Below are 361,551 nucleotides of genomic sequence, written 5' to 3'. Positions count from 1 at the left end.
ACTGTATATAATTTTCAAAAAATGGACAAAGCCACCTTTGACTGGACTTTGATTTTTTGGCAAAAAATATTGGGATCTATTTCACCGAATGTTCCAACGATATTTATGCAACGCTAGTGTGTACTTTTGAATAATGCAGTTCAAATGGCGTTGGGTACTCAAAATCAGCAAGTTGCCCATTTGTAATTATACTCATTTCGATCTCTTGGTCCGGAAATTGCTCTTCCAGCTGGAGTATGACTTAATGATTTCTTTTTTTGCACTTCCACTAATGATTCCTTTACTACAATAATCAAGTCGATATCACTGGTCCTTTGGTTATAGCATCCCATTGCCAAAGAACCATGCAGGTAAATGCCAGTCAGATTGGAGCTGAGGATTTCAATTAACTTTTTGTTAAATTCATCTAATAAGTTATGGACAGACATGGCGAAACCTCCGGCGAGCGGATTATATTGTTTACTCTCTGAATTTTCCTTCCATTATAACATGTTTTGCTGAAAGAGAAGAACGAAAAGAATCCCGGGTATTGCCTCCCGAGATTCTGCTCAAGCCTATAAATACTGCTCCATAAATTCCACCGTTTTCCGGTTCATATGGATATGATTTTCAATTCGCTCGGTCTGATGCCCTTCATCCTCGAAAATCACCAGTTCGACTTCCTTGCCCTGCTCTTTCAAATCAGCGGTTAACTGCTCTGCTTCGCTTACAGGAACCCGCGTATCATTTCTGCCATGGAATACGAGCAGCGGTGCAGTGATCTTGTCCGTATGATTTAATGGCGCGATTTCATCAAAAAAGTCCGTATCCTTATCCAATGAACCATACTCAAATTCTCGCAGCTTCCTGCGCCACGGACCGGTATTTTCCAGGAATGTCCGGAAATGGGAGATACCGACGATATCAACACCGGCTGCCCAAACATCCGGATAATGCGTTACCGCGGCAAGCACCATGAACCCTCCGTAACTGCGTCCCATGATTCCGACTTTGCTGCGATCAGCCCCATGATTAGCAACGAGATCCTCGACCAGCCACTTCAAGTCAGCCACCGCATCCATTCGTTTGCGCACATCATCCAGCTGGACGTATTTTCGTCCATAGCCCATGCTGCCGCGCACATTTGGAGTCACCACCGCAAATCCCTTGCTTGCCAAGTACTGGACCACCGGATTGTATTCCGCACGAATCTGACTTTCCGGCCCGCCATGCACATACACGACAACTGGCTGTGAGAGCCCTTTGTCCCCGTAATAAAAATACGGCACCTCTAGCCCGTCAAAAGAGGTGAATTGAAGCAATTCCGGCTGTCTCCACTGACCGGCAATTTCCTCTGCTTCGCCCACAAAAGTCAGCCGCTCCGCTTCATCCTCTGTCACTTGCACTTTCCAAATATCTCCAGGATGCAACGGGCTTTTTACTCCCACAAGCAATTCCTCTTCGCTCAGCCATGACAGCGACTGATATACGCCTTTAGGCAATGATGTCAGTGTCCGGCTCTCTCCGTTCTTCGGTTCCAATACAGCAAGACGGGAGTAGCCGCCTTCATTTACGGTAAAAGCAAGCTTTCCATCACTCGGCGACAGCTTCAATTCTTCCACATCCCACTCATCCACTGTGTAAATCGAATGCAGCTCTTCTGATGTTTCTGTAGAAAATTGAACAATATCCAGTGTATCCCGGTCTGAATCTGACAATAGATAGCCACCTTTGCCATCCTTTGTTAGCGCAAGTGAGTGATTTCTTGATGAGCCGCCCGACTTACCGATTTTCCTTTGCTCTTTCTTTTCTGTATGTACAATTATCATCGTATTATCAATATTCGTATCCGCTATGCTCAATACAATACCGCTGCCATCTTTTGTCCAGCAAACCGGTGTGCACTTCCCGTCATATTCAAAAAGCACCTGCTCGGTTTTTGTTTCCAGATCCAGAAGAAAGATATCGAAAAATCCCGGATGGCGGCGGTTGCTTGCGAAGACAATTTTTGTTTCATCCGGAGACCAGCCTCCGAACTCATGAAAATATTCCGGTTTTACCACCAACTCTTCAGTCGTTGCCAAGTCATTTGTCAGCAAATACAGCTGCTGTTTTTCATTGCCTTGATGATCCATACCGACAACGGTCTTCTTGCCTGACGGAGAATGATTCACAGAAAGCACACGATCTTCTAAATTTGTATACTGCCTAACTTCAGCCGTTGCTCCGTCCCATTTCCAGACCTGCGGCAGCCCAGATTCTTTCGATAAAAAAGTGAATGCATGCTCACCCGGAATTGCGGCAGGCTGATAGGCACCGGAAACTTTTAAATACTGTAATAAGGTTTGTTCGTCTGTTATTGTCATTGAAAATCTCCTCATATGTCAGCGGATTACGGGCTGCATAAGAAGCAGGCCCGTTCCGCTCGGTTTTCATTCATCTGGTTTCTCCAGCTGCTATTCTATATAAACATCCTTCAATTCCAGCATTTTTGTCGGCAGCTGGTTCAGCTCTTTTACTTCTTCTCTTACGCCAAGAAGGTATTCCTGGTGCAGCATATAAACCATCGGTGCAAGATCCACAAGCTTCTGCTGCACCTCACTGTATATTTCGAGACGTTCTGATTCATCCGATGCTTTTCTGCCTTGGTCAATTAGGGCATCGACTTCTTCATTTGCAAGAAATGTACGGTTTCCTGCAGACCCGTGGTTATCCGAGTGAAAAAGTGGATACAGGCCGTTGTCGGCATCGGCGGTAGCGTTCGACCAGCCAAGCACAAACATGTTATGTTCACCATTGCCGATCGCTTCCAGATAAGCGCCCCATTCGAATACTTCTATCTCCACCTCAATACCAAACTCCTCCAGTTGGGCCTGTACATTTGTTGCCATATCGATCCGCTCCCGGCTGTCATTGGTCCAAATTGTAGTCTGAAAACCATCTTCATACCCCGCTTCAGCCAACAGCTCTCTAGCTTTCTCCGGATCATGTTCCAGCCCTTCAAGGTTTTCGTCATAGCCAAACACATTAGGCGCCAGCGGGCCGGCTGCCGGTGTTCCGACACCGTTATAAATTCCTTCCAGAATCTGTTCTTTATCAATCGCCATGGAAATCGCCTGGCGAACGCGTTTGTCATTAAAAGGTTCTTTATTCATATTGAAGCCAATGTAGTCCAGTGAAACGCTGCCCTGACGACTGACATATAGTCCCTCCGCGCTCTCGATACGCTCTACGTCCGATGGGCTTAACGGATTGGAAATATGAGAAGTCCCCGTTTCCAGTTCAGCAATCCGGGTAAGATCTTCCGGGACCACTTTAAAGGTAACGGAATCCAGTTTTGCCTGGCCATTCCAGTAATCCTCGTTTTTCACCAGGCGAACGTGCTGTCCAGGCACCCATTCATCAAATTTAAAATATCCCGTGCCAATCGGGGTTTGATTAATCACACTTCCCGGCTCATTTCCTTCTTCCATCGCAGCATAATCCGCTTCAATTTGTTCCGGGGAAACCATTCCTGCTGTCGGATGTGCCAAATGTGCCGGCAGTCCTCCAAATGGATATTCCGTTGTCAGCCGTACTGTATACTCATCCACCACTTCTATTTCTTCAATCATTTCAAGCAGATAGCCAGCAGGTGCAGCGACATCAGGGTCCTGCACACGCTCAAGATTCGCTTTTACTACTTCGGCATTAAATTCACTGCCATCATGAAAAGTAACTCCTTCCTGCAGCTTAAACTCCCAAGTATTTTCGTCAATATTTTCCCAGCTTTTAGCCAGTTCAGGCTGCAGTTCCATATTTTCATCATGACGTACTAGTGTTTCAAAAATGTTGTACTGCACGTTAAATGAAGGCACATCGTTCGCACCTGTCGGATCCAGTGATATCGCATCTGACAATACGGCAATTTGCAGGTCACCGCCGCCTTCCCCTTCTCCGCCTGCCGGAGCGCTTCCGGCTTCTTCTGGTTCACTTGCACAAGCGGTAAGCATGATCGCAAACAGTGCTATCACCGCCACCATTAATAGTGAATGTTTCGACATTTTCATTGATGAAATCCCCCTCTGTTGATGTAATTTGACGAAAAATATAATCATTAATATACCTTATTTTCCGGTTAAGTACAAGAATAATTTGAAATTTGTCATGAATTGAGGGGTTGAATCTGCAGAGTGACGGGGTTTTTTTGCTAATAACAAAAGCGGAAGCGCCCGTTCAGCGACGTATGGGCTGCGCCTGGCCATGCCAGGTGGATCAGCGTTGCCGCGCAAAGCGGCGAATTTAGCTGATCATTCCTACGGAGGAGATAAAGGAAACATGCCCCTGCAAAAGGGGTATGCCGACGTTGGCCGCAAAGGCCGGTTTTAGTCGGCCTTCCTTTAACTTCGAGCCGATGTTGACTTATCGTACGAAGGTGAGGGAAGTCCACTAGTCGCTGGGCGCTGGAGCTGGCGGGGGCACCCTTAACCCTGGTTATCCACAATATGTAATGAGTCATAATTTACTAAGCAATAAAAAAATGCATTCCCTTTTGGTTAAGGAGTGCATTTTTTGGCTGCTTTTCATTTCCATTTTACAGCTGCCCATCAATAAATAATGTTAACACCTGCGCTCCAGCGTTATCGACAGGTACAAATAAATGGGCCTTGGATCCTTGGAAAAACGCCGTGTCGCCCTTTTCCATGTAATGTTCACGTCCGTCATAAAATAAATGGATGGATCCTTCCAGAATATAAATGAACTCATCCTGAGAATGCGTGTAGGCCTCCCTGCGAACATTGACATCCTTTGGCGTAACATGCACGATCGTTGGCTCTACTCCGTTAAACTGAGAGCGGTTGGCAAGAAGCTCATAGGAATAGCCCATGTTTTCGTCACCGATTTTCGCTTCCCTGCTCGATTTCGGGAGCAAAACAAGATCCTGTTCCATCTTATCTTCGAGCACCCAGGAGAGAGGAACGTTCAGTGCTTCACTGATTTTTGATAAGGTAGCGACGGCTGAAGCGGTTTGCCCGTTTTCAATTTTCGACAGCAGACTTTTCGAAATGCCGCATTCATCGGCAATCTGCTGCTGTGTTTTTTTTGAACGCAGCCGCATTTGTTTGATTTTTTTTCCGATATGATCGAGGTTTATTGGAATCTCTCCTTTGGCGAAAAAGTGGCATATATGTTTTTAATCATAGAATAGTGCCACTTTCCCGTCAAGGGTACATGACTGTCTAAGCCGTGCTCAAATGGTAGGCAAGGCTTTTACTCGGCAGCACCTTGCCCAGTCTATCCTGGATGAACACAGACGCTTCCTGAATTTTATCTTCCTGGATCCCGGTTTTGATTCCCAATCCGTGCAGTAAATAAAGCACATCATTGGTTGCGACATTACCGGCTGCTCCCGGTGCATACGGACATCCGCCAAGACCGCCCAGTGAGCTGTCAAACCGACTCAGACCGTACTGCAGGGAGCGCATAATATTGGCGATCGCCATCCCTCTTGTGTCATGAAAATGCATAATCAGCTTCTCTTTCTGATAACGGGCGAGCAGGACTTCAAGCAGCCGCTCCACCTGGGTTGGAACAGCTGAACCAATCGTGTCTCCGAGTGAAAGATCATCTACCCCGTATTCCAGCAATTGCTCACATACCCGAATCACTTTTTCAGGCATGATTTTCCCTTCATAAGGACAATCGAATACGGTAGAGATATAGCCTGTGACATGTTTGCCTTCCTGTTTTGCATCCCTAATCACCTCGCGAAGCACTGGATAGGTTTCGCCTATTGTCTTATTGATATTTTTTTTATTATGCGTTTCACTTGCCGACATAAACACGGAAGCTCCATCAATACCCGCTTCCAGGGCATGCTCCAGCCCTTTTTGGTTGGGCACAAGTGCCGAGTAAAAGACATCCGGGTTTTTTCGTATCCGCTTCCCGACTTCCCTTGCATCCGCCAGATTCGGGATCCATTTCGGATGGACGAACGAGGAATATTCAATTTCCCGGACCCCTGAATCCGAGACCATATTGATCCACGCCACCTTGTCATCCGTCGATATGGAGCGCTTTTCATTCTGCAGACCGTCTCTGGGACCTACTTCCTTTAGCTGTACAAAATCCGGCCAGTGTGTCATCTTTCTCCCTCCTTATTTTGATGGCCAGCGCTAAACGAATAAAGAAAAGAATGCGCTTACAAATCAACTTGAAAAATAATTCTCGCTGGCCTCGCTACGCTTTTGTTTTCAATTTATTCAACTTTATCTATTTATATTCAACATTGTTGAATTAAGTGTATCTCCGGCTAAATAAAATGTCAACACTAATGGCCGTTGCATAAAGTATTAATATAACAACTTAAAAAGAGGTGAACGGCATGAGTGCAAACCGCAATCAGCACAATCGGTTTAATGAATCTTTTTCAAACTTGATGAAGGAAATAGACGGCTTTTTCAATGATTCCTCAAAAAACTTCCATTCATTTTTTAACCGCCGCCCTTTTGAGGTGCAGACATATGAAAGGCGGGACGCTTTCGTAGTGGTAGCGCAACTTCCTGGCATCAGGCGAAAGCAGATTGAGATAGAACTTGTGCGGAATCAGCTGCGAATCGCTGTGGATCAGGAGGCCGTCGATCAAGAGCCCAAAAAGGAAGTCTCCCGTGAGCGGATGGAACGCTGGATCAACCTTCCTTTTGAAGCTGACAAAAAAGATGTAACCGCCGAATACCGTGATGGAATCCTGAAAATTTCCATCCCGAAAGACAATGAAAACAGGAATTTTATTGATATTGAGTAATAGCAGCCGGTACCTTCTCGTTTGTGAGGTACCGTTTTTATTTGCAGAATATCTGGGAGAAAATCATGAAAAATGGGATACTGCCCATAGCATACATAGGCCAAAAACATACAGTATTGTAAACACAATTATGGTTGTGTAAAAGGAGCAGCTCATCAGTCTGCAATGAAGGCTTTTTATAATTATGGAGCGCATTTCTAAATCACCTGGAAAGGAGGGATCTTATGGGCTACGGATATGGATGCGGATGTGGCTATGGCGGCCATGGCGGCGGATACGGTCAAGGTTTCGCGCTGATTGTCGTATTGTTCATCCTTCTTATTATTGTCGGCGCAGCGTGGTACTAGAAACCTTAGCTCTTTCGTTTTGGAACCATCCTTTCCGGAAAAAGAGAGCTGCAGCCTGTTTGTCTATCGACAGACAGGTTTTTTTACATAATCCCTCACCCACCAGACAAAATAAGCCTGACAGGAGGAATTGAAAATGACTGATAAGAAACGTAAACAAAACAAATCCTCTCACCCGACAGCCGCCCCGGGTATAGACGAGGAAGATGCATTCGGGGAACAAGCCACAAAAGCAGAAAAGGAAAACGGGGAAACGACCACCGTCACCAGGCTGGTGCAGGACGAATATGATCCAAGCGGTAAATAGAAACAGCAGGCGAAATCTCCACTTTTCGCCTACTGTTTTTCTTTTTTAACTTTCCAAAACAGCACTCGCCGTGCAGCCGCATAATGGAGTAACACAGAAGATGAGATATCAGGCGCGGGAGCAAATGGAAAAAGGTTTCCCCCGCTGATATCGGCTGATGTATGATAAACATCCCATTGTTTATGATGGATGCCTCCCTTGAATAAAACTCCACGCTTATAGGTCCACAACCAGTAGCGTTCCAGCAGCCAGCTTGCAAGACTGTCCTTTTTTGGAAAATATGACTCCCCTGTCGGCTTGTATTTGCAGTCAATTACCGCATTCCTTCCATGTTTGCGCTCGCTGATAAAACGATAGGCGCCTGCTTTTTCGCTCATAGCCATAGTGGCAGAAAAATAAGGCAGCGTGAGGACCCGGGCACCCAGCACTGCGGGAAGTTTGTCTGCATCGAGACTGAAGAAGTATATCCCTGAGAGGCCATTTTTTTTGACATACGTGCGAACATTCAGTTCCAGGTATGTATGAAGATAAGGAATATGAAGCGTCCCCCGAAGCCGCATGCCGCTTACCCGAAAAGGAATGACTGTCATCCATGCCCTGCCATCATACGTATCCAGTTCCAGCCCCGGAGGAAGGTGCGGTTTCAAAACTTGCGGGTTCACTTCATAATGGGCGAATAACAAATGCTCCCATTTTTGGGTCATCAGCCATGGGCCTGAGGGCAGTAGGCTTGTACGATGTGTTTTGCTTTGTAAAATATCCTCATACATAGAGCTTGCCCTCCAAAAAAGGGAGGCTGCGCCAAATCTGGCGGCCTCCCCCCTTTTATTTTTTCTCGTTCTTTTGCTTTTTCGATTCCGTGCCTTGTTCCCGCTGCGGTTCGATATCCCGCTCAGGATCCTTCTCTTTCTTTAGTTGTTCCGGTGAATCTTCATTATGCTTATTTTGCTTATCTGCCATTATGTTATACCACCTTTGTTAAAAATTGCTGTTTAAATGATAATTTCACATGTCAGCGATCCTCAAACATTTTTTCAACTTCCTTAGGTAAAGGTAGATAAATTGCCCAACGATTATAATTCAAAAAGCAATAGAGCCAAAGTCATTATTACATTTGTGAAATACCAATTGGCAGGCTATATACGATCAGAACAACTCCTCCCACCCCATCCACTTATCTATCTCCACATCCCCTTGCACAGACAGCAATCGATACAAGTAGCGGTATGGTGCTCTGCAATTCGTCAGATCAGGAATTTGCAAGACCTTTTCATACCCATTCCTAAAATCATTTGCAGAAGCCTGATCCAATACGTACTCCAGCCCAATAAAATCCAATTCTCTTGGGGCAACCACATAAGCCTCCGTATCAACCAGCCCGCTAATGGCATTCCCGTTCGATAAAAATTGGGTAGGATCTATATCCACAAGAACGAAGGTGGAAAGTTCGGGAGCAGGCAAATCTTCCAGCAGCTTATTTATCTCTGGAAGTAAACGTTGAATTTGTTCATCATCTTGATAAAACTTGGAGACCAATTGGGTCATAACTTTACTCAGATACTTATGAAATACACCCAGTTCTATCTGAAAACTGCCGGACGGATTTCCGATATATTTTTCCTGATGCTGATGAATTTTTGCCATCCCTTCTCCCAAACTTTGCATCACCGTAGATGACTGCCCAATAAAAGACACCATCGCTTGACCTTCTAATTTTTCTACGACTACATATTCTCTTGAATGTTTCTTTCCCTTCTTTAAAACCATTGGGACAGGAATTGGCGTACGTTCACTTAACGTATTATTTACATATGCCAAATTATGCACCTGTCTTGGATCAATCCCGAATAATTGCTTGCACCCCCACCAAAAATCATTATCCGGTTCCTGCGTCATTCTGGATGTACGGACAACGACTTCCTGCCGATCTGTTTTAACCAGCCATACATCACTGGCATGGTCGTCATAGCCAGGGTTTAAATCCATCACTTCCTGAATGGCATCTGTAAACAAAAAAGACAAATCCATATCCTGTCACCCTTTCTCATCGTCTTTTAAAAATGAGCATAACGTATTATTCGGCAACACTCCACAGAGACCCTGCCTCAAATTAAAATAAAGCTCAATAAAAAACGCATGCTTGACGAACATCTCGGGAAAGAACATAATATAATCTGGTATGATTTTGCAAAGAAGCGCAGCAAACGGATTTAATAGGAAAGGAAGAGCAGAATGGCACAAAAAAGTTACGCAATCGCTTATGTTCTATGGTTTTTCCTCGGCCAGCTTGGAATTCACCGGTTTTATACTGGCCGAGTCGGTACAGGTATCATCCAATTATTATTAGGCATCTTCGGCTGGGCAACCACATGGTTGTTTATTGGCTGGATTCCACTTGTATTTTTATGGGTATGGTTATTTATTGACATTTTTCTTATTCCGGCCATGTGCCGCAACCCGCGGTAACCCGGCAACAAAAAGACTCCATCCGCGATGATGGAGTCTTTTTCTGTACATTATTTACTGATAAACATTTGCGTCCAGTAATTTCCTTCTTCGACATAACCAACCCCAATATGGGTGAAGGTATTGGCGCGGTGGCCGGGACTGTTCATCCAGGCATTGGTAACCTGCTGCGCGAGGTTTGTCCTCTGGCAATATTCTCACCAGCAAACTGATAGGAAATGCCAAAAACACGAATCATTTGGAACGGCGAGTCATACAACGGGCTGTTGTGACTGAAATAGCCTTGCTCTCGGATATCCTGAGATTAAAACTTAGCCACACGAGCCAGCTCCCAGTCGTACTTCAACTAACTTGAGGCTTTTTTTCAGAAGAAGGGCGTATCGCGTACAATGTAACTAAGACGGCTAGAATACTTAAGCAAGCCAAACTTATATATAGCATGTCTGGATATCTAGACATTAAAATAGCAATAACAGGTGGACCAGTCGCAACTCCCAGAAACCTCATGCTGCTATAGAGTGAAGTCACTGTTCCTCTAACCTTTTTTTCTACACCCTCGGTAATTAACGCATCAAGGCCAGGCAAGGATAAGCCAATCCCGATCCCAGCAATTGACAATAACACAAGCAGCATGACCAAATTTGTATCATGTTTTATAAAAAATAGCGAAGCAGCAGCTGCCGCATTTCCGATAACAATCGCCCATTTCATGATCACTTTATTTTCACCAATTTTCTTGCCGCTAATATAAGAAGCCATGCAAAGAAACAATAATGGAATCCCTAGTAATAATCCCTTGTACACACCCGTCACATTATATTCATCCTCTAACAAGGAAGATAGGTGGAATAAAAACCCAAATAGCACAAACATATTTATGCATCCAATAATAAAGATCGATATCATCCACCGTCCGTTATCATGAAAGGCTTTTTTTATTGATCGCTTAAAATGGGAAAAACGAGTCTTCTTCTGGTCGTCATCGTTTTTTGGCACCTTCACGAACTTCCATACTAATAGGATTGACAATAGGGAAAGCAAGGGAATAGAAGCGAACGGAATAAACCAAATGATCACAGCTAATAACGCCCCAAATACCGGGCTTAAAACCTTACCGAAAGTATTTGACGTTTCAATCAGCCCTAATCCTTCACTGACCTGTTTTTCATCGTCGAACATATCACCTACAGTAGGGATAACTACAGGAAAAGCACCAGATGCTCCTATTCCCTGTAAAAATCTGCCCACTAAAATCATCATATAGGGATTCTCCATCTTCCACGCAGCATAAGCTGAGACGATTCCGCCGACCCCTGTGATAATTAGACTAGGTATGATTACTTTCTTTCTGCCGATTTTATCTGACAAATAACCAGCTATAGGGATCAGTAATATAGCAACAACGGAATACACCGTTATGATCAAACTGGACTGGAAAGCAGATATTCCTATTTCCTTTTCAATCATTGGGAGTACGGGAATCAGCATGGAGTTACCTAGTGTCATGACTAGGGGTATGGACGCTAAAGCAATGAGATCCAACTTTTTCTTTTTCATTTAAATACCTCGCTACCCTTTATCTTCGCTGCTTTTAAAACATTCTAAAGCTTTATTATAGACTTAGTGACTATCATCTATTCCTAACAAAGGTTTAATAAAGAAACCAACGTCTTCTTAAAAAGTGATGCTGTGTTTAATGTTGTTGATTTATTGGTTGGATGTGGAACCCCTAATGATGCACTGGAACCGGATCCAACTGAAAAGCCTTCTGAGCAACATGATCAAGGACAAAATGAACTGAAAAAAGAACTGGATCAATAATATTCATAACATTTCATGAAAATTTCTTTAAAAAATTGAAAGCTTCATGAATCATTGTTTTTAACTTAAGACTTATAAAAGGACAACAACGCAAAAAATGAGAAGTAACCTCTTTTTGAATTTCCCTCGGCTTGCAGTTGAGATTGCTCACTCGGTTCGATTCTCCAGCTTCCCAATTTTTAACCCACCAAATAAAAACGCCCGGATGGTCCCATTCACATCCAGACGCTCATCTACTTAAAAGTTAACCTTCTCTCTCCGTCCATATTGCCTTCGTATAAGCGATCTTCATTCCTGCGCGCTCCATATTATTTTGACTGACAGATCCGAACGCTGCTTGACCGGCAGCGAACCCACAGTCTTCTATAACAGCCCGATGCAAACGCTGACGAATTAACGCACTTTGCACCCCATTCTTTCTTGTTGATTGACCACCATCTGCATTCCGTCTCCTCCTAGCTCACCACAAACCTCGTCTCGCTGTGGCCTTCCTTGGTTTTGGCAACCTGCAGTGTGGCAGGAAACATACTTTTTAGCTCCTGCACATGGGAAATCACTCCAATCATCCGCCCGCCTTGCTGCAGGTCGATCAATGTATCAATCGATTTATGGAGAGATTCTTCATCCAGTGAGCCAAACCCTTCATCGATAAACATCGTCTGTATGGAAATATTGCCCTGAAAACTTTGAATCACATCCGACATGCCAAGCGCCAGACAGAGTGAAGCGTTAAATTTCTCTCCGCCGGATAAGGACTTCACATCACGGGTCTGCCCTGTGTACGCATCATAAACATCCAGTCCAAGCCCGCTTTGACGTCCATGTGACTCCTGTCGGTCTGAGCGCATCAGATTAAACTGGCCATTAGACAAGTGCTTCAGCCGTCCATTTGCCGCTTCAATAATCTGCTCCAAATACTCAATCTGTAAATACCGTTCAAAAGAAATCTTCTGGCTGTTTTGTCCCCGAATAACGTCATATAAGTCTGCAATGGCAGCCATCTTTCTTTCCTGCTGTTTTACCTGCTCATCCGCGGCTTGAATATTCAACTGGAACTTCTCGATTTCTTTGTGAAAGTTTTTGGACTGATTTAGGGTGTTAAACGCCTTTTCATACCTCTCTTTTAGCTGATCCAATTCCGCTTGAATGGCCGCCAGATCCACCCTCTTTTTGTCTTGTAAGGATTTTTTTAAATCAGCTGTGGCTTGTTTCAGAGCAGTGAGGTCGTCTTTAAACTGCTGAATGTTCGTTTTTAATTGCTCTCTTTCCGTGCTCGGCATTTTCGCTTGTTGGTAGGTTTCTTCGGATTCAAATCCTGCATCACTGTATGCAGTTTTAAACTGCTCCTCCGCTTTCTTCCTTTTTTCACGGGCTTCCTCGAGCTGTTTTCCTGCATGTGTGTGATTGGAATCTGCTCTAGTCAGCTGTTCTTTGGCTTGCTGAAGACCTGATTGCGCCTTCTCCCATGCTTCTTCCAACTGTGTTTGCTGGGCTTTTGTTTCTTTCATCTGCTTTTCCAGTTCAGCCAACACACGAATCTCTTCCGGAATTTTGCCCAGTCTATCCCGGTAAATTGCCAGCGATTTTTGGTAGTCAGTATCCTGAACGCGGAAATTCTTCTCCAGTTCTTCGTTGTCGGATTCCAGTTGTTTTATTTCTTGTTTTGTTTTTACAAGAAATTCCCTGCCTTTTTTCAGACTTTCCTGTTGCTGTTTTAATGTTTGTACCTCTTCATCCAGCTGCTTCTCTCTTTGCTCCAAATGTGGTTTCGTCTCTGCTGCCTTCTCAGCAGCTATCTCATATGTCTTTAGTTCCTGTTCCTTCTCCATTAGCTGGGAGGTGTTCGAGCTTTTTTTAACATCTGAATCCCGATATAATTTTTCCGTTTCATCGAGCTTTCTTTTCAGTAATTCCAGCTGTTCCTTGCTGACTGCACCTTCATGAGTTTCAGCCTTGTCCGGATGCTCCACACTTCCGCAAACCGGGCATGCCTCTCCGTCATGCAAGTGAGCGGCGAGCAGGCTAGCCTGATTACTCAGCCACGCTTCATTCATTTGATCATATTTGGATTTAATCTGGAGATAAGCCGCCTTTTTTCGCTGTAAATCTTTATCCAGCGCATTTTGCTGCATTTGTTTTTCGAGAAATCCAGCAAGCACCTTAACTTGCTGGTGTACATGAGTCAGTTCCTGTTGTTTATCCGGCAGCTGGCTGACATTGCGCTCCAGAACATTTACTTTTTCTTCCGCCTTTTCCAGCTGAGCGCGCTTTTTCTCCAGTGCAGCCTTCGCTTGCTCCCACTTACTATTGCTTTTATCTCTATTATCTTTAAGAGCTGCCAGCCGTTTTTTCTCCTCGTCCATCTCTTGAACAGCCGGGAAAAGTTCATGCAATTGATCCAGCTTTTTACTAACTGTCTCGCGTTTCCCCTTCTTACTTTCTTCCTGCTGATAGGTAGTCTCAGCTGTCCGATATTGCTGATCTGCCTGCTTTTTGGCTGTTTCCTCATTAGTTAAAACATGTTTTTTCTCTGTTTCTTCCCGTCGACGGTCGTTCACTTGATTTTCATAAGCAAGAAGACCGCTTGCCCGCTCGGCTGCTGTCACCTGCTTTTCTTTCTCCTCAACAGCCGGGATCTTTTCCTTCTGCTCTCGTAATTGCTTTTCTTTCTGATCAAGTTGCTGAAACTGTTCATTTACGGTTTCCGCTTGATGAAGTTCTTTTTGCTTTCGCTCCCGCTCCTGGAACGCTTTATCGGACGCTTCCTGATCGTTTTGGATTTTATCCTGGTAAAACGCCTTTTCCTTCTCCAGACCCGCCAGGATTTGATGCACATTGTGATGCTCTTCGGCCAGCACTCCGAATAATGACGACTCTTCCCGCCTTGGCAAGACACTGATAATATCCGAAACATGCCGCTCCAACATGTACTCTTTCTCTTTATACGTATTTTCCGCCTGATTTTTCCGCTCACGGAGCAGCTCGTTCATCTGTTTATAAGAATCCGTCTTAAAAATCTTCCGTAAAATCGCTTCTTTATTTTCTGTCTCAGAAGTTAACAATTTGCGGAATTCACCCTGGGGCAGCATGACGATCTGCTTGAATTGATCCTTCGTCAGCCCGATAATGACCTCGACTTTTTGATCAATTTCCCTGACCATCTGCCGGTCGACACAAGGAATTTCTCTCCCGTCCACTTTCTCGAAAAATTCACAGCGGTCGCCGGTCTTTGTTTTATTCCCTTTCTTTAAATGTCCCAGCTGCCGCATGATCCGATAAGTTTTGCCGTTCAGCTCAAATTCCAGTTCCACAGATGTATGTATATGATCTTCGGCAAAATCGCTGCGCAGCATGTTGTAATCTCCCCGGTCCGAGCCGCTCGCGCTGCCATATAAGGCAAAACAAATTCCATCAAAGATCGTCGTTTTCCCCGCACCGGTATTACCGGAAATCACAAACAAATTATTCTCTTCCAGCTCGCTAAAATCAATGGATTCCGTATCCTTATACGGCCCAAAAGCGGTCATAGTTAATCTCAGTGGCTTCAACGTCGACTCCCCCTTTTATTGCTTGATAGATGTGAGTGCTGGCGATTTCTCGACAGTCTGTTTCTCTTCCTGCAAAAGCTCCTCTAATACTTCATTAAAAATTGCTTCTGACTCCTCGGAAACCTCGCTCCCTTTTACTTCCTTATAAAAAGCCCGGAACAATTCCAAATCACTCATACTGCTGCGGTTTTCCGATCTTGTCTCATTGCCTGCAATCGCAGGATTAAATGCATGATTTCTTTCCACATGCATGGCATTCGGGAAAACGGAACGGATTTTTTCCATTGGGGAAAGCACTGGCGCTTCATCCATTAAACGGACAAACACGTAATCCTCATTAACCGGATACACCATCAGCTCATCGATGGTTGCTTCTACTGTGCGAATATCACGGACTGGCGTGAGTTCTTGTTTTTCAACACTAACTTTACCGTCCGCATCCATTTCGACGATGTTGAACCCTTTTCTGTGATGCTCCTCGGAAATGGAGTATTTTAAAATGGATCCCGCATAACGGATGGTTTCATCCAGAACATAATGCGCTTGATGCAAGTGGCCAAGAGCAGTATAGTGGAAAGCCTTATATAAATGTGCATCCACATGCTCCGCGCCCCCGATCGAAAGTGGCCGCTCGGAATCACTGGTATTCTCCTCTTCCTCACCGGATGGCGTCGCAAAACTGTGACCGACGAAGACATGACGGGCCTCCGGATCCATGGTTTGCTTGATTTCATCTATAATTTTCCGTGCAGCGTCCTGATGGGAGCGAATCTCTTCATCCGCAAATATAGCCCGGACCACGCTTGGGTCGCAGTATGGCACTAAGTGAAAATGAACCTCTCCATACTGATCATGCAGAATGACAGGATTCATTTCTTTGCTGAAGTTGCCGATGATATGAAATCCATTCTGACCCATCAGCCTGCTGCCAAAATGCAATCTGCTTGGACTGTCGTGGTTCCCGGCAATCGCTAAAACCGGTGTGTTCAACTGGTTAATGATTTTATCCAGCACCTCGTCCAATAAATGAACCGCCTCTGTCGGCGGCACCGCACGGTCATACAAATCCCCGGCAATCACCACTGCATCCGGCTGCTCCTCTTCCACTGCTTTGATAAATTGATCCAAAATGAAGCGCTGATCTTCCGTCATATACACTCCCTGCACAAGCTTGCCCAAATGCCAATCCGCCGTATGGAAAAACTTCATCATATCGGCTCCTTTCCTATTTTGTGTACGAGTTATCTATGGGTCTATTATAATATACTTTTCAGGTGTTTGCTTGAGGGAATTTTATTTGAGGTGGATGAGGAGGTCGCGCGACTTTGCGGTGGGTTCGCTCGACTTTGGGCTGGACTCGCTCAACTTTGGGCTGGACTCGCCCGACTTTGGGTGCGAGTCGCTCGACTTTGAACTGGGTTCGCTCGACTCTGGGTGCGGGTCGCTCGACTTGGCCGTACACTCGCCGATTTCACAGATTGCTAGAAATATACCGCTTTCACTCCTATAATCGAAAGTTTTCCGGATTTGGTGATATACTGCCACCATTTTCTTTTTAGATACGATTATAATAGTGAAAGGGGGTCTCTTTAGCGGCTCATTATTTATCAATTTGAATCACACTTGAAATTTCCACTCCCTTTAGAGCTTGTGAAGCCAGATGGTCCGCTTCCCGATTGTCTTTTCGTGAAACCAAATGGTATTCCGCATCAATACCTAGCTTATCGAGCAGCCATTCAATTCGATCCGCCCATCTGGACAGCGCCGTTTCATAAGTTGGCCATTCGTCGTCCAGCTGATTGATGACCACCAGGGAATCGCCGGTAAATTCAACAGGCAAATGATGGACACCAAGCGCTTCCAGTTCCTGCAGCGCCAGATAAAATGCGGCATACTCTGCCTCATTATTTGTGTCGAGCTCATCTGCCAATGCATTTTTCCGCAGGCGATATGTTCTTTCATTTTGTTCATAATATATTGCACAGCCCAGACCGGAATTTTTCGTTTTCAGATCAAATCCGCCGTCAAAATAAACAGTCACATTGTGGGGTTCTGTTTTGATTTCCTGCAGATATCTTCGGAGTTCTTTCAGTGTCCATGAAGTATCGTGCTTATCAATGAACACTAAGTCCTTTGCACGTCCAGTCTTTTCCAGGTCTTCCGCAATCAGCAGCGCTTTAACTGCACGCATCTCATCTGAAGTGAAAGATGTCTCCGTTCCTTTTGCTGTTTTATAGGTTAGCTCGATTCGGACATTCATCGTAAAACCGCCTTTTTCATTTCTTCTATGGAACGCTGGTAAAACTCACGTCCCTGACTAACTGCTCTTTTCCTGATAAAATATAAGTTCTGCTTGAATCTCCTTGTCGATATTCAGCACAGCAAACGAATAGTACGGCAGTTTTCGTTTATCAGTCGGTGAGCCGGGATTTAAGAGCAGAATCTTTTTAACGTATTTTACCATGGGAATATGCGAATGGCCAAAAATGATCATCTCCACAACATCCTCGGAAAAAGCATCCAGTGCCCGTTTTTCCGTGGTTTTCCCTGTACCGTGCCCATGGACAACGCCAATCTTATGACCGCTGATATGCAGGATTTCCCGCTCCGGAAATTGCTCAATGATTTCCTCGCTATCGACATTACCATATACACCTTTTACCGGAGCATATGCCGCGAGACATTGAAGGACATCGATTGAATTCCAATCACCCGCATGGATAATCAAGTCCGTTGTATTTAGCTCTTGTACCAGTCTGGCTGGCAGTTCCTTGGCCATTTTCGGCATGTGCGTGTCGGCGATGACAGTAACTTTCATTTGGCGCCCCCCTCTTTCATGTAAAAATAACCATCCTCAACTGTAAATGAGAATGGCTATTTACTTCCATCAGGTGATTAATCCGCCCTGTTCGTATATTGTCGCATATGGTCCTTCACACCGGACAGACAGATTGCTGCAGGATCATCCTGAGTATTCAGTTCAATGTCTGAGCCGTCTGCAGGCAGCGTATTTTGGAAAATTTCTTCGTATTCAGCAACCGAGATCTCTTTTCTTGAAGCAAATAACTCTTCATGCTGCTGCACATGTAAATGTTCTTGAAATCCTGGCTGCAAAACTCCGCTGAAAAATTCTCCAACTGCGCCGGAGCCATAGCTGAACAAACCGATTCGCGCGCCTGCTGGCAAATCTTTCTTTTGCTCAATGAGAGAAAGCAGACTTAAATACAGTGACCCGGTGTAAATGTTCCCGACATTTCGGTTATACTGCGAACTTGCCTTGTAATTGGTCTGAAGCCGCTCCTGTTTGTCCTCGTCTGCTTCGGTCAAAATTGTGCGTAAAGCTTTGAGTCCAATCTTTGTATAAGGCAGGTGGTAGCAAATCGCCTCGAAATCACCCAGGGTCAAGCCAGATTTTTCCTTATATTGATTCCATATATTCTCGAAGAATGCCATGTATTGTTCATTAGAAAATTTCCCGTCGACAAACGCCTTGTCCGAGTAGATCGGGCGCCAAAAATCCATAATATCATTAGTGCGATAGGCGTGGTGCTCTTCAATAGCCAGAATTTTCGGGTCTGCACTGATGACCATCGCAACAGCTCCTGCTCCCTGGGTTGCCTCTCCCCCAGTTTCGAGGCCATACCGGGCAATATCCGAACCCAGGACCAACACCCTGGAATCCGGATTTAACGCGATATGTCCTTTTGCCATTTGTATCCCTGCAGTCGCTCCATAGCACGCCTGCTTTACTTCAATTGCCCGTGCGTCGGGATTAAGACCCAATAAACGGTGTACGTAAACACCTGCTGATTTGGAGTGATCAACTCCGGATTCTGTTCCGAAAATGACAAAATCTATTCGCTGTTTATCTTCCTCATCCAGTATGTTTAGCGCCGCATTTGCAGCTAATGTAACCGTATCCTGTGTGATAGGCGGCACAGCCATTTTTTCCTGTCCGATTCCGATGGTAAATTTCTCTGGCTCTATATTTCTTGCCTCTGCCAATTTATTCATATCCAAATAAAGATGTGGTGCAAAAAAGCCTATTTTGTCGATTCCTATTTGCATGGTTGTTCTCCTTTTCCCGCTGATTTGCTACTATGTCGAATACATGTGAAGATTTGAACATAGGATAAAATGATCATATAAATAAAAGCATAATATAATTCGACAGAGATAAGCAACGAATATGTTTTTAGTGCATTAATTAGTTGAAGAATATTAGAAAAAGGGCCGCTGAGCCATTATCCAGCAGCCCTTTTGGAATACTTTTTATGGCAGTTCTTACTACTCGTGATTGTTAATCCTCATGCCACGCCCGCTATCGATACCGCTTGTTCCGTTTATTATCCAGATTAAGAAATTCCCTGTCCTTAGCAAATTCCACATCGGCATCCGGCTTTTGTTTGTTAAAGCGATTCTTATTGTTCTGCTCATGCTTATCCTTGTTGCGGTTTTTGTTTTCCTCTGACATCTGATTTTCCTCCTGGCTGTTTGATTTGATATATCGTGTTTAGTTTGTCTGTTAAAGAATGAATTTATGTCAGGTTAATCCAAAAGCCACCAGCGTTTTCTTTCTAAGATGGAAAACATAATGATATAAGTAACTGTCTATGAAACTGCACGAATATACGCATGTTTTACTTGCTGCAGCAGAATGTGTCGATGCCGCGGTGCACTAGCCGACGCGCTAACAGTGAAAATGAATATGATGCTATTAAGCCTGAAGAAGAAAGGAGGGATATTATGTGGAAGAAATACCGAGGACAACAAATGGGGCAAAATCGGCGGAGGCACAAAGGTCAGCAAATGGGCCAAGCCCAAGAAAGGAACGATGATCAACGGAAGAATCAAGACCAGCAAATGGTTCAAGGTCAGCAAACGGACAACAATGGAAATCGAAATGGCTGCAGAGTTAGAGCAAATGCAAAATCAAAGGTAAACTTTGACAGCGATATTAAAGTCGATAATGATTTGGACAATGATAATGATTTGAAAAACCGCAATGTTGCTGTAGCAAAAGTAGAAAAAAGCGGCAATGCACGTGTCCATGTCGATGTTCATCCCGAAAGCGAAGAAGATGATAAACATTGGAAGAAATAATACGGGAAGCGGGAGATGATTATCCCGCTTCTACAGTATTTTTCAAGTGAGGGGGAAGTTATGAAGCGAAAACTAAATAAAAATCAATTCGTGAAAAGGAACGAACTTGCCTCAGACGAAAAGGTAATAAATCGTTCTTCTGTCGGTAACAGCGGTAATTCCGATGTAGATGTGAATGTTGCGGTAGATACAGAACCGCTTGCCTACGCAATGCTCTGTTCCTTATTAGCTACCAACCAAATGACGAAAACCGAATTTGATCAAGCTGTTCAGGAGTTGGAGAGGTTTAAAAAGAAGGAGGATTAATCACCTTCTTCTTACATAAAGGGCAATAGGCATATGCCCCATTTAACTCACCAGGAGGGTAAACGCCAAAAGACATGGATACATTAAACAACAGGAATTAAATTTCCGCCAACTTCCTGTTCCAAAAATTGCGGCTACATTTTTTTAAGCAGTACAAACTAACATAGCAAGGAGGGATAACCATGAGCAAAGGAAAGAAGAAAAAGAACAAAAGCAAAGAAGAATTGAATGCCATGAAGGATGATAAGAAATACCGGCAGAACCGGCCGCCGAGGTAATTTAATGGAAGGAAAAAGACTGGCATTTTTGCCAGGCTTTTTCCACTAACTGAGGTTATTTGAACAGATCTGTCAGGTTAATCTTAAAAGACACAATGGTCTTGGAAGCTGCCGTGCCTTCATTAACCAAATCAAATTGCATTTCATTGCTGTCGTCCTCATTTATCGTATATATCATGATGTGTTTCTTTGTAGGGTCAACAATCCCATATTCTTTAACGCATATGCCATAGTTCATATAAAGATTCAGCTTCGTCACCAAGTCATGTGTTCGGCTAGAAGGGCTTAAAATTTCTATGATAAATTCAGGAGCTTCTACAAATTATTTTTCTGATAAATCATCCAGTTCATAAGTGACAAACAATTCCGGAACGACCCTTTTTTGGCATCGCCAGCCTTATCAATTAATACTTCGGTTGGAGTAAAAAATACATGCAATCCTTCCCCTTCAGTGCATTGTAGAATTCACCATGTAAATAAGAGGAAATTTTTTGGTGCTTTATGCTTGGTGACGGAGACATGTAAATAACACCGTCAATAAACTCAAAATATTATCTGTTTCTTGCCTTAGTTGTTCGAACTCTTCATAGGTGCTATTCATCCTCAACTCATACACCGTCCTTAGGTACACTTATGATCAATTCCAAGATATTATCCTATAACAAATGAAGCTTTATGTGTTATCTGCTAAAGGGCGATTAATTAATCCTGTCGGTAATCCCCTAAAGGAATTTTATAAATCCAGCTTTCATATTATCTAATTCTTTCAAAGCGTCCTCAACAACCGCCTTTAAATTAATCTCATCAAATTCAAGACCAGAAACATCCAAGTTAGAAGGCTTTGTTAAATGTGTTAATCTTCCCGTTAGATCAGATCGACCGGCTATAAATAATTAGTCAGATTTTCAATGAGTATCAGGGAGCATATGGGGACCATTACAATGACAGGTATGAGAAGACAAAATAAAAGAACCCTCATAACAAGGATTCTCAATTATGATTCCGATTGGGCTCGAACCAACGACCTCATGCCTGTCAAGCATGCGCTCTCCCAACTGAGCTACGGAATCGTGTATGGTATATTTTTCAGTGCATCTATAACTATATTAAATTTCACCTGGCCTGTCAAATGAAATTATTTCCTGCCCTAAAAATAACTCTCCCTCCCCCAACAAACTTCGTAACCCGAAATAAAACTGGAAAAATCCCCCCTTTCGCTTTATAATAAGGGATAGTCATTTGTACAGATGGGGGTTTCCTGTGAAGACTTTTTCCTTTTTAAGACCATATAAATTTCCAATAATCATTGCTTATGGGATGATGCTTATTGAGCTTGCAGTCGAACTGCTGCTGCCTCTTTTCCTTGGGCTGATGATCAACCAGGGCGTGATGAATCAGGATTTAAATACTATCGTTATGTGGGGAAGCATTATGATTGGCCTCTCCCTTGTTGCTTTGGCGGCGGGAGTCTTTAACTCTTTTTATTCTGCCCACGTTAGTTTTGCATTCGGGTACGACATTCGCCAGAAGTTATTTGAGAAGATCCAGTCTTTTTCCTTCAAAAATTTGAATCAGTATCCGACTTCTGGCTTAGTAACAAGGTTCACCAATGATGTTCGCCAGATTCAAAATACTGTTTTCATGGGACTGCGTATTATGGCCAAAGCCCCGCTGACCGTACTTGGCGGAGTGATTATGGCATTTGTTGTCAACGCAAGGCTTGCACTTATCTTCCTTATTACTGTGCCGCTGCTCATCCTCTTTTTATTTTGGGTGATGCGAATTGCCAGTAGAATGTTTAATAAAGTTCAGCACAATGTCGATGGTGTGAACCGGGTGATGCAGGAGAATCTTGCCGGCATGCGGCTGATCAAGGCATTTGTGCGGCGGAATCACGAAGAGAATCGGTTTATTGAATCCAACAGTGACCTGGCGAATTCCACCAAGACGGGGTTCCGATTTGTGGAATCCTCCATGCCGGTGCTGCTGTTTGTGATGAACCTGAGCCTTATTTTCATTATCTGGTTTGGCAATATGCAGGCAGTTGCCGGGCAGACATCAGTCGGGGAAGTTGTCACGATTGTCAACTATGCACTAAGGGTGTCTATGTCGATTTCGATGTTTTCCTTCATTATAATGGCCCTGTCACGGGCGAAGGCTTCGGTGGGACGCTTGAATGAGGTGTTCACCCTGGATGTCGGGATGCTCGACCATGAAGACGCAAAGCCGGAACAGACCGCGACATACGGCAAGGTGGAATATCAGCAGGTTACCTTTACTTATCCCACCGCGGATAAACCAACGCTATCAAATATTTCTTTTACCGCAAATCCTGGAGAAAAGCTGGCGATCATCGGAGCCACCGGTTCGGGAAAAACCTCCCTGTTCCAGCTGCTCCCACGGCTTTACGATACAGACAGCGGGGAAATCCGGATTGATGATCAATCTATCGCCTCCTATACTCTGGAGAACCTGCGCAACGGAATTGGCTATGTGCCCCAGAGCCCGCTGCTGTTTACCGGCACTATTACCGACAACATCGCCTGGGGCAAAAAGCATGCGACCAGCGATGAGATTATACAGGCGGCCAAAGATGCGCAAATTCATGATACGATTATGGAACTGCCTGATCAATATGAAACTCGAGTTGGGCAAAAAGGTGTGAACTTGTCCGGCGGGCAGAAGCAGCGGATTTCCATTGCTCGTGCTCTGATTCGTCATCCAAAAATTCTCATGCTCGATGACAGCACCAGCGCCCTCGACTTGGCAACAGAATCGCGATTACTCGAAGCCGTGCAGCAATATCACTGCACGACTCTAATAGTCACTCAAAAAATTTCCACTGCCAGTGACGCGGACCGCATTTTACTGATGGATAATGGGGAAATTCTGGCTGCAGGCACGCATGATGAGCTGCTGGAAACATCTGATTTATATCACCGGATTGTGGAGTCTCAGTTCGGAAAGGAGTATGCAAATGCCAAATAGCCAATGGAAAGCGGCTTTTCAATACAAAAAAATAGACTTGGAGAATATCACAGCGGATGGCCGCAAGCGCGCCAAGAATGTATCTGGCACCGTCAAGCGAATCTGGGCTTATCTGGCTCGGGAAAAAGCGAAACTTTCGCTGGTTATTCTGATGGTAGTGGCCAGCTCGGGGCTGAGCCTGCTAGGTCCGTTTATGGTCGGGATGGCCCTTGATGAATATATCGTCACGCGTGAAACAGCAGGGCTTGGCATGCTGCTGATTGGCCTGGTATTTGTTTACCTGTTCCACTCCCTCTCCATCTTTTTGCAAAATTTCTGGATGGTTGGCATTGCGCAAAACACGGTATATACATTGAGAGAGCAGCTGTTCAAACAGTTTCACCGCCTGCCTATTTCCTATTTTGATAAGCGGCAGCACGGGGAATTAATGAGTAGGCTGACCAATGATATCGACAATGTAAACAATACACTCAATCAGTCGGTGATTCAGATTTTTGCCAGTATCCTGACGCTGGTGGGAACCATTGCGGTCATGCTTTATCTCAGCCCTATTCTAACGGTTGTCACCATGTCTATTATTCCGGCGATGTTTTTTGCCATCAGATGGATCACCAAACGGACCGGCCCATTGTACAAACTCCAGCAGCGAGACATTGGAGAAGTTAATGGCTATGTGGAAGAGATCGTTTCGGGCCAGCATGTCGTAAAGACCTTTTCCCAGGAAGACAGGGTCGTCAGCGAATTCGGGGAAAGAAATAACAGGCTGATGCATTCCGGATTCTGGGCACAGTCCATTGCCGGGCTGATTCCTAAAGTAATGAACATGCTGAACTACCTCAGTTTTGGCATGATCGCTCTGGTTGGCGGGATTTTGGCGATCAATACCTCCCTTGTTACCGTTGGGGTGATCGTCATTTTCACAGAATATGCGCGGCAGTTCACCCGTCCGCTTAATGAATTGTCTAACCAGTTCAACTTGCTGCTCTCAGCCATTGCCGGAGCGGAGCGCGTCTTTTATGTGCTGGATGAGACGCAGGAAGAAACCGATGAAAAGGAAGCGAGAGAGCTATCTTCCACTAACGGACACGTTCAATTCGAAAAAGTAAATTTTGCCTATGAGGACTCGCCCATTCTAAAAGATATCAGTTTTGAGGCAAAACCGAATGAGACGGTTGCTTTCGTCGGCCATACCGGGGCTGGGAAAACGACGATTATCAACCTCATCTCACGTTTCTATAACTATGATGCTGGCAAAATTTTGCTGGATGGTGTAGATTTAAAAGATATTAAGCGAAGCAGTCTGCGCCGCCAGATGGCATTCGTGCTGCAGGATTCATTCCTTTTTCATGCAAGCATCCGGGAAAATATCCGTTACGGACGACTGGGTGCCAGTGATGAAGATGTTGTCAAGGCAGCGAAAAACGCTAATGCCCATGATTTCATTGTTCAGCTTCCGCGGGGTTATGACACGGTACTCGATCAGGAAGGTTCCGGAATCAGCCAGGGACAGAAGCAGCTTTTAACCATCGCCAGAGCCCTGCTTGCCGAACCAACTATCCTCGTGCTGGATGAGGCAACAAGCAATATTGATACGATTACCGAATTGAAAATCCAGGAAGCATTGAAACGGCTGATGAAGGGCCGTACAAGTTTCGTGATCGCCCACCGTTTGAATACGATTCAGGAAGCTGACACGATTATCATGCTCGAACATGGGGAAATCATAGAAAAAGGCAGCCATGAACAGCTGATTGCCAGAGGCGGCCGCTATTACGACCTGTATAAAGGCCAATTATTAGAAAAAGCAAACTAATACGGCTATAATTGTATGCAGAAACTCAGTTTAATTGAGGTGTTAAAATTGGGCAGGAAAGGCACATTTACCGAAAGAACGATTGACAGTGACTATCTTAAAGAACAGATGACGGTGAAAATATACAAGCCAGAGTCTTTCTCCAGGTTGTATAAATACAATATCTGCATCATGCAGGACGGGGATGATTATTTCCAGATGGGAAGGGTCGCCACCTTGAGTGACCGGCTCCATGACAGTGCGGAGATAAACAACACAGTTTTTGCCGGCATTCACTATCAGGATAAATTTGACCGGCGGAAAAAATATCATCCCTCCGGGGAGCAAAACGCAGCTTATACAAAATTCTTAGTGCATGAAGTGGTACCCCTCCTGGATGAGGAACTCCCCACCTATCATATGGGAAAATCCCGGGCGTTGATGGGAGATTCACTTGCCGGGACGCTTGCGCTGATGACTGCGTTTAAATATCCGAACACATTCGGCAAGGTCATTATGCAGTCGCCATATGTCGATGATACTGTGCTGGAGGCTGTAAAAGAGGCAAGCGATATTCACTCGGTCGATATTTACCACACTATTGGGACGGATGAAACTGCCGTGAAAATGACCGATGGCGAGACAGCCGATTTTACCACGGTCAACCGAGAGTTAAATGAGCTGATTGAAGCAACCGGCGCTGATTATATTTACCATGAACTCGATGCAGGCAAGCATACGTGGAAGTACTGGCAAAATGACATGAAACGTGTGCTGACAACAATGTTTAATTAATTTTTATAATTATTTAACAATCCAGGTGCATTTTCTGTTATAATAGAGGGTAATCTTAAATCTAAGCACACACTTTTCAGATGAGCTCGGTAAGGAATACAGAAAACGACGAATTGGAGGTTTTCCAAATGAACTATGGAATAGCAATTTTCCCGACAAAACAGATCCAAGACGAAGCAAATTCATACAGAAAACGCTATGATCCTCACTATGCCTTGATTCCGCCGCATATTACGCTGAAGGAGCAATTTGAAGCAAGCGACTCGCTCATCGATGAGTTGGTGACAGAGCTGAAACGGATTGCCAATGATACCGATCCATTTACCATCAACATTAATAAAGTCAGCACCTTCGCGCCTGTGACGAATACGATTTATCTGAAGGTAGAGCCGATTCAGGAGCTGATTGACCTGCAGGAGAAAATGCATCAGGGTGATTTTCCCGACAATCAGGAGTTTTCCTTCGTTCCCCATATTACAATTGCGCAAAAACTGGTTGAAGATGAATATTCCGATGTTTACGGCAGCCTGAAAATGCGGCAGTTCAAGCTGGAAGACGAGATTGACCGCTTTCAGTTATTGTATCAGCTGGAAAATGGTTCATGGACCGTATATGAAACCTTTGTATTTGGAAAGGAACAGCTATAACAATGAACGTGAAAATTATCCAATCGAACGATGACAAAGAGCAGGCTTTCCAGGTGCGCACGACCGTGTTTGTAGACGAGCAAAAAGTGCCGCCGGAAGAAGAAATTGATGCGTATGACGAAACAGCCATTCACTTTATCGGCTATGAAGATGGCCAGCCAATTGCTGCCAGCCGTCTGCGTTTTGCGGATGGTTACGGCAAACTGGAACGAATCTGTGTGTTAAAGGAGCATCGCGGCAAGGCGTATGGCTCCGGGTTGATTAAGGAAATGGAGAAAGTAATTGCTGATAAAGGATACAAGAAGTCCAAGCTGAACGCGCAAACACATGCCGAAAAGTTCTATGCACAGCTCGGCTATGAAACGGTCTCCGGTGAATTTATGGATGCCGGTATACCACATGTAACGATGACGAAGAAATTATAAAGGTATACTTCAAAGGGAGTGCTCGCCTAACCGCGCAAGTACTCCTTTTGTTTTGTGAAATTAACAAATTCTCTTGGCTGCAGTATCCAGATTCACTGTATTCACTCTTGTCTCGCCTGACACCAGGGCGTTTTTTATGGAAAGCCTTCCATGCATGCTCCTCTGCCATTTCGGTTAAGCTAATCAATAGCTTAACAAGGGGGCGTAATGGATGCAGGAATATTTATCAATGTTTTATGAGATCATTTTTGGCTTTTTAGCACTGTTGGTGCTGGCAAAAATTCTCGGAAAAACCCAGATCTCGCAAATTACGGCGTTTGATTTTATTTCTGCGCTAATCCTGGGAGAACTGGTTGGCAATGCATTATTTGACCGAGAAGCAGGCGTTCCGGAAATTGCTTTTGTTATCGTCCTTTGGGGAGGATTAATTTATATTACAGAAATCATCACTCAGAAATACAAGGGTACCCGTGGTATACTGGAAGGGAAACCCGCAATTGTGGTGTACCGGGGGAAACTGATTAGGGATGTAATGAAGGAGAACAAACTGGACATTAATCAACTGCAGCATTTGCTCCGGGCAAAGGAGATTTTCTCACTAAGGGAAGTGGAGTTTGCAGTTCTGGAAACAGATGGAACCGTCTCTGTACTTAGAAAATCAGCTTACCAGACGCCAACGATTAAGGACATGCAACTCCAAGAACAAGACATTAGCTTGTCCTCCACTCTGGTTAATGATGGTGAGATTATTTATGATAACTTGAGGGAAAAGAATCTGACCGACGAATGGCTGACAGAGAAATTAAGGGAGCAAGGGTTTTCTTCCGTAAAAGAAGTGTTTTATGCGGAATACCGGAAAGGGGAAAACCTTCTCGCGATGCCGTACATCAACAAAGGGAACGAACCCTGGGATTAGACACTGCTTGAGAAGTTTGTTCCCTTTCCGGTTAAATCTCCATATACTTTTTCTGCTTCCGGGCGTGCATTTGCTGCTTGAATAGCCATATCGTCCGCATTGTCGCCGCTTATGTTCAGACGTTCATATTCACTGTTGATTTCTTCATGCTGTTTTTCGAGCACTACTTTAAACGGCCGTTCAACCATATACGGAACCCGTTTTTGTTCGGTTATGCGATTCTGGTAATCGTTGTACTGATAGTGAGTTATTGGCAGTATATAGCCCATTGCAATCCCATTCCTTCCCTGACTTTCTATAGTATTCGCTTGAATTTTTTGTTTTTGACTATTCCAGGTAATTATTTATCTATACCCCTTTTGCCAAAAAATTATGCTCATAAAAATAAAGCAGCTTCCGATTATGGGAGCTGCTTTATTTTTATGGTTAAAAGCGGTACCTGTCTTTGTCATCTTTGTTTTCGCTGCCTTCTTTGTCGTCTTCTTTCTCTTGATACACTTCTCTTTCTTTGTAATCATGGGATTCCTCTTTTTCTTCGATTGGGAAACCAAAGAATGGATCCCTCTTTCTCCGTCTTCTCGTTCGCTCCACATGGACATTATCTGCTTTAATCACTAAGTCCTTCACATGAATGACTTGCTTTTTTTGTGACAATTTACGTTCACTCCTTCAGTCAATATGCTCATAATCAGTCTACGTATTGGATGGGTTTTCGCTATGGACATTCGCCCGTTTTTTAAAATTATTGCGTTTATCCCGCAAGTTGTTCCAGATTAAGCGGAACGCCCACACCATACAGGGCTTTACACATACTCTAGTAGAGACAACTGAGTCAATTCATCTTGAAAGGAGTAATAATTTATGGGTTGTGGAAAAGACTTCAACACAGGCAACTGCGTATGCGACATTCTACGCGAGATTGCTGATGCGCAAAATGATGTCGTAGAGAACTGCTGTGACACCAGCTGCGAACAGTCCATCAGTGATTTACTGGGAGATACAGACAACGGCAATGGCTTGGATACTGTTCCTGTCATTCTGTACTGCAAAGATGGCTGTAAACCGTTTAAAGGGTATGGTGCCGATCCAGATTGCATCGGTGACATCAAAGCAAGCTTCTTCTTCCGGGTGAAAAAAGTGGATGATGATTGCTGTGCTGTCCTTGAACTGCTGAGAGACGACAATGACGACGATGACGACGATGACGATGACAGATACGACAGAGACGACAGATACGATGATAAATATGATAAAGACGATCCAAAAAGCCCTGTCAAGCAAAAGACTGATGACTTGCGGGCGACTGGCATTTGTATCACAGTTAGTCTGGATTGCTTCTGCCACGTCACTTGCCTTCCTGCAATCGACGCTTTCAACTAAGTTTGAAGAAAATCAAAAAACACCATGGAAAAGGTTCTTCCTTTCTCCATGGTGTTTTTTCTTTAAAACCCTAGCATGCGGATTTCTTTTATATCACCAATTGGAATCTTGACAGATCGTCTCCCGCTTCGCATCCAGACGATTTCTTCCTTGAAATCGATAATTATTCCTCGGTAATTTCTTCCGGATGTTTTGACTTCGCATTTCTTCTTCGGTACATATTCCGGTTTTTCCATAAAATACAAAACCTTTTCCCTTATGTCCATGTCTTTAAATGGCTTTTTTTCTGGAGTTTCTTCTTTCTCTTCTATTTCTTCTTTCTCCTTGCTTTCCGGAGAAGTGTCGGTTTCTTTTTCGTTTTTCCCACTGTTGGACTCTTTCTTATCCGGGCTTTTCTTCTGTGAGGCTTGCTTACGCTTCACTGGCTTTTTCTCAGTGTTTTCGGTGTCTGTATCTGAGGCGGGCTTCTTCTTTTTCTTCGGTGAGCTGTACACTGATTGCATCGGAGCTTTTGGCTTGCGATTATCCGGCTGCTGCACATACATCAGCGGCTTCCCTGCAAATTTTCTCTTCCCCATTTTATTCACTCTCCTTTGGGTTATGCGTCTACCCATTATATGAACCCAGCATTTTAAATGTGTGTGGGCTGATGGGGGATGTTGGTGTTACCCCGGTTGATTTCATCCACCTTAACACCCCACCAAAAAAAAAGCACCCCGCCAAGGATGCTTTTCTTCACAAAACCAATCAATCAAACCAACAGCCCCATAAAAGCAGTGGCCATGCCAAAATAGATCAGTATAGAAATAATGTCATTGATGGTGGTGATGAATGGGCCGGATGCAACAGCAGGGTCGATGTTCAGCTTGTCCATCAGTATCGGAATAAGTGATCCTGCCAAGGTTGCCACAATCAAGGCGGCCATAATCGAAATGCCAACCAGCAACCCCAAATAAATATTGCCCTGCCATACATAAATCACGATAGCTATAACAACCCCGCAGATTGTACCAGTAATCAGGCCGGTTCCTGCTTCTCTCAGAATCAGCTTGGCTTTGCCCTGTTTGCCGTAATCTCCACTGGCGAGTCCGCGCACGGCGACTGCCAGCGCCTGGGTCCCAGTATTCCCTGCCATCCCGGCGATCAGTGGAATAAAGATTGCCAGGACAGCGACTTGCTCAAGCGTGCTTTCAAAACGTCCGATCAAGCTTGCGGTAAACAGACCCAAAAACAGCAGCACGATCAGCCACGGCAGGCGTTTTTTGGCGGAAACGAACGCATTATCATCTTTTCCGGCCGTATCGGATACCGCCGCCAGACGGGAGTAGTCCTCGCTGGCTTCTTCTTCCATGACATCAAGAATGTCATCGACCGTGATGATCCCCAGCAAATGGTCTTGAAAATCGACGACCGGCAAGGCAAGAAAGTCATAATCACGCATCATCTGGGCAACCTCTTCCTGGTCTTTCCCCACCGAAACGGCTACAATCTTTTCACTCATAATGTCACCAATCCGCACCTCTTCCTCGGCAATGATCAAATCACGGAGCGAGAGCACGCCAACTAAGCGCTTATCCTCATCCAGTACATAAATATAATAAATGGTTTCCGCTTCGGGCGCCTCTTTCTTTAGATGCTGCATGGCTTCTTTTGCAGTGCTGCTGTCAAGTATGGCCACATATTCGGTGGTCATGATACTCCCGGCTGTTTTTTCTTCATAGTGAAGCAGCTGTTTTATTTCATCTGCTTCTTCCGGATCCATAATCGTAAGGAAGCTGGCAACCTGGTCTTTTTCCAGCTGATTTAAAATATCCACCGCATTATCTGCTGACATTTCTGCCAGCACCATGGAAGCAAAGCGCGGGTGCATTTCGGTAAAGTAGATCTTGGTATCTTCCAGCTCTACATTCTCCATGATTTCGGCAACTTCTTCCGGTGATAAATACGCGTAAATATTTAAACGAATTGCCTGAAGCTGGAGGGCGAAATAAACGGCCTGATCATATGGGTGGAGTTCCAGAAATTCTTCGCGAAAAGCTTCCATGGATTCTTCATTCAGTGCGGCATTCAATTTATTCCATTGTTCTTCGTATAATGTGTGGTAATCTTGTTCAAATCGATTCGCGGATTCCACCTGCATATCTCCTTTCCCAGAAGCAAATGCTTAAAAAGTTAACTGCTTTTCTGGTCACTGCTGCCGACAAGTACGGCATTTATTATTTCTTTTCCCCGAACCCAGGGAATTTACCCGTTTTCTTTTTATCAAAACATCATGCTGCACGATGAATTCTGACTGCAATTCATGTAAAATAAAGAAAAACCAATGCAAGGTGGCACAAATCATGAAAATTGACGTTATTGGCGATGTGCATGGATGCACCCGGGAACTACACGACCTGTTTGAGAAAATGGGATATGAAAAACAACATTCGATCTACATTCATCCGGATGGGCGGCTGCCTGTTTTTCTCGGGGATATTACTGATAGGGGACCGGCTTCCCTGCAGGCCATCAACCTCGTTTCTGAGATGGTGAAGGCTAAGAAGGCGCAGTATGTTCCGGGCAATCACTGCAATAAACTGTACCGTTATTTTCTCGGAAATAATGTCCAGATCAAGCATGGACTGGAGACGACAGTTGCCGAATGTCAGGCACTGCCTTCCAAGGATCGCAAAAAGGTTAAACATCGATTCCTTTCCCTGTATGAACACGCCCCGTTATATCTGCAGCTCCCAGAGGCGAACGTTATCGTCGCTCATGCTGGGATCAAAGCCTCCTATATCGGTCGGGAGGATAAAAAAGTAAAATCGTTTGTGCTTTACGGAGATACTACCGGCGAATTCTATCCGGACGGGCGCCCGGTTCGCCGTGATTGGGCGCAGGAATACAAAGGAAGTCAGTGGATTGTCTACGGCCACACTCCTGTCAGAAAACCGCGCGTCGTCGGCAAAACCATTAATATTGATACAGGATGTGTGTTTGGCAACGCCTTGACTTCTTTTCGCCTGCCGGAAGAAGAAACCATCTCGGTTCCTTCTGAGCAGCCATATGTAGCGGAAAAGTTTCTTTATTTCGATTAGATCCTCTTACATTTAGGAATCGCAGGGAAAAAACCGCTGCATATCCACTGGCAGCGGCGAAGTGAACCGCATCACTTTCCCTGTAAATGGATGCTCCACTTCCAGTTCCACACAGTGCAGGGCCTGCCGCTGAATGACGTCCAGAGATCCGCCATATAAATCATCCCCTGCCAGCGGACGTCCCAGGTGGGAAGCGTGTACCCTTATTTGGTGGGTCCGACCGGTTTCCAGTATAATTTCTGCAAGTGTGTGCGTTGCCGATTTCTCGATCACCTGATAATGCGTGACTGCTGTTTTGCCGTCCTCCCTCACCTCCCGCTCAATGATCGAATCCGTCTTCCTCCCAATTGGAGCATGGATAGTTCCTGCATTTTTCTCTAAATAGCCTTCCATTACTGCCTGATATTTTCGCTTTATCTTTCCGTGCTTCTGTGCTTGCGCCAGTAAAGAGTGGCTGAGTCGGTGTTTTGCAATCAGTACAAGCCCTGATGTGTCACGGTCCAAACGGGTGACCACATGTACGGTATAGGGAATTCCGTTCGCCTGGTAATAAGCGACCAGCCCGTTTGCAAGCGTTCCGGAACGATGATTCATTGAAGGCATCACTGCAACGCCGGCAGGTTTGTCAATAACGAGCATCACTTCATCTTCATAAACAATAGCAAGCGGCATGTTTACCGGCTGCAGATTGGCGGAGACCGTTTCTTTTGGAAAAACTACTTCCAGCACATCACCGGCTTTCAATGGAAGTGTGACAAACTCAGGCACTTCGTTAACTTTTAACCTGCCGCCCTCAAATTTGACCACCTTGATCATGTTGCGGGAAAACCCCCGCACCTCCCGCAAATAATCACGGATCAGCATCCCTTCCTGCTCCGGTTCAATCGTCCATATCATCTTGCCTTCTCCCCTGTCATCACCCGCCATGTTTATCATCAGACACGAATGATTCACGGACCCTGTGCCAGAATGGGAATGGCCGAAATCTGGCAAAACGGACCCGTTCTTTCGCTACCCGGCACTGAATCGACTTTACATTGTTGAAATTAGCGGTAAAATGATCAATCGAAATCAAGAAGCTCTTTTCCACCATGGGCTTTAATAAACAAGTATGATGACTCGGCAAAATCAGCGGGGAGCCAATCGTACGGAAAACCCGGTTGTTAATCGAGGCCATTTCCGTCAGCTGGATCGCTTCAATCGACGGGTGGATGATCCCGCCGCCGAGAGCCTTGTTGTAGGCCGTGCTTCCCGACGGGGTAGAGATACACAGGCCATCCCCGCGAAATGTTTCGAAATGTTCTCCTTTAATTTCCACATCAAAAACGACCGAACCTTCCGATGTCTTGATCATCGACTCATTTAATGCGAGAAACCGCTCTTCTTTCTCCCCTGACTGCGGCCGGATGATCACTTCAAGCAGCGGGTATTCCACAATCTGAAACGGGGTTTTGGCTATTTCGATGATCAGCTTTTCTACTTCATTCGGCGTCCAGTCTGCATAAAAACCCAAATGCCCGGTGTGCACACCGATAAAAGCCGTGGATTTCAGGCAATGCACATAGCGGTGGAAAGCCTCCAGAAACGTCCCGTCCCCGCCGACTGAGATGCATAACTCCGGCTTTTCGTCGTCATATTCCAGACCAAATTCCAGCAAATACTGTTTCATCGTTGCTTTGATTTTATTCGACCGTTCATCCCCTTTGGATACAATCACAAACTTCATGTGTGCGCCTCCCTTTGTTCGTTATTTTCGGTGAAAAATCCGCTGCGCCTCCTGGACTTCATTTTTTATCTTGGACATTTCTTCATCCAGTTTGAATGCCGCCTCGGCTGCACGCTGCAGTCTTTCCTTAATTTCCGCTGGTATTCTTCCTTTGTATTTATAGTTCAAAGAATGTTCATTCGTGGCCCAGAAATTCATCGCCAGTGTGCGGATTTGAATTTCCGCAAGAATGACCCGCATGCCATCAATCGTTTCCACCGGATATTCAATAATCATATGATATGAGCGGTAGCCGCTGTCCTTTTTCCGTGATACATAATCCTTTTCTTCTAAGATCTTCATATCATTGCGGTTTTGCAGCATATGTACAATGGTATAGATGTCGTCAACAAACTGACAAACCACGCGGACCCCTGCGATATCCTGCATTTCCTGTTCAATGTTTTTCAACGGAATTTGCCGTTTTTCCGCCTTCTCCAGAATACTGGCGACAGGCTTTACCCTTCCTGTTATAAATTCGATCGGAGAATGTCTTTTTTCGTGCTCGAATTGCGCCCGCATTCCTTTCAGCTTTACTTTTAGCTCCTCGACCACTTGTGAATACGGAGTAAGCATAACGTCCCAGTTCACAATCAAACACCACCTGTTTCAATCAATTCATCCTTATTTTACCACATCAGAGTGAAATGGCTAATTATTGCATATCTACCCTATCTTCCCCATAATGAACAATAACCCTTACCAACGGGCTAAATTTATCAAGGGGAATGAAAATGACACAGGAAATTGAGATAGAATACAAAAATTTACTCACAAAACAGGAATTTGACCGCCTGCTACATGGCATTCCTTTTCCGGAGCATGGCAAAACACAGACAAACTATTATTTTGAAACGAACGATTTCCAACTGAAGGCACATGGCAGTGCGTTGCGCATCAGAGAAAAAAACGGCGATTTCCGGCTGACCTTAAAACAGCCCCACCCGGATGGACTCTTGGAAACACATGATGAACTGACCGAAGATGAAGCAAGGAAGTGGCTGGATGGACAGATATCCTCCAAAAGCAACACGGAAAAACAGCTGTGGGAGCTCGGTATTTCTCCTGGCGATCTCCTACTCTACGGCAGTCTGAAAACCGAGCGTCGGGAAACGTCACCATCTGATCAGGTGCTCCTTGTCCTGGATTACAGCACCTATAATGGGCAATTTGATTTTGAGCTGGAGCTTGAGGCGACCTCTGCTGCAGCCGGGAAGCAGGCATTCCAATCCCTGCTGAAGACCTACAATATACCGGAACGCGAAACACCAAACAAGATAAAACGATTCTTTTTTTCGCTGGAAGACTCATCCAGGTGAAAATCAGATCAGTTGCCCATCCTGGTCGACGTTGCTAAAATTGTACTATAACACATTTAAAGGGAGGTCATTCGTCCCGATCAAGGAGAATAATTGATGATCAAAAATGAGCATGGCACAATCTACGAAGCAATTGGCGGAGCTCCGGCAATCTATCGGCTTGTCACTGCCTTTTATAAACGGGTAGGGGAACATCCGAGTTTGAAGCCCATTTTTCCGGAAGATTTAACAGAAACCGCCAGGAAACAGGAGCTGTTCTTAACCCAGTTCTTCGGCGGCCCCAGATTATATGAAGAAGACAGAGGCCATCCTATGCTGAGAAGGCGGCATCTGCCGTTTCCGATCACCCTGGAACGAAGGGATGCATGGCTGGACTGCATGCAGGAAGCGTTAATAGAAGCAGAAATCAACGAACCATACCGTTCCGCGATATACGAAAAACTAACCATGACAGCAAATCATATGATGAACACCCCAGAATAAAAGAAAGGAGAATCGATGTGCGTGGGACTCAAGCAAACACATCGCCTAAATATAGTTTTTTCGACCTTTTGCAGAAACCGGTGGAAATGTACGTTTTCATCGACCCGCTCTGCCCCGAATGCTGGTCGCTGGAACCATACTTGAAGAAGCTGTCAGTAGAATATGGAAGATTTTTTACGATACGGCCAATTGTCAGCGGCCAGTTGGCAACATTAAATAAAGATCAGTTTGATAAACCGAGACGAATGAGGGACATTTGGGAAACGACCGCCAAACGGACGGGGATGAGCTGTGACGGGGATGTATGGATGGAAAACCCGGTCTCCTCCCCGCGCAATGCCTCCCTCGCCATCAAAGCAGCGGAGCTTCAAGGGAAACGAGCAGGCAGAGTCTTCCTCCGCAGAATGCAGGAGAACGTCTTTCTCAAAAAGAAAGACATCTCTGATGAAAATGTATTAATCCAGTGTGCAGAAGAAGCCAATCTGGATATTGATGAATTTGATCAGGATTTATATTCCGATTCAGCAAAAAAAGCGCTGCAATGCGATCTGAAGCTGACACAGGAGATGGAAGTTGATTACATTCCTACCATCGTGTTTTTCAATCAGTTGGTGGAAGAAGAGGGAATTAAAATTTCCGGTCTTTATCCATATGATATTTATGTACGTGTTTTATCCGAAATACTGCGGAAAACCCTAATCCCATCAGAGAAGCCTCCACTGGAAGACTTTCTATCTTTTTACGGAACGGTTGGGAACAAAGAAATCTCCGTTGTCTATGATTGGTCTGCAGCAAAAACGGAAAGAGAAATGAAAAAACTTCTGCTCAAGCAGAAGGTCCAGCGAATTCCCGTGAAATACGGGTCGTTCTGGAAATACATTTCGGAAATGTGATGATATATTTTAGGATGAATCGATATGATTCATCTTTTTTTATGGGAAAATGTAAAAAGAGTATAAAAAATAAAGGATACACGGGGCAGCGTGTATCCTTTATCTCTCTCTTTGTATCTTAACAAAGGGGGATGGGAGAAAGTTTCATGATCAAACAAAGGGGTTTTGTTTGTATTGAACTTACATTTTAATAATAACAGGTGGACTGAAAGCTTTCAATAAGTATGTGCGCAGTTTCACAAAAATGTCACTTCTAATTCAAAATTTCGCTACATATTATCTAATACATCGACTAGGAAGAGGAGTGAAGACCATGAAAGATATGCTTCCTGTGCTCTTTTTCACCCTGACATTGGTTGCCCTGTTTTTGAATTTACTTGGATTGATGAACCTGATTCCTTTATATGTTACTTTGCCGCTTTTATTTATTTCCATCTTCCTGACGCTTCATTCCTTTACACACAGAAATGCCTACCGTGGAATGAAAGGTGGAGTTCGGGCGCGGAAATCGAATTGATTTTTTGCCTATAGGGGTGTTTCAACTTTAGGGAGCGAGAACTTCAACCCAGACAGAAAACATCAACAGCTCAAGAGCACCCAGCCAAACCACCACAACAAAGGGCAAGCCACGTTGGCTTGCCCTTTCATCTATTCATTTAATTAGCCCAGAAGTCTTTCCATTTCTTCCAGCTTTTCTTCAAAAACAGCTAATGCATCAAGGATTGGCTGTTTGGATGTCATATCCACGCCAGCTTTTTTCAATACTTCAATTGGATAATCGCTGCTTCCTGACTTCAGGAAATCGAGATAGCGATCGACCGCTCCTTCTTCACCGGACAGAATGTTATTGGCCAGTGCGGTTGCAGCAGAATAACCAGTTGCATACTGGTACACATAATAATTCATGTAGAAATGTGGAATCCTCGCCCACTCCAGACCAATTTCCTCATCTGAAACAACCGCTTCCCCATAATACTTCTTGTTCAGATCATAATATATTTCCGTGAATTTTTCTGCGGTTAACGCTTCCCCGTCCTGCATCCGTTTATGAATGTCATGCTCAAATTCAGCAAACATCGTCTGACGGAACACGGTCCCTCGGAATCCTTCCAGGAAATGATTCAGTAAAAAGAGTTTCTGTTTTTCATCTTCCAGGTTATTCAGCATGTAATCATTCAGCAGTGCCTCATTGGTGGTGGAAGCTACTTCTGCTACGAAAATGGAATAATTCCCATACCGGAACGGCTGCGTAAAAGTTGAATAATAACTGTGCACAGAGTGTCCAAGCTCGTGGGCCAGCGTAAATGTGTCGTTCAACCCGTCCTGCCAGTTCATTAGAATGTATGGATTCGTGCCATAGGAGCCGGAAGAATAGGCTCCGCTCCGCTTACCTTTGTTTTCTTCCACATCAATCCATCGGTTGTTGAATGCCTGATCCAGGATTCCCTGATAATCCTCACCGAGCGGTGTTAGCCCTTTTTGCACATAATCCTTCGCTTCTTCATACGTGATGTCCATATCGACATCCTTTACTAGCGGTGTGTACAGATCATACATGTGCAGCTCATCCAGCTTCAACACTTTTTTGCGCAGTTCGATATAGCGATGCAGCAGCGGTAATTTTTCATTCACTGCCTCCACCAAGTTTTCATAAACTTGTTCCGGAATATTGTTATTGTCCAGGGCAGCCTCTCTTGCCGATTCATATTTACGAACTTTTGCGGAGAAATTATGGGTTTTCAGACCTCCGCTAAGGGTTGAGGCAAACGTATTTTGGAATTTGCCGTACGTTTCATACATTGCTTTGAATGCCTCTTCCCGCACACGGCGATCTTTAGAATGCAGGAAGCCCTGATACCTTCCGTGCGTGAGATCAACTTTTTCTCCATCTTCATTGGTTATCCCCGGGAATGTCAAGTCCGCATTATTCAACATACTGAAGGTTTGTGACGGTGCAGACAATGCCTCACCCGCTTCTGCCAGCAATACCTCCTCCTTTTCACTCAGGATATGTGGGCGCTGCCGGGTGATTTCGTCCAATGCTTTCTCATACAGCTTCAATTCATCTTTTTCCTCAACAAAACTCTTTAATTTGCCCTCGTCCATCGCGAGGATTTCCGGCACGATATAGCTCATGGCACTTGAAGCCTGTGTCAGTACATTTTCCGCCTGTGCATTCAGTCCCTGATAAAACGAATTGGTCGTGTCCTGATCATACCGCATGTGAGCATATGTAAACAGTTTGCCCAACCGCTCCGATAATTCGTCCTGCAATTGCAACAGCTCATACAGTGTATCCGCTGACTCGTCAAGTTTCCCCTGGTATTGCTCCACCTGGGGAATATCCGCTTTCAAACTTGCCAACTCCTTTTTCCAATCTTCATCGGTAGCGAAAATATCTTCCAGTTTCCATGTTTTCTCTTCTGGCAGTTCACTGCGTTTCGGCAATTCTTTTGCTGTTTTAGCCACAAAAATTCCTCCTTTATATACTAATTCGATATTTTTTCTAAAATACCTTCTTCCACTATAATTTTAGTATAACGAATTAGCCCTCATTCATGCCCGCAATTTGTCTGGAAGCAGGAGCAATCAGCTGATTCATTGCCACTGTGTCACCTTGGATAGCTTCATCGATTGTCTGGTAAAAGGAAATGGAAGTAAGTTTACGAAAGGTATGCTCATCCAGAGATTCAAAAATGCCCAGCTGGGTCAAAACTTGAAGATATTCTGCGGCTGGATTTCCAGGAGATTTTATTAATGGGTAAAAGGAAGGCTGGTATCTGTAGCGCTTTAAATAATTTTCACAGGCACGGACAGTTATCGTTGCGCCGGGTAAGAGTGGATCGAGACGTTCAAGCAGAAGCCTGCTTTGCCATTCCCACGGGGGCCTTTTCATCCATATACCGGAAGCTACCGGCAGATGAACCGCAGATGGAAGCTGTTCGGGATGCTGGCCTTTTAAGTAGATCCACTGCTGCCATTCCAATGCCTTTCCATGCAGCTGATTTATCGGTTTCATCCGGAATTTGTGTTTTTCTTTTTGCCAATGCTGAAAAACATCCTGTTCAGGAAAAGACCGGGATGCCAGAAGCAAATCTTTGATTGTAATTTTGTCTAATCGCCTAACAGCTAATGTGCCGAATGCCTGATTAGAACCTGTTGGAATGATGTTGCGGAAAGTAATCATCTTGAGGGTATAAGCACAGAAGAAATACATGGTCAGCGGATAATCGGCAGAGTAACTGTGAATATAGGGGAGCAGCGACCGATCCAGTTTTATATGCCTACTTGATTTCCTCGTCAGACGGTTTTCCCCGAGGATCCAAATTGGAGTAATTCCTGCTTCCTGATAGCCTTGATTCCGCCTGTTTACTAGTTCATTAGGGATGCGGGCACACTGGTATTCAATCGCAATACGCCGTCCGTTCAGTCTGAGCAGAATATCCGGCCGCTGGCTGATGTCCGGCAGATAAGCCTCCAGTTCCGCATCAAGTCCTTGATGGGTCAGCCATTTGTAAAGGAAAAGCTTACCCTGGGCATGATAGGCACCTTCCCCGCCCTCCGATGATGGACAAACACCTGCCGACTTATGAGCAAAATGGGGCGTCGTTAATCGCCCTGCTTTCATCATTACCTGCTGCCCGCAGGATGGACAATAAAATTCCCTTCCTCTCAGCCGCCCCAGTTCCTCTCTTTTCCGGGTGGCTGGTGTAAATAATGTTCCTTCTTTCGTTTTTGCTTGAAGCAATTTACTTTCACCTCCGTAAATAACTATTCGACGGAGATCGGGAAAGTCCTGCTTTTTTATGTATCTTTTTTTAAAAGGATTCGTAAGTTTTGTTGCTTATTTATTTCGTAGTTGATGGAAACTGTGACGTAATCCACCGCCCACAGTTGCGAAAATACCTGCGACAGAGTGCTCGTTGATTTCCGCTGCGGGCATCCGCTTTCCGCGGGCACGGCTTCAGCCTCGGGCTAACAGGATGTTAGTCATGAAGGCGTTGCGACAGGACGTCGCGATTTTAGCCTTCCATCCTTTGCCACTTCCTGCGGGGTCTTCAGACTCGTGCTTTCCCGCAGGAGTCGGACGCCCTCCGCTCCAATCAACCATCAAAAGTGTATTGTTGTTCTTTTAAATTTAGCAAGCAGTTAAGACGCAAACCACATCAGTCAGCGGAAGAAATACCCCGAGACTCCTGCGGGATGGTAAGCATAGGTGAGACCCCACAGCGCGACAGCGCGAGGAGGCTCACCAGCCATCCGCGGAAAGCGAGGGGTATTTCCGGAGCGGTGGATTAGTTCGCAGTTTACAGATTTTGTCAAAAACAACATTCAATTAGAAAACAGCCTTAAAAAAAAGAGACACCCTGACGTTTGCAGAGTGTCTATACTTGAACCGGAAAGTGAGATCTGACTTGGGCGAACGTGTCCATTTCAAAAATCTTCTTCCCGTATTCTTCAAGTAAATGAATGGTTACATCGGAATCATTGGCAAATTCCAGAACCTGGCTGATAAAGTTTTCCTGGAGATTATCATCCAACAGATCCGGTGAAAACTCCAAGAACAGATAATAGTCATTTTTGTAAGAGTAAAGGGTCTCTTCCGCACTCCCTGTAAAGTCTTGCAAATAATGGCTTAATTGGATTACGTCCTCAAAATCATCGAAGTTTACGATAATCCACATGTTTTCCTCTTTCAATTCCTCATCATCATCTTCTTCTTCATTCTTCCCATACTTATCTTCCAACATATTTTCTATTTTTTTGTCAACTGGCACATCAACGGTCTCCCCGTCTCCGGTCGGCAGTTCGATGTTTTCCCCGTCTTTGGACATCTGTGCCTTGGTTACGACAATTTCCAGCCCCTTATCAAGTGCCTGAACCTGGATCCAAAGCGGTCCCTCAACGGTGAAGTCCTCTTTGTAGTTGACTTCATCCATCATTTGCCAGAATAATTGCTCACTGCGCTCCCGGTTATACCAGATTTCTTCGCGCTCAAATCCGCGATCCTCAATATCAATATACGAAATATAAAATTTGACAGTATTCTCATTAACTCTTTCAATCTCCATGAATTTTCTCTCCCCTCTGGAATGGTCGGTTGGAAGAGTTGCCCTTACCTTTTATCTGAATCGTCATATACAGGTTTTACTATTCATTACCCGGTATACGGCTCGTTTAACCATTCATCTTCTATTTCTATTCCTATTGTATGATAAATTATTCTGTTTTGGAAATGAATATGCCTATACAGATTAATATTTTAACGTATATCAGGCTGCTTGTCACTAGAAAAATTAGGTTATCGTCAAATATTCGTGTTGCGTTTATCCAAAAGAGGACCTTTTCGTCCCTGTCGAATACCGTCCAGAAAAGACACAGGAACAGCAAAAACGCAGACCTCTTCACGGGATCTGCGTTTCTTTATTTAGCAGGCTATGTCTGCCTGTCAAAGTAACCAAAGCTTCCGGGAAGCTTTATATTTATATCAAACGTTAGTTGACCATCCGCTGCGCCTCGCGCAATTGGAAGGTACGAACCGTTCTTGGAAGGAAACGGCGTATTTCATCTTCGTTATAGCCGACCTGGAGACGTTTCTCGTCAAGGATAATTGGCCGTCTCAGCAGTCCCGGATTATTTTGAATCAAATTAAACAAATCTTTTAAAGGCAACTGGTCGATATTGACATCCAATTTTTGAAAAACCTTTGATCTGGTGGAAATGATTTCATCTGTTCCATCCTCTGTCATTCGCAGAATTTCCTTAATCTCATCCAAAGTCAGGGGCTCGGAAAAAATGTTGCGTTCCGTAAACGGAATATCGTGCTCTTCCAGCCACGCTTTTGCTTTTCGGCATGATGTACAACTTGGTGAGGTATAAAGTGTTACCATTTAAACTTCACTCCTCAATTCTGTAATGGGTATTTTCATAAACATTGAACAACTTATCAATTTAAAATAAGTTTAATTAACCCTATATGTAAATTATACTACATTTGTCAAACGAACGGTAGAGGATTCCCTAGAAAAATTAGGTTATTTTCAAATGTTTATAAATGATTAGGTTTAATGTTAAGTTACCCCATTCCATTATCAATTAAACCTTATATCTGAAAAAACCCCAAAAAAGTGCAATCGTTTTACTTGAGACTTCTCAGGAACGGGCTCGTCACTCCCTTCCATTCTCATAAAGTATTCCCCGAACCAAATAAAATAAACACGACACCTTCCAAGAGGCATCGTGTTATATTTATTTTGGAGCCGCTATATTCTCAAGAATATTTTTTCGCTTGGAGTCTTCATCGTAGCTTAGCACTTCATCCACGGACTGGTAAGACTTCCCGTACAATTCTTCATCTTTATACGTATGAATCATTTCATACATTTTTTTCATCTGTTCATAAATCATCTCTTCGGAATCATCATTTGGAGACCAGTATAATATCTCCATCGGCGTTTCTTCATTGGTGGCCAGGGAACGGCGGTTGTAGCCGATGGAGTGGGCATGGCTAAATCCTTCTCTGCGGTAAAAATGCAGGCGCTTCTCCGAGTCCGTATCTTCATAATCGACTGGCTCTACTTCCAGGATGATCGGCTTATTCTTTTCTTTCAGCTTTTCAATCAGCTGATGGCCAACACCCTGCCCTCTTGTCTTGGCGGAAACCCATACATAATCAATGAAGATAAAGGTATCAAATTCCGCATACATCAACACATGCTGCGGACTTTCATCTTTATAATAAATATCGCCTTTCTCTTCCAGGAGCATTTCCATATGCTCCCTGGACTTCATTTCTTCCACTGGAAAGTACTTTTGCAGTTTTTCATACCAATTCATTAATCTGCTCCTTCGTTTTCGTAGTCGCTTTTAATTATAACGAATATGGAAAAGGTTGTTAAATACGGTTAAAGCGCATCCTACCCTAATTATGTCCAAATACACCGGAATCATGAAAAAAAGCAGACCTTCCTTTAGGAGGATCTGCTTTTATCTTATTTTCCTTCCAAATAATCCACATTCTCTGTATACGTATTTCCTGCATTCCATAACAGGTATTCTTCAATCCCATTGTCGTAGAGGGCGCGGATTTGTGCTTCCACTTCTGCTTTTCCGTACTGGAAGGTTGGTCCGCTGTACAGCCAAGGTGCTTCAAAATCCTGAATCCATGGACGGGAAGTCGGTGGGTCCTCCAGAGCGCCAAGCACTTCATTTTCCACCTTCGCATATTCGTTCACCAGATTGTACGGCTCGGTGTCCGGCTTTTCAATGCCGAAGTAAGATGTCCAGTGACTTGGATAAATCATCGAAGAAATAACATCGACATTTGATGAGATTTTAGAGAAATTCTGGCCGATGCCCGGCGCTTCTTCAATCGTGGCCGCATAGCCAAAGATATCAACGGAAACATCCACATCATAATACTCCAATTCTTCGTGTGCATATTCGACAAAATCAGTCACTGCCTCAACCCGGCGCTTAACATTGCCCTGATCGGAATCGGCATAGTCGCCTTGTGAATATTCCAGCTCATCATCCCGATGCTCAAAGCCTTCCGGGAACCGAACATAATCGAATTGGATATCCTGGAATCCCATTTCTGCAGCCATTTTGGCAATTCCTACATTATATTCCCATACTTCTTTTTCAAACGGATTGACGAATGCTTCACCTTTGCCATTCACCCAAACCTCGCCGTTTTGCTGGAAGGAAAGATCCGGACGCTTCTCTGCAAGCACACTGTCTTTAAACACAACAATCCTGGCAATTGGGTAAATTCCTTTTTCTTCAAGGACGCTCATCATTTGTTCCGGATCATCGATATAATTCATTGCAATATCCGCATAAGGCGAATCTTCATCAGGAATAAATGTTAAATTCCCGTGATCCTCTTTCACATCAATGACCATCGAATTCAATTCCGTTGTTTCAACTAAATTGACCAATTCCTCAAAACGACTGCCCCCAGCCGAATGACCTGTCACATAAATACCTCTTACAGCATCAGGATACTCGAAATCATAACCCGAATCGTAAACGAAGCGTTGCATTTGCGCTGACGGATCCAAAAGCTCAATACTTGTCTGTCTTTCCACATGAGAACTCGCCGTCTGCACTTGTTCCCCGCTGGCGCTCACACTCACCGGTATCATCATGGCAACGAGGAGAATAAAGCTTATGTATACGAAAATCAGGGGATGCTTTTTCACCATTCCTATCAGTCTCCAATTCTTATGTATTAAATCTAGTATAGCGGAAACAGGCCGATTTTTGAATAGAATTATCCACTTTTGTCGATTTTTTTATTTTCTGCTTAAAGTGTTTATTTATGATCAAATTAGGTCCCACTCCGACTGGATATCAGGGTGGTGAAAATCTTGCTCTTTTTATACTTTTCGTTTTGCAAAAAAATATACAGCTTCACTGCGGTAATGATTCAAGTGTCTATTTTTTCTGGAAATATCGTATACTTGAGAAAGGTAGGGTGTGAGGTGATGGGCTTGAAGAGAATGAACATGGAAGATCTTGACCAATGGTTTGATAAGAAGAAGATCGAAACAGAGCGGAACATCACAAGAAACCGCACTTCTGAAAGACAGATCCGCAACCGCGAACCAGATGCCGAGGAACAGCTCATCCTTTATAAACTTTGTAAAAAACGCTGGGAAAAGGCAGAACAAGAAGGCAAAATAAAATATCTTTCCAAACGGAAGTGGATTTGGTTTCGATTGAGGAAGCGAAAGAAAAACTTTTAAAGCTGTACCCATGGCTTACTCCGGTAAAAGAACAAGATGATGACCCTTTAATTCTTTAGCGGGATAACGTTGAAATGGAAATAACCCCTGCCAATAATTACAGTGAAAAGCTCATTCTCACCGCATAATCAATTTCATCCATATTATCACTCCTAGAAACTAAACTCCTATCCGATATATGCGGGAAGAAGTTTTTCGATACAATCGCATGTTTATACTCTGTCTGCATCAAATTAATCGCATGATCCAATGCTTGCAGTAGTTTCTGCTCTTTTTCCGTCTCCCCTGCTAATGCTGTATCGGGAGAATACAGAGAGGAATAAAAGACAATGATTGCAGGATTTTTATCTGTCATAAATTTCCATGACTCCTCTGCGGCACGGGCAGCAAATATGCGGATCTCAAGCGTTTTATCCTGTAATAAAGCCTTCACATCGTTATCATTTCATTTATTTAAAATTTACAATATAATAGATTTAAATTCTATAAAGGGTGTGGATTATGTTTTACAAGCCTCGTACCAAACCAAAAGCATTAGTAATCCTCGATTTATTAGACAAACGAACGGATTTAACCGGAAAGGATAAGCAGCATTATTTAAACCTGAAAAAAGGTTATGAAGGAGAAATGTTATTTGATACCTTCACAGAAAAACTGCAATGCGACTGCTTGATTCTAAACGATTTATTACTCGAGATTAATAATACTACCTTTCAAATTGATGCCTTAATTATTGTACAAGGCAAGATTCATTTTTTTGAAGTAAAAAACCATGAAGGTGATTATTATTACCAATCAGACAAGCTATTTAAGAAACCCAAGCTAGAAGTCCTTAACCCGCTGGATCAATTGAGTAGAAGCGAGTCATTACTTCGACAGTTACTCCTTAGCCTCAGCTTCACCCCTCATATTGATGCTTCAGTTGTCTTCATTAACCCCAACTTCACCTTATACCAAGCCCCTCTGGACAAGCCCTTAATTTTCCCAACACAAGTCAATAGGCATATGGATCATTTAAATAAAATACCTGCAAAACCAACGGTACAACATAAAAAACTTGCTGATCAACTATTGACCTTGCACAAAACTGATTCTCCTTACAGCAAGTTACCTTCATATGATTATGAGCAAATACAAAAAGGGATTACTTGTTCAGAATGCAAATCGTTTTCTGTTACAGTTGAGAAAAGAAAATGTGTTTGCGGCGTATGTGGTTATAGGGAGTCAGTAACAAACGCTGTATTAAGAACCATTAAGGAATTTCAGGTTCTATTCCCAGATAAAAAAATTACGAGCAATATCATTCATGATTGGTGCATGGTGGTAGAATCAAAACGTGCGATAAGAAGAATTTTAGCAGATAATTTTAATGCTGTAGGAAAACATCAGTGGACGTATTATGAGTGATAATGAGTACGCGATTGAGAGGGTTTCCTCGGCATTCGTGTCTTCATCCCTTTAATGAGCGCAGGAATGAGAGGCATTCTTCCGCGTTCGTGTCTTCATCCCCTTAATGAGTGCACGAATGAGAAGATTTCCTCCGCATTCGTGTCTTCTTCCCATTGATGAGTGCACGAGTGAGAAGATTTCTTCCTCAATCATACACTCATCCACTCAATAAGCAACCAACCGGACCTTTCCCCCTTGCAATTTCCAAACAAACTATATATAATAATAAAAACTCAATAACAACAGCAATGAAAAAGGCGCAGTACTTTTTACCCACTGATTTATAGAGAGCTTGTGGCTGGTGAAAACAAGCATCAAGGTAAATTGGAATTGGACTTTCGAGCTGATTAACTTTTAAAGCGATTTTGCAGCTGCAGAATAATTAGGGTGGCACCGCGGTTCATTCGTCCCTGTTTTCGAGGGATTAATGAGCTTTTTTTAATGCAAAAATAGTTAAGAAAAATGGAGGAAGCAAAATGAAGACAATTTTTTCAGGCATTCAGCCGAGCGGAACACTGACGATTGGGAATTATCTTGGTGCGCTCCAGCAATTCGTTCAATTACAGGAAGAGGAAAACTGCTACTTCTGTATCGTGGATGAACATGCGATTACCGTGCCTCAGGATCGCCTGAAGCTGCGCAACAATATCCGTTCCCTAGCAGCATTGTATTTGGCATCAGGCATTGATCCGGAAAAATCCACGCTGTTTATTCAATCGGAAGTACCTGCCCACACGCAGTTGAGCTGGATGATGCAGTCAATCAGCTATATCGGGGAACTGGAACGGATGACGCAATTTAAGGATAAATCTGAAGGGAAAGAAGCAGTATCTGCCGGTCTCCTGACCTACCCGCCGTTAATGGCCGCTGATATTCTGCTGTACAATACCGACCTGGTCCCTGTCGGTGAGGATCAGAAACAGCATTTGGAGCTGACAAGAAACCTGGCACAGCGCTTTAACAATAAGTTTAATGATATTTTTACCGTGCCGGATGTCAGCATTCCAAAAGTTGGCGCACGAATTATGTCTTTGCAAGAACCAACGAAAAAAATGAGCAAATCGGATGAAAATGAGAAAAGCTTTATTTCCATGCTCGATGAACCGAAAAAGATCGAAAAGAAAATCAAGAGTGCCGTCACGGACTCGGAAGGCATCGTGAAATTTGATAAAGAAAACAAGCCGGGGATTTCCAACCTGTTGACTATCTATTCCAGCTGCACAGGAGAATCCATTGCTTCTCTGGAAGAAAAGTATAAGGGTAAGGGATACGGAGAGTTTAAGCAAGGAACGGCTGATGCTGTGCTTCAGGTTCTTACGCCTATTCAAGACCGTTACCAGGAGCTAATCGAATCTGAAACGCTTGATGAAATTTTAGATCAGGGTGCAGAGAAAGCGTCAATAACCGCAAACAGAACGCTCGCCAAGGCGAAAAAAGCAATGGGACTTGGTCGGGTGAAAAAGAAAAAATAAACATAAAAGCTGGGCACCCGAAATTCAGATGGCCCAGTTTTTGTTTCTACTTTAATTTAGATGTATTGGTTTCCCGTCCGTTCTCCATTTCATACATTTTTTCCAGAAATGGCTGCCCTTTAATGAGTTTGGCGCAAAGTTCTTCATGTGCCAGACTCCACCCATCTTTCAACCCGCTGTATAAGGCATCCCATACGCGTTCTTCATTCATATATCGAATGTAAGGATAATTTTTCGGATCCCATTCGGTCAGCCAATACCTCAGCTCTTCCAGGTTGTTTGCCGTCCGCAACTGGTCAAGTCCCATCATGAGCAGATGTTTCAGCTGCCGTTCTTTTCTTGTCAGGCCGAATACCATCTCCGGCGGCATGGAAAGCATGTGGTATTCCTTTTCATATTCTTCGCCGGTAAAGCTAAATGACTGCGGCTTGGTTTTCTTAATCATATCAAAGACTAGCTGCTCCTGTCTGGGGATCAGTCGGCTTTTTCGTACAGGAATTTCGTAGCCAATGGTGTCCATGGCCATGACGTCATTCCCATTTGTGACCACACAGGCATAATCGAGCACCGATCTGTCCTGCCCTTTTCTTGTGTAGGCACGCCGGTAAACCACGTCCAACAGGGGTTTTGGGAGTTCACTCATATCATTTTCAATGTAATCAAACAGCGCTTCTGTTATGTACAACAATGGTGTCTGGTCCAGCAGTTCGATTTTATCCTCTTTCCGCCACTCATGAAAATGACAGACACTATAGCCATTTTCTTCCCCTTCAAACCAATTCACCCAAACATCATGCAGATACAACATAATTCAACCCTCGCTTTAAAACCAATTTAGAATACATTATGACCAACATGAAAAAAAATATTCTAATGGAGTTAAATTATGGATGATTTGGATAGCTGTAAATCGCGATTGCCATAATTACAAATCCCACCGGCAAAAAGTAGCATTCCGGTCTTCCTTGGATAAAAATAAAGTAATCCATCCAGGACACCCCTGCCGGCAGAAAATTTAAATAGGCGATCAACGTCACCCCTCCAGTAACCGACAGACCAAAGCCAATTAAAAATAAAAATATATATCCCATCTTTTACCACCCTTGTCCAAGCTCTATTAATCTATAATTATGCTTGTCCAGGGGGAAAGATGAATGATTTGGGTGAGAGTAGGGCTGAGCACTTGAGTTGAGGTGTGAACTCGCTTGGCGGGGCGTGCGGGCCGCTCTACTTTGCCATCAACTCGCTCGATCCTCCGTTCTCTCCCTTCCCCATACATCACAAAAGGCTGCTCCCCACTTTTTCAAGCGAGAGCAGCCTTCCAACAAAAACATTATTCATATTTCTTAAAAACTAGAGCTACGTTATGTCCGCCGAACCCAAGCGAGTTGCTGAGGACGACATTGACATCCTGTTTGCGTGCTTCATTTGGCACATAATCGAGATCACAGTCCGGGTCTGGTGTCTCGTAATTGGTCGTCGCAGGGATGATCCCGTCATGGATGGCTTTCACGGAAATAACTGATTCAATTCCGCCGGCAGCTCCAAGCAAATGACCGGTCATCGATTTGGTCGATGAGACAGCCAGCCGGTTGGCATGGTCGCCGAATACCGTTTTTATTGCGGCAGTTTCAAATTTATCATTTAGTTCCGTGCTCGTTCCATGGGCATTGATGTAATCCACTGCGTCGGCATTAAGCCCTGCATCATCAAGGGCATGCTGCATGGCGCGCGCCGCTCCTTCTCCATTTTCCGCAGGGGCGGTGATATGATAGGCATCCCCTGTTGCACCATAACCGACAATTTCGCCATAAATATGTGCGCCGCGTTCCAGCGCGGTCTCCAATGTCTCGAGAATGAGTATACCGGAGCCTTCACCCATAACAAATCCGTCGCGGTTTTTATCGAACGGCCGGCTTGCAGAATTTGGATCTTCATTCAAGGACAACGCTTTGGCAGAAGAAAAACCGGCAAATGCCATATTGGAAATCGGCGCCTCGGTTCCGCCGGCAATGATATAATCAGCATCACCGCGCTGAATTGCTTTATATGCATCCCCGATCGAATTGGCTCCGGATGCACAGGCGGTTACGGTACAGGAGTTAATTCCTTTTGCTCCCAACTGGATCGATACTTGACCTGCAGCCATGTCCGGGATCATCATCGGCACAAAGAACGGGCTGACCCGTTTCGGCCCTTTTTCCAACAGTTTTTTATGCTGATCTTCCCATGTCTTCATGCCGCCAATACCGGAACCGATCCAGACACCAACACGGTTTGCGTTCTGCTCATCAATCGTCAGGTTTGCATCCTCGACTGCCATTTTCGATGCTGCAACCGCATATTGGGTGAAAGGGTCCATCTTCCTGGCATCTTTCTTATCCATATAATTGGTTGGGTCAAAATCTTTTACTTCCCCCGCGATTTTTGCCGGGAAATCATCCTTGTTTACTTTGGTGACAAAATCAATGCCGGATTTTCCTGCCGTAATATTTTCCCACAATGTTGCGGTATCATTTCCCAGCGGTGATACTGCGCCAAGCCCTGTGATCACTACTCTTTTCGCTTCCATAAGCTACTCCTCCTATTACCATTGATAGCTTTTTACCGGCCCCAGCGGAGAGCTACCGCACCCCAGGTTAAACCGCCGCCGAACCCGACTAATACGACTAAATCATTATCTTTAATTTTACCATCTTTTACAGATTCCGATAAAGCAATTGGTATAGATGCTGCGGATGTATTGCCATATTTCTTCACAGATGTTGCCATTTTGTCTTCCGAAATCCCAAGACGTTCTCTAGCAGCCTCCATGATACGCATATTTGCCTGATGGGGGATTAGATAGTCGACATCCTCTTTATTGAAGCCGATTTTCTCTACCACATTGACGGAGGATTCCGGCATCTGTCTGACCGCAAATTTGAAAACTTCCCGGCCATTCATTTGCAAATGGTCGTCTTTATCCTGATAAAGATGCTTGCCGCCGCTTCCATCAGAGCCCAGTTCAAAGGATAAGATTCCCTTCCCGTCCGAAACATTGCCGATGACAGCAGCTCCTGCCCCGTCTCCAAACAACACACAGGTGCTGCGGTCGGTCCAGTCGGTAATTTTCGAAAGCTTTTCCACACCGATGACCAGCACATGCTGATAGGCATTCGTATCAATAAACTGTTTCGCAGTTATCATGCCATACATGAAGCCGGAACATGCAGCACTCACATCCATTGCTGCGGCTTTGGTCGCTCCCAGACGGTCCTGCAGCAGATTGGAAACGGACGGAAACGGGGTGTCCGGGGTAACCGTGGCGACCAAAATCAGATCAATGTCGGCCGCAGCCACTCCCGCCTCCTCCAGGGCACCAAGTGCGGCCTTATATGCCATGTCAGAGGTATCCATATCATCCGGTGCATATCTTCGCTCCTCTATCCCGGTTCGGCTGCGGATCCATTCATCACTCGTCTCCACAATCTTTTCCATATCTTTGTTGGTCACAACGTTCTCTGGCACATAATGGCCCGTTCCCAATACACCAGCGCTCATGTTTCCATCCCCTTATATCAAATGTTAATATCAATCTTTATGACTTGGTACTAATTTTAATGTATAAAAAGCTATCTGGCAACTCCGAATGAATATTCCCCTGCTTATTCCTGATTTGGCAATAGCCCGGTTTCTTTATAATCCTCTATTTCCTCATGCAGCATTTCCTGATAGCTTGGCGGCACATTTGGACTGAATTCCCCAAGAGAAATAACATCATCCTGAAAATCAAATGTCATCACACTGCCACTGAGCTCTCCATTGTTAAACTGTTCAGCAGCCTGGACATAGAGCTTGTCCACATGCTGCACTGTGCTCGTAAGGACCCTCCGCTCAGAAATATCGGACTGATCACTTACATATCCAATTGCATAAATTTCATCTTCTGCAGCCTGTCTGACAATCTCTTCACTAAATGCGTCGCCGACCGGATAAAATACGTCAACGCCATTTTCCCTCATCTCTCTGTAGGCGTCCATTGCAGTCCGGGAATCATACCAGTCATTGACGAAATTGATATGCACCTCGGTAGAAGGGCTCTGATAGTTCACCCCTTCAAAAAACCCCTCAATTTCCGGCTGCCATTCGAAGGCGGCAATGATGCCAACATCGTCATTAGAAGAAGCCCTTCCTGCCATCATCCCGGCAAAAAAGCCCATCGCATGGGAGTCGAAATTCATACTGGTCACATTATCCGCTACATAGGCTCCGTTAAAATAGACAAAATGGACATCCGGATAGACTGTGGACAACTCCGCAAAACTATTTCCATAACTGCTGCTTTGCCCAAATATCAAGTTGACACCATCCTGCACGAATTCAGCCACAGCATTACGGACTTCCTGCTCGGAACGAACATTTTCTTCATAATAAACATCCACTTCATACGTTTCTTCTATTTCCTGCAGTCCTTGATAGCCCTTTTCCGCAAAAGGATCATCAATCGATCCGTCTGTAAGCATTCCAACATTCTGGATCTCTCCTGCATTTTCAAAATAACTGCAGCCGGCAAGAACCAGCAATGTGACGACCAGCAAAAAAGCTGCCTGAATATACTTCACCATCATGCACTCCATTCCCGATCACAAGTTTTGCTCTTATTATAATTGTATCGTTATTTTAGATGAACAACAATATACAGCTTGTATGATTTCCTTAAATTTAATAAAGTCCTTTGTACTGCTGATAATGTGACTGAAGTGTCTTTAACGAACGCTCAATAGGTCTATTGTTACGGAGGAATAGCAAATTTTCAAGTTTTTCACCTTTCCGAGAAGGATCCAGGATGATTTCCTCAGGCAGTTTTTTCGCTTTTAATAATTGCAGAAGCCCTTTTGCCGCATCTTTAATATCCACCGCTCCCTCCCGAAATTCTTGAGAAGCAAAGGAGATGAACTCCTCCCCCTGATAAAAGCCTTCCTCCTGCATCGGTATCCATTCGCCAAAGAGGTACGGAATGTATACTGGAATCACACGGGAACCTTTTTCCCGGCTGCCATTGATCACGAAAATCCGCTCAGCTTCCACTTCCTCAGGCACCCTGTCCCGTCCGGCAATCACAGCGGCATCATATTTTGTTTTGGTATTAGTCTCGGTGAAAGTAAAGTTGCTGTTTCTTGCAAAAAACATTTCAAGATGCTCGTTTTTATTCTCTCCCCTGACGCCGTCCACTTGATAATCATTTTCCAGGAGTGCATTAGTAATATGAAACCCTATCCAATGGCTGCAATCCGCTACAAGAATTTTCATAATCCCCCTCCTCACTAACGGGATGAAATAATGCTTTTATTTTCGAACCGGTTTTGGTAAAATATATTAGAACCTTAGAACAAACATGTTAGAAAATTAATTGTACTTACGCAGCCGGAAAGTATTTATATTTCTAACCTGCCTAAAAAACCTATTTCTCAAAATCAGATAAAGAAAAAATGGGGTGTAACAATGAAGTACTTGATGACCATTCTCTGGGCGTTCCTGATCAGCATGGCTATATCTTATGTATTGGTAAGTATGAGCGGCGATCCATTCGTCATACAGGATACGCTGATTCTGGCAGGAATTATGTCCATCGCTGTTTTTGTACTTGGTGGCGCACTGGAACAGAAGAATGCACAATAAGTTTAAAGACCCTTGCCTTCAACCAATGAAAGGCAAGGGTTTCCATTTGTGTGATTGATATGTGGGTACCCTGAGATTAATACCACGGCAAGGCGCTTATTGCAGTAAGGGCAGCTAGCGGCAGAATGAGTCTGCTGAATCTTCGTGGCCTGCCATAGCCGTAACCCGGATAACCGTAGCCCGGATAGCCATATCCGTAGCCACCATAACCAAATTGCCGATGTTCCGGATAGTGGTGGTTGTGCTCGGGATAGTGATGGCCATTCCCATAAAAGTCCTGGTGTTCATTGTTTGGTACAGCCATATAAACATTTTCATCATCAAGCCCAGTAATAATCCCGTCGAAATGGGAGCCATCTTCCATCTCGGCAAGGACATAGGAATGCATATGCTTTTTGCATAATTCGTATATATGATGGTAGTTATGCTTTCTTTCCATTTTCCAACCTCCTCACGATCTAGACTATTCAACCAGGTCGGGGATGGTGATTTGTCCCGGATGGAAAATGAATGAAGCCTTAGTGGAGGAGATATCGTGGAAAATATGACAGAATTAGTAACATTAATCCAGTATTTGATCCTGGGAATTGTACAAGGCATCACCGAACCAATACCGATTTCATCAAGCGGCCATCTTGTTATCTTCCGTGAGCTGTTCGGAATTGATAATATGGAAGGTCTCTCCTTTGAGATATTTGTAAATTTCGCTTCCCTTTTGGCGGTCCTGCTGATTTACAAAGAGGACATTTTCCGGCTGATCGTAAACGGGTATACCTACATAACCAAACGGGATGAGAAAGCAAAAAGCGACTTTCAGTTCATTATTTACCTGGTGATTGCCACCATTCCGGTGGGCGTGATTGGCCTATTATTCGGGGATGCGATTGGGGATGCATTAAGCGGCACGAATGTCGTCGGCTTCACCTTGCTGATTACCGCAGCAGCTGTCTGGATGATCCGTAACTTGCGCGGGCGCAAAAATGACGGCGATTTGACGACTAAAGATGCTGTGATTGTCGGCTTTGCCCAAGCGATTGCCGTGACACCGGGGATCAGCCGCTCCGGTGCCTCGATTGTAGCTTCCATGATGACAGGGATGAAGCAGGAAACCGCGCTGCGTTTTTCCTTCCTGCTATATATTCCGGTAAGTCTGGGGACAACCATTCTGGAAGTGCCTGATTTCATTGGCACCCCACAGTTTGCCGAAATGCTGATCCCGAATCTGATTGCCTTTATTGCGGCGTTCATTGCAACTTATTTTGCGCTGAGATGGTTTATGAATATCATGGCTAAAGGAAACCTTCGCTATTTTTCCTATTACTGTGTCATCGTCGGCGTGCTCGTTATTTTATTTTTGTAAAAGAAAACTTGGCTTGTCGCTAACTTTGGGGCGACAAGCCTTCGTTTCATTTAAGCAGCAGTTTAAACCTTGGCTGCTGTTTAAATATAAAAAATCGCAAGGAGGCAGCATACAATCTCAGACCTAACCCATTTCAATCAGGACGGCAGAGCAAAAATGGTGGATATCACGGAGAAAAAGGAAACATCACGAAAAGCAGTTGCCCATTCCAGTGTGGAGATGAGTGAGACAGTCTATGAAAACATCGTTCAGCAAAAGAACAAAAAAGGCGATGTATTGGCAGTTGCCCAGGTGGCCGGGATCATGGGAGCAAAACAGACATCCTCGCTGGTACCGATGTGCCACCCGATTCCGATTAGCGGAGTCGACCTTTCCTTTGATTGGATTCCGCTGGAAGAAAACAAATATGAGCTGGCAATTACAGCAGAGGTCAAAACTGTCGGCAGCACCGGTGTCGAGATGGAAGCATTGACGGCCGCCTCCACCGCTGCACTGACTGTGTATGATATGTGTAAAGCCGTGGACAAGGCCATGGTTATTGGGCCCACCTATCTGAAAGAAAAAAGTGGTGGGAAGAGTGGGGATTATAAGCGGAAACAATAAGAAACACAGCCTGGTGCGGGCTGTGTTTCTTCATTTTTAAAGCTATTCTTATACCAGGAACGGACCGAATACAATACGATGTTCATATAGTGGCCTGTCTATACATATTCATGATATTCGTTGGGGTTCTGCCCTTCTACACGGCCGGCTTCCCCTTTATCCAGTGAATCAATTGTTTCAATATCCTCAGGGGCTAATTCAAAGTTGGTACTATTGATATTATCTTTTTGATGCATTGGATTACTCGATTTTGGAATAGTAAATACGCCGGCCTGATAGTTCCAGTTTAAAATAATCTGTGCAGGAGTTTTACCGTATTTATCTGCAATTTCTTTAATGGTGGTATTTTCCAGCACGTCATTCAGATAACCCCGGCCAAAAGGGCTCCAGGCTTCCGTAAGAATACCCCGTTTTTCATTTTCTTCCACCATACGGTTATTATTAAAATACGGATGACGCTCTACCTGGTTTGTAGCAGGAGTCACACCTGTTTCTGCGATAATGTTGTCCAGATGTTCCGGTTCAAAGTTTGAAACACCGATGGTTCTGATTAATCCTTGTTTTTGAGCATCCACTAAAGCCTTCCAAGCTTCTACATATTTGCCGTCTTTGGGATTCGGCCAATGAATTAAATACTTGTCAAAATATTTTAATCCAGTGCGGCGTAAAGATTCTTGAATAAAGATAAACGCCTTATCGTATTCATGGTAAGAGCCGGGCAATTTCGTACTGACTAAAATTTCTTCTCTTGGCAGTGCGGACCTGCGCACTGCTTCACCAACAATACCTTCATTGTCATAGTTTGTTGAAGTGTCGATTAAACGATAACCTGTGTTTAAGGCGTTTAAAATTTCAAATGTCCCCTGATCACCATTAATGCCGATCGTGCCTAATCCCACAAGGGGAAGCACTGAGCCATCATTTAGAATAAAACTGTTATTATCCACAGTCAAAATCTCATCTCCTTTTAAATCTTTGTAATGTAAGTTGAGAATGACAGAAAAAGATATTTCCCTTCACGTCTGACAATATGAAATCACCAGACTGTCTTAACCAAACAGTGGTACCGGTCAAAAAGCTCGCGGTCAATCCTCAAGCTCAGGTCACATTACCATTATTTCATGTTTTTATCTCTCGTCTTGAGATGTCCATAATTACTATACCCATTTTAAAAAACTCCTACACCAATCGGAACCGTTTGATAGAGTGAGGATAAATCTTAATCTACCCCCGCTTCCGTGTCTGATTAATCCCCAGCAGCAGAATAAACGAAAAGCTGATGCTGATCAGTACATAATACCAGGCAAGGTTTGTCTGGCCGGATTCGATTGCCAGATAAATAGCTGTTGGAACCGTCTGCGTGTGTTCTGGAATATTGCCTGCGAACATCAAGGTCGCCCCGAATTCCCCGAAAGCCCGGGTGAAGCCAAGGATGACCCCTGTCAAAATGGAACGGAACGATAAAGGAATCGTAATCAGAGCAAGCATTTTCCAGTCGGAAGCGCCATCTACCTTTGCAGCACCAAGCACATTTTGGTCTACGGACAAGAAGCCGGTTTTGATTGACTGATACATTAATGGGAATACTACAACAGCGGCTGCAATTACTGCGGCAGTGACCGTAAACATGACACTTGAGCCTGTCAGCCATTCAATCGCTTTCCCGACAGGACTGTTGCTGCCGAAGATAATAATCAGCATGAATCCAATGACTGTTGGCGGCAGCACAAGCGGCAGGAAGAAAATTGTTTCCACCACTACCCTGCTGCGAACCTTTCTCTCTGTCATCCAAAATGCCGCCAAAACAGCCAAAATGAACGTAATAATTGTTGCAACGGCAGCCACAAAAAAAGAAAGCTGCACCGGATACCAGGACCATTCCATTATTCATTCACCAACTTCTCATCTATCCCGAAACCAAACTGCTGAAAAAGCTCCATACTGCTCTCCTGCTGTACAAAATGATAAAATTTCAGCGCAGCTTGTCTCTGTTTTTCCGTTTGCCCGTCTCCCCTGTCGATCACCGCAGCAAAATATTCAATCGGCGTGTGGTGGCTGGGGTCTATTTCCTGAAGGACTGCAATTTGTTTTGTGCCATGAAGGTCGCTGGCATAAACGATCCCCGCTGTGACTGCTCCTTCTCTTACCAATGTCAACACATGGGAGGCATCTTTGGCGAAAACGATTCTGCCTTCCAATGTTGCCCAATCACTCATGTTTTGCATTGCCTCCCTGGCATAGGTTCCACCCGGTACAGCCCCGGGTGTTCCTAGCGCAAGTTTGCCGTCCGATTGCAGAAATTCTTCCCAGCTAATATCAGCAGATTCTGCATGTCTGGCAGCTACCAGTTTGTTTTCAAAAATGGCGGTTCCTTTCTGAATATGACCTTGTGCCTGCAATGCTTCATAGTGTCTCTTGGAAGCGGAGAAAAAGAAACCGATCGGTGCTCCCTGCTCAATTTGCCTGCGCAGTGACCCTGAACCTCCGAAATTATAAATGATTTCAATCGATGGATGCTCCGCTTCAAATTGCTCCTTCAATGCCATGAGGCTGTCCATCATGCTGGAAGCGGCAGAGACAGTCAGTTTGGTTGTTTCCTGGCCGGATCCAGTGCTGGAAAATAAACCACAGCCTGCAAACGTAAAAATAAGAAGCACGATGCAACTATATAAAATGTATTTCAATTCGGTTCATCCTTTAGCTGGTTAAATCTTTCTGAATTTCCCTGACGATATGGGCAAGTTCAGGCAAAATCAGTTTCTCCATTGCCAGTTTTACCGCGCCGGAAGAACCTGGGGTGGCAAACAGGATCCGGTCATTGGCAACACCAGCAATGGCCCTTGATAACATCGCCGCAGAACCGATATCAAGCTGATAACTGAGCATGCGGAACAACTCCCCAAACCCTGGCAGCTCTTTATCAAGAAAAGGCTGAGCCGATTCAATAGTGACATCCCGCTTGGCAATTCCAGTGCCGCCATTCAGGATGACTGTTTCTACTTTTCCCATCTCGATTGCCTGCCGTACTGCCTGCTGAATAGCAGCCCTTTCATCAGCAACGATTTCATAATTCAGGATATGATGGCCAGCTTTTTCAAGCAGCTCTTTGATCAGTTTTCCGCTTTTATCGGTTTCTTTATTTCTCGTATCACTTACCGTTATCACCGCACATGAGACCTGAGTCGGCGCAGTTTGTTTATGTTCATGAAGCATCCGGGGTCCCCTCCCTTCTACTTTTCTATGTATTGCCGGTATTCGGATTGCCGGTTAATGTTAATGAACGCGGGATTATCATCCAGTGTAAGATACTCGGTCGCACAGCGCTGGAGCAGCTGATATACCGAACGTTCCCCTTTATCCAGCTGCTCTTTGATTCGTTCTTTTATCGAATAATAGTACATGGCAATCAAAGGCTGCATTTTATCTCCGACTATTGGAATGACTGCTTCTGTCTCCGGCTTAATTGCCTGTGTCAGCCGCTCAATCACCTCACCCTGAATAAAAGGAACATCAACCGGCATCACAATATACCAGTCCGCATCCCGCGTATCCATCGCTGTATAAAGACCAGCAAGCGGACCATCCCCCTGATAATCCGGATGGTCTGTCACAACATCAAGCAACGGTTCTGCTTCTTGAAAATCCTGATATAAGTCCGGATTGGTGATCACGAGCAGCTCGTCCGTAAACGGAGCCAGCACCTTAATCGAATACTGATAAAAAGGAATCCCGTCCCGTGTGGCAAAAGCTTTTGGCGAACCGAACCGCCGTGACTTTCCCCCGGCCAATAAAACTCCCTGTGTTTTTCCGTTCATCAGCGACTCTCCTTTATCAGTAAAATTTGGCCAAATTCATGAAATCGTAATTTTTGCCCCGCTTGCCACTGGCAGATCGTGATACACTAAAGGTAGATCAAAAGACGGAAAGGGGCTTCTCTTATGCAAACCAGTCAGCTTATCGAAAATCAGCTACCGCCAAATGAATCGATTTCCCCGGAATTGCTTACGCTTTTGGACAGCCTTGGTGCATCGCGGAATGTTGATCAGAATACCTGTCTTTTTCGGGAAGGTATGGAAGCAAACGAAATTCACCTGATCAAATCAGGGCTTGTCCAGGTTCATAAGCTGACGGCAGATGGCAAAGAATTGTCAATGCGCATCTGCCGGGCTGGTGATATCGTTGGAGAGCTTACTTTATTCAGTGAACATGCAACCTATTTTCTCACTGCTAAAATGATCACTGCCGGAGAGGTGGTCGCGATTGATAAAGGATTGCTGGAAAAAGAACTGATGGAAGATGCTCGATTAACCCTGGAATTCATGAAATGGACCAGCAACCATATGCGAAAATTCCAGACCAAGATAAGAGATTTGATGCTGAACGGCAAAAAAGGCGCCCTGTACTCCACCCTGATTCGTCTGTCCAACAGTTATGGTCGTAAGCGCAGTGACGGCATACTGATTGACATTGCATTTACCAATCAGGAGCTGGCCATGTTCTGCGCCGCCACCAGAGAAAGTGTCAACCGTATGCTGGCCGAACTCCGTAAGCGTGATAAAATTTCCATCCAACCCAGCGGCAAAATTCTGATTAAAGATTTGCAGTTTCTCCGGGATGAAATTGGCTGTGAGAACTGCCCAATTGAACTTTGCAATATCAATTAATGCGAAAAATGTGCGAGCAGCCACTCGATGCATCTGTCCATTTCTGCCTGGCTGAATACAAGGAAAGGATAATCAGCGGCATTGAGTGTTGGCCGTGTAATAACGGCAACAATATTCGTCAATTCTTTTAGCAGATGCAAATCCTCTTCCCTTCGAATCAGCACGATTTTTTTATACGCATGTTTTTTGAACCCTTCCACTACCAGGATGTCTGTGCCTAGCTGTTGATAGATAGCCGTCATCTGTTCAAGTTCCCAGGTCGGGCGGGCAGCAAGCTGCAAGAGCCCCTCACCCTGCACCCCGGAGATAAAAGCTCCCGCCTCGTGGTGCCGGGCACTGTCGGTGTCCTCGAATCCATCCGGAGTACCGCCATGCCCATGATGCTTTAAGGAGGCAACCCGGAAACCTTCAGCAGCCAAAGCATGGATCAGTTTTTCAGCCATTGTGGTTTTTCCGCTATTTTTATAGCCGGTAATTTGTATAATTTCCATAAGCTTCTCAGCCGCCGCTGACAGGAGGGATGAATGCTACCGTATCCCCTGTTTTCACGGCGTCTGAATCAAGGGCATATTCTTCATTGACCGCTGTCATCGTCCGATTCAGCCCGGTTATTTTCAATGTGGACTCCAGTCTCTCCTTCAGTTCCCGGACGGTCGTTTCACCAAGTTCCAGTTCCAGCTGCGGCTTGCCTGCTTGTTCCTGCAGCTCGGCGAAAAATAAAACGGTAATCATCGTTTTCTTTCCTCCTCTATATTCGGCTTGCCTTTTGGATAGGATGTCGTTTCCAGCTGATCGCCAATCCAAGTTTCTCCGTCTTCCCAATGTTCCTTTTTCCATATCGGCACTATTTGTTTAATCCGCTCAATGGCATATTCATTGGCTTCATACGCCGCTTTGCGATGGGGGGAGGAAACTGCGATGACCACAGCAATATCCGAGATTTCCAGCCTTCCGATGCGGTGGGTGATTGCAGTTTTGACATCCGGCCATTTTTCCGCAATTTCATCCCCGATCTCCGCAAGCTTTTTCACAGCCATCGGCACATATGCCTGGTATTCCAGGTATTCGGTTCTTTTGCCTTTTGTCCATTCCCGCACTGTCCCTATAAAGGTGGTGATTGCACCTGCTTCCGGCCGCTCCACTTTCTTTACCAGGTCTTCCACAGGAATCGGGGCTTCTGTTACCGTAAAAAGTTCTTCAGCCATTCTGCAGGCTCTCCTTCTCATCTAAAAATGCTTCGAGGGGCATGCCTTCCTGATCCTCCAGCAGGAGACCTGAAACAGCATCCCCTTCTTCATACCCTCTTGTGCCGCCTGGCAGGACAATCAGCACATTTGCGGCTCCGAGCGAGGAGACAACATTCGATTTGTCCAAACCGACCGGGGTCGCAACCAGTTTTCCATTATTATAGGATAAATGCCCCCTGACAAACCGGTCAAATGGGTTTGGCTTGGAAAAATCAGCCCCCAGTACGGCCGTTATCTTTTTCAGAGCCGGCTGATGGGCATTCAGGTGCCTGCGGATAACCGGCCTGGCGAAAAGTTCAAATCCGACATAGCAGGCTGACGGATTGCCGGACAATCCGAACAGCAGCTTGCCATCCTTTTCTGCTACTGTTGTCACACTCCCAGGACGCATGCCGACTTTGTTAAACAATACGTCGGCTCCCAATTCGGCATAAATGTCTGGAAGATAATCATAATCACCCACCGAGACGCCGCCAGTTGTAAGTAATATATCTACGTTTTCCAGTGCTTCTTTGACTTGCCAGAAGCATGTGTCAAAATCATCGCTGAACTGCCCGTAATACACCGGCTCTCCGCCGGCACGTACAACCTGGGAATAAACCATATATGCATTGCTGTTGCGGATTTTCCCAGGTTCGATTTCGGCATCAATCTCCAGCAGCTCGCTCCCGGTAGCGATGATCCCGATTTTCGGCTTGCTGCTCACGGGGACCTGCTTATAGCCGAACGTGGCCAGAAGTGCGACCATCCCCGGGTTGATGTAGCTGCCCTTTTCTGCAAGCACTGCCCCTTTTTGTGTATCTTCACCGGTGAAGGAGACGTTTTCGCCCGATTTCAGCTGGCGTTTCAGCTGAATAACAGGTGTGCCCTCTTCCACGGATTCTTTCACCGATTCAAACATAATCACCGCATCACAATCAGCCGGAATCTGCGCACCTGTCATGATCCGCACTGCCTGCATCGGACCAACTTCTTCAGTAAAAACACTCCCTGCACCGATTTCTCCAATCACTTCAAAATTGGCCGGGTTTCGGCTGGAGACAGTTTCTGTATCTATCGAACGAAGCGCAAACCCGTCATAGGGGGAGCGGTCAAATGGCGGAACATGATGATCAGCCACCAGATCCTCCGCAAGAAAACGGCCATAACTTTCTTCAATTGGTACATGCTCCATTTTTCCCTCTCTGGCGTAATCCATTACCCGCTTTAGTGCTTCATTAACTTTAATCGGTTTCCGTCGTTCCACCATCACTGTTTCCCCCTATCCAACCAGTTGATAATAAACATTTTTAGCTTGTTCTATGGAATTCGTTCCATGGATCAGCGCTCGGCCATCCTGGAAAAATACGATTCGGTATGTTTTATATTCGAGTGACAGTAAAAAACCATTCCCTTTTACCTGGCCCGCGCTGCCCAGCCGCCCAGCCAGTTCTTCCAGATGAAATGCTCGGGCTGGACGGATCTGCACGGTATTTCTGCCGCAAAGCACTTCCGTTTTTGTTTGGGATTCATAGGTTAAATTTGGATAACTTGGGTTTTCTCCGCATGCCGGACAATCCTGTTTCTTTGCGCGGTCCACATTGATCGTCTGATAGTAGTTATTCCAAAGATCGAATGTCAGCAATTTTGTCCGGAGTGCCTGCTGATTTTCCGTTAAAATTTTTAAAGCTTCGACAGATTGATGGGCCACCACCATTTGTACCGCCGGCGCAATAATGCCTGCTGTATCACAGGTCGCTCCTGAGACAGGAATGGCATCCAAGAGACATTGCAGACAAGGTGTTTGATCAGGCAAAATCGTATAACTCATCCCCGTGCTGCCGACACAGGAGCCAAAAATCCAGGGGGTCCTATGCTTTTGCAGCAGATCATTCAGGATGAAACGAATATCAAAATTATCGGTGGCATCAATTACAAGATCCACGCCCTTTAAAAGGGGGCGAAGTGATTCGTTCGTTGCATCCATCACATGTGCCTCGATCATAGGATCTGCATTGATTTCTATTAATCTGGCTTTTGCTGCTATCGCTTTGGGCATTTGTTCTCTGGCATCGGTTTCTGAAAACAGCTGTTGCCGCTGCAAGTTGGAATATTCCACATAGTCGCGGTCCACCAGCGTTAATTTGCCGATCCCTGCACGCACCAACGTTTCCGCGTTGGCAGACCCCAGGGCGCCGCAGCCTACAATCAGGACATGTTTTTCCCTTATTTTCTGCTGGCCTTGTTCCCCGATCTGCTGAAATAACGTTTGTCTGGAATATCTATCTGTCATAGTTTATGCGTCCTTTCCGTTCAGTAAGCGGGACCTCGGTCAGCCGCCGATATAGGACATTTCGATTTTCTTCCTGTTTTTCGCTGTTTCTTCTGTGCGTTCGTCGGAATAACGGTCACTGCGTTTTTCCCATGTTGGCACAATCGCCTGGCGGATCTCATCATCATCTTTGGCCGTTCGCACCACATGCCGGAGATCCAGTCCTTCTATTGCGAACAGGCAGGTATAAAATTTCCCATCTGCTGCGATGCGTGCTCTGGTGCATGTCGAGCAGAATGATTCCGAGACAGATGTAATAAAGCCGACTTCCGCATCGGTCCCTTTGTAGCGGTAGCGCTTGGCTACTTCGCCCATGTAGGCCGGCTCCACAGGTTCCAGTTCGAAATGCTGGGAGAGCTCTTCAAACAGCTCTTTTTTGGTGATTACTTTGCTGAAATCCCAGCCATTTGTCTGGCCAACGTCCATGAATTCAATATAGCGAAGCGTGACTCCCATGTCTTTGAAGTATTTGGCCATGGGAACGATTTGCTCTTCATTCATCCCTTTTTTAACGACCATGTTCACCTTCACACCCAAACCGACTTCCTGCGCTTTTTTGATGCCTTTTAACACACGGTCTTTGCTCACTCCGCTGTCGCTCACGGCTTGAAAAACATCGTCATCGAGTGCATCCAGACTGACATTGACACGCTTCAGACCAGCTTGTTTCAGTTTGCCAGCCATATGTTCCAGCAGCGAAGCATTCGTCGTCAAACCGATATCCTCAAGCCCCTCTATAGCAGCCAGTTTTTCTATCAACTGCGGCAAACCTCTGCGCAGCAATGGTTCCCCGCCGGTCAGACGAATCTTCTTCACACCTAACTCGACAAAGATCTTGGCTAACCGCTCGATTTCTTCAAAGCTCAGCAGCTGGTCTTTTGGCATAAATGCATAGTCCTTGCCAAAGATCTCCCGCGGCATGCAATACCGGCATCTGAAGTTGCATTTGTCTGTGACGGAAATCCGCAGATCTTGAAGCGGACGGCTGAATTTATCTTCTAACATTGGCATTCTATCGCTCCTAGTTTATATTGCTTTGCCTCATCTTACCATACTGTGAATACGTGGGCGTAAAGAAAAGGTTGTAAAATTGGGTGGTGTTTACGGTAATGTTGCTGCTCGGGTTGATATTTATTATGTTCCGATTGATATCTTACGCGTTCCGGTCTATATTCCGCATTTCGGTTGATATTCCTCGCATTTTGGTTGATATCTCTCATCTACAGTCGATATTTCCTGTTCCGGTCGCTAATCCTCTCGCTCAGGTCGCTAAGTCACCGCTTTCGTCAATCTCGTTTCAGCTCTGCCAACACCCTCTCAAGCCCCAACACCTCATTGCCTTTTCCCTGTCTGCAATTTAACAAACTTATCCTCATATTTTCTGCGTTTTTTCGAGTCAGGGTGTCTGGTGAAAAAATCAATAATCCCGGCCAGCGCTTCTTCCATCAATGCAGGGTCACGTGTCCGCTCCAGCAAGCGAAAGCCTTTTTCATAGTTTGCTGCAGCTCTTGCCACATCCTGCTCATCCTGCTGTCCCACACAATAAGCCAATCGGATGCGACACAGCCCTTCCTCCGCAAATGTGCGTGTCTTTAGCTGCTGGTAAATGTCTAACGCTTTCTGGTAATCCAAACCTGCTTTTTCTGTATCGTTCTGTTTTAATGCATTAAATGCTAGCGCCTGCAGTGTGTCCGCATAAGCTTTTGATTGCTTGCGGTCATCTGTTTGCAGCTGCTGGAGAAAATCTTCATAAAAGGAGTCTGCTTTTTCATAGAGTTCTTCCCCAGAATAAAGTTTTCCAAGTGCATAAAGAAACTGGAGCCGGACTTTCGGAAAAGCTTGAGAAAGAGGCAAGCCCTTCTCCAGATAAGTTTTCGCTTCCTCAAGGTCATTTGCTTTCATCGCCAAGGTGCCTATTTTGGCATAGGCAAACACAACCATAAAGTGTTCCGGCTCATAAAAATGCTCCAGCTGTTCAAGCGCATATTTATAATGCTTCACCGCTCTCGGGAATTTCCCCATATTTTCTTCCAGCTCACCAAGCAGCAAATGAGCACGGCTAATCTCAATATTCTTCTCCCCAACTGCATGTTCCAGAACGGACAATGCCTCCCCGGTGGTTTTTCGTGCCTGGCGCAGATTCAGGTAAAAATCGATTTCTCCCATTTTCAATAAGGTTTTCCCAGTCAGCAGGTGATTTCCTGCTTCTCTATGTTTTTTCAGCCTCTCTTGGTATAAATCTCGCGCTTGCTGATAGGATTCCATTTGAATAAACGTGTTGGAAAGCAGGTCGATGGTTTGGAGTAATAGCGAATGGGTTTCCGGCAAACTTTGACGAAACAAGCTGACCGCCTGCCGCAGTTGGGACGCGGCCTGTTGATAGTTTTCTTCATCCATAGCGATTTTCCCTAAAGTGCTGTAAACCCTGCCGATCGAGACCGTATCCTTCTCCTCCCTTTTTTCCAGAAACTGCAGCAATGTCGCGAGCAGCTTTCTGGCTGATGCATGATGACCATATTGCCGTTCCAATGCAGCATACTCAAAGTGGATTTCTGCCCAGTTTTTCGAGTGACGAGCGGCTGCCTGCTTTCCTGTATGCAGAGCCTGCTGAAAGAGGTTGGCAGATCTGTCATAGTTTTGAATATGCCTGTAATAGCTTGCCAGAGCAGGGAGAACCAGCAACAGCGTCTCCGCACCCCGCTCAGTCCCCAAAGCAAGCAGATCTTCTGTATCCTTAACCAGTTTTTCAGCCTGGCCATACTGTTTTTGCTTTAACGCCTCCATGATCTCTTCCTTCCTGGCAAGCAAGGAACGTTCCGCCATCAGTGTCATCGTCCTCCATCCTTTCTTTGTTAGAAAACTCGGCTTTTGCTGTTTCTATAAGATTTGGTGCTTATATCGCAATATCTATAGACTGCGACATAACTCACCCTGCCGCTCCGGAAATCCCCCTCGCTTTCCGCGGGCGCTGGTGAGCCTCCTCGCGCTGACGCGCTGCAGGGTCTCACCTATGCTTACCATCCCGCAGGAGTCTCGGGGTATTTCCTCCGCTAACTTTGGGCTTCGTAAATTAAACAAAAGCTACCCACTCTGTAGCTGGTTGATTGGAGCGAAGGGAAGCCGACTCCTGTGGGGACAGCACGAGTCTAGACCTGAGCAGGAAGCGGAAAGGATGGAAGGCTAAGATCGCGACGTCCTGTCGCAACGCCTTCATGACTAACATCCTGTTAGCCCGAGGCTGAAGCCGTGCCCGCGGAAAACGGCTTCCCGTAGCGGAAATCAACGAGCACTCTGCCAAAGGTATTTCCGAGACAGTGAGTTACGTAGCAGTTTTCCATCAACTGTAAAGATAAAAAAAGCAACGATACTTATTCAACAGCCTTCATTCACCCCATCTTCTTAACCGGAACCCTCCGCTTATAAATAACATAACTCCTACGCAAATACCGGAGCGGGAAGCTGAATACATGCACCAGCCGGGTGAAAGGCCAAATGACATACAAAGCAAATGAAGCATAGATATGGATTTTAAACCAGATCGGCACCGTCTGCATCAATTCCGGCTGGACATTAAAAACAAATAGCCCTCTCAGCCAGGGAGCAATAGTCGTCCGGTAATCAAACCCGTGTGAATCAACGTTCATGCCAGTCGCTGTCAGTCCGGTCACAATTACCAAACCAAGAAAGATCAAGGTCAGCCAGTCGCCCGTCGTTGTTGTCGCCTTTATCCGTTTCACACTGACCCTCCGCCAATACAAGAGAACCAGACCCACCAACGCGGCAATTCCCGCCGGAACACCAAAGATGATCGCCATATTATGGTAAAAATGCTGGCTGACACCAAGAGAGTTATACAATGCGACAGGGACAATCAGCCCCATAATATGGCCGGCAAAAACGAACAGGATTCCCCAATGAAATAATGTCGAGCCGATCCGCAGCCATTTTTTCTCGAGAAACTCACTGGATTTCGTCGTCCAGCCGAACTGATCTTTCTGATACCTGTAAATATGACCACCGATAAAAATCGTTAATACGATATAGGGAAAAACCCCCCATAATAGATCTGCTGCATTCAATTTTTCCGCCTCCTCATGGAGCAGGCAGTCAGCCGCTCGTTTTTAGTATTTACGGCGTTGCTTGCTCTTCTTTTGGTTCACTGATTTCGACACCGGCTGCTTCCATGGTTAAAAGCAGTGCATCGAATAATAGAGTATAGTAGTTGCTCGTCTCCCGTAGTTTCTCATGGATTTCCAGAATGGCTTTCGCGTTCATCTGCATTAATTCTCTAATCGTCTCCGCCGGGACCTGGCCGCAAAATTCCAGCATTAGCGGGAGATAATCGGTCAGCTCTTTATCTGTCACCGTAAAGCCTGATGCCTCATAAAATTTCTTCAGTTTTAAGAGCTCCAGGCCTCGTTCCCGCTGTTCACCGGATTTCAAATAGGTGACATACAGATTGGTGACCCTGCCAAAATCAAAGTTTTCGATATAGTAGTCTATCCATTCCTCCAGCTCGGTATCTTCTGAGATTGCAATGAATCTCTCCAGTTTCATTTTCACTTCCGGGTGCTCAAACCTGCTGATTTCTTCCTTCACTTCCAGCAATGCTTCCTTCATTTGCCTGTCCGGATATTGCATGAGAAAGGAAAGCAGCTGATAGACCTTGTTGATCTCCGTCCGTTTCATATAGACCCCCCTCTAATAATTCCTGGAGAGCGCATTCCTGTTAGGAAAGCACTCCGCAGCTTCCAGGACCGCCGGCGAAATCCAGCCCGCAGGCACCCTGTTCTTCATAAAGATCTGCCACTTCTTCTTTATGGCTTTTTGGTATGACGAAACGGTCATTATATTTGGCGATCGCCAGCAACCGGTACATTTTCTTTATATCCGCTTCCTCCAGTCCCAGTTCTGTAATAATTTCCGTATCAAAAGATTTTCCGGTGGTTTCCGCACGCATGTAGCTGCGCATGACAGCCATTTTTTTCAGGACAATGCGAATCTGTTCTGTATCACCAGCTGTCAGCAAATTGGCCAGATATTCAATCGGAATTCGCATATTATCAATCGCCGGGAAAATGTCTGCTGTATCTGCATTTGAGCCTTTGCCTTCAATCATGTTCATGATCGGGCTAAGCGGCGGAATGTACCAAACCATTGGCATGGTGCGGTATTCCGGATGCAGCGGCAGGGCAATTTTCCAGTCAATAATCATTTTATATAATGGAGAGGCTTGGGCTGCTTCAATCCAATCCATTGGGATGCCCTCTTTTTTCGCTTCCTTGATTACTTCCGGATCATTCGGATCAAGGAAAATCCCGAGCTGAGCGTCGTACAAATCTTTTTCATCTTCCACAGATGCTGCCTCCAGCATTCTATCTGCATCGTAAAGCATCACACCAATATAGCGGATCCTGCCGACACAGGTTTCTGCACAGATTGTTGGCTGGCCATTCTCAATTCTTGGAAAGCACATGGTGCATTTTTCTGCCTTGTTTGTCTGCCAGTTAAAGTAAACTTTTTTGTAAGGGCAGGAGGTGACACAATGTCTCCAGGCACGGCAGGCATTCTGATCGACCAGAACAATTCCGTCTTCATCGCGCTTGTACATCGCACCAGATGGACAGGAAGAGACACATGGTGCGTTGATGCAGTGTTCACAGATCCTCGGCAGGTACATCATAAACACATCTTCAAATTCCGTTTTGATCGACTCTTCCATTTGAATCACGTTCGGGTCACGCAGACCGGTGATATGGCCGCCTGCCAGGTCGTCCTCCCAGTTTGGTCCCCAATCCAGATCCATGTATTCCCCAGTGACCGCTGATTTGGCTCGGGCCACTGGCTGATGTTTTTTCTCCGGTGAATTGGTTAGTGTTTCATAATCGTACGTCCATGGCTCATAATAATCGTCCATCTCCGGCTGGTAAGGGTTGTAAAACAGGTTGAGCAGCCGGTTGGTTTTGGAGCCTGATTTCAGTTTCAGTGTTCCTTCATCCAGTTCCCAGCCGCCTTTATATTTCTCCTGGTCCTCCCATTGCTTCGGATAGCCAATTCCCGGTTTGGTCTCAACATTATTAAAATACATGTACTCCGCACCCGGGCGATTGGTCCAGGTGTTTTTGCAGGTGACACTGCAGGTATGGCAGCCAATACATTTATCGAGATTCATCACCATTCCGACTTGTGCCTTAATCTTCAAGCCAATCTACCTCCTTCAGTTTCCGGATAACTACATTCAAGTCCCGTTGATTCCCTGTCGGTCCGTAATAATTAAATCCGTAGCTCAGCTGGGCATATCCGCCGATCATATGAGTCGGTTTGACGTGGATCCGGGTCGGGCTGTTATGGGTTCCGCCGCGATTCTTGGTCAGCTTTGTGCCAGGTGTGTGGATATGCCGGTCCTGGGCATGGTGCATAAACGCCATGCTTCTCGGGATCCGGTGAGTCACCACAGCCCTGGCAACCACGACACCGTTGCGGTTAAAGCACTCAATCCAGTCATTATCCTCCACTTCTGCTTCTGCAGCATCTTCCTTATTCAGCCAAATCGTTGGCCCGCCGCGGAACAGGGTAAGCATGGGCTGGGAATCAAAATACATGCTGTGCACCGACCATTTATTATGCGGTGTCAAATAGTTCAGGGTGATTTCCTTGCCTTCCACATCCGGCCGATCTCCGCGGAAAGGCTTGTGGTTCAGAATTGGCTTATACACCGCAAAGGCTTCCCCGAATTCTTTGATCATCTCATGGTCGAGAAAATAGGACTGTCTGCCGGTAATCGTACGGAATGGAATCAGCCGCTCAATATTGGTCGTAAATGGCGAATACCTTCTGCCGTCTTTTTCCGATCCGCTAAAAGCGGGAGAGGATATCACTGTCTTCGGCTGTGCGGTAATCTGGTCAAAGCTAAATACTTCTTCCTCCCGCTCGGCAGCCAGATCTTTTAACTCCAGGTCTGTCTGTTCCTCCAACGCCTCCCATGCTTTTACTGCCACTTTGCCGTTTGTTGTGGAGGACAGCATGAGAATTGCTTCACAGGCATCCCTTGCACTGGTTATGTCCGGCAATCCATCGGCGATCCCGCCATCTATGGTCCCAATCGTGCGCTTCACTAAGTCGTACTCTTTTTCCATCTTCCAGTTGATGCCTTTGCCGCCATAAGGCTGTTTGACAATATTCGGTCCAAGGGATGTCATTTTTGCATAAGTCTGTTTGTAGTCATGTTCTACCACATGAATCTGCGGCATCGTCTTCCCGGGAACAGGTTCACATTCCCCTTTTGACCAATCCTTGATTTCTCCAAAAGGCTGTGCTATCTCGCTTGGCGTGTCATGCTGAAGTGGAGTCGCCACCACTTCCTTCACTGGATCGAGATTGACTTCCTCCGCCAGATCGGAAACCCCCTTGGCAAGTGTCTTAAAGATATCCCAATCCGATTTTGCTTCCCATGGCGAAGAGATTGCCGGGTTAAACGGATGGACAAATGGATGCATATCCGTTGTCGACAGATCATGTTTTTCATACCAGGTTGCAGCCGGCAAAATCACATCAGAGTAAAGCGCCGTACCCGCCATACGGAAATCAAGATTGACCAGGAGATCGACTTTTCCCTCCGGTGCCTCTTCTCTCCACTTAATTTCCTCTGGCCGAATGGTGTCCTCATCGGAATTCATCAGGCCATGTGAAGTCCCCAGTAAATGCTTAAGAAAATATTCATGTCCTTTTCCTGAACTGGAAATCAAATTGGCGCGCCAGACAAACAGGCTTCTTGGAAAATTCACCGGATTATCCGGGTCTTCTATCGCAAATTGCAAATTTTTATTTTTTAGCTGATCTGCGACATATTTGCCGATTTCTTCTATGGTCTCTTTGCCATCTGCCACTGCTTCTTTGTAAACATCCAGGCCGTTTTTATTAAAGGTGGGATAGGATGGCAGCCAGCCTAGACGTGCCGCCAGGACATTGTAATCGCCATGGTGATCGTATCTTGCTTTATCTTCTGTTGCTGCTGTCAGATCGCTTACCGGCGTTTCCTCAAACCGCCACTGATCTGTCGCGAAATAGAAGAAAGATGTGCCATTTTGCAGCTTTGGCGGGCCGCCCCAGTCCTTTGCTGTTGCAATCGCATTCCATCCCTCTGCCGGACGAAGCTTTTCCTGGCCGATATAATGGGCCCAGCCGCCGCCATTCACCCCTTGCGCACCGACCATCAGCACCAGATTGACAACCGCCCGGTAAATGGTGTCGGAATTAAACCAGTGGTTGATCCCTGCACCCATAATAATCATCGATCGCCCGTTTGTATCAATTGCATTTTGCGCAAATTCCCGGGCGATCTTAATGACGAGTTTCCGGCTTACACCGCTGATCCCTTCCTGCCATGCCGGAGAAAAGGGTGCGATCTCATCATAAGACGCTGCCGCTTCCCCGCCAATGCCGCGATCAATTCCGTAGTTGGCAAGCATCAGATCATACACGGTTGCTACATACTCCGTTTCGCCGCCTGCCTCTATTTTCCTTACCGGCACGGCGCGCGGCAGAACCTTTTTCTCTGTTTCATCGAAGTATGGCATGTTCACCGTCACAACCTCGTCTTCTTCCCCAAGGAAACTTAAAACAGGTTCGATCGGCTCACCAGTCTGTTCATCAATTAATCGCAGGTTCCATTTGCCTTCTTTATCCCAGCGAGAGCCCATCGTCCCCTGCGGTATGGAAAAACCGTCTGTATTTTTATTGAACATGGCCGGCTTCCAGGCGTCGTTAGTTGTTTCCACACCCAAATCCGCTGCATGGAGAAAACGGTCGGCCGTGAAGCTTCCCTTCTGCTTTTTCAACTTGACTGCGAAAGGAAAGTCGGTGTACTGTTTCGCATAGTTTTCAAAGTATGGGGTCATTTGCTTACGATAAAATTCGTTCAGAATAACATGCCCCATCGCCATGGCAACTGCGCCGTCGGTTCCTTGTTTTACCGACATCCAGTCATCTGCAAACTTGGTTGATTCCGCGTAATCGGGGCTGACGGAAACAACCTTTGTTCCTTTATAGCGCGCTTCGGCAAGAAAATGCGCATCCGGCGTCCGGGTCAGTGGCACATTGGAACCCCATGTTATAATGTAGCCGGCATTAAACCAGTCCGAGCTTTCCGGCACATCTGTCTGATCCCCCCAGATTTGCGGTGAGGCTGGCGGCAGGTCCGCATACCAGTCATAAAAGCTCAGCATCGGCCCACCGATCAGTGACATGAATCGGCTGCCGGCAGCATGACTGATCATCGACATCGCAGGGATTGGCGAGAACCCGACATTGCGATCCGGCCCATATTTCAATGCCGTATAAAGTATGGAAGCTGACGTCAGTTTGGTCACTTCATCCCAATCTGCCCGAACGAGTCCGCCCCTGCCCCTGGCTTGTTTATAAAGGTTGGCTTTCTCCTTATCCTCCACAATGCTTTTCCATGCCTCAAGCGGGGTATCATGCTCCTTGAGGGCTTCCCGCCAAAGATACAGCAGCTTTTTACGGACATATGGATACTTGACACGCAGGGGGCTGTAAATATACCAGGAAAAACTCGCACCCCTCGGACATCCGCGTGGTTCAAATTCCGGCATATCCGGTCCTGTCGTTGGATAATCAAGCTGCTGGCCTTCCCATGTCACAATGCCGTCTTTCACATAGATATTCCAGCTGCAGGAGCCGGTACAGTTCACGCCATGGGTGGAACGGACCACCTTATCATGCTGCCACCTTCTTCTGTAGACATTTTCCCAGTCCCTGTTTCCTTCCTGCAGCTGGCTGTGTTTATCAGAATACTTCTCTTTTGGCTTCAAATAATTCAATCGCTGCCAAAGTGGTGTCGGTTTCTTTTTCATTATTGACCCTCCATCCAGACAAGTTTATTTACCTTGTACCTACATTTAATCACCCGCTGGGATAAGGAGGTGTGAGAAACATCACACGAAAAAGGATTGTCACGAATTGGTCAAAAACATAAAGCGAAAATGTCCTCAAAACATAAAAAAAACTACCACCAAAATGGTGATAGCATTACTCAGGCTGCATGTCGTTTGGACAGCAGCTCAGCCTCTTCTATGCGCGATTTGAAATAGAGGACAATTTCTGCGGCGAGCGCAAGGAAAACCACCCAGGCCCAAACCGCCATAAACCTCTCCTGAAACAGGGACAAACGAGCAGAAACAGCATAAAGCGGATTGTTTTGCATGACAAGTGTAAACGTATAAAACATGCCAAAGGTAAAATTCCGCGACCATTGGGTGACATGGTACGTGAAAATTCCTTTGTTCCATCCATAAAACTGCACCCGCCGAATCCCGCGAACCACTTCCAGAATCTCCACCGCAACAAGCAGCGCTAGTACGACGTACCAGAATGCCGCCACCGTACCTGGGGAGAAAGTGTTTGTCGTAACCACTGCCAGCCCTGTAATTGAAAGGGCGCCATGGATGATGCAATTAGTATTAGTCCAATCATCGGCGAGGTTCCAGCCTTTTTGCCGGATATAGCGCTTGCCAATCAGCAAAATTCCGGCAACATAGAACAACAGACCAAGCAAAATTACCGATTCCGCGAAATACACCGGCAGCTGGAAAAACACATTATTTAAGAGCACCATAATCGACTGGGTGCCGACTGTAGAAAGCAGCAGCACCCCATGTGTAGGATAATCTGCATGATCAACCAATAGCTGCTTAAAATTATAAAAACAATTAATAAGGAAAAATATCCATAAAAGCGTGTTTAAAAGCGCTATTGCCTGTGTCAGCATTAGCATCCCAGGGAAGTACTTAAGAAACACATTACACAAAACTGACACTCCGGCAATCCATGTCCCAATCGCAAAAGATTTTACAGGGTGTTTGAGAAACGGAAAGAGAAAATCCCGATGGAAAAACTGCACCGAAAGCGATTTATAGATGACAATCCAGGCAATCAGCAGGAGAAAGGCCAAGAATTTCCCCATTACCACATCAAGAAACGGAAAGGCTTCTACTGCACCGATCAGAAAAATTCCGCTCGCCATAATAATCGCACCCGAAGCTGGTTCAATTTTTTTGTAAGATCCTTTTAATAACACGTTCCTCACTTCCTATCAGCTTTCATTACATTAGTCTACTCCACCATATCATACACCGCTAATGTCAGACTGTGATGTTTCTCACATCTTCAAAAAAACGGAAACATATAAAAACGGAGCGACAGAAACGTCCCTCCGTTGGCTTTGTTTCTTAACTATTGCAAAAACCATGTTGCTAATTGCGGGTTTAATCCGGAATTCCCAAAGCAATTTTCGCATAACGGGACATCATATGCTTATCCCAAGGCGGACTCCAAACGATGTTTACGTCGACTTCCTTCACTTCAGGGATATCATCCAGCGCCATTTTTACATCACGTTCAATATGCGCCGACAACGGACATCCCATCGCAGTTAGCGTCATGGTCACAATTGCTGTACCTTCTTCGTTTAAATCCACATCATATATCAGGCCAAGGTTAACAATATCAATACCCAACTCAGGGTCAATTACATTCTCAAGCGCACCCATCATATTTTCCTTTAATGCCTCATCCATGGTTTCAACCTCCCCTATCACATGTATAATGGAAGTTCAAAAAGGAGGATAACAAGGACCGAGAAGTTCGAGGCGGCGTAGCTTTGAGCAACGGAACGTATGCCTTTAAATACGTGAGTAGCGGAAAAGCAAGCCAACGAAGAAATTCGATGTGTCATTGTTACCGGACTTTTTGAACATCCTTTTATAGTTCTATTTAAACATATTTCGTCTATTTATAAAATGATTTAGATCACACTTCAGGCGATTTTAAAGCTTTCTGGAGAACCAATCCACCGTTTTCAGCACTGCCTCCCGGCTTACCTTATGACCGGTGTTCTTCTCTTTGATGAACTGAATATCTTCCTCGTTCATATAGCTCTTCCGGATCGATTCATAAAAAGTATAGGAATGATCAAACGGCACGACGGCATCACTTTTCCCATGCCAGAACAATAGCGGACGTTCCATTAGCTTTTCCGGATTTTTTGACAGGTCGTATTGTTTAAGCTGCTCATACAGCTGGTTAATCATCTCATCGGAAACCGGCAGATCGGCCATTTTCTGAAAGCTTTCGACAAGGGTTTTGGCATAGGTGGTAATTTTTGGCGACCCCATTAGCACAGCGGCAGCTTTAATCCATGGATATCTGGCCAAAGCAGCTGTGGTGGTGATCCCGCCCATACTTGTTCCGGCAACACCGAACCGCTCATCCTTAATCAGCCCTGCTTCATCAAGAGATGTTTTAACCGTTTCCAGTTCCTCGACATTTTGCAGCACAATATCCCAAAAAGAAATCTGTCTGCTTACCGTGGAGATTTCTCCTTCCCGCTCTCCATGGTATTTGCTGTCAGGCAGGATTACCCGGTAGCCTTTCTCCGCCATTAAATAAGCAAGCGGCAAATTATGTTCTTTCGCACTGGTAAATCCGTGGAAATAGACCAGGACAGGCAACGGTTCCTGCTGTCTGTTTGCATCCACGACAACCATACTTGGGACCTGCCCAATAGTCTCTTCTGTAACTCCAATCATCTCTCAAGTCCCCTTCATCAAAAATCATCACTGTCTTTTATTTTAGTCTGTCCGTCCCCTTTTTTTCAATCAAAGTAAACCAAAAATCACTTTACATATTTGCCGCTCCCCGATAAACTAAGGGCAGACGAGGTGAAGTGAATGGAAAACAAACATTTAATTGCTTTGGATTTGGACGGGACGCTGCTGACCGATAAAAAAGAGATCAGCCCCCGAACAAAGCAAGCGGTTTTAACAGCAATAAAAGCCGGACATATTGTGGTAATCGCTACAGGCAGACCGCACCGGGCAAGCATTGACTTTTATCATGATCTTGGGTTAGATACGCCAATGGTTAACTTCAACGGAGCGCTGATTCACCATCCGCGCGACAGCAAATGGGATGTGCTGCATAACCCGATGCCGCTGGAGACGGCACATAAAATTATCGATGCCGCACATGAGGTTGATGTGAAAAATATTTTGGCCGAAGTCAAGGATGAAGTGTATCTGGATACATATGATGAGCAAATCATCGAGATCTTTGATTCTGCCGGAGCGGGTACATCTTTTAAAGTTGGAAATATTAAAAATGAGGTAAAAGAGGATCCCACCTCCCTGCTGATTCACCCGAAAGAATCGCATATTCAAGAACTGCGGGACCACCTGGATGATTATCACGCAGAACTGATTGAGCACCGCAAATGGGGCGCTCCGTGGAATATCATTGAAATTGTTAAAAAAGGCATGAACAAAGCAGTCGGACTGGAAAAAATTGCGTATTACTTTGACATTCCACAATCTCGCATCATCGCGTTCGGTGATGAAGACAATGACCTGGAAATGATTGACTATGCCGGTGCCGGTGTGGCGATGGGCAATGCCATTGATGAGTTGAAGGCTGTTGCCAAACATGTGACAACCACCAATGAAGAAGACGGGGTTGCCAGCTTTCTTGAGGAGTATCTGAAGTTGAAGTTTGAAACGGCTTAACCGGATATTTCCAACTATAAAATACCATAGATTTAGCCATACTACGAGTGAACGTATACAAGCGTTCACTCTTTTGTTTCAGTACCTGCCCCTTATTATTCGCGAGAACGACACTTCGTTTTTCTGGGAGGAATTACCCATGGGAAAGCAAAGCAAGTCCAAGCGATTCAGTCAACAGAGCGCTGATTCTGTCAAAAAGCATGACGAGCGGTTCCCTTACCGTTCCCGCTTCTCTGATGCAGAGCGGAAACGTGAGGAAGCAGCCAATCACACTGTAGGAGGGTTTTAATTGGCGAATAACAATTTATTCCAACAAGCCAAAAACGCTGTGAACAACATGATGAACCGGCAGGGAAATGCCTCCCAGGCCGACAAACAGGCTGCACAGAATGCCATTCAGGCTGCACGCGGCGAGGCTTCTCCGGAAGAACAGCAGCAGCTGCAACAGCTGGAGCAGCAATTGAAACAGCATAATCAGTTGCAGTAACCTCCGTACCATAATGGCAATTTCCACTTCATTCTTAGGATGAAACGGATTTGCCGCGGAATAAGGACTTGGCTTGTATCCAAGTGTGCACTGCCCTCCGGCTTAAAAGGCTGGAGGGCAGTTGTTTACGCTTTTTTCTTGTTAATAATTCTGCTACTATAGAATTAACAGAACGAGGAGGGAATACAAGAAATGACAATTCGCGCAGAAGAAACGCCTAATCCCAATGCACGTAAATTTACATCTGACAAGCTTATTTTTGAAGGAACCAGCAGCATTTCCGTTATGCCTGGAAACGAAAGCGAACATCAAATTCTCAATGATTTAATGGAATTGGACGGCGTGGACAACGTATTTGGCTACCAGAATTTTATTACCGTCAATAAAAATTTTGACGCTGAGTGGGAGAGCCTCACACCGAGAGTGGTTGAAGTTATTGAAGGGTATGGATTTTAAACGTACATAAAGTATCAGCTTACAGTTGCGAAACCAAGCCTGCACTGATGCAAAGAGCCAGTCTGAACGAATTCAGCTGGCCTTTTTTTATTCCATCTCGACAGGAATATAGTTCGGATTTACCTGTTCCCCTGCTTCATTTTTGCCATACACCGTGATGACTGGCGCTTCCCCGCTATCACCTGCATTTTCCGGAAGTTTCAGTTCCAGCTCCACATCACTCCAGCCGTAATGGCCTTCCCCAAGGGAGAGGGAAGTTTCTTCAATCAGCACCTCTTCTCCTTGTTCTAACGTATAATAAATCTCCTCAGCGTCCCCGTTCGCTTGTGCAGTGAGCAGAGCATGCCCGTTCTCCACTGTCACTTCGATGTTCCTCAGTTGGAGAGAAGCTTCTTCCTCTTGGCCTTCCTCCGTCTCGGATGCTGTATCCTCGCCGCTGTCACAGCCAGCGAGCATAAGCAGTGCCAATGCTATGATGATATACCTCATTTTCGTTTCTCCTTTTTTCCTGCAGAAGTGTTGCTGCCTTAATCTTTCCGGAACAGCCCAAACACGTTGGTAGTCTGGATCACATTGGTAAATGCTTTCGGATCCACCTCATTGATAATCCGCTCCAGATCATACAATTCATAGCGGGTGATTACAAGATAGAGCATATTTTGATCGGAATTGGTGTATGCTCCCCTCGCTGGCAGAATGGTTATCCCCCGCAGCATCGTTTTATGAATCTCATGCTGCAGTTCTACTGCCTTGTGGGTAATAATCATCGCCGTCAGCTTCTCGTGCCGTGTATGCAGGGCATCGATTACTCTTGTCGTGACATACAAAGTAAGCAAGGTGTACAAGGCATTTTCCGGCTCATACAGCACACCTGCCATGAGGATAATCACGGAATTCAAGGTAAGGAAATACGTGCCAATGGGCCTGTCCTTCATACGGGAGAGGACCATAGCTACAATATCCATCCCGCCGGTGGACGCACCGATTTTTAATGTAAGTCCTACCCCGGCGCCGCCGATCAAACCGCCAAATACCGCATTCAGTATGATGTCATCGGAAAAAGATATAACCGGCAGCACTTCCAGAAAGATCGTAGCAAATACGACAGAAATCACACTGTAAACGGTAAAACCTTTCCCTACCTTATACCAGCCAAGAATTGCGACCGGAATATTTAAGATAAACAGCAAAATACCTGTACTGATTCCAATCCCGAGAAAATCCTGAAACACACTGGCCATGAGCTGAGCTGCTCCTGTAAAGCCGCTGGCGTAAACATTGGCCTCAATCAGGAAGAAATTCAATGATACAGCATTAAGCAATGCACCAAATATAACGATAATAATTCGTCTTGCCTCAACTAAAAACATAACTGCCTCCTTGCTGGCAAACTGCCGATTATTGTTTGCAGTTTTTAAAAAATTAGTAAATATCCTTTGACTAACCAAGAATATAGCTTTAAACTATAAGAAGTACAAGTATAATATAAATGTAGGTGATAAAATGACGGTAAAAATTCTAACTGATTCCGCATGTGATTTATCAGAGAAACATTATAACGAATTTGACATCGAAATGGTACCATTAACAGTTCATCTGGACGAAAAAGACTATAAAGATGGGGAAATCAATCCAAAAACGGTTTATGATGCAATGCGGAAGGGCTCAAGCACGAAAACCTCCCAAGTGTCGCCGCAAACCTTTAAAGCTATTTTCACATCTTATGCAGAGAAAAATCAACCATTAGTGTATGTTGGCTTTTCTTCAGAATTATCCGGCACCTACCAGACCGCTAAAATGATGGAACAGGAAGTCAAGGAGGAATACCCTGACGCCCCGATCCATCTTGTGGACACCAAATCCGCTTCCCTCGGCTTTGGGCTTGTGGTGCTCCATGCAGCAAAAATGGCCAAAGAAGGCTTTACCGCAGAGGAAGTTGCAACTGCTGCAGCGGATCATGCCGAACATATGGAACATATTTTCACCGTTGATGATTTGGAATACCTAAAACGCGGTGGCCGGGTAAGTAAAACCCAGGCCTTTGTCGGCGGCTTATTGAATATAAAACCAATCCTCCATGTGGAAAACGGCAAACTTGTCCCACTGGAAAAAATCAGAGGTTCCAAAAAGCTGTTTCCCCGGATGCTGGAACTGATGAAAGAACGCGGCAAGAATTGGGAGAACCAGACAATTGGCATCAGCCACGGGGATGACCTGGAACGTGCCGAACAGCTCGCAAGCATGATTAAAGAAAAATTCGGCGTGCAGGAAGTCGTCATTGAAATGGTCGGGTCCGTCATCGGCGCCCATGCCGGCCCGGGCACCATTGCACTGTTTTTCCAAAATGAATAAGGAATGCAAACTTCCTTCTGATCTGTGAGCCGGGTCGGGAGGTTTTTTTGTTGTTAGGGTGGGTTTTGGCCGGGAGTCCTCGAGGACAATTGGGGTGCTTCGGCGGTTACTTTTGTCCTTGAGAAAGGCTCTCGCGGACATTTTGACTGCTCTGGTGACTAGTTTTGGCTGATAGCGACCGTCTATCGGACATTTTAGCTATCCCGATACCAATTTTGCCAAAAGAAAACTTACACAAAACGCTCCCCATCCCCGCCATTCATCCCCCATAAAAATAATTCCGCTTTTTTCTTCACAAAATTGTAACAAAATCCTTCCATCGGCGTCTAAGTGATCAAAGAGAAGACAGGAGGGTCAATTTTATGAAAAAGCATTTGATCTGGTTTACTGCCGCAGTGCTTTTGGTTACAGCAGTCACTATGGGCAGCCTGGCTGTATTCGGAAAACCTGCCGCAGAATTGCACTCACCGTCCAGCTATGCTTCCATCTCCCAGGATTGGACAGTTCATTTTACCGAACCAATGAATCCCGCTACCTTTACGGAGGATACTATCCGGATAACCAGTGAGGAAGGCGCAAAACAGCCTGTTACCCTGGAGTGGAATGAGGAAAACACCATTCTTACACTGAAAGCGCCGGCGTCCGGTTACGAACTCGATGCTTCTTATCAGCTCACCATCTCCCACAAAGTCGAGGCAGCAAACGGCAAAAAGCTCGCCAACCCATTGTCGCATTCATTTACCGCGGCTGCAGAGCTGGAGCAAATTGAGAACCAACAGCAGCTTGCTCAGCTGCTGAAAGAGCGCTCTCCGGAATTGGCGCGGGAGCAGGCAGAAGTCGGAGTGACCACCACGGAGAGCAGCATGGATACAGCGGAATCAAGCGCCGGCAATGCGGAATCAATCACAAGCAATGCGGCATCTGACGTTTCCACAACCAATGTTCAAGTAGCAGGCATCGATGAAGGAGATTTGATCAAAACAGATGGAGAGTATATTTACTTCGCACGCTCAAGTGATATCGTTATCACCTCAGCCGATCGGGAAGAAAGCACAGCAGTAAGCACCATTGCCGAAGAAAACTTTCGCCCCGCGGAGATTTACCTGGAGGGTGACTTGCTGATCAGTGTTGGCCATACGTATGAACCGATCCGCCTGGAAGAAACGGAGCCACCGCCAGGAGATACCATTGATATCGCGCCAATGCCCGTTCAGCAAAACCTGACAACCGTACACATATATGATATTTCTGATAAAACGGCACTTGAGAAAGTGCGCGAAGTTAGTCTGGAAGGGATGTACAAAACTTCCCGGAAAATGGACGGCCAGCTCTACCTTACCGCAAGCCATCACCCACCATTTCAGATTCAACAGCAGGATGACGCAGAGGCTAGACCCTTTTTCAAAGATACGGCCGTTCAGTCAGAAGGAGCGCCGGTGGCATTTGAGGATATGTACTTTTTCCCGGAAAGCCAGGAGAATAACTATCTGCTGATTGCTTCGATTGATTTGCAGGATCTTGATGAAGAAGCAAAAGTGCAAACCTATCTGGGCGCTTCCAATGAGTTTTATATGTCGGAAAATAATATCTATCTCGCTGTGAATCAGTATGAGAAGAGAGATATCTCTAAAGAAACAAATACCAGTATGATTGCAAGCCCCGCAGTCAATACAAAAATCATGCAGTTTGTGATTGATGATGGCGCAGTTTCTTATCAAACATCGACCGTTGTACCGGGAAGGCTGATCAACCAGTTTGCCATGGATGAGCGGGACGGCGTTTTCCGAGTTGCCACCACAAAGGGAGAGATGTGGGGGCCTCCCGAGCAGGAACCGTCGACAAATAATCTCTACACCTTTGACACTAGTCTCAATCCCCTTGGAAAAGTCGAGGGACTTGCGGAGGGGGAACGGATTTACAGTGTCCGGTTTATGGATCAAGTTGCCTACATGGTAACGTTTAGGCAGGTAGATCCATTGTTCGTCATTGATCTGAGCAACCCGCAGGATCCAGAAGTATTAGGCGAGTTGAAGATTCCCGGATTCAGCAATTATCTGCATCCGCTTGATGAAGATCATGTCATTGGTTTCGGCCAGCATACTACACTCCAGCAGCTGCAAAACGGCGAGGAACCGATTGTGCGGACGGAAGGATTAAAGATTTCGGTATTCGATGTGAGCGATCCGGAAAACCCAAAAGAGAAATACAGTAAAGTCATCGGGGAAAGTGGCTCCTATTCCGAGCTGAACCATGATCACAGAGCATTATTCCAGCAGCCAAACAGCAGCCTGTACGGTTTTCCTGCCACCCTGTTTAACTCGGAAACAGTAAAAGAGGAAGGAATGGTGTATGAAAACCAGACCCTACTCCATCAAGGCGCCTTGCTTTACGAGATCACACCGGTAGAAGGAATTGTTTGGAAAGACAGCATTACCCATCAGGAAGCGGACACGGAATTTCCTAATGAAAAGTCGCGAATCCAGCGCATGGTTTCCATTGATGGGACCCTGTACACATTTTCCCATGACCAGGCAACGGCTTACGATATCGCATTGGAAACCATTCTTGGAACTGTTCAGCTTCCTGAACAAAACCAGTCTTACTGAAAAAACTTACTGGCATGATTGCCGTCCTCCTTTCATATAGTGGTAACAAGGTTGTCCATGAACTGGATGAAGGAGGATTGGCATGATGCTAAATGATTTGCTTGCTGCTTATGAAATCGAGCGGCATCACGGACCTGATAGCCTGAATGATGTGCTGGATTTTTATCAGAAGAAGTACATTAGCGGAGAAATTGATATTATTTCATATCGGAACATTTATTATTACCTCAATAAGGAAGGCGCGGAATCGGCACATGAATAGAGAAACTTAGTTTATACCTGTCAAAAAGTCCTGGGAAAGGGCTTTTTTCTTTGTTGTTCTTGGAAACATTCTTCCTCTGTCAGCAAGCATTCATGGCCCTTTTGATGATTGAACCAAGCAAATTCGGGTAAATCTATACTATCACGAATTTGAAGGAGGAAATTTTCATGCCAATGGAACATGAAAATGGAAAAGAGACCCCCCCGGCCCAGAAGCAAGACAAACAGCCGGGCGTGGAATCAAAAATGCATCCCCAGCCGGAGTATATAAATGATTCCTACCAGGGAAGCGGCAAGCTGAAGGATAAAGTCGCGCTGATCACCGGTGGGGACTCCGGAATCGGACGAGCTGTCAGTGTTCACTTCGCCCGGGAAGGCGCGGATGTGGCAATTGTTTACCTTGAAGAACATGAAGATGCCGAGGAAACAAAGCGGCTAGTGGAGCAGGAAGGCAGGAAATGTCTGCTGATTGACGGAGATGTCGGCAACCAGGCATTTTGTGAATCGGCCGCCACCCAGACACTGGATACGTTCAATAAAATCGATATCCTGGTCAATAATGCGGCAGAACAGCACCCACAGGGAAGCTTCATGGACATTACCAGTGAACAGTTGGAAAAGACTTTCCGCACCAATATTTTCAGCATGTTTTACCTTACCAAAGCAGTATTGCCGAATTTAAAAGAGGGCAGCTCGATCATCAACTCATCCTCGATCACAGCTTATCAGGGCAGCAAGGATCTGATTGATTATTCGGCGACAAAGGGAGCGATCACTTCCTTTACCCGCTCCCTGTCCGAAGAATTCGCTCCAAAGGGTATCCGGGTTAACGGAGTTGCGCCCGGACCGATCTGGACACCGCTGATCCCTGCAACTTTCAGCAAAGAAAAAGTGGACGGGTTCGGCGGAAATATGCCAATGAAGCGACCCGGACAACCAAAAGAGCTTGCACCCGCCTATGTATATCTGGCCAGTGAAGACGCAAGCTACGTCTCCGGACAAATGATCCACGTCAACGGCGGTGCGATTGTGAACGGATAAGGCAGCAGTATCATGGTTGCAATGAAAAACGCTTGGGGTGCAGTTCAGTGCAGTTCAGTTCAGCCCCAAGCGTTTTTCCTTTCACTATAAATCGAACCGGGTCACACAGATTCCGCCTTATTCCGTTTCCGCTGCTTATAACTCAAAAATGCGACTCCTCCGATAAACAAAAGAATCACCCCGCCGGCAAAGCCGATCAGCCCCCAGTTCAGTCCCCTGTCCGGCTCGACCACATAAACTTCGGTCGATTCTCTCGGAATAGCGATTTTAAACTCACCATTCGCATCCTCCCGGACAATATTATCGGCCAGATAGCCCCGCAGCTGCATTCCTTCTGCAACATCAGTTACCGGCACCATCTGCGACTCTGTATCATTGTTAATCGCAATAAACATTGTTTCATGCTCATAAGATCGCTTAAACACACTCATTGCACCGCTCGATCCCACCATTTCAAATTCACCAAGCGATAAAGCCGGAAATGCATGTTTTAACGAAGAAATCCGATTATGAAATTCCGTCAACTCGGGATTTCCGCTGTTAAAGGGAACAAGCCGCTGTGAGTCTTGAGCATCCTCCCCGTACATCGACAGTTCCGTTCCCTGCAGAATCTGCGGCACACCGGGAGCTGTATACATATAGGTAAGTGCCAGCGTCCAAGCGGTAAGATTATTGCGTCCGTTTTCCGCCAGTTTTTGGGTAAACCGTTCACTGTAAAAATGATCCATATAAAGAATATCAGAGTTGCTGCCCGCCTCTTCCCAGGTCTGATAAATCTCTGAAACAGGCACCCCCGGCTGTGCAAAGACATCTGCCATAACTTCATGCATGGTTGGATTGTCTATTGCGTCCAACGCCGTGCTCCTCAAGATCTCTTCTCGATTCTCATCCTCCATGAGAATGTCTCCAAATAAATAAAAATCAGGATTTATTTCTTTGATTTCCTCGGTAAATATCTGTAAGAACTCCGGGGAAGCCTGGTCCACCGCATGGAGCTGGAAGCCGTCGATATTTGTCTCCTGCATCCAGAATTGTGCTGCATCCAATAGATGGGCCGCAACTTCAGTATTTTCCTGGTTCAGTGCTACGGTCTGCTCTGCCCAGTCTGCTGTCACATCCGCCGCTTCCCTTGTCCAATTTGTATCTGCAGCCTGCGAGTAGGAAGTTGCCGCATAGTTCGTCACAAACTCAAGCACTACCTTCATCCCCCGCTCATGTGCCGCACCAACCAGTTCCTGCAGATCTTTCATCGTGCCAAATTGCTCTTCCACGGCAAAGAAATCCTCAATCCAGTAGCCATGGAATCCGTCCGGCGCATTGGCCATGATGGGTGAAAGCACCAGAGTGGTTACTCCGATTTCCTGCAGGTCGTCCAGCTTCATGATAATTCCCTGAAGGTCGCCGCCCTGATAGGCATTCGGATTTTCCGTATTGACTTGTTCATCATTGGAACGGTCCCCATTGTTAAACCGATCCACCATAATATGATAAATAATTTCTTCCTGGACTGCTTGTTCCTCAGCGGAAACAGGAAAAGCACAGCTAAAGATGACCATCACTAACAGCAGTACTGCTGTCATTTTTTTCCACATATGTATACCCCTAATCCTTTAATATCAAAAGGTCTTCCTTCTATTATTAAGCTTTGCCGTAATTTTTCAAGGAAATCCCTTACAATGTTGAAAATAGTTCACAAAAAAACATCCACATGGAAAAAGACTGCCTCCCGCCTGAGACAGTCTTCATCCGCTCATCCTTGCTACAACGGCAGACGCCAGAAACCAAGGATCAGCGTCAGAGCCACCGCAATCAGCAGCTGAATCCATGCTCCTGTTGCCGGTTTTGCTTTCTTCTGCTTGACCAGAATCATTTCCATGGCAGCAATTACCCAAATGCCGGCCAATCCTTTTACAATCGCCTCCGCGGACAGCGGCATTGTAAAATTGGTCAAATACCCCGTGATCAAACTTCCACCCGTGTACAAAATAAACAAATAATCAAGCCGCAAAATCATATGTACAATTTTTGCCGGTTTTCCTTTTCCCTGCTTATACATTATCAAAGCGACAATAAAAAGAATCAGTGCCAAAACCCATGAGGTGATGTGCATATGTGTCACGTTGTTTCCTCCTTCATTTCCTAACTATTGCCATCATATCATGTCCCCTGCAAAAAATCATTTTCAAACCGCCCAAGAATATGTCAAAAAAGCAAAACCTGTTATACTAAATAAAGAGAACCGAATTTCATTCATCGGAGGGATAATATGGTATTGAACAGTCAGGAGATTATTGATCAGACACAGGAATATGGCGCGAAAAACTACCACCCGCTTCCTGTAGTCATAACTAAAGCGGAGGGTGTCTGGGTGGAAGACCCGGAAGGCAACCGCTATATGGATATGCTGAGCTCGTATTCCGCGCTTAACCAGGGGCATCGCCATCCGAGAATCATTGACGCATTAAAGAAACAAGCAGACGCAGTTACCCTAACCTCCCGAGCCTTCCATAACGATCAGCTTGGGCCATGGTATGAGAAAATCTGCAAACTGACCAACAAAGAAATGGCACTCCCAATGAATACAGGGGCAGAAGCAGTGGAAACAGCCATAAAGGCAGCCCGCCGCTGGGCCTATGATGTCAAAGGGGTGGAGGAAAACAAGGCAGAAATTATTGCTTGTGAAGGGAATTTTCACGGCCGCACGATGACCGCAGTGTCCCTGTCCTCCGAGACGGAGTATCAGCGAGGCTTTGGACCTCTTCTTCCGGGAATTAAACTGGTTCCATACGGGGATGTGGAAGCATTGAAAGAAGCAATTAACGAAAACACCGCCGGCTTCCTGTTTGAACCGATTCAGGGCGAAGCGGGAATCGTCATGCCGCCGGAAGGGTTCCTGAAAGAAGCCTTTGATGTTTGTAAAGAAAATAATGTGCTCTACATTGCAGATGAGATCCAGGCAGGTCTTGGACGCACCGGGAAAATGTTTGCCTGCGAATGGGAAAATGTTTCACCGGATATGTATATTCTCGGCAAAGCACTTGGCGGAGGCGTCTTCCCTATTTCCTGCATCGTCGCGAACAAAGACGTGCTTGGTGTTTTCAACCCGGGGTCCCACGGTTCCACTTTCGGAGGAAACCCGCTGGCCTCTGCGGTATCCATCGCAGCTCTTGACGTCCTGGAAGAAGAGAAACTGCCGGAACGCTCATTGGAACTGGGCAATTACATGATGGGCGAACTGAAGAAAATCAAGAATCCGAAAATCAAAGAAGTTCGCGGTAAAGGCCTGTTCGTTGGTGTGGAACTGACCGAGTCCGCACGTCCATACTGTGAAGAACTGAAAGAAAAAGGGCTCCTCTGCAAGGAAACCCATGAAAATGTTATCCGTTTTGCCCCACCGCTCACTATTGAGAAAAAAGACCTCGAATGGGCTGTTGGGCAGATCAAAGAAGTACTGCAAGGCTAAAATGTGTAAAACCACTCCGGATGAGGAGTGGTTTTATTTTGGCTTACGTGATCTTTCCCGCCGAAACGGCTGCCGTTTTCCGTAAGTCAAACTCCGCCATAGCCACTCCAGCGGACCAAAGGAAAAACGGGCCATCCACCACTTGCTGGCAAGAACCTGCAGACTGAAGATAATAACCACGATTCCTATCCCCAGAGATGGGTTAATAGAACCGTACAAACCAAAGCCAACTCCGTAGAAAAGAACAAAGCTGATCAGCGATTGTGCGATGTAATTGCTCAATGCCATCCGCCCCACATATGTAAATGGCCGCACCAGCCGGTAGCCGACATTCCTCTGGGCCAGCAGTGTGATCGACAGAATATAAAACAATGCGGATGCAGTCCCGCCAAGATTATCCTGCATATAAGAAAACCACACCGGATTGCCAAACGCATATGGACCCAGTTTTAACAGCAAAAATAAAACCAATGACACGACCCATAGCCGCACCAATATGGCCCGGTGCTGTCCGGGTTCCTGCAGAAAACGCCGCTTCGCCAGAAACATCCCGAACAAAAACAGCGGCAGCAGCATAAACACCATAATGACGTAACCAAAAACCCCATTACTGTAGACCCAATCAACATAATTCTGTGACCAGATCGCCGTCAGACTGCCACTCTGATAATTGACTAAAGCCTGCTGAATAGCCGGACGATTTACAAAGCCGAGAAAATCCCGTGCCAGGTAATACATCAGTGTGAAAAAGCCAACACTGCCGCCAAGCAGGATCGCAGCCCAAATCAGAAGCGTCCTCCCTCTCACCGTCAGAAACGGCAGCATCAACAGTCCAATAATTCCATAAGACAGCAAAATATCTCCATGCCAGATGAGGAAGGCATGCACCAATCCAAAGCCGATTAGAATGAACAGCCTTTTGGTCAAAAACGGCCGGTATGCCGTCCCTCTGATCTCCAGTCTGTCTTTCATCATCTGAAAACCGAAGCCGAATAAAATAGAAAACAAGGTATAAAAACTCGCCTGAAAAAACACATCGATAAATGTAATTGCAAATTGATCAATGGCTGCCGGCCACGCCTCCCTCTCCCCGCCATATAAGAAATACGGGGCAGAGAAGGAACCGATATTTACCATAAAAATACCAAAAATAGCGAACCCGCGGGCGGCGTCCACCCACTGCAGACGGTTCGCTTCTTTCGTCGGAGCTGCTTGAGGTTCCATAATCCAACCCTCTCCTGGTTAAATTTGTATCTGTATATCATATTCTAGCAAACTTTCCGGAATCCTTCTTTTCCAGGGATGAATTTTGTTGCTGAGGCCGGTATCTGATACCAGCACTCCCTCGTGCAAAACTGACGAAATGGGAGCTCAAAATGCATGAGAGCAACACTCTCTCCCGCTCCGGTCCTTATCCCCTCTTTAGGTTGAATCCTTCCCGCTCTGACTACCGCACCTTCCCTCAAAAACCAAAAAAACGGACAGCACCATCCGTGCTGTCCGCTCCTCCATTCCTTATTTATCTTTTTTGCGTATCTTCCGGATCTCATCAGCCACAAATTGCACTTGTGTACCGACGACAACCTGAATATTATGCTTGCCGACCACATTGATACCCGGCACGCCGGTTTTCTTGATTTTATCTTGATCGACCTTGTCCATGTCTTCCACTTCGAGACGCAGGCGGGATACACAATTATCAACTGTTCGGACGTTTTCATCCCCGCCAAGACCTTCGTAGATTTTCTCAGCCATCACAGCTGTTTCATCTTTTTCACCAGCAACTGGTGTCTCATCATCTGCTTCGTAGCTTTCTTCTACTGCTCCTTCTCCTGGTTCATCTGCTTCCCTTCCCGGGGTTTTCAAATCAAATTTAAGAATCAGGAAACGGAACAGGAAGTAATAAATCACGGCAAATACCAGACCCTGCACAAGCAGCATGTATGGCTGGTTAGCAATTGGAACAGCCAAACTCAGTGTGTAGTCAACAAAACCGGCACTGAAACTGAAGCCAGCCGTCCACTCAAACAACGCCGCAATGAACATGGAAAGTCCAGTCAACGCTGCGTGTACAACAAACAATACAGGAGCCAGGAACATGAATGAGAATTCAAGTGCCTCTGTAACACCGGTAAAGAAGGATGCAAAAGCTGCTGCCATTAAAAGAGATGCAGCCTGTTTTTTCCGCTTCGTTTTGGCTGTGTGATACATCGCCAGAGCAGCTGCAGGAAGACCGAACATCATAATCGGATAGAAACCTGCCTGATAACGGCCGGTAATACCTTTTTCCCCTTCACTTGCCCAGAAGTTGGCAATATCATTGATTCCGGCAACATCAAACCAGAAAACCGAGTTTAACGCATGGTGGAGACCTGTCGGGATAAGCAACCGGTTTAAGAAACCGTATATTCCTGCACCAACAGCCTCCAGCCCAATGATCGCTTCACCGAATGATACCAAACCATTGTAAACGATTGGCCAGACAAAGAATAGAACGGCTGATACAACCATCATGGCTGCTGCACTCATAATTGGCACCAAGCGTTTGCCGCTGAAGAAAGCAAGCGCATCAGGCAGCCGGACATTGCTGAACCTGTTATACATGATGGATGCAACAATACCGGATAATATCCCGATAAAGACGTTTGCGATATTTCCAAATGCAGGATTGACTGCGCTTTCCTCAATACCCTGAAGTCCAGCAACTCCGCTCACACTTAGAACGGTAGTCGCAACCAGCCAGGAAACCAAACCGCTTAGCCCGGCCGCCCCATCCTGCTCTTTGGACATTCCGACAGCGACACCAACCGCAAAGAGTACGCCAAGATTACCAAGAATAGCATTCCCGCCGCTTGTCAGAAAATTACCGATAACACTATCCTGACTAATTAAATTCAGGATCCAGTTTCCAATCCCTATCAGAAGCGCGGCGGCAGGCAATACAGCAACAGGCAGCATCAACGACCGACCGAGATTCTGCAAATAGTTCATCATGATTTTTCCTCCTATCAATTTTTTACAACATTAAAGTATAAATAGCTCTATATGGTTCCGTTTTCAAAATAATCCCTGCCCCTTTTAATTTGGCCGAAGCCGCTCAATATGAAGGGTAATGTACCCCAGCTCTTCCTCCGGCAAGATAATCCCAAACGAAACAGCTGCTTCTTCCGCTACCTGTTTGGCACATTGGTAGGAAATAGGATATTTCTGTTTGATCATTTCAAACATTTCCTGATCCATTACGTGACTGTCCTGATACTTCGCCCTCATCAAAGCAAATTGCAGGTGTGTGACAAGCCGATCATAGGATATGTCCGTCGCATCAATCGTAATGGACAAAAAGTCGCTGATGACCTGCACCATCTTCTGTATCATTGTCGTTTGCCGGACTGTTTCATGGATATCACCACCTTTACTTTTCATCGTGTGAATGTACAGGGCAATAAATGCAGCCTCATCAACAGGCATCTTTATCTCCATCTTTTCTTTAATCAGTTGTATCGCCCACAGGCCGACATCAAACTCCTGCCTGTATAAAACTTTAATCTCTCTTAGCAAGGCATTTTTTAACTGAATCCCATTCTGTTCCCGTTCAATTGCAAACGAAATATGATCGGCAAGCTGTACCCGGATATGGTCATTCAATTCGGTATCAAGCTGTTTTTCCGCATAGTCAATGATTTTTTCCGAAAGAGTAAAATGTTCTTCCGGTATCCGGAGCAAAAGCTGCTGCAGTTTTTCATTTTCTTTTAGTACAAACAGCTTTTCAATTTTTTTCGGGTTTACGACATCATTTTTTCGCTTGTCAAAACTCACCCCTGAACCGACGGCGATTTTTTCTTCCCCTTGGTCCATCACAATGACCGCATTATTGTTTAGTATCTGTCTGATTTTCATCCAGGCACACCTCCCCTTGACTCCCGCAAAACTATTTATCCGAGGCAGTGATAATTACAGTTTCTTCATAATTGGCCTCGGTTACGTCTGTCATCGTGAACGTCTTGCCTGTTTCCTGGCCGTTTGTAATTACAATTGGCGTTACGTCACTTGATGCATTGCTGCGAATATATTCAAGATCACATTCCATCAACAGCTGACCCTTAGTGACCTTATCGCCTGCCGCGACATGAACTGTAAACCCTTTTCCCTCAAGCGAAACCGTTTCAAGCCCAATATGAATCAGGATTTCGATGCCATCTTTCGTTCTGAGTCCAATGGCATGCTTCGAATCCGGAAGCTGGACCACCTCGGCATCAATCGGTGCGTAAATGTTGCCATCAGATGGTTGGATTGCAATACCGTCCCCCATCATTTTTTGACTGAATACCGGGTCAGGCACCTCCTCCAGCGGAACAATTTTACCATTCGCTGGTGCGTATATCTCTGTATTGGAATCTCCTTTTTTAAATAAGTTTTTTAACATGAAAAACACTCCTTTGATTGTTGTATAATTTTGTTTGTAGATTAGTATGCACTGAATATCGGCAATTAAAAAGGCATGGCGGTATAGAGGAGGAATCATATCCCCCTTCTAAAATACCACCATGCCTGATCATGTCAGTAACATGTGATGCCAATTCATCTGTTTCTACCAAAATTCTACCACGTCCAACAAGTAAAAACAACTAATTAACATTATGTTGCCGGCACTTCCAGCAGCAGTTCACCTGCAAAGAAATAAAGATACGTCTCGTTTACCGGCTGTTTCCAAATATGCTCAATGGCATAACGGTAAAGGTTCATTTGTGTTTCATAGCGCTGGATCATTCTTTGTTTCAGCCTTTCATCCACCGCATCGGTGATGGCATCGGTTTTGTAATCCAAAATCTGCCATCCGCCATCTTGTGGTATGACACAGTCGATGACTCCCTGAATCAGCACTTTTTCTCCGGTGCTGCCAGTCCAGTCAGTATATACCTTTTCCGCAGGCAGGGAAAGACTGAATGGCACTTCCCGGTATAGCACCGGGGCTTCCATCATCCGCTTGGCAACAGCAGATTGGTAGAATTGCGCAATGGCGGTCAAGTCAATGATATCCGCCTCCTGCCTTGTCAGGATCTCACGCTCAGCAAGTTCTTCCACATGCTCAGCAATCTCAAGTTCTCCGAGTGGATCATTCATAGGCAAATGCTGCATCACCGTGTGCATCGCTGTTCCTCTCTCTGCAGAAGTGATCTTTTTTTCTTTCTGCATAAAATTTGGGCGCTCAGCAATCGGACTGCGGAAGCCTTTGACAAACTCCTCACCGCTGTATTCATCTTTTAATTCCCGCTGTCTCTTAATCTCCGTCACTGTCTGTTTCGCCCTTACCTGTGCCGCTTCGGCAAACGGGTACTGATAAGAAAGACGGTTGTCGACAAACTGCTCCAGTGTCTCATCACCGTCAGGAACCGGTTGCCACTCAACAACATGTTCTCGCAATTTCCCGTCCGCTTCCTGCTCCGTTTTATCCAAATTGGCCAGTTCGCTTCCATGCAGAAGGCTCACATCCCATTTGGACGGGTCCATTTGTATCTCATTCAGCACGGCACCGTCGCTCTCATCTGTTCTTAGTAAAGCATTTTCTTTATGACGAACTAGCGCAGGTCCAACCCAATCCAAAAAAGACTTAGATTCCATGCGGAAATGGGCAGGAAGCACCCAATTCTGATAATCAGCCATTTTTTGCCATTTTTTTTGCTTTTTCTCGAACGAGGCGACATTGCCAACCATCACAAGTTTCTCCTTGGCTCTGGTCAGTGCCACATACAGCACCCGCATTTCCTCCGCCAGGGACTCTCGTTTCAGCTCACTTTTTACTGCTTGGAAAAGCAGTGTCGGATACGTGATTCGTTTCACCGGATCAATGTACTTGCTGGCAAATCCCAAATCCTTGTGCAGCAAATATTTATTATTTAAGTCCTGCTGATTGAATTGCTTATCCATCCCACCAACAATGACGACAGGGAACTCAAGCCCCTTACTTTTGTGGATCGTCATCATTCGTACAACATCTTCCTGTTCACTGAGCGCGCGGGCTGCTCCGAGATCGTCTCCCCGTTCCTCCATTCGTTCAATGAACCGCAGGAAACGGAACAGACCCCGGAAAGAAGTAGATTCATAGCCTCTGGCCCGATCATAGAGTGCGCGCAGATTTGCCTGGCGCTGCCGACCGCCTGGCATGCCGCCGACAAAATCGTAATAGCCGGTCTTACGGTAAATATCCCAAATCAAATCAGATAGAGCTCCTTGCCTTGCAGCCAGACGAAAAGCATCCAGCTGTTCAAGAAATTCTTCCACTTTCTCTGCCGTTTTATCGGTATTCTGCCGTTTGAAACCGAGCAGCGCTTCATAATAGGTATGCTGTCTTTCGGCAAGCCGAACCCTGGCCAGTTCTTCTTCGTTTAAACCTACTATCGGAGAACGCAGTACAGAAGCAAGCGGAATATCCTGTCGTGGATTATCAATTACTTTCAGCAGACTGATCATAATTTTTACTTCAATCGCCTCAAAATAACCGGCGGAAAGTTCCGCGTACACAGGAATCCCCTGTTTTTTCAGTTCATCGGCAATCGTCGGCGCCCATGTCATCGACCGCATTAAAATTACAACATCGCGGTACTGCAGATCCCGCTGTGCTTGTGTTTCTTTATCGAAAACCTGAAGCGGCATTTCCTCTTTCTGACCAATCCATGTTTTGATTTTCTCCGTATACGCTCTCGCTTCGAGTTGGGCTTTTTCCAAATCCTGATAATCTTCTTCATCATTTGCCGTTTCCTGTTCCTCGGGGGCTTCCCGGTCAATAATTAGCAGTTCCGGACCAGGGGCAGCAAGCGGCAGACTGTCATAGGAGGTATTGGCATAAATCAGCTCAGCATCCGAATCATAGGAGATGTCCCCCAATTCCTCATCAAGAATTTGCCGAAAAATATAATTTGCCCCTGTCAACACAAGCTCCCTGCTGCGGAAATTGCTGGCCAGGTCAATTCGTCTCCCCTGACTTTCTGCACCGGCAAACTGCTTATACTTTTCAATAAACAGAGATGGTTCCGCATGACGAAAGCGGTAGATACTCTGTTTGACATCTCCTACCATAAAGCGGTTTCCCGGTCCAATTTGATCACTGATCAGACGAAGAATTGTCTCCTGCACCAGATTGGTATCCTGATATTCATCAATCAGCACTTCACTGAATTGCTGCTGGAATCCGGCTGCCACCTGAGAAGGCACCGGATTGTCTCCATCAGAGGCTTCATCTGTAAGCAATTGCAGGCAAAAATGCTCCAAGTCGGAAAAGTCGACAATGGCCTGCTCCTGTTTTTGTTTGGCAAAACGGTCCCGGAATTGTTTGACCAGTTCGACTAACTGCCGAATAACCGGTGCCATTTCCCGCATGTCTGCCACATGCCCTTCCAGGTCCCGGCTAAACCAGTCCCGCTTCATATTTTCCCAGCGTTTTTTATAGCTATTTCTTACATCCTGGACCTGTTTCTTTTTCTCCGGATCACAATCTGCTTTTTTCCGGGAAAGCGCTGCAAATGTGCTATCTGTCATAAACGACTGCAGCTCACTCCAGGAAAACTGCAAATGCGCACGCGCCTCCTGCAGCATGACGAGATCCGTATCGATAGCTTCTGCATAATGATACGGTCCATCATTTTCTCTGGTCAGCTGCATCGCCTGATTCATTTCTTCTTCTATCGCAGCAAACTGATTTTCCACTTCCCGGCGAATAATCTGCAGCCAGCCCAGTTCCTCTTCCTGCCAATCCTCCGATACATCATAAACGGCGGCGAGTTGATCCAGCCAGTGCTCCGGCCATGGAGACTGCATTGCGAATTGATACAGCTTTAACACCAGATCCTCCACCTCCGCATCACTGCGGTCACTGGAAAAGCGATCAACCACAGCGAAAAACTGTGCCTGCTTTTCCTCATCCTCACTGCCATACCATTCTTCAAACAAATCATCCATTACTTCTTGCTTGATCAAATCCGCTTCCATGTCATCTGCAATCCGAAAAGCAGGATCAATATCCAAAAGATACGCATATTGTCTGATCATATCCAGGCAAAAGGAATGCAGAGTGGATATCGATGCCTTCTGCAAGAGAGAAAGCTGTTTCTTTAAATGATGGGAGGCCGGATTTGCGGCCAATGCAGCTTCCAATGCTGAACCGACACGGTTACGCATCTCCTGGGCAGCCGCATTTGTAAATGTCACGACAAGCAGCTGATCAATATCTGTCGGGTTGTTCTTATTAAGCAGCTTTTGAATGATCCGTTCCACGAGCACCGCCGTTTTTCCTGAGCCTGCTGCAGCAGCGACCAGGATGTCACTGCCATCTGTGTATATCGCCTGTTCCTGTTCTTTTGTCCAATTAACCATCCTGTTCACCTCTTCTCTGCAGCTGTTCCAGTACTGCTTCCTCTTTCATGTCATCAAGCTTCCGGTAACTGTTTATCTCCGGATCAAACTGGCAGACAGAACGGAAATCGCAGAACGTGCAAGCAACATTTGCTTTCTTCTGATAGGGATTTAACTGGACTCCGCCTTCGGTAATATCCACTCCCGCCTGCTGTACAAGCTGATGAATATGCTGCCTCAAATTGGAGAACGTTTCCTCATCGGCCACATGCGAGCTTGTGTAAAAACCGCCATTCTTTTTTACCCCAGCAGGAATGATCTGGCTGTGGCCTGTTTCAAGTCCTGCGTCCATCTGCCGGACGATATCTTCATCTGAGAGCAGCAGTCCCTGCATTTTATATTTTTTAAATATCTCCGCTTCAATTGCCGAGTCATTCAGCTTCTCATTATTGGAGATCATCGGGTTATGCACATGGAAATACAGCACCCCGGCCGGTGTCGCCTTTTTGCCGAGCCAGCTTTCCGAATGGGTGAGAATCACGTCCAGGTACGTAAGCATCTGCAGTGCCAGTCCATAATACACCTCGACTAGGTTCAGACCTTTGGAACTGGACTTGTAATCAATAATTCGCAAAAACAGATTCTCACTGCTGAGCGATTTATCCACCCGGTCAATCCGTCCTCTGAGCATCAGTTCATAGCCATTCTCCAGCGGCATTCTGAGTGGCGGAAGGGTTTCATTTGTCCCAAAACCAAGCTCCAGACCAACAGGGGTGAAATCACTCTGCCTTGCCTGTTCGCTAAGCACAAAAGCCGCACGGGAAATAATCTCCTGCAATTTCTTCTGGATATACTGATAGCGGCTGGAACTATGCAAAATCTGATGCTGCAAAATCGGTGCCAGTCCGGAGACGGCCTTTTGCGCGTAACCTTCCGTATCCTTCCTGCTCAGCTGAGAAAAATCTTTTCCCTCTGCCTGAACCCATTCCGTGATGGTTTTCAATGCTTCATGAAAAAGCTGCCCGATATCCGGAGCATCTAATTTAAAGGTTTTCCGCTCCTGGAGATTCAGGCTGTATTTGGCAAAATGCTGATAGGAACACTGATAATATGTCTCCAGCCGGGAAACGCTTGCCTTCACTTCTTTGGGGTAAAGCTCTTGCACCGTTTCCGTAGTGAGATCTACCGGCTTGTTCTGGTAAAACAAGCTCTGCAGGATCCGATAGGTCGTTCCATCTTTTTTATGATTATTTATATACCAGTTCAAGACATGCCGCCAGACCGGCTGCACCGGATAGCCTTTCTGTTTGCGGGCCAATTGTGCGGTTAATGCAGACCTTGTTTTCATCGGAGTGGTAATAAACCGGTCAGCCTCGAGCAGCTCTTCCGGGTCTTGGAGCAAAATATGCTCACAACAGACCGGAAACAGTTCCTCCATCCGGGTGATAAGCTGAGAAGGCATTTTTGCTTTTCCTTCTTCATCACTCAATGGATAACTGATCCACAGCCGGTCTTTCGCAGAGGTAAAGGCAATGTACATGTAGAACCAATCATCAAGCAACTGCCGGCTGCTGCTGTCAGCAAGCCTGATTCCATGCTCCCTTAGCATGTCCCGCTCCTGTTCACTGATCATCCCGTCGAGTGCCGGCTTCATCGGCCAAACGCCATCATTGACCCCGAGCAGCAGGGAACATTTAATTCCACTGATCCGAGAGCGGTCAATCGTTCCGACAATAACATGATCAATGCTTGGTGGAACATGGGCAAATTTCAGGGTTTCCATTCCAGCCTCCATAGACGAGCGGAAAGTGCTTAAATTCATCTTTTCCTCTCCGGCCATTTCCACCAGCTCATCCAACAGCTGCATGATCGCATTCCATACCTGGTCTTGCTCCCTGCCCTTTTCAATCTCCCCTCTGGTGTCATACTCTTCACGAATCTCTTCCAGTTTGCGTGGGACATTCAATGTTTCCAGCAGCAGGTAAGTCGTTTCGCATAATTCCCTGACAGTCGAGGCTGATCGAATTTCTTCATCAAACGATTTTAACGCACGCACTACCTGGTAGCGATATTTGTTAATCCGCTCCTGTGCTTTTTTCTCCGCACTGGTCTGTGCAGACTGATCAAACCCGCGGAACCGCTGAAAAACCCACTCTTCGTCCGATGTCCAACGCTGGCGGGAGCGGATGCCGTATTCAATTACATAGTTCTCCAGTTCATCAATCGCATCGGATGTTAATGGAAACTCGGAGTCATCCGCCGGAATAAAGCCGGTTTTCAGCACACGAAATATTGCTTCATACCTCCAGTTTCCCTCAGCAATGTCCAGCACAGAACGAAGCAGCTCAATCAGCGGATGATTAAGCATGGTCCGTTTCTCATCAATAAACACCGGTATGTCATGATCCGCAAATACCGTTGCAATCAAATCATGATACATATCGGTTTGCCGGATAAATACCGCAATATCCCGGTAGCGGTAATTTTCTTCGCGCACCAGTCGTAGAATCTTCTGCGCGGCACCTTCCACCTCGGCACGCGGGTGGACGGCCTCGGCAATATTCATTGGAACATCGCTCTCATAAACCGGAGCAGGCCGTTCATCGAAATAACGCTCCAAATGGGCAAAATACGGCCGGTCGGAAAATCTCCCATCTTCAGGGTCCAGGGCGACTGTTTCCTCTACAGCAATCCCATTCTCCCTCGCTATTTCTTTCAAAGCATGATAGGTTTCCGACGTTTGATAGAATAAATCCAGTTCTGATATACCATTCTCTTGGGAAGGATCGGTCGTCAAGGCGAAAGTGACAGTTTGGCATTTCTTCATTAAAGCTTCCAGCACCTGAAGCTCCTGCGGGGTGAAGTCATGAAATCCATCCACATAAATTTCCGCACCCTCAAGCAAGCTGCATGATTCTATTTTCTCTGCAAGAAGCCGCAGCTGATCTTCACTGTCCATATACTGATCCGCCAGGGCAATAAATAGCTGCTCATAAATATAATGCAAATCCTGCAATTTATTGACAAGGGCCTCTTCCCCTGGCTCCTTATGTACATAACGCTGGATTTCCCCAATTTGTTCTGCCAGCACTTCAGGAGTTATGGCATAGCGTTTAAACTCGGTAATCATGTTTTCCAGTTGGCTCAGAAAACCCTGCTTCTCCATTGCTTTCTGAAAAGTGAGCCAGTCCCCTTGCTTTTCTTCAATGATTTTTCTTAGTATCATCTGAATACCGACAGAGCTGATAAATTGTCTTGTGCCTCCACCGGTCTCCTGCAGCACACGCCATGCCAGTCTTGAAAAACTGACAACCTGTGCCCGCGTGCTTCCCTCGATTTCTTTATCCTGAAATAAGGAATATTCCTGCTGGAATGTCATCTGATCCGGAACAATATAAAACAGCGGCGGGCCCAGAGGATCTTCCAGCAGTTTTGCTTTTATCTCATCCATTGACCTGCCGCTTTTCCCTGTTCCGGCTCTCCCTAATAAAAACCTGAGACCCATCGTATATCCTCCCCATTTGAATCTGTTTATCTATAGACTGTTTAGTGAAAGACCGTTGTTTTATTTTATCAACTGTTGACACAACCTACCGCTGCGGAAATACCCCTCGCTTTCCGCGGGAAGCTGCCGAGCCTCCTCGCGCTGCCGCGCTATGGGGTCTCGCCTATGCTTTTCATCCCGCAGGAGTCTCGGGGTATTTCCTCCGCTGACGGTGTGCTTCGGTAACTAAACAACAGCTATCCACTTTGTTGATGGCTGATTGGAGCGGAGGGCAGTCGACTCCTGCGGGAACAAATCTTTTCGATGGGGCGAGTAACCGCAGTCCCAGCACGTGTCTAGACCTGAGCAGGAAGTGTCAAAGGATGGAAGGCTAAAACCGCGACGTCCTGGGACTGCGCGTAAATGCTCGTCCCACCGAAAACCGTTTGTCGCAACGCCTTCATGACTAACATCCTGTTAACCCGAGGCTGAAGCCGTGCCCGCGGAAAGCGACTGCCCGCAGCGGAAATCAACATGCACTTATGTCGCATTTTTTAACAATTACGCGGATTAAAAAGCAACAAAATGTACGAAAAAACCCCATCTATTAGTCTCATCGAAAACACTATTCCCTCTATTTAATTACCATAAGACAACTTCGCCTCGGAAAGTGGCCAGTACGTGACATCCACCTTCCCGACGAGCTGTTCAACGGAAACAAAGCCGAACTCTCTGCTGTCCCGGCTGTCTTCACGATTATCTCCCATGACAAACAAATGCCCCTCAGGCACCTGCTTTTCTCCTGTCACTTCAGACAAGGTGAAATCCTCTGTTTCCGGAGCGACACCGCTCGCCTCCGCATAAGAATCCAGAAAATCTTCCTCCATATACTTGCCATTGATATAAAGCTTACCATTTTCATAGATCATTGTATCGCCTGGCAATCCGATAACCCGTTTGACGTAATCTTCCTCCTCTGTCGCTCTGAATACGATCACGTCAAACCGGTCCACCTCTGTCACATCATAGACGACTTTGTTGACCATCAGCATGCTGCCGTCATAAAGGGTTGGTTCCATCGACTCTCCTTCGACAACATAACTGGCAAATATGACGGAACGGAAAGTCACCGCCAGCACAATGGCAGCAATGGCTACAGGTATGATTCGTTTATAATTGATTCGTTTATCCATATCTATCTTCCTCCAGGGTTGTTCTATCCTTACATCATACCCGTGTGGAAGATTTTTTAGTCCTTTTCGATATGGAACTGTCCTTTATCTTGGTCCGTTTGTCCAGTCGCTTTTCAATATACTTGCCGATCACCCAGAACAGCAAAATGCAGACACCGACAATAATTGTCCTTACCGGATGCTGGGCAAATTCGGTAATGCTCGAACCGACATAGGAAATGGAAAAGATCATCACAGACTTCCCGAGAAACACCGCCAGGATAAACTGCTTGATGCTCACATTGGACAGGCCGGCGACAACATTAATTATCGAAGAAGGGGAAAAAGGAAAACACAGCAGCAGAAAGAGCGGGCCAAACCCATGTTTTTCCACCCATGTTGTCACTGTATTCACCTGCTTGTTTTCCCTGATTCGCCGTACCCAGCGTTTTCCGGAAAGTTTGCGCACAATGATAAATACGATAACCGCCCCGGTGCTTGCACCAATCCATGACAGCAGGAAACCTTCAATCAGTCCGTATGCCGCTGCATTAGCAATCACAAAGACGACGAGGGGCAAAAACGGCAAAAATGCCTCGATGAATGGAAGCAGCACACCGGGCAGAGGCCCCAGGCTTTCATACTCACCAAGAATCTCAGACATAAATTCTTCGATGCCTTGTGTTTCTATCATCGTCCACCAATCTGTGAACACATTCATTAGATACATTTTGTTAATCTCCTCATGTATAGGAACATCGTGATCGCTGTGCTGCAGCCCCTGATTTTAACCAGCTGTCGCCTGCGGGAACATCTTCCTTTTCTTATATGATCTTCGTAGTTTTCAAAAATATTGGCTGATTTTCCAGTGGATAGAAGCCACTTCCTTTTCATATTACTAAAAATCCAGCCGCCTATCTTGTATTTTAACCAATTATATCATATAATAAAATATAGAACAAATGTTCCTTTATGAGGAGGTAATCTAAATGCGTGAATTGCCTGAGGAAGAACTGCAGTCAGCCACCCGGTTTGTGTTTCTTTCCATGGCCATTGTCGTCATGGAGCAGGATATGAAACATATTGAAGCTGGCGGGTTTAAGATCAAAGAACCCTATCTTGGACTTCTGGCAGAAATGAACGACCATGCGGAGAATGAACGGCGGCAGCTGCGCACCCGATTGAAGAAACAAAACTTCCGGATCATCCCTATCGATAAGGATGATGCCTCTTCTTCTTTTTTATTTTGCTGTGGCACGAAGGAAGCAAAACGGAACTATTTTAACCCGGCTATCCGTAAAAGAGTCGAGGCGATTATTCAGGAGATGCTGACAAAGGCTCTCCCCGCTTATCAGCACTCTTCCGCTGTAAATACTGGATCCGGTTATCGAGCAAGTAACGGAATTGCGCCGTCCGCTGCACCTGATTCAACATAGAACCGTAGGAGACATCAAGCACAATCCTTTTGCCGTTTTTAAAAATAATTTCCGTTGAGTTATTTTGCGCTTTATTCACTTGATCAATATGGGAATGTGCGACCCAGGAACATTTTGCATTGGACGGCGAGGTCGTAGGGAAGAAGTACATCCCGCTGGAAGGATCAATCGTGATCGGAGCCTTGTGGGTGATCCCGCAGATATCTCTGGTGCCATCCTGTCTGCCCTTGAGACTTGCGCCGAAGAACTTGCAGGCATCCTCGATGATTTTGCTTGGTGAGTGATCGACAGCATAGGTGACTTCCTCTTCATAGACGAACGTCACAGGGTTACCGCTGGGATTTTTTTGCTTGATAACTGCCAGTGTCATTGGAGTGATTTCATAAGATGGAGTATACGTATCGTAGTAAAGCATCATTTTTTCATCTTCCTTTCGTTTTTGCGAAAAGGAAGTGGCTTAAGAATAATTTACCAGATTCTCCGCAAAAAAGATAGTGAAAAAATGAATTTTTGTGAAAAAAATAAGTGATTAACTCATATACTGCCGAATGCTCTCGTTTTATGTAAAAAAAGAATGCTCCCGGCAGCAAGCACAGAAGCATTTCTCTTTTAACCTATCAATTTTGTACTTTGTCCCGCAGGCTTCTTCTTAGAATTTTGCCTGTCGTGTTTTTAGGCAGTTCCTCCAAAAAGGAGAATTCTGTGGGGGTTTTGTAGTTTACAAGCTGTTCACGGCAATACTCTTTTAAGGAAGCAGGGGTTAAATTGCTGTCATCGCTCACAACAAAAGCATGCACGGCTTCCCCTGTTCCCGGATGCGGTGTGCCGACAACCGCTACCTCGGAAATGGCTGGGTGAGAATACAGGACTTCCTCTACTTCTCTTGGGTAGACATTGTAGCCGCCAACAAGAATCATATCTTTCTTCCGATCTACTATATAGAAATATCCTTCGTCATCCATACGTGCCATGTCGCCGGTGTGCAGCCAGCCTTTCTTTAGGGTGACAGCTGTCTCATCCGGCATTTTATAATACCCTCTCATGACATTCGGTCCTTTCACAGTGAGTTCGCCTACTTCACCATGTTCGACTTCCTCGCCTGTTTCATCAACCACTTTGTTTTCCACATTCACGATGCTTTTTCCAATGGAACCAGGCTTGCGAGGTGCGTCCAGCGGGTTGAACGTGGTTACCGGCGAAGCTTCGGATAAACCATAACCCTCGGAAATCTGTAAGGCAAATGCTTCTTCAAAGTCTTTCAGAAGTGCGACAGGCATCGCTGATCCGCCCGAAATGCATAACCGAATTGTGGAAAAGTCTGGCTTCCGATCCTTCCCTGTTTGCAGCAAATAGTTATACATTGTTGGTACACCAGCAAACACTGTCGCCTGCTGCTTCCCTGCCAGGTCAAATACTTCTTGTGGTGAAAAATTAGGCATAATCAGCACGGTTCCGCCATTCATCAGAGGGGCATTCAAGGCGACCGTCAAGCAAAAAACATGGAACATTGGTAATGTAGCAATCACTCGATCATCCCCATTGATGGTTAAATAATCAGCCACATCCTTTGCATTCGAATACAGATTTTTATGTGTCAGCATAGCACCCTTAGGTTTCCCTGTTGTTCCGGAAGTGTAAAGAATCACAGCAAGATCATCATCCTCAAGCTTTGGTGTTGGTATGCCCAGGCTTCCATTTTCAACGAATTGGGTAAATGACCGCAGCTTGTTTTCAGGCAGACCACTTTCATCCTGTTTATTTGGAGCGCTTTCACAGACGATGTAATGAGCAATTTCCGAAAGTTCCCCGTCTATGGCTGCAAATTTCTCCAGTAATATATCCATAGTAATCACGGCTTTAACATCTCCATTATCAAGGATGTAGCTCAACTCATGGGAGGTATAAAGCGGGTTAATTGGTAAAACCACAGCCCCAATTCGCAATGCCCCATATAGGCCGATCACATAGTATGGACTGTTTCCAGTCACAAGGGCAATATGATCCCCTTTTTGAATCCCCAGTTTTTGCAAACTGGCTGCGAACTTCTGCACTGCTCCTTCCAGCTCCATGTAGGTCGTTTCCTTGTCCTGAAATATGTAGGCCGGCTTATTTGGCTGTTTCTTCGCCATTTGGTCCAATTGTTCACTTAAATTCATTTGCTTCCCCTCTCTCTTTTTTTCAATGAATGAATAACCATTCATTTTGATGATAAAAAATTTCCTTTGCTACCTTGGCAAAGGGGTGAATTTTCATATTTCTTTCTTAATTAGTATAACTCATAGAGGAAACGTTTTCAAGGAAAGCGCTATCATCGTCTGTCTTCGGTGCCATGAAAAGAGTATGAAAGCAAATGGATCGCTGAATGGACACTTGTCTAAAAACGCGATAAAAAGCACATCACCAGCGGAGGAAATACCCAAAGACACCTGCGGGAAGAAAAGCTTAGGCGAAACTCCGAAATGCGCATCTCACAAGGGGGCTCGGCCGCTTTCCGAAGGTGCACGAAGGGTATTTTCGCAGCGGCAGGGTTATGCCGCAGTTTATAGAAAAAGCGGCCCTTCGCATGAGAGCCGCTTTTCTTCAGTAAACCAGATTAATAAAATCTTCCTTAGATATTCTGCCGAGGTAATAGGAAACATCGACATCGGAAAGGGCTTCTTCAATGGATTTGCGTTCATGACGTACGCCAATCAGCTCATTTTCCAGGTCTTTGATTTGTCCCATCCCAAAAAAGTCCCCGTAAATTTTGCAGTTTTCAATGATGCCTTTTTTCACATCCAGGCGAACATCAACGAAACCTGCATCAAATTTATGCGTTTCCTGCACATTGAATGCCGGAGATTTTCCATAGTTCCATTCCCATTTCTGGTAGCGATTGCGGGAGATTTCATGGATGTTCTCCCAGTCTTTCTCTGTCAATTTATATTGCGGCACATCGTTTAAATCTTCCACCTCAAACACATGGCGGAGAATCAGGGCCTTGAACTCATTCATGGAGATTTTTTCATCAAGAAATTCCGAGATGTTGGCCACACGGCTGCGAATGGATTTAATCCCTTTTGATTCGATTTTTTCCTTTCTTACATTCAGTGCTTCCACGACATTTTCAATTTCCGAATCGAGCATCAAGGTGCCATGACTGAACATCCGTCCTCTGGTAGAAAACATCGCATTGCCGGAGATTTTCCGGCCACCTGCAGCAAGGTCATTCCTTCCCTGCATTTCTGCCGGCACGCCGATATTATTGAGCGCTTCCACCATTGGCTGGGTGAACTTGGCAAAGTTTTGGAAGCTGTCCCCATCATCTTTGGTAATAAAGCTGAAATTCAGATTTTGCTCATCATGATATACTGCCCCGCCGCCAGACAAGCGCCGAACCACATTAATGCCGTTTTTATCCACATATTCCGTATTGATTTCTTCCACGGAATTTTGGTTGCGGCCGATAATAATCGAGGGTTTGTTGACATAAAAAAGCAAGTATGTATCCTTTTCCCCGAAATTTTCCAGAATGTATTCCTCAATGGCCAAATTGATGGTCGGATCGAGGATGCCTTCATTATCAATGAATTTCATTCGTTCATACCTCCTACTAAAATTCTCTGCTCCTTATTAGTTTACTGCAATGAGAAAGGACAAGCAAAAGAAACCGTTCAGGAGGAAGGTCCCCATGTCCAGCCCTCTTCTGCCAGCTGTACCGTCCCGCCGAAGTGCTGTTTTGCTTCTTCTGCAAGCTGATGAATCTCTCCATATTGCGGCAGATGACTGAGCAACAGTGTTTTCACGTCTGCCTCTTCGGCAATCGATCCGCCTTCTGCACTGGTCATATGGCCTGCACCCGATCCATCCTGCGCTGCGTAAAAATTGCAATCGGTAATCAGCAGATCAGCATCTTTTGCGAATTGGATCCATCCATTTTGATAACTCGTATCCGCTGTATAGACGACCACTTTTTCACCGTCTGTTATCCGCATTCCGAAGCATGGCACTGGGTGGATCGTTTTCAGGAATGTAATGGAAAATGGGCCGATATCAAGCTGTTTCTCCGGATTGTACTCAACGCCTTTTGTGTACTCATGGGTTAATTGTTGAAAGCCCTGCTCATCCTCGGTATGTCCATAGATTGGCAAAATGTCTTTCTTATTCGTCACAAATGATTGCACGAGCCGGGCATATTGCAGCACCCCGATGTCCGCGACGTGGTCATGATGGTAATGTGACAAGATCACGGCATCCAATTCGGTCACGTGGCAGTAATTCTGCAGCTTTGACAAAGAACCGCTGCCGGCATCAATTAATAATGAAAATCCATCCTTTTCCAGTAAATATGAAGATGTAGCCCCATTTACCGCAGGGTACCCTCCCCAGAAGCCAAGTACAGTAAGTTTCATAGGTTTTTCCTCCATTTTTGAGTTTGTTGTAACACAGCATTGACTTAATGAATACTGTTATAATACAATAAGATTATCAATCTTTTAGGAGGCTGTGTGCCATGATGAATGTGCTGGAATTTTTTCGGACGTTGCCTAGAAAGAAATGCCGCGAATGCGGGAACCCGATTGTAGAAAAAGCCGACTGTTACGGCAATCTATGCGATGACTGCGATTCCCCTGCAAGCTGATAACCTCTGTATCTATTTTAACTGTACTACAACAAGATTCTGCTATCTACCAGCAGCTATTACTTGGCTGCTGGTATTTGTTTTTACTTGTGATGTTTCTAATTTATTGTCTTTTTAAAGCTTTTTTCGTATGTTTTGTTGCTTATTTATGTCGCAGTTGATGGAAAAAAACTGCGACATAACGATTAATGATTATGGAGCATTAACTCTCGCTCCGGAAATACCCCTCGCTTTCCGCGGGCGCTAGTGAGCCTCCGAAGCGCTGACCGCGCTGTGGGGTCTCACCTATGCTTACCGTCCCGCAGGAGTCTCGGGGTATTTCCTCCGCTGACGGAGTGCTTTGTTGATTTACTGCTTGTCAAATTTATAAAAACAACATCTATTTTTGATGGTTAATTCCACTTAGGGCAGTCTTCCCGCGGGCACGACCTTAGACTGCTTACGAAAAATAGGCTGGACTCAGGGCTAGACTCGTGATATTCCAACTGTAGTCGGCGGTCCTTCGCTCCAATAAACCATCAATAAGGGAGACTTGTGCAATTGATTTGAAAAACAACACCGACAGCGAAGGAAATACATAGAGACTCCTGCGGGAAGAAAAGCCTAGGTGAGACCCCGAAGTGCTCACTTCACAAGGGAGCTCACCAGCTTCCCGCGGAAAGCGGAATGGATTTCCGTAGCGGCAGGAGTTACGTCGCAGTTTACAGGTATTCTGATCATATCAAAGACAAAATCTTTACCTCTAAAATCAGAAAAATATTATCATTCTAGTTGTTTTTGTAGTATAATTATTTAGTGTATCGAAATAGTTTGGAAAGGGGAATGGATATGACAACGACTCAAACAACACGATGGGAGCGTCAGGAGGTTCCTGTGGAGCAGACATGGGATCTGAGCGACTTATTTTCCTCTCATGAAGCATGGGAAAAAGAACTGACGCAGGTTCAGGAAGATATCACAGAGGTAACCCAATATAAAGGCAGCCTCACTTCAAGTGCCAGCAATCTGTTAAGCGGATTGAAAGCACAGGAGAATTTCCAGAAGCGGGTAATCCGGGTTGCCGTTTATGCCAATCTAAAGAGCAGTGCTGACGGGACAGATGCGGATAATCAGCGCGATTCCGCCAGAGTGGCTGCAGCAACAGCTGCAATCAGTGCCAAACTCTCATTTATCCAGTCGGAATTGCTGGAGCTTTCAACGGAAACAATTGAAAAATATATTCAGGAAGAGCCCGAGCTGAAGACGTATAAAAAACCGCTGGAGGATGTTCTGGAGGAAAAACCCTTTACGCTCGCACCGGAGATTGAAGAAACACTGGCTGCACTGAGTGAAGTACATAATGCCCCGCATATGATCTATCAGCGCAGCAAATCGTCAGACATGGAATTTGACTCCATTAAAGACGATGCCGGAAACGAACACCCAATGTCGGCGGCATTATACGAGGACCGCTATGAATTTGCCGAAGATACAACATTGCGCCGGGCTGCCTATGATTCGTTTATCAACACATTGAATCAGTATAAGAATACAATTGCCGCCAATTATGCTACAGAGGTGACCAAACAGGTAACCATGTCCCGGCTGCGCGGCTATGAATCTGTCACAGATATGCTTCTGCAGCCACAGCAAGTGAATCAGGACATGTACCATAATCAGTTGGATGTTATTCAAAAAGAATTGGCATCGCATATGCAGCGCTTTGCCAAATTGAAAAAGGAAAAACTGAGCTTGGACGAGCTGCACTTTTCCGATTTAAAAGCACCGCTCGATCCGGAATTCAATCCGAAAACAAGCTATGAAGAAGCATCGGAGACGATTTTGGAAGCGTTGAAAGTAATGGGACCGGAATACCTGGAGATCATGAAACATGGCATTAACGACCGCTGGGTGGACCGCTCAGACAATGTCGGCAAAGCGACCGGAGCTTTTTGTGCCAGCCCTTATGGCGTCCATCCGTATATCCTGATTACCTGGACAGATACGATGCGTGGCGCTTTCGTTCTTGCTCATGAATTGGGCCATGCAGGGCATCTATACCTGGCCGGGGAAAATCAGACGCTTGCCAACACGCGGCCGTCTACCTATTTCATTGAAGCGCCATCTACTTTGAACGAAATGCTGCTTGCCAATCATTTGCTGTCAAAAACCGATGATAAGCGGATGAAGCGCTGGGTAATTACACAGCTGCTCGGGACGTACTATCATAATTTTGTCACCCACTTGCTGGAAGGAGAATACCAGCGCCGTGTCTATAACCTTGCAGAAAATGGCACGCCGCTTACAGCAAATGTCTTGTCTGAGCAAAAACTGGAAGCACTGGAAAATTTCTGGGGAGATGCGGTCAAACTGGATGAAGGTGCTGGTCTGACCTGGATGCGCCAGCAGCACTATTACATGGGGCTTTACCCATACACCTATTCTGCTGGCCTGACGGTTTCTACCGCGATGGCACAGAAAATCCAGACAGAGGGACAGCCTGCAGTGGATCGCTGGCTGGAAGTCCTGAAAGCCGGCGGTACCATGAAGCCGCTTGATTTGATCAAGCATGCCGGAGTGGATATGTCCAAACCGGATGCTATTAAAGAAGCAGTGGCATATGTCGGTTCTCTCGTGGATGAGCTGGAAAAGAGTTATGAGTAAGAAATAAAAAAAACAGCCGGTGGCGTCTCCTCCGGCTGTTTTTGTGTTCATTATAATTTGTTATGCATTATCCAAATAACCCAATACGTCACTAACCGCCTTCTCCCCCTGTTCAATACAATCCGGGATGCCGACACCGTCAAATGAACTTCCGGTTGCAAACACGCCTGGAAGCTGCTCGAGCATATCTCCCCTTACCGCTTCAAGCCGGCGCATGTGGCCGACGGTATATTGCGGACGGGCATCTTTCCAGCGTGTCACGACACTGAATTCGGGCTGTGCCGTTAATTTCATGGTCTTCTGCAAATCATCCAGCACCAGCTTGGTGAGCTCCTCATCCGGTAAATCAACGACGGCCTCATCACCAGGTCTGCCCACATAGGAACGCAAAAGTGCTTTTCCCTCCGGTGCCGTGTTAGGCCACTTTTTATGTGTCCAAGTGCATGCGGTAATCCGGTAATTACTGCTTCGGGATACCAGAAAACCGGTGCCGTCAATATCTTTCTTTATTGCCGACTCGTCAAATGCCAGCACTACATTCGCCGTGGATGTTGCCGGAACACGCTGAAACGCCTTAAAAAAATCATACTGGCTGAAGATTTTAGGCAAAGTAAAATGCGGTGTCGCCATCACCACAGCATCCGCTCGGTATACCTCGCCATTGCTAAACAGCACATGATAGCCGTGTTCCTTTTTTTCTACATGATCAACCGCTGTATCTAACATGATCGTTCCCGGTTCCAGTGCCTCTTCCAGCCGATTGATCAGGGTCCCCAATCCTCCCTTAAAGGAGAAAAATGCCCCGGTTGACTGCCCCTTTTTTGCAGGCGGGTCAGGAATAGTTTTCCGCAAACCTTTCATCACACTGCCATATGTCTGCTCGAGCTCATGAAAGACGGGATAGGTTGCTTCCAGACTCATTTCGTTTATGTCTCCCGAATGAATGCCGGAGAGCAATGGTTCGATTTGATTTACAACAAGCTGATTGCCGAATCGCCGGCGGAAAAACGAACCAAGTGACTGATCCTCTTCCTGTTTCCCCCTTGGCAAGACGAGATCGGCAAGCGCACGGACTTTTCCTTTCGGAGAAATCAGTTTGGATGACAGCAATGGTCTAACCTTTTTAGGCACACCCATATAGGTGCCTTTAGGCATTTTATGCAGCTTATTTTTCACCAGCATATACGACTGGCCTGTTGCGTTGCGGATAATTTTATCCTGCAGCCCCAGTTCCTCTGTCAGCTTCATCGCCGGTTTCTTTCTTGCCAAAAGGGAGTCCGGCCCCTGCTCAATGGTAAAACCTTCGCGGTGCAGTGTTTTTATCTTCCCGCCGACCCTGTCACTGGCTTCAACCAATTTCACCTGATACGGGAGCTGGTGCCGCTTGATTTCCTTCTGTAAATAATAGGCGGCGGATAAACCCGTAATTCCGCCGCCTGCAATCAGGATATTTTTCTGCTCTGCCATTACGCATCACTTTTTGTTTTATTTAATACGACTTTTGCCAGGGTATCGATGAACAAAGGATCCGTGTTCGGCATCTCCGGACGATGGTAATTAGCCCCCAGTTCGTCACAGACTACTTTACACTCGTAATCATTGTCGTAAAGGACTTCCAGATGGTCGGCAATAAAACCGACTGGTGCATAGATGAACGAACGGTAGCCTTTTTGTTCATACAGATCACGGGTCAAGTCCTGCACGTCCGGGCCAAGCCATGGATCCGGGGTGTTCCCTTCACTTTGCCAGCCGATTTCATAGTTGTTAATCAATGTTTTCTCTACAATCAGTCTTGCTGTTTCGGCAAGCTGCTCCGGATAAGGATCGCCATCTTGCAGAATTTTCTCCGGCAAACTGTGAGCGGAAACGATTAATACAGCTTCTTCCTGCTCTTCCTGTGTCATGCCTTGGAAAATACGGTTGATCCCATTTGCCCAGAATTTAATAAAGCCCTCTTCGTCATACCAGCTTTCCACCGATTGGATAGAAATGCTGTGTTTCTCTGCAGCTTCATTCGCCCGGCCATTATAGGCTTTCACGCTGAATGTGGAGTAATGCGGTGCAAGCACGATGGAAATCGCCTGCTCGATGCCATCCTTCGCCATTTCCTCGACTGCATCCTCGATAAATGGTTCAATATGTTTCAGGCCGATATATGCCTTAAATTCATAGTCGTCCTGCTGAGCATTTAAGTTTGCCTCAAGCGTTTGTGCCTGCTGCTCGGTGATCTTTGCGAGCGGGGAAATGCCGCCGATCGCTTTATAACGGTCTTTCAAATCCTGCAGTGCATCTTCCGCTGGCTTTCTTCCATGGCGGATATGCGTGTAATACCGTTCAATATCCGCCTCCTGATATGGCGTTCCATATGCCATTACGAGTAGTCCCATTTTTTGTTTTGCCATTATGTCTACACCTCTTCGAAAAAATCTGTTGTTCCATAATTACTTTCCAGTATACCCATGAATGTACTCGGTCAGTTTCTTCAGAGTGGCCGGCTGAATGTCCGGTGTCACGCCATGACCGAGATTGAATACATGGCGGCCATCTTCCAGACCGTCATTTAAGATCATTTTTGTTCTGCGCTCGGCGATTTCCCAATCTGCCAGCAAAATTGCCGGATCCAGATTTCCCTGGAGCACTTTGGTGACACCCATCTCTCTGGCCTCGCTGATTGTTGTACGCCAATCCAGGCCGATCACGTCCACCGGCAGATCATTCCATTCCATAAGCAGATGTCGCGCTCCGACACCGAACACAATCAAGGGAACCTGATGCTGTCTTAGCTCCGAAAAAACCCGTGTCATCACTGGTTTGATGAACACCCGATAATCTGCTGCATTCATGGCGCCAACCCAGGAATCAAAAATTTGAATCACCTTGGCTCCTGCTTCAATCTGCGCTTCCGCATAAGTGATGATCATATCTGCCAGCTTATCCATCAACAGAAACCAGCTTTCCGGCTGCTGATACATAAAGGCTTTTGTTTTTCCGTGATCCTTGGACGGGCCGCCTTCAATCATATAGCTTGCCAGTGTAAATGGAGCCCCGCTGAAGCCGATCAGCGGCACGTTCAGCTGTTCTTCTGTCAAAAGGCGGATCGTGTCCAGCACATAGGGAACATCTGCCTGTGGATTAATCGAACCAAGCTTTTCCACATCCTGGTAGTTCGCCACGGGATTATGTATCACCGGGCCGATTCCGGGTTTAATTTCTACATCCACCCCCATAGCCGGCATTGGCGACATGATATCTTTATAAAGAATAGCCGCATCTACCCCATAGTTTTCCACCGGCAGCCTGGTGACATAAGCACATAATTCCGGCTGATGGGTGATTTCAAATAAACTGTATTTTTCCTTCAGCTTGCGGTACTCCGGCTGGGAGCGACCGGCCTGGCGCATGTACCAGGCGGGCGTATAATCGGTTTTTTCGCCGTTATACGCTCTGAGAATCGTGTCATTGAACGTGTTTGTCATGTTAGTCATCCTTTTTCCTCCATTAATTACTATAGCCGTTTCTGTTTCTACTGTATAGAAATGCACGGTGATTGTCATGAAATTGCCTTGAATCAGGCCGTCAGCCCGACAGACGCACCGTGTTCGAACGTTCACCCTCCAGTTTAGTGAGCGGGTCATATGGCACAACATAATAGCCGCCTGAATTCAGCAGATCCAGTGTACCAATTTCAAATGTCGTCTGGCCTTCCACCTCGCCGATCCGCTCATCGACGCCTTCTTTTTCGCGGTAAATCCGATAAGCAACCCGGTCGTCCTCCGATCCATCCCACGTTAGCTCGCCCTTGATAAGGGTGAATCCTCCAAACGTGTATCTGCCTTCCAGATTGGTAATTTGCGGCAGATCAATTGGTTCCGGCAAGTCTTCCACATGCTCCGGTTTAGTAAACTGCTCCGTCAGCGGGCTGCTTTGGTCCATTTCGGATAAAATTGCTTTTGTCAGGCTGGTCGGATAACTGCTTCCACCTGTCAAATAATGATCCGCTCCCGATTGATCAAAGCCCATCCATGCTGCAGCAGTATATTCCGGCGTGTAGCCGACAAACCAGGCATCTTTTATTTCTCCTTCAGCCAATGTATGCTCCGTGGTGCCGGTCTTCCCTGCCAGTGCCTTGCCGTATTCACCTGGCGAAGCTGTTCCGCTTTCCACAGTGCCCTCCAGCATTTCGGTCATATTCCAGGCGGTTTGCGGGCTGAATACTTCAGAGGTTTCTGGTTCTGTCTGGTAAACCTTATCCTCCTCCTGATTATAAATCGCATCAATGGTATAGGACTCCGTAAAGTCTCCACCACGGCCAAATGTCCCGTAGCTCTCCATTAAATTCTGGGGAGATATACCATGGCTTAATCCACCCAGCGCAATGGCCAACCCTTCATCCTCCAGGTTAATATTCATCTTCTCCAGATAATCCTTTGCATAATCAACCCCGATTTGTTCCAGCAGCCATACAGCAGAAGTATTTTTCGACATCTTGATCGCATCATAGATTGTCACCGAGCCGACAGTGTGACCGTCCACATTGGAGACGGTGTAGCCATCATAATCCATTTGCTGATCGGGAATGACTGTGTAAGGCGTATAGGTTTCCTCCTGCATCAGGGCCGGTGCGTAAACAGCAATCGGCTTTATCGTCGATCCCGGCTGTCTGGCCACATCAACCCTGTTCAAATCACCAAGAGAATAGTCCCTCCCGCCAATTGCCGAAACAATTTCACCCGTTTCGTGTCTCATCATAACAAAAGCGCCTTCCACATCCTCCGTACTTCCCGGAAAATATTCATCATGCTGGAATTGCTCATAGGCAGCCTTTTGGGCAGTTTTATCCATGTTGACAACAATCCGGTAGCCTCCGCGCTGCAATTCATCCACAGAAAGCTGATGTGCTTCGGCGGCTTCCTTCATCACCAGATCAATATAGCTATCGGCCCATGGATTCGGTTCCGGCTTATTGAGAGCGAGACCAAGCGTCTTTCCCTCCGCTGCAAGCCGTGTTTCCTCGGATATTTTTCCAGTGTTTTCCATTGCCATCAGCACCGTATTTCTCCGATTCAGTGCCTTCTCGGGATGATTAGTCGGTGAATACCCGTTAGGACCTTTGGCAAGCCCGGCAAGCAATGCACCTTCCGACAGCGTCAGATCGGCAGCCTGCTTGGAAAAAAAGAAATTGGCCGCTTTCTCGATTCCGTAAACACCTTCCCCGAAATAGATCTCATTTAAGTAGAGTTCCAGAATCTCTTCCTTCGTGTGTGTCCGTTCTAAATGAATCGCGGCCAACGCTTCCTTCGCTTTACGCGCCCATGTTTTATCATTGGATAAAAACAAGTTTTTCGCCAGCTGCTGCGTAATCGTACTGCCGCCCTCTACCTTGCTCATTGCCAGGATGTTTTGAAAGGCGGCCCGGGCTACAGACTTGACATCAATCCCCCAATGTTCAAAAAACCTTCTGTCCTCGATAGCAATGAAGGCCTCTTGCACATGGTCGGGAATCTCCTCCAGCAGCACCGGCTCACGATTTTCCGTGTATAATTCGCCGATTACTTCTCCATCCGCCGTTTCAATGGTTGTCGCTGCGTCCAGCACCAGATCGGTTTCATCAGCAACAATTCTGCCGCCGATTAAAACAGCAGCACAAACAGCCGCTCCAATACCCAGCATCACAGCCAGGAGCAGCATCACACGTTTGAATTTGCGAAGGCGATTACGCTCTGGTACATCTATATGATTGTTAAACATAAGTTCACCTCAGTAGGTACCTTGACAGTCCTATTATACGACAATCTTCAACAATCTGAAAGAATATAGTCCATATTAATTAAGAATGATTTTAAACACGCTAAACTTGAGTGCCTGACATGTCTTCATGTACTATGGAAGAAAGAGATGCGAAAGGGGAATCATCAATGAATGCCTATATGACAATTGGAACGCAGGACTTTTTAAAAAAACTGCAGGAGAAGCATGAGGAAATCCCTATTTACCTGATGAACAGTACATCTGGATCACTGGCGTACTATGAAAGCGAGGAAAAGAATATCTTTTCTTCCGGCAAGGCGTACGATATTGTGCTGGAAAGCGGCCAGATGGAAGAAAAAGGCTATGTCGTTATGAATAATATTCCTGTAACGGATGAAGGGAGAAAGCCACTGGAAGAACGTTTCCGGGAACGAAAGGGAACGATTGAACAAACACCCGGTTTCCAGGCATTCCGTTTTTTGCGGCCGCAAAAAGGCAACACCTATGTCGTCCTGACACAATGGGCCTCTGCCAATGACTTTGAAAACTGGAAGAACTCGGATCAGTTTAAAAAGGCTCACAAGGGGCAGCAGAAAGTTAAACCAACCGCCTACTTCCCGGACAAACCATTCGTTACGACGTATCATATGGAGAATCCTGAAGACTAAAAAACCATGCTAAAAGCCAGCCTGTCAGCAAAAGACCGGCTGGCTTTTATAATAAGTCTACTCACTCAATACATACTGTTCAAAGAATGCTTGGAAGTTTTCCATTGGATGTGCTCCGGTGATTCTGGCAACTTCCTCGCCATCTTCATAATGGACGACGGTTGGTGTAGACTCAATTCCGTATGCTGTTCCCGTTTGTGCAAATTCCAACAGATTAAGTTTTACCATATCAACTCCCAGTTCCTCCGTTAAAGGAACAAGATCAGGAGTTGTCTGCTGACAGTAAACACAGGTCGGACTGTAGAAGTAAACAGTCGTCGGCTCACCGCTCTCAATCGTTTCATTCAACTCATCCGGAAGAATCTGATTCTGGTAATTCGGATCATCCAGCTGATCAATTGTGGCTTGCTCCAAATCTGATGTGCCATATGGATTATCAGCATCTGCCACTTGCTGGTTATTTTGATAGCTGGTTACAAAAATTAGCGCTGCAAACAATACGACAATCACGGAACCGAAAATGATCATTTTCTTTTTCATTGATTATTTCCCCTTCTCCTGCTTCAGAATAATAAGCTGCGTAATAAAAATTAGTATAAAAGCCGTGCCCGCAAGAAACGGAATGGTGATGAAACCAAAATAATTCACATACTGCACATTGCACCCAACCCCAGAGCACGCTTCCCCTGCAGCCTGCAGTGCCGGCAGTTTTTGGATCAGATAATGGTAAATGGAGACAAGCATGCCGATACCGCTTAAGAAAAGTCCAGGCAAAGCCACAGCGGTATCCTTTTTGACCGCTGCCACACCGAAAACAACAACTAGCGGATACATGAAAATACGCTGGATCCAGCAAAGGTCACATGGGGTATACCCAAGAACTTCAGAATAATATAAGCTCCCTGCAGTTGCGACGACTGCTACCGCCCATATGAAAAACAGAAGGTTTTCTGTTGTTTTTTGTACTGTTTTTGCCATAGCAGTATGCGTCCCTTCAGGTAGATTTACATATGTATTATACAAGTGTACATGGAAAAAAACAAAGCCAGTGCCTGAAAAACTTTACGCTTGCAACAATTTTGTGAACATCCGGTTAAGACTTCAGCATGTTATTGCGGTGCACATACACCGCCGCCTGTGTCCGATCATGAACCTCCAGCTTAGCTAAAATGCTGCTCACATGCGTTTTCACCGTTTTGATGCCAATATAAAGTTTTTCACTGATTTCCTGATTGGTCAAGCCATTGCCGATGCATAAAAGCACTTCCAGTTCCCGCTGAGTCAATTCCTCATGAAGCTTGGTCTCCCCTGAACGGAAATTAGACATCATTTTCCCTGCCACCTTGGACTCAATCACATTTTCTCCTTTGGCCGCCTTCTTGATTGCCTCGGCTATCTCCTCACCGGAAGATGTTTTCAATATGTAGCTGAACGCGCCTGCCTCGATTGCCGGAAAAACCTGCTCCTCATCATAATAGCTGGTTAAAATAATCACCCGGCAGGCAGGAAATTGCTCCATGATCTGTGCGGTTGCCTCGATGCCGTTGCCGTCTTCCATCATTAAGTCCATTAGTACAACGTCCGGCTTTTGCTCCAGCACCACCCTTGCACCTTCATTCCCGCTGGACGCCTGGGCGATTACCTCTATTCTCTCATCTGTTTCCAAGTAAGCAATAATCCCTTTTCGTACAATCTCATGATCATCCACCACTGCCACCCTGACCATCTGAACTCCCCCTTGTAAAATTGTAATAGGCTGTTTCCTGAAAGGTTCGTGCGTTTATTAGTTCCATTGAAAAGAATTGTTGTTTTCAACACAAAATCTATAAACTGTAACATGTGTGCTCATTGATTTCCGCTGCGGCAGGTCGTGGGGCATTTTCTATCAACCTAACAAGGAATCCGGATATCGATATAGGTACCTTCCTCTTCACTGGAACGAATAGTGAAGGTGCCGCCAAGCTCTTCACTGCGCTCCCGCATCGTTTTAAGTCCGTAAGAAGTCTTCCGCTCCGCATCATTCACCACATCAAACCCTCTTCCATTGTCCCGGACATATAAAAACAGCTCATTGGATCGCTTGGTAAGCTCAATTGTCACTTCGGTTGCATCAGCATGCCGCAGAATATTGGAAAGCGACTCCTGAATAATCCGAAACACATGCTCTTCCACGGTCCTTGACAGCACAAGCTCCTCCGGGGTAGCTAAACGAAAGTCAATTTGGCTTTTTTGCTGCAATTCTTCAATTAAATGAGCCACACCTTGTTTTAATGATTCCCCGGATAAATCGATTGGGCGTAAATGAAGGAGCAGTGCCCGCATTTCCGTCTGTGCTTTCAATGCCGCAGCAGCAACTTCACGGATTTGCGTTTTTGCTTTTTCCGGGTTCCGATCAAGCTGCTTAACCGCTGCTTCTGACATCATCGTCAAGGCGAAAAGCTGCTGGCTGACCGCATCATGCAGGTCCCGCGCCAGCCTCTGCCTTTCTTCAATCACTGCCGCCTTATGTGCCGAACTGGCAAATTCCGCTTTTTCATCAGCCATCCGCTGCAGCGACTTCACCTGTGCCTGCAGCTTCTCTCCAAGCTCATTCAATTCCTTTCCAATACGGCCGATCTCATCACGTTCTTCAAAATGCACACTGGAAAGATAGTTCCCATTGGCAAATTGGGTAATCAACACGGAAATATGATCGAGCCTGACTTTAATATTCCCGGTCGAGGTAAAGCCTGAATAAACAGAAATGATAAACCCGGCCGCAAGCAATAAAACCAGAAAGAAGAAAATCGCTTCTGCTGTGAGCCATGCAGGCTGGAACAGCACATGCACTGATAATGCCAGAGAGAGAATGACCACAGCCATTAAAAACAGGCTGGACAGATGGGAGCGGAGAAACAGGTAGCGAATACTGGAAAATTTCTCTTTCATTGCCTCTGCACGCTCCCTTTAAACCTGATCAAGCCGGACAGAGCCGAATTTCAGGTTGATCATTAAATCTATTTTTCTTACTGCACTGTCATAGCTGGCCGTTTCATAGGCAAGGGAGCGGTTCACCCCATCAACCTCCTGGCCGGCAATATAAATATCTCCCGCTTTAACAGTAGCATAGACGCGGTAATCCACATTATCCGGCATGATGATGTTCACATCACCAGCCAAGGAACTGATCGTAATCGGAATCTCCTTTTCCGGAATAAATGCTTTGGTAAAATCAAAATAATAATCACCCGCCAAAGCATTCACATCCATCGGCTGCACCTGCCAATTTGGTTTGTTGTACTCAAAACTGCCAACAGAAAAAGCAGACCCATCCCGCTGAAAACTATTTCTTTTCTTCTTATGCTTATGCCAGTATTTCCGTTTACCCGAAGAATGACTGAACAGCCGCAGTCCGATATAGACAATCAAGAGCGGCCACAGCTTGATAACATCCCAGAACGAAAATTCAATCAACGCAAACCGATCGAGGATTAAGAGTAAACCGAATATCAGAAAGAATGAGCCAAAAATCCAGCTGCCACCCCTGCCTCTGATATCATCGACCAGCCACTTTAGCCCGATTCCCGCCAGCAGTACCGGGTAAATGTACATCCAAGCTTCCTGCATGTTCAATGATACAACACCGATGTTTTCCAGCAGGAGCACAGCCCCCAAGCTGACTAAAACCAGTGCCAGAATATAGCGAAAAAAACCATGTTTCATTGCTCACTCCCCGCCTTCTGTCTTTCATTATAGCGGAGATAAGCAGGTTTCGAAACAAACTAAAGATTGTTTTTTTCTCAGCCCTGAGACGGAGATCGATAGCGCTGAATCATCCGGTACAAGGAAATCAAACCAACCAGGCAAATAAAACCGATCACATAGCCAGCGACCACATCGGTTAAATAATGAACATTGATGAAGTAACGGCTCATACCGATTAGAAATATCACAATGGCAAAAAACAGCTGAACGAGCAGCACAGCCTTTTCCGAACGTATTCTTTTCGCGATAAAATAAGCAAGCAATCCATAACAGACCATCGAAATCATCGCATGACCGGATGGGAAACTATGCCCCTCTGCGCTGGCCGCTGGCAGCACACTCGGTCTGCTCCTCTCCACCAACTCCTTGATCAAAAGATTGAACAGATGTGTAAACAGGGTCCCTAAAGAAAACATCAGCCCAGGCAGCCAGTCACGCAAAAGTCCCCACAATACAAATGCCATAATGATCGTGAACGGCAGCAAAAACGGCTGGGAGCCAAAATCTGTTACCCAGCGGAAAAACGTGTACACAAAGGTGTCATCCACCTGCTGCACAAACCCTCTCGTCCATTGATCAACAAATGGCACCGTGTCATTTACAATTTTAACGATCCATACGCCGATAATAATGACAATTAGCGCAAATAATAATGGAAGAATATAGTTTCGTCTTGTTCGCATCTTTCTGCAGCCTCCTCTAATTGCATCATTCCCCATCATGTTTCAAAAAAACACAGAAGGGAAAAGTGTCACAGATCCAACAAATTTACGATAAAAGGGGATGCTGGAATGGAAAAAGATTTACAAAATTTAGTTGACGGGTTAAATGAAGATCTCGCACACGAATATGCCGCAGCAATTCAATATACGTATAGTGCCTCGGTGGTTTCCGGCCTGTATCGTTCCGCACTGAAGCCGTTTTTTGAGGCAGAAATTACAGATGAATTGGGCCATGCTTTATACTTATCAGAGAAAATTAAATCACTTGGTGGGGTGCCAACCACAGAATCGGCGAAGGTTCCGCAGCCAGATGATGTCAAAGGGATTTTAGAAGCAGCGAAGCAATCCGAAGCAGATACCATCGAACGTTATGAAAAGCGCAAAAAGCAGGCAGAGGAACTGGGATACACCGAACTGGTTGTGAAACTGGAAGATCTAATTTCCGATGAAACACATCATAAGGAAGAAATTGAACGCCTGCTGGCAGATCCGAGAATTTCATCTTAACCGATAAAAGAACTCCTGAAAGGGAGTTTTTTTATACAGCAAATTTATCGCTTTCAATGATATACTAAAGAGAAAGAGTAATGGGAGGTTTTTTAATGCTGGAGAAAATTCATCAATCCATTGACGAACACTATTCTGAGATGGTTGAAACACGCAGATACTTGCATCAGTATCCAGAAGTATCGTTCAATGAAACCAAAACAGCCAAATATATCGCTGATTTTTATCAAGATCTGGGCATCCCTTATCAAACCGGAGTTGGCGGCAATGGAGTAATCGCCACCTTAAAAGGCGGAAAACCCGGAAAGACAGTGGCACTCCGGGCAGATTTTGACGCTTTGCCAATTCAGGACGAAAAAGATGTTCCGTACAAATCAAAAGTCGATGGCGTCATGCATGCATGCGGCCATGATGGGCATACTTCCACTTTGCTTCACTTGGCCAAAGTGATGCAGCAATACCAGGAGGAGCTGCCAGGCACAATCGAATTTGTTCACCAGCATGCGGAAGAGTATGCACCAGGCGGGGCAAAACCAATAATTGAATCAGGTGCGCTTGACCATGTCGATGCCGTGTTTGGCACTCACTTGTGGGCTACGACACCGCTTGGTGTTTTGCAAACTACCAAAGACGTGTTTATGGCAGGCACCGACCGGTTTCAGCTTACCATTCAGGGACAAGGCGGACATGGTGCTTATCCGCATGAGACAAAAGATGCGATCGTGATTGCCTCCCAGGTCATCACCCAGCTGCAGCAAATTGTTGCGAGACGCCTTGATCCAATGGAAACAGGAGTCGTTACCATTGGAACGTTTGAAGCGGGGTCGGCCTTCAATATCATTGCCGATCAGGCAAAATTAACCGGGACTGTGCGCTTTTTAAAGACGGAGGTCCAGGAGCAAATTATTGAAGAAATGGAAAAAATCATTAAAGGAACCTGTGTCACCAATGATGCTTCCTATTCGTTCGATTATGTGAAAGGATATCCGCCGCTTGTAAATCATGCCAACGAAGCCGAGATAGTACTTGAGGCTGGGCGGAATCTGGAAGAGATCCACACTGCCGAGGAAGTCGTACCGGTAATGGGCGGCGAGGATTTTGCCTATTACACTTTGCACAAACCCGGCGCCTTTTTCTTCACAGGAGCCAACAAAGAAGGTAACCCATATCCGCACCATCACCCAAAATTTGATATCGACGAGCGGGCCCTGCCTATTGCAGCGAAAACATTAATCTCTGCTTATTTTGGTTATCAGTATGAGTGACTTTTTCGGGTAATATTAATCACACAAAAAAAGCTCAGAGTATTCATGTAGCTCTGAGCTTTACTTTTAAATTAGCTTATTAAATTAAAGTTTACAATACAATCTGATCAATAAGAAACACCTTCCTTCAGACTTCTCACCTCTTCCTCAATTTTTGCCGTATCTATTCTTTCAAAAAGTGGCTTAACATCTTTAAGTGATCGGGAGACAACCTCATCAATCTCATTCCATTTTGGCTTACCTAAACTCAGCATATAATGCACTTTTTCGCTTGATAAAGGAAGGAACGGATATAGGATTTGCGCCAGGTTTGCAATAATGTAAATGCAAGTTACTATTGTGTTATCACATGAAGGAGTCTGTTTTTTTATTTGAATCCAGGGTTTCTGTTCATCAAAGTATTTATTTGCGTACCTTATGAATTCAAACATCTCTTCCAGACATTGTTTAAAATGAGTATTCTCAATTAGATAACTTACTTTATTATAGAGATTAACGACTTTAGCCTTTATTTCCGACTCAACTATTCCTACAGGTATTTTTCCGCCGTAAGATTTCTCGATAAATTTTAACGTTCGATTCACGAAATTCCCATAAGCCCCAAGCAACTCGCTGTTATGACTGTATACAAATTCCCGCCATGAAAAATCTGTATCTCTGTTTTCGGGTGCATTAATAGTCAAAAAGTAACGGATCGAATCAGGATCATACCTTTTTAACATATCCGGAACCCATACCGCCCAATTTCGACTTGTAGAAAGCTTTTTGTTCTCTATAGTTAAATACTCGTTTGAAACAATGTGAGTTGGAAGTGCCCTTTTATCGATACCCATGAGTATTGACGGCCAAATAATTGCGTGGAAAGGAATATTGTCTTTCCCATGCACATAATAAGAAACCACTTTGTCGTCCCAAAATAATGCGCTATCCTGATTTTCGCTTTTTGCCCACTGTGTGCTGGCCGAATAATAGCCAGAAACAGCTTCAATCCATACATATACTTTTTTATTCTCGTACCCTTCTACTGGAACACTGACGCCGTTGGACAGATCTCTCGAAACGGCTCGATCATGCAGCCCTTCCTTCAAATAACGTTTAGTTAATTCAATAGCATTGTCGCGCCACAAGTTATTTGTTTTCGCTTGCTGGACGTATGCTTCAAGTGTTTCCTGGAACGAACTAAGCTTGAAATAAAAATGCTCGGTTTCCTTTGTCACCGGGGGTCCCCACATACTTTGCATGTTCTATTCAACAACTCTAATGATTCTAAAATATTGGAGCAATAATCACATTGATCTCCCCTAGCCTGTTTTCCACAATGAGGACAAACTCCTTCTACAAATCGATCCGGCAAAAATTGATCACAGGAAGGGCAATAACACTGCTCTATTTTTCTTTTGTGAATTTTACCGTTGTCCAGCAACTTGAGAAAAATGGCTTGCACCGTCTCGTGATGGTGGTTTTTATCTGTTCGGGTGTAGCAATCATAAGTAAAGCCTAATTTGCTAAAACAATCCTGAAATTCTTCATGATATTTATCCGCAATCGTCTTAGGTGATACTCCCTCTTGCTTGGCCTTAATAGCGATCGGTGTTCCATTACAGTCACTCCCTGACACGTAGAGAACCTCTTCGCCTTTTAAACGAAAATACCTTGCTAATATGTCGCCTGGCAACAAACTCGCTAAATGACCTAAATGTAAGGAACCGTTCGCATATGGCCATGCACCACCAATAAAAACCCTCATTACTTTTAGCCTCCAGTCACTATAAAATTAAAAAACCTCGTCCTTAGACAATTTGTTTGTCTAAGGACGAGGTATGATCCCGTGTTACCACCTTAATTTACTAATAATTCACATTATCAGTCTCAATAAGTACGGAGCGAAAAAATCTACTCTTATACTTTGACATTTGTAACGAGTGTCAAGTCTCGTCAAAGCTTATTTCAGAAACTGAAAGTCGGCTTCAAAGCTCATAGGCCATTTTCAATCAATTCTTTTCTGCCTCTTTTCAGCTGCCGAGGCTCTCTGTATGAAAATGAAGTTTGATTTACTTTCCTCATCATTGCCTTTGTTTTAAATTGATTTTCTTTATTATTACACAAAAAAGCAAAGTTTAAAAGCATTTATTAAAAATTGTGTTATTCAATAATTTGGCCGAAGCAGTATTCACGCTATCTTCTTTTTCACATACCCATTAATAAACAAATAAGTAAACAACACCCCGCCTGTCAGTGCCAGGAGACCTCCTGCGAACTCCCCGGAAACCAGGAATACGAGGGCAAACAGGACAGCCTGGGCAAACGTAAGCTGAAACAGCAACGTCACCAACGATCTCTGCCGCAGCTTCTGCTCCAGCGGATAAAGATCCAGCCAGATAATTGTCCGGTGATGATGATATAATGCCATCATCTGGAAACAGCTCAGATAAAGGAACAGAATAGCAAACAAAAGACTGATCCACAGATTGGGGATGAAATAGATAAACAGCCCGCCAATCACCACAAGCCGGAGATACATCCCCAAATAGTCACCGCTGCGGATGAATGTAATCCGGTAAAGATAGTCATAGCTGCGCGCCGCAGCAAATGGCATGTTACTGACAAGTGAAACCAGCCATTGCCGCTTTTTCACACGGCTTTTCAAATGTGGCACCTCGCTGAACATGCTGGCAAACCGATAAAAAGCATGCATCCGGTTCTGATCCTTTTCCACCAGCAGATCCCACGCAATGCCGGGCTGCTTTTTAGCCTGACTGTAATCGTACAGGAAAACGCCAATAAACAGGAGAGTTGCCACACCTGCAAAAAACACCTCTCCCCTGACAAGAAAATAAAACACGGCAATATTCATTAATGTGCGGGCAGTCAAATCCAGGCGCCGCACACCTGCATCTCTGATCCGGAGCATCCACCAGTTGGCAAGTAGGTTCCAGACTTTAAACACAAGCACAACCAGCAGTGTCCATAAATAAACCTCGCCGGTACGCTCAGGAAATGCCGCAAAATATAACGGCCCAAACGCCGCAGCTACAAGCAGGATGACATATAACTGAATAACAAAGCTGTAAATAAGCGCATTACGAAAATAAGCGTTCATCTTATTTTCTGCCGCAATTAAAAAGAACAGGTCAGGCTCTTTCAACAGTGTCCTTACAGGGCTATAGCTGACAAGCAGACCGAGTCCAGCACCAATGATCAGTGCGACAGGGAAATTCTCCGGCAGCATCGTGAGCCACCGCTGGTAATAAAAGGCCAAAGCAGAGATAAAAAACAGCATGGCAATCATCAGATGGCCATTAAATATGTAGCGCAAGTAGCGGCTTAATTCTTTCAGATGAGCGGAAAACCGCTGCTTGAAAAAATTATTGGAATCAAACATGGCTATCCTCTTCCTTCGTCAGCTGCACATACAAATCATCCAGTGTCGCTCGCGGCATGCTGAATTCCTCCCGCAGTTCTTCCAGCGTCCCTTTTGCCCGAATCACTCCGTCATGCAATATAACAAACCGGTCACAGTAACGCTCCGCAGTCGCCAGAATGTGTGTCGACATCAGGACTCCCGAGCCATTATATTTCATCTCATCCATCAGCTGCAGATAGGATTGAATGCCCAGCGGATCCAGACCCACAAACGGCTCGTCCACAATATACAGCGGCGGTTCCAGAAGAAAGGCACACATAATCATCACCTTTTGCCTCATCCCTTTGGAAAAATGCACCGGGAACCAATTGAGCCGCTTCTCCATCCGGAACTCTTTTAACAGCGGCGGCAGTCTTTTCTCAAACACGTCCTCCGGAATATCATAAGCCATCGCGGTCAAACGAAGATGTTCATGAAGTGTTAATTCATCATATAATATTGGCATCTCCGGAATATAGGCCATTTGGCTGCGGTAGGTTTCCGGATTATCCTGAAAGGTTTTGCCGTTGACCTGGACCTCTCCCTTTTTCGCATGCATAAGCCCGATAATATGTTTAATGGTTGTGCTTTTCCCTGCCCCATTCAATCCAATCAGACCAACGATTTCTTTCGGCCGGACATCAAATGAAATGCCATGGAGCACATTTTTATGGGTATACCCGCCATGCAGGTTTTCAATACGCAGCAACGGTTGCAACATGTCTCCTCCTCTACAATCCATTATATAAATTTTACCATTATTTAATGGCCTGCACCAAAAGAAAGTGAACATTACTTTTCGACATTTTTCCCTTTCCGTGCATATTTCCCCTTGTTCCTGTTCATATTAAGGAAGGGAGAGGCGAGGATGTCCAAGATTCACTGCAAAAAATTCGCGTTCCACGCAAATGAGGTGTTAGTGATGGGCAGCCTAAAGATTGATTCTTGTGCCAGTTACTGTCCAGTTTCCGCTGGTTTCTGGCATTAAGACAGTTTGTAAACCATCTGTTAATTCACGAAAGTGTTATTTAACCGTACGTTTACGAAAAAGTCCCCGATTGAGATGTCAGGATCATCCTCTCTCTTCTTAAGCAGGCGGGTCTGCCATGAGGCGGATCCGGCCTGCTTCTTGCTTTACATAAGCTCACTCTTACAGATACAATAGAAAAAACAGACAAGGAGTGAGTGCAGAATGAGCCACGAAGATTGCATTTTTTGTAAAATACTGGACGGGGAAATCCCCTCTGCCAAAGTCTATGAGGATGAACATGTCTATGCTTTTCTCGATATCAGTCAAGTGACAAAAGGGCATACATTGGTCATTCCGAAAACCCACACAAAGAATATTTATGAGACCCCGCCGGAAGTTGCCAGTGAGTTATTTGCCCGTGTGCCGGCCATTGCCAATGCTATCAAGGAAACATATCAGCCGGTTGGAATGAACTTGTTAAACAACAATGAACCGCCTGCAGATCAGTCGGTTTTCCACTTGCACATACATATTCTGCCGCGCTACGGCGAGGATGACGGCTTTTACGCAAATTGGCAAATCAATGCTGACAAATACACATCGGAGGATTTGCAGAAAATCGCCGGTGAAATCAGTGCATCGATTAAGTAAGCCTTTCATCTGAAAATTACTTCTTTTGATTTCACCCGATATCTGTTATAATAAAAACATATTTCGCAGCTGACAACGAGTGTACAGCTGGAAGTAAAATTAGCTTAGCTGAGAAGAGGAGAGGAAGAGAATGAACGTAAGAGTCTTAATTTTTCTATCATTGCTGGTGGGAATTGGTGCGGTATTGCACACGGCTGCCCCACCCATATTTGGTGTCAAACCGGATATGCTGCTGTCCATGATGTTTTTAGGCATAATCTCGTTCCCTAAACCGAAGTATGTAGCACTTTTGGCCATTGTGACAGGGATGATCTCCGCCCTGACAACGGCAGCACCCGGAGGACAAATCGGCAATATGATCGACAAACCGATTACGGCATTTGTGTTTCTGGGGTTGTTCCTGCTCGTGAGAAACAGGATCCCGGAGACGCTCAGCGCTCCTGTGCTTACGGCGATCGGGACAATGATCAGCGGATCAATTTTCCTTGGCGTCCTGCTATTCGTGCTTGGTGTGATGCAAGGGACCTTTATTGCCCTGTTCACAGCGGTAGTGCTTCCTGCTGCAGCGATTAATACGGTGATCATGGTCATCGTTTATCCAATCGTTCAGGGAATATTAAAGCGGGCGCGGCCTATAACAGCAACATGAACCACAGCTCTTAATCCCCTGACACGATAACAGTCAGGGGATTTTTTAAGCTCTTCTCGTAAGTTTTGTTGCTTATTTATTTTGCAGGTGATAAAAACTGCGATATAGGCCGCCGCTGCGGAAATACCCCTCGCTTTCCGCGGGAAGCTGCCGAGCCCCTTGTGCTATCGCACTGCGGGTCTCGCCTAAGCTTTTCTTCCCGCAGGAGTCTCGGGGTGTTTCCTCCGCTGATTGTTGTGTCTTTCCATCTTTCAACTACTGTGTATTTAAAATCCACTTCCTGCTCAGGCCCAGACATGTGCTTCATCGCAGGAGTCGCTGACACTCTTACCAGCGAAGGAAATACATGGAGACTCCTGCGGGAGGATAGGCACAGGTGAGACACCGCAGTGCGCAGCACAAGGAGGCTCACCGGCCGCCCGCGGAAAGCGGAATGTATTTCCGTAGCGGCATGTTAAGTCACGTTTATAGATATTTTGATGAAAACAACATATTTTTTAACAGAAAAGGTTTTCTCCGGGTTTTCTTATTACCGGTTTAATAAACACCAAAAAAGAGAAATAATAATAATGATTGGATAAAGGAGCGGATGATGATGGCAAATGGAAAATCAATTGCATTAGGAATTTTGGTCGGCGGCACTGTAAGCGCAGCAGCAATACTCTTAAGCACTCCTGCTTCCGGCAGTGATATGCGCGGCCGCGTGCGGGATCAAGGCGTGGAATGGAAGGAAATGATCGCCAACCTGAGACGGGATGGACTGCGTCTGAAAACTCAACTGAGAGAAACCTCCAAAGAAGGCGCTGCATTAATCAAGGACCTCACCCATGAAATGAAAAAATCAGTGCAGGAATGGAAAGACACGGTGGAACCGCATCAGGAGAATATTTATCAGTATCTGGAGCAAATTGAAGGCAGTTTGAGAGAACTGGAAGAAAAGGTGAAGAAACAGTAACGAAAGCAGCAAATTAACTTCACAGCTTATTAAATACCAACATAATACTCGCATTACAGAAAAACCGGAATGGCACACCTTTCACAGGATGCCATTCCGGTTTTTTATCAAGGATATATTTCCAAGTTTTCTTGCTTATTTATTTCGTAGTTGATGGAAACTGCGACATAACCTGCCGTTTACAGCTGCGGAAATACCTGCGACTGAGTGCGCGTTGATTTCCGCTACGGGCAGCCGCTTTCCGCGGGCACGGCTTCAGCCTCCTCGGAAGAAGATCACTTCCTGCGGGGTCTTCAGACTCGTGCTTTTCCCGCAGGAGTCGGCTGCCCTCCGCTCCAATCAACCATCAAAAGTGGATGGGAGGTGGATTTAAACAGCAGTAAAGTCGCAAACCACCTCAGTAAGCGGAGGAAATACCCTGAGACTCCTGCGGGATGATAAGCATAGGTGAGACCCCGCAGTGCGACAGCACGAGGAGGCTCACCAGCGCCCGCGGAAAGCGAAGGGTATTTCCGCAGCGACGATGAGACCCACCACTTATAATTTACGTCGCAGTTTATAGATATTGTGTAAAGACAAATTTTTTTCAGAAAACAACCTTTATCAATAAATAACATGCAAAAAGCCGGGACATATCCCGGCTTTTTGCTAATCTTATATTCGTTTTATTGCTCTACATCCGCTGTCCATTCAGACACGACATCCTGATTTTCTTCTACCCAAGTTGCGGCAGCATCTTCAGGAGAGGCACCTTCTTGAATGGCAACCATTACCTCTTCCATGGAAGAAGTTTCCCAGTAGAAGTTATCCAATACACTGTAGACGTTTGGCATATCTTCTTCCAGTCCTTGACGCACCATGGTGTCAATGGTTTCTGCTTCACCGAACCCGCCTTCAGGGTCCTCCAGGTACTTCACGTCATATGTCTGGAACTTCCAGTGCGGGGACCAGCCTGTTACCACGATTTCCTCTTCGTTTTCAATCGCTTCACCAAGCGCTGTGGTCATTGCACCGCTGGAAGAGGTCTGTAATTCCCAGTCAGCCAGGTTATCATAGGATTCCATTGCTGCTTCAGTTGCAGCCACTACACCTGCTCCCGGCTCAATGCCTGTGATGGTCATATCAGCCTGAGAGTCAAGGTCTGCAATGGAATTTACATCCATATAAGAAGGAACCACCAGTCCGGTTTTCGCTCCTTCCAGGTTTGTGCCCAGATGCTCCACTTGATCGCCATATTCTTCAAATTGCGCTTCATGAGTCAGTGGAAGCCAAGCGGCAACCATTCCATCTGCTTCTCCGTTTGCAACAGCTTCCCACATAACCGCATTGTCAAGCGGTGTCGTTGTCACCTCATAGCCTAGGTCTTCCAGCACTTTGCCGACTACATGAGTGGAAGCTACTTCTGTATCCCACTCCACATAAGCAAGTTCTACTTCTTGCCCTTCACCAACAGCTCCGCCTTCAGAACCGCCGTTTGAAGATCCGTCTGTCGTACCTTCGTCAGACGACCCCCCGCCACCACAGCCGGCAGCCACCAATGATAGAGAAAGTCCAGCCGCCAGGCCGAGACGTTTCCAGTCAAATTTAAACATAAAACTAAAATCCCCTTTTCTAGAATAGACTTATATATATGGAAACTTTTCATAGAGAAAAGATACCAACTCTTTTACGACGCCTTACCTCTCGTCATATTTTGGGTAATGCGGTCGATAATTATTGCCAGAATAACAATTCCTATACCGGCAACAAACCCTGTACCAACAGAAGCACGCTGTAGGGAAGAAAGAACCTCAGCTCCCAGTCCCGGTGCCCCGATCATGGAGGCAATAACCACCATCGATAAGGAAAGCATCACTGTCTGGTTGATTCCAGCCATAATTGTAGGCCTTGCCATTGGCAGTTCTACTTTAAATAACTTCTGCGATCCGGTGCTTCCAAATGCGTCGGATGCTTCCACCAGTTCTTTGGAAACCTGGCGAATGCCTAAATTTGTCAGCCGCACTGTTGGCGGTGTAGCAAAAATAAGCGATGCAAAGACACCTGGCACATAGCCGATGCCGAAAAACGCTACGGCAGGAATTAAGTAAACAAATGCCGGCATCGTCTGCATAAAGTCGAGCACCGGCGACAAAATAGCCTCCAGCACACGGCTCTTGGACATCAAAATCCCAATTGGCACCCCGATAATAATGGAAAGAAGACTCGCCAAAAGAACAAGCGTGACCGTGTTCATCAAGTTGTCCCAATGCCCCTGGTTATAAATAAACCAGAGACCGACAATCGAAAAGGCCGCCAATCCAAATTTTTTCCCCGAAATAAAGAAGGCAATAACTGCTGTAATCAGGATAAGGATCACAGGTGGAATTCCCATCAAAACAGTTTCGGCCACAAATTCCATCACGATGGTCAGATATTCCTTAATCGGATCAAATAAAAAGGCAAATGTATCGGTGAGCCAATCGGTTACTGTTTCCGTTCCTTCAGCCACCGGTATCTGCGGAATAAAATCAAGCATACCTGTATTAGCCATTATCAATATTCACCTCGCCATCTCCTGTCAGTGCAGCAATAACTGCACCGCGAACAATAATTCCCATCAGTTTGCCGTCTTCCACTACTGCTACTGGAATCGGCGAATCATGGATGATATCAAAAATTTCCTGCATGGACGTACCTTTATCCACTCTTGGTATATCGTTTTTTAATATCCCATCAAAACTGTTGGCATCCTTTTTCCGTGCTTCGGAAGCATCGTCAGCGGTAATATATCCTTTCAGATTCCGCTTGCTGTCAACCACGAACATGCTGGAAAGCCCTTCTTCTCGCATGCGCTCCAAAGCCACGCGCGGTCCATGTTTTTCAATATTGACGGTTTCCGGACGCTTCATGATATGTTCCGCTGTCAGGACCTTGGATCGATCTACATCCTCAACGAATTTCTCCACATAGTCATTTGCCGGATTAACGAGAATTTCTTCCGGTGTGCCGATTTGCACAATCGACCCATCCTTCATCAGGGCAATCCGGTCACCAATCCTGAGTGCTTCATCCAGATCATGGGTAATAAACAAAATGGTTTTCTTCATTCTGGACTGAATGTCGATTAGTTCATCCTGCATGTCCTTGCGAATCAGCGGATCAAGCGCAGAGAACGCCTCATCCATCAGCAGGAATTCAGGGTCGTTTGCCAGTGCACGGGCAAGCCCGACACGCTGCCGCATCCCACCGGAGAGCTGATTCGGACTTTGATTCACATAATCGCCCAAGCCAACCAGATCCAGTGCCTCTTTTGCTTTTTTCTTACGTTCTTCCTTTGGCACCTTTTGGATTTCCAGACCAAATTCAGCATTTTCCAGAATACTGCGGTTCGGGAACAATGCAAAGTTTTGAAACACCATGCTCATTTTTTCCCTGCGCACCTGGCGAAGTGCCTTTTGATCCATTTTGGAAAGTTCCTCTCCATCAATGAGGATGCTGCCCTCAGTTGGCTCAATCAGCCGGTTGATCAGACGAACCAGTGTTGACTTTCCGCTTCCGGACAGACCCATAATGACAAAAATTTCTCCGGCTTCCACCGAAAAAGATGCCCGGTTTACCCCGACTGTATTGCCGGTTTCTTTTAATATAGCATCCTTTGACAGACCCTGATCCAGGAGCTTTAACGCCTGCTTAGGGTTTCTGCCGAATACTTTTGACAGATTTTTCACTTCAATGACCGGCATGTTTTTTTCACCTCGTATTCGTATTTTAAAATTTAAAACCCGGCTTACCCGCCAAGCTTATTTCGCGGCAGGTCTCCATTGTACTTATGAAGATAATAAAGTATATATTTTATTTATCTACCAGGAATGCAGAAATGTGCCTATGACCTTTGCATCAGAAATACTGCACGCAAAAACAAATGAAACCTCTTTCGTTCATTTCTTCGCCGCTCCCTCATTTACCTACCTTAACACTATAAACCATATTGCATTTTCATTACAAACTTTAAACAACGTCAATTTTGTACATTTTTTACGTACAGTTTATTCTGTACGTAGTTTATTAAGCTATTACGTTGTTTATCTCCTTTTTGCTTTGAAATACGGTACAATATCCGATTTTGATAATTTTGGAGTCTAGTGTAACCTTTAAGTAATAGCGATTTAGGGGGCATACACAGCTATGACAGAAGTGAAGCAGCTGACAGAAAAGGTTATGATTGAATTTGCAAAAACCATCGAAATGTTTGACCTGAGTCCTATGGAGGCGCGGGTATTTTCTTATTTATACTTGGCTGATGAAGCGCTTACGCTTGATGAAATGGCCGAAGCACTAGGCAAAAGCAAGACCTCGATGAGCAACAGCATCCGTAACCTTGCTGATTTAAACCTTGTTTCCCAAGTCTGGAAAAAAGGCGTCCGCAAAGATTTGTACCAGGCAAACACGCAACTTTTCAAGTCGTTTATGACTTCCTATATTAATAAATGGATTGAGGCAGCGAATTATCAGAAAGACAATTTGGAAACCATTCTCGAACAAGCCCATGCAGAAGGCGTTCGTTTCCCAGATGAAGAAGGTACAAAAGAAGAAAAACTTTCCGCAATCATTGAATTCCATCAGGATGTCGAAACGCTTTTCCGAAAGATCAAACCTCAATAAACAGGAGCTGACGCATCATTGCGCTCAGCTCCGTTTCTTTTCCTCCCGCTGGATAATCCTAATAAATTCCCCCATAAGTTCAGGGAAATATCCTTCTGTCTTCAGTGCAGTGATTGTCACATGGGGATCGAGCTTCTCATTCAGCATGCCGGCAAAATGGATGAGCAGCGAAGTGAAATCCAGCAGCCCTTCTTCTTTTTGCACTTGATAGGTTTCATCCAGTCTCTCCAGCAGTTGAAAAAATCCTTCATACTCTTCCCAGGATAACTCATGTTCAATAGTTAACTTCGTCAGTGGATAATCATTCATATCAATCCGTTTCATCAATAATTGCACATGAAAAGCTGTCATATCAGCACTATTTACAGGCGGTTTCTTCATCTCGATCCCCCTTCCCTGAGCAGTCTCATAAAGTTTATATATATTTTACAAAAAACCTATTGATTTTTACCCTGAAACGTACTATGATTCTCTGAGGCAGATAGTCATTCCAATGGAAATTTCAAGACAGGAGGGATCCACAATGAATTGCTGGAAATCCGTTCATTTAACCAAAGAGTTCGGTCAGCACCGATTATATATGGTGTCATTTTTGATCAGTGTCACAGCGTTTATTGCCCTGTATGTACCTGCTTCCGTTATGCATGAATTGAGACAGGTAAATGAAGCTGGGTTTGTCCCTTTTCTTGCAGCTGTTCTGCTCCTGCCGGCAGTTCATGCCACTATGCATATTTTACCATTGATTCTAATGAAAAAGAGCATAAAGATTTATTATAAACCGAAAACGAAAATGCTGCCTGTCTTTCACTATTATACAAAAAGTCATCTGACCAAAAAAGCATCACTGACGACGGCACTCGCTCCAACGTTCCTGCTGACATTGCCGGGAATATCGATGAGTTACCTTTCGCCCGACTATAATTTTTATCTTATCATGCTGACAGCCATTCATATTGGCATGACTTTTTCCGATTTCCTGTATGTCAGTCATGTCAGCCGGGCACCTAAAGACGCGTATATTGAAACACACAATAACCGTGTGGATATATTATTGAAAGCAAACTGACTCGGATGATTAAATCCGGGTCTTTTTTTACACACTCGCTCTCCCAAATGTGGCGATTTATAGGTAAATCGATGGTATTTTTACGGTTTTCTGCATAGACTATTTTTTTTATACCAATTGTATGGTATATTTATCAATGTGCAAACTAGAAGTACATAAAGATTAGGAGTGTTATAAATGAAAAAGCTAGCAATTGCTGTCACACTCAGTGCCAGTGTTTTTGGTTTAGCTGCATGCAATTCCGGCGACGGGGAAGTAGTTGTGGAAACCAGCGCCGAAAATGTAACAAAAGAAGAATTCTATGAGGCGTTAAAAGACAGCCAGGTTGCACCGCAAGTCCTGACTCAATTGGTGGCAGATAAAGTCCTTGCAGCCAACTATGAAGTCTCAGACGAAGAGGTAGAGGCAGAACTGCAGCGGTCTAAAGATCAACTAGGCGATAATTTCCAGGCCGCGCTTGAACAAGCAGGCTTTACTGGTGATAATGCTGAAGAGCAATATAAAGAAGTTCTGCGCTCCAGTCTTCTTCAGGAAAAGGCAGTGACAGAGGATATAGAGGTTCCGGAAGAGGACATCCAGCAGCGTTATGACCGGATGCAAACAGAAATCCAAGCTTCGCATATTCTCGTTTCTGATGAAGAAACAGCGAATGAAGTGAAATCCCAGCTGGAAGACGGAGCAGACTTTGCTGAATTGGCTGCTGAATACTCCACGGACGGATCGGCACAAAATGGCGGGGAACTTGGTTATTTTTCTGCTGGTGATATGGTGTCGTCATTTGAAAATGCCGCCTATTCACTCGATGTGGGCGAGGTCAGTGACCCGGTTCAATCGCAGCACGGTTTTCACATTATAAAAGTAACGGACAAGCGTGAAACCGAAGAAGAACTTGGCTCCTATGAGGAAATGAAAGACCAAATCCGCCGTCAGCTGGCTGCACAGCAAGTAGATCCAATGCAGGCACAGCAAAAAATCACACAATTGATTCAAGACGCTGAAGTCGATGTGCAGATTGAACAGTATGAAGACCTGTTTGCTCCAGCACCAGCGCCAACACAGCCAGGAAGCGGAGGCTCGCAAGGTGAGGGCGGAAACAGCGGTTCTGGAGAAGGCAGCGGTAATTCAGAAGGCGAATCCGGCGATAGCGGCTCCGAAGAAGACAGCGGAAGTGCGAAAGGTGAATCAGAAACAGAATCACAGGAATAAAGCAGACAAAAGGCTAATACATCAATTGTATTAGCCTTTTTTATTGCTTGTAATGCATGAATGAATTAAGAATGCTGTTATTTCTAAGAGATTGTTGCTTTTCAAGATAAATGCACAGAGCAACCAGTATACACGCAGACTCCTGCGGGAGGAATGGCTTCGGTGAGACCCCTTAGTGCTCAGCTCGAGGAGGCTCACCAGCCACCCGCGGAAAGCGAAGTGTATACTGGTTGCGGTCTCGGATTAACAAAAAGGTTAAGAAACAGCCATTAATTAGACCGCTGCCTTCTTTGTTCCCGTATCTGTTTTTCTTCTTTCATTCGGTCGATATATACTTTCCCCTCACGTTCAATAAACTGCTGGTCCTGCTCCCGCTCTTCCTGCATGGTTTTGAATGCCATATATCCACTGAGAAAAATGAGAAGGGTAACTAACACGACCCATAAGGGTATCCCCAATAACATATTTGATCCTCCCCTTGTCCATTCTTTCTATCAGATTATATGTACAAGCTAAGGGAAAAATGACCAGATTATCGCAGATTAACAGGCAGTAAAACCCCTCCATCTAAAGGTAAAAGCAAGCCGAATATTTTAGGAGGGGATAAACTGCCTGTAAAAGCCCGATTGGATCAACTAACATTCAGTGGGAGAAAGCTCCCACTGAATGAAGTTTCACTTTATCTCCCTTCAAATAATGGTTTATAAAACGAGCGGTTATCCAGCGCAAACAAGCGATCCGTAAACTCACCAGGCTTCACTTTCTCCAGTGCCCGGTCCATCATATTCATTTTGGCATCAAGCAAATCGATCAAGTGAAGAATTTCCGCCTCTCTTACCAGCGGTGGTTTTGGACTGCCCCACTCCGCCTTACCATGATGGCTTAACACCATATGCTGAAGAATCAGCACTTCTTCTCCTTCAATTTGCAGTTCTTTAGCCATAATCCCGATTTCTTCCACCATCATCGGAATGTGGCCAAGCAGCTTGCCTTCCGTGGTATAGCTGGTCGTCACGACACCGGATAATTCTTTCAGCTTTCCAAGGTCATGGAGAATAATCCCGGCATACAGCAAATCTTTGTTCAGTTCCGGGTACAACACATGCAATTGCTTGGCGATTTCCAGCATACTCACAATATGATGTGCCAGCCCTGACACATAGTCATGATGATTTTTGGCAGCGGCTGGATAGGTCAGCAGTGTTGCCTGATATTTTTTGATAAATGCCCGGACGATGCGCTGGATCACCGGATTTTCCATTTCGAAAATAATTTCCCGAAGCTTTTCAGCCAGCACTTCCTTCTCCACTGGGGCTTTCTCCACAAAGTCGGAAACATATACTCCATCTGTTGCCTGCGCGGGCCTCACCGAGATAATTTTCAATTGAGCTTTCCCGCGGAATTGGTTAATTTCACCGGTCAGCTTGACAATTTGTTCTGGTATAAAAATAGTTTCATCTTCTTTCGTAGCATCCCACAGCTTTGCCTCTATTTCCCCTGTTGCATCACGCAAAATAAGCGTTAAAAACGGCTTGCCATTGCTCGTGGTTCCTTTTGTAGCTTCCTTGATCAGCATAAATGAGTCAATCGTATCCCCGACTTGGGCATATCCAATGCCTTTTTTCATGTGAGCTTCCTCCCCCTGTATCAGACAGAACTATTTTCAGCTCTGCCAAAAAGGATTGACAAATCGAGTCCGGGCCCTTAAATCATCCCCAGCTCTGTTTATGCCAATCCCTGTTTCTGTCTTTATTTATTCTTAGGTATCACATCGAAAATTTCTCCGGATTCTACCACACTGATAAATTTCATCAGCCATTTATAATAATTTTTTGCATAGGCAAGCCGGTCGATGTCCATCTGGATTTTCTCTCTCAATTCGTTGTCTTCTGTACTCTTTAGAACCTCTTCCAGCTCGGCAATCGCTTCTTCGGCTTCTTCAATATTTGTCTCTGTATGCTGGCGCCAACGGTTCCCAAACAATGAGGTGAAGGATTTATACCAGTCTTCCTCTGACCGGTAGAGGTCTTTGCGGATGCCTCTTTTAAACGTGGATTCCACCATTTTCATATCAGACAGGGACCGCACCCCTGTTGACATGCTCGTTTTGCTCATTTCCAGCGCCTCTCGCATATCATCCAGTGTCATCGGCTGATCAGCGAAATAGAGAACACCGTACAGCCGCCCGACAGAAGGAGTAATTCCATACAGATTCATATTTTTTGCGATAACCTGAATAAATTTTTCGATTGTTTCATCATGCTTCTCCCAGTTTTTTGCTTCCTTTTCCTCAGACAATGGATGTCCCTCCATCTGGATGTAATCTGAAAATAATTTTATCATTATTTGTCACTGAATGCGAACAGAATCGTGTGCGGCCGCTGCCACTTCCTGTCGGGACGTGAAAATAATTACCTGCTGGCGGCTGGAAATGTCCTCGATTATCTGCATCATTCGCTTCGTTCTCGCAGCATCAAAATGGACAAACGCATCATCCATCATGAACGGCATTCGGTGTTTTTCACTCATGATTTCACTGACTGCCAGTCTCAGTGCAACATACAGCTGATCCATTGTACCTTTGGATAGTTGCTGCACATTGTAGCGCAGGCCTTCCGCCGATTCCGCCTGAAACCCTTCTTTGCCAGATGGCGCGAAGACAGTTTCATATAGATTGCCGGTTAAATGACGGAAATGACCTGAGGTTTTTTCCATCACTTTGTTTAAATACTTGTCACGGTAATTCCGTTTTGTTTCCGCAAGCATTTCTCTGGCGGTTTTAACGATGGCCCACTCCTCTGTTAGTTTGTTTAATTGCTCTGTTTCCATATCAAAACGGTGCATTGCTACTGAGTGGGTTTCGGATGACTCCATGGCACGAAGGTCTGCATGAAGATCCGCCTGCTGCTGGCGTAATTCTTCCAGCCTTTCCTCTGTCATCCTGATTTTTTCCTGTACTGCTTCCCGGGCTGTTTCCAGTTCGGCTTGATTCGGCTGCTGCTCTATAAATGCCTGCCAATCCGCTTGGGGAAATATTGCGGAAAGCTGCTTCTTAAGCTCCTGCAGCCGCTCCTGAACTTGTTTCTTTTCATTAAGCTCGTCCGCTCTGCGGTAATACGCTTCCTCTGTTTTTGTTTCAGCTATGGCAAAGAGGGCATCGAATTCCTTTTCATAAGTATCAATTTTCTTTGTCAATTCCCCAACCTTTTCCCTGCCTTCACGGACGAGTTGCAGATATTGTTCCCGCTTCCTCCTAAGTTCTTCTTGTTCGGCGAGAAAATCCTTCAGCACCGCATATTGGCTGCTCATCGTTTGCTTGGTTATTTCCCAATTCATCCCCTGCGCAAACTTGTTTATCGCATCTGCCGGTGTTTCCATTGCCTGCCGGAGAGATTGCAAAATCGTTTCCTGTTGCTGCCGCTCCCTCTCCTTACTGATAAGCTGTTTGAGCGCAAAAAAGAATTCCGGCCAGTATTCGATTTCCACTTGTCGCAAAAATGGATAGGTCTCATATTGCTTGGAAATCCGGGAATTGAGCCGTGCTGTCTTCTCTTTCACTCCATTCCTTTTTTCCGTCAATTGTATCCAGTCCAGTTCGGCAGTTTTCATCTGCTCTTCCAATGAAGCTGCTTCTCTCTTCTTCTTTTCATGTCTCTCCAAAAGCTGTTCTGCTTCATTCTTTTCTTCCTCTGTGATTTCTTTTTTCACGGAGGTCTCCGGTCTTTGAAATAGGTATCGTTCCATCTCTCTTATATCCCGCTGGCCCCAGATCCACTGAGCCACTCCGGCTGCTGAGAGCAGAACCGCAATCCAAAGAACTTGAGTATAGTCCGCCGTCATTCCAATGGCACCGGCAAGCACTGCCAGTATCATGCTGGCAATCAGTATTTGCTGGTGCTTTCTGCCTTTGTCAGCTTTGGTTTGCTTCCATTCCGTCTGCTTTTGGCCGGATTCCTGCTTCAGCTTGTGGAGAAGATGCTGTTCACGGTGTTCATTGACTTTCTGCTGAAGTTCATTTACATTGTTTTCCGGCAGCACCTCATCTTCTGCCTCTTGCAGCTGGTTAAGCAGGTAATTGTGCTGCTGTTTCGCCTGATTTCCTTCCTGTTGGAGCTGCTCTTCATCCATCTCCAATTGGACGGAGGCGTTTTTCAGCTCGTTCCATGCTTTTTCTAAATGAAATGGAAGCTCAAGCTTGGATAGATCCTGTGCACTTAGACCCACGTTCAGCTGCTGAAGCTCTGCGTTGATCAAAGTCTTCAGCTCCTGAAGCGACTTTTGCGTTTTTTCCAGCTCTTTTTTAGTTTCCAGGTATGGCTCTTTCTGCTTCATGAGTTCCTGCGCCTGTTCATAGACACTGTGGGAAGTCATTTCCAGCGCCAACTCAGCCGCTTTTGCCTGATGATCTCTAAGATTGTCCTCGATAACTCCCTGTTCACTTTTCAGCGGCAGCACGCTTTCTTTCAACTTTTCCAGCCGTTCCAGTCCATTCTCTGGGAATGGAAGATGTGCCGGAAAGGTTTCACTATGTTCTTTTTGCCGTTGATACTCTAATACAAGTGGCAGGGCCTGCAGTTTTTTGCCAAGATCGGCCAGCTCTTTTTTGCTTGTATCCAATATGGCTCGTTCCTTTTCTATTTCCGCTGAGATATCTTCTGCTCGTTCCTGCCTTTCCGAGTATGCTCCCAGGCTGGCTTTAACCTCCTGGAGGTGTTTCAACTGACCATCCAGCTGCTCCAGCTGCCGGTTGATCACCGGCTTTTTTCCATAGGGCTTGAACAATTCACCTAATCGGCTGTCCAGCCGTTTTTCAATTTGATAAATATTATTAGACCCTGTCAGCCCTATACCAAGCAGCATTTCACCGACGTCATCCTCATTCATTTTCTCAAGACCCTGTAAATCAAGCGCGGAAAAGGAAAACACCGACTGGTAGGTTTTCAGGGTCATTCCATAGAGCCGCTGTTTAAGCCAATCTTCTTCATGTGTCTGGCCATCCGGGGTATAACAGATTGCTGCTCCATTACGCACTCCGTCCAGCCGCTCAATGGTAAACATTCCCGCATGTTCATCTTCTGCTGTTAATCTGCCGCCCATTTTCCCGCTCATCTTTGGCTGGTAAAAGGCGCGCTGTTTCGGTGGCATGCTAAACAGCATAAACAGAATAAACTGCTGCAGACTGGATTTGCCGGATTCATTTTCCCCGTACAGCACGAGAGCGGAATTGCCGGATAAATCAATGGTGGCATCCACCCATTTGCCGAACCCGTAAATATGTGCCTGTTTCAAACGCATCGTCATCCCTCACTACTCAAAAGCTCGTTTAAAAGTAATTGTCTGGCTTCGGTTTTTATCCTGGCTTCTTCCTCGTCCGTCAGCCTTCTCAAGTGCTTACGCGCCTGTTTTTGTTTATAAAGATCCTCCAAAAATGGACGGATCGATACTTCATCAAAATGGCGGCTTAACTCACCGATAAAATGCTCACCCTTGGATGCCTCTCCCTCTGTCACAGCAGAATAAAGCTCCACCTGAGAGCGAAAAATATATTGCCAGTCCTGCTCTTTGGCATTTGATTCGTTAACGAGATCGATAACGTCTTCCAGCGCCCGCTCCTGTTCCCACTGTTTCAGCGTGGGATTATCGCTCGTCAATGTCAGATTCACCAGTCTCGAACTGCGCTGAGCCGCTTTTTCGAGTTCCTGCTGAATTATCTCCTCCAGCTGATATGCCTCCTTGCATCCGGACACATCCGCTGTGACGGATACAAACTGGATTGGCGCCAGCGGAACGAACTCCAAATGAGGGGCCCCCCCTTGTTTGCTCAATACAACATGGTAACAGCCCTTTTCCCCCGATTCTTTCCGGCTCCTTCCCTGTATATTTCCAGGATAGACAATCGGCGGATCGTTTTTTAACATTTGCCGCTGGTGGATATGACCCAGCGCCCAATAGTCAAAGTCTTTTGCTGTCAGATCACTCAGCTGAAACGGAGCGTACATATCATGCTCGGTATTGGTATGTAAACTGCCATGCAAGGTGGCAATATGAAAAGGAATCTCCTCATCACCGATCACGTAGTCATTTGTTTTATTCCCTGTAACCGCGCGATTTTCATAACTGAAGCCGTACACCGCGGCAACAGGCTCCCCGTCCCTGTAATGAGTAAAACTTGAGATATTCTCACCCGGAAAAACATGCACGTTCTCCGGATAGGTCACAGCATGGGACCCACCATTTAAATAATCATGGTTGCCATAGGAAAGATAGACCTGAATATCATGCCGCTTAAGCGTCTCAAATGCCTGACGCAATCGAATTTGCGCTTTCAGACTCTGCCGTTCCTGATCAAACAGATCGCCGGCAATAATCATAAAATCCACATTTTTTTCGATTGCTGCCTGCACCAATCTCTTCAGCGCGGTGAAGGTGCTCTCTCGTATCGCTTCAAAAATATGTCCCGGTGCGGCGGCCAGTCCCATAAATGGGCTGTCCAGATGCAAATCGGCGGCATGGATGAATGAAATTTCCTTGCTCATCGACTCCCCTCCCCTCTATAAATCTCTTATTGTTATTCTAGCAAAAAACCGAAACGAATGCTCGTTCTATTGTTCTTGCTCGGTTCCATGTTTACACTTTGCGCGTGGAGGAGATAGAATACAAAGCAAAAAAATTTGCCGCTGCAGGAAGGATTTTATTTTTTTCTGGCGAATATTGATAGTCAGAAGGAAATTTTACAACCAGGAGGAAATTTCATGCGCACCTATAACTTAACCGTCTTTGATCAGGCAGGAAAAAACTTGCTGGATGAATCGTTTGAAGCTCCGAGTGATGAAGAGGCAAAAAAAATCGGACAGGCTCGTCTGGATGATGAAGGCTACAATGAGTACACCCATCGCTGTGTGAATCCGGAAGCGAAATTAATTTTGTTTCATCGTTAGGAAATGCTATAGCTTTCAATAACACGAAAACGACTTCTAAAGCTGAAGTCGTTTTCTTTCGCTTACTCCCCCCGAAAAACAGGTTTTCTCTTTTCCAGAAATGCTTGCACGCCTTCCTGATGATCCGCTGTATTCCTCAGCTCCCACTGATTTGCCTGCTCCGCTTCCAAGGTGGCCTGAAGTTCTGCCTGTCTTCCCGTATGGTAAAGCATCTTGGTTTTCAAGATAGCTTGAAGCGGCGACCGGAGCAGCTTCTGACCAATCTTTTCTGCTTCTTCCAAAGCCGGCCTCTCCGCAACAATATCCGCTATTCCTATGTTTTTCGCCTCCATGCCTCCTACCTTGGTTCCTTCCCAAATGAACTGCTTGGCTTTCACCGTTCCGACCCGCTCCTGCAAGAGGAAATGTCCACCGCCGTCCGGATGCAGACCAATACCGATAAACAGCATTCCCAGCTTTGCCTCAGGCTCTGCAATAACATAATCAGCTGTCAGAGCAAGACTTAAACCAAGCCCTGCTGCCGAACCATTTACAGCCGAGATAACGATTTTCGGCATGAGGTACAATTTTAGTGTGATTTTTTCAATAGTGTTCATGATTTCATCAAACATGTCCTTGTCCGCAAACTCTTTCAGCATGGCCATGTCTCCGCCTGCACTGAAAGCTTTTCCCCTGCCGGTCAAAACAATTACCCGATCCTCACTCTTCTCTGCTTCGTTGAGATTTGCCAGCAGCTCCTCCAGCATTCCCGCATCCAGCGCATTATAGCGCTCAGGGCGGTTCAGATAAATATAGGAAATCCCATCCCTTGATTCGTATTCTATTTTGCTCACGTACACACTCTCCTTCCATTCCCATATAATTAAATTCTCGACCGCCTGCAAAAAATCCTGCTTTTTTCCATAAAAAAACCCGCAGCAGCACTACGAGTTTTCATCTTCTTTATTCAGCTTGTTCGTCAGGATTGCCGTACAGTTCCTCCAGCGGCTTGGTAATAATCCGGCTGACATCATTAATCACCAGATTCAAGCGCTGTTCTTCTTCCATCAATTTGGAAATATCCGGGTTTTGCTGCACGACTTCAACGACCTGACGCGCTTTCTCTACTTCCTCCTCGGAAATTTCCTGTCCCTGCATCTGTTTTTCCTGCAGATTCATCTGCGTATCACGGAAGTTTTCAAACATCTGCTTTGCCGATGCATCATTCATCACTTTGTCATAGGCTTCTTTCAACTGGGTAAATTCATCACTTTCCCGGATTGCCTTTTCTAAATCATAGGCACTATCATAAATATTTGGCACACTGTTTCCTCCTCATTTGTTTCTTTACTAAAACAACTATAACAAACGTGATCGGGCCTGTATACCGTGAGCATAAATGGGCAATTTTTCACGAAATTGTTTTTTCTCCAGGCTGTGGTTGCTATAATGGAGAAAATGGCTTTCCAACCATTACGAAAATTTATATATACAGACAACAAGCGAAGAAAAAGAGGTTTTTCCCATGCTAAAAGATTTGCAGAAAATTTTTCCATCTATTGTTACATATGCAGAAAGTGACGCTCCCCGCCGGAATAATTATCAGTGGTTCATCAATGAAGAACATGAGGTAATCGGAATTGAAAGATCGGAATTGACGGCGAAAGATCAGGACATTCTGCTTGCCTTTCTTACCCCGTATCATGTCGATCTGCCCGTGCCGACAGCCGAAGAAAAGCGCTGGAAAGAACGGCTGGAGGGCAATTTCTCCAGCGAACCTGCCGTTCCCTGCCGGCTTGTTTATTTCTCCATTCCGAAAAACCAGAGCAGCCCACATGTGCTCAAGGAGGCAATTGATGCGTTTTTCGGCCGCCCTGTGCCGATTTTGTGGGAAAACGAAACAGAAGGGTTCATTATTGAAGAAGCAGCCGGGTTAACGGAAGAAAATATCTCCTATGAGCAGATTATTGATGTTTTGATGAGTGACCTGTATGTAAGGATCAGCTTTTTCGTCGGCCCTTTTCTTCAAGACTATGGAAAGCTCAGCAAGCATTACACGGCCATGGCCAAAGGCGCCTCTACTGCGTTTTATTATGCGGATCAGCCAGTAGTCAATTATACTGATGCCATTTTTTATTTTCTCATCGAACAAACAGACGTCGACTTTCGTGATGAAATCTGCAGTCTGATTTTGCAGGATTTCACTGAAGACGCGGAGCTGCTTGAAACCCTGAAAACTTTCATCGCCTGCAACCTGAATGTATCCGTTGCGGCAAAAGAACTGTACATGCACCGCAACAGCCTGCAATATCGTTTGGATAAATTCATGGAACATACCGGAATTGATGTGAGGCAATTTCATCAGGCTGCGGTCGTTTATCTTGCCCTTTTGGCATCTTTGCACAAAGCAAACTAATTTCTTTGTGCAAGTTACCCATACCCCGTCCCTTTCCAATCCGTTACACTAGAACCAGAAATAAAACGCTTACAACTTTTGGGAGGGAATACGAATGGCAGAATTGCAACTGCAAAACATACAAAAAACCTATGATAAAAATGTAACCGCTGTAGAAAACTTTAATCTGGATATCAAGGATAAGGAATTCATTGTGTTTGTCGGACCATCCGGCTGCGGAAAATCCACCACACTGCGAATGATTGCCGGCCTCGAGGAGATTACGGAAGGCGATCTGGTTATTGATGACAAAAAAATGAATGATGTTGCCCCAAAAGACCGCGATATCGCGATGGTTTTCCAAAACTATGCGCTGTACCCGCATATGAACGTCTATGACAATATGGCATTCGGCCTGAAACTGCGCAAATTTAAAAAAGATGAAATTGAGCAGCGTGTCAACAATGCGGCTAAAATCCTCGGACTGGAAGCTTACCTTGACCGGAAACCGAAAGCACTTTCCGGCGGGCAGCGTCAGCGTGTTGCCCTGGGCCGTGCCATTGTACGCGATGCCAAAGTATTTCTGATGGACGAACCGTTATCCAATCTGGATGCCAAATTGAGGGTGCAGATGCGCGCAGAAATCCAGAAGCTGCACAAACGGCTGCAGACAACCACCATCTATGTTACCCATGATCAGACAGAAGCGATGACCATGGCCACTCGGCTTGTCGTTATGAAAGATGGAATCATCCAGCAAGTTGGGGCACCAAAAGATGTCTATGACAGGCCGGAAAATGTGTTTGTCGGCGGATTTATCGGCTCCCCTTCCATGAACTTCCTTGCAGGAAAATTAAGTGAAGGCCATTTTGAAATGGAAGACGTGAAAATCAAGGTGCCGGAAGGAAAAATGAAAACACTGCGTGACCAGGGTTATGTAGGAAAAGATGTTATTCTGGGTATTCGTCCGGAAGACATTCATGACGAGCCGGCATTCATTGATGCAAGCCCTGACACCAAGTTCAAGGCTTTGATTGAAGTAGCAGAATTGATGGGTGCCGAATCCTACCTGTATTCCAAAATTAAGGAGCAGGATTTCATCGCCCGTGTTGATTCCCGTAATGATATCAACGGTGGAGAAAACATTGATTTAGCGCTTGATATGAACAATGCGCATTTCTTCGATCAGGAAACTGAACTGCGCATCCGGTAGATATTGCACATAATAATGGAGGAGGGATCACATCCCTCCTCCATTATCTTTTGTCGCAAAGGAGAAGCTTCTCCTTGCAGCCATTGTTATTTAGGTTGTTGTCCGCTGAACTGCTGCTGAGCAGAAGTAACAAGACGTTTGGTGATTTCTCCACCAACCGATCCGTTCGCACGGGAAGTTGTGTCAGCACCCAAGCTAACGCCAAATTCCTGAGCAATTTCATATTTCATTTGATCAAGTGCTTGCTGTACGCCAGGTACAACGAGCTGGTTTGAATTGTTATTTGCCATGTTTATCACCTCCTGTAATCGTTATTGTCTTCACTTCCAATCAACTTATTACTGCTATTTGCTGGTAAATTGTAGGGTAAAAAAAGCCGCTCCTGATATTAGATCAGGAACGGCTTAACTTATAGCAACATGCTTCTTTTATTTTGGATAGGTCATTTCTTCCGGATTGACGTATTGCTCAAATTCTTCCTCTGTCAGCAGATCAAGTTCGACTGCTGTTTCTTTCAGTGTTTTCTTGTCATTGAATGCTTTTTTCGCTATTTTCGCCGCATTTTCATAACCAATATGCGGATTTAGCGCGGTTACCAGCATGAGGGAATCATTCAGGAACTGTTCGATTCTTTCATGATTCGGCTCAATTCCCTGTGCGCAGCGCTCATCAAAGGACAAAATACTGTCGGCAAGAATCTGGCAGGACTGCAGGAAGTTGTAAGCAATCACCGGTTTAAAAACATTTAATTCAAAGTTGCCCTGACTTGCGGCAAATCCGATGGTTGCATCATTGCCCATAACCTGTGCCGCTACCATGGTAACTGCTTCACTCTGTGTTGGATTCACTTTTCCCGGCATAATCGAACTTCCCGGTTCATTTGCCGGAATCGTGATTTCCCCAAGACCACTGCGAGGACCGCTTGCCAGCCAGCGCACATCATTAGCGATTTTCATCATATCTGCTGCGAGTGCTTTTAACGCGCCATGGGCATAAACGGTCTCATCATGACTGGTTAAGGCATGAAATTTGTTCGGCGCTGACTGGAATGTTTTCCCTGTTGTCTGACTGATTTTGTTCGAGACACGCTCCGAAAATTCCGGATGAGCGTTTAAGCCTGTCCCTACAGCGGTTCCGCCGATGGCCAGTTCTTTCAAATATTGATTGCTTTCCGAGATCATTTTCTCCGTCTTTTCAAGCATCCGGTGCCAGCCGCTGATTTCCTGCCCAAGCGTCAGGGGAGTTGCATCCTGAAGGTGGGTGCGGCCAATTTTTACGACATCTTTGAAATCCTCACGTTTTTGCTGGAACGTCGTTTTCAGAGCCTGAACAGCCGGAATTACTGTATCCTCCAGTTTCAACACAGCAGCAATGTGCATAGCCGTTGGATAGGTATCATTCGAGCTTTGCGATTTATTGACATCATCATTCGGATGAAGCTTGAACTCGCTCCCCTTTTCTTCCAGCCATTTATTGCCGACATATGCGATGACTTCATTGACATTCATGTTGGACTGGGTGCCGCTGCCTGTCTGCCAGACGACGAGCGGAAAATGCTCATTTAATTCACCAGCAATAATTTGATCTGCTGCATGCTCAATCGCCTGTGCTTTTTCTGCTTCCAAAAGGCCAAGATCGGCGTTTACGGCTGCCGCACTCTTCTTTAAAATTGCAAACGCTTTTATAATTTCTGCAGGCATTTTCTCATTTCCAATGGGAAAGTTTTGCTTGCTTCGCTGGGATTGTGCTCCCCAAAATTTATCCGCTGGAACCTTAATTTCCCCAATCGTGTCTTTCTCCACGCGATATTCCATCACTGTTTCCTCCCTATGTATCACTGTTTTCACTGCATGCGTTTATTGTATCAAATTTTTATATAGAACTCATCCAATTCCCTTATCAGGACATTTTGCTTATAATCTAGATAGATGGAGGTGGAGGAGAATGCCGAATAGTTGGACACATGTGCTTTTTTGCGAGCAGGTTGCTGATACAGCAGGGTTTCCAAAAAACATAGTGAATACATACATGAAACTGGGCGCCCAAGGTCCGGATCCTTTCTTTTATTATAATTTTTGGCCATGGGCTGATGGAAAAGCGGGCGACGAGGTTGGAATGGCACTGCATACCAGGCATTGCGGAGATTTTCTGATGTCACTTATCAGTGAGGCTAAACAGAAAGATCACAGGATGAAAGCGTATGTGATGGGGTTTGTGACCCACCATGTGCTTGACCGCAACACCCACCCGTATATCCATTATCATGCAGGATATGAGGGCAGCAATCACCAAAAACTGGAAACAATCATCGATACGCTAATGTTGGAAAAATACCGGCAGTTGCGCACATGGAAAACTCCGGTGTACAAAGAAATCGACATTGGCCCGGGGCTCGATCAGGAAATCGAGCAATTGCTGCATGAGACGATGGAGCAGCATTACCCGGGATTGAATAGTATCATTACCCACGTCTTGCTGCAAAAGGCATATAAAGATATGCGTCTTGCCCTGAAGGTTCTGTTTGACCCATATGGCTGGAAAAATTCGCTTTTAGGTTCGGTTGTGTCTTCATATTCCCACCGGCCGGTAGAAGCAGACACGGATTATTTGAATTTGGACGGAAAAATGTGGCATCATCCCGCCACCAATGAGCCGCGGAGCGAGAGTTTCATCGATCTGTATGAAAACGCACTGGCAGAAGGAGAGCAAATTTTGACAGCAGTAGAGAACTACTGGCAGGACCGGTCGGGAGCCGAGGAGGAATTAAGAGGCCTGATTGGGGATGTTTCCTATGATAATGGGACAGCAATTGCCCTTGAGCTTGAGAACAAATACAGCGACCCCATTGTTTAAGTCAGATACCACAGGCGGTATCTGACTTTCTTTATGGATTATTTAAACAGTTTTCTCAGTATTTTTCTGCTTTGCTTTCTCCCCGCTCTCCTGGTGACCCGCTGAACGATGGTGCCATTTTTTACTGCTTTTATATCCCCTGTTATGCGGAGAATGCGGAAAAAGAGTTTGCGCAGATTTGCTGTTTTCATTTTCTCACTCCTCCCGTGAGATCTAATCAGGCTTGATTACGACTTGTCCTGCTTCAGCTTTTGCCCGCATTGCTGCAATTCAGCCAAACAGGAACGGAAAAGAAAATGCCGACGAACTGTGTGATCAGCAGAGCAATGATCAGGGAATTTCCACCGATCCAAATATCCCTGCCATACACGGTTCCATTCGGGTAATCGTTGATATGCCATCATTATACAGCCAAAACGCAAAGAGGAAAAGCAGCAGGGGTTTATAAGTTTTGAGTTCTTTAAATGTACTGCCAACCCTGAAAAACCTAATTACTAAATAAGACTTGTTCCGTCTTTGGTGAACCTTTTCTTCAAAATCGGGATGAAAAAGATAATCCACCAGTCCCCTGCAAATGTAAAAGAGCTTTGCCGCGTTGGCAAAGCTCATGTAGCCGAGGCTACTCCCAGACGTACTGCCTGTAAGCCTCACTCAATTGCAGAAAGTCATGCTGTCTGCTTGTTTTCAACGACTGATCAATCGCCTGATTTAATTGTTCCTTGTTATAAGAAAAGCATATTTCATCCATCAACAAACGGGCCGCCAGCTTCAACTCAAAGGATATTTCCTTTTTTGCATAGAGCACCTTTCCTTCATAACGATGAAACCGGTAAATGACTTTTTCTTTTTTCATGGGATATGCCCCCTTGTTCCTTTTATCTATTATCTTAGATTTTTCTAATTATTGCAACCAAAAATGCAAAAAAATCTGTGGAAATTTTTTCTTCAATAAATTGACTGTTTTTGCCAATGGCAACTTGTTTCAATTGAGACAAGATATCTAGCTTGCTGCCTCGATGTTTCTCTAGACCCACCAGCCGGGCCTTTGGTAGACTATGAAAGCCAACATTGCTTATATTACAAGGGCTTTTTGAACATCCTCTTAAAGGGAGACAGGAGGAATTTATCAGGATGGATCACGCAGAGAATTTAAAAAAAGGAGAAAAAGGCGCTTGGATCAGCATTGCCGCCTACATTATCCTTTCGTTTGTCAAACTGATTACCGCTTCATTAGGGAATTCAGATGCACTTAGGGCAGACGGTTTGAATAATTTAACAGATGTAATTGCTTCTGTTGCGGTGCTGATCGGCTTAAAAATTTCCCGAAAACCGCCGGATGCAAACCACCACTATGGCCATTATCGGGCGGAAACCATTGCATCCTTATTTGCAGCTTTTATCATGATGTTTATCGGTATCCAGGTCATCCTTGGTACAGCACAAAAAGTGTTTGCCAATGAACAGGCACGTCCTGATATGCTCACAGCCTGGGTAGCATTGGGGGCAGCGGCAGTCATGTGGCTTGTCTATATTTATAACGTAAGGCTCGCCCGAAAAATAAGCAGCAGCGCCCTGTACGCCGCAGCACAGGATAACCGGTCCGATGCCCTTGTCAGCATTGGAGCTTTTATTGGAATTATCGGCGCGCAGGTTGGGATCTCTTGGCTGGATCCGCTTGCCGGTCTGATTGTAGGAATCATTATCTGCCTGACTGCCTGGACTATTTTTCGCAACGCCACCCATACGCTCACCGATGGATTCGATGTCGATCAGATCAGGGAGATTAAAGAAAGTATAGCCAAGGATCGGGACGTTCAGGAGGTCGCAGATGTAAAAGGCCGGGTTGTCGGCAATCAGTCTTTTATCGAAATTACCATCCTGGTCGACCCCCAGTTAACTGTGGAAGAAAGCCATCGTATTACCGATCGAATCGAACACTACCTGGAACACAACCATTCCATTCGTTACGCTCATATCCATATCGAACCCTATTATCAGGAAAAATAAGGCTTGCCGCAATTAGGTATTAGCCTATTTTTCGCTGCAGCCAGTTCTATCTTTTATAAAAATGTCATAAGTTGGCAGGACAAACTATGGTAAAATATAGACAACTTTAACTTGGGAATAAATGAACAAGCAGAGGCAAAGGGGACGCTTATGGAGAACTGGCTGACAGAGATTATGAATCAATATGGGTATTGGGGGATTATGTTCCTGGTCGCATTGGAAAACATTTTTCCTCCTATCCCATCGGAAGTTATTCTAACATTTGGAGGGTTCATGACCACCACTTCTGGTCTTAGCATTGCCGGTGTCGTGGCGGCATCAACGGCAGGGTCGGTGATTGGAGCGATTGTTTTATTTATCATTGGTCTGCAGCTTGACGTGGAGCGGCTGGAAAAAATCGTGGACCGCTGGGGGCATATTCTGAGGATATCCAAAAAGGATGTGCATAAAGCTGATGCCTGGTTTGACAAATACGGACCCTGGACCGTGTTCTTTTGCCGTTTTATCCCACTTGTCCGCAGTCTGATCTCCATTCCTGCTGGGATGTCCAATATGAACACCGTTTTGTTCCTTGTATTGACCACGGCCGGCACACTGATTTGGAATATTGCCCTTGTATACCTCGGAGCCACACTTGGAGCATCGTGGGATACCATTGTCGGATACATGGACATCTACTCCAACGTTGTTTATGTACTATTGGCCCTGCTCCTGGTCATTCTGCTGTTTTTATTTTTCAAGCGGAAAAGATAATTGCGACCGCCCGACTTCAATTCGGGCGGTCGTTTTGTGGAACGAACGGCAGCATTACAATGTTAAGAAAAAGACAGCGGCAATTCCGCCGACGACAACCAGGATCACATTTAAGCCAATTGCCGCCAGAACAACTGCAACCAATCCGCCAATTAATCCAATATGAGGTCTGTCCGGTATTACGGTAAGAACACCGGGAAAAATCAGCGCCCCAAGTGCCGCATAGGGAATCGCATTCAGCCAGCGGTTTACCCAGTCACGAAACTGCAGCTTATCTACAATAAAAGCAGGGATCAAACGCGGGAGCATCGTGACCACTGCCATCCCTGCAATAATCCAAAAAATCATTTGCGTTCCTCCTTCAGCAAAAAGATGCCGCTCATCCCTCCGAACACCGTGCCAAGCACAATCGCCCACCCTGTACTCATGCCAAGCTGCACACACAACGCATTAATCAGCATTGCCGTCACTGCCACCAGACCGACACGCCATTCTTTTTTAACAGAGGGGGTTAATAATCCGATAAACATCGCATATAACGCAATCCCCATGCTCTGACTTAATTGTTCCGGGATCACTTCGCCAAGCACCCCACCGAGAAAAGAGCCAAAAACCCAGGCAGCATAAGCGGTCAGGATTATCGCCGTGTAAAACAGTGCCCCTTTTTCCTGCTTTGCTTCTTTTGTATGTAATGCTGTTACAGCAAATGTTTCATCCGTCAGCCCTAAAGACATTGGTCCCTTCCAGCGCAAACTGACCGTCCTTAATCTGTTCATAAATGATAAGCTCATCACAAAATGCCGGAAATTCAATACGAAAGTTGCGATAATAATTTCCAGTGCCCCTGCCCCGACCGCAATCATATTCGCTGCCATCAGCTGACTTGCACCGGCGAACACCACGACACTCATCATTGTGAGCTCAAGTATCGACATTCCCGCCTGTTTGGCAAGCACGCCGTAGGTAAGCGCAATGGGCAAATATCCAAGCATGATCGGAAATCCGGCAGCAATGCCTCTTTTTACCATATCGGCAGACGTTGCGGTTCGTTTCCCGGTAAATGTCTCCCCCTCCATAATTTCCTCTCCTTCACGCAATAATTCAGACTATTATATCTGATTTCTATAAATAAGAAAAGCATTTAACCCAGATTTTGTTATTGACATTCCGTGTCCTGAGCATGTATATTCGATATTAATCTTTATCACACGAAAGATACAACTTAACGATTTTCTAAAATTATATATCTTATTCCGGGATGCGCAGTAGATTACTTTTGAGCAGCAATAAGAGACGGAGCGGCTGGTGCAAGCTTCGGCAGAAAATAATTGAATTACACATTCGCTTCAGTGGAATAAACAATGAGAGGCCGGACGACTTCTGTTCCGGCAATCAGGGTGGTAACGCGGAGAAAGCTTCGTCCCTATTTTGGGGCGGAGCTTTTTTAGATTGGTTTCAAAAGAAAGTGGGGTGTACCCCACCGTTGCGGAAATACCCCTCGTTTTCCGCGGGTAAGCACGAGTCTAGACCTGATCAGGAAATGCCCTTCTTCCGAGGAGGATGAAGCCATGCCCTAAGGAGCGCGGCTGCCTGCAGCGGAAATCAACGAACACATATGTCGTATTTTATACATCTATTTCAGGCATTATAAAGCAACGAAACTTCAAAGGAGGATGAGAGTATGTTTCCGATTAAGCCAAAATATTCCCCGCATTTGGGTGAGTCATTAATCTTTTTTATTTTTATTATAGGATGGATCAGCTATTTTATCATTGGCTTGGAAACCGCACCGCATATCCCGATTCTGCTGGCACTGCTTTTGCTTGCTGCTTATGGGCTGATAAGGCGAATCCCGTTTAAGGACCTGGAAGCAGCAATGATTGCAGGAGCCAAAACGGGAATGGGGGCGGTCTTTCTGTTTCTGCTGATTGGCGTGCTGATCAGCAGCTGGATGATCAGCGGAACGATTCCCGCCCTGATTCACGCCGGTTTTTCCTTAATTGGCGGGACATGGTTTTATGCGATTGTGTTTGCAGTAACGGCGATCATTGGCGTGTCACTCGGGAGCTCATTGACAACCACTGCGACCATTGGGGTGGCGTTTATCGGGATGGCCGGAGCCATGGATGCTTCCATGGCGATTACGGCCGGGGCGATAGTTTCCGGAGCATTTTTCGGGGACAAAATGTCTCCTTTGTCCGATACGACCAATCTTGCTTCCACAATTGTTGAGGTGGATTTATTCGAGCACATCCGGCATATCAGTTGGACGACAATCCCTGCATTTGTGGTCTCTTTTCTGCTTTTTATCCTGCTGTCACCGGAACAAGCGATTTCCCAGAATAACAGTGAAGCATACCGGACGGCACTGGAAGCAACCAATCTAATTCACTGGACGTCCTGGCTGCCATTAATTGTGCTGGTGATTTGTACAGTTTTTCGCATCCCAGCCTTTATTGCGCTTGCCCTCAGCAGTTTTTTGGCAACGGTTCTCGCCCGTTTCACCAGCGGCATGACCTGGCCGGAAATATGGAATACCTGGTTTAACGGCTATACAGCAACTACCGGCTTCGATCCTGTAAATGAACTGCTGACCAAAGGTGGCATTAACAGCATGCTGTTTACTGTGTCGCTCGTTATCCTGGCGCTGGGATTTGGCGGACTGCTATTTGTCACAGGCATTGTTCCTGTGATGCTTGAAGCCATTCAGGAAAAGCTAACGAAAGTGCGGGCCATTGTGGCATCAACAGCAGCGACAGCAATTGGGGTCAATGTGCTGATCGGTGAACAATACCTGTCCATCATGCTTACAGGAGAAACGTACAAAGGCATTTACCAAAAAGCCGGCATGCCCAATAAGGTGCTGTCTCGAACCCTGGAAGATGCGGGAACTGTGATTAACCCGCTCGTTCCCTGGAGTGTCTGTGGTGTTTTCATCGCTGAAGTGCTTGGGGTGCCTGTACTGACCTACTTGCCATTTGCCTTCTTCTGTCTGCTAAGCCCGGTGATCACGATTTTATTCAGCGGGAAAAGCTGGCAGAAAGCGGAACAGTCCTAATTACTTAAAAAGCTTCCCTCTCTCCCGGGAAGCTTTTTCAAATCTATAGGCTGTTTTCTAAAGGAATGTTGTTTTGAGTAGAATATCTATAAACTGCGAACTAATCCACCGCTCCGGAAATACCCCTCGCTTTCCGCGGGTGGCTGGTGAGCCTCCTCGCGCTGTCGCGCTGCGGGGTCTCACCGATGCCATTCCTCCCGCAGGAGTCTCGGGGTATTTCCTCCGCTGAGAATGTGCTTTGCAACTTTCTCACATTTATAACCATAACAGCTATTCACTTTGTTGATGGTTGATCTTCGCTGTGGGCATCCGACTCCTGCGGGAAGAAAAGCCTAGGCGAGACCCCGAAGTGCGCATCTCACAAGGGGGCTCGGCAGCTTCCCGTGGAAAGCGGATGCCCGTAGCGGAAATCAACGACCACTCTGTCACAGTTTCCATCAACTCTGAAATAAATAAGCAACAAATCTTACGAAATGAGCCAATCTATAAGACAGCTATCAGTTTTCTCAACCCCTCCAGCAGTCTGGGAGAAGGACGACAAAACAGCGATTCTTCCAAAACGTGAATATTACCATTCTCAATAGCTCTCATCTGATCCCAGCCCGGCCGCTTTATTACTAACTCAGGTTTCATTTTTTCTTCCTTAACTCCGACCCAGACCATGCAAATATGATCCGGATCCCGTTGTTTTACATCTTCCCAGTCTGTCTGCACGCTTGCCAGTGGCTCTGTGGCAAAAACATTTTCCGCTCCAGCCAGCTCGCTGATCTCCGTCAGCCAGTTTACCGATCCGGGGGTGAAAACAGGCTTCGGCCACCATTCCCAGTAGAGACGCGGTTTTTCAGGAGAAGCGGCAGCCTGTTCTTTAAAATGATTCACTTCAGCAAGAAACTGAGCGGCTTTTTCCTTTCCTAGCCCGGCGTCACCAAGTGCTTCCCCAACTGTCTGAATGTCCCCGGCAATCTCCTCCAGAGAGTTGGGATTTAAAATGATGTAAGGCAGCCCCCGCGCTTCAAGTGCATCAATGTTTTTCTCCATCCCGGGAACGCTTAAGGAGGCCAGCACGAGATCAGGCTGAAGTTCGGCAACCCTGTCCATATCAATCGATAAATCTGGCCCCAATTTTGGCAAATCCAGTACAGCAGCAGGCCAGTCAGAATAATTATCCACACCGACAAGCAAATCCGTTTTCCCTAAAAAGTCCATGACTTCGGTGTTGCTGGGACAAATGGAAACAACTCGCATGGGCCTTCAGCCTCCTTCCCCTGCCTATTTATCCTGATCGGTCGTCAACAGCGGGCCGTCCTTGGTTATCACGATGGTGTGCTCATATTGGGCAGAGCGTCCCTGGTCAATCGTGCGCGCCGTCCAGTTGTTGGCATCCATCTGACTGTGCCAGCTTCCCTCATTAATCATCGGCTCTATGGTGATTACCATGCCTTCTTTCAGCCGGAGACCTTTATTTGGCAAACCAAAATGTGGAATATGCGGATCCTCGTGAAGGGTTGGTCCGATGCCATGTCCGGTAAAATCGCGGACAACGGAGAATCCCTCTCCCTCGGCATATTGCTGGATGGCATGCCCGATATCACCGAGCCGATTGCCGGCCTGGGCCTGCTCAATACCTTTATACAGCGATGTTTTCGTCACTTCCATCAGTCGTTTGCCTTTTTCATCCACATTGCCTACCGCATAGGTCCAGGCAGAATCGGCCAGACCCCCGTCCAGATTGACCACCATATCTACTGTTACAATATCCCCGTCTTTTAAAGGCTCATTGCGGGGGAATCCATGGCAGATTTCATCATTGATCGAGGCACAAGTGGCATATTGATAACCGTTATACCCTTTCTGTTCAGGAGTAGCCCCGTTATCAGCCAGAAATTTTTCAGTGAATGCATCAATTTCCATCGTTGTAATGCCAGGACGAATCATTTTGGCGATTTCCTTGTGGGTTTTCACAAGCAGCTCACCTGCCGCTTGCATTTTTTCTATCTCACGTTTGCTTTTTCTTGTAATCATTTGTTGTTCCTCACTTTCCATTGTCAAATCACCCCGTCTTTTATGTTAAACTGGTGACATACTTGCAAAAATACATAGATACACATAAATTGTACCATAAAACAAGAGTGTTTTCAGTGCTAGGGGGGAATTGCAATTGATCGAAATTCATGATGTATCGAAAAACTTTCCAAGCAGGAATAAAGCGATCGATACCTTAAATCTGACCGTGCCGGATGGGAAAATTGTTGGCTTTTTAGGACCGAATGGAGCAGGCAAAGCAACGACGATTAAAATGATGACAGGGATTTTGCCGATAGATGAGGGTTCTATTACCCTTAATGGCCGTGACATTGCAAAAGAGCCAATCGCTGCCAAGAAGATTTTTGGCTATGTCCCGGATGCACCGGATATGTTTCTTCGCCTTAAAGGAATGGAATACCTCAATTTAATTGGCGATATCTTTGATGTTCCGAAAGAGTTAAGGCAAACAAGAATTGAACAGCTGACGAAACAATTTAATATCTATGATGCGCTGAACGATCATATTCAGACCTATTCACATGGTATGCGGCAAAAAATAATTGTCACCGGTGTTCTGCTGCATGACCCGGCGATTTGGATTTTGGATGAACCACTGACGGGGCTGGATCCAAAGTCGTCTTATATGCTAAAAGAAATGATGCGCGAACATGCGGATAACGGCAATACCGTCTTTTTTTCCAGTCACGGGCTGGAAGTCGTTGAGCAATTATGTGATGAAGTGGCGATCGTTAATAAGGGTAAGCTGATTTTTTACGGAACCATAGAGGAACTCCGGGAAAAATACCAGTCCGACCAGTCACTTGAAAATGTCTTTTTGGAGCTGACCAGCGATGAATAAGACATGGCTGCTTGTTAAAACCATGCTGAAAATGCAGTATTCCAAAGCAGGAACCAGCCAATCACAAATTTGGCTGTATGTTGTTGCCGGGATATTCCTGCTTCCTGTGCTGTTCATCCTGATTCCGGCCATTCAGATGCTCGTCACCGCGATGTATGAGGTGCTCGCCCCTGCTAATCAGGAGTCCCTGATTCTCGGAATGCTGCTTCTCGGCCTGCATATTCTGCTGTTTATGATCAGTCTCGTCACCGTGATCAACTCATTCTATTTCGCGGAAGACATTCAATCATTTATTCCGCTTCCGCTTCAGCCTTACCAGCTTTTACTGGCAAAGGCGGCGAACCCATTTTTGTATTTATACCTGACAGCAGGAGCGGTATTCTTGCCGGTGTTTTATTTTTACGGCTTGGCAAGTGATGCCTCTTTTCTTTATTTTTTATATGGCATCCCGGTTTTTCTGCTGCTTCCGCTCATTCCGTTTACAATTGCATCGCTTCTTTTGATGCCGGTGATGCGGTTTGTCAATATATCCAAGAACAAGGATCGCTCCAAGGTGGCGGGCGGCATACTGTCCCTGCTGTTCATTATTTTTATTAATGTGCTTATTCGGCTGAATACAGACACGGACGGGCTGGTTGAGAATGTGGCGCTTTCCCTTCAGGAGGGTGACGGCCTTTTGCGGATGCTGACCATCTATTATCCGCCTGCTTATATCAGTACCCTGGCACTGTCTAATCCGCTGTCCCTGACCGGGATCCTTTCCTTTGCCGGGATGATTGCAATGAGTGCTGCTGCCCTTGTTTTGTTTCTCTGGATGGGCCAACTGCTTTATTTAAAAGGGCTGCTTGGTACGGGATCAGGGAACAAGCGGCCAACCGCATCGAAGAAAGTCCAAAAGAAAATTTCGGCAAGACCTGTCTGGCTTTCTTATCTGCAAAAGGAACTGCGTATTATTTTCCGGACACCCGCCTTTTTAATGCAGTGTGTCGTCCAGAGTCTGTTTGGTCCGGTCTTTATCGTCATTATTCTAATGCTTGATTTCGAAAACAACTCCTTTTCCGGTCTGCTCGGCGGCTTTTCCGGAAAACAAACCATATTGCTTTTATTTATCGCAACGGTATTTATTATGGGATCCAATGGGACTGCGATTTCTTCTGTTTCCCGTGAAGGAAAAAACTGGCATGCCAATTTATTTTTGCCACTAAAGCCGGCTCAGTACTTTTTCAGCAAAATTGCCGCCGCCTGGGTGATCAATCTGTTTACGGTTTTGCTCGCTCTGTTTATTTTTGTATTCTTTTTGCAGCTGCCTGTGGGTACATTGCTCGCCTGGCTGCTGGTTGTGCTGCTTGCCAGCTGGTTCACCAGCGCTGTCGGGACATATCTTGACTTTCTTGATCCGAAACTGAATTGGACCGATGAACAGGAAGTCTTTAAATGGAGAATCACCAGCCTGCTCTCACTGCTCATTACAGCCGGGCCATTTGGTCTGATTGTTCTTGTTCTGTGGAGAGTAAATGCTGTTGAGGGGTTGTACGTCACTTCCCTAGTACTGCTGGTAATTCTGGCAATCTCCATATTGATTATTCACCAACTGCTCCGCAAAAAAATCAATACAAACTGGCAGCAGCAGATATAAGAAAATTGCAGCGGGGTTCCGTCCGCTGCAATTTTTCTTTTCGTAAGTTTTGATGGTTTTAAGGGATATAAAGTAATTAGTAAGCCAATTTCTGCTATACTGTGGTATCTAGAGAAATAAAAACAGGCATCATCATCCTCAAATCCCCTCTCATTATTTGAAAGCGAAATAAAAAAAGAACCCTTCTTGACGTTCATTTATCATTAATTTATTAATTACTCCAGTTTTTGGTTAATTCATTCATTATGTAAGCGTTTTATAAAAATAGTTCAAAAATTCGCTATTGATATAGACTTTTATTCGTGTTTAAATAAATGAAATATACTAATTTACAGGAATATTTGAGGTGATCATGTGGGAAACAATGTGTCAATCGGCCTCCTTGGTCTGGGAGTTGTCGGTTCAGGTGTCATTAAACTGATTGAAGACCATCAGGAAAAGCTGGTACACCAGCTTGGAACGAGCGTACATGTAAAAAGTGTACTAGTTCGGAATCCGGAAAAAGCGCGTGATGTTGATTTAGAGAAAACGTTTCTAACAACCAACCCTTGGGACGTTTTAAATGACCCGGACATTGATGTGATCGTTGAAGTGATGGGCGGCATTGAGGAAGCTCGGGAATATATTTTAAAGGCATTTTCAGCGAAAAAACATGTCATTACAGCGAATAAGGATTTAGTTGCTTTACATGGACCAGAGCTTCAGGAAGCTGCTACCCGCAATAAATGTGATTTTTATTATGAAGCAAGTGTTGCCGGTGGAATACCGATTTTAAGAGGAATCACTGACGGGCTTGCCTCTGACCATATCCAGCAAGTGATGGGAATTGTGAATGGGACAACAAATTATATATTAACAAAAATGAATAATGAAGGCGTCAGCTATGAAAGTGCCCTGAAGGAAGCACAGGAGTTAGGGTTTGCAGAGGCAGATCCTACCTACGATGTAGAGGGGCTTGATGCTGCCAGGAAAATGGCGATCTTGGGACGTTTGGCATTCTCAACAGACATCGATTTGACAGATGTGGAAGTCACGGGGATAAACGGGATCGAATTGGAAGATTTGCAGTATGGTGATAAACTCGGATACACAATGAAACTTATCGGTTATGCAAACTTTGACGATCATCAGCTGGAAGTCAACGTACAGCCGACATTGCTTTCCAAGGAGCATCCGCTGGCTGATGTGAAAAATGAGTACAATGCTGTCTATGTATATGGTGAAGCCGTTGGAGAGACGATGTTCTACGGACCAGGAGCCGGAAGCCTGCCGACTGCCACTGCCGTCACATCCGATGTGGTCACCGTCATTAAAAATCTGCGTTTGGGTGTCACCGGCAATCAATTCACCGAGCCTCATTTTAAAAAGAAACTGAAAACACCTGCAAAGCGCTTTGGGCAGTACTATGTCCGGCTCCATGTAAAAGATCAGGCCGGCGTATTATCAACCATTTCCAGCTTGTTTCATGAGTTTGATATCAGTTTCAATCGGATTTTGCAAACACCTGTGAAAAAGAACGAATTAGCGGAAATCATTTTTACGACACATCAGACATCGTTGGAGAACTTCCATACCGCATTAAATGAATTAAAAAACCTGAATGAAGTCATTGACATAAAAAGTTATTATAAAGCGGAAGGAGATGGCAACATTGAAATGGCCAGGACTACTGAAACACTATAAATCATACCTTCCCGTAACGGACGAAACACCAGCGCTTACGCTTCATGAAGGGAATACACCCTTGATTCCTTTCGAATCGTTATCAGAAATGTTAGGGGTTGAACTATACGGAAAAGTAGAAGGGAATAACCCGACTGGTTCTTTCAAAGACAGGGGGATGGTGCTGGCAGTTGCTAAAGCAGCGGAAGAAGGAAGCAAGTCCGTGATCTGTGCTTCCACTGGCAATACCTCTGCTTCAGCATCCGCCTATGCTTCTAAAGCAGGCCTAAACACCATTATCGTTATTCCAAAAGGAAAAATCGCCCTTGGAAAACTTGCCCAGGCGATGATGTATGGCGCGGAAATTGTGGAAATTGACCGCAACTTCGATGAAGCCTTGAAAATCGTTAGAAAGTTAAGTGAAGAATCAGATGTCACCCTGGTCAATTCTGTGAACCCATATCGCCTGGAAGGGCAAAAAACAGCAGCTTTTGAAGTAGTCGAACAGCTGGGCACCGCCCCTGACGTTCTCGCTATCCCAGTTGGAAACGCCGGAAATATCAGTGCCTACTGGAAAGGATTCAAAGAATACCATGACAAGAAGCAAACAGGGCTTCCGCAAATGTTCGGTTTCGAAGCCGAAGGAGCTGCCGCCATTGTAAACAACAAAGTATTTCCAAATCCGGAAACTGTTGCGACAGCAATTCGGATTGGCAACCCGGCAAGCTGGGAACTCGCAGTAAAGGCAAGAGATGAATCAAACGGCCAAATCCATGCCGTGTCTGATGAAGAAATCCTTAAAGCCCAGCAACTTCTGGCTAAAAAAGAAGGTGTTTTTGCAGAGCCAGGTTCCTGTGCCTCCATTGCCGGCCTGGTCAAGCAAGTAAAAAATGGAACAATCAAAAAAGGCAGCAAAGTCGCAGCAGTACTTACCGGAAACGGGCTAAAAGACCCGCAAACTGCGATAGAACAAGTGGAGGTAGACCCGGTATCGCTGCCAAATGACGAACAAGCAGTGCTGGAGTATTTGAGGAATAAGGTGACAATATGAAGAAATTCACGGTCTCCATTCCCGCAAGCTCGGCCAACCTGGGACCTGCCTTTGACTCGGCAGGTATCGCTTTGGATCTTTATTTAACCTTGGAAGTTGCGGAAGCTGAAAAATGGGAGATTGTCAATCAGTCCCCATTTTTGCCGGCTGATATTCATTATGAAGACCATCTCATTTATCAAATTGCCAAGAAAACTGCTGGACGGCACGGGCTTGATCTGCCCCCGATTAGAATGGTTGTAAAAAGTGATATTCCATTGGCCCGCGGATTTGGCAGCAGCGCCTCGGCAGTTCTGGCAGGAATTGAAATAGCCAACCAGGCATGTAACCTTGCTTTATCCCCGGAAGAGAAGCTGGTTTATGGCACCGAAATAGAGGGGCATCCCGACAATATAGCACCAGCCCTCTTCGGGGGATTTACCGTAACCTCACAAACGTTCGGGGATGAAATCGACTGGGTTAAACTGCCCTTGCCCCATATGGATGTCGTCGCATATATACCTGCATTCGAGTTGAAAACAGAAGCGGCAAGAAAGGTGCTTCCGGACAATTTTTCCAGAAAATCAGCAACTGCTGCAAGTAGTGTAAGCAACCTCTTGATTGCTTCTTTCATATCCAGGGATTATAAACTGGCAGGTAAAATGATGGAGCAGGATTTATTTCATGAACCATATCGGTCTGAACTGGTCCCGTTTTACCATGATATTAGAAAGCAGGCAAAGGCAAACGGTGTATTCGGGACAGTAATCAGTGGAGCAGGCCCGGCAATGATCTCCCTTGCTCCAGAGCAAGAGGGCAAAAATATTGCTGAAAAAATGGCAAAACGATTCACTTACTATCAAATTACTCCATTAAAAATTGACCAGCATGGCGTTCAGGTAACCCATTCAATGGAAATGGCTGCGGAATAGTACCGCAGCCAATTTGCTGTTAAAATGTAAATATTATCACGCAAAGATGCCTTTGTATTTATTACCAATATTGGCATCATTGACTAGTTATATTTTTGATCATGCATAACTCTCATAGTTGATAGAAAATGCATTTATCCTGCCGCTGCGGAAATACCCCTCGCTTTCCGCGGGAAGCGGAATGTATTTCCGTAGCGGCAGGAGTTATGTCACATTTTATAAATTTTGCGGTAAAGCAATAAACATCCTGCTAGTAATATCCCCCGCCATATCCATTGTCGTTATAAGATGCGCCAATTATAATCAGCAAGATAAAAAGAACAACCAGAAGCGCAAAGCCTCCGTTAAATTCACCCATTGTGTTTCCCTCCTTGTTTTCCTGCCTACCACACTGTATGCAAACAAGGATAATTGGGATGGGCGAAAAGCACAGATCGCGGAAGATTAAATTACATGTTCAAAAAGGAGGATAACAAGGACCGAGAAGTTCAGATCGCGGCGCCGTTTCGAGTAGCGGAATGTATGCATTTAGATACATGAGCAGACGATTTCGCACGCAGGAAAAGTGGTTTTCTTTTCCAAGGAACGGAGAAACAAGCCAACGAAGAAATTCGATGTGTCATTGTTACCGGACTTTTTGAACATCCTTTTAGAGATAATCTTTCACATCATATATATTCCCGCTTTTGATGCCTTCATCGGTAAGAATATCTACGAGTACGCTGCCAACGCTATCCGGATCACTTAACATTTCATTCTCTTTGTATTTTTTAAATGTATCTACTGAGGCAAACTGTTCCTTCGTGCTGGAACGCAGCTTATTTTGCATCTCAGTATCCATAATCCCCGGGCTGAATGCAATAATTTTATTTCCGGTATTTAACTCCTCCTGCTCCAATGCCACGGTTTGTGTATACATATCGATGCTTGCCTTTGTGCTGCAATAAGCGCTCCATCCATAGGTCGGTCTGTTGGCAGCACCTGAGGTAACATTGGCACCTACAAGTTGGACACCCTCGGCGGTTGCTTTTTTTAGAAATAAATTTGTTAATACCATTGGTGCCGCAGTGTTAACATGGACGTGACGAAGCAAATCTTTATAATCGATATTGGCTGCCTGATCCACAGGTTCTACTACTCCCGCATTATTCACGAGATAAACCGCGGAAGGCTCCTCGGAAAAAATTTCTTTTTCCATATCATAATAAGTTTCCTCCAAGGCCGCGGTATCTGAAATGTCACAGGAATAGTGTGTATAGGTGGTATGATTTTCTTCCGCCAGCTGCGGCAGTTTACTATTTTTGCTTCGGGAAATTCCGATAACAGCTATTCCTGATTCGATAAACAGTTTAGCGACAGATTCTCCAAGCCCCTTGGAGACCCCGGTTATTACAGCGTATTTCATGACGCATCCTCCCCTTCTTCTCTTTAGATATTCATACCCCAGATTCGATAAAAAGAAACGGAGGGGCACTTTTCACAGAAAAAAATGCGCCTTCCCAGCAGCTTTTTTACTGCTGAGAAAGCGCATTGTGCAAAAACGGCTTCCTATTAGTCGTTTACTTTTTGCCAGTAATGAACCAATGTCTCCATGCCTTTATCAAAACTGTCCAGCGGGAAGCTTTCATTTGGAGAATGCAGCCGGTCCTCCGGTGTGCCAAATCCGAGCAGGACAACTGGCATTTTGTAAATTGCCTCAATCCACTCTACCACTGGAATTGAACCGCCCATGCGTACATACACCGTTTCCTTGCCAAAAGCTTCTGTCAGACTGTCAGCGGCCTTTGTAATCAATGGGTTTGTCGGCTCCACTTTATAGGCTTTTGCGGAAAGTTTTTCTTTCTTCACATCAACCGTTACCCCGGATGGAGCGACCTGTTTGACATGATCCTCGAGCAGCTGCTGTATGCGGACCGGGTCCTGTCCAGGGACTAAGCGGCAAGTAATTTTGGCTGTGGCGGTGGAAGGGATAATTGTTTTTGTGCCCTCACCCTGATAACCGCCAAAGACGCCATTCACTTCCAATGTCGGCCTTCCTTGAGTATGCTCTTTTGCTGTATAGCCTTTTTCCGAAGCAGTTGCCGGAGCACCAGTGGCTTCCGTATAGTTTTCCCCCTGCACTTCTTCGATCAGCTTCCGTTCTTCATCGCCTAGTGGTTCTACTCCGTCGTAGAATCCATCAACGGTGACTACTTCTTCCTCATTTTTCATGGAGGTCAAAATATGACCGAGTGCCATGATTGGGTTGCGGATCGCACCGCCGTAGATGCCAGAATGCAGGTCATGATCCGGTCCGGTCACTTCGATTTCCACACCGGTAAAGCCTTTAAGCCCATAAAGAATTGTCGGCTGGTTTTTGGCAACCATACCGGAATCAGAAATCACAGCAAAATCTGCGGCAAACTGATCTTTTTTGTTATTCAGGATTTCATAAAGGTTTTCACTGCCGATTTCCTCTTCGCCTTCAATGCATACTTTTACATTGACAGGCAGCTTTCCTTCTGTCTTCATATATGCCTCAAACACAGCCAGATGCATAAACACCTGCCCTTTATCATCACTGGAACCGCGCGCATAAAGCCGGCCGTCTCTCACTTCCGGCTGAAAGGGATCACTGTCCCATAAATTAATGGGATCGACTGGTTGGACGTCATAATGTCCGTAAAACAAAACGGTAGGCGCATCCTTTCCCGCCCCGTTGTATTCTGCATACACCAGCGGATGGCCGGCTGTGTCCTGCTTCATCGCCTCTTCAAACCCGATATTCTGCAAATATGTAACCAGAAAATCAGCGGCTTTGTTAATGTCATCTTTATGCGAGCTGTCCGTGCTCACACTCGGGATAGACAAAAATTCACGTAATTTCTCCAGCAGCCTGTCCCGATGTTCGTTTAAATACGTTAGCGCTTGTTCACTCATTGGTATATTTCCTCCTTTTGATTTATTTTAGCATAGTTAACGGCACTTGGCTTATCATTGGGGTGCGGATGTTTTTTTGGGAAAGTTTATTATCTAAAGATTGGGCATCTGCCATCAGTTCGTTCCACCGTATAGCGTTTGGGAATGCAGTTATTCTTCTCATCGAAAGGATTTGATGTTTTATCCACAAATCATAGACTGCGACGTAAAATCAAGGGGGGGTTATGATCGCCGCTGCGGAAATACCCTTCGCTGACTGATGTTGTTTGCGTCTTTACTGCTTGCTAAATTTAAAAGAACAACAATATACTTTTGATGGTTGATTGGAGCGGAGGGCAGCCGACTCCAGCGGGAAAGCACGAGTCTGAAGACCCCGCAGGAAGTGCACTTCTTCCGAGGAGGCTGAAGCCGTGCCCGCGGAAAGCGGCTGCCCGTAGCGGAAATCAACGTGCACTCTGTCGCAGGTATTTTCGCAACTGTGGGCGGCGGGTGATGTCGCAGATTCCATCACCTGCGAACTAGCTAACGAGCCTTGTAAAAAGCTAAAAAAGGACAGCCCCATAAGCCATCCTTTCCATTCTTCTTCAATCTTCCAAAGCCTGCTCCAAATCCTCAATTAAATCTTCCGCGTCCTCAATACCGACCGAGACACGAATCAATCCGTCGGCTATCCCCAACTCCAGCCTTCTGTCTCTTGGAATCGAAGCATGCGTCATCTTCGCCGGCACGGAAATCAGACTTTCTACAGCACCCAGACTCTCGGCCAGGGTAAAATACTTCACTTTGCTGATTACCTTTTCCGCCAGCTCTTCACTGCCAACGTCAAACGAAATCATTCCCCCGAATCCCGTTGCCTGACTGGCCGCCGTATCATGTCCCGGATGATTTTTTCGTCCCGGGTAATAAATAGTCGAAACTTTTTCGTGGTTTTCCAGAAATTCCACGATCTTTTTTGTGTTTGCTTCAATCGCTTCCATCCGGAGTGCAAGGGTTTTAATTCCGCGCATTAGCAGCCAGGAGTCCTGTGGCCCAAGGACAGCACCTGCCGAATTTTGGATGAAGTGAAGATCTTCTGCCAGCTGCTCATCATTTACCGCAACCAGTCCTGCCACTACATCACTGTGCCCGCCAATATATTTTGTCGCACTGTGCAGCACGATATCGGCGCCAACATCAAGCGGTCGCTGCCAGTACGGGGTGGCAAATGTATTATCAACAATAAGCCGCAAATTGTGTTTATCAGCAATTTCCTTCATTTTCCGGAGATCGGTAATCTTCAAAAGCGGATTGGTCGGAGTTTCAATAAACAGGGCTTTTGTATTTCCCTGAATAGCCGCTTCCACTTTTTCCGGCTGTGATGAATCCACAAAGCTATGATCCAGTTCAAAACGGTTCAGCACACTCGTCACCAAGCGGTACGACCCGCCGTAAACATCATCGGTCATGACCACATGATCTCCTGAGTTAAACAGCATCATGACCGAGGTGATTGCCGCCATCCCCGAGCCAAACGCAAACCCTGCTTTGCCGTTTTCCAGCTCTGCCGTAACAGCTTCGAGCGCCTGCCTTGTCGGATTTCCTGTCCTTGAATATTCAAACCCGCGATGCTGTCCGACAGCGTCCTGCTCATATGTGCTTACCTGATAAATCGGCACAGAAACTGCACCTGTAGCTTTATCTCCGGTAATCCCTCCATGAATCATTTTCGTTTTTTTGCGCATATGTCTACTCCTCGTAAATATTTTTGCTTAAATAACGATCACTGCCATCCGGAAAGACAGTGACAATTGTTGTACCGGCACGCGCTTTTTGTGCTTCTGCCAATGCCGCAAACATCGCCGTTCCGGAAGAGCTGCCGACAAGCAGACCTTCTTTCTTGGCAAGTTCCCCGACCAGCCGGAATGCGTCATCATCTGCTACGGTATATATTTCATCAAAAAAGTCAGGATCCATATAATCCGGCAAAAACTCCATGCCGATTCCTTCTGTCCGGTGCGGTCCCGGTCTCCCGCCGGCAATAACCGAGCCCTCTGGTTCCACAATGACTGTCTTTACCTGTGGCTGCTTTTCCTTCAAATACCTGGCAGTTCCCATAAATGTGCCGCCGGTTCCGGCACCGGCAATAAACACATCTACCTCACCTTTTAAATCTTCCCAGATCTCCGGGCCGAGCGTTTTGTAATAGGCGGCAGGGTTGGCAGGATTAGCAAACTGCTGCGGTGAATAGCTGCCGGGAATCTCCCCCAGCAGCTGCTTAGTCTTCTCAATTGCGCCGACCATTCCCTGCTCTTTTGGGGTATGCACAATTTTCGCACCAAGCGCCTTCATCAGCTGCTGCTTTTCCTTGCTGAATTGCTCCGGCACACAGTAGATCACCGAAATATTTTTATTCAATGCGGCAAGCGCCAGGCCAATTCCTGTATTGCCGGCAGTTGGTTCAATAATCGTGCCGCCCTCTTTCAGCAGCCCTTTTTTCATGGCATCATCAATTAATTCCATTCCGAGTCTGTCTTTCACACTGCCCCCCGGATTGAAAAATTCCAGCTTGGCAAACAATCGGACTCCCTCCGGCAGGGAAAAGTTCCTGAGCTCCAATAAAGGTGTCCGGCCAATCAGTTCCTGTATGGAATGATACACGGCTTCGTTCTCTCCTCTTTAGAATACTTCTTTCCACTCATTTTTGTGAGCAAGCATTTCCCGTGCGATCTCTTTTGCACCTTCCAGACTGTGGTTGGCCGCCCAGCCGCACTGAACTTCATTGCAGGCAGGCACCTCATCGGCATTGAGCACATCTTGGAGGGTTTTTTCCAGACCTTCCAGTGCTTCGTCATAATTATCATTGTTTATGATCGCTAAATAGAAACCAGTCTGGCAGCCCATTGGACTGATATCCAGCACATTGTCCAGATGATTCCGGATGTTTTCCGCCATTAAATGCTCAATGGAATGCAGCCCCGGCATATCCATATGCTCTTTATTTGGCTGCTTGAACCGAATATCATATTTGTATACCTTATCGCCATTTGCTCCTTCTGTTACACCAACCAGCCTTACATATGGCGCCTTCACCTTGGTATGGTCCAGATTAAAGCTTTCTACATTCATTTTCTCCGTCATTTTATCCGCTCCTTGTGTTTTTACTGGCAATGATCAGCCAGACAAATTCATTCATTTGCTTAAATGTTACATCAAATTGCTCTGATTCGAAAATGTTTTGCAGTTCATCCAATGTTGGATAATATTCCCGCTCGAGATCTGCGGCCAATTCCAGATGCCCCTCTTGTGTTGCCTCCTCGATTTTTGCCTGTTTTGCCGCTTCTGAATGGAACATTGTGTCGCCAAAGACAATTTTTCCATGATCCGGCAGCAGTCTGGCAAACTTGCGGACGGCCGTTTGTTTTTCCTCATTCGTCAAGTGATGAAAGGCGTACGTGCTTGTGATCATATCAATCTCTGGTAAATCGTCAGGATACTCAAGAAAATCTCCTTCGAACACGGTAAGTTTTGGCAGCTTGATTTCAGCCAGTCTACGCATCGCCGGTGATGGCTCGATGCCAATTACATGATTTCCCTGCTCCAATAATTTTTCTGACAAGTTGCCGGTTCCTACTCCGAACTCAAGCACCGTACCAAAAGCATGCCTTGTGACGGCTTCCAAAATTTCATCATAATGCTTAAAAACTTCCACATACTGCGGATCATTACCCGTCACACTCGCATCATAATGGTCAGCCCAATCCTCAAATAAATCAAGAAATTCCCGTCCCATTTTTTATTCAACTCCAGCTATTTATTAAACATAGTAAAATACTATGGATAGTATGGATTATATGCATTATTATAGCATATGTTCGTTAATAAAAGAACACATGTGATTGAAGCATTTTCTTTGTTATTGAAATTAAATTGACGGAATCGCTTCGAATTGAAGTTTCTGCTGTGGGGCGGAAGTTCACACTCTCGACCGGAAGTTATCGCTCTGTTTTTGAACACAAAAAAAACAGATGACACAGCTTTAGCTGCATCACCTGTTTTCATTAATTATTACCGTTATTTCCATCTCCCGGAAATATTCGATCAACCATGTTGCCGAACTGATCAAAGAAACCTTCGACCGGCTCTCCATTGTCCACATCGTCTACGTAATTGTTCGTTAAATCAACGAAGTCAGGATTAGTGGAAATATAAACATTCTCAATGTTATTATCGACGGACTTCACAATCTCCGTGATTTCCTGTCTGACCTCGTCCGTCAGTTCCTGTTCTTCATTGTCCTGGTTCTGGTTTCCGGTGTTGTTGTTCTGGTTCCCGGTATTCATGTTTCTGTTATTGTTATTGTTATTGCCATTAGCATCAAATCCTGCAGCGACATAAGCATTATTTCCTGTAGTCAGCACATAAGCATTGTCGATCTCGTCAACTTGCTCAGAAATTTGGTCGGCAGCCTCTTCTGCTACTTCATAACGGTTTGCGTCATTATTGTTCGCTCCGTTATTGTTGTTATTATTTCTATCCTGCCCCTCTTCTGAACCTCTTCTCATGTCGTAATCACGTTCACCGCCCATATCCGGACCGTTGTTATTATTGAAATTTTGGGGTTCGACATTCGGGTTATCTGCTGCTCCTTCATTCTGGTCATTGCCACCGTTTCCGCAAGCTGCCAGTACGAAGGCAAGTACCATGACAATACTTAAAAGTTTCCATTTCATTTGGTTAATTTCCTCCTTCCGTATTTGCGCCTTAGTATGCAGCGGAAAAAGAAAATTATACCTGAAGAAAGAAAACCTGATTTTGGCAGGAACACCATTTTTGTGTTCATCATTATATATAAAATACGGGAAAGCTATGACTACCCTTAAAGCTTGAGGAGGGGAAATATGGATATTCCGGATTACGATAAAGCGCTGTACTACACGTTGTGGGGACAGTGGGATGATCTACTCGTTTTGATGGTCCGCACGAATGATGATATGCTTTCGAAAAAAATCCAGCTTTTTCTAAATGCTTATCACTATTCGCTGGATGAGATGAAAATCATGCATCAACACGACAATCTTCTTTATTATATAGACCATGCGATGAAATATGAACCAGTTGTTTCGGTCGAAGTTTGATGAACTGGTTTAAGCTATAAGCGGCACATTCCATAAAATGTGCCGCTTTTTAGTTATGATTTTCCTTGCTTTTATCTTCTTGGCCCTTCTTTCCTTTTGCTTTATCATTTTGTTTGTTACCGCTGTCATTGGGCTTGGCCTTTCCGTTCCCTTTTCCAGGGTGTCCGTTGTTTTCTTCCTTCACCGGTGGGTTTTCTTTTATAAAAGGACCTTTGCCGCGATTATTTTTTGCCTGGGAAGCATTGTTTTCCATTAGTTCCGATGGATGCAGATCCTTGTTTGCTTTCTTATTCTTATGGCCTGGCTTCTCCTGTACTTTTTTAACTTCCGGCTGCTTGTCTTTAACCACCTGCAGCTCTGTTTCCTTTAGCTGGCTGTTGTTTGGCTGCTGCACAGGGTCCGGCTGGCTGTTTTTTTCTTTAGCAGGAATTTCTTCACGCGGATTGTTCGCTGGATGGCCATGGTCAACGCTAGGATAAAAATGATGAATAATTGCTCGTTCCTCGTCATCCAGTTTCTCTTTTCCGGAAGCTTTAGCTGCCGACAGTTGCTGCTTTTTGCCGAAAATGGATTCGGCCATTATTTCATTCATCGATCGCTCTTCTTTTTCAGCTGTTTTCCTGACATTCACGGGGACTTGAAAGGCTGCAATGTTCCAGTTATCTTCATGGGAAGAGAAATACTGCTCAATCCGTTCTTCAATACGTTCTTCGGTTTCTTCCACATTGTAGCTCACCCCGACAAGCATGTTCTTTCCATTCTCCATCAAGCCGGATTTCTCGCTTTGTTCTATAATCATCTCAATGACACTTTCCACTTTTTTGCCCTGATAATTTGTTAATGTATTCACAATCCTTGTCGCATCTTTGTTTATTGCCCTGATGGCATCAACCTGCAAATCCTTATCCACCTGCAGTTCAACACTTGGATTAAGCTCTACATTCACATAGGCATATGTCTTGGAGTTTGCCGGCGCCGTGTACACAGGCAGTATCAAACAAATCAATAAACAGGCTATGGCAAGGATCGGGATGGAGAGTTTTTTCCCTGAAGGAACATAAAGCAGCATCCCCTTTTTCGATCTAAGCGGCTGGTACCGAACCTCCACACCAATATCTGCATGCTTAATCGGCTCCGATTTTAGAAAAGCACCTTCTTTTGTCATAATGACCGTATAACGGCGATGTTTCTCCATCACAATTCCTTTTTTCATTTACCCACCCCCTTTAGATAATCCTGCAGGTAACGGTAATCTTCATCCAGGATAATAAATATTGCCAGGATAAATTTTCGGTTGCGCTCCAGGGTTTTCTTGCTGACATTGACAATTTTTAGCAAATCTTTAATTGGCAGTTTTTTCTTGTTGTACACGTACTCCCTAAGGTTAGGATCATTATACAGTACTCTTGCCGTCCGAACCGCGGAATCCCTGGCATCTCTGTGTTTTGGCGAGGATTCCACAAGATCATTCATTGTCAGCTTGTACGCTTTTAGCTTTTGTTTAAATTCGCTGATCTCTTCTTTGCGGTGCCGTGCGTCCTGCTGCTGCTCGTATTTTTCCAAAACAGCGGCAATTTCCGTCGGATTCTCCATTTTTTCCTCATCAAAACTTTCATCCAACGAGACAGCTGCCGGCCGTTTTTGCATGTAGCGAATATAATCAATCACTTTGCGCTTGATGACAAGTTTGGCAAAAGATAAAAACGAGCTTCCCCGGTCCGGCGAGTAAGACAAGATCGCCTCATTAAATGCAAACAAACCAATGCTAAACTCATCATCCCGTCTCGGGTCAATGTACCGTTTGCAAACCTCAGCAACACATTTGGCAATAAACGGCTGGTATGTCTTCAGAAGTGAATTCTGAGTGGTCTGGTCGCCGGCTTGAGCATATGCAATTCTGTCTTCCAATGTAACTTTATCAGCTGTTCCACGCATCATCAAACCGGATCACCCCCGGCCATTACAAATTTCGTATTTTTACATATTTTTTTGGGTGTTTTCATTTTATTATCAAATTGGTCAGCCGCCAGCAGAGACCGGCGATAAGTCAAAATTTCATTCATGTCATTTATCCATTTATTATATTTCATGATGATCCACCATCTTATTAGATATTTTTTATCATGTAATCATTTTTCAGTACGTATGATTCATCTTAACGCACAGCCTGTCCTGTTGCTATCTCAAATCATTTACATTTTGTTTAAAAATCCGTTACCATCCCCATTCCTGGGAAATACATGGAAATTACTTTATCTCATATGCTTTTTATAGGGTGAGGTATATTTATCGCAGTTGATGGAAAGTGCGACAGAGTGCTCGTTGATTCCCGCTACGGGCATCCGCTTTCCGCGGGAAGCTGCCGAGCCCCCTTGTGCTGGCGCACTTCGGGGTCTCGCCTAGGCTTTTTTTCCCGCAGGAGTCGGATGCCCACAGCGAAGATCAACCATCAACAAAGTGAATAGCTGTTATGGTTATAAATGTGGGAAAGTTGCAAACACATTCTCAGCGGAGGAAATACCCCGAGACTCCTGCGGGAGGAATGGCATCGGTGAGACCCCACAGCGCGACAGCGCGAGGAGGCTCACCAGCCACCCGCGGAAAGCGAGGGGTATTTCTGGAGCGGTGGATTAGTTCGCAGTTTATAGTTCTTGCGGCAACAAAAAAATGCCTCTATGCATCCATAGAGACATTTTCTTAGAAGTCTTCACTTATCTTTCAACTAAAATATCTTCCTTCTTCTCATAAACCTTATTCCGCTTCAGGGAAGCGATGGAATCTTTTACATAGATATCTTGCTCAAACCAGTCCACGGATTCGATCTCTTCCGGCCGGTAAATATAAAATTCTGTGTTTACATAGTCTTCACTGCTTTGAACAACAATATGTTGGATGTTCCTGCTTTGATCATCATACACAAAATCAACAACCATGCCGATTTTACCGTCATCGGCATGCACTTTGAATTCAAGTGTTTCCTCTTCACTGCGCAGGTCATAATCCGGTCTGGACTTTTCTGGCGGAATATCCTCACGCAGCTGCTGCTCCATCGTGCCACCCTGACCCTGATCGAAAGCAGAGGTGACTGGCCCATTATCAGGGCCCCATCTGGCATCTGTCATCCAGTGTCTGGTCCAGCCGTAATAACCGATCAGCGAAGTTTCCGCTTCCCTGGTTACCGGCCGGTCTTCCGGAATTGGCGGGCTGTTGCGAACGTGTTCTTTGTCATATTCCACTTCCAGTTTTTTGTCTGCCTCATTGAAATTGACGAATGTCTCCGGAGAAAGCAGCACTTTCCGGCCCGGAAGCCATTTTCGTGTATCGACAATCGCATAGCGGATTGCCCAGTTCTTGTCATCAAAATAAAGATCTTTAATTTTTCCCATTTCTCCATCTGTCGCATCGATATTATATTCTTTTAGATCCGATGTAAAAAACAGCATGGATTTGCCTCCTTCAGCTCTTCAGCTTATTATATAATCCTAATACCCTGAAGTAAGAAAAATTAAACGAAAACTAGTTCACAGACATTGCCAGGCGCCCTTACCGGAGTTCATAAAATAGATCAATCGGCACAAACAAACCAACCCGTCCATGCTCATCATGATTTAACGTAGCAAAAATGACACCAATCACCTTTCCATCCGGTGTAATCACCGGGCTGCCACTGTTTCCGCGATATACTGGCGCTTCCAGCATCAGTACCTCTTCTTCCCAGTCATCCAGCAGGATCGGGCCGACAATCGTCCCTTCATTGGCAATTCCGTCAAACCTTAGCGGGTTCCCAACAAAGTAGACTGGTTCTTCGGCGTCGGCATCTGCTTCATTCGCAAGCTCCAAATGAGGAAACGACGTATCGGCCTCTGTCTTTAGTACAGCAAGGTCAATCGACGGATAGGTTTCCTGCACTTCCGCATGGAACAATCCCTGTTCCGGGAAGGCAACTGTAACTGTTTCTTCCCCTTCAATCACATGATGGTTGGTAAGAATCGTCCCATCTTCACGAAAAGCAAATCCTGTCCCCTTTCCGTCTTCGGTTTCCACGACGACGACCGCCTCTTTATATGCCTGGATATCCTCTTGAGTAGACAGTTGTGCAGAAGTAATTAGAAAGTCAATCGCCGGAATAGAGAAGGTCCGCGGCAGGAGTGCTGCCACATTGAAAACCATCACAATCGCGATGAGCCAAAACGCCCACTTGGGAAATGGACGTTTCGGTTTGGGCTCTTTTTCTTCCCTTGCCCTTGCCAGTGCTTTCTGCCGTTCTTCTTCCACCAGCTCATACAGTTCTTCCTCATCAAGCTCTTCATATAAATCGTCATCAATCACATCTTGTTTATGATCGTTTTCTTTGTCCATATGCCACCCCGGGTTTTGACGTCTTGCTAGACAGCCATTTTTTTGCCCTGTTGCATTTGATACATTTGGTAATACAGACCCTTTTCAAGAATCAACTGCTCATGATTCCCCTGTTCCTTAATTGTACCATGATCCAGTACAAAAATCGTATCAGCTTGCTGTATCGTTGACAACCGGTGGGCAATCACCAGGGTGGTGCGTCCTTTTTTCAGAACTTCCAGTGCCTGCTGGATGACTTTCTCGGTTTCGGTATCAATGTTAGCAGTTGCTTCATCAAGGATCAGAATCGCCGGATCAAAGGCAAGCGCTCTGGCAAAGGAAATCAATTGCCGTTCTCCAAGTGAGAAGGTCGAACCGCCCTCTGTCACTTTCTCGTCATAGCCGTTCGGCAGTTTGTCAATAAACTGTTCAGCTCCAACGGCTTTTAATGAATGAATGGCCATTTCCCGGGAAATTTTCGGGTCATTCATCGTGACATTGGAAATGATCGTACCGGAAAATAGAAACGGATCCTGCAGCACAATTCCCATATGGCTTCTCACTTGCTGGCGCGACCATTCCTCTGTGCTGTTGCCGTCGATTGTAATTTTGCCATGCTGCGGGTCATAAAAGCGAAACAACAGGTTCATAATCGAACTTTTTCCGGATCCGGTATGTCCGACAAAAGCCGCTGTCTGACCACCTTTCACCTCAAAGGAAATGTCTTTCAGCACATACTCATCCTCTTTATAGGCGAAGGAGACCTCGTCAAAAATAATATGCCCACGGTATTTATCCACTTTGTCATGGATCACATTTTCCCCTTCGTGATCCATCAGCTCGAATACACGCCCTCCAGCCACACGTGCCTGCTCGATAAGTGGCAGCTGGTTGATAATGTCGGTGACCGGTTCAAACAATCGGTTCAGGTAATCAACAAACGCATAGAGCATCCCGATGGAAATAATACTGGCGGGATCCAGCGAGCCAGACCCAAAATACCAGATAAAAGCAACAAACCCCAAATTGCGGAACACCGTTACCAGGTTATAGGAAGTTAATGCGCTTAACTTCACCAGTTTCTTCTGATAGGTGAAATGTCGCTCGTTCAATTTGTCAAAATCCGCTTTTGTTTTCTTCTGCCTGCTGAATGCCTGAATAATCGGCATCCCTTGAATCGATTCATTGATATTCCCATTGATTTCACTGATTGTGGCGCGAACGACTTTGTTGTATTTCATGCCAAAATGCTTATAGAAGCGCATCCATACAATAATCAGTGGGATTAGCAGCAGACTGAATGCCGCCAGCTGCGCATCAAGAATAAACAATGCGACAAAAATTCCAGCCATATAAACCGCACTGGTCACAACAATGGAAAGCACACGCTCATACAAGTCGCGGATTGCCTCTGTATCATTGGTAATTCTGGCTACAATCGAGCCGGCGGGCTGATCAACATAATAATCAATCGGAATCCGCTGCGTATGAAGAAACAAATCATTTCGCATCCGTTTGACAATCTGGTTCGATGCCTTCTGTAAAATAAACGTCTGATAAAATTGAAAGACACCAGCGATCAAGAGAAGCCCCATATACAAGAGCAGCAATAATATGATCGGCCGCTGTTCCGGCTGGAAAAATGGATAAACTTCCGACGCGGACAGCCGCTCCCCGTTATACGTCATTGTTTCCCCGCCGGCGGTTATGCTGACCTGGCCGTTTTCCGCGTCTCTTTCACCTTGCATGGGAACGGCTTCATCCAGAAAATAATAAGTCATCCCCACCTGAAGAACGGTGACACCCTCACCAACCGTCTCATCCTCTGCGGTGATGCGGTCACCCCTTTTATAAAAGGCGTCTTCGTAACGAACTGTATAACGGTCGTCATTTTCCGTTACTTGCTGCCATTCACCTTCCACCCCGACAATGTGATCATCGATAATTTTCATCGCAATAAACGGGCCGGCCAATTCCAGGGCGGTCGCGATGATTAAGCAGATAATCCCTGTGAGGATCCCTTTTTTATAAAGTCCTGCATAGCGGAAAAGCCGTTTTTCTGTTGATTGATGTTTCATTATTCCTTCACCTCCCCGCCATCTAACTGCTGCTGTTCATATTGCTGTTTATACCAGCCGCCAAAGCGAATTAATTCTTCATGTGTTCCTTCTTCAGCGATTCTTCCACTTTCCAGAACGATAATGTGATCGGCATGGGTCACAGCGGACATGCGATGAGCCGCGATAAAGGTTGTTTTGTTCTGCCGTTCCTGGCGCAAATGTTCAATAATATTCGCTTCCGTTTTCCCATCGACTGCGGACATGGAATCATCGAGAATGAGAATTTCCGGATCCTTGATAAATGCCCGGGCCAATGCCACCCGCTGCTTTTGACCGCCAGACAAGGTGACTCCTGTTTCACCGACCTGTGTATCGAGTCCGCTTGGCAACTGTTTGATATCCTCCAGAAAATGCGCCAGTTCCATGACACGGAAAATTTCTGCGTCTGTGGCGTCTTCTTTTCCAAATTGGATATTTTCCCGAATTGTTTTGGAAAACATGATCTGATCTTGCGGCACATAGCCAATCCAGCTTCGGACTTCATGTAAATCGATCTCCCTGATATCCTCACCCGAAATTTTTATGCTGCCGCGCAGGTCCGGATACTGCCGGAGCATTAATTTAAATAAAGTCGTTTTTCCTGCACCTGTTTTTCCCACAATGCCAATCGTCTGCCCGCGCTTCACGTTCAGGGAAATCGAACGAAGCTGATCCGTTTTTACAGATGGGTAGGAGAAGGATACATCATCAAATACAATGCTATTCACCTGATCCACATGCCGGGGGGTCCTTGTATTCCTTACACCTGCCGGATAATCCAATGTTTCATTGACACGATCCAGTGAAGCGTTCCCCCGCTGCAGGATATTAATCAGCTCCCCCACTGCGAACATTGGCCAAATCAGCATCCCAAGATAAACATTAAATGTCACCAAGTCACCAAGGGTCATCTGGTTTTGAAACACGAGGATTGCGCCATAACCGAGGCCGATTGTGTAGGACAATCCAACGAGGATAGACATCGTTGGTTCAAACAGAGCATCAATTTTTGCTACTGCGATATTTTTTTGATAGACGTTTTCTGTCATATCCTCAAACCGTTTAGCATCCTGTTTCTCCTGCACAAATGCCCGGATCACCCTTACACCACGGATTGATTCCAGCACCTCATTGTTCAGCTCGCCAAACGCTGCCTGTGCCTTGGTAAATCGCTTATGAATAGCTGAGCCGTACTTCGTCATGACTATGGCCATGACAGGCAGCGGAATCAGCGCTGCCCATGTCAGCGACCAATTGATGGTAAATCCCATCATGGCAACAATCATCAGCATAAAAATACTGGAATCCACAAGTGTCAGCACGCCAAACCCGGCCGTCATATTTATTTGCTTTAAGTCATTCGTGCTCCGGGCCATCAAATCCCCGGTCCGGTATTTGCCAAAAAAGGTTGGAGCCATCTCCAAAAAATGGTCCATTAGCTTGCTTCGTGTCCAGCGCTCCAAAATGACTGCACCGCCAAATAGGGTGTAATCCCACAGAAAGGAGATCACATAGTGCATAACTGTAAGCAGCAGATACCCGGCCAGAATTGCCGTCAATAATTGCATGGTTAATGTATCAAACTGGATCTGGTCAATCGTAAAACCCACTAACTTAGGCGGGATCAGCCCGATGGCGCTTGCTGTTATAAGTGCGATAATCGCGAAAATATACCGTTTCCAATAATGTTTAAAAAACCAGTCCAGCTTGCGAAAAATCTGAAACACATAATCACCTGCTTTTCTCTCACTTTTAAATTTTTCATACTAAGTTTACGAGGGTTCTTTCTGCCCGGTTGTTCGTTTTTTTGAGCAATAAAAAAGCACACGTCTGCGGCGACGTATGCAAAAAGATGTACAGAGACACTATTCCCTTTATCACACAAAAAGGCCACAGACGGCTGCGACCCTTGAACGAACAATAGAAAATATTACTTCTTCTTATCCGGCAGAAAGGCCACACATATAAAGTTAGCTGCTGATGCTTGAATACATTTTTTCATCGTAATGACCTCCTCCGTTTTTTGATACCTTAACAATTATAGTATTAGGAAACTTTTCAGTCAATAGTTTTTTGTTATTTTTTTGAGAAAATTAATGAGGTTGGAAAATTGGATAGTACCGCCATTGAGAATCATTTGGTGTTTTTTTCGCAAAGCTGCACATGAGCGCTCGTTGATTTCCGTTGCGGGCAGCCGCACACCTTAGGGCACGGCTTCAGCCTCCTCGGAAGAAAACCGCTTCCTGCTTAGGTGTAGACTCGTGCTGGGACTGCGGTTACTCGCCCCATCGAAAAGATTTGTTCCCGCAGGAGTTGGCTGCCCTTCACTCCAATCAACCAGTTCCAGAGTGGATAGCCGTTGTTAAATTTAACAAAGCACAACACCAGCGGAGAAAATACCCTGAGACTCCTGCGGGAGGATAGGCATAGGCGAGACCCCTAAAGATGGGGCAGCACGATGATTCTTACCAGCCGCTCAGCAGGTGCGAAGGGTATTTCTGCAGCGCCGGGTTATGTCACTGTTTCTCTCAACTACGCTGATTAAAATCCAAAAAGCTTCGTCAAACTTTTGCATTCGGTTTTCCATCAAAAGTGGTACGATATCGCATGAACAGCTTTATCATCTTTTCAATCTTTTCCTGAGGTACATTGGCAGAAAGGGAAACTTCTTGGACGGATGCTCTTGGGCGGGTGCGAAGATAATTCTGCACCTTCCCCATTTCCGTCAGGCAAGTCGAACAAAGCATAAACGGACTGCTCGGCATGGTTTCCTTGCACAATCGACAATTTCGTACAACCTTTCCCATCTCCTCACCTCATACAACATATTTTTTTCTAAACTCATTATATAACAGAATCAGACAAACAAACAATGAATTTTTGGAAAAATGAGTCGTTAGACTTACTAAAATAAAAGTTATAGGAATTTTTGCTGTATGAACAGGAAAACTGAAGAAATATAATTGAGCAAAACATGTTATGATAGATAATATAATTGCTACAGGGAGATGATACATATGCAGCTGGAAGAGATGCTCGCTTACAACAAACAATTTGTCGAAGGAGAAAATTATCGGGACTACGTGACGGACAGCATTCCGAATAAACGTATGGTTTTATTCACCTGTATGGATTCCAGGCTTGTCGAACTGTTGCCCAAAGCCTTAAACATCCAAAACGGTGATGTGAAAATGGTGAAAAATGCCGGCGCCATCCTGAGAGATCCGTTTGACAGTGTGATGAAAAGCATTCTTGTGGCCATCTACGAATTAAAAGCGGAAGAAGTGGCAGTGATCGGCCATCATGATTGCGGCATGTCCAAGATGGAGACGGAAGCATTTGCTGACAAGATGAAAGACCAAGGGATCCCTCAAGATACATTGAAGACCTTAAACAGCGGGGGGATTGATCTTGAACAGGAATTCAGCGGCTTTTCCCGAGTGGAAGACTCCGTTGAGCAAAGTGTCTCAATTATTCGCAGCCATCCCCTTCTTCCAGAGTACGTGAAAGTGCACGGCATGGTAATCGATCCGCATACAGGCAAACTGGATGTCGTTACAAAAGATGAATAATAGAAAAAAACAGTCTCCTCTCTGGAGGCTGTTTTTCTTTGGCAAATGAATGTGTAATGATAATAAAATTGTTTAATTTAACTGAAAAAACGCATTACACCGTCCACAAATGTGGACAGTGTAAAAATAAAGTCGTTTAAAAATCAAATCCTTATGCCACAACCGTCCGTTTGCGGAAGCACCACTATCAAGAAATCCACTTTCCAACCTATATGAAAACAATTAATAACTAAATTTACTCGCCTCTAGCTTTTACCATCATTTCAATCAATCTTCCAAGCAATAATCCGATAAAGATAAATAAAATCGGTAAAAAAACAGGGCCGATATACACGCCAGCCACATTAAAAGTTGAAGAATAAATCACTCCAATCGTGCTGACATAAGCCGCAAACACAAAGGGCAAAAATGAAAAACGGCTTTGTGCTCCACCTGCATCCCTGTACGCATCCCAGATTGCAAACAGATAAACACACGGATAAAACATCAGCCACTGGTAATCGGTCGCGCTAATGGATTTCGGAATATCACCTTGAAAACTGTACACGATGGCCATATTTAGGTTAGACATAACGTTAATCATTAATTCCAGAAAAATCAATACAGTTCCTTTCAAATATTTTTTATTCAAAAGTTGGGCGACTCCGGGAAGAGCGATACCCCACATGAGGGCTTCTGCTTTGTTTTTATTCATATATGTCACTTTCTCCTTAATCATCACGAAGACCTGAAAAACCCGTTTCAGCTCTTTTTTTAACGATTATCATCAAGGAACGATGACGGTTGTTAAAGTCAGTCCTCGATTACACTTTCTTTTATTGTTTGAACAAGTCACGGGAATATGTAAGCTCCCCTTCATAATCCTATACAGCCATTTCCATCCACCTTTTTCTTTTCTGCGTATATATCCATTTACAGTTACGCAATATATATAAAAGCAAATTTTATGGAGGGGTAACAATGACATCTATGAAGTTGGATTCAGCTGACAAACTAACGGCATCCGAATTAGCCCAGCTTTGGACTGCTTATCTCAATGATACGCTCAGCATCTGTGAAGTTACTTACTTTCTGAACCATATTGAAGATCCAGAGATACGAGAGCTCTTATCCTGGTCATTACAGCTATCCAAAGCACATATCGAGAAAATAACAACAATCTTTAAAGGGGAGCAATATCCAATTCCTAAAGGATTTACGTTGCAAGAAGATGTAAATGTGGACGCCCCTCGTTTATATTCTGATTCTTTCATGCTGGCCTGGTTAAACCAGTTTGGGAAATTGGGATTGAATGCTTACAGTACAAGCGTTCAGACTGCAACAAGAGAAGATGTTTTTGATTATTTCAGCGAATGCTTGTCCGAGTCCAAAGAAGTGATCAAGCAGACAAATACGCTTATGTTAAATAAAGGGTTATACAACAAACCACCCTCTTTGCCGACGCCTGAGGGCATCGACTTTGTGCACTCACAACAATTTCTTGCTGGTTGGTTTGGTGATATCAGGCCAATAACATCGCCCGAAATCGCTAATTTACATTCGAATATTGAGCGAAACAATATGGGACTCGCTGCATTAATTGGTTATGCCCAGACTGCACAATCAAAGGAAGTCACTCGTTATTTGTTGCGAGGAAAAGAGATTGCCGAGAAGCACATTGAGGTGTTTAGTTCAGTTCTGGAGGAAAATGACTTGCCCGTCCCTAAAACGATAAGCTCAGAAGTGACGGATTCAACCGCATTCACGCTGACAGACAAACTTATGGTCTTTAAGACGACAGTACTGATCGGGGTCAGTTTAGGTTACTATGGAGTAAGTTTGGCGGGAAATCCCCGTAAAGATATAGGCGTTGATTACAGCAGACTAATCGCAGAAATTGCAAAATTTGCAGTAGACGGCGCAGACCTTTTAATCAAAAAAGGCTGGCTGGAAGAACCGCCAAAAGCAGCAGATCGCGATGAGTTAGCAAAAAAAAAGGATAGCTAATAACATGAAAAATTTTAAGGTACGCTATTTTGGGCGTACATTTTTTCTTGTATCTCCAACGATTTCATCCATGCACTTATTCCAGAAGGCCCGATTCTGGAATAACCATTTGCTATATCAGTACCATATTTCACTCATAAGCACAGAGATTCTAAACCATATAATGTTGCAATTTCTCCAATGTTATAGGAGCAAAACTGGAAAAAAATATGGAATCACTGACCATTCAGTCCATTGAACAAGAAGGAAAACGCATAAACCTATAGATAATCCCGATACCCTGCAAAATCAGATTGGCTTAAGACTATTTCACCTTAGATACTCCCTCAGTTTATATAATTAATAAACCAACAACTTAATCAGAGATTAGGGGAAAATTATATTCTCCCGATCTTTTCTCATTTCCTGTTATATTACCCGGAATTTCTCACATACTAACATACGGCAATGTTCTTATGAAGGGGACCCCACTATGCGAAAAAATCAAGCGAAATCATCAAACAATATTTTTCCTATAAAAGTAGACAAGTTAAAGAAACAGATGGAGAGCAGGTTTGAAAATAATCCAGATTTGGTTTTCACCATTTATGAGCATCAGAAGAAAAAAATAGCTGTGTTCTATATTGGGTATCTCGTAGAGCCTGAGATGGTGCATAACTATTTATTGAAACCTTTATTAACCAGTGACAAAACCTGGGCCAATCCCGACATTCTGAATGATATCCCTTTAAGCACAGGAAAGACGAAAGAAAAGCTGCAGGATATTTTGCAAAATATATTGATCGGAGAAGTATTTATTTATGTGGAAGGGGAACCTGCTGCCGTTTCCTTTATTTTATCAAAAAAAGAAAAGCGTAATCTCACTCAAGCGGAAACCGAGTCGCTCGTTCAGGGGCCAAAAGTTGCTTTCACTGAATCCATCGCAATCAATATGAACATCGTTCGCTGGAATATTCACTCAACAGACCTTGTCCTGGAAAAAATCATGATCGGGGAAAGAGCTCCGCGTGAGGTGCGCCTGATTTATCTGAAGTCGATCGCCAATGAAACGGATGTTAATACAATGCGGCAGAGACTTAAGGATCTGGAGATTGATCAATTGGAAGACAGTTCTGTGCTCATGCAATATATCGAGGATTCTTCCCAGACGATTTTCCCGCAGTTTTACTCTTCGGAGCTCCCTGACCGTTTTGCTTATACCGTCACAAGGGGCAGGATCGGTGTATTGGTGGAGAACAGTCCAACAGCCATCCTTGCCCCGTCTACCTTTTTTAGTTTTTTTGAGTCGACGGAAGACCTGTATATGCGCTGGAATGCTGGAACCTTTTTAAGGTATCTGCGGTTTATTGCGATCATTATCTCGGTGCTCTTGACCCCTCTCTATGTGGCTGCTACGACCTTTCATTATGAGATCATTCCCACCCAGGAACTGATCACGATTGGCGAATCGAGAGCCATCGTGCCATTTCCGCCGATATTTGAGGCATTGCTTTTGGAATTTATTATTGAATTGCTTAGGGAAGCCGGAGCAAGACTGCCGACAAAAATCGGCCAGACCATTGGTATCGTTGGTGGTATTGTTATCGGGACAGCAGCGGTGCAGGCGGGGATTACCAGCAACTTTCTGATTATCCTCGTTGCCCTTAGTGCGCTGGCTTCCTTCACAACCCCCAATTACATGATGGGCACAGCGATAAGAATCATTCGCTTCCCAATGATTATTCTTGCGGGTACCTTGGGAATGATCGGGATGATGTTTGGCGTCTGTTTCCTGATCATCCATTTACTGAAGCTGAGTTCTCTTGGAAGGCCATACCTATCTCCCGTTTACCCGTTTCGCTGGGAAGATTTGAATAAGACGTTGTACCGGCTGCCTAACTCCCGTCAGAATAAACGTTTTGCTTCTTACAGGCCAAAGGACTTAATCCGTTACAGCAAAAGGAAAGCATCTAAGAGAAAAGACATTGATGAGTAGGTGGACATGTGGATATTAATGTAAAAGTGAAACCATACCTGAAGATTCAGGCGTTCTATTTATTTTTCATTATATCCTCCATCCAATTGGGGGTCGGGATAATGGGCCTTCCTCGTCTGGTCTTCCTGGAAGCTTATCAGGACGCATGGATTTCCATCCTGATCGCCCTTTTAGGGATCCTGCTGGTGGTTTTTGTCATGCTCCGGATTCTAACATCTTATGATAATGCGGACATACTGGGCATTCAAATTGATCTGTTCGGGAAATGGCTGGGAAAGATCATGGGCACCGTCTACATTGTCTATTTTGCTGTCACTTTATTCTCCGTCTTCATCACGTATATTGAGGTCGTGAAGATATTTATTTTCCCGGAGTTGAGCAATTTTGTGATGGGTCTTTTGCTGGTGAGCTTGATTGTATATTGTCTTTTGGGCGGGCTGAAAGCGATTGTCGGGACTTGTTTTATTTTCTTTTTTCTTGCGCTATGGGTGTTGTTTTTACTGATCCATCCCGCAGTTCTCTTGGATTTCACTCATTTTCAGCCGGTCTTTCAGGCTTCTTTTCCGGAATTGCTGAGTGGAGCAAGAGTTACAGCCTATACTTTTTTGGGATTTGAAATACTCTTTTTGATCTATCCCTTTATCCAAAACAAAAAGAAAGTAAAGAAGCCGGTATATTTCGGAGTCACCTTTACTGCTTTAATCGTGCTTATAACCACCGTCATTTCTATCGGCTTCTTCAGCACGGATCAGCTGAAGAACCGGGAGTGGGTGGTTTTGAACCTGTTTAAAATTCAATCGCTCCCTTTTATTGAGCGATTCGACTATATTGTGGTTGCCGAATGGATGATGGTCGTTTTGCCAAATATGTTTCTCCTGATGTGGGCAATCACCTATAGCATGAAACGATTGTACCGTGTTCCGCAAAAAATAACGCTATATGCGACAGCAGGACTGTTGTTGATTGCATGCATCTTTACCAGCGATCATTTTCTGATCCAAAAGATTATTAATACTTCTGCGCAATACGGTTTTTGGCTTGTCTTTGTTTATCCATTGCTGCTTTTGCCAATGGTATGGATTAAAAAACGCAGGGGGAAACAGAAGGGAGCTGGTCGTCATTCATCTTAAAAAGGGAATCATTATCATGGCTCTCCTCGTTTTGACAGCCTGTGTACCGACTAAAATTATTGAAAAGGTTGCAATTATTAATTCTTATGGCATCGATGCCGCAGAAGAGGGACAAATCGAAAAAACAATTATCGCTTTTCGGTTTGATGACGAAGCGCAAAACATCGCCACAACGCTCTCTGGGACAGCTAACACCGTCAGAGGAGCAGAGGAGGATGCCGCAAACAAAACAAGCTTCACTTTAAAACCCGGGCAAATCCGTCTTGTAGTTTATGGAAAGGAAATAGCAGAAAACGGCATTTCTCCCTATATAAATGTTCTGGTACGGGATGCCCGGGTATCTTCTATGATGTATACAGCAATAAGCACAGGTACGGCAAAGGAAGTCCTGACAGCCGGACAGGAAAATACACCGGCTAATATCGGTCAATACCTGCAGGACCTGATTGAAAAGGAAATAAAGCAAAACACCATTCCGGATGTTTCTTTTTTCCATTTCACCCATGCCCTTGAAGATACCGGACAGGATCCCATCCTCCCGCTCTTAGGAATAAGAGACAATAAAGCGGCGCTAATAGGAATGGCTGTTATGGATAACGGGAAATATGCGGGTGAGATTTCATTAAAGGATGCTTTTTTAGTGAATTTGTTTCAAAAAAACATTCGCGATAAGCCACTTGAAGTGAGCATTTCCAAAGAGCCGTTTTCCGATTACATTGAGGGACAGCTGCAGACGGATGACGAGCAGCTGCACATCAGTACACTGATTACTGACGGGAGAACAAGGACGAAGATGACCGATGTCGGCGGGCTGGAGTTTCAAACTGAAGTGAATTTAAAGGTTAATCTTTATGAAACCTCTGAACCTATGCGAATACGGGATGAAAAGGCAGCCCGTTTGCTGGAAAAAGAAATGGAGAAAAAAATCACAAAGCAGTATGAACAGCTTTTAGCCAGTCTGAAGGAGACGGGTTCCGATCCATTTGGACTTGGCAATATTTACCGGATAAAGAAAGAAAGCGGCAAACTGACGGAGCAGGAATGGGATGAGAAGTTCCCGGAAGTGACGGTAGATTTTAAGGTGAATGTGCAACTGGTTAATTATGGAAGTGTGCGGTGACAATGGCGTCGAATCTGCTTCAAAAACAGGGAAGTGACCCCTGCTCCGGCTGGTCCGGGGTAGGGGCCACTTTATTTCATGACCTCTTCTAAAATTGCAATCACACGGGCGCGGGATTTTTCACTTTTGTATTGTTCCATATAATCCCGCATAGCCGGGGCAGCCTTTTTCAGCTGGAAAAGCTCTTCCATCAGCGCACGCTCTGACAATGCTTCTTCTTCCAAAACGCGGGCGTATTTTTTTTCCACAAAGGACTCCGCATTGATAATCTGATCCCCCCTGCTTGCCTGCCTGGAAAGCGGGATCAGCAGCATCGGGATTCGTAGTGCCAGAAATTCAAAAATGGCGTTGGAACCGGCTCGGGACAGCACATAATCGGATGCTGCCATTATATCTTTCAATTCCTGATTCACATATTCAAACTGGGCGTAACCTTGCTGCCGGGCATCCGGATCCACATTGCCTTTCCCGCAAATATGAATTACCTGAAAGGATTCAAGCAGTTCGGGCAGAGAGGCGCGGACAGTTTCGTTGATTTTCCTGGCCCCGCCGCTCCCGCCCATGACGAGGAGCACTGGCTTGTCATTTGTCAAACCGGCCATGGCAAGTCCGGCTTGCTTATCTCCCTGAAACAACTCTTCACGGATCACAGCACCTACGTATTCTGCTTTTTTCTCCGGCAGATACTGCATCGTCTCTTCAAAAGTAGCCAACACTTTTTTGGCAAATGGGACAGCCAGCTTGTTAGCGAGGCCAGGGGTGTAATCTGACTCATGGATAACGGCAGGCACATTGCGCAGTTTGGCAGCCGCAACCACAGGAACGGAGACGAACCCTCCCTTGGAAAAAACAGCTTGAGGCTTTTGTTTGCCAATAATCCGCCAGGCCTGGAGTGTGCCTTTAAGTACTTTAAACGGATCCTTGAGATTTTCTTTGGACATGTAGCGGCGCAGTTTTCCTGTAGAAATCGGATGATAGCGGACGCCTTCCATCTCACCTATCAACTGCCTTTCAATGCCGTCATGAGAACCGATATAATCAACTTCCCACCCGTCACGCAGATACACGGGAATTAATGCCAGGTTGACAATCACATGGCCGGCGCTCCCACCGCCGGTAAACAGAATCCGCTTGTTTTTCATAATTGTACTTCCCTTCTATCTAAATGCAACTTAAAAAGGTATAATGATCCTTATGTTAGTTTATAAGAAATGGGTTAAAAAAGGAAGCGGAAATTCATGTACGAAACAAAGACACTAAAGGAAAAACTGCGATTATTCTCGATTATACTGATTCCAATTCTGATTACGCAGCTGGGCATGTCGCTGATGACATTTTTTGATACGATGATGGCCGGCCGAGCAGGAGCAAGTGATTTAGCCGGTGTGGCGATCGGAGCGAATCTCTGGATGCCGGTATTTACCGGAATCAATGGGATTCTCCTGGCGATTACTCCGATCATCGCCCAGCTGACCGGGGCAAAGGCAAATGAGGAAGTCCCGGAAAAAGTGCAGCAGGGAATTTATTTGGCAGTTGCACTTGCACTGATCGTCATTGTCGCCGGGGCGCTCATTGTTACTCCGATTCTGAATACAATGGATCTCGAACCGGAAGTAAGAAATATCGCTGGATTTTATCTTCTATCACTGGCAGCAGGAATTGTCCCATTATTCATTTTCAATACACTGCGATGTTTTATTGATGCACTGGGCAAAACGCGGACCTCGATGATCATTATTCTGATTTCCCTGCCCTTAAATGTGTTCTTTAATTATATTTTCATCTTCGGGAAATTCGGAATCCCTGCTTTTGGCGGGATTGGTTCGGGAATTGCTACAGCGATCACTTATTGGCTTGTCTGTGTGCTTGCCATGGCGATTATTCATAATGCAAATCCGTTTCGGGGGTTCAGAATTCTGGTCAATTGGGTAAAGCCCTCGTTTAAATTATGGCTTGAACAGCTAAAAATCGGTATACCCATCGGGCTGGCGATCTTCTTTGAGACAAGTATTTTTTCCGTCGTGACACTTCTAATGAGTGAATACTCGACAAACACCCTCGCGGCACACCAGGCCGCCTTAAATTTTGCCTCTTTGCTGTATATGGTGCCTCTCAGTGTGGGAATGGCGCTGACGATTGCGATCGGCTTTGAAATTGGCGGCAATCGGTTCCGTGAGGCCAGGATATATGGCTATATCGGCATCAGCGGCGGGCTGTTCATCGCTCTGTTTGCCGGTGTTGTACTCTATGTGTTCAATGAACCGGTCGCCAGAATGTACAATGCCAATCCGGAAGTAGTTTCACTGATCAAACAGTTTATCTACTATGCTATTTTCTATCAGCTGGCAGATGGAATCGGGGCACCAATTCAAGGAGCGCTCCGCGGGTATAAAGATGTCAATATGACCTTGGTAATTGCCCTGGTTTCCTATTGGGTCATCGGCTTGCCGACTGGCTGGCTGCTCGCCAACTATACGACCCTTGGACCATTCGGCTACTGGATAGGAATCATTACCGGCTTATCCTGCGGAGCAGCGGCGTTGCTGTGGCGGCTTCTCTATGTTCAAAAGAAATACCGGGAAACCGGGAGCCATCCTGCAGTGGAATAGCAACATAAAAGCGAGGAAGTGTGCATGCACTTCCTCGCTTTTTCTATTAGGCTCTTTTCGTAAGTTTTGTTGCTTATTTATTTCGCAGTTGATGGAAAATGCGACAGAGTGCTCGTTGATTTCCGCTACGGGCATCCGCTTTCCGCGGGAAGCTGCCGAGCCCCCTTGTGAGATGCGCACTTCGGGGTCTCGCCTAGGCTTTTCTTCCCGCAGGAGTCGGATACCCTCCGCTCCAATCAACCATCAACAAAGTGAATAACTGTTATGATTATAAATGTGAGAAAGTTGCAAAGCACATTCTCAGCGGAGGAAATACCCCGAGACTCCTGCGGGAGGAATGGCATCGGTGAGACCCCTCAAGCGGAGATAGCGCGAGGAGGCTCACCAGCCACCCGCGGAAAGCGAGGGGTATTTCCGGAGCGGTGGATTAGTTCGCAGTTTATAGATATTGGGTAAAAACAACATTTTTCAGAAAACAGCCTTCTATTATTACTGATTCAGGTTTAAGACAACAAGCCGTTCTTTGGTCATTTCCTCGATCGAATATTTCGGTCCTTCTTTGCCCCAGCCGCTGTCTTTCACACCGCCATACGGCATGAGGTCCACTCGGTATTGCGAGGAATCATTAACGATTAGACCGCCAACCTGAACATTTCTCGCTGCAAAAAAGGCCGTGTCCAGGTTCTGGGTGAAAATTCCTCCCTGCAAGCCATAAGGCGATTCATTTAATTCTGCGATGCAGGTATCCAGGTCCTCATATGCGATAATGCTGACAACAGGAGCGAAAATTTCTTCACATACCACGGACATATCTTTCGTAGCACCGGTTATAACCGTCGGCTGATAGACGGCTCCTTCACGCGTGCCGCCGGTAAGAATTTTCGCCCCGTTTTCGGCTGCTTTGTTTACCCAATCTTCCGCCCTCTTCGCTTCTTCTTTTGCGATCATTGGGCCAACCGCAGTATTTTCGTCCATAGGGTCACCGACCTGGACTTTTTCTACTTCTTTCACCAATTTTTTTTCAAAAGCATCTTTAACAGAGTGGTGGACATACAGTCGCTGTGGCGTGATGCAGGTCTGACCGGCAAAAGCAAACCCGGCTGTCGCCAAAGTAGTTGCAGCCTTGTCCACATCTGCGTCCTTATCGACAATTACCGGAGAGTTATTGCCGAGTTCTAAAATCAGTTTATTTAGCCCCGTGTTCTGTTTCAGTTTTAGTCCGACTTCTGCACTTCCGGTAAATGTATATGTCGAGATTCGGCCGTCCTCTTGCATTTGTTTGCCAACTACTGAGCCAGAGCCAACGATGACATTTAACAGACCTGCCGGCAGCCCGGCTTTTTCAAATAATGCGGCTAACTTTAATGCTGTCACAGGTGTAGCACTTGCAGGTTTCAGCACTACGGCATTTCCTGCAGCGATTGCCGGACCGATTTTATGGGCAACGAGGTTTAGAGGAAAGTTAAATGGTGTAATTGCTCCAACTACCCCGACCGGAACACGGATGGTAAATGCCATGCGGTTTTCTGATCCAGGGGCAGCTTCCACCGGCACCCCTTGTCCGCTAATCCGTTTTGCCTCTTCCGCAGAAAGTTCCATCGTCTGCACGGCACGATCCACTTCAGTCAGCGCCTGCTGAATCGGCTTCCCTGCTTCCTGCACCATTGTCTTAGCAAATGCATCTCTTTCCTCACGCAGGCCATCTGCTACTTTTTTAAGCACTTCAAAACGGTCATATGGAGATAAACCGCGGGAGCCAAACGCCTCAGCAGCACTTTCTATCGCGTAATCAACATCATTTTCTCCTGCCTTGGAAACTTCCGCAAAAACCTCTCCAGTATATTTATTTAAAACCTCAAGCTTCTCATCTGTCTCTTTCCATGAACCATTTAAAAATAAGTTGAATTTTTCACTCATAACATACGTCTCCTTCCTGTAATCAATCTATCCGCCCGCGGCCTTCGTTAAACCTGTATAATCGTCACTGTTGATGGAAAATGTGATAGGAGTGCTTGTTAATTTCCACTGGGGAAGACTATGACACTTCTTAATGAGGCTGTTTTTAAAATTTTTCTTCCAAGGCCCCTTCCGTTAAGGTCCCAAGAACATGTCATGCAAATATTACTAAGAAGCAACAACCTTGTCTAACTCGATTCGACAAAATTCGGGAAGTGACAGGCACTAAAAAAACCGCCCACCTGGACGGTTTTTACGGTATTTCTTAGATTTACAAAAACAAGCCGGCAACAGTTGCAGAAAGGATCGAAGCCAAAATTGAACAAGCCAGCAGCTTCATACCTTTGGCAGATACAATAGCAGCCTTTGCATTGTCAATTCCCTTTACTGTTCCTGCAATAATTCCTATGGAAGAGAAGTTGGCGAAACTTGTCAGGAACACTGTCACAATACCTACTGTTTTCTCTGACATGGTATCTACCATCGGTTCAAATAGTGACATAGCAAGAAATTCATTCGTAATGATTTTTGTCCCCATAATCGCACCTGCATCGATAACCTCGCTTGGAGCGATCCCCATCAGAAGTCCGATCGGTGCAAGAATATAACCTAAAATCTGCTGTAGGGTGACACCTGCAAAGATAGATTGAATCAGAAAGTTAACCAATTCCAGTGAAGCAATGAAAGCAATCAGCATCGCAGCAACGATCAAGGCGATTTTCCCGCCTTCCAGAGCTCCATTTCCCATGGCCTCGAACAAACTCTTATCATTGTTAACATTGCTTATATCCACTTGATCTTCCTCTTTTGGAACTTTCACCGGCGCAATAATCGATGCCACCATCAGTGCACTAAACATGTTTAAAGGAAGTGCAACAAGGATATATTCAGCAGGAAGCATGAGAATGTACGCCCCTACGATTGATGCAGATACAGAGCTCATTGCAGAAGCGTTAACAATAAACAGCCGATTATCATTCAAAAGATGGAACTGCGAGCGAATGGCGATTAACGCCTCTGACTGTCCGAAAAAGATACTGTTGACCCCGTTGAACGACTCAATTCTCGGCAGACCAGTTATCTTGGAAATCCCTCCACCGATCCATTTAATCAGCACCGGAAGAACTTTTAAATACGTCAGAACTTGAAGAATCGTCGCGAAAAAGATAATTAGCAGTAGAACATTAAAGAAGAAAATGCTGCCACCTTCCTGAATGACAAATCCTCCAAGCACAAAATTGATGCCTTCAGACCCAAACGCTATTAATTGATTAAAAACAGCTGAAATCCAGTTTATGATTGCTTGTCCAATCCCAGTATTGAACATGAACCAAGTGATAACCAGCTGCATAACCAGCATAATGCCGACACCTTTGAAATTAATATTTTTTCTGTCATTGGACATCAAAAACGCTAATCCAATAACAACCGCAATGGCCAAAAGTCCCAGTATAATACTCACCGGTTTTCCCCCTCCATATAAATGTAAATGTTTTCATTCCGAATGCCTCAAGGGTCATTGTATCAAGACGTCAGACCTCGCGCAACTGATTGTTTTTTCTGTTTTCTTCATGTTATTTCGTCAAGTTTCGCACTTCCCCCGACTGAATTGACTAGTACTAATGAACCGGGAAAAAGACCATCTGTAAGAGGAAAAGCACAGCGAATACATACATAATCCAATGCACGTCTTTTCCTTTTCCATTCGCAACTTTTAATAATGGATAGGAAATAAAACCGATTGCAATCCCTGTTGCGATGCTGGATGTAAATGGCATCGTGAGAACGACCGCAAATGCCGGAAATGCTTCATCAAATGCCTTCCAGTTAACTTTCGCCAGCCCCTCTATCATAAAACAGCCCACAATAATCAGTACAGGAGAAGTGATTGCCGGCATATTTGCCACCACCTGAATGATCGGGGTGAAAAAAATCGACAAAGCAAACAAAACAGCAACGACAATTGTTGTCAAACCGGTTCTCCCGCCGGCTGCCACTCCGGTTGTGGATTCAATATACGCTGTTGTAGGGGTGGTGCCAAAAGCCGATCCGACCGTTGAAGCCGTGGCATCCGCGAGCAAAGCCTGTTTGGCGCGCGGCAGATTGCCATTTTTCATAAAACCTGCCTGCTCAGCTACACCGATCATTGTCCCGGTCGTATCAAATATGGTTACGAGCAGAAAAGCAAAAACAATTGTATACAGGCCATTCGAAAATACCCCGGCAATGTCGATGTCCCAAAACACCGGACTTGGCGGTGCGGATATAAGCCCTTCCGAAAACGAGATCTGGCCAGTTATAAATGCGAGGATTCCTGTCGCGACCATTCCGATAAATAAGGCCCCTTTGATCTTCCGTACAAATAAAACGAGCGTCATGAATAGCCCGGCAATCGTTAACAATACCACAGGATTCCCCAAATCCCCAAGACCGACAATATTCGCTTCATTCGGGACGACAATGCCCGCATTCCTTAATCCGACAAAAGCAATAAACAGACCGATCCCTGAAGTAATCCCGTATTTTAGTGAATCAGGAATCGCATAAATCATTGTTTCCCGCAAATTTGTCAAACTTAGTAAAATAAAAATCACACCAGCTAAAAAGACAGCCCCAAATACAGCCTGATAGGAAAGCCCTTCTGTTGCCACCACACTGGCAAAATAAGCATTCATCCCCATCCCCGGTGCAATGGCAATCGGGTAATTCGCAAATATAGCCATATACAGGGTGCCGACAACAGCAGAAATGACGGTAGCCATAAACACCTGATCAAATGGCACACCGGCAGAAGTCAGAATGGCCGGGTTTACAACAATAATATAAACCATCGTCAAGAAGGTCGTTACCCCTGCCACCATTTCCGTTCTTGCCGTTGTATTGTTTTCACTTAATTTGAAGAACCGCTCCACTTTGTTCCTCTCTCCTTTTACGAATAATAAAACCAACAAATAATATATTATTCGTTTTTAGAGGAAATTTCAATAGGGAACACTTAATTCATTAAGAAAATCGCAGTTTTTTACAAACAAAAACCTCGCTGTGACTTATACAGCGAGGTTTCCGTAAAATAATATTCTTCTTAGCCTTCGAGCAATAAATCGTATGGATCTTCCAGCATTTCTTTGATTCGGACAAGGAACTGCACGGCTTCTTTTCCATCAACAATCCGATGATCGTAGGACAGTGCAAGGTACATCATTGGACGGACTTCAATCGAATCATCCGGCATAACCATCGCTCTTTTCTGGATGTTATGCATGCCGAGAATTCCAACCTGCGGCGCGTTCAGGATCGGTGTGGACAGCATTGAACCGAAGATGCCTCCATTAGTGATCGAGAAGGAACCGCCCTGCAAATCCTTCAGCTGCAGTTTGTTGTCTCTGGCCTTTTTGCCCAGTTCGCCGATTTCCTTTTCAACTCCGGCAAAATCAAGACGGTCTGCATCCCGAACAACTGGCACAACCAAACCGTCATCGGTGGAAACAGCAATCCCAATATCATAGAATTTCTTCTCGACAATCTCATTCCCCTGGATTTCTGCGTTCAAGAGCGGGAATTCTTTCAATGCTCCAACAACCGCTTTGGTAAAGAAGGACATAAATCCGAGTTTCACATCATGTTTCTCCAGGAATTTATCTTTCCGTTCACTGCGGAGTTTCATGATCGCACTCATATCTATTTCATTAAATGTAGTCAGCATTGCAGATTCTTGCTGGACATTGACAAGGTTTTTGGCGATCGTCTGACGGCGGCGCGACATTTTCGTACGCTCAACCGGTTTATCAAACTCTGTCTTCTCGGTGTTTTTGCTTTCCTCTTTCTTCGACGGTTTCGATTTTGATTCTTTCTTCTCGCTTCCGCCTTTGGCTGCATCCTCGACATCTTCCGGACGAACACGGCCCATCGGATCACGGGTTTGTACAGAACTTAAATCAATATTCAGCTCGCGTGCTCGTTTTCTGGCAGCTGGAGAGGCAATAACCTCATTTTTACCAGGAGTTTCATCGGTGTCTTCGATTTGTGCTTCTTCTTTGTCTTCAGACTTATCCTCTTCTTGTTTGTCTTCTTTTTTCTCTTCTGCTTTTTCTTCTTTATCGGAGGAGGAGGTTTCCTCAGATTCTTCTTCGCTCGCTTCTCCGCCGGCTTCTCCGTTTTCATCCAATTTGGCAATCACATCGCCAACTTCTACGTCATCGCCTTCTTCTGAGACAATTTCCGTAATTACACCGGCAAAATCGGAATTTACCTCCACATTGACCTTATCGGTTTCCAGTTCAACAACAGGATCCCCTTTTTCAACTTTGTCCCCTTTGGAAACCAGCCACTCGGCAATGGTTCCTTCTGTGATTGATTCTGCTAACTCTGGAATTTTAATTTCTTTCACTGGAATCTCCTCCTTGGGTCGGTTTTATTGCTATTTGCACGATCTGGTTTTGCTCATATTTATGCACATTCGGCACACCAACTGCCGGTGCAGCGCGATCTGGACGCCCGATGTATCTTAGTGTCTGGCCATCTTGCAGCAGATCTCTTAAATAATCATCTACAAAATCCCAGCTGCCCATATTCTTTGGTTCTTCCTGTACCCAGACAATTTCCTCCAGATTCGGCAAATCCTCCAGCTGCTTCTTCAATGTATCTGTTGGAAATGGATAGATTTGTTCCAATCGGAGGATCTCCAGCCAGTCATCGTTCTCTTGTGTGTCTTTCATGGCTTCCTCAATATCTACCATTATCTTGCCACTGCCGATCAGCAAGCGCTTGACTGATTCTTTTTCCGGCTGATGATTCGGCTGTTTGCGCAATGGCTGGAATTTTCCGCTGGTAAATTCCTCAGCACCTGAAGCCACACGCTGATTGCGCAAGAGACTCTTTGGTGTCATTAAAACAAGCGGACGTGCTTCTTCTCTATCACGCATGGCAGCCTGCCGGCGAAGCAGATGGAAAAATTGGGCGGATGATGTTACATTCGCGACAATCCAGTTGTTCTCGGCAGCCATTTGCAGGAATCGCTCCAGCCGTGCACTGGAATGCTCTGGTCCCTGGCCTTCATAGCCGTGCGGCAGCAGCATCACCATATTCGATTTTTCGCCCCATTTTGCCCTGGCCGAAGAAATAAACTGGTCGAAAATCACTTGTGCCGCATTGGCAAAATCACCAAATTGTGCTTCCCAGATAACCAATGTATTCGGCGCCTGCACACTGTAGCCATATTCAAAACCGAGCACTCCGGCTTCGGAGAGCGGGCTGTTGCGGATATCAAATGACGCCTCAACTTGATCCAACCCGTGCATCGGACTGTAAATCTCATTCGTTTGAGCATCATGGAGAACGAGATGACGGTGGGCAAACGTACCCCTTTCCGTATCCTGGCCTGTGAGACGGATAGGAATTCCATCCTTTAGAATGGAGGCATAAGCCAAAGCCTCACCGGTTCCCCAATCAGCTTTATTGCCTTCTTCGAGTGAATTTTCCCGGCGTTTGAGGATTTTACTCAGCTTTTTATGGGTCTGAAACCCTTCCGGACGATTCATCATTCCTTTATTCAATGCCTGCAGTTCATCAAGTTCTACGGCAGTATCAAACTGATCAAGGCCGTTTAACAATGCTTCCGGCATGGATTCCGCCTCGGCTTGAGCCGCCTCATTTTCATCCATGCCATCATAAATTCCGCGCAGTTTTTCTTCTACATCATCCTTCATTTTTTTAAAGGTATCTTTATCCAAAATTCCTTTGCTTGCCAGACTTTCCGCGAAAACATGCCCGGCAGTCGAGTGTTCATCAATTTCCTGGTAAAGTCTTGGCTGGGTTGTCCGCGGTTCATCCATCTCATTATGGCCGTAACGGCGGTATCCAACCAGATCGATCAGAAAATCTTTGTGGAATTTTTTGCGGTATTCATAAGCCATACGAATAGCAGAAATGCAGGCGATCGGATCATCTGCATTTACATGGACGATCGGGATTTCAAACCCTTTTGCCAAATCACTGGCATAACGGGTGGAACGGCCATCCTGCTGATTCGTCGTGTAACCGAGCAGGTTATTGGCAATAATATGCACGGTGCCTCCAGTCGTATAGCCCGGCAGCCCGCTCATATTCAGGGTTTCTGCCACTACACCTTCGCCGATAAACGCAGCGTCCCCGTGAATCAGTACACCGAACGCTTTATTTTCGTCACGTTTAGGATAGCCTTTGCTGTAGCGGTCATCCTGTGCGGCACGGACAAACCCTTCGACAACCGGGTTGACAAATTCCAGGTGAGAAGGATTGTGGGCAAGCGTAATCCGTGTTGCTGCTTCCTCCGCCTCTATTTCGGTGGTAGCTCCGTAGTGGTATTTGACATCTCCGGTCCAGCCGTAATTAATCCCCATCGATCCCTCAGATGGTACTAATTCCTTATCAGGTGAATGGTGAAATTCGGAGAAAATTTTATCAAACGGTTTGCCCAGTACATGGGCCAGCACGGACAGGCGGCCGCGGTGAGCCATTCCCATCATAATGTTTTCGACCTTGTCAGCAGTAGCGTAGTTTAAAATTTCATCCAGCATCGGCACCATTGATTCCAAGCCTTCGATGGAAAAACGCTTTTGCCCGACAAATGTCTTTTGCAGAAATTCTTCAAACCCTTCCACATCAGCGAGACGCTTAAGCAGGTTCTTTTTTTCTTCGTCGGAAAGGTTACGGCGCGCTTCGCCTGCTTCAATCAGCTGTCTTAGCCACGTTAACTCTTCCTCATTATTCACATGGTCATATTCAAAGGTAATTGTCCCTGAATAGTATTTTTTCAGTTCCTTAACGACATCCAGTCCGTTATCAATGCCTGAAGGGGCTTGTTCCCACAGCCACGCGGCAGGTATGCTCTTAAGATCTTCTTCACTTAATCCGTAATTATCATGATCCACCAGATCGGATTGTCTTTCTTCCTTGGAACCAACGGGATATATATCCGCCTCCAAATGTCCGTAACGTCGAATAGCCTCAACAAGTTTCATTGCTGAGGTTAGTTTTTTCACATCATTTGCTGACGTTTCTGCAGATAATGTCTGCCCCTTAGGTTCACTTTTGTCTGTCCAGGATGGGGCTCCCTGTGTTTCAAATAATTCTTTTATGGATGGATCGACAGCTTCCGGATCTTCTTTATAAAGATCGTACTGCTCATCGATGTAACCCCGGTTTGGTCCATGAAATTGCTCCCAGAATCCTCCGGTAGATTCTTCATTCTGTGCCACGACTGATACCCCCATTGAAGTTGCTTTCTCCGTTGTGTAACGGTTTCCAAATTCATCAATTCTATTATAAAACTGACATATATCCTCATCAACTAATATACCTTATTTTACGCAGGTAAACAATATATGGCCCTTGGTTAAACGTTTAAAACAGGTAATTGTAATTTTCATTCTATTAAGCGGCTGAGTGTTTTACGGTAAAGGGTTTTCTTTCCGTGGTTTATTTTGTATAATGGAGACAGAATAGTAATAATGACTCTTTTTCATTTAAGGAGGATTTCCAAATGGGACTAGCGTTGGTTCTGGGCGTTTGTGTTGTATTTATCACATCATGCTTCACGGCAGGCTATGAGGCAAAACCGGGCACACCGAAAAATAATCAATAAAAAGGAAGCGCCTGGCCATCAGGTGCTCCCTTTTTTTAATTGGCCCAGCATTACGTCAACTCCGGAAATCCTTGCTGCCTCATTACTTCATAGATGAGGATCGCCGCCGTGTTGGAAAGGTTGAGGGAGCGGATTTTGTCATTCATTGGAATCCGCAGACAGCGTTCTTCTTTGCCTTCCAAAAGCTCGGTTGGAATGCCATTTGTCTCTCTGCCGAAAATAAAAAACAGATCCTTTTCCCTGCTGCTGAAATCAAAATCGGTATAGTGCCCTGTGCCGAAATTTTCGATATAAAAATACTCCCCGTCCGGATAGGTTGCATATAGCTCATCAATCGAATGATATTCCCTGATTTTTACATCCTTCCAATAATCCAGCCCAGCCCGCCGCAGCATCCGGTCATCTGTAGAAAAACCGAGTGGATGGATGAGGTGAAGCGTGGTATCTGTCCCAAGACATGTTCTTGCAATATTTCCTGTATTTGCCGGAATTTCCGGCTGGTATAATACGACATGTACACTCAAGTTTTCATTCTCCTTGCTAATTTGCTCATCCACCAGTATACCACTGCTGCCCTAACCAATGCGAAAAAATTTATATTGAATATTCGGGGTCCAGGCGGTCGAGTCCTCATAAGACCAGTAGCGGTGCCGGCTGTTATCGGTATGGGCATTGACGAGCGGCGCGCCATATGCATCCTTCGCCACGACAATCGTATTATGGTCAAAGCGGCCGTCCCCTTCAAAGTCATAACAAATAATATCTCCAAGGATGAGTTCGTCGGCGCGCTGCACCTCTTGCCCCTGCAGCCCGATGGTGGAGCCGCTTAAGTACCATCTAAGCGAATGAGCGACTGCCCAGCTGAAGCTCCAGTTGTCCCCTTGGTACCACCACCCTGTCTCTCTGGCAGGAGCACCTCGCATTGGCGCTCCGCCAGCAAAGAGGCACTGTGATACATAATTAGTACAGTCCACATCAAATTTCCGGTACGCCGGATTATAGCTGTTCCACCAGCGTTCGGCATATTGGACAGCAGCCATGCGGTCATAGGAAAAGCGAGCCTCTCTGGTATCTTGCTTTACTTCTGGAGACAACGTCCGCACTTCTTCCGTTTGAGTGCGTGGAATTTCTTCATGCTCTTCCAGTTTTCCATTTCGAAAATGAAGGCGATAAGGCGTTACCATTTCTTCCAGGTGAAACTGCCCCTCCTGCTTGATTAAAAAGGAAAAATGGAGCAAATAATCATATTCCGACTCTTGATTATGACCCACCTTTTGAAAAATTTCCCCCTTCCCCTGCACGTGTTTGATTTCTCCATCCCTTTTCGCCCATAATGCCTTTTTACGTGCCCACCAGTCATCCTGATGCTGCCGGCTATGAAAAAAATCAAGCCAATGATCTTGCAAGCTTTCCATAAAAATCCCCTCCATTAACAGTGTATGGAGGGGAAGCTTGGATAACGTCTATTGGAAAGCTCTTTTCAGTAAGTTTTGATGTTTTTTATTTTCGCAGTTGATGGAGAATGTGAGGTACCCTACCGCTCCGGAAATACACTCCGCTGGCTGTGGTGCTTTGTTAAATTAAACGACTGCATCCACTCTGCCGCAGAAAACGCTCTCGACCGGAAATTCCCACTCTCGAACGGAAGCCCCCCACTCTCGAACGGAAGTTTTCGTTCTCGACCGGAATTTCTCGCTCTCCGCCGGAAGTTTTTATTATTGTATTTTCACAGCGCCAAGATACATCGCAGTTTATAGTTTTTGCGGTAGAGCATTAGCGAGCAGTTAGTCTCAACATCATTTTTGCACCGCTTGTTTATCCTCAAAATCAAGTCCTTTTTGCATTTCCCCAAGCACACCTTCATCTTGTTCTGTTTCCATTGCAGAGCGAATAGCGAAAAAGGCTTCTTCTGTGCCTATTTTTCCGAGCGACCAGGCAGCGGTTCCGCGAATGACCGGACGCGGGTCATTTTGCATAACAGCAATTACCTCCTCAGTCGCCGTGCTATCTTTATAATGTCCCAGGGCAATTAAAGCATTGCGCTGCAACGGCTTTTTACCGCGCCATGACCCGGAAATATGGCCAAATGTCTCCTTGAATTCACGGTTGGAAATACGCAGCATCGGCTTCAGCTTGGGTTTGGCGATATCATGCTCCGGCTCGAATTCGGGGTGGAGATGAAAGTCAACCTTTTTATTTTTTGGACAGACAATCTGGCACGTATCACAGCCGTACACCCGGTTGCCGATTTTTGTCCGGAATTCATCTGGCAGATAATCCTTCGTTTGGGTTAAAAAGGCAATACAGCGCTGTGCATTTAATTGGCCACCTTCGACAATAGCGCCCGTCGGACATGCATCGATGCATTTCCTGCACTCCCCGCAGCTGTCATCCACCGGCTCATCAGGAATAAACGGGATATTGGTAATCATCTCCCCCAAATAAACAAACGAGCCAAATTCCGGTGTAATAATCGATGTGTTTTTCCCGCTGAAGCCAATACCAGCGCGCTCTGCCACTGCCCGGTCAGACAGTTCACCGGTATCGACCATAACTTTGTTTGATGCGTCCGGTACTTTTTCCTGGATAAAGGCAGCGAGTTTATTCAGCCGGTCGCGCAAAACATCATGATAATCCTGCCCCCAGGAAGCACGGGCAAATAGGCCGCGGCGCTCTTGTTTGGTACTTTTCGGGGCATCTTTCATCCGGGATGGGTAGGCAATGGCAATCGATATAATCGACTGTGCCTCAGGAAGCAGACGCTCCGGTTCCGTGCGTTCTTCCAGTGTCCCTTTTTCAAAACCGGACTGGTACCCGCGTTCCTGCTGCCTCCGCAGGCGTTCCCGCAGTTCACTGAACACATCGGCTGCAGCAAACCCGATTTTATCAATGCCAATTTTTTTGCCGTATTCTCTGATTTCCTGCTGCAGCTGTTCCGTTTGCATCTGTCTCCCCCTTCCTATTTTTGTTTCACTTTTGTTGTGCGCATCCGGTTAAGCACTGCGGCAATTTCATAACGTCTCGGACGGGCAATGTCCCCCGGATGCTGCTCTTTAAAGCTGGTAAAAGATGCCAGCCCTCTTGTATTCATCTGCTGTTCTATCGCGTCAAGCAGTTCGTTTAGTGTTTTATTTCCCAAATTGCCGGATTTATCGAGAAACTGAATGATCTCAGCAATCATTCTTGTCTGGGATGGATCAACAAGCTGTTCGGTATCGTCAAACGAAATATCGGTTTTTCCCATGAGAATCTTGGTTAGTCCCTTAGCCTGAGTCTTGGAACGTTTGCCTTTTTGCGTCTGCAGACTATTTTGCTGAAAATAACGGCTGCTGATCCGGCCGAATTCTTCTGTCGCCAGTGCATCGCGTTCCAGCGGGGATTCCGCCATAATTGCTTTTGCCCGTTCTGTGACATCATATGGCACATACTCATCAAGCATAATCACGGTATCGGTCACAGCAAAATAATCGCCCGAGCCACCCATGACCAGGATGGTAGAGACATCGAGCTGATCACGCATCTGCTTGATCTTATCAATAAATGGAGTGATCGGCTCCTTGTTGCGCTTGACCAGCTGCTGCATGCGGTGGTCGCGAATCATAAAGTTGGTCGCGCTCGTATCCTCATCGATCAGCAAAGTTGTCGCTCCAGTCTCCAATGCTTCCATGACATTTGCTGCCTGCGAGGTGCTCCCGCTGGCGTTTTCCGTCGAGAAAAAACTGGTGTCCTGCTTATGTGGCAAGTTATTGATAAATGGAGAAATATTAACCCCAGTAACCTGCCGGCCGTCTTCTGCACGGATTTTCACGGCATCAAGGTCTGTCAGGACGTATTCGCGGCCGTCCCCATGAACATGGGAATACACGCCCCGCTCGATTGCCTGAAGCATCGTGCTTTTTCCATGATAGCCGCCACCGACAATTAATGTAATTCCTTTTTTCAGTGCCATGCCTTTTATCGGTTCTCCCTGATGGGGGATGCGAATTTCTACTTCGTTTTCAGGCGGGCTTTGAAAATCCACGGCCTTTCGCATCGGCCGGTTGCTGATGCCGCTCTCCCTTGGCAGGATGGCATTATTGGCAATAAAGCTGACCCAGCCCTCTTGCTGCATTTTTTCTCGAATAGCGTCCTGCTGATCGGCCAGTTCCATCGCCTTTTGAATCTGTTCATCCTTGATCGTAAACACGGACTCTTGAATAATCTGCGGAAGTGCTTGGGTAAAAAGTTTCTCTGCCTCCCTGCCATTAATGCGACGTCCATTAGCGGGAAGCCCGACAGAGATGCACAGCGTGATCTCCTTTTCGGTGATCTGTACCGCACTGCGCTCAAGTTTTTCCTGACCAGGCGCATCAAAGAAAATCATCCCGCTTTTTCCGGAGCCTTTAATGGAAAACTGCCCTTTTCTGACCGCGCTTCCCACTACTCTGGCAAACGCGTCCTCCGTTGCTGTTTTCCGGGAGCGGGTTTCCAGCCATTCTTTTTTAATCTGCCGTTGTTTAGCAGGGATGACCACGCGAATCTTGGATGGTGTCGCAAACGGATCTCCCTGTACATAATCTATAAATAAAGAGAAATTGTCATATTGGTATTGTCCCTGGATGCTTTTGTAACCTTTGTAGCTCTTGTTATCAAGGTCTTTCAGTTTTTGCATGAGTCTGTTCATTGTTAATCCCTCAATTTAAGCATTTGTTTCCTTTAGCGTACTATGAAAAAACGGCGGATAGCAAGTGAAGCACCAGTAATCCAGCCAAATAAAAACGCAACGCCCCATAGGCTTTCCTACAGGGCACTGCGTTGTGACATATGTATGGAGCGGGTGATGGGAATCGAACCCACATCATCAGCTTGGAAGGCTGAGGTTTTACCACTAAACTACACCCGCATGTGGTGTTGCACCGAAATATGTAATTCGTTTTGTTAATGTAAATCGAATGTAAAATTATTATAACAAGGAACTGATCTCTTTGCAACTTAAAAACTATTTTTCTCGACATTTTTCGCGAAAATCCCTTTTTAAGAGGAACTTTTTCTGAAATAATAAGTAATAGTACGTTTACTTTCAAAGGGATACGATATAAAATAGGCTTATGTTTGAAGGAGGCGACTGAATGTCTATCTATCCGATCATTATGTCCCAAACCAAATTCATGCAACGCGATTCCTTGAGCTACCCTTATGAAGAGCGCGGGCTGCAATTTGGAGATGGCATATATGAAGTAATTCGCATTTATCAGGGGAATTATTATTTGCTCGAGGAGCATGTGGACCGGCTGTTCCGCTCCCTGGAGGCCATTAAAATAAACCTCGAAACATCCAAAGAAGAAATCACCCGGTTGCTCAATCAGCTGCTGGAACGCAATGACATGAAGAAAGACGGAAAAGTGTATCTGCAGGTGTCCCGCGGTTCGGCACCAAGGGATCATGTTTTCCCGGAAGATGTCCCGCCGAATCTCTTCGCTTATGTGAAGGAACTGCCTCGCAACCTGGAGACCATCCAAAACGGAGTCAGCACGATCACGCAACGGGACGTCCGCTGGGAAAACTGCTATATCAAAAGCCTGAACCTCCTGCCCAATGTGCTTGCCAAGCAGGAAGCAAAAGAACAGGGCTGCTATGAGGCGATTTTGCATAGGGATGGGCTTGTAACAGAATGTAGTTCATCAAATGTCTATCTGGTTAAAGACGGGAAGATTTATACCCATACTGCGAACAACCGGATTTTGCACGGCTGTGTCCGCATGCGTGTCGAAAAATTTGCCGTTGACATGAAGATTCCTTTTCTGGAAGAAGGGTTTTCCGTAGAGGACATTAGCATGGCAGATGAATTGTTTTTATCAAGCAGCACGTCGGAAATAACGCCGATCATCCAGTCGGACAATCAGCAAATAGGGAATGGAAAACCAGGCCCCATCACCCGGCAGCTGCAGGAAGCATATGAAAAGGATGCGCTTATTAGGAAATTGGAAGTTTAGTGGAAAAGCCTTTTGTTCTGAACGTTCGGTAATGAAATGGAAATAACAAAGTAACTGGAAACAAAAACGCAGAGGTTTTGGTGCCTCTGCGTTTTTTGCTTTTTAAAATTATGTATTCATTAAACGCCCCCGTTAGTTTAAGGGAAACTCTTAACAAAAATAAATTTTAACTTGTTTAGATAAGTCTACTACAAATGAAAAAGTGTAAACCTCTTTAAGATTTACGCTTTTTCTGTGGGAGTTACTTATCTCTACGGGACCATTTAACTACAAGAATAAATAGAGGAGAATTACCTCTAGTCATCATCTTCGCCAAAACCGTATTTAATATTCTCATGTCCACAGTGCGGGCATGTGACGTATGCATGAGAATTATCTCCGTCTTCCCAAGGAAGAGTTAAATCGCCGCCAGACAACGATTGTTGACAATTTTCACATGTATCCATTATTTCACTCCTCACATTTTATTCTTTACTCAGGCAGATGCCTTTGTATAAGCGCTTACCCATGTTTGATGTCCTTCTAACGAATATCCATATTTTGACGCTAACTCCACTTTGTTAATCGAAGGATTCCAACCTTCAGGAAGATTTCGAATATGTGCCCACTTTTATTGAATGGATATAAACTATCGACATTCAATTATTACATCTTTTCCACAGATTTTACACACTTGGTCCGTTTCAAAATCGTTAGCGATTTTGTCAAGGTTGCTAGCACCAATCAGTATCAGTTCATAGTTGTCATAATGGCAGTAGGGGCAATCATAATTGAGGCTAACAAAAGCTCCTGTTTCATCTTTACTATCAACGTTAAAATTTGTTGCAATAGTTTTCTTCGCCATAATTAGTCCTCCAAATTCTTATTTATCTATATGTGGTATACAAATAAATTATTACTTCACCTTTCTTTACTAATGTACAACACCTCGATTTTTGCATAACTTTTTTTTTAAAACATTAATATGTCTAATCTTATTTTACAGTAAAATGCACATTCCTTTTGTGATTTTTTATTGAACAAACCTGCCGCGTTAGTTGATTTAAAACTGTTTCTTTTCACTCACTAAAAGCCAAATATGATAATAAATCAGTGAGGCTGTGATACCGTACAACATATAGGCTCCTAAATCCTGTCCAATCAAGTAAAGTTCATTTTCGGCTATAGCTAAAATCATTATAAGTACAAATGCTGAGATTACTCCTGCTAAACCATACAAAACAAAATTAGTGAAATAACGAGTTACTTTTGCTTTAAAAGATTTTTGGTTAATGACTTTTACAATAAGAGCAGATAATGGGGTACCAGCAAGTAGATAAACGGGCAAGGCGTACAATCCAAAAAGAACATTGGAACCCACAAGCCTTCCAGGGTCTTTTCAGCCATACTTATATAATTCATTCCACCCATTAGGATGCTAAATAAAACAACTGATAGCAGTGCAGATCTTTCTTAACATATTTTATTCCCCTCCACGAGAACATTTAGCAATATGTTTTATTGTGGACTTATTCTCATTCTAACTTCAAGGATACCATTCCAAGCAGCAAACCGCAGTATATTTTTAGCTGAAATTTCTGTCCCTGTAACAGTAAATATATACCGTTTGAAGCTTTTCTGTCAAAATATTATGTTATAATATCATTCTACCATTGTGGCCAGGAGGAGTATATATGAAAAAAGTTGCAATCATCGGAAGTGGCGGGGCTGGCAAATCAACATTGGCACAGCAGCTCGGTGACCTTACCGGCATCCCGGTTTATCATCTGGATGCTATTCATTGGCAGCCGGGCTGGGTTCCGATCGGTCGGGAGGGACTGATCAAAGAAATAGAGAAAATTCTCAGGTGCGACTCCTGGATTATTGACGGCAATTATGGAGCAACCATGGATATCCGGCTCGCCCAAGCAGATACCATCATCTTCTTGCATTATAAAACCATCCGCTGCCTGTACGGCATTACCAAGCGCCGGATCCAATACCGCAACCAGACAAGACCGGATATGGGAAAAGACTGCCCGGAGAAACTCGACTGGAAGTTTTTCAATTGGGTGAGACGATACAACAAAGAGAAAGCCCCTGCCATTTACGAGCGTCTCTACGACCTGGAAGACAAAGAGATTCATATTTTTCATACCCCAAAAGAAACCCGTAATTTTTTGCAGCTCACTGCCCAACAAGAATAAATGAAAATTTCAGCAGTTTAATTGATTCGTGATTCGAAATAGTTTAGAATTTAACCAGACTTAAAAATACAGGAGGGTGATGAAATGAGCAACGAGAAACGCGCTATGACGGCAGAAGATTTTATGAATCTGGAAGTTTTCAGTGATCCGCAAATTACACCGGATGGCCAGAGCTATACATATGTATCCACCACTGTCAATGAGGAAAAAGAATATGAATCCCATCTGTTCCTGCAAAAACTGGATGGAAGTCCGGTCAATCAGTGGACGTACGGGCATGAGAAAAACAGTCATCTCCGTTTTTCCCCGGATGGGAAGCAAGCCGTATTTCAATCATCAAGAAGCGGGTTGCCCCAGCTCTGGATCCTGAATACCGACGGAGGGGAAGCAAAACAGCTTACCACCTTTAAACATGGAGCAAGCAGCCCTCACTGGTCAAAGGATGGGAAATATATTGTTTTCACCGCCTCCCTGGAAGCGGACGATGATGTAAAAAAACAAAAAGAACAGACGAAAGAAGAACGTCAGAAAGAGGCAAAAGAGAAAAAGAAACAGCCACTCATCGTAACAAAGCTGAAATACAAGTCTGATGCAAACGGGTTCCATGATAGCAAGAAATCCCAGCTCGTGCTGTATGATGTGGTAAACGAGACCTTCACGCAGCTCACCTTTGATGATGCCGATCATGCATACCAGGATATTTCTCCGGATGGCAGGACAATCCTGTTTTCTGCAAATTTGAATGATGATGCCGATTATGAGAACGTCAATGACCTTTATACAGTGGATCTGGCGACAAAAGAAACAGCGAAACTGACACAAAGAAGAGGTGTTTACCATAATGCATCTTACTCACCAAGCGGCGATAAAATTGCCTGCTTTGGTCATGAATACGCCTATATGGGAGCAACATTAAATGAATTATACCTTTTCGATGTCGCAGCCAAGGAGCAGACAACCCTAAGCGGGGACTGGGATATCCAGCTTGGTGACGCTATGATTGGTGATATGAGACTTGGTGCATCCAATGCAGGGCCAGTCTGGTCGCAATCTGAGAACGAATTATACTTCATTGCCACCGACCATGGAGCAACCGGGCTTTACCAAGTAACTACAGACGGGGAACGAACAGAACTTTATAATGAAGATAATCATCTATTCGGTTTTTCCTACTACCCAGCCTCTGGTGCATTTATACTTGGCATCAGTACACCGGTCGACCCGGGCAATTTTCACCTGCTCAAACAGGATGGGGCGCTGAAGCAATTAACCAATGCCAACAGCAAATTTCTGGAAGAAGTGGCGATTGCAGAACCGGAAACACTGGCCATCACAGCGGAAGACGGCCAGGAAATCCAGGGATGGCTGCTGCGTCCATACGGATTTGAAGAAGGGAAAAAATATCCGTTTGTCCTTGAGGTACATGGCGGGCCGCATGCGATGTACGGACAGGCTTTTTTCCATGAAATGCAGCTGCTTGCGGCCAAGGGCTATGTTGTTTTGTATACCAATCCACGCGGCAGTCATGGTTACGGGCAGACATTTGTTGATGCTGTCCGCACCGACTACGGTGGCGGAGATTACCGTGATTTAATGCAGGCTGTCGACTATGTGCTGGAGCGTTACAGTTTCATTGATGAGACCCGGCTAGGCGTTACCGGTGGAAGCTATGGCGGGTTTATGACCAACTGGATGGTTGGGCAAACCGACCGCTTTAAAGCCGCCGTCACCCAGCGTTCCATTTCCAATTGGCTGAGCTTTTACGGGGTGAGCGACATCGGCTACTTTTTTACCAAATGGGAGCATGGGTTAAATTTACTGGATGATCCACAGAAATTATGGGAGTTCTCGCCGCTCAAATATGCAGAGAACGTCAACACGCCGCTGTTAATTCTGCACGGTGAACTGGACTACCGCTGTCCGATTGAACAAGGCGAGCAGCTATTTGTCGCACTGAGACATTTACGCAAAGAAGTAGAATTTGTCCGCTTCCCCGGCGCCAGCCATGAACTGAGCCGAAGCGGAGATCCGAAAATGCGAGTGGAACGTCTAAACCATATCTGCCGCTGGTTTGAGGAATACTTATAAACGATAGAGAAAAAGCTGATGCCTGTGAAAGTTACGGCATCAGCTTTTTTATTTAAGTATTTTTATTAACTATAAAGTATATTTATACAATAATTTATAAAAAAACACAAAAAATTATTTGCCCATCAATAATTTTATTAAAGCCTTCTGTGCATGTAATCTGTTTTCTGCTTCATCAAAAACGGCAGAATGCTCTCCATCAATAATTTCAGCAGTGACTTCCTCACCTTGGTGTGCAGGCAAACAGTGCAGGAAAAGATAATCAGATTTTGCAAATTGCGTCAGTTCTTTATTCACTTGAAAGGATTCAAACCGCAATTTTCTCTCAGCTAACTCATTTTCTTCTCCCATACTCGCCCAGACATCTGTGACAACAATATCTGCATCCTGAATTGCCTCTATTGGATTGTCATGAACCGCTAATTTGGCCCCGTTCTCTTCCCCTTTATCTTTAGCCTGCTGAAAAATCATATCATGAGGCGCGTAGCCTTCAGGGCTTGCTACAGCCATATGCATTCCTGTAAGCGCAGCGGCTTGTAAGAGCGAATGCGTCATATTATTATTTCCATCACCAACATAGCATAGCTTTAATCCCCTTAATTTCCCTTTATATTCATAAATTGTCAAGAGATCAGCCAGGACTTGCGTTGGGTGATGTGGATCTGTTAACCCATTAATAACCGGAACCGAAGAAGCATCTGCAAATTCCTCCAGCATTTCATGAGAAAATGTTCGAATCATTAATCCATCAACATACCTGGACAGGACTTGGGCTGTGTCGGATACGGTCTCCCCCCGCCCTAATTGAGTATCGTTTGCATTCAGGAATAACGCATGGCCTCCAAGTTGCATCATGCCAACTTCAAAAGAAACCCGCGTTCTCGTTGATGACTTTTCAAAAATCATTCCAAGCGTTTTTCCTTGAAGATAAGGATGGGGAGTCCCTTCCTTGACCTGTTTTTTCATCACCAGTGCTTCCTTGATTAACACCATAATTTCGTCCCCGGTTAAATCTGCAACTGTTAACAGATGATCGGTTTGTAACGACGTATTTGATTGCTTCACGCTTCCCATACCACATCCCCTTTCCGTTTTCCTGGCAGGTGTTTTACGTACGCTTGTAATGATCGTGGTATTTCATCTATTGTTTCACCTCTGAGGGTATTTGTTACCTGTCTTAATGTTTCCAACCTGGTGAAGTAAGGAATCTGATAGCGAACAGATAATTCACGAATATAAAAGCCGATCTTCTCTTTCTCTCTTCCCTGGTTAGGTATATTAAGAACGATATGAGGAGCTTTATGTTGCCAATGGTGCAGCAGATCATCTTTATTTTTTAACATACTTGTCGTCTGAATGCCATTTGCTTCAAGGTATTTCGCCGTTCCTTCGGTTGCCGTAATGTTAGCGCCTAACTTTGCAAATTCGGCAATAAGTCCAAGGCTCTCCTGTTTCATGCGGTCAGAAACAGAGACAAAAAGCTGTAACCCTTCCGCCTGAGAAAAATTATCCACATAAGGAGAAGTTTTTTTCAATGCTTCCTTTTGACTCCAGCCAAGACCGATAATTTCCCCGGTCGATTTCATTTCCGGCCCCAGTACATGATCCACACCTTTTAGCTTACTAGCAGAAAAGATTGGTGCTTTCACGGTGTAATAGGCTGGTTCCGGTAATAAATCCTGATCTGTTGTCAATTCTTTCAGTGGTATTCCCAGTTGAGTCATAACTGCCCATTCAATCATCGGCACATCCGTTACTTTACTCATGATTGGTACCGTTCTTGAAGAACGCGGGTTTACTTCCAATACGTAAATAATATTTTCATGAATAACAAATTGAATATTCATCATCCCAATAATTGGCACTGTTTGGCTTATTTTCCTTGCTATATCAACCATGGTCTCTTTCATCTGTTCAGATAAAGATAAGGGTGGAAAACTTGTGATACTGTCCCCAGAGTGTACGCCAGCTTTTTCGAGATGCTCAAAGATTCCTGGAATGACGATATCTTTTCCGTCACTAATCACATCTATTTCGCATTCTAATCCCGGTATATACTGATCGATTAATAAGGGCCAGCAGTGGTCGTTCGTATCCTTTTGAATGCGCGTCAAATAGTTTTTCAATTCATCTTCATTGTAGCAAATAAACATGGACTGCCCGCCAATAACATAGGATGGGCGAATCAGTACCGGAAAACCTAATTCATAAGCAGATGAAGACAATTCATCCAGACCATGGACAATATGGCCGGCGATATGTGGAATGTTTAATTGATTTAAGACGTTGTAAAACTGTTCCCGGTCTTCCATCTGGTCGATATGTGCCGGTGCAGTTCCTAAAACGTTTATTCCCTCATCTTCCAGGTCATTTGCTAAATTAATCGCAGTCTGTCCACCAAATTGAATGAGCACACCAGCAATATTTTCTTTTTCAATAACGGCCAGCACATCTTCCAGTGCCAATGGTTCAAAATAAAGGCGATCAGCAACTGAATAGTCTGTGCTGACGGTTTCCGGATTATTATTAATCACAACAGCTTCATAGCCCATTTTCTTGACAGCCAATGTTGCATGAACACTGCAGTAATCAAATTCCACACCCTGGCCAATACGAATGGGGCCTGATCCCAGGACAAGAATTTTTTCAAGTTCATCTTTGGTTGTGACTTCATCGGCACCATTCCAAGTAGAATAATAATACGGTGTGGTAGCATCAAATTCTCCAGCACATGTATCTACTAATTTATATCCTGGTTTTAATGAAGCTTCTTTGTAGGTTTTCCGCAATTGTTTTGCCGTTGTGCCTAGTAATTCAGCAATCCGTTCATCACTGATATTAAAATGTTTTGCCGCTTTAACCTTTTCCAAAGAAAGATGTTGCAAGCTATCGTTCGAGAGCGATTGTTCACATTGGATAATTCCCTGTACTCTTCTTAAAAACCAGTAATCAATTTCTGTAAGTGTCATCAATCGGTCGATTATCATTTGACGCATGAAAGCTTCCGCAATGGCAAAAAGCCGTAAATCATTGGGTGTGGACAAGAGTGCTTCTAGTGCTTCCGTTGATTTTTCACTCATCCCCGGGTAGTGTAAACTATGCATACCCATTTCCAGAGAGCGTATCGCTTTATTCAGCGCTCCTTCAAATGTGCGATCAATGGCCATCACCTCTCCCGTTGCCTTCATTTGCGTTCCAAGCGTCCGGTCTCCTTCGGTAAATTTATCAAATGGAAAACGAGGGAGCTTTACGACAACATAGTCCAAGGCTGGTTCAAAGGATGCGTAGGTAGTGCCTGTGATCGGGTTAAGGATTTCATCCAGTGCGTAACCGATCGCACATTTTGCAGCGATACGAGCAATAGGATAACCTGTTGCTTTGGATGCTAATGCTGATGATCTACTTACCCTTGGGTTCACTTCGATAATACAATATTCATTCGACTCCGGATGTAATGCAAATTGAATATTACAACCTCCGACAACGTCTAAAGCCCTAATAACATTAAGTGATGACGTACGCAGCATTTGATATTGAACATCGGATAAGGTCTGGGATGGTGCGGTGACGATAGAATCCCCTGTATGAACTCCAACAGGATCCATATTTTCCATATTACATACAATCACACACGTATCGTTTTCATCCCGCATGACTTCATATTCTATTTCTTTCCATCCTTTAATACTTTTCTCTACAAGTACTTGATTAATCGGGCTAAGTGTTAGTCCATGATTTAAAAGATCAATAAATTCCTCTTCATTATATGCAAATCCTCCACCTTCACCACCAAGTGTATAAGCTGGACGTAAAATTACCGGATAACCGATTTCCCGGATGAAGCTCAATCCCTCTTCCATAGATGGAATAATTTTTGATTCAGATATCGGTTCTCCAATATTCAGCATCAATTGGCGAAATTGTTCACGGTCCTCTCCTTTTTGAATCGAAGGGACGGACGTACCTAATAGTTCCACATTATACTTATCAAGAATACCTTTTTCGTATAGCTCCACCGTTAGATTTAGTCCTGTTTGTCCCCCCAGTGTTCCGATCATTCCATCCGGTTTTTCCTCTGCAATGATTTTTTCCAGGGTATTTACTTCGAGAGGCTCCATATAGACATGATCAGCTATTTGTTTATCTGTCATGATCGTTGCTGGGTTGTTATTTACTAAGACTACTTCGATGCCTTCTTCTTTTAAAGCCAGACAAGCCTGTGTGCCTGCATAATCAAACTCAGCCGCCTGTCCAATGACAATAGGGCCGGATCCAATAACGAGAACTTTCTTTAATGGGTTAGGCTTCCACATACTTGCTCCCTCCTGAGGTCCCTACCTGTTGTATGAAATTTTTAAAAATATATTCCGTGTCGCTTGGGCCGGGGTGTGCTTCCGGGTGAAATTGAACCGATTGAACCGGCAGAGTTATATGCCTAATACCTTCAAGGGATTTATCATTCACATTTTGAAATAATACATGGAAAGCTTGCTTATCTATGCTATCTTTTTCTACCACATAGCCATGATTCTGTGATGTCATCCGTACTTTTCCTGTAAGCAGTTCTTTCACAGGGTGGTTTCCTCCCCGATGTCCAAAAGGCATTTTCTTTGTTTTGCCGCCGTAAGCTAATGCAAGAAGCTGATGTCCGAGACAAATGCCAAGTGTTGGAAAATTTTCAGTTAGCGCTTTGACCATTGGAAAATATTCCGCCATCTCCATTGGATCTCCAGGTCCGTTACTCAATAGAATCCCATCAGGACGCAAATCCGCAATCGCATCAAACGACGTATCAAACGGAACAATGGTCACCTTACAATCTTCTAGTAACAATGCATCCAGGATTGACTTTTTGTAACCAAAGTCAACGAGCACCACATGATGTGAACCATTCCCGTACGTCTCCTGCTCTTCTACCGAAACCTGTTTGACTAAATCCAGACTATGCTTATCTTGCCATTCATTTATCGGACCTTCGTTGTTTTTTGCTGCAACGATTTTTCCCCGAACGGTCTGATGCTTTCTGTTGACAGCTACTAAAGCACGTGTATCCACATTTTTCAAACCAGGAATATTCGCTTCTTTTAAACCTACAGAAAACGATGAAGCAGATTGATAATGGCTGGGTTCATCCCAAACATCACTTGCAATCACTGCAGATACAGCGGGGGCTTTGCTTTCATTATCCTCATCATTGAAACCATAATTACCAATTAAGGGATAGCTAAACGTTAAAATTTGTCCGGCGTAAGATGGGTCCGTCATCATTTCCTGATAGCCCGTCATACTCGTATTAAAAACAACTTCTCCTGTTATTTCCTTCTCCGCACCAATCCAATCTCCTGCAAATTCCTCGCCGGTTTCTAAGATAAGATAGCCTTTTGTCATGATGAAATCCTCCCTTCTTTCTCCATTAAAAGCTGATATATTCATGGTTATGTAAGAGCCGGATTAATTCTAGTGCGCCATATCCCATGCCACCGATAATTGCTACGTTTTTCAATGCTATCTTCCTTTCATGTCATTTCTAAATTATTAATTATTATAATACTTAGCGTATAGTTATGCAAGTATATTTATGAAAAAATATTTATATTTATGCAAAACAATATATAAAAAACCAAAATCCCAGTTGCAGGATTTTGGTTTTTATTATACCTAATTATGACGCTTTTTTGAGCGGAGGGAGCCGACTCCTGGGCGGCTAAAAACGTTCATGTCCCGGTCCTGGGCGTAAATGCCCGCCCCACCGAAAACCATTTGTCTCAGGCGCCTTCATGACTAACATCCAGTTACCCCGAGACTGAAACTGTGCCCTAAGGTGCGCGGCTGCCCGCAGCGGAAATCAACAAGCACTCATGTTGCAGTTTCCATCAACTAGAAAGATTAAAAAGCAACACTATTTCTTCTCCCGGTTCTCCATAAAATGTGGCTGATCTTTAAAAACAAAATACTTAATCATGAAGAAGCTGGCCGTAAATGACAACAGCATGGCAAACCCTTTGGCAATATTGTACCGCAGCCAGTTAGGCACACCTAAAAATCCTTGCAGCTCGGTGACAACTAAAAACACCAGGTTATTCACACCAAGGCTGATCAGACCCTGAATAATAAACCCGATGCGCTGCCTCCCGCTGCCTTTTGCCGTATTTTTAAACGTAAAACTGGCATTCCAGAAATAACTGTTAGCCACAGCAAGTGTATAGGCAATGGTGTTGCAAACAATAACCCAGCCTCTCGCGTCCGGCTGGAAGATGATTAATAACAGGTTTAGGGTGCCAATATCAATCGCTGCATTGGAAAAACCGATGACACTAAACTGCAGAAATTGAAATGGACCTCTTCTTTTTCTTGGCTTTTTCATCCGATCCCTCAATACGAACCTCTCAGATTTACAGCAATCAACGCATTTAGTTGTGCTGTTCCAAGGTTTCTTCCATGCCGGCAATTTGTTTATAAAGATCAAGAACCTGCTTGGATTGCCCATCCCAGCCCATATTCTCGATATCTTTATGAGCTTGAATGGCCAGGCGTTTCCGCAACGTCTCATCCTCAAACTTCAGAACGGTCTCCGTAAAATCACCCTGTTTTTCCCCATCATACAATAGACCAGTCTGATTATCCTTAATCTGCTCACAGGTCGGCCCGCTTTTCGCAGCCACGAGCGGCAGTCCGGAAGCCATCGCCTCAGAAATAACCAGGCCAAGTGTCTCCGTTGTGGACGGAAACACAAACACATCCGAGGAAGCAAAGGTCTTGGCCAGTTCCTCTCCGTGCATAAAACCGGTAAACACCGTGCTCGTCCCTCTAAAATGTTTTTCCAGCACTTGCCGATGCGGTCCGTCCCCTACAATGGCCAAGGTGAAGTGGCTGGATGAGTCCAGCACGGATTTTATCTTTTCAATTTCCTTTTCCGGCGCAAGTCTGCCAACATATAAAAGCAATTTCTTCCACGGCTTACCAGCCGTCAATCTGCTGCGCATTTCTGCATCATATTGCTTGGGATGAAACCTTTCCGTGTCCACCCCGCGTTTCCAGACATGAACATTGTGAAAACCCTGCTCCATCAGTTCTTCCTGAACCGTTTTGGATGTACACAGATTTAAATCCGCCTTATTATGCAGCTTGCGGAAATACCACCATAAAATCCCCTTGAACATCGGCACATTATAATATTCAGCATATCTGGGTACATTGGTGTGATAGGAGGCGACCATAGGGTAGCCTAATTTTTTGGCATAATGAACACCGGTAGCGCCAAGCAGTGCCGGGTTAACCACATGCACAACATCCGGATCAAATTCGGCCAGCATTTGCTTGATTTTCCTGGTCGGCATCCCGAATTTTCGGGAACGGTAGAAAAGAAAGGTGCTGGCCCGCACCCCTTCAATTTTTGCTCCTTCAAACTCATTCACGCCCAGATCTGGTGCTATAATGCGTACTTCATGTCCTTCCTTCAGAAAATAACGAATGGAGTTTTTCAAGCGGGTGACAACCCCATCCGTTGATGGCAGGAAGGTCTCGGTGACTATGGCGATTTTCAAAAATGACACGTCCTTGTTGACTTATTTCCAGGTGACTTTCGGCAATACATTTTCTTTGATGACACGGTCTTTGTGTTCCACAACTGTTTGCAGAATTTCACGCACGACTTCCTCGGTAAGAAGATGCGGCTCCAGACCAAGATCTCTCAGCTTGGTGTTTTCTGCCTGATAAAAATGCTCTTCTTTTTCAACTCTCGGGTTTTCAATGTGAGATACCGCTGTTTCTAACCCTTCCTCTGCTGCTACCTTTTTCACCAGCTCTGCAAGTTCGAGGACGGAGAAATCTTCAGTGAATTGGTTGAAGACGCGGAATTCTCCTTGTTCTGCAGGGTTCTCTGCAGCAATTTCAATACAGCGTACGGTATCTTTAATATTGAGAAATCCGCGGGTTTGCCCGCCTTTTCCATATACTGTCAAGTCATGTCCAATAGTTGATTGGATGATAAAACGGTTCAGTGCAGTACCGAACACACCGTCATAATCGAGACGGTTGGTCAGCACCGGATCCATTTTCGTTTCCTCTGTATCCAGTCCGTAAACAACCCCCTGGTTTAGGTCTGTCGCACGGATGCCCCAGATTTTGCAGGCAAACATGATATTATGGCTGTCATGAACTTTGGAAAGGTGATAGAACGAGCCCGGCTGTTTCGGGTATGGAAGCACGTCTTTTCTTCCTTTGTGTTCAATCTCAATATACCCTTCTTCAATTGGAATATTCGGCAAGCCGTATTCACCCATCGTTCCCAGTTTGATCAGATGGCAGTCCGGCACAATCTCTTTGATTCCGTAAAGCACATTCAAGGTACCTGCCACATTGTTCACCTGAGTGAATACCGCATGGGAACGGTCAATCATCGAGTAAGGCGCCGACCGCTGTTCCGCAAAATGAGCGAACGCATCCGGCTTCTCCCGTTTTAATACTTCACGAAGGAAATCATAATGGTTCAGGTCCCCTTCATATGTACGAATTTCTTTACCAGTTAATTCCTTCCATTTGGCCACGCGCTCTTCCAGTGTAGCAATTGGTGTGATTGAATTGGAATGAAGCTCATTGTCCCATTCTCTGCGGATCATGTTATCTATAATCGCTACATCATGTCCCTGTTTGGACAAATAAAGGGCTGTTGGCCATCCACAGAAGCCATCCCCTCCGGCTACAATAATTTTCATATGCTTACCTCCGCTCTTTTTTTCATGGTTATTTGTCTAACATGCTCTTCTAGCCGCTGCTGTGTACAATCCGTACTCCCCCAACATGGCAGATAAGCATTCTGTCCCTTTAAAAAGTATCATTTAATGATTGTTTTTGCAAATATAGTCTCCATTTTTAAAAGGCTGGACCACCGATAAGCAAAAGGTTTTCTGCGAGCCGCAGAAAACCTTTAATTAATTCATATGCTGTTCAATGAAATCGCGCAAATGATGGATATATTTTTCTTTATGAACGACGAATGCCTCGCCGTGATTGGCCCCTTCGAAGGTGACGAGCTCGGCTTCGCTTTTCGTATTTTCATAGAGCTTCTCGGTCATTCTTGTTGGCACAAAGGTATCAGCCTTGCCGTGAATATACAGGATAGGCACTTCTGCTTTTTTAACTTGCTCCAGCGCCGAAGCCTCTTTCAATGTATAGCCCGCCCTTATATTGGTGACAATTCCGGTACTTGGCAAAACAGGGAATGCCGGCAAGTTGAACATCCGGCCAAGCTGGTAATCAAACAGATCATACACACTAGTAAACGGACTGTCTGCAACGACTGCTTTGACATTAGATGGAAGCTCTTCTCCGCTGACCATCAGCATGGTTGCTGCTCCCATGGAGAGACCGTGCAGCAGCACCTCTGTGTCCGCCCCTTCTTTTTCCAAGAGCATATCAATCCAGCCCAGATAATCGAGCCTGTCATGCCAGCCGAAGCCATAATAATCGCCCTCGCTCTCTCCGTGGCCACGCATATCGGCTGTAAAGACATTATAGCCCAATTCCTCATGGTAGTACTGGCCATAAAGCCCCATTTGCATGCCATTTCCGAGATAGCCATGGGCAAACACAACTGTCTTGTTGGTCGGTTCATCCGCTTCCAGGTAATATCCCTGAAGCTCTAGCCCATCATGGGATTCCATTTTCCAGTTCTCAAAATCCTGGTTGTCGACCCAGTCCTGCCAGCCTCCTTCCAGGAAAGCATCCATTGCTTCTGCGGAAACTTCCAGATCCTCGTTACCGGAAAGAAAATCTTTGACACCCCGATCGATGGCCAGATTGTAGAAGAAAAAACTGCCGGCAATATTCAGAATAAATAAGATAACAAAAATTCCTATACCGATTCTTATCCAGAGTTTTTTGCTCACCATTGGCCCCCTTTCCCGCATACATTACATCTATTATACTAGAAAACTCACGTGTTTAGGGGACTTTTTTAGTGGTACTTCTTTACAATCCTTGGAAAATTATGTGACTTATCCGGAAAATCCTGCTCTACACACCGAGCTCAACTTTTACCTCTTTGATTTGTTCCGTGTGACGCATTTCATGATAACCTACAAACGGAATCCATTGTTTCAGACTTAAATCTCCAAACGCCGGATGTGGGAAGGTTTTTGCTTCAAGGTCCTGATTGTTTGTGCGGTTCTCCAGGTCGGAAAGTCCCTGGTGCGTTGCCGCCAGCTTTTTCTTTAACTCTTCAAGTGTGCGGAAATCTTCACTTGGCACAAGATATTCCGGGGCATCGACTTTGGTCTTCCGGTTCACCGTCCGTTCAATCGGTTTTTCCTTTGCTTCTGTTGCTTCCCCATTTGCCAGCTGCTTTTCAATCGTTCTGGTCACCGTGGCTTCCATCAAATATAAATGTTCCAGTACTTGTTTGATCGACCACTGATCGGCTGCCAATTTTTGGTTAACCACCTCATCCGATAATCCGTTTACCTCTTTAAGCAGTTCCCCACGTGCTTTTTCATTCACTTGCATCTTCTTCCCTCCCCAATTTTTAGTTTTGTCTCGATTCCAAAAAGGATTTCAGTACATGAATCGATTGCACACAGTCACTTAAATCAGACCATTCCGCGGGGTTGTGGCTGATGCCGTCTTTGCTTTGGACAAACAGCATGGCGACCGGCAGCTGATCCCCGATGATCATCGCATCATGGCCGGCACCGCTTGGCAATTTGTATGATTTTAGACCGTTTTCTCTAAATGCATCTGCAAGCTGCTGCTGGGTTTCTTCAGCAATTGGCACTGGATCCACTCGCAATGTAACGTTGTCTTTCACCGTAACACCATGATTCTTCGCAATTTGGATACTTGCATCTCGAATCTTGTCGACCAATTTATCACGGGTTTCCCGGTAGATATCGCGGATATCAACATAGAGCTGGACACTGCCCGGGATGACATTCACCCCATTTGGCCGGACTTCCATTTTGCCGACGGTCGCAACCGCTGAATCACTCACTTCTTCAGGAAGACCGGAAATCAGATGGATAAAATCACCTGCAGCCACCAAGGCATCCTGGCGGTCATTCATTGGCGTGTTTCCTGCATGACCGGCATTCCCCTCAAACGTCATTTCCAGCCAGCACGGGCCTGCAATTCCGGTAACGATTCCACATGGCAGCTGTTCTTTTTCCAGTTGCTTGCCCTGTTCGATATGTACTTCCACAAACAACTCAATCTCTTTTAGATCTCGCGCCGCATCTGCAAAACTATCTGCACTGAGGCCGACTTGTCTTAGTACTTCATCAAAACTTTTTCCGGCAGCATCCTGCAGTTCACGTTTTTTATCCATATCCACATTACCGATCATTGCCTCACTGCCGTTCAGGCCGCCATTAAACCGGGAGCCTTCTTCGTCGGAAAAAATTACGACTTCATACGGTTTCTCCGGCTGGTAACCCGTATCTTTCCAAGCTTCGGCTACCTCCAGGGCGGACAACACACCAAGCGGTCCGTCAAAATGTCCTCCATTTGGCACGCTGTCCACATGAGAGCCGCTCAGGATGGCTGGCTTTTCATCATTCTTTCCGGCCAGCCTGCCAAACACGTTGCCGGCCCCGTCTTCTCTTACCGTAAGTCCCGCTTCCGACATCCAGGTTTTGATCAGTTCTTTGGCCTGTTTTTCCTCTTGGGAATAGCCGGGACGGTTGGAACCATTCTCGCCGGTCAGACCGATCAGAGCCAGTTCACCAAGCCGGCGGGCCAAACGTTCCCCTGAAACCCCGTCTTTGTCCAGATTTGATTGATATGTTTTCAGTAAATCGTCCTGTAATGTTTTCGTCATTAAAAGTCCTCCTTTTTTCTATTTTATCATAATAATTTTGCCATTCGCAGGCCGTGTGCGTTGATTAATCCAGGTAAGCCAATATCCGCTTCCACTCTTCCACTTTTCCGTCAAATGTTTTTGTATATTTTCCGGGTATTGGACTGGTGGAAGGCATTTTTAATACTTCTGTTTCTCCTCGTATTATTTCCGGGAAATTTTTACGAAAGGTCTGATAAGACTTTGTGCCATTGCATGCGATCAGGCGAATCGTCGGATGCTGGCTGAGCAATCCGGCAATATCATTTGGCTCCTCTGCCTGAATGTTAGCATCAAGACTACCTTCCCGATAACAAGAACCAATCGAATCCCACAGAGCAATCCCTTTTTGCTTTAAAAATTCCAGCCTTCCCTCATAACCTTCTATTTTCTCCGAGTGAAACAGATTGAAGAGGATCTTCCAGAAATGATTGCGCGGATTTCCATAGTATTGCTGTTTTTCCAGCGAAACTCCCCCAGGCATAGATCCGAGAATCAGCACCCGCGGCCGCTCCGGCAGCACAGGGGGAAATGAATAAATTTTGTCGGACATTGGCATTCTCCTTTCATAGATGGTTATACCCCTAACCAAACGGGAAAAACAGAAGAGACGACATTAAAGTGGAAAGGAGTTTTCTATATGAAAGCTGTTATTATCAATGAATATGGTTCCAGCGGGCAGCTGACCGAAACAGAGGTAGCTGCTCCTGCTATCAAGGATAATCAAGTTTTGCTGGAATTGCACGCCACATCTATTAATCCAATTGACTGGAAGGTAAGGGAGGGTTACCTGCAGGAAAAGCTTCCTTTTACGTTCCCGATTATTCTTGGCTGGGACGCAGCCGGAACAGTTAAGGAAACCGGAAGCAGTGTGACGCGTTTTTCGCCTGGTGATAAAGTCTTTGCTCGTCCAGAGACAACGGAAAACGGCACTTATGCAGAATTTACGGCAGTGGATGAGCATCTGCTGGCGAAAATACCGGAGTCCATTTCTTTTGAAGAAGCAGCCGCTGTTCCGCTGGCCGGGTTGACCGCCTGGCAGTGTCTGGTGGATTTCTCAGCGATCAAACAAGGAGACCGTGTGCTGATTCATGCAGGATCTGGCGGAGTCGGCAGTTTTGCGATACAGCTGGCAAAACATCTCGGAGCCACAGTAGCCTCGACCGCAAGCGGAAAAAATGCAGACTTTCTAACATCATTAGGTGTGGATGAATTTATCAACTATCAGGAAACGGACTTCGAAAAGGAACTGAATGATTATGATATTGTGCTCGATACCTTGGGCGGCGAGGTTCAGCAAAAAAGTTTCCAGATACTGAAAAAAGGTGGTACCCTCGTGTCGATTGCCGAGCCGCCAAATGAAGAGCTCGCGGAGGAAAAAGGAATCAAAGCAGGCTTTCACTGGCTGGAACCGGATGGCGGCCAGCTTGCGGAAATGGCTAAATTGCTTGAAAGCGGGAAAATCAGCGCACAAATCGGCAAAACCTTCCCGTTTTCTGAAGAAGGGCTGAAAGAAGCTCATGCGCACAGCGAATCCGGACATGCCAGAGGGAAAATTGTAATTAAAATAAAGTAGGTGCTTTTCGGACAAAACCGGCCTTCTTAAAATGCCCGTGAGAAAAAGCGGGCATGCCAGGCCATTTTAAATATAATGTAAAAACATGTTTGAAACTTCTGTGTGCGGTTAACTAACTGCAAGTCCCATCAGGGGGAGACGCCTTCCCCCCTTTTGCCGGACTGTCCGAAGCCCCCGGTGCTTTCAGGCATGGGGGCTTCTTTCTTTCCAATCAACATTTCTTCCAAACAAATAAAATCAATCAGGAAACCGATGTCCCATTTTCCACGAGATCATCCGGTCTGAGCAGCACAACATCCCCCTCTTTTTCGACGCCCCCGAGGATAAGCACCTCTGACTTAAACCCGGCAATTCTTCTTGGCGGAAAATTAACCACGGCGACCACCTGACGACCGATGAGCTGTTTTGGCTCATAGCGCTTAGTAATTTGAGCGGAAGACTGTTTTACCCCAACTTCACCAAAATCTATCTCCAGTTTAGTTGCAGGTTTTTTTGCCTCCGGAAATGGCTCTGCTTTTATCACCGTCCCTATTCGGATGTCCAGGCCTTTAAAATCTTCAATGGTTGCCATTATAATCCCTCCATTTTTAAATCGCTCTTGGAATAATAAACTCAAAGCTGTACAACCTATTGTACCGTATATGGATAAGGGGGAGTACAGCATGGGGCTTGCGGAATTACTGCTTCGAATAACGCTTGGTTTCTTCGTATTATTCACACTCACCAGGATCATGGGGAGTAAAGAAATCAGCCAGATGACTTTTTTTAATTTTGTTTCCGCTATTGCGATTGGATCCATCAGTGCCAGCCTTGTCATCTTCAGCGATGTGTCTATCCGCAATGGACTGATCGCACTTGTCGGATGGGCGATTTTCACCCTCCTGTTGGGTTATGGGGATATTAAGTCACACAGATTAAGAAAGATAACGACGGGAGATCCGCAAATTGTGATCAGAGAAGGGAGAATTGCTGAGGATACATTAAGAAAAACCCGTTTGGATCTTGAAGAGTTAAACGCCATGCTTCGAGAAAAAGATGTTTTTTCGATAAAGGATGTGGATTACGCCATCTTTGAAACAAACGGTAAACTCTCCGTTCTCAAAAACGAGCTTGCCCAGCCGCTCACTAAAAAGAGCAGCGGAAATGTTACCCAAGCAAAAATCTTCCCGATCCCGACAGCGCTGATCCTTGACGGAAAAATACATCACACTAATTTGGCCAAACTCAACCTTGGCGAGTCATGGCTTAACCAGCAGCTGCAGCATGCCGGTATAACCTCTGTTGTCGAAGTATTTTACGCTGAAGTGCAGCAGGATGGCACGCTTCATATTGATCAAAAAGAAAATGACAGCTAACCATCCAATTCTTTTATCACCCTTGCAGGATTTCCAGCCACCACCACATGATCAGGCACATCTTTTGTGATGACAGATCCTGAGCCTATCACGGCATTATTGCCGATATCGACTCCGGGGTTCACGATCGACCCTCCACCAATCCAGACATTATCTCCAATCGTGACCGGTTTGCCGAATTCCACCCCACTGTTGCGCTCAGTCGGATCAAGCGGGTGAGCGGCTGTATAAATATGAACACCCGGCGCCATAAAACAATTTGCGCCAATTCGAATTTCGCAAATGTCCAAAAAAACACAATGAAAGTTGGCATAAAAATTATCGCCGACATGAATATTGTAACCATAATCACAGCGGAAATCAGGTTCGATAAACAGCTTTTCTCCAGTGGAGCCAAACAATTCTTTCAGCAGGTCCGTTCTTTTGTCCAATTCCGTTTCTTTCGTTTCGTTAAACAATCTGGTTAACCGTTTTGCCTGCAATTGATCTGACGCGAGTTCCGGGTCATCTGGCCGGTACCGTTCTCCCAGAAGCATTTTTTCTTTCTCGGTTTTCATTTTTTCCTCCTACACTTTACCACATTCCAGACAGCGTTTATCGGTGTCTTTTTCCCCGTACAGACGGATTTCTTTTTCTATACCGCAGACCAGACAGGGCAGGACATCAATCTGTGGAACATCCCCACGCTCTGCTGCAGGAACCCATGCTTGTTCATAGAGCTTTTTGGTCATACCGTAATCAATGAACACCAGCTCTCTCTTTTCATTTAAACCGTAATTGCTGCTGTCCTTCAAATCAAACGCATCGAATTCCTGATCGAGCATCTGCAAACATTGCTCATACTTCTCCGGGATCACCCAATCGCCGTCACGTTCTGTCAGGTCAAACGTTTGGTGATCTACCATCGGTATCGGTTCGTAGTATCTCTGAATGCAAATATGTTCATTCACCAGATACACAGGGGCAAACAGGTGGCCAAGTCCATTCTCGTTCATATAGTCATAAAGTTCTTCCTCTCTGATGGATTGCTGATGTCCCATTGGATGCATATGTATTTTCACAACATACTCACCGTGCCGGTAAACTCTCCGAGTGGAACCGGCACCAATGAAATTAGCAGGCGTACAACTATCTTTCCAGTTTTCCGCTAGGCTGCTGATCATAGTATCTCCTCCGTGTTATAAAAACAAACGCACCACTAGAATCTTGCCTGGTTTTTGAGCAAATTGTATTCACTCTTCGTCATGCCATACACCTTTATATCAAAGTAATCTCCATTCCGCTTTACATGTTCCTTTAAAATTCCCTCGTGTTTCAGCCCGACCTTTTCCATGATTCGGTAGGAACCAGGGTTTGTTGTAAATGCTTGGGCATAGATTCTATTTAGCTTCAGTTCTTCAAAACCGACTCGTACTATTTCTTTAGCTGCTTCTGTGCCAAATCCCTTACCCCAGAAAGGTTTTGCAATCCAATAGCCAAGCTCCGCCCGGTTGAAGACCTTATTTATATTTAAGTTTATTAAACCAATGAATTCATTTTCCGGTTTCACCGTTACAGCAAGAATTAGCAGTTTGCCTTCCTCTTGCGCTTGCAAAGAGGCTGTTACAAATTCCTTTGCTGAACCTTTTGGATAAGGATGGGGAATGTTTAATGTTGTTTTGGCCAAATCATAGTCACTGGCATACTTCTCAATTAATCCAGCATCATCCAATTCGATATCTCTTACTGTTAATCTCTCGGTCTCGTAGCGCCTCAAAACTTCTTCTCCTTTCCTTACTCATACCACGCTTTTTCCGGCCTGGAAGCAGGATACCCGTGCCTGGCGCGATAGTTTTTTCTCTCCTCCGTAAACCAGAACCATTGCAGCTTGCTGTCCGGATTGTTCGCATAATGGATGACACAGCGGATCTGATCTTCTACACAAGGATCTGTCCAGACACCCAGTTTTTGTTCCAGCCTGTTCAATAAATTGCCGGGATCTTCTTGCCTGATCTCATCCAGGGAATAAAAGCCAAGCTGATAGACAAGTTTTTCTGCAAGCTTGTGGCCGATGGAGGGAACTTGCTGAAAAGCAGCCAGCCCTTTTATTTCTATTGCCCGCGATTCTTCCACATGCAGTAATTGTGCTAAGAGCCTTGCATCTGTCTGGTGAATAGCACCAGTTTTCAGCTTAGCTTTTCTCAAGTTTTCTCTTTCTTCCTGGGTTAAAGGCAACTTAGGATTCTTTCTCGCTGGCATCGCCGTCTTCACCTCTGTCCCTCTCTTGTTTTCTGCGAGGCAATTTTTCCAGCAGCTGCCGCAATTTGCTGCTTGAGCGAATGTTATTCACCATTGCCCGAAAAGGAATCTCATAGATAAAGAATAATACCCACCAAGCAACGATATACAGCATACCCAGACCGATTAGAATTGCCCACGTGCTTCCTTCACCGACCAGCGAAATCAGATAATCCCATTCATTCTGGCCTCCTGTCCGCTGGGCCGTAAGCGGCAATCCTGCAACCGGGACAAACAGCGCCACGACAATCGCAGCATATGCCCAATAAATCATCCGGTTTCTGAAACAGCAGTAGATGGCTGTTCCTAATGTCAGTAATAAAATAGAAAAGAATAATATCCAAAAGCCTGTTGGCAATGTTTCCATATAACCACCTCTTATATTTCCCGTATCCAATCAGTTTTAACTTGCAGAGCAAACAGTTCCAGTGCCTGTTTATTAATCCAGTTGGTGCCCCACACATCATCATTTTCAAGCATCGTGCCAAGCAGCCAGAATCTTCTTGCCGTAATGAACAGCGGTAGGCTGTCAAGATCCTCCTTACTCAGCGTACGCCTGCTCAAATAACCGTTTAAAAATGCCTCCCAGCACGCTTCTTCCTTATGCCCATAATTGGTGAGCAGATTCCACCAGGTCACCGCCACATCATAAGCGCGATACCCTATGCCGCAGCAATCAAAGTCGAAAACCTCGATCTTACTCTTATTAATGTGCAAGTTATGATTATGAAAATCTCCGTGGCAGAAGCCAGTTTCCAAATGTTTGTTGTTCAACTCGGTTTTGAGATTTTCCATGATTTCCCTGATGGCCCCTTCCACTTCTTTACCCAGAAGCTTGCGGATCACCGGCAAAACCAAGGTGGCAGGCTCATCCACCAGATGCTTGAGGTCCAGCGAAAAGCCGCGCTCGTCTGTGCTGGAAAAATCATCAGTTACTTGATGCAGCTTTCCGAGTGACTCGCCGATCAGGCTGGCATTCTCCGGATTAATTTCCGGCCGCTCCCCTTCTGCATAGGCAAACAAGACACCGAACCGTAGCCCTTCAGGTGCACGGATTTCTGTCAGATAGGTCCCATCCCGTTTGCCAATGGGAAAGGAAGCTGCGAAAGAACGGCTCTGCAAGTGGCGTAACGCATCCAATTCAAATTGAATCGCTTCTTTCTCCCTCCACCCATGACGATAAATCCGATAGATATAACGCTTCCTTGCTGTCGTAATCAGATAGCTGTCATTTAAACCCCTTGTCAAAAAGCGGCAGCTGCTAATCGGGCCAAGATCATATCCGGGGAGCATTTGTAATACCGTACTTTCATCCATTAATGTGTGTTTAATCTTGATGTGTGTATCCATATTTTCCTCCAAGGTAAACGATATTCCTACTAGATATATTCGCCAAACGCCATGAAAATCCTGCATTTACAGCGGGATTTCTTTTATACTTTTTTCTTAATCGTTTAAGGCTTCCGTGATAAATCCCTCCAGCCGGTCTTCATATTCCGCTGTTGCCACCTCATATCCATCCGTATGGCCAACCTCCGGAACAACCCACAACTCTTTCTCGCCGCCGGCCTCCTCATAAAGTTCAAGCGCCATTTCGGTCGGCACCAATTCATCTTCCGCTCCGTGGATCATAAATAATGGCCTTGTGTTGTTCCCCACCTGGGCAATAACAGATGCTTCTGTGAACGAATAGCCTGCCCGGACTTTCGTCATTGCACTGGTAAAGTTTAACAGCGGAAAAGCCGGCAGATTGTACAAATGTTTTAGCTGATGCGTCAGTTCTTCCATGACTGTCGTGTAGCTGCTGTCAGCGATAATTCCCTTAACCTCCCCAGGCAGCTCCTCACCGCTTGTCATCAACACAGTTGCTGCACCCATGGAATTCCCATGCAAAAATATGTCCTCTGCTTCGTGATTCGTAATCAGTATGTCAATCCAGTTGACGTAATCAAGCCGGTCGTGCCAGCCATATCCAATATACGCTCCTTCACTTTCGCCGTGGCCGCGTGCATCCGGCATCAGCACATCAAACCCCTGATCATAATAAAATTTCACATAATCCCCCATATCTTCCTTTTGACTGCGGAATCCATGAGCAAGAATTACCGCTTTGCCACTATCATCCGGATTTTTTAAATAATCTGCTACTAATGTTAAACCATCCTCCGAGGTTTGTTCCACGGTCACCGGTTCCTGTTCACTATACCAGCTTTTAGCTTCCTGCAAAATGGACTGATCCTCCATGCTGGCAGCTTCCACTGCAACAGGTTCGTCTCCTCTATGTAACTCGACTTCTTCCCCGCGTTTCACGGCTTCTGAGTAAAAATAATTTGTTGCAAAAAGCAAGGCTGTTATGATAACGCTTACAATTATACCGGAAATCAGTGTTATTTTTCTTCTCATGGAACCCCCACCCTATCTGTTGAGATTTTATAATTGATACTATTTTACCATATTTTATTCAGACAATTGCTGTTACGACGCGGGAGCTGTATTTATTTACTCTGTGACAAAAAAATCACCCGCTCAGACTTCCGATAGAGCAGGTGATTGCTTTCCATGAAATTATTCCCATTCCAGAAACTCCATTCGGTTGCCGAACGGATCCATTACATAGATCCGTTTGGCCCCAGGCAGACGGCTGTCTTCCTGATAGGCCACCCTTTCTTTATCCAGATGCCTTTTTAATCCCTCCAGATGTTTTACTTGAAATGCAGGATGCGCTTTTATACTAGGGACAAATTCTTCATCTGCCCCAATGTGCAGCTGGATCCCGCCTGTTTGAAACCATACGCCTCCTTGTGCCTTTAATAAAGGCGGTTTCTCCACCTCGGTAAAGCCCAGAATCCCGGTAAAAAACTTCCTGGCTGCATTCTCTTCGCCCGTCGGCGCAGCCAGCTGCACATGATCAATCGCTTCCCATGTAAATCTCATACCCTCCACCTCCTGAATTCAGCTTAGCACCAGCGGAACGATAAGGATAATACTTATTCAATATGGAAAATGATAATGTTTACTTATACAGCTAAAACTGAAAAAGGCCAGCTTCCCGAAAGAAACTGGCCCCTTGAGCATTTGTTGGATATGTAACAGCCACAATTGCCGTATTTTACAATGAAAGTTTTAAACCACCACTTCACCAAGTGGGTGTTTGCAGAAGCTTTCCTGTCTTCCGCCAAATCGCGGCCCGACATTAGAGCTTCGATGTAAAACTCCCTATTCATCTGTTAGAGGTTAAAACTTATTTTCATACGCACATCGCAGCTTGTATCCTTATATTAAACGTTTCCTGCTTAAAAAGCAATGGGAAATTTGCCCAATCTCACTAAAACAGTAATTCATACACTTCCGTGAGCTCTTTTACCCGCTGATCATGGGCCACACGTTTAGCATAATCCAATTCATTCTCCAGGACATCATTGAGATAGGTTATCTCCTCTTGCTGTAGTTCCCGGACGAACTGTTCCTCATTTACATACTGCTTGCCCTCAAGCTTTTTGGTGATTTGCTGGCACATGTCGTTTTCCATGTAATTCGCCAGCGATTCACGCAGGTAATCCAATGTATGGTCGATTTCTGTCACCTTCTTAAATCTTGGTATTCTTCTTTTTCGCCCGCTGTTCAAGCTGGGATTTGGGCTGCTGATCTGCCGTATCTTCCGTTAAGCCCTGGGGATTCATGCTATTATTCCCGTTCGTTTTTTTGTCTCTGCTTTGTTTTTTCGCCACTGTGACCACCTCCAATTATAGTTTTGCTGCATTTTAGGATATTATTCTATAAAAAAAGGAGCACCGATCGTTACAGTGGCACTCCATTTTACCTATTGCTCTTTATATTGATCCCGGAGCTGCCGTTTCAGCACTTTGCCGCTCGGATTCTTTGGCAGGTCGGAAGTGAAATCCACATGTTTAGGTACTTTATAGGAGGACAGCTTTTCCCGGCAAAAGGCGATTACTTTTTCCTCTGTCAGTTCTACATCTGCTTTTGGTACAATAATCGCAGTGACTGCTTCGATCCAGTATGCATCCGGAATGCTCACAACCGCCACTTCTGAAACGCCTTCCAGCTGATAAATGGCTTCTTCCACTTCCCTGCTTGATACATTGACACCGCCTGTATTTATCATGTCTTTTTTCCGGTCAATGATCGTGATGTAGCCCTCTTCATCCATGACACCGAGATCTCCGCTGTGCAGCCAGCCGCCGCGAAAAGCTTCTGCCGTTTTCTCCGGATCATGCAGATAACCTTTCATGGCATGCGGGGTGCGGTGCACAATTTCCCCTACCTCTCCGCGCGGCACCTCTACATCCGCATCATCTACAATCTTCGTCTGGACATTTAATGTCGCAACGCCTGCAGAGCCAAGCTTACGCAGTTGATCCTCCGGCTGCAAAGCGGTCGCCAATGGAGCCACTTCCGTTTGTCCGTAAAAGTTCCAGAACTGGGCGTTTGGCAAGCGATCGGTCAGCTCTTTCAAAATTTCCCTCGGCATGATGGCCGCACCGTAATAACATTTCCTCAATGTGGACAAGTCCCGCTTATCAAAATCCGGATGACGCAGGAGAGCGATCCACACGGTCGGCGGGCAGAACAGCTGGGTTGCCCCTTCTTTTTCGATCGTTTCCAGGATAAGCTCAGGGCTTGCTGCACCAAGAATGATCCCGCTCGAACCCGCATAAACGCTTGGCCCGAGGAATACATGCAGTTGTGCACTATGATAGAGCGGAAGGGCATGGATACAGACATCCTCCGCCCCCATTTTTCCATCGACAATACTTGAGACATATTCGCTGATTAGACTTTTATGGGAAAGCATGACCCCTTTTGGCCGCGACTCCGTGCCACTCGTATACAGCACATGAGCCAGATCGTCATCAGTTATTTCCGCTTCTGCAAAGTGGCCCGGCTGCCCCTCTCTGGCGACAGACAATGGTGTCCATGCTGGCAAAGGGGCCCCTGCAATTTCATCTGCATCCATCAGATAACGATGCTTGATCGCCAATCTTCCCGCAGTCTGATCAAGCAACGGCGCATATTCCTCTGAAGCAATAAACCCATCTGCCTCCGCATGTTCCAAAATATACTGCACATCTTCCGCTGACAGCATATAATTAATCGGAATCATTACTGCACCAATGCGGGCCAGCGCAAAATTGACCACGACAAAATCCAGGCTGTTTTTCGACATCACGGTGATCATATCGCCTTTTTTCATACCATCTGTCAAAAAAACGTGTGCTGTCTGATTCACCCGGTCATCCAGCTCCGCATAATTGAGCCGCTCTTCATTGTAAGCGATTGCAAATTTATCCGGCATACGATCCCGAGTACGGGCAAGCAGATCCCCCAATGTATTTCTTCTCACCCGCTCCAGCAATTTCCCCAGTTCCGTTGTATTGGTATTCATATCCATCTCCCTCATCCCTCCTGAATATTCTTTGTCTTAGTTTAATTCAGACAGAAAATAAAAGCAAACAAAAAACAGGATGCCCGCGCAATGCGAAACACCCTGTTCACCCTATCTGGCAAAAACCACGCGTGTTTTGCCAATCATATCGTGCAGCCCCTGTTTTTCCGGGGTAAAAGCAACAACGATATAAGCTGCAGCAAAAATCGGTATCACACGATGAACGAACCTGCCAACCACTTCACGAAACAGCAGATCACTCCAGCTTAGCGGTCCCCCGTCCCTGCGGATCACCTTCAGACCAAAAATCATTTTACCAAGTGTCTGATGAAAAAATCGGGTCATCAACAAAAAATAAAGGTAAAACACAATCCCGGCCAAAATTCCGGACAAGGTCCAAAAACCTAATGTCACATCTTCCCCATCCCCGATAAATACCAGCGGACTGAGGATAATCCCATTAACAGCACCAACGATAATTAAATCCGTCAAATAGGCCCAAAACCGCATCCAAAACCCCGCGTAAACCTGGGTGCCTGGCTGAACAGCTGTCTGATATTCGACTACTTCTTCACTCATTTAGGCACCTCCTTATTCCGAGTATAAATACATCGCACGCGGTGTATGGGACTCTCTTACCATCTCGATTACATTATCGATGTCGGGATTTGCGCCAGTGAAGGCCTGCACCGCTCCTCCCAGAAACTGATTCAATCCGAGCCCTTGAGAGTATTCCACAACTTGAGCATTTTCCAGTCCCTGCTCTTCTTTCATCATGGCAATCGTATCCTCGAGATTGCCAAGTGCATCCACCAAATCCTGTTCCAGCGCTTGTGAGCCCGTATATACCCGGCCATCGCCAAGTTCCCGCACACGTTCTTCCGTCATGTCGCGGCCTTCCACAATCACTTGAACAAAGTCAGCATACATATCATCAATCATTGTTTGCAAGATTTCACGCTCTTCTTCGGTCATTTCACGGGTTGGCGACATAATATCCTTGAATTCCCCGCTTTTGATCGTATTCATATCAATCCCGATATTATCTGCCAGTTCCGAGACATTAAAACTTTGCATAATCACGCCAATGGAACCGGTCAGCGTTCCCGGGTGGGCGACAATCTTATCTGCAGAAGCTGCCAGATAATACCCGCCGGACGCTGCCGTATTGCCCATCGACACATATACCGGCTTTTCATAGGTTTCCTGAATCTCTACGACTTGGTCATGCAGCTGAGCACTTTCCACTACCCCGCCGCCTGGTGTATTCACTCGGAGAATAATCCCTCCTACCGTCGGATCCTCAGCAGCTGTCTCCATCATATCGAGAAAACGGGTATGATTATAGGTGGCCGTGTTCAGCGGACTGCCCGTTGTATTTTGGATGACGCCGTTCAACCTCATTACAGCAATTTTATTGGCAGGAGATCCCTCTTCCACCACTTCCGTTTGATATTCCTGTTGCTGTTGGAGGCTGAAAATCTCTTCAAAATCCGCGGTTGCTATACTGGTCACCGCTTGCCAGCCCAGGGAAACAACCAATAAGACAGCTGCTATCAAAAGCGCAATCCAGCGTCGCTTGTTCATATGTATTTCCTCCTTCTAAACCTTATCCTGCAGCAATTGTTTCAGCTGCTGTATTTCTTCATCACTCAGTGTGATGCCTTTCCCCATCTTCTCCTTGCCTGGCGCCCAGTCGCGCAGGTCATATTTGGGAGCGCGTCCATTCCAGCTCACCTTATTTAACTCCTTGGTCCAGCCTTTGGGAGACTCGGACAGCACGCCAAGCTGTTCTGCAATTTCGTAGTTTATATCAGCCAAAATTTCCCCATCCTTTCAAAGGTTAAAAGTAAATCCGCCTGCTCTTTTTCTTTGCCGGCCTGGATCTCGGTGCTGTGTAGCCGCGCTCGTAGATGCTCCCTTTCGTCATCCGGCAATATTTCAGCAATGCATCGGATGAATGTTCATGCTCGGACAGCTGCTTCATGAATATTTTTGCCGCAACACGGGCATCTTCCAGGGCATGGTGGTGCTCAAATCGAATTTCATGATGGGCGGCCAATGTGTTTAGTTTATGGTTTTCTAAGCTCGGCCATACTCTTTTTGCGATATTTGCCGTACATAAATAGTCCATCTCCGGATAAATCAAATCGAAACGGTCCAATGTCTGTCTCAGCACACTCATATCAAAGCTGGCATTGTGTGCAATGACCAGCTGCCTGTCCAAATATCCTTTCAGTTCTTCCCAAACTTCAGGAAAAGTGGGAGCGTCTGCAACATCCGCTTCTTTGATGCCGTGAATATATGTATTAAATGAACGGAATTCTGTCAGCGGATTTATGAGACTATAAAATTCATCGAGAATCTCCTGTTCATTTCCAACCACCACACCGACGGCACAGGGGCTAAAGCGTTTTTCATTAGCTGTTTCAAAATCAATCGACACAAAATTCATGGTGACATCCTCTCTGCATTAAAATACCGAGCATCCCCTAAGGATACACCTTATATAAGGCGTGGTAATGGCTCATTCTAACGGGATGGCTATCTCCCGACAGTCATCATGTTGTTCCATTTCTGGCCCGTCGTCATTATGACCACTATACCCCGTGCCACTCGGGGCTCCCCATGCGAAGAGAAACAGTCTTGCATGTTTGAACCAGAATTATACCTGGTGGGTACTTGGTCTATCATACAAAGTAGTCTCACGACTGTTTTGTATTACGCCGCCAAGGTTGTGCTAACTGCTATATTATTTGCAGCATTTAAGTCAGCGTGGCTTGCATGGCCGCATTTTTTACACTTGAATTTTTCCTGACTACGGTTCCCTTTTTCAGCGTGTTTGCAATCAAAACAAGTTTGACTTGTTTTAAAAGGATTGATATCTACCACAGGAATATTGAATTTCGCAGCTCGTTCTTTAATGAATTGCTTTAATTGATAAAAGGGCCAGGAATGGATGGATTTCTCCGTCTTCGTCATGCTTCGGCAGGTAGTACGGATGTCATCCAGACGTTCCAATTTAATCATTGGATGATCAAATTGACGAGCAAAGTCAACAATATCCTTTGCTAATTTTCGGTTATAATCTTTCATCCAACGGCTTTCTTTTTTACCTATACGTTCTATGGCGCGCTGTGCCTTCTTCTTACCTAGTGAACGTCGCAGGGAACGAAAGTGTCGTCGCATATAACCGACTTCTTTACCGGAAAAGAGTTGTCGTTTTCCGCTTAGTGGCTCGGAAAGAACCGCAATGTGTCGAAGTCCCAAATCGACACCGATGAATGTATAATCTTGCATGGATTCTTTGACTCCTTTATGCTTTTCTTCCAAATCCAATTCAGAACTTACTTGGATGGGAATCGCAACATACCAATCGGTTCCTTTTCTCAAAAGTTCTATTGTACCTCTAAACTCACGATTTTTCGGTGTTAAAAATGGAAAATACATTTGGCCATCGGCTGTTTCCACAATGGGCAACGTTTTCTTCCCTTTATTTGTAGTGAAGGCAATATACCATTTCCCATTTTTCCTGACACTGTTCCAATTTTGATTATTTATTTTAATTCCGATTGAATTTCTAAATGTGGGGATGGTTTTAGCCAATCCTTTACGATAATCCGAAATAGCTTTTTTTGCTCTTCGAATAGCTTCATTTTTAATGGTAGATTTCAAATTAAATCTCACTTCTTTAGATGAAAGCTTTTCTCCTTTTTGGATGCGTTCCACGCAATGGTTCACGCAATCCGCAAATTCTGATTGTTCATAGCAAAACTGTTGATGTTTCTTTTTGGTTAATTTTTTTAGTTTCACCAGAAATGTTTGCGTAGCCATCTTTTCACCTCCTTATATCCATTATACCAAATATATGTTCTGGAAGGGAGAGATTTGAATTTTTTATTTTTTCATAAGACCTTGGCATTTATCCCTCATTGAAATAAGGGGCGTTTTGCCAATTCAGCGTAAAATCCCCACAATATATGTATTATCATATCATTATTTCGTTGTTAAAAGGTATAAATTCGTTCTCCAGAATAACCCCCGATTCAAAGGGCTCAAGAAATTATACTAATATCAGATAACACTACGTTAGAAAGTACTAATAATACGGGCGAAAGTATCTATTTATACTTATTAGGATCACTCTTTGTTTTAACTGTTATTTATTTACTTTTCCGCAGAAGAAAACGAAACCAAATTAAAATGAAGGCTCATTTATGAAATTTCCTCTTGACTTTTCAAACATTCACGTGTAATCTGTTAATTAACCATTAATTGAATAAGCAATTTTCTTATCCAGAGAGGTGGAGGGACTGGCCCTTTGAAGCCTCGGCAACAGACTCATTCAGAGTACTGTGCCAATTCCAGAAGCGTTTAACGCTTGAAGATAAGAAGAGAACCTGACTCATGAGCCAAACCTCTTCTTATCTTCAAGAAGAGGTTTTTTTGATGGAAAAAATTTAAAAAAGGAAGAGGGATGGACATGACAAAAACATTAATCAAGGCTCCATTTAAGGCGGATCACGTGGGGAGTCTGCTGCGGCCGGACAACCTGCACAAGGCTAGGAAAGAATTTAAAGAAGGGACTATTTCTCCTGAGCAATTGCGTGAAATAGAAACAGCCGAGATCAAGCGGATTGTCGATAAGCAAATTGAGGTTGGGCTGTCTGCGGTGACCGATGGGGAATTCCGCCGTACCTGGTGGCATCTGGATTTTCTTGAGCATTTGAATGGCTTTGAAGGATATGTGCCGGATCAGGGCTACCAATTTGAAGGTGTGGAAACGGAAAAGTACAATGTGCGCAATACCGGGAAAATCTCCTTTAATCCGGATCATCCGTTTATTAAGGATTTCATCGAGTTTAATGAAATTGTTGACGGACGGGCAGTGGCCAAGCAGACGATTCCAAGTCCGAATCAGCTGTTTAATGCGGGGATTCGTGATGAATCTGTGTATCCGGACATTGAGGAATATGCCAAGGATATCATCAAAGCCTATCAGGATGCACTAAGAGCCTTCTATGACGCGGGTGTGCGCTACCTGCAATTGGATGATGTTTATATCGCAGGGCTTTCAGCTCCGGAGATACCGTTCAATGACAGCAATTATGACCGGGAGCAGCTGATTGACCTGGCACTGCGCGTAGTCAATGGGGTGCTGGAAAATAAACCAGAAGATCTAGCCGTTACGACACACCTTTGCCGAGGGAACTATCAATCAACCTGGGCGTTTGAAGGAAGCTATGCCCATATTGCACCGACACTTTTTGCTAAAGAGAAAGTAAATGGATTTTTCCTTGAGTATGATGACGAACGCTCGGGCGACTTCAAACCACTGGAGCATATTCCAAAAGGTGGACCGCAAGTGGTGATTGGTGTTGTCACTTCGAAAAGCGGAGAGCTGGAAGAAAAAGAAGCGATTAAAGCAAGACTCAAAGAAGCATCCCAACACGTGCCATTGGAGCAGCTTGCTTTAAGTCCACAGTGCGGTTTTGCATCCACACATCATGGCAATAAGTTAACCGAAGAAGAACAATGGGAGAAATTGCGCTTCATTGTAGAAACTGCTCAGGATGTATGGGAATATTGATGACAGATGAAAGCGGACAGTCCAAGGACTGCCCGCTTTTTTATAGATCCAGCATATCAAAAGCAGTCATAATGCCGCAGATGTCCTCATCAGGTTCACCCTTATCCGTAATCAGGAGTGCCTCCAGCCGCCTGCCAGCACCGATTTGCTTTTTGAAAAAATCAGCCGCAGCATACAGCGTCATTTCTTTGTCTACAAACTTGTAATTGTCATTTGCTTCGTAACGGAGCATCTCTCCCAGTGGTGTCTCGGATGAGGGGAGAACTGCTCCTTCCATTTGATTCGCCAGCCATCTGGTAATTCCTTTTTGTGTCAAAAGCCCGGTGAACGCACCATCCCGATATACCGGAAATTTGGAGATTGCCTGTTGCTGCACGAGATGAAGCACTTCTTCCGCTGTATCGTTTTCCTGAAATGTGTAAACCTTCCGTACGGCAAAATCTTTTACCATCTTTGGAGAGTGGAGCTCCTGCTCAATGGCCAGCACCTCCTCAACCACGGAATCATGCGGCTCGGCAATCACATACGTCATCTCCACCCGGTTATGGATAATCGCATTCCGGAGTTCCGCATATTCCAGCAGCTGATCCCTGTAGTGCTTGACAGTGGCATGGTGATGCTGCAGGATTTTTACCGCTTTGGAAAATCCTACTTCTGTGTTATCCGTCAGTTCGGCTTTTAATTGTTTATCAATCCGGTTGAATGAGGCAATGAATTTCTCCGAGTTTTTATACATTTCCTTGCCTCCTGTTGCAGATTATGTTTTAAAAATCGAAGGACTGCAGGTCGGTTGTATAGGCGTCCAATGCAGCTTGATCGATGTCATAGCCGATCCCTGGCTTGTCCGGGACATGAATGACACCATGCTCGACGGTCACCTCCGGCTGGATGATGTCTTGTTCCCAGTATCTGGATGAGCCTGCCGTATCGCCCGGCAAGGTGAACTGCGGCAGTGTTGTGAGCGCGATATTATGCGCTCTGCCTATGCCGGATTCCAGCATACCGCCACACCACAGATCAATGCCATGTTCGCGGCAGTAATCATGAATCTTTTTCGCCTCTGTCAAACCACCGACACGGCCAATTTTCACATTAATGATTTGACAGCTTCCCAGCTGATGCGCTTTTTTCACATCTTCCAGGGAGCGAATGCTTTCATCGAGACAGATCGGTGTCTTCATCATCTGCTGCAATTTGGCATGGTCTACAATATCGTCATGTCCCAGCGGCTGCTCAATCATCATGAGGCCAAGTGAATCCAGCTGCTGCAAATGGGATAGATCTGCCATAGTATACGCAGAGTTCGCATCCGCCATGATGGGTAAGTCAGGGAAACGCGCCCGAACTTGCCGCAGTATCTCCACATCCCAATCAGGCTTGATTTTCAGCTTGATTCGTTTGTATCCTTCTTTGAGATAATGAGCTATGGTTTCGAGCAGTTCTTTGCTGGTATTCGTCATACCCAGACTGATACCGACATCAATTTCCTGCTTTTCTCCGCCAAGGATTTTAGCAAGCGGTTGCCCGAGCTGTTTAGCATACAAATCCCATATTGCCATTTCCAAAGCTGCTTTCGCCATGTTGTTTCCGCGGACCGATGCAAACAGACCGGAGACTTGATCCGGGTGGCTAAGTGGCTGTTCTCGCAGTTTGGGGATCAGAAAATCGGCAATCATATGCCGGCTCGTTTCCACTGTTTCTTCCGTATACCATGGAGCGGAAAATGCCACCCCCTCGCCAAATCCACGATTTCCCTGCTTGTCCAGCACCTCTGTAATCAGCAGTTCTCGATCGTTCAGTGTGCTAAGGCTATTGGTAAACGGGTGCTTTAATGGCATGTTTATTTTTCTTACATTTATCTGTGCAATCTCTATTGTCAAATGATCTTCCCCTCGTCCTTGTTGTCTTTCCGCTGCAGCAGCTGGCGAGAGCAGTTTCTTCTACTAATGTGCTCTCATTGTCTGCTGCTTATGTATAGTCTTGTTTAAGGTGTTGGCTAATAGAACCATTGATTTCTCCCAATTCAATCCGATTTTCATCAGGGTCATTGAAAACAGCAATGGTACCCCAATCAAATTTTAAAGTTCTTTCTGAAAATTGAACACCACGTTTTTCTAATTGATTAACAATTGGAATTAAGGACTCCACATCAAATCGCAGTACAGTTGGATTTTGTTCTCTTGTCTTTTCCTGTTTTGATTCTGCACCTCCTTGTTCAACCATTAAATAACCGTTCGGAAGTTGAAATTTAACCAGTGTTTCTTTTTCGTTTCTCACTTCCAGCTGTAAGATATCCCTGTAAAAAGCAATACATTCCTCATAATGTTCAACAAATAATATCAAACCAAACTCGCGAAATTGCATATTTTCACTCCCGGTACAATTAGCCTTAATTAAAGACAAGGTGTAAATAATCTCTATATCCTCTAATCAGCATTTAGAACTTCAATTAATTCAATGACTTCTTCATCGTCACCTGGGTCAATGGACACCAGCTTTGTATTCTCAATAATATTTGAATAAAATTCTTTCCCTGCAGGGTACTGCCCATCCCACCGTAAAGGAACATTGTAAACATTAACCGTGCCATCTCCATTACCACTGTAAGTAACTGAACCAGATACTAAGCGAGTGCCTGATAGCTGGATCACATCTTCCGGATAACTGGCACTGGTTTCATCCTCAGGATTAAGTGGTGTATCAGCCGGAATATGTTTAACATACAATTCTTCTAACTCTTGATTTGGTCCAAGCTGCAGCCAAACCCGGGCGTATTCGATTTGTTCACTGGAATACTCGGATAGTGGATCTTTGTCTTCCTTATTGTCTGCATTCATGTCGCTATTTTCGGTGGCCGAGCTATCCGTATCAGCTTCAGCCGAGGAAGTGTCATTTACATTGTCAGTGTCTGATTCCTCTGCTTCACTTGTTGATGTGCTTTCATTTGTTTCAGTTGTATCTCCTTCTGCTGATTCTGCAACAGAGCCATCTTCTGAAGCATCAGCTGTAGATTCTTCGTTTGTATCGCTACCGCATCCTACGAGCATAAATAAAGCAATAGTAAAAAATAGAGTCATTGTCAGCTTCTTCATTAGTCAAACCATTCCTCTCATTATAGCATTGTATTTAACAGCACATTTATTGAAGAAAAGCTGTCTACTTCCCCACTAATACAAAAACATTATCATCCGGTGCCTTCATTACCGCAACATGTCCTCCTAATGAATTAGGAAATGGCGTACGAATCCACTGAACTTCCGCATTGGATTTTAACTTTTCGTAAGTCTTCATGACATCTTCCACGACAATTTCAGTTTCGGCAAAGTTCAAATCAGGGTTGTTTTTTAATACTAACTCTGAATTACCCTCAGGAAATCGCATTCCGACAAGCCTCCATTGTTTTTCCTTGTCTTGATAGGTTTCCCAAGCTTTGGTTAAACCTAACGATTGATAAAAATTTATGGATTTCTCAATGTCCTTTGTGTAAATTGCAAGACATTCGATTCTTTTCCACATAATTCATTCCTCCAGGTAGTTATTCTTCTATTGACCTTAGCTACCTACTCATACGACCTATTCATTAATACAATTCGCCAGCCATCAGGATCTTCTATTGTAATTCCCTGTTCTTTCCAGTAACCGTTTTCTGGGTCAACTTCTTTATACCCCATGCTCTGCAAGCGTTTATATACTGTAATGATTTCTTCTTTATTCGTTATATAAAAAACTAAAAGGTTATCTTTAGAAGGGGCAGGGCATGGACTTCCATCAATATGACGGGTGAATTCCAAGTGGTAATTAATATCCGGCAATCCAATAATCACCCCCTCATACCCTCTATGCCCTTTAAATCGCTGTATTTCTTTCAATCCTAAACCATGGACATAGAATTCAATAGTTTCTTCAAATTTGTCTGTTGGTCTGGCTATTCTCACTTGAGCTACTGTGAAGTCAGTGAATTCCATGCTGTAATCAACTCTCTTCCTGCTTTTTCTTATACTTTTAATTCTACTAATATTTCGGTTTTATTTACAGTAAAATATCTAACGATCATAAATCGCTGCTTAGTAATGAATTCTGGCTCAACCCACGATTACATAACAAAAAAATACAACGGACTCGCCCTAAAGCAAACCGCTGCATTCATTCAATTATCACCTGTCCAAAATCAGATCTAGAAAACTCTCTCCCTCCGCTGTTTCCGGCAAATCAAAAAAGGCACAAAGGCTGGCGCCAACATCTGCCATCGTTTCACGCGTTCCGATCGAAACAGGTTTTACTTTTCTCCCTAAAATCAGGATTGGCACATATTCCCTGGTGTGGTTGGCGTGGCCAATCGTCGGGTCATTGCCATGGTCTGCCATAATGATTAAGATATCATCCTTCTGCATGAGCGGCATAAATTCCCCTTGCAGCCAGGCATCCGTCTGGTTCAATAACCGGCAATACCAGTCCGTATCTTCTGCATGGCCGGCCAGATCTGTCTCTTGAATATTAATTAGAAATGCAGCATCTTCGTTCTCCTGCTGATATTCTTTCTTCACCGTCTCCAGCAATTCTCCTGTGTTAACAATCGGATTTTTCGGACCGTCACCGTGCAGCACATCTGCCGTTTTTCCCAGCCGGTAAACTGGCAGATCATGGGCAGCGGCAATCTTCGGAAATTGTCTCCCGATATCTACTCCATATCCCATATGGTAGACTTGGTAACCTTCTCCGTATACCTTCGCGCGCGGCGTGTCTACGCCCCATTGTCCCGTTTGCTTCTCCTTCACACAGGATAAAATATGCACAATCGATGTATGGGGACCCCCAAATGCGATCACCCGAGAGGTGTCGACATTCTCCCTTACCACTTCACCAAGACGTTTTACTTCCTCAAAAGGCATTTTCTGAAAATCTGCCGTTACGTTGATAATGTTTCCCAAGGAAGATTCCAGATTATCCGCCACAACTGCTGCGTCATTTACGAGCAGCACAGGGGAATGCTCCAAAGGGTAGCTTACACTGTACCCCTTTTCCTCCAAAGCCACTTTCATATCAGAATGAATATCTTTCATCAGCCGTTTCGTGGATTTTTTCGGGCAGCTTCCCGCTATTTCCTGATGGCCAAGATACGTGTCTGCACCATGATGTGCCAGTTTGGCAGATCCATAGACATTTTCCGGTGGAGGTTGCTGATCGACCAATGTACCTAAGCCGGACTGGTACAAGAAAGGGATCTTCAACTGATCTCCCTTCGTTTCGCGAATATGCTTGTACGTATTTGCCGTCCAGTCAGAGGGGCCATTGTTGACGTAATCCTCCATTGCCCCGATTCCAAAACTGTCAATAATCAATACAGTCACCTTTGCCATCTGCTCACCACTTCCTTTCCAGATGGATAAGTGACGGCCGGCCGGACTGGATGCCTTCCACTAGTGCGACATGCGATCGTGTCATGAAAATCTGAGTGCGGAAAGCGTAGATCGCCGTGTCGCCAATCTGAATGGAAAAATCTTCAGGCGTCGGAATGGAACCATAATAATCGATAACCTCTGGACTAAGAGGAACTGCTGAAACAAACCTGTCGAGGATGCTGCCTGGCTCATGTCCGACGAGACAGCCTTCCATATTAGAGCGGCCGTAATAGCCACCGGCAATCACCTGATAGCTGCCCCTGAATTGATGGGACACTTCGGAGACGTAAATCATGCCCGGCAGCTCCGGCAAATCCTTATAGGCATGCAGTGGTGTCGTCCCGGTTAATCCATGTCCCGGCTCGGCATGGGAGATGCCTTCTCCAGCCAGAAACGGGATCGTGGCAGTACTGGTTCCGCTTGGGCCGTTGATTTGCGTGAGAAGAATTCCCTTTGTTTCAAGCATTTGTTTCGCCTGTTTCAGTGTTGACAAATTAGGAGTAGGCACCATGGCCGTTCGGTCCTCTGCCAGCTGCAAGTTGGGAAAAGTTGTAACCCCGGTGACCCGGACTCCATCCAGCTTCTGAATCTGCTCGGCCGTTTCGGAAAGTTCTTTTAACGGAATTCCGCCTTCCTGCCCTTCATAAATGCAGTCATTTTCTCCGACAACTTTGAGCAGGATATTTTGTATGACACCGGCCTGTTCTGCAGCTTCAGCCACCTGCCTGGCGCGCTCACAGGAAAAAATCGTTACCACTTCCGGCTGCCAGCTGAGCACTTCCCTCCACTGATGTTTTCCCGGCTGAACCAAATGGCCGATATTGCCGATTTGAAACCCATTATCTGCCAGCACCTTTCCTTCGTCAAAATCCACAGCAACCGCTTTATCAATTCCATTTTCTGCAATGATAGCTGCCAACGCAGGAATCCGTCCCAGCTGCTTGCTCATGAAATACAATTCCATATCATGGTCAGCTGCAGTCTCCGCCAGTTTCTTGGTATTGGCTTTTAATACATCGATATCGATGACATAAGTGTTGGGAGGGATCTCTCCATTCTGGTGGAGGGAAAGACCTGCATCAATCAGCCTCGGATTTCTGCGTTTGGTAACATCCAAAAACATAAAAGCAGCCTCCTCATCGTCTGTCTGATTCAGTCTTTAGTGATTGTATTGCCTTATCCAATATTCCCAAGACCGTGGATGCCCCGGCTTTCATTGGGTTGACCCGCAAGCCGTATGCTTTTAAATGAGGCTGTGCTTCCATAAAACTCCCGGAAACACGGTAGATCATCGGTACAATTTCATATTTGGATTCTGCGCCAACCGGATGGGTCGCCGCTCCAAGCGCATTACTCCGGCTAATGACTTCCTGCGCCACAGGCTTCTCCAGTTCCACGATGACATTTTTAGACTGGGCATTGGTCATGTAAGCATCAGCAATCCCGGTGACTTCTCCTTCATTTAGCCGACGGCAGACTTCCTCGACCTGTTCGTTTTGCCCGGCCAGCGATACAGGGGCGAATGTCATCATCCTGAGTAGCTCCATTGCTTCATATCCCTGCACCTGGCCGCCGCCGGAATAATTCCGCTCCTCGAGCTTCCGGATATGCTCACTCCTACCGACAATCACGCCAATCCCTTCTGGCCCCAACACCTTGAATCCGGAAAAAGTTGAATAATCGGCGCCGTATTCCACTCCGATGCCCGGTGTTTTTAACGCGCAATAATTGTCATCTATCACTACCGGCAAATCCGGTCTCACACTCTTGACCGTTTGGATGACCTGTTGCAGATCATACGTGTCCGTTGGCGACTGACGTGCATGCTGGATATAAAAAACCTTGCAGTTATGGTTCGCGGCAACTGCTTCTTCCAAGCTCTTCAGCTCATTGTAATCCACCACCTGCGGACGAATGCCAAGCATACGCAGTGTCTCTTTCGTCGTCATATAGACAGGAGCAGAATGGATAAACATTTCGTCTCCCACTTCCAGCAGCGTGCTGAGGATCGTCCGGATCGCTCCGGTTCCTGCCCCTCGGACAAGGGCCGCTTTTTCCACGCCAAAAAAATCAGCCAGGACACGCTCTGCTCTTTCCGTCTGTTCTGGCTTTTTCCAGCGTGGCCCAACACCAAGATCACCCATGGACAGAAGCTGTTCGCCGGTAAAATGCCTGCTCATCTTATCTACCAGCTTATACTGCAGCTCTTGCGCTTCACTGACAGACAGGGCCGGCAGCACGGAATCCGCATAATTCAGCTGCGATTTGTCGTATCCCATTAGACCCGCTCCTTTATCGCAAAAGCCCTAGCCGGATTATGAATCAACAAATCTCGAATCACTGCACCGGAAACACCACGTTCCGTAAGCTTGGGGATAAACTCATTTAACACCAAGTCATAGCCGGGCCCGCCATGTTTTTTCCAATGCGATTTTCTCGTTAAATCCGCCGACAGGAGAATCTGTTCATGGAAGCCCCTCTCGATAAAATCCAGCAGAAACTCGATCCGTTCCTCATCCGGACGGTAGTTATTTTTTCCAATGGTATCAAAACCGATATACACCCCGCCCTCCAGCACCTCCAGCACTTCTTCCTTATTTGGATTTAAATCCTGATGGCCAATGATAATCTGCTCTTTCGTCACACCCGTACCAAACAGCATATCCACTTGCCTGCTGCCCAATGTTCCGAGAGAGGTATGAGTGGAAACTGGCAACCCTGTTTCTCTTGCCGTCTCACCCGCGCCAAGAATTAGTTCTTTTTCCACCGGTTTAATTTCATTGACACTGGTGCCGACTTCCCCGATGATGCCGGGGAAAATGCCGGTGTCAGCAATTCCCCCGGTAATTTCTTTGATAAAATGCTCGGCAAAATCTTCCCTCTTCCAGTTCTCTGCGAATTCCGGAATGAACGGATCTTTGTAAAACCCGGTGCAGGTGACGATATGCACCCCTGTTGCTTCACTCAGCCGCTTCAATCGCTCAGCATTTCGTCTCATCCCTTCATTGGTCAAATCAACCAGGGAGCGGCCGCCCGCTTGATGGAAATGTTCCAGCTCTTCCTGCGCCCCCTGTTCATCATCCAAAATCGTATCCGGATCTCCCTTGATGCGGGATAAATCAATCGACAGATGCTCATGCGCTGCACAGATTCCAAATTCCTCTGCCTCGATTTTTCCTTTGACTGTCTGTATCATGCTGCTGCCTCCTATGCTGCTATTGTGGTATGTTCATGAGTCCTAAAAGAACTAAGATGTTTGCGATGACACCAACGGCGATCGCCCCAACCGGACCAACAGCCATGCGGACAATTGGACGTCCGGCAACTTCATTCAGAAGATAAAAACCAATGATGAAAAAGAAACCGAATCCCGGAATAATCAAATTGGCGGCATTGGCACCACCGACCAACAGCGCGACTTCAATCAGCTTTGTCATCGCACTTCGGATATTTTCACCGGAATTTCTTACACCTGGGTATTTATCCAGGAATTTGGCAATAGCACTCAGCAAAGTAACTTCCAAGAAAATCACAACAGCCCCGATGATCACCGCCAGCCAGACATTTGGCGCAAACAGACCGACGACAAATATCAGTGTAAAACCAACCGGACTGTACACCCCTGTCGCAATCGCCGTACTGGCAACCAGCGGGATAAATCCTAATGCGCGTGCTGCCGCTGCAATCCCTGCTTCTGTTTCCTCTCCCTCAGCAAGCAGGCTTAAGGAAATCGGATCCCCTGCCATCAGGGCCAGATTCGTCGCCCCGGCAATTAGTGCACCGATCAGCATGAAGTATGGTACATTTTTCTGAATCGCTTTTACTTTTTCACTAAACATCGACGCCAGATCGACAGATGCGCCTTCTTCCTGTTTTTCCTTCATCGCATAAACAAACAAGAAGACCATTCCGGCGATGAGTGCCATCCCTTCCTGGTTCAGCGCGACCGGATTCCCACCGATGGACAACAGACCGTTGTCATTTACAAAAACTGCCAGTTGCCGCACAAGCGCCGCTACCAGAAATGTCAGCAGCCCTTTTTTCACACTGAACTGCATGGCCACGGCCAATGCCGGGAATGCAGCAAATGCTACGACAATTGGTGTGCCTACTTCACCCATTGGCGCCAGGAAATTGACCGGCAAGTATTCAAATAACTGGACAAACCCTTCCAGCCCTACAAGCAGAGCCCAGCCGTACAACCCGCCAATCGCGGCAGCCACCGGTGTTCCCCATTTGTTCTTCGGTGTCAACAGGCCGATGATATCCGTTCCCAGCAAAATACTGTGAATCAGAATGATACTCGCGGTGATGGTAAACGGAATCCCAAACCCGATGACCAAGCCAAAACTGATAGCGAACGCTGTTAATCCAAGCTCTCTCCGTTTGATCCGGCCTTCGATATGCTCCCCGACAACAGGCCGGAGCCCATCATTAAAGACCGCAATGTTTAAATTGGCCAAAACAGCGGCCACTGCCCCGATCAAAATGACAAATATCAGTTCCATAAATACTTCCTCCCCCATTATCTACTGCTTGTTTTTAATTGCAGTGATGATCATTGGCACCGCGGTTTCCATGTGATCCCCCGTAAACCCAAATGCCAGCTTCCCGTCTTTTACCGCCTGTTCAACCTTTGCGCTGTCCGGCTTCCTGCCAGGCATGGATACCGTTTCACACTGATCCCTGCCAAGCATAGCGATTGCCATGGCCAGTGCGCCTCCCCCACCGGTGTGACAGGCCCCAATATAGTAATCTGCCTGCTTCGTCTTGATTGCCATTGCTGCATCCAAATCCGACTTGATAACGGTTTCAATTTCCGGATCGATTTCCTTAATTAATCCCTCAATGCTCTTCTTTTCCACTTGTCCGCCGATTACGATTTTCAATTTGCTTCCCCTCCCTGATTGGTTTGAATCACATTCGTGTAATGCAAATACAAAAATTCCTTCTCCGTCTCAGGCAGTCCTCCCTTCCATTCCCGTTCGATCCGCCGCACCTGTTCCTTGGCCAGGTGATAACTGCCGGAATTTCTCACTTCCTCCATCATCGTTTCTGACGCGAATGCATCCAACGTTTCCCTGTTTTCCATTCTTGTTAAAGCTGTCGGCAAATGGGTAAACAGCATCTCAGCCTGCTCCACATCTTTTATCCCAAGCGTCTCCAGCAAATGCTGGAAAGCGTCGACAGTAATGGACCTTGCCGATGACGAAATCACATTCCCTTCTACCAGCAAATCAAGCCGCTGCTTTAATTCTGCAAGATTCATAGAAAGCATCTCCCCTCCTTTGATGAAAATACAGTTTTTTGTATATTGCTTTAAAAAAAGATGGTGACTTGGATCAAGTGAATAACCCAGCGCCTTACTGCCAGGTTTTTCATTATGCTTAGTAGTGCGGGAACATTACTTTATTTACTACTTTTTGCTGGATCGTCAGTATTTCTTCTTTTTTTAGTTGCTGGATATATTCCAGGATGTCACCTCTGTCTTTTTCAATCAGCATGACCGCAGCAGACGCTTTCCCGGCAGTGGTTCTCGCGTCTTCTGACTGGAAATCACCGATACTGAATGCTTCCCTGGACCGGTTTTCATCCGAGTTCCAGACAGCGGCGTCAATTTCACCATTGAGCAGCATATCGAATAATTGCATATAATTCACCGGCACCATTTCCACATCCTTCCCTTCACATTCGAGAAAGGTAAGTTTTGATTGGTCCGTCGATGTATAATCTATGCCAATTCGCATGCCATTACTTATTTTTTTGTGCGTTTTATTGGCAAAGAAGATCTGGTGCTTGGTTACATAAGACTGCGGCCCGAAGTTCAGCGCAAGTTCCAGATTCGGATCCTGCTTCATTTCTTCCTCTGCTGCCAGCTCAGAGACGATAATGAAATCATATCTTCTTGATTTGAGTGTATCCAGGCGCTGTTTGGACCCCCGCATATAGGCAAGGTCAATTCGGTTCAGCAATTTTTCCGAAACCTCTACCAAGCCGGTCGCCAGCCCTTCGTATTTAAGTGAATAAGGCAGCGGCATGGCGCCGATAATCGCTCCCTCTCCCGCGACTTCCTTCAGTAAGTGAAGATCTTTTTTGATTAAAAATGTTCCCAAATGCCCCCGTGATTCCAGTTGAATAGCATGCAGATTCTCCAACACCTTGAGCGCTCCCTGCACCGTGCCATTTCCCAGGGAAAATCGTTCTGCGAAGTCGCTGACCCGGGGAATTCTACCTCCCGCCTGGACGGTGATTAACTCTTTGGCAATTTGTTTTGCTGCCAAACCATTTTTTGAATATAAACTCTCCCAAATGCTGTTCATTATTTCTCCTTCGTCTTTTCGAATTCGGTTTTATCCTCGCTGCACGTTTTGGCGGATGATGGAATGAACTTTGTAAAATGATGTCAAATTAAAATACAAAATATCGTATATTGTTAGTATAGCGCTTTCATAGATTGTATGCAACACCTTATTGGAAATTTTATAAGTATTGTATTCTTTTGGGGACAGGATTATTCTAATTTTTTAGGGTGCCTGTCACTTCCCGAATTTTGTCGAAAGAACAGGATTATTCTAGTTCAAGCCCAAACTTTGCGGAACCTCCTTGCTGCAACGTATAATAAATAAAGAAGTTACTCATCGCTACAAAGGAGTTTTTCTATGTGCCTGATCAATTTCCACATAAACAATCACCCTAGGTATAAATTAATTATTGCTGCCAACCGGGATGAATTTTACCAGCGTCCGACTGATCCTGCACATTTCTGGGAGGACCATCCAGCGATCCTTGCAGGAAGAGATTTGCTCCAGATGGGGACATGGCTTGGCATCACGAAACAAGGCCAGTTTGCCGCCCTAACCAATTTTCGTGACCCAGAGATGCAGGATGGAACGTATTCCCGGGGGAAAATTATCACAGATTATTTGACATCATCATTAGTGCCGGAAGATTTTTTACATAACTTGCAACGGGATAGAAAGGAATTTGCTGGGTTTAATGTCCTTCTGGGCAGCCCGGATCAGCTATTTCATTATAACAATGTATACAATGAAGTAACCGAGCTTAGTCCCGGCACACATGGACTCAGCAATGACACGATGAACACTCCATGGCCGAAAGTCGTCAAGGGGAAGAAAAATCTGCGAGACTATGTAATGGAAAATGAATGTATCGACCCGGACCGCCTTTTTGACATTGTGACCGATGCTGAGGAAGCTGCCGAGAATGAATTGCCAGATACCGGGGTGGGAGCGGAACTGGAACGCAAGCTGTCTCCGTTGTTTATCCAGACTCCGGAATACGGAACCCGCTCGTCTACTGTGTTGTTGGTTGATCATCAGGATAATATTACTTTTGTCGAGCGCACTTATCAACAGGGCGACTATGCAGCTGAACAGCGTTTTTCTTTTCAGTTGGAGCGGTGACAGGACTTGTTCAGGGGGGGCCTCGATTTTGTGTGTGGGTCGCCCAATTCCAATCGGGTCTCGCCCGATATGGTGTGTGGGTCGCCCGATTTGAGCTGGGGTTCGCCCGATTCCGTGAGAGAGCCGCTCGACTCGGACAACAGGCATGCTCAACCGCCAGAATCCCCCGCCTGCGACAACCACAAACCAATCCCATTCCACAAAACAGGAGCGAACAAATGACAGAACAAGACTATGACCAATTGCTAAACATCAAAACCGCCAGTTCACGTATCGTTCCCTTGCCGTCATCCTTACATTACAATCCATATGAACCAACGCCATACCAGGCATTGGACACCTATTTTCGTGCCCACCCTCTCACAAGCAATGATCGCCTGGTTGATTTCGGCAGCGGCAAGGGCAGGCTGAGTTTTTATGTACATTATCATTTTAATGCCGCCGCTGTTGGGGTAGAAATGAACCTGGATTTTCATCAGCAGGCAATCGAGAACCGAAACAGGTATTTGGATAAACGGAAAAAAGGAAAACAAAAACTTCATTTCTGTCATTGTCTCGCGGAACAATACCAAATCGACCCGGCGGATAATCGTTTCTACTTTTTCAATCCATTTTCCGTCCAGATTTTCATATCGGTTGTCAACAACATTCTGCACTCAAAAGAAGCGTACAGTCGGGACATTGAACTAATCCTTTATTATGCTACCGAAGAATATATTTATTTTCTGGAACATGATACAGCCTTTGAACGTATCGATACCGTCAACGTTCCTGATGTGTATCCGGAAAATCCTTATGAGCGGCTTTTCCTCTATAAACTCGCATACTAAAAGGGCAGCCATTAACGGCCGCCCTTCTTATATTCATTATTTACCTACTCTAACCTGCTTTTCTCTCCCGCTTCGGATTGCGGACAAAGAAGGAAATTACCAGCCCGGCAATCGCAATGATCCCTGTGACGAGAAAGGAAACATTAACACCGTGAATCATTCCCTCCACGCCCGCATCAGGGATTGCCGCTGTTGCCATGATGGTGATAGGCAGTGCGGTACCAATTGCGCCGGATACTTGCCTTAGTGTGTTGTTCATTGCGGTGCCATGCGGAATCAAGTCCCTTGGCAGCTGATTTAAACCGGCCGTTGTCACCGGCATCATCGCCATCGCCACACCAAGCATACGCACGGCGTTGACCGTTGCAATATACGTAAATGATGTTTCCACGGTAAGATCGCTGAGCATAAAGGTAGTGACAACAATAAGCGACAGCCCAGTAATTGCCAGCCATCTGGCTCCATACTTATCAAACAACCGTCCGGTTATGGGGTTCATGACCCCCATAACTACAGCGCCAGGCAACAGGGCTAACCCTGATTCCACGGCGGAAAACCCAAGCATATTTTGCATATACAATGGCAGCACGATGGCGGCGCCGATCATTGCCAAAAATGTAACCATCCCGAGTGCAGTCGTCAAGGTGAAAATGTGATAGCGAAACACCCGGAATTCCAAGATCGGCTGTTTCAGCTTCAGCTGCCTGAGGATAAACCAGACAAGAGCAGCCGATCCGACAACCATCGAAATAAATACCGGGGCACTTCCCCAACCAGCGCCGCCGGCCACACTGAAGCCATAAAGCAGACCACCGAATCCAAATGTGGAAAGTACAATCGAAAGTATATCGATTTTAGGAAAATTCCGCTCCGTAACATTTTTTAAGATAAAATAGGCAATGATAATATCAATGATCGCGATCGGCAAAATCATAAAGAATAGCATTTCCCATGGATATCGCTCGACGACCCATCCGGAAAGGGTCGGACCAATTGCCGGGGCAAACGCGATAACCAACCCAAACATCCCCATCGCCGTGCCTCTTTTCTCAACAGGAAAAATCAGCATCATAATCGTCTGCATCAGCGGCATAATGATCCCTGCCCCAGCCGCCTGCAGGATTCTCCCCAACAGCAGCATGGTAAAATCCGGAGACAGTGCCGCAACCAATGTACCGGCAGCAAACAGCCCCATTGCTGTCAGAAACAACCCTCTTGTCGTAAACCGTCCAATTAAAAAAGCAGTTATTGGTATCATGATCCCGTTCACCAGCATAAAAATAGATTGCAGCCACTGTGCCGTGTTTGCATCCAAACTCAAGTCTTCCATTATATGCGGCAGTGCCGTTCCCAGCAGTGTCTGGTTCAAAATGGCGACAAACGCGCCAGAAATCAGCACAGCCATAATTGGCACTTTTTTAATCGGTTCCTCTCCCGTTTGCGGTGTCTGATTATCCACCATCTATGTTCCTTCTTTCTGTATCCTAAAATTGCCGTACATCTCCATTTTTCTTTCCTGTGGTCGGAGAAAAACCTCTGAGTTGCACGTTGATATTTTTCTGTACAAGAAGAAACTATAACAGAACGACCCATGGATGAAAAGGAATTAATACACGCTCATGATAAATCAAATCCGGTACGCTGCTTTACTATATTGAACAATTATTCCACAGCCCGAAGCACATTCATTAACAACTCTTTAAACTTCTCCCTGTCTACTTCTTCACAGACCCGCACATTAGGAGCCTTCCCGCTTCGATTGTTAATATCAACGAAACTGTAGCCTCTTGTTAATTCCCCTCTAGTTTCAATGTCCACAAAATATTCTTTTGAGGCAGTCATGATCTCCTCATTTGCAGCAATCGCAGCCAACAAGGTGTCGGGATGGGTTGTTCCATCAATTTTATATACTTTTTTATTATGCCTCAGCACCGCTCTGTTAATATCGCGGAAAAATTCACTCCCTCGATTATTCAGGTGCTCAATGTCTTTATGGTCTTCCTCTTCCATTACCGAATAAGCAGTACACATATCCCAGCCAACCATAGTGATGGGAATGCCGGCGTGCAGCACAATCCTTGCTGCCTCCGGGTCCACCCAGAAATTGTACTCTGCTGCAGCTGTTATATTTCCCAGTGAATTATTTGTACCGCCCATTATGTAGATATGTGGAATGTCCTTAACAATAGAAGCATCCTTTTTAATGGCCATAGCAATGTTCGTTAAAGGAGCGATGGCAAGCAGCGATATCTCGCCGGGAGAAGCTTTGACCCGTTCAATGATAAAATCGACCGCATGCTGATTTTCCGGCCGCTGGACTGTTTTTTCGAAATGAGAATCCCCCATCCCATATTTTCCGTGAACATCCTCCACCGTTTGATGCTTTTCTTCCCCGATATTAATGACCGGTCCATCATATCCTTTATAAACCGGCACCGTGTAACCCGGATTAGAGACCTGGACGGTATAGAGGGCATTTTCCGCCTGCTGGTCAAAATCCACATTTCCCCCTGCTACCGTCACACCTTCCACTTGGAAATAGTGCAGGGCTGTAAGAATGGCTATCGTATCGTCACCGGCTGTATCTGTGTCAATAATTACTTTTTTCATCCGAAATCCTCCTTATCCCTGCCGCGCCAAATCCGTAATATACGCAAAAAATGCTTCCCGGTCCGCTTCATATACCAGCTGGACAGGCCGTCCGTTGTCGGTGAGCTCGGTTTTTCCCTGGCTCGCTCCCTCTGCGTGAACTATTGCTTTCACGGTTTTCTTCATTACCAGGTCCTCCCTGCCTATGGTTGCCGTTGTCAGCACATCCCAAAGGAAATAGGTCGAATTGGTCTGGAAATGTACCAGCGGCGGTACCGCGGCATAACATTGCCCAAGAAAATCGATGCCTAAGTCTTTACGCTCGGCAGCCCAGGTATTGCGCACATCCATTGTCAGTGGCACCATATTCGTGCTCTCAAGCGCCACTAAATCAATCTGAATATTGCTTTCCCACACCCGTTTGGCCGCTTCCGGATCCCAGAACGCATTCCATTCTGCCGTCCCATCATGCTCCGGTTCTTCCACATTTCCATTTGGCAAAAACGTGCCGCCCATCCAGGCAAGCTTCTCAATTTTCTCCTCAATATCCGGAGCTTCTTCCAGCGCCCTGGCAAGATCGGTCAGCGGCCCGACGAATAATAATGTCACTTTCTCCTCACTGGAACGGATCTTCTCAATCATATCCAGGTGTGCGGGGAGTGCTGCTTCTTTTGTCCGCACAGGTAAAAATTCATTCAGTATCGGCAAAGCATCCACATAAAATGCATGCATCCGCCAATCATTCGGAAATGGATGTTTCCCCCGAGAATTCGATGCTGCGACTTCTATTTCCTCACCCTTGCCAAAACGATCAATAATCTTCCGGCTTGCATGCATTGCCGGTTCCAAATAACAGTCAGCGGGGATGACGCCCACGCCAAGCAGCTCGATATTCTCCATTTGCAAAAGCAGATACAGGGACACTAAGTCATCCACACCGCCATCATGATTCAAATATACTTTTTTGCTCAATTGGTTACACTCCTCTGATGTGATTCTTGCTGGAAAGATGGTTTTAGCTTAACCATTAACTGTTTGGAAAATCAACTATTTGCCCTATGGGTATCGAAAAATTATAGAAGCTTATTTAGTGAGGAGGCGGACGATGTGAGAAGTTTTATTTTTCCTTAAATATGAGGTCAAGTATTCCTATGAATCTAATAAATTATCTGATAAAATAAAGAGGCAACAACTAGCATAGTGGGCGGTTGGCCATCTCCTCTTGAAGGGAGGTGGTAAGATGACGGTATATGAGGCGTTAAACCTAGTAGCACAGTTTAGTGTTGTTCAAATAGCTGCGCTGACTTTGATAGTATCCATCGTCGTCGTTTTTCTAAACAAAAAGAAGTAACCGCCCCCTTGACCGTGGATAGCGATTACTTCAATTAGAAAAACATCTCATGGTCAACCGCTCTTTAGGCGGTTTGCTGTTGCAGGTACAGGGTAGTTCCAGCTACTCTGTGCCTTTTTCTTATTATAAGTATAATTTTTTTTATTTATACTGTCAATTCTTCAGAAATCATTGTACGATCCGAGGAGTTGCGCGGACGTTTAAAATTCCCTTGCAAAAGGAATGCTATTTACAAATGACACTGAAAGGAGTCAATGGAAATGAGTCAGCAGGAAATTAAAGCAAGTGTGGAAAAGATTCTCGAAAACAGTCACGTTGGCCCAATGGCTACGGTGAAAAATAATAAACCGCATTCCCGGTATATGACATTTTATCATAAGGACATGAAACTTTATACGCCGACAAGTACGGATACCGATAAGACGGAAGAAATCGAGGCGAACCCGTATACTCACATTCTGCTTGGGTATGAAGGAGAAGGATTCGGCGATGAATATGTGGAGTATCAGGGCAAGGTATCGCTGAACCAGTCGAATGATTTGAAAAAACAGTTATGGAATGAAGAATTGAACATGTATTTTGACGGGCCGGATGATCCCAGCCTCGTCATTATGGAAATCGAACCAGTGCAAGTCCGGCTGATGAACAAAAAAGGTGAACCGCCGAAAGACCTGGAATTTTAAGTTGAGGACAGAGCATACTCATTCATAGAAATGGGTATGCTTTTTAATTACATTTATCCTACCCCGCTCACCGTAATCAAACTCAGCTGGCTCTGATTGAACAGCCGAATCGGAAGCAAACTTGTCCCTAGCCCGCTATCAATGTAGAGAAGCTGATCCTGGCCAAATTCGAATGTTCCTTTGTCCAGCTCAGGAAAAAGCCCCTGCCCCGGCGCCACTATCGCACCAATCGGCGGTATACGCACCTGCCCGCCATGAGTATGGCCGCTCAAAACAAGATCTGCCGGGATGTTGTCATATTCATTAATTACCTCAGGAGCATGGGACAGCAAAATAGTATAATTATCATTGGAGATCCCCTGAAAAGCAACGCCCATCTGCTCATGATTTGTAGCCACATCATCGATCCCCACTACATTGACCGGTACCCCGTTTACCGTAATTTGCCTGTTTTTATTATCCAAAACTGTGACACCGCGCTCACGCAGGCCACTGAGCAGCTGTTCAAAATCCGGATGTTCAAAGTCGTGATTGCCAGTCACAAAAAAGACATGTTCATTAATTTCCGTAATTCTTTCCAAAAGAGAAAACATCTGATCAAATTCTTCTGTATGCCGGTCAATCATATCCCCGGTAATGACAACCATGTCAGCATTCAACTTTTCCACGGTGCTGACCAGTTCTTCATTGTTATCCCCAAACACCTTATTATGCAGGTCGCTGAGATGTGTAATTGAAAACGAAGCATCTGCCGGCAGCTTGGCACTGCGGAAGGTTTCTTGGTTAACTTTAAAATAATTGGTGTCATGATAAACTTTTAATGGAAAGACAAGAAGTAACAGGAGCAGTCCTGTAATTATAAGTCTTTTTTTCATTCCGTTTCTTCCTCCATCTGCGCGTTCCTCAAACAATATCTTCTATTCTACCATTTTCTGCGCGCGAAGAAAAAAGAAGCGGGCACTCAGACTGCATCTGCTTTAGAATATCTTACTACCCATTTCTCCAGTTTTTCCAGCAGTTCTCTATCGAGCGGCTGATCCAGCATACGCTTGTATTCTTTCATCAGACCGAGCATCGTATGGTCCCTTTCATATTTGCGCAGAATGTGATTCATATCAGGGATCACATGCCATTCTGACTCACCTGGAACCATTTCGGCGATAATCCTCGCATGATCAGGCGGGACCTGGATGTCCTTATCGCCCGTGATCGCCAAAACTGGGCAGTGAGTTTCTGTCAAATAATCACAGACATTGAATTCCATTTGCTCACGTAGCCACTTTGCATTCAGTTTGGCTCCCCTTATTCGCATCACCGGTTTTGTGGAAGTCATCACTTTTTCCATTAATGCCTGATTTTGCTTCCGCGCCTTTTTTGCCACCTTCAGCACGCGAAACAGCCAGCCTTTCAAACCTCTCGTCGCTTCAATTTCCTTCATTGCCATTGCAAACTGTCTTGGCAGCAGGTCCTTGGATGGCTCTGCTGCTCCAGCAAGCAGGACCAGACCGGCGACTGGTGATTGCTGATGAACCACCGGAGCAAGCATTGCCCCCTCACTGTGACCAAGGATAATCACTTTTCCCTCATCCACCCTTGGATGATTTTTCAAAAACTTGACTGCCTCTTCAGCATCATCAATCAGGTCATACACGCCCATTTCATCGTAGTTTCCGCCGCTCTCATGTGTCCCTCTTTTGTCATAGCGCAAAGTGACAAAACCTACTGTTGTAAGAAAATCAGCCAGTTCTTTATGCAAATTCATTTTTAGCCGCTTATCATTGCCGTCCCGATCAGATTTCCCCGTCCCCTGGATCAGCAGCACACCCGGTAATTTTTGCTTATTTGCTTCCGGAAAACTCATCGTCGCAGCAAGCGGGTATTTCGCATCAATGATTACCTTTTCTTCATTCATTTTCATCTCCCCTTCCTTTTTCGGGCATCACAATGGTTGAGAACAATCGCTTTTTGCGCGCTGAAGACGGTTTGTTTTCTGCCGCTTTCAGAAACACCTGATTCAATTCACCCATAAATGAGCGGAACTCTTCATCTGTCAGGTTAAAAGCGGCCTGCCGGTACCCGACTCCATCGCGTTCCAGATCAATGTCACCCTGTTCCAGATACTCCTCAAAATTGCTCAGTAACTGTGTCATAAACATGGTGAAATACTGCATGTGATCTTCTTTTGTCGCTTTCGCCAGATCCTGCTGCCGCACATTTGCCGCCGCTTCGTTGAGTGCATAAACTTTCTCAATCGTTCCTCTCACAGGGTTTTCCTCAACTACTTCCAGTACCTCCGATTTCACCATCGTGTCCAAGTGCCGGTATAACGTGGCTTGAGGAATCGTATCCAATTCCTGCCCCAGCTCCTTGGCAGTAAGCTTCTTTCCGCCGATAAACCGCTGAAGGATCCTTAGTCTGACTGGATGCAAAATAACGTCCGCTTTATTCATCTTCTCACCGTCCTTTGTTATATTATATGATTATATTATCAATTATGATAACAAAAGTCAATAAATAGCTTGCTCTCACTCTATAATCGAAGGAAAAAGCAATCTGGTGGCACTTTTTCCGTCTGGCACTTTTTCCTCACTTCTTTCGATTATAGAAAAAAGAGGGATACAGCGGACTTTTCAGCTGCTACCCCTCCTGCCAATAATTTTTGCGGTTTGATAAAAACACACCAACTGCCATACAAACTGCTATCGCGAGCATCGCAAAAGCCAGTGTTACAATGGTGGTGCGCAATGGAATAATGTCTGCAGTCACTCCGACAGCCAGCACAAAAATAATTTGCATCGCGCTCTGCAGCAGCTGGAAAACGCTTGTTACCCTGCCCATGAGCGCAGAAGGCACATTGTTTTGATAAAAGGTCAATATACCTGCATTTAAGAAGGTCAGAAAAAAACCAAGAATCGTAAACCCGAAAGCAATCGAAGCAAATGACCAGGAAAAAGCATAAACAATATATCCAACGGTTTGCATAATGATGCCAATCGCCACCATGTATCTTAGTGAGAACTTATGAGAAAAAACAGAGAGCGTAAGGGCGCCGGCAATCGATCCCACACCTGTGATGCTAATCAGTAACGTGTAATCCACCTCACTCAGGCCGACAACCTGCTGGGCAAACACTACCTCCTGGGCGTCCATCGCAAATGAGAAAATCGTTGTAGCCAGAAAAGATAAATAGATAAACGCAACATATTTTTTATCTTGTACAAATACCATGACTACATCCCAGTCCTTTTTTATCTGAGAGATAGACAGCTTAGGAGCGGCATTTTTGTCAAACGTATCTTTTTCAGGCAAGAAAGAAAGCAAAATGGCTGCAAGGATAAAGAAAACAGCATTGATTACAAAAGTCATGTTCACGGAACTGATTAGGATCAGAAAACCGCCAACCGCCGGGCCAAGGATGAAGGCGCCCGAAGTGGTAAAAGATTGAATCGAATTATACCGTTTCCGCTTATTCTTTGGAATCAGCTGGGTTATGTAGGTCATGGAAGACGGCGAGAAAAAAGACTTCGCAATGCTAAGAAAAATTAACAGTATGTATACAAAAGCAATGTTTGGAGCAAACGGCAGGCAGAAAATGAAAAAAGCCCTCGCCAGATAGGTAACGATCATTATTTTCCGCTTGCTCCGGTAATCAATGAAACTGCCGGTCCAGAACTTTGTCAGGATGTTGACTAAAGGGCCAATAATCCAAAGCGCAGCCACCGCAGCAGCAGACCCTGTCATCTGGAACACAAGAATATTTATGGCAACCAGATAAATAAAATCACCAAGGCTGGCGATGCCGACTGAGGTTAATAGTATAATAGGCTGTTTCCAGTTGTGGAGCTGCTGCTTCATGGGTGACCCCCCTTTTGGAATTACTTGTGTTCTGGGTTCGGGTTGATATTCACGTCTTCCGGCTGATTGGACACACCGTCAGCTCAAGGTTGCTCATACCTTCACAGCTAATTATCTTCCATTAAATGTTAAATTACATTATACCAGACTTTTTTGCTTCCAACCCAGCAACATCTTATTCTTTCTTTCCCACAGAAAGTGTTATATTCTATAACTACCTTGGAAAACTTCAAGAAGAAAGCAAGGAGGATGGACATGACACTGAAGAAAACATTAACACTAGCAGGTTCCGACTCCAGCGGGGGTGCGGGAATTCAAGCGGATCTTAAAACGTTTCAAGAGCATGGAGTTTATGGCATGACTGCTCTGACCTCGATTGTCACCATGGATCCAGACAACTGGCATCATGATGTCACGCCACTGGATACTGCGGTGGTGGAAAAGCAATTGGATACAATCCTGTCCGTCGGTGTGGATGCTATGAAGACGGGCATGCTCGGTTCTGTCGATATTATTGAACTCGGTGCCAGGAAAATAGACCAGTATCAGCTGGAGCAATTTGTGCTTGACCCGGTAATGGTGTGCAAGGGCGAGGATGAGGTGCTGCAGCCGGAAAACACGGATGCTATGCGTGAACTGCTGCTGCCGCGTTCGCTTGTTGCGACACCGAATCTCTTTGAAGCAGGACAGCTGGCGCAAACCGGCCCGATCAAGAGTGTCGACGGGATGAAAGATGCAGCAGTAAAAATCCATGAGCTCGGCGCCAAATCAGTCATCATAAAAGGCGGCAAAGCGCTGGAGTATGAAAAAGCAGTAGACCTGTTTTATGATGGAGAAAATTTCACCATACTCGAAGCAGAAAAAGTAAACACAGTATACACACACGGGGCAGGATGTACGTTTGCTGCGGCGATTACAGCCAACCTTGCCAATGGAAAAAATGTAAAAGAAGCCGTGGCAGCTGCCAAAGACTTTGTTACAGTGGCGATTGCCCATGGCTGGAAACTGAACGAATTTGTCGGCCCGGTTATGCACGGTGCCTACCATCAATTCTCCACAGAGAAAGCTTAGATTGTGCAAAGTCCCTGGAAGGTTCTCCTGTTAGACACTTTTTAAAAAATAAAAGGTGCAGAAGCTCAATCGCTTCTGCACCTTTTTCTATTGCACGGCCTAATGATTCACCCAAAAATCACTGCTCCGCATTAATAAACAATTTACCCTCAGCTTGCTGGCGCGTCTCATTACCGAAGTCATCTTCTACTTTCACTTCGATAACTGCACCTTCCGCCTCAATTTGTGTCGCTGTCCAGTATCCGACATAATGTCCATCCGATGTTTCCATCATTGGAAGCTCTGTCGCATTGGCAACACTGCTTTGGGGCAGATTTGTCAGTGGCATATGGATAAAGAATGTCGCTCTTTGTCCCGGCTCACTGTCAAATTCAATTTTCACGCTTTCACCAGCGTCGATATAGACATCTTCCGTTGGTGTCAAGTTCTCAATTTCAGGTGCAGTGAAGTCCACGTCAATGGTAACAGATTCTGTTGAACTGTTTCCTGCTAAATCTGCTGCGACTACTTCAATTTCATTTTCACCATTGTCCAGCAAAATCCGCTTGGAATAGTTTCCATCATCTGTAACTTCTGCTTCCTGACCGTTTACTTCCACATAATCCAGGTTGGCATCAGATACCGTTCCTTCAACTGTCACAGTTTCCCGATTTGACTGATCCCCGTCTTCAGGGTTATCAATCGTTAATTCAGGCGCTTCGGTATCCAGTGTCACGGTAACAGGGGCAGATTCTCCTACAGCAGCTCCATCAAGCAGAGATACTGCTGTCAGTTCATTTTCCCCTTCTGTTAAGTTTGCTGGAATCGCAAACGCTCCATCCTCACCAATTTCCTGTGATCCAACTTCTTCCCCGTTGTTCAGCAATTGAACGGTTGTCGTTGGAGAAGCGGTGCCCTCCACCATAAGCTCTGGGTCATTTGTGATAATGTCTTCAGCCGGCGAAGTAATCACAGGTTCCTCTGCCTCATAGCTGACATTGGCGCGGATCATATAGTTTCCTTCAGCTGCAGGAGACTGTGACCATGCTCCGCCAACTAATTGATAGCTGCGCTCGGCATTTGGACTGCTTTCATCTGTTGCCAGTCCGGGAGCGCCTGTATTAGGCTGTGTTTGGATATACACCATATAGAAATCTCCGTCCACCGTGATGCTGTGTTCTGACAGGTCAACGACTGTCCATTCATTCGCATCACGTATAGCGTCAGCCTCTATTGGCCCGGCAATTTTCTCACCAGGCTGTCCATCTGATCCCGATGCATCCCAAACCTCTACTGCAAATTCTGTTCCACCAGGTACCGGGAACTCTTCGTCCCAAAACTTAAATACACCGTCTGTTACGACAGCAGACTCCTCACCCTCTGGCAGAGACATCTTCACTGCCCAGCCATTACCTGCGTCGTAGAAAGCACGTGCATTTTCAGCGGTTCCGTCATCATAGCCGATTTGACCGCCTGGAACCGTGTAAAATGGTTCAAGTGCAACATCTGCTTCTGTATCTTCTTCCAGGTTCACTTCAAACTCTGTTGCATGGTACCCGCTAGCTAATACTCTTAACGTGTACGTACCTTCATATGCAATCAGGGAATAGTTACCGTTCGCATCTGTTTCTACCGGTTCAACATTAGCGTCCTCCACCAGCAGAACCGTCGCGCCTTCGATCGGTTCACCTGTTGCTTCGTCGGTAATTGTACCACTGACAGAATACTGATCAATTTCTTCTAAAGTAAAATTAGCTTCTGTTGTTTGATCATTTTCAATCGTTACGGTTTGCTCATCTGAATGGAATCCATATGCCTCAGCTTTTACAGTGAATTCACCTGCGCCATGAAGCAAGGAATAGCTTCCATCTGCCGGATCGGTATTTACGGACCTACCAGACTCAAGCACACTGACCTGGGCGCCTAAAGGTAAAGCATTCGGATTAACTGCCTCTTCCTCCACTGGCGGTTTTTCTTTCGGCAATGCCGGTACTATTTTTGCCGGATCCACTTTCTCTTTTAAAGCTACTTTTTCATTACCTTTTTCTACTCCAAGTCCTTTGTTCTTTGCCATGTTTAAAGCATTCATCGCTGGATGGCCGCCCATTAAACCAATGGCTTTACCTTTTCCTGGAACGATGCCTAGTGATGCACTAGGACTCTCTGATGTATCAGCGAGTGCTACATCGTCAATATATAATCCATCTCTTACAATACTTCCATCTGTCGTTAGATTAAAGCCAATGTAAACACGTTGGCCACTGTATTCTGACAGGTCAATTTCAACATTTTCCCATCCATCCGTAACATCCGTCATTTCCATCAACTGCAGCCATTCTTCCTGATCTGTGGAAATGAACACATGTCCATAATCCCAGCCGTCCTCAATGTTATACCATTGAGCGAACTGAAGATAAGACTCCCCTTCTGGCAGATCAATTGGCGGCATCATAAGGGTTGTATTTGAATTACTATCATACGTCCCATCAAGATTGGTTGCATATACATTTTCACCTGAAACTGCTTCTAACGGTCCGGATGTCGGTACGCCGCGTTCCCAACTATTATTTTCTCCAAAAACCGTCCAACCTGCAGGCTCTGATTCAAAGTCTTCGAAATATCCTGTTGAAATACCTTGCTCTACTGCTACCACGTATTCATCACTGGTTACTTCATTATTTCCGAAGTCATTCACTGTCCAGTAATAGATTAGGGAATCCCCATCGATATCCCCGCCAGGAATGGTTGCCGTATATTCTCCATCTGTAAAGTCACCAGACGTGCGGGATGCTTCTACAGTTTGCCAGTCACCATTCAAGTCCTGGTAATTTAATTCAACCGATGCAACACTGACATTATCACTGGCCTGAATGGTTAAATCCAAATCCATACCAGCATATGTTTCTGCAGGGGCTTCATGTTCAAAAGCGGGTGCTTCTGTATCGTCACCTTCTTTGGTAACTTGTCCTTCCAATGTTCCAAGACCATCCACGAGGGATGCTACTGCAGCTTGCGCATTAACCAGTCCATACCCGTATCCATTATTTGGAGTCTCCGGATATTCTTCATCCGTTAAAGGTGTAGAAGTGGATAGTAAAATTTCTTCCATCTCATCCACGGTTAAACTCGCATCCACATCCCTTAACAGTGCTACTACCCCCGCTACAGCAGGGCTTGCCATAGACGTTCCATTCCAGCCACCTTCATATCCGCCTCCAGGTACAGTAGAACGAATATTTACTCCTGGAGCAGAAACATCAGGTTTCACTTCATCATATGGAGAAGGTCCACGCAGTGAAAATCCTGCAACAACGTTATTGCTGTCTGTTGCCCCAGTTGCAAATGATTCCGGGTAGTTTGCCGGAACTGCTACAGATCCCGGGCCACCTGGATTGAACAATGTTGTATTTCCAGCTGCAAATTGAGGGAAAATATCCGCCGCTCTCCAGTTCTGGACAACATCACGGTACCATTCATCAAGACCAGGTCCGCCGCCCCATGAGTTGTTAACAACATCCGGAGCCATATCTACATTGGTATTACCTTCCGAATCCGTTGGTGCTAAAATCCATTCTGCTGCCGCTAATAAATCTGCATCGGTGGCCGTTCCATCCACCCCAAATGCTTTAACAGCAATCCATTCCGCACCAGGGGCTACACCGACTTGGTTAGACCCGTCTGGTTCACTGCCTACCATCGTGCCTGTCACGTGTGTACCATGGCCATTTTCATCATAAGGTTCAGTTCCGCCGTCTGCAGGATCATACCAGTTGAAATCATGATCGACTTCACCAGTGGCTTCATTGTAACCGCGGTATTTTTCTTTTAAAGCAGGATGATCCCACTGTGCCCCTGTGTCAATACTTGCGACAACCGTACCTGAACCATCAGCCCCCATATTCCAAGCTGCTGGAGCACCCACACGTTCCACATTCCATTCCACATTCTCAATGGAAGATTCAGGCGTTTTCGCATCCTCCGTTACGGTTGTGAACAATTCACGCGTTTCATTAGGCAAAATCTTTTCAACTTCAGCAAATGCGGCAACTTTTTCCGCCACTGCTTTTGTTGCAGTTACCGCCATACCATTTACGATATAATAGGAATGGATATCCTCCGCATTCCCATTTTCAACCTCTTGCTGCAAGTACTGCTTTACACTTTGCTGTGACGTCAGAGCAGTTGACTTTAATTCGGACACAACAGCCGAACGCTGAATATGCTCTGTCTTTGTAGCGGAGAGATTTGCCTGAGTGGCACTAGCTCTCGCTTCTTTTGCAACTTCTGCCGTATCCGTTTTTTCTTTAAACTTAATTAAAAACGTTGCCTTATCGTTCCCCTCAAACTCCTTCTGTAAACGATCACTCACCTTTGCCTGTGTTACCTTCTGGGATTCCGTTACAGATTGATGCAATTTGCCATTCGACTCTGCATGCGCGACTCCTGGCCCGATTAAAGAAAATGTCATCAGGATCGAGGCTGCAATACTGAATACTTTAACTTGGCGCTTTTTCTTTCGTCTCAAAATGGTTCCTCCCCTCGGTTTTTCCTGCACATGCTGTTGAAGAACTACTATTTACTTTAGAACTTCACGCCCCCTTTGCTGAAAAATTTAGTGTTGCTTCACAGCTGTCAGTGGTGATGTTTGTAGAATCTGAGTTGTTGCTGTAAGTTTAGTAGATTTCAAATGCAAATGTTGTCGAAATTTGTCATTTTTAGACTGAATTTTTAAAATTGGTAGATTAGTATTATATTTTCTGGGTTTATTTCATGGGTTAAAGACCTAGTTAGCGGGAATTATTTTAAGAAATAACGGTACAAACCTTGATACATCAGTATTCTATAACGATCATATATTATTACAGATTTTGTCCTTTTTAAAAAATGAATAAATATACCTGTTAAAAAATAAATATTACAAGCCGTTTTTCATAACAAAGGAAAAAATGGTGCTTATGACCTGGCGAAAATTACAATTTGAGGTTCAATCTTCATAGATTCTGATACATTATGACATCTTTTTCATTCTTAAGTCCTACATGATGAAATATTGATATTTTCCCGTAAAAAAGCCTCGTTCCTGAGTTTTATCAGGCACGAGGCTTTTCTTTTTTTCCTTTTCTTTTTTTCCTTTTCTTTTTTTCCTTTTCGTTTTTTCATTTTATACTACCCGAAACTCCACTACTCCATCTCTCACCGAACGCTCGATTTTCCCCAGCGATTCCAAATAGATCAGCCGGGTGAGAGCGGCCATCAGTTGACTGATGTACAGGGGCGGGTGGAGTTCTCCGTAAATTTCCTGGCATACCTGATACGCTGTTTTCCCCTCGCTTTTAACAAAATTCAGCACCTGCTCAAGGCGGGCGTCGTGCTTGATCTTTGTATCTTTGGCACGCCCGGCTAAATGATAGATCGGTGCACCGTGTCCGGGCAATGCGACTTCGGCCGGGTAATTCTGCATCCGCTCAAGTGACCGGTAATAATCTTCGAGCGGGTTTGCTTCAATTCCATCCCACAATCCAATCACAGGTGATATATCCTTTAACAGATGATCCCCGATGAACATCTCCTGTGTATTCGGCTGGTAAAAACAAAAATGATCTGGTGCATGGCCAGGCGTCCATATTACTTGATAGAAATCGTCCCCCAGCTGCATCTCCTGGCTGGCATTAAAGAATCCATCAGGTTCAAATGCATAAATAAACGAATCATCCCGTGTTCTCTCGGGGAGATCCTGTCCTCCGTGCTTAGTCAGAAGCTGTTTAATCCGCTCCGGTATGTCCGTCTCTCTGTGGGTTTGCATTTCCTGATACCCTAAATTGGAAACAAACACCGGCACGCCGATTTCCTGCTGAAACCAGGCGGCAAGCCCAATATGATCCTGATGGGTGTGGGTGAGCACCACTTTTTCCACCTGGATGTCTCTTAGTATGTTTTTCCATAATTCAATGGCTTCCTCAGAATAAATCCCTGTATCAATGATGGTATATCCCTTTTTGCCCTCCACGAAATAGCTGTTCACTTCCTGCACGCTGTATGGTATGGTGAGTTTATGCACTTTCTCTGTAATTTTCTCCAGCAAGACAATTTCCCCGCTTCCATTATCTCTTTTTGTCTTTTTTCATTTTACCTGCTCTAACAGCGCTTGCAAAGCAGAATGCCCACGTCATGACGAAGGTTCTGATGTTTAATGATCCGCACAAACGGTAACCGAATACGAGTGCCAATCCTAAATAAACCGAGGTGAATAACATGGAATGGAAAAATAAAACTGTTGTCATCACTGGAGCATCCAGCGGCATCGGTGAAGCAACTGCCGAACGATTTACCGGAGAAGGAGCCAATGTGGTACTGGCTGCGAGAAGAAAAGAGAGGTTGGAAAACTTGCAACATAAGTTGAGTGACACACCAGGAAAAGTGGCGATAAAAGAAACAGATGTTACCTCCCAGCAGCAAGTGGAGGACTTGATAGACTTTGCTATTAATGAGTTCAATCAAGTAGATGTGCTGTTCAACAATGCCGGCCTGATGCCATTAAGCTTCATGAAAAACCGTAAGCTCGACGAATGGGAAAGAATGGTGGACGTCAATATCAAAGGGGTGCTTTATGGAATTCATGCCGTTCTACCGCATATGATGGAGCGAAATACAGGTCATATTATCACTACATCCTCTGTCGCCGGGCATGAAATTATGCCATCAGGAGCGGTGTATTCCGGTACGAAATTTGCCGCAAGGATAATAATGGAAGGACTCGGAAAAGAAATGGCCGCAAGCAATATCCGCACCACAACCATTTCACCGGGGGCCGTGGCTACCGAATTGACTGACACCATCACGGATAAAGAGGTACAGGATATGTTCAAAAACAGCTTCGATTTCACTCCATTGGAAAGCAAAGATATTGCTGAGGCGGTATTTTACGCTGTCAACCAGCCGAAGTCCGTTGATGTCAATGAAATTATTGTCCGGCCAACACAACAAGGCTAACAAAGGAAAACGGGAGCCTGATTTAGTCAGGTTTCCGTTCTGTGTTTAGCATTAATAATTCCCTGTTTTTCCCCGTAATTCAGCAATGCCTCATATGGATCTCCTTCTAATCCTAAAACGTGGCAAAACACTGGTTCCGTTTTATGACCGTCCATTTTTAATTTCCACACTTTTTCTTTCAGGTCAGGAAATTTCTTGGTTAGCGAATCCTCAATCACCATATGCAGATAAGCGTACTGTTTCTTGACAGGACAAGGCTGGCCAAACAATTCAAACTCAGACCCGCTGAAAATAAAGTTCGCTTTTATTACTGGCATATCCCGAATTACACGTCTTTTCAACTGGAAGTTCTCCTTTTCCATATAATGCTACCACTTTTTCAGCAAACGGAACGAATTGATGAACCTCCATTATAATGTCCAAATCAGATCCTTCCACATCAATGCCAAGCGGGAGCGTACCGCAGAGAATTGGGTCATATTCTATAAGATTCTCCAATATTCTCAGGTTTTTTATAGCAGTAAATGCAAGCTGCTGTCTTTCATTCCCGGATTGCAAGTAATCAATTGTTTCAAACATAAGCGCTCCTAACCCTCAATCACCAGCATATCATTTTCGTCAAACTCCCAGTCCTCACCATAAGCGACTTCCCAATAATAGCCGTCCGGATCCTGAAAATAGCCGCTGTATCCGCCCCAGAATACGGTTACCGGTGACTTGACGATTGTTGCACCGGCTTTTTCCGCTTGGGTAAATATTTCATCCACTTCTTCCTTCGATTTTCCATTATAGGCAAGCGTGATGCCGCTAAACCCGGCTGCAAGTGCTGGAGGATGCTGCTCATTAATATCTTTGGCCAGATTATCAATTTGGTAAAGGGAGATTTTCGTTCCAGCATTATTAAAAAAGATCACGGCCGGATTGCTTTCCTCCCCGTGAACCACGACATCAAACGACAGACCATCACGGTAAAATTTCAGTGATGCTGTCAGATTCCGGACTCCCAGTGTGATTAGATTTAAACGATTCATTTCAACCTCTCCTTGTGCTAATTTTCGATTTTCCCCCTATATCTATTCGCCTTCTTTTGCTGAAAAACCTTCTTTTTCAGAAAAAGGACAAACACTTACGAGTGCCATAAAAACTGCCCCAAAAGACAATCTTTTGGGGCAGCTGGAATATGCCAGTAAGTTCCTCTGGGAAGTCTCCCGTTCCATTATGTTTATTTTATTTTACGCCACTGAGTGTTCTGGCGTCTTCTCTGACAGCAATGTATTCCGGACGTGGCTTCCCGCCGGAGAATGGCTCAACCAAACGGTTTTCCACGCTGTTGTACACCATGAACAAATTGTTGCGCGGGTATGGTGTAATGTTGCTGGTTGAACCGTGCATGGTGTTCGATTCGAAAAGGGTGATAGAACCTGCTTTTCCTGTCGGCACAGAGATCCCGCCGCCCTTCTCGGCAAGCCAGCGCAGGCTGTCTTCATCAGGAACACCGAGCTTTTGTTTTTTTAGTGATTCTTTGAAATTATCTTCCGGTGTTTCCCCAATGCAACTGACGTAATAATTTTGTGAGCCTGGAATCAGCATCAGCGGTCCATTGAATGTATAGTTGTCTGAAAGGGCGATAGAAAGACTTACCGCACGCATCCGCGGCATTCCGTCTTCCACATGCCATGTTTCAAAATCAGAGTGCCAGTCAAACTCCTTGCCTTTGAATCCCGGCTTATAATTGATGCGGGACTGGTGGATATATACATCGCTTCCCAAGAGATGATTGACGATATCAAGAATGCGCTGGTCATTTGCAACATCCTTAAAATAATTGTCATCCCGGTGTACGTGAAAAATGGATCGGATGTCTTCACTCTCCGGCTCCCGAATCACTTTATCCGACTCCACACCCTTGTTGTCATCCTGCAATTCAAAAATGGCTTTCTGCATGTTGGAGACTTCTTCATCAGAGAAGAAATTCTCAATTTGCAAAAACCCATTTTTCTCGTAGGAATCCAGCTGTTCTGTTGAAACAGGAGCCAGATTGTCTTTGGATCGATCCGTGTGAACCACAAGATCCTTGCGTTCCAAAATTTCCGGCTGGTTATTTTTTCTCGAAGGATAAAGATCTTCCATCAAAAACACTCCTCTTCATAATTTTCACTTACAAGCTTATATATTCAAGTTCCCTGGCATTATGGGAAACTTCCCTGTATATTGGTATCTACCCTATTGATAATCCAATAAACACCTAAAATATAAACTGTTAGTAATTATTGTATAGTTTTTAATGTAGAAAATAAAAGGTGACTTTAGTTAATAAAGTGTGATTACTGCCGGCTTCACCGATTTAATCTAGTGGTACCTGGCAGAATTGGATTTTATCTGTGAATATCGCATTATATCTATAAATTTGTCATATTTTGCTTAAAGCAGTTAATTACCACCATGCAAGGAATCGATAATAACGTAAAAACTTGTATTAATTTTGCAGAAACAAAATTGATGCTCCAACAAAAAACCACCGAAACAGCAATCGCAATTCCGGTGGTGTCACTCTTATGGCACTTCATTCCCAGCCGCACGATAAACTTCATACCATTCTTCCCTGGTTAATTCCACATCGGAAGCTTCGGCAATATGCGTCAGGCGGTCAGCGTTCATTGTGCCGACAACGGCCTGTATCTTTGCCGGATGGCGCAAAATCCAGGCAGTGGCAATCGCAGACTTGGTCACATCATGTTTATCTGCAATTTCCTGCAGCTTTTCATTAAGCTCAGGAAATTTTTCATTGTCGATGAAAACCTCTTTTAGAGTAGCATGCTGAAACGGCGACCATGCCTGAATCGTCATCTCGTTTAGACGGCTGTATTCCAGTACACCGCCATCGCGATTCACCGCATTCTCATGCTTCGTGTTTACCTGAATTCCTGCATCGATCATGCCAGTGTGCATCACGCTAAGCTGCAGCTGATTTACCAGCAAATCCTCTTTGACATGTTTTTTCAGTAACTCCACTTGCAGCGGGTGATGGTTGCTGACACCGAAATGCCGCACTTTGCCGCTCTCTTTCAATTGGGAAAAGGCTTCTGCTACCTCTTCCGGCTCCATCAGTGCATCCGGCCGGTGCAGCAGCAGCACATCGATATAATCTGTTTTCAGCCGCTTCAGACTGCCATCAACCGAAGCTAGAATATGCTCCTTGGAAAAATCATAATACCCATTGCGAATCCCGGTTTTCGTCTGTAAAAACATCTTTTCACGTACATCATCATTCATGCCAATCGCGTTCGCAAAAATTTTCTCTGCCCTGCCCCCGGCATAAATATCCGCATGGTCGAAAAAGTTGATCCCCAGATCCATGGCATGGTGAATCATATGATTTGCCTCTTTTGCCGAAAGCTTGTCTATCCGCATGCAGCCGAGAGAAATGTTGGATACTTGCATGTCGCTGTTGCCTAATCTGATCTTTTTCATTTTCCCCGTCCCCTTTTTGAAAATCCTTCCAGTTTTCAGTCTATCATTTTTCGTTATTTATATCGAAGCAAAAGGGCGTATCCTTTCTGTAAAAAGCGGGCCGCTCAGCACAGCCCGCTCTTATTTTTAATGATGATGAAAATATTTCTCTTTCTCAAATGGATACAGCTTCTGTTTCTTCGCTTCCCCGGCATGCTCTGTCACAATCTCATCAAGCAATTGGCCGGCATCCTTGTCACCGATATCAATACCCAGTTTTTCTGCAGTCTGCGTGATTTTTCTTTCGCGTATTTCAGTTATCAGCTCATGCACATCTTTTCCTTTTGTATCAATATCCAGCTCTTCCGCCTGCTGCCGGACAGCTGCCTCCATTACTTCTTTTCCAAGTTTCTTGGGGTCTTTCCCTTCTGTTTCAATGCCCAGCTCTTTTGCTTTTTGAGTGACGATGGCGTGATGTACTTCTTTCATTAGTTCTTTCGCTTCCTTGCCATCAGTTGAGATGCCCAATTCTTTCGCTTTTTCTTTCACTCTTGCAAGATGCACTTCCTGTTTCAATTCCTGAACGTTTTTTCCCTCGGTCTCGATGCCCAGTTCTTTTGCTGCCTTGATCGCCTGGGCTTCAAACACTTCCTTGGCTAGAGTTTCTATGTCTTTTCCTTCTGTTTCAATCCCGAGTTCCTCCGCTTGAAGCTTCAGCAACGCTTCATTATGGTGAAACATTTTTTCTTTGCCAGAATGTCCGTCCCGCTCCTCCCACACGTCAATCTCGTTTGCTGATACTGCATGGGAAGTCGGCAATGCAAGACTGATGCCAAGCAGCAGGGCAATTAATAAAGGAAAGCCTTTTTTCATTATTTTTCATCCTTTCTGGTTGAATGCGATTAGATTTCCATTTACAGCATTCCCTGAAAGGCGGAAAAAATTTATCTTGCTGATTGGCAGGTGCAGGAACTCATCGGCCCCGGTTGAGTAAACCTCCGAATCATCTTTTTATTTCCGAAATCCCTGCATCACCAATCACACAAAATAAATAAGACAGCATACCGCGCCGATACACTGCCTTTATCAAAGCCCTAAACACCCTATAATATTTTATTCAAAAATTCTTTAGTTCGCTCGGATTGCGGATTGGTGAAAATATCATCCGGTTTGCCTTCTTCGACAATCACCCCATCGTCCATGAACAAGACACGGTCGCCGACTTCCCGGGCAAAACCCATTTCATGAGTGACGACAAACATGGTCATCCCTTCTTCGGCCAGCTGTTTCATTACTTCCAGCACTTCTCCCACCAGCTCCGGGTCGAGGGCGGAAGTCGGTTCATCGAAAAGCATCATTTTCGGCTCCATCGCTAGCGCCCTGGCAATGGCAACACGCTGCTGCTGACCGCCGGAAAGCTGACTCGGATACTGTTCTGCTTTCTCCTTAAGACCGACTTTTTCCAAAAGTTTCATCGCACGGTCCCGGGCTTCAGAAGTACTGATTTTGCGAACTTTCAAAGGAGCCAGCATAACATTTTCAATGACCGACTTGTGCGGGAACAGGTTAAACTGCTGGAAAACCATCCCCACCTCTGTGCGGACCATGTTGATATCGGTTTTGGAATCTGTCAGGCTGTCCCCGTCGACAATTACATCTCCACCGGTAATCGATTCCAGCATATTCAAGCATCGCAAAAATGTACTTTTTCCGGAGCCGCTGGGACCGATCACGCATACCACTTCCTGTGGCTGAATTTCACAATTAATACCTTTAAGAACTTCATTATCGCCGAATTTTTTGTGTAAATCATTTACCGTAATCATTGAATATCCAACCTTCTTTCTACTATTCGCAGAACGAACGACAGGGTCAGGGTAATGGCAAGATAGAATACGGCCACACTGGTATAGATTTCTACCGCATTAAAGTGATTGGCTGCAATCAGTCTTCCCTGGAACATAAGCTCCGGTACGAGAATTACCGATAACAGCGATGTATCTTTAATGCTGATTATAAATTGGTTGCCAAGTGGCGGAATCATCCGCTTGAACGCTTGCGGCCAAATAATATAACGCATGGCCTGACGCTGGTCCAGCCCGAGAGACCGCCCTGCTTCCATCTGTCCTTTATCTACAGACTGTACCGCACCGCGGACAATTTCCGCAATATAGGCGCCGGAATTTAACGCAATTACCACAATACCTGCGGTGACGGATTCCATGTTGTACTGTGTAATCAGCGGCAATGCAAAGAAAATCCAGATGGCCTGCACCAATACAGGCGTGCCGCGGATCACTTCTACATAAACCGAAGAAATGCCATAGACTATTTTATTATTGGAAATACGGCCGAGCCCAAAGATAGCTCCGAGAATAAAACCGATTAACAATCCAACAATAGATATTAATAATGTATAATAGAGCCCGGTAAACAGCTGTGGCAGAAAATCAACGACCCCTGCCCAGTTAAATCTTCCTATCATTGTTTCACCTCATTCGTAAAATCCCTGGCTCTCCCCGCGTCACACGGCGATCTGCCAGTGTTCCCCGGTGTAAACTTGAAAAAGCTATAAAGCAAAAACTAAGGCCTATCTAACTTTCTGCGATAAGCCTTAGCGTGGGAATTAATCCGGAGCCACCGGGTAAGTTATCACATTCGTCCAAACTATTACTGCGGTGCTTCTCCAAACCATTTCGAATAAATCTCGTCATAGGTGCCATTTTCCCTCAATGTGGCAAGCGCCTCATTAATCGCTTCGACTAATGCTTCATTTCCTTGAGAAATGGCAATTCCGTAATCTTCCGCCTGATAAAGATCACCGACAACTTTCAAACTATCAGATCCCTCTGTCTGAATATAATAGTTTACGTTTGGGGCATCATATAAAATCGCATCGGCACTGCCATTTTGCACGGCAAGATATGCCTGATCCAGCTGCTCATATTCATTTGGCTCTGCCCCTTCAATATTTTCTTTAATGTAATCAGCACTGGTAGACCCAAGACGGGTGGCAATTGTTTTCCCTTCCAGATCTTCAATTCCCTGGATATCTTCATTGTCCACCGGCACTCCGATGGCTAAACCGGATTCATAATACGGGTCACTGTAATCAATGACTTCCGCACGTTCTTCTGTAATACTGATTCCGGCGATGGCAATGTCAAACTGGCCGGTTTGCAGACCAGGGATGATACCATCAAAATTGGTCGTTTCTATCTCAATCTCAAATCCTGCTTCATCGGCAATTGCTTTAATCAACTCAATATCAAATCCAACAAGTTCGCCATCTTCCATAAACTCAAATGGCACAAAAGAGTTATCGCTAACGACAGTATAGGAATCCTGCAGCTCTCCGCTGGCACTTCCTCCTCCACCGCATGCTGCCAGTAAAACCGACAGTCCAAGCAGCAAAACGACTGCGGTCATTTTCCCCTTTATTCTCTTCAAATCAACTACCCCCTAAATTTTTTGTACTTTCTCCCTAGTCAAAAGACCCTGATAAATGAACAGGCATAGTTTAATCATACCAAAAAGTGGTTGTACCACAAAATGGACTTTTCAGTTATTTAACTGAATTTATGGCCAATCACCTGCTTTCAGCCCGAATAAGGGCATGTTTTCTTACAAATGGTAAAAATAACGGCATTAAGCGGTAAATTCGTATGTATATCCGAATTCTATCCTCATTTCCATTGATATACCCTGTGAAGAAAATTTTGAAACCTGCAAAATAAAAATAAATTTATGATTCCCCTGCAGACATGGCAAACCATGCTGAAATAATGGACGGCAGCATGCTATTTTTAATAAGATAGAAAGAGCGTCTTATGCATAGAATAACTTGAAACAACAGTTTTTTATGAAAGTATAATAAAGAAATCAGGGATAAACATCATGAAAAGTTCAACAGGCATATTTAAAAAATATCAAAAGCCGATTGTCCAAACCATCAGCATTCTGGGGATCATACTGATGATCCTCATGGCCTTTTTTATCGCTAACAGCGGCTTTTTTGCCAATCCAGCCCGCGTTCAGGAGTGGATTGCAGGGTTTGGCAGTGTGGCTCCCCTATTATTTCTGGCAATTACGTTCATTCAGGTGGTCATCCCGGTCTTGCCCGGCAATGTCTCCACCGTTGTGGGCGTCATGCTGTTTGATATCGGGCTGGGTTCTTTCTTGAATATCGTGGGGATTTTTCTCGGGTCGTTAGCCAATTTCTTATTGGCACGCAGATTTGGACGGGGATTTGCCGGTTATTTTGTCAAATCGGCTACGTATGATAAATACATTGGCTGGGTAAATAAAGGCAAGCGGTTTGAGCGATTCTTTGTGATTTCCATGGTGTTCCCTGGCTTCCCGGATGATTTCATCTGCCTGGTCGCAGGTCTGACCAAACTCTCCCTGAAAAAATTCATTATCTACTTTTTATTATGCAAACCGGTGACGTTGTTTTTCTACACGCTGGTCCCGCTTTATGGAATGCATTACCTTTATGACCTGATCTGGTGAATTCGATTCGAAAAATGGAAAACGCCCTCCACAGCAGGATGGGCGTTTTCCATTTTATTGATACACCTTCATATTCCCGGCCCAGTTGATATAGTTGTCTACCACCGTATCGATAAACTGTGCCGTTTGTTCATCTGCCAGGCTGCCGGCTTCATCCATTTTCTCATGCACGGAGCCAATCAGCACTTCATTGCCGGGCAGGACAAGCGCACCCAACCCAGGTGCGTTCAAAATCTGGCGGAGCTGTAATTGCGCTTTGACGGTGCCTAATCCGCCCATCGAGGCGCCAACGACTATTGTCGGTTTATTCACCATCACCGTGTCTACTCTGGAAAACCAGTCGATGGCATTTTTCAGCATGCCGGAAATCGATCCATTGTACTCCGGAGTCGCAATTAACACCCCGTCACTTTGCTTGATTTTATCCTTTACTTCTTTTACAATCGCCGGCGGATCCAATTCCTCATCCTGACTGTAAAATGGAAGCTGATCAATTGGCAATATCTCAATATCCAGCTTGGCCTTGTAACGTTCTTGCATATACTCGGCAAGCTTCATATTATAAGAACCTTTGCGGTTACTCCCTACCATTGCTGCGATTTTCATGTTGTATTCCTCCAATTAATTAATCTAAGATTGCTCAGGCAGTATACAGTTTTACCAAAAACAAAAATCAATGGCAAGGGAAGCGACTTGTCTTGAATTTTGAGAAAATAAGAAGCGGGCCCTGGAGGCCAATTTATGGTATAATAACTGTGAAAGGCGGGGAATGACGATGAAAATGCGATTAACTATTTTCCTTACAGTTGCTATGCTCACTTTGAGCGGCTGTTCTTTGTTGGAAGAGACAAATAACACACTGAACTATGCTACTGAAGCAACCGAATATATGAATGAATTAAGCACTTTCGCCGAAGAATCCTCCTCGCTAATCAATGAGGCAGCACAAAGCGAGGAAGCTCAGGCGGAATTGGCAGACAGACTGTCAGAGTTGGAGCAAACGGCGGAAGAATTTAATAATATAGAGGTCCCATCCATTGCTGAAGGAATTCACGAGAGTTTGATGGAGCAGAATCAGCAGCTTCTGGAGATCACCAATAATGTCGTGGAAAACGGAGAAGTTGCATTGGATCAGCTCAGAGAATCGGAAATCTACCAGACCATCGAAAATATTACCGAGCTGAGAAATCAGATTGAGCAATTAGGCTTTGAAGAATGACCAGAGAAAAACCGCTTCGATGAGATGATGAAGCGGTTTTTCTTATGTAAAAAATTCCATATGTAGTTTTTCTTTCCTGTAGTAATCCAGCCGATCCTTTAGTGTCCCTGTGTGGAATTCGAATTTATGGCCATCGGGATCGGTGAAGTAAATCGATCGCTTATCCCGGCTATCGCGTGTTCTGCCCGGCAATATCCTCACATTTAATCGTTTTAACTTTTCACATGCCTCAGCAAAATCTTCTTCCCGAACGGAAAAGGCCTGATGGGTGTACGACTGGACGATTTCATTGCGGGGAATGTCCTTTTCTTCATTTAAAGCCAGCCATAGACCAGCGAGGTCAAAATAGGCCGTCGTTCTTCCTTTTACCAGCAGTTTGGCATCGAATACCTCCTGATAAAACTTAATCGATCTTTCCAGGTCAGAAACGGAATATAATAGATGGTTGATTCCCTGGATCATTTTTCGCCTTCCTCTCTATTAAAATAAGGTTGCTTTCTAAAAGAATGCTGTTTTTTGACAATGTCTATAAAGTGCGACATAACTTTAATCCTGCCGCTGCGGAATACCCCTCGCTTTCCGCGGGCAACGCTTCAGCTTCCTCGGAAGAAGACCACTTCCTGCGGGATCTTCAGTCGTTGCTTTTCCCGCAGGAGTCGGCTGCCCTCTGCTCCAATCAACCATCTACAGAGTGTAGGTGCTGTTTAATTTAATAAGGGTAAAAACAAAATCATAACAGCCAGCGGAGGAAATACCCCGAGACTCCTGCGGGATGAAAAGCATAGGCGAGACCCCGAAGTGCGCCAGCACAAGGGGGCTCGGCAGCTTCCCGCGGAAAGCGAGGGGTATTTCCGCAGCGGCAGCCTATGCCGCATTTTTAATCAACTGCACCATGAATAAGCAATAAAACTTACGAATAGAGCCTAAAATAAAAATGACCGTTACAAATTTGTAATGGCCATCTAGTAATCGTTATGTAAATAAGGAGAAGGTGGGATTCGAACCCACGCGACGGTTACCCGCCCTAATGCATTTCGAGTGCATCCCCTTCAGCCGGACTTGGGTACTTCTCCAAAGAGTAAAATGATGATTCTTCCGCAATCAGCACTATATAGTATACATGAAATAAGCCAATTCGACAAGCCTTTTTAATCAAAAACGGGAGCCCCTGAATATGCGGAGCAGCACTGACATAATCAGCACCGCCTCTGGGCCCCCGACAAAAATTAACTCTCTCTGTCTCCTAATCACTCGCCTGAAGCAGATCTTTCTTCTTCTGCCGCATCTTCCTGCTCCATTTCTTTTGCTTCAATCAGCTTAATCTGATGCCCATCCACTTCTTTTACCGTAAATTGGTACTGTTCATATTCGATGGTCATCCCCGGATCTACGTTGATATCGTGAGTGAGCACCCAGCCACCGATCGTGTCCAGTTCCTCATCATCAATCGATGTGCCAAGCAGGTCATTTGTATCATCAATAAGAAGTTTTCCATTTAATAAGAAAGTCTTCTCATCAAGCTGCTGATACATCGGCATTTCATCCACATCAAGCTCATCCTGAATTTCTCCGACAATCTCCTCGATAATGTCCTCCATCGTAACAAGGCCTGCTGTACCGCCATATTCGTCAACAATAATTGCCATATAACTGTGTTCTTTCTGCATTCTTGTCAGCATGTCATTGACCGGCGTATGTTCAGCCACGTGGAGTACAGGTTTTATATAGCTTTTCGGATCTCTCTCGTTTTGATTAATATAATCATTGAATAATTCTTTGATGTTGACTACCCCGATAATATGGTCTTTATCTCCGTCCGCTACCGGGTATCTGGTATATTTTTCTTCCCTTAGTATATGAATGTTTTCCTCGTAGGTGTTGTCATTGTAGATACATACAATTTCGGTCCGGGGCACCATAATTTCTTTGGCGACCCTTTCATCAAAATCAAAGATGTTGTTCAAATAGTTCATTTCGTTGTCATTGATTTCTCCGCTGTTATGACTATTCGTTAAAATGGAGCGCACTTCCTCTTCGGAGTACACCTCCCCGCTTTCCGTTGCAGGCGGCAGTCCAAACAGGCCCGCAATAAAACGGGCTGATCCATTCAAGAACCAGATAAACGGAAACATCACTCGATAAAATACAATTAACATTGGGGCCAGCAGCAGGCTGACACCTTCCGTTTTTTGGATGGAAAATGACTTTGGCACCAATTCGCCCAGAACCACATGAAGAAACGTAATGATACCAAAAGCAAAAGCAAAGGAAATGGTTGTAACTGCAACTTCCGATAGATTAAAATTAGCTATAAGCGGATGAAGCAGATGCTCCACTGCCGGTTCACCAAGCCAGCCGATACCAAGCGCCGTCACGGTTATTCCCAGCTGACAGGCAGCCAGATAGCCGTCCAGATTGCTGGTGACTTTATCCACTGCTTTTGCCCCACGACGGCCTTCTTCGAGCAAATTATTTACCCTTGATTTTCTCATTTTCACAATCGCAAACTCTGACGCAACAAAAAACGCCGTTAACAGTATTAAAATCGCAACGATAATCAAACTAAATATCTCCAAAAATTTCCCCTTGCACGCTATGGCTGTGCAAGGATTTCACCTCCTGATTGATTAAAAAATATTATTGTAACCTGCGACCAAAACTGTTTTTTACATGGCTTCCACCCTTTAATAAGCATTTATATATTGCAGACCCGCTGCACTAGCCGGAGATAAGATATCCTGCAATTGCGATATAGCTGTTCCTGCCGACTAGAAAACTTGGCTTTTCGCCAAGTCTCCTCTTACGGTCAAAAATAATTACACTTTCTTACCTGCTAAAAAAGACCCTCACCAAAAAATGGCAAAGGTCTCGCAAACAACAAGGTCTGTCGCCAATTACACCGGTGGCAAGCAAGTACCACGTACATGTCGATGCAATTGTCAGCTACTCCCCTTTGGAGTTGTAATTTATTTTGTTTAGGACTCTACAAAATATATCATAATATCTGGGGTTGTAAAAATCAACTGAAATGTGTTTTAGCCGTTATCGTATCCCTGGCATAAACAGTATTCGCCTGGCAATCCTTCTTTTATTTTTTGTTAGGTATGATCGGCAGGTTTATGTTACACTGACCAAAACCATGAAAAGGAGAATGATATTGAATAAAAAATGGATGTTAAGTTTGTTACTTGTCGTAACATTCACTGTGCTAACAGCATGTAATGGCGGAGATGAATCAGCTGAAGATAATAATAATGAAGCAACGCAGGAAGAACCCCAGGAAGGCGGAGAAAGTGCTGAACATGCGGAAATGCCTGAACCTGATTTAGAAGGCATTCCTGAAGTGGTCGCAGAAGTAAATTCAGAAGAAATAACAAGAGAAGAATTTGAAACGACTTATGAAGTACAATTTCAACGAACAGCTATGCAGTCGCAAATGACTGGACAAGCGGTTGATCAGGAGCAATTAAAAGGACAGGTTGCAGAAAGTATGGTTGGTGCGGAACTTCTCAAACAGGAAGCAGACAGCCGTGGTTTTACCGCTTCAGAAGAGGACACGAATGCATATTTGGATGAGTTAGTAGAACTAAATGAGCTTCAATCACAAGATGAGCTCTTAGCTGCTTTCGAAGAACAAGGTACAGCAGAAGAAGAATTGATGGCTCAGGTTGAACAGCAAGTAAAAGTCAATCAGCTTATTGCTGAGGAGGCTGGCGATACCGAGCCCACAGAAGAAGAAATGCAAGAGCTTTATGATCAAATCATAGCCCAGCAAGAGCAAATAGGTGGAGATGAAGCAGAAATTCCATCTTTTGAGGAAATGAAGCCAACTCTTGAAGAACAAATAAAGACGCAAAAAGAAAATGACGCATCTTTAGCGCTAATTGAGGAATTACGTGAAAATGCAGACGTCACGGTCAACTTATAATAAATTTTGAAAGCCAGGCCCCATTTAAGGCCTGGTTTTTTCTGCGTTAAATGTAATTAAACACGCTTACAAGAGAGAGCGGCTAAAGAATTGTACTGTACCAGTAAAAAAACACTCTATTTTCAATTCTGCCGGCAAATGTCGACAAAAATAGTATGATCAAATTAAAAAGCGATTCCTGAATGTATCAAGAATCACTTTGTATCAATGTTTATTCAAGATGCTGGTGAGAGGACTCGAACCTCCGACCTCTTCATTACGAATGAAACGCACTACCAGCTGTGCTACACCAGCATGTGGAAATCACAAAGAATATCACACTCTATTCAGTTTTCAAGATTTATTTGCAAAAAACAAGCCTGGCCATAGAAGCCAGGTTATTTTCATTGTGTTGCTACCTATAATTTCTGTTTTGCTTTCGTTTATTGAGAAACTTTCTTACCATCGGATAAATAATCGGCCCATATTTTATAAGTCGTTTGATTAGCCGTCCCATTACTGCTTCCTCCCTTATTTCCACAAATGAATGCTGGTAATTGTTATATTTCCTCGAACGGGGCATTTTAAACAAGCATAGCATATCCGCCCTTGTTAAGCTACCCGCTTTAACAATTGCCTCTACTTTTCAACCTTTTTCCTCGCTCGTGTCACTCAATCCCATACTCCCGACAATCCAGCACCACCCGAATCAAATCCGCAAACAGCCTACGCTGCCGGGAATTCTCCCAGTCTTCCGGAAATTCCTCCATAAGCCACATAACTTCGTCCAAGAAAATATGCTCTACAGCTTGCTGCCAGTAGGATTTCTCCTGCTCTGTCAACTCTACCGCCGATGTATATCCTTTCAGAAAAAGCTGCCATTCATATGCTGTGAATATCCGCGCTGGCGCAGTATCGTGCTCATTGTGGAACAAAAGCAAGGCTAATGCCAGGTCAAAAATCCGCGGCACCCATGTCGCATTATCCGGATCAATCAGATAAGGCTCTGGTGTGTAGATTAAATTATTTGCCTTGTAATCATAAGGAGAAGCCACACATGGTAAGCCGCTCCTTTCAAGCTCATCCTGCCGGGAAACCGCAGCCATTAATTTCTCTTTCAGCTCGCCTGGCTCCAGGCTGAAATGGTTTGCAGCAGCATTTTTCCCGATGGCGGCCATGCTTTCCTCCACTTCCGCCGTGGTGAAATCATACACATTGTACGGATCAAGCTGATAGTGATTTTCCGCCGGGGAAAGACCGTGGATTTGTCCCAGCAGCCTGCCAGCTTGATAGATTTCTTCATTCTTGCCTGTGTAAACAGACCCGTTGATATAAGGATAAACGACGTAAACATCCTCTTGAACCGTCTGCGGATTGTCTCTGTCCAACTCAACAGGTGTCACTACATCGATGCCATTTTCACTTAGATGAGAAATAAATTTGATCAAGCCCTTGGCCCGCTTCAGTGGTGACTGTGTTTTCTTCACAACCACGTCTCCCTCGTCTGTGGTAACCCGGTATACCGGTGAAAATGGATAAATGCTCTCTGGCTCTGGCTCTGAATCAAGCCCAAACCCTCTTAATATCTCTGATGTTTTCATCTTTCATCCATCCCCCTTCACCGATACACAGCGTACACCGCAATTTCCTTGTCCCATTTCACTACACTTTTTTCCCGCTTCATCCCAACCCGCTCAGCAACGTTGATGGAAGGAACATTATGTACGTCAATCAATGAAATCAGCTTACTTAATTGCAGTTCCGTGAAGCCATATTCTTTACAGGCAAGTGCAGCTTCAGTAGCGTACCCATTGCCCCAAACGCTTCGTTTAAACAAATAACCAATCTCCATCTCGATCGATCCATCCACTTTCTGCAGCACCAAGCCACATTGTCCGAGAAATTCTCCCGTCTGTTTGTCTTCCACAATCCACAGCCCGGCACCGAATTTCGCATAATTTTCCAACGTCCAGTCAATCCATGCATTTGTCTCATGCTCATCTTTTGTGGATGGATAATATTGCATGGCAACCGGGTCCGCGAAAATTTCCAGCAAGTTTGCCGTATCGCCTTTGTTCATCTTTCTCAAGGCCAGTCTTTCCGTTGTCAAAACTTCCACGCTCTCCATCAAATCACCACCGATCTATGTCTACCAGCCTCCCAGAAATCCTTGGACTGATACGTAAAATACGAACAATGAAATAAGGATACTTGCAAATCCCCAAAATTTTTTTTCTTTCTGCAGTTCCAATAACCCTGTCACCAGCAGCAAGCCACCGACTCCCACCATCATATGAGGCATCCAGTAGAAATCCTGTGTGATAATAAGATAGCCTGAAAAAATAATGATAAGTATGGATAAAATGTTTCGAATCTTGTCTAGCATCGTTGTACCTCCAGCATGTTGCTCAAATAATAAATAACATGTACGATTATATACCCGATGAGCCTTCAACTCAATTGTCTTATTTTTCCACGCGCTTCAAAAAATCTTCTACAACCTTCATATAAATTTCCGGCTGATCCAGATGAACGAGATGGGAGGCAAACGGAATGATAGCTACATGGATATTTTTATTTGCCCTTGGATAAATTTGAGCACCTATTGTTTCATTTGTATTTCCTTCTCCAACCACAAACAGAACAGGCACCTCCAGCATGGTTAAATCTCCTGTTTCATTAAATGGATACCAGTCTGCCTCAACAGCAATTTTTAAAAGTTTACTCCAATCTCCGTCATGGATTTGGTCAAAATATGCGATTGCATCTTTGTTTTCCAAAACGTTCGCTTGCATTGCTTTCTCTTCTTTTAATTGTTCCTCCCAGTTTGCGGGCTTTTTCGGTATAATACCTGAGATGACTAAACTTTTTACTCTATGCGGATATTTCTTGGCAAACATCAAAGCAGCCAATGCTCCCAAAGAACTACCTGCAATATGAGTGGAGTCAATGTTTAATTCGGTAAGTGTATCATTCAGATCTCTGGCACAATCGTTAAAGTAGTCAGAGAAATCATCAGATGCGGATTTCCCATGACCGCGCAAATCTGGTAAAATCACTTGGTAATTCTCTTGCAAGTAGTCCTTTTCTGCTTGAAAATCTGTTTCACTTGTTTGTAAACCTTGATGGATCAGCACAACCGGCTCTCCCTTACCTGATACTTTTGTATGTAAGATCATTTTCTTCCTTCTTTCTATTACTACCTTTTAGTCTATTTCTTTCCGATACGTAATCCAAGTCGGCGCAGGAGAGAAAGGAAAGGACCGCAATACCTTCATGGCAAAGAAATCCGTGGTATCAAATTCTCCCTGCAGGTACTTCCAGCCATGCTGTTTAGCATAGCGAATTTGCCTGTAAACTAATGGGGGAATGAAATCAGCGTTCTTTTCATCTATAGCCCCGCACCAACCTAATTCCAGGGTTTCAGGCTCCGTTGACTTATGCAAAAAAGAATATGCTAAAATCTCAGTCCCATCCGAATTGCAATAAATATAGCTTCCTTCTTTTATCATATCATCTGCGAATACTAGCTTTTTCCATGTATCCCAACTGAGCTCAGCCACAGGATTTGCTTCATGTGCATTAATATAGTTCGTCCTTGCCATCCTAATTAGCTGGGTTTTTAAAAGCTCATCATGCGAAATATCGGCAATCGATTTTACTATCCCAGAAGGTTCTTCCGGTGGAATTAACTTTGCCGCATTTGCTACTGGCATCACTGGCATATACGTTTTTCTGATTATCGTAAAGCCATTTTCCTCGAAAAAGTCTTTCAAGCCAATATCGGTTTCCCAAATAGAGGTTTGCAATGGTCCCTTTGATGGTCCTTCTGCACTGGATAATAAATTTTCAGCAATATTCCTTCCATTGGAAAAAGGCTGGACCAACATTCGAAAATAAGACAATAAGGATGAAAATCACTTTTCCAGGCTACAAGTATGCCTGCAAGTTTTTCCTCGTGATAAGCAGAAAAAGCATATTCCATCATAGAGCTGTTTAATATATTAAGTAAGTCATTCTCTTGATAAATGGATAATAATTCCTTCAGTTGCTCTCTATCTTGATCTGTGAATCCTTTAATACCAATTTTCTTATCTTCCTTCTTCACTCCACACACCCCTGCAACCGAATCACTTTCCCATCCAATTCCGAACCAACCTCTTCCATGCCGTTCCTCCGATAAAATTTCCTTGCATTCACATTGTCCGGAGCCACGCGTAAATGATACTCTTTCACACCCTGACCCCGAAAAAACTTTAATGCATAGCGCTGCAATTCCTTACCATAGCCGCTGCCCCGCTTCGATTTTATCAAATAATAGAGATGGACATACCCGATTGTCCTTCCCTGATATTCACGAATGGAAAGCTCCAATTGACCGACTGGCTGATTATCTTCCATCAGTAAAACAAACCCATCCGGGAATTTGGATATTTTTTCTTCCAACCAATCAGTATAGCTCGCTCCATCAAACCCGGAATCATCACCAAAACTTACTGCAAAAGAATCCCTGCGAAACGGCACCACTGTATCCCTGTCTTTTGCCACATCGATAGTTCTATAGTGCAGCATAGCTTCCCCCTTTATAATTCCATTACGAGCCGCAGCATATCCCTGCAAATAATCCCATTCTCGATGATCTCTTCTTCATAGTTATCTGTGAAAAAGCCGCGCTCTATCTTGGTAATACGAAAGCCGCATTTTTGATATAATGCGAGCTGCCCGATGCTGGAATTTCCTGTACCGATTTGGACCTGCTTGAATCCTTGTTTCCGGGCCTGCTCAATCGCATGGGCAAGCAGTTGTTTGCCAAGCCCTTTTCCTTGCTCTTTTTCCGCAACAGCAATATTCATAATTTCGATGACACCCGCAGAAACTGGCATCAGAACATACACTCCGACCGTTTCATTGTTCACCTCTAACGTATAGCATTGCCCGCTCTCAAGATATTTTTCTATCATTTCCTTCGAAGGGTCGGCCAGAAGGAGCAGATCCATCGGCGCCTCGCTCGCACTTCGTAACTGTATATTTATGATGCTTTTCCTCCTATTCAGCCCGAAAAAATCCCGTCTATCTTATCCCATGCATACACCAATTCATTGAGCTTCGTCCCGGCAATACCGATCTCTACTCTATCGATACATTTCGCACCGGCTGCTTCATAGAAATACTTGGAAGGATTATCCTCCAAGACGAGGACAATCATCGAATGCATCCCCGCTTGCTGTAAATCCTCGACTACCGGCTGAAGCAGCTTTTTTCCCAGCCCTTTCCGCTGATACTCCTGCAAAATATAAATAGCGTAGATTTCTCCTTGATAAGCCTCGTACCTATCACCGCGCCTTGGCCCGCCATCAGCAAATCCAACAATACCTCCCTGCTCATTTTCCGCCACATATATCGCCTGCTGTGTCAGGTTGTAAGCCCAATTTTCCGTCCGCTGCTCATAGGATATTTGATCGAGGAATGCATCGGGAATGATCCCCCGGTATGTTGTGCGCCAGCTGTCCACGCTGACCTTTGCAATATCAGCTGCTTCACTCTGCAGCGCTTTTCTTATTTTCATTGTAATCCCTCCAGCAAAAGATCGAAATCACTGCTCTCCATGACAATAGCTGTTAAACCTTGTTCGGACACCGTTTCATGCCATTCGTCTTTTTCCCAGAGAACCACTTGCCCAGTTTTAACATTTACCTGCTCGTCCTCCTTGCCTCGTACCGTTCCTTCCCCATCCGTCACAAGCAGCAGCTGAGCAACTTTTGCCTGATGGTAACCAACCACGCCTCCTGCTTCCAAATGGAAAAAGCTCACTTGCATTGGGGCATTCGATCTGGTCAGTGGAGCCATAAGAAAGTTTGAACCAAATTCGGTAATTCTTCTGCCGCTGTTCTTTTTCAAATCAAATACTCTCATACCCTGCTTCGCTTCTTCACATATAGCACCATGCGCACTGTTTGCAAGATGTGCCCGTCAAATTCATCAGCGAATTCCTCCAACACTTCAAATCCTTTCGCTTCGTAAAACCTGGCACCAATGCGATTTTGTTTTTCCACATGCAGATATATTTCCCTTACCCCTTCAAGCTGCTTGATGCCTTCCTGCAAAAGGGCCGTTCCGATTCCTGCTCCCTGATGTTCCGGATATAAGTAGAGCGCTCCAAGTTCCGCTTTTCCGCGCTGATCCACATTGGAAAAGTTGGCAAACCCGACAATTCGCCCGTCCAGTTCCGCCACAAATAGCAAGGAAGACTTCAATCGATGTTTCATCGATTTGTCATTATATGCTCCATCGAGAAATCTATCTTGCACCGCAAGCGGAATGATCCCATCATACGTGGCATGCCAGCTCTCAATTGCCACCTGTTGCACTTGCGCGATATCCCTTTTTTTCATTTGACGAATGATAAATCCCATTCCCATCACTGCCCCTTGATTAATATTTCATAACATTATATCATTGTTTTTTGGTTATTGCTGAGTTAATTTGATAAGCTGCTGAAGCAAAATAAAAAAGCATTGCGTTTGTACAATGCTTTTGGGGTATTTTGGATAATAAGAAAATAGTGGTGGTCTAATTCTTTTAATCAGTATTTGTGTCCTTCGTATCCTAAGATTAATACAGTATCTCATACAGGCTTTCTTGCTCTTTATCTCTTATAATAATTTTATAGGGGATCTTATCAACTGATAATTCATCTCTTTTTATTTCAACGACTTGATTTGCATATTTCGCAATTTCTTCCGCCACCTTTTCATCCTGCTCCCCATCTGACAAGGAAGTCTTTAAAATAATTTGAAGTGGTTTGGGGTGGAAGGAAAAAGCAAATCCAGTTACTTCGTTAAATTTTTTATGTGTTTCCTCCATGACTGATGCAAAAATTGGTTGCCAATTTTGAGTTCTTATTTCTGCCTCGGTTAGCCTTGTGACTTCTACTTCATATTCTAACCCTTTCTGGGATTTGATCGCATCATGTACCTGTTTTTCAATATCATCCTTCACATTATTATAATGTTGTTGGGTACCTACAATTTCTATATTTATGATTGGATTTCTGCCGTCAATACCCAGACTGCTATATCTATATCCCTTGTCTTGCAACACCTTTCTTGTAATATTAAATAATTGATCAGTAAGTTCCATTCGCTCTTGTTCCTCTTTACTTATTTCAGCAATTTGCTTATCCTGTACTTCTACTTTAATTTTAACCTCGTCAATATTGTAAGACTGGGCAAAATCTCTAATAGCCTGTTCTATTTCATCTCCAAATTCTTGTTTAGAAGTATTATCTATCATCCGAACAATGATTTCAGGCGGTTCAGAGGAGAAATACCAAGACATTGAAACATCAACTACATCTTGATAATTATTAGTTAATGTTTCATGCGCCTCGCTATAGAAATTATTTAATTTTTCTTCCCTATCCTCAGTTTGTTCCATACTTTGCAAAATTTGACTTATTAGAGGAACATTTGACATGACTTTTGCCATAACCGGGGAAACAAATGCTGAGCCAATTAACAAAGAAAATACTATTACTGCGGCGCTGCTCAAATAGGTAATTTTTTTGCTCAGACCCCATTTTTTCCTTTTCCCTCGTTTAATCGCACGTTCAATAGCAAGATCCAATTTTTTTTCAGGAACATCTATTTTATCTATTTCGTTTTTAAAATTTGGAAAGTCATTGTTCATCTAATACCTTCCTCCTTTAAATCCATTTTTAACTGTTTAACTGCCCGGTGCAGATGAGTCTTCACCGTTCCTTCAGGGCAATCCAGCGTTTCAGCAATTTGTTTTACCGTATAATCTTTATAATATCTGAGAATGACTATTGTTTTATATTGGTCTTGAAGCCGGTTAATCGCATCAATCAGGTCGATGTGATCTTCTGCTTTATGAATTTCGGTTGTGTGGATCCCTTCAATTTTATCAATCGGAATGACATGCTTGTTTTTCTTGATAGAATCCAAAGATTTGTTAATTAAAATTCGAGTTAACCATGTTGAAAAATATTGATTTTCCTTTAATGTTTTCATTGATATGTAAGCCTTGTATATGGTCTCCTGAACAATATCTAACGCATCATTTTCATTTTTCACATACATATATGCCATGCGGTAAAGCTTATTTTTTTCTTTTTGAATCAATTCCTGAAAAGCTTGATCATTTCCTCTTTTTGCTTTTTTAACCTTCTCTTGCTCAGACATATTTTCCTCCTTTCATCCCACTCCTTAGACTTGTGACGAACGTAAAACGTTTCAATAAAAAAAGAACCTCCCAAATTCGAGATTCTTAATTATATCTATTGCCTTTATTTCTAACACTTTCCACACAATTATCCGAACACCAGTTATTTTTTCCACACAATTTTTCCATCACGTTCATCTTTTAACGACCTGGCCGTCTCCGAGCTGTCAATTCCTTTTTTACAGCCGCAGCGATGACAAAATAAAGAATGATAAATGGTGCTGCAAAGATGACCAGGCTCATTAGTATATTTAACAAATCCATTTAAAAATGCCTCCTGCTTTTGTGTATCAGGTTTCATTATAGTGTTTCCTTGGTTTTTCTGCCAGCATTTCCGCGGCATCAAGGAGGTCCCTCACACAAACACAGTGGATGCCTCAGCAAACCCACACCGATCTATTCCTCCACCTTATTTTTCTGCAGCGAAGGCGGACAAGCCATATTATATTCTTTTATCAATTTGTTGATTTCCTTCACTTTCTTCCTTCGTATTTTGCCTTCCAGGGAGGATAGCTCCTCCTTCAGCTTCTCAATCTGATTGGAAAGTTCCACCCAGCGGGGCAGGATATGATTGTCTTTTAACGTTTTGTACAGCTGTTTTTCCGCAGGGTTGAAGTAGCGTTGCTCGAATTTCAGTGGCTTCCCTTTTCCCGGCAAATGATCAAACTGCCCCTTCTCTTCGGCACGTTTGATAATATCACTCATATGGTCGGTATAGGCGAGCCGCTCCTCAATTTCATATTCCTCTTGCTTTTTATCGGTCACTCTTCCCCACCCCTTTTCCAGAATCTGATCGACAAATGCTTTTTTGGCATCAGTATAGGAACTCTCATCCTCCGCGTATTTCTCTGCCAGTTCTTGCTTCAGAGCTTCGTATTCCGTTGCCGCTTCCGGATGCTCATTTAAATAATCACGGAAGTGCACATGTTTTTTCCACAAGTCCCCTTCATGTTCCACCACATGGTAAATATGGGTTTTGCTTATATTCTCCATGTCAGAAATCTTTGCAAACACTACTTTCCCGTCCAATTTCACTTTAAGCTGATAAATATTGACTTCTCTCAGTTTCTTTCGATCAAATTGCTTCACTCTGTCTAAGGAATCCACACCGATTAATACATCAATGATCGGTTTCGCCGAAATTCCCTTAATCGCTGTGCTGCCAAAATGCTGAATATCCACCACATGCTCGCCAATAATCTCTTCCAGCAACGCTTTTTCCCTTGCGAACTGCTCATCCCATGTATCCGAATGTTCCGAGAGACGGACTTGCCCTTTATTTACTCCAAGCATCTCCAGACCTCCATTAATAGAGTACTTCATATATTCTATGTTAATTGGGGAAATTCCTGCTAGTGCAAATAAAAAAGAGACCCCTCAACATTAGAAGGATCCCTTTCTAAATCAAAACTTACTCTTCAATATAAACATCATCCAACTGCAGCAGCTGTGTAGGAAGCTGCCAAAGTCCCTTCACTTTATCGCTCACACCTAATAGATATTCCTGATGCAGCAGGTACACCATCGGAGCGAGCTTTACCAGTCTTTCCTGTGCTTTGGAATACAGCTCTTCCCGCTTTTCAGGATCCGCTGTTTGCCGTGCTTCTGACAAATACGAATCCAATTTTTCGTCGTCGGTAAAGGTTCTATTCCCCGCTGAACCGAGATTATCGGAATGGAATAATGGATACAAGCCATTATCGGCATCCCCAGTCACCGTGGTCCATCCGAATACGGTCATTTCATGTTCGCCGCTGGCAGTCTGTTCAAGCATCGCGCCCCATTCCACCACTTGTACTTCCACATTAACGCCGATTTCGGCAAGCTGTGCCTGTACATTGGTTGCCGTATCAATGCGTTGCCGGTCGTCATTTGTCCAAATGGTAGTGGAAAAACCATCCTCATAGCCGGCCTCAGCGAGCAATTCTTTCGCTTTTTCCGGATTATACTCGAGTCCGGAAAGGTCCTCGTCATGACCAAATATCCCCGGTGCAAGCGGGCCTTCTGCCGGAATACCAACACCATTGTAAATTCCTTCAATGATTTCTTCCTTATCAATCGCCATGGAAATTGCCCGGCGAACCTGTGGATCATCAAAAGGCTCTTTATTTGTGTTAAAACCGATATAGGTTAGTGAAGAACTTTCCTGCCGCTGGACGGAAATCCCTTCTGTTTTTTCTACCTGTTCCACATCAGATGGACTGAGCGGATGAGAGATATGGGAATCCCCTGTTTGCAATTCAGCAATTCGGGTTAAATCTTCGGGTACCACCTTGAATGTTACCGAATCCAGCAATGCAGGATCTCCCCAGAAATCTTCATTTTTTACCAATTTAGTTGACTGTCCGGGCGTACGGCTTTCAAATTTAAATGGCCCGGTTCCTTGCGGGTTGGCGTTGATGACACTGCCCGGTTCTTCGCCTTCTTCCATGGCTGCATAATCAGCATCAATTTGCTCTTTAGAGACCATTTGCCCGCCAGGATGGGCCAAGTGTGCCGGCAGCGGTGCAAACGGATATTCCGTCTCCATCCGTACCGTATATTCATCAACCACTTCCACATTTGTTATCATGTTGTACATGAAAGCAACCGGGGAAGCAATTTCCGGATCAAGAATACGGTCGATGTTGGCTTTTACCACCTCCGCATTAAACTCGGATCCGTCATGAAAAGTCACACCTTCCCGGAGCTCGAATTCCCAGGTCGTGTCGTCAATCTGTTCCCAGCCCGTAGCAAGCTCTGGCTGCAGTTCCATATTCTCATCCTGTGTAACAAGGTTATCAAATATATTCACCCGCACATTGGCAGATGGCGTATCATTGGTAGTAGCAGGGTCCAGCGATACAGCATCAGTTTGGGTCGCAATTACTAAATCTCCACCCTTGCCGTCCGTTTCGCCACCCCCTTCAGCTGAGGTGCCCTCATTCGAATCAGGTTCACTGGCACAAGCAGTGAAGATTATACTTATAAAAATTGCTGCAAAAAATGTAAGTAGTGTTTTTCTTGATGTCATTTCTCTCTCTCCTTTTGGCTATTTTTAGAAACGAAATTCTGTTTCTTCATTTAAATTTAGGATAAATGCTTTAAGTACATCGGTTGTAGCCTCCACGTCCTTCAAGTTCACCACCTCAACTGGTGAGTGCGCGTTGCGGGAAGGGATAGACAGAACGCCCGTCGGTACGCCTTTATCAGCTACAGCAACCGCACTGCCATCTGTGCCAATCCCCGGGAACACCTCTAATTGATAAGGAATATTTTTTTCCACTGCAATGTTTTTCAGGGCGTCTTTTATTTTCCTCTGAACAATCAGGCTGAAATCCATCACTTTAATACCTGTTCCTGCGCCAAGCTTCAGCGTCTGATCCATCGTCTCCTCTGGGGTGTCACTGACTGCCGTGGTGTCCACCGCAATGGCAAGATCGATATCTTTGAGATGGGTCATCGCTGTCTGGGCTCCTCTTAGGCCGACTTCTTCCTGCACCGCGAACAGGAAAATAACCTCCCCAGCAAACTCCTTATCCTGGATGTTGTTCAGTACATCTAAAAGAACAGCACAGCCTGCCCGGTCATCCAGCGCCTTTCCTCTGATCATTGGGTTGTCCTCTGTGCCAATTCGCTTGGCCTCTGTTGCCCAGGTAACCGGTGTGCCAATGTCAACCCCAAGATCCAGGACTTCCTGCTGGGATGATGCACCAATATCAATGTAAAGCTCTTTATGCCCTCGCACTTTTTTCGGATCATCAAATTTTACATAATGGGCAGAAAGTGTGCCAATCACACCATCAATTTCCCGGTCGTCACCGAGCACTTTCACCTGCTGGGCAAGCAAGATCCGATCATCATGCCCGCCGAGCTTTTCAAAACGTAAGAGGCCATTCTCTTCTATCTTTTTGACAATGAATCCCACTTCGTCCATATGAGCTGTCAGCAGCGTCACCGGCCCGGGTTTGCTCCCCGTTTTTCTCGCAATCACATTGCCGATGCCATCGACTCGGGTCTGGTCCACCTTGTCCCTCACGTAGTTTTCGATAAAATATGTAACGTTCTGTTCAAATCCGCATGGCCCATTTAGCTCGGTCAGCTGCTTTAGTAAATTTTCCATTTTGCAAAACTCCTTCTGATGTTTGGTGCTTGCCTCTTCTTTCCGAAATAGAAAAACGCCTTTCTGTAAGAGAACAGAAAGACGTAAACTAATAAACAAGAGTCTTCGTGTTCTCTTATCTGTCAAAGCATCCGCCTTGCAGGAATTGGCACCTTTCCAAACACTGTTGTTTGAAGGTTGCCGCGGGTTCATAGGGCCGTTCCCTCCACCGCTCATGATAAGAGATAAATTAATTATTTGATTTTGTTGATCTTAGCATGGGTGTCGAAATTTGTCAATTAATTTTGTGTCGCCAAGGGGCTGTTTACGCCTCAGCAACTCAAACATCACAACCAATAATCCGGATCCTCCATCCGCATTTCTTCTACTGTTTCATCAATATCAGCAGGAGTAATATAGGTGATCGGGTAATTCTCATCCGCTTCTGCTGCCTGATGAAAAAACTTCGTGCTGCCCGGAAACTCCTCATCCATCAGCAATAGACAGCCATCACTCTTATCCACCAGCCACATGTTTTTCGCCTTAAACTGATAGGCGCCTTTGTAGTCCCCCTGATAGATCGGTTTATAAAAATCCACCGCAGCCAACAGAGCCTGGTACTTTTCCTGAATCTGCTCCGGCCAGCGGGACTCCTGATTTTCAAAAGGCGGAAAAATACCGACTTTCAAATCCCAGCTGTCCTGCAAATCCAGTACCACCTCCGCCGTCCACATTTCCACGCCCATTTGCCCGGAAATCAGTACCCACTCCAGTCCGTCCTCTGCAAAGGCAATTAACCTCTTTTGCAACGCTCTTTTGATAAATTCAATCCGCGGGTCATCTTCTTTGAAAATATTTAGCTCCATTGGTTTATATCCAGTCACTGTCAAGATTTTCATGAGCGGCACTCCTTGTCTGTATAGCAATTGTATATGGAATTATAAGAAGTTTCCAGTTCACATGATTTGGTTGATGGTTTTTTGCATTATAATAGATTCTAGTGGGCTTTGATAGGTTGTATGTGTGGTTTTGCCCAATAGAATCGTTCTATTCGTCTTTTCGAGCATTCAATCGCTTCATTTTGATCTTGAGAACCGTTCTATCCATCTTTTCAAGCATTCAATCGCTTCATTTTGATCTTGAGGACCGTTCTATCCGTCTTTTCGAGCACCCAATTTCTTCATTTTGATCTTGAGAACCGTTCTATCCGTCTTTTCGAGCATCCAACCGCTCTCTTTTGATCTTGAGAACCGTTCTATCCGTCTTTTCGAGTATCCAGCCGCTCTCTTTTGATCTTGAGAACCGTCACCCCACCCCCAGCCTCCAGCAAACAAAAAAAGAACTCCCCGCCACAAAAACGGAGAGCTCACACATTTATCATTCATTTACCGAAAAAGATCCATTAACCTATCCCAGAATCCTTTCTCTTCTTCTTCGTTACCAGTTTCCTCAGTTGTCTCTTGCTCTTCTTCCATTTCGATGCTTTCTGTCTGCAGCACGAATTGTACGACGCCTATTTTCTCGTTTTTATCAGATACAAAAGATTGAGGCTCGAAGTCGGATGCATCATATTGTTCCAGCATTTCATCTGCTTCTTCCTCGATTTGGCCAGGCAGGTCGCTTGTGGATTCCTGCAGTTCCTGTGTGCCGTTATGCAGTTCGTCTGCACCACTTTCCAGGGAGGCTGTTCCATCTGCCAGTTCTTGAATTCCTGCATTAAGCTGCTGATACGAGCCGGCCAATTCGCCCACACCATCCGTGTAGCTTACCAGGCCGTTATGGAAGGATTGGTACTCAGCTGACAGGGAGGACAAACCTTCCTGCAGCTGGGCGAGAGAATCCATCTGTTCCATGCCTGCGATGGCGTTCTCGATTTCCGCAGCAGTTGTTTCGATCGCGCCTGCCAGCTCACGGTTGGCAGCAGCGACTTCTTCCAGGGTTCCTGTCACGGCGCCAAATGCTTCCTTAACGCTATTATACGTTTGCTTAGCTTCCTTGGCTGCGGTATACGTCTCCGCCAATTGGTCGAGGGCTTTTGTATCTGCACCGCTTTCTTCCAAGCTTTTACGCAGCCCTTCAATCTGTTCGCCGGAAACCTGATAGTCAGGAATCGCCGCCATAGCCTCATTCAGTGCACCATATGCTCCGCTGTAATTTTCTCTCAGCGTATCCAGCCCGGCAGCTGATTCCTTAATTCCTCCAGCAATTTCACGAAGTCCTGCAGGGAGCGCCTCTATATTCCCAAGATCCATCTCTCCCGAACTGCCCTGCACAGACTCACTCATCGTCGCAAGGGCGTCACGAATGGCCGCTGAGCCATTGATAAGCTCGCCGGATGATTGATCGAGTTCATTGATGCCGCTCTGGTACTCACTGGAGCCATTGCTTAAGTTAGCGGCACCACTACCCAGTTCGGCAATACCATTATTCAATTCACCGACACCATTATTTATTTCAGCTACCGCATCAGCCAGGGATTGCATATCGCCAGTCATTCCGCTCAGATCCGGGCTTTCCATGGACATGGAATAAGGAGCTGCCGAAATACTGATCGGATCCATTTCAAACTCATTGACATCTGCTGATACAATCAATTCTTCCTCTTTCTCAGGCAAAACGATAAACGAGATTTGTTTATTTTTCCCCGCATTGGCTTCTGTCCCATCAGGTGCCTGAATTTGATTAAATTTCGATGGATCAAGTGTCAGGGAAATCTGCAGCAAATAGTTTTCAAAAAACACCGGGTCGGCATTTTCATTTGCTGAAGTGGAGATCTGCATTTCAAATTCCCCGCTCTTGCCAGCTAATTCATCCGGTGAAATTTCCTCCCCGTCCAGCAGATAGGTAATCGAGATATCCCAAGGGAGCGGCTGATTCTCCATCTCTCCCTGATAATAAAATTCTCCTTCTTCTGCCTGAAATTGAACCTTCCCGTCTTCTGTCTGTTCCATCTCAGCCAAATTGCTCAAATTCCGGACATCTGTGTAATTCCCATAATCGGTGATTTCCCCCGGCTCGGTGACATGGAAGGTGTTCACCACGTACATGTCTTGCACACTGCCGGAAGCACCCAAGTTTCCATAAACAACTTCATCCTTGGAAGCGTACTTCCCGGCTGAGCCGCTCTCATTGGAAGAAGCGGTCAGCGGGAAAGAGGAAAACACAAGCAGAGCGCTCATCAGCATGATCGATAGTTTTTTCATTCCCATGTTTCACTCTCCTTTATAAAAATTTGATTTCCATGTGGTTTTTTCAATTACCTTGTCAAACAGCAGCAGCATTGCCGGCAAGAAGAGAACAACCATGATAAACGCCAGCAATGCGCCTCTTCCCAGCAGGAGACCGATGGAAGCTACGATCGGATTGCTTGATGTGATCCACAAAATAAATCCGACACTGGAAAGGATCGATGCAGAAACACCAATCGAGAAAATTTTCTCATCCATCGTTTTTTTCATTGCTTCAAAAGCTCTCATTTCTTTGCGGCGCTCTTTATAGTCCTCTGTCAGCAAAATAGCGTAGTCGACCGTCGCCGCAAGCTGCACGGTGCTGATGATCAAATATCCTATATAAACCAGTGGAGTGTCGGTAAAGTATGGCACCGACAAATTGATCCAGACAGCGGATTGAATCGTCAGCAGCAAAACTACCGGCAGGGATATGGAACGAAAGGTGACAAAGAGTACCAGCGCAATCGCAATCACCGTCAGCAAATTTACCACGGTATTGTCCCTTTCCACGATGTTTTTCATATCATACAGGGTGACACTTTCCCCGACAGCGTGATAATCATCCCCGTAGAAATCTGCCGTCATCTGCCGCACCAGTTCCACAAAGGCAAATGCTTCATCTCCCTCGGTATCTGTGGTGGTATTTAAAATAATCCGGCTGTAGTTCTCGGAAAAGAACTGCTCGGTCTGTGATTCCTCGAGATATTCCGGCGGGATGGCTGTTCCCACGGTATTTACATAGGAAATCATGCTTTGCACCTGCTCGAGGTCGCCCAGCTCCTGCACCAGTTCTTCTTCCTTGGCCAAATCTCCCTTGGGTACCAAGAGCACCATCGGGGTATATTTGCCAAATTCCTCTTCAATTTCCGCGACGTCACTTCCTGCCCGCGTGTTCTCAGGCTGATCGCCGGTTCCATAGAGAAAGTCGGTCTGGCTCTGTCCCAGGAAAGCCGGCACAATCAGAATAAGAACCACAATCAATGCAGGAATGCGCAATTTCAGCAGGTGTTTCCCTACATTCGGGATGCTTGGCAGCAGCTGTTTGTGCTGAGTTTTATCGATCCATTTATAAAACATCAGCGTCAGTGCCGGCAAGAACACCATCACACTGATAAAGCTGAGCAAAATGCCTTTGACAAGGTTCAGCCCCAAATCTGCCCCAAGCTCAAAATTCATAAACGTCAATGCGATAAACCCAAAGAAAGTCGTCGACGCACTCGCGGCAATCGCTGGAAATGAACGCTTCATCGCAAGCTGCATTGCTTCTTGCGGATCGGCCACTTTCCTGCGGTAATCGCCAAAACTGTGCAGCAGAAAGATCGCATAATCGAGCGATACCGCCAGCTGTAAAATCGGCGCCACAGCCTGTGTTACAAAAGAAATTTCCCCGATAAAGATGTTGGTGCCCATATTAATCAGCACAGACACGCCAATCGCCGTCAGGAAGAACACCGGCTCAACCCATGATCTCGTGGATAAAATTAATATTAAAATTATCACAGGGATGAGGATCGCTGCGGCATATATTGTCTCGGTCCCTGTCATTTTCTGAGAAACTGCTGTATTCAGTGCTTCTCCTGAGAGCGCATTTTCTTCCCCAATCAAGTTGTAAACGGCATCTGTCGTCTCCACTTCTTTTCCTTCTTCAATATGGAAAGAAAAGAGGGCATTGCCATCCTTGTAATACGACTCAACGGTCTCTGAGTCCGCCATTTCGATCGGTGTTTTTATATCAATCGCGTCATCGAGCCACATTACCTCAGAGACGCCGTCAATTGCTTCCAACTCTTCTTTAAACTCCATTGCTTCCTGAATGGTGACATCTTTCATCATCACCCTCGAGTTGGCAACAGCTCCATCAAATTCCTCTTCCATAACATCCATCGCCGTTGTGGAAGGGGTATCCTCCGGTAAATAGTCGACCATGTCATAGTTAACGGAAACGGTAAATTGCGCGAACACGCTGAGGACCGCCAGCACGATAAACGAAATTACGATCGACTTTTTATGTTTGATTATCCGTGTTGTCCAATTGATCGGAGCTCCCCCTCTCTTGATTCATTTGCTTAAACCATTTAATATTATAATAGACACCGTGTTGGATTTACAACAAACAGTTTTATAAAATGCGTGCTGTAGGTAACAGATCGAATAAAAGTGTTGGTTAAAGGAGTGAACGTTTTATGAACAAAAAAATGGACAGGCGGAAAAAATACACGAAGATGGTGCTGAAAGACAGCTTAATTGTGCTGCTGAAAAAGAAACAGATCTCAGCAATTACGGTAAAGGAAATATGTGAACAGGCTGATATCAACCGTTCCACCTTTTATGCCCATTACCGCGATCCTTTTGATTTGCTGGAACAAATGGAAGAGGAATTGATTGCCGATATGAATGCGTACCTGAGCCAATATAATTTTGCCAGGGAAGAAGAGTCACTGCAAATGACGGAAAAACTGCTGGAGTACATTGCCTCCAAATATGACATCTGCCAGACCCTGCTCAATGAAAACGGCGATGACTCGTTTGAACGGCGGGTGATGGAAGTAGCGCGGAGCTTTCTGATCCAAAACTGGATGGACACCAATGAAATCGACCCTGACATCACAGAATATGCCGGCACATTTATCATCAGCGGCGGCATCCATGTCATCAAGCACTGGCTGGCCAGCAATATGGACAAGACACCTGAGGAGATTGCCTGGATTATTAATACTGTGGAGATTGGGGGGCGGTGATGGTGGTGTTGGGCGCTAATTCATGAGGGGGAATTTCTTCCTAAAATGCTGTTGGAGGATTTTTAATAAATGGTGCCCGATGGGAAAGGGAATCGATCTGAGAAAGAGTCCTCTTTAAGAAGATTAATTTCTTAATAATTATTCCACTCATAGATGCCATTTTCCGGAAAAATATAGTATAATGATTTTAAATTAATAGAAAAGAAAGAAGGAATTGAAAACATGGCTTTTAAACCCCGTACGAAACCCGCTGAACTGCTCCTCTTTGAGAACCTCGATCCGAGAATGACGCTGCCGCTCAAAGAAAAACAGCATTATCTGAATCTGAAAAAGGGATATGAAGGGGAATGCATTTTTGTTGCAATGATGGAAAAACTGCAATGTGACTGCTTGCTGCTGAACGATCTGCTGTTCACAGTAAGAGGCACTACTTTCCAAATCGATTCGCTGTTAATCACCGCAGAGATGATTTATTTATTTGAAATCAAAAACTATGAAGGTGATTTTTACTACGAGGGAGATACCTTCTTCAAGAAGCCCCGACAAGAATGGACTGACCCTTTAATCCAGCTGGCAAGAAGCGAATCTTTATTGCGGCAGCTTCTTCATCAACTCGGATTTGACTTTCCAATTACCTCTAATGTTGTTTTCATTAACAAAGCATTCACTCTTTATCAAGTGCCCCTCGACTCGCCTATTATTTTCCCGACTCAAATAAGACGATATTTGAATGAACTGAATTCTATCTTGAGCAAACTGACCAGAAGACATTGATTGTTAGCGGATAAACTGGTGTCACTCCACATGAATAATTCGCCATATAAAAAACTGCCATCATATAATTATGATCAGCTTCGCAAGGGAATTATCTGTCAGAAGTGCGGCTCATTTGATGTTTACGTGAGAAGCAGTGATTGCGATTGTGAAATATGCGGACATAGTGAAAGGGTTACAGATGCTGTATTGCGTGCTCTTGCAGAGTTCCGGATTTTGTTTCCGGAGAAGAAGGTTACTACGAGTGGGATTCATGAATGGTGTGGGATTGTGGAATCGAAACAGAGAATAAGAAAGATTCTGGAGAAAAACTTCAAACCAGTTGGAAAGCATCGATGGACTTATTATGAGTAATTGATTTGTTTATTAATTGATATATTAACAGGTTTTTAGGATGAGATATGACTCTATCGAATGGTCCTAGCTAGGTGAGGACGTTCGGACCGTTCTATCCATCTTTTCAGGCACGCAGCCACTCTCATTTGATCTTGAGAAACGTTCTATCCGCCTTTTCGGGCGCCCAGCTGCCAACTTTTGATCTTGAGAAACGATCTATCCATCTTTTCGGGCGCTCAGCCACTCTCCTTTAAATCTTGAGAACCTGACTGTCTCACGCCACACCCCCAAAAAAAAGGCTGGCAATCCGCCAGCCTTTCCCATGTTAACGCCATTTCTTCGGTTTATAATTGTGCTGCATGTTGTACGAGTGATTTCCATAACCTGGCATGTTCGCACCGGCCACCTGGTTTCCACAGTTTCCCGGCGACATCGCACCAGCCTCCTGATTTCCCGGACCAGCGCCTGGGCCATAGCCATACCCTGGGCCTGCCCCCATTCCAGGTCCTCCTGGAGACATCGCGCCAGCTACCTGGTTGCCTGGTGGTACATTGAAGGCACCGCCAAACTCGTTCACACTGTTGCTCGTATTTTGCACGGATGTTGAATGCGGATAATAGTGCTTATTCTTCACTAAATGATGGTTCATTACCGTGGTATGAGATGGGTGTACGTGTTCCACAACACTTTCCGAATATTGGTTGACACAGTTATGCTTTGTCGGGTGGACAATCTGCTTTGGGCAACCGCAATGCGGACCATGATGATGTCCATGATGACGATTCATATTTTATTCCCCTTTCCTTAATAGGTACACTAATAACCTATGGAAAACGCACAAGTTGCGTATCAGACATGTACCTATTTATGAAAAAATGGGGAAACGCCTGTCACATGTACAGCCCCGGCAAACTATTAATAATGCCCAAGCAGCCCTTTCTTCATCGCAGCTTTCTCACAATAAAGGAAAATACCAAGACCCAGTACAAAGTAAACCAGTCCATTAACGAGAAGAAACAGAAAATCCCCAAAACCAATCTGACTCAAAGAAATTCCATCAATCATAACCGCCCTGATCAGATCCACCCCTTTGACAAATGGCAGGTAAGCGAAGAATGGTGCCACCGTTAACGGGATAAAGGTCATGCCCATCAGAATAAATTGCAAGATCTGCAGGAAAGCCTGCACCTGCTTCAGCACAATAGACATCCCGGCGATCATAAAACCAATCCCGAACATGCTGAAAAGCGTCAGAACCATAATTGGCAAAATGGTCACTACGTCGATATTCAGCCATTGTCCCGTTGTCAGCATAGATAAGAATAGCAGTCCCAAGATAAGCAGTGAATTCACCAGCGTAGTTGCGATCAGCCTTGCCCCCATAATCCGCCAAATCCCCATCGGTGACATACTGAGCTGCTCCAGCGTGCCGCGCATTGCCTCATTGAGCACTTCATAACCAATACTGTTGACCACCATGAATGCCAAAAACCAGAAAACGGAATTGACAATCGCATACTGGGTATTCATCTCCTGCATGGAAGGGTCGCCGACAAACTGAATTCCCAAAAACATTCCGAGAAAAATAAAATAAAAGGTAAACACCATGGCGATCGTGTTCGGCAAATACCGTTTCAATTCAATATATTCTTTGCGGATATTGGCGTTAAGAAGATTAAGCAAGCTCATGCTTATATTCCTCCCTTACGATTTGCATAAAAATTTGCTCAAAGTTGACGGTCTTGCGGTCGATCGCTTCCACCGGCGTATGTTCCAGCTGCAAAATATCAAACAGCTCATAAATCTCTTCACTTTTGGCTAGTTCAATCTCCAATAGCGACTGTGCCGTATCCGGGATATATTCATGCAGCGGGAATTTCCCTTTCAAAAGCTGTTGCTGCTGGTCTGTCAGCAGCCCGCCAAGTTTAATTGTATATGCCCTCACTTCAAACAGCCGCAACAGGTTATCGACTTTATCATCTGTTACAATTTTTCCCTTGTTAACAATCACCGTGCGCTCGCATAGATCCTGCACGACATCCATGTCATGGGAACTGATAATAATCGTCCGCTGATAATCCCGGGCAATCTCCCGCAGCAGTTCACGCACCTCATAGCCCGTTTCCACATCCAGCCCGAGTGTTGGCTCATCCAGCAAAATCACGTCACTGTCCGCAAGCATCGCCACGGCAATAGCCAGCTTTTGCTGCATGCCGCGCGACAGCCGGTTGACCAGTTCATTCTCCTTTTCTTTAAGGTTAAATTTACCCAGCAAATCGTCCACTTTCTCTGCTGAATTCCGGCGGGACACGCCGCGGTTGCCTGCGAAATATTCCAGGTTTTCTCGTACCGACAGGCGCCAATACAAATTCCGGTTGCCCTCCAGAACTGCACTGATGTGTTTGAGTGCCGCCAAACGCTTCTTTTTACTGTTGATGCCATTGACCATAATCGTGCCAGTGTCGGGAATAAGCAGCCCGCAATTCATTTTAATGGTGGTCGTCTTTCCCGCCCCATTTGGCCCCAAAAGCCCTAGAATTTCCCCTTTGTTTACAGTAAAAGTGATCCCGTTCACTGCATGAATCATTTCTTTCGACCGTCGTTTCCGATAAGACTTTCCAAGATTCTGAACTTCAATAATTGGCTCCATCCCTATCAACCTCTCCCCTTTGCTGTTCTACAGTAAATATTACAGCAACCAACCCTCCGCCACAATGACCCCCGGAACGAAAAATCCTCCGCCCGCAGACGGAGGAGAATGAGCATCCTTTTATAAATTTTTATGATAGCAGCAGCACTCATACACCCGGCTGAAAGCGGTTTTTACCTCTTCGGCTTTCTCCCCTGTATAATGTGCCCAAGCTTCCACTGGCCGCATACCAGGGATCCTTCCCTGGAGCTGCCCCAGTTCTTCACCTTCCATATGGACCTGCAAGTAGCTGTACCCCTTGGCGAATCCGTTTTTCTCATACCAGTCACGGACCCATTGATCATCCCGTGTCCATGCTTCCAAATAATCCAGTTTCTTCTCCTTCGCGATCGTTTCGGCTTCAGCCAAAAGTTGTTTCCCAATACCCTTCCGCTGGAAATCAGGATGGACAGCGATATGCCAGATCATCCCGCCAAGTCCCTTTTCCCCTGTGCAGACAGTGCCCCTATTCTGCTCGCATTCCACATCGATTAATCCGACAACCTGCTGATCGATGATGGCAACCAGTTCGATTGCCTCATGTTCATAGGTTTCCTTTTTCGGCAGCACGTTATCAAAATAGGCCGTGTCTAAAAAGGAAAGTGTTCGGCAGCGTACCCAGCCCCGTTCATCACTTGCCTGGTATTCTCTTATTTCCATCCACTTTTCACATCCTCTGATAAGTAAAACCTTGATTTAGACAGCCTGCTTTCTCAAAATAAACAACAAATTGCAGCCAGTAAACTATAGTTTGAACGCTATCCCCATTTGGATTATTTATATTTCACCGCCACATTCTTCATCACCGTATAATTATAAAGTGCCTCCCATCCTTTTTCTCTTCCAAATCCACTTTTCTTATAACCGCCAAACGGCATCTGCACCCCGCCGCCAGCTCCGTAATTATTTATAAAGATTTGACCGGAATCAATTCTGCTTGCCAAATAGTGAGCAGTACTTATATCCTTTGTCCAAATACCTGTCACTAAGCCATAGTCGGTGCTGTTCGCCAATTCCAATGCTTCCTCTGTATCTCTAAATGTAAAAACGGTTAATACCGGGCCAAAGATTTCTTCCTTTGCCAGCCTGCTATTCCTGTTAACCCCGTCAATAATGGTCGGCTGCACATAAAATCCTTCTTCATAGCCTTCTACAGCCACCGAATTCCCGCCGACGAGCACATTCGCTTCTTCTTTAGCCAATTCAATCATTGCCATGACATGACGGTATTGCTTTTCATTTAAAATCGGACCCAGGTCTTTATCCTGCATTCCTGCCCCCACCGCCAGACGTTTGAACCGTTCTGCGACTTTTTCCAAAAATTCCTGTTTGAACGATTCCTCCACAAGCAGTCTTGCTCCCGCCGAGCAGGTTTGACCGGCATTTTGAATAATGGAGCGGACAACACCTTCCACGGTTTTCTCGATATCACAGTTCGCAAATACGATATTCGGGGATTTCCCGCCAAGCTCGAGCGTCGATGGCACCACGTTAGCCATTGCCGCCTGTCCAACCGCAATTCCCGTACCGACTGATCCAGTAAATGTAACATGATTAATGGACGAATGCCCTGATAAAGCCGCACCCGCTTCATGCCCGTAACCGGTAACATGATTAAATACACCTGCAGGCAAATCCAGTTCATCAAAAAACTCCGTCAACCGCATTGCCGTCATTGGCGTATCTTCTGCACTTTTCACCACTACTGTATTCCCAGTCGCAATTGCTGCCGCGACACTGCGTGAAATAATTTGCAGGGGGTAATTCCATGGTACAATATGTGCTGTTACACCAACCGGCTCGCGCACCACATAATCGAGCAAACCATCTTCAATCGGGATGGTATCGCCCATCACTTTATCTGCTGCACCACCATAAAACCGAAAATAGCGAGTCGCTGCATCTACATCCGCATACCCTTGAGAAAGTGGTTTCCCTACGTCTGTGGATTCCAGTTCAGCCAATTCATCTCTATGTGATTTTATTTTATCCGCAATATCAAATAAGATTTCTCCACGTTCAAACGCTTTTATTTGTCGCCAAACCTCTCCACGAAAAGCAGTTTTTGCTGCTTGCACAGCGTTATTCACATCTTCCTCCGTTCCGCGGGGAATCGTTGCAATCGTTTTTCCGTTAGATGGATTTTTCACATCTATTGAACTGGCATTTGAACGCTGTACCCACTTTCCATTAATATACATCTGGAGTGCTTTCAAAAAACATCTCTCCTTTTGTTCAAACTATATACTTCTTCCGCCATCGACATGGAAAACGGACCCGGTAACCATATTTGTCTGATCTGATAGCAGGAATTTCACCGATTGTGCAATATCCTCCGGTTTCAGCAATCTTCCCAGTGGCACACTTTTTTCAAAAATCTCTTTTTTACTTTCGTCCACATTCACACCTTCAGCTGAAAATTGTCCAAGCATATTTGTGTCGGATGGACCGGGATGAAGAACATTCACATTAATTTGGTTTGGTGCGAGTTCCAATGCCAGCGCTTTGGAAAAAGCCTCCACCGCTCCTTTGGAAGCTACATAGCTTTGCAGTCCTGGTCTTGGTCTTGTGGTGGATACCGAACCAACATTGACGATTTTCCCCTGTTGCTGTTTCTTCATGTAAAAAGCAGCTTCCCGGCATGTTAGAAAAATGCTTGTCATATTAACATCCATTATTTTCCTGTATTCATCCAGGCTTACATCGTCAATAGACGTGGCGCTTTGAGCAATCCCCAGCATATTAGCCAGGCCATCAATGGAACCAAATCGCTCATATGTCGCTTTGAAAATATCACGAACTGTATCTTCTTCCAATAAGTTTCCTTTGTACTCCATAAAGCCGGGGCTGTCTTTAAATTCATCAAGCACATCGGTATTTAAATCACAGCCGACAACATTTGCGCCTTCTTCCAGCAATAGTGCGACAGCCGCTTTTCCCATTCCTCCGCTGGCACCTGTTACAATAATTGTTTTATCCTGCAGTATCATTCAATCACTCCATTATTTTTCAGTTTTCCGATGATGGCATCTCCAACCTCTTCCGTTGATGATGCCCCTCCAATGTCAGGAGTTAATACCTTTTTCTCTGCCAATACTTCTTCCATAGCTGCCAAAACCGTATCATGCAAGTCCTTTCTGCCCAAATGCTCCAGCATGAGTGCCGCAGACCAGATTTGTGCCATGGGATTGGCAACTCCTTTTCCGGCAATATCCGGGGCAGAACCGTGCACCGCTTCAAACATCGACGGGAATTCACCACTTGGATTTATATTTCCAGACGGGGCAATTCCCAGCCCTCCGACAATCGCCGAACCCAAATCCGATAAAATGTCCCCGAATAGATTGGACGCCAGCACGACCTCAAATGATTCCGGTCTTTGTACAAAATATGCAGCCAGAGCATCAATATAATATTTTTCATAGCCAATATCTTTATTTTCCTCCGCAATCTCCTCCACTACCCGATCCCAAAAATTCATCGTATGGATAACCGCATTGGACTTTGTGGCATTGGTTACTTTAGACAAACCGTGTTCGCGGGCATAGTCATAGGCAAATTCCGTAATTTGCTTGACCCCTTGTCTCGTCATGACCGTGTTTTGCACAGCCATCTCCCGGTCTTCCCCTTGGAACATCGCGCCACCTGAATTCGTATATTCCCCCTCGCTATTTTCACGGATAATAGCAAAATCAATGGGGGCGTCTTTCTTCAAAGGGCTTTCCAATCCATTTAAAAGTTTAATCGGTCGAAAGTTGACGTATTGTTGAAAGTTTTTGCGGATCGGCAAAATCAACTCCCAAATCGTAACGGGGTCCGGCACTCGGGAATCCCCGATCGCACCGAACAAAATAGCATCAAAATCTCTCAACTGTTCGAGCCCATCTTCAGGCATCATGCTTCCGTGTCGAAGATAGTACTCACTATTCCAATTGAATTCTTCTGTTTCAAATTGAAAGGAGACATCTATTTCGGAAAGTTTCCGCAGTACTTTCACCGCTTCACTTGTTACTTCAGGACCTATTCCGTCCCCGGGCAATACGGCAATGTTATATACTTTCATTCAAATCTCCCTTCCTAGCACATGATTTCTCGTAATCTATTAAACTCCCTGTCCGTGAGCAGATTTAATCTCCGTGACATGAACACCAGGTTTCCGCCCGTGGTTCCATTTCCCATCAAGGGCCCGCTCAATTTGTGCTCCCAGCTGCAACAGCAATCCATCGTTTCCCTGACTAGCGAGTGCATGCATGCCAAGCGGCAGTCCATTTTCAAGTTCAGCCATTGGCAGGGAGATACCCGGGAGCCCGCAAATATTGGCAATCGGCGTATAGCTGAAGATGCTCCAGAGATTTTTAAACCAGTCATGAACAGAAGGATTATCACTTATTGTCAAATATTCCGTTGTACCGATCAATGGCGTTGGCTTAGCCATGGTCGGGGTGAGAATGATGTCCCAGTCCTGAAAGAAGGATCCCATTCTGCGGGAAGTTGCATTAAACAGCCCCTGCATCTTAGCCCTTTCTGAATACGAAGCAAAACGACCTTCTTCCCATACACGGATGCACATCGGTTCAACAAGACCCTCAGGCGGACGTTCCAAGCCCTTTTGCTCCAGCTTCTCCGCAATCGTTTGGGCGAAATTCATGATATAGGCCTGCGTTTGTGCTTCATAGGCGTCATGTAAGTCAACATCCGGCTTCACCCATTCGACATGATGGCCAAGCCCCTCGAGGAATTCAGCTGTCCGCTCCAATTCAGCAACAATATGCGGTGTGGACCGGTAATCCCCCCATTCATGGGAAACCGCAATCCGGAGTTTTCCCGGATCTCTTTTTATTTGTTCGGTGTATGGCTCAGACGGCATCCAGTAAGGCATGAACTCACCCGGAGCGCCGCCTCGGCAGTTGTCTACAAAGGCTGCCGCGTCACGAATGGTACGTGTATGGCCCCCCTGATGAGATACGACGCTCATCAAGTCCGACCCGCCTGGGGCTAAGGAAAAAACGCCCCTGGACGGTTTCAAACCGATATTGCCGTTTACCCCTGCAGGAATCCTAATCGAACCGCCACCATCTGTCGCATGGGCCATCGGAATGATTCCGGCTGCAACTGACGCAGCAGTCCCGGCAGAAGAACCAAGCGTTGTATAGTCCAGATTCCACGGGTTTCGTGTAATGTAGACGTCCGGATTTTCCGCAGAACTGGTAAGCCCAAATTCCGGTGTCGTCGTCCGTCCGATAATATTGAGACCAGCCTGGCGAAATTGTTTGGTCAGGAAACTGTCAGCTTCCGCACGATTTCCCCGCATCAGCAACGAGCCCATTTCCTGCAGGCGCCCTTTGAGAGCAGGTCCTAAATCCTTCACCATAAACGGCACCCCGGCGAACACTCCGTCAGGGTCCATGCCGTCCTTCATTGGATTATCGACCACATCCTCAAAGACCTCTATAACCCCGTTAACCTCAGGATTTAAGGCTTCCACCCCGCTAGCAACTTGTTGTGCTGCCTCTTTCGGGGTAATCTCCCCGTTTCGTATCAATTCGGCAAGACCTGTGGCGTCAAAATCAGCCCATTCATTCCAGCTCATCGCCAGTTTCACAAAACATCTCTCCTTCTAATTTCGCTCGAATTCTATGTTTCCAAGTGCATGCTCCCCTTCTCATTCACTATGGTTTCATTTCGAAAAGGGAAAGTATGCTCCTTTTGATCTTTCATCTTTTCTGGTTATGCTCCCTTATTGATGTTTCGGGTCGGAAATTCATAGGCTTCCTGCTTGTACAGCAAGCTGAATACTACAAACACGATCAATGAAAAGAACACCGGAATCGTCACGGCATGTACACCGAGTAATTCTCCATAGTTCTGGTTATAAAGACTGATGGCAATGTAAGAACCAATCCCGGCAATCATCGATGCGATTGCCCCGGTTTTATTAGCGTATCTCCAATACAGACCCATTACAAGCGGCCACATAAATGCAGATTGTAATCCGCCAAATGCAAACAGGTTCAAAAAGATTAATAATTCAGGCGGGCTGATAGCTAACAGGAAAGCTACAACACCTACTATGCCAGTTACACCCATACTGACATTTTTTACCTGCTTTTCGGTGGCCTTTGGCTTGAGATAATTAATATATACATCTTTGACCACGGATGAACTCACCAGCAATAATAACGAGTCAACCGTCGACATAATCGCTGCTAAAGGTGCAGCAAGCAGGAGACCCGCAAGCCAGGGCGGCAATACTTCCAGCGCAACAAGCGGAATAACCTGATCGGCTACCTCAATTCCCGGCATAATTGGCCGTGCAAACACCCCAATCAAATGCATGCCAAGCATAATTGTTCCTACTGTAACCGTACCAATCATGATTGCTCTATGCATGGATTTGGAGTCTTTGTAGGACATTGTCCTAACAGCAACCTGTGGCAAAGCAATAACACCAACACCAACCAGAATCCAATAAGAAGATACATAAGCAGCAGTTAATGAACCATCATTCCCGAAAGGTGTAATCAAATTTGGATTAATGGCTACCAAATCAGAGAAAATATTGGATAATCCGCCCCCTGCAATGATGACAGCAATAAGCAACATTATGGTGCCAAAAAACATGATAATCCCTTGAATCGTGTCGGTGATCACGACAGCACGGAAACCGCCGATCGTAACATAGATTAACACGGATACCGTGAAAATAAACAAGGCACCGATATAACTAATACCTGTCAAGGATTGAATAAGGTATGCTCCACCGACCCATTGGGCTGCCATGGCAGAGAAAAGAAATACAATAATGCTAAAGGCTGATAAGAGTACAACCGTTTTACTTTTGTACCTTTCTTTCAAAAAGTCTATAAGTGTTACCGCATTATAACGCCTCGCCACGATAGCGAACTTCTTCCCCAATATAAGTAAAACAAAATAACCTGTTGCAACTTGGGACATAGCGAGCAAAACCCAGCCAAAGCCAATGGAGTATGCTGCTCCCGGTCCACCCAAAAAACTGGACGCACTACCATAGGTTGCTACCATTGTCATGGCCAGCACCAACCCGCCAAACTCACGACTCCCAAGGAAATAATCACTGAGAAAGCCATCTGCCTTGGCCATTTTCCGGTTGGACCATATACCGACCAAAAAAACAACTGCTAAAAAAATCAATAATGGTATTACCACAGCCCAATTCATCCGTTACTCACCTCATCTTTCTCTTCTTCACTCTCACCCTCATCCTCCAATGATACATCGGTCAGCATGAACTTCACGACGAAAAAAACAAGCGCGAACATGAAAAGTGTGCCCAAAATCAAACTGAAAAAAATCCATGCAGGGAATCCCAGTATATAGGTATATTCTTCAGGCGGTTTCGAACCAAGTCCATAGGCGAAGCCATACCACCAGATGAAATTAATGATAGCCAGCGCACAGCCTATCAAAGCTTCCCGGTTTGCTATCACAAACCGCCTTTCCTGTTTTCTTTTTTTATTCCCCAAAATAAATACCCCTTTCGTAAGCTCATGTAATTTAAATGACTCTTTCTGCCTCTTCATACATAACGGTTTCAAGCGTTCTGAATCTTGATCTTGGGCGTTGATCATAAAAGAAGGAACTAGAATCTTTACCTGCATTTACGCTGAAAAAAATCTGTTTTTTAACAGTAAGGCTGTTTGCATAAGTTTTGTTGCTTAGTTATTTCGTAGCTGATGAAAACTGCGACGTATGCTGCCACCGCTCCGGAAATACCCCTCGCTTTCCGCGGGCGCTGGTGAGCCTCCTCGCGCTATCGCGCTGTGGGGTCTCACCTATGCTTACAATCCCGCAGGAGTCTCGGGGTATTTCCTCCGCTAGCAGTGGTGTTTTTTCTTTACACTTGTTAAATTAAACAGCAGCTACACTTTGTATATGGTTGACCTTTGCTGCAGGCAGCCGAAAATTAGGGCACGGGATCAGCCCCCTCATGTGGATCGTCGATGCTCAGGTCTAGGCTCGTGTTGCTCCCACAAAAGGCTGTACACTCCACTTCGATCAAGGATGCAGGCTTCTGTTAATTGATTTTAAACAACACTATCAGCGAAGGAAATACATGAAAACTCTTTCGGGAAGAAAAGCCTAGGTGAGACTCCGAAGTGCCTAGCACAAGGGGGCTCACCAGCTTCCCGCGGAAAGCGGAATGTATTTCCGTAGCGGCTGTAGTTATGTCACAGTTTATAGATATTTTGATAAACCACATTTTTTATAAAACAGCCAAAAGAAAACCATTGTTAACAAAGTACACTACACCCAACGCGTTGTAATTACTTTTTTCCTTGTATAAAACTCCACCCCATCTTTCCCATTCGCATGCAAGTCTCCATAGAAAGAATCCTTCCATCCAGAGAATGGGAAGAAAGCCATGGGAGCCGGAACGCCAATATTCACCCCGAGCATTCCTGCATCAATTGTTTCCCGGAACGTGCGAACACTTCCGCCATCTCTTGTGAAAATACATGCACCATTTGCAAAGGGGGACTTATTGGTTAACTTCACGGCATCTTCCAAATCTTTCACCCGGGAAATGGATAGAACGGGAGCAAAAATTTCGTCTTTCCAGATTTTCATTTCTGTCGTTACATTGTCAAAGATCGTCGGACCGACAAAGTATCCTTCTTTTTTAACACTTTCATCCTCGCGACCATCCCGCACCAGTTTTGCTCCTTCTTTTTCACCGGTTTCGATATAGTTAAGGGTCCGTTCTTTATGCTGCTCTCGAATGACCGGTCCTAAAAACACATCATCATCCAACCCGTTTCCAATCTTTAACTCATCTGCTTTTTGTGTCAGCTTTTCAATAAATTCATCTGCAATAAAATCTTCCACTGCTACAACCGAACAGGCCATACAACGTTCCCCGGCAGACCCAAATCCGGCTGCAATAATTTGTTCGGCCGCATTTTCAAGATTGGCATCCCTAAGCACGATGGAATGGTTTTTTGCACCAGCCAATGCCTGTACTCTTTTTAAATTCTCTGTGCCACGCTTGTACACATATTCTGCAACAGGCTGAGAACCGACAAAGGAAATAGCATCAACTTCATCATGGTCCAGCAACCCATTAACGACATCGTGCGCCCCGTGCACAATATTAAAAACCCCTTTAGGCAATCCTGCTTCTTCCAAAAGTTCCGCCAGTCGATTTGCCAGGAGTGGTGTGCGCTCGGAAGGTTTTAGCACAAATGTATTACCTGTAACGATCGCCATAGGGAACATCCACGCGGGCACCATCATGGGAAAGTTAAATGGTGTAATGCCGCCAACAACTCCAATTGGATAGCGATACACCCCGGATTCCAGACCACCTGCAACCGATGGAAGCTGATCTCCCATCATTAATGACGGCGCACCTGCAGCAAATTCCACACACTCAATTCCACGCTGCACTTCCCCATAGGCTTCTTTGAAATTTTTACCGTTTTCAATGGTGATCGTTTTCGCCAGCTCGTCCCAATGGTCCACCAGCAGTTGCTGGTATTTAAATAGAATACGAGCACGTTTTGGTACCGGGACCTCCTTCCATTCTTTAAAAGCTTCCCCTGCAACTTTCACAGCCCGGTTCACATCTTCTTTTGCAGAAACCGGAACATGGGCGATCACTTCTCCTGTAGCGGGATTGAAAACCTTCTCACTTTTATCAGAAACTGCTTCCACCCATTCTCCATTAATGTAATTTTTTACTGTTTCCTCTTGTGTCAGTACCATGAAATAACCTCCTTGGTTTTAGATTTCATTATCTTTGAATACTTTTTTTAAAACAGCAATCATAAATTCAACATCATCATCTGTGCTGCTCAATGGAGGACTAATTGTCAAAACGTTATTAAATCCTTGAACCGTATCCCCATTTTTCCCGATAACCAACCCATTTGCTTTGCATTCAGCCAAAATTCTGCCCACTCGAGCAGCTGAAGCAGGTTCTTTTGTTTCCTTATTTTCCACCAATTCAATCCCCATCATAAAGCCAAGACTTCGGATATCCCCAACGTAGGGATGATCCCGCAGTCCTTTTAATTCATTGGTTAAGCGAGCACCAAGTTCTGCTGAACGTTCAACTAAATTTTCATTCTCTATGATCTCAATATTTTTCAACGCAACTGCACAAGCTGCCGGGTTGCCGCCGAATGTGTTGACATGGCGGAAGTGATTCTCAGGCCCCTCTTCAATAAAAGCTTCATAGATTTCTTTTTTCACTGCAGTTATGGAAAGCGGAAGATAGGAACTTGTCAGCCCTTTTGCCATCGTAATGATATCCGGCTTAATTCCGTAATGCTCATGTCCAAACATTTTTCCCGTTCGGCCAAAACCACAGATGACCTCATCGATAATCAGGATGACCTCATATTTGTTACAGATTTCCTGTACCCTTCCCAAATATTCCGAATGAGGTGTGAGAACTCCTCCTCCTGTTATTACCGGCTCTATAATGACAGCTGCTATCGTATCTTTTTGCTCCCAGATGATTTTCTTTTCAAGCTCATCGGCGCATTGTATATTATGTTCTTTGATCGACATCCCTGCAGGCCGCCGATAATTATCAGGTGGGGACACATGTAAAAATCCCGTAGATAATGGCTCAAATTTATACTTTCTCAGCGCCTGCCCGGTAGCGGCTAACGCACCCATCGAGTTACCGTGATAACCCCGGTAGCGGGAAATTATTTTATGCTTGTAAGGATCTCCGGTTTGCCGGTGATATTGCCGGGCCATTTTAAAAGCCACTTCATTGGCATCGGAACCACTATTGGAATAAAAAAACATATACTCATGGCCAAGCATGCTGTTCAGCTTTTCCGCAAGTTCAATCGCCGGTTCGTGACTATTTGTCATTGGCGTATAACTCATTTTCATCATCTGTTCATACCCGGCTTGCGCAAGTTCTTCCCGGCCATATCCAACATTGACACTCCATAATCCGGCCATCCCGTCCAAGTAACGGTTTCCATGCTGATCTGAGATCCAGGAACCTTTAGCCTGTGAAACAATCTTCGGCGGCTTTGTCTTATCATACGGAGAAATATGATGCCACACATTTTGACGGTCTCTGTCCGTCCATGTTTGCTTTTCTTCTACCCTCGCCATCTTTAATCTCCCTTCACTTTACGTGATGTTCATCCATCCTGAAATAAAAGCGCTTACAATAATTGCCTAAAATCAAACCCAAATTTGAATTGACAGTATCTTCACCGTAATTCATAATTCATTATACAGGGATAAATTAATTGTTACATTTTACAATATGTTAAATGATTGCTAATTACTTTTAACATTCTGGGGGAGATAATTTGAAGGAATCATTAAATGTCACGATAGAAGATATCCTCAAAAGAGACAGTTTTTCGAGCGCAAAGGTAATTGGCGGTGAAAGAGGGCTGCATAAAAAGATTAAATGGACACATATCTTGGAAACCAGGGACTTTGAGACACTTATTAATGGCGAGGAACTCATCCTCACTACCGGTATGGGGATTAATTTGGATCAGGATGGTGGACTGCCTTATATCGAAAAATTGATTCAGCGAAAAGCAGCGGGCATTTGTATTGAATTGGGGACAAATATACAAAGCCTTTCACCGGAAATAATACAACTGGCCGATGACCATCAATTTCCCGTCATCGTGTTTGAAGAAACCGTGAAATTCATTGATATTACGCAAGATCTGCATACCTTGATTATCAATAAGCACCATCAGCAGCTAAACCAATTAACTACTTTCGGTGACACATTTAACAAGTTTTCTTTGACACCAAGTGGTATTTTAAAAATTCTTCAGGCATTATATACAAATTTCCGGAAAAACGTATTCCTGTTAACTGATGAAAACACACCCTATTATTATCCGCCAGATTTAATCTATAAGAATAAATCAATACTGGATACGTTAAGAGATAGATTGAAAGATAGGAACCTTGAAGAAAAAGTGATAAAGGTGGATTCATCGTTTTATGCTGTTCTTTCTGTAAAAGGATTAGGACAGACATGGGGCTACTTATGCGTCCAGACAGATAACCCACATCCTGATGACTTTTTATTCTCAGTCATGGATCGGGCAGCACTTTCCATTGCTCAAATTTTCTTGCGTAACAAGACGATCGCAGAAAGAAAGCAAAGTGCCGAAGATGAAATCGTGCAAAACCTTCTGGAAGGGAAGAGCTATGACAGAAGTGATTTTCAGAGTTTGTTCCCTTCACCAAGAAGCAACATGTATTTCAGAGTATTTCTTATCAAAACAAATATTCCCGAGAGAAACATTGATGAAAATGAATGGGAGGAAATCAAATTACAGCGGGCCGTTATTGTTCGTTCGGTTTTGAAGCAATTTGGATTTTTTCCGTCCCTTTCCATTAAAAAAGATGAGATTGCCATCATTGCCTCCTTTATTGCGGAAGAACATTTCAAAGAGGAAACAGAGCGATTCACACAGGTTATTGACCACTTTCAAAGCAGAACGGACAACGAAAACTTTCAGCCAGACAGATACTATTTTGGCGTAAGCAAGGTTTATCAAGATCTGGCAGACAGCTCACCAGGCTATCAGGAAGCAAAAGAAACGCTGATATTACAGGATAGCAATATAACCAATTCCTTTTTTTATGAAGATACGGGAGTATACCGCTTGCTTTTTCTACTGCCACATAACAGAAAAATAGATACTTATATCATGGATCACCTTGGTCCATTAATAACATATGATCACGAAACGAACAGCGAATTGCTGAGGACAATGACTGTGTATCTGGAATGCAATGGTGCAAAAAAAGAAACTGCAGAAAAACTATATATTGTACGGCAAACTCTTTACCATCGCCTCAATAAAATAAGCGAGTTACTTGGGGATGATTTCATGGGCCCTGAGAACAGACTTGCATTTGAAGTCGCCGTGAAGGCTTATAATTTTAAAAAAATAAGGGGCTGACTCAAAAAACTTTTGATTGAGTCAATCCCTACTTTTATCATTACCTTCTATAGAGCATGCTACCGTTCCTTCTGCTCCTTCAACAAATCCCTGATCTCCATTAGCAGCTGTTCCTGCGGATCGACAGTCGGCTCCTCTTCCACTTTCTCATCTTCCTTGCGCTTAAATTTCATCAACAGCCGCACAAAAATAAAAATGGAAAATGCAATTACAAGAAAATCAAAAATCGATTGAATGAAACTTCCATATAAAACCTCGGCATTTCCCACTGTCACACTCAGATTGGAAAAATTGATGCCGCCAAGCAGGATGCCGACCACTGGCATAATGATATTATCCACCAGCGAAGTGACAATGGCGCCAAACGCCCCGCCAATCACCACAGCAACCGCCAGGTCCATCACATTTCCCTTAAAGGCAAATGCCTTGAAATCATTCCACATATGTATCACTCCTTTTTCTCCTCCAATTATACCCAGAAACAGGAAAAAAGACAGCCGTGTGACTGTCTTTTTTGTGTAGATAAGAAATTATAAAGTTTGGGGCGTTATTAATTTCACTTTCAACAACGGCCACGTCCGGCTCCAGCGCCCAGCAACTAGCAAATCTTTACGGTGGGGCGAGCATTTAGCGCAGCCCCAAACTTCACACTCCTCCACTACGATAAGTCAACATCGGCTCGAAGTTAAAGGAAGGCCGACTAAAACCGGCCTTTGCGGCCAACGTCGGCATACCCCTTTTGCAGGGGCATGTTTCCTTTATCTCATTGCGGAAAAGGGAAGTTCGATTAAAACCCCCGCTATGCGCGGCAACATCGAACCACCTGGCATGGCCAGGCGCAGTCTGTACGTTGCTAAGCGGGCGCTTCCACCTTTGTTACTATAATCCATGATGCGGATTATGCTTTTGCCTGGAGTGATTGGCTTGCTTCACCTTTTTCGACCCGCTCAATGGTTCGCCGTATGGCTGCTGCGGGCTTTTCGGCAAATTTGGCCGCTCCTGCTGTTTCGGACCCTTTGGTTTTCCTCCCATGTCTGATGCCTCCCTTCTAAAACTCTGATTAGTTTTTGGGAGCGTGCAGGAAATTATTCATTTACAACATGGATGGAATATCGGAAACGGCTGTCGGGAAGGCATAGGTAACCTTTTTCAAGTCATCTTTTGTGAGCTTCAGCTGAATTGCCATCGCAAAATAGTTAATCAGCTCATCTGCTTCCCCGCCGAGGAGGTGTGCACCTAGAATTTGCCCAGTATCCTTGTCCGTAATTATTTTCACCGCTGCCGTGTCTTCATTTGTATGCTGATAGGTAAAAAAGCTGGATATATCCTGATAATTGATATCCACGTTTTGCCCGGATTCCTTGGCTTCTTCTTCTGTGATGCCGGCCAGCGCCAGCTTTGGAATGCTGAAAACAACAGAAGGGACTCCTGTATAATTCGGCTGCTTTCCGTTCCCGTTCAGCAGATTTTCTGTCACAGCCTCTGCCTCCAGATGGGCGACAGGGGTTAACGGCGAACCAGGAGAATCAGCAGCATCCCCCGAGGCATATACTGCCGGATTGCTGACACTCTGCATGTATTCATTTACTGTCACACCGCTTTTTTCATAGCTGATATTCGCCTGCTCCAGCTGCAGTCCATCCAGTTCCGGAGCGCGGCCGCCGCCATGAACGACCAGATCTCCATTCCAGGAGACTTCTTCATCATTTCTATCTGCTGTCACCTTGTAACTGCCAGCATCTTTCTCGATTTCCTTGACCGAGGAATTCAGATGCACATGGATGCCGACCTGTTCGGATTTCTCTACCAGCTGATTGACAAGATCTTCATCAAAAGCTTTTAACGGCTGATTTCCCCGCTGAATGATATGCACCTCACTGCCGGCTCTTGCCGCAATATGAGCGAATTCAAAGGAAATATAACCGCCGCCGACAAAAATTACCCTTTTTGGCAGCTCATCCAGTTCCATAAATTCATCACTGTAAGTCAGGTATTCCTCCCCTTCGATTGGGAGGGAAACTGGATTCGCACCTGTGGCGATCACGATTTTCTCACCTCTCAAGGCATCATTGCCGACCTGGACCTCCTGCTTTCCGGTAAACCTTGCTTCTCCGTGATAGGTGTCCACACCGGCTTTCTGAAGGCTTTTTTCCGTAGCTTCCGGTACCGGATCGGTGAAGCTGCGTTTGAAATCAATCAGCTTCTTCCAGCTAATCCTGCTGTCAGATTCCAGCCCGCTTCCCTGCATCCGCTCCTGTCTGGCAACCAGTTCCGCAGCACTGGCAAGCACCTTTTTCGGGTTGCAGCCTCGGAGTGGACATGTTCCGCCATATCCGCGGGAATCCACCACCGCTGTTTTCCATCCTGCCTTGCTCATTTTGCCTGCTATGTCTGATCCGCTTGGTCCCACACCAAGAATAATTACATCATATTGCTCTGTCATGTATATGCTCCTTTTATCAACTGTTCTATCCATTTCAATTCCCTTCTGGCACTGATTTAAACAGAACGCGCCGGGCAAGGAACACAAAAATGCCTCCCCATTTAAACAGGGAGGCACATGATTATTTGGTAAATTCGTCCGTCAATACTGTTACAATCTGCTTTTTCCGGGAAACAACGCCTTTCAATAGTGTGCGGCTGTTCTCATCAAGCGGCACACCGAATCCGGACTCGACTTTGCCTTTCTCATTGCCAAGGGCAAGCACTTCCGAATCATTATTCAGGATATCGGTAACCACAAACAGGAACAGATCCAGTTCTTTTTCCGCGATAACTTTACTGATCTCTGTTTCCAGCTCTTCCTGCAGGCCATATACTTTCGCGGTATCGACCGTGTTGACCTGGGCGATTTCCACTTTTGCTTCACCCATGGAAAATTCCTTGGCATCCATGGTGATCAGCTCTTTTACGGTTTTATCGCTTAAATCCGCTCCAGCCTGCAGCATCTCCATACCATATGTCTGCAGCTCCACCCCGGCAATTTTGGCCAGTTCGTTTGCAGCGTCAACATCCTCCTGCGTGCAAGTTGGTGATTTCAGCAGCAGGGAATCCGAAACAATCGCCGAAAGCAGCAGCCCGGCAATTTCTTTCGGCATTTCTACATTATTTTCTTTGCACATTTTATTCAAAATCGTTGCCGTACAGCCAACCGGCTCTGCCCGGAAATACAGTGGTTCTCTTGTTTCAAAGTTAGAAATACGGTGATGATCGACCACTTCGGCAATCCTTACGTCCCCAATATTATCGACACTTTGCTGGAATTCATTATGATCGACCAGAATGACTTCCGCCGTATCTTCACTGACTTTATCAATCAATTTTGGTGCTTCCCAGCCAAAATGGTCAAGGGCAAATTGCGTTTCTTTGTTCACCTCGCCAAGCCGGGCAGCTTCTGCGTCAACTCCTAATTTCTTTTTTAAGTCCGCATAAACCAGCGCCGAAGCAATCGTATCGGTATCCGGGTTTTTATGGCCAAAAATTAACGTTTTACTCATGTGGATTCTCCTTTTCTTTGCTATGTACAGACGAAATTTGTCTAATCTATATGTGAAATTTTATCATACCTTACTGCATCAGACAATTAGAGGCCGTTTAGGAGCTGAGCTACGGTTCCCCCTCAAGAAAACGCAGCAAAAAAGAGTGCGTATGTAAGCACTCCCGATTACCTTGAACTTTGATACCAAATTAACGCTTTTCTTTCAATTTCCAAAACGAACGGTTCTTTCCCCTTAATATAGGATTCCATATCATCAGGAAAACTTCTTGCCAACTCTTCCTTCAAATCGCCATAGCTTTGTAAAGCGTCAGGATGCGTGCCCAGATAGTCGCGGAATGCTAAATGACGTTCAATATCGCCACTGCCCAACTCAAAAACATGCACATGATGGGTTCGATCATCCCCGCCCTTTCGGAAATATCGCCGCCCGGATATTCCATTTTCCCCCAATGGTTCGTAACCAATGCCCATCATCGCCGTGTTAAAGTCATCAACCCGACTAATGTTTTTTACCACTGGCATCATATCAATGACCGGCTTTGCTTTCAGCCCATTTACCGAGGTGCTGCCAATGTGATGAATTTCAATGGTTTCAGAACCAAAAATGCTATGTAACTTGTTGGCCTCTTCCTTAAACATCGCTGGCCAATTGATGTTATATGACGTTACTTCAACCTTTCGCATTCATTAGATCCCCTTTTCCTGATACCAGCGAATAATCCTCCACTTGTCATCTGAACCTTTTTGCCAAGCCTCAATTCAAAGCCCGAACTACTTTTTCATTTTCATTATCGCTAAATGTAATCTCATAAGATGCTGTTGCTTGATTTTCATGTTGTGGGATAATATTTAATCCTGAAAAGTTAAATTGTATTTTTTTGCCCTTGTAGTAATTGGCGGCTTCCTCATTGCCTTCTTTAATATCCTTCACATCTAATTTTTCTACCTTTCCACCTCTTGGCATGTAAAGCCATCCTTGAAAGTCATCGGAATATAACTCATTCATTTCTTTATATTTTCCATTCGCAAATTCCTGATGCAGCTCCATCAGCCTATAAATCTTATTGGATACTTCTTGTTCTATTCTCAAATAAATCCCCTCTATCATATATTATTTCGACAAAAAATCGCTAATTCCTTTTTCCGAGTTAACTCCACATACCATTTTGTTTTGCATAGATATGAATTCAGCCATTTTTAAGGGGAGGGAGAGCGACCTCCCTCCCCAAAAATTCACTTACGACCGTTCAGCCAACTGCTCCTTCACCTGTTCCCGCAATGCCGTTTTAAGGAATTTGCCGACAGACGTTTTCGGTAATTCGTCGATAAACAGCACCTCATCCGGTAACCACCATTTGGCAAATTGCGGCTCCAGAAACTGATTAATATCCTCTTTGGAAACAACACCCTGGTAACTCTCTTTCAATACGACACAAGCAACCGGCCGCTCCTGCCATTTTGGGTCCGGCATAGAAACAACTGCTGCTTCAAAGACAGCTTCATGTGCCATTAAGGCATTTTCCAGGTCGACCGATGAAATCCAATCGCCGCCGCTTTTAATCAAATCCTTCGTGCGGTCAACGATTTTAATGAATCCTTCTTCATCAATCGTTACAACATCACCGGTATGAAGCCAGCCATCATGAAAGGACTCCACGCTCCGTTCATCCCGATAATATTCATCCGCAACCCACGGTCCGCGAATAAGCAGTTCACCCATTTCCTCTCCATCCTGCTTTGCTTCCCTTCCATGTTATAGCTTTTCTTTTCAAGTTCATTCAAGAGTCCCAGCCAAATCGTCGGAACACCCGCGTTATCGTAACTTTTTCCGATTCAATTAATTCAGCAAGTATTTGTGGTGTAGGAGATGGTCCCGGAAGAATCTGTGTAGCCCCCACCCAAGTTGCTGCAAAAGGGGTCCCCCAGGCGTTGGCATGAAACATTGGCACCACCGACACACACACATCTGACTCGGATACGGCTGCAGTATCCGCAAGACTCAGTGCCATGCTGTGCAGAACCAGGCCGCGGTGGGAATACACAACGCCTTTTGGTTTCCCGGTCGTACCGGATGTGTAGCACATGCCAGCAGCGTCGTCTTCAGCGATATCGCTTGAAAATTGATACATATCATCCGCTTGGGCGATCAATTTTTAATAGGAATAGAGGGCTTCCAGATCGTATTCGGGCAAGCTGTCTTCATCTGTCATCACAATAAACGCTTCCACCGTTTCCAATTGATCTTTTACATTTTCCAGCAGTGGAAGAAAACCGGCATCCACCAGCAATACCTTATCTCCCGCATGATTAATAATGTACGTAAGATGCTCCTATGATAAACGGATATTAATCGTATGCAGAACAGCGCCCATCGATGGAATGGCAAAATATGCTTCCAGATGCCGGTGATGATTCCAGGCAAACGTTCCGACTCTGTCGCCTTCACGGACGCCCAATGACTCAAGTGCGCTTGAAAGGGTTCTTGTTCTCGATCCCATTTCCTCATAGGTGAATCGCTGTATGGCGCTACTCGTCCGTGAAATGATTTCTTTCTTTGGAAAGTATTCTTCAGCACGTTCGATTAAAACCACTAATGTTAACGGTGTGTTCATCATGTTGAACTATCCACCACTTAATATCTCACGACTGAAGTGGGGGATTCCTAAGAACACCGGCGTACCCGCCAGTTTTTTTATTAGGCTATCCCTACCGCACCGGCAGTTAAGAGACGAATGGCTTCGTCCCGAAGGTTCAATCCTGCGTTAATATCCCTTTGGTGATGACTTCCACAAGAGATACAAGTCCATTCACGCAAAGCGAGATTTTTAACGTCTTTATTTTTATGACCGCAGCCAGAACAGAGCTGACTACTTGCAAAGTTTTTGCCGACAATGATGACCTTTTTGCCGTACCACTTTGCCTTGTATTCACACATCGTTCTGAACTCGGACCAGGAAGCTTCACTAATTGCTTTGGAAAGGTTTCCATTTTTAAGCATATTGCTCACAGACAAATCTTCCAAGCCGATCACATCGTGGTTTTTGATGAGATAGGTTGAAATCTTGTCCAGGTAATCCTTCCTGGCATTGGCTATCGCTTCATGAATACGCGCGACTTTGACCCGCTGTTTGTTCCAATTGGAGCCGCCTATTGTACGTCTTGAGAGAATGATCTGTGCTTTCGTTAATTTCTTTTCCAATGTGCGGAGCCATTTCGGATTAGAGAATACAGTCCCATCTGAAAGGGTCGCAAAATCTTTTAAGCCCAAATCCACTCCAACTGCCGAATTGGTTTTAGCGAATGCTTGAACTTCTGTTTCCGTTTGGATGGATACAAAGTGCTTTCCGCTGGCATTACGTCTGATGGTGACGCTTATGATACGCCCTTCTACTTCACGACTCTTGGCAAAACGGACAAGGCCCAGTTTCGGTAATTTGATGTGTTTATCCAACACATGAATATTGCCATTTGTTTGCTTGGTACTGTAGGATTGCACCTTGTTCTTTTTGCTTTTAAAGCGAGGTTTTTTATTTTGTTTCCGGTAATAGCGTTGATAGGAGTCAGCTAAGTTTTCCACCGATTTTTGAAGCGAAATACTGTCTACTTCTTTCAGGAACGGGTAATGTTCCTTGAGATGACGGACACCCTTTATGGATTCGTATTTGTCGAAGAAGGGCCCTTTCCATTCGTTTACTGGCAACTGTCCATTTTGTTTCATTTCTTCCACGATTTGCCAATATGTATCCTTCTCTTTCTGTTTCCCCCGAAAGAAGTTGAAGACAAATCGGGAACAACCGATTGTTTTATTGATGAGTTCTACTTGTTTTTCATTTGGATAGATACGAAACTTAAAGGCTTTTTGAACCAGCATCGGATTCCACTCCCTCCATAACGTATGTATGTTCTCATTATATCATAGGGAGGATTTTTTGGCTATCTCCAACTGAAATTTATCTCCCACTTACCGCTGGAGGAATCCTTCACTCGCTTGAAGAGGGAGTCTTCTTTCAGAGGCTGATAAATTTCCCATTTGAATTTAAAATTGGTCAACACGATACCTGCTTTTAGCGCTTCGAATCCTCAAACCTACCCTTTTGTTCCAGAAGTCCTCATTTCCTCCATCATGATTTTCGTATGTTCCCCAAGCTTTGGTGCTTGCCTCAGAATTTTACCAGGTGTTTCCGATAGCTTGATTGGAATTCCTATTTGCTCCATCTCACCTGCCGTTTCATGCGGAACGGTTTGAATCATCTCCCTTGCCATTACTTGCGGGTCTTCCATCATCTCTTCAAACGTCAGCACTGGAGACACACAAGCCTCTAATCCTGAAAATATCTCCAGCCATTCTTCCAGTGTTTTCTGATAGATGATTGTTTGAATCTCGTATTTCAAACGATGCTGCTCATGTAAGGCTGCTTGATGGAGCGCGATAAAATCACTTCTCCCTATTCCATGACAAAAAGCTTTCCAAAACTTTGACTCAAGTGCCCCAACGGAGAGCCAGCGGGCATCTTTTGTTTCATAGACTTCATAACAGGCCAGACCTCCAGCCAGTACTTGCTCCCCTCGTTTTGGGGCTGAATTCTGAGATAAATAGTTAGGTAGTGCTGTCTGCAGCCACGAGATCACCCCATCCATCATGGAAATGTCAATATACTGCCCCTTCCCTGACGATTCTCTTTCAAATAAAGCAAGCAGGATACCGACAGCAGCAGGATAAGCTCCACCCCCGATATCAGCTATTTGTGCAGCAGGCACAACAGGTTTTCCGTCTTTTTCTCCCATCAGATTAAGCAAACCCGCGAAACTGATATAATTGATGTCATGACCAGGAACATTCGCATACGGGCCGGTCTGGCCGTAACCGGTAATCGCGCAATAGACCAGGCCGGGATTTATGCTTTTTAAATGTTCGTAATCGAGACCAAGCCTTTCCATCACGCCCGGCCGAAACGACTCCACCACAACATCCGCTTTTTCAACCATTCCCAGAAATGCTGCTTTTCCTTCTTCTGATTTTAAATCAAGGCAAACACTTTTTTTATTGCGGTTAAGCGAATGAAAGAGCGCACTGTCTTCGTCCACTTTCGGATCATATGCCCTCGCATAATCACCGATTTTAGGATCCTCCACTTTAATCACTTCAGCTCCAAAGTCTGCGAGCAGCATGGTACAGTACGGACCTGGCAGCAGACGGGTTAAATCAAGTACACGAATCGAATTTAGCGGCAAAAAAATATTCCCCCTTTTTGATCTTTTCGGAAAATCAATGCACCTGTAAAGTGTCTCTGTGAACAGTTAATCCAATCGCTCAATAATTGTGGCATTCGCCATACCATGTCCCTCACACATAGTCTGCAGCCCGTAGCGTCCGCCCGTTCTTTCCAATTCATGCAGCATTGTCGTCATTAGGCGCCCGCCACTGGCGCCAAGCGGATGGCCAAGTGCAATGGCGCCACCATTTGGATTCAATTTTTTCGGATCGGCACCGGTTTCCTTCAGCCAAGCCAGCGGTACAGAAGCAAATGCCTCATTGACTTCAAAAATATCGATCTGATCAATCGTGAGGCCTGCTTTTTTTAGCACTTTTTCCGTTGCAGGAATTGGTCCTGTCAGCATTAACGTCGGATCGGAACCAACAACAGAGCGGGCAACCACACGGAATCTTGGTTTCAACCCAAGTTCTTCAGCCTTTTCACGTGACATTAAGAGAAGAGCCACGGCACCGTCACTGATCTGACTGGAGTTCCCGGCTGTTATGCTTCCATCTTCCCGGAATGCCGGTTTCAGTCCGCCGAGCTTTTCCAAACTCGTATTGTCCCTCGGTCCCTCATCATCTTTTACGACCGTTTGTGTCCCATCAGGCAGTGTTACTTCCAAAGGCATAATTTCTCTTTCAAAACGCCCATCATTTCTGGCAGCAACCGCCTTTCGATGACTTTCCAATGAAAATTCGTCCATTTGTTCACGACTGAAGCTCCACTTATCGGCGATTCGGTCTGCAGATAATCCCTGGTTTATGATTTCATATTTGGACGTGAATGCCTCACTCAATTGGACTCCCTGCATATTCGAGCCCATTGGCACACGGGACATGTTCTCAATTCCGCCTGCAACGACAACATCCATATCTCCACTGATAATTGCTTGCGCGGCAAAGTGCACAGCCTGCTGACTCGACCCGCACTGGCGGTCAATGGTTGTCCCTGGCACTTCTACCGGATAACCTGCAATTAATGCCGCCTGTCTTGCAATATCAAAAGCCTGCTCCCCTACCTGTGACACACAGCCGTAGATCACATCCTCCACGAGCTTCGGTGAAATACCTGCTCTTTTAACAATCTCCTCTAGCGGCTTTGCTGCCAGATCTTCCGCGCGAATTCCGCTAAGGATTCCGTTGCGTCTCCCAACCGGTGTTCTGACAGCTTCTACTATTACTGCTTCGGGCATCGTTATCATCCTTTCTTTTCATAGATTTTTATTGGGTGTCCTGCGTGTTGCAACACAGTTTATCATTTTGTAAACCCTTTCAAAAAAATCGATCACACACTTATATATACATTTGTTTTGCAGATTAATACTTCCTCCTCCTTCTGATTTCTAATATTAATCTCGATTGTTAAAAGCCCTCGTTTTCCATCTGCAGCCTTCTTTTTAGCAGCGACAATGAACTTGCCTGACAGCTGGTCATCCGCTCGAACAGGCTTTTTCCACCTGATTTTGTCAGCACCAACACCGCCGAGGCAGTCTTTTCCTAGGATGTCCATCTTGATCCATTCCGCCCAGACAACGGCCAGTGTATGAAACCCCGAGGCAATCAGCGAGCCAAACGGACCTTCTTCAGCAGCATGCTCATCCACATGAAAGTATTGTGGATCATACTTCTTTGCAAATTCCAGGATATCTTCCTTTGAGACAGTGACTGGATTTGTAGAATACGTATCGCCGATAGAAAACGCATCAAATTTCACTTTACTTCGCCTCTCTTATAATCCCATATTCTTTGCAATAATGACTTTCATAATTTCATTGGATCCTGCATAAATTGAGGAAACTGCTACATCGCGATACCTTCTCGCAATCTCATACTCTTCCATATAGCCGTAGCCACCATGCAGCTGCATACATTCCGCTGCCACTTTCTTTGCCAGATCTGTCGTCCACCATTTCGCCATGGAAACTTCTGTTACGACATCTTTCTCCGAAACATGATCTTCTATCAATCTGTCGATAAATGTCCTGCCGATTTGAATTTCCGTTTTCAGCTCCGCAAATTTAAACTGGGTATTCTGAAACTGGCTGATATTCCGGCCGAATGCCTCTCGCTGTTTCACATAATCCATTGTTAACTCTAGCATGATTTCCGCTGCTGTTATACTCTGAATCCCCACCATTAATCGTTCCTGCTGCAGCTTTTCCATCAAATAATAAAAACCTTTTCCTACCTCTCCCAGTAAATTCTCGGCTGGTACACGGACATCCTCGAAAATCAGTTCACATGTATCATTTGCATGCTGTCCGACTTTCTCAAGCTTTTTCCCTTTTGTAAATCCTGGAGTGCCCGCTTCGACGACAAACAGACTAATCCCTTTATGTGCTGGTTCCGCTTGCGGGTCTGTTTTACAAACAACGACAGCTAAATCAGCGGTATGTCCATTGGTGATAAACGTCTTTTCCCCGTTTATCACATATTCCTCGCCATCTTTGATTGCAGTTGTTTTGATGGCGGCCAGATCCGAACCCGCTCCCGGCTCTGTCATCGCAATTGCTGAAATTAACTCTCCCGTTATCGCTCCGGGCAGCCAGCGTTCCTTTTGAGGTTCCGTGCCAAAGGATTCGATATACGGCATCACAATATCATTATGCAGACCAACCCCGACCATCGCTGTGCCGACCCGCTCAAATTCCTCATTTATCGCAACGGAGTAGCCAAAATCGGCCGCAAAAGCACCGTATTTTTCACCCGCCCACGGACAAAGAAAACCTTGTTCGCCTGCCTTTTTCCAAAAAGATCTCGGAACCTGCTGATCTTTCTCCCATTGATCAAAATAAGGAACCGCTTCCTTCTCAAGAAACTTTCGTAAGGAACGACGGAAAATATCATGCTCTTCCTTTAAAAAAGAACGTTCCATGTAAAGACCTCCCTGTATTAAAAATTCATCTTTACCTCGGCTGCATGCGAATTGCTCCATCCAACCGAATCGTTTCCCCGTTTAACATGGGATTTTCAATAATGCTGCTGGCAAGGAGCGCATACTCTTCGGGATAACCTAAGCGTGATGGAAACGGTGTCATTTCTCCCAATGCTTTACGTGCCTTATCCGGCAGAGAGGCAAATAATGGTGTCTCAAACAGTCCTGGAGCAATGGTCATCACCCTGATTCCAAGTGAAGAAAGATCCCTGGCAATCGGCAATGTCATGCCGGTGATTCCACCTTTTGAGGCACTGTAGGCAGCCTGGCCGATTTGTCCGTCAAATGCGGCAACCGATGCGGTGTTAATGATCACCCCACGCTCGTCGCTCTCATTCGGTTCATTTTCAGCCATTTTCTCAGCGGCAAGCCGAATGACATTGAAAGTTCCGATTAGATTAACCTGTATAACCTTGGAAAAAGAATCCAGTCTATGTACTCCCTTTTTACCAAATGTCTTTTCTGCAGCACCGATCCCCGCACAATTGACGAGCACATGAAAATTTCCGACCGTCTCCACAGCCTTATCAAGCGCTGCCTGCACACTGGATTCATCCGTTACATCTGTTTGGAAAAAATATGTATTTTCTCCCAGTTCTTCAACTAGCGTTTGGCCCTTTTCTTCAGAGAGATCCAAAATAACAGCTTTCCCGCCTTCTGAAACGATCTTTCTCACCGTAGCTTCACCCAGGCCTGATGCACCGCCTGTAACGAGAGCGGTAATGTTTCCGATTTTCATTTGATCCCCTCCCATTATTTTTTAATAAGAATGCGCAACAAGTAATCAGAAATGGATTGGGCGATTTCCGTTTTATCTTTTTTTCCATCAGCCGAATACCATTGTGTCACCCAGTTCATGGCACCCAAGATAATGTTTCGTACGATTTTCACATCCACTGAACTAAATACATCCGCTTCTATTCCTTCTGCGATTAACGCATCAAAACATGCCCCATACTCATCCCTCAGCCGAAAAATCTTCCCTAACTGCTCATTTGAAAAAATATGTTCCGGCTTTACCATCATTTCAAATCCGGATCTTTCGCTAAGCAAATAATCGATATGAACAATGATGGCTTTTTGCAGTTTTTCAACCACCGGCAAATCCTGCTGTATTACCGTTTCGATATTCTCCAGACTTTTTTCTAAAAGCATAATCTGACTTTGATATAACAGATCCTGTTTATCATTAAAATAGTAGTAAACAGACCCTTTCGTCATTAAAAGGTTTGATGCGACCTCCTCCATTGTGGTCCCATGATAGCCCTTTTCAGATAAAACACTTACAGCCATTCGCAATATATCCTCTTTCTTCTTAGCTGTTTTCCTCTCTCGCAAGGACATTTTGCTCACTTCTTCCATCTAGTCTAACTTGTCTGTAATTTTAATCATTTAATTTTTGACTGTCAAGTAAGTTTTCTAAAATATTTTAATTGAAGTAGAACTCTTTTAAAACACAAATCTACCTGCTGCAATATGTATCTGCAACAGGTAGATTTGTCTCTTCTTTATCGTTCACTAGCTTTGCATTAATTGAATTTAATAGTATCAAGTGCAATCATTATACCAGCTGATAACCTTATTTTTATTCTACGAGTATTCCATATTTCCCTCTGTTTCGTAACCACTGTCAATCATCCTAATGTTAAACTAATCAATTTGACTAATATTCTTCACGACAGGCATCATATCAATGACAGACTTCGCAGTGCAATATTTATTGGTTTCATTGTCCGCCTCCCCGATTCAGAAATTCACGTACGATATATCCCCATTTTTCATATTCGGTCAAAAACCCGTCATGGCCAAAGTTTGTTTCGATATGATGGCAGGTGTTGTTAGGCAATATATCCGCGAAGCTTTTTATCCGTTTTGGTTCATAGATTAAATCTTTATCATAACTCAAAAGAAGCGTAGGTTTCTGAATTTGTGAAGCTGCTTCCTGCCAGCCGCCACGGCCCTGCCCGATATCATGCCGGTTCATGGCATCGAGCAAATAAAGGTAACTATTCGGATCAAAGCGATTGATGAGTTTTTGCCCCTGATGGTTCAGATAAGATTGAACATCAAAATCATCATCTCTTTGTTTCCGGTCAAATCGTTCGGCAAATAATTCAGGTGTGCGATACGTTATCAAACCAATCATCCGGGCGAGTGCCAATCCATTGATGGTGTCATCCGGTGTATAATTCCCGTCATTCCAATGCGGATCCTGTTTGATGGCGGTACTGGCAATATGGTTGAATGCAATCCCATAATCTGAAAAAACGGGCGTTACTGCCAGCGCAATGAGCTCCTCCATCATATCAGGGTATAATAATCCCCATTCAAGCACTTGCATCCCGCCCAGTGAGCCTCCGATAACCGCCTTTAGCCGTGTAATGTTTAATTGTTGTAATGCATGATATTGGGCATGCACCATGTCACGGACAGTAATTGCGGGAAAACCACACCCGTATGTTGATTTCGTTTCGGGATTGATGGAGGCGGGGCCCGTGGAACCGTGACACCCGCCAAAAACATTAAACGTCAATACTTGATAATGGTCTGTGTCAATATATTTATCCGATCCGACTAATCCACGCCACCATCCAGGGTTATCGGCAATTCCAACGGCAACATGATTTCCTGTCAGTGCATGGCAATTGAGGATAACTGGTGCATCGGCCGGTCCAACCCGTTCATAGCGTAATGTCACCTCTTCAAGTGTTTCTCCCGAGGTAAGACGGAGCGGACCGAATGAAACATCTGCTGTTTTTGATATAAACGTTTTGGTTTTCAAAATAACCGCTCCTCTAAAGTCGGGATTATGCTTCAACAAGAACGCTCTCAGTACCATTGCTGCGAATACGAACTGCTTCTGAGTAGGGATTTTTATTGGAAATGACTGTTATCCCGGCAGCTTTCGCGTTCTCAAGCGTTTGATCTGCAGCTTGCGGATTTTCCACCCACAGGATTTTTCCGTCCTTGTTGATAAATTGTTCAATTGTTTCCGGTGGCAGTGCATTGTCATTCACCAGCACCGCGTCGATGGAAAACGGAACATCCGCTAATTGGGCATAGGATTGTTCGTTTAAAATGTCCCCTTTGGAAGAATCTATCGGCACAACGTTAAAGCCAAGTTGCTGCAGCTGCTTGGTTCTTTTGTAAAACGAACTGCTGGAATCATTCAAGCCCACAACAGCGATTGCCTTTTTACGGATATCACCATTTTCACGGTCGAATGGGGAGGACAATAACCAGTTAATCACATCATCTTCGGTTTGCTGAATAGTTATTTTCTCACCGGTTGCCTTGGCAATTGCCTGATCAAGATCAGCCAGGGTATCTTTCGTTGATTCAAGTCCGATTGATAGTCGAACCAATTCTTCCGATACACCGCTTTTAACCAAGTCCTCTGCACTCAACTGCTGGTGCGTTGTTGAGGCAGGATGGATAATAAGTGATTTCGCATCCCCGACATTGGCAACATGTGACCACAGGGTAATACCGTCAATTAATTTTCTACCCGCATCACGGCCGCCTCTGATACCAAAAGTTATGATCGATCCAAAGCCATTCTGTAAATACTTTTTAGCCAGGTTGTGGGATGGGTGGTCAACCAGGCCTGGATAATTAACCCATTCGACTGCCGGATGATTTTCCAGGAATGCTGCAACTTCTTCGGCATTTTTGCTATGACGTTCCATTCGAAGGTGCAATGTTTCCAATCCCTGCAGCAGGAGGAACGCATTTTGCGGACTCAGGCAAGCACCGATATCGCGCAATAATTGAACACGCAGTTTGGTTGCAAATGCTGCCGGACCGACATCGACAAAGCGCAGCCCGTTATAGCTCGCATCCGGTTCGGTGAATCCAGGAAATTTACCGCTTCCCCAATCAAATCGACCGCCATCAACGACAACTCCACCAATTGCTGTACCATGTCCGCCAATCCATTTCGTTGCCGAGTGGACGATAATATCTGCTCCCCACGACAATGGTTTTGTTACATAAGGTGTTGCGAACGTATTGTCAATAATGAGTGGGATACCATTGTCATGTGCAATTTCAGCAACTGCTTCAACATCCAGTACATTAAGACTTGGGTTTGTGATAATTTCACCGAAAATGGCTTTCGTTTTATCCGTAATTGCACCCCGAATACTTTCAAGATCTGTTCCGTCGACCAATTTCACATCAATACCATATTTTGGCAGTGTATTGGCAAACAGGTTGTAGGTACCGCCATAAAGATTGCTGTCAGCGATAATCTCATCACCACTGCCTGCAAGGTTTAAAATTGTCAATGTAATAGCAGACATTCCGGATGATGTTGCCACTGCAGCTACCCCGTCCTCGAGTAAAGAAATCCGTTGTTCAAATGCATCGACTGTCGGGTTCATAATTCGTGAATAGATATTGCCTGGTTCTTTTAGACCAAAAAGATTTTGCGCATGCTCGGTGTCATTGAAAACATAGGAAGTAGTCTGATAGATAGGGACCGCACGTGACCCTGTTGTCGGATCAGGTTCCTGACCACCGTGCAATAATTGTGTTTCCTGGTTTTGAAGATGAAAGTTTGACATAAAAATATTCCTCCTTTGATTTTTTGTTCCAATAATAAGCTTGGATTATTTTGCAATCGCATAACCGCAATAGCTTTTATCTGGAGGAAGAGGAGTAAACAAAAAGCCCTCTTCCTAAGAAGAGGGCGTTGTATGTAACGAGGCCTCCTCTTATCTTCCAGATCACTCCTGACCTGTAGGATTTAGCACCTTCTTAAGCAATCGTTCTGCTTTTAGGTTGCCGGGCTTCACAGGGCCTATTCCCTCCGCCACTCTTGATAAGAGATTGAAAATTATTAAGTTTAATGAATATTATATACTTGGTGTTTGGTATATGTCAAGATGTTTTAAGGACTTTTTTTTAAAATGGGCTGTTGCTTAACATCGTGGTGGATATATTCTTCCTTTGGTTCGTAACCAATACCAACCATCCTCATGTTAAACTCATCAATTGGATTAATATTCTTCACGACAGGCATCATCCTAAGCGTTTAGACCAAGAGATTTATGCTGGATTTGCACCTTTTAATTGAATAAGGAAAAATCCGGTAGTTAAAGCGATCATACAACCTGCCCTATAATTTTGTTTACCCAAGCAGGGTTTTCTTCCACTTCTAATTTATTACAAAGAGATCTATGAACATCTTTAAACTTCATAACGATACTCTTCATAACTCCTGTGATTTCCATCGTATTTCTTCCACATTCCCAACTCTTAAGCATGGATTGTTGCCAATCCTCTAAACCACTTCTTTCAGCTTCATATTTCGCCCAATCTCCAAAAGCATTTGGTTGGAGTCCTTTATCCATATACCAAGCCATTGCCATAGACAAACGCAAATTATCAATGCAATCCAAAGCGTAATAATATTCTTCTCTCCTAACTCTTCTGTAGGTTTCGTGTAAATAGGCAAAAAACTTCATTCTCCAAAGCTCAAATTCTTCGAGTGATGGTTTATACGTTAGATTCATTGATTTATCCAGAACACCAGACATCAATTCATTGGTATCTTTTATCACTTTAATATTTTTCAGCCAAATTGATGGGTGAAAATCATTAGGCTTATAATAAAAAATATCCACTTTTACAAAGCAATCATAGTGAATAACAGTGTAAATCGAGAATGGATTTGCATCTTCAATAAATAGAACATTTCCCCAGTTATTGGGACGAGTGTTTTTGTTGGAAATGTACTCTTTTATTTTTTCAGGCTTAACAACAATTCTAAGGTCGATGTCGGAATATAGATCCGTATTTTCGCTTCCAATTGAACCGCCATAAAAGACTGCTAAAACATTATCATCATTTAATAGATCAGTTTCAATTGATGTTAAAAGTTCCCCTCTGTAATATGGTAATCGTAAATCTCTCTGTTCAAATTTACTTACAAATCCCACACAAAACCACTCCCCCTATAATTGACATACAAACAACATACGATACTTAATGAATATCAAGTTCGTTCATTATACCAGCTGATAATCTTGTTTCGGATTTCCGGATCATCGACTTCTTCTGCGCTTGCTGCCTGGACATTGGCAACCTTCACCTTTGTCCCTTCATCTGTCTGCAATTTTACCACACAATAGCCATACATCTGTGATGGCAGCAGTTCAAGAATTGCTGAACCGGCATACAGTTCATAGATTTTCCAGACATCTTTCTCTTCCAGTTTCCACTCTGAAGCCTGCTGCGCTGGCTCTTCGTTTGGCTGCGACACTTGTTGCTGCGGTAGAGTCCCAGTTCCGGCAGGCATGACTACTTCCACCTTTTTGTGTTTAATCCGGTACAAAACCCGGATGATTTCGGCCATGCCGATCAGCAGCATTCCGTTAATAAACCGGTCACTCATCATAAAAAAGAACTGCCTCCAGTCCGTTTCCTGATCAATATTGCTCCCCTGCATACCGACCCCATATGGTATCTGGGACATAGCATAAGCATGAAAAGTGCCGATAACAATGAACAGCACTCCTGCCCCAAGCAAAATATTAGCAATCCAATTTCCTTTCATTTCTCTCTCCCCCTCCCTTCTCTATTCTACATCCATCTCCTGTTTTCCTGTTAACTATTTTACATTTTTTCTGTCAGATTTTATAGTAGAGGTAAGGAGGTTTTTTACATGACAGAGCGAATTCCATTTACACGTCAGACTTTTTTGGCGTTTGTCCGCGACTTGGACGAGGCAACTGCAGATAAAGAGGCTGCATATTTTAACAACACGATCCGCTGGCATGTTGGCCATGTGCTGGTAACTGCCGAGAGCCTGCTGTTTGGTTTTCCGCAGCACTCAGACAATCTCCCGGAACAGTATCAGGCGATGTTTGCCACCGGAACGAAACCTGCTGATTGGACAGAAGAACCGCCGACGCTGAAGAAATTAGCGCAGGAACTCGAGGAACAGCAGACCCGGATGGAAGGTTTGTCTGCGGATTTCTTTGGCCAAGAACTCCCTTTCAGCCTGCCATTCGGTGATTTTAAAACTTATGGGGATATTCTGGAAATGCTTCTGCAGCATGAGAGTGAGCATTTGGGGAAAATGAAAGCAATGAAACAAGTAGTCACCAAGAAATAAATGGCTAAGAAATTTATTGTTATCGGCGCAGGGATTTTAGGCGCGACCACAGCTTATCAGCTAGCTAAAAGCGGGGCAGATGTTACCATCGTAGACAGACAGGATAAGGGCCAGGCCACAGATGCTGCTGCAGGCATTGTCTGTCCCTGGCTGTCCCAGCGCCGCAACAAGGCTTGGTACCGGCTGGCAAAAGGCGGAGCTAGAATTTACCCGGGAATCATAGCTTCCCTTGCCGATGACGGCGAGACTGACACAGGCTATGCACGTGTCGGTACGGTTCGCTTACATACAGAGGAGAAAAAAATGACGGCAATGCGCGACCGGGCCATCAAACGACGGGAAGATGCACCGGAAATTGGCGACATCTCATTATTGGACTCGCAGCAGACAAGAAAGCTGTTCCCTCCTCTCAGTGATGCCTATGGCGCGGTTCACGTCAGCGGCGGAGCGCGGGTTGATGGCAGAAAAATGCGTGACGCATTGCTCCGCGGGGCAAAAAAGCATGGTGCAGAGTTCATTGCTGGAGAAGCTGAGCTTTTGCGTGAGGGAAATCGCATTACCGGTGTAGTAGCTGGGAATGAAACACGGAAAGCGGATGCGGTCATAGCTGCCTGTGGTGTGTGGATGAATAAATTATGTGCACCGCTGGGTGTGAAATTTTTAGTAACTCCGCAAAAAGCTCAGATCATGCATCTTGAGCTGCCGGAGAAGCAAACAGCCAACTGGCCTGTCGTGATGCCGCCCGATAATTCCTACATGCTTGCTTTTGAGCATGGTCGCATCGTCGTCGGATCCACTCACGAAAATGATGCCGGGCTGGACGGTCGTGTGACTGCTGGCGGCGTGAAGGAAATTTTGACAAAGGGACTGGGAGTGGCACCGGGGCTGGCGGATAGCGCAGTACTGGAAACAAGAGTCGGCTTCCGGCCATTCACCCCAGGCTTTCTACCGGTGATCGGACTGCTCCCCGGATATGAAGGGCTGCTTGTTGCCAATGGCTTGGGAGCATCCGGCCTGACGATGGGGCCGTATATCGGAACACAGCTCGCCCGACTTGCGCTTGGCGAGTCGTTGGAAATCGGCTTGGCGGATTATGATGTGGGTGGTGCTGTTGAAATGGGTGAGGGGTTTTGAGGTTTTTGGAATGGGGTGGGCATCTCTCGATCTAATTTATCACTCGCCCGATTTCGGTTCTCTACTGCAAAACTGGCAGAATTAGCCCTCGGAATGCTTTAGAGAAGCGTCCTCTCGTGTAAATCCGGTTGAATGAGTCCTCGAGATGTCGTAGAGAGATGCTCTTTCCTGCATAACATCACGCTCGCCCAATTCACCCATTCCCGCACCACACCCACTACCTTCCGCCCCCGACACAAGAAAGGCTGTCCCCTCACCAGAGGGGCAGCCTTTCATTCACCACTATTTCACAATCAGCACAGGGCATGCCGCGCGCTTGGCCACTTTATGACTGACGCTTCCCAGAATCAGCGTTTGCAGATTGTTCAAGCCGCGGCTCCCAATCACTACACAGTCGAACTCCCGCTCATTGGCGAATTCTACTATTTTCGGCCCAGGGTCGCCATGTAAGATATGTGTACCGAAAACGACACCAGAGGCCAGCAGTTCATCTCTTACAGGTTTGATTTTTTCTTTGCGTTTCTTTTCAACTTCAAATTTATCGGTGGCATGCAGGACATCCTTCTTAGCAGTATCTCCGTCCACCACATAGACAGCATCCACTGTTCCGCCAAACTTCTCCGCCAGCTCAATCGCATATTTCACTGAGCGTATCGAATGTTCGGAACCATCCACTGCCAGTAAAATCCGCTTAAACATATCCTCCACCCCACCAGCAATTCGTTTTCTCTCATTCTACCATAAAGCGAAGCGGCGTACAGCTATGAACCAGATTAACATCCTGTGCACTTGCCCGCATGGCTTTTCGTCCAGCAAGACGACTCCGTATTTGCACTCAATCAATGACCAGAAGCGTTAGACAACCCGCCAATACGGTTTTTCAGCTGCTTGCTTGCCTGATTCAGCCCGGTATACTCCACTTCGATCCCGTTCTGGGCAAATTTCATCTCAATTTTATCCAGCGCGCCGACCGCAGAGTCATCCCATAAATGAGCATGGGTTAAATCTATCTCCACTTGTTTCACAGAATCTGCAAAATGAAACTTTTTCGGGAAATCACTGACAGATGCAAAGAACAATTGCCCTTCCACTTGATAGACTCGCTTTTGCATGCGCATATCCAGTTCCTCTGTCACTTTCACCTTCGAAATTTTTGCCGCAAAGAAAATCGCGCTCAGCAGGACGCCTGCCAGAACACCGATGGACAGATCATGGGTGATGAGTACAATCGTCACGGTTGTCACCATGACAGCAGCATCGGTTCTCGGGAGTTTATGCAGATTTTTCACCGAAGACCAGTCAAATGTGCTGATGGCCACCATGAACATGACGCCTGCAAGTGCCGCCATCGGAATTTGCACGACGAACCCGCCAAGCACAACGATCAGAAACATCAGGAACACTCCTGCGACAAATGCAGAAAGTCTTCCGCTCCCGCCGGATTTCACATTGATGACCGACTGACCGATCATCGCACAGCCTGCCATTCCGCCGAAAAATCCGGACACGATGTTGGCAATCCCCTGCCCGCGGCTTTCTTTGTTTTTGTTACTTTCCGTGTCCGTCATATCATCCACAATATTGGCGGTCAGCAGGGATTCCAGCAAGCCAATCACCGACAGGGACAGCGCATATGGAAAAATAATCATCAGCGTCTCCCATGTCAAAGGAATGGACGGAATCAAAAATACCGGCAGTTGCTGGGCGATGCTGCCCATATCTCCGACAGTACCAACACTCAGGTTTCCAAACACGGCGATTGCAGTTATCACAATAATCGCCATAAGGGTGGATGGTACTGCTTTGGTAAGCCGGGGGAAAAGATAAATAATTGCCAGTGTTGCCCCGACCAATGCATACATTACCCATGTTTCTCCTACAAAATGAGGGAGCTGGGCGGTAAAAATCATAATCGCCAGCGCATTGACAAACCCGACCATCACCGAACGCGGCACGAATTTCATCACTTTTGCCAGCTTAAATATACCAAATAAAATTTGCAGGATTCCCGTCAGGATCGTTGCAGCAAGCAAATACTGCAGTCCATGATCGGCAACCAGATCCACCATCACGAGCGCCATCGCCCCTGTCGCTGCAGAAATCATCCCCGGTCGTCCGCCGACGATCGAAATAACCACAGCAATACAGAAGGAGGCGTACAATCCGACCATTGGATCCACACCCGCAATAATCGAAAAGGCAATCGCCTCCGGAATCAGTGCCAGTGCGACCACGATTCCGGCAAGCACATCTCCTTTTACATTGCCAAGCCAGTCCTGTTTTAATTGTTCTGCTTTCAATACACTACCTCTTTCTCTATATATTTTTCAGGCTCCATCAGCCTGATCCGAAGTCAACCAACATATCATACCACACTCCGGATCGTTGTAAAAATCCCATGGAAACGTATACATTGAGCATATCCTCTGTTTCTCTTCTGCTTTCTCGCTTTTAAAGCATAAATCCACAGCAAGCCCGCTCAGAGGTTAAAATTTATTTACAGGGATGACAAATTTTGCTAAGCTTATGCTATCTGGCAGGAGGGGATTCGTTTGAAAGGCAAAGTGGCAATTCTGATTATCATTTTACTAACATTAGCCGGGGGCTTATTGGCATGGTTCTGGATGCAGCATCTTCTTGACAATTATGACTTATCCTCCACAGCGCTTGCTCTCAAGCAGTTTTCATTCCGTCTATAACTGGGGAGCGTACCCTGTTTTTCTTCCTTCATTTCTTCCCATCCCTTGACAAAAACAAGACGGATGCAACGCTTAGATAACTTCTCGATCAGCTGTCTCTGTTTCAGATTCATTGAGAATCACCAACCGATTCAAGTGTCATGGTAATCATAGATGGATAGAGTTGCGGGTTAAACCGGTAGTGCGGGGATTCGTGGTGTTTCTCAAAATAAGGGGTAATCTTTTCAATCACTGAGGCAGCTTCCTGTTCGGGAATGTGAAACAACTTGCCTGGTGAAATGTATTTCCCATGTCCGATAGGGATAAGCAATCCGCTGATCAGCTCGCCCCGCTTGGGGGTCTGAAAGTTCTTTTGGAACAAAGTTATTAGCTTGGTGCTTTGTTCAAACACATCTTTAAAAACAAATACCCTTCCGCTAATGCTCTCATCGTCCTCTACTCGATAGAATCCCGGATTCAGATACATCCAGCTTGCAAGCATTTCCTGAAAGTACGCAGGCTTATTTCTCCACTTATGCTTATTCAATTGCAAGTATCGCTGGAAAATGGTCAACCCTTCTGAACCTGAGGGCGAACAGAACACCTTCCACCAGACGAGTGTCGGGTAAATCCTATCCTTATACTCCTCTCTCACGTCCATCCCCCCGACAATTTCTTCTGCAGCATGCTTGATTGGCCTGTCAAACCGGGTGATGGAAAAATAAACCACTTCCTCCAGCACATGAAACAGATCATTCCGGACCTTTTCCGTAAAATAAACGGTGTTATCTGTTTTTACTTTCAACGCGTTTGCCTCCTTTCCTGCTATTCTAGCACGTCTGTAGGAATAGCGCAGAAGCCAAAAATGAATTTTGCCGCCCTCTCCCCATAGAGAAATCGTATATTTCCATAGAGAAAATGGCAGAACCAGGCTTGTTGCCGGCCGTAAAATACAAAATTAGCTATGCGCTTGATTTTTCATAGTATTTTTTGGGGAATCTTTCCTCGAACGCTGCAATCACCTTTCTCCCTTTTAAGAGAGATGCCTGAAATATCGGGCTTTGAATAAATGTAAAAATAAACGTAAAGATGAACACAGGTCCCCCGAGCAAGAGCCCAATCAGCAATACAGATGTTTCTGTGATGATCCTAATTCGGCCTATCGGCTGCCCGAGCTTATCCGAGATTGACAGCATAAAACCGTCGCGCGGTCCTGATCCTACACCGGCTGCATTATATACCCCGCCGCCAATGCCCATCAGGACAATGCCCATGATAATGATGAAATAATCCGGCCATGAGTTGGTTGCCTCGGGAAGAACATCAAGCCATAAATAAAGATCAACGAATGCGCCGACAAGCACGGCATTCAAAAATGTACCAATTCGGATGTACGATTTATCCAGCACCCAGGAGATGAGAATGAGAACAAAGGAAATAATAATTGCCCATGAGCCTATCGAAAGCCCGACCTTTTCAAAAAGAGCCACATTGAGCACATCCCACGGGTGAATGCCTAAATGCTGTACCTTGATTGCCAGACTGATTCCCAAACTGAACAGAAGCAGCCCGAATATGTATGTAGACCATCTGATTGTGAACATCATTGCTGTCAACCTTCTTTCTTTATGCTGCTTAACCAATCATACCAGATAAAAGCCTTTTGCATATAGCAGTCCGCTTGGAGAAATTCGGGCAGAAAAACAGACAGGCATCTGCACCTGTCCGTTAAGCACATTCTATGGGACTGTTGTTAAACAAGTGAAGAGGATTGCTCCTCCAGCAAATTTTCCACTTCTTCCACTGGCATCGGCCGGTAAAACAGAAATCCTTGGGCTTGCTCGCATTTTTTCCCTTTTAAGAATTCATACTGCTGTCTGGTCTCCACCCCTTCAGCCACAATATTCAGCCCCATATCTTTTGCGAGCGTTATAATCGCCGTAATAATTGCCGGATGATTGGAGTCATCAGAGAGGTCCTGCACAAAAGACTGATCGATTTTTAATGTATGTATCGGATATTTTTTCAAGTAATTCAACGAGCTATATTCTACCCCAAAGTCATCAATGGCAATCTTCACACCAAGTTTCACCAGTTGATCGAGGATTTGCTCTGCACGATAAACATTATTCATTGTCATATGCTCTGTCACTTCCAGCTCAAGATATTCCGGCTCCAGCGCGGTATCTGCCAGCACTTCTGTGACTGTTTCCACAAAATGTTCCCCGTGAAATTGCCTCGAGGAGACATTGACCGATATTTGCAGCTGATCATACCCCCGTTCCTGCCAGGCCTTCGTCTGGGCACACGCCATTCTTAGCACTTTTTCCCCAAGCTGCACAATCAGCCCGGTTTCTTCTGCCAATGGAATGAACTGATTTGGCGGAATCATACCCAGTTCGGGATGACACCAGCGCACAAGTGCCTCCAGTCCAACGACGTTTTCCGTCTCTATCTCAATTTTCGGCTGGTAATAAACAACAAATTCATTTTCCTCAATCGCTCGTCGCATATCTTTTTCGAGCTTGATTTTTTGCTCATCCTCGCTGTCAATCTTCTTGCTGTAAAACTTATAATTAGAGGTGCCGCGCTCTTTAGCCGAGTACATTGCCATATCTGCCCTTCTCATCAGGGATTCCATGTCATTGCCGTGGTCCGGATACTGAACCATTCCAATGCTCGTCGACACAAACAATTCATGTCCGTCAATCTCAATTGGTTTACTAAAAATTTCCATGATATCCTCTGCCATCCGGACACCAGATTCTCTCCCCGGAACATCAGGCATCAGCAGGTTAAATTCGTCCCCGCCCATCCTTGCGATCATATCATACGGACCCAGCAGTTCTTTTAAACGTCCCGCTGCAGCATACAGCAGCTTATCGCCAAAAGAATGTCCCAGCGTATCATTGATCATTTTAAATCGGTCGAGATCGAGCAGCATGAGAATAAGCTTCGCCCCATTTTCTTCCGCATTTTTAAGCTCGGTCTTCATTTGTTTTTCAAAATATCTTCGGTTTGGCAGCTCTGTTAAATCATCATGGTAAACCAAATGGCTGATTTGTATCTCCGCCCGTTTCCGTTCTGAAATATCGCGGATAATCCCGCTGAAATAAATGTCCTTCGCAATCGACCAGGTGGATAAAGACAGTTCAATCGGTATACGGCTTCCGTCTTTGTGGAGTCCTTCCAGTTCCACGGCTTTTCCAACGACCTTTGCTTCCTTTGTCATGAGGAAGCGTTTAATTCCTGCTTCCTGAGCGTTGCGCATATGTTTCGGAATAATCATCGTCAGCTTTTTGCCTAGTACTTCAGCTTCCTGATATCCGAAGATCCTGCTCGCCCCTTGGTTCCAGGCAATAATCACGGATTCACTGTCGGCAGATATAATGGCATCATTCGCTGAATCAATGACAGCATGGAATTTCTCTTTTTGTTCCTGCAATTCGCGCTCCAGCTTCTGATATTTGTCCGCATTTCTCGAGGAAATAAACCAAAAGCCAAGCATCAGAAACAAGACAGCCGCAATTATTAATGTGTTCATCACAGAACCTCGCTTATTACCATGGGATAATTACAACTTTCTTCCTAAATCTTGCACTATTTAACCATTTTCTATCATCATCAAACCTAGCAAGAACAGATTTTTTTCTGGCTCAGCGCATAACCGCTATTCTGAATTAATTATAGCACAACTGCTCCAAATAAAATGGATAATTTACAGGCAAATAGCAGAAACTTTGATTTTTTCATGCAAGAAAGTTCTCTTATTGAAGGCTGTTTTTCTAAGGATTGGGACTCGTCCCATCGAAAAACTTTGGCTGTGTTTTTATCAACAATATCTATAGACTGTGAATTAACTCCTCCCGCTCCGGAAATACCCCTCGCTTTCCGCGGGCGTCTGGTGAGCCTCCTCGCGCTGTCGCGCTGCGGGGTCTCACCTATGACTATGATCCCGCAGGAGTCTCGGGGTATTTCCTCCGCTACAGGTGTACTCTTAAAGTCCATCAGCAGCTATCCACTCTGTAGATGGTTGATTGGAGCGGAGGGTATCCGACTCCTGCGGGATGAAAAGCATAGGCGAGACCCCGCAGTGCGCTAGCACAAGGGGGCTCGGCAGCTTCCCGCGGAAAGCGGATGCCCGCAGCGGAAATCAACGAGCACTCTGTCGCATGTTTCCGCAACAGTGAAGTGTAGCTAGAGTCGCAGTTTCCATCAACTCTGAAATAAACTCACCGAAAGTGTCTTTCAAAAAATGCTTGCACCAACCAAGCTTTTTCATAAACTCCCGGTACTTGAGCATAATGACAGTAAACAAATAGGAAGTATGGTGAAGAAATGAATATCAATGAAACCTACCAGCCAGGGGAAATTGTTTATATTATTATTCGCAACCCCCATGCCCAGGATGTTGCCCATGTGCAGCAGGCCGCAGTTGTGGAGAATCCCGACCAGGAAGGAGAACTGGCATTGTTTATCCATGAGACTTATTTTCCCCTGACAGAGGAATTTGCGGTATACAAAACAGCAGAAGAAGCGGAGGAAGCTTACGAGATCGCATTTGGGCTGCCGGAGGATGAGAATTATTATGGTTAAACCGTTTGTCCCACAACTTGTGTATGTCGAACCGAGGGCAATGGAATACCCGCTTGCCAAAGAAATGATTGCGAAATTTGAAAAGATGGACATTGAAATACGGGAGACCACCTCGCATAATCAAATCAGGAATTTGCCAGGGGATAATCATTTTCAGAAGTACCGGACTGCCAAATCCACATTGGTGCTAGGTATCCGCAAAACCTTGAAATTTGATACGTCAAAGCCTTCAGCGGAATATGCCATTCCGTTTGCGACCGGCTGTATGGGACATTGCCATTACTGCTATCTGCAAACGACAATGGGCAGCAAACCTTACATCCGATCCTATGTCAATGTGGATGAAATTTTTGATGCCGCGGAAACGTATATGAAAGAGCGTGCCCCGGAAGCTACACGCTTTGAAGCATCCTGCACCTCTGATATTGTTGGCGTCGACCATCTGACCCACACTTTGAAGCGCGCCATTGAGTATTTCGGCAAATCCGAGCATGGCAAGCTACGGTTTGTCACCAAATTCGCCCATGTGAATCATCTGCTGGATGCCAGGCATAATGGTCGGACACGCTTTCGTTTCAGCATCAATGATGAATACATTATCAAGTATTTTGAGCCGGGCACCTCCCGCCTGCATGAGCGGATCGAAGCGGCAGTCAAAGTGGCGGAAGCGGGTTATCCACTTGGCTTTATTGTAGCGCCAATTTACTTGCATGATGGATGGAAACAGGGATATCACGAAATGTTTGAGAAACTGGAAGCAGCCCTGCCGAGAGCGGCAAAGAAGAATTTGACCTTTGAGATGATCCAGCATCGTTTCACCAAACCTGCCAAACGGGTGATTCAGCAAAATTATCCCATGACCAAGCTGGAACTTGACGAATCAAAGCGAAAATGGAAATGGGGACGGTATGGCATCGGCAAATATGTGTATCAAAATGAGGAACAGGAAGAGATAAAAGATACACTGGGCAGTCATATTCACCACTATTTTCCGGAAGCTAAAATCGAGTATTTTACGTAATCCTGAACTGCCTGAAGCTCATCACACATGGCTTCAGGCAGTTCTACTTCCATTCGGAGAGATCAATCCCTTTTTGCCTTAGGTTAAGAAGACACTCATGCAGATAAGCATCCGTATGCTCCGGGTACAATGGCCGTCCATCAATCCGCTCCACCTCTTTCTCATGCAGGCTGGCTTCATCATGTCTCCCGCAGCTCCTCCCCCGATACATGGGGTCTTCCCAGTTCGGGTCAACCTTGTAACCACGCTTTTTCATCTCTTCCATTACCAGCTCGTGATAAAGAAACAGGCGATAGGGTGAATAGGCAAACACATAGTCCATCGTCGCATGCTTTTTCCCCCAGCCTCATCCTCTTAATGCACAGCATTCCCGATGCTGCCCCAACAGCTGCTGCCGTGGTAAATATGGTATGAGCTTTTCATGCCAAAGCCGCATTGTTTTCCCCCCTTATGTTTACAATCATACCCTTCCCGGGAAAGATAAACATAAAGTGAAACTTCATTCAGTGGGACGCTTTCCCCCACTGAATGTTAGTTGAACCAATCGGGCTTTTACAGGCAGTTTATCTCCCACCTAAGTATTCGGCCTAGTTCTATTTTTGAGATGGGAGATTTACTGCCTGTTAATCTGCGATAAATCAGGCATTATACATTTACTTCCAGATATATAAATCAGAAGTCAGACATAAAATAAAGCACAAAAAGTGAATTTTATGTGTCAATTTCAGGAAAGATTTGTTACAATATATATAAGCAACCGTTTTCATGATTATAAAAGCAATTAGGAGATGATTTCAATGGGTGTCACCCTTATGTTTATGCTGCTTGCAACCTTGACACCGTTTCTGTTCATTCGGTTAGGGAAAAGATTATACGCAATTATCCAGTCCGTTCTTCTCGTCGGCATGTGGCTGTATTTCTTCGCAGTGATGTTCCAGACACCGCCTGCACCATTTTCGTTCTCCTGGACGATGTTCTACGCAAGCCTGATTGTCGCAGAAGTGGCCTGGGTAATGTTTATCATTAGCGAAGTCAAGCAAGCGCAATATAAAAGAAGCAGACTACAGTAAATAACGAAAAGAAACCCCCTCTTTCTAGTTGAAAAGAGGGGGTTTTTATATTGTATATATAAACAGCGATCTTAGCCGTCTCTAACTGTCCTCAGGCTCAAGCTGCATATCAAACAGCTGATACACTGCCAGGATAAAGGAGAAAAGGGCAATCAGCGAAAAAATGAGTTTTGGTGAATATCCCGAATAAAAGGCTGCCCAAAGCGAAACTCCTGCCAGCATGATACACAGCATAAAGCCAGCCATCGGTTTCCACGGTGTGCGTGCCGCTGCGTCTCCATTTACATTATTATTATTATTCAAGTTCATCACATACCTTTACATTTAGATCAATGCCCACTATGGTCTTTCTGCATTTCCTGCTGCTCTTCATGCTGATGATTACCTTCGCCATCATGATCATGCGTAAAGCCAAAGGACATGGTGAACAGCGAGCCGGAAACAATAATGGTTGCTACCACAAAGCTGTGGAACATCATATTCCATGGAGCATGGCCCACGCCTTTTGTTTCCACCATATGCATGAACATAAATAACTGGATGCCTGCCTGGATGACAGCGAGCAGCATGATGGCTGCAATGATCCAGATGACCGGCAGATCTGACCCGAGTGCCGCCCAGACTGAAAGCAATGTCAGGACAATCGACAGTAGAAAGCCGATCAGGTGCTTAATTGGATATTTTCCAGATTCTTTTGCCATACTACACCACCATCCCTATCAAATACACACTCGTAAAGATGAAGATCCAGATCACGTCAAGGAAATGCCAGTAAAGACTGACAATAAATACTTTGTTGCTGGTAACCGCAGTCAGCCCGCGCTGTTTAAGCTGAATCAACAGCAAAATAACCCAGCCAATACCAAGCGTTACGTGCACTCCATGTGTGCCTGCCAGCACATAAAAGGCGGACCAATAAGAACTGGACTGCATGGTTGCACCTTCATGCGAATAATGCACAAACTCGTAAATTTCAAATCCAAGGAACGCCAGCCCGAGCACAATCGTGATAATCAGCCAGGTGATCAGCCCTTTCACTGTTCCTTCCCGCATATTATGAATGGCAACACCGCAAGTGAAGCTGCTTGTCAAAAGCAGAAAGGTCATCACAAGCACGATCCCCGGCTGGAATAATTCTCCCGGAGACGGTGCGTCCGCCGTCCTGCCAAATAACACGGCATAGGTAGCAAACAATGTTGCGAACAAAGCAATTTCCGCAGCAAGGAATATCCAAAACCCGGTAATATTCATTTGTCCCTCATGGGTGCGGTATTCCAGAGGTCCAGCATTTAATTGGTTTTCACTCATGTTTATAACCCCCTTGCCGCGCGTTCAGTGCGTTTGATTTCGTCCACTTCAATATGATGGCCGTCATCGTAATCAAAGGAGCGGATGATCATCATCACCAGGCCGCCGATCAATCCGATAACTGCCAGAGTGATCCATTCAAATACGAGGAAAAAGCTTGCGAAGAAAAGAATCCCCATCATGATAAACGGCTTCCCTGTATTGTTCGGCATATGGATCGGTTCCAGGTTTTCCTCATCAAAGGTTGTTTTGCCTTTTTCCTTCATTTCCAGGAAGGCATCATGTGTATTTACCTGTGGAACGGTGGCGAAATTGTATGCCGGTATTGGCGTAGGTGTGGCCCATTCCAGCGTTCTTCCGTAGCCCCACGCATCACCACTTATTTCCCGCTCACTGTAGCGGTAGCTGTAGTAAATACAGTAGACAAAGATAGCAAATGCCAGTCCCATCATGAATGCACCCATCGTGGAGATGAAATTAAGCGTGAACCATTCCGGTGTAATGGTGAAAATCCGTCTTGCCATCCCGTCCAGCCCTAGGAAGTACTGCGGGAAGAAACAGACATGGAATCCAATCAGGAACAGCCAAAAACTCCATTTCCCGATGCGTTCGTTCAATTTGTGTCCAAACATTTTCGGATACCAGTAGACCAGTCCGGCAAAGCAGGCAAAGACAGTACCCGGAATCAATACGTAATGGAAATGCGATACCAGGAAGTACGTATTATGGTACTGGTAATCTGTCGCTGCCATACCGAGCATCACCCCGGTCACCCCGCCAATCACAAAACTCGGAATGAACGCCAGCGACCAGAGCATCGGCACGGTCAAAACAATCCGCGATTTATACAGGGTTGCCAGCCAGTTGAATATTTTCACACCCGTAGGCACCGCGATAAGCATTGTCGTAATCGAGAAGACCGAGTTGACAAATGCACCTGCACCCATAGTAAAGAAGTGGTGCACCCACACAAGGAAACTCAATCCCGCGATCAGGATAATCGACCAGACCATCGCGTTATAACCAAATAACCGTTTTCGGGCAAACGTGGCAATGACCTCGGAAAAGATACCAAATGCCGGCAGAATTACGATATACACTTCCGGGTGTCCCCACATCCAGAACAGGTTGGCCCACATCATCGGCATCCCTTCCCCTGTCAGTGTGAAAAACTGGGAACCGAAAATCCGGTCAATCGTCATCAATGCCAACGCTACTGTCAAAATCGGAAAAGCAAAAACGATAATAAATGATGTGATAAATGTAGACCATGTAAAGATCGGCATTTTGAATAACGTCATGCCTGGTGCACGCATTTTTAAAATGGTCACCATCAGGTTAATCCCTGTCGCCAGGGTACCAATCCCGGACAGCTGCAGTCCCATTAAGTAAAAGTTTTGCCCAGGACCCGGGCTCATCGCCGCACCGGCAAGCGGTGTGTAGCTGGTCCAGCCAGCATCAGGCGCTCCGCCGATAACAAACGAAATATTAAACAGCATGGCACCGAAGAAAAAGGACCAGAAACTCAGCGCATTAACAAATGGAAAAGCAAAATCTCTCGCCCCGATTTGCAGCGGGACAATAATATTCATTAACCCAATCAGAAACGGCATGGCCATAAAGATGATCATGACCGTTCCATGGGTCGTAAAAATTTCATCATAATGCTGCGCGTTCAAAAATTGCATGTTCGGGAAAGCCAGCTGTGTACGCATCATCAGCGCATCCGCTCCGCCGCGGAACAGCATGGCCAGCGCACTCAGGATGTACATAATCCCGATTTTTTTATGATCGACCGTTGTCAGCCATTCGCGCCACAGCCATCCCCATTTCTTAAAATAGGTCAATATAAAGAGGATGGCGGATGTTACGAGCGCGATAGCAACCATACCCCCATAAATCAGCGGTTCACCCGTAACGAAAAATTCATCCAATTGCATACTTGTTCACCTGCTTTCCAATCTTACTGCTATTCATTTTCAGATATCCAGCCTGGGCCAGGCACATTCTCAATATGCAGTGTTTCGTCGTAAGCATTCCTATGTCGGATGATGGAATAATCACGTCCGGCATTCGTGCCATGATCAACCCACTGCAAATGTGTGGAAGAAAATGTCATTTCTTCTACTAAGCTAGGCTTGAGCAACGAGTCATATTCATCCTGTGTCAGCTCAGGCGCTTGTTCCTGTGTCTCTTGCACCCATGTATCGAATTGTTCTTGAGGCTGGGCTTGCACTTCAAAGGTTTGTGCGGTGAAGCCTTCACCATTAAAGTTGGCATTGCGCCCATTATATGTACCGGGCACATCCGCCTGCAAGTAAAGAATATTTTCCATTCCCGCCATGCCATACTTCTGTCCGCCCAGCCGCGGAATCCAGAAGGACGCCATTGAATCCGCCGAAGACAGGTGGAATTCAATCGCACGGTCTGTCGGAATGTGCAAATAATTGACTGTTTCAATACCCTGCTCCGGATAACTGAAGAACCATTTCCAGTCCGCGGAAGTTGCATAAACCACCAGTGGCTCCTTATCCGCACTGGACTCTGGCGGCTTCTCCAGCTCAAACAGGGTCGTCACTGTCGGAATGGACAAGGCCGTCACAATGATAATTGGAATCACCGTCCAGACCACTTCAATCAGTGTATTGCCATGAAGATTCGGCTTATAGTCCTCGTCTTTCCGGTTCGGCTTATTATCACGGTATTTGAAGACCATGACCCCAAAAGCCACAAAGACGACGATAATAATTCCAAACATAAAATATAAAGAATATATCATTAAATCTTTCTGGCTCTGGGCAACCGGACCTGCCGGATCAAGCACCGCCAGCTCGCACCCGCTCAAGAATACAATAAAACCTAACGGCACGAGCGCCAGCCACTTCTTAAAAGGATGTCGTTGTTGATTCATTCGAAAACACTCCTGCACTCACAAAATTAATGCGGTTATCCTGTACTACTCACAGCATATACCCGTTATTCTAACAAATGAAGCAGAAATATGGGAGTAACTTTACACTTTTTAATACAATGTTCAATTTTAGATAGGGAAATCTGCAACAAAATGTTCAATATTGGGAGCGGTTGCAGGATGAAAGCTTTTTTTGAACTTGGAAAAGCAGAGATGGCTCGGGAGCTTCTCTGCTTTTTAGTATTTATTTTTTCGCCGTATATTTCTTAACAGCCGGCAAGATTTCCGTTGCGATGATTTCAATATTTTTCCTAAACTTATTAAATGGCATGCCGCCAAAATCAATTTGTGCAATATAGCGCTGATGGCCAAAAACTTCATGCTGGTAAAGGATTTTCTCAATAATCTCCTGCGGGCTGCCGATATTCATGACACTATCCTTGCTCGCACCATGCTCAAAACCTCTTCTCGGGAAGCCTTGCCCGTTTGTCCGCTTCATTCCTTCATTAATATGCGGATACATCTCCTCAATGGCCTGCTGGGAGGATTCTGCAGCATAGAAAAAGCCGGCTGTTGCAAGCGGCAATTCGGCTGGGTCATGTCCACCCTGTTTAGCTGCCTCCCTGTAAGCATCCACCGTCCGTTTAAAACTGGATACAGGTCCGCCCAAATGAGCCATAAACATCGGTACCCCGGCATACCCTGCCTTCATTGCACTGGCAGGTGTGCCGCCAACCGCACGCCAAATCGGCATTGAACCATTCTGCGGACGCGGAAGCACTCTTGCGCTTTTTAACGGCGGCCGAAACTCCCCACTCCAGCTCACGACTTCTTCTTCATTAATTTTCCGCAGTAATTCAAATTTCTCTTCATACAACTCTTCATAATAGCGGATATCATATCCCAGCAAATCAAAAAGCCCCACACGGGATGCTCGCCCGGCAACAATTTCCGCCCGCCCCCTGGAAATGAGGTCAAGGGTCGCAAAGTTTTCATACACACGCACAGGATCCGAAGTGCTGACAATCGTCGAGGAGCTGGCTATCTTTATATTCTTCGTCGCCTGCGCAATCGCGGATAGAACTACCGCATGCGCCTGTGTCGCAAAAAACTCCTGGTGACTTTCCCCCACACTGAAGAAATCCAGCCCCGCCTCATCCGCTAGTTTTGCATACTCAATAATCTCATGAATCCGCTCTTCAGCGGAAATTCTTTTTCCAGTCGCAGGATCTGGTAAATGATCTCCTAATGTATAAATGCCAAATTCTAATCCTTTATCCGGGTCGATGCGATATTTTTCCATTTATGTTGTCACCTTTCTTTTTTGAAGCTTGGTTTTATTATAGGGGATATGATGGTGGATGGTAAGCGAAGGGGGTTGGAAACAGTCATATTAAAAAGCCAATGCATGTTCAATTTAACACGCATTGGCCTTTGACACGGCATTAACAAAAAGAAATTAATTCTATATCCCACTCTTCTTGCCACCTAACTTGTCTCGGTATCTTCATTATAATTCTTTTTCATAAACAAGCCAACATATTTCAAAAAATTCATGTATCCTTTCTCGCATTTCATGTATAGTTAGAGTAATACACAAATACGCAGCTTCATTATATAGAAATGGGGGAAATGAATGAGAAAAATTATTTTATCGACAGAAAGCGGAGCGGATTTACCAGAGGATTTAGCAACAAAACATAATGTCCAAGTTGTTCCCATGCACGTCATCATGGATGGTGAGGATTATTTAGATGGTTCCCTGCCCGTAAAGGAGATTTACGACTATTATGACCGTACGAAAAAGATACCAACTACAACGTCAACAAATTCCCATGAATATCATGATTTTTTCACAAAGATAAATGCAGATTTTCCCGAATGCATCATCGTTCATATTGGCTATACGTCAAAGGCCTCTTCTTCCTTTCAAAATGCAGTAATTGCATCAGAAGAATTCGACAACCTTTTTCTCATCGACGCTTTGAATGTTACAGGTGGATTAACTGCCATTGTGATGTATGCTGTTACCCTGCTAGAGCAAGAACCTGGGATCGAGCCTAGTCATTTAGTAGAAAAAATTGAATCCATCATTCCTAAATCAAAACTTGCGTTCGTACCAGGCAGCTTGGAATTTTTGCGAGCTGGAGGACGCGTAAGCAATACAGCATATCTCGGAGGTGCTTTGTTAAAAATTAAACCGCGAATCGAACTAATCGATGGAAATCTTGTTTCAAACAAAAAATACCGTGGGAAAATGAACAGATTATCCGAAAAGCTTATACGTGACTTTTTCAATCAATACGACATTAATCGGGATCAGCTTTATTTAATCTACTCTATCGGTCTCGATGAAGCGATTAAGCAGCGGATGAATGAAATCGCAGCAGAGCATGGTTTCCTAAACATAAAATGGATGCAAGCAGGGGCAATGATTTCTACACATTCGGGGCCTGGTGGTTTTGGGATTGCGGGAATAGAACATTAATTTGTAAGGAAAAAATATAAAAAGATGGGGGCTGGGACAAAACTCCAGTAAATTAAAAAATAAGCGTGGTACTTCACTAATTCATACTAGTGGGTACCACGCTTATTTTTAGTAAACAAAAAGGATACCTTCTGATAAAATTAAAGTAACGACACAATAACTATCGGAGGTATCCTTATGTTTAAACATTATACCATGAATCAAGTCATTTTGCCGATGGATTTGGAAATTAAATTACAAGAAAATGATATTGCTTATGCTGTACATCATGCCGTGGAGAATATACCAGAGGAAGCATTCGCTGGACTTTTGCGTGAAACAGGCTGCCCTGCCTACAACCCACGGATGATGATGAAGGTTATTTTGTGTGCTTACACGCAATCGGTTTTTTCCGGCAGAAAGATCGAGGCGATGGTGAAAGACAGTGTGCGCATGATGTGGCTCGCTCAAGGATATGAGCCAAGTTATCGCACCATCAATCGCTTCCGTGTCCACCCAGAGACCAAAGAATTACTGCGTCAGTGCTTCGTGCAATTCCGTTGTCAGCTGGTGGAAGAAGAACAAATTGATGAAGAAGCGATTTTTATTGACGGAACCAAGATGGAAGCGAATGCCAATAAGTTTACGTTCGTATGGCGAAAGTCGACGGAAAGACACAGTGCCAATCTGGTGGAAAAGTCCAACCAAATGTATGAGGAATTATTGGAAAAAGAAATTATTCCAGAAATCGAACGGGAACGTCAGAAAGAACTATCTACGAAGGAACTCCAAGAAGTAGTAGAGAAGCTGGATGACGAGGTAGAAACATACGACAAACAAATAGAAGCGAGTGATGACGGAAGCGAACGGAAACAGCTTCGCTCGGACCGTAAAGCGACGAAACAATATCACAAACAATTCAAGGATTATGTAGCACGCAAACAAAAATACCAAAACGATATGAAAATTTTCGAAGAGCGCAACAGCTACTCGAAGACAGATCATGATGCCACTTTCATGCGGATGAAAGATGACTATATGAGGAACGGCCAATTAAAAGCAGGTTATAATGTGCAGGTTGCGACAGAAGGTCAGTATGTGCTCGCTTATGATGTCTTCCCAAACCCGACCGATACACGTACCTTCATCCCATTTCTGGATAACATTGAGGAAAATTTCTTTAAGCTGCCGAAGCATATCGTCGCTGACGCAGGGTATGGAAGTGAACAAAACTATGAAGATGTCATGGAAAACCGAAAGCGCATCCCGCTGATTACTTATAACCAGTATCGAAAAGAGAAGAAAAAGAAACACAAGAATAACACTTTCCATCCCGCCAATTGGGAATATAACGAAGAAGACGATACATTCACCTGCCCCAATGGCAAACAATTAATGTTCAGCTACATGTCCAAACGAACAGACAAATACGGGTTTACACGAACGTTTAACGTCTATGAGTGTGAGGACTGTTCTGGCTGCCCATTGCGTTCCCAATGCACCAAGGCGAAGGAAGGAAACAATCGAAGAATCTATTATAACGAAAAATGGGAACACCAAAAAGAATATATTAGGCAGCTGCTTTCGGAAGAAGAAACTGGTGAAATCTACGGCAAACGTAAAATTGATGTGGAACCAGCCTTCGGATTTCTGAAGGCTAATTTGTGCTTCACTCGCATGTCGGTGAGGGGTGAAGAGAAAGTAGAAAATGAATTAGGATTTGCCTTCATGGCGGTAAACTTGAGGAAGTATACCGCCATGAAGAGCAATCAACCAATAGATAATGAAAATAATCCAACGAAAAATGGTTCCGATCATCAAAAACCGATGATCGGAACCATTTTTAGGTTATTTCTGGCTGGTTATGTCCCAGCCTCTATCAGATTTCCTCAGCTTCCTATGCAGCTACCATAAAGTCCCCAGGTTGTTAATAGATAGTAAGATAGTATTACTTCAAGATGTTGTTCTCGCTTTTTTTATACGTCGAGAAATTCATTTTCCAGCACATCGTCATACACCAAGACATGTCCATTTTCCATTGTTTCATAATACTTCTTATATAAAATTTCCATTAGGGCTCCATCCATTTGCAAAGATTTATCTGGGTGAGTAATTACATATAAAAAGAAGAAGCACAACAAGCAGAATAAATCTGTCTGTTGTGCCTTCTGTCGTGCAAAACTTCCCATTATCTCCTTTTAAAAGCCGTTCCCATGTTTTAGTTGACTTTAAAATTTAATTAGTTTAATATGTTTAATATAAATTAAAATCACTAGAAAAAGGGTGATTCTATTGTCCAACGAGCAAGAAACAATGGATCAAGCTAGAGACATGATGATTAGTGCGATTGCTCAATCCATGGTTATCTATGGGGTGACCCCATCTATTGGTCGAATATACGGTGTTCTATATTTTTCCTCAGAACCATTGACCCTTGATGAAATTAAGGATCAAGTTGCAATGAGTAAAGCGAGTGTAAGCAATGGAATGCGAGAACTGCAAGAGACAGAAATGGTCACAAAGGTTTGGAAAAAAGGGGACCGAAAAGATCATTATATTGCAGAGAAAGATTTTTTAAGGAATTTCATGACGTACTTTATAAAAAAAATACGCCAAGAACGTAATTTGATCATGAAGGCAGCAGAACAAGTTGAGCCTATTTTAGAAGATGTAGCAAATCATACAACTGATCAATATGTAAAAGAAAAGGCACAGGAAGACCTTGCACTAATTAAAGATTCTTACCGATATTTTGATTGGACAATGCGGCTTGCAAATGCAATGGAATCTGGGGAGGTATTTAACTATTTGCCTAAAACACCGGAAGAATAAGGAGATATGACATGAACAAACAAAACACTGCCTTGGTGCTCATTGATCTTCAAAAGGAAAGTAATTTTGGACTTGAACAAATGGACCAAGTAGTTACCAATGCAAAACAACTGATTGACGGGTTCCGAGCACAAAACATCCCTATTATTTATACTCGTCAAATTAATCGAGCTGATGGAATTGGTCTTCCCTTAGGCGAACCATTAAACGACGATGGTACACCTTTTTACTACAACACAGCTAACGAAAGCATCGAAATTCTAGATGAAATAAAACCACAAGATGGTGACATCGTCATTGATAAATATCGTTGGAGTGCTTTTTACGAAACGAATCTGGATCTTATACTTAAAAGTCTAAATGTAAAAAACGTTGTCATTGGTGGAGTCGTAACAGATGGTTGCCTATTAACATCTGCGTTTGATGCCTATTTTCGAGATTACAATATCCATCTTGTCAAAGATATCTGTACCGCTTCGAATGAAGGATCCCATATGGCATCACTTATGATGATGGCAAATTGGATATATGCACTTAATATCTATGATACCACGAATATCCTCAAGCGTATGAATGGAGAGAAATATAATTCTTGGAGATCAGATAAAGTCGATTCATTACAGTATAATCCAGAAAATATGCGAGAGATATACAATAAATTCAACTAGGAGGAATTTATGATGAAAAAGTTATTATTGGTTTTTATTACTCTAGTTTTATTGACACTAGCTGCTTGTAGTAATGGCGAAGAAGAAAATAACACAACGAACGAGGAGTCAGCAGCTGATACAACGGAAAATACAACAGATAATGAAGAAAACCAAGAAAAAGGAATTCTTGTTTTTGGTCAAACTCCTTGGACAAGTACTGCACCACCAACACAAATTGCCAAACAAATTTTAGAAGAACAAGGATTTGAGATTGAAGTAGAACATGTTTCCCAGCCAATTATCTGGGATGGTATGAAAAATAAAAACATTGACTTCTTTATGGATGCATGGTTGCCATATACGGAAGCTGCCAGATGGGAAGAGTATAAGAATGATTTAGTGAAAGTATCTACAAGTTATGAAAATGCACAACTTGGTTGGGTCGTACCTTCTTATGTGGAAGAAAACTCCATTGAAGATTTAAAGCAAAACGCAGAAAAATATAATGGAGAAATCGTTACTATTGCTGAAGGCGCAGGTATTGTAGAACTTTCACAAGAATTAATGGCAGGGGAAAATTTAGAAGAACACGGATTTGACCTAACACCTTCAAGTGAAGGAGCAATGATTTCCGTTGCACAAAGTAAAATTAATAATGAAGAGCCTGTTGTATTCACTGCTTGGAGACCACATTCTGTCTTTGCACGTAACGATCTGAAATTTTTAGAAGGTCAAGAAGAGTACTTCAAACCAGATAACGTCTATGTGCTATCTTATAAAGGGATTGAAGAAGAACATCCAGAAGCATATGAGATTTTATCTAACTGGAGCATTTCCATTGATGATGTAGAAACAATGATTAGTAAAAATGAAGAAAACGGTACATCCTTTGAAGACTTAGCAACAGAATGGATTGAAAATAACCGTGATAAAGTTGATCAGATGATCGGAAAATAACAACTCAGCCCTTTGTACCAAGTAATTAAAATACAAAAAACTAAAAAAGAAGTAATCGCGACCGGCCAAGGCATGCGATTACTTCTTTTTAGTATAATCCCTTTGAAATTTTTCTTAAGACCACGGGGTCAGGCCGTTAGTTTTGTTTTTCCATATAGTTTCACTGAATTAAACTTTTCAAAGTACCCAAATCTTGTTTCCAACGAATATCCTTCATCTCACCCATGGTTTTTCATCAGTAATTATTTTTATCCCTTTTATTTTGTTTTTCAGCCCTAAATTGCAATAGTAAATGCAACACCCTTTGTAAAAAACCGCTATATAAGGTTTTCTGTAATTTGTGATGATGGGGCCTAGGCCCCATCATCACAAATTTTTTACGAACGCTTGGGCCGTGATTTGATAGTCTAATATTTTCCTAGAGTGAGTTGCCTAAATAAAGGGCATAAGAAAAACCGGGCAAAAACCGCCCCGTCCTTTTCTCTCCTCCAGATTGTTCACAATTAAATCTTGGTGGAGTTGACGGATCCCCCTCCTTCCATCAAATCAAAATCTCTTACAACGTCATAAGGAATTTCCTCTTCTTCATGACACATCAAACAATGATAATTGATCGACGTCTTCTTCGGTTGTAGATGGTCGATCCCCTTTTTCTTTTTGAGTTTCTTTCGGTTGGTTTGTTCGAGATAAGCAATCATCCTCTCCATATAGCGTCTTGCGTCCGTGGAAAATGCCACTTTTATTTCTAAATTTACCACCCTCCGGACACACTTCTCCCACGTACTCATAATAATTGTCGCAGTGCGGGCATATCATGAGGTCTTTTTGGCCACTGGAAATCACACGCTTTCTCCACGTTTGGCGGCGGAGCGTTTTCTTCACTTTCAATATCCAGCGTCTTTTTCCTTGCTGCCAGGTTGCCAGCAATTTTTAACTTATGCTTTTGCTTCTTCTGGAATAGATGCCATAATAAAGAATCGTTTTGCATTGCTCAACTGGAATATGGCGGATCAAACGGCTGATATATGCTTCTACCATCAGGGTTTTACGCTTCTCTTGTTTATCTTTTTTATCGATATATTTGAATGTCACCGTTTGCCCATCATATGCCTCAATGCGATTGATTCCAATCGCTAGTCGACGCATATAGCGGCCAATGTAGCGCAATTGATCTCTGATTTTCCCTCGTTGTTTTGGTGCATACACATAGAAGCCTTCTCCATTTTCGGAAAAAGCCTTTTGTAAGCGCAGCTGAATCCGCTTCTTTTCTTTTTCAGGTTTCTTCAGATTAGCTTCAATACAATAGTCTGCCATTGCTTCCGAAGCATGTTGAAAGGGAGAAAATCATACCCTTTCCATTTCCCTTTATTCATTATACCTCCCATTGTCACCAGCATATGGACTTGGGGGTTAAAGTTCACTTTCGAACCAAACGTATGTAATCCGGCTATGATACCTGGCTTTAACTTTGCCTTCTTCCCAAAGAAGCCTTGTATCAATTTAGCAGTCTCGTCCATCAATCGCTTTAAGAGATGGCGGTGCAATAAAAATATGTCCCGTAATCCATCGTAAAGATGACATGGCGATGGTTCACTTGTAGGAAATCTTCTGTAAGCAGACGACTCCACTCTTCACTCTCCCCAAGGGAACAGGTTGTACAAAAGCGGTCTTTACATCGGTAAGAAACTTTTCGAACCTCATGGCAGCCCTCGCAAACAAAGAGTTTAAACCCATTTTTCGGATTCCCGCAGTCACGGAATCTTTCTAACCCCTTAATGACTACTGGCCGGATCTTGTCTCCATGTTTTTTTTAAAATGACTCCCAATGCTGGTTTTTATCAAAGAAAATTTGTTTTAAAATGTTTTTCTCCATACATTAAAGCTACCACAGTGGAAAGCACTGTGGTAGGGGTGAGAATTTATACTTTCTTATCTTTTGAAGAAAAGAGGCACAAAATGAAAAGACAGGAATTTAATCCTGTCTTATTCGCTTCGATCACAGTATTTAATTATTTTTGTATTTAGGTTTGATACCGGTGGTCGGGTTCGAACCGACACTCCGTAAGGAACACGATTTTGAGTCGTGCGCGTCTGCCAATTCCGCCACACCGGCATGTAAATAAGTTTGGAGGCGGTAACCGGATTTGAACCGGTGATAAAGGATTTGCAGTCCTCTGCCTTACCACTTGGCTATACCGCCTTATGAAAAAATCATGGAGCGGAAGACGGGATTCGAACCCGCGACCCCCACCTTGGCAAGGTGATGTTCTACCACTGAACTACTTCCGCAAGTGGCTGGGCCACCAGGATTCGAACCTGGGGTACACGGGATCAAAACCCGATGCCTTACCGCTTGGCTATGGCCCAATTAAGCATATGGGGCGACCGGTGGGGATCGAACCCACGAATGCCGGAGCCACAATCCGGTGCGTTAACCGCTTCGCCACGACCGCCATAATGTTAGATGGCAGGGGTAGTAGGAATCGAACCCACATCAAAGGTTTTGGAGACCTTCGTTTTACCATTAAACTATACCCCTATATGAATGGTGGAGGGGGAGAGATTCGAACTCCCGAACCCTGAGGGAGCGGATTTACAGTCCGCCGCGTTTAGCCACTTCGCTACCCCTCCACAGTTAAAATGCAAAAAACTGAATAAATGGTGGCTCGGGACGGAATCGAACCGCCGACACACGGATTTTCAGTCCGTTGCTCTACCGACTGAGCTACCGAGCCTTATTAGATTCAGAAAAAAATGGCGGTCCGGACGGGACTCGAACCCGCGACCTCCTGCGTGACAGGCAGGCATTCTAACCAACTGAACTACCGGACCATATATTGGTTGCGGGGGCAGGATTTGAACCTGCGACCTCTGGGTTATGAGCCCAACGAGCTACCAGACTGCTCCACCCCGCGGTGTAAAGATAATGGTGGAGGATGCAGGGCTCGAACCTGCGACCCCCTGCTTGTAAGGCAGGTGCTCTCCCAGCTGAGCTAATCCTCCATTTATTGGTGACCCGTACGGGATTCGAACCCGTGTTACCGCCGTGAAAGGGCGGTGTCTTAACCACTTGACCAACGGGCCACTTTATATATTAAGTGGCGGAGAGCGAGGGATTCGAACCCTCGAGGCCGCGGTAGCGGCCTACACGATTTCCAATCGTGCTCCTTCGACCACTCGGACAGCTCTCCATGGCTCCACAGGCAGGATTCGAACCTGCGACCGATCGGTTAACAGCCGATAGCTCTACCACTGAGCTACTGTGGAATTTTATGAATTAGATTGCCTGGCGGCGTCCTACTCTTGCAGGGGCAAGGCCCCAACTACCATCGGCGCTGGAGAGCTTAACTGCTGTGTTCGGCATGGGAACAGGTGTGGCCTCTCCGCCATTGCTGCCAGACAAGGAATTCATGTAATGGTCGCTCTAAAAAGAGTGACAACCAATATTATAATCGATTTTGGAGAAAAATCAAGTATAAATACTAATTATGTAAGAATTTACACCCTGAAAACTAAATAAGCGCACACGGAACATCGAAATAATATTAGTTAAGTCCTCGATCGATTAGTATTCGTCAGCTCCACGTGTCGCCACGCTTCCACCTCGAACCTATCAACCTCCTCGTCTTGGAGGGATCTTACTCACTTAATGTGATGGGAAGTC

345 protein-coding genes, 18 tRNA genes, 2 rRNA genes, 1 other RNA gene, 9 pseudogenes, 3 riboswitches and 2 other annotated features are annotated in these 361,551 nt (G+C 45.1%); of the genes and pseudogenes, 94 read left to right on the top strand and 281 right to left on the bottom strand.

Going from position 1 to position 361,551, the window contains the following annotated elements; translation table 11 throughout:
- Window positions 1-164: 164 nt before the first annotated feature.
- The 5 genes from CEG13_RS08940 to CEG13_RS08920 all read right to left on the bottom strand — a co-directional run bounded on the left by CEG13_RS08940 (window position 165) and on the right by CEG13_RS08920 (window position 6,104).
- Window positions 165-428 (bottom strand): nucleotidyltransferase domain-containing protein, encoded by a 264-nt coding sequence (locus CEG13_RS08940; protein WP_100011520.1) that lies wholly within the window; start codon window positions 426-428, stop codon window positions 165-167.
- 126 nt (window positions 429-554) lie between these two features.
- Window positions 555-2,345 (bottom strand): S9 family peptidase, encoded by a 1,791-nt coding sequence (locus CEG13_RS08935; protein ID WP_100011519.1) that lies wholly within the window; start codon window positions 2,343-2,345, stop codon window positions 555-557.
- A gap of 90 nt (window positions 2,346-2,435) precedes the next feature.
- Window positions 2,436-4,028 carry a glutathione ABC transporter substrate-binding protein gene (locus CEG13_RS08930; protein ID WP_100011518.1) on the bottom strand — a complete coding sequence of 531 codons (1,593 nt, stop codon included), beginning with the start codon at window positions 4,026-4,028 and terminating at the stop codon, window positions 2,436-2,438.
- 524 nt (window positions 4,029-4,552) lie between these two features.
- A complete protein-coding gene (locus CEG13_RS08925; RefSeq protein WP_275661802.1) occupies window positions 4,553-5,098 on the bottom strand; it encodes a helix-turn-helix domain-containing protein in 546 nt (181 codons plus the stop codon).
- A 100-nt stretch (window positions 5,099-5,198) separates the two neighbouring features.
- Window positions 5,199-6,104, bottom strand: a complete 906-nt coding sequence (locus tag CEG13_RS08920; RefSeq protein WP_100011516.1) for a hydroxymethylglutaryl-CoA lyase — start codon at window positions 6,102-6,104, stop codon at window positions 5,199-5,201.
- A gap of 239 nt (window positions 6,105-6,343) precedes the next feature.
- Between CEG13_RS08920 and CEG13_RS08915 the strand changes: the two genes are divergently transcribed.
- From CEG13_RS08915 to CEG13_RS18895, 3 genes and pseudogenes are all read left to right on the top strand, one after another.
- Window positions 6,344-6,763 (top strand): Hsp20/alpha crystallin family protein, encoded by a 420-nt coding sequence (locus tag CEG13_RS08915; protein ID WP_100011515.1) that lies wholly within the window; start codon window positions 6,344-6,346, stop codon window positions 6,761-6,763.
- A gap of 269 nt (window positions 6,764-7,032) precedes the next feature.
- Window positions 7,033-7,110, top strand: a pseudogene (locus CEG13_RS19245) (YjcZ family sporulation protein); the annotation flags it as partial.
- Window positions 7,111-7,246: 136 nt separating this feature from the next.
- On the top strand, window positions 7,247-7,417 hold the full coding sequence (locus tag CEG13_RS18895; protein WP_192869530.1) for a hypothetical protein: 171 nt from the start codon (window positions 7,247-7,249) through the stop codon (window positions 7,415-7,417).
- A 29-nt stretch (window positions 7,418-7,446) separates the two neighbouring features.
- Here the strand turns inward: CEG13_RS18895 and CEG13_RS08905 are convergent, their stop codons facing one another.
- The 3 genes from CEG13_RS08905 to CEG13_RS08900 all read right to left on the bottom strand — a co-directional run bounded on the left by CEG13_RS08905 (window position 7,447) and on the right by CEG13_RS08900 (window position 9,445).
- Entirely contained in the window at window positions 7,447-8,187 is a 741-nt protein-coding gene (locus CEG13_RS08905) for a YqjF family protein (RefSeq protein WP_100011513.1), read from the bottom strand.
- A 55-nt stretch (window positions 8,188-8,242) separates the two neighbouring features.
- Window positions 8,243-8,377: a hypothetical protein gene (locus CEG13_RS19240; RefSeq protein WP_275661800.1), complete on the bottom strand. Its 135-nt coding sequence runs from the start codon at window positions 8,375-8,377 to the stop codon at window positions 8,243-8,245.
- A 186-nt stretch (window positions 8,378-8,563) separates the two neighbouring features.
- Window positions 8,564-9,445: a phosphotransferase gene (locus CEG13_RS08900; protein WP_100011512.1), complete on the bottom strand. Its 882-nt coding sequence runs from the start codon at window positions 9,443-9,445 to the stop codon at window positions 8,564-8,566.
- Window positions 9,446-9,649: 204 nt separating this feature from the next.
- On the opposite strand from CEG13_RS08900, the gene CEG13_RS08895 reads away from it, so the two are divergent.
- Window positions 9,650-9,883 (top strand): TM2 domain-containing protein, encoded by a 234-nt coding sequence (locus tag CEG13_RS08895; RefSeq protein WP_100011511.1) that lies wholly within the window; start codon window positions 9,650-9,652, stop codon window positions 9,881-9,883.
- A 50-nt stretch (window positions 9,884-9,933) separates the two neighbouring features.
- Here the strand turns inward: CEG13_RS08895 and CEG13_RS18965 are convergent.
- From CEG13_RS18965 to CEG13_RS18890, 8 genes and pseudogenes are all read right to left on the bottom strand, one after another.
- Window positions 9,934-10,229, bottom strand: a pseudogene (locus CEG13_RS18965) (CAP domain-containing protein); the annotation flags it as partial.
- Complete coding sequence (locus tag CEG13_RS08885; protein WP_100011510.1) at window positions 10,226-11,440, bottom strand: bacillibactin exporter BcbE; 1,215 nt, start codon at window positions 11,438-11,440, stop codon at window positions 10,226-10,228. The gene CEG13_RS08885 and the pseudogene CEG13_RS18965, both read right to left, overlap by 4 nt.
- Window positions 11,441-12,159: 719 nt before the next feature.
- A complete protein-coding gene (locus tag CEG13_RS08880) occupies window positions 12,160-15,252 on the bottom strand; it encodes an AAA family ATPase (protein WP_100011509.1) in 3,093 nt (1,030 codons plus the stop codon).
- 15 nt (window positions 15,253-15,267) lie between these two features.
- Window positions 15,268-16,461: an exonuclease SbcCD subunit D gene (locus CEG13_RS08875; protein ID WP_100011508.1), complete on the bottom strand. Its 1,194-nt coding sequence runs from the start codon at window positions 16,459-16,461 to the stop codon at window positions 15,268-15,270.
- Between the two features lie 391 nt (window positions 16,462-16,852).
- Window positions 16,853-17,512, bottom strand: a complete 660-nt coding sequence (locus CEG13_RS08870) for a reverse transcriptase-like protein (protein WP_100011507.1) — start codon at window positions 17,510-17,512, stop codon at window positions 16,853-16,855.
- 57 nt (window positions 17,513-17,569) lie between these two features.
- Window positions 17,570-18,070 (bottom strand): metallophosphoesterase family protein, encoded by a 501-nt coding sequence (locus CEG13_RS08865; protein ID WP_100011506.1) that lies wholly within the window; start codon window positions 18,068-18,070, stop codon window positions 17,570-17,572.
- A gap of 77 nt (window positions 18,071-18,147) precedes the next feature.
- Complete coding sequence (locus CEG13_RS08860) at window positions 18,148-19,320, bottom strand: hydroxymethylglutaryl-CoA synthase (RefSeq protein ID WP_100011505.1); 1,173 nt, start codon at window positions 19,318-19,320, stop codon at window positions 18,148-18,150.
- A gap of 253 nt (window positions 19,321-19,573) precedes the next feature.
- On the bottom strand, window positions 19,574-19,726 hold the full coding sequence (locus tag CEG13_RS18890; RefSeq protein ID WP_192869529.1) for a hypothetical protein: 153 nt from the start codon (window positions 19,724-19,726) through the stop codon (window positions 19,574-19,576).
- Between the two features lie 272 nt (window positions 19,727-19,998).
- Between CEG13_RS18890 and CEG13_RS19090 the strand changes: the two genes are divergently transcribed.
- Both CEG13_RS19090 and CEG13_RS08850 read left to right on the top strand, forming a co-directional pair.
- Window positions 19,999-20,355 (top strand): hypothetical protein, encoded by a 357-nt coding sequence (locus CEG13_RS19090; RefSeq protein ID WP_239984602.1) that lies wholly within the window; start codon window positions 19,999-20,001, stop codon window positions 20,353-20,355.
- Between the two features lie 60 nt (window positions 20,356-20,415).
- A complete protein-coding gene (locus tag CEG13_RS08850; protein WP_239984601.1) occupies window positions 20,416-20,661 on the top strand; it encodes a hypothetical protein in 246 nt (81 codons plus the stop codon).
- Between the two features lie 333 nt (window positions 20,662-20,994).
- Here the strand turns inward: CEG13_RS08850 and CEG13_RS19235 are convergent.
- Window positions 20,995-21,246 (bottom strand): annotated as a pseudogene (locus tag CEG13_RS19235) (Uma2 family endonuclease); the annotation flags it as partial.
- 690 nt (window positions 21,247-21,936) lie between these two features.
- Window positions 21,937-22,009: transfer RNA gene (locus tag CEG13_RS08840), tRNA-Val, on the bottom strand.
- A gap of 247 nt (window positions 22,010-22,256) precedes the next feature.
- On the opposite strand from CEG13_RS08840, the gene CEG13_RS08835 reads away from it, so the two are divergent.
- The 6 genes from CEG13_RS08835 (at window position 22,257) to CEG13_RS08810 (ending at window position 28,502) form a co-directional block, all read left to right on the top strand.
- Window positions 22,257-23,927, top strand: coding sequence for an ABC transporter ATP-binding protein (locus CEG13_RS08835; RefSeq protein WP_100011539.1), 1,671 nt, complete (start codon window positions 22,257-22,259; stop codon window positions 23,925-23,927).
- Window positions 23,917-25,740, top strand: coding sequence for an ABC transporter ATP-binding protein (locus tag CEG13_RS08830; protein WP_100011503.1), 1,824 nt, complete (start codon window positions 23,917-23,919; stop codon window positions 25,738-25,740). The genes CEG13_RS08835 and CEG13_RS08830 overlap by 11 nt, the downstream gene beginning before the upstream one ends.
- A 48-nt stretch (window positions 25,741-25,788) precedes the next feature.
- Window positions 25,789-26,514, top strand: a complete 726-nt coding sequence (locus CEG13_RS08825) for an alpha/beta hydrolase (RefSeq protein WP_100011502.1) — start codon at window positions 25,789-25,791, stop codon at window positions 26,512-26,514.
- 128 nt (window positions 26,515-26,642) lie between these two features.
- A complete protein-coding gene (locus CEG13_RS08820; protein WP_100011501.1) occupies window positions 26,643-27,161 on the top strand; it encodes a YjcG family protein in 519 nt (172 codons plus the stop codon).
- A gap of 2 nt (window positions 27,162-27,163) precedes the next feature.
- Window positions 27,164-27,586, top strand: a complete 423-nt coding sequence (locus CEG13_RS08815) for a GNAT family N-acetyltransferase (protein WP_100011500.1) — start codon at window positions 27,164-27,166, stop codon at window positions 27,584-27,586.
- Window positions 27,587-27,797: 211 nt separating this feature from the next.
- On the top strand, window positions 27,798-28,502 hold the full coding sequence (locus CEG13_RS08810) for a DUF421 domain-containing protein (RefSeq protein ID WP_100011499.1): 705 nt from the start codon (window positions 27,798-27,800) through the stop codon (window positions 28,500-28,502).
- Here the strand turns inward: CEG13_RS08810 and CEG13_RS08805 are convergent.
- Entirely contained in the window at window positions 28,499-28,771 is a 273-nt protein-coding gene (locus CEG13_RS08805) for a hypothetical protein (protein ID WP_100011498.1), read from the bottom strand. The two genes, CEG13_RS08810 and CEG13_RS08805, sit on opposite strands and share 4 nt — an antisense overlap.
- A 157-nt stretch (window positions 28,772-28,928) precedes the next feature.
- Window positions 28,929-29,156, bottom strand: coding sequence for a hypothetical protein (locus tag CEG13_RS08800; protein ID WP_100011497.1), 228 nt, complete (start codon window positions 29,154-29,156; stop codon window positions 28,929-28,931).
- Between the two features lie 207 nt (window positions 29,157-29,363).
- Between CEG13_RS08800 and CEG13_RS08795 the strand changes: the two genes are divergently transcribed.
- Complete coding sequence (locus CEG13_RS08795) at window positions 29,364-29,882, top strand: CotY/CotZ family spore coat protein (protein ID WP_100011496.1); 519 nt, start codon at window positions 29,364-29,366, stop codon at window positions 29,880-29,882.
- 62 nt (window positions 29,883-29,944) lie between these two features.
- Here the strand turns inward: CEG13_RS08795 and CEG13_RS08790 are convergent, their stop codons facing one another.
- Window positions 29,945-30,460 (bottom strand): CotO family spore coat protein, encoded by a 516-nt coding sequence (locus CEG13_RS08790; protein ID WP_158234665.1) that lies wholly within the window; start codon window positions 30,458-30,460, stop codon window positions 29,945-29,947.
- Between the two features lie 173 nt (window positions 30,461-30,633).
- Complete coding sequence (gene mgtE, locus CEG13_RS08785) at window positions 30,634-32,022, bottom strand: magnesium transporter (protein ID WP_100011494.1); 1,389 nt, start codon at window positions 32,020-32,022, stop codon at window positions 30,634-30,636.
- A 202-nt stretch (window positions 32,023-32,224) separates the two neighbouring features.
- Here mgtE and prpE point away from each other — a divergent pair, with 202 nt between their 5' ends.
- Complete coding sequence (prpE, locus tag CEG13_RS08780) at window positions 32,225-32,962, top strand: bis(5'-nucleosyl)-tetraphosphatase PrpE (protein ID WP_100011493.1); 738 nt, start codon at window positions 32,225-32,227, stop codon at window positions 32,960-32,962.
- Between the two features lie 12 nt (window positions 32,963-32,974).
- Here prpE and CEG13_RS08775 read toward each other — a convergent pair whose 3' ends face one another.
- From CEG13_RS08775 to yjbM, 3 genes are read right to left on the bottom strand one after another with little or no spacing between them, the layout of a single operon-like run.
- Complete coding sequence (locus tag CEG13_RS08775; RefSeq protein ID WP_100011492.1) at window positions 32,975-33,859, bottom strand: RluA family pseudouridine synthase; 885 nt, start codon at window positions 33,857-33,859, stop codon at window positions 32,975-32,977.
- Window positions 33,860-33,878: 19 nt separating this feature from the next.
- Entirely contained in the window at window positions 33,879-34,688 is an 810-nt protein-coding gene (locus CEG13_RS08770) for an NAD kinase (RefSeq protein ID WP_100011491.1), read from the bottom strand.
- Between the two features lie 21 nt (window positions 34,689-34,709).
- On the bottom strand, window positions 34,710-35,318 hold the full coding sequence (gene yjbM, locus CEG13_RS08765) for a GTP diphosphokinase (protein ID WP_100011490.1): 609 nt from the start codon (window positions 35,316-35,318) through the stop codon (window positions 34,710-34,712).
- A 143-nt stretch (window positions 35,319-35,461) separates the two neighbouring features.
- Between yjbM and CEG13_RS08760 the strand changes: the two genes are divergently transcribed.
- From CEG13_RS08760 to CEG13_RS08745, 4 genes are all read left to right on the top strand, one after another.
- Window positions 35,462-36,046, top strand: coding sequence for a CYTH domain-containing protein (locus CEG13_RS08760; protein WP_100011489.1), 585 nt, complete (start codon window positions 35,462-35,464; stop codon window positions 36,044-36,046).
- 96 nt (window positions 36,047-36,142) lie between these two features.
- On the top strand, window positions 36,143-36,529 hold the full coding sequence (locus tag CEG13_RS08755; protein ID WP_100011488.1) for a globin domain-containing protein: 387 nt from the start codon (window positions 36,143-36,145) through the stop codon (window positions 36,527-36,529).
- Window positions 36,530-36,546: 17 nt separating this feature from the next.
- Window positions 36,547-37,422: a ClpXP adapter SpxH family protein gene (locus tag CEG13_RS08750; RefSeq protein WP_239984600.1), complete on the top strand. Its 876-nt coding sequence runs from the start codon at window positions 36,547-36,549 to the stop codon at window positions 37,420-37,422.
- A 313-nt stretch (window positions 37,423-37,735) separates the two neighbouring features.
- Complete coding sequence (locus CEG13_RS08745; RefSeq protein ID WP_100011486.1) at window positions 37,736-37,939, top strand: hypothetical protein; 204 nt, start codon at window positions 37,736-37,738, stop codon at window positions 37,937-37,939.
- A gap of 143 nt (window positions 37,940-38,082) precedes the next feature.
- Here the strand turns inward: CEG13_RS08745 and pepF (CEG13_RS08740) are convergent, their stop codons facing one another.
- The 6 genes from pepF (CEG13_RS08740) to CEG13_RS08715 all read right to left on the bottom strand — a co-directional run bounded on the left by pepF (CEG13_RS08740) (window position 38,083) and on the right by CEG13_RS08715 (window position 45,572).
- Complete coding sequence (gene pepF / locus CEG13_RS08740; RefSeq protein ID WP_100011485.1) at window positions 38,083-39,891, bottom strand: oligoendopeptidase F; 1,809 nt, start codon at window positions 39,889-39,891, stop codon at window positions 38,083-38,085.
- A gap of 76 nt (window positions 39,892-39,967) precedes the next feature.
- Window positions 39,968-41,170, bottom strand: coding sequence for a competence protein CoiA (locus tag CEG13_RS08735; protein ID WP_158234664.1), 1,203 nt, complete (start codon window positions 41,168-41,170; stop codon window positions 39,968-39,970).
- 637 nt (window positions 41,171-41,807) lie between these two features.
- A complete protein-coding gene (gene mecA, locus CEG13_RS08730; protein WP_100011483.1) occupies window positions 41,808-42,494 on the bottom strand; it encodes an adaptor protein MecA in 687 nt (228 codons plus the stop codon).
- Window positions 42,495-42,917: 423 nt separating this feature from the next.
- Window positions 42,918-43,313 (bottom strand): transcriptional regulator SpxA, encoded by a 396-nt coding sequence (gene spxA, locus CEG13_RS08725; protein ID WP_100011482.1) that lies wholly within the window; start codon window positions 43,311-43,313, stop codon window positions 42,918-42,920.
- A gap of 358 nt (window positions 43,314-43,671) precedes the next feature.
- Window positions 43,672-44,259 (bottom strand): GNAT family N-acetyltransferase, encoded by a 588-nt coding sequence (locus CEG13_RS08720; protein WP_100011481.1) that lies wholly within the window; start codon window positions 44,257-44,259, stop codon window positions 43,672-43,674.
- 155 nt (window positions 44,260-44,414) lie between these two features.
- Window positions 44,415-45,572: a putative glycoside hydrolase gene (locus CEG13_RS08715; protein WP_239984605.1), complete on the bottom strand. Its 1,158-nt coding sequence runs from the start codon at window positions 45,570-45,572 to the stop codon at window positions 44,415-44,417.
- A 342-nt stretch (window positions 45,573-45,914) separates the two neighbouring features.
- On the opposite strand from CEG13_RS08715, the gene CEG13_RS08710 reads away from it, so the two are divergent.
- Complete coding sequence (locus CEG13_RS08710; protein WP_239984599.1) at window positions 45,915-46,175, top strand: hypothetical protein; 261 nt, start codon at window positions 45,915-45,917, stop codon at window positions 46,173-46,175.
- Between the two features lie 97 nt (window positions 46,176-46,272).
- Here CEG13_RS08710 and CEG13_RS08705 read toward each other — a convergent pair whose 3' ends face one another.
- Complete coding sequence (locus CEG13_RS08705; protein WP_100011479.1) at window positions 46,273-46,530, bottom strand: hypothetical protein; 258 nt, start codon at window positions 46,528-46,530, stop codon at window positions 46,273-46,275.
- A 146-nt stretch (window positions 46,531-46,676) separates the two neighbouring features.
- Between CEG13_RS08705 and CEG13_RS08700 the strand changes: the two genes are divergently transcribed.
- Both CEG13_RS08700 and trpS read left to right on the top strand, forming a co-directional pair.
- Window positions 46,677-47,582, top strand: a complete 906-nt coding sequence (locus CEG13_RS08700) for a nuclease-related domain-containing protein (protein WP_100011478.1) — start codon at window positions 46,677-46,679, stop codon at window positions 47,580-47,582.
- Window positions 47,583-47,863: 281 nt separating this feature from the next.
- Window positions 47,864-48,039 (top strand) — a binding site (T-box leader).
- A 61-nt stretch (window positions 48,040-48,100) separates the two neighbouring features.
- Window positions 48,101-49,096, top strand: coding sequence for a tryptophan--tRNA ligase (gene trpS, locus CEG13_RS08695; protein ID WP_100011477.1), 996 nt, complete (start codon window positions 48,101-48,103; stop codon window positions 49,094-49,096).
- 46 nt (window positions 49,097-49,142) lie between these two features.
- Here the strand turns inward: trpS and CEG13_RS08690 are convergent, their stop codons facing one another.
- The 6 genes from CEG13_RS08690 to CEG13_RS08665 all read right to left on the bottom strand — a co-directional run bounded on the left by CEG13_RS08690 (window position 49,143) and on the right by CEG13_RS08665 (window position 54,388).
- Window positions 49,143-49,904 (bottom strand): YjbA family protein, encoded by a 762-nt coding sequence (locus tag CEG13_RS08690; RefSeq protein ID WP_100011476.1) that lies wholly within the window; start codon window positions 49,902-49,904, stop codon window positions 49,143-49,145.
- A gap of 76 nt (window positions 49,905-49,980) precedes the next feature.
- Entirely contained in the window at window positions 49,981-50,187 is a 207-nt protein-coding gene (locus CEG13_RS08685) for a YuzI family membrane protein (RefSeq protein ID WP_100011475.1), read from the bottom strand.
- Between the two features lie 242 nt (window positions 50,188-50,429).
- On the bottom strand, window positions 50,430-51,668 hold the full coding sequence (fabF, locus tag CEG13_RS08680) for a beta-ketoacyl-ACP synthase II (protein WP_100011474.1): 1,239 nt from the start codon (window positions 51,666-51,668) through the stop codon (window positions 50,430-50,432).
- A gap of 32 nt (window positions 51,669-51,700) precedes the next feature.
- Window positions 51,701-52,639 carry a beta-ketoacyl-ACP synthase III gene (locus CEG13_RS08675; protein WP_100011473.1) on the bottom strand — a complete coding sequence of 313 codons (939 nt, stop codon included), beginning with the start codon at window positions 52,637-52,639 and terminating at the stop codon, window positions 51,701-51,703.
- A gap of 104 nt (window positions 52,640-52,743) precedes the next feature.
- Complete coding sequence (locus CEG13_RS08670; protein ID WP_100011472.1) at window positions 52,744-53,706, bottom strand: BMP family ABC transporter substrate-binding protein; 963 nt, start codon at window positions 53,704-53,706, stop codon at window positions 52,744-52,746.
- A 94-nt stretch (window positions 53,707-53,800) separates the two neighbouring features.
- The gene (locus CEG13_RS08665; RefSeq protein ID WP_100011471.1) at window positions 53,801-54,388 is read right to left on the bottom strand and encodes a Rossmann-fold NAD(P)-binding domain-containing protein; all 588 of its coding nucleotides are present in this window, start codon (window positions 54,386-54,388) and stop codon (window positions 53,801-53,803) included.
- A gap of 192 nt (window positions 54,389-54,580) precedes the next feature.
- Between CEG13_RS08665 and CEG13_RS08660 the strand changes: the two genes are divergently transcribed.
- Window positions 54,581-54,757: a DUF2929 family protein gene (locus CEG13_RS08660; protein ID WP_100011470.1), complete on the top strand. Its 177-nt coding sequence runs from the start codon at window positions 54,581-54,583 to the stop codon at window positions 54,755-54,757.
- A 76-nt stretch (window positions 54,758-54,833) separates the two neighbouring features.
- Here the strand turns inward: CEG13_RS08660 and CEG13_RS08655 are convergent, their stop codons facing one another.
- The gene (locus CEG13_RS08655) at window positions 54,834-55,196 is read right to left on the bottom strand and encodes a hypothetical protein (protein ID WP_100011469.1); all 363 of its coding nucleotides are present in this window, start codon (window positions 55,194-55,196) and stop codon (window positions 54,834-54,836) included.
- A 105-nt stretch (window positions 55,197-55,301) separates the two neighbouring features.
- Between CEG13_RS08655 and CEG13_RS08650 the strand changes: the two genes are divergently transcribed.
- Window positions 55,302-56,117 carry an undecaprenyl-diphosphate phosphatase gene (locus CEG13_RS08650; RefSeq protein WP_100011537.1) on the top strand — a complete coding sequence of 272 codons (816 nt, stop codon included), beginning with the start codon at window positions 55,302-55,304 and terminating at the stop codon, window positions 56,115-56,117.
- A 114-nt stretch (window positions 56,118-56,231) separates the two neighbouring features.
- On the top strand, window positions 56,232-56,720 hold the full coding sequence (moaC, locus tag CEG13_RS08645; RefSeq protein WP_100011468.1) for a cyclic pyranopterin monophosphate synthase MoaC: 489 nt from the start codon (window positions 56,232-56,234) through the stop codon (window positions 56,718-56,720).
- 98 nt (window positions 56,721-56,818) lie between these two features.
- Here moaC and CEG13_RS08640 read toward each other — a convergent pair whose 3' ends face one another.
- The 5 genes from CEG13_RS08640 to mobA form a co-directional block, all read right to left on the bottom strand.
- A complete protein-coding gene (locus CEG13_RS08640; protein WP_100011467.1) occupies window positions 56,819-57,673 on the bottom strand; it encodes an aldo/keto reductase in 855 nt (284 codons plus the stop codon).
- Window positions 57,674-57,944: 271 nt separating this feature from the next.
- The gene (gene modB, locus CEG13_RS08635; protein ID WP_100011466.1) at window positions 57,945-58,604 is read right to left on the bottom strand and encodes a molybdate ABC transporter permease subunit; all 660 of its coding nucleotides are present in this window, start codon (window positions 58,602-58,604) and stop codon (window positions 57,945-57,947) included.
- Complete coding sequence (gene modA / locus CEG13_RS08630; protein ID WP_100011465.1) at window positions 58,604-59,404, bottom strand: molybdate ABC transporter substrate-binding protein; 801 nt, start codon at window positions 59,402-59,404, stop codon at window positions 58,604-58,606. Before modA ends, modB begins: the two co-directional genes overlap by 1 nt.
- 13 nt (window positions 59,405-59,417) lie before the next feature.
- The gene (locus tag CEG13_RS08625) at window positions 59,418-59,933 is read right to left on the bottom strand and encodes a MogA/MoaB family molybdenum cofactor biosynthesis protein (RefSeq protein ID WP_100011464.1); all 516 of its coding nucleotides are present in this window, start codon (window positions 59,931-59,933) and stop codon (window positions 59,418-59,420) included.
- Between the two features lie 17 nt (window positions 59,934-59,950).
- On the bottom strand, window positions 59,951-60,535 hold the full coding sequence (gene mobA, locus CEG13_RS08620) for a molybdenum cofactor guanylyltransferase (protein WP_100011463.1): 585 nt from the start codon (window positions 60,533-60,535) through the stop codon (window positions 59,951-59,953).
- Window positions 60,536-60,658: 123 nt separating this feature from the next.
- Between mobA and CEG13_RS08615 the strand changes: the two genes are divergently transcribed.
- The gene (locus CEG13_RS08615) at window positions 60,659-61,384 is read left to right on the top strand and encodes a Crp/Fnr family transcriptional regulator (protein WP_100011462.1); all 726 of its coding nucleotides are present in this window, start codon (window positions 60,659-60,661) and stop codon (window positions 61,382-61,384) included.
- On the opposite strand, the gene mobB is transcribed toward CEG13_RS08615, so the two are convergent.
- The 14 genes from mobB to yjfP form a co-directional block, all read right to left on the bottom strand.
- Window positions 61,381-61,875, bottom strand: a complete 495-nt coding sequence (gene mobB, locus CEG13_RS08610) for a molybdopterin-guanine dinucleotide biosynthesis protein B (RefSeq protein WP_100011461.1) — start codon at window positions 61,873-61,875, stop codon at window positions 61,381-61,383. The two genes, CEG13_RS08615 and mobB, sit on opposite strands and share 4 nt — an antisense overlap.
- A gap of 7 nt (window positions 61,876-61,882) precedes the next feature.
- Window positions 61,883-62,116 (bottom strand): molybdopterin converting factor subunit 1, encoded by a 234-nt coding sequence (gene moaD / locus CEG13_RS08605; RefSeq protein WP_100011460.1) that lies wholly within the window; start codon window positions 62,114-62,116, stop codon window positions 61,883-61,885.
- A complete protein-coding gene (locus CEG13_RS08600; protein ID WP_100011459.1) occupies window positions 62,113-62,589 on the bottom strand; it encodes a molybdenum cofactor biosynthesis protein MoaE in 477 nt (158 codons plus the stop codon). Before CEG13_RS08600 ends, moaD begins: the two co-directional genes overlap by 4 nt.
- Window positions 62,582-63,880 (bottom strand): molybdopterin molybdotransferase MoeA, encoded by a 1,299-nt coding sequence (locus tag CEG13_RS08595; protein ID WP_100011458.1) that lies wholly within the window; start codon window positions 63,878-63,880, stop codon window positions 62,582-62,584. The genes CEG13_RS08600 and CEG13_RS08595 overlap by 8 nt, the downstream gene beginning before the upstream one ends.
- Before the next feature lie 12 nt (window positions 63,881-63,892).
- A complete protein-coding gene (locus tag CEG13_RS08590; RefSeq protein ID WP_100011457.1) occupies window positions 63,893-64,903 on the bottom strand; it encodes a MoeB/ThiF family adenylyltransferase in 1,011 nt (336 codons plus the stop codon).
- A 39-nt stretch (window positions 64,904-64,942) separates the two neighbouring features.
- Complete coding sequence (gene moaA / locus CEG13_RS08585; RefSeq protein WP_100011456.1) at window positions 64,943-65,953, bottom strand: GTP 3',8-cyclase MoaA; 1,011 nt, start codon at window positions 65,951-65,953, stop codon at window positions 64,943-64,945.
- Between the two features lie 321 nt (window positions 65,954-66,274).
- Entirely contained in the window at window positions 66,275-67,774 is a 1,500-nt protein-coding gene (locus CEG13_RS08580) for a tetratricopeptide repeat protein (RefSeq protein ID WP_100011455.1), read from the bottom strand.
- Between the two features lie 554 nt (window positions 67,775-68,328).
- Window positions 68,329-69,021, bottom strand: coding sequence for a respiratory nitrate reductase subunit gamma (gene narI / locus CEG13_RS08575; RefSeq protein ID WP_100011454.1), 693 nt, complete (start codon window positions 69,019-69,021; stop codon window positions 68,329-68,331).
- Between the two features lie 49 nt (window positions 69,022-69,070).
- On the bottom strand, window positions 69,071-69,631 hold the full coding sequence (gene narJ, locus CEG13_RS08570) for a nitrate reductase molybdenum cofactor assembly chaperone (protein WP_100011453.1): 561 nt from the start codon (window positions 69,629-69,631) through the stop codon (window positions 69,071-69,073).
- A 40-nt stretch (window positions 69,632-69,671) separates the two neighbouring features.
- Window positions 69,672-71,144: a nitrate reductase subunit beta gene (gene narH, locus CEG13_RS08565; protein ID WP_100011452.1), complete on the bottom strand. Its 1,473-nt coding sequence runs from the start codon at window positions 71,142-71,144 to the stop codon at window positions 69,672-69,674.
- A complete protein-coding gene (locus CEG13_RS08560) occupies window positions 71,134-74,814 on the bottom strand; it encodes a nitrate reductase subunit alpha (RefSeq protein WP_100011451.1) in 3,681 nt (1,226 codons plus the stop codon). The genes narH and CEG13_RS08560 overlap by 11 nt, the downstream gene beginning before the upstream one ends.
- Window positions 74,815-74,993: 179 nt before the next feature.
- A complete protein-coding gene (locus tag CEG13_RS08555) occupies window positions 74,994-76,037 on the bottom strand; it encodes a TDT family transporter (protein WP_100011450.1) in 1,044 nt (347 codons plus the stop codon).
- A gap of 187 nt (window positions 76,038-76,224) precedes the next feature.
- Complete coding sequence (locus CEG13_RS08550; RefSeq protein ID WP_100011449.1) at window positions 76,225-76,536, bottom strand: metal-sulfur cluster assembly factor; 312 nt, start codon at window positions 76,534-76,536, stop codon at window positions 76,225-76,227.
- Between the two features lie 249 nt (window positions 76,537-76,785).
- The gene (yjfP, locus tag CEG13_RS08545; protein ID WP_100011448.1) at window positions 76,786-77,547 is read right to left on the bottom strand and encodes an esterase; all 762 of its coding nucleotides are present in this window, start codon (window positions 77,545-77,547) and stop codon (window positions 76,786-76,788) included.
- A gap of 141 nt (window positions 77,548-77,688) precedes the next feature.
- Here yjfP and CEG13_RS08540 point away from each other — a divergent pair, with 141 nt between their 5' ends.
- From CEG13_RS08540 to CEG13_RS08530, 4 genes are all read left to right on the top strand, one after another.
- Complete coding sequence (locus CEG13_RS08540; protein ID WP_100011447.1) at window positions 77,689-78,519, top strand: Cof-type HAD-IIB family hydrolase; 831 nt, start codon at window positions 77,689-77,691, stop codon at window positions 78,517-78,519.
- 139 nt (window positions 78,520-78,658) lie between these two features.
- Window positions 78,659-78,808 (top strand): hypothetical protein, encoded by a 150-nt coding sequence (locus CEG13_RS18885; protein WP_192869528.1) that lies wholly within the window; start codon window positions 78,659-78,661, stop codon window positions 78,806-78,808.
- Window positions 78,809-79,006 (top strand): DUF3813 family protein, encoded by a 198-nt coding sequence (locus CEG13_RS08535; protein ID WP_100011446.1) that lies wholly within the window; start codon window positions 78,809-78,811, stop codon window positions 79,004-79,006.
- Between the two features lie 192 nt (window positions 79,007-79,198).
- Complete coding sequence (locus tag CEG13_RS08530) at window positions 79,199-79,462, top strand: NifU N-terminal domain-containing protein (protein WP_100011445.1); 264 nt, start codon at window positions 79,199-79,201, stop codon at window positions 79,460-79,462.
- Between the two features lie 87 nt (window positions 79,463-79,549).
- Here CEG13_RS08530 and CEG13_RS08525 read toward each other — a convergent pair whose 3' ends face one another.
- Together CEG13_RS08525 and CEG13_RS08520 are read right to left on the bottom strand one after the other, a co-directional pair.
- On the bottom strand, window positions 79,550-79,951 hold the full coding sequence (locus tag CEG13_RS08525; RefSeq protein ID WP_100011444.1) for a hypothetical protein: 402 nt from the start codon (window positions 79,949-79,951) through the stop codon (window positions 79,550-79,552).
- Between the two features lie 38 nt (window positions 79,952-79,989).
- On the bottom strand, window positions 79,990-80,832 hold the full coding sequence (locus CEG13_RS08520; protein WP_100011443.1) for a YitT family protein: 843 nt from the start codon (window positions 80,830-80,832) through the stop codon (window positions 79,990-79,992).
- A gap of 133 nt (window positions 80,833-80,965) precedes the next feature.
- Here CEG13_RS08520 and CEG13_RS08515 point away from each other — a divergent pair, with 133 nt between their 5' ends.
- The 4 genes from CEG13_RS08515 to CEG13_RS08500 all read left to right on the top strand — a co-directional run bounded on the left by CEG13_RS08515 (window position 80,966) and on the right by CEG13_RS08500 (window position 85,722).
- Window positions 80,966-81,814: a DegV family protein gene (locus tag CEG13_RS08515; RefSeq protein ID WP_100011442.1), complete on the top strand. Its 849-nt coding sequence runs from the start codon at window positions 80,966-80,968 to the stop codon at window positions 81,812-81,814.
- Window positions 81,815-82,176: 362 nt separating this feature from the next.
- Complete coding sequence (locus CEG13_RS08510) at window positions 82,177-84,420, top strand: beta-propeller domain-containing protein (RefSeq protein WP_100011441.1); 2,244 nt, start codon at window positions 82,177-82,179, stop codon at window positions 84,418-84,420.
- A gap of 82 nt (window positions 84,421-84,502) precedes the next feature.
- Window positions 84,503-84,682, top strand: a complete 180-nt coding sequence (gene yppF, locus CEG13_RS08505) for a YppF family protein (protein ID WP_100011440.1) — start codon at window positions 84,503-84,505, stop codon at window positions 84,680-84,682.
- A gap of 167 nt (window positions 84,683-84,849) precedes the next feature.
- Window positions 84,850-85,722 (top strand): SDR family oxidoreductase, encoded by an 873-nt coding sequence (locus tag CEG13_RS08500; protein ID WP_100011439.1) that lies wholly within the window; start codon window positions 84,850-84,852, stop codon window positions 85,720-85,722.
- Between the two features lie 101 nt (window positions 85,723-85,823).
- Here the strand turns inward: CEG13_RS08500 and CEG13_RS08495 are convergent, their stop codons facing one another.
- Window positions 85,824-87,314 (bottom strand): alpha-amylase family glycosyl hydrolase, encoded by a 1,491-nt coding sequence (locus CEG13_RS08495; protein WP_100011438.1) that lies wholly within the window; start codon window positions 87,312-87,314, stop codon window positions 85,824-85,826.
- Window positions 87,315-87,481: 167 nt separating this feature from the next.
- Window positions 87,482-87,841: a YisL family protein gene (locus CEG13_RS08490; RefSeq protein ID WP_100011437.1), complete on the bottom strand. Its 360-nt coding sequence runs from the start codon at window positions 87,839-87,841 to the stop codon at window positions 87,482-87,484.
- Window positions 87,842-87,988: 147 nt separating this feature from the next.
- On the opposite strand from CEG13_RS08490, the gene CEG13_RS08485 reads away from it, so the two are divergent.
- On the top strand, window positions 87,989-89,185 hold the full coding sequence (locus CEG13_RS08485) for an ornithine--oxo-acid transaminase (protein WP_100011436.1): 1,197 nt from the start codon (window positions 87,989-87,991) through the stop codon (window positions 89,183-89,185).
- A gap of 33 nt (window positions 89,186-89,218) precedes the next feature.
- Here CEG13_RS08485 and CEG13_RS08480 read toward each other — a convergent pair whose 3' ends face one another.
- The 8 genes from CEG13_RS08480 to CEG13_RS08445 all read right to left on the bottom strand — a co-directional run bounded on the left by CEG13_RS08480 (window position 89,219) and on the right by CEG13_RS08445 (window position 102,917).
- On the bottom strand, window positions 89,219-90,409 hold the full coding sequence (locus CEG13_RS08480) for a DUF418 domain-containing protein (protein ID WP_100011435.1): 1,191 nt from the start codon (window positions 90,407-90,409) through the stop codon (window positions 89,219-89,221).
- A gap of 291 nt (window positions 90,410-90,700) precedes the next feature.
- Window positions 90,701-92,179 carry an N-acetylglucosamine-specific PTS transporter subunit IIBC gene (nagE, locus tag CEG13_RS08475; RefSeq protein WP_100011434.1) on the bottom strand — a complete coding sequence of 493 codons (1,479 nt, stop codon included), beginning with the start codon at window positions 92,177-92,179 and terminating at the stop codon, window positions 90,701-90,703.
- Between the two features lie 84 nt (window positions 92,180-92,263).
- The gene (locus tag CEG13_RS08470; RefSeq protein WP_100011433.1) at window positions 92,264-93,082 is read right to left on the bottom strand and encodes a PRD domain-containing protein; all 819 of its coding nucleotides are present in this window, start codon (window positions 93,080-93,082) and stop codon (window positions 92,264-92,266) included.
- A gap of 31 nt (window positions 93,083-93,113) precedes the next feature.
- Window positions 93,114-93,608, bottom strand: coding sequence for a PTS sugar transporter subunit IIA (locus CEG13_RS08465; RefSeq protein WP_100011432.1), 495 nt, complete (start codon window positions 93,606-93,608; stop codon window positions 93,114-93,116).
- A gap of 212 nt (window positions 93,609-93,820) precedes the next feature.
- Complete coding sequence (addA, locus tag CEG13_RS08460; RefSeq protein WP_100011431.1) at window positions 93,821-97,552, bottom strand: helicase-exonuclease AddAB subunit AddA; 3,732 nt, start codon at window positions 97,550-97,552, stop codon at window positions 93,821-93,823.
- A complete protein-coding gene (gene addB, locus CEG13_RS08455; protein WP_100011430.1) occupies window positions 97,545-101,036 on the bottom strand; it encodes a helicase-exonuclease AddAB subunit AddB in 3,492 nt (1,163 codons plus the stop codon). Before addB ends, addA begins: the two co-directional genes overlap by 8 nt.
- A 617-nt stretch (window positions 101,037-101,653) precedes the next feature.
- Window positions 101,654-102,208 carry a signal peptidase I gene (gene lepB / locus CEG13_RS08450; protein ID WP_100011429.1) on the bottom strand — a complete coding sequence of 185 codons (555 nt, stop codon included), beginning with the start codon at window positions 102,206-102,208 and terminating at the stop codon, window positions 101,654-101,656.
- Between the two features lie 34 nt (window positions 102,209-102,242).
- Window positions 102,243-102,917 carry a TVP38/TMEM64 family protein gene (locus tag CEG13_RS08445; protein ID WP_100011428.1) on the bottom strand — a complete coding sequence of 225 codons (675 nt, stop codon included), beginning with the start codon at window positions 102,915-102,917 and terminating at the stop codon, window positions 102,243-102,245.
- A 259-nt stretch (window positions 102,918-103,176) separates the two neighbouring features.
- Between CEG13_RS08445 and CEG13_RS19445 the strand changes: the two are divergent.
- A pseudogene (locus tag CEG13_RS19445) lies at window positions 103,177-103,467 on the top strand (YhjD family protein); the annotation flags it as partial.
- A gap of 34 nt (window positions 103,468-103,501) precedes the next feature.
- Here the strand turns inward: CEG13_RS19445 and CEG13_RS08435 are convergent.
- From CEG13_RS08435 to CEG13_RS08420, 4 genes are all read right to left on the bottom strand, one after another.
- Complete coding sequence (locus tag CEG13_RS08435; protein ID WP_100011427.1) at window positions 103,502-104,041, bottom strand: competence protein ComK; 540 nt, start codon at window positions 104,039-104,041, stop codon at window positions 103,502-103,504.
- A 199-nt stretch (window positions 104,042-104,240) separates the two neighbouring features.
- On the bottom strand, window positions 104,241-105,779 hold the full coding sequence (locus CEG13_RS08430; protein ID WP_100011426.1) for a fatty acid--CoA ligase family protein: 1,539 nt from the start codon (window positions 105,777-105,779) through the stop codon (window positions 104,241-104,243).
- A 424-nt stretch (window positions 105,780-106,203) separates the two neighbouring features.
- Window positions 106,204-107,199 carry a lipoate--protein ligase gene (locus CEG13_RS08425; protein ID WP_100011425.1) on the bottom strand — a complete coding sequence of 332 codons (996 nt, stop codon included), beginning with the start codon at window positions 107,197-107,199 and terminating at the stop codon, window positions 106,204-106,206.
- Window positions 107,200-107,276: 77 nt separating this feature from the next.
- On the bottom strand, window positions 107,277-108,014 hold the full coding sequence (locus CEG13_RS08420; protein ID WP_100011424.1) for an MBL fold metallo-hydrolase: 738 nt from the start codon (window positions 108,012-108,014) through the stop codon (window positions 107,277-107,279).
- 101 nt (window positions 108,015-108,115) lie between these two features.
- On the opposite strand from CEG13_RS08420, the gene yhfH reads away from it, so the two are divergent.
- The gene (gene yhfH / locus CEG13_RS08415) at window positions 108,116-108,244 is read left to right on the top strand and encodes a protein YhfH (protein ID WP_100011423.1); all 129 of its coding nucleotides are present in this window, start codon (window positions 108,116-108,118) and stop codon (window positions 108,242-108,244) included.
- Window positions 108,245-109,072: 828 nt separating this feature from the next.
- The gene (pepF, locus tag CEG13_RS08410; RefSeq protein ID WP_100011422.1) at window positions 109,073-110,887 is read left to right on the top strand and encodes an oligoendopeptidase F; all 1,815 of its coding nucleotides are present in this window, start codon (window positions 109,073-109,075) and stop codon (window positions 110,885-110,887) included.
- Window positions 110,888-110,947: 60 nt separating this feature from the next.
- On the opposite strand, the gene hemY is transcribed toward pepF (CEG13_RS08410), so the two are convergent.
- The 4 genes from hemY to CEG13_RS08390 form a co-directional block, all read right to left on the bottom strand.
- Entirely contained in the window at window positions 110,948-112,354 is a 1,407-nt protein-coding gene (gene hemY, locus CEG13_RS08405) for a protoporphyrinogen oxidase (protein WP_100011421.1), read from the bottom strand.
- On the bottom strand, window positions 112,354-113,289 hold the full coding sequence (gene hemH, locus CEG13_RS08400; protein ID WP_100011420.1) for a ferrochelatase: 936 nt from the start codon (window positions 113,287-113,289) through the stop codon (window positions 112,354-112,356). The genes hemY and hemH overlap by 1 nt, the downstream gene beginning before the upstream one ends.
- Before the next feature lie 39 nt (window positions 113,290-113,328).
- Complete coding sequence (gene hemE / locus CEG13_RS08395) at window positions 113,329-114,363, bottom strand: uroporphyrinogen decarboxylase (RefSeq protein WP_100011536.1); 1,035 nt, start codon at window positions 114,361-114,363, stop codon at window positions 113,329-113,331.
- A gap of 100 nt (window positions 114,364-114,463) precedes the next feature.
- On the bottom strand, window positions 114,464-116,635 hold the full coding sequence (locus CEG13_RS08390) for a transglycosylase domain-containing protein (RefSeq protein ID WP_100011419.1): 2,172 nt from the start codon (window positions 116,633-116,635) through the stop codon (window positions 114,464-114,466).
- Window positions 116,636-116,802: 167 nt separating this feature from the next.
- Between CEG13_RS08390 and CEG13_RS08385 the strand changes: the two genes are divergently transcribed.
- On the top strand, window positions 116,803-117,303 hold the full coding sequence (locus tag CEG13_RS08385) for an antibiotic biosynthesis monooxygenase family protein (protein ID WP_100011418.1): 501 nt from the start codon (window positions 116,803-116,805) through the stop codon (window positions 117,301-117,303).
- Window positions 117,304-117,360: 57 nt separating this feature from the next.
- Here the strand turns inward: CEG13_RS08385 and CEG13_RS08380 are convergent, their stop codons facing one another.
- The 6 genes from CEG13_RS08380 to CEG13_RS08355 form a co-directional block, all read right to left on the bottom strand.
- Window positions 117,361-117,843: a thioredoxin family protein gene (locus CEG13_RS08380; RefSeq protein WP_100011417.1), complete on the bottom strand. Its 483-nt coding sequence runs from the start codon at window positions 117,841-117,843 to the stop codon at window positions 117,361-117,363.
- A gap of 3 nt (window positions 117,844-117,846) precedes the next feature.
- Window positions 117,847-118,281 carry a disulfide oxidoreductase gene (locus CEG13_RS08375; RefSeq protein ID WP_100011416.1) on the bottom strand — a complete coding sequence of 145 codons (435 nt, stop codon included), beginning with the start codon at window positions 118,279-118,281 and terminating at the stop codon, window positions 117,847-117,849.
- Between the two features lie 115 nt (window positions 118,282-118,396).
- Window positions 118,397-119,029, bottom strand: a complete 633-nt coding sequence (locus CEG13_RS08370) for a response regulator transcription factor (protein ID WP_100011415.1) — start codon at window positions 119,027-119,029, stop codon at window positions 118,397-118,399.
- 164 nt (window positions 119,030-119,193) lie between these two features.
- Window positions 119,194-120,231, bottom strand: coding sequence for a sensor histidine kinase (locus CEG13_RS08365; protein ID WP_100011414.1), 1,038 nt, complete (start codon window positions 120,229-120,231; stop codon window positions 119,194-119,196).
- Between the two features lie 18 nt (window positions 120,232-120,249).
- A complete protein-coding gene (gene liaF / locus CEG13_RS08360; protein ID WP_100011413.1) occupies window positions 120,250-121,005 on the bottom strand; it encodes a cell wall-active antibiotics response protein LiaF in 756 nt (251 codons plus the stop codon).
- A 77-nt stretch (window positions 121,006-121,082) separates the two neighbouring features.
- On the bottom strand, window positions 121,083-121,730 hold the full coding sequence (locus CEG13_RS08355) for a phosphatase PAP2 family protein (protein ID WP_100011412.1): 648 nt from the start codon (window positions 121,728-121,730) through the stop codon (window positions 121,083-121,085).
- A gap of 108 nt (window positions 121,731-121,838) precedes the next feature.
- Between CEG13_RS08355 and CEG13_RS08350 the strand changes: the two genes are divergently transcribed.
- On the top strand, window positions 121,839-122,276 hold the full coding sequence (locus CEG13_RS08350) for a ferritin-like domain-containing protein (RefSeq protein ID WP_100011411.1): 438 nt from the start codon (window positions 121,839-121,841) through the stop codon (window positions 122,274-122,276).
- A 95-nt stretch (window positions 122,277-122,371) separates the two neighbouring features.
- Window positions 122,372-123,541, top strand: a complete 1,170-nt coding sequence (locus CEG13_RS08345; RefSeq protein WP_100011410.1) for an amidohydrolase — start codon at window positions 122,372-122,374, stop codon at window positions 123,539-123,541.
- Window positions 123,542-123,648: 107 nt separating this feature from the next.
- Here the strand turns inward: CEG13_RS08345 and metG are convergent.
- The 3 genes and pseudogenes from metG to CEG13_RS08330 form a co-directional block, all read right to left on the bottom strand.
- Window positions 123,649-125,288 (bottom strand): annotated as a pseudogene (gene metG / locus CEG13_RS08340) (methionine--tRNA ligase).
- 59 nt (window positions 125,289-125,347) lie between these two features.
- Window positions 125,348-125,617 (bottom strand) — a binding site (T-box leader).
- 94 nt (window positions 125,618-125,711) lie between these two features.
- A complete protein-coding gene (locus CEG13_RS08335; RefSeq protein WP_100011409.1) occupies window positions 125,712-126,923 on the bottom strand; it encodes an ABC transporter permease in 1,212 nt (403 codons plus the stop codon).
- Complete coding sequence (locus CEG13_RS08330) at window positions 126,916-127,662, bottom strand: ABC transporter ATP-binding protein (protein ID WP_100011535.1); 747 nt, start codon at window positions 127,660-127,662, stop codon at window positions 126,916-126,918. The genes CEG13_RS08335 and CEG13_RS08330 overlap by 8 nt, the downstream gene beginning before the upstream one ends.
- 474 nt (window positions 127,663-128,136) lie before the next feature.
- On the opposite strand from CEG13_RS08330, the gene CEG13_RS08325 reads away from it, so the two are divergent.
- The 3 genes from CEG13_RS08325 (at window position 128,137) to CEG13_RS08310 (ending at window position 130,169) form a co-directional block, all read left to right on the top strand.
- Entirely contained in the window at window positions 128,137-128,565 is a 429-nt protein-coding gene (locus CEG13_RS08325) for an HIT family protein (protein ID WP_100011408.1), read from the top strand.
- A gap of 130 nt (window positions 128,566-128,695) precedes the next feature.
- Window positions 128,696-129,214, top strand: coding sequence for a tryptophan transporter (locus CEG13_RS08320; protein WP_100011407.1), 519 nt, complete (start codon window positions 128,696-128,698; stop codon window positions 129,212-129,214).
- A gap of 595 nt (window positions 129,215-129,809) precedes the next feature.
- A complete protein-coding gene (locus tag CEG13_RS08310; RefSeq protein WP_100011405.1) occupies window positions 129,810-130,169 on the top strand; it encodes a YtxH domain-containing protein in 360 nt (119 codons plus the stop codon).
- Between the two features lie 665 nt (window positions 130,170-130,834).
- On the opposite strand, the gene CEG13_RS08305 is transcribed toward CEG13_RS08310, so the two are convergent.
- The 3 genes from CEG13_RS08305 to CEG13_RS08295 form a co-directional block, all read right to left on the bottom strand.
- Complete coding sequence (locus CEG13_RS08305) at window positions 130,835-131,761, bottom strand: glycine betaine ABC transporter substrate-binding protein (RefSeq protein ID WP_100011404.1); 927 nt, start codon at window positions 131,759-131,761, stop codon at window positions 130,835-130,837.
- 74 nt (window positions 131,762-131,835) lie between these two features.
- Complete coding sequence (locus CEG13_RS08300; RefSeq protein ID WP_100011403.1) at window positions 131,836-132,699, bottom strand: ABC transporter permease; 864 nt, start codon at window positions 132,697-132,699, stop codon at window positions 131,836-131,838.
- Window positions 132,692-133,891: a quaternary amine ABC transporter ATP-binding protein gene (locus CEG13_RS08295; protein ID WP_100011402.1), complete on the bottom strand. Its 1,200-nt coding sequence runs from the start codon at window positions 133,889-133,891 to the stop codon at window positions 132,692-132,694. The genes CEG13_RS08300 and CEG13_RS08295 overlap by 8 nt, the downstream gene beginning before the upstream one ends.
- Window positions 133,892-134,333: 442 nt before the next feature.
- On the opposite strand from CEG13_RS08295, the gene CEG13_RS08290 reads away from it, so the two are divergent.
- Window positions 134,334-134,810, top strand: a complete 477-nt coding sequence (locus CEG13_RS08290) for a GbsR/MarR family transcriptional regulator (protein WP_100011401.1) — start codon at window positions 134,334-134,336, stop codon at window positions 134,808-134,810.
- Window positions 134,811-134,834: 24 nt separating this feature from the next.
- Here the strand turns inward: CEG13_RS08290 and CEG13_RS08285 are convergent, their stop codons facing one another.
- A complete protein-coding gene (locus CEG13_RS08285; RefSeq protein WP_192869527.1) occupies window positions 134,835-135,191 on the bottom strand; it encodes a DUF1878 family protein in 357 nt (118 codons plus the stop codon).
- Between the two features lie 142 nt (window positions 135,192-135,333).
- Between CEG13_RS08285 and CEG13_RS08280 the strand changes: the two genes are divergently transcribed.
- Window positions 135,334-135,876, top strand: a complete 543-nt coding sequence (locus CEG13_RS08280; protein WP_100011400.1) for a DUF3267 domain-containing protein — start codon at window positions 135,334-135,336, stop codon at window positions 135,874-135,876.
- A gap of 177 nt (window positions 135,877-136,053) precedes the next feature.
- Window positions 136,054-137,082, top strand: a complete 1,029-nt coding sequence (locus tag CEG13_RS08275) for a peptidylprolyl isomerase (protein WP_100011399.1) — start codon at window positions 136,054-136,056, stop codon at window positions 137,080-137,082.
- Window positions 137,083-137,351: 269 nt separating this feature from the next.
- On the opposite strand, the gene CEG13_RS08270 is transcribed toward CEG13_RS08275, so the two are convergent.
- The 5 genes from CEG13_RS08270 to CEG13_RS08250 form a co-directional block, all read right to left on the bottom strand.
- Window positions 137,352-137,546, bottom strand: a complete 195-nt coding sequence (locus CEG13_RS08270; RefSeq protein WP_100011398.1) for a sporulation YhaL family protein — start codon at window positions 137,544-137,546, stop codon at window positions 137,352-137,354.
- A gap of 215 nt (window positions 137,547-137,761) precedes the next feature.
- Entirely contained in the window at window positions 137,762-138,709 is a 948-nt protein-coding gene (gene yhaM, locus CEG13_RS08265) for a 3'-5' exoribonuclease YhaM (protein ID WP_100011397.1), read from the bottom strand.
- Between the two features lie 122 nt (window positions 138,710-138,831).
- Window positions 138,832-139,380, bottom strand: a complete 549-nt coding sequence (locus CEG13_RS08260; RefSeq protein WP_239984598.1) for a GbsR/MarR family transcriptional regulator — start codon at window positions 139,378-139,380, stop codon at window positions 138,832-138,834.
- 51 nt (window positions 139,381-139,431) lie between these two features.
- Entirely contained in the window at window positions 139,432-142,377 is a 2,946-nt protein-coding gene (locus tag CEG13_RS08255; RefSeq protein WP_158234663.1) for an ATP-binding protein, read from the bottom strand.
- A 2-nt stretch (window positions 142,378-142,379) separates the two neighbouring features.
- Window positions 142,380-143,618, bottom strand: a complete 1,239-nt coding sequence (locus CEG13_RS08250; protein ID WP_100011395.1) for a metallophosphoesterase family protein — start codon at window positions 143,616-143,618, stop codon at window positions 142,380-142,382.
- A gap of 216 nt (window positions 143,619-143,834) precedes the next feature.
- On the opposite strand from CEG13_RS08250, the gene CEG13_RS08245 reads away from it, so the two are divergent.
- Window positions 143,835-144,020 carry a YhzD family protein gene (locus CEG13_RS08245; protein ID WP_100011532.1) on the top strand — a complete coding sequence of 62 codons (186 nt, stop codon included), beginning with the start codon at window positions 143,835-143,837 and terminating at the stop codon, window positions 144,018-144,020.
- Window positions 144,021-144,082: 62 nt separating this feature from the next.
- On the opposite strand, the gene CEG13_RS08240 is transcribed toward CEG13_RS08245, so the two are convergent.
- Both CEG13_RS08240 and CEG13_RS08235 read right to left on the bottom strand, forming a co-directional pair.
- On the bottom strand, window positions 144,083-144,853 hold the full coding sequence (locus CEG13_RS08240) for an enoyl-CoA hydratase (RefSeq protein ID WP_100011394.1): 771 nt from the start codon (window positions 144,851-144,853) through the stop codon (window positions 144,083-144,085).
- Window positions 144,854-144,962: 109 nt separating this feature from the next.
- The gene (locus CEG13_RS08235) at window positions 144,963-145,322 is read right to left on the bottom strand and encodes a YlbF/YmcA family competence regulator (RefSeq protein WP_100011393.1); all 360 of its coding nucleotides are present in this window, start codon (window positions 145,320-145,322) and stop codon (window positions 144,963-144,965) included.
- A gap of 202 nt (window positions 145,323-145,524) precedes the next feature.
- Here CEG13_RS08235 and CEG13_RS08230 point away from each other — a divergent pair, with 202 nt between their 5' ends.
- Both CEG13_RS08230 and CEG13_RS08225 read left to right on the top strand, forming a co-directional pair.
- The gene (locus CEG13_RS08230) at window positions 145,525-146,415 is read left to right on the top strand and encodes a PucR family transcriptional regulator (RefSeq protein WP_100011392.1); all 891 of its coding nucleotides are present in this window, start codon (window positions 145,525-145,527) and stop codon (window positions 146,413-146,415) included.
- 94 nt (window positions 146,416-146,509) lie between these two features.
- Window positions 146,510-147,607, top strand: coding sequence for an ABC transporter ATP-binding protein (locus tag CEG13_RS08225; protein ID WP_100011391.1), 1,098 nt, complete (start codon window positions 146,510-146,512; stop codon window positions 147,605-147,607).
- Window positions 147,608-147,693: 86 nt separating this feature from the next.
- Here CEG13_RS08225 and CEG13_RS08220 read toward each other — a convergent pair whose 3' ends face one another.
- Complete coding sequence (locus CEG13_RS08220; RefSeq protein ID WP_100011390.1) at window positions 147,694-147,897, bottom strand: alpha/beta-type small acid-soluble spore protein; 204 nt, start codon at window positions 147,895-147,897, stop codon at window positions 147,694-147,696.
- 138 nt (window positions 147,898-148,035) lie between these two features.
- The gene (gene fumC / locus CEG13_RS08215; RefSeq protein WP_100011389.1) at window positions 148,036-149,421 is read right to left on the bottom strand and encodes a class II fumarate hydratase; all 1,386 of its coding nucleotides are present in this window, start codon (window positions 149,419-149,421) and stop codon (window positions 148,036-148,038) included.
- 130 nt (window positions 149,422-149,551) lie between these two features.
- On the opposite strand from fumC, the gene CEG13_RS08210 reads away from it, so the two are divergent.
- Window positions 149,552-150,460 carry a zinc dependent phospholipase C family protein gene (locus CEG13_RS08210; protein WP_100011388.1) on the top strand — a complete coding sequence of 303 codons (909 nt, stop codon included), beginning with the start codon at window positions 149,552-149,554 and terminating at the stop codon, window positions 150,458-150,460.
- A 38-nt stretch (window positions 150,461-150,498) separates the two neighbouring features.
- Here the strand turns inward: CEG13_RS08210 and CEG13_RS18880 are convergent, their stop codons facing one another.
- The 3 genes from CEG13_RS18880 to CEG13_RS08200 all read right to left on the bottom strand — a co-directional run bounded on the left by CEG13_RS18880 (window position 150,499) and on the right by CEG13_RS08200 (window position 151,313).
- Window positions 150,499-150,651, bottom strand: a complete 153-nt coding sequence (locus tag CEG13_RS18880; RefSeq protein ID WP_192869526.1) for a hypothetical protein — start codon at window positions 150,649-150,651, stop codon at window positions 150,499-150,501.
- A gap of 139 nt (window positions 150,652-150,790) precedes the next feature.
- On the bottom strand, window positions 150,791-151,069 hold the full coding sequence (locus CEG13_RS08205; RefSeq protein WP_100011387.1) for an MFS transporter: 279 nt from the start codon (window positions 151,067-151,069) through the stop codon (window positions 150,791-150,793).
- 10 nt (window positions 151,070-151,079) lie between these two features.
- The gene (locus CEG13_RS08200) at window positions 151,080-151,313 is read right to left on the bottom strand and encodes a hypothetical protein (protein ID WP_100011386.1); all 234 of its coding nucleotides are present in this window, start codon (window positions 151,311-151,313) and stop codon (window positions 151,080-151,082) included.
- 278 nt (window positions 151,314-151,591) lie between these two features.
- Between CEG13_RS08200 and CEG13_RS08195 the strand changes: the two genes are divergently transcribed.
- Together CEG13_RS08195 and CEG13_RS08190 are read left to right on the top strand one after the other, a co-directional pair.
- Window positions 151,592-152,467, top strand: a complete 876-nt coding sequence (locus tag CEG13_RS08195; protein WP_100011385.1) for a cation diffusion facilitator family transporter — start codon at window positions 151,592-151,594, stop codon at window positions 152,465-152,467.
- Between the two features lie 150 nt (window positions 152,468-152,617).
- Complete coding sequence (locus CEG13_RS08190; protein WP_100011384.1) at window positions 152,618-153,220, top strand: DedA family protein; 603 nt, start codon at window positions 152,618-152,620, stop codon at window positions 153,218-153,220.
- Between the two features lie 54 nt (window positions 153,221-153,274).
- Here the strand turns inward: CEG13_RS08190 and CEG13_RS08185 are convergent, their stop codons facing one another.
- Window positions 153,275-153,568, bottom strand: coding sequence for an AzlD domain-containing protein (locus CEG13_RS08185; RefSeq protein WP_100011383.1), 294 nt, complete (start codon window positions 153,566-153,568; stop codon window positions 153,275-153,277).
- Window positions 153,565-154,296, bottom strand: a complete 732-nt coding sequence (locus CEG13_RS08180; RefSeq protein WP_100011382.1) for an AzlC family ABC transporter permease — start codon at window positions 154,294-154,296, stop codon at window positions 153,565-153,567. The genes CEG13_RS08185 and CEG13_RS08180 overlap by 4 nt, the downstream gene beginning before the upstream one ends.
- Before the next feature lie 605 nt (window positions 154,297-154,901).
- Here CEG13_RS08180 and nhaC point away from each other — a divergent pair.
- The gene (gene nhaC / locus CEG13_RS08175; protein WP_100011381.1) at window positions 154,902-156,278 is read left to right on the top strand and encodes a Na+/H+ antiporter NhaC; all 1,377 of its coding nucleotides are present in this window, start codon (window positions 154,902-154,904) and stop codon (window positions 156,276-156,278) included.
- A 483-nt stretch (window positions 156,279-156,761) separates the two neighbouring features.
- Here nhaC and CEG13_RS08170 read toward each other — a convergent pair whose 3' ends face one another.
- Both CEG13_RS08170 and map read right to left on the bottom strand, forming a co-directional pair.
- Window positions 156,762-157,523 (bottom strand): cobalamin-binding protein, encoded by a 762-nt coding sequence (locus CEG13_RS08170; protein ID WP_100011380.1) that lies wholly within the window; start codon window positions 157,521-157,523, stop codon window positions 156,762-156,764.
- Between the two features lie 24 nt (window positions 157,524-157,547).
- The gene (gene map / locus CEG13_RS08165; RefSeq protein WP_100011531.1) at window positions 157,548-158,300 is read right to left on the bottom strand and encodes a type I methionyl aminopeptidase; all 753 of its coding nucleotides are present in this window, start codon (window positions 158,298-158,300) and stop codon (window positions 157,548-157,550) included.
- A gap of 136 nt (window positions 158,301-158,436) precedes the next feature.
- On the opposite strand from map, the gene CEG13_RS08160 reads away from it, so the two are divergent.
- The 5 genes from CEG13_RS08160 (at window position 158,437) to thrB (ending at window position 164,422) form a co-directional block, all read left to right on the top strand.
- On the top strand, window positions 158,437-159,162 hold the full coding sequence (locus tag CEG13_RS08160) for an ABC transporter ATP-binding protein (RefSeq protein WP_100011379.1): 726 nt from the start codon (window positions 158,437-158,439) through the stop codon (window positions 159,160-159,162).
- Window positions 159,155-160,798, top strand: coding sequence for a putative ABC transporter permease subunit (locus CEG13_RS08155; RefSeq protein ID WP_100011378.1), 1,644 nt, complete (start codon window positions 159,155-159,157; stop codon window positions 160,796-160,798). The genes CEG13_RS08160 and CEG13_RS08155 overlap by 8 nt, the downstream gene beginning before the upstream one ends.
- Before the next feature lie 354 nt (window positions 160,799-161,152).
- Window positions 161,153-162,481: a homoserine dehydrogenase gene (locus tag CEG13_RS08150; protein ID WP_100011377.1), complete on the top strand. Its 1,329-nt coding sequence runs from the start codon at window positions 161,153-161,155 to the stop codon at window positions 162,479-162,481.
- Window positions 162,450-163,511, top strand: a complete 1,062-nt coding sequence (gene thrC, locus CEG13_RS08145) for a threonine synthase (protein ID WP_100011376.1) — start codon at window positions 162,450-162,452, stop codon at window positions 163,509-163,511. The genes CEG13_RS08150 and thrC overlap by 32 nt, the downstream gene beginning before the upstream one ends.
- On the top strand, window positions 163,508-164,422 hold the full coding sequence (thrB, locus tag CEG13_RS08140) for a homoserine kinase (RefSeq protein ID WP_100011375.1): 915 nt from the start codon (window positions 163,508-163,510) through the stop codon (window positions 164,420-164,422). The genes thrC and thrB overlap by 4 nt, the downstream gene beginning before the upstream one ends.
- Window positions 164,423-164,672: 250 nt before the next feature.
- On the opposite strand, the gene CEG13_RS08135 is transcribed toward thrB, so the two are convergent.
- The 8 genes from CEG13_RS08135 to CEG13_RS08100 all read right to left on the bottom strand — a co-directional run bounded on the left by CEG13_RS08135 (window position 164,673) and on the right by CEG13_RS08100 (window position 172,050).
- On the bottom strand, window positions 164,673-164,780 hold the full coding sequence (locus CEG13_RS08135; protein WP_100011374.1) for a YjcZ family sporulation protein: 108 nt from the start codon (window positions 164,778-164,780) through the stop codon (window positions 164,673-164,675).
- Between the two features lie 291 nt (window positions 164,781-165,071).
- Window positions 165,072-165,827 carry a (S)-benzoin forming benzil reductase gene (locus tag CEG13_RS08130; RefSeq protein ID WP_100011373.1) on the bottom strand — a complete coding sequence of 252 codons (756 nt, stop codon included), beginning with the start codon at window positions 165,825-165,827 and terminating at the stop codon, window positions 165,072-165,074.
- Between the two features lie 146 nt (window positions 165,828-165,973).
- Window positions 165,974-167,341, bottom strand: coding sequence for a dipeptidase (locus tag CEG13_RS08125; RefSeq protein WP_100011372.1), 1,368 nt, complete (start codon window positions 167,339-167,341; stop codon window positions 165,974-165,976).
- Window positions 167,342-167,925: 584 nt separating this feature from the next.
- Complete coding sequence (locus CEG13_RS08120) at window positions 167,926-169,062, bottom strand: bifunctional cystathionine gamma-lyase/homocysteine desulfhydrase (protein ID WP_100011371.1); 1,137 nt, start codon at window positions 169,060-169,062, stop codon at window positions 167,926-167,928.
- Between the two features lie 4 nt (window positions 169,063-169,066).
- Window positions 169,067-169,978 carry a PLP-dependent cysteine synthase family protein gene (locus CEG13_RS08115; RefSeq protein WP_100011370.1) on the bottom strand — a complete coding sequence of 304 codons (912 nt, stop codon included), beginning with the start codon at window positions 169,976-169,978 and terminating at the stop codon, window positions 169,067-169,069.
- Between the two features lie 18 nt (window positions 169,979-169,996).
- Complete coding sequence (locus CEG13_RS08110) at window positions 169,997-170,458, bottom strand: S-ribosylhomocysteine lyase (RefSeq protein ID WP_100011369.1); 462 nt, start codon at window positions 170,456-170,458, stop codon at window positions 169,997-169,999.
- Window position 170,459: 1 nt separating this feature from the next.
- Window positions 170,460-171,110 (bottom strand): class I SAM-dependent DNA methyltransferase, encoded by a 651-nt coding sequence (locus CEG13_RS08105; RefSeq protein WP_100011368.1) that lies wholly within the window; start codon window positions 171,108-171,110, stop codon window positions 170,460-170,462.
- A gap of 268 nt (window positions 171,111-171,378) precedes the next feature.
- Window positions 171,379-172,050 carry a YhcN/YlaJ family sporulation lipoprotein gene (locus CEG13_RS08100; protein WP_100011367.1) on the bottom strand — a complete coding sequence of 224 codons (672 nt, stop codon included), beginning with the start codon at window positions 172,048-172,050 and terminating at the stop codon, window positions 171,379-171,381.
- 168 nt (window positions 172,051-172,218) lie between these two features.
- Here CEG13_RS08100 and CEG13_RS08095 point away from each other — a divergent pair, with 168 nt between their 5' ends.
- A complete protein-coding gene (locus CEG13_RS08095; protein WP_100011366.1) occupies window positions 172,219-172,455 on the top strand; it encodes a YhdB family protein in 237 nt (78 codons plus the stop codon).
- Between the two features lie 49 nt (window positions 172,456-172,504).
- Here CEG13_RS08095 and CEG13_RS08090 read toward each other — a convergent pair whose 3' ends face one another.
- The 8 genes from CEG13_RS08090 to CEG13_RS08055 form a co-directional block, all read right to left on the bottom strand.
- Window positions 172,505-173,668, bottom strand: coding sequence for an anti-sigma-I factor RsgI family protein (locus tag CEG13_RS08090; RefSeq protein ID WP_100011365.1), 1,164 nt, complete (start codon window positions 173,666-173,668; stop codon window positions 172,505-172,507).
- Entirely contained in the window at window positions 173,665-174,393 is a 729-nt protein-coding gene (gene sigI, locus CEG13_RS08085; protein ID WP_239984597.1) for an RNA polymerase sigma factor SigI, read from the bottom strand. The genes CEG13_RS08090 and sigI overlap by 4 nt, the downstream gene beginning before the upstream one ends.
- Window positions 174,393-174,545: a hypothetical protein gene (locus CEG13_RS18730; RefSeq protein WP_158234662.1), complete on the bottom strand. Its 153-nt coding sequence runs from the start codon at window positions 174,543-174,545 to the stop codon at window positions 174,393-174,395. Before CEG13_RS18730 ends, sigI begins: the two co-directional genes overlap by 1 nt.
- A 621-nt stretch (window positions 174,546-175,166) precedes the next feature.
- On the bottom strand, window positions 175,167-175,898 hold the full coding sequence (locus tag CEG13_RS08075; RefSeq protein WP_100011364.1) for a PRC-barrel domain-containing protein: 732 nt from the start codon (window positions 175,896-175,898) through the stop codon (window positions 175,167-175,169).
- A 100-nt stretch (window positions 175,899-175,998) separates the two neighbouring features.
- Window positions 175,999-176,814 (bottom strand): S1C family serine protease, encoded by an 816-nt coding sequence (locus tag CEG13_RS08070; RefSeq protein ID WP_100011363.1) that lies wholly within the window; start codon window positions 176,812-176,814, stop codon window positions 175,999-176,001.
- Between the two features lie 26 nt (window positions 176,815-176,840).
- A complete protein-coding gene (locus CEG13_RS08065; RefSeq protein ID WP_100011362.1) occupies window positions 176,841-178,871 on the bottom strand; it encodes an ABC transporter ATP-binding protein in 2,031 nt (676 codons plus the stop codon).
- Window positions 178,871-180,619, bottom strand: coding sequence for an ABC transporter ATP-binding protein (locus CEG13_RS08060; protein WP_100011361.1), 1,749 nt, complete (start codon window positions 180,617-180,619; stop codon window positions 178,871-178,873). The genes CEG13_RS08065 and CEG13_RS08060 overlap by 1 nt, the downstream gene beginning before the upstream one ends.
- Before the next feature lie 834 nt (window positions 180,620-181,453).
- Entirely contained in the window at window positions 181,454-181,699 is a 246-nt protein-coding gene (locus CEG13_RS08055; RefSeq protein WP_100011360.1) for a hypothetical protein, read from the bottom strand.
- 210 nt (window positions 181,700-181,909) lie between these two features.
- Here CEG13_RS08055 and CEG13_RS08050 point away from each other — a divergent pair, with 210 nt between their 5' ends.
- Window positions 181,910-182,464, top strand: coding sequence for a beta-class carbonic anhydrase (locus CEG13_RS08050; protein ID WP_100011359.1), 555 nt, complete (start codon window positions 181,910-181,912; stop codon window positions 182,462-182,464).
- Window positions 182,465-182,699: 235 nt separating this feature from the next.
- Here the strand turns inward: CEG13_RS08050 and CEG13_RS08045 are convergent, their stop codons facing one another.
- Window positions 182,700-183,158, bottom strand: coding sequence for a hypothetical protein (locus CEG13_RS08045; RefSeq protein ID WP_100011358.1), 459 nt, complete (start codon window positions 183,156-183,158; stop codon window positions 182,700-182,702).
- 266 nt (window positions 183,159-183,424) lie between these two features.
- On the opposite strand from CEG13_RS08045, the gene CEG13_RS08040 reads away from it, so the two are divergent.
- The 4 genes from CEG13_RS08040 (at window position 183,425) to CEG13_RS08025 (ending at window position 188,675) form a co-directional block, all read left to right on the top strand.
- Window positions 183,425-184,450: a DUF3231 family protein gene (locus CEG13_RS08040; protein WP_239984596.1), complete on the top strand. Its 1,026-nt coding sequence runs from the start codon at window positions 183,425-183,427 to the stop codon at window positions 184,448-184,450.
- Window positions 184,451-184,922: 472 nt separating this feature from the next.
- On the top strand, window positions 184,923-186,425 hold the full coding sequence (locus CEG13_RS08035) for a spore germination protein (protein WP_100011357.1): 1,503 nt from the start codon (window positions 184,923-184,925) through the stop codon (window positions 186,423-186,425).
- A gap of 8 nt (window positions 186,426-186,433) precedes the next feature.
- On the top strand, window positions 186,434-187,555 hold the full coding sequence (locus CEG13_RS08030) for a GerAB/ArcD/ProY family transporter (protein ID WP_100011356.1): 1,122 nt from the start codon (window positions 186,434-186,436) through the stop codon (window positions 187,553-187,555).
- A 16-nt stretch (window positions 187,556-187,571) separates the two neighbouring features.
- Entirely contained in the window at window positions 187,572-188,675 is a 1,104-nt protein-coding gene (locus CEG13_RS08025) for a Ger(x)C family spore germination protein (RefSeq protein WP_100011355.1), read from the top strand.
- A gap of 71 nt (window positions 188,676-188,746) precedes the next feature.
- On the opposite strand, the gene CEG13_RS08020 is transcribed toward CEG13_RS08025, so the two are convergent.
- Window positions 188,747-189,817: an undecaprenyldiphospho-muramoylpentapeptide beta-N-acetylglucosaminyltransferase gene (locus CEG13_RS08020; RefSeq protein ID WP_100011354.1), complete on the bottom strand. Its 1,071-nt coding sequence runs from the start codon at window positions 189,815-189,817 to the stop codon at window positions 188,747-188,749.
- A gap of 96 nt (window positions 189,818-189,913) precedes the next feature.
- On the opposite strand from CEG13_RS08020, the gene CEG13_RS08015 reads away from it, so the two are divergent.
- The gene (locus CEG13_RS08015; protein ID WP_100011353.1) at window positions 189,914-191,284 is read left to right on the top strand and encodes an MATE family efflux transporter; all 1,371 of its coding nucleotides are present in this window, start codon (window positions 189,914-189,916) and stop codon (window positions 191,282-191,284) included.
- 489 nt (window positions 191,285-191,773) lie between these two features.
- Here the strand turns inward: CEG13_RS08015 and CEG13_RS08005 are convergent, their stop codons facing one another.
- The 10 genes from CEG13_RS08005 to CEG13_RS07960 form a co-directional block, all read right to left on the bottom strand.
- Window positions 191,774-193,201, bottom strand: a complete 1,428-nt coding sequence (locus CEG13_RS08005) for an aldehyde dehydrogenase family protein (RefSeq protein WP_100011351.1) — start codon at window positions 193,199-193,201, stop codon at window positions 191,774-191,776.
- A gap of 310 nt (window positions 193,202-193,511) precedes the next feature.
- On the bottom strand, window positions 193,512-194,702 hold the full coding sequence (locus CEG13_RS08000; RefSeq protein WP_100011350.1) for a NupC/NupG family nucleoside CNT transporter: 1,191 nt from the start codon (window positions 194,700-194,702) through the stop codon (window positions 193,512-193,514).
- A 157-nt stretch (window positions 194,703-194,859) separates the two neighbouring features.
- The gene (locus tag CEG13_RS07995) at window positions 194,860-196,152 is read right to left on the bottom strand and encodes an NCS2 family permease (RefSeq protein WP_275661799.1); all 1,293 of its coding nucleotides are present in this window, start codon (window positions 196,150-196,152) and stop codon (window positions 194,860-194,862) included.
- A gap of 170 nt (window positions 196,153-196,322) precedes the next feature.
- Complete coding sequence (gene odhB, locus CEG13_RS07990) at window positions 196,323-197,627, bottom strand: 2-oxoglutarate dehydrogenase complex dihydrolipoyllysine-residue succinyltransferase (protein WP_100011349.1); 1,305 nt, start codon at window positions 197,625-197,627, stop codon at window positions 196,323-196,325.
- The gene (locus CEG13_RS07985) at window positions 197,614-200,475 is read right to left on the bottom strand and encodes a 2-oxoglutarate dehydrogenase E1 component (protein ID WP_100011348.1); all 2,862 of its coding nucleotides are present in this window, start codon (window positions 200,473-200,475) and stop codon (window positions 197,614-197,616) included. Before CEG13_RS07985 ends, odhB begins: the two co-directional genes overlap by 14 nt.
- A 436-nt stretch (window positions 200,476-200,911) precedes the next feature.
- Window positions 200,912-201,385 carry a tRNA (cytidine(34)-2'-O)-methyltransferase gene (locus tag CEG13_RS07980; RefSeq protein WP_100011347.1) on the bottom strand — a complete coding sequence of 158 codons (474 nt, stop codon included), beginning with the start codon at window positions 201,383-201,385 and terminating at the stop codon, window positions 200,912-200,914.
- Window positions 201,386-201,436: 51 nt separating this feature from the next.
- Window positions 201,437-202,276, bottom strand: a complete 840-nt coding sequence (locus tag CEG13_RS07975) for an amidase domain-containing protein (protein ID WP_100011346.1) — start codon at window positions 202,274-202,276, stop codon at window positions 201,437-201,439.
- 381 nt (window positions 202,277-202,657) lie between these two features.
- Entirely contained in the window at window positions 202,658-203,806 is a 1,149-nt protein-coding gene (gene queG / locus CEG13_RS07970; RefSeq protein ID WP_100011345.1) for a tRNA epoxyqueuosine(34) reductase QueG, read from the bottom strand.
- Window positions 203,807-203,820: 14 nt separating this feature from the next.
- Window positions 203,821-205,524 (bottom strand): ABC-ATPase domain-containing protein, encoded by a 1,704-nt coding sequence (locus CEG13_RS07965; RefSeq protein ID WP_100011344.1) that lies wholly within the window; start codon window positions 205,522-205,524, stop codon window positions 203,821-203,823.
- Window positions 205,525-205,669: 145 nt separating this feature from the next.
- Window positions 205,670-205,743 (bottom strand) — tRNA-Gly (locus CEG13_RS07960).
- Window positions 205,744-205,969: 226 nt separating this feature from the next.
- On the opposite strand from CEG13_RS07960, the gene dat reads away from it, so the two are divergent.
- The gene (dat, locus tag CEG13_RS07955; RefSeq protein ID WP_100011343.1) at window positions 205,970-206,833 is read left to right on the top strand and encodes a D-amino-acid transaminase; all 864 of its coding nucleotides are present in this window, start codon (window positions 205,970-205,972) and stop codon (window positions 206,831-206,833) included.
- Between the two features lie 628 nt (window positions 206,834-207,461).
- On the opposite strand, the gene CEG13_RS07950 is transcribed toward dat, so the two are convergent.
- Both CEG13_RS07950 and CEG13_RS07945 read right to left on the bottom strand, forming a co-directional pair.
- Entirely contained in the window at window positions 207,462-207,677 is a 216-nt protein-coding gene (locus tag CEG13_RS07950) for a hypothetical protein (protein WP_100011342.1), read from the bottom strand.
- Window positions 207,678-207,875: 198 nt separating this feature from the next.
- Entirely contained in the window at window positions 207,876-208,193 is a 318-nt protein-coding gene (locus CEG13_RS07945) for a hypothetical protein (protein WP_100011341.1), read from the bottom strand.
- Window positions 208,194-208,506: 313 nt separating this feature from the next.
- Between CEG13_RS07945 and CEG13_RS07940 the strand changes: the two genes are divergently transcribed.
- Both CEG13_RS07940 and CEG13_RS07935 read left to right on the top strand, forming a co-directional pair.
- Window positions 208,507-209,019 carry a DNA topology modulation protein gene (locus tag CEG13_RS07940; protein WP_100011340.1) on the top strand — a complete coding sequence of 171 codons (513 nt, stop codon included), beginning with the start codon at window positions 208,507-208,509 and terminating at the stop codon, window positions 209,017-209,019.
- Between the two features lie 84 nt (window positions 209,020-209,103).
- Window positions 209,104-211,107, top strand: coding sequence for a S9 family peptidase (locus CEG13_RS07935; RefSeq protein WP_100011339.1), 2,004 nt, complete (start codon window positions 209,104-209,106; stop codon window positions 211,105-211,107).
- 114 nt (window positions 211,108-211,221) lie between these two features.
- Here CEG13_RS07935 and argF read toward each other — a convergent pair whose 3' ends face one another.
- The 10 genes from argF to CEG13_RS07885 all read right to left on the bottom strand — a co-directional run bounded on the left by argF (window position 211,222) and on the right by CEG13_RS07885 (window position 223,490).
- Window positions 211,222-212,181 carry an ornithine carbamoyltransferase gene (argF, locus tag CEG13_RS07930; protein WP_100011338.1) on the bottom strand — a complete coding sequence of 320 codons (960 nt, stop codon included), beginning with the start codon at window positions 212,179-212,181 and terminating at the stop codon, window positions 211,222-211,224.
- On the bottom strand, window positions 212,169-215,420 hold the full coding sequence (gene carB, locus CEG13_RS07925) for a carbamoyl-phosphate synthase (glutamine-hydrolyzing) large subunit (protein ID WP_100011337.1): 3,252 nt from the start codon (window positions 215,418-215,420) through the stop codon (window positions 212,169-212,171). Before carB ends, argF begins: the two co-directional genes overlap by 13 nt.
- Window positions 215,407-216,495 carry a carbamoyl phosphate synthase small subunit gene (locus tag CEG13_RS07920; protein WP_100011336.1) on the bottom strand — a complete coding sequence of 363 codons (1,089 nt, stop codon included), beginning with the start codon at window positions 216,493-216,495 and terminating at the stop codon, window positions 215,407-215,409. Before CEG13_RS07920 ends, carB begins: the two co-directional genes overlap by 14 nt.
- A gap of 511 nt (window positions 216,496-217,006) precedes the next feature.
- A complete protein-coding gene (locus CEG13_RS07915) occupies window positions 217,007-217,471 on the bottom strand; it encodes a GtrA family protein (protein ID WP_100011335.1) in 465 nt (154 codons plus the stop codon).
- 46 nt (window positions 217,472-217,517) lie between these two features.
- Window positions 217,518-218,651: a glycosyltransferase family 4 protein gene (locus CEG13_RS07910; RefSeq protein WP_100011334.1), complete on the bottom strand. Its 1,134-nt coding sequence runs from the start codon at window positions 218,649-218,651 to the stop codon at window positions 217,518-217,520.
- A gap of 21 nt (window positions 218,652-218,672) precedes the next feature.
- Entirely contained in the window at window positions 218,673-219,821 is a 1,149-nt protein-coding gene (locus tag CEG13_RS07905) for an NAD-dependent epimerase/dehydratase family protein (protein ID WP_100011333.1), read from the bottom strand.
- A 216-nt stretch (window positions 219,822-220,037) separates the two neighbouring features.
- On the bottom strand, window positions 220,038-220,997 hold the full coding sequence (locus CEG13_RS07900) for an alpha/beta hydrolase (protein WP_100011332.1): 960 nt from the start codon (window positions 220,995-220,997) through the stop codon (window positions 220,038-220,040).
- 124 nt (window positions 220,998-221,121) lie between these two features.
- Complete coding sequence (locus CEG13_RS07895; protein ID WP_100011331.1) at window positions 221,122-221,610, bottom strand: DinB family protein; 489 nt, start codon at window positions 221,608-221,610, stop codon at window positions 221,122-221,124.
- A 19-nt stretch (window positions 221,611-221,629) separates the two neighbouring features.
- Entirely contained in the window at window positions 221,630-222,919 is a 1,290-nt protein-coding gene (locus CEG13_RS07890; RefSeq protein ID WP_100011330.1) for a M20 family metallo-hydrolase, read from the bottom strand.
- Between the two features lie 64 nt (window positions 222,920-222,983).
- Window positions 222,984-223,490 carry a DNA-deoxyinosine glycosylase gene (locus tag CEG13_RS07885; protein WP_100011329.1) on the bottom strand — a complete coding sequence of 169 codons (507 nt, stop codon included), beginning with the start codon at window positions 223,488-223,490 and terminating at the stop codon, window positions 222,984-222,986.
- Between the two features lie 87 nt (window positions 223,491-223,577).
- Between CEG13_RS07885 and CEG13_RS07880 the strand changes: the two genes are divergently transcribed.
- Window positions 223,578-224,513, top strand: coding sequence for an NADP-dependent oxidoreductase (locus CEG13_RS07880; RefSeq protein WP_100011328.1), 936 nt, complete (start codon window positions 223,578-223,580; stop codon window positions 224,511-224,513).
- Window positions 224,514-224,754: 241 nt separating this feature from the next.
- Here CEG13_RS07880 and csaA read toward each other — a convergent pair whose 3' ends face one another.
- On the bottom strand, window positions 224,755-225,084 hold the full coding sequence (gene csaA / locus CEG13_RS07875) for a chaperone CsaA (RefSeq protein ID WP_100011327.1): 330 nt from the start codon (window positions 225,082-225,084) through the stop codon (window positions 224,755-224,757).
- Between the two features lie 91 nt (window positions 225,085-225,175).
- Here csaA and CEG13_RS07870 point away from each other — a divergent pair, with 91 nt between their 5' ends.
- Window positions 225,176-225,868: a DUF421 domain-containing protein gene (locus tag CEG13_RS07870; protein WP_100011326.1), complete on the top strand. Its 693-nt coding sequence runs from the start codon at window positions 225,176-225,178 to the stop codon at window positions 225,866-225,868.
- On the opposite strand, the gene CEG13_RS07865 is transcribed toward CEG13_RS07870, so the two are convergent.
- The 17 genes from CEG13_RS07865 to CEG13_RS07785 form a co-directional block, all read right to left on the bottom strand.
- On the bottom strand, window positions 225,865-226,425 hold the full coding sequence (locus CEG13_RS07865) for a sugar O-acetyltransferase (protein ID WP_100011325.1): 561 nt from the start codon (window positions 226,423-226,425) through the stop codon (window positions 225,865-225,867). The genes CEG13_RS07870 and CEG13_RS07865 overlap by 4 nt on opposite strands.
- A gap of 9 nt (window positions 226,426-226,434) precedes the next feature.
- Window positions 226,435-227,031 (bottom strand): protein kinase, encoded by a 597-nt coding sequence (locus tag CEG13_RS07860; protein WP_100011324.1) that lies wholly within the window; start codon window positions 227,029-227,031, stop codon window positions 226,435-226,437.
- Between the two features lie 35 nt (window positions 227,032-227,066).
- Entirely contained in the window at window positions 227,067-227,624 is a 558-nt protein-coding gene (locus tag CEG13_RS07855) for a GNAT family N-acetyltransferase (protein ID WP_100011323.1), read from the bottom strand.
- A 17-nt stretch (window positions 227,625-227,641) separates the two neighbouring features.
- A complete protein-coding gene (locus CEG13_RS07850; RefSeq protein ID WP_239984595.1) occupies window positions 227,642-228,052 on the bottom strand; it encodes a helix-hairpin-helix domain-containing protein in 411 nt (136 codons plus the stop codon).
- A gap of 31 nt (window positions 228,053-228,083) precedes the next feature.
- Window positions 228,084-228,512, bottom strand: a complete 429-nt coding sequence (locus CEG13_RS07845) for a hypothetical protein (RefSeq protein WP_100011321.1) — start codon at window positions 228,510-228,512, stop codon at window positions 228,084-228,086.
- Between the two features lie 11 nt (window positions 228,513-228,523).
- On the bottom strand, window positions 228,524-229,495 hold the full coding sequence (locus CEG13_RS07840) for a phosphotransferase enzyme family protein (protein WP_158234660.1): 972 nt from the start codon (window positions 229,493-229,495) through the stop codon (window positions 228,524-228,526).
- Window positions 229,496-229,591: 96 nt separating this feature from the next.
- The gene (locus CEG13_RS07835) at window positions 229,592-230,548 is read right to left on the bottom strand and encodes an alpha/beta hydrolase (RefSeq protein WP_100011319.1); all 957 of its coding nucleotides are present in this window, start codon (window positions 230,546-230,548) and stop codon (window positions 229,592-229,594) included.
- 162 nt (window positions 230,549-230,710) lie between these two features.
- Entirely contained in the window at window positions 230,711-231,079 is a 369-nt protein-coding gene (locus CEG13_RS07830; protein ID WP_100011318.1) for a VOC family protein, read from the bottom strand.
- A 152-nt stretch (window positions 231,080-231,231) separates the two neighbouring features.
- Window positions 231,232-231,415: non-coding RNA, 6S RNA (ssrS, locus tag CEG13_RS07825), on the bottom strand.
- 55 nt (window positions 231,416-231,470) lie between these two features.
- Window positions 231,471-231,728, bottom strand: a complete 258-nt coding sequence (locus tag CEG13_RS07820; RefSeq protein WP_420843793.1) for a sporulation protein — start codon at window positions 231,726-231,728, stop codon at window positions 231,471-231,473.
- A gap of 4 nt (window positions 231,729-231,732) precedes the next feature.
- Window positions 231,733-231,873 carry a small, acid-soluble spore protein L gene (locus CEG13_RS07815; RefSeq protein WP_100011317.1) on the bottom strand — a complete coding sequence of 47 codons (141 nt, stop codon included), beginning with the start codon at window positions 231,871-231,873 and terminating at the stop codon, window positions 231,733-231,735.
- A 92-nt stretch (window positions 231,874-231,965) separates the two neighbouring features.
- Window positions 231,966-233,558 (bottom strand): acyl-CoA synthetase, encoded by a 1,593-nt coding sequence (locus CEG13_RS07810; protein WP_192869525.1) that lies wholly within the window; start codon window positions 233,556-233,558, stop codon window positions 231,966-231,968.
- Window positions 233,559-233,663: 105 nt separating this feature from the next.
- Entirely contained in the window at window positions 233,664-234,131 is a 468-nt protein-coding gene (locus tag CEG13_RS07805) for an RDD family protein (protein ID WP_100011316.1), read from the bottom strand.
- Window positions 234,132-234,143: 12 nt separating this feature from the next.
- Window positions 234,144-235,139: a signal peptide peptidase SppA gene (gene sppA / locus CEG13_RS07800; RefSeq protein WP_100011315.1), complete on the bottom strand. Its 996-nt coding sequence runs from the start codon at window positions 235,137-235,139 to the stop codon at window positions 234,144-234,146.
- 15 nt (window positions 235,140-235,154) lie between these two features.
- Complete coding sequence (locus tag CEG13_RS07795; RefSeq protein ID WP_100011314.1) at window positions 235,155-235,373, bottom strand: YdbC family protein; 219 nt, start codon at window positions 235,371-235,373, stop codon at window positions 235,155-235,157.
- Between the two features lie 22 nt (window positions 235,374-235,395).
- The gene (locus tag CEG13_RS07790; protein WP_100011313.1) at window positions 235,396-236,007 is read right to left on the bottom strand and encodes a 3'-5' exonuclease; all 612 of its coding nucleotides are present in this window, start codon (window positions 236,005-236,007) and stop codon (window positions 235,396-235,398) included.
- Window positions 236,008-236,273: 266 nt separating this feature from the next.
- Entirely contained in the window at window positions 236,274-237,386 is a 1,113-nt protein-coding gene (locus CEG13_RS07785; protein ID WP_100011312.1) for an RNA-guided endonuclease TnpB family protein, read from the bottom strand.
- A 455-nt stretch (window positions 237,387-237,841) separates the two neighbouring features.
- Window positions 237,842-237,946, top strand: a riboswitch (SAM riboswitch).
- A gap of 89 nt (window positions 237,947-238,035) precedes the next feature.
- Between CEG13_RS07785 and CEG13_RS07780 the strand changes: the two genes are divergently transcribed.
- Entirely contained in the window at window positions 238,036-239,142 is a 1,107-nt protein-coding gene (locus CEG13_RS07780; RefSeq protein WP_100011311.1) for a 5-methyltetrahydropteroyltriglutamate--homocysteine S-methyltransferase, read from the top strand.
- A 40-nt stretch (window positions 239,143-239,182) separates the two neighbouring features.
- Here the strand turns inward: CEG13_RS07780 and CEG13_RS07775 are convergent, their stop codons facing one another.
- The 14 genes from CEG13_RS07775 to yhfZ form a co-directional block, all read right to left on the bottom strand.
- Window positions 239,183-239,878 (bottom strand): CBS domain-containing protein, encoded by a 696-nt coding sequence (locus CEG13_RS07775; protein WP_100011310.1) that lies wholly within the window; start codon window positions 239,876-239,878, stop codon window positions 239,183-239,185.
- Window positions 239,879-239,906: 28 nt separating this feature from the next.
- Window positions 239,907-241,022: an o-succinylbenzoate synthase gene (gene menC / locus CEG13_RS07770; protein ID WP_100011309.1), complete on the bottom strand. Its 1,116-nt coding sequence runs from the start codon at window positions 241,020-241,022 to the stop codon at window positions 239,907-239,909.
- 88 nt (window positions 241,023-241,110) lie between these two features.
- On the bottom strand, window positions 241,111-241,506 hold the full coding sequence (locus CEG13_RS07765; protein ID WP_100011308.1) for a VOC family protein: 396 nt from the start codon (window positions 241,504-241,506) through the stop codon (window positions 241,111-241,113).
- A 62-nt stretch (window positions 241,507-241,568) separates the two neighbouring features.
- On the bottom strand, window positions 241,569-242,234 hold the full coding sequence (locus tag CEG13_RS07760; RefSeq protein WP_100011307.1) for a hypothetical protein: 666 nt from the start codon (window positions 242,232-242,234) through the stop codon (window positions 241,569-241,571).
- 64 nt (window positions 242,235-242,298) lie between these two features.
- The gene (locus CEG13_RS07755) at window positions 242,299-242,658 is read right to left on the bottom strand and encodes a VOC family protein (protein ID WP_100011306.1); all 360 of its coding nucleotides are present in this window, start codon (window positions 242,656-242,658) and stop codon (window positions 242,299-242,301) included.
- A 44-nt stretch (window positions 242,659-242,702) separates the two neighbouring features.
- Entirely contained in the window at window positions 242,703-243,107 is a 405-nt protein-coding gene (locus CEG13_RS07750) for a VOC family protein (protein ID WP_100011305.1), read from the bottom strand.
- Between the two features lie 189 nt (window positions 243,108-243,296).
- Window positions 243,297-244,499, bottom strand: a complete 1,203-nt coding sequence (locus CEG13_RS07745; RefSeq protein WP_100011304.1) for a phosphopentomutase — start codon at window positions 244,497-244,499, stop codon at window positions 243,297-243,299.
- A gap of 4 nt (window positions 244,500-244,503) precedes the next feature.
- Window positions 244,504-245,664 carry a YhfX family PLP-dependent enzyme gene (locus CEG13_RS07740; RefSeq protein ID WP_100011303.1) on the bottom strand — a complete coding sequence of 387 codons (1,161 nt, stop codon included), beginning with the start codon at window positions 245,662-245,664 and terminating at the stop codon, window positions 244,504-244,506.
- Window positions 245,665-245,677: 13 nt separating this feature from the next.
- On the bottom strand, window positions 245,678-246,820 hold the full coding sequence (locus CEG13_RS07735; protein WP_100011302.1) for an aminotransferase class V-fold PLP-dependent enzyme: 1,143 nt from the start codon (window positions 246,818-246,820) through the stop codon (window positions 245,678-245,680).
- Window positions 246,820-247,737, bottom strand: coding sequence for a phosphotriesterase family protein (locus CEG13_RS07730; protein WP_100011301.1), 918 nt, complete (start codon window positions 247,735-247,737; stop codon window positions 246,820-246,822). The genes CEG13_RS07735 and CEG13_RS07730 overlap by 1 nt, the downstream gene beginning before the upstream one ends.
- Before the next feature lie 19 nt (window positions 247,738-247,756).
- Window positions 247,757-249,049: a YhfT family protein gene (locus CEG13_RS07725; RefSeq protein ID WP_100011300.1), complete on the bottom strand. Its 1,293-nt coding sequence runs from the start codon at window positions 249,047-249,049 to the stop codon at window positions 247,757-247,759.
- Window positions 249,050-249,070: 21 nt separating this feature from the next.
- Window positions 249,071-249,430, bottom strand: a complete 360-nt coding sequence (locus CEG13_RS07720; protein ID WP_100011299.1) for a DUF2620 domain-containing protein — start codon at window positions 249,428-249,430, stop codon at window positions 249,071-249,073.
- Window positions 249,427-249,810, bottom strand: a complete 384-nt coding sequence (locus tag CEG13_RS07715) for a PRD domain-containing protein (RefSeq protein WP_158234659.1) — start codon at window positions 249,808-249,810, stop codon at window positions 249,427-249,429. Before CEG13_RS07715 ends, CEG13_RS07720 begins: the two co-directional genes overlap by 4 nt.
- A gap of 118 nt (window positions 249,811-249,928) precedes the next feature.
- On the bottom strand, window positions 249,929-250,861 hold the full coding sequence (yhfZ, locus tag CEG13_RS07710) for a GntR family transcriptional regulator YhfZ (protein WP_100011297.1): 933 nt from the start codon (window positions 250,859-250,861) through the stop codon (window positions 249,929-249,931).
- A gap of 339 nt (window positions 250,862-251,200) precedes the next feature.
- Here yhfZ and CEG13_RS07705 point away from each other — a divergent pair, with 339 nt between their 5' ends.
- A complete protein-coding gene (locus CEG13_RS07705) occupies window positions 251,201-251,965 on the top strand; it encodes an NRDE family protein (RefSeq protein WP_100011296.1) in 765 nt (254 codons plus the stop codon).
- A gap of 218 nt (window positions 251,966-252,183) precedes the next feature.
- Window positions 252,184-252,795 carry a class I SAM-dependent methyltransferase gene (locus CEG13_RS07700; protein ID WP_100011295.1) on the top strand — a complete coding sequence of 204 codons (612 nt, stop codon included), beginning with the start codon at window positions 252,184-252,186 and terminating at the stop codon, window positions 252,793-252,795.
- 49 nt (window positions 252,796-252,844) lie between these two features.
- On the opposite strand, the gene CEG13_RS07695 is transcribed toward CEG13_RS07700, so the two are convergent.
- The 3 genes from CEG13_RS07695 to CEG13_RS07685 form a co-directional block, all read right to left on the bottom strand.
- Window positions 252,845-254,257: an MDR family MFS transporter gene (locus CEG13_RS07695; RefSeq protein ID WP_100011294.1), complete on the bottom strand. Its 1,413-nt coding sequence runs from the start codon at window positions 254,255-254,257 to the stop codon at window positions 252,845-252,847.
- A 200-nt stretch (window positions 254,258-254,457) separates the two neighbouring features.
- Window positions 254,458-255,405 carry a nucleoside hydrolase gene (locus CEG13_RS07690; RefSeq protein WP_100011293.1) on the bottom strand — a complete coding sequence of 316 codons (948 nt, stop codon included), beginning with the start codon at window positions 255,403-255,405 and terminating at the stop codon, window positions 254,458-254,460.
- Window positions 255,406-255,417: 12 nt separating this feature from the next.
- A complete protein-coding gene (locus tag CEG13_RS07685; RefSeq protein ID WP_100011292.1) occupies window positions 255,418-256,356 on the bottom strand; it encodes a nucleoside hydrolase in 939 nt (312 codons plus the stop codon).
- 268 nt (window positions 256,357-256,624) lie between these two features.
- Between CEG13_RS07685 and CEG13_RS19355 the strand changes: the two genes are divergently transcribed.
- Together CEG13_RS19355 and CEG13_RS07680 are read left to right on the top strand one after the other, a co-directional pair.
- Complete coding sequence (locus CEG13_RS19355; protein ID WP_420843792.1) at window positions 256,625-256,735, top strand: putative holin-like toxin; 111 nt, start codon at window positions 256,625-256,627, stop codon at window positions 256,733-256,735.
- Between the two features lie 260 nt (window positions 256,736-256,995).
- Window positions 256,996-257,418 (top strand): pyridoxamine 5'-phosphate oxidase family protein, encoded by a 423-nt coding sequence (locus tag CEG13_RS07680; protein WP_100011291.1) that lies wholly within the window; start codon window positions 256,996-256,998, stop codon window positions 257,416-257,418.
- Between the two features lie 53 nt (window positions 257,419-257,471).
- Here the strand turns inward: CEG13_RS07680 and CEG13_RS07675 are convergent, their stop codons facing one another.
- The 4 genes from CEG13_RS07675 to CEG13_RS07660 form a co-directional block, all read right to left on the bottom strand.
- Window positions 257,472-258,293, bottom strand: coding sequence for a metallophosphoesterase (locus CEG13_RS07675; RefSeq protein ID WP_100011290.1), 822 nt, complete (start codon window positions 258,291-258,293; stop codon window positions 257,472-257,474).
- Between the two features lie 86 nt (window positions 258,294-258,379).
- Window positions 258,380-259,330: an alpha/beta hydrolase gene (locus CEG13_RS07670; RefSeq protein WP_100011289.1), complete on the bottom strand. Its 951-nt coding sequence runs from the start codon at window positions 259,328-259,330 to the stop codon at window positions 258,380-258,382.
- Window positions 259,323-259,868: a helix-turn-helix domain-containing protein gene (locus CEG13_RS07665; protein WP_100011288.1), complete on the bottom strand. Its 546-nt coding sequence runs from the start codon at window positions 259,866-259,868 to the stop codon at window positions 259,323-259,325. Before CEG13_RS07665 ends, CEG13_RS07670 begins: the two co-directional genes overlap by 8 nt.
- 187 nt (window positions 259,869-260,055) lie before the next feature.
- A complete protein-coding gene (locus CEG13_RS07660) occupies window positions 260,056-261,273 on the bottom strand; it encodes an MFS transporter (protein ID WP_100011287.1) in 1,218 nt (405 codons plus the stop codon).
- 255 nt (window positions 261,274-261,528) lie between these two features.
- Here CEG13_RS07660 and pdxK point away from each other — a divergent pair, with 255 nt between their 5' ends.
- On the top strand, window positions 261,529-262,344 hold the full coding sequence (gene pdxK / locus CEG13_RS07655; RefSeq protein ID WP_100011286.1) for a pyridoxine/pyridoxal/pyridoxamine kinase: 816 nt from the start codon (window positions 261,529-261,531) through the stop codon (window positions 262,342-262,344).
- A 118-nt stretch (window positions 262,345-262,462) separates the two neighbouring features.
- On the opposite strand, the gene CEG13_RS07650 is transcribed toward pdxK, so the two are convergent.
- Together CEG13_RS07650 and CEG13_RS07645 are read right to left on the bottom strand one after the other, a co-directional pair.
- A complete protein-coding gene (locus tag CEG13_RS07650; RefSeq protein ID WP_100011285.1) occupies window positions 262,463-266,848 on the bottom strand; it encodes a S8 family peptidase in 4,386 nt (1,461 codons plus the stop codon).
- A gap of 636 nt (window positions 266,849-267,484) precedes the next feature.
- Window positions 267,485-268,405, bottom strand: a complete 921-nt coding sequence (locus tag CEG13_RS07645) for an MBL fold metallo-hydrolase (protein ID WP_100011284.1) — start codon at window positions 268,403-268,405, stop codon at window positions 267,485-267,487.
- A 170-nt stretch (window positions 268,406-268,575) separates the two neighbouring features.
- On the opposite strand from CEG13_RS07645, the gene CEG13_RS07640 reads away from it, so the two are divergent.
- A complete protein-coding gene (locus CEG13_RS07640; RefSeq protein ID WP_100011283.1) occupies window positions 268,576-269,313 on the top strand; it encodes an SDR family oxidoreductase in 738 nt (245 codons plus the stop codon).
- 26 nt (window positions 269,314-269,339) lie between these two features.
- On the opposite strand, the pseudogene CEG13_RS07635 reads toward CEG13_RS07640, so the two are convergent.
- The 8 genes and pseudogenes from CEG13_RS07635 to CEG13_RS07600 all read right to left on the bottom strand — a co-directional run bounded on the left by CEG13_RS07635 (window position 269,340) and on the right by CEG13_RS07600 (window position 276,192).
- Window positions 269,340-269,892 (bottom strand): annotated as a pseudogene (locus CEG13_RS07635) (DUF4269 domain-containing protein).
- An 8-nt stretch (window positions 269,893-269,900) separates the two neighbouring features.
- Window positions 269,901-270,344, bottom strand: coding sequence for a VOC family protein (locus CEG13_RS07630; protein WP_100011282.1), 444 nt, complete (start codon window positions 270,342-270,344; stop codon window positions 269,901-269,903).
- Window positions 270,345-270,540: 196 nt separating this feature from the next.
- Window positions 270,541-271,443, bottom strand: coding sequence for an ectoine hydroxylase (gene thpD, locus CEG13_RS07625; protein WP_100011281.1), 903 nt, complete (start codon window positions 271,441-271,443; stop codon window positions 270,541-270,543).
- A gap of 423 nt (window positions 271,444-271,866) precedes the next feature.
- Complete coding sequence (locus tag CEG13_RS07620; protein ID WP_100011280.1) at window positions 271,867-272,784, bottom strand: aldo/keto reductase; 918 nt, start codon at window positions 272,782-272,784, stop codon at window positions 271,867-271,869.
- Window positions 272,785-272,910: 126 nt separating this feature from the next.
- On the bottom strand, window positions 272,911-273,636 hold the full coding sequence (locus tag CEG13_RS07615; protein ID WP_100011279.1) for a hypothetical protein: 726 nt from the start codon (window positions 273,634-273,636) through the stop codon (window positions 272,911-272,913).
- A gap of 230 nt (window positions 273,637-273,866) precedes the next feature.
- Entirely contained in the window at window positions 273,867-274,589 is a 723-nt protein-coding gene (locus CEG13_RS07610; RefSeq protein WP_100011278.1) for an amino acid ABC transporter ATP-binding protein, read from the bottom strand.
- Entirely contained in the window at window positions 274,586-275,248 is a 663-nt protein-coding gene (locus tag CEG13_RS07605) for an amino acid ABC transporter permease (RefSeq protein WP_100011277.1), read from the bottom strand. The genes CEG13_RS07610 and CEG13_RS07605 overlap by 4 nt, the downstream gene beginning before the upstream one ends.
- Window positions 275,249-275,433: 185 nt before the next feature.
- Window positions 275,434-276,192, bottom strand: a complete 759-nt coding sequence (locus tag CEG13_RS07600; protein WP_100011525.1) for a glutamine ABC transporter substrate-binding protein — start codon at window positions 276,190-276,192, stop codon at window positions 275,434-275,436.
- Window positions 276,193-276,660: 468 nt separating this feature from the next.
- Here CEG13_RS07600 and CEG13_RS07595 point away from each other — a divergent pair, with 468 nt between their 5' ends.
- The gene (locus CEG13_RS07595) at window positions 276,661-277,275 is read left to right on the top strand and encodes a TVP38/TMEM64 family protein (RefSeq protein WP_100011276.1); all 615 of its coding nucleotides are present in this window, start codon (window positions 276,661-276,663) and stop codon (window positions 277,273-277,275) included.
- A 54-nt stretch (window positions 277,276-277,329) separates the two neighbouring features.
- On the opposite strand, the gene CEG13_RS07590 is transcribed toward CEG13_RS07595, so the two are convergent.
- Window positions 277,330-277,881: an NADPH-dependent FMN reductase gene (locus tag CEG13_RS07590; RefSeq protein ID WP_100011275.1), complete on the bottom strand. Its 552-nt coding sequence runs from the start codon at window positions 277,879-277,881 to the stop codon at window positions 277,330-277,332.
- 169 nt (window positions 277,882-278,050) lie between these two features.
- On the opposite strand from CEG13_RS07590, the gene CEG13_RS07585 reads away from it, so the two are divergent.
- On the top strand, window positions 278,051-278,494 hold the full coding sequence (locus tag CEG13_RS07585; RefSeq protein ID WP_100011274.1) for a DUF6376 family protein: 444 nt from the start codon (window positions 278,051-278,053) through the stop codon (window positions 278,492-278,494).
- 42 nt (window positions 278,495-278,536) lie between these two features.
- Here the strand turns inward: CEG13_RS07585 and fosB are convergent, their stop codons facing one another.
- From fosB to CEG13_RS07570, 3 genes are all read right to left on the bottom strand, one after another.
- Window positions 278,537-278,956: a metallothiol transferase FosB gene (fosB, locus tag CEG13_RS07580; protein WP_100011273.1), complete on the bottom strand. Its 420-nt coding sequence runs from the start codon at window positions 278,954-278,956 to the stop codon at window positions 278,537-278,539.
- A gap of 521 nt (window positions 278,957-279,477) precedes the next feature.
- Window positions 279,478-279,567: transfer RNA gene (locus CEG13_RS07575), tRNA-Ser, on the bottom strand.
- Window positions 279,568-279,741: 174 nt separating this feature from the next.
- On the bottom strand, window positions 279,742-281,070 hold the full coding sequence (locus CEG13_RS07570) for a hemolysin family protein (protein ID WP_100011272.1): 1,329 nt from the start codon (window positions 281,068-281,070) through the stop codon (window positions 279,742-279,744).
- Window positions 281,071-281,651: 581 nt separating this feature from the next.
- On the opposite strand from CEG13_RS07570, the gene CEG13_RS07565 reads away from it, so the two are divergent.
- Window positions 281,652-282,422: a SurA N-terminal domain-containing protein gene (locus tag CEG13_RS07565; protein ID WP_192869524.1), complete on the top strand. Its 771-nt coding sequence runs from the start codon at window positions 281,652-281,654 to the stop codon at window positions 282,420-282,422.
- 221 nt (window positions 282,423-282,643) lie between these two features.
- Here the strand turns inward: CEG13_RS07565 and CEG13_RS07560 are convergent.
- The 21 genes from CEG13_RS07560 to CEG13_RS07450 all read right to left on the bottom strand — a co-directional run bounded on the left by CEG13_RS07560 (window position 282,644) and on the right by CEG13_RS07450 (window position 299,882).
- A tRNA-Thr gene (locus CEG13_RS07560) sits at window positions 282,644-282,716 on the bottom strand.
- Between the two features lie 353 nt (window positions 282,717-283,069).
- Window positions 283,070-284,002, bottom strand: a complete 933-nt coding sequence (locus CEG13_RS07555) for a phosphotransferase (RefSeq protein WP_100011270.1) — start codon at window positions 284,000-284,002, stop codon at window positions 283,070-283,072.
- 17 nt (window positions 284,003-284,019) lie between these two features.
- Complete coding sequence (locus CEG13_RS07550; RefSeq protein ID WP_100011269.1) at window positions 284,020-284,529, bottom strand: GNAT family N-acetyltransferase; 510 nt, start codon at window positions 284,527-284,529, stop codon at window positions 284,020-284,022.
- A 21-nt stretch (window positions 284,530-284,550) separates the two neighbouring features.
- Window positions 284,551-284,787, bottom strand: a complete 237-nt coding sequence (locus tag CEG13_RS07545) for a DUF3953 domain-containing protein (RefSeq protein ID WP_100011268.1) — start codon at window positions 284,785-284,787, stop codon at window positions 284,551-284,553.
- A gap of 79 nt (window positions 284,788-284,866) precedes the next feature.
- The gene (locus tag CEG13_RS07540; protein WP_100011267.1) at window positions 284,867-285,580 is read right to left on the bottom strand and encodes an alpha/beta fold hydrolase; all 714 of its coding nucleotides are present in this window, start codon (window positions 285,578-285,580) and stop codon (window positions 284,867-284,869) included.
- Between the two features lie 27 nt (window positions 285,581-285,607).
- Window positions 285,608-286,177 (bottom strand): hypothetical protein, encoded by a 570-nt coding sequence (locus CEG13_RS07535; RefSeq protein ID WP_100011266.1) that lies wholly within the window; start codon window positions 286,175-286,177, stop codon window positions 285,608-285,610.
- Window positions 286,174-286,509 carry a hypothetical protein gene (locus CEG13_RS07530; RefSeq protein ID WP_100011265.1) on the bottom strand — a complete coding sequence of 112 codons (336 nt, stop codon included), beginning with the start codon at window positions 286,507-286,509 and terminating at the stop codon, window positions 286,174-286,176. The genes CEG13_RS07535 and CEG13_RS07530 overlap by 4 nt, the downstream gene beginning before the upstream one ends.
- Complete coding sequence (locus CEG13_RS07525) at window positions 286,506-286,973, bottom strand: GNAT family N-acetyltransferase (protein ID WP_100011264.1); 468 nt, start codon at window positions 286,971-286,973, stop codon at window positions 286,506-286,508. The genes CEG13_RS07530 and CEG13_RS07525 overlap by 4 nt, the downstream gene beginning before the upstream one ends.
- Before the next feature lie 11 nt (window positions 286,974-286,984).
- Entirely contained in the window at window positions 286,985-287,434 is a 450-nt protein-coding gene (locus CEG13_RS07520) for a GNAT family N-acetyltransferase (protein WP_192869532.1), read from the bottom strand.
- 17 nt (window positions 287,435-287,451) lie between these two features.
- Window positions 287,452-287,967, bottom strand: coding sequence for a GNAT family N-acetyltransferase (locus CEG13_RS07515; protein WP_100011262.1), 516 nt, complete (start codon window positions 287,965-287,967; stop codon window positions 287,452-287,454).
- Window positions 287,964-288,314 (bottom strand): cupin domain-containing protein, encoded by a 351-nt coding sequence (locus tag CEG13_RS07510; RefSeq protein WP_100011261.1) that lies wholly within the window; start codon window positions 288,312-288,314, stop codon window positions 287,964-287,966. The genes CEG13_RS07515 and CEG13_RS07510 overlap by 4 nt, the downstream gene beginning before the upstream one ends.
- On the bottom strand, window positions 288,311-288,814 hold the full coding sequence (locus CEG13_RS07505) for a GNAT family N-acetyltransferase (protein WP_100011260.1): 504 nt from the start codon (window positions 288,812-288,814) through the stop codon (window positions 288,311-288,313). Before CEG13_RS07505 ends, CEG13_RS07510 begins: the two co-directional genes overlap by 4 nt.
- Before the next feature lie 199 nt (window positions 288,815-289,013).
- The gene (locus CEG13_RS07500; RefSeq protein WP_100011259.1) at window positions 289,014-290,090 is read right to left on the bottom strand and encodes a DUF4179 domain-containing protein; all 1,077 of its coding nucleotides are present in this window, start codon (window positions 290,088-290,090) and stop codon (window positions 289,014-289,016) included.
- On the bottom strand, window positions 290,087-290,605 hold the full coding sequence (locus CEG13_RS07495) for a sigma-70 family RNA polymerase sigma factor (protein ID WP_100011258.1): 519 nt from the start codon (window positions 290,603-290,605) through the stop codon (window positions 290,087-290,089). Before CEG13_RS07495 ends, CEG13_RS07500 begins: the two co-directional genes overlap by 4 nt.
- 181 nt (window positions 290,606-290,786) lie before the next feature.
- The gene (locus tag CEG13_RS19230) at window positions 290,787-290,909 is read right to left on the bottom strand and encodes a hypothetical protein (RefSeq protein WP_275661798.1); all 123 of its coding nucleotides are present in this window, start codon (window positions 290,907-290,909) and stop codon (window positions 290,787-290,789) included.
- A gap of 132 nt (window positions 290,910-291,041) precedes the next feature.
- Complete coding sequence (locus CEG13_RS18960; RefSeq protein WP_204758484.1) at window positions 291,042-291,938, bottom strand: DnaJ family domain-containing protein; 897 nt, start codon at window positions 291,936-291,938, stop codon at window positions 291,042-291,044.
- A 118-nt stretch (window positions 291,939-292,056) separates the two neighbouring features.
- The gene (locus CEG13_RS07475; protein ID WP_100011256.1) at window positions 292,057-293,658 is read right to left on the bottom strand and encodes a glutathione ABC transporter substrate-binding protein; all 1,602 of its coding nucleotides are present in this window, start codon (window positions 293,656-293,658) and stop codon (window positions 292,057-292,059) included.
- A gap of 24 nt (window positions 293,659-293,682) precedes the next feature.
- A complete protein-coding gene (locus CEG13_RS07470; protein WP_100011255.1) occupies window positions 293,683-294,747 on the bottom strand; it encodes a M42 family metallopeptidase in 1,065 nt (354 codons plus the stop codon).
- Between the two features lie 112 nt (window positions 294,748-294,859).
- A riboswitch (SAM riboswitch) is annotated at window positions 294,860-294,971 on the bottom strand.
- A 102-nt stretch (window positions 294,972-295,073) separates the two neighbouring features.
- On the bottom strand, window positions 295,074-295,625 hold the full coding sequence (locus CEG13_RS07465) for an SLOG family protein (protein WP_100011254.1): 552 nt from the start codon (window positions 295,623-295,625) through the stop codon (window positions 295,074-295,076).
- A 486-nt stretch (window positions 295,626-296,111) separates the two neighbouring features.
- Window positions 296,112-297,935 carry a coiled-coil domain-containing protein gene (locus CEG13_RS07455; protein WP_100011252.1) on the bottom strand — a complete coding sequence of 608 codons (1,824 nt, stop codon included), beginning with the start codon at window positions 297,933-297,935 and terminating at the stop codon, window positions 296,112-296,114.
- A gap of 3 nt (window positions 297,936-297,938) precedes the next feature.
- Entirely contained in the window at window positions 297,939-299,882 is a 1,944-nt protein-coding gene (locus CEG13_RS07450) for an efflux RND transporter permease subunit (RefSeq protein WP_100011523.1), read from the bottom strand.
- Between the two features lie 257 nt (window positions 299,883-300,139).
- On the opposite strand from CEG13_RS07450, the gene CEG13_RS07445 reads away from it, so the two are divergent.
- A complete protein-coding gene (locus CEG13_RS07445; RefSeq protein ID WP_100011251.1) occupies window positions 300,140-300,694 on the top strand; it encodes a TetR/AcrR family transcriptional regulator in 555 nt (184 codons plus the stop codon).
- Window positions 300,695-300,916: 222 nt separating this feature from the next.
- Window positions 300,917-301,468 (top strand): nuclease-related domain-containing protein, encoded by a 552-nt coding sequence (locus CEG13_RS19285; protein WP_338033007.1) that lies wholly within the window; start codon window positions 300,917-300,919, stop codon window positions 301,466-301,468.
- Between the two features lie 661 nt (window positions 301,469-302,129).
- On the opposite strand, the gene CEG13_RS07435 is transcribed toward CEG13_RS19285, so the two are convergent.
- The 12 genes from CEG13_RS07435 to CEG13_RS07380 form a co-directional block, all read right to left on the bottom strand.
- Window positions 302,130-302,591, bottom strand: coding sequence for a CotD family spore coat protein (locus CEG13_RS07435; protein ID WP_100011250.1), 462 nt, complete (start codon window positions 302,589-302,591; stop codon window positions 302,130-302,132).
- A gap of 128 nt (window positions 302,592-302,719) precedes the next feature.
- A complete protein-coding gene (locus CEG13_RS07430; protein ID WP_100011249.1) occupies window positions 302,720-303,493 on the bottom strand; it encodes an ABC transporter permease in 774 nt (257 codons plus the stop codon).
- Window positions 303,480-304,454, bottom strand: a complete 975-nt coding sequence (locus tag CEG13_RS07425) for an ABC transporter ATP-binding protein (protein ID WP_100011248.1) — start codon at window positions 304,452-304,454, stop codon at window positions 303,480-303,482. The genes CEG13_RS07430 and CEG13_RS07425 overlap by 14 nt, the downstream gene beginning before the upstream one ends.
- Window positions 304,455-304,574: 120 nt before the next feature.
- Complete coding sequence (locus CEG13_RS07420; protein WP_100011247.1) at window positions 304,575-305,153, bottom strand: GNAT family N-acetyltransferase; 579 nt, start codon at window positions 305,151-305,153, stop codon at window positions 304,575-304,577.
- Between the two features lie 113 nt (window positions 305,154-305,266).
- A complete protein-coding gene (locus CEG13_RS07415; protein ID WP_100011246.1) occupies window positions 305,267-306,709 on the bottom strand; it encodes an aldehyde dehydrogenase family protein in 1,443 nt (480 codons plus the stop codon).
- A gap of 24 nt (window positions 306,710-306,733) precedes the next feature.
- On the bottom strand, window positions 306,734-307,483 hold the full coding sequence (locus CEG13_RS07410) for an SDR family NAD(P)-dependent oxidoreductase (protein ID WP_100011245.1): 750 nt from the start codon (window positions 307,481-307,483) through the stop codon (window positions 306,734-306,736).
- Window positions 307,480-308,556, bottom strand: a complete 1,077-nt coding sequence (locus tag CEG13_RS07405; protein ID WP_100011244.1) for a tartrate dehydrogenase — start codon at window positions 308,554-308,556, stop codon at window positions 307,480-307,482. Before CEG13_RS07405 ends, CEG13_RS07410 begins: the two co-directional genes overlap by 4 nt.
- Window positions 308,557-308,595: 39 nt before the next feature.
- Window positions 308,596-310,095, bottom strand: a complete 1,500-nt coding sequence (locus tag CEG13_RS07400) for an amidase (RefSeq protein WP_192869523.1) — start codon at window positions 310,093-310,095, stop codon at window positions 308,596-308,598.
- 125 nt (window positions 310,096-310,220) lie between these two features.
- On the bottom strand, window positions 310,221-311,690 hold the full coding sequence (gene panF, locus CEG13_RS07395; protein WP_100011243.1) for a sodium/pantothenate symporter: 1,470 nt from the start codon (window positions 311,688-311,690) through the stop codon (window positions 310,221-310,223).
- The gene (locus CEG13_RS07390; protein ID WP_239984593.1) at window positions 311,687-311,995 is read right to left on the bottom strand and encodes a YhdT family protein; all 309 of its coding nucleotides are present in this window, start codon (window positions 311,993-311,995) and stop codon (window positions 311,687-311,689) included. The genes panF and CEG13_RS07390 overlap by 4 nt, the downstream gene beginning before the upstream one ends.
- 781 nt (window positions 311,996-312,776) lie before the next feature.
- Window positions 312,777-314,237, bottom strand: a complete 1,461-nt coding sequence (locus CEG13_RS07385; RefSeq protein WP_100011242.1) for a CoA-acylating methylmalonate-semialdehyde dehydrogenase — start codon at window positions 314,235-314,237, stop codon at window positions 312,777-312,779.
- Window positions 314,238-314,255: 18 nt separating this feature from the next.
- Complete coding sequence (locus tag CEG13_RS07380; protein WP_100011241.1) at window positions 314,256-315,614, bottom strand: aspartate aminotransferase family protein; 1,359 nt, start codon at window positions 315,612-315,614, stop codon at window positions 314,256-314,258.
- Between the two features lie 203 nt (window positions 315,615-315,817).
- On the opposite strand from CEG13_RS07380, the gene CEG13_RS07375 reads away from it, so the two are divergent.
- A complete protein-coding gene (locus CEG13_RS07375; RefSeq protein ID WP_100011240.1) occupies window positions 315,818-317,449 on the top strand; it encodes a PucR family transcriptional regulator in 1,632 nt (543 codons plus the stop codon).
- A gap of 59 nt (window positions 317,450-317,508) precedes the next feature.
- Here CEG13_RS07375 and mscL read toward each other — a convergent pair whose 3' ends face one another.
- From mscL to CEG13_RS07285, 19 genes and pseudogenes are all read right to left on the bottom strand, one after another.
- Window positions 317,509-317,892: a large conductance mechanosensitive channel protein MscL gene (gene mscL, locus CEG13_RS07370; protein WP_100011239.1), complete on the bottom strand. Its 384-nt coding sequence runs from the start codon at window positions 317,890-317,892 to the stop codon at window positions 317,509-317,511.
- Between the two features lie 436 nt (window positions 317,893-318,328).
- Window positions 318,329-318,481: a small acid-soluble spore protein P gene (locus CEG13_RS07365; protein WP_100011238.1), complete on the bottom strand. Its 153-nt coding sequence runs from the start codon at window positions 318,479-318,481 to the stop codon at window positions 318,329-318,331.
- Window positions 318,482-318,542: 61 nt separating this feature from the next.
- Complete coding sequence (locus CEG13_RS07360) at window positions 318,543-319,892, bottom strand: dihydrolipoyl dehydrogenase family protein (RefSeq protein ID WP_100011237.1); 1,350 nt, start codon at window positions 319,890-319,892, stop codon at window positions 318,543-318,545.
- A gap of 121 nt (window positions 319,893-320,013) precedes the next feature.
- On the bottom strand, window positions 320,014-320,946 hold the full coding sequence (locus tag CEG13_RS07355) for a manganese-dependent inorganic pyrophosphatase (RefSeq protein ID WP_100011236.1): 933 nt from the start codon (window positions 320,944-320,946) through the stop codon (window positions 320,014-320,016).
- Window positions 320,947-321,113: 167 nt separating this feature from the next.
- Window positions 321,114-321,632, bottom strand: a complete 519-nt coding sequence (locus tag CEG13_RS07350) for a GrpB family protein (protein WP_100011235.1) — start codon at window positions 321,630-321,632, stop codon at window positions 321,114-321,116.
- Between the two features lie 70 nt (window positions 321,633-321,702).
- On the bottom strand, window positions 321,703-322,038 hold the full coding sequence (locus CEG13_RS07345) for a hypothetical protein (RefSeq protein WP_100011234.1): 336 nt from the start codon (window positions 322,036-322,038) through the stop codon (window positions 321,703-321,705).
- A gap of 147 nt (window positions 322,039-322,185) precedes the next feature.
- A pseudogene (locus tag CEG13_RS07340) lies at window positions 322,186-323,563 on the bottom strand (long-chain fatty acid--CoA ligase).
- A gap of 80 nt (window positions 323,564-323,643) precedes the next feature.
- Window positions 323,644-324,819: an IS200/IS605 family element RNA-guided endonuclease TnpB gene (gene tnpB / locus CEG13_RS07335; RefSeq protein WP_100011233.1), complete on the bottom strand. Its 1,176-nt coding sequence runs from the start codon at window positions 324,817-324,819 to the stop codon at window positions 323,644-323,646.
- A 215-nt stretch (window positions 324,820-325,034) separates the two neighbouring features.
- Window positions 325,035-326,180, bottom strand: a complete 1,146-nt coding sequence (locus CEG13_RS07330) for a CaiB/BaiF CoA transferase family protein (RefSeq protein WP_100011232.1) — start codon at window positions 326,178-326,180, stop codon at window positions 325,035-325,037.
- 66 nt (window positions 326,181-326,246) lie between these two features.
- Complete coding sequence (locus CEG13_RS07325) at window positions 326,247-327,398, bottom strand: thiolase family protein (protein WP_100011231.1); 1,152 nt, start codon at window positions 327,396-327,398, stop codon at window positions 326,247-326,249.
- A gap of 92 nt (window positions 327,399-327,490) precedes the next feature.
- Complete coding sequence (locus CEG13_RS07320) at window positions 327,491-327,919, bottom strand: MaoC/PaaZ C-terminal domain-containing protein (RefSeq protein WP_100011230.1); 429 nt, start codon at window positions 327,917-327,919, stop codon at window positions 327,491-327,493.
- 15 nt (window positions 327,920-327,934) lie between these two features.
- Window positions 327,935-329,080, bottom strand: coding sequence for an acyl-CoA dehydrogenase family protein (locus CEG13_RS07315; protein WP_100011229.1), 1,146 nt, complete (start codon window positions 329,078-329,080; stop codon window positions 327,935-327,937).
- A gap of 31 nt (window positions 329,081-329,111) precedes the next feature.
- The gene (locus tag CEG13_RS07310) at window positions 329,112-329,879 is read right to left on the bottom strand and encodes a 3-hydroxyacyl-CoA dehydrogenase (RefSeq protein ID WP_100011228.1); all 768 of its coding nucleotides are present in this window, start codon (window positions 329,877-329,879) and stop codon (window positions 329,112-329,114) included.
- Between the two features lie 14 nt (window positions 329,880-329,893).
- Window positions 329,894-330,433 (bottom strand): TetR/AcrR family transcriptional regulator, encoded by a 540-nt coding sequence (locus tag CEG13_RS07305; protein ID WP_239984592.1) that lies wholly within the window; start codon window positions 330,431-330,433, stop codon window positions 329,894-329,896.
- A 433-nt stretch (window positions 330,434-330,866) separates the two neighbouring features.
- Entirely contained in the window at window positions 330,867-331,922 is a 1,056-nt protein-coding gene (gene metX / locus CEG13_RS07300; RefSeq protein ID WP_239984591.1) for a homoserine O-acetyltransferase MetX, read from the bottom strand.
- A gap of 25 nt (window positions 331,923-331,947) precedes the next feature.
- Window positions 331,948-333,708: a PLP-dependent aspartate aminotransferase family protein gene (locus CEG13_RS07295; protein WP_100011225.1), complete on the bottom strand. Its 1,761-nt coding sequence runs from the start codon at window positions 333,706-333,708 to the stop codon at window positions 331,948-331,950.
- 147 nt (window positions 333,709-333,855) lie between these two features.
- Window positions 333,856-333,972, bottom strand: a riboswitch (SAM riboswitch).
- 62 nt (window positions 333,973-334,034) lie between these two features.
- Entirely contained in the window at window positions 334,035-334,157 is a 123-nt protein-coding gene (locus CEG13_RS19225) for a hypothetical protein (RefSeq protein WP_275661797.1), read from the bottom strand.
- Between the two features lie 91 nt (window positions 334,158-334,248).
- On the bottom strand, window positions 334,249-335,085 hold the full coding sequence (locus CEG13_RS07290) for an aminoglycoside 6-adenylyltransferase (protein WP_100011224.1): 837 nt from the start codon (window positions 335,083-335,085) through the stop codon (window positions 334,249-334,251).
- A 56-nt stretch (window positions 335,086-335,141) separates the two neighbouring features.
- Window positions 335,142-335,702 (bottom strand): hypothetical protein, encoded by a 561-nt coding sequence (locus CEG13_RS07285; RefSeq protein WP_100011223.1) that lies wholly within the window; start codon window positions 335,700-335,702, stop codon window positions 335,142-335,144.
- A 108-nt stretch (window positions 335,703-335,810) separates the two neighbouring features.
- On the opposite strand from CEG13_RS07285, the gene CEG13_RS07280 reads away from it, so the two are divergent.
- Entirely contained in the window at window positions 335,811-336,263 is a 453-nt protein-coding gene (locus CEG13_RS07280) for a DinB family protein (RefSeq protein WP_100011222.1), read from the top strand.
- On the top strand, window positions 336,264-337,397 hold the full coding sequence (locus CEG13_RS07275) for an NAD(P)/FAD-dependent oxidoreductase (protein WP_100011221.1): 1,134 nt from the start codon (window positions 336,264-336,266) through the stop codon (window positions 337,395-337,397). It abuts the gene before it with no gap.
- Between the two features lie 282 nt (window positions 337,398-337,679).
- On the opposite strand, the gene CEG13_RS07270 is transcribed toward CEG13_RS07275, so the two are convergent.
- Both CEG13_RS07270 and CEG13_RS07265 read right to left on the bottom strand, forming a co-directional pair.
- The gene (locus tag CEG13_RS07270; RefSeq protein ID WP_100011220.1) at window positions 337,680-338,096 is read right to left on the bottom strand and encodes a universal stress protein; all 417 of its coding nucleotides are present in this window, start codon (window positions 338,094-338,096) and stop codon (window positions 337,680-337,682) included.
- Window positions 338,097-338,236: 140 nt separating this feature from the next.
- Window positions 338,237-339,697 carry a SulP family inorganic anion transporter gene (locus CEG13_RS07265; RefSeq protein WP_100011219.1) on the bottom strand — a complete coding sequence of 487 codons (1,461 nt, stop codon included), beginning with the start codon at window positions 339,695-339,697 and terminating at the stop codon, window positions 338,237-338,239.
- A 252-nt stretch (window positions 339,698-339,949) separates the two neighbouring features.
- Between CEG13_RS07265 and CEG13_RS18725 the strand changes: the two genes are divergently transcribed.
- On the top strand, window positions 339,950-340,096 hold the full coding sequence (locus tag CEG13_RS18725; protein WP_158234658.1) for a hypothetical protein: 147 nt from the start codon (window positions 339,950-339,952) through the stop codon (window positions 340,094-340,096).
- A 109-nt stretch (window positions 340,097-340,205) separates the two neighbouring features.
- Here CEG13_RS18725 and CEG13_RS07260 read toward each other — a convergent pair whose 3' ends face one another.
- The 3 genes from CEG13_RS07260 to CEG13_RS07250 form a co-directional block, all read right to left on the bottom strand.
- Window positions 340,206-340,880, bottom strand: a complete 675-nt coding sequence (locus tag CEG13_RS07260; RefSeq protein WP_100011218.1) for a hypothetical protein — start codon at window positions 340,878-340,880, stop codon at window positions 340,206-340,208.
- A gap of 157 nt (window positions 340,881-341,037) precedes the next feature.
- Complete coding sequence (locus tag CEG13_RS07255) at window positions 341,038-341,682, bottom strand: YczE/YyaS/YitT family protein (protein ID WP_100011217.1); 645 nt, start codon at window positions 341,680-341,682, stop codon at window positions 341,038-341,040.
- Window positions 341,683-341,828: 146 nt separating this feature from the next.
- Window positions 341,829-343,619: a putative bifunctional diguanylate cyclase/phosphodiesterase gene (locus CEG13_RS07250; protein WP_100011216.1), complete on the bottom strand. Its 1,791-nt coding sequence runs from the start codon at window positions 343,617-343,619 to the stop codon at window positions 341,829-341,831.
- A 794-nt stretch (window positions 343,620-344,413) separates the two neighbouring features.
- Here CEG13_RS07250 and CEG13_RS07245 point away from each other — a divergent pair.
- Window positions 344,414-344,671 (top strand): transcriptional regulator SplA domain-containing protein, encoded by a 258-nt coding sequence (locus tag CEG13_RS07245; protein ID WP_100011215.1) that lies wholly within the window; start codon window positions 344,414-344,416, stop codon window positions 344,669-344,671.
- Window positions 344,664-345,692, top strand: coding sequence for a spore photoproduct lyase (splB, locus tag CEG13_RS07240; RefSeq protein ID WP_100011214.1), 1,029 nt, complete (start codon window positions 344,664-344,666; stop codon window positions 345,690-345,692). Before CEG13_RS07245 ends, splB begins: the two co-directional genes overlap by 8 nt.
- A 43-nt stretch (window positions 345,693-345,735) precedes the next feature.
- Here splB and CEG13_RS07235 read toward each other — a convergent pair.
- A pseudogene (locus CEG13_RS07235) lies at window positions 345,736-346,128 on the bottom strand (TIGR02328 family protein).
- Window positions 346,129-346,489: 361 nt separating this feature from the next.
- Here CEG13_RS07235 and CEG13_RS07230 point away from each other — a divergent pair.
- A complete protein-coding gene (locus CEG13_RS07230) occupies window positions 346,490-346,762 on the top strand; it encodes a hypothetical protein (RefSeq protein ID WP_100011213.1) in 273 nt (90 codons plus the stop codon).
- Window positions 346,763-346,843: 81 nt separating this feature from the next.
- Here CEG13_RS07230 and CEG13_RS07225 read toward each other — a convergent pair whose 3' ends face one another.
- The 6 genes from CEG13_RS07225 to CEG13_RS07200 form a co-directional block, all read right to left on the bottom strand.
- A complete protein-coding gene (locus CEG13_RS07225) occupies window positions 346,844-347,065 on the bottom strand; it encodes a hypothetical protein (protein ID WP_143469654.1) in 222 nt (73 codons plus the stop codon).
- Window positions 347,066-347,091: 26 nt separating this feature from the next.
- A complete protein-coding gene (gene qoxD / locus CEG13_RS07220) occupies window positions 347,092-347,463 on the bottom strand; it encodes a cytochrome aa3 quinol oxidase subunit IV (RefSeq protein ID WP_100011211.1) in 372 nt (123 codons plus the stop codon).
- A gap of 1 nt (window position 347,464) precedes the next feature.
- The gene (gene qoxC, locus CEG13_RS07215; protein ID WP_100011210.1) at window positions 347,465-348,070 is read right to left on the bottom strand and encodes a cytochrome aa3 quinol oxidase subunit III; all 606 of its coding nucleotides are present in this window, start codon (window positions 348,068-348,070) and stop codon (window positions 347,465-347,467) included.
- 2 nt (window positions 348,071-348,072) lie between these two features.
- Window positions 348,073-350,010: a cytochrome aa3 quinol oxidase subunit I gene (gene qoxB / locus CEG13_RS07210; RefSeq protein WP_100011209.1), complete on the bottom strand. Its 1,938-nt coding sequence runs from the start codon at window positions 350,008-350,010 to the stop codon at window positions 348,073-348,075.
- A gap of 29 nt (window positions 350,011-350,039) precedes the next feature.
- Window positions 350,040-350,981, bottom strand: a complete 942-nt coding sequence (qoxA, locus tag CEG13_RS07205; protein WP_100011208.1) for a cytochrome aa3 quinol oxidase subunit II — start codon at window positions 350,979-350,981, stop codon at window positions 350,040-350,042.
- A 244-nt stretch (window positions 350,982-351,225) separates the two neighbouring features.
- Complete coding sequence (locus CEG13_RS07200; protein WP_100011207.1) at window positions 351,226-352,284, bottom strand: LLM class flavin-dependent oxidoreductase; 1,059 nt, start codon at window positions 352,282-352,284, stop codon at window positions 351,226-351,228.
- Between the two features lie 333 nt (window positions 352,285-352,617).
- Between CEG13_RS07200 and CEG13_RS07195 the strand changes: the two genes are divergently transcribed.
- From CEG13_RS07195 to CEG13_RS07175, 5 genes are all read left to right on the top strand, one after another.
- The gene (locus CEG13_RS07195; protein WP_100011206.1) at window positions 352,618-353,469 is read left to right on the top strand and encodes a DegV family protein; all 852 of its coding nucleotides are present in this window, start codon (window positions 352,618-352,620) and stop codon (window positions 353,467-353,469) included.
- A gap of 177 nt (window positions 353,470-353,646) precedes the next feature.
- Window positions 353,647-355,362 carry an IS1182 family transposase gene (locus CEG13_RS07190; RefSeq protein WP_100011205.1) on the top strand — a complete coding sequence of 572 codons (1,716 nt, stop codon included), beginning with the start codon at window positions 353,647-353,649 and terminating at the stop codon, window positions 355,360-355,362.
- A gap of 369 nt (window positions 355,363-355,731) precedes the next feature.
- Window positions 355,732-356,280, top strand: coding sequence for a GbsR/MarR family transcriptional regulator (locus CEG13_RS07185; protein ID WP_338033006.1), 549 nt, complete (start codon window positions 355,732-355,734; stop codon window positions 356,278-356,280).
- A gap of 11 nt (window positions 356,281-356,291) precedes the next feature.
- Window positions 356,292-356,948 carry a cysteine hydrolase family protein gene (locus CEG13_RS07180; protein ID WP_100011203.1) on the top strand — a complete coding sequence of 219 codons (657 nt, stop codon included), beginning with the start codon at window positions 356,292-356,294 and terminating at the stop codon, window positions 356,946-356,948.
- A gap of 9 nt (window positions 356,949-356,957) precedes the next feature.
- Window positions 356,958-357,887: a glycine betaine ABC transporter substrate-binding protein gene (locus tag CEG13_RS07175; protein ID WP_239984590.1), complete on the top strand. Its 930-nt coding sequence runs from the start codon at window positions 356,958-356,960 to the stop codon at window positions 357,885-357,887.
- Window positions 357,888-358,531: 644 nt separating this feature from the next.
- Here CEG13_RS07175 and CEG13_RS19350 read toward each other — a convergent pair.
- From CEG13_RS19350 to CEG13_RS07085, 17 genes and pseudogenes are all read right to left on the bottom strand, one after another.
- A pseudogene (locus tag CEG13_RS19350) lies at window positions 358,532-359,760 on the bottom strand (IS91 family transposase); the annotation flags it as partial.
- Window positions 359,761-359,918: 158 nt separating this feature from the next.
- A tRNA-Leu gene (locus CEG13_RS07160) sits at window positions 359,919-360,000 on the bottom strand.
- Between the two features lie 13 nt (window positions 360,001-360,013).
- A tRNA-Cys gene (locus CEG13_RS07155) sits at window positions 360,014-360,087 on the bottom strand.
- Between the two features lie 14 nt (window positions 360,088-360,101).
- Window positions 360,102-360,176 (bottom strand) — tRNA-Gly (locus tag CEG13_RS07150).
- A 3-nt stretch (window positions 360,177-360,179) separates the two neighbouring features.
- Window positions 360,180-360,254: transfer RNA gene (locus tag CEG13_RS07145), tRNA-Gln, on the bottom strand.
- A 10-nt stretch (window positions 360,255-360,264) separates the two neighbouring features.
- Window positions 360,265-360,340 (bottom strand) — tRNA-His (locus tag CEG13_RS07140).
- Window positions 360,341-360,352: 12 nt separating this feature from the next.
- Window positions 360,353-360,426 (bottom strand) — tRNA-Trp (locus tag CEG13_RS07135).
- Window positions 360,427-360,433: 7 nt separating this feature from the next.
- A tRNA-Tyr gene (locus CEG13_RS07130) sits at window positions 360,434-360,518 on the bottom strand.
- Between the two features lie 28 nt (window positions 360,519-360,546).
- Window positions 360,547-360,622, bottom strand: a tRNA-Phe gene (locus CEG13_RS07125).
- Window positions 360,623-360,642: 20 nt separating this feature from the next.
- A tRNA-Asp gene (locus CEG13_RS07120) sits at window positions 360,643-360,719 on the bottom strand.
- Window positions 360,720-360,725: 6 nt separating this feature from the next.
- A tRNA-Met gene (locus CEG13_RS07115) sits at window positions 360,726-360,802 on the bottom strand.
- Window positions 360,803-360,814: 12 nt separating this feature from the next.
- Window positions 360,815-360,890, bottom strand: a tRNA-Val gene (locus CEG13_RS07110).
- Between the two features lie 6 nt (window positions 360,891-360,896).
- Window positions 360,897-360,971: transfer RNA gene (locus tag CEG13_RS07105), tRNA-Glu, on the bottom strand.
- A 15-nt stretch (window positions 360,972-360,986) separates the two neighbouring features.
- Window positions 360,987-361,078 (bottom strand) — tRNA-Ser (locus tag CEG13_RS07100).
- Window position 361,079: 1 nt separating this feature from the next.
- A tRNA-Asn gene (locus tag CEG13_RS07095) sits at window positions 361,080-361,154 on the bottom strand.
- Window positions 361,155-361,171: 17 nt separating this feature from the next.
- Window positions 361,172-361,287 (bottom strand): 5S ribosomal RNA (gene rrf, locus CEG13_RS07090).
- A 145-nt stretch (window positions 361,288-361,432) separates the two neighbouring features.
- Window positions 361,433-361,551, bottom strand: a 23S ribosomal RNA gene (locus CEG13_RS07085); the annotation flags it as partial.

The sequence above is a fragment of the Lentibacillus sediminis genome, assembly GCF_002763455.1.
Classification (GTDB): Bacteria; Bacillota; Bacilli; order Bacillales; family Amphibacillaceae; genus Lentibacillus_D; species Lentibacillus_D sediminis_A.
This window is presented reverse-complemented; position numbering and strand designations above follow the sequence as displayed.

Excerpts from the sequence above, each read along its gene's own strand:
- CEG13_RS07750 (WP_100011305.1), bottom strand. The coding sequence starts at position 243,107 with ATGGAATTCACTGACTTCACAGTAGCTCAAGTGAGAATAGCCAGACCA.
- CEG13_RS19230 (WP_275661798.1), bottom strand. The coding sequence starts at position 290,909 with ATGGATTTGTTAAATATACTAATGAGCCTGGTCATCTTTGCAGCACCA.
- CEG13_RS08350 (WP_100011411.1), top strand. The coding sequence starts at position 121,839 with ATGGAAAAAGATTTACAAAATTTAGTTGACGGGTTAAATGAAGATCTC.
- CEG13_RS08100 (WP_100011367.1), bottom strand. The coding sequence starts at position 172,050 with ATGAAATGGAAACTTTTAAGTATTGTCATGGTACTTGCCTTCGTACTG.
- CEG13_RS07435 (WP_100011250.1), bottom strand. The coding sequence starts at position 302,591 with ATGAATCGTCATCATGGACATCATCATGGTCCGCATTGCGGTTGCCCA.
- CEG13_RS08015 (WP_100011353.1), top strand. The coding sequence starts at position 189,914 with ATGTACGAAACAAAGACACTAAAGGAAAAACTGCGATTATTCTCGATT.
- CEG13_RS08020 (WP_100011354.1), bottom strand. The coding sequence starts at position 189,817 with ATGAAAAACAAGCGGATTCTGTTTACCGGCGGTGGGAGCGCCGGCCAT.
- CEG13_RS08155 (WP_100011378.1), top strand. The coding sequence starts at position 159,155 with ATGAATAAGACATGGCTGCTTGTTAAAACCATGCTGAAAATGCAGTAT.
- CEG13_RS07255 (WP_100011217.1), bottom strand. The coding sequence starts at position 341,682 with ATGATGTTCACAATCAGATGGTCTACATACATATTCGGGCTGCTTCTG.
- CEG13_RS08705 (WP_100011479.1), bottom strand. The coding sequence starts at position 46,530 with ATGACAGATAAAAATCCTGCAATCATTGTCTTTTATTCCTCTCTGTAT.
- fabF (WP_100011474.1), bottom strand. The coding sequence starts at position 51,668 with ATGGAAGCGAAAAGAGTAGTGATCACAGGGCTTGGCGCAGTATCACCG.
- CEG13_RS07950 (WP_100011342.1), bottom strand. The coding sequence starts at position 207,677 with ATGGCGAAGAAAACTATTGCAACAAATTTTAACGTTGATAGTAAAGAT.
- CEG13_RS08040 (WP_239984596.1), top strand. The coding sequence starts at position 183,425 with ATGACATCTATGAAGTTGGATTCAGCTGACAAACTAACGGCATCCGAA.
- CEG13_RS07640 (WP_100011283.1), top strand. The coding sequence starts at position 268,576 with ATGGAATGGAAAAATAAAACTGTTGTCATCACTGGAGCATCCAGCGGC.
- CEG13_RS08835 (WP_100011539.1), top strand. The coding sequence starts at position 22,257 with ATGATGCTTATTGAGCTTGCAGTCGAACTGCTGCTGCCTCTTTTCCTT.
- CEG13_RS08940 (WP_100011520.1), bottom strand. The coding sequence starts at position 428 with ATGTCTGTCCATAACTTATTAGATGAATTTAACAAAAAGTTAATTGAA.
- mobB (WP_100011461.1), bottom strand. The coding sequence starts at position 61,875 with ATGGAAATTATACAAATTACCGGCTATAAAAATAGCGGAAAAACCACA.
- CEG13_RS07445 (WP_100011251.1), top strand. The coding sequence starts at position 300,140 with ATGAACAAAAAAATGGACAGGCGGAAAAAATACACGAAGATGGTGCTG.
- CEG13_RS07755 (WP_100011306.1), bottom strand. The coding sequence starts at position 242,658 with ATGTGGAAAAGAATCGAATGTCTTGCAATTTACACAAAGGACATTGAG.
- CEG13_RS08870 (WP_100011507.1), bottom strand. The coding sequence starts at position 17,512 with ATGAATGTCCGAATCGAGCTAACCTATAAAACAGCAAAAGGAACGGAG.
- CEG13_RS08795 (WP_100011496.1), top strand. The coding sequence starts at position 29,364 with ATGGGTTGTGGAAAAGACTTCAACACAGGCAACTGCGTATGCGACATT.
- lepB (WP_100011429.1), bottom strand. The coding sequence starts at position 102,208 with ATGGATAAACGAATCAATTATAAACGAATCATACCTGTAGCCATTGCT.
- CEG13_RS08760 (WP_100011489.1), top strand. The coding sequence starts at position 35,462 with ATGACACAGGAAATTGAGATAGAATACAAAAATTTACTCACAAAACAG.
- CEG13_RS07765 (WP_100011308.1), bottom strand. The coding sequence starts at position 241,506 with ATGCAATTTCGCGAGTTTGGTTTGATATTATTTGTTGAACATTATGAG.
- CEG13_RS07585 (WP_100011274.1), top strand. The coding sequence starts at position 278,051 with ATGAAAATGCGATTAACTATTTTCCTTACAGTTGCTATGCTCACTTTG.
- CEG13_RS07620 (WP_100011280.1), bottom strand. The coding sequence starts at position 272,784 with ATGAAAAAGATCAGATTAGGCAACAGCGACATGCAAGTATCCAACATT.
- CEG13_RS07700 (WP_100011295.1), top strand. The coding sequence starts at position 252,184 with ATGACAGAACAAGACTATGACCAATTGCTAAACATCAAAACCGCCAGT.
- CEG13_RS07405 (WP_100011244.1), bottom strand. The coding sequence starts at position 308,556 with ATGAAAGTATATAACATTGCCGTATTGCCCGGGGACGGAATAGGTCCT.
- CEG13_RS07270 (WP_100011220.1), bottom strand. The coding sequence starts at position 338,096 with ATGTTTAAGCGGATTTTACTGGCAGTGGATGGTTCCGAACATTCGATA.
- dat (WP_100011343.1), top strand. The coding sequence starts at position 205,970 with ATGTCTATCTATCCGATCATTATGTCCCAAACCAAATTCATGCAACGC.
- CEG13_RS08275 (WP_100011399.1), top strand. The coding sequence starts at position 136,054 with ATGAAAAAGCTAGCAATTGCTGTCACACTCAGTGCCAGTGTTTTTGGT.
- CEG13_RS08675 (WP_100011473.1), bottom strand. The coding sequence starts at position 52,639 with ATGAGCGCTGGTGTATTGGGAACGGGCCATTATGTGCCAGAGAACGTT.
- CEG13_RS08045 (WP_100011358.1), bottom strand. The coding sequence starts at position 183,158 with ATGAATAAAAACAAAGCAGAAGCCCTCATGTGGGGTATCGCTCTTCCC.
- qoxC (WP_100011210.1), bottom strand. The coding sequence starts at position 348,070 with ATGAGTGAAAACCAATTAAATGCTGGACCTCTGGAATACCGCACCCAT.
- CEG13_RS07325 (WP_100011231.1), bottom strand. The coding sequence starts at position 327,398 with ATGCCCGAAGCAGTAATAGTAGAAGCTGTCAGAACACCGGTTGGGAGA.
- CEG13_RS07540 (WP_100011267.1), bottom strand. The coding sequence starts at position 285,580 with ATGATCTTACATACAAAAGTATCAGGTAAGGGAGAGCCGGTTGTGCTG.
- CEG13_RS08050 (WP_100011359.1), top strand. The coding sequence starts at position 181,910 with ATGCAGCTGGAAGAGATGCTCGCTTACAACAAACAATTTGTCGAAGGA.
- CEG13_RS18960 (WP_204758484.1), bottom strand. The coding sequence starts at position 291,938 with ATGCTTGGAGTAAATAAAGGGCAAGTCCGTCTCTCGGAACATTCGGAT.
- CEG13_RS07810 (WP_192869525.1), bottom strand. The coding sequence starts at position 233,558 with ATGGATATGAATACCAATACAACGGAACTGGGGAAATTGCTGGAGCGG.
- CEG13_RS08035 (WP_100011357.1), top strand. The coding sequence starts at position 184,923 with ATGCGAAAAAATCAAGCGAAATCATCAAACAATATTTTTCCTATAAAA.
- CEG13_RS08105 (WP_100011368.1), bottom strand. The coding sequence starts at position 171,110 with ATGGGACGGGAATTTCTTGATTTATTTGAGGATTGGGCTGACCATTAT.
- CEG13_RS07940 (WP_100011340.1), top strand. The coding sequence starts at position 208,507 with ATGAAAAAAGTTGCAATCATCGGAAGTGGCGGGGCTGGCAAATCAACA.
- CEG13_RS19285 (WP_338033007.1), top strand. The coding sequence starts at position 300,917 with ATGGCTTTTAAACCCCGTACGAAACCCGCTGAACTGCTCCTCTTTGAG.
- CEG13_RS08625 (WP_100011464.1), bottom strand. The coding sequence starts at position 59,933 with ATGCTTCATGAACATAAACAAACTGCGCCGACTCAGGTCTCATGTGCG.
- CEG13_RS08895 (WP_100011511.1), top strand. The coding sequence starts at position 9,650 with ATGGCACAAAAAAGTTACGCAATCGCTTATGTTCTATGGTTTTTCCTC.
- CEG13_RS08715 (WP_239984605.1), bottom strand. The coding sequence starts at position 45,572 with ATGATACCGGTGAGTGTGAGCGCCAGCGGGGAACAAGTGCAGACGGCG.
- yjfP (WP_100011448.1), bottom strand. The coding sequence starts at position 77,547 with ATGATTGGAGTTACAGAAGAGACTATTGGGCAGGTCCCAAGTATGGTT.
- CEG13_RS07680 (WP_100011291.1), top strand. The coding sequence starts at position 256,996 with ATGAGTCAGCAGGAAATTAAAGCAAGTGTGGAAAAGATTCTCGAAAAC.
- fosB (WP_100011273.1), bottom strand. The coding sequence starts at position 278,956 with ATGATCCAGGGAATCAACCATCTATTATATTCCGTTTCTGACCTGGAA.
- CEG13_RS08465 (WP_100011432.1), bottom strand. The coding sequence starts at position 93,608 with ATGTTAAAAAACTTATTTAAAAAAGGAGATTCCAATACAGAGATATAC.
- CEG13_RS08285 (WP_192869527.1), bottom strand. The coding sequence starts at position 135,191 with ATGAAGAAACCGCCTGTAAATAGTGCTGATATGACAGCTTTTCATGTG.
- CEG13_RS07845 (WP_100011321.1), bottom strand. The coding sequence starts at position 228,512 with ATGGAAACATTGCCAACAGGCTTTTGGATATTATTCTTTTCTATTTTA.
- CEG13_RS08660 (WP_100011470.1), top strand. The coding sequence starts at position 54,581 with ATGAAGTACTTGATGACCATTCTCTGGGCGTTCCTGATCAGCATGGCT.
- qoxD (WP_100011211.1), bottom strand. The coding sequence starts at position 347,463 with ATGGCAAAAGAATCTGGAAAATATCCAATTAAGCACCTGATCGGCTTT.
- CEG13_RS08540 (WP_100011447.1), top strand. The coding sequence starts at position 77,689 with ATGGAAAACAAACATTTAATTGCTTTGGATTTGGACGGGACGCTGCTG.
- CEG13_RS08290 (WP_100011401.1), top strand. The coding sequence starts at position 134,334 with ATGACAGAAGTGAAGCAGCTGACAGAAAAGGTTATGATTGAATTTGCA.
- CEG13_RS08255 (WP_158234663.1), bottom strand. The coding sequence starts at position 142,377 with ATGCGTTTGAAACAGGCACATATTTACGGGTTCGGCAAATGGGTGGAT.
- CEG13_RS08495 (WP_100011438.1), bottom strand. The coding sequence starts at position 87,314 with ATGTGGAAAAAAATGACAGCAGTACTGCTGTTAGTGATGGTCATCTTT.
- CEG13_RS07475 (WP_100011256.1), bottom strand. The coding sequence starts at position 293,658 with ATGACATCAAGAAAAACACTACTTACATTTTTTGCAGCAATTTTTATA.
- CEG13_RS08720 (WP_100011481.1), bottom strand. The coding sequence starts at position 44,259 with ATGAATTGGTATGAAAAACTGCAAAAGTACTTTCCAGTGGAAGAAATG.
- pdxK (WP_100011286.1), top strand. The coding sequence starts at position 261,529 with ATGACACTGAAGAAAACATTAACACTAGCAGGTTCCGACTCCAGCGGG.
- CEG13_RS07605 (WP_100011277.1), bottom strand. The coding sequence starts at position 275,248 with ATGATAGGAAGATTTAACTGGGCAGGGGTCGTTGATTTTCTGCCACAG.
- CEG13_RS07835 (WP_100011319.1), bottom strand. The coding sequence starts at position 230,548 with ATGAGAAGAAAAATAACACTGATTTCCGGTATAATTGTAAGCGTTATC.
- CEG13_RS07550 (WP_100011269.1), bottom strand. The coding sequence starts at position 284,529 with ATGGAGAGCGTGGAAGTTTTGACAACGGAAAGACTGGCCTTGAGAAAG.
- CEG13_RS07895 (WP_100011331.1), bottom strand. The coding sequence starts at position 221,610 with ATGCAAGTGAATGAAAAAGCACGTGGGGAACTGCTTAAAGAGGTAAAC.
- CEG13_RS08280 (WP_100011400.1), top strand. The coding sequence starts at position 135,334 with ATGAATTGCTGGAAATCCGTTCATTTAACCAAAGAGTTCGGTCAGCAC.
- CEG13_RS07880 (WP_100011328.1), top strand. The coding sequence starts at position 223,578 with ATGAAAGCTGTTATTATCAATGAATATGGTTCCAGCGGGCAGCTGACC.
- CEG13_RS08065 (WP_100011362.1), bottom strand. The coding sequence starts at position 178,871 with ATGAAACATCAATCAACAGAAAAACGGCTTTTCCGCTATGCAGGACTT.
- CEG13_RS08295 (WP_100011402.1), bottom strand. The coding sequence starts at position 133,891 with ATGCCGGTCATTGAAGTGAAAAATCTGTCAAAAGTATTCGGCAGAAAC.
- mgtE (WP_100011494.1), bottom strand. The coding sequence starts at position 32,022 with ATGCAGGTGGAATCCGCGAATCGATTTGAACAAGATTACCACACATTA.
- CEG13_RS08180 (WP_100011382.1), bottom strand. The coding sequence starts at position 154,296 with ATGGAGGGGGAGACATTTACCGGGAAACGAACCGCAACGTCTGCCGAT.
- CEG13_RS07360 (WP_100011237.1), bottom strand. The coding sequence starts at position 319,892 with ATGACAGAGCAATATGATGTAATTATTCTTGGTGTGGGACCAAGCGGA.
- mobA (WP_100011463.1), bottom strand. The coding sequence starts at position 60,535 with ATGAACGGAAAAACACAGGGAGTTTTATTGGCCGGGGGAAAGTCACGG.
- CEG13_RS18880 (WP_192869526.1), bottom strand. The coding sequence starts at position 150,651 with ATGAAAACAGCAAATCTGCGCAAACTCTTTTTCCGCATTCTCCGCATA.
- CEG13_RS07785 (WP_100011312.1), bottom strand. The coding sequence starts at position 237,386 with ATGGCTACGCAAACATTTCTGGTGAAACTAAAAAAATTAACCAAAAAG.
- sppA (WP_100011315.1), bottom strand. The coding sequence starts at position 235,139 with ATGAACAAGCGACGCTGGATTGCGCTTTTGATAGCAGCTGTCTTATTG.
- CEG13_RS07760 (WP_100011307.1), bottom strand. The coding sequence starts at position 242,234 with ATGAAGAAGCTGACAATGACTCTATTTTTTACTATTGCTTTATTTATG.
- CEG13_RS08335 (WP_100011409.1), bottom strand. The coding sequence starts at position 126,923 with ATGTTTGATTCCAATAATTTTTTCAAGCAGCGGTTTTCCGCTCATCTG.
- CEG13_RS07380 (WP_100011241.1), bottom strand. The coding sequence starts at position 315,614 with ATGGCGAGGGTAGAAGAAAAGCAAACATGGACGGACAGAGACCGTCAA.
- CEG13_RS08230 (WP_100011392.1), top strand. The coding sequence starts at position 145,525 with ATGCTAAAAGATTTGCAGAAAATTTTTCCATCTATTGTTACATATGCA.
- CEG13_RS08025 (WP_100011355.1), top strand. The coding sequence starts at position 187,572 with ATGGCTCTCCTCGTTTTGACAGCCTGTGTACCGACTAAAATTATTGAA.
- CEG13_RS08520 (WP_100011443.1), bottom strand. The coding sequence starts at position 80,832 with ATGTTTTTAGTTGAGGCAAGACGAATTATTATCGTTATATTTGGTGCA.
- CEG13_RS08810 (WP_100011499.1), top strand. The coding sequence starts at position 27,798 with ATGCAGGAATATTTATCAATGTTTTATGAGATCATTTTTGGCTTTTTA.
- addA (WP_100011431.1), bottom strand. The coding sequence starts at position 97,552 with ATGGTTAATTGGACAAAAGAACAGGAACAGGCGATATACACAGATGGC.
- CEG13_RS07350 (WP_100011235.1), bottom strand. The coding sequence starts at position 321,632 with ATGCGAAAGGTTGAAGTAACGTCATATAACATCAATTGGCCAGCGATG.
- CEG13_RS08470 (WP_100011433.1), bottom strand. The coding sequence starts at position 93,082 with ATGAAAATCAGACAGATACTAAACAATAATGCGGTCATTGTGATGGAC.
- fumC (WP_100011389.1), bottom strand. The coding sequence starts at position 149,421 with ATGGAATATCGCGTGGAGAAAGACACGATTGGGGAAATTAAGGTTCCA.
- yppF (WP_100011440.1), top strand. The coding sequence starts at position 84,503 with ATGATGCTAAATGATTTGCTTGCTGCTTATGAAATCGAGCGGCATCAC.
- yhfZ (WP_100011297.1), bottom strand. The coding sequence starts at position 250,861 with ATGAACAGCATTTGGGAGAGTTTATATTCAAAAAATGGTTTGGCAGCA.
- modB (WP_100011466.1), bottom strand. The coding sequence starts at position 58,604 with ATGGAATGGTCCTGGTATCCGGTGCAGCTTTCTTTTTTTGTGGCTGCC.
- CEG13_RS08420 (WP_100011424.1), bottom strand. The coding sequence starts at position 108,014 with ATGAAACTTACTGTACTTGGCTTCTGGGGAGGGTACCCTGCGGTAAAT.
- CEG13_RS07515 (WP_100011262.1), bottom strand. The coding sequence starts at position 287,967 with ATGAAAATAAGAAAAGCGCTGCAGAGTGAAGCAGCTGATATTGCAAAG.
- CEG13_RS07885 (WP_100011329.1), bottom strand. The coding sequence starts at position 223,490 with ATGTCCGACAAAATTTATTCATTTCCCCCTGTGCTGCCGGAGCGGCCG.
- CEG13_RS07660 (WP_100011287.1), bottom strand. The coding sequence starts at position 261,273 with ATGAAGCAGCAGCTCCACAACTGGAAACAGCCTATTATACTATTAACC.
- CEG13_RS08135 (WP_100011374.1), bottom strand. The coding sequence starts at position 164,780 with ATGGGTGAATTTAACGGAGGCTTTGCGCTTCTGGTTGTTCTTTTTATC.
- moaD (WP_100011460.1), bottom strand. The coding sequence starts at position 62,116 with ATGATTACCGTTTTATTTTTCGCCGAGCTGCAGGAACAAGCAGGCAAG.
- CEG13_RS08770 (WP_100011491.1), bottom strand. The coding sequence starts at position 34,688 with ATGAAGTTTGTGATTGTATCCAAAGGGGATGAACGGTCGAATAAAATC.
- splB (WP_100011214.1), top strand. The coding sequence starts at position 344,664 with ATGGTTAAACCGTTTGTCCCACAACTTGTGTATGTCGAACCGAGGGCA.
- narJ (WP_100011453.1), bottom strand. The coding sequence starts at position 69,631 with ATGAAACGGACGGAGATCAACAAGGTCTATCAGCTGCTTTCCTTTCTC.
- CEG13_RS07230 (WP_100011213.1), top strand. The coding sequence starts at position 346,490 with ATGGGTGTCACCCTTATGTTTATGCTGCTTGCAACCTTGACACCGTTT.
- CEG13_RS08670 (WP_100011472.1), bottom strand. The coding sequence starts at position 53,706 with ATGATGGTGAAGTATATTCAGGCAGCTTTTTTGCTGGTCGTCACATTG.
- CEG13_RS08270 (WP_100011398.1), bottom strand. The coding sequence starts at position 137,546 with ATGTTATTGGGGATACCCTTATGGGTCGTGTTAGTTACCCTTCTCATT.
- CEG13_RS07245 (WP_100011215.1), top strand. The coding sequence starts at position 344,414 with ATGAATATCAATGAAACCTACCAGCCAGGGGAAATTGTTTATATTATT.
- CEG13_RS08445 (WP_100011428.1), bottom strand. The coding sequence starts at position 102,917 with ATGTATCTAATGAATGTGTTCACAGATTGGTGGACGATGATAGAAACA.
- CEG13_RS08345 (WP_100011410.1), top strand. The coding sequence starts at position 122,372 with ATGCTGGAGAAAATTCATCAATCCATTGACGAACACTATTCTGAGATG.
- CEG13_RS07590 (WP_100011275.1), bottom strand. The coding sequence starts at position 277,881 with ATGAAAATCGCAGCAATGGTAGGGAGTAACCGCAAAGGTTCTTATAAT.
- moaA (WP_100011456.1), bottom strand. The coding sequence starts at position 65,953 with ATGCCAATGTTAGAAGATAAATTCAGCCGTCCGCTTCAAGATCTGCGG.
- CEG13_RS08195 (WP_100011385.1), top strand. The coding sequence starts at position 151,592 with ATGGATCACGCAGAGAATTTAAAAAAAGGAGAAAAAGGCGCTTGGATC.
- liaF (WP_100011413.1), bottom strand. The coding sequence starts at position 121,005 with ATGAAACATGGTTTTTTTCGCTATATTCTGGCACTGGTTTTAGTCAGC.
- qoxA (WP_100011208.1), bottom strand. The coding sequence starts at position 350,981 with ATGAATCAACAACGACATCCTTTTAAGAAGTGGCTGGCGCTCGTGCCG.
- CEG13_RS08500 (WP_100011439.1), top strand. The coding sequence starts at position 84,850 with ATGCCAATGGAACATGAAAATGGAAAAGAGACCCCCCCGGCCCAGAAG.
- CEG13_RS07285 (WP_100011223.1), bottom strand. The coding sequence starts at position 335,702 with ATGAAAGGAAATTGGATTGCTAATATTTTGCTTGGGGCAGGAGTGCTG.
- CEG13_RS07790 (WP_100011313.1), bottom strand. The coding sequence starts at position 236,007 with ATGAATTTTGTGTCGATTGATTTTGAAACAGCTAATGAAAAACGCTTT.
- CEG13_RS08665 (WP_100011471.1), bottom strand. The coding sequence starts at position 54,388 with ATGAAAATTCTTGTAGCGGATTGCAGCCATTGGATAGGGTTTCATATT.
- CEG13_RS07775 (WP_100011310.1), bottom strand. The coding sequence starts at position 239,878 with ATGTATAAAAACTCGGAGAAATTCATTGCCTCATTCAACCGGATTGAT.
- CEG13_RS07840 (WP_158234660.1), bottom strand. The coding sequence starts at position 229,495 with ATGGATACACACATCAAGATTAAACACACATTAATGGATGAAAGTACG.
- nhaC (WP_100011381.1), top strand. The coding sequence starts at position 154,902 with ATGTTTCCGATTAAGCCAAAATATTCCCCGCATTTGGGTGAGTCATTA.
- hemY (WP_100011421.1), bottom strand. The coding sequence starts at position 112,354 with ATGGCAGAGCAGAAAAATATCCTGATTGCAGGCGGCGGAATTACGGGT.
- CEG13_RS07500 (WP_100011259.1), bottom strand. The coding sequence starts at position 290,090 with ATGAACAATGACTTTCCAAATTTTAAAAACGAAATAGATAAAATAGAT.
- CEG13_RS07905 (WP_100011333.1), bottom strand. The coding sequence starts at position 219,821 with ATGAAAATTATTGTAGCCGGAGGGGATGGCTTCTGTGGATGGCCAACA.
- CEG13_RS07805 (WP_100011316.1), bottom strand. The coding sequence starts at position 234,131 with ATGAGTGAAGAAGTAGTCGAATATCAGACAGCTGTTCAGCCAGGCACC.
- CEG13_RS08130 (WP_100011373.1), bottom strand. The coding sequence starts at position 165,827 with ATGAAATACGCTGTAATAACCGGGGTCTCCAAGGGGCTTGGAGAATCT.
- CEG13_RS07665 (WP_100011288.1), bottom strand. The coding sequence starts at position 259,868 with ATGAATAAAGCGGACGTTATTTTGCATCCAGTCAGACTAAGGATCCTT.
- CEG13_RS07365 (WP_100011238.1), bottom strand. The coding sequence starts at position 318,481 with ATGGGAGGAAAACCAAAGGGTCCGAAACAGCAGGAGCGGCCAAATTTG.
- CEG13_RS08560 (WP_100011451.1), bottom strand. The coding sequence starts at position 74,814 with ATGAAAAAGAAACCGACACCACTTTGGCAGCGATTGAATTATTTGAAG.
- trpS (WP_100011477.1), top strand. The coding sequence starts at position 48,101 with ATGAAGACAATTTTTTCAGGCATTCAGCCGAGCGGAACACTGACGATT.
- CEG13_RS08425 (WP_100011425.1), bottom strand. The coding sequence starts at position 107,199 with ATGAAATTCATTGATAATGAAGGCATCCTCGATCCGACCATCAATTTG.
- CEG13_RS07555 (WP_100011270.1), bottom strand. The coding sequence starts at position 284,002 with ATGAAAACATCAGAGATATTAAGAGGGTTTGGGCTTGATTCAGAGCCA.
- CEG13_RS08390 (WP_100011419.1), bottom strand. The coding sequence starts at position 116,635 with ATGTTTAACAATCATATAGATGTACCAGAGCGTAATCGCCTTCGCAAA.
- CEG13_RS08615 (WP_100011462.1), top strand. The coding sequence starts at position 60,659 with ATGCAAACCAGTCAGCTTATCGAAAATCAGCTACCGCCAAATGAATCG.
- CEG13_RS08200 (WP_100011386.1), bottom strand. The coding sequence starts at position 151,313 with ATGAAAAAAGAAAAAGTCATTTACCGGTTTCATCGTTATGAAGGAAAG.
- CEG13_RS08690 (WP_100011476.1), bottom strand. The coding sequence starts at position 49,904 with ATGTTGTATCTGCATGATGTTTGGGTGAATTGGTTTGAAGGGGAAGAA.
- CEG13_RS07430 (WP_100011249.1), bottom strand. The coding sequence starts at position 303,493 with ATGAGCTTGCTTAATCTTCTTAACGCCAATATCCGCAAAGAATATATT.
- CEG13_RS07630 (WP_100011282.1), bottom strand. The coding sequence starts at position 270,344 with ATGAATCGTTTAAATCTAATCACACTGGGAGTCCGGAATCTGACAGCA.
- CEG13_RS07495 (WP_100011258.1), bottom strand. The coding sequence starts at position 290,605 with ATGTCTGAGCAAGAGAAGGTTAAAAAAGCAAAAAGAGGAAATGATCAA.
- queG (WP_100011345.1), bottom strand. The coding sequence starts at position 203,806 with ATGCAAACGGAACAGCTGCAGCAGGAAATCAGAGAATACGGCAAAAAA.
- CEG13_RS07470 (WP_100011255.1), bottom strand. The coding sequence starts at position 294,747 with ATGGAAAATTTACTAAAGCAGCTGACCGAGCTAAATGGGCCATGCGGA.
- CEG13_RS08125 (WP_100011372.1), bottom strand. The coding sequence starts at position 167,341 with ATGAGTGAACAAGCGCTAACGTATTTAAACGAACATCGGGACAGGCTG.
- CEG13_RS07830 (WP_100011318.1), bottom strand. The coding sequence starts at position 231,079 with ATGAGATTTACATGGGAAGCGATTGATCATGTGCAGCTGGCTGCGCCG.
- CEG13_RS08820 (WP_100011501.1), top strand. The coding sequence starts at position 26,643 with ATGAACTATGGAATAGCAATTTTCCCGACAAAACAGATCCAAGACGAA.
- mecA (WP_100011483.1), bottom strand. The coding sequence starts at position 42,494 with ATGGAGATTGAAAGAGTTAATGAGAATACTGTCAAATTTTATATTTCG.
- hemH (WP_100011420.1), bottom strand. The coding sequence starts at position 113,289 with ATGGCAAAACAAAAAATGGGACTACTCGTAATGGCATATGGAACGCCA.
- CEG13_RS07735 (WP_100011302.1), bottom strand. The coding sequence starts at position 246,820 with ATGGGATACGACAAATCGCAGCTGAATTATGCGGATTCCGTGCTGCCG.
- CEG13_RS08650 (WP_100011537.1), top strand. The coding sequence starts at position 55,302 with ATGACAGAATTAGTAACATTAATCCAGTATTTGATCCTGGGAATTGTA.
- CEG13_RS07675 (WP_100011290.1), bottom strand. The coding sequence starts at position 258,293 with ATGAAAAAAAGACTTATAATTACAGGACTGCTCCTGTTACTTCTTGTC.
- map (WP_100011531.1), bottom strand. The coding sequence starts at position 158,300 with ATGATTACAAGAAAAAGCAAACGTGAGATAGAAAAAATGCAAGCGGCA.
- CEG13_RS08875 (WP_100011508.1), bottom strand. The coding sequence starts at position 16,461 with ATGAAGTTTTTCCATACGGCGGATTGGCATTTGGGCAAGCTTGTGCAG.
- CEG13_RS07175 (WP_239984590.1), top strand. The coding sequence starts at position 356,958 with ATGATGAAAAAGTTATTATTGGTTTTTATTACTCTAGTTTTATTGACA.
- nagE (WP_100011434.1), bottom strand. The coding sequence starts at position 92,179 with ATGATGAACTATTTGCAGAATCTCGGTCGGTCGTTGATGCTGCCTGTT.
- CEG13_RS08600 (WP_100011459.1), bottom strand. The coding sequence starts at position 62,589 with ATGGCTGAAGAACTTTTTACGGTAACAGAAGCCCCGATTCCTGTGGAA.
- CEG13_RS08210 (WP_100011388.1), top strand. The coding sequence starts at position 149,552 with ATGCCGAATAGTTGGACACATGTGCTTTTTTGCGAGCAGGTTGCTGAT.
- CEG13_RS07275 (WP_100011221.1), top strand. The coding sequence starts at position 336,264 with ATGGCTAAGAAATTTATTGTTATCGGCGCAGGGATTTTAGGCGCGACC.
- CEG13_RS19240 (WP_275661800.1), bottom strand. The coding sequence starts at position 8,377 with ATGGCAGATAAGCAAAATAAGCATAATGAAGATTCACCGGAACAACTA.
- CEG13_RS07890 (WP_100011330.1), bottom strand. The coding sequence starts at position 222,919 with ATGACGAAAACATTACAGGACGATTTACTGAAAACATATCAATCAAAT.
- CEG13_RS08170 (WP_100011380.1), bottom strand. The coding sequence starts at position 157,523 with ATGCGAGTTGTTTCCATTTGTCCCAGCAACACCGAAGTCATGGACTTT.
- CEG13_RS08815 (WP_100011500.1), top strand. The coding sequence starts at position 27,164 with ATGAACGTGAAAATTATCCAATCGAACGATGACAAAGAGCAGGCTTTC.
- CEG13_RS07915 (WP_100011335.1), bottom strand. The coding sequence starts at position 217,471 with ATGAAAAAGCCAAGAAAAAGAAGAGGTCCATTTCAATTTCTGCAGTTT.
- CEG13_RS08090 (WP_100011365.1), bottom strand. The coding sequence starts at position 173,668 with ATGAAAAAAGGAATTGTGATGGAGAAACATCGCCGTTATACGGTCATT.
- CEG13_RS07615 (WP_100011279.1), bottom strand. The coding sequence starts at position 273,636 with ATGAAAAAAGGCTTTCCTTTATTAATTGCCCTGCTGCTTGGCATCAGT.
- CEG13_RS07545 (WP_100011268.1), bottom strand. The coding sequence starts at position 284,787 with ATGCTAGACAAGATTCGAAACATTTTATCCATACTTATCATTATTTTT.
- CEG13_RS08480 (WP_100011435.1), bottom strand. The coding sequence starts at position 90,409 with ATGGAACCTCAAGCAGCTCCGACGAAAGAAGCGAACCGTCTGCAGTGG.
- CEG13_RS08430 (WP_100011426.1), bottom strand. The coding sequence starts at position 105,779 with ATGAATTTAAGTGAACAATTGGACCAAATGGCGAAGAAACAGCCAAAT.
- CEG13_RS07425 (WP_100011248.1), bottom strand. The coding sequence starts at position 304,454 with ATGGAGCCAATTATTGAAGTTCAGAATCTTGGAAAGTCTTATCGGAAA.
- CEG13_RS08305 (WP_100011404.1), bottom strand. The coding sequence starts at position 131,761 with ATGTTTAAATTTGACTGGAAACGTCTCGGCCTGGCGGCTGGACTTTCT.
- CEG13_RS08550 (WP_100011449.1), bottom strand. The coding sequence starts at position 76,536 with ATGGATGAGGCATTAAAGGAAAATATGATGGGTGCGCTTGAGAATGTA.
- CEG13_RS08310 (WP_100011405.1), top strand. The coding sequence starts at position 129,810 with ATGGCAAATGGAAAATCAATTGCATTAGGAATTTTGGTCGGCGGCACT.
- CEG13_RS08860 (WP_100011505.1), bottom strand. The coding sequence starts at position 19,320 with ATGCAAATAGGAATCGACAAAATAGGCTTTTTTGCACCACATCTTTAT.
- CEG13_RS07465 (WP_100011254.1), bottom strand. The coding sequence starts at position 295,625 with ATGAAAATCTTGACAGTGACTGGATATAAACCAATGGAGCTAAATATT.
- CEG13_RS07780 (WP_100011311.1), top strand. The coding sequence starts at position 238,036 with ATGACAAAAACATTAATCAAGGCTCCATTTAAGGCGGATCACGTGGGG.
- CEG13_RS08655 (WP_100011469.1), bottom strand. The coding sequence starts at position 55,196 with ATGGAAAGAAAGCATAACTACCATCATATATACGAATTATGCAAAAAG.
- CEG13_RS08055 (WP_100011360.1), bottom strand. The coding sequence starts at position 181,699 with ATGGGAAAGGTTGTACGAAATTGTCGATTGTGCAAGGAAACCATGCCG.
- CEG13_RS07385 (WP_100011242.1), bottom strand. The coding sequence starts at position 314,237 with ATGGTACTGACACAAGAGGAAACAGTAAAAAATTACATTAATGGAGAA.
- csaA (WP_100011327.1), bottom strand. The coding sequence starts at position 225,084 with ATGGCAACCATTGAAGATTTTAAAGGCCTGGACATCCGAATAGGGACG.
- CEG13_RS08900 (WP_100011512.1), bottom strand. The coding sequence starts at position 9,445 with ATGGATTTGTCTTTTTTGTTTACAGATGCCATTCAGGAAGTGATGGAT.
- CEG13_RS18890 (WP_192869529.1), bottom strand. The coding sequence starts at position 19,726 with ATGTCAGAGGAAAACAAAAACCGCAACAAGGATAAGCATGAGCAGAAC.
- CEG13_RS07920 (WP_100011336.1), bottom strand. The coding sequence starts at position 216,495 with ATGACAAAAGGCTATCTTATCTTAGAAACCGGCGAGGAATTTGCAGGA.
- CEG13_RS07200 (WP_100011207.1), bottom strand. The coding sequence starts at position 352,284 with ATGGAAAAATATCGCATCGACCCGGATAAAGGATTAGAATTTGGCATT.
- CEG13_RS18895 (WP_192869530.1), top strand. The coding sequence starts at position 7,247 with ATGACTGATAAGAAACGTAAACAAAACAAATCCTCTCACCCGACAGCC.
- CEG13_RS08710 (WP_239984599.1), top strand. The coding sequence starts at position 45,915 with ATGGGCTTGAAGAGAATGAACATGGAAGATCTTGACCAATGGTTTGAT.
- yhfH (WP_100011423.1), top strand. The coding sequence starts at position 108,116 with ATGATGAATGTGCTGGAATTTTTTCGGACGTTGCCTAGAAAGAAATGC.
- CEG13_RS08095 (WP_100011366.1), top strand. The coding sequence starts at position 172,219 with ATGGATATTCCGGATTACGATAAAGCGCTGTACTACACGTTGTGGGGA.
- spxA (WP_100011482.1), bottom strand. The coding sequence starts at position 43,313 with ATGGTAACACTTTATACCTCACCAAGTTGTACATCATGCCGAAAAGCA.
- CEG13_RS08830 (WP_100011503.1), top strand. The coding sequence starts at position 23,917 with ATGCCAAATAGCCAATGGAAAGCGGCTTTTCAATACAAAAAAATAGAC.
- CEG13_RS07305 (WP_239984592.1), bottom strand. The coding sequence starts at position 330,433 with ATGGCTGTAAGTGTTTTATCTGAAAAGGGCTATCATGGGACCACAATG.
- CEG13_RS08355 (WP_100011412.1), bottom strand. The coding sequence starts at position 121,730 with ATGCGAACAAGACGAAACTATATTCTTCCATTATTATTTGCGCTAATT.
- panF (WP_100011243.1), bottom strand. The coding sequence starts at position 311,690 with ATGAATTGGGCTGTGGTAATACCATTATTGATTTTTTTAGCAGTTGTT.
- CEG13_RS07450 (WP_100011523.1), bottom strand. The coding sequence starts at position 299,882 with ATGGTCGACTATTTACCGGAGGATACCCCTTCCACAACGGCGATGGAT.
- CEG13_RS19090 (WP_239984602.1), top strand. The coding sequence starts at position 19,999 with ATGTGGAAGAAATACCGAGGACAACAAATGGGGCAAAATCGGCGGAGG.
- CEG13_RS08685 (WP_100011475.1), bottom strand. The coding sequence starts at position 50,187 with ATGGGATATATATTTTTATTTTTAATTGGCTTTGGTCTGTCGGTTACT.
- CEG13_RS08865 (WP_100011506.1), bottom strand. The coding sequence starts at position 18,070 with ATGAAAGTTACTGTCATCGCCGACACGCACATGCCGAAAATGGCCAAG.
- CEG13_RS08700 (WP_100011478.1), top strand. The coding sequence starts at position 46,677 with ATGTTTTACAAGCCTCGTACCAAACCAAAAGCATTAGTAATCCTCGAT.
- thpD (WP_100011281.1), bottom strand. The coding sequence starts at position 271,443 with ATGGAAGATCTTTATCCTTCGAGAAAAAATAACCAGCCGGAAATTTTG.
- CEG13_RS08110 (WP_100011369.1), bottom strand. The coding sequence starts at position 170,458 with ATGACGGAGAAAATGAATGTAGAAAGCTTTAATCTGGACCATACCAAG.
- CEG13_RS07355 (WP_100011236.1), bottom strand. The coding sequence starts at position 320,946 with ATGAGTAAAACGTTAATTTTTGGCCATAAAAACCCGGATACCGATACG.
- CEG13_RS07965 (WP_100011344.1), bottom strand. The coding sequence starts at position 205,524 with ATGAACAGACTCATGCAAAAACTGAAAGACCTTGATAACAAGAGCTAC.
- CEG13_RS07505 (WP_100011260.1), bottom strand. The coding sequence starts at position 288,814 with ATGGGATTTATCATTCGTCAAATGAAAAAAAGGGATATCGCGCAAGTG.
- CEG13_RS08245 (WP_100011532.1), top strand. The coding sequence starts at position 143,835 with ATGCGCACCTATAACTTAACCGTCTTTGATCAGGCAGGAAAAAACTTG.
- CEG13_RS08775 (WP_100011492.1), bottom strand. The coding sequence starts at position 33,859 with ATGATATGGACGATTGAACCGGAGCAGGAAGGGATGCTGATCCGTGAT.
- CEG13_RS08595 (WP_100011458.1), bottom strand. The coding sequence starts at position 63,880 with ATGGTGGAACGACGGAAACCGATTAAAGTTAATGAAGCACTAAAGCGG.
- qoxB (WP_100011209.1), bottom strand. The coding sequence starts at position 350,010 with ATGCAATTGGATGAATTTTTCGTTACGGGTGAACCGCTGATTTATGGG.
- pepF (WP_100011422.1), top strand. The coding sequence starts at position 109,073 with ATGACAACGACTCAAACAACACGATGGGAGCGTCAGGAGGTTCCTGTG.
- CEG13_RS07180 (WP_100011203.1), top strand. The coding sequence starts at position 356,292 with ATGAACAAACAAAACACTGCCTTGGTGCTCATTGATCTTCAAAAGGAA.
- hemE (WP_100011536.1), bottom strand. The coding sequence starts at position 114,363 with ATGACAAACACGTTCAATGACACGATTCTCAGAGCGTATAACGGCGAA.
- CEG13_RS08435 (WP_100011427.1), bottom strand. The coding sequence starts at position 104,041 with ATGATGCTTTACTACGATACGTATACTCCATCTTATGAAATCACTCCA.
- CEG13_RS08905 (WP_100011513.1), bottom strand. The coding sequence starts at position 8,187 with ATGTATGAGGATATTTTACAAAGCAAAACACATCGTACAAGCCTACTG.
- CEG13_RS07315 (WP_100011229.1), bottom strand. The coding sequence starts at position 329,080 with ATGGAACGTTCTTTTTTAAAGGAAGAGCATGATATTTTCCGTCGTTCC.
- CEG13_RS18730 (WP_158234662.1), bottom strand. The coding sequence starts at position 174,545 with ATGAAATATAATAAATGGATAAATGACATGAATGAAATTTTGACTTAT.
- CEG13_RS08300 (WP_100011403.1), bottom strand. The coding sequence starts at position 132,699 with ATGGCTAATACAGGTATGCTTGATTTTATTCCGCAGATACCGGTGGCT.
- CEG13_RS08885 (WP_100011510.1), bottom strand. The coding sequence starts at position 11,440 with ATGAAAAAGAAAAAGTTGGATCTCATTGCTTTAGCGTCCATACCCCTA.
- CEG13_RS08185 (WP_100011383.1), bottom strand. The coding sequence starts at position 153,568 with ATGATTTTTTGGATTATTGCAGGGATGGCAGTGGTCACGATGCTCCCG.
- yhaM (WP_100011397.1), bottom strand. The coding sequence starts at position 138,709 with ATGAAAAAAGGCATTGGATATGCCCAAGTCGGGGATACGATTGACTCA.
- CEG13_RS07595 (WP_100011276.1), top strand. The coding sequence starts at position 276,661 with ATGAAAAGTTCAACAGGCATATTTAAAAAATATCAAAAGCCGATTGTC.
- CEG13_RS08365 (WP_100011414.1), bottom strand. The coding sequence starts at position 120,231 with ATGAAAGAGAAATTTTCCAGTATTCGCTACCTGTTTCTCCGCTCCCAT.
- CEG13_RS08320 (WP_100011407.1), top strand. The coding sequence starts at position 128,696 with ATGAACGTAAGAGTCTTAATTTTTCTATCATTGCTGGTGGGAATTGGT.
- CEG13_RS07745 (WP_100011304.1), bottom strand. The coding sequence starts at position 244,499 with ATGGCAAAGGTGACTGTATTGATTATTGACAGTTTTGGAATCGGGGCA.
- CEG13_RS08120 (WP_100011371.1), bottom strand. The coding sequence starts at position 169,062 with ATGCGCAAAAAAACGAAAATGATTCATGGAGGGATTACCGGAGATAAA.
- CEG13_RS07295 (WP_100011225.1), bottom strand. The coding sequence starts at position 333,708 with ATGTCAAACTTTCATCTTCAAAACCAGGAAACACAATTATTGCACGGT.
- CEG13_RS07420 (WP_100011247.1), bottom strand. The coding sequence starts at position 305,153 with ATGGAAATAAGAGAATACCAGGCAAGTGATGAACGGGGCTGGGTACGC.
- sigI (WP_239984597.1), bottom strand. The coding sequence starts at position 174,393 with ATGATGCGTGGAACAGCTGATAAAGTTACATTGGAAGACAGAATTGCA.
- tnpB (WP_100011233.1), bottom strand. The coding sequence starts at position 324,819 with ATGCTGGTTCAAAAAGCCTTTAAGTTTCGTATCTATCCAAATGAAAAA.
- CEG13_RS07690 (WP_100011293.1), bottom strand. The coding sequence starts at position 255,405 with ATGAAAAAAGTAATTATTGACACAGATACAGCCGGTGACGATACGATA.
- mscL (WP_100011239.1), bottom strand. The coding sequence starts at position 317,892 with ATGTGGAATGATTTCAAGGCATTTGCCTTTAAGGGAAATGTGATGGAC.
- CEG13_RS07190 (WP_100011205.1), top strand. The coding sequence starts at position 353,647 with ATGTTTAAACATTATACCATGAATCAAGTCATTTTGCCGATGGATTTG.
- CEG13_RS08935 (WP_100011519.1), bottom strand. The coding sequence starts at position 2,345 with ATGACAATAACAGACGAACAAACCTTATTACAGTATTTAAAAGTTTCC.
- CEG13_RS08375 (WP_100011416.1), bottom strand. The coding sequence starts at position 118,281 with ATGGCAAAAACAGTACAAAAAACAACAGAAAACCTTCTGTTTTTCATA.
- CEG13_RS08070 (WP_100011363.1), bottom strand. The coding sequence starts at position 176,814 with ATGGACAAAGAAAACGATCATAAACAAGATGTGATTGATGACGATTTA.
- CEG13_RS07525 (WP_100011264.1), bottom strand. The coding sequence starts at position 286,973 with ATGCTGCACTATAGAACTATCGATGTGGCAAAAGACAGGGATACAGTG.
- CEG13_RS08930 (WP_100011518.1), bottom strand. The coding sequence starts at position 4,028 with ATGAAAATGTCGAAACATTCACTATTAATGGTGGCGGTGATAGCACTG.
- CEG13_RS08485 (WP_100011436.1), top strand. The coding sequence starts at position 87,989 with ATGGTATTGAACAGTCAGGAGATTATTGATCAGACACAGGAATATGGC.
- CEG13_RS07705 (WP_100011296.1), top strand. The coding sequence starts at position 251,201 with ATGTGCCTGATCAATTTCCACATAAACAATCACCCTAGGTATAAATTA.
- CEG13_RS18885 (WP_192869528.1), top strand. The coding sequence starts at position 78,659 with ATGGGAAAGCAAAGCAAGTCCAAGCGATTCAGTCAACAGAGCGCTGAT.
- CEG13_RS08525 (WP_100011444.1), bottom strand. The coding sequence starts at position 79,951 with ATGAGGTATATCATCATAGCATTGGCACTGCTTATGCTCGCTGGCTGT.
- CEG13_RS08920 (WP_100011516.1), bottom strand. The coding sequence starts at position 6,104 with ATGACACACTGGCCGGATTTTGTACAGCTAAAGGAAGTAGGTCCCAGA.
- carB (WP_100011337.1), bottom strand. The coding sequence starts at position 215,420 with ATGTGGAAGCCTAACCCATTAAAGAAAGTTCTCGTTATTGGATCCGGC.
- CEG13_RS08220 (WP_100011390.1), bottom strand. The coding sequence starts at position 147,897 with ATGGCAAATAACAATTCAAACCAGCTCGTTGTACCTGGCGTACAGCAA.
- CEG13_RS07610 (WP_100011278.1), bottom strand. The coding sequence starts at position 274,589 with ATGATTACGGTAAATGATTTACACAAAAAATTCGGCGATAATGAAGTT.
- CEG13_RS07195 (WP_100011206.1), top strand. The coding sequence starts at position 352,618 with ATGAGAAAAATTATTTTATCGACAGAAAGCGGAGCGGATTTACCAGAG.
- CEG13_RS07715 (WP_158234659.1), bottom strand. The coding sequence starts at position 249,810 with ATGAATCTTGCAGAATTAAAGCAGCGGCTTGATTTGCTGGTAGAAGGG.
- CEG13_RS08530 (WP_100011445.1), top strand. The coding sequence starts at position 79,199 with ATGACAATTCGCGCAGAAGAAACGCCTAATCCCAATGCACGTAAATTT.
- CEG13_RS08380 (WP_100011417.1), bottom strand. The coding sequence starts at position 117,843 with ATGAAAAAGAAAATGATCATTTTCGGTTCCGTGATTGTCGTATTGTTT.
- CEG13_RS07510 (WP_100011261.1), bottom strand. The coding sequence starts at position 288,314 with ATGAGAGTATTTGATTTGAAAAAGAACAGCGGCAGAAGAATTACCGAA.
- CEG13_RS08915 (WP_100011515.1), top strand. The coding sequence starts at position 6,344 with ATGAGTGCAAACCGCAATCAGCACAATCGGTTTAATGAATCTTTTTCA.
- CEG13_RS07900 (WP_100011332.1), bottom strand. The coding sequence starts at position 220,997 with ATGGTGAGCAAAAAACTCTGGATAAGAATCGGTATAGGAATTTTTGTT.
- CEG13_RS07860 (WP_100011324.1), bottom strand. The coding sequence starts at position 227,031 with ATGATCAGCAGCCTAGCGGAAAACTGGAAAGATAGTTGTACGCCTGCT.
- prpE (WP_100011493.1), top strand. The coding sequence starts at position 32,225 with ATGAAAATTGACGTTATTGGCGATGTGCATGGATGCACCCGGGAACTA.
- CEG13_RS08005 (WP_100011351.1), bottom strand. The coding sequence starts at position 193,201 with ATGAGTGAAAAATTCAACTTATTTTTAAATGGTTCATGGAAAGAGACA.
- thrB (WP_100011375.1), top strand. The coding sequence starts at position 163,508 with ATGAAGAAATTCACGGTCTCCATTCCCGCAAGCTCGGCCAACCTGGGA.
- CEG13_RS08805 (WP_100011498.1), bottom strand. The coding sequence starts at position 28,771 with ATGGGCTATATACTGCCAATAACTCACTATCAGTACAACGATTACCAG.
- CEG13_RS08745 (WP_100011486.1), top strand. The coding sequence starts at position 37,736 with ATGAAAGATATGCTTCCTGTGCTCTTTTTCACCCTGACATTGGTTGCC.
- CEG13_RS07695 (WP_100011294.1), bottom strand. The coding sequence starts at position 254,257 with ATGGTGGATAATCAGACACCGCAAACGGGAGAGGAACCGATTAAAAAA.
- CEG13_RS08755 (WP_100011488.1), top strand. The coding sequence starts at position 36,143 with ATGATCAAAAATGAGCATGGCACAATCTACGAAGCAATTGGCGGAGCT.
- CEG13_RS08075 (WP_100011364.1), bottom strand. The coding sequence starts at position 175,898 with ATGCTGTTTTTTACATCGGATCTAAAAGAATATAATATCGATGCGACA.
- CEG13_RS07455 (WP_100011252.1), bottom strand. The coding sequence starts at position 297,935 with ATGGGAATGAAAAAACTATCGATCATGCTGATGAGCGCTCTGCTTGTG.
- CEG13_RS08250 (WP_100011395.1), bottom strand. The coding sequence starts at position 143,618 with ATGAGCAAGGAAATTTCATTCATCCATGCCGCCGATTTGCATCTGGAC.
- CEG13_RS07975 (WP_100011346.1), bottom strand. The coding sequence starts at position 202,276 with ATGGAAAGCTTGCAAGATCATTGGCTTGATTTTTTTCATAGCCGGCAG.
- CEG13_RS08790 (WP_158234665.1), bottom strand. The coding sequence starts at position 30,460 with ATGGGGAAGAGAAAATTTGCAGGGAAGCCGCTGATGTATGTGCAGCAG.
- CEG13_RS08850 (WP_239984601.1), top strand. The coding sequence starts at position 20,416 with ATGAAGCGAAAACTAAATAAAAATCAATTCGTGAAAAGGAACGAACTT.
- CEG13_RS07310 (WP_100011228.1), bottom strand. The coding sequence starts at position 329,879 with ATGAAAATCGGAAACATTACCGCTCTCGTTACAGGCGGTGCATCAGGC.
- CEG13_RS08205 (WP_100011387.1), bottom strand. The coding sequence starts at position 151,069 with ATGAGCTTTGCCAACGCGGCAAAGCTCTTTTACATTTGCAGGGGACTG.
- CEG13_RS08515 (WP_100011442.1), top strand. The coding sequence starts at position 80,966 with ATGACGGTAAAAATTCTAACTGATTCCGCATGTGATTTATCAGAGAAA.
- CEG13_RS07740 (WP_100011303.1), bottom strand. The coding sequence starts at position 245,664 with ATGTTTTTGGATGTTACCAAACGCAGAAATCCGAGGCTGATTGATGCA.
- CEG13_RS08225 (WP_100011391.1), top strand. The coding sequence starts at position 146,510 with ATGGCAGAATTGCAACTGCAAAACATACAAAAAACCTATGATAAAAAT.
- CEG13_RS08580 (WP_100011455.1), bottom strand. The coding sequence starts at position 67,774 with ATGACACTGATGGCGGAACGTTCCTTGCTTGCCAGGAAGGAAGAGATC.
- CEG13_RS08510 (WP_100011441.1), top strand. The coding sequence starts at position 82,177 with ATGAAAAAGCATTTGATCTGGTTTACTGCCGCAGTGCTTTTGGTTACA.
- CEG13_RS07670 (WP_100011289.1), bottom strand. The coding sequence starts at position 259,330 with ATGAATGAAGAAAAGGTAATCATTGATGCGAAATACCCGCTTGCTGCG.
- argF (WP_100011338.1), bottom strand. The coding sequence starts at position 212,181 with ATGGGAAGCGTGAAGCAATCAAATACGTCGTTACAAACCGATCATCTG.
- CEG13_RS07725 (WP_100011300.1), bottom strand. The coding sequence starts at position 249,049 with ATGGAACTGATATTTGTCATTTTGATCGGGGCAGTGGCCGCTGTTTTG.
- CEG13_RS08190 (WP_100011384.1), top strand. The coding sequence starts at position 152,618 with ATGGAGAACTGGCTGACAGAGATTATGAATCAATATGGGTATTGGGGG.
- CEG13_RS08370 (WP_100011415.1), bottom strand. The coding sequence starts at position 119,029 with ATGGTCAGGGTGGCAGTGGTGGATGATCATGAGATTGTACGAAAAGGG.
- CEG13_RS07870 (WP_100011326.1), top strand. The coding sequence starts at position 225,176 with ATGGGGCTTGCGGAATTACTGCTTCGAATAACGCTTGGTTTCTTCGTA.
- CEG13_RS19355 (WP_420843792.1), top strand. The coding sequence starts at position 256,625 with ATGACGGTATATGAGGCGTTAAACCTAGTAGCACAGTTTAGTGTTGTT.
- CEG13_RS07280 (WP_100011222.1), top strand. The coding sequence starts at position 335,811 with ATGACAGAGCGAATTCCATTTACACGTCAGACTTTTTTGGCGTTTGTC.
- addB (WP_100011430.1), bottom strand. The coding sequence starts at position 101,036 with ATGGGTCTCAGGTTTTTATTAGGGAGAGCCGGAACAGGGAAAAGCGGC.
- CEG13_RS08385 (WP_100011418.1), top strand. The coding sequence starts at position 116,803 with ATGAATGCCTATATGACAATTGGAACGCAGGACTTTTTAAAAAAACTG.
- CEG13_RS07730 (WP_100011301.1), bottom strand. The coding sequence starts at position 247,737 with ATGATACAGACAGTCAAAGGAAAAATCGAGGCAGAGGAATTTGGAATC.
- CEG13_RS08325 (WP_100011408.1), top strand. The coding sequence starts at position 128,137 with ATGAGCCACGAAGATTGCATTTTTTGTAAAATACTGGACGGGGAAATC.
- CEG13_RS07250 (WP_100011216.1), bottom strand. The coding sequence starts at position 343,619 with ATGAACACATTAATAATTGCGGCTGTCTTGTTTCTGATGCTTGGCTTT.
- CEG13_RS07600 (WP_100011525.1), bottom strand. The coding sequence starts at position 276,192 with ATGACCGCAGTCGTTTTGCTGCTTGGACTGTCGGTTTTACTGGCAGCA.
- CEG13_RS07410 (WP_100011245.1), bottom strand. The coding sequence starts at position 307,483 with ATGATACTGCAGGATAAAACAATTATTGTAACAGGTGCCAGCGGAGGA.
- CEG13_RS07865 (WP_100011325.1), bottom strand. The coding sequence starts at position 226,425 with ATGAAAACCGAGAAAGAAAAAATGCTTCTGGGAGAACGGTACCGGCCA.
- CEG13_RS08590 (WP_100011457.1), bottom strand. The coding sequence starts at position 64,903 with ATGACAGATAGATATTCCAGACAAACGTTATTTCAGCAGATCGGGGAA.
- CEG13_RS07935 (WP_100011339.1), top strand. The coding sequence starts at position 209,104 with ATGAGCAACGAGAAACGCGCTATGACGGCAGAAGATTTTATGAATCTG.